The organism is Streptomyces sp. NBC_01390 (genome assembly GCF_045040105.1).
Lineage (GTDB): Bacteria > Actinomycetota > Actinomycetes > Streptomycetales > Streptomycetaceae > Streptomyces.
This window is the reverse complement of sequence record NZ_CP109551.1, coordinates 8,312,852-8,774,224: the sequence shown is the minus strand read 5'-3', so window position 1 is coordinate 8,774,224 and position 461,373 is coordinate 8,312,852. Positions and strand designations below refer to the sequence as shown.

377 protein-coding genes, 3 tRNA genes, 4 pseudogenes and 2 riboswitches (2 of these 386 only partly in view) are annotated in these 461,373 nt (G+C 70.2%); of the genes and pseudogenes, 161 read left to right on the top strand and 223 right to left on the bottom strand.

Annotated elements, in window-relative coordinates:
• The 4 genes in view from OG241_RS39460 to OG241_RS39445 are tightly spaced (each overlapping or abutting the next) and all read left to right on the top strand, a layout consistent with a single transcriptional unit that may run on beyond the window.
• Positions 1-498: the 3' end of a GH3 auxin-responsive promoter family protein gene (locus OG241_RS39460; protein ID WP_405822476.1), read on the top strand. Its footprint begins 1,185 nt before the window's first position; the window shows 498 of its 1,683 coding nt (coding positions 1,186-1,683); its start codon lies off the left edge, out of view; it ends in the stop codon at positions 496-498.
• A complete protein-coding gene (locus tag OG241_RS39455; protein ID WP_405822474.1) occupies positions 495-1,379 on the top strand; it encodes an alpha/beta hydrolase in 885 nt (294 codons plus the stop codon). The genes OG241_RS39460 and OG241_RS39455 overlap by 4 nt, the downstream gene beginning before the upstream one ends.
• Positions 1,369-2,607 carry a mandelate racemase/muconate lactonizing enzyme family protein gene (locus OG241_RS39450; protein ID WP_405822472.1) on the top strand — a complete coding sequence of 413 codons (1,239 nt, stop codon included), beginning with the start codon at positions 1,369-1,371 and terminating at the stop codon, positions 2,605-2,607. Before OG241_RS39455 ends, OG241_RS39450 begins: the two co-directional genes overlap by 11 nt.
• Positions 2,604-3,458, top strand: coding sequence for an FAH family protein (locus OG241_RS39445; protein WP_405822470.1), 855 nt, complete (start codon positions 2,604-2,606; stop codon positions 3,456-3,458). Before OG241_RS39450 ends, OG241_RS39445 begins: the two co-directional genes overlap by 4 nt.
• Positions 3,459-3,486: 28 nt before the next feature.
• Here OG241_RS39445 and mnmA read toward each other — a convergent pair whose 3' ends face one another.
• Entirely contained in the window at positions 3,487-4,611 is a 1,125-nt protein-coding gene (gene mnmA / locus OG241_RS39440) for a tRNA 2-thiouridine(34) synthase MnmA (protein ID WP_405822468.1), read from the bottom strand.
• A gap of 60 nt (positions 4,612-4,671) precedes the next feature.
• Here mnmA and OG241_RS39435 point away from each other — a divergent pair, with 60 nt between their 5' ends.
• Both OG241_RS39435 and OG241_RS39430 read left to right on the top strand, forming a co-directional pair.
• On the top strand, positions 4,672-5,409 hold the full coding sequence (locus OG241_RS39435) for an N-acetylmuramoyl-L-alanine amidase (RefSeq protein WP_405822467.1): 738 nt from the start codon (positions 4,672-4,674) through the stop codon (positions 5,407-5,409).
• A gap of 246 nt (positions 5,410-5,655) precedes the next feature.
• Positions 5,656-7,221, top strand: a complete 1,566-nt coding sequence (locus OG241_RS39430) for a multicopper oxidase family protein (protein ID WP_405822466.1) — start codon at positions 5,656-5,658, stop codon at positions 7,219-7,221.
• 521 nt (positions 7,222-7,742) lie between these two features.
• Here the strand turns inward: OG241_RS39430 and OG241_RS39425 are convergent.
• From OG241_RS39425 to OG241_RS39415, 3 genes are read right to left on the bottom strand one after another with little or no spacing between them, the layout of a single operon-like run.
• Positions 7,743-8,906, bottom strand: a complete 1,164-nt coding sequence (locus OG241_RS39425) for a cysteine desulfurase family protein (RefSeq protein ID WP_405822464.1) — start codon at positions 8,904-8,906, stop codon at positions 7,743-7,745.
• Positions 8,907-8,957: 51 nt separating this feature from the next.
• Positions 8,958-9,233, bottom strand: a complete 276-nt coding sequence (locus OG241_RS39420) for a DUF4190 domain-containing protein (protein WP_405822462.1) — start codon at positions 9,231-9,233, stop codon at positions 8,958-8,960.
• A 5-nt stretch (positions 9,234-9,238) separates the two neighbouring features.
• The gene (locus OG241_RS39415) at positions 9,239-9,391 is read right to left on the bottom strand and encodes a hypothetical protein (RefSeq protein WP_006375553.1); all 153 of its coding nucleotides are present in this window, start codon (positions 9,389-9,391) and stop codon (positions 9,239-9,241) included.
• Positions 9,392-9,512: 121 nt separating this feature from the next.
• Between OG241_RS39415 and OG241_RS39410 the strand changes: the two genes are divergently transcribed.
• Positions 9,513-10,139 carry a TetR family transcriptional regulator gene (locus OG241_RS39410; RefSeq protein WP_405822460.1) on the top strand — a complete coding sequence of 209 codons (627 nt, stop codon included), beginning with the start codon at positions 9,513-9,515 and terminating at the stop codon, positions 10,137-10,139.
• A 107-nt stretch (positions 10,140-10,246) separates the two neighbouring features.
• Here OG241_RS39410 and OG241_RS39405 read toward each other — a convergent pair whose 3' ends face one another.
• Positions 10,247-10,594: a hypothetical protein gene (locus OG241_RS39405; protein ID WP_405822458.1), complete on the bottom strand. Its 348-nt coding sequence runs from the start codon at positions 10,592-10,594 to the stop codon at positions 10,247-10,249.
• A gap of 116 nt (positions 10,595-10,710) precedes the next feature.
• Positions 10,711-11,571, bottom strand: a complete 861-nt coding sequence (locus OG241_RS39400; protein WP_405822456.1) for a thioesterase family protein — start codon at positions 11,569-11,571, stop codon at positions 10,711-10,713.
• Between the two features lie 145 nt (positions 11,572-11,716).
• Here OG241_RS39400 and OG241_RS39395 point away from each other — a divergent pair, with 145 nt between their 5' ends.
• A complete protein-coding gene (locus OG241_RS39395; RefSeq protein ID WP_405822454.1) occupies positions 11,717-12,973 on the top strand; it encodes an alpha/beta hydrolase in 1,257 nt (418 codons plus the stop codon).
• On the opposite strand, the gene OG241_RS39390 is transcribed toward OG241_RS39395, so the two are convergent.
• From OG241_RS39390 to OG241_RS39345, 10 genes are all read right to left on the bottom strand, one after another.
• Positions 12,870-13,538 carry a trimeric intracellular cation channel family protein gene (locus OG241_RS39390; RefSeq protein ID WP_405822452.1) on the bottom strand — a complete coding sequence of 223 codons (669 nt, stop codon included), beginning with the start codon at positions 13,536-13,538 and terminating at the stop codon, positions 12,870-12,872. The two genes, OG241_RS39395 and OG241_RS39390, sit on opposite strands and share 104 nt — an antisense overlap.
• 80 nt (positions 13,539-13,618) lie before the next feature.
• The gene (locus tag OG241_RS39385) at positions 13,619-15,010 is read right to left on the bottom strand and encodes a M1 family metallopeptidase (RefSeq protein ID WP_405822451.1); all 1,392 of its coding nucleotides are present in this window, start codon (positions 15,008-15,010) and stop codon (positions 13,619-13,621) included.
• A gap of 102 nt (positions 15,011-15,112) precedes the next feature.
• Entirely contained in the window at positions 15,113-16,342 is a 1,230-nt protein-coding gene (locus tag OG241_RS39380) for an ABC transporter ATP-binding protein (protein ID WP_405822449.1), read from the bottom strand.
• On the bottom strand, positions 16,339-17,430 hold the full coding sequence (locus tag OG241_RS39375; RefSeq protein WP_405822447.1) for an ABC transporter ATP-binding protein: 1,092 nt from the start codon (positions 17,428-17,430) through the stop codon (positions 16,339-16,341). Before OG241_RS39375 ends, OG241_RS39380 begins: the two co-directional genes overlap by 4 nt.
• Entirely contained in the window at positions 17,427-18,434 is a 1,008-nt protein-coding gene (locus tag OG241_RS39370; protein WP_405822446.1) for an ABC transporter permease, read from the bottom strand. The genes OG241_RS39375 and OG241_RS39370 overlap by 4 nt, the downstream gene beginning before the upstream one ends.
• Positions 18,435-18,505: 71 nt before the next feature.
• Entirely contained in the window at positions 18,506-20,278 is a 1,773-nt protein-coding gene (locus OG241_RS39365; RefSeq protein WP_405822444.1) for an ABC transporter substrate-binding protein, read from the bottom strand.
• 37 nt (positions 20,279-20,315) lie between these two features.
• The gene (locus OG241_RS39360; RefSeq protein ID WP_405822442.1) at positions 20,316-21,314 is read right to left on the bottom strand and encodes an ABC transporter permease; all 999 of its coding nucleotides are present in this window, start codon (positions 21,312-21,314) and stop codon (positions 20,316-20,318) included.
• Positions 21,315-21,757: 443 nt separating this feature from the next.
• Entirely contained in the window at positions 21,758-22,570 is an 813-nt protein-coding gene (locus OG241_RS39355) for an enhanced serine sensitivity protein SseB C-terminal domain-containing protein (protein WP_405826686.1), read from the bottom strand.
• A 171-nt stretch (positions 22,571-22,741) separates the two neighbouring features.
• Positions 22,742-23,539: an enhanced serine sensitivity protein SseB gene (locus tag OG241_RS39350; protein ID WP_405822440.1), complete on the bottom strand. Its 798-nt coding sequence runs from the start codon at positions 23,537-23,539 to the stop codon at positions 22,742-22,744.
• A 92-nt stretch (positions 23,540-23,631) separates the two neighbouring features.
• Positions 23,632-24,312, bottom strand: coding sequence for an AAA family ATPase (locus tag OG241_RS39345; protein WP_405822438.1), 681 nt, complete (start codon positions 24,310-24,312; stop codon positions 23,632-23,634).
• Between the two features lie 219 nt (positions 24,313-24,531).
• Positions 24,532-24,632, top strand: a riboswitch (glycine riboswitch).
• Between the two features lie 160 nt (positions 24,633-24,792).
• Between OG241_RS39345 and gcvT the strand changes: the two genes are divergently transcribed.
• The 6 genes from gcvT to OG241_RS39315 all read left to right on the top strand — a co-directional run bounded on the left by gcvT (position 24,793) and on the right by OG241_RS39315 (position 30,880).
• Entirely contained in the window at positions 24,793-25,911 is a 1,119-nt protein-coding gene (gene gcvT, locus OG241_RS39340; RefSeq protein ID WP_405822436.1) for a glycine cleavage system aminomethyltransferase GcvT, read from the top strand.
• A 124-nt stretch (positions 25,912-26,035) separates the two neighbouring features.
• Positions 26,036-26,413 carry a glycine cleavage system protein GcvH gene (gene gcvH / locus OG241_RS39335; RefSeq protein WP_006379689.1) on the top strand — a complete coding sequence of 126 codons (378 nt, stop codon included), beginning with the start codon at positions 26,036-26,038 and terminating at the stop codon, positions 26,411-26,413.
• Between the two features lie 37 nt (positions 26,414-26,450).
• A complete protein-coding gene (gene glyA / locus OG241_RS39330) occupies positions 26,451-27,713 on the top strand; it encodes a serine hydroxymethyltransferase (protein WP_405822434.1) in 1,263 nt (420 codons plus the stop codon).
• A 56-nt stretch (positions 27,714-27,769) separates the two neighbouring features.
• Positions 27,770-29,137 carry an L-serine ammonia-lyase gene (locus OG241_RS39325; protein ID WP_405822432.1) on the top strand — a complete coding sequence of 456 codons (1,368 nt, stop codon included), beginning with the start codon at positions 27,770-27,772 and terminating at the stop codon, positions 29,135-29,137.
• A gap of 229 nt (positions 29,138-29,366) precedes the next feature.
• A complete protein-coding gene (locus OG241_RS39320; protein ID WP_405822430.1) occupies positions 29,367-29,981 on the top strand; it encodes a type IV toxin-antitoxin system AbiEi family antitoxin domain-containing protein in 615 nt (204 codons plus the stop codon).
• Positions 29,981-30,880: a nucleotidyl transferase AbiEii/AbiGii toxin family protein gene (locus OG241_RS39315; protein WP_405822428.1), complete on the top strand. Its 900-nt coding sequence runs from the start codon at positions 29,981-29,983 to the stop codon at positions 30,878-30,880. The genes OG241_RS39320 and OG241_RS39315 overlap by 1 nt, the downstream gene beginning before the upstream one ends.
• A gap of 50 nt (positions 30,881-30,930) precedes the next feature.
• On the opposite strand, the gene OG241_RS39310 is transcribed toward OG241_RS39315, so the two are convergent.
• Together OG241_RS39310 and OG241_RS39305 are read right to left on the bottom strand one after the other, a co-directional pair.
• On the bottom strand, positions 30,931-31,578 hold the full coding sequence (locus tag OG241_RS39310; protein ID WP_405822426.1) for a hypothetical protein: 648 nt from the start codon (positions 31,576-31,578) through the stop codon (positions 30,931-30,933).
• A gap of 44 nt (positions 31,579-31,622) precedes the next feature.
• Positions 31,623-32,705 carry a hypothetical protein gene (locus OG241_RS39305; RefSeq protein WP_405822425.1) on the bottom strand — a complete coding sequence of 361 codons (1,083 nt, stop codon included), beginning with the start codon at positions 32,703-32,705 and terminating at the stop codon, positions 31,623-31,625.
• Between OG241_RS39305 and OG241_RS39300 the strand changes: the two genes are divergently transcribed.
• The gene (locus tag OG241_RS39300) at positions 32,662-32,985 is read left to right on the top strand and encodes a hypothetical protein (RefSeq protein ID WP_405822423.1); all 324 of its coding nucleotides are present in this window, start codon (positions 32,662-32,664) and stop codon (positions 32,983-32,985) included. The two genes, OG241_RS39305 and OG241_RS39300, sit on opposite strands and share 44 nt — an antisense overlap.
• 129 nt (positions 32,986-33,114) lie before the next feature.
• On the opposite strand, the gene OG241_RS39295 is transcribed toward OG241_RS39300, so the two are convergent.
• Complete coding sequence (locus OG241_RS39295; protein ID WP_405822421.1) at positions 33,115-35,340, bottom strand: BTAD domain-containing putative transcriptional regulator; 2,226 nt, start codon at positions 35,338-35,340, stop codon at positions 33,115-33,117.
• 460 nt (positions 35,341-35,800) lie between these two features.
• Complete coding sequence (locus tag OG241_RS39290; protein WP_405822420.1) at positions 35,801-37,252, bottom strand: flavin monoamine oxidase family protein; 1,452 nt, start codon at positions 37,250-37,252, stop codon at positions 35,801-35,803.
• A gap of 454 nt (positions 37,253-37,706) precedes the next feature.
• Here OG241_RS39290 and OG241_RS39285 point away from each other — a divergent pair, with 454 nt between their 5' ends.
• The 3 genes from OG241_RS39285 (at position 37,707) to OG241_RS39275 (ending at position 40,756) form a co-directional block, all read left to right on the top strand.
• Positions 37,707-38,885 (top strand): acyl-CoA dehydrogenase family protein, encoded by a 1,179-nt coding sequence (locus OG241_RS39285; RefSeq protein ID WP_405822419.1) that lies wholly within the window; start codon positions 37,707-37,709, stop codon positions 38,883-38,885.
• Between the two features lie 82 nt (positions 38,886-38,967).
• Positions 38,968-39,849: an NAD(P)-dependent oxidoreductase gene (locus tag OG241_RS39280; RefSeq protein ID WP_405822418.1), complete on the top strand. Its 882-nt coding sequence runs from the start codon at positions 38,968-38,970 to the stop codon at positions 39,847-39,849.
• Positions 39,850-39,991: 142 nt separating this feature from the next.
• Complete coding sequence (locus OG241_RS39275; RefSeq protein ID WP_405822417.1) at positions 39,992-40,756, top strand: SDR family oxidoreductase; 765 nt, start codon at positions 39,992-39,994, stop codon at positions 40,754-40,756.
• Positions 40,757-40,840: 84 nt separating this feature from the next.
• Here the strand turns inward: OG241_RS39275 and OG241_RS39270 are convergent, their stop codons facing one another.
• On the bottom strand, positions 40,841-42,445 hold the full coding sequence (locus OG241_RS39270; protein WP_405822416.1) for an aspartate aminotransferase family protein: 1,605 nt from the start codon (positions 42,443-42,445) through the stop codon (positions 40,841-40,843).
• Between the two features lie 268 nt (positions 42,446-42,713).
• Here OG241_RS39270 and OG241_RS39265 point away from each other — a divergent pair, with 268 nt between their 5' ends.
• Both OG241_RS39265 and OG241_RS39260 read left to right on the top strand, forming a co-directional pair.
• Complete coding sequence (locus OG241_RS39265; protein WP_405822415.1) at positions 42,714-43,175, top strand: flavin reductase family protein; 462 nt, start codon at positions 42,714-42,716, stop codon at positions 43,173-43,175.
• An 87-nt stretch (positions 43,176-43,262) separates the two neighbouring features.
• Entirely contained in the window at positions 43,263-43,676 is a 414-nt protein-coding gene (locus OG241_RS39260) for a YybH family protein (RefSeq protein WP_405822414.1), read from the top strand.
• 83 nt (positions 43,677-43,759) lie between these two features.
• Here OG241_RS39260 and OG241_RS39255 read toward each other — a convergent pair whose 3' ends face one another.
• A complete protein-coding gene (locus tag OG241_RS39255) occupies positions 43,760-44,170 on the bottom strand; it encodes a YybH family protein (protein ID WP_405822413.1) in 411 nt (136 codons plus the stop codon).
• Positions 44,171-44,472: 302 nt separating this feature from the next.
• Here OG241_RS39255 and OG241_RS39250 point away from each other — a divergent pair, with 302 nt between their 5' ends.
• The 5 genes and pseudogenes from OG241_RS39250 to OG241_RS39230 all read left to right on the top strand — a co-directional run bounded on the left by OG241_RS39250 (position 44,473) and on the right by OG241_RS39230 (position 76,664).
• Positions 44,473-58,368, top strand: a complete 13,896-nt coding sequence (locus OG241_RS39250; RefSeq protein WP_405822411.1) for an SDR family NAD(P)-dependent oxidoreductase — start codon at positions 44,473-44,475, stop codon at positions 58,366-58,368.
• Positions 58,369-58,480: 112 nt separating this feature from the next.
• Positions 58,481-66,801, top strand: a pseudogene (locus OG241_RS39245) (beta-ketoacyl synthase N-terminal-like domain-containing protein); the annotation flags it as partial.
• 60 nt (positions 66,802-66,861) lie between these two features.
• Positions 66,862-69,156, top strand: coding sequence for an SDR family NAD(P)-dependent oxidoreductase (locus tag OG241_RS39240; protein WP_405826684.1), 2,295 nt, complete (start codon positions 66,862-66,864; stop codon positions 69,154-69,156).
• A gap of 28 nt (positions 69,157-69,184) precedes the next feature.
• Positions 69,185-75,796 carry a type I polyketide synthase gene (locus OG241_RS39235; protein WP_405822409.1) on the top strand — a complete coding sequence of 2,204 codons (6,612 nt, stop codon included), beginning with the start codon at positions 69,185-69,187 and terminating at the stop codon, positions 75,794-75,796.
• 40 nt (positions 75,797-75,836) lie between these two features.
• A complete protein-coding gene (locus OG241_RS39230; RefSeq protein ID WP_405822407.1) occupies positions 75,837-76,664 on the top strand; it encodes a thioesterase II family protein in 828 nt (275 codons plus the stop codon).
• 75 nt (positions 76,665-76,739) lie between these two features.
• Here OG241_RS39230 and OG241_RS39225 read toward each other — a convergent pair whose 3' ends face one another.
• Entirely contained in the window at positions 76,740-76,988 is a 249-nt protein-coding gene (locus tag OG241_RS39225; protein WP_405822405.1) for an acyl-CoA carboxylase subunit epsilon, read from the bottom strand.
• Positions 76,985-78,553 carry an acyl-CoA carboxylase subunit beta gene (locus OG241_RS39220; protein WP_405822403.1) on the bottom strand — a complete coding sequence of 523 codons (1,569 nt, stop codon included), beginning with the start codon at positions 78,551-78,553 and terminating at the stop codon, positions 76,985-76,987. The genes OG241_RS39225 and OG241_RS39220 overlap by 4 nt, the downstream gene beginning before the upstream one ends.
• Positions 78,554-78,865: 312 nt before the next feature.
• Between OG241_RS39220 and OG241_RS39215 the strand changes: the two genes are divergently transcribed.
• Both OG241_RS39215 and OG241_RS39210 read left to right on the top strand, forming a co-directional pair.
• Positions 78,866-79,426: a GH25 family lysozyme gene (locus OG241_RS39215; protein ID WP_405822401.1), complete on the top strand. Its 561-nt coding sequence runs from the start codon at positions 78,866-78,868 to the stop codon at positions 79,424-79,426.
• 55 nt (positions 79,427-79,481) lie between these two features.
• The gene (locus tag OG241_RS39210) at positions 79,482-80,177 is read left to right on the top strand and encodes a Crp/Fnr family transcriptional regulator (RefSeq protein ID WP_405822399.1); all 696 of its coding nucleotides are present in this window, start codon (positions 79,482-79,484) and stop codon (positions 80,175-80,177) included.
• Positions 80,178-80,179: 2 nt separating this feature from the next.
• Here OG241_RS39210 and OG241_RS39205 read toward each other — a convergent pair whose 3' ends face one another.
• The 6 genes from OG241_RS39205 to OG241_RS39180 all read right to left on the bottom strand — a co-directional run bounded on the left by OG241_RS39205 (position 80,180) and on the right by OG241_RS39180 (position 88,942).
• On the bottom strand, positions 80,180-82,024 hold the full coding sequence (locus tag OG241_RS39205; RefSeq protein ID WP_405822396.1) for a hypothetical protein: 1,845 nt from the start codon (positions 82,022-82,024) through the stop codon (positions 80,180-80,182).
• The gene (locus OG241_RS39200) at positions 81,991-82,965 is read right to left on the bottom strand and encodes a protein phosphatase 2C domain-containing protein (protein ID WP_405822395.1); all 975 of its coding nucleotides are present in this window, start codon (positions 82,963-82,965) and stop codon (positions 81,991-81,993) included. The genes OG241_RS39205 and OG241_RS39200 overlap by 34 nt, the downstream gene beginning before the upstream one ends.
• A 220-nt stretch (positions 82,966-83,185) precedes the next feature.
• The gene (locus tag OG241_RS39195; protein WP_405822393.1) at positions 83,186-83,866 is read right to left on the bottom strand and encodes a vWA domain-containing protein; all 681 of its coding nucleotides are present in this window, start codon (positions 83,864-83,866) and stop codon (positions 83,186-83,188) included.
• A gap of 68 nt (positions 83,867-83,934) precedes the next feature.
• Complete coding sequence (locus OG241_RS39190) at positions 83,935-85,788, bottom strand: vWA domain-containing protein (RefSeq protein ID WP_405822391.1); 1,854 nt, start codon at positions 85,786-85,788, stop codon at positions 83,935-83,937.
• The gene (locus tag OG241_RS39185; RefSeq protein ID WP_405822389.1) at positions 85,785-88,112 is read right to left on the bottom strand and encodes a hypothetical protein; all 2,328 of its coding nucleotides are present in this window, start codon (positions 88,110-88,112) and stop codon (positions 85,785-85,787) included. Before OG241_RS39185 ends, OG241_RS39190 begins: the two co-directional genes overlap by 4 nt.
• Entirely contained in the window at positions 88,109-88,942 is an 834-nt protein-coding gene (locus OG241_RS39180; RefSeq protein ID WP_405822388.1) for a hypothetical protein, read from the bottom strand. The genes OG241_RS39185 and OG241_RS39180 overlap by 4 nt, the downstream gene beginning before the upstream one ends.
• 296 nt (positions 88,943-89,238) lie before the next feature.
• Between OG241_RS39180 and OG241_RS39175 the strand changes: the two genes are divergently transcribed.
• The gene (locus OG241_RS39175; RefSeq protein WP_405822387.1) at positions 89,239-91,221 is read left to right on the top strand and encodes a beta-N-acetylglucosaminidase domain-containing protein; all 1,983 of its coding nucleotides are present in this window, start codon (positions 89,239-89,241) and stop codon (positions 91,219-91,221) included.
• A gap of 60 nt (positions 91,222-91,281) precedes the next feature.
• Here the strand turns inward: OG241_RS39175 and OG241_RS39170 are convergent, their stop codons facing one another.
• Positions 91,282-91,494, bottom strand: a complete 213-nt coding sequence (locus tag OG241_RS39170; RefSeq protein WP_405822385.1) for an EF-hand domain-containing protein — start codon at positions 91,492-91,494, stop codon at positions 91,282-91,284.
• Between the two features lie 42 nt (positions 91,495-91,536).
• Positions 91,537-92,451, bottom strand: a complete 915-nt coding sequence (locus OG241_RS39165) for a MerR family transcriptional regulator (RefSeq protein ID WP_405822384.1) — start codon at positions 92,449-92,451, stop codon at positions 91,537-91,539.
• A gap of 55 nt (positions 92,452-92,506) precedes the next feature.
• Between OG241_RS39165 and OG241_RS39160 the strand changes: the two genes are divergently transcribed.
• Positions 92,507-93,148 carry a GNAT family N-acetyltransferase gene (locus OG241_RS39160; protein WP_405822382.1) on the top strand — a complete coding sequence of 214 codons (642 nt, stop codon included), beginning with the start codon at positions 92,507-92,509 and terminating at the stop codon, positions 93,146-93,148.
• Positions 93,149-93,165: 17 nt separating this feature from the next.
• Here OG241_RS39160 and OG241_RS39155 read toward each other — a convergent pair whose 3' ends face one another.
• Positions 93,166-94,002, bottom strand: coding sequence for a helix-turn-helix domain-containing protein (locus OG241_RS39155; RefSeq protein ID WP_405822380.1), 837 nt, complete (start codon positions 94,000-94,002; stop codon positions 93,166-93,168).
• Between the two features lie 132 nt (positions 94,003-94,134).
• Here OG241_RS39155 and OG241_RS39150 point away from each other — a divergent pair, with 132 nt between their 5' ends.
• A complete protein-coding gene (locus OG241_RS39150) occupies positions 94,135-95,139 on the top strand; it encodes a hypothetical protein (protein WP_405822378.1) in 1,005 nt (334 codons plus the stop codon).
• Positions 95,140-95,236: 97 nt separating this feature from the next.
• Here the strand turns inward: OG241_RS39150 and OG241_RS39145 are convergent, their stop codons facing one another.
• The 7 genes from OG241_RS39145 to OG241_RS39115 all read right to left on the bottom strand — a co-directional run bounded on the left by OG241_RS39145 (position 95,237) and on the right by OG241_RS39115 (position 102,640).
• A complete protein-coding gene (locus OG241_RS39145; protein WP_405822377.1) occupies positions 95,237-95,857 on the bottom strand; it encodes an ADP-ribosyltransferase in 621 nt (206 codons plus the stop codon).
• A 98-nt stretch (positions 95,858-95,955) separates the two neighbouring features.
• Positions 95,956-97,164, bottom strand: a complete 1,209-nt coding sequence (locus OG241_RS39140) for a hypothetical protein (protein WP_405822376.1) — start codon at positions 97,162-97,164, stop codon at positions 95,956-95,958.
• Positions 97,164-97,955, bottom strand: coding sequence for a polysaccharide deacetylase family protein (locus OG241_RS39135; protein WP_405822374.1), 792 nt, complete (start codon positions 97,953-97,955; stop codon positions 97,164-97,166). Before OG241_RS39135 ends, OG241_RS39140 begins: the two co-directional genes overlap by 1 nt.
• A gap of 281 nt (positions 97,956-98,236) precedes the next feature.
• Positions 98,237-98,740: an ATP-binding protein gene (locus OG241_RS39130; protein ID WP_405822373.1), complete on the bottom strand. Its 504-nt coding sequence runs from the start codon at positions 98,738-98,740 to the stop codon at positions 98,237-98,239.
• Positions 98,741-99,013: 273 nt separating this feature from the next.
• Positions 99,014-99,781, bottom strand: a complete 768-nt coding sequence (locus OG241_RS39125; RefSeq protein WP_405822371.1) for an enoyl-CoA hydratase/isomerase family protein — start codon at positions 99,779-99,781, stop codon at positions 99,014-99,016.
• 99 nt (positions 99,782-99,880) lie between these two features.
• Positions 99,881-101,167, bottom strand: a complete 1,287-nt coding sequence (locus tag OG241_RS39120; RefSeq protein ID WP_405822369.1) for an Ig-like domain-containing protein — start codon at positions 101,165-101,167, stop codon at positions 99,881-99,883.
• Between the two features lie 231 nt (positions 101,168-101,398).
• Positions 101,399-102,640, bottom strand: a complete 1,242-nt coding sequence (locus OG241_RS39115; protein ID WP_405822368.1) for an Ig-like domain-containing protein — start codon at positions 102,638-102,640, stop codon at positions 101,399-101,401.
• Positions 102,641-102,859: 219 nt separating this feature from the next.
• Here OG241_RS39115 and glgX point away from each other — a divergent pair, with 219 nt between their 5' ends.
• A complete protein-coding gene (gene glgX / locus OG241_RS39110) occupies positions 102,860-105,175 on the top strand; it encodes a glycogen debranching protein GlgX (RefSeq protein ID WP_405822366.1) in 2,316 nt (771 codons plus the stop codon).
• Positions 105,176-105,264: 89 nt separating this feature from the next.
• Here the strand turns inward: glgX and OG241_RS39105 are convergent, their stop codons facing one another.
• From OG241_RS39105 to OG241_RS39075, 7 genes are all read right to left on the bottom strand, one after another.
• On the bottom strand, positions 105,265-105,759 hold the full coding sequence (locus OG241_RS39105; protein WP_405822364.1) for a GNAT family N-acetyltransferase: 495 nt from the start codon (positions 105,757-105,759) through the stop codon (positions 105,265-105,267).
• Entirely contained in the window at positions 105,747-106,427 is a 681-nt protein-coding gene (locus OG241_RS39100) for a GNAT family N-acetyltransferase (RefSeq protein WP_405822362.1), read from the bottom strand. The genes OG241_RS39105 and OG241_RS39100 overlap by 13 nt, the downstream gene beginning before the upstream one ends.
• Positions 106,424-106,765, bottom strand: coding sequence for a hypothetical protein (locus OG241_RS39095; protein WP_405826682.1), 342 nt, complete (start codon positions 106,763-106,765; stop codon positions 106,424-106,426). The genes OG241_RS39100 and OG241_RS39095 overlap by 4 nt, the downstream gene beginning before the upstream one ends.
• A 153-nt stretch (positions 106,766-106,918) precedes the next feature.
• A complete protein-coding gene (locus OG241_RS39090) occupies positions 106,919-107,578 on the bottom strand; it encodes a response regulator (protein WP_405822360.1) in 660 nt (219 codons plus the stop codon).
• A complete protein-coding gene (locus OG241_RS39085) occupies positions 107,568-108,833 on the bottom strand; it encodes a sensor histidine kinase (protein WP_405822359.1) in 1,266 nt (421 codons plus the stop codon). The genes OG241_RS39090 and OG241_RS39085 overlap by 11 nt, the downstream gene beginning before the upstream one ends.
• 121 nt (positions 108,834-108,954) lie before the next feature.
• Complete coding sequence (locus tag OG241_RS39080; RefSeq protein ID WP_405826681.1) at positions 108,955-109,689, bottom strand: ABC transporter permease; 735 nt, start codon at positions 109,687-109,689, stop codon at positions 108,955-108,957.
• Positions 109,690-109,739: 50 nt separating this feature from the next.
• Positions 109,740-110,645 (bottom strand): ABC transporter ATP-binding protein, encoded by a 906-nt coding sequence (locus OG241_RS39075; protein WP_405822357.1) that lies wholly within the window; start codon positions 110,643-110,645, stop codon positions 109,740-109,742.
• Positions 110,646-110,827: 182 nt separating this feature from the next.
• Between OG241_RS39075 and OG241_RS39070 the strand changes: the two genes are divergently transcribed.
• The 8 genes from OG241_RS39070 (at position 110,828) to OG241_RS39035 (ending at position 125,676) form a co-directional block, all read left to right on the top strand.
• Complete coding sequence (locus OG241_RS39070; protein WP_405822355.1) at positions 110,828-112,699, top strand: ABC transporter ATP-binding protein; 1,872 nt, start codon at positions 110,828-110,830, stop codon at positions 112,697-112,699.
• Positions 112,696-114,600, top strand: coding sequence for an ABC transporter ATP-binding protein (locus OG241_RS39065; protein WP_405822354.1), 1,905 nt, complete (start codon positions 112,696-112,698; stop codon positions 114,598-114,600). Before OG241_RS39070 ends, OG241_RS39065 begins: the two co-directional genes overlap by 4 nt.
• 64 nt (positions 114,601-114,664) lie before the next feature.
• The gene (locus OG241_RS39060) at positions 114,665-116,425 is read left to right on the top strand and encodes an ABC transporter transmembrane domain-containing protein (protein ID WP_405822352.1); all 1,761 of its coding nucleotides are present in this window, start codon (positions 114,665-114,667) and stop codon (positions 116,423-116,425) included.
• A 287-nt stretch (positions 116,426-116,712) separates the two neighbouring features.
• Positions 116,713-118,497 carry an ABC transporter ATP-binding protein gene (locus OG241_RS39055; RefSeq protein WP_405822350.1) on the top strand — a complete coding sequence of 595 codons (1,785 nt, stop codon included), beginning with the start codon at positions 116,713-116,715 and terminating at the stop codon, positions 118,495-118,497.
• A gap of 236 nt (positions 118,498-118,733) precedes the next feature.
• Positions 118,734-120,809, top strand: a complete 2,076-nt coding sequence (locus OG241_RS39050; RefSeq protein ID WP_405822348.1) for a M4 family metallopeptidase — start codon at positions 118,734-118,736, stop codon at positions 120,807-120,809.
• Between the two features lie 349 nt (positions 120,810-121,158).
• On the top strand, positions 121,159-122,820 hold the full coding sequence (locus OG241_RS39045) for a M4 family metallopeptidase (protein ID WP_405822347.1): 1,662 nt from the start codon (positions 121,159-121,161) through the stop codon (positions 122,818-122,820).
• 169 nt (positions 122,821-122,989) lie between these two features.
• Positions 122,990-123,502 carry a DUF1990 domain-containing protein gene (locus tag OG241_RS39040; protein WP_405822345.1) on the top strand — a complete coding sequence of 171 codons (513 nt, stop codon included), beginning with the start codon at positions 122,990-122,992 and terminating at the stop codon, positions 123,500-123,502.
• 179 nt (positions 123,503-123,681) lie between these two features.
• The gene (locus tag OG241_RS39035) at positions 123,682-125,676 is read left to right on the top strand and encodes a protein kinase domain-containing protein (protein ID WP_405822343.1); all 1,995 of its coding nucleotides are present in this window, start codon (positions 123,682-123,684) and stop codon (positions 125,674-125,676) included.
• Positions 125,677-125,685: 9 nt separating this feature from the next.
• On the opposite strand, the gene glgP is transcribed toward OG241_RS39035, so the two are convergent.
• Positions 125,686-128,328, bottom strand: a complete 2,643-nt coding sequence (glgP, locus tag OG241_RS39030) for an alpha-glucan family phosphorylase (RefSeq protein ID WP_405822341.1) — start codon at positions 128,326-128,328, stop codon at positions 125,686-125,688.
• A 261-nt stretch (positions 128,329-128,589) separates the two neighbouring features.
• On the opposite strand from glgP, the gene OG241_RS39025 reads away from it, so the two are divergent.
• The 5 genes from OG241_RS39025 (at position 128,590) to glgB (ending at position 138,237) form a co-directional block, all read left to right on the top strand.
• The gene (locus OG241_RS39025; RefSeq protein ID WP_405822340.1) at positions 128,590-129,807 is read left to right on the top strand and encodes a S8 family peptidase; all 1,218 of its coding nucleotides are present in this window, start codon (positions 128,590-128,592) and stop codon (positions 129,805-129,807) included.
• Positions 129,808-130,056: 249 nt separating this feature from the next.
• Positions 130,057-132,261 (top strand): maltotransferase domain-containing protein, encoded by a 2,205-nt coding sequence (locus OG241_RS39020; protein ID WP_405822338.1) that lies wholly within the window; start codon positions 130,057-130,059, stop codon positions 132,259-132,261.
• Positions 132,258-134,021, top strand: a complete 1,764-nt coding sequence (treS, locus tag OG241_RS39015; RefSeq protein ID WP_405822337.1) for a maltose alpha-D-glucosyltransferase — start codon at positions 132,258-132,260, stop codon at positions 134,019-134,021. The genes OG241_RS39020 and treS overlap by 4 nt, the downstream gene beginning before the upstream one ends.
• Before the next feature lie 123 nt (positions 134,022-134,144).
• Positions 134,145-135,608, top strand: coding sequence for a maltokinase N-terminal cap-like domain-containing protein (locus OG241_RS39010; protein ID WP_405822336.1), 1,464 nt, complete (start codon positions 134,145-134,147; stop codon positions 135,606-135,608).
• 64 nt (positions 135,609-135,672) lie between these two features.
• Positions 135,673-138,237 carry a 1,4-alpha-glucan branching enzyme gene (glgB, locus tag OG241_RS39005; protein WP_405822335.1) on the top strand — a complete coding sequence of 855 codons (2,565 nt, stop codon included), beginning with the start codon at positions 135,673-135,675 and terminating at the stop codon, positions 138,235-138,237.
• A gap of 291 nt (positions 138,238-138,528) precedes the next feature.
• Here glgB and OG241_RS39000 read toward each other — a convergent pair whose 3' ends face one another.
• The 4 genes from OG241_RS39000 to OG241_RS38985 form a co-directional block, all read right to left on the bottom strand.
• Positions 138,529-139,953 carry a cytochrome gene (locus OG241_RS39000; protein WP_405822333.1) on the bottom strand — a complete coding sequence of 475 codons (1,425 nt, stop codon included), beginning with the start codon at positions 139,951-139,953 and terminating at the stop codon, positions 138,529-138,531.
• Positions 139,954-140,061: 108 nt separating this feature from the next.
• The gene (locus tag OG241_RS38995; protein ID WP_405822331.1) at positions 140,062-142,302 is read right to left on the bottom strand and encodes a HelD family protein; all 2,241 of its coding nucleotides are present in this window, start codon (positions 142,300-142,302) and stop codon (positions 140,062-140,064) included.
• 188 nt (positions 142,303-142,490) lie between these two features.
• Entirely contained in the window at positions 142,491-142,805 is a 315-nt protein-coding gene (locus tag OG241_RS38990) for a thioredoxin family protein (protein WP_405826679.1), read from the bottom strand.
• A gap of 14 nt (positions 142,806-142,819) precedes the next feature.
• Positions 142,820-143,248 (bottom strand): MerR family transcriptional regulator, encoded by a 429-nt coding sequence (locus OG241_RS38985; RefSeq protein ID WP_405826678.1) that lies wholly within the window; start codon positions 143,246-143,248, stop codon positions 142,820-142,822.
• 181 nt (positions 143,249-143,429) lie between these two features.
• Between OG241_RS38985 and OG241_RS38980 the strand changes: the two genes are divergently transcribed.
• Positions 143,430-144,446, top strand: coding sequence for an NAD-dependent epimerase/dehydratase family protein (locus tag OG241_RS38980; RefSeq protein ID WP_405822329.1), 1,017 nt, complete (start codon positions 143,430-143,432; stop codon positions 144,444-144,446).
• A gap of 61 nt (positions 144,447-144,507) precedes the next feature.
• On the top strand, positions 144,508-145,008 hold the full coding sequence (locus OG241_RS38975) for an ASCH domain-containing protein (protein WP_405822328.1): 501 nt from the start codon (positions 144,508-144,510) through the stop codon (positions 145,006-145,008).
• 68 nt (positions 145,009-145,076) lie between these two features.
• Here the strand turns inward: OG241_RS38975 and OG241_RS38970 are convergent, their stop codons facing one another.
• The gene (locus tag OG241_RS38970) at positions 145,077-145,676 is read right to left on the bottom strand and encodes a maleylpyruvate isomerase family mycothiol-dependent enzyme (protein WP_405822326.1); all 600 of its coding nucleotides are present in this window, start codon (positions 145,674-145,676) and stop codon (positions 145,077-145,079) included.
• 98 nt (positions 145,677-145,774) lie between these two features.
• Here OG241_RS38970 and OG241_RS38965 point away from each other — a divergent pair, with 98 nt between their 5' ends.
• On the top strand, positions 145,775-146,221 hold the full coding sequence (locus OG241_RS38965) for a MarR family winged helix-turn-helix transcriptional regulator (protein ID WP_405822324.1): 447 nt from the start codon (positions 145,775-145,777) through the stop codon (positions 146,219-146,221).
• On the opposite strand, the gene OG241_RS38960 is transcribed toward OG241_RS38965, so the two are convergent.
• Entirely contained in the window at positions 146,202-147,899 is a 1,698-nt protein-coding gene (locus OG241_RS38960) for an MFS transporter (RefSeq protein ID WP_405822322.1), read from the bottom strand. The genes OG241_RS38965 and OG241_RS38960 overlap by 20 nt on opposite strands.
• A 197-nt stretch (positions 147,900-148,096) precedes the next feature.
• Between OG241_RS38960 and OG241_RS38955 the strand changes: the two genes are divergently transcribed.
• Positions 148,097-148,732, top strand: coding sequence for a TetR/AcrR family transcriptional regulator (locus OG241_RS38955; protein ID WP_405822320.1), 636 nt, complete (start codon positions 148,097-148,099; stop codon positions 148,730-148,732).
• A gap of 109 nt (positions 148,733-148,841) precedes the next feature.
• Here OG241_RS38955 and OG241_RS38950 read toward each other — a convergent pair whose 3' ends face one another.
• The 9 genes from OG241_RS38950 to OG241_RS38910 are packed head-to-tail and all read right to left on the bottom strand — an operon-like array spanning position 148,842 to position 156,524.
• Entirely contained in the window at positions 148,842-149,816 is a 975-nt protein-coding gene (locus OG241_RS38950) for an ACP S-malonyltransferase (RefSeq protein WP_405822318.1), read from the bottom strand.
• Positions 149,817-149,844: 28 nt separating this feature from the next.
• The gene (locus OG241_RS38945) at positions 149,845-150,642 is read right to left on the bottom strand and encodes a 4'-phosphopantetheinyl transferase family protein (RefSeq protein WP_405822317.1); all 798 of its coding nucleotides are present in this window, start codon (positions 150,640-150,642) and stop codon (positions 149,845-149,847) included.
• 2 nt (positions 150,643-150,644) lie between these two features.
• Positions 150,645-151,388, bottom strand: coding sequence for an alpha/beta hydrolase (locus OG241_RS38940; protein ID WP_405822316.1), 744 nt, complete (start codon positions 151,386-151,388; stop codon positions 150,645-150,647).
• Entirely contained in the window at positions 151,385-152,773 is a 1,389-nt protein-coding gene (locus tag OG241_RS38935; protein WP_405822314.1) for a beta-ketoacyl-[acyl-carrier-protein] synthase family protein, read from the bottom strand. The genes OG241_RS38940 and OG241_RS38935 overlap by 4 nt, the downstream gene beginning before the upstream one ends.
• Positions 152,770-154,113, bottom strand: a complete 1,344-nt coding sequence (locus OG241_RS38930; protein ID WP_405822312.1) for a beta-ketoacyl synthase N-terminal-like domain-containing protein — start codon at positions 154,111-154,113, stop codon at positions 152,770-152,772. Before OG241_RS38930 ends, OG241_RS38935 begins: the two co-directional genes overlap by 4 nt.
• On the bottom strand, positions 154,103-154,909 hold the full coding sequence (locus tag OG241_RS38925; RefSeq protein WP_405822311.1) for an SDR family NAD(P)-dependent oxidoreductase: 807 nt from the start codon (positions 154,907-154,909) through the stop codon (positions 154,103-154,105). The genes OG241_RS38930 and OG241_RS38925 overlap by 11 nt, the downstream gene beginning before the upstream one ends.
• Positions 154,909-155,418 carry a MaoC family dehydratase gene (locus OG241_RS38920; RefSeq protein WP_405822309.1) on the bottom strand — a complete coding sequence of 170 codons (510 nt, stop codon included), beginning with the start codon at positions 155,416-155,418 and terminating at the stop codon, positions 154,909-154,911. The genes OG241_RS38925 and OG241_RS38920 overlap by 1 nt, the downstream gene beginning before the upstream one ends.
• Positions 155,419-155,461: 43 nt before the next feature.
• Positions 155,462-156,262 (bottom strand): 3-oxoacyl-ACP reductase family protein, encoded by an 801-nt coding sequence (locus OG241_RS38915; RefSeq protein WP_405822308.1) that lies wholly within the window; start codon positions 156,260-156,262, stop codon positions 155,462-155,464.
• A complete protein-coding gene (locus tag OG241_RS38910; protein ID WP_405822306.1) occupies positions 156,255-156,524 on the bottom strand; it encodes a phosphopantetheine-binding protein in 270 nt (89 codons plus the stop codon). The genes OG241_RS38915 and OG241_RS38910 overlap by 8 nt, the downstream gene beginning before the upstream one ends.
• 520 nt (positions 156,525-157,044) lie before the next feature.
• On the opposite strand from OG241_RS38910, the gene OG241_RS38905 reads away from it, so the two are divergent.
• Positions 157,045-157,656 carry a helix-turn-helix domain-containing protein gene (locus OG241_RS38905; protein WP_405822304.1) on the top strand — a complete coding sequence of 204 codons (612 nt, stop codon included), beginning with the start codon at positions 157,045-157,047 and terminating at the stop codon, positions 157,654-157,656.
• Between the two features lie 425 nt (positions 157,657-158,081).
• Here the strand turns inward: OG241_RS38905 and OG241_RS38900 are convergent, their stop codons facing one another.
• Both OG241_RS38900 and OG241_RS38895 read right to left on the bottom strand, forming a co-directional pair.
• Positions 158,082-159,395 carry an alpha-amylase family glycosyl hydrolase gene (locus tag OG241_RS38900; RefSeq protein ID WP_405822302.1) on the bottom strand — a complete coding sequence of 438 codons (1,314 nt, stop codon included), beginning with the start codon at positions 159,393-159,395 and terminating at the stop codon, positions 158,082-158,084.
• 13 nt (positions 159,396-159,408) lie between these two features.
• Positions 159,409-160,029, bottom strand: a complete 621-nt coding sequence (locus tag OG241_RS38895; RefSeq protein ID WP_405822300.1) for a MarR family winged helix-turn-helix transcriptional regulator — start codon at positions 160,027-160,029, stop codon at positions 159,409-159,411.
• A 136-nt stretch (positions 160,030-160,165) separates the two neighbouring features.
• On the opposite strand from OG241_RS38895, the gene OG241_RS38890 reads away from it, so the two are divergent.
• On the top strand, positions 160,166-162,325 hold the full coding sequence (locus OG241_RS38890; RefSeq protein ID WP_405822298.1) for an FUSC family protein: 2,160 nt from the start codon (positions 160,166-160,168) through the stop codon (positions 162,323-162,325).
• 260 nt (positions 162,326-162,585) lie between these two features.
• Here the strand turns inward: OG241_RS38890 and OG241_RS38885 are convergent, their stop codons facing one another.
• The gene (locus tag OG241_RS38885; RefSeq protein WP_405826676.1) at positions 162,586-164,022 is read right to left on the bottom strand and encodes a cation:dicarboxylate symporter family transporter; all 1,437 of its coding nucleotides are present in this window, start codon (positions 164,020-164,022) and stop codon (positions 162,586-162,588) included.
• A 249-nt stretch (positions 164,023-164,271) separates the two neighbouring features.
• Between OG241_RS38885 and OG241_RS38880 the strand changes: the two genes are divergently transcribed.
• Together OG241_RS38880 and OG241_RS38875 are read left to right on the top strand one after the other, a co-directional pair.
• Positions 164,272-166,113, top strand: a complete 1,842-nt coding sequence (locus OG241_RS38880) for an ATP-binding protein (protein WP_405822297.1) — start codon at positions 164,272-164,274, stop codon at positions 166,111-166,113.
• A complete protein-coding gene (locus OG241_RS38875; RefSeq protein WP_405822295.1) occupies positions 166,110-166,826 on the top strand; it encodes a response regulator in 717 nt (238 codons plus the stop codon). The genes OG241_RS38880 and OG241_RS38875 overlap by 4 nt, the downstream gene beginning before the upstream one ends.
• A gap of 31 nt (positions 166,827-166,857) precedes the next feature.
• Here the strand turns inward: OG241_RS38875 and OG241_RS38870 are convergent, their stop codons facing one another.
• On the bottom strand, positions 166,858-167,394 hold the full coding sequence (locus OG241_RS38870) for a hypothetical protein (protein WP_405822293.1): 537 nt from the start codon (positions 167,392-167,394) through the stop codon (positions 166,858-166,860).
• 158 nt (positions 167,395-167,552) lie between these two features.
• Here OG241_RS38870 and OG241_RS38865 point away from each other — a divergent pair, with 158 nt between their 5' ends.
• Genes OG241_RS38865 through OG241_RS38855 form a run of 3 tightly spaced genes read left to right on the top strand, consistent with a single transcriptional unit; the run spans position 167,553 to position 170,672 of the window.
• Entirely contained in the window at positions 167,553-168,953 is a 1,401-nt protein-coding gene (locus tag OG241_RS38865; protein ID WP_405822291.1) for an extracellular solute-binding protein, read from the top strand.
• A gap of 35 nt (positions 168,954-168,988) precedes the next feature.
• Positions 168,989-169,837, top strand: a complete 849-nt coding sequence (locus OG241_RS38860; protein WP_405822289.1) for a carbohydrate ABC transporter permease — start codon at positions 168,989-168,991, stop codon at positions 169,835-169,837.
• 1 nt (position 169,838) lies between these two features.
• Entirely contained in the window at positions 169,839-170,672 is an 834-nt protein-coding gene (locus OG241_RS38855) for a carbohydrate ABC transporter permease (protein WP_405822287.1), read from the top strand.
• Positions 170,673-170,687: 15 nt separating this feature from the next.
• Here the strand turns inward: OG241_RS38855 and OG241_RS38850 are convergent, their stop codons facing one another.
• A complete protein-coding gene (locus tag OG241_RS38850) occupies positions 170,688-172,814 on the bottom strand; it encodes a tetratricopeptide repeat protein (protein ID WP_405822285.1) in 2,127 nt (708 codons plus the stop codon).
• Between the two features lie 126 nt (positions 172,815-172,940).
• Between OG241_RS38850 and OG241_RS38845 the strand changes: the two genes are divergently transcribed.
• The 3 genes from OG241_RS38845 (at position 172,941) to OG241_RS38835 (ending at position 176,182) form a co-directional block, all read left to right on the top strand.
• Positions 172,941-173,807: a nucleosidase gene (locus OG241_RS38845; protein ID WP_405822283.1), complete on the top strand. Its 867-nt coding sequence runs from the start codon at positions 172,941-172,943 to the stop codon at positions 173,805-173,807.
• A 187-nt stretch (positions 173,808-173,994) separates the two neighbouring features.
• A complete protein-coding gene (locus OG241_RS38840; protein ID WP_405826674.1) occupies positions 173,995-175,911 on the top strand; it encodes a tetratricopeptide repeat protein in 1,917 nt (638 codons plus the stop codon).
• A gap of 136 nt (positions 175,912-176,047) precedes the next feature.
• Positions 176,048-176,182: a hypothetical protein gene (locus tag OG241_RS38835; protein WP_405822281.1), complete on the top strand. Its 135-nt coding sequence runs from the start codon at positions 176,048-176,050 to the stop codon at positions 176,180-176,182.
• A 31-nt stretch (positions 176,183-176,213) separates the two neighbouring features.
• On the opposite strand, the gene OG241_RS38830 is transcribed toward OG241_RS38835, so the two are convergent.
• Complete coding sequence (locus tag OG241_RS38830; protein WP_405822279.1) at positions 176,214-176,651, bottom strand: PPOX class F420-dependent oxidoreductase; 438 nt, start codon at positions 176,649-176,651, stop codon at positions 176,214-176,216.
• Positions 176,652-177,177: 526 nt separating this feature from the next.
• Here OG241_RS38830 and OG241_RS38825 point away from each other — a divergent pair.
• Positions 177,178-177,867: a helix-turn-helix domain-containing protein gene (locus tag OG241_RS38825; protein WP_405822278.1), complete on the top strand. Its 690-nt coding sequence runs from the start codon at positions 177,178-177,180 to the stop codon at positions 177,865-177,867.
• A 76-nt stretch (positions 177,868-177,943) separates the two neighbouring features.
• Here the strand turns inward: OG241_RS38825 and OG241_RS38820 are convergent, their stop codons facing one another.
• Positions 177,944-178,969 (bottom strand): ATP-dependent 6-phosphofructokinase, encoded by a 1,026-nt coding sequence (locus OG241_RS38820; RefSeq protein WP_405822276.1) that lies wholly within the window; start codon positions 178,967-178,969, stop codon positions 177,944-177,946.
• Between the two features lie 250 nt (positions 178,970-179,219).
• On the opposite strand from OG241_RS38820, the gene pta reads away from it, so the two are divergent.
• The 4 genes from pta to OG241_RS38800 all read left to right on the top strand — a co-directional run bounded on the left by pta (position 179,220) and on the right by OG241_RS38800 (position 184,580).
• Positions 179,220-181,349, top strand: coding sequence for a phosphate acetyltransferase (gene pta, locus OG241_RS38815; protein WP_405822274.1), 2,130 nt, complete (start codon positions 179,220-179,222; stop codon positions 181,347-181,349).
• Positions 181,346-182,575, top strand: coding sequence for an acetate kinase (locus tag OG241_RS38810; protein ID WP_405822272.1), 1,230 nt, complete (start codon positions 181,346-181,348; stop codon positions 182,573-182,575). Before pta ends, OG241_RS38810 begins: the two co-directional genes overlap by 4 nt.
• A 162-nt stretch (positions 182,576-182,737) precedes the next feature.
• Positions 182,738-184,168, top strand: a complete 1,431-nt coding sequence (pyk, locus tag OG241_RS38805; protein ID WP_405822270.1) for a pyruvate kinase — start codon at positions 182,738-182,740, stop codon at positions 184,166-184,168.
• Between the two features lie 139 nt (positions 184,169-184,307).
• On the top strand, positions 184,308-184,580 hold the full coding sequence (locus OG241_RS38800; protein WP_405822268.1) for a hypothetical protein: 273 nt from the start codon (positions 184,308-184,310) through the stop codon (positions 184,578-184,580).
• 40 nt (positions 184,581-184,620) lie between these two features.
• Here the strand turns inward: OG241_RS38800 and OG241_RS38795 are convergent, their stop codons facing one another.
• The 8 genes from OG241_RS38795 to OG241_RS38760 all read right to left on the bottom strand — a co-directional run bounded on the left by OG241_RS38795 (position 184,621) and on the right by OG241_RS38760 (position 192,593).
• On the bottom strand, positions 184,621-184,812 hold the full coding sequence (locus OG241_RS38795; protein ID WP_405822266.1) for a hypothetical protein: 192 nt from the start codon (positions 184,810-184,812) through the stop codon (positions 184,621-184,623).
• 11 nt (positions 184,813-184,823) lie between these two features.
• On the bottom strand, positions 184,824-185,675 hold the full coding sequence (locus tag OG241_RS38790; RefSeq protein ID WP_405822264.1) for a helix-turn-helix domain-containing protein: 852 nt from the start codon (positions 185,673-185,675) through the stop codon (positions 184,824-184,826).
• 1,281 nt (positions 185,676-186,956) lie between these two features.
• Complete coding sequence (locus tag OG241_RS38785) at positions 186,957-187,340, bottom strand: hypothetical protein (protein WP_405822262.1); 384 nt, start codon at positions 187,338-187,340, stop codon at positions 186,957-186,959.
• Positions 187,341-187,433: 93 nt separating this feature from the next.
• Complete coding sequence (locus OG241_RS38780; RefSeq protein WP_405822260.1) at positions 187,434-187,607, bottom strand: hypothetical protein; 174 nt, start codon at positions 187,605-187,607, stop codon at positions 187,434-187,436.
• 561 nt (positions 187,608-188,168) lie between these two features.
• Positions 188,169-189,539, bottom strand: a complete 1,371-nt coding sequence (locus OG241_RS38775; RefSeq protein ID WP_405822259.1) for a hypothetical protein — start codon at positions 189,537-189,539, stop codon at positions 188,169-188,171.
• On the bottom strand, positions 189,529-190,143 hold the full coding sequence (locus tag OG241_RS38770; protein WP_405822257.1) for a DUF6114 domain-containing protein: 615 nt from the start codon (positions 190,141-190,143) through the stop codon (positions 189,529-189,531). The genes OG241_RS38775 and OG241_RS38770 overlap by 11 nt, the downstream gene beginning before the upstream one ends.
• A 134-nt stretch (positions 190,144-190,277) precedes the next feature.
• Positions 190,278-190,919, bottom strand: a complete 642-nt coding sequence (locus tag OG241_RS38765) for a DUF6230 family protein (protein WP_405822255.1) — start codon at positions 190,917-190,919, stop codon at positions 190,278-190,280.
• A gap of 696 nt (positions 190,920-191,615) precedes the next feature.
• Positions 191,616-192,593, bottom strand: coding sequence for a tetratricopeptide repeat protein (locus OG241_RS38760; protein ID WP_405822253.1), 978 nt, complete (start codon positions 192,591-192,593; stop codon positions 191,616-191,618).
• A gap of 181 nt (positions 192,594-192,774) precedes the next feature.
• On the opposite strand from OG241_RS38760, the gene OG241_RS38755 reads away from it, so the two are divergent.
• Entirely contained in the window at positions 192,775-193,398 is a 624-nt protein-coding gene (locus tag OG241_RS38755; RefSeq protein ID WP_405822251.1) for a TetR/AcrR family transcriptional regulator, read from the top strand.
• Positions 193,399-193,401: 3 nt separating this feature from the next.
• Here the strand turns inward: OG241_RS38755 and OG241_RS38750 are convergent, their stop codons facing one another.
• The 4 genes from OG241_RS38750 to OG241_RS38735 all read right to left on the bottom strand — a co-directional run bounded on the left by OG241_RS38750 (position 193,402) and on the right by OG241_RS38735 (position 195,075).
• On the bottom strand, positions 193,402-193,740 hold the full coding sequence (locus OG241_RS38750) for a DUF3817 domain-containing protein (protein ID WP_405822250.1): 339 nt from the start codon (positions 193,738-193,740) through the stop codon (positions 193,402-193,404).
• An 88-nt stretch (positions 193,741-193,828) separates the two neighbouring features.
• Positions 193,829-194,338: a MarR family winged helix-turn-helix transcriptional regulator gene (locus OG241_RS38745; RefSeq protein WP_405822248.1), complete on the bottom strand. Its 510-nt coding sequence runs from the start codon at positions 194,336-194,338 to the stop codon at positions 193,829-193,831.
• Positions 194,339-194,413: 75 nt separating this feature from the next.
• On the bottom strand, positions 194,414-194,707 hold the full coding sequence (locus tag OG241_RS38740) for an MTH1187 family thiamine-binding protein (protein WP_405822246.1): 294 nt from the start codon (positions 194,705-194,707) through the stop codon (positions 194,414-194,416).
• Positions 194,704-195,075, bottom strand: a complete 372-nt coding sequence (locus OG241_RS38735) for a DUF3817 domain-containing protein (protein ID WP_405822244.1) — start codon at positions 195,073-195,075, stop codon at positions 194,704-194,706. The genes OG241_RS38740 and OG241_RS38735 overlap by 4 nt, the downstream gene beginning before the upstream one ends.
• A gap of 232 nt (positions 195,076-195,307) precedes the next feature.
• Here OG241_RS38735 and OG241_RS38730 point away from each other — a divergent pair, with 232 nt between their 5' ends.
• The 4 genes from OG241_RS38730 to OG241_RS38715 all read left to right on the top strand — a co-directional run bounded on the left by OG241_RS38730 (position 195,308) and on the right by OG241_RS38715 (position 197,955).
• Positions 195,308-195,940: an AIM24 family protein gene (locus tag OG241_RS38730; protein ID WP_319098136.1), complete on the top strand. Its 633-nt coding sequence runs from the start codon at positions 195,308-195,310 to the stop codon at positions 195,938-195,940.
• A 1-nt stretch (position 195,941) separates the two neighbouring features.
• Positions 195,942-196,592, top strand: a complete 651-nt coding sequence (locus OG241_RS38725; RefSeq protein ID WP_405822243.1) for an AIM24 family protein — start codon at positions 195,942-195,944, stop codon at positions 196,590-196,592.
• Positions 196,589-197,386 carry an AIM24 family protein gene (locus OG241_RS38720; protein ID WP_405822241.1) on the top strand — a complete coding sequence of 266 codons (798 nt, stop codon included), beginning with the start codon at positions 196,589-196,591 and terminating at the stop codon, positions 197,384-197,386. The genes OG241_RS38725 and OG241_RS38720 overlap by 4 nt, the downstream gene beginning before the upstream one ends.
• A 92-nt stretch (positions 197,387-197,478) precedes the next feature.
• Positions 197,479-197,955 carry a MarR family winged helix-turn-helix transcriptional regulator gene (locus OG241_RS38715; RefSeq protein ID WP_405822240.1) on the top strand — a complete coding sequence of 159 codons (477 nt, stop codon included), beginning with the start codon at positions 197,479-197,481 and terminating at the stop codon, positions 197,953-197,955.
• A gap of 50 nt (positions 197,956-198,005) precedes the next feature.
• Here the strand turns inward: OG241_RS38715 and OG241_RS38710 are convergent, their stop codons facing one another.
• Together OG241_RS38710 and OG241_RS38705 are read right to left on the bottom strand one after the other, a co-directional pair.
• Entirely contained in the window at positions 198,006-199,415 is a 1,410-nt protein-coding gene (locus OG241_RS38710) for a sensor histidine kinase (protein ID WP_405822239.1), read from the bottom strand.
• Positions 199,412-200,077: a response regulator transcription factor gene (locus OG241_RS38705; RefSeq protein ID WP_405822237.1), complete on the bottom strand. Its 666-nt coding sequence runs from the start codon at positions 200,075-200,077 to the stop codon at positions 199,412-199,414. The genes OG241_RS38710 and OG241_RS38705 overlap by 4 nt, the downstream gene beginning before the upstream one ends.
• Positions 200,078-200,212: 135 nt before the next feature.
• Between OG241_RS38705 and OG241_RS38700 the strand changes: the two genes are divergently transcribed.
• On the top strand, positions 200,213-200,845 hold the full coding sequence (locus OG241_RS38700) for a PepSY domain-containing protein (protein WP_405822235.1): 633 nt from the start codon (positions 200,213-200,215) through the stop codon (positions 200,843-200,845).
• 35 nt (positions 200,846-200,880) lie between these two features.
• Here OG241_RS38700 and OG241_RS38695 read toward each other — a convergent pair whose 3' ends face one another.
• The 3 genes from OG241_RS38695 to OG241_RS38685 form a co-directional block, all read right to left on the bottom strand.
• Entirely contained in the window at positions 200,881-202,101 is a 1,221-nt protein-coding gene (locus tag OG241_RS38695) for an MFS transporter (protein WP_405822233.1), read from the bottom strand.
• A gap of 209 nt (positions 202,102-202,310) precedes the next feature.
• A complete protein-coding gene (meaB, locus tag OG241_RS38690; protein WP_405822231.1) occupies positions 202,311-203,267 on the bottom strand; it encodes a methylmalonyl Co-A mutase-associated GTPase MeaB in 957 nt (318 codons plus the stop codon).
• Between the two features lie 49 nt (positions 203,268-203,316).
• The gene (locus OG241_RS38685; protein ID WP_405822229.1) at positions 203,317-204,519 is read right to left on the bottom strand and encodes an acetyl-CoA C-acetyltransferase; all 1,203 of its coding nucleotides are present in this window, start codon (positions 204,517-204,519) and stop codon (positions 203,317-203,319) included.
• A 149-nt stretch (positions 204,520-204,668) separates the two neighbouring features.
• On the opposite strand from OG241_RS38685, the gene mce reads away from it, so the two are divergent.
• The 7 genes from mce to OG241_RS38650 all read left to right on the top strand — a co-directional run bounded on the left by mce (position 204,669) and on the right by OG241_RS38650 (position 214,617).
• A complete protein-coding gene (gene mce / locus OG241_RS38680) occupies positions 204,669-205,109 on the top strand; it encodes a methylmalonyl-CoA epimerase (protein WP_405822228.1) in 441 nt (146 codons plus the stop codon).
• 243 nt (positions 205,110-205,352) lie between these two features.
• Positions 205,353-209,201, top strand: a complete 3,849-nt coding sequence (gene scy, locus OG241_RS38675) for a polarized growth protein Scy (protein ID WP_405822226.1) — start codon at positions 205,353-205,355, stop codon at positions 209,199-209,201.
• Between the two features lie 218 nt (positions 209,202-209,419).
• Complete coding sequence (locus tag OG241_RS38670; RefSeq protein WP_319098089.1) at positions 209,420-210,358, top strand: cellulose-binding protein; 939 nt, start codon at positions 209,420-209,422, stop codon at positions 210,356-210,358.
• 251 nt (positions 210,359-210,609) lie between these two features.
• The gene (locus OG241_RS38665; RefSeq protein WP_405822224.1) at positions 210,610-211,617 is read left to right on the top strand and encodes an ABC transporter ATP-binding protein; all 1,008 of its coding nucleotides are present in this window, start codon (positions 210,610-210,612) and stop codon (positions 211,615-211,617) included.
• Complete coding sequence (locus OG241_RS38660; protein ID WP_405822222.1) at positions 211,614-212,384, top strand: ABC transporter permease; 771 nt, start codon at positions 211,614-211,616, stop codon at positions 212,382-212,384. Before OG241_RS38665 ends, OG241_RS38660 begins: the two co-directional genes overlap by 4 nt.
• Positions 212,385-212,527: 143 nt before the next feature.
• Entirely contained in the window at positions 212,528-213,757 is a 1,230-nt protein-coding gene (locus OG241_RS38655; protein WP_405822220.1) for an ABC transporter ATP-binding protein, read from the top strand.
• The gene (locus tag OG241_RS38650) at positions 213,754-214,617 is read left to right on the top strand and encodes an ABC transporter permease (RefSeq protein WP_405822218.1); all 864 of its coding nucleotides are present in this window, start codon (positions 213,754-213,756) and stop codon (positions 214,615-214,617) included. Before OG241_RS38655 ends, OG241_RS38650 begins: the two co-directional genes overlap by 4 nt.
• An 87-nt stretch (positions 214,618-214,704) precedes the next feature.
• Here OG241_RS38650 and OG241_RS38645 read toward each other — a convergent pair whose 3' ends face one another.
• A complete protein-coding gene (locus tag OG241_RS38645; protein ID WP_319098097.1) occupies positions 214,705-215,040 on the bottom strand; it encodes an ATP/GTP-binding protein in 336 nt (111 codons plus the stop codon).
• Between the two features lie 312 nt (positions 215,041-215,352).
• Between OG241_RS38645 and OG241_RS38640 the strand changes: the two genes are divergently transcribed.
• Positions 215,353-216,381, top strand: a complete 1,029-nt coding sequence (locus OG241_RS38640; RefSeq protein ID WP_405822215.1) for an LLM class flavin-dependent oxidoreductase — start codon at positions 215,353-215,355, stop codon at positions 216,379-216,381.
• Positions 216,382-216,470: 89 nt separating this feature from the next.
• Here the strand turns inward: OG241_RS38640 and OG241_RS38635 are convergent, their stop codons facing one another.
• Positions 216,471-216,863: an SCO5389 family protein gene (locus OG241_RS38635; protein WP_006381684.1), complete on the bottom strand. Its 393-nt coding sequence runs from the start codon at positions 216,861-216,863 to the stop codon at positions 216,471-216,473.
• 298 nt (positions 216,864-217,161) lie between these two features.
• On the opposite strand from OG241_RS38635, the gene nucS reads away from it, so the two are divergent.
• Complete coding sequence (gene nucS / locus OG241_RS38630) at positions 217,162-217,833, top strand: endonuclease NucS (protein WP_319098100.1); 672 nt, start codon at positions 217,162-217,164, stop codon at positions 217,831-217,833.
• A 100-nt stretch (positions 217,834-217,933) separates the two neighbouring features.
• Here the strand turns inward: nucS and OG241_RS38625 are convergent, their stop codons facing one another.
• The 3 genes from OG241_RS38625 to OG241_RS38615 form a co-directional block, all read right to left on the bottom strand.
• Positions 217,934-220,573 carry an ATP-binding protein gene (locus OG241_RS38625; protein ID WP_405822213.1) on the bottom strand — a complete coding sequence of 880 codons (2,640 nt, stop codon included), beginning with the start codon at positions 220,571-220,573 and terminating at the stop codon, positions 217,934-217,936.
• A 221-nt stretch (positions 220,574-220,794) separates the two neighbouring features.
• On the bottom strand, positions 220,795-221,118 hold the full coding sequence (locus OG241_RS38620) for an STAS domain-containing protein (RefSeq protein ID WP_006382151.1): 324 nt from the start codon (positions 221,116-221,118) through the stop codon (positions 220,795-220,797).
• 232 nt (positions 221,119-221,350) lie between these two features.
• A complete protein-coding gene (locus OG241_RS38615) occupies positions 221,351-222,199 on the bottom strand; it encodes a 3-hydroxyacyl-CoA dehydrogenase family protein (protein ID WP_405822211.1) in 849 nt (282 codons plus the stop codon).
• Between the two features lie 200 nt (positions 222,200-222,399).
• Here OG241_RS38615 and OG241_RS38610 point away from each other — a divergent pair, with 200 nt between their 5' ends.
• On the top strand, positions 222,400-222,972 hold the full coding sequence (locus tag OG241_RS38610; RefSeq protein ID WP_405822209.1) for a cob(I)yrinic acid a,c-diamide adenosyltransferase: 573 nt from the start codon (positions 222,400-222,402) through the stop codon (positions 222,970-222,972).
• Here the strand turns inward: OG241_RS38610 and OG241_RS38605 are convergent.
• Positions 222,889-223,518, bottom strand: coding sequence for a hypothetical protein (locus tag OG241_RS38605; RefSeq protein ID WP_405822207.1), 630 nt, complete (start codon positions 223,516-223,518; stop codon positions 222,889-222,891). The genes OG241_RS38610 and OG241_RS38605 overlap by 84 nt on opposite strands.
• A gap of 162 nt (positions 223,519-223,680) precedes the next feature.
• Here OG241_RS38605 and OG241_RS38600 point away from each other — a divergent pair, with 162 nt between their 5' ends.
• The 3 genes from OG241_RS38600 to OG241_RS38590 all read left to right on the top strand — a co-directional run bounded on the left by OG241_RS38600 (position 223,681) and on the right by OG241_RS38590 (position 227,503).
• A complete protein-coding gene (locus OG241_RS38600) occupies positions 223,681-224,889 on the top strand; it encodes a sensor histidine kinase (protein ID WP_405822205.1) in 1,209 nt (402 codons plus the stop codon).
• Positions 224,886-225,554, top strand: coding sequence for a response regulator (locus OG241_RS38595; protein WP_405822203.1), 669 nt, complete (start codon positions 224,886-224,888; stop codon positions 225,552-225,554). Before OG241_RS38600 ends, OG241_RS38595 begins: the two co-directional genes overlap by 4 nt.
• Before the next feature lie 128 nt (positions 225,555-225,682).
• Positions 225,683-227,503: a glycosyl hydrolase family 18 protein gene (locus OG241_RS38590; RefSeq protein WP_405822201.1), complete on the top strand. Its 1,821-nt coding sequence runs from the start codon at positions 225,683-225,685 to the stop codon at positions 227,501-227,503.
• A gap of 81 nt (positions 227,504-227,584) precedes the next feature.
• On the opposite strand, the gene OG241_RS38585 is transcribed toward OG241_RS38590, so the two are convergent.
• From OG241_RS38585 to OG241_RS38460, 26 genes are all read right to left on the bottom strand, one after another.
• Positions 227,585-228,031 carry a DUF2550 domain-containing protein gene (locus OG241_RS38585; protein ID WP_405822199.1) on the bottom strand — a complete coding sequence of 149 codons (447 nt, stop codon included), beginning with the start codon at positions 228,029-228,031 and terminating at the stop codon, positions 227,585-227,587.
• Positions 228,032-228,162: 131 nt separating this feature from the next.
• A complete protein-coding gene (locus OG241_RS38580; RefSeq protein ID WP_006381675.1) occupies positions 228,163-228,537 on the bottom strand; it encodes a F0F1 ATP synthase subunit epsilon in 375 nt (124 codons plus the stop codon).
• Positions 228,538-228,666: 129 nt separating this feature from the next.
• A complete protein-coding gene (atpD, locus tag OG241_RS38575) occupies positions 228,667-230,103 on the bottom strand; it encodes a F0F1 ATP synthase subunit beta (protein ID WP_405822197.1) in 1,437 nt (478 codons plus the stop codon).
• Positions 230,103-231,020 (bottom strand): F0F1 ATP synthase subunit gamma, encoded by a 918-nt coding sequence (locus OG241_RS38570; RefSeq protein ID WP_330287744.1) that lies wholly within the window; start codon positions 231,018-231,020, stop codon positions 230,103-230,105. Before OG241_RS38570 ends, atpD begins: the two co-directional genes overlap by 1 nt.
• A 20-nt stretch (positions 231,021-231,040) precedes the next feature.
• On the bottom strand, positions 231,041-232,633 hold the full coding sequence (gene atpA, locus OG241_RS38565; protein WP_405822195.1) for a F0F1 ATP synthase subunit alpha: 1,593 nt from the start codon (positions 232,631-232,633) through the stop codon (positions 231,041-231,043).
• A 163-nt stretch (positions 232,634-232,796) separates the two neighbouring features.
• On the bottom strand, positions 232,797-233,612 hold the full coding sequence (locus OG241_RS38560; RefSeq protein ID WP_405826672.1) for a F0F1 ATP synthase subunit delta: 816 nt from the start codon (positions 233,610-233,612) through the stop codon (positions 232,797-232,799).
• Positions 233,613-233,614: 2 nt separating this feature from the next.
• Positions 233,615-234,175: a F0F1 ATP synthase subunit B gene (locus OG241_RS38555; protein WP_405822193.1), complete on the bottom strand. Its 561-nt coding sequence runs from the start codon at positions 234,173-234,175 to the stop codon at positions 233,615-233,617.
• A 42-nt stretch (positions 234,176-234,217) separates the two neighbouring features.
• A complete protein-coding gene (gene atpE / locus OG241_RS38550; protein WP_018521144.1) occupies positions 234,218-234,442 on the bottom strand; it encodes an ATP synthase F0 subunit C in 225 nt (74 codons plus the stop codon).
• Positions 234,443-234,517: 75 nt separating this feature from the next.
• Entirely contained in the window at positions 234,518-235,357 is an 840-nt protein-coding gene (gene atpB / locus OG241_RS38545; RefSeq protein WP_405826670.1) for a F0F1 ATP synthase subunit A, read from the bottom strand.
• A 210-nt stretch (positions 235,358-235,567) separates the two neighbouring features.
• The gene (locus tag OG241_RS38540; protein WP_405822191.1) at positions 235,568-236,005 is read right to left on the bottom strand and encodes a hypothetical protein; all 438 of its coding nucleotides are present in this window, start codon (positions 236,003-236,005) and stop codon (positions 235,568-235,570) included.
• 322 nt (positions 236,006-236,327) lie between these two features.
• Complete coding sequence (locus OG241_RS38535) at positions 236,328-237,686, bottom strand: MraY family glycosyltransferase (RefSeq protein WP_405822190.1); 1,359 nt, start codon at positions 237,684-237,686, stop codon at positions 236,328-236,330.
• 126 nt (positions 237,687-237,812) lie between these two features.
• Positions 237,813-239,066 carry a serine hydroxymethyltransferase gene (gene glyA / locus OG241_RS38530; RefSeq protein WP_405822188.1) on the bottom strand — a complete coding sequence of 418 codons (1,254 nt, stop codon included), beginning with the start codon at positions 239,064-239,066 and terminating at the stop codon, positions 237,813-237,815.
• A gap of 189 nt (positions 239,067-239,255) precedes the next feature.
• Entirely contained in the window at positions 239,256-239,936 is a 681-nt protein-coding gene (locus OG241_RS38525; protein WP_405822187.1) for a protein-tyrosine-phosphatase, read from the bottom strand.
• Positions 239,933-240,580, bottom strand: a complete 648-nt coding sequence (locus OG241_RS38520; RefSeq protein WP_319098178.1) for an L-threonylcarbamoyladenylate synthase — start codon at positions 240,578-240,580, stop codon at positions 239,933-239,935. Before OG241_RS38520 ends, OG241_RS38525 begins: the two co-directional genes overlap by 4 nt.
• A 53-nt stretch (positions 240,581-240,633) precedes the next feature.
• On the bottom strand, positions 240,634-241,473 hold the full coding sequence (gene prmC / locus OG241_RS38515) for a peptide chain release factor N(5)-glutamine methyltransferase (RefSeq protein WP_327700331.1): 840 nt from the start codon (positions 241,471-241,473) through the stop codon (positions 240,634-240,636).
• 97 nt (positions 241,474-241,570) lie between these two features.
• A complete protein-coding gene (prfA, locus tag OG241_RS38510) occupies positions 241,571-242,647 on the bottom strand; it encodes a peptide chain release factor 1 (protein ID WP_405822186.1) in 1,077 nt (358 codons plus the stop codon).
• A gap of 111 nt (positions 242,648-242,758) precedes the next feature.
• Positions 242,759-242,983 carry a 50S ribosomal protein L31 gene (gene rpmE / locus OG241_RS38505; protein ID WP_006381676.1) on the bottom strand — a complete coding sequence of 75 codons (225 nt, stop codon included), beginning with the start codon at positions 242,981-242,983 and terminating at the stop codon, positions 242,759-242,761.
• Positions 242,984-243,225: 242 nt separating this feature from the next.
• The gene (locus tag OG241_RS38500) at positions 243,226-244,350 is read right to left on the bottom strand and encodes an LCP family protein (protein WP_405822185.1); all 1,125 of its coding nucleotides are present in this window, start codon (positions 244,348-244,350) and stop codon (positions 243,226-243,228) included.
• A gap of 208 nt (positions 244,351-244,558) precedes the next feature.
• Positions 244,559-246,319 carry a trypsin-like serine protease gene (locus OG241_RS38495; protein ID WP_405822183.1) on the bottom strand — a complete coding sequence of 587 codons (1,761 nt, stop codon included), beginning with the start codon at positions 246,317-246,319 and terminating at the stop codon, positions 244,559-244,561.
• Positions 246,320-246,536: 217 nt separating this feature from the next.
• Complete coding sequence (gene rho / locus OG241_RS38490; protein ID WP_405822181.1) at positions 246,537-248,624, bottom strand: transcription termination factor Rho; 2,088 nt, start codon at positions 248,622-248,624, stop codon at positions 246,537-246,539.
• A gap of 527 nt (positions 248,625-249,151) precedes the next feature.
• Positions 249,152-250,081, bottom strand: coding sequence for a homoserine kinase (thrB, locus tag OG241_RS38485; RefSeq protein ID WP_405822179.1), 930 nt, complete (start codon positions 250,079-250,081; stop codon positions 249,152-249,154).
• Between the two features lie 315 nt (positions 250,082-250,396).
• Positions 250,397-251,455 carry a threonine synthase gene (thrC, locus tag OG241_RS38480; RefSeq protein WP_405822177.1) on the bottom strand — a complete coding sequence of 353 codons (1,059 nt, stop codon included), beginning with the start codon at positions 251,453-251,455 and terminating at the stop codon, positions 250,397-250,399.
• A 6-nt stretch (positions 251,456-251,461) separates the two neighbouring features.
• Positions 251,462-252,754, bottom strand: a complete 1,293-nt coding sequence (locus OG241_RS38475; protein WP_405822176.1) for a homoserine dehydrogenase — start codon at positions 252,752-252,754, stop codon at positions 251,462-251,464.
• Between the two features lie 177 nt (positions 252,755-252,931).
• Entirely contained in the window at positions 252,932-254,323 is a 1,392-nt protein-coding gene (gene lysA, locus OG241_RS38470) for a diaminopimelate decarboxylase (protein ID WP_405822174.1), read from the bottom strand.
• A 34-nt stretch (positions 254,324-254,357) separates the two neighbouring features.
• On the bottom strand, positions 254,358-255,362 hold the full coding sequence (nrtL, locus tag OG241_RS38465) for an ArgS-related anticodon-binding protein NrtL (RefSeq protein ID WP_405822172.1): 1,005 nt from the start codon (positions 255,360-255,362) through the stop codon (positions 254,358-254,360).
• 148 nt (positions 255,363-255,510) lie between these two features.
• Positions 255,511-256,017, bottom strand: coding sequence for a response regulator (locus tag OG241_RS38460; RefSeq protein ID WP_405822171.1), 507 nt, complete (start codon positions 256,015-256,017; stop codon positions 255,511-255,513).
• A 164-nt stretch (positions 256,018-256,181) separates the two neighbouring features.
• Here OG241_RS38460 and OG241_RS38455 point away from each other — a divergent pair.
• Positions 256,182-256,253, top strand: a tRNA-Arg gene (locus OG241_RS38455).
• Positions 256,254-256,456: 203 nt separating this feature from the next.
• Here the strand turns inward: OG241_RS38455 and OG241_RS38450 are convergent.
• The 5 genes and pseudogenes from OG241_RS38450 to OG241_RS38430 form a co-directional block, all read right to left on the bottom strand.
• Positions 256,457-257,263 carry a hypothetical protein gene (locus OG241_RS38450; RefSeq protein WP_405822170.1) on the bottom strand — a complete coding sequence of 269 codons (807 nt, stop codon included), beginning with the start codon at positions 257,261-257,263 and terminating at the stop codon, positions 256,457-256,459.
• Between the two features lie 133 nt (positions 257,264-257,396).
• Positions 257,397-257,834, bottom strand: a pseudogene (locus OG241_RS38445) (tyrosine-type recombinase/integrase); the annotation flags it as partial.
• Between the two features lie 23 nt (positions 257,835-257,857).
• Positions 257,858-258,226, bottom strand: a complete 369-nt coding sequence (locus OG241_RS38440; RefSeq protein ID WP_405816476.1) for a hypothetical protein — start codon at positions 258,224-258,226, stop codon at positions 257,858-257,860.
• On the bottom strand, positions 258,226-259,476 hold the full coding sequence (locus OG241_RS38435) for an IS256 family transposase (RefSeq protein ID WP_405816475.1): 1,251 nt from the start codon (positions 259,474-259,476) through the stop codon (positions 258,226-258,228). Before OG241_RS38435 ends, OG241_RS38440 begins: the two co-directional genes overlap by 1 nt.
• A 58-nt stretch (positions 259,477-259,534) precedes the next feature.
• Positions 259,535-260,542, bottom strand: a complete 1,008-nt coding sequence (locus OG241_RS38430) for a site-specific integrase (RefSeq protein WP_405822169.1) — start codon at positions 260,540-260,542, stop codon at positions 259,535-259,537.
• A gap of 72 nt (positions 260,543-260,614) precedes the next feature.
• Here OG241_RS38430 and OG241_RS38425 point away from each other — a divergent pair.
• Positions 260,615-261,783 (top strand): annotated as a pseudogene (locus tag OG241_RS38425) (IS3 family transposase).
• Between the two features lie 27 nt (positions 261,784-261,810).
• Here OG241_RS38425 and OG241_RS38420 read toward each other — a convergent pair.
• A complete protein-coding gene (locus tag OG241_RS38420) occupies positions 261,811-262,179 on the bottom strand; it encodes a hypothetical protein (RefSeq protein ID WP_405816476.1) in 369 nt (122 codons plus the stop codon).
• Positions 262,179-263,429, bottom strand: coding sequence for an IS256 family transposase (locus OG241_RS38415; RefSeq protein ID WP_405816475.1), 1,251 nt, complete (start codon positions 263,427-263,429; stop codon positions 262,179-262,181). Before OG241_RS38415 ends, OG241_RS38420 begins: the two co-directional genes overlap by 1 nt.
• A 223-nt stretch (positions 263,430-263,652) precedes the next feature.
• On the opposite strand from OG241_RS38415, the gene OG241_RS38410 reads away from it, so the two are divergent.
• The 3 genes from OG241_RS38410 to OG241_RS38400 all read left to right on the top strand — a co-directional run bounded on the left by OG241_RS38410 (position 263,653) and on the right by OG241_RS38400 (position 266,360).
• A complete protein-coding gene (locus OG241_RS38410; protein ID WP_405822168.1) occupies positions 263,653-264,306 on the top strand; it encodes a DUF4145 domain-containing protein in 654 nt (217 codons plus the stop codon).
• Between the two features lie 316 nt (positions 264,307-264,622).
• On the top strand, positions 264,623-265,207 hold the full coding sequence (locus OG241_RS38405) for a hypothetical protein (RefSeq protein ID WP_405822166.1): 585 nt from the start codon (positions 264,623-264,625) through the stop codon (positions 265,205-265,207).
• Between the two features lie 601 nt (positions 265,208-265,808).
• A complete protein-coding gene (locus tag OG241_RS38400; RefSeq protein WP_405812652.1) occupies positions 265,809-266,360 on the top strand; it encodes a hypothetical protein in 552 nt (183 codons plus the stop codon).
• Here the strand turns inward: OG241_RS38400 and OG241_RS38395 are convergent.
• Entirely contained in the window at positions 266,317-267,108 is a 792-nt protein-coding gene (locus OG241_RS38395) for an IS5 family transposase (protein WP_405812650.1), read from the bottom strand. The genes OG241_RS38400 and OG241_RS38395 overlap by 44 nt on opposite strands.
• Positions 267,109-267,411: 303 nt before the next feature.
• Positions 267,412-268,035 carry a DUF6000 family protein gene (locus OG241_RS38390; RefSeq protein WP_405822164.1) on the bottom strand — a complete coding sequence of 208 codons (624 nt, stop codon included), beginning with the start codon at positions 268,033-268,035 and terminating at the stop codon, positions 267,412-267,414.
• Positions 268,036-268,319: 284 nt separating this feature from the next.
• On the opposite strand from OG241_RS38390, the gene OG241_RS38385 reads away from it, so the two are divergent.
• Positions 268,320-268,673, top strand: coding sequence for a hypothetical protein (locus tag OG241_RS38385; RefSeq protein WP_405822162.1), 354 nt, complete (start codon positions 268,320-268,322; stop codon positions 268,671-268,673).
• 1,455 nt (positions 268,674-270,128) lie between these two features.
• Here OG241_RS38385 and OG241_RS38380 read toward each other — a convergent pair.
• Positions 270,129-270,479: pseudogene (locus tag OG241_RS38380) on the bottom strand (site-specific integrase); the annotation flags it as partial.
• Between the two features lie 136 nt (positions 270,480-270,615).
• On the opposite strand from OG241_RS38380, the gene OG241_RS38375 reads away from it, so the two are divergent.
• The 3 genes from OG241_RS38375 (at position 270,616) to OG241_RS38365 (ending at position 273,110) form a co-directional block, all read left to right on the top strand.
• Positions 270,616-270,879: a CopG family transcriptional regulator gene (locus tag OG241_RS38375; protein WP_405822160.1), complete on the top strand. Its 264-nt coding sequence runs from the start codon at positions 270,616-270,618 to the stop codon at positions 270,877-270,879.
• Positions 270,876-271,289, top strand: a complete 414-nt coding sequence (locus tag OG241_RS38370; RefSeq protein WP_405822158.1) for a type II toxin-antitoxin system VapC family toxin — start codon at positions 270,876-270,878, stop codon at positions 271,287-271,289. Before OG241_RS38375 ends, OG241_RS38370 begins: the two co-directional genes overlap by 4 nt.
• Before the next feature lie 225 nt (positions 271,290-271,514).
• Positions 271,515-273,110, top strand: a complete 1,596-nt coding sequence (locus OG241_RS38365; RefSeq protein WP_405822157.1) for an SDR family oxidoreductase — start codon at positions 271,515-271,517, stop codon at positions 273,108-273,110.
• A gap of 103 nt (positions 273,111-273,213) precedes the next feature.
• Here the strand turns inward: OG241_RS38365 and OG241_RS38360 are convergent, their stop codons facing one another.
• Both OG241_RS38360 and OG241_RS38355 read right to left on the bottom strand, forming a co-directional pair.
• Positions 273,214-274,356: a LacI family DNA-binding transcriptional regulator gene (locus OG241_RS38360; protein WP_405822155.1), complete on the bottom strand. Its 1,143-nt coding sequence runs from the start codon at positions 274,354-274,356 to the stop codon at positions 273,214-273,216.
• Between the two features lie 142 nt (positions 274,357-274,498).
• The gene (locus OG241_RS38355) at positions 274,499-275,548 is read right to left on the bottom strand and encodes a hydroxyacid dehydrogenase (protein WP_405822154.1); all 1,050 of its coding nucleotides are present in this window, start codon (positions 275,546-275,548) and stop codon (positions 274,499-274,501) included.
• Positions 275,549-275,920: 372 nt separating this feature from the next.
• Between OG241_RS38355 and OG241_RS38350 the strand changes: the two genes are divergently transcribed.
• The 3 genes from OG241_RS38350 to OG241_RS38340 are packed head-to-tail and all read left to right on the top strand — an operon-like array spanning position 275,921 to position 279,080.
• Positions 275,921-277,255, top strand: a complete 1,335-nt coding sequence (locus OG241_RS38350) for an ABC transporter substrate-binding protein (protein ID WP_405822152.1) — start codon at positions 275,921-275,923, stop codon at positions 277,253-277,255.
• 11 nt (positions 277,256-277,266) lie between these two features.
• Positions 277,267-278,151: a carbohydrate ABC transporter permease gene (locus tag OG241_RS38345; protein ID WP_405822150.1), complete on the top strand. Its 885-nt coding sequence runs from the start codon at positions 277,267-277,269 to the stop codon at positions 278,149-278,151.
• The gene (locus OG241_RS38340; RefSeq protein ID WP_405822148.1) at positions 278,151-279,080 is read left to right on the top strand and encodes a carbohydrate ABC transporter permease; all 930 of its coding nucleotides are present in this window, start codon (positions 278,151-278,153) and stop codon (positions 279,078-279,080) included. Before OG241_RS38345 ends, OG241_RS38340 begins: the two co-directional genes overlap by 1 nt.
• 111 nt (positions 279,081-279,191) lie before the next feature.
• Here the strand turns inward: OG241_RS38340 and OG241_RS38335 are convergent, their stop codons facing one another.
• On the bottom strand, positions 279,192-280,748 hold the full coding sequence (locus OG241_RS38335) for a serine/threonine-protein kinase (protein ID WP_405822146.1): 1,557 nt from the start codon (positions 280,746-280,748) through the stop codon (positions 279,192-279,194).
• A gap of 130 nt (positions 280,749-280,878) precedes the next feature.
• On the opposite strand from OG241_RS38335, the gene OG241_RS38330 reads away from it, so the two are divergent.
• Positions 280,879-281,619 (top strand): Mut7-C RNAse domain-containing protein, encoded by a 741-nt coding sequence (locus OG241_RS38330; RefSeq protein ID WP_405822144.1) that lies wholly within the window; start codon positions 280,879-280,881, stop codon positions 281,617-281,619.
• 289 nt (positions 281,620-281,908) lie between these two features.
• Positions 281,909-282,952: a YbhN family protein gene (locus OG241_RS38325; RefSeq protein ID WP_405822142.1), complete on the top strand. Its 1,044-nt coding sequence runs from the start codon at positions 281,909-281,911 to the stop codon at positions 282,950-282,952.
• 586 nt (positions 282,953-283,538) lie between these two features.
• On the opposite strand, the gene OG241_RS38320 is transcribed toward OG241_RS38325, so the two are convergent.
• The 7 genes from OG241_RS38320 to OG241_RS38290 all read right to left on the bottom strand — a co-directional run bounded on the left by OG241_RS38320 (position 283,539) and on the right by OG241_RS38290 (position 301,622).
• The gene (locus tag OG241_RS38320) at positions 283,539-284,678 is read right to left on the bottom strand and encodes a class I SAM-dependent methyltransferase (RefSeq protein WP_405822140.1); all 1,140 of its coding nucleotides are present in this window, start codon (positions 284,676-284,678) and stop codon (positions 283,539-283,541) included.
• Positions 284,675-285,904 (bottom strand): glycosyltransferase, encoded by a 1,230-nt coding sequence (locus OG241_RS38315; protein WP_405822139.1) that lies wholly within the window; start codon positions 285,902-285,904, stop codon positions 284,675-284,677. Before OG241_RS38315 ends, OG241_RS38320 begins: the two co-directional genes overlap by 4 nt.
• Positions 285,901-286,728 carry an alpha/beta fold hydrolase gene (locus OG241_RS38310; RefSeq protein WP_405822137.1) on the bottom strand — a complete coding sequence of 276 codons (828 nt, stop codon included), beginning with the start codon at positions 286,726-286,728 and terminating at the stop codon, positions 285,901-285,903. The genes OG241_RS38315 and OG241_RS38310 overlap by 4 nt, the downstream gene beginning before the upstream one ends.
• A gap of 2 nt (positions 286,729-286,730) precedes the next feature.
• On the bottom strand, positions 286,731-287,060 hold the full coding sequence (locus tag OG241_RS38305; protein ID WP_405822135.1) for an acyl carrier protein: 330 nt from the start codon (positions 287,058-287,060) through the stop codon (positions 286,731-286,733).
• On the bottom strand, positions 287,057-292,120 hold the full coding sequence (locus tag OG241_RS38300; protein ID WP_405822133.1) for a beta-ketoacyl synthase N-terminal-like domain-containing protein: 5,064 nt from the start codon (positions 292,118-292,120) through the stop codon (positions 287,057-287,059). The genes OG241_RS38305 and OG241_RS38300 overlap by 4 nt, the downstream gene beginning before the upstream one ends.
• A gap of 23 nt (positions 292,121-292,143) precedes the next feature.
• On the bottom strand, positions 292,144-299,625 hold the full coding sequence (locus OG241_RS38295) for an SDR family NAD(P)-dependent oxidoreductase (RefSeq protein WP_405822131.1): 7,482 nt from the start codon (positions 299,623-299,625) through the stop codon (positions 292,144-292,146).
• A gap of 530 nt (positions 299,626-300,155) precedes the next feature.
• Positions 300,156-301,622, bottom strand: a complete 1,467-nt coding sequence (locus OG241_RS38290) for an MFS transporter (RefSeq protein ID WP_405822129.1) — start codon at positions 301,620-301,622, stop codon at positions 300,156-300,158.
• A 145-nt stretch (positions 301,623-301,767) separates the two neighbouring features.
• Here OG241_RS38290 and OG241_RS38285 point away from each other — a divergent pair, with 145 nt between their 5' ends.
• Both OG241_RS38285 and OG241_RS38280 read left to right on the top strand, forming a co-directional pair.
• Positions 301,768-302,223, top strand: a complete 456-nt coding sequence (locus tag OG241_RS38285; protein WP_405822127.1) for a MarR family winged helix-turn-helix transcriptional regulator — start codon at positions 301,768-301,770, stop codon at positions 302,221-302,223.
• Positions 302,224-302,359: 136 nt separating this feature from the next.
• Positions 302,360-303,676, top strand: a complete 1,317-nt coding sequence (locus tag OG241_RS38280) for a beta-ketoacyl-[acyl-carrier-protein] synthase family protein (RefSeq protein ID WP_405822125.1) — start codon at positions 302,360-302,362, stop codon at positions 303,674-303,676.
• Between the two features lie 358 nt (positions 303,677-304,034).
• Here OG241_RS38280 and OG241_RS38275 read toward each other — a convergent pair whose 3' ends face one another.
• Positions 304,035-305,057 carry a Ku protein gene (locus OG241_RS38275; RefSeq protein WP_405822123.1) on the bottom strand — a complete coding sequence of 341 codons (1,023 nt, stop codon included), beginning with the start codon at positions 305,055-305,057 and terminating at the stop codon, positions 304,035-304,037.
• Between the two features lie 3 nt (positions 305,058-305,060).
• Between OG241_RS38275 and ligD the strand changes: the two genes are divergently transcribed.
• Positions 305,061-305,933 carry a non-homologous end-joining DNA ligase gene (ligD, locus tag OG241_RS38270; protein WP_405822121.1) on the top strand — a complete coding sequence of 291 codons (873 nt, stop codon included), beginning with the start codon at positions 305,061-305,063 and terminating at the stop codon, positions 305,931-305,933.
• A 5-nt stretch (positions 305,934-305,938) separates the two neighbouring features.
• Here the strand turns inward: ligD and OG241_RS38265 are convergent, their stop codons facing one another.
• Both OG241_RS38265 and OG241_RS38260 read right to left on the bottom strand, forming a co-directional pair.
• Positions 305,939-306,685, bottom strand: coding sequence for a class I SAM-dependent methyltransferase (locus OG241_RS38265; RefSeq protein ID WP_405822119.1), 747 nt, complete (start codon positions 306,683-306,685; stop codon positions 305,939-305,941).
• A gap of 109 nt (positions 306,686-306,794) precedes the next feature.
• Positions 306,795-307,598, bottom strand: coding sequence for a nuclease-related domain-containing protein (locus OG241_RS38260; protein ID WP_405822118.1), 804 nt, complete (start codon positions 307,596-307,598; stop codon positions 306,795-306,797).
• A 122-nt stretch (positions 307,599-307,720) separates the two neighbouring features.
• Between OG241_RS38260 and OG241_RS38255 the strand changes: the two genes are divergently transcribed.
• From OG241_RS38255 to OG241_RS38225, 7 genes are all read left to right on the top strand, one after another.
• Positions 307,721-308,227: a dual specificity protein phosphatase family protein gene (locus OG241_RS38255; protein WP_405822116.1), complete on the top strand. Its 507-nt coding sequence runs from the start codon at positions 307,721-307,723 to the stop codon at positions 308,225-308,227.
• A gap of 129 nt (positions 308,228-308,356) precedes the next feature.
• A complete protein-coding gene (locus tag OG241_RS38250) occupies positions 308,357-309,184 on the top strand; it encodes a hypothetical protein (protein ID WP_405822114.1) in 828 nt (275 codons plus the stop codon).
• A complete protein-coding gene (locus OG241_RS38245; protein ID WP_405822112.1) occupies positions 309,181-310,467 on the top strand; it encodes an ATP-binding protein in 1,287 nt (428 codons plus the stop codon). The genes OG241_RS38250 and OG241_RS38245 overlap by 4 nt, the downstream gene beginning before the upstream one ends.
• 67 nt (positions 310,468-310,534) lie before the next feature.
• Entirely contained in the window at positions 310,535-311,065 is a 531-nt protein-coding gene (locus OG241_RS38240; RefSeq protein WP_405822110.1) for an SH3 domain-containing protein, read from the top strand.
• A 73-nt stretch (positions 311,066-311,138) separates the two neighbouring features.
• Positions 311,139-312,557: an FtsW/RodA/SpoVE family cell cycle protein gene (locus tag OG241_RS38235; RefSeq protein WP_405822109.1), complete on the top strand. Its 1,419-nt coding sequence runs from the start codon at positions 311,139-311,141 to the stop codon at positions 312,555-312,557.
• A 35-nt stretch (positions 312,558-312,592) separates the two neighbouring features.
• Positions 312,593-314,050 (top strand): penicillin-binding transpeptidase domain-containing protein, encoded by a 1,458-nt coding sequence (locus OG241_RS38230; protein ID WP_405822107.1) that lies wholly within the window; start codon positions 312,593-312,595, stop codon positions 314,048-314,050.
• 44 nt (positions 314,051-314,094) lie between these two features.
• Complete coding sequence (locus OG241_RS38225) at positions 314,095-314,619, top strand: DUF3291 domain-containing protein (protein WP_405822105.1); 525 nt, start codon at positions 314,095-314,097, stop codon at positions 314,617-314,619.
• Here OG241_RS38225 and OG241_RS38220 read toward each other — a convergent pair.
• Positions 314,600-315,454, bottom strand: coding sequence for a hypothetical protein (locus OG241_RS38220; RefSeq protein WP_405822103.1), 855 nt, complete (start codon positions 315,452-315,454; stop codon positions 314,600-314,602). The genes OG241_RS38225 and OG241_RS38220 overlap by 20 nt on opposite strands.
• Before the next feature lie 106 nt (positions 315,455-315,560).
• On the opposite strand from OG241_RS38220, the gene OG241_RS38215 reads away from it, so the two are divergent.
• The 4 genes from OG241_RS38215 (at position 315,561) to OG241_RS38200 (ending at position 319,068) form a co-directional block, all read left to right on the top strand.
• The gene (locus OG241_RS38215) at positions 315,561-316,490 is read left to right on the top strand and encodes a diiron oxygenase (RefSeq protein ID WP_405822102.1); all 930 of its coding nucleotides are present in this window, start codon (positions 315,561-315,563) and stop codon (positions 316,488-316,490) included.
• A 200-nt stretch (positions 316,491-316,690) separates the two neighbouring features.
• Positions 316,691-317,347, top strand: a complete 657-nt coding sequence (locus OG241_RS38210; protein WP_405822100.1) for a TetR/AcrR family transcriptional regulator — start codon at positions 316,691-316,693, stop codon at positions 317,345-317,347.
• 37 nt (positions 317,348-317,384) lie between these two features.
• Positions 317,385-317,705: a hypothetical protein gene (locus OG241_RS38205; protein ID WP_405822098.1), complete on the top strand. Its 321-nt coding sequence runs from the start codon at positions 317,385-317,387 to the stop codon at positions 317,703-317,705.
• A 103-nt stretch (positions 317,706-317,808) separates the two neighbouring features.
• Positions 317,809-319,068: an NlpC/P60 family protein gene (locus OG241_RS38200; RefSeq protein ID WP_405822097.1), complete on the top strand. Its 1,260-nt coding sequence runs from the start codon at positions 317,809-317,811 to the stop codon at positions 319,066-319,068.
• Here OG241_RS38200 and OG241_RS38195 read toward each other — a convergent pair.
• The 5 genes from OG241_RS38195 to OG241_RS38175 are packed head-to-tail and all read right to left on the bottom strand — an operon-like array spanning position 319,029 to position 324,794.
• Entirely contained in the window at positions 319,029-320,309 is a 1,281-nt protein-coding gene (locus tag OG241_RS38195; protein ID WP_405822096.1) for a styrene monooxygenase/indole monooxygenase family protein, read from the bottom strand. The two genes, OG241_RS38200 and OG241_RS38195, sit on opposite strands and share 40 nt — an antisense overlap.
• A 28-nt stretch (positions 320,310-320,337) precedes the next feature.
• Positions 320,338-321,006: a GTP-binding protein gene (locus OG241_RS38190; RefSeq protein ID WP_405822094.1), complete on the bottom strand. Its 669-nt coding sequence runs from the start codon at positions 321,004-321,006 to the stop codon at positions 320,338-320,340.
• Complete coding sequence (locus OG241_RS38185; RefSeq protein WP_405822093.1) at positions 320,987-321,385, bottom strand: DUF742 domain-containing protein; 399 nt, start codon at positions 321,383-321,385, stop codon at positions 320,987-320,989. Before OG241_RS38185 ends, OG241_RS38190 begins: the two co-directional genes overlap by 20 nt.
• Positions 321,382-321,936 (bottom strand): roadblock/LC7 domain-containing protein, encoded by a 555-nt coding sequence (locus OG241_RS38180; protein ID WP_405822092.1) that lies wholly within the window; start codon positions 321,934-321,936, stop codon positions 321,382-321,384. The genes OG241_RS38185 and OG241_RS38180 overlap by 4 nt, the downstream gene beginning before the upstream one ends.
• Complete coding sequence (locus tag OG241_RS38175) at positions 321,933-324,794, bottom strand: nitrate- and nitrite sensing domain-containing protein (RefSeq protein WP_405822090.1); 2,862 nt, start codon at positions 324,792-324,794, stop codon at positions 321,933-321,935. Before OG241_RS38175 ends, OG241_RS38180 begins: the two co-directional genes overlap by 4 nt.
• Positions 324,795-325,245: 451 nt before the next feature.
• Here OG241_RS38175 and OG241_RS38170 point away from each other — a divergent pair, with 451 nt between their 5' ends.
• Entirely contained in the window at positions 325,246-326,037 is a 792-nt protein-coding gene (locus tag OG241_RS38170) for a hypothetical protein (protein ID WP_405822088.1), read from the top strand.
• 21 nt (positions 326,038-326,058) lie between these two features.
• On the opposite strand, the gene OG241_RS38165 is transcribed toward OG241_RS38170, so the two are convergent.
• Both OG241_RS38165 and lon read right to left on the bottom strand, forming a co-directional pair.
• On the bottom strand, positions 326,059-326,562 hold the full coding sequence (locus OG241_RS38165; protein WP_405822087.1) for a MarR family winged helix-turn-helix transcriptional regulator: 504 nt from the start codon (positions 326,560-326,562) through the stop codon (positions 326,059-326,061).
• Positions 326,563-326,759: 197 nt separating this feature from the next.
• Positions 326,760-329,183 (bottom strand): endopeptidase La, encoded by a 2,424-nt coding sequence (gene lon, locus OG241_RS38160; RefSeq protein WP_405822085.1) that lies wholly within the window; start codon positions 329,181-329,183, stop codon positions 326,760-326,762.
• A 177-nt stretch (positions 329,184-329,360) separates the two neighbouring features.
• Between lon and OG241_RS38155 the strand changes: the two genes are divergently transcribed.
• Positions 329,361-330,020 carry a GNAT family N-acetyltransferase gene (locus OG241_RS38155; protein WP_405822084.1) on the top strand — a complete coding sequence of 220 codons (660 nt, stop codon included), beginning with the start codon at positions 329,361-329,363 and terminating at the stop codon, positions 330,018-330,020.
• Positions 330,021-330,024: 4 nt separating this feature from the next.
• Here the strand turns inward: OG241_RS38155 and OG241_RS38150 are convergent, their stop codons facing one another.
• Positions 330,025-330,810, bottom strand: coding sequence for a rhomboid-like protein (locus OG241_RS38150; RefSeq protein ID WP_405822082.1), 786 nt, complete (start codon positions 330,808-330,810; stop codon positions 330,025-330,027).
• A gap of 149 nt (positions 330,811-330,959) precedes the next feature.
• Between OG241_RS38150 and OG241_RS38145 the strand changes: the two genes are divergently transcribed.
• From OG241_RS38145 to OG241_RS38115, 7 genes are all read left to right on the top strand, one after another.
• Entirely contained in the window at positions 330,960-331,655 is a 696-nt protein-coding gene (locus tag OG241_RS38145) for a spermidine synthase (protein ID WP_405822080.1), read from the top strand.
• 145 nt (positions 331,656-331,800) lie between these two features.
• Complete coding sequence (locus OG241_RS38140; protein WP_006383578.1) at positions 331,801-332,538, top strand: response regulator transcription factor; 738 nt, start codon at positions 331,801-331,803, stop codon at positions 332,536-332,538.
• Complete coding sequence (locus OG241_RS38135) at positions 332,535-333,644, top strand: ATP-binding protein (protein ID WP_405822077.1); 1,110 nt, start codon at positions 332,535-332,537, stop codon at positions 333,642-333,644. The genes OG241_RS38140 and OG241_RS38135 overlap by 4 nt, the downstream gene beginning before the upstream one ends.
• 316 nt (positions 333,645-333,960) lie before the next feature.
• The gene (locus tag OG241_RS38130; protein WP_405822075.1) at positions 333,961-337,734 is read left to right on the top strand and encodes a multifunctional oxoglutarate decarboxylase/oxoglutarate dehydrogenase thiamine pyrophosphate-binding subunit/dihydrolipoyllysine-residue succinyltransferase subunit; all 3,774 of its coding nucleotides are present in this window, start codon (positions 333,961-333,963) and stop codon (positions 337,732-337,734) included.
• A 174-nt stretch (positions 337,735-337,908) separates the two neighbouring features.
• The gene (locus tag OG241_RS38125) at positions 337,909-338,088 is read left to right on the top strand and encodes a DUF6104 family protein (RefSeq protein WP_003992906.1); all 180 of its coding nucleotides are present in this window, start codon (positions 337,909-337,911) and stop codon (positions 338,086-338,088) included.
• A gap of 156 nt (positions 338,089-338,244) precedes the next feature.
• Positions 338,245-339,147 (top strand): DUF4097 family beta strand repeat-containing protein, encoded by a 903-nt coding sequence (locus OG241_RS38120; protein ID WP_405822073.1) that lies wholly within the window; start codon positions 338,245-338,247, stop codon positions 339,145-339,147.
• A gap of 1 nt (position 339,148) precedes the next feature.
• Positions 339,149-340,246: a helix-turn-helix transcriptional regulator gene (locus tag OG241_RS38115; protein ID WP_405822071.1), complete on the top strand. Its 1,098-nt coding sequence runs from the start codon at positions 339,149-339,151 to the stop codon at positions 340,244-340,246.
• 76 nt (positions 340,247-340,322) lie between these two features.
• Here the strand turns inward: OG241_RS38115 and OG241_RS38110 are convergent, their stop codons facing one another.
• The 4 genes from OG241_RS38110 to OG241_RS38095 form a co-directional block, all read right to left on the bottom strand.
• The gene (locus tag OG241_RS38110) at positions 340,323-340,901 is read right to left on the bottom strand and encodes a Clp protease N-terminal domain-containing protein (protein ID WP_405822069.1); all 579 of its coding nucleotides are present in this window, start codon (positions 340,899-340,901) and stop codon (positions 340,323-340,325) included.
• Positions 340,901-341,110: a helix-turn-helix domain-containing protein gene (locus OG241_RS38105; RefSeq protein WP_044474098.1), complete on the bottom strand. Its 210-nt coding sequence runs from the start codon at positions 341,108-341,110 to the stop codon at positions 340,901-340,903. Before OG241_RS38105 ends, OG241_RS38110 begins: the two co-directional genes overlap by 1 nt.
• A 132-nt stretch (positions 341,111-341,242) precedes the next feature.
• Complete coding sequence (locus OG241_RS38100; protein WP_405822067.1) at positions 341,243-342,208, bottom strand: zinc-binding dehydrogenase; 966 nt, start codon at positions 342,206-342,208, stop codon at positions 341,243-341,245.
• A 388-nt stretch (positions 342,209-342,596) separates the two neighbouring features.
• On the bottom strand, positions 342,597-343,805 hold the full coding sequence (locus tag OG241_RS38095; protein WP_405822065.1) for an NADP-dependent malic enzyme: 1,209 nt from the start codon (positions 343,803-343,805) through the stop codon (positions 342,597-342,599).
• A 707-nt stretch (positions 343,806-344,512) separates the two neighbouring features.
• Here OG241_RS38095 and OG241_RS38090 point away from each other — a divergent pair.
• Genes OG241_RS38090 through OG241_RS38080 form a run of 3 tightly spaced genes read left to right on the top strand, consistent with a single transcriptional unit; the run spans position 344,513 to position 347,241 of the window.
• Positions 344,513-345,466: an ABC transporter substrate-binding protein gene (locus OG241_RS38090; RefSeq protein WP_405822063.1), complete on the top strand. Its 954-nt coding sequence runs from the start codon at positions 344,513-344,515 to the stop codon at positions 345,464-345,466.
• 42 nt (positions 345,467-345,508) lie between these two features.
• A complete protein-coding gene (locus tag OG241_RS38085; RefSeq protein WP_405822061.1) occupies positions 345,509-346,453 on the top strand; it encodes an amino acid ABC transporter permease in 945 nt (314 codons plus the stop codon).
• Between the two features lie 35 nt (positions 346,454-346,488).
• Complete coding sequence (locus OG241_RS38080; protein WP_405826667.1) at positions 346,489-347,241, top strand: amino acid ABC transporter ATP-binding protein; 753 nt, start codon at positions 346,489-346,491, stop codon at positions 347,239-347,241.
• 51 nt (positions 347,242-347,292) lie between these two features.
• Here OG241_RS38080 and OG241_RS38075 read toward each other — a convergent pair whose 3' ends face one another.
• The 3 genes from OG241_RS38075 to OG241_RS38065 all read right to left on the bottom strand — a co-directional run bounded on the left by OG241_RS38075 (position 347,293) and on the right by OG241_RS38065 (position 349,527).
• A complete protein-coding gene (locus OG241_RS38075) occupies positions 347,293-348,135 on the bottom strand; it encodes a hypothetical protein (protein WP_405822058.1) in 843 nt (280 codons plus the stop codon).
• Positions 348,132-348,620, bottom strand: a complete 489-nt coding sequence (locus OG241_RS38070) for a SigE family RNA polymerase sigma factor (RefSeq protein WP_405822056.1) — start codon at positions 348,618-348,620, stop codon at positions 348,132-348,134. The genes OG241_RS38075 and OG241_RS38070 overlap by 4 nt, the downstream gene beginning before the upstream one ends.
• Before the next feature lie 136 nt (positions 348,621-348,756).
• On the bottom strand, positions 348,757-349,527 hold the full coding sequence (locus OG241_RS38065) for a class I SAM-dependent methyltransferase (RefSeq protein WP_405822054.1): 771 nt from the start codon (positions 349,525-349,527) through the stop codon (positions 348,757-348,759).
• Between the two features lie 125 nt (positions 349,528-349,652).
• Here OG241_RS38065 and OG241_RS38060 point away from each other — a divergent pair, with 125 nt between their 5' ends.
• A complete protein-coding gene (locus tag OG241_RS38060) occupies positions 349,653-350,282 on the top strand; it encodes a CGNR zinc finger domain-containing protein (RefSeq protein WP_319098775.1) in 630 nt (209 codons plus the stop codon).
• Here the strand turns inward: OG241_RS38060 and sodX are convergent.
• Positions 350,186-350,656, bottom strand: coding sequence for a nickel-type superoxide dismutase maturation protease (gene sodX, locus OG241_RS38055; RefSeq protein ID WP_405822052.1), 471 nt, complete (start codon positions 350,654-350,656; stop codon positions 350,186-350,188). The genes OG241_RS38060 and sodX overlap by 97 nt on opposite strands.
• A 144-nt stretch (positions 350,657-350,800) precedes the next feature.
• Between sodX and sodN the strand changes: the two genes are divergently transcribed.
• On the top strand, positions 350,801-351,196 hold the full coding sequence (gene sodN / locus OG241_RS38050) for a superoxide dismutase, Ni (protein WP_005480378.1): 396 nt from the start codon (positions 350,801-350,803) through the stop codon (positions 351,194-351,196).
• Between the two features lie 85 nt (positions 351,197-351,281).
• Here the strand turns inward: sodN and OG241_RS38045 are convergent, their stop codons facing one another.
• From OG241_RS38045 to OG241_RS38030, 4 genes are read right to left on the bottom strand one after another with little or no spacing between them, the layout of a single operon-like run.
• Complete coding sequence (locus OG241_RS38045; protein ID WP_405822050.1) at positions 351,282-352,097, bottom strand: class I SAM-dependent methyltransferase; 816 nt, start codon at positions 352,095-352,097, stop codon at positions 351,282-351,284.
• A gap of 43 nt (positions 352,098-352,140) precedes the next feature.
• Entirely contained in the window at positions 352,141-353,025 is an 885-nt protein-coding gene (gene ppk2, locus OG241_RS38040; protein ID WP_405822048.1) for a polyphosphate kinase 2, read from the bottom strand.
• Between the two features lie 32 nt (positions 353,026-353,057).
• Positions 353,058-353,291, bottom strand: a complete 234-nt coding sequence (locus tag OG241_RS38035) for a hypothetical protein (protein WP_405822046.1) — start codon at positions 353,289-353,291, stop codon at positions 353,058-353,060.
• A 16-nt stretch (positions 353,292-353,307) separates the two neighbouring features.
• On the bottom strand, positions 353,308-354,462 hold the full coding sequence (locus OG241_RS38030; protein WP_405822044.1) for an anion permease: 1,155 nt from the start codon (positions 354,460-354,462) through the stop codon (positions 353,308-353,310).
• Positions 354,463-354,569: 107 nt separating this feature from the next.
• On the opposite strand from OG241_RS38030, the gene OG241_RS38025 reads away from it, so the two are divergent.
• Entirely contained in the window at positions 354,570-355,373 is an 804-nt protein-coding gene (locus OG241_RS38025; protein WP_405822042.1) for a VOC family protein, read from the top strand.
• 25 nt (positions 355,374-355,398) lie between these two features.
• On the opposite strand, the gene OG241_RS38020 is transcribed toward OG241_RS38025, so the two are convergent.
• The 6 genes from OG241_RS38020 to OG241_RS37995 all read right to left on the bottom strand — a co-directional run bounded on the left by OG241_RS38020 (position 355,399) and on the right by OG241_RS37995 (position 360,114).
• Positions 355,399-355,737, bottom strand: coding sequence for a DUF952 domain-containing protein (locus OG241_RS38020; RefSeq protein ID WP_405822040.1), 339 nt, complete (start codon positions 355,735-355,737; stop codon positions 355,399-355,401).
• 63 nt (positions 355,738-355,800) lie between these two features.
• Positions 355,801-356,016, bottom strand: coding sequence for a hypothetical protein (locus OG241_RS38015; RefSeq protein ID WP_405822039.1), 216 nt, complete (start codon positions 356,014-356,016; stop codon positions 355,801-355,803).
• Positions 356,017-356,060: 44 nt separating this feature from the next.
• Positions 356,061-356,645 carry a dihydrofolate reductase family protein gene (locus OG241_RS38010; RefSeq protein ID WP_405822037.1) on the bottom strand — a complete coding sequence of 195 codons (585 nt, stop codon included), beginning with the start codon at positions 356,643-356,645 and terminating at the stop codon, positions 356,061-356,063.
• Positions 356,646-356,671: 26 nt separating this feature from the next.
• On the bottom strand, positions 356,672-357,289 hold the full coding sequence (locus tag OG241_RS38005) for a GNAT family N-acetyltransferase (protein WP_405822035.1): 618 nt from the start codon (positions 357,287-357,289) through the stop codon (positions 356,672-356,674).
• 180 nt (positions 357,290-357,469) lie between these two features.
• Entirely contained in the window at positions 357,470-358,582 is a 1,113-nt protein-coding gene (locus OG241_RS38000; RefSeq protein ID WP_405822033.1) for a family 2 encapsulin nanocompartment cargo protein polyprenyl transferase, read from the bottom strand.
• 125 nt (positions 358,583-358,707) lie between these two features.
• A complete protein-coding gene (locus OG241_RS37995; RefSeq protein WP_405822031.1) occupies positions 358,708-360,114 on the bottom strand; it encodes a family 2B encapsulin nanocompartment shell protein in 1,407 nt (468 codons plus the stop codon).
• A 269-nt stretch (positions 360,115-360,383) separates the two neighbouring features.
• Between OG241_RS37995 and OG241_RS37990 the strand changes: the two genes are divergently transcribed.
• From OG241_RS37990 to OG241_RS37980, 3 genes are all read left to right on the top strand, one after another.
• Positions 360,384-360,617: a hypothetical protein gene (locus OG241_RS37990; protein WP_405822029.1), complete on the top strand. Its 234-nt coding sequence runs from the start codon at positions 360,384-360,386 to the stop codon at positions 360,615-360,617.
• A gap of 172 nt (positions 360,618-360,789) precedes the next feature.
• Complete coding sequence (locus OG241_RS37985; RefSeq protein ID WP_405822027.1) at positions 360,790-361,380, top strand: N-acetylmuramoyl-L-alanine amidase; 591 nt, start codon at positions 360,790-360,792, stop codon at positions 361,378-361,380.
• Positions 361,381-361,421: 41 nt separating this feature from the next.
• The gene (locus OG241_RS37980) at positions 361,422-362,291 is read left to right on the top strand and encodes a 1-aminocyclopropane-1-carboxylate deaminase/D-cysteine desulfhydrase (RefSeq protein ID WP_405826666.1); all 870 of its coding nucleotides are present in this window, start codon (positions 361,422-361,424) and stop codon (positions 362,289-362,291) included.
• Positions 362,292-362,324: 33 nt separating this feature from the next.
• On the opposite strand, the gene OG241_RS37975 is transcribed toward OG241_RS37980, so the two are convergent.
• Complete coding sequence (locus OG241_RS37975) at positions 362,325-363,920, bottom strand: Na+/H+ antiporter (RefSeq protein WP_405822025.1); 1,596 nt, start codon at positions 363,918-363,920, stop codon at positions 362,325-362,327.
• Positions 363,921-364,036: 116 nt separating this feature from the next.
• Between OG241_RS37975 and OG241_RS37970 the strand changes: the two genes are divergently transcribed.
• The 3 genes from OG241_RS37970 to OG241_RS37960 all read left to right on the top strand — a co-directional run bounded on the left by OG241_RS37970 (position 364,037) and on the right by OG241_RS37960 (position 366,195).
• The gene (locus OG241_RS37970; protein WP_006380972.1) at positions 364,037-364,297 is read left to right on the top strand and encodes a UBP-type zinc finger domain-containing protein; all 261 of its coding nucleotides are present in this window, start codon (positions 364,037-364,039) and stop codon (positions 364,295-364,297) included.
• A 360-nt stretch (positions 364,298-364,657) separates the two neighbouring features.
• Entirely contained in the window at positions 364,658-365,071 is a 414-nt protein-coding gene (locus OG241_RS37965; protein ID WP_006380964.1) for a hypothetical protein, read from the top strand.
• Positions 365,068-366,195 (top strand): RNA polymerase sigma factor SigF, encoded by a 1,128-nt coding sequence (locus OG241_RS37960; RefSeq protein WP_405822023.1) that lies wholly within the window; start codon positions 365,068-365,070, stop codon positions 366,193-366,195. Before OG241_RS37965 ends, OG241_RS37960 begins: the two co-directional genes overlap by 4 nt.
• A gap of 10 nt (positions 366,196-366,205) precedes the next feature.
• Here OG241_RS37960 and OG241_RS37955 read toward each other — a convergent pair whose 3' ends face one another.
• Positions 366,206-366,646 (bottom strand): hypothetical protein, encoded by a 441-nt coding sequence (locus tag OG241_RS37955; RefSeq protein ID WP_405822021.1) that lies wholly within the window; start codon positions 366,644-366,646, stop codon positions 366,206-366,208.
• Between the two features lie 141 nt (positions 366,647-366,787).
• Here OG241_RS37955 and OG241_RS37950 point away from each other — a divergent pair, with 141 nt between their 5' ends.
• A complete protein-coding gene (locus tag OG241_RS37950; RefSeq protein ID WP_405822019.1) occupies positions 366,788-367,756 on the top strand; it encodes a diacylglycerol/lipid kinase family protein in 969 nt (322 codons plus the stop codon).
• Between the two features lie 318 nt (positions 367,757-368,074).
• Entirely contained in the window at positions 368,075-368,332 is a 258-nt protein-coding gene (locus OG241_RS37945) for a WhiB family transcriptional regulator (RefSeq protein ID WP_006380970.1), read from the top strand.
• A 181-nt stretch (positions 368,333-368,513) separates the two neighbouring features.
• Here OG241_RS37945 and OG241_RS37940 read toward each other — a convergent pair whose 3' ends face one another.
• Positions 368,514-369,989 (bottom strand): sensor histidine kinase, encoded by a 1,476-nt coding sequence (locus OG241_RS37940; protein ID WP_405822018.1) that lies wholly within the window; start codon positions 369,987-369,989, stop codon positions 368,514-368,516.
• 612 nt (positions 369,990-370,601) lie between these two features.
• Between OG241_RS37940 and nagB the strand changes: the two genes are divergently transcribed.
• The gene (gene nagB / locus OG241_RS37935) at positions 370,602-371,387 is read left to right on the top strand and encodes a glucosamine-6-phosphate deaminase (RefSeq protein WP_405822016.1); all 786 of its coding nucleotides are present in this window, start codon (positions 370,602-370,604) and stop codon (positions 371,385-371,387) included.
• An 85-nt stretch (positions 371,388-371,472) separates the two neighbouring features.
• Positions 371,473-371,871: a VOC family protein gene (locus OG241_RS37930; RefSeq protein WP_405822014.1), complete on the top strand. Its 399-nt coding sequence runs from the start codon at positions 371,473-371,475 to the stop codon at positions 371,869-371,871.
• Positions 371,872-371,926: 55 nt separating this feature from the next.
• Here OG241_RS37930 and OG241_RS37925 read toward each other — a convergent pair whose 3' ends face one another.
• The 4 genes from OG241_RS37925 to OG241_RS37910 all read right to left on the bottom strand — a co-directional run bounded on the left by OG241_RS37925 (position 371,927) and on the right by OG241_RS37910 (position 376,670).
• Positions 371,927-373,420: a glycoside hydrolase family 3 protein gene (locus OG241_RS37925; protein WP_405822012.1), complete on the bottom strand. Its 1,494-nt coding sequence runs from the start codon at positions 373,418-373,420 to the stop codon at positions 371,927-371,929.
• A 9-nt stretch (positions 373,421-373,429) separates the two neighbouring features.
• Positions 373,430-374,272: a carbohydrate ABC transporter permease gene (locus OG241_RS37920; protein WP_405822010.1), complete on the bottom strand. Its 843-nt coding sequence runs from the start codon at positions 374,270-374,272 to the stop codon at positions 373,430-373,432.
• A 5-nt stretch (positions 374,273-374,277) separates the two neighbouring features.
• Positions 374,278-375,276, bottom strand: coding sequence for a carbohydrate ABC transporter permease (locus tag OG241_RS37915; protein ID WP_405822008.1), 999 nt, complete (start codon positions 375,274-375,276; stop codon positions 374,278-374,280).
• A gap of 110 nt (positions 375,277-375,386) precedes the next feature.
• Positions 375,387-376,670: an extracellular solute-binding protein gene (locus OG241_RS37910; protein ID WP_405822006.1), complete on the bottom strand. Its 1,284-nt coding sequence runs from the start codon at positions 376,668-376,670 to the stop codon at positions 375,387-375,389.
• A gap of 400 nt (positions 376,671-377,070) precedes the next feature.
• Between OG241_RS37910 and OG241_RS37905 the strand changes: the two genes are divergently transcribed.
• From OG241_RS37905 to mctP, 3 genes are all read left to right on the top strand, one after another.
• Complete coding sequence (locus OG241_RS37905; RefSeq protein WP_405822004.1) at positions 377,071-377,835, top strand: GntR family transcriptional regulator; 765 nt, start codon at positions 377,071-377,073, stop codon at positions 377,833-377,835.
• A 143-nt stretch (positions 377,836-377,978) separates the two neighbouring features.
• Complete coding sequence (locus OG241_RS37900; protein ID WP_405822002.1) at positions 377,979-378,257, top strand: DUF3311 domain-containing protein; 279 nt, start codon at positions 377,979-377,981, stop codon at positions 378,255-378,257.
• Positions 378,254-379,864: a monocarboxylate uptake permease MctP gene (gene mctP, locus OG241_RS37895; RefSeq protein WP_405822000.1), complete on the top strand. Its 1,611-nt coding sequence runs from the start codon at positions 378,254-378,256 to the stop codon at positions 379,862-379,864. The genes OG241_RS37900 and mctP overlap by 4 nt, the downstream gene beginning before the upstream one ends.
• Before the next feature lie 35 nt (positions 379,865-379,899).
• On the opposite strand, the gene OG241_RS37890 is transcribed toward mctP, so the two are convergent.
• Positions 379,900-383,481 (bottom strand): ATP-binding protein, encoded by a 3,582-nt coding sequence (locus tag OG241_RS37890; protein WP_405821998.1) that lies wholly within the window; start codon positions 383,479-383,481, stop codon positions 379,900-379,902.
• Positions 383,482-383,753: 272 nt separating this feature from the next.
• Positions 383,754-383,895: riboswitch (cobalamin riboswitch) on the top strand.
• Positions 383,896-384,020: 125 nt separating this feature from the next.
• Between OG241_RS37890 and OG241_RS37885 the strand changes: the two genes are divergently transcribed.
• From OG241_RS37885 to OG241_RS37870, 4 genes are all read left to right on the top strand, one after another.
• The gene (locus OG241_RS37885; protein ID WP_405821996.1) at positions 384,021-386,399 is read left to right on the top strand and encodes a ribonucleoside-diphosphate reductase subunit alpha; all 2,379 of its coding nucleotides are present in this window, start codon (positions 384,021-384,023) and stop codon (positions 386,397-386,399) included.
• The gene (locus OG241_RS37880) at positions 386,399-387,424 is read left to right on the top strand and encodes a ribonucleotide-diphosphate reductase subunit beta (RefSeq protein ID WP_405821993.1); all 1,026 of its coding nucleotides are present in this window, start codon (positions 386,399-386,401) and stop codon (positions 387,422-387,424) included. The genes OG241_RS37885 and OG241_RS37880 overlap by 1 nt, the downstream gene beginning before the upstream one ends.
• Before the next feature lie 309 nt (positions 387,425-387,733).
• Positions 387,734-389,812: a putative Ig domain-containing protein gene (locus tag OG241_RS37875; RefSeq protein WP_405821991.1), complete on the top strand. Its 2,079-nt coding sequence runs from the start codon at positions 387,734-387,736 to the stop codon at positions 389,810-389,812.
• Between the two features lie 117 nt (positions 389,813-389,929).
• Complete coding sequence (locus tag OG241_RS37870; protein WP_405821989.1) at positions 389,930-390,451, top strand: hypothetical protein; 522 nt, start codon at positions 389,930-389,932, stop codon at positions 390,449-390,451.
• Here the strand turns inward: OG241_RS37870 and OG241_RS37865 are convergent.
• Entirely contained in the window at positions 390,418-390,639 is a 222-nt protein-coding gene (locus OG241_RS37865; protein WP_405821987.1) for a hypothetical protein, read from the bottom strand. The genes OG241_RS37870 and OG241_RS37865 overlap by 34 nt on opposite strands.
• Positions 390,640-390,732: 93 nt before the next feature.
• On the opposite strand from OG241_RS37865, the gene OG241_RS37860 reads away from it, so the two are divergent.
• Positions 390,733-391,695 (top strand): GlxA family transcriptional regulator, encoded by a 963-nt coding sequence (locus OG241_RS37860; RefSeq protein ID WP_405821985.1) that lies wholly within the window; start codon positions 390,733-390,735, stop codon positions 391,693-391,695.
• Between the two features lie 30 nt (positions 391,696-391,725).
• On the opposite strand, the gene OG241_RS37855 is transcribed toward OG241_RS37860, so the two are convergent.
• The 10 genes from OG241_RS37855 to OG241_RS37810 form a co-directional block, all read right to left on the bottom strand.
• Complete coding sequence (locus OG241_RS37855; protein ID WP_405821983.1) at positions 391,726-393,096, bottom strand: cytochrome P450; 1,371 nt, start codon at positions 393,094-393,096, stop codon at positions 391,726-391,728.
• Positions 393,093-394,178 (bottom strand): epi-isozizaene synthase, encoded by a 1,086-nt coding sequence (gene cyc1, locus OG241_RS37850; RefSeq protein WP_405821981.1) that lies wholly within the window; start codon positions 394,176-394,178, stop codon positions 393,093-393,095. Before cyc1 ends, OG241_RS37855 begins: the two co-directional genes overlap by 4 nt.
• Positions 394,179-394,485: 307 nt before the next feature.
• Complete coding sequence (gene def, locus OG241_RS37845) at positions 394,486-395,136, bottom strand: peptide deformylase (RefSeq protein ID WP_006376702.1); 651 nt, start codon at positions 395,134-395,136, stop codon at positions 394,486-394,488.
• 131 nt (positions 395,137-395,267) lie between these two features.
• Positions 395,268-396,248 (bottom strand): tetratricopeptide repeat protein, encoded by a 981-nt coding sequence (locus OG241_RS37840; RefSeq protein WP_405821978.1) that lies wholly within the window; start codon positions 396,246-396,248, stop codon positions 395,268-395,270.
• Between the two features lie 157 nt (positions 396,249-396,405).
• Positions 396,406-397,632 carry an HD-GYP domain-containing protein gene (locus tag OG241_RS37835; RefSeq protein WP_405821976.1) on the bottom strand — a complete coding sequence of 409 codons (1,227 nt, stop codon included), beginning with the start codon at positions 397,630-397,632 and terminating at the stop codon, positions 396,406-396,408.
• Positions 397,629-399,080, bottom strand: a complete 1,452-nt coding sequence (locus tag OG241_RS37830; RefSeq protein ID WP_405821974.1) for an HD-GYP domain-containing protein — start codon at positions 399,078-399,080, stop codon at positions 397,629-397,631. Before OG241_RS37830 ends, OG241_RS37835 begins: the two co-directional genes overlap by 4 nt.
• A gap of 217 nt (positions 399,081-399,297) precedes the next feature.
• Positions 399,298-399,768 carry a roadblock/LC7 domain-containing protein gene (locus OG241_RS37825; protein ID WP_405821972.1) on the bottom strand — a complete coding sequence of 157 codons (471 nt, stop codon included), beginning with the start codon at positions 399,766-399,768 and terminating at the stop codon, positions 399,298-399,300.
• A gap of 18 nt (positions 399,769-399,786) precedes the next feature.
• Positions 399,787-399,951, bottom strand: a complete 165-nt coding sequence (locus tag OG241_RS37820; RefSeq protein ID WP_329271121.1) for a hypothetical protein — start codon at positions 399,949-399,951, stop codon at positions 399,787-399,789.
• 152 nt (positions 399,952-400,103) lie between these two features.
• On the bottom strand, positions 400,104-400,919 hold the full coding sequence (locus OG241_RS37815; protein ID WP_405821970.1) for a hypothetical protein: 816 nt from the start codon (positions 400,917-400,919) through the stop codon (positions 400,104-400,106).
• Between the two features lie 61 nt (positions 400,920-400,980).
• A complete protein-coding gene (locus tag OG241_RS37810) occupies positions 400,981-401,346 on the bottom strand; it encodes a hypothetical protein (RefSeq protein ID WP_405821968.1) in 366 nt (121 codons plus the stop codon).
• A gap of 163 nt (positions 401,347-401,509) precedes the next feature.
• On the opposite strand from OG241_RS37810, the gene OG241_RS37805 reads away from it, so the two are divergent.
• Entirely contained in the window at positions 401,510-401,875 is a 366-nt protein-coding gene (locus OG241_RS37805) for a hypothetical protein (protein WP_318321874.1), read from the top strand.
• Positions 401,876-401,947: 72 nt separating this feature from the next.
• Here the strand turns inward: OG241_RS37805 and rsrA are convergent, their stop codons facing one another.
• From rsrA to OG241_RS37785, 4 genes are all read right to left on the bottom strand, one after another.
• On the bottom strand, positions 401,948-402,241 hold the full coding sequence (rsrA, locus tag OG241_RS37800) for a mycothiol system anti-sigma-R factor (RefSeq protein ID WP_405821966.1): 294 nt from the start codon (positions 402,239-402,241) through the stop codon (positions 401,948-401,950).
• Positions 402,238-402,918 (bottom strand): RNA polymerase sigma factor SigR, encoded by a 681-nt coding sequence (gene sigR / locus OG241_RS37795; RefSeq protein ID WP_044474046.1) that lies wholly within the window; start codon positions 402,916-402,918, stop codon positions 402,238-402,240. Before sigR ends, rsrA begins: the two co-directional genes overlap by 4 nt.
• A 255-nt stretch (positions 402,919-403,173) precedes the next feature.
• The gene (locus OG241_RS37790) at positions 403,174-403,830 is read right to left on the bottom strand and encodes an alpha/beta family hydrolase (protein ID WP_405821964.1); all 657 of its coding nucleotides are present in this window, start codon (positions 403,828-403,830) and stop codon (positions 403,174-403,176) included.
• A 1-nt stretch (position 403,831) separates the two neighbouring features.
• Positions 403,832-404,647 (bottom strand): SOS response-associated peptidase, encoded by an 816-nt coding sequence (locus OG241_RS37785; protein ID WP_405821962.1) that lies wholly within the window; start codon positions 404,645-404,647, stop codon positions 403,832-403,834.
• 197 nt (positions 404,648-404,844) lie between these two features.
• On the opposite strand from OG241_RS37785, the gene OG241_RS37780 reads away from it, so the two are divergent.
• The 6 genes from OG241_RS37780 (at position 404,845) to OG241_RS37755 (ending at position 410,085) form a co-directional block, all read left to right on the top strand.
• Complete coding sequence (locus tag OG241_RS37780; protein ID WP_405821960.1) at positions 404,845-405,615, top strand: class I SAM-dependent methyltransferase; 771 nt, start codon at positions 404,845-404,847, stop codon at positions 405,613-405,615.
• Positions 405,612-406,319 carry a DedA family protein gene (locus OG241_RS37775; protein ID WP_405821958.1) on the top strand — a complete coding sequence of 236 codons (708 nt, stop codon included), beginning with the start codon at positions 405,612-405,614 and terminating at the stop codon, positions 406,317-406,319. The genes OG241_RS37780 and OG241_RS37775 overlap by 4 nt, the downstream gene beginning before the upstream one ends.
• 111 nt (positions 406,320-406,430) lie before the next feature.
• Entirely contained in the window at positions 406,431-407,153 is a 723-nt protein-coding gene (locus OG241_RS37770; protein WP_405821956.1) for a M50 family metallopeptidase, read from the top strand.
• Between the two features lie 136 nt (positions 407,154-407,289).
• Positions 407,290-408,630, top strand: a complete 1,341-nt coding sequence (gene aroA / locus OG241_RS37765) for a 3-phosphoshikimate 1-carboxyvinyltransferase (RefSeq protein WP_405821954.1) — start codon at positions 407,290-407,292, stop codon at positions 408,628-408,630.
• A gap of 16 nt (positions 408,631-408,646) precedes the next feature.
• The gene (rsgA, locus tag OG241_RS37760) at positions 408,647-409,657 is read left to right on the top strand and encodes a ribosome small subunit-dependent GTPase A (RefSeq protein WP_405821952.1); all 1,011 of its coding nucleotides are present in this window, start codon (positions 408,647-408,649) and stop codon (positions 409,655-409,657) included.
• Between the two features lie 104 nt (positions 409,658-409,761).
• A complete protein-coding gene (locus OG241_RS37755) occupies positions 409,762-410,085 on the top strand; it encodes a multidrug efflux SMR transporter (protein ID WP_006383410.1) in 324 nt (107 codons plus the stop codon).
• 23 nt (positions 410,086-410,108) lie between these two features.
• On the opposite strand, the gene OG241_RS37750 is transcribed toward OG241_RS37755, so the two are convergent.
• A complete protein-coding gene (locus OG241_RS37750) occupies positions 410,109-410,738 on the bottom strand; it encodes a TetR/AcrR family transcriptional regulator (protein WP_405821950.1) in 630 nt (209 codons plus the stop codon).
• 206 nt (positions 410,739-410,944) lie between these two features.
• On the opposite strand from OG241_RS37750, the gene hisN reads away from it, so the two are divergent.
• Together hisN and OG241_RS37740 are read left to right on the top strand one after the other, a co-directional pair.
• Entirely contained in the window at positions 410,945-411,745 is an 801-nt protein-coding gene (gene hisN, locus OG241_RS37745; RefSeq protein WP_319092083.1) for a histidinol-phosphatase, read from the top strand.
• Positions 411,746-411,908: 163 nt separating this feature from the next.
• Positions 411,909-412,313, top strand: coding sequence for a cyclic nucleotide-binding/CBS domain-containing protein (locus OG241_RS37740; protein ID WP_405821948.1), 405 nt, complete (start codon positions 411,909-411,911; stop codon positions 412,311-412,313).
• A 57-nt stretch (positions 412,314-412,370) separates the two neighbouring features.
• On the opposite strand, the gene OG241_RS37735 is transcribed toward OG241_RS37740, so the two are convergent.
• The 4 genes from OG241_RS37735 to OG241_RS37720 form a co-directional block, all read right to left on the bottom strand.
• Positions 412,371-412,444: transfer RNA gene (locus OG241_RS37735), tRNA-Met, on the bottom strand.
• 213 nt (positions 412,445-412,657) lie between these two features.
• Entirely contained in the window at positions 412,658-414,463 is a 1,806-nt protein-coding gene (locus OG241_RS37730) for a sel1 repeat family protein (RefSeq protein ID WP_405821946.1), read from the bottom strand.
• 206 nt (positions 414,464-414,669) lie between these two features.
• A tRNA-Met gene (locus OG241_RS37725) sits at positions 414,670-414,743 on the bottom strand.
• A gap of 69 nt (positions 414,744-414,812) precedes the next feature.
• Positions 414,813-417,788, bottom strand: coding sequence for a UPF0182 family protein (locus OG241_RS37720; protein WP_405826664.1), 2,976 nt, complete (start codon positions 417,786-417,788; stop codon positions 414,813-414,815).
• Positions 417,789-417,952: 164 nt separating this feature from the next.
• On the opposite strand from OG241_RS37720, the gene OG241_RS37715 reads away from it, so the two are divergent.
• Complete coding sequence (locus tag OG241_RS37715; protein ID WP_405821944.1) at positions 417,953-418,495, top strand: PPA1309 family protein; 543 nt, start codon at positions 417,953-417,955, stop codon at positions 418,493-418,495.
• 76 nt (positions 418,496-418,571) lie between these two features.
• Here OG241_RS37715 and OG241_RS37710 read toward each other — a convergent pair whose 3' ends face one another.
• The 4 genes from OG241_RS37710 to OG241_RS37695 all read right to left on the bottom strand — a co-directional run bounded on the left by OG241_RS37710 (position 418,572) and on the right by OG241_RS37695 (position 421,666).
• Positions 418,572-419,666 carry a PDZ domain-containing protein gene (locus OG241_RS37710; RefSeq protein ID WP_405821942.1) on the bottom strand — a complete coding sequence of 365 codons (1,095 nt, stop codon included), beginning with the start codon at positions 419,664-419,666 and terminating at the stop codon, positions 418,572-418,574.
• Between the two features lie 58 nt (positions 419,667-419,724).
• On the bottom strand, positions 419,725-419,883 hold the full coding sequence (locus OG241_RS37705) for a hypothetical protein (RefSeq protein ID WP_006379628.1): 159 nt from the start codon (positions 419,881-419,883) through the stop codon (positions 419,725-419,727).
• Between the two features lie 131 nt (positions 419,884-420,014).
• Positions 420,015-420,476, bottom strand: coding sequence for a molybdenum cofactor biosynthesis protein MoaE (locus OG241_RS37700; protein ID WP_405821940.1), 462 nt, complete (start codon positions 420,474-420,476; stop codon positions 420,015-420,017).
• Positions 420,477-420,553: 77 nt separating this feature from the next.
• Positions 420,554-421,666, bottom strand: coding sequence for an SDR family oxidoreductase (locus tag OG241_RS37695; RefSeq protein WP_334588760.1), 1,113 nt, complete (start codon positions 421,664-421,666; stop codon positions 420,554-420,556).
• A gap of 187 nt (positions 421,667-421,853) precedes the next feature.
• Here OG241_RS37695 and OG241_RS37690 point away from each other — a divergent pair, with 187 nt between their 5' ends.
• Positions 421,854-423,257, top strand: coding sequence for a zinc-dependent metalloprotease (locus OG241_RS37690; RefSeq protein WP_405821938.1), 1,404 nt, complete (start codon positions 421,854-421,856; stop codon positions 423,255-423,257).
• Positions 423,254-423,769 carry an NUDIX hydrolase gene (locus OG241_RS37685; protein ID WP_405821936.1) on the top strand — a complete coding sequence of 172 codons (516 nt, stop codon included), beginning with the start codon at positions 423,254-423,256 and terminating at the stop codon, positions 423,767-423,769. The genes OG241_RS37690 and OG241_RS37685 overlap by 4 nt, the downstream gene beginning before the upstream one ends.
• A gap of 52 nt (positions 423,770-423,821) precedes the next feature.
• Here the strand turns inward: OG241_RS37685 and OG241_RS37680 are convergent, their stop codons facing one another.
• The 4 genes from OG241_RS37680 to OG241_RS37665 form a co-directional block, all read right to left on the bottom strand.
• Positions 423,822-424,577, bottom strand: coding sequence for an AIM24 family protein (locus OG241_RS37680; RefSeq protein ID WP_405821934.1), 756 nt, complete (start codon positions 424,575-424,577; stop codon positions 423,822-423,824).
• 17 nt (positions 424,578-424,594) lie between these two features.
• Positions 424,595-425,275, bottom strand: a complete 681-nt coding sequence (locus OG241_RS37675; RefSeq protein WP_405821932.1) for an AIM24 family protein — start codon at positions 425,273-425,275, stop codon at positions 424,595-424,597.
• An 11-nt stretch (positions 425,276-425,286) separates the two neighbouring features.
• Positions 425,287-426,960 (bottom strand): TerD family protein, encoded by a 1,674-nt coding sequence (locus tag OG241_RS37670; RefSeq protein ID WP_405821930.1) that lies wholly within the window; start codon positions 426,958-426,960, stop codon positions 425,287-425,289.
• Positions 426,961-427,093: 133 nt separating this feature from the next.
• On the bottom strand, positions 427,094-427,696 hold the full coding sequence (locus OG241_RS37665; RefSeq protein WP_405821928.1) for a M48 family metallopeptidase: 603 nt from the start codon (positions 427,694-427,696) through the stop codon (positions 427,094-427,096).
• 332 nt (positions 427,697-428,028) lie between these two features.
• Here OG241_RS37665 and OG241_RS37660 point away from each other — a divergent pair, with 332 nt between their 5' ends.
• Positions 428,029-429,234: a TOMM precursor leader peptide-binding protein gene (locus OG241_RS37660; protein WP_405826662.1), complete on the top strand. Its 1,206-nt coding sequence runs from the start codon at positions 428,029-428,031 to the stop codon at positions 429,232-429,234.
• Positions 429,227-430,591 carry an ABC1 kinase family protein gene (locus tag OG241_RS37655; protein ID WP_405821926.1) on the top strand — a complete coding sequence of 455 codons (1,365 nt, stop codon included), beginning with the start codon at positions 429,227-429,229 and terminating at the stop codon, positions 430,589-430,591. The genes OG241_RS37660 and OG241_RS37655 overlap by 8 nt, the downstream gene beginning before the upstream one ends.
• 192 nt (positions 430,592-430,783) lie before the next feature.
• Here the strand turns inward: OG241_RS37655 and OG241_RS37650 are convergent, their stop codons facing one another.
• From OG241_RS37650 to OG241_RS37635, 4 genes are all read right to left on the bottom strand, one after another.
• A complete protein-coding gene (locus tag OG241_RS37650; protein WP_405821924.1) occupies positions 430,784-431,107 on the bottom strand; it encodes a hypothetical protein in 324 nt (107 codons plus the stop codon).
• Positions 431,104-431,472: a WhiB family transcriptional regulator gene (locus tag OG241_RS37645; protein ID WP_189147026.1), complete on the bottom strand. Its 369-nt coding sequence runs from the start codon at positions 431,470-431,472 to the stop codon at positions 431,104-431,106. Before OG241_RS37645 ends, OG241_RS37650 begins: the two co-directional genes overlap by 4 nt.
• Positions 431,473-431,645: 173 nt before the next feature.
• The gene (locus tag OG241_RS37640; RefSeq protein ID WP_405821922.1) at positions 431,646-431,969 is read right to left on the bottom strand and encodes a hypothetical protein; all 324 of its coding nucleotides are present in this window, start codon (positions 431,967-431,969) and stop codon (positions 431,646-431,648) included.
• Between the two features lie 171 nt (positions 431,970-432,140).
• Positions 432,141-434,336, bottom strand: a complete 2,196-nt coding sequence (locus OG241_RS37635; protein WP_405821920.1) for an ATP-dependent DNA helicase UvrD2 — start codon at positions 434,334-434,336, stop codon at positions 432,141-432,143.
• Positions 434,337-434,515: 179 nt separating this feature from the next.
• Between OG241_RS37635 and OG241_RS37630 the strand changes: the two genes are divergently transcribed.
• The gene (locus tag OG241_RS37630) at positions 434,516-434,773 is read left to right on the top strand and encodes a glutaredoxin domain-containing protein (protein WP_006383423.1); all 258 of its coding nucleotides are present in this window, start codon (positions 434,516-434,518) and stop codon (positions 434,771-434,773) included.
• Positions 434,774-434,873: 100 nt separating this feature from the next.
• On the opposite strand, the gene nudC is transcribed toward OG241_RS37630, so the two are convergent.
• The 5 genes from nudC to OG241_RS37605 all read right to left on the bottom strand — a co-directional run bounded on the left by nudC (position 434,874) and on the right by OG241_RS37605 (position 444,997).
• The gene (nudC, locus tag OG241_RS37625; protein ID WP_405821918.1) at positions 434,874-435,821 is read right to left on the bottom strand and encodes an NAD(+) diphosphatase; all 948 of its coding nucleotides are present in this window, start codon (positions 435,819-435,821) and stop codon (positions 434,874-434,876) included.
• A gap of 166 nt (positions 435,822-435,987) precedes the next feature.
• Positions 435,988-437,397: a dipeptidase gene (locus OG241_RS37620; protein WP_405821916.1), complete on the bottom strand. Its 1,410-nt coding sequence runs from the start codon at positions 437,395-437,397 to the stop codon at positions 435,988-435,990.
• Between the two features lie 4 nt (positions 437,398-437,401).
• Entirely contained in the window at positions 437,402-440,944 is a 3,543-nt protein-coding gene (locus OG241_RS37615; RefSeq protein ID WP_405821915.1) for a UvrD-helicase domain-containing protein, read from the bottom strand.
• Between the two features lie 36 nt (positions 440,945-440,980).
• Positions 440,981-444,379 carry an ATP-dependent helicase gene (locus OG241_RS37610; RefSeq protein ID WP_405821913.1) on the bottom strand — a complete coding sequence of 1,133 codons (3,399 nt, stop codon included), beginning with the start codon at positions 444,377-444,379 and terminating at the stop codon, positions 440,981-440,983.
• A 252-nt stretch (positions 444,380-444,631) separates the two neighbouring features.
• Positions 444,632-444,997: an MGMT family protein gene (locus tag OG241_RS37605; RefSeq protein ID WP_405821912.1), complete on the bottom strand. Its 366-nt coding sequence runs from the start codon at positions 444,995-444,997 to the stop codon at positions 444,632-444,634.
• 185 nt (positions 444,998-445,182) lie between these two features.
• Between OG241_RS37605 and OG241_RS37600 the strand changes: the two genes are divergently transcribed.
• The 3 genes from OG241_RS37600 to OG241_RS37590 all read left to right on the top strand — a co-directional run bounded on the left by OG241_RS37600 (position 445,183) and on the right by OG241_RS37590 (position 451,231).
• Positions 445,183-447,921, top strand: coding sequence for a lysylphosphatidylglycerol synthase domain-containing protein (locus OG241_RS37600; RefSeq protein ID WP_405821910.1), 2,739 nt, complete (start codon positions 445,183-445,185; stop codon positions 447,919-447,921).
• A 97-nt stretch (positions 447,922-448,018) separates the two neighbouring features.
• Positions 448,019-449,569 carry an alpha/beta hydrolase gene (locus OG241_RS37595; RefSeq protein ID WP_405821908.1) on the top strand — a complete coding sequence of 517 codons (1,551 nt, stop codon included), beginning with the start codon at positions 448,019-448,021 and terminating at the stop codon, positions 449,567-449,569.
• Positions 449,570-449,683: 114 nt separating this feature from the next.
• Positions 449,684-451,231 (top strand): alpha/beta hydrolase, encoded by a 1,548-nt coding sequence (locus tag OG241_RS37590; protein WP_405821906.1) that lies wholly within the window; start codon positions 449,684-449,686, stop codon positions 451,229-451,231.
• Positions 451,232-451,302: 71 nt separating this feature from the next.
• On the opposite strand, the gene moeZ is transcribed toward OG241_RS37590, so the two are convergent.
• From moeZ to OG241_RS37545, 9 genes are all read right to left on the bottom strand, one after another.
• Positions 451,303-452,481: an adenylyltransferase/sulfurtransferase MoeZ gene (moeZ, locus tag OG241_RS37585; protein ID WP_405821904.1), complete on the bottom strand. Its 1,179-nt coding sequence runs from the start codon at positions 452,479-452,481 to the stop codon at positions 451,303-451,305.
• A gap of 63 nt (positions 452,482-452,544) precedes the next feature.
• Positions 452,545-453,294: a spherulation-specific family 4 protein gene (locus tag OG241_RS37580; protein ID WP_405821902.1), complete on the bottom strand. Its 750-nt coding sequence runs from the start codon at positions 453,292-453,294 to the stop codon at positions 452,545-452,547.
• Positions 453,282-454,241: an NAD-dependent epimerase/dehydratase family protein gene (locus OG241_RS37575; RefSeq protein WP_405821900.1), complete on the bottom strand. Its 960-nt coding sequence runs from the start codon at positions 454,239-454,241 to the stop codon at positions 453,282-453,284. Before OG241_RS37575 ends, OG241_RS37580 begins: the two co-directional genes overlap by 13 nt.
• A gap of 142 nt (positions 454,242-454,383) precedes the next feature.
• On the bottom strand, positions 454,384-455,649 hold the full coding sequence (locus OG241_RS37570; protein WP_405821898.1) for a hypothetical protein: 1,266 nt from the start codon (positions 455,647-455,649) through the stop codon (positions 454,384-454,386).
• Positions 455,646-457,370, bottom strand: coding sequence for a DUF3492 domain-containing protein (locus tag OG241_RS37565; RefSeq protein WP_405826661.1), 1,725 nt, complete (start codon positions 457,368-457,370; stop codon positions 455,646-455,648). Before OG241_RS37565 ends, OG241_RS37570 begins: the two co-directional genes overlap by 4 nt.
• Positions 457,371-457,578: 208 nt before the next feature.
• Positions 457,579-459,228, bottom strand: a complete 1,650-nt coding sequence (locus tag OG241_RS37560; protein ID WP_405821896.1) for a dipeptide ABC transporter ATP-binding protein — start codon at positions 459,226-459,228, stop codon at positions 457,579-457,581.
• A complete protein-coding gene (locus tag OG241_RS37555; protein ID WP_405821894.1) occupies positions 459,225-460,229 on the bottom strand; it encodes an ABC transporter permease in 1,005 nt (334 codons plus the stop codon). Before OG241_RS37555 ends, OG241_RS37560 begins: the two co-directional genes overlap by 4 nt.
• On the bottom strand, positions 460,226-461,272 hold the full coding sequence (locus OG241_RS37550) for an ABC transporter permease (RefSeq protein ID WP_405821892.1): 1,047 nt from the start codon (positions 461,270-461,272) through the stop codon (positions 460,226-460,228). Before OG241_RS37550 ends, OG241_RS37555 begins: the two co-directional genes overlap by 4 nt.
• Before the next feature lie 7 nt (positions 461,273-461,279).
• A protein-coding gene (locus tag OG241_RS37545) for an ABC transporter substrate-binding protein (protein ID WP_405821890.1) crosses the window boundary here: on the bottom strand, positions 461,280-461,373 show its 3' end. The gene runs 1,631 nt beyond the window's last position; 94 of the gene's 1,725 nt are visible here — the last part of the coding sequence; its start codon lies beyond the right edge, outside the window; its stop codon occupies positions 461,280-461,282.

Below are 461,373 nucleotides of genomic sequence, written 5' to 3'. Positions count from 1 at the left end.
CGGCTCTGGAGCGGCGACATCTACCGCGTCGAAGCGGTCCGGGACGGCGTCCCGTGGATCCGTTTCGTGCACCGGGACGGCGTCTTCCACTCCTTCACCGGGGAGAAGATCACCGAGGCCCAGGTCACCGAGGCGATAGAACAGGCGCTGGCCGCGTACGGCCTGGAGGGCGGCCTCTATCTCTGCGGGCCCCGCTGGGCCGAGCCCCCGCACTACATCGTGGTCGGCGAAGTCCCGCGCCCCGGCGCCGAGTTGGACCACCGTCTGTCCGACGCCGTGGACCGGGCGCTCACAGACGTCAACATCGAGTACGCGAGCAAGCGCACCAGCGGACGCCTCGGCCCGCTGCGGTTCCACACCGTCGGCCCCGACACCATCGCCGCGTACACCGAGTCCCGGCGCCAGCGCGGCAACGCCACCCAGTACAAGTACAGCCCCTTCCAGAAGGACACCGATTTCGTCGCCGACCTGGTCGGCGGGGCGGGAGTACCCCGGTGATCGAGACCAAGAGGCCGCCGCAGGACGTGCGTCGCGAGATCATCACGCTATCCGTGGACGGCGTCGGCCTCGCGCTGCATCTGTGGCGGCCGCGCGGGGAGACCAAGGGCGCGGTGTTCTACTTCCACGGGCTGCAGTCCCACGCGGGCTGGCTGTGGGAGGTGGGGCCGCAGTTCGCCGACAACGACATCGCCTTCTTCGTGCTGGACCGGCGTGGCAGCGGCATCAGCGGCGGCGAACGGCGCGATGTGCCGGACGTCGAGACGATCGTCGCGGACTATGTCGCCGCGATCACCCACACCCGTGAACTGATCGGCGACGACGTCCCGTTGACCCTGTTCGGGCACTGCCTGGGCGGCTCGTTCCTGGCGGCTCTCCTGCACCACCCCGACTTCGCCGTCCGCTACGACGCCACCGTCTTCTGCTCGACCTGGCTGGGCCGGCTGCACGCGGTGCTCGACGACGAGGAGCGGGCGGCGCTGGCCGCCGAGACCGGGACGGAGCCGTGGGACGCGGGGCTGCGGTCGGCGGACTTCACGGACGAGCCCCGCTACCAGGAGTTCATCGACAACGACGACCTGGCCGCCCGGACCCTCACCCGCCGTTCGCGCGCGGTCCTGCTCGCCCTCGAACGCCTCTACCTGGACCCCGGCCGGCCTCGACTCCCGGACGTACCGGCCGCGTTCGTGTCCGGGCTCACCGACCCGATCATCGACCTCGACGCGACCCGAGAGGTCTTCCAGGGCCTGTTCGCCGACGGCGGGCTGGCCGTGCAGTTCCCCACCGACCGGCACTACCTCTTCTACACGGACGCCGGCCGCGCGCTGGTCGACTGGACCTCCACGCACACCCTGCTCCAGGGGCTGGACCGTGGCGTCTGAGGCACGGCTGTACCGGGTGGCGCTGCCGATGCGCATCGGCTTCGACCACCCGGCGGCCCGCCGCCGCACCAGCGACAGCCTGGTCCTGCGCCTGACCGTCGACGACGCGTCCGGCATCGGGGAGTGCGCGCCCCGCTCGTACGTCACCGGCGAGACGACCGACAGCGTCACGGAGGCACTCGGGCGCCTCCCGCTGCACGCCCTGTTCGGCCGGCTGCGGACGACACCACCGGGTGACCTCGCCGACCAACTCCGTGCCGTCGGCTTCGAGTCGACATTCCCCGAGCTGTTCACCCACACCCTGGGGACAGCCCCCGGCACCAACCTGGTGTGCCTGCTGGAGACTGCCGTACTGGATCTGTTGTGCCTTCAGTTGGCAGTCCCTGTGGGCGAGTTGCTGCTCCCCGGGGCCTCCGAGGCACTGTCCGTCCCCGTCTCCCAGGTGCTTGACCTGAGCATCGGCGTCGAGGACTTCCTCGACACGAGGGGGCCCTTCCACTTCGTCAAGGTGAAGGCCTCCGACGACATCGAGCGGGACGTCCGCACGGTCGGCGCGATCAGGCGACGGCTCGGCGCGGACGTACCGGTGATGGTGGACGCCAACATGAGCTGGACGCCCGGGACGGCGGCGCCCTACGCGCGTCGACTGCGCGAGGCCGGGGTGGACCTCGTCGAGGAACCGCTCCCCCGCCGTTCCTGGGCCGAGCTGCGCGCCCTGCGCCGCGCGACGGGCGTCCGCGTCCTGCTCGACGAGTCGGTGTGCACCGCGGCGGACGCCCGGCAGGCGGTGGCCGCCGGGGCGTGCGACGCGGTGAACGTCCGGGTGTCCAAGAACGGCGGGCTGCTCGCCTCGGCCCGGCTCGTCGAGTACGCCCGTGCCGAGGGCCTGGGTTTCCAGATCGGCGTCCAGGTCGCCGAGACGGGACCGCTGATCAACGCGAGCCGGGCGCTGGCCCTGCGCAGCCCGGACGCCCTGACCGTCGAGGCGGGCCAGTCCGACCGCTTCTTCGCCGAGGCCGACTCGATCGTGACCCCCCGCCCGCTGGTGGACCGCCGTACCAACACCGTCGCCCCCGTCGAGGGCCCCGGTCTCGGCCTGGTCCTGACCGAACAGGCGGGCCGTTGGACGGCCCTGACCTGGACCGACCACGGCTGGCACCCGCCCGCCCCACCCACGCCCGTCCCCGCACCCGCCCTGGCACCGGAACTAGAGGAGAGCACCCGATGACGGTCCTGTTCGAATGCGAGTACGAGGGTGAGCGGTACATCGGGCACGGCGCCCCCGAGGACACCGTCCTCACCCTGTTCGCCCTCGCCGGCACCGACCCGCGCGCCGCGGTCCTGGCCGCCGACGGCGACACCCCGGCCCTGCTCGCCGCGCTGACCGAGGGCCGCGAACCGGTGACCGCGGCCGTGACGGACGTACGCTTCCGGCCGCCGCTGCTGCCCGACTCCGTCGGGGACGCGCTGGTCAGCGGGTTCATGGCCACCCACAACGTGAAGGCGGACTCGGGGGCGCCCACCCAGCCCAACTGGTTCTTCAAGGGCCTGGGCGAGGTCCTGAAGGTCTCCGGGGAGCCGCTGCGCGTGCCGCAGGACGCGATCACGGTGACCGAGGAGGCGGAGGTCGTCCTCGTGTACGTCGGCGACGCGGACGGCGTTCCGAGGTACGCCGGGTACACCTTCGGCAACGACCTCACCGACATCGGCCGGTTCAAGCGGCACGCGGGGCATCTGTCGTACGCGAAGCTGTGCGACGCGGGCGTGGCCCCGTACCTCTTCCTGGGGACCCCGCCGCAGCAGGTCACCGGGCAGGTCACGGTCGAGCGGGACGGGGAAGAGGCCTGGCGGGGAACCTTCACCACCGGGGTGAAGGCGCTGCACTACGGGCTGCGGGACATGACGGCCGGGCTCTTCGGACACGCGTCGCTGCTGCACCCCGGCCGGGTGCACTACGTCTACCTCGGCGCGGACCGCAGCAGCTTCCACCACGGTTTCACGACGGCCGACCGCGACCGCGTGACGATCGACTTCGCCACCCACGGGGTGACCCTCTCCCACCCCCTGCACTGGGCCTGAGGCGGGACCGGTCAGCTTCTACGGCGGCTCAGCTCACGCCCGCCGCGACCCGGTTCGTCGTGGCGATCGTCGCCGAGCCGACGACGCGCGTGCCGTCGTACAGGACGATCGCCTGGCCCGGCGCCACCCCGCGCACGGGCTCGGTGAACGTGACCTCCAGGCGGCCGTCGACCAGTTCGGCGGTCACCTCGGTCTCGCCGCCGTGGGCGCGCAGCTGGGCGGTGTAGGTGCCGGGGCCGGTGGGGGCCGCGCCGCACCAGCGCGGCTTGATCGCGGTGAGGGCGTCGACGTCGAGGGCGGCGGCCGGACCGACCGTCACCGTGTTGTTCACCGGGGAGATGTCGAGGACGTAGCGCGGCTTGCCGTCGGCGGCCGGGGTGCCGATGCGCAGGCCCTTGCGCTGGCCGATGGTGAAGCCGTACGCGCCCTCGTGCGAGCCGATCTTCGCGCCGGACTCGTCGACGATGTCGCCCTCGGCGCGGCCCAGCCGGTTCGCCAGGAAGCCCTGGGTGTCGCCGTCGGCGATGAAGCAGATGTCGTGCGAGTCGGGCTTCTTGGCGACCGCGAGACCGCGCCGCTCGGCCTCCGCGCGGATCTCGTCCTTCGTGGTGAGGGTGTCACCGAGGGGGAACATCGCGTGGGCGAGCTGCCGGTCGTCGAGCACTCCGAGGACGTAACTCTGGTCCTTGGCCATGTCGGAGGCGCGGTGCAGTTCGCGGGTGCCGTCGGCGAGAGTGACGACCTGCGCGTAGTGGCCCGTGCAGACCGCGTCGAAGCCGAGCGCGAGGGCCTTGTCGAGGAGCGCGGCGAACTTGATCTTCTCGTTGCAGCGCAGACACGGGTTGGGAGTGCGGCCCGCCTCGTACTCGGCGACGAAGTCGTCCACCACGTCCTCGCGGAAGCGCTCGGCGAGGTCCCAGACGTAGAAGGGGATACCGATGACGTCGGCCGCGCGGCGGGCGTCGCGGGAGTCCTCGATGGTGCAACAGCCTCGCGCACCCGTACGGAAGGACTGCGGGTTCGCGGACAGGGCGAGGTGGACGCCTGTCACGTCGTGGCCGGCTTCCGCCGCACGGGCGGCGGCTACGGCGGAGTCCACGCCGCCGGACATGGCGGCCAGTACGCGGAGGGGCTGCTGCGAGGTGTGAGTCATAACCCCTCAAGGGTACGGGGCGCCGGGAACCGGGGCGCGCGAGTATCCGTTCACGCTGACATGGAGGAAACACAGGCCCGGCAGGACACCGGCCGCGGTCTCTCGCAGGACGTCCCCCGGCAGTCGCGGAGCGAGGGCCACGGGCGAGCCCCTGGAGACGGCGACCGGCGGATCGGGCGGCGCGCCCTGCTCATCGGCGGGGCGGTGGCCGCCGTCGCCACGGGCGTGCTCGCGCGGGACGAGCTGCGGCACCTGTGGTGGCGGGTGCCCGGGGTGTCGAAGCCGCGCAAGGAGGGCGAGGTCGACTTCGCGGGGGCGCGCTGGGTGGCGGCCTCCTCGGCGAACTGGCGGATGGCGGACCGGCCCGACGACTACGACGTGGACCGGGTGATCATCCATGTCACGCAGGGCAGCTTCGCCAGCGCGGTGAAGGTCTTCCAGGACCCGGGACACGGAGCGGCGGCGCACTACGTCGTCCGCGAGGACGGGCAGATCACGCAGATGATCCGCGAGCTGGACGTGGCGTTCCACGCGGGCAACCGGGAGTACAACGAGCGGAGCGTCGGCATCGAGCACGCGGGTTTCGTGGAGAAGCCGGAGGACTTCACGGACGCGATGTACGCCGCCTCGGCTCGGCTGACGGCCAGGGTCTGCGCGCGGTACGGCATACCCGTCGACCGGGAGCACATCATCGGGCATGTGGAGGTACCGGGCACGGACCACACGGATCCGGGGCCGGGCTGGGACTGGAAGAAGTACCTGCGGCTGGTGGAAGAGGCGGCCGCGGCGACTGCCTGATCTCCTCCCTGAGCCCCACCCCCGCCAACCCCTGTGACACAAGTCACACGCTAGCAATGTCGTGAGCAATTCGGGTGTGTCGGCCGCCCGATGTGTCCCGCGCGCCGAAGGTGACCTGCGGATCCCCAACATCGCCTTTCTGCAAGGGAGTTGGCGCGCACGGCAGTCGCACAGCCTCCTGGGTTCGCTCCTATTTTCGGCCCAGTCTTTACATAGGGCTTAGCCCAAAGATCCACAGCCATGACCATGAACCCCAACACAGATGCCCCCTCCGGCGCGGCCCCGCAGCTCGACGGCGACCAGCGGTCGGGCGAGCGGGACGGCAGTGGCAACCGGGCGAAGAACCGAAGCGGCAAGGGCATGCACCGGCGGAAGTTCCTCGGCGGGATGGCCGGCGTCGGCCTCGGCGCCGTGGCGGCGGCGGGCGCGACCTTCGGGCTGCTGACCGACGCCGGCCGCAAGGCCAGCGCGGCGACGAACACGGCCAAGCTGCCCATCCCGGACCTCCTGGAGGGCAGCACCGCCGACGGCACCACCACCTTCACTCTGGAGGCGAAGAGCGGCACCAGCGAGGTGATCAGCGGGGTCACCAGCACCACCGCCGGCTACAACCAGTCGTTCCTCGGCCCGACCATGAAATGGACCACTGGCAACAAGGTCCTGCTGAACATCACCAACAGCCTCACCGAGGAAACCACCGTCCATTTCCACGGCGCCCACGTCCCGCCCACGATGGACGGCGGCCCGCAGAACGCCTTCGCCGCCGGGGGCACCTGGGCCCCGACCTTCACCGTCCTGGACGAGGCCAAGACCCTCTGGTACCACCCGCACGCCCTGGGCACCACGGCCAAGCAGGCGGTACACGGACTGGCCGGGATGATCATCGTGGAGGACGACTCCGCCGCCTCAGCCGCCCTGCCCAGCGACTACGGCGTCGACGACATCCCGCTCGTCTTCCAGTGCCTGGCCGTCTCCGCCGCGGGCGACATCAAGTACGACCAGGCCGGGTACCTCACCTCCGGCCTCAAGTACCCGGTGCTGGTGAACGGCACCAACGTCGACGACACCACGCTCACCTTCGGCGCCACCAAGACCCGCAACCGCTTCCGGGCGCTCAACGCCTCGCCGTCGGACATCATCACCATTCAGCGCAGCGACGGCGGCAAGCTGACCCAGATAGCCACCGACCAGGGCTATCTGACGGCGCCGACCACGGTGGAATCCATCCGGCTGGTGGCCGGCGCCCGCGCCGAGTTCACCATGGACGTCACCGAGGACGTCACGCTCCAGGTCACCATCACGACCGGCTGGATCCGCGGCGGCTCCGGCACCTACGACTTCCTCACCGTCGCCGCGGGCGGCACCGACACCCCGGCCGACCTGCCGAGCAGCCTCAACACCATCGAGCGGTACGACACCACCGGCTTCACGGCCCGCACCATCACGCTCAGCAACACGGGCACGACGATGAAGATCAACGGTTCGGCGGGGCTCACCATGGCCGGCATGGCCATGATCAGCACCACGCTGGGAGCCAAGGAGATCTGGACGATAACCAACGCCTCCCAGCTGGAACACTCCTTCCACCTGCACGACGTGCCCTACCAGCTCGTCGCGATCAACGGGGTGGCCCCCACGGGGGTCGAACTCGGCTGGTACGACACGTACGAGGTGGTCGGCGGCGGCTCGATCCAGATAGCCATGGAGTTCACCGACTTCGCCGACGACACCTACATGTACATGCTCCACTGCCACCTCCTGCAGCACGAGGACGAGGGCATGATGGCGTCCCTGATGGTCACGGAGAGCTAGCCGCTCTCTCGACCCCGGGCCCCACCGGGCAGGCCGCCGCCGCCAGCGAAAGCGCCGACGGCGGCCTCTGCCCCGCTGACACGGGGGCCAGGCCCGCGGCCACCGGGACGGGAACCGTCGCCTTTCCGGCGCGCGGACGCAGGCGCGGCCCCGGGCGCGGGCACGGGCACGGACGCGGGACGGGCACGGGCACGGGCACGGGCACGGTCCCGGTCCCGGGCACGGACGCGGGCACGGACGCGGGCACGGACGCGGGCACGGACGCGGACGCGGACGCGGCCCCGGGCACGGACTCAGCCCCAGACACGGGCGCAGGCGCGGGCACAGCCAGGCCCGCAGGGGCAGGCGCGGTCCTGGGCGCGGGCGCGGATGCGGGCCCGGTCACGGGCGCAGGCGCGGGCCCCAGCCCAGGCACGGTCACGGACGCAGGCGCGGCCCCGGGCGCGAGCATGGCCCCGGGCGCGGACGCTGTCCCAGACGCGGGCGCAGTCCCGGGCTCGGACGCGGCCCCGGCCCCGGCCCTACGCCAGGCCCGCCGCGCGGGCGCGTTTCACAACCGGGGCGATGACCTCGGCGACCGCGTCGACGTCTGCCTCCGTGGAGGTGTGGCCGAGGGAGAAGCGGAGGGTGCCGCGGGCCAGGGCCGGGTCGGTGCCTACGGCCAGGAGGACATGGCTGGGCTGGGCCACCCCGGCGGTGCAGGCGGAACCGGTGGAGCACTCGATGCCCTGGGCGTCGAGCAGCAGGAGCAGGGAGTCGCCCTCGCAGCCCGGGAAGGTGAAGTGGGCGTTGGCCGGGAGGCGGTCCACCGGGTCACCGCCCAGGATCGCGTCCGGAACCGCCGTACGGACGGCCGTGACCAGCGCGTCGCGCAGGGCGCCGATCTCCCTGGCGAACCAGCCCTGTTGTTCGGCGGCGAGCCGCCCGGCCACCGCGAAGGAGGCGACGGCCGGCACATCGAGGGTGCCGGACCGCACATGCCGCTCCTGCCCACCGCCGTGCAGCACGGGTACGGGACTGTACGCGCGGCCCAGGAGCAACGCGCCGATGCCGTACGGGCCGCCGACCTTGTGCCCGGAGACGGTCATCGCGGCGAGCCCCGAGTCGGCGAAGGAGACGGGCACCTGGCCGTAGGCCTGAACGGCGTCGGCATGCAGGGGAACGTCGAACTCGTTTGCCACGTCGGCGAGTTCACGGACCGGCATGATCGTGCCGATCTCATTGTTCGCCCACATCACGGTCGCCAGGGCCACACTGCCGGGGTCGCGGGCAATGGCCTCGCGCAGCGCGTCGGGGTGCACCCGGCCGTACGCGTCGACCGGGAGGTACTCGACGACGGCACCCTCGTGTTCGCCGAGCCAGTGCACGGCGTCGAGCACGGCGTGGTGCTCGACAGGGCTGGCGAGGACGCGGACGCGGGCCGGATCGGCGTCCCGCCGGGCCCAGTAGAGCCCCTTGACGGCGAGGTTGTCGGCCTCGGTGCCACCGGCGGTGAACACGACCTCGCTGGGGCGGGCGCCGAGCGACTCGGCGAGCGTCTCGCGGGCCTCCTCGACCGTGCGCCTGGCTCTGCGGCCGGCCGCGTGGAGTGAGGAGGCGTTACCGGTGACGCCCAAGTGCGCGGTCATAGCCTCGACCGCCTCGGGAAGCATCGGTGTGGTCGCGGCGTGGTCGAGGTATGCCATGGTGCCCTGATTCTACGGCGCCCCGATGACGGGACCGGGGGGAGGTCGCCGTCAGAAGCTCCAGGAGACGGTGTGGTCCAGCTGCATGAGCGTCACCAGGACCACCAGGTCGGCCACACCGAGGGCGAGGCCCAGCAGAGCCCGACCGCGTCGGGCGGTGCCGCGCCAGAGGGCGACGACGGCCAGCGTGATGGCGACGGGGCCGAGGATGATGTTGAGGACCAGGAGGCCCGGCAGGCCCAGGAGGAAGGACGCGACGGCCATGCTGTCGGCGTCACGACGGGCGTTGCGCTCGGTACGGCCGGTGGCCGATGCGGTGAGTTGCATGGTGATCAGCTCCGACGGGCGAGGCGCTCACGGAGCGCGAAGATGCCGAGCCAGGCGGCGATGCCGGCCGCGGCCAGGACGCTGAACGAGACCGGGAGATGAGCGACGGTGCCCATCACCATGCCCAGCAGCAGAAGGACGGCTACGAGGAAGAACATGGGAGGATTTCCCTTTCGTTACAGTTCAGTGAACGCTTGTAGTAACACTTGTTCACTGACTCTCGAGTCTAGCGCGTCTCCCGGCTTTTCAAATACAGAGAACAGTTGTTAACTGCATGGCATGAGTCACACTCTCGGCGTCCGGCAGGTCCAGAAGCAGAAAACCCGGCAGTCGCTTCTGGACGCGGCGCTCGGCCTGTTGGAGGACCAGAGCCTGAGCAGCCTCGGACTGCGCGAGGTCACCCGTGCCGTCGGCGTCGCCCCGACCGCCTTCTACCGGCACTTCCGTTCCACGGCGGACCTCGGTGTCGCCCTCGTCGAGGAGGCGCTCGGCAGCCTCCACCCGATGATCGGTACGACGGTGTCCGGATCCGGCGACAGCGAGGACCGGATAGTCCGCGCGGTCGAGTTGATCGCCGGTCACGTCCAGGCGCAGCCCGCCCACGTCCGCTTCATCGCACGCGAGCGGCACGGCGGGGTCCAGCCGGTCCGCGAGGCCATCCGGGACCAACTGGCCCGGTTCGCCGAGGAGGTGCGGGACGCGCTCGCCGAACAGCCCGAGTCGGCGGGCTGGACCGAGGAGGACCTGCTGATGCTCGCGGGCCTGTACGTCGACCAGATGCTGATGACGGCCTCCCAGTTCCTGGAGACGCTGGACGCTCCGGCGGCCACGCGCGAGCAGGTGGCCCACCTGGCCACCCGCCAGATGCGCCTGATCGCCATCGGCCGCCGCCACTGGCTGGCCTGACCCGCCCTGCCCTCGAGAAACACCTCCGCCAAACGCACGTGGGCGGCGCGCCCGTCCAGCGAGCGCGCCGCCCATGCCGTACCCGCGAGGCTCCGACCCCGCCGCCGTCAGCCCTGCTGCTGAGCCTGCTGACCCTGGCCCTGCCTGCCGCCGGGGCCACCACCGCAGCGGCCGCCACCACCGGGCCCGCCGGACGGCATGCCCGAGGGGGCGCCGGACGGGGCCGCGCCGGTCGGCATGCCCGAGGGAGCTCCCGAGGCGCCGCGGGTCGGCGCACCCGACGGGGCACCGCTGGGCGCACCCGACGGCGCACCGGACGGTCGCTGGCAACTCTGCCCGGAGGTACCGGAGTTGCCGCTGGTCGAGGCCGACGAGTCACCCGACCCGCAGGCGGTGAGCACCAGCGGGGAGAGCGCCAGCAGGGCCACGGCGGGGACGAGACGCACACGCTTCATGAGAAACAACTCCAGGAAAGATGAGGGAGCTTCGAAGCGGCCATCAAATCAACGACACCTGGTGCTTCCTTGAGTACGCCCTGTTCTCCGCCTGTGCGTCAGGTAAAGCGCGACCCCTAGCCGAGCCGTACGATCGCCAACTGCCGCGACTGGGCGACGAGTCGGTCCGCGCTGTCCCAGACCTCGGCGTCCTCCTCCAGGAAGCCGCCGGCCAGGTTGCGGGTCGTTATCGAGACCCTCAGCGGGCCCGGCGCGGGACGGCAGCGCACGTGCACGGTGAGTTCGACCGTGGGGACCCAGCCGGACAGGCCGATCTCGAACGCGGTCGGCGGCAGCGCGTCGACGGCGAGGAGCAGCGCGATCGGGTCGGCGTCGCGGCCGTCGGCGAGCCCGAACCAGGACCGCATCTCCCCCTTGCCGGACGGTGCGCCGAGCGCCCAGCCGAGCGTGGCCGGGTCGAGCTTCAGCAACAGCCGATCGGCGATGGCGGAACCGCCGGGGACCGGGCCGGGTGCGTCCTCCCGCCCGAAGCACTGGTCGATGGGCGGCATCGCGGGCGGCTCGGCGGTCGTCCGGACGTCGTCGGGCAGGGCGTCCAGGTCGCCGTAGGAGGCGAGGACACGGATCCGCTCGACCTCCTTGCCCTCAGCGTCGTACTGGAAGAGCGAGGCCGCGCCGGTCGACAGCGAGCGTCCGGTGCGGACGACCTCCGTGCGGATGACGGCCGGGCCCGGGCGGGACGCGGTGAGGTAGTGCGCGGAGATGCTGAAGGGGTCACTGTGCGGGAGGGCGTCGGCGAGGGCGCGGCCCAGCACCGCCAGCAGATAGCCGCCGTTGACGGCGTTGATGACGGTCCAGCCGGCGGAGAGTTCGGTGTCGTAGACACCGGGCGCGCGCCGGGTGACGGCTGTGTCGCGGTCGAACTCGCTGTCACCGATGGTGGCCCGCGTGGACTGGACAGAGGCTGCTTCTGGCATGCGTGAACGATACAGCAGAACAATACTAAGCGGTAGCTTTGTGCTATGGGGCTGGAATCGCACACTTGGTAAGTGCCCGGATTGTCTTGGGTAAGGGTTTCCCCGCAGCCGTGACCTGTCGGCCCCGATCGGCCTCATCACAGACATGAGCCTCACCGGTACGCCGTTCCTCATCACGACGATCGCGCTCGCCGCCGTCGCCGTACTGCTGCCCCTCGCCCTCTGGTCCCGGGTGCGCGGGCCCGCCCTCGTACGGGGCGTCGCCCGGCTGCTGATGGTGCTGTTCGCCCAGGGCACGGCTGTCACCCTGGTCTTCCTGCTGGTGAACAACTCCAACAACCTGTACGACAACTGGGGCGACCTCCTCGGCACGGGCGACCACGTCCAGGCCGCCGCCGACCTCGGCCCCGACGGCACCGGCGGTATCTCGCTGCGCAAGCTGCCGAAGGTGCGCCAGACGTTCCGCGAGGCCAACGGGCCCGGCATGCACGCGGCCGGCGGCGTCCAGGTCACCGACCTCAGGGGCCAGGTCTCGGGCGTCGACGCCGAGGTCTACGTCTGGCTGCCCCCGCAGTACCACGAGGCCGCCTACCAGCACCGCCGGTTCCCGGTCGTCGAGCTGCTGCCGGGCTACCCGGGCTCGGCGAAGTCCTGGTTCGGTTCGCTGCACGCGCACGAGCAGTTGCTGCCGCTGATGAAGAGCGGCCAGATCACGCCCTTCATCCTGGTGTCGCCGCGCACGACGCTCATCGCCGACGCGGACACGGGCTGCGCCAACATCGCGGGCCGGGTCAACGCGGACACCTGGCTCAGTGTCGACGTCCCGAAGATGGTCACGGACAACTTCCGCGCCGAGCGCGGGCCGGGCGGCTGGGCCGTCGCCGGGTACTCGGCCGGGGCGCACTGCGCGGCGAAGCTCGCCGTCGCGCACCCCGACCGCTACCGGGCCGGGGTGTCCCTGTCCGGCTACAACGACCCGGCCGGGGAACCCCTTTCGCTGGCCGCCGAGACCCCGCAGCTCAGGGCCGCGAACAACCCGTACCTGATCCTCAGGCACGACCGGGTCCCGCCCGCGGTCGCGCTCTACGTCTCCGGCGAGTCCGGCGACGGCTACGAGGCCGGGAGGGCTCTGCAGAAGGTGGCGAAGCCGCCGACGGCGGTGGACGTGGTGTTCCTGCCGCGCAGCGCCGGCGGCCACAACATGGCGCTGTGGCGGCCCCAGATCACCACGGTGTTCCGCTGGCTGACCCAGCAGTTCGACGCGGGCGGCCAGAAGGCGGGCGGCGGCACCACCGGCTCTACCGCGCGGACTCCTCGTCATGGGCCGTCGACCGCCGGTGCCACGCGCGCGGCGCTCGCCAGTGGTACCGCATCGCGAGCAGCCGCAGCACGAAGGCCGTGACGACCGCGATCCCGCTGGTGAACGGGTTGAGCACGTCGTAGCGGATGCAGAGGACCACCAGCGCGGACCCGACCATGGCCGGGACCGCGTACAGGTCACGGTCCCAACGCAGCAGGGAGGGAACCTCGTTGGCGAGGACGTCACGCAGCACTCCGCCGCCCACGGCGGTCGCGAGACCGAGGGCGGCGGAGGCGGTGAGGCCGAGGCCGTGGTCGTACGCCTTGACCGTGCCCGTGACACAGAACAGGCCGAGGCCCGCCGCGTCGAACACGTTCACCCCTGTCTGAATGCGCTCCACCTCCGGGTGGAGGAAGAAGACCAGCAGGGCGGCGAGCAGCGGCGTCAGGAAGTACCCGAGATCCGTGAACGCCGCAGGCGGCACCGCCCCGATGACCAGATCCCGGAGCAGCCCTCCGCCCAGCGCGGTGACCTCGGCGAGGACGGCGATCCCGAAGACGTCGAAGTTCTTGCGGACGGCGAGCAGGGCGCCCGAGATCGCGAAGACGAAGATGCCGACGACGTCGAGGATGTGCTGGACGGAGGGGCTGAAGAGCTGGTGAATCACCTCCGTATTGTGACCGTGGCCGTCCTACGGGGCCGGAGCGGCTTGCAGGACGGGCTTACATGGCGGGCTACAAGGCTGGGCTACAGGGTGGGCTTGCCGGTCGTGAACAGCCATGTCTGGAACAGGTCGTCGAGCTGCTTGCCGCTGATCTTCTCCGCGAGCCGGATGAAGTCGTCCGTGTTCGCGTTGCCGTACCGGTGGAGCTTCGTCCAGGTGGGCAGGAGCTTGAAGAAGGCGGCGTCGCCGATGCGTTCGCGGAGCATCTGCAGGGTCATCGCGCCGCGCTGGTAGACCGCCGAGGCGAACATGGTGTCGCGCTGCGGGTCGCCGACGACGATCTGCCAGAAGGCGTTGTCGGCGGGGCGGGAGTTGTACCCGGCGAGGAAGGAGTCGTGCGCCGAGCGGGTGCCCTTGTACTCGGCCCACAGCCACTGGGAGTAGGTCGCGAAGCCCTCGTTGAGCCAGATGTCCTTCCAGTGGTCCACCGACACGGAGTCGCCGAACCACTGGTGGGCCAGCTCGTGCACGATGGTCGTCTCGTTGCGCACGGCCGAGTAGACCGGCTTGGTCTGCGTCTCCAGCGAGAAACCGGCCGCCGGCATGTCGTCGACGATCGCCCCGGTCTCCTCGAACGGGTACGGCCCGAAGACCTTCGACCAGTAGTCCGTGGCCTCGGCGGTCACCGCGTACACGTCCACGCTGTTGCTGTTCGCGAGCACCGGATCGATAGCCACGTAGATCGGCGTCCCGCCGGGTGTGACGCCCGTCTTCACGTCGAACTTCCCGATGGTGGCGGTGGCGAGGTAGGTCGCCATCTGCTTCTTCTCGCGCCAGTGGGTGTACGTCGAGTCGCCCTTGTCGTACGTCGACACCAGCCGGCCGTTGGAGACGCCGGTCAGCCCCTTCGGCGCCTTGATCCGGATGTCGAAGGACGCCTTGTCGGAGGGGTGGTCGCTGGACGGGAACCAGGTGGAGGCGGCGTTGGGTTCACAGGCGACGAAGACACCGTCGGTGGTCTTCATCCACCCGTACTGGGAGCCGAAGACGATGGGCCCGCCCAGCGGTTCGGGAACGCCGCCGTAGGTGACCGCGACGTTGAACTCCCGCCCCTTGGACAGGGAACCGCGGGGCGTGACGCGTATCTCGTCGCCCGCGCGCGTGAACTGCGCGCGTCTGCCGTCCACTTCGACCCGTGTGACCTCCAACTGCTGGAGATCCAGATCGAAGGACGAGAGGTTCTGGGTGGCGCGGGCGGTGATGGTCGTCAGGCCGTCGAGACGGTCGGTGTCCGGGTTGTACGCGATGTCGAGGGCGTAGTGCCGGGCGTCGAAGCCACCGTTGCCGAGCTGCGGGAAGTAGGAGTCACCGATGCCGTCGGCCCCCGGGGCCGGCTGGGAGGAGGCGGCGATCACAAGGAAAGAGGCCGCCGCGGTGGCGACGGCCCCTAAACGTGCCGAACGGGAGAGTGCCATGAGTCGTCCTTTTCGAGCGTGTACCGGTCGGATAAGACGGACACGGACGACTCTGCGCTCTCCCGTTCAGGCATGTGCATGACTTTGCCAACTTGTCATGCCCTACTTGTCCGTTGACTCCTGTGACTCCTGAGGAGCGGTGGGCTCGTCGTTCGTCTGCGAGTCGGTGGGGGCTGGTCGCGCAGTTCCCCGCGCCCCTGGGTCGGCATCCGCGGCCGGTGTCACCAGCTCCACCGCTTCCCGGGCCGCCGACAGCAGTGCGGTGTCCTGCGGGGCCTGGTCCTCGGCGTTCTCCGGGTGGTGACAGGCGACCTGCTGGCCGGGCTTCAGCTCCAGGAGCGGCGGCTCGACCGTCTTGCAGATCTCCGTCGCCTTCCAGCACCGGGTGTGGAAACGGCAGCCGCTGGGCGGTGCGATCGGCGACGGCACATCGCCCTTGAGCAGGATGCGCTCGCTCTTGGCGCCCCGGCGCTTGGGGTCGGGCATCGGCACCGCCGACATCAGGGCCTTGGTGTACGGGTGCATCGGCGCCTGGTACAGGGAGGTCCGGTCGGCGAGTTCGACGATCTTGCCGAGGTACATCACCGCGATCCGGTCCGAGACATGGCGTACGACGGAGAGGTCGTGCGCGATGATCACGTAGGTCAGGCCGAGTTCCTTCTGGAGGTCGTCCATCAGGTTGACGACCTGCGCCTGGATCGACACGTCCAGCGCGGAGACCGGCTCGTCCGCCACGACCAGCTTCGGCTTCAGGGCGAGCGCGCGGGCGATGCCGATGCGCTGGCGCTGGCCGCCGGAGAACTCGTGCGGGTAGCGGTTGAAGTGCTCGGGGCTCAGGCCGACCAGCTCCAGGAGGCGCTGGACCTCCTTCTTCACCCCACCCTCGGGCTCCACGCCCTGGAGCCGGAAGGGCGCCGAGACGATCGAGCCGATGGTGTGACGGGGGTTCAGGGAGCCGTAGGGGTCCTGGAAGATCATCTGGATGTCCCGCCGCAGCGGGCGCATCCCGGAGGCGTTCAGCCGCGTGATGTCCTGGCCCTCGAAGTGGATCGAGCCGGCGGTCGGTTCCTGGAGCCGGGTGACGACCCGGCCCATGGTCGACTTGCCGCAGCCCGACTCACCGACGACGCCGAGGGTCTCGCCCTTGCGCACCTCGAAGGAGATGCCGTCGACGGCCTTCACCGCGGCGACCTGACGCTGCAGGATCCCCTTCTTGATGGGGAAGTGCTTGACCAGGCCCTCGACCTTGAGCAGTACCTCGCGCTCGTCGGAGGAGGCCGACGCGTCGGTCGCTGCTTCGGTCGCTGCCTCGGATTTCTTCGTCTCGCTCACAGCTTCGGCGCAATCTCTTCGGTCCAGATCCGCGTACGGTCCTCCGGCGAGAGGTGGCAGGCGGAGAAGTGCCCGCCGGCGACCTGCTGGAGCTCCGGGCGGACGGTACGGGTGACATCGCCCTTGGGAATGTCCGCGTACGGGCAGCGCGGGTGGAAGGCGCAGCCCGAGGGGACGTTGATGAGGCTCGGCGGCTGTCCCTTGACGGGGATGAGCCGGTCGGAGGTCTCACGGTCGATGCGCGGCATGGAACCGAGCAGACCCCAGGTGTACGGGTGCTGCGGCTGCGCGAAGATCTCCTCGACCGGCCCGCGCTCCACGCACCGGCCGCCGTACATCACCAGGACCTCGTCGGCGATCTCGGCGACCACGCCGAGGTCGTGGGTGATCAGGACGACCGCGGAGCCGAACTCCTTCTGCAGGTCCCGGATCAGGTCGAGAATCTGCGCCTGGACGGTCACGTCGAGGGCGGTAGTCGGCTCGTCCGCGATGAGCAGTTCGGGGTTGTTGACCAGCGCCATCGCGATCATCGCACGCTGGCGCATACCGCCGGAGAACTCGTGCGGGTAGCTGTCGACGCGCTTGCCGGGCTCGGGGATGCCGACCCGGTCGAGCATCTCGATCGCCCGGGTGCGAGCGACCTTCTTGCTGACGTCGTGGTGGACGCGGTACGCCTCCACGATCTGGTTGCCGATCTTGTAGTACGGGTGCATCGCGGACAGCGGATCCTGGAAGATCATCGCCATGTCGCGGCCCCGCAGCTTGCGGACCTCGTCGGGGTCCGCGCCGACCAGTTCCTTGCCGTCGAGCCAGATCTCGCCGGACATCTGGACGTTCTTGCCCCGGGCCCCGAGCCGGTGCAGGCCCATGATGGCCAGCGAGGTGACGGACTTGCCGGAGCCGGACTCGCCCACGATGGAGAGGGTCTTGCCCTTCTCCAGCTGGAAGCTGAGTCCGTCGACGGACTTGACCAGACCGTCGTCGGTCGGGAAGTGCACCTTGAGGTCGCGGACTTCGAGGAAGGCGGCGGGCGCGTTCGAGGGCGAAGGCTCGCCCACCGCCGCACCGGTCTTGGACAGTTCGGTCACGAGAGCCTCACCCGAGGGTCGGCGGCCGCGTAGAGCAGGTCCACCAGGAGATTTGCGACTACGACGAAGAGGGCGGCGAGCAGGGTCACGCCGAGGATCGGGGGCAGGTCGTTGTCCTTGATGCCCTGCACCGCGTACTCACCGACACCGTGCAGCGAGAACACCGTCTCGGTGATCAGCGCACCGCCGAGCAGCAGACCGAGGTCCATGCCGAACACGGTGATGATCGGCGTGAGCGCGGCCCGCAGACCGTGCCGGACGACGACCTTGCGCTCCCGCAGACCCTTGGCGCGGGCCGTGCGGATGAAGTCCTCGTTCATCGTCTCCAGCATCCCCGAGCGGGTGAGCCGCGCGTAGATGGCGGAGTAGAGAAGGGCGAGCGAGCACCACGCCGGGAACAGCGTGTTGGCCCACTGCGCCGGATTCTCGGTGAACGGCACATAGGTTCTGCCGAAGATCGGCCACTGGTAGGTGAAGAGCAGCAGCGCCAGGTTGCCGGTGAAGAACATGGGCAGCGAGACACCGGCGAGGGCCACGCCCATGAAGGAGCGGTCGAAGAACGATCCCGGCTTCAGGGCGGAGATGACGCCGATCGCCACACCGGACACCAGCCACATCACGGCCGCGCCGGCGGCGAGCGAGATCGTCACCGGAAGGCGGGAGGTGAGCTGCGGCCAGACCTCGACATGGGTCTTGAAGGAGTAGCCGAAGCACGGCGCGTTGCACTGTGTCGTGGTGGGCCCCAGGTCATAGGTGGCGCCGGTCACGATCCCCTTGATGAAGTGCCAGTACTGGAGATAGAGGGGGTCGTCCAGACCGAGGTTGCTCTTGACCGCAGCGATGTCCGCCGCCGACGGGCTCTTCCCGATGTACTGCTGGGCCAGCTGGTCGGCGGTCTGGCCGGCGAGCCGTGGCAGCAGGAAGAAGATGGCGAAGGTCACCGCGGTGACGACCAGCAGCAGGATCACTGCCGCGAACGTCCGACGGAGGATGTACGAGATCACGGGGATCGGCCTGGTGCCCGCGGGCTGCGAAGCCCGCGGGCACCAATGCCTTCACCTGCCTTCCGGGGCTGCTACTTCTTCGTGGTGCCGATGTTGAGGTAGTCGTACTGACCGCTGAAGGCCGCCGTGGAGACCAGGTTGGTGAAGTTGGCCGGGCGGTACAGCAGGACCTTGAAGTACGTCAGCGGGACGAGCGCGGCCGCGTCCATCGTCTTCTTGTCGATGTCGGCGTACATGCCCTCACGCGTGGCCTGGTCCTCGGTGCCGATCGCCTTGCCCAGCAGGTCGTTGACGGTCTTGTCGTCGAACTGCGAGAGGTTGGTGTTGCCCGAGGCGCCGATGGCGGAGCCGTTCAGGATCTGCTGGAGGAAGCCGAAGCCGGCCGGCCAGTCGGCGCCCCACTGCATCATCATCAGACCGACGTTGTTCTCCGCGTCCCACTTCGGGACACCCGCGTAGTCGGTGAAGTACTTGCCCGACGGGAACTGCTTCAGGCTGGCGTTGATGCCGGCCTTCTTCAGCGAGTTGATGATCGCGGTGGCCGCGTCGATCTCGGCCGGACGGTCACTGCGCGCGGTGATGTTGGTGCTGATCGTGGTCTTGCCACAGGCCTTGAGAGCGTCCTTGGCCTTGGCCACGTCGCCCTTGCTGCCGTCGGTGGCGTAGACGTCCGACTTCGCGTAGCCCGGGATGTCGGGCGGGAGGACGGTCGTGGCGATGTCACCGCGGATCGGGCCGCCCTCGGCGGTCTGCACCGAGACCTTGTCGACCGCGTACTGGACGGCCTTGCGGCAGTCGACGTTGTCGAACGGCTTCAGCTTGGTGTTGATCGCCATGTAGACGAGACGGCCACCGTAGGTGTTGTCGGTGCTGGCCTTCTTGTCGGCGTTGTTGATGACGTCGGCCTGGGTCGCGGCCTGGACACCCGTACCACCGAGGTCGATCGCGTTGCCGGCCTGGACGTCCTGGTCGATGGTGTCCGGGTTGACCTTCAGGTTGACCACGATCTTGTCCGGGTACTGCTTGCGCAGCGGGTCGGTCGCGGCGTCCCAGTTCTTGTTGCGGACGAGGACGGCGGACTTGCCCTCGTCGTAGCTCTGGAACTGGTACGAGCCCGAGGACACGATGTTCTTGACGTAGTCGATGCCCTTGTCCTTGGACTGGGGCACCGGCGCCGTCTGCGGCTGCGCGGCCAGGTAGTCGAACTCCTGGAAGGCGCGGTTGAGCTTGAAGACGACCGTGGTGTCGTCCGGCGTCTGGATGGACGCCAGGCCCGCGGGGTTCTTGTCCTTGTAGGGACCCTTGTACTTGTCTCCGCCGTCGAGGAACTGCTGGAAGTAGTTCGGGCCGAGGGAGAGCACGTCACGCGCGAAGTTGGAGCGCTCGACGGCGTACTTGACGTCCTTCGAGGTGATCGGGGTGCCGTCCTGGTACTTCAGCCCCGCACGGAGCTTGTACGTCCAGGTCTTGCCGCCGTCGCTGGGCACACCGGCGCTCTCGGCGAGGTCGGGGACCAGCTCGTTGCCCTTCTGGCCCGGGCCGGGCTTGAAGGTCATCAGCGAGCGGGCGTACAGCCGGCTGAAGTTGAACATGTACCCGTAGTACGTGTTGCCGGGGTCGAAGGAGTCCGGGACGTCGGACAGCTCGTAGGTGACCGTGCCCCCCTTCTTGTCGGACACGTTGACGACGCCCTTGGTCGCTGCGTTGGCCCCAGCAGCCTTGGTGCCGCCGTCGTTCGAATTGTCATCGGCTTTACTGCAGCCTGCGAGCACCAGGCTCGCAGATCCGATCGCCGCAACCGCGGCCAGCGCTGACCTTCGCATGATGGTCTGCTTCTCCTCCATTAGTGGAAACTTGCTGAAAACTCCCGACACGGCCGCGTCAGCGGCTGCGCGGGTCGAGTGCGTCCCGGAGACCGTCGCCGAGCAGGTTGAACGCCAGCACGGTCACGAAGATGGCGAGGCCGGGCACGATCATGAACTGCGGGTCGACCTGGTAGTAGGTGACCGCCTGGTTGAGCATGCCGCCCCAGGAGGCCTGCGGGGGCTGGATACCGACGCCGAGGAAGCTCAGCGAGGCCTCGAAGAGGATGTTGGTCGGGATGAGCAGCGTCGAGTAGACGATGATCGGGCCGACCAGGTTCGGCAGCAGCTCCCGGAAGAGGATGTACGGCCCCTTGGCGCCCATTCCCCGGGAGGCGTCGACGAACTCGCGCTCACGCAGGGCCAGCGTCTGGCCGCGGACGATGCGTCCCAGGTAGGGCCAGTTGAAGAAGCCGATGACGAAGATCAGCACGGTGATGTGGAGCGGGAGCCCTTCCAGACCGAACGCGCCGCCCTGCAGCGTGGCGGAGATGGCGATGGCGAACAGCAGAAGGGGGAAGGCGAGGAAGGTGTCCATCAGCCGGCTGATGATCGTGTCGACCCGCCCGCCGTAGTAGCCGGCGACGACACCGAGGATCGTGCCGATCACGTTGGACAGGATCGTGGCGCCGAACGCGACGACCAGGGAGACCCAGGAGCCCTCCAGGATGCGGGTCGCGATGTCGCGCCCGAACTTCGGTTCGACACCGAGCGGGTGGTCCCAGCTCATGCCGCCGAAGCCGCCCGTGGGGAGGGAGGTGTTGGGGTCGATCAGGTCCTGGTTGAAGGCGTTGGGGTCGAGGCCGAACAGCGCCTGGATGGGCCGGGCGAGAAGCGCGGTCAGGATCAGCAGGATGACGATGACGCCACCGGCGACGGCCACCTTGTCCCTCTTGAACCGGGCCCAGGCGATCTGGCCCAGGGAACGGCCCTCGATCTGCCCCTTACCGGCACCCGCGAGCACAACCTCCGGCTGTGCCTCGGCTTCCGCTGCGGTGGTCTCGATCGGTGCGGTCACAGTGACCCGACCCCTCTCGCCGGTGGTGACCGGCCTACGCCTGCCGCTGTCTGCGGCTTGATTCACTTGCCTGCCGGGACGGGCCCCAGATGGTGCGGCCCGGTGACCCGGCTGTTCGTCCTGCTGACGATCCGTGCTGATTAGTCGACTTAGCCATGCTCCGCCCGACCGCAGGATCGATGACCCCATCGTCTGACAGGCGAGTCTTCAGTGATTCGGCGATCACGTGAAAGGTCTGTCGGCGAAAGTATGCGTAAACGTGATGCTGTCCTGTGGATTCCGTTATCCGAACACCGGGTAACGCCCCTCGGACGCGGGGCAGTTGGGACAGAAAGGGCAATCCCATACTATCGCGACCATTCGCCGCGATCTACGCGCGAAGACCGTGGCGCGCGAATTCGGCCGTCCGGGTGATGGTCCGCGCCGTCCGGGTGAAGGTCCGCTCAGTAACGACCCCGCGCCGGTGGATACCCGTACCCCGCCGCCGGAGCCTGCGGGGTCGGAGGCGGGGCGGCGACCGCGTGGGCCTCCCGGTCGTAGAACGGCCGGGCGTTCACGCGCAGCCACATCACGACCGGGTCCTGCTCGTCCGACATCGCGACCGTCGACACCGGCAGCCCGTCGGGAACCGCCCCTATCGACTGCTGCATCATCGCGCGCACCGAGTCCACGGCCGGCGGCGAGGTGTCGTACACGTCCAGTCCGATGGCCAGATACGGCGCACCGAGCGCCGGCTGCACCCAGGCCCGGCGCAGGGAGCGGACCGCCGGGGTGCGGTGGGCGTTCTGCGAGAGGAGGGCGTAGAACTGCGGGATCTCGATGCCGGGCTCGGCCAGTCGCAGGGGCCCGGCGGGCTGGCGCTCCAGGCCCGCGGCGATCCGGCGCAGGTCGAGCCAGGGGATGCCGACGCCGCCGCCCGGGGAGTGCGGGTTGAGCCAGAGGCCGTACTGGTCCGGATAGAGGGTGCGGGCCACGTCGAGGCCGTCGACCACCTCGTACGACCTGTTCCAGCCACTGACCGACAGCTCCTGGGCGGAGGTCACACAGGGCGCGTAGCCGTACCCGTCGACCTGCATGTTTCCGTACTGCGCGTCGGGGGAGCCGGCCTGTCCGTGCCAGAGCAGCATCCAGATCTGGCCGGAGGACGGGGTCGCGAGGGCGCGCAGGAGCGCCTCGTAGGCGTCGTAACGCCCGGGCGTCACCTGGCGCAGCATGTGCTCGACCTGACCGGCCGCGGCCGTGCCCGACGCGCTCACCATTACCGCCCCTTCGTAACCCTGACGAGTTGTGCGTTCTAGCTTAAGCGGCGCCGCTGACAGGCACGCCCCCCGGAACGGCCGCCCAGGAGCTCGGGACTTGCTCTGCTTTGGCGGCTGCGGGCCTATTGTGGCTGGTCGCGCAGTTCCCCGCGCCCCTTTGGGGCCGCTTCAGTGGCCGTGTTGGTAGAAGGGGCGGACCTTTGCCCTCAGCCAGTCCGTCACCGGGTCCTGGGCCGCGTCCAGGAAGACCAGGTTCACCGGCCAGGACGAGGGGGCTCGGCCCAGGGCCCTGCCTACCGCGTCCATCGGGATGGTGCGGGCGACCGGGTCCCAGGGGGAGAGTTCGACGCCGATGAACATGACAGGGGCGGCCGTTTCTATCGTCGCCAGGCAGCGGCGGGCCGTCCGGACCACGCCGGTGCCGGCGAACTCCGCCGCCGCGGCGGCGAGGAAGTCGACCGGGTCCTCCTGCCAGTGGGGCTCGTAGAGACGGACCCGGCCGCCGCCGGCACCGTCGAGGAGGGTGCGGCCGGCTCGGCAGAGCTCGGCCACGGCCTGCGGGGGCAGGGGGACGCCGACCACGCCGTCCGGGTTCACGGCGATGCCGACCTGGGGCTGCAGACCGCGGGCGAACTCGACGGCGGGGGCCACGGTGTACGACACATGGCCGCCGACGACCTGCCGGAACTGTTCCTCCGAGCTGAAGACCGGCACGTACGCCTGGCCCGCGATGTCCATCGTGGGCAGGTCGAGGGGACCGGTGTAGGGGCCACCGCCGGAAGGGAGGGGGACCCAGACGAAGCTGCGGCCGAGGACCTCGACGATGCGGGCGCCCGCGCCGGGGACGCCGAGGGAGGCCGAGAGCACCTCCTCCAGCTCGTTGCCGGGCCATCCGCCGTGCGAATGGGGATGAGCCTGGGGGAAGCCCCCGGGAAAGTCCGGGGGGAAGTCCGCCGGGATGTCCATCTGCCTACCGCCTGCTGTGAACCGCTGTCCTGAGTCCTCAAGGGGAGTCCCTTAATGAGCAAAACCCTAACCGGCCCCGCCGGATAGGGCGGTCAGTCCGCGAAGTCGATCCTGCGCAGGATGTCCGCCGCGTCCCGGTCGATCAGCACCGCCGAGCCGCAGCCGTCCGGCAGGTTCCCCTTCTCCACCGAGCGCAGCAGCCGCGAGGCGGCCTGACGGTGCCGCAGGAACGCGTACCGCGAGACGCCCCGGCCGCGTTCGCGCTGGCCCTCCAGCGCCTCGCCCGGGGTGACGTCGAGGAGGAGGAGATGCAGGGTGCCGCCCCGGCGGCGGGCCTCGCGGGCCAGCCAGCCGCGCACCCAGGCCTGCGTACCGCAGTCGTGCACGACGACTCCGGCGCCGGAGCGCAGGGCGCGGCGCAGTCCGGCGTAGTGGGCGAGGCGGACGAGGGGCCGGTAGACGGCGTAGGGGAGGAAGGAGGGCGTACGGGCGTCCCAGTGGTCGCGGGTGTTCTGCGAGTCGATGCCGGTGGCGCGCACCGCCCGGCGCATCAGTGTGGACTTGCCGCTGCCCGGCAGGCCGGTGACCACGACCAGGTCGCGGGCGCCGAAGGTGAGGCCGTGCGGGCTGTGGCCCGAGCGCTCCCGCAGATCGCGGATCACGGGTTCCGGGCGCGCCGCGCGCGACTCCCGGGTGGGGCCGGCCTGCTGCTTGGGCAGCGCGTCGGTCAGTGCGAGGGCCGGGGTCGCCGCATACGCCGTGGTCCTGTTCACCGTGTTCGTCCTCCCATGGGGTCGGGAAGTACCGTCCCCGTCGAGTGTAAAGAGAAGGTAATACGCGGTGTCTCTCGGTGGGGTCCGATTACTGCAACAGGCCTGCTACAGGGCGGTATGTGAGCCTGTGGCGAGGCCGTGTCCCCTCTGTGAAGGGTCCCCCTGCCGTGCCGGGGGAATGCGTGCGATGATGTGCCCGCCAACTGCATACCGGCCGCTTGAATCCGCGCGGGAGAGTTCCGGGACCCCTTGGGTACCCGGGCGCCGAAGGAGCAAGTCCCTCCCTTGAATCTCTCAGGCCCCGTTACCGCGCGGGCGAGGCACATCTGAAAAGCGGGCCGCGGGTCGTCATGACCGGTGGCTCCACCCAAGGTGCAAGTCAGTGACCTGCCGTTTCACCGGCGGTCATGACGAACCTCTCAGGTTCCGATGACAGATGGGGAGGAACGACCTCGCCGTCATGCCCTGGGAGCACTACCGATGAGCAGCACTTCTCTGCGTCTTACCGCGCTCGATGCCCTGCATCGTTCGCTCGGCGCGACGATGACCGACTTCGCGGGCTGGGACATGCCCCTGCGGTACGGCTCCGAACGCGACGAGCACCTGGCCGTGCGCACGAAGGCCGGCCTCTTCGACCTCTCCCACATGGGCGAGATCACCGTGACCGGGCCGGAAGCCGCGGCCCTTCTCGACCACGCCCTGGTCGGCAACATGGGGTCCATCGCCGTCGGGCGCGCCCGCTACACCATGATCTGCCGGGCCGACGGCGGCATCCTGGACGACCTGATCGTCTACCGGCTCGCGGAAACCGAATACCTGGTCGTGGCCAACGCCGGCAACGCACAGATCGTGCTGGACGCCCTTGTCGAGCGGTCCGACAGCATCGACGCGCTGGTCCGCGACGACCGGGACGCCTACGCGCTGATCGCCGTACAGGGCCCGGAGGCCCCCGGCATCCTCGCCGCCCTCACGGACGCCGATCTCGACGGCCTGAAGTACTACGCGGGCCTGCCCGGCACGGTCGCCGGCGTCCCCGCCCTGATCGCGCGCACCGGCTACACCGGCGAGGACGGCTTCGAGCTGTTCGTCGCGCCGGGTGACGCGGAGAAGGTGTGGCAGGCGCTGACCGACGCGGGCACGCCCGTCGGGCTCGTCCCCTGTGGTCTGTCCTGCCGGGACACGCTGCGCCTGGAGGCGGGCATGCCGCTGTACGGGCACGAGCTGAGCACCTCCCTCACCCCCTTCGACGCCGGGCTCGGCCGGGTGGTCAAGTTCGAGAAGGGGGGCGACTTCGTGGGCCGCGCGGCCCTGCGCGAGGCCGCCGAGCGCGCTTCGTACGAGCCGCCGCGGGTCCTGGTCGGCCTGGTCGCCGAGGGCCGTCGCGTCCCGCGCGCCGGGTACGCGGTCGTCGCCGACGGCCGGGTGATCGGCGAGGTCACCTCGGGCGCCCCCTCCCCCACACTCGGGAAGCCGATCGCGATGGCGTACGTCGACGCCACGCACTCGGCGCCCGGTACCGCGGGCGTGGGCGTGGACATCCGGGGCACCCACGAGCCGTACGAGGTCGTGGCGCTCCCCTTCTACAAGCGCCGGAAGTAACCCCGCCCCCTGGCTGCGCTCCGGCGTCGGCAACAACCCGTGTCCTGCCTGCTGACGGGCAGGCAGTCCTTCCCTGTAGAACCCCATGCAGGACCAGTCCCCCGCGTACAGGAGAATTCAGGCCATGAGCAACCCCCAGCAGCTGCGCTACAGCAAGGAGCACGAGTGGCTGTCGGGCGCCGAGAACGGCGTCTCGACGGTCGGTATCACCGAGCACGCGGCCAACGCGCTCGGCGATGTCGTGTACGTACAGCTTCCCGAGGTCGGTGCCACGGTGACCGCCGGTGAGACCTGCGGTGAGCTGGAGTCGACCAAGTCGGTCAGCGACCTGTACTCGCCGGTCACCGGTGAGGTCACCGAGGTCAACGAGGACGTCTCCAACGACCCGTCGCTGGTGAACTCCGCCCCGTTCGAGGGCGGTTGGCTCTTCAAGGTGCGGGTCTCCGACGAGCCGGCCGACCTGCTCTCCGCGGACGAGTACACCGCGATCTCCGGCAGCTGAGTCCCCAGGCACCAGGACGTAAGGACGTACTGACCCCATGTCGCTTCTGAACACTCCCCTGCACGAGCTCGACCCCGACATCGCCGCCGCCGTCGACGCCGAGCTGAACCGCCAGCAGTCCACCCTGGAGATGATCGCCTCGGAGAACTTCGCTCCGGTCGCCGTCATGGAGGCCCAGGGCTCGGTCCTCACCAACAAGTACGCCGAGGGCTACCCCGGCCGCCGCTACTACGGCGGCTGCGAGCACGTCGACGTCGCCGAGCAGATCGCGATCGACCGGGTCAAGGAGCTGTTCGGCGCCGAGTACGCCAACGTGCAGCCGCACTCGGGCGCCTCCGCCAACCAGGCCGCGCTGTTCGCGCTGGCCCAGCCCGGCGACACCATCCTCGGCCTCGACCTGGCGCACGGCGGCCACCTCACCCACGGGATGCGGCTGAACTTCTCCGGCAAGCAGTTCGACGTGGTCGCCTACCACGTCGACGAGGCCGGGCTGGTCGACATGGCCGAGCTTGAGCAGCTCGCCAAGGAACACCGCCCGAAGGTGATCATCGCGGGCTGGTCGGCGTACCCGAGGCAGCTGGACTTCGCCGAGTTCCGGCGGATCGCGGACGAGGTCGGCGCGTACCTGTGGGTCGACATGGCGCACTTCGCCGGTCTGGTCGCGGCGGGCCTGCACCCGAACCCGGTGCCGTACGCGGACGTCGTCACCTCGACGACCCACAAGACACTGGGCGGCCCGCGCGGCGGCATCATCCTGGCGAAGCAGGAGTTCGCGAAGAAGCTGAACTCGTCCGTCTTCCCGGGCTTCCAGGGCGGCCCCCTGGAGCATGTGATCGCGGCGAAGGCCGTCTCCTTCAAGGTCGCCGCCTCGGACGACTTCAAGGAGCGCCAGCAGCGTACGGTGGACGGTGCGCGCATCCTCGCCGAGCGCCTGGTCCGGGCGGACGTCGGTGAGCACGGCGTGTCCGTCCTGTCCGGCGGTACGGACGTCCACCTGGTCCTCGTCGACCTGCGCGACTCCGAGCTGGACGGCAAGCAGGCGGAGGACCGGCTCCACGAGGTCGGCATCACCGTCAACCGGAACGCGATCCCCAACGACCCGCGTCCCCCGATGGTGACGTCGGGCCTGCGGATCGGCACCCCGGCGCTGGCCACCCGAGGCTTCACGGCCGAGGACTTCGAGGAGGTCGCGGATGTCATCGCCGAGACCCTCAAGCCGTCATTCGACGTCGACGCTCTGAAGGCACGCGTGAAGACGCTGGCCGACAAGCACCCGCTGTACCCCGGCCTGACCAAGTAGTTCCCCGGCGGGGGCACCCGGCGACGTGTGCCCCCGCCCTCTCTGGAGGAGTTCCCGTGGCCATCTCGGTCTTCGACCTGTTCTCGATCGGCATCGGCCCGTCCAGCTCCCACACGGTCGGCCCGATGCGGGCGGCCCGTCTCTTCGCCCGCCGGCTGCGCAACGAGGAGATCCTCGGGTCGGTGGCGTCGGTCCGCGCGGAGCTGTACGGCTCCCTGGGCGCGACCGGCCACGGCCACGGCACTCCCAAGGCGGTGCTGCTCGGCCTGGAGGGCGCCTCCCCACGCACGGTGGACGTCGAGGGCGCCGACGAACGGGTGGAGCGGATCAAGGAGTCGGGCCTGCTCAACCTGCTGGCCGACCACGAGATCGCCTTCTCCTTCGACGACGACCTGATCCTGCACCGCCGCAAGACACTCCCCTACCACGCGAACGGCATGACCCTGTGGGCGTACGACGCCTCGGGCGCCGAACTCCTCTCGAAGACGTACTACTCGGTGGGCGGCGGATTCGTCGTCGACGAGGACGCGGTGGGCGCGGACCGGATCAAGCTCGACGACACGGCCCTCAAGTACCCCTTCCGCACGGGCGACGAGTTGCTGCGCCTGACGAAGGAGACGGGTCTGTCGATCTCCGCGCTGATGCTGGAGAACGAGCGGGCCTGGCGCACCGAGGACGAGATCCGCTCCGGGCTGCTGGACATCTGGCGGGTGATGCAGGCGTGCGTGGCACGCGGTATGTCCCGCGAGGGCATCCTCCCCGGCGGCCTCCGCGTCCGCCGCCGCGCGGCCATGTCGGCGCGTCAACTCCGGGCGGAGGGCGAGCCGTTGGCGCGCGCGATGGAGTGGATCACGCTGTACGCGATGGCGGTGAACGAGGAGAACGCGGCGGGCGGCCGGGTCGTGACGGCCCCGACGAACGGGGCCGCGGGCATCATCCCGGCGGTCCTGCACTACTACCTCAACTTCGTGCCGGGCGCCGACGAGGAGGGCGTGGTCCGTTTCATGCTCGCCGCCGGCGCGATCGGCATGCTGTTCAAGGAGAACGCGTCCATCTCCGGCGCGGAGGTCGGCTGCCAGGGCGAGGTCGGCTCGGCCTGCTCGATGGCGGCGGGCGCCCTGGCGGAGGTGCTGGGCGGCAGCCCCGAACAGGTCGAGAACGCGGCCGAGATCGGCATGGAGCACAACCTCGGCCTGACCTGCGATCCGGTCGGCGGCCTGGTCCAGATCCCGTGCATCGAACGCAACGGCATGGCCGCGGTGAAGGCGGTCACGGCAGCCCGGATGGCGATGCGGGGGGACGGCTCGCACAAGGTGTCCCTGGACAAGGTCATCAAGACGATGAAGGAGACGGGGGCCGACATGAGCGTCAAGTACAAGGAGACGGCCCGGGGCGGGCTTGCGGTGAACATCATCGAGTGCTGAGAAAGTAGGCCCTGACCAGCGCGTTCTTATCTTTCAGCGCTGTCAGGGCCTTCCCTGCTTACGCGGCGGAAAGTCCCCGAAAAGTCCCTGGGAAATCTCACGGGATGGGGGCCTGGCCTGGGGGTTCGTGACATGTTCGATCACCGTTCCGGTCCGCCCTGAGCGCCGACGGCCGTCAGGATGTACCAAATCGATCCCCTCAAGTCCCCAGAGGGGTACCATTCGATACATGAGTGCTGCGGAGAACTCGCGCCTGGAGCAGCGGCTGACCGGCCTCTCCCCCACGTTCACGACGGCGCAGGCGCGTCAGGTCCTGCTCTCCCCCCGCGATCTGGCGTCCTTGGTCGCCAAGGGAGAGATAGACGAACTGTCCCGGGGGGTCTACCGACGGGCAGACGCACCGGAGACCGCGCACGCAGATCTGCTGGCTGTGTGCACACGGGCTCCTCGCGCTGTCGTGTGTGACGAGTCCGCCCTGGCCCTGCACGAGCTGATCGACGACATCCCGGCAGCGGTACACATCGCCGTGCCGCGCGGTACACGCCGCCCCACGATCTCCTACCCGCCGACCATAGTGGCTCAGTACGCCCCGACGACCTTCACTCTCGGCGTCGAGCGGTTCGAAGCAGCCCCCGGAGAGACCATCCCCATGTACAACGCCGCCCGCAGCGTCGTCGACGCGATGCGCCACCGAAGCCGCATCGGCGAGACCCTCGCTCTCTCCGCGCTCGGCCGCTACCTGCGTCGAGAGGGGCGCAGCGGGGTCAGCGAACTCCAGCATGTTGCACGTGAGTTGGGCGCCCTTTCCATCATCCGCCCGGCCGTTGAGGCGGTGCTCGCCTGATGGCCAACCCCACACGCGACACTACCGCCGGCCGCGTCTACAACGACCTGCGCAACCTGGCCCGCCGCACCAGCCGGTCCACGGACGAGGTCATGGTCGAGTACGTCCTCGAACGGTTCCTCTACCGCTTGGCCGCATCACCTCTCGGCCGCGAGCACTTCGTCCTCAAGGGCGGCCTGCTGCTGGCCCAGTTCGGCGCCCGCCGGATGACCCGTGACATCGACATCCTCGGCCGCTCGTTCCCCGGCACCGAGACCGAGATCATCCACAGAATCGCGGCCATCGCCGCCACCGAGATCGACGACGGAGTCGCATTCGATCCCGCGACACTCAGGACCGTCCCCATCCGCGAGGAGGACGAGTACCACGGCGTACGCCTGTCCATGGCTGCCTCCATCGCCCGGGCCCGGCTCAAGCTCCAACTGGATGTCAGCTTCGGCGACCCCGTCACCCCCGGCCCCCGGGTCATCGACTACCCACAACAGCTCACCCCGGAGAGCTTCCAGATCCTGGGCTACCCACTGGCCACCGTCATCGCCGAGAAACTCTCCACCGCCGTCTCACTCGGCGACCTCAACACCCGCGACCGGGATTACGCGGACCTCTACCGCCTGCTGAAGCTCAACAATCTCAACGGCGGAGAACTGGCCGCAGCGCTGACCGCCACCGCCACACACCGCGGCATCGAGCTGAAGCCCCTCAGCGCCGCGATCACCGACCTCGCCGAGCGCCGCCAATCCTCCTACGCCGCCTGGCGCCGCCGACAGTGGCCTTCCTCGACCGGCTATCCGAATCTCTTCACTGACGTGGTCGGCCTAGTGATCGCATTCGCAGACCCACTGCTCATAGGCGCTGCCGACACACGTAGTTGGAACAGCTCAGCCAGTACGTGGACGTGATCCAACTCCCTCATAAGCCGTAGGAGATGCCCCATGCTCCGTCCCTGCGATCACACTGGCCCGGCCCCCACCCACAACTTGTCAATCAGACGCGTCAAGACATCATATGTCTCCCCACGGCGGTATTTGATCACGGGGGACTCCCTGCCATGCCGGTCCGCCGAGTATGGAGTCAGATAGACGACCCGTTCGGTTGCAATAATCCGGCCAATGTGTGGAACGCCGTAACCACGCACTTCGAGGTGTCCCGAGACCGAGAGTGGTGCGAGGTAGTCGTAGGTCGCCACGATCTGGCGGCGCAGCAGACCAGTGCCAAATGCGGAGTCGAAGACTTGGATCTCCTCCTCCCGGTCGGTGATCCAGTCCGGCTCGCCTGCGGGGACATCAAGTTTCGGCAGCAGTATGCGGCAACCGCAGCGGCGGTCCCGACAGCGAAGGAGTAGTTCCTCGAACATGTCGCGCTGCAGTTCAGCACCACGGCCGGTGAGGATGGACACCTTCCTCGCGCGACCAAGTTCCCTCTTGATGTCGTGCGCAGCTTCTCGACTGTTGGCGAAGATTTCTTCCACATCCAGGTGCAGTAGATGGGCGGCAAGGCCACGCAGAATGCGACGGGCAGTCTTCGAAAATGCCCATACCAGTGCCAAGAAAAGAGCACTGGCAAGCAGCGATGTGCCAATATCGCGTAGAAAATCCATTCCTCATCCCCCGTTTCCACCACTCGATCCACCCGCTTGGTGTCTCAAGACGACCGGCTCTTGCGCACTGCAAGCAGACCCCTGAGCCGTTCCAGAGCTTTCTCGTCGGGGCGGGCTTGTTCCAGTGCCGTGAGCAGGGCAAGCCGCGCCTCCGGGCCGCCCACGCCGTAGGCGTACCCGGCGATCGCCCGCAGATGGTCGTACGCCATGGCGTGGTCCGCGATGGGCAGGATTCGGTCCGAATTCATGAGCTGCTGCACATCCCGCACGATCCCCTCGCGGAATTCGTGCCTTCCCATGTCCTGGAAGGCTGCCAACACCTCCACTAGTTCGGCTTCGACGAGCGAGTATTCGAAAGAGGCGGCTATCCCGGCCAGGATGGCGACGACCTCGTCGAGGTCGGCTGGAGTCCACGTTGCCGCAAGGCAGTTGGTCCGTGCCGACACCAGCGCAGCTCGCAGGTTCAGGCGTGCGGGAAACTCGGCTGCCAGCACCTTCAGCTGCTGGACCGCTTCCGGAGTGCCGCGGCGGCTCAGCGTCCCGGGCAACGCCTCACGCCAGTCCAGCGCCTCCATCTCGGGAGTCACGCTGTATACGCCGAGCGGTCGGCTGTTCCGGCTCTGAGGAAACAGTGTGTTGAGCCACCGATAGAGCGCGCTCAGCCCCTCTTCATCGGCGTGCACCTCGACATGCCCACGCTCGGAGCGCCCGGCGCATTTCAGAGCGAGCTCCCGGCTAAAGCGGTCCGATGCGTCGATCAGTTCCCTGAGACCGGTCCACGCCTCGAAACCGTCGACCCCGAACAGAACACAGGCGACGAGTACCGGCAACTCGAGATCCACGGCTTCGCCGTCCCGCTCCACAGTCATGAGGGCGAACTCGGCGACAGACCGTGCAAGAGGGTTCTCGAAGGTGAGAAGGCCGGCGAGGAGACCGGACCACGTGCGAACCAGCGCCGCCCGGCCCTCGCCTCCCTTCTCGAATGCCTCTCCTGGCACCGACCACGCACCCGCTGGGCGCGTCGCGCGGAAGTCGGGCAGTAGAGCAGCGGACAGTGCCGCCAGGAAGTCTTCCCACACCTCGGTGACGACCGGAGCCCAGCTCGCGTCGACGCGTTCGAGAATCAACGCTTGTACGCCGCTGGCCAGTTGCGCTCTGACAGCCGTCCCGAACGTCGAGCAACTGCCGGGCCTCGACAGCTGCGTACCGTCGACCGACGTCCGCTGGCTCTCCGCCACACCCGTCACGCATACGCTCGCACCCGGCCGGAGCCTGACCGTCACCGTCCGGCTGGACGCGGGCGTGATGGCGGTGGACGTGGCCGGGACCTACACGGCCGCGCTCGCGGCCGGCACGGACACGCCGTACACGTACCCGTCGGTGCCGGTGCGGATGACCGTGCGCTGACAGGACGCCGGTACGGGTCCCCGGTCCTGACGTCGATGCCTGGCATCGGCGTCAGGACCGCCGCCGTCCTGCGCTAGGCCGCCGGTTGGCCCGCCCGCGCGATGTCGTGTCGTGTGCGGGGTGACCGGGTCAGGCGCTGTCGAGGACGAGGGAGAGTGGCTCCGGGCGGCTGGGGGCCGAGTCGGATGTGACGTCGGACGGCTGGTCGAGCATCACCACCGTGGCGAAGCGCTTGCCCGGTGACCAGTCGAGGTTGCACAGGAGTTCCGGGGTCGCGCCGACGATCACGGTGAGCGGTATGCGGCCGGGGAGCTGGGCCATGAGGCCGACGAGTTCCACGGCAGCCGTGTCCGCAAGGTGCAGGTCGTCGACGATCAGGACGATCGGGCCGTCCTGGGCGGCGGCCTCCAGGAAGTGCTGCCAGACCTCCGTCCACTCGTCGGCGCCCAGCCACGCCGGCGGACGGTTCATGGCCTCGAAGAGCGAAGCGCAGCGGGCGGAGAGCCAGTTGACTCGGCTCTTGTCGGTGGTCAGGCGCTGGATGATGCCCCTGATCTTGCTGCGGACCGTCCAGGGCGGGTCCGACGCCGACACTCCGGAGTACGTGGAGAGGATCATCCGGTGCAGGCCGAAGGGGCCGGACTCGACGGCGTCCTTGCTGTTCCAGGTCAGCACCTGGGCGGCCGCGAGTTCCTCGTCGGCGATGCCCGCCAGCTGGTGCAGCACCTCACGGCGGGGCGCGTCGAGATTGCCGAGGACGGTGATGAGGTGCGGTTGCGACCAGCGACTGCTGTGGGTCATCACGCTCTGGAGCAGCTCGAGTTCGCGACGATGGGAGGAGTCGTCCTGCCCGGTCTCCGCCGCGTCCTGGGCGACGGACGGCTGCTCGACCGGCGCCAGCAGCCGCCAGCGGGTGGGCTCGCCGGGGAGCTCCTCGTAGGAGAAGTGCTCCTGGGTCGCCTCGTGGGTGTGTTCGCAGATAACGATGTCACCGGCGCCGGCCAGGGCGAGCAGGGAGCCGCACTCCTGTACCAGCGCGCCGTTGACCCTGGGGGGCGCGCCGCCGGGCCGCCGGCTCACCAGTACCTCGCCCGTCATGACGACGGCGGACAGCGCCGCGCCACTGGTCGGGGAGGTGGCGGACGGTGCCTCGGTCATGGCGGTGCGCAGGGCGTCGGCGGCGCGGGCCGCGTGGAGGGGGTGCTCCTCGCCCTCCGGGTCGGCGGGGAAGAGACCGAGGGTGATGTCGCCCATCGAGGAGACGACCACACCGCCGAAGCGCTCGATCTCGTGCTGGACGAAGGAGTCGAGAAAGCCCATCGCGGCGTCGAGTTCGTCGCTGTGGGTCTGGGCCGGGTCGGGTTCGGTGCGTACGAGCAGAAGGCTGACCTGGCTGCGCGCGGCGGAAGCGGCCGCGGACACGTCCGCAGACGCTTGGGCGGATACGTCGGCGGTGCGTCTCGCCGGGGATTCGTGGGCCGGAGCCTGCGGAGTGGCCTCGTCCGGGACGGGACGGGTGACCGGGAAGAGGGGGGTGGGGGGCGGAAGGGGTGCGGAGAGCACGGCCGGCGCGGACGCGGGTGCCGGGTCGGCCGGAGCGGGGTCCGGGCGGAGGTCCGGAAGCCGGGCCACCGCCGGTAATCGGCTGTCGAGGAGGTTCCCGGGGGCGTACGGGCGGGGCGGAGCCTCGTTCCTCGCAGCCGCCAGGATCGTCGCCGCGGTGACCGGGCGGGCGGTCGGGCCGTCCGGGGCCGGGGCGAGCTGGAGGTCGAGGTCGTGCGTGAGGATCGCCTGCTGGAGCTGCTGGAGTTCACGGCTGGGCTCGAGGCCGAGGTCCTCGACCAGGAGGGCGCGCAGTCGGCTGAACACGCCGAGCGCGTCCGCCTGGCGCCCACAGCGGTACAGAGCGCGCATGAGCTGGCCGCAGGCGCGCTCGCGCAACGGCTCGTTCTCCACCATCGACTCCAGGTCGCCGAGCACCGCGTAGTGGCGCCCACAGGCGAGTTGGGCTTCGAAAAGGTCTTCGAGGGCGTCCAGCCGGGTGTTCTGGAGAGTGGTCAGCTCGGGCCAGAACAGGCCGACTTCGGTGAGGTCCGCGAGGGCGGGGCCGCGCCACAGCTCAAGGGCGTCGCTCAGGAGCAGGGCCGCCCGGTCGGGTTCCCCCGCCGCCAGCCGGGAGCGCCCCTCCTCCACCCACCGGTGGAAGAGGTGCAGGTCGATGTGGTCGGGGGTGACGTCCAGGGAGTAACCGGGGGCCTGGGTGCGCAGTGTCACCTGCGCCTGGGCGGTCCCCCCGGTGACGAGCGTGCGCCGCAGGCCCCACACGGCGTTCTGCAGGATCTTGCGGGCGGTCATCGGCGCCTCTTCGACGCTCCACAGGGCCTTCAGCAGTCTGCTGATGGGGACTGTCTGGTTGGGGTGAAGGAGCAGATATCCGAGCGTCGCACGCTGTTTGCTCCCCCCGAGAGAGATCTGCCGTCCGTCTGTGACGACCTCAAGTGGACCTAACATCTTGAACCACATGGCTCCCCCAGCGAGTGGTCAGTGGGCGGCGGGAGCAGCTCCCGTCATCCATGCCAAACGTACACAGCGATCATACAGATCGTAAAAAGCAATACTATGGTTGCTCGCGATCCTGGAGTTCGCCGAAACGCCGCCGAGGTGTGGTGACTTCGCAGGTGGACGACGGCACGGGGGACCCTGATCACCGGGTGGGCGACCGCGACCGGTTCCAGCGATCACGGCCGACCACCCGGTTGTTTCACGCCACTTCACACCGCGCGGAAAACGGGTCAGCCGGTACTGCGGACCTGCTTCAGCCCGAGAGGGAGGCCCCGGCACGCAGACCGGCGACGAGGCCGGCGGCGCGGATGCCGGTCTCGATGGCGCCGTCCACGTAACCACCCCAGCCGGTCGCGATGTCACTTCCCGCGAAGACGAGGCGGCCGTGCGGCTGCCGGACGGCGCGCAGTTCACCGAGGAGTTGCCCGGGGCGCCTGAACGTCCAGCCGCCCTTGGCATAGGCGTCCTTGCCCCAGTCCTGGCCCTTGACGGACAGCACCTGGGTGCCCGGGAGCACCTGGCTGACGGCACCCTGGACCTGGGACAGGTTGTTGGCGTCCAGCGTCGGGTGGACGCTGAAGCCGATGAGCACCGAACCGAGGCTGGACTTGGTGGTGTTGGTGAGGACCAGGTCCAGCAGCGCACCGCTCGCGCCGTTCACGAGCGGGCGGCCGATGTCGCCCTTGACCTGGATCAGGATCTTCTTCGCCGTCGGCACGCCGACGGTCTGGGAACTGAGCCGGGTGAACTCGGCCGGCAGACCGGAGGAGAACCTGATGGAGTTCCAGACGTTGACCGGGACGGCCACGACCACGGCAGCCGCGTCGTACACGAGGCCACCGGCTGTCACCCGCACCCGGGTGCCGTCGTCGGAAACCTCGGTGACGGGCGCGTTGTACACGATCGAGGCGCCCGACTCCGCGAGCATCCTGGCTATGAGCCCGCTCATGCCGCCGGCGGGTCGGATGCTGTTGATGCCGTGGAACGTCTCGGTGTTGTAGCCGCACAGTGCCCACCAGTGGGCGAGCTGGGTGAGGGAGCCCCGCTCGAAGCCGCCACCGTACGCGCCGGTCGTGGCGCTCACCCAGTTCTGTTCCAGGGTCGACAGGCGGAGCTGGCGTGCCCGGTCACCGAGGGTCAGCTTGTCGCGATCGAGCAGCAGGTCCTCTCGGTAGAAGGGGTCGTAGGCGCGCGGCAGGTACTGTTCCGCGCCCTCGACGAATTTCCGCAGGAGTGCGTCCTGGTTGTCCAGGAAGGTCAGATCCTGCTTGGCGTAGCCGCCGGACTCCGTGGCGAACACCGCGAAGTCGGGGTCCGCGTCGGTCACCGTTCCGATCCCCAGGCGCTGGACCTCGTTCCACACCAGGGTCTGGCTCGGGTGGATCCAGGTGGCGCCGAACTCGACCTGCTGCCCCGAGAAGGTGGTGGTCCAGGCCCGGCCACCGACGCGGTCGCGGGCCTCGATGATCAGCGTGCTCTTGCCCCGGGCCCGCAGCTCACGCGCGGCCGACACCCCTGCGAAGCCACCGCCGATGACGATCGCGTCGTAGCTCCGCGGGCCGGCCGCCGCCTCCCCCGCCGCGAGGGCCGTGCCTGCGGAGGCGATGCCTGCGGCGCCGATCACGCCCGCGGCGGCACCGGCCCTGAGTACCGTGCGGCGCGAGGTGTGCGCCCCTGAGAAGAAAGTCCTTTTACCGGGCTTCATTCCGCTCCCCTTGCAAAACGTCGCTGGCCGCCATCCAGGAATCGAACGCCGCCATGACCACCTGAAAGGTCAACGGCTCCGGATGCGGTATGGCCGAAACTAAGCCGACGCTTCCCATCGGCCGATAATCGCCGGTCTTTTCAGGTTTATGAATCATCTGAGAGCGGACAGTTACCTACCGGTGTGCGGTCAGTGTGCACACGGCGTCGGACCCCCGCTATCCTGTCGAAGAGGCTCTGCGGATTACCTGTCGTTGCTGTTCAGGGCAGGTACGGCGGTTACTCGCCGGTGGCCGGAGGGTGGCCCGGACCGGCTAGTTTGCTTTCATCCCGAATGGCAATGGGCGGCGAATTGGACGAAGTTCGCGCGTTCATGGTTGCATGCGTTTCCGCATGACAATGGACCGGCCTGCGCCCCTGCCTTTCATCCGTGCCGTATTCCCCGAGGAGCTGGGATGACCGTCAGGTCGACTGAAGCCGAGAATGTCCTGAAAGCTGTCCGGGAAATTGTTCCGACGCTGCGTGCGAACGGTCCGGAGTCGGAGGACCGGCGCTGGATCGTCGAAGAGAACATCGACCTTCTGGAGCAGGCCGGCGTCTTCCGTATCGCCGTGCCGAAGCGCTTCGGCGGCCTGGACCTCTCGCTGCGGGAGCAGGTCGAGATCCTGACCGAGATCTCGCGCGGCTGCGGCTCCACCGGCTGGGTGTGCGTGGCCTGGGTCTCCAGCGCCTGGATGGCCACGCTGTACCCGCTCCAGGCACAGGAGGAGATCTTCAGGACCGGCTCGGTGCGCATCTCCGGCGGCTTCACGCCGACCGCGAAGATGGTGGCCACCGAGGGCGGTTACCTTCTCAACGGCGCCTGGCGCTTCAACTCCGGTGTCCGCGGCGCCCACTGGGACCTGCTGGCCGCCGAGCTGGAGCATGCCGACGGCACCCTCGAAGAGGTCTACGCCATGGTTCCGGTGGCGCAACTGGCCATCGCCGACGACTGGCACGTCTCGGCCGCCATCGCCACCGGCAGCTCGACTTCCAGCGCCACGGACCTCTTCGTCCCCGGCCACCGGGTCGTCACCCTTGAGGCGGCCGTCCTCGGAACCAGCGGCGGCGGCGCCGTCACCGGCTCCAAGGGCCGCGACTACAGCCTGATCAGTTACGTCGTCGCCGAGTCCGTGGCCGCCTACATCGGTATGGCCCGGGCCGCGTACGAGGAACTCGTCTCCATGGTCAAGGGCAAGCCGCTCGCGTACAGCAACGTGACCGACCAGGCGCAGCACCCGCTGACGCAGATACAGATCGCCCTGGCCCACGGCAAGATCGAGGCCGCCGAAGCACTCGCCGACACCTATCTGAGCGTCCTCCAGGAGCGCGCCGACGCCGGCGAGCAGCCGACCTGGGACGAGAAGGCGGAGGTACGCGGCAAGGCCGGTGTCGCGATCCTGCTCACCCAGGAGGCCATCGAGGCCCTCCACTCCGTCAGCGGGGCCGGCGCCCTCTCCCGCAAGGCGCATTTCCAGCGCTTCTACCGGGACCTGCAGGGGCTTTCCCGGCACGGCCTGATGGCTCCGAACATGGGGCTGGAGGTGTACGGCCGCACTCTGCTCGGCCTCGACCCCGACAGCCTCTTCCTGTAGGACGGCCGCCTCAGCGGCCCGGTCCTCCGCTCACCTGCCAACGCATCCGCACACCCAACGAAGAACACCAAGGAGCAAGTCAATGTCGAACACGCACCAGGGTCCGGTAACCGTCCTCGGCCTGGGGATGATGGGCGCCGCCCTGGCGACCGCCTTCGTGAAGAACGGCAACCGGACCACCGTCTGGAACCGTTCCGCCGGCAAGGCGGACGCGCTTGTCGCGCAGGGCGCCGTCTCCGCCCCCGGCATCAAGGAGGCGATCGCGGCCAGCCCGGTCATCGTGGCCTGTGTCTCCACCTACGAGGTGCTGAACGAGCTGTTCGCCGATGCCGCCGCCGAGCTCAAGGGCAAGGTCGTCGTCAACCTCACCTCGGGTACCCCCGAGGACGCCCGCGCCGCCGCGGTCTGGGCGGAGCAGAACGGCGTGCGTTACCTGGACGGTGCCATCATGGCCGTCCCGCAGATGATCGGCCTGCCCCAGGCCCTGATCTTCTACGGCGGCTCGCAGGAGCTGTTCGCCGAGCACGAGGAACTGCTGAAGCCGCTCGCCGGCATGGGCGTGTACCTGGGCGAGGACACCGGTGTCCCGATGATCTACGACCTCGGTCTGCTGACGCTGCTGTGGTCGAGCCTGGCGGGCTACTTCCACGCCGTGGCGCTCGTGCAGTCGGCCGGTGTCTCGGCGGAGGCGTTCACTCCGTTCGCGGCCAGCTGGATCGAGCACGTCATCACGCCGGCGATTCCGCAGAGCGCCCAGGAGATCGACTCGAACAGTTTCGAGACCGAGGTCTCCAGCCTCAACGTGAACAAGGCCGCGATCGAGCACCTGGTCGCGACCAGCAGGCAGTTGGGCATCAACAGCGACTTCTCGGCCTCCATCCAGACGCTGATCGAGCGTCGCGTCGCCGAGGGCTTCGGCACCCACAGCCTGGCCAGCCTGGTCGAGGCCTTCAAGCAGGGCTGAGCGCCGGGTCACAGACCCACCTGAGTGATCCGCTGGGCGGGACCGGGCCTTCGTGCCGGGTCCCGCCCAGCGGCGTGAATACAGCTGCCGGTCCGGGAGCCCCCGGTCGGCGAAACCACGTACAGGGAAGGCGCGGTTGAGGATGACTGGCTACGCGGGCAGGAAAGCCGTGATCACCGGTGGTACGCACGGCATGGGTCTGGCGATCGCCAAGGCCCTGATGGCGGGTGGCGCCGAGGTCCTTGTCACCGGCCGCAACGAGAAGAACATCGAGGAGGCCAGGGCCGCCCTCGGTGTGGACGCGCACATCGTGCGGTCCGATGCCGCCGGCCTCGACGCGATCGACGCGCTCGCCAAGACGGTCGAGGAGAAGCTCGGCCACGTCGACCATCTCTTCGTGAACGCCGGCACGGCCGTCCTGGAGCCGCTCCAGTTCGTCACCGAGGAGACATACGACCGCCAGTTCGGCGTCAACACCAAGGGTGCCTTCTTCGTCGTACAGCGTCTCGTCCCGCTCATCAGGGACGGCGGGTCGATCGTCTTCACCACGTCGATCGCCGACCACGGCGGCACGCCGGGCATGAGCGTCTACTCGGGTTCGAAGGCCGCGCTGATCTCCTTCACCCAGGTCTTCGCCGCCGAGTTGCTGCCGCGCAACATCCGCGTCAACGCCGTCGGCCCCGGCTTCATCGACACTCCGAGCATGGGTGTCCCGGGTCTGAGCCACGAGGAGAAGGCCGGGTTCATGGCGCTCGGCGACGAGATCACCCCGATGAGGCGCCACGGTCGGGTCGAGGAGGTGGCGCGTGCGGCCCTCTACCTTGCCGTTGACGCCACCTTCACCACCGGGGCGCGGCTGCCGGTCGACGGGGGCCTCGGCCAGGGCCTCCAGTACCCACAGCAGTGAGAGTCGCACCACGGCATGCGTCGGGCCCCGGCGGGAAGTCCGCCGGGGCCTGCCGCATGGCCGGGCCGATTGCCGCCCCGCTCCCTACCCGGCAGGCAGCGCCAAGGGGCGCCGGTAGCCGTCGCGGATGATGTCGCAGGTGTCGCGCAGTGCTGTCTCCAGCAAGGTGATGTCGTCGTCCGACAGCAGGACGGACGGCTCGAAGCGCAGGGTGTCGGGGGAGCTCGCGGTCGGGAAGGTGCGCAGCCGGTGGCCGCGCAGCAGGTGGCCGGCGACGAGGTAGCCGAACAGGCCGGCCCCGGCGGCCTCGGCGATCGGCGGGACCGGGGCGCCCGACTGGTCGTGGAACTCCAGGCCCAGCATCAGGCCGCGGCCCCGCACGTCCTTGACGACCTCGGGGAAGTCGTCGCGTACGGAGTTCAGCACGGCCAGCAGCCGGTCGCCCAGGTCGGCGGCCTTCCGGTAGGCGGCGCCGTCGTCGGCCTCCAGGAGTTCGAGGACCTTGAGGGCGATACGGCTGGAGAAGCCGTCCTTGGCGAACGTCGAGCTGTGGATCAGCTCGAACTGGCCCTGGTAGCGCGAGCCCCGTACGAGGAGCACCGAGATCTTGGCGAGGCCGCCGCCCAGACTCTTGGCCAGGGTGTAGTAGTCGCCCCGCAGCCCCAGGCGGGTACCGGCCAGGAAGTCACCGGTGCGGCCCATGCCGCTCTGGATCTCGTCCACGATGACCGGTGCGCCGACCTCCGCGCAGACCTCCCGTATCTCCCGGACGAACTCCGGTGACAGTTCACGGATACCGCCCTCGCCCTGGATCGGCTCCAGGACGAACGCGCAGATGACGGGCGCCTCGTGCTCGGACAGCCGGACCCGGCCGTTCTCCACCACCAGGCCGAGCAGCGTGGCGCGCTCCTCCTCGACGATCTTGCGGAGCGCGCCCGGATCGTCGAGCGGAACGAACCGGGCCTGCGCCGCCAGGGCCTGGAACGGGACCCGGTAGCCCTCGTTGTGGGTGAGCTGGACCGTACTGACCAGCTTGCCGTGGAAGGAGCCCTCCGGGGTCAGGAAGAGCGGTGGGCGCTCGGCCTGGACCGTGTTGAGGGCGGTGATGTGGTCGACGAGTTCGTCCATCGCCATGTCGGCGGCGGCGCGCACGCCCAGGCCCACGCGGGCGAAGACCTCAGCCGGTACGGTCGCCGAGCCGGCCCGTACGGCGTCGCGCGCCGCGGCGAGACCGCTGTCGACGGACTCCAGGAGGGCGGCGAGGCGGATGCCCCGGTCGAGTTCGGCGTGCTTGACCGCGGCCTCGTTGGCCTCGGCGCCGGTGTTGGCGAAGACGGCGTAGAACGGCTCGTCGTCGCCGGTCTCCCGGCTGATGATCCGGTTCAGGGCGAGCGCCAGTTCCGCGGCCTCCGGGTGCAGCGAGAACTGTGCGTGAACCGGAGTTCCGGAGTCCAGAAGTTCCTTCGCGTACGCGGTGATCGCGGGGTTGTTGTGGCCCAGCATGAGCGAGCCGTAGCCGCCCGCGTAGTCCACGACGGGGATCTCGCGGCCGTCCTCGCCCCGTTGGTAGAGAGTGTTTCCCTCGGCTCTGACGTATTCGGCGTCAAGGCCCGCCGAGGCGAGTACGGCCCCCAGGTGGGGTTCCGCCAACTGCGGTTCGCCGACTGTGCTGTTCGGTTCATCGGTCATACGGCCAACATCGCTGAACGCGTGCCAGTGGGCGGTCACGGAGCGGTCATCGGGATGTCGGCCCGGCCTGAGGTCCGGCGATTACTTGGCGATTGAGCGCGGGAAAGTGCCGTGCGGATACTTTGTCGCTCGTCCAGCCCTTTATCGCGTAGGGCCGTCGACCCGAATCCAAAGAGGGGAAATGACTCCTGCATCCGCAGAGCTCGAACCCGCAGTATCGCGGACGGGACTACGCACGTCTGTCGAGGCCTCTTCCCTGCGGGAGGTGATGTCCCAGTTCGCCACCGGCGTCACCGTCCTCACGGTGGGCGGCGACCACATCCACGCCATGACCGCGAACGCTTTCAGCTCGGTGTCGCTCGCCCCGCCGACCGTGTTGGTCTCCATCGCGCACAGCGCCGTCATGTACGAGGCGATGACCAAGGGCGGGCACTTCGGTGTGAACGTCCTGGCGGCCGGACAGGAGTCACTGGCCCGGCACTTCGCGGACAAGAAACGCACACTCGGCGCCGCTCAGTTCGACGACATCCAGTGGACGCCGGGCCGGCGGACGGGCGCTCCGCTCCTGGCCGGCGCGCTCGCCTGGCTGGAGTGCGACGTGACCGACGCGCATCTCTCCGGCGACCACACGATCTTCGTCGGCACCGTACTGGACTGCCGCCGAGGCGGCGACGACGCGGCGCTGACGTTCTTCGACGGGAAGTTCGACCGCGCTCCGCGGGCCGCCTGAAGACTCCGCACGCCCTGACGGCGCGCGGATGCACGAAACCAGCAGGACAAGACCAGCAGAGCAAGACCATCAGAGGAGCTGCCACTCATGACCGCTGCCACTCCCGACGTCGACCTGTACAGCCTTGAACTCACCGATGACCCGGAGGTCCAGAACGACGTCTTCCTGAAGATCTTCAACTCGGGCGACGGCGCCGCCTTCGACAGTCTGTACCGGGACGACGCCATCTCCAACCTGTCCGGCGGCCCGCTGACCGGCGAGGCGCGCACCAAGGCCATCATCGAGATGCTCGCCCAGGGCCCGACCCTGAAGTCCGTCGTCCGGCATTCCTACACCGCCGACGACGTCACGCTGATCGTCGTGGACTTCGAGCTGGGGCTGCCCGGCGAGAACGGCGAGCTGATACCGGTCAAGGGCTCCTGCACCGACGTCATCCGCCGTGTCGAGGGTGACAAGTGGATGATGGCCGTGGATCGTCCGGTCGCCGACCTCCCCGCCTGACCCGCACGGCGTCATCGCACCACACGTAACAGGACGAGGCCGGGCTCCCCTTGGGGGACCCGGCCTCGTCGGTGTGTGCGCGGTCAGTCGCGGGGTTCCTCGCCGAACGGGTCGTCGACGGCGTAGAGCCAGGAGCCGTCCGCCTGCTTGCGCAGCACGTCCAGGCCGACGCCTCGGAGACTCTCGCGGCCGGAGCCGCTCTCCGCGTTGACCTCCATGGTCCAGTCCACGACGAGCAGGGTCGTGTCGCCGGTGACGTAGGCCTCGCGGACGTCCGTCTCGATGCGCGGCTGTGTGGTGGCCAGGAAGTCCTTGATGGCGGCCCGGCGCGCGTCGCCGCTCACCGGGTTGCCCTTCTCCCACACGATGATTCCGGCGTCGGTGTAGCAGGAGTCGACGCCTTCGGCGTCACCCGCGTTGAAGGCGGCGACATACCGGTTGAGATGATCTTCGAGCTCCTTGGGGAGCTCTACGGCCGTAGCGTTGTTCGACATTCTCGTGTTCCTCCGGAAGATGCGGACGGAAAGCGTGAGGGACGGCGAAAAGCTATCCGCAAGCCGTGAATCAGGGGTTCATCGCGAGGTAACACCGCGCCCCGCAAGCGGCGGAACCCATTCCGATCTCTGATTACCGCGTTGTGATCATGCGTTGGACGTCCAGAACGCCGACGTCCATACCGTGAATTCCGAGGATTCAGGTCCTGAGGGATTCGGGTCTTCAGATCTTCAGGTCTTCAGGCTTCAGGGATTCACGGTTCGGGCCGTTTGTGAGACGCAGCAGGAGAGGGCAGTCGACAGTGACGACGAGCGAGCACGACACCCACGCGGAACCCACCGGGGAGAGCGCTGCCGGGCACCGGGGCGAGCCCATTGCCGTCATCGGCATGTCGTGCAGGCTTCCCGGAGCCGGCGGTCCGGCCGCGTTCTGGGACCTGCTCTCGCGCGGCGACAGCGCCATCACCCCCGTACCGGAGGGGCGTTGGGGCCCGGACGGCGGTTCCCTCGGCGCCGGGCGTGGAGGGTTCCTGGACGCCGTCGACGGGTTCGACGCCCCGTTCTTCGGCATCTCACCGCGCGAGGCGGCGGCGATGGACCCGCAGCAGCGGCTCGTGCTGGAGCTGGTCTGGGAGGCCCTGGAGGACGCCGGGGTCGTCCCCGCCACCCTGCGCGGCAGCAGGACCGCGGTCTTCGTCGGCACCCTGCGCGACGACTACACGGGCCTGCTGTACCTGCACGGTGCCGAGGCCGTCACCCAGCACACCATGACCGGCGTCAACCGGGGTGTGATCGCGGGCCGGGTCTCGTACCACCTGGGTCTGCACGGGCCGAGCATGACGGTGGACTCCGCCCAGTCGTCGTCGCTCGTCGCCGTCCACCTGGCCTGCGAGAGTCTGCGGGCCGGCGAGTCCGCCACCGCGATCGCCGCCGGGGTCAACCTCAACCTGCTCGCCGAGAACGTGGTCACCGAGTCCCGCTTCGGCGCCCTGTCGCCCGACGGGACCACGTACACCTTCGACGCCCGCGCCAACGGCTTCGTGCCCGGCGAGGGCGGTGGTGTCGTCCTCCTCAAGCCGCTGAGCCGGGCCCGCGCCGACGGAGACCGGATCTACGGCGTGATCCACTCCAGCGCCGTCAACAACGACGGTGCCACCGACGGTCTCACCGTCCCCAGCGCGAGCGCCCAGGAGGCTGTGCTGCGGGAGGCGTACGACCGTGCCGGGATCGCCCCTCACGAGGTGCAGTACGTCGAACTCCACGGCACCGGCACCCCGGTCGGGGACCCGCTGGAGGCCGCCGCGCTGGGCGCCGCACTCGGCACAGGGCGGGGCGTCGACAACGCGCTGCGGGTCGGTTCCGTCAAGACCAACATCGGTCACCTCGAAGGCGCGGCGGGTATCGCGGGCCTGATCAAGACGCTGCTGAGCATCCATCACCGCAGGCTCCCGGCGAGCCTGAACTTCGAGACCCCCAACCCCGGGATCGCGCTGGACGCGCTGGGTATCGCCGTACAGCGTGAGCCGACGGCGTGGCCGGACGAGGACCGTCCGCTGGTCGCGGGCGTCAGCTCCTTCGGCATGGGCGGCACCAACGCCCACGTCGTCGTCTCCGAGGCCCCGGCCCCGGCCTCGGACCCGGCCCCGGCGCCGGTCCCGGCGGCCCCGCCCCTGCTGCCGTGGGTCGTCACCGGCTTCGACGAGGACGCGCTGCGCGCCCAGGCCGGGAAACTGCGTGCCTTCGCCGCCGGGCGCCACGGAGTGTCCGCCGAGGAGACCGGCCGGGCGTTGGCCACCACCCGGGCCTTCCTGGGCCATCGGGCGGTCGTCGTCGGGGGCGACCGGGAGGCGCTGCTCGGCGGCCTGGACGCGCTCACCGCCGACGCTCCCGTCGCTCCCGGGGCCTCGGTCGTCTCCGGGGCCGTACGGCCCGGCGGGGTGGCGTTCCTCTTCACCGGGCAGGGCGCCCAGCGCGCCGGTATGGGCCAGGAGCTCTACGCGGCGTTCCCGGCGTACGCCGCCGCCTTCGACGAGGTCGCCGCCCACCTCGACCCGCTGCTGGGGCGGCCGCTCGCCGGGATCGTCGGGGACGGCGACGCGCTGGACGGGACGGGCTTCACCCAGCCCGCGCTGTTCGCCGTCGAGGTCGCCCTCTTCCGCCTCGTCGAGTCGTGGGGGCTGCGCCCCGACCAGCTCGCCGGTCACTCCGTCGGCGAGCTGGCCGCGGCCCATGTCGCGGGTGTGCTCTCGCTCGCCGACGCCGCGAAACTGGTCGCGGCCCGGGCGCGGCTGATGCAGGCACTGCCGACGGGCGGCGCGATGATCGCCGTACAGGCCACCGAGGAGGAGGTGCTGCCGCTGCTCGCGGGCCGCGAGGCCGTACTCGCCGTCGCCGCCGTCAACGGGCCCGACGCCGTCGTCCTGTCGGGTGACGCGGACGCGGCCACCGAGGTCGCCGCCGAGCTGGCCGCCCGGGGCCGCCGGACCAGACGCCTGGCCGTCTCGCACGCCTTCCACTCCCCGCACATGGACGCGATGCTCGCGGAGTTCCGCGCGGTCGCCGCCTCCCTCGACTACGCCGAGCCGGTCATTCCGGTCGTCTCGACCGTCACCGGGGAGCCGGTGACCGCGGGGGAGTTCACCTCGCCCGACTACTGGGTCCGGCAGGTCCGCCGCCCGGTGCGTTTCCTCGACGCCGTCCGCACCCTGGAGAGCGCCGGCGTCCGCACCTTCGTGGAGCTGGGCCCCGAGGCCGTCCTGTCGTCCCTCGCCGTGGACGGCGTCGTGGACGCCGACGCCGTCGCCGCCGTACCGCTGCTGCGGGCCGGCCGCTCCGAGACGCTCACCGCGCTGACCGCCCTGGCCACCGCGTTCACCCGGGGCGCGGAGACCGACTGGAGCGCCCTGTACGGCGGCCGGTCGGCCTCGGCGGGGACGGCCCGCGTCGAGCTGCCGACGTACGCCTTCCAGCGCCGCCCCTACTGGCTGGACGGTGTGCGCAGGGCCCCCGCCCCGCTGCCGTGGGCCGCCTCCGACACCTCCAACACCGCCCCGGCCGCCGGGGCGGCTCCGCGCGGCGAGCTGGGCCGGCGGCTGGCGGCGCTCGGCGCGGCGGAACGCGGGCGCGCTGTCGAGGAACTGCTGCACACGCACATCGCGGCGGTCCTGGAGGACGGGTCGGGCCGACGCGTTCCCGCCCACACTCCGTTCAGGGAGCTGGGCTTCAGCTCCCTGATGTCCACCGAGCTGCGCGGCGCGCTCGCCCGGGCCACCGGTCTCAGGCTGCCCGGCGGGCTGCTCTTCGACCACCCGACACCGCGGGCCCTGGCCGAGTTCATCGAGGCCGAACTCCTCGGCGCGGCGGGCGCCTTGACGGCGGACGACACAGTGGCGGCCACCGACGGCGAGGCCGTCGCGATCGTCGGCATGGCCTGCCGGTACCCGGGCGGGGTGGCCTCGCCCGAGGACCTGTGGAACCTGGTCGCCCGGGGCGGCGACGCCGTCACCGGGTTCCCGGCCGGCCGCGGCTGGCCCGAGGACCTGTACGACCCGGACCCGGACCGGCCCGGCCACAGTTCCGTGCGCCACGGCGGTTTCCTGCACGACGCGGGCGAGTTCGACGCCGCGTTCTTCGGGATCTCCCCGCGCGAGGCCCTGGCCATGGACCCGCAGCAGCGCCTGCTCCTGGAGACCGCGTGGGAGAGCGTCGAACGTGCGGGGATCGACCCGGCGCGGTTGCGGGGCACGCGCACCGGGGTCTTCGTCGGCGCGACGGCCCTGGAGTACGGGCCGCGCATGGACGACGCCCCCGAGTCCGTCCAGGGCAGCGTGCTGACCGGCACCACGGCGAGCGTCATGTCCGGCCGTATCGCCTACCAGCTGGGTCTGGTGGGCCCCGCCGTCACCATCGACACCGCCTGCTCCTCCTCGCTGGTCGCCCTGCACCTGGCGATCCGCTCCCTGCGCTCCGGCGAGACCACTCTCGCCCTCGCGGGCGGCGCCAGCGTCATGTCCTCGCCTGGCATGTTCGTGGAGTTCTCCCGCCAGCGCGGGCTGGCTCCCGACGGCCGCTGCAAGCCCTTCGCCGAGGCCGCCGACGGCACCGGCTGGTCCGAGGGCGTCGGCCTGCTCGTACTCGAACGACTGTCTGACGCGCGGAAGAACGGCCATCGCGTCCTCGGGGTGATCCGGGGTTCCGCTGTCAACCAGGACGGTGCCAGCAACGGTCTGACGGCCCCCAACGGCCCGTCCCAGCAGCGCGTCATCCAGCAGGCGCTGGCCGACTCCGGCCTGCGCGCCGCCGACGTGGACGCCGTCGAGGCCCACGGCACCGGCACCCGTCTCGGCGACCCCATCGAGGCCGAGGCCGTCAAGGCCACCTACGGCGCCGGGCGCGACGGCTCCCGCCCGCTGTACCTCGGCTCGCTGAAGTCCAACATCGGGCACACGCAGGCCGCGGCCGGTGTGGGCGGCGTCATCAAGATGGTCCAGGCGATGCGCCACGGGGTGCTGCCCCGGACGCTGCACGTGGACCGGCCGAGCAGCCATGTCGACTGGTCCGACGGCACCGTGGCCCTGCTGACCGAGGCCCGCGAGTGGCCCGGGGGCGAGCGGCCTCGCCGCGCCGCGGTCTCCTCCTTCGGCATCAGCGGCACCAACGCCCACGTCATCGTCGAGGAGGCCCCGCCGGCCACCGCGCCGCCCGAGCGTGTATCTGGCGTGCCTGTCGCATCCGCCGTACCTGCCGCGTCCGCCGCAGCCGCCGCGCCCGCCGAGTCGGTGCCCGTCGTCGCCGTACCCGTGCCGTACGTTCTCGCGGCCCGCGACCAGGACGCGCTGCGCGCACAGGCCGCTCGGCTGGCCGCGTACGTGTCCGCCTCCGCGGCCGATCCGACGGAACCAGCTGACCCGGCTGATCCGGGTGCTCCGGGTGCTCCGGGTGCTCCGGGTGCTCCGGGTGCTCCGGTCAATCCCGCCGATCCAGTCGACCTCACCGGTCTGGGCTTCTCGCTGGCCACGACCCGTACCGCCTTCGAGCACCGGGCCGTCGTCCTCGCCGCCGGGGCCGAGGAGCTGCGCCTGGGGCTCACCGCGCTCGCCGAGGGCGCCTCGGCCCCGAACACCGTCACCGGCGACGCCGGTACGGCGGGCCGCACCGCATTCCTGTTCACCGGTCAGGGCGCCCAGCGGGCCGGCATGGGCCGTGAACTGTACGAGGCCCACCCGGTGTTCGCCGCCGCCCTCGACGAGATCTGCGCCGCCTTCGACGGACTCCTCGACGTGCCGCTGCGCGACGTGCTGTTCGGTACGGGCGCCGGCGCGGGGCTGATCGACCTCACCGCGTACACCCAGCCGTCGCTGTTCACGGTCGAGGTGGCCCTCTTCCGGCTGCTGGCCCATCACGGGCTGGCCCCCGACCTGTTGGCCGGGCACTCCATCGGCGAACTCGCCGCCGCCCACGCCGCCGGAGTCCTCTCCCTCGAGGACGCCGCGAAGCTGGTCGCCGCCCGGGGCCGGCTGATGGGGTCCGCGCCGGCCGGCGGCGCGATGATCGCCGTCGAGGGCACCGAGGAGGAGATCGCGGCCTCCCTCGCCGGACACGAGTCCGCCGTGTCCGTCGCCGCCGTCAACTCCCCTTCCTCCGTGGTGATCTCGGGCGACGCGGACATCGCCGGGCGGATCGCCGGGACGTGGCGGGCGGCAGGCCGCCGCACCCACCCGCTGTCCGTCTCGCACGCCTTCCACTCGCCGCACATGGACGGTGTCCTCGACGAGTTCCGCGACCTCGCCGCCGAACTCACCTTCCACGCCCCGCGTATCCCGATCGTCTCCACGGTGACCGGCGAGACGGCCACCACCGAACAGCTCACCTCACCCGACTACTGGGCCCGCCAGATCCGCGGGACCGTCCGCTTCTCCGACGCCACCCGCCGCCTCACGGCCGAGGGTGCCACCGTGCTGGTCGAGGTCGGCCCGGACGCCGTCCTGTCCGCACTGGCCCGGCGCACCCTGGCGGACGACCCGTCCGTCACCGTCGTACCGCTGCTGCGCGCCGGCCGCCCGGAGACGGAGACCTTCACGGCCGCGGCGGCCCAGGCGTACGCCTCGGGGACGCCGCTCGACGTCGCCTCCTTCTTCCCCGGCGGGCACCTCGTCGACCTGCCCGTGTACCCCTTCCAGCGCGCGCACTTCTGGCTGAACGCGACCCCACGCACCGACGCGCGCAGCCTCGGCCTCGATCCGTCCGCGCACCCGCTGCTGAGCACCGCCGTGGAGTTCGCGGAGCGTGCGGACGCGCTGTTCACCGGCCGAATCTCCCGTGCCGCCCAGCCGTGGCTGGCGGACCACACCATCGTCGGCGCCGTCATCGCACCGGGGACCCTGTTCCTCGAACTCGCCGTCGCCGCGGGCGAACACATCGGCGTCCCCCAGGTCGCGGAGCTGGCTCTGGAGGCGCCGCTGCCGCTGCCCGAGCGCGGAGCCGTCCGCGTCCAGGTGGCGGTGAGCGCGCCGGACGGGGACGGGCACCGTCCGTTCACCGTCCACGCGCGCCCGGACGGTGACGACCGCACCCTGCCCTGGACCCGGCACGCCACAGGCGTCCTCGCTCCGGCCTCCGCCGCACCACCCGCCGACGAGGACCTCGTTTCCTGGCCCCCGGCCGGCGCCGAGCCCGAGGCCCTCGACGACGTCTACGCCCGGCTGGCCGCCCTCGGCTACGACTACGGCCCCGCCTTCCAGGGCCTGCGTGCCGTCTGGCGGCGCGGCACCGACGTCTTCGCCGAGGTACGGCTGCCCGACGCGTACGCCGACAGCGCCGCCGCGTACGGACTGCACCCCGCGCTGCTCGATGCCGTGCTGCATCCGCTGGTGCTGGACGCGGGCGCCGACAGCGACCCCGCGCACATCCGGCTGCCGTTCAGCTGGACCGACGTCACCCTGCACGCCTCGGGCGCCGCCGAACTGCGCGTCCGTATCTCCGTCGCGGGGTCCGGCAACGCCACGATGACGGTCGCCGACACCGCCGGGGTCCCCGTGGCCGCCCTGGGGCTCACCCTGCGCGCGGTGCCCAGGGACCGCCTCGCCCTCGCGCCGCAGGACGCCGCCGCCTCGCTGTTCACCGTGGAGTGGACGGACGTGGCGCGGTCCTCTGCGGACACCTCCCTCACCTGGTCCGAGGTCGACGAATCCGTCGGCTCCCTCGGCTCGGTCGATCCGGCGGACGTGGTGGTCGTCCGGGTGCCCCACGGCACGGACGGCTCGGACGGCTCGGGCGATCCGCGTCCCGTCACCCGGCGGGTGCTGCGTCTGGTCCAGGAGTGGCTGGCCGAGGAGCGGTTCGCCGACTCGCGGCTCGTCCTGGTGACGCGGGGCGCCGTCGCGGCGCGGCCCACCGACGACGTGGACCTCGCGGGGGCCGCCGTCTGGGGGCTGATCCGCTCGGCGCAGTCCGAGCATCCCGACCGCATGACGCTGATCGACCTCGACGGCGATGGCGACAGCGCCAGTGGAGCGGTGGCGGATTCCTGGCTGGCCGCCGCGCTCGCCACTCGCGAGCCTCAACTCGCCTTGCGGGAAGGCAAGTTGACCGCCCCCCGACTCACCCGTTCCCCCGCCGCGGCCGGGCCGCGTGTCTCCTTCGACGCGGACCGGACGGTCCTTGTCACCGGTGGCACCGGTGGGCTCGGCGCCCTGTTCGCCCGCCACCTCGTGACCGAGTACGGGGTACGGCACCTGCTGCTCAGCAGCCGCCGGGGCCTCGACGCCCCGGGCGCCGCCGAACTGGCGGAGGAACTGACCGAGTTCGGCGCCGAGGTGACCGTGGCCGCCGCCGACGTCAGTGACCGGGAGGCCGTCGCGGCGCTGCTCGCCTCGGTGCCGGCCGCGCATCCGCTGACCGCCGTCGTGCACACCGCCGGTGTCCTGGACGACGCGATCGTCCAGTCCCTGACCGAGGCCCAGTTGGACGCCGTACTGCTGCCGAAGGCGGACGCCGCCCGGCATCTGCACGAGCTGACCCGCGACCTGGACCTGGAGCTGACGGCCTTTGTGCTGTTCTCCTCGGTCTCCGGCCTCACCGGTACGCCGGGCCAGGCCAACTACGCGGCTGCCAACACCTATCTGGACGCGCTCGCCCAGCATCGTGCCGTCCACGGTCTGCCCGCCACCTCCCTCGCGTGGGGCCTGTGGGACGGCACGGCCGGTATGGGCGCGACCCTGACCGAGGCCGACATCGCCCGCTGGACACGGGCCGGCCTGCCGCCGCTCACCCCCGAGCAGGGCCTGGCGCTGTTCGACCTGGCGCTGGCCGGTGAACAGCCGCTGCTGGCGCCCATGGCGCTGGACGCGGGCCGGATCGCGGCCACCGACGCGCCGGTCCCGGCGCTGTACCGCGGCCTGGTGCGAACCCGCCCGCGCCGCGCCACGCCGTCCGGCGCTGCCGCCGGGGCGGGCGGGGCGGTGTCCGGCTGGGCGCGGCAGACCGCCGAACTGCCCGAGGCCAAGCGCGCGGACGCCGTCCTGACCCTGGTGCGCGCCACCGTCGCGGCGGTGCTCGGCCACTCCGGTGCCGGCGCCGTGGACCCGACCCGCGCGTTCAACGACATCGGCTTCGACTCGATGGCGGGCGTGGACCTGCGCAACCGGCTCGCCGCCGCCACCGGCCTGCGGCTGCCTGCCACGGCGGTCTTCGACCATCCGACGCCGGCGGCGCTCGCCGCGTACGTGCTGACCAGGGTGGTGCCCGCCGAGGCCCCGAGGGCCAGGCCGAAACGCCGTGCCGGGACCCGCGAGGACGAGCCGATCGCGATCGTCGGTATGGCGTGCCGCTTCCCGGGCGGGGTGTCCTCGCCGGACGACCTGTGGAACCTGGTGGCCAACGGCGCCGACGGCATCAGCGAGTTCCCCGCCAACCGTGGCTGGGACCTGGAGAAGCTGTACGACCCGGACCCGGACCACACGGGCACCTCCTACACCCGCGAGGGCGGCTTCCTGCACGACGCCGACCTGTTCGACCCCGAGTTCTTCGGGATGTCGCCACGCGAGGCGACCGCGACCGACCCCCAGCAGCGCCTGCTCCTGGAAACCGCGTGGGAGACCTTCGAGAGCGCGGGCATCGACCCGGCCACCCTGCGCGGCAGTGCCACGGGCGTGTTCACCGGTGCCATGTACGACGACTACGCGTCGCGTCTGGCGGCCACACCGGAGGAGTTCGAGGGCTTCCTGCTCGCGGGCAACCTGTCCAGCGTCCTGTCCGGCCGTCTCTCGTACACGTACGGCCTGGAAGGTCCGGCGATCACGGTCGACACGGCGTGCTCGTCGTCGCTGGTCGCGATGCACATGGCCGCCGGCGCGCTGCGCAACGGCGAGTGCGACCTCGCCCTCGCGGGCGGGGTGACGGTCATGAACAGCCCGCACACGTTTGTGGAGTTCTCCCGTCAGCGGGGTCTGTCGGTCGACGGTCGCTGCAAGTCCTTCTCCGAGGACGCGGACGGCACCGGCTGGTCCGAAGGCGTCGGCCTCCTCCTCGTCGAACGACTCTCCGACGCGCAGAAGAACGGCCACCCAGTCCTCGCCGTCATCCGCGGTACGGCCGTCAACCAGGACGGCGCCAGCAACGGCCTCACCGCACCCAACGGACCCGCACAAGAACGCGTCATCCTCTCCGCCCTCGCCAACGCCGGACTCACCACCACCGACGTGGACGCCGTCGAGGCACACGGCACCGGCACGCGTCTGGGCGACCCCATCGAGGCGCAGGCCCTCCTCGCCACCTACGGCCAGAACCGCCCAGTCGACAAACCCCTCTACCTGGGCTCACTCAAATCCAACATCGGCCACGCCCAGGCCGCGGCCGGTGTCGGCGGCGTCATCAAGATGATCCAGGCGATACGCCACGGAGTCCTGCCCCAGACCCTCCACGCCGACCAGCCCTCCACCCACGTCGACTGGGACGCGGGCGCCCTGTCCCTGCTCACCGAGGCCCGGCAGTGGCCCGAGACCGGAGGCCGGCCCCGGCGCGCGGGCGTCTCCTCCTTCGGCATCAGCGGCACCAACGCCCACGTCCTCATCGAGGAACCCCCGGTCACGGAGGAGCCGGAGGAGAACACCGAGCGGTCCGCCGCTCCCTCCACCGTGCTGCCGTGGATCATCACCGGCAAGGACGAGAAGGCCGTACGCGACCAGGCCGAGCGGCTGCACAGGTTCGTCGAGGCGAAACCGGAGCTGGCGGCGGCCGACGTCGCGTACTCGCTGGCCGCCGGACGCGCGCTGCTCGACCAGGGGGCCGCAGTCCTGGGCGACAGCCGCGAGGCCCTGCTCAAGAGCCTGGCCACGCTCGCCGGTTCGACGGACGGCGAGCGGATCGGAGGCCTGGTCAGTGCTCGCACCACCCGCCCCGGCAAGGTCGCCTTCCTGCTCACCGGCCAGGGTGCGCAGCGGCTCGGTATGGGGCGCGAACTGTACGAGACCAACCCCGTGTTCGCCGAGGCGCTGGACGAGGTGTGTGCGCGGCTGGACCCGGAGCTGGCCACCCGCCCCGTCAAGTCGGTGCTGTTCGCGGATACGACGTCCGCCGATGCCGCGTTGATAGACCGGACGGCTTTCACGCAGGCCGCGCTGTTCGCGGTCGAGGTCGCCCTGTTCCGCCTCTTCGAGCACTACGGTGTCCGCCCGGACTACCTCCTCGGGCACTCCCTGGGCGAGGTCACCGCGGCCCACCTGGCCGGGGTCCTCGACCTGCCGGACGCGTGCATTCTGGTCGCCGAACGCGGTCGGCTGATGCAGGCCGCCCGCGAGGGCGGGGCGATGGCCGCGATCCAGGCCACCGAGGACGACGTACGCGCGTCCCTCCTTCCCTACGGCGAGGAGCACGTCACCGTCGCGGGCGTCAACGGCCCGCGTGCCATGGTGATTTCCGGTGACGAGGACGTCGTCGAGCAGGTCATGGAGGACTGGCGGGCCAAGGGCGCCCGGGTCGGGCGGCTGACCGTCTCGCACGCCTTCCACTCCCCGCACATGGAGGAGATCCTCGACGAGTTCCGTGACATCGTCTCGGGCCTGACGTTCCGGGCCCCCGAGATCCCGGTCGTCTCCAACGTGACCGGTGTCCTCGCCACCGACGAGGAACTGACGTCGCCCGACTACTGGGTCCGCCATCTGCGCGGCACCGTCCGGTTCCACGACGGCGTGCGGTTCCTGGAGGCCGAGGGCGTCACCGAGTACCTGGAACTGGGTCCCGACGGTGTCCTTACCGCCCTGGCCGAGGCGTGCCTGACCGAGGAGGCAGGCGCCCTCACCCCGGCGCTGCGGCGCGGTCGGTCCGAGGCGGAGACGGTCGCCGCCTCGCTGGCCCTGTTGCGGCTGCGCGGTGCCACCCCGGACTGGAGCAGGGTCTTCCCCGGTGCGCGGAGGGTGGAACTGCCGACGTACGCGTTCCAACGCCGGCGGTACTGGCTGGACAGCCCCGACGCGCCGCTCGACGCGGCGGGCCTGGGCCTGACCGCCTCCTCGCACCCGCTGTTGGGCGCGGCCGTGGGCCTGGCCGACCGGGACGCCCATGTCCTCACCGGGCTGCTGTCGCGGCGCACGCACGGCTGGTTGGCCGAGCACGCCGTGCACGGCGTCGTCCTGGTGCCGGGCACCGCCCTGGTCGAACTGGCGGTACGCGCCGGTGCGCAGACCGGCGCCGGGACACTCGCCGAACTGATGCTTTCGGCGCCGTTGGTGCTGCCGGAGCAGGGTGGCGTACGGATCCAGGTCGCCGTCGGCGAGGCCGACAGCACCGGCAACCGGACCGTGGAGATCTACTCCCGACCCGAACAGGACACCCAGGCAGGCGAGTTGCCCTGGGTGCGTAACGCCACCGGCACCCTCACCCCGTCAACCGTCACAGCCGAAGCCGGGGAGTCTCTGGCGGTGTGGCCGCCGGCGGGCGCGGAGGAGGTGTCACTGGAGGGCGTCTACGACCGTCTGGCACACCTCGGTTACGCCTACGGGCCCGCCTTCCAGGGCCTCACCCGCGCCTGGCGCGGCAACGGCGAGATCTTCGCCGAAGTCGCCCTGCCCGAAGGCCCACACAACGAAGCCGGCCACTACCTGCTCCACCCCGCACTCCTCGACGCCGCCCTGCACACCCTCCTCCCCGGCGTGGTCGGCGAGAAGGGGCAAGCGAGGCTTCCGTTCGCCTGGTCGGGTGTCTCCGTCCACGCGGAGGGCGCCGCAGCGATCCGGGTCCGGTTCGCGGTGACCGACCAGGAGTCGGAAACGCTGGAGGCGTCACTGACGGTGGCGGACGGCACCGGTGCCCCGGTGATGACCGTCGATTCGCTGCTGCTGCGCCCCCTGTCGGAGAAAGCGCTGCGCGAGGCTGCCGCCGCCTCCACCACCGCCCCGGACGGCCTGTACGCAGTGCGCTGGAACCCCCTCCCCCAGACCGACACCACGACCGTCAACAGCACCGGCCCGTGTGAGGTGCTGGAAGCCGTGTCCGGGGGCCGGTCAGCTCGGGAAGTCCTGCACGACACCCTGCACGCAGTCCAGGACTTCCTCGCCGACGAGAGCAGGGCGGACAGAACGCTTCTCGTCGTCACCCGGGGTGCCGTCGCCACTCACGGCGAGGACATCACCGACCTCCCCGCCGCCGGCATCACCGGACTCATCCGAGTCGCACAGACCGAAAACCCCGGCCGGATCGTCCTGGCCGATGTGGAGCCCGGCACCGAAATCCCGACCGCCGCCCTCCTCACGACAGGCGAACCCCAACTCGCCCTCCGCGGCGGCACCTTCCTCGCCCCACGCCTCACCCGCGCCAGTAATACCGACTCCGAACCGCCCCGCTGGGACCACGGCACCATCCTCATCACCGGCGCCACCGGAACCCTCGGCACCATCCTCGCCCACCACCTCGTCACCACCCACGGCGCAAAAAACCTCCTCCTCCTCTCACGACGCGGCCCCAACGCCCCCGGCACCACCGAACTCACCACCCACCTCACCCAACTCGGCGCCCACAACATCACCATCACCGCCTGCGACGTCACCAACAAGCAAGCCCTGACCGACGTCCTCGAACAGATCCCCGCCGACCGACCACTCACCGCCGTCATCCACACCGCCGGCACCCTCGACGACACCATCCTCACCGACCTGACACCCCACCAACTCGACACCGTCATCGCCCCCAAAACCGACGCCGCCTGGAACCTCCACGAAGCCACCCACGGACTCGACCTGCACAGCTTCGTCCTCTACTCCTCCATCGCAGGACTCATCGGCAACGCCGGACAAGCCAACTACGCCGCAGGCAACACCTACCTCGACGCCCTCGCCCAACACCGCACCGCCCACAACCTCCCCGCCACCTCCCTCGCCTGGGGCCTCTGGAACCAGACCAGCACCATCAGCGGCGAACTGAACAACACGGACCTGCGCCGCCTGGCCCGGCTGGGACTCAAGCCGCTGGCCACCGATGAGGCGATGCAGCTGTTCGACGCGGCCACCACGGGAACCGAACCACTCCTCGCCGTCAGCCGCCTGGACCTCAGCGCCCTGCGCAGCGCGGGTGACGCACTGCCACCGCTGTTGCGTGGTCTGGCCCCTGCGGTCCGCCGCCGCTCAGCGGCCGCAGGCGGTTCGGCCGACGGTCACGCCTCCGGCCCCTCCTTGGCGCAGCGCCTCGGCACGCTGTCCGAGGAGCAGCGCGAGCAGACGCTCATCGACCTCGTACGCACCCAGGTCGCCCGCGTCCTCGGACACGCCGACGCCAACTCCATCGAGGCCGACCGCGCCTTCCAGGACCTCGGCTTCGACTCGCTCACCGCAGTCGAACTACGCAACCAGCTCAACACCGCAACCGGACTACGACTGCCCAGCACCCTCGTCTTCGACCACCCCAACCCCACCGCACTCGCCTCACACCTGCGTCGGCAGATCAGGGTGGAGACGGCTTCGGCCCCCGGCTCGGCCACCGAAGCGTCGGTCGGGTCCGTCGTCGACGAGCTGAACCGGCTGAAGGCCGCCATTCGGACGGCCGTCTCCGAACCGGCGGCGTACGAGCGGGTCGCCGAGCAACTGCGTGAGCTGCTGGGCGTCGCCGAGGAGGCGGGCGGCAGGACGGCGGTCGACGAGGCACCGGCCGACGACGATCTGGACCGCGCGAGCGATGAGGAGCTGTTCGCGCTCCTCGACGACCTGGACTGACCGGTCTGGACTGGCCGGCAGGGCCCCGCCGGGACGGGCCGCACGCCGTGACACCACCCATACGAGCCACATCATGTCGGGAGCTGAGATCTCAGTGGCCAACGAGCAAGAACTCCGTGACTACCTCAAGAAGGCCATCGCCGACGCTCGTGACGCGCGGAGGCGGTTGCGTGAGGTGGAGGACAGGGCACAGGAGCCCATCGCCATCGTCGGTATGGCCTGCCGTTACCCGGGTGGAGTTTCCTCGCCGGAGGATCTGTGGAACCTGGTCGCCAACGGTGTCGACGCTGTCGGCGAGTTCCCGGGCAACCGTGGCTGGGACCTGGAGAAGCTGTACGACCCGGACCCGGACGTGGCCGGAACCAGTTACTCCCGCGAGGGCGGTTTCCTGCACGACGCCGACCTGTTCGACCGGCAGTTCTTCGGGATGTCGCCGCGCGAAGCGCTCGCCATCGATCCCCAGCAGCGCCTGCTGCTGGAGACCACATGGGAGACCTTCGAGAGCGCGGGCATCGACCCGGCCAGCCTGCGCGGCAGCCGCACCGGTGTCTTCACCGGCCTGATGTACAACGACTACGGCTCCCGCCCCGACCTGCCCGCCGAGGGCAACGAGGGCTATCTCTTCAGCGGCAGCGCGGGCTCCATCGCCTCGGGCCGCCTGGCCTACACGTACGGCCTGGAAGGTCCGGCCGTCACGGTCGACACGGCGTGCTCGTCGTCGCTGGTCGCGATGCACATGGCCGCCGGCGCGCTGCGCAACGGCGAGTGCGACCTCGCGCTGGCGGGCGGCGCGGCCGTGATGTCGACGCCGACGGCGTTCATCGAGTTCTCCCGGCTGCGTGGCCTGTCGGCCGACGGTCGCTGCCGTTCCTTCTCCGAGGACGCGGACGGCACCGGCTGGTCCGAAGGCGTCGGCCTCCTCCTCGTCGAACGACTCTCCGACGCGCAGAAGAACGGCCACCCTGTCCTTGCGGTCATCCGGGGTTCTGCCGTCAACCAGGACGGTGCCAGCAACGGCCTCACCGCACCCAACGGACCCGCACAGGAACGCGTCATCCTCGCCGCTCTCACCAACGCCGGGCTCACCACCGCCGATGTGGACGTGGTCGAGGCTCACGGGACCGGCACGCGTCTGGGCGACCCCATCGAGGCGCAGGCCCTCCTCGCCACCTACGGCCAGAACCGCCCAGTCGACAAACCCCTCTACCTGGGCTCACTCAAATCCAACATCGGCCACGCCCAGGCCGCGGCCGGTGTCGGCGGCGTCATCAAGATGATCGAGGCGATACGTCACGGAGTCCTGCCCAGAACGCTCCATGCCCAACAGCCGTCGAGCCACGTCGACTGGGACGCGGGCGCGGTCGAGCTGCTGACCGAGGCCCGCGCATGGCCCGACGTGGACCGGCCCCGCCGGGCGGGCATCTCCTCCTTCGGCTTCGGCGGTACCAACGCCCATGTCGTGATCGAGCAGGCCCCTACCGAGCAGGCCCCTGCTGAGGACGCCTCCGGCAAGCAAGCTCCGGAGGAAGCCAGCCCAACCCCGGTCGCCCTCCCCGTCGTGCCATGGGTGCTCTCCGGCAAGACCGAGCAAGCCGTACGTGACCAGGCGAACAAACTCCTCGCCTTCGCCGGGGAGCACGGCGAGGGAGCCGACCTCGCCGTGCAGGACATCGCCTTCTCCCTCGCCACGGAACGCGCCACCTTCGAACACCGCGCGGTGATCACGGGCACCGACCGCTCCGAACTCCTGGATGCCGTACGCGCGTTGGCCGACGGGACGCCGCATCCCAGCCTGGTCACCGGTACCCGTACACCAGGCAAAACAGCATTCCTGTTCACCGGCCAGGGCGCCCAACGAGTCGGCATGGGACAGGAGTTGTACAAAACCTTCCCGGCCTACGCCGCCGCCTTCGACGAAGTCACCACCGCACTCGACCCACACCTGCGCCGGCCGCTCCACGACGTCATCACCGACGGCGGACCAGAACTCGACCGCACCGAATACACCCAACCCGCCCTCTTCGCCACCGAAGTCGCCCTCTACCGCCTGGCCGAGTCGTGGGGGCTGCGCCCCGACCACCTCTCCGGCCACTCCATCGGCGAACTCACCGCCGCCCACATCGCCGGCGTCTTCTCATTGACCGACGCCGCCACACTCGTCGCCGCACGCGGACGCCTCATGCAAACCGCACCAACCGGCGGAGCCATGGCCGCCATCCAAGCCAGCGAGGAAGAGATCACTCAAGCGCTGGCAGGCCAACCAGGCGCCATCACCATCGCCGCCCTCAACTCACCCACCTCCACCGTCATTTCAGGCGACACGGAAGCCGTCGAGCGCCAGATCGCGCGGTGGCGGGAACGAGGCCGCCGAGCCACCCGCCTCACCGTCTCGCACGCCTTCCACTCCCCCCACATGGACTCCATCCTCGACGAGTTCCATGCGGTGGCCGCCACGATCACGTACCACCCGCCCCGCATCCCCCTCGTCTCCACCCTCACCGGACGCCTCACCACGCCCGACGAACTGACCACACCCACCTACTGGACCGACCAGATCCGCAACACCGTCCGCTTCACCGACGCACTCAAAACCCTCGAAACAGCAGGCACCACCACCTACCTCGAAATCGGCCCCGACACCGTCCTCACCCCCCTCACCCAAACCACCAACCAAACCGCCACCGCCATCCCACTCCTACGCCGCGACCACGACGAGACCACCACCCTCCTCTCCGGCATCGCCCACGCCCACACCGCCGGCGTACGCGTGAACTGGGCCGCGTACTTCGCCGGAAGCAGTGCCGAGCGCGCCGCACGCCGTCTGCCGACGTACGCCTTCCAGCGCGAGCGCTTCTGGCTCGAAGCCGTGGACGTCCCGGCCGATGCCGCAGGCCTTGGTCTGATACCGGTCGGACACCCCATCCTGGGCGCTTCGCTGGACGTGGCCGCCCGGGACGAGTTCCTGCTGACGAGCCGCGTCTCGCTGCGTACCCACCCCTGGCTGGCCGACCACCTCATCCTCGGTACGACGCTGCTGCCGGGTACCGCGTTCGTCGAGCTCGCCGCTCGTGCGGGCGCGCAGGTCGGCACACCGCGCGTCGAAGACCTGACCCTGTCGGCGCCGTTGGTGCTGCCGGAGCAGGGTGGCGTACGGATCCAGGTCGCCGTCGGCGAGGCCGACAGCACGGGCAATCGGACCGTGGAGATCTACTCCCGACCCGAACAGGACACCCACGACACCCCCAACACCCAGGCAGACGGCTCGCCGTGGACGCGTAACGCCACCGGCACCCTCACCCCGTCAGCCGGCACTGTCGGAGCCGGGGAGTCTCTGGCGGTGTGGCCGCCGGCGGGCGCGGAGGAGGTGTCACTGGAGGGCGTCTACGACCGTCTGGCACACCTCGGTTACGCCTACGGGCCCGCCTTCCAGGGCCTCACCCGCGCCTGGCGCGGCAACGGCGAGATCTTCGCCGAAGTCGCCCTGCCCGAAGGCCCACACAACGAAGCCGGCCACTACCTGCTCCACCCCGCACTCCTCGACGCCGCCCTGCACACCCTCCTCCCCGGCGTGGTCGGCGAGAAGGGGCAAGCGAGGCTTCCGTTCGCCTGGTCGGGTGTCTCCGTCCACGCGGAGGGCGCCGCAGCGATCCGGGTCCGGTTCGCGGTGACCGACCAGGAGTCGGAAACGCTGGAGGCGTCACTGACGGTGGCGGACGGCACCGGTGCCCCGGTGATGACCGTCGATTCGCTGCTGCTGCGCCCCCTGTCGGAGAAAGCGCTGCGCGAGGCTGCCGCCGCCTCCACCACCGCCCCGGACGGCCTGTACGCAGTGCGCTGGAACCCCCTCCCCCAGACCGACACCACGACCGTCAACAGCACCGGCCCGTGTGAGGTGCTGGAAGCCGTGTCCGGGGGCCGGTCAGCTCGGGAAGTCCTGCACGACACCCTGCACGCAGTCCAGGACTTCCTCGCCGACGAGAGCAGGGCGGACAGAACGCTTCTCGTCGTCACCCGGGGTGCCGTCGCCACTCACGGCGAGGACATCACCGACCTCCCCGCCGCCGGCATCACCGGACTCATCCGAGTCGCACAGACCGAAAACCCCGGCCGGATCGTCCTGGCCGATGTGGAGCCCGGCACCGAAATCCCGACCGCCGCCCTCCTCACGACAGGCGAACCCCAACTCGCCCTCCGCGGCGGCACCTTCCTCGCCCCACGCCTCACCCGCGCTCGAGCAATACCGACTCCGAACCGCCCCGCTGGGACCACGGCACCATCCTCATCACCGGCGCCACCGGAACCCTCGGCACCATCCTCGCCCACCACCTCGTCACCACCCACGGCGCAAAAAACCTCCTCCTCCTCTCACGACGCGGCCCCAACGCCCCCGGCACCACCGAACTCACCACCCACCTCACCCAACTCGGCGCCCACAACATCACCATCACCGCCTGCGACGTCACCAACAAGCAAGCCCTGACCGACGTCCTCGAACAGATCCCCGCCGACCGACCACTCACCGCCGTCATCCACACCGCCGGCACCCTCGACGACACCATCCTCACCGACCTGACACCCCACCAACTCGACACCGTCATCGCCCCCAAAACCGACGCCGCCTGGAACCTCCACGAAGCCACCCACGGACTCGACCTGCACAGCTTCGTCCTCTACTCCTCCATCGCAGGACTCATCGGCAACGCCGGACAAGCCAACTACGCCGCAGGCAACACCTACCTCGACGCCCTCGCCCAACACCGCACCGCCCACAACCTCCCCGCCACCTCCCTCGCCTGGGGCCTCTGGAACCAGACCAGCACCATCAGCGGCGAACTCGACGAGACAGACCTCCGCCGCATCAAACGCCTGGGGCTACTGCCGCTGGACGCCGACGAGGCGATGAAGCTGTTCGACGCGGCCACCACGGGAACCGAACCACTCCTCGCCGTCAGCCGCCTGGACCTCACCGCCCTTCGCGCACAGGACCAGCCGCCCACTCCGCTGCTGCGCGCGCTCGTCCCGGCCGGCCCGCGCCGAGCGAGCACCGCGCCGGGCGGTGGCGACTCCTCGCTGGTCCAGCGCCTCGGCGCGCTGCCCGGGGTTCAGCGCGAGCAGACGCTCATCGACCTCGTACGCACCCAGGTCGCCCGCGTCCTCGGACACGCGGACACCAACTCCATCGAAGCCGACCGCGCCTTCCAGGACCTCGGCTTCGACTCGCTCACCGCAGTCGAACTACGCAACCAGCTCAACACCGCAACCGGACTACGACTGCCCAGCACCCTCGTCTTCGACCACCCCAACCCCACCGCACTCGCCTCACACCTGGCCTCCGAACTGTTCGGCAACGGGGAGACGGCGGCGGCAGTCGCCGCGGACTCCGCTTCCCTGGAGCCGATCGCGATCGTGGGGATGGCGTGCCGTTATCCGGGCGGGGTGTCGTCACCCGAGGACCTGTGGAACCTGGTCGCCAACGGTTCGGACGGGGTCGGTACGTTCCCCGCCAACCGTGGCTGGGACCTGGAGAAGCTGTACGACCCGGACCCGGACCACACGGGCACCTCGTACACCCGCGAGGGCGGCTTCCTGCACGACGCCGACCTGTTCGACCCCGAGTTCTTCGGGATGTCACCGCGCGAGGCGACCGCGACAGACCCCCAGCAGCGCCTGCTCCTGGAAACCGCGTGGGAGACGATGGAGAACGCCGGTGTCGTCCCGGCCCAGCTGCGAGGCAGCCGCACCGGCGTGTTCACCGGTGTGATGTACCACGACTACGCCACCACCGGCGGGCCTGTCCCGGAGGAGCTGGAGGGTTATCTCGCCGCCGGAAGCGCGGGCAGCGTGGCCTCGGGTCGCCTGTCGTACACCTTCGGTTTCGAGGGTCCGGCGATCACGGTCGACACGGCGTGCTCGTCGTCGCTGGTCGCGATGCACATGGCCGCCGGCGCGCTGCGCAACGGCGAGTGCGACCTCGCCCTCGCGGGCGGGGTGACGGTGATGGCGACGCCCACCACGTTCGTGGAGTTCTCCCGTCAGCGGGGTCTGTCGGTCGACGGTCGCTGCAAGTCCTTCTCCGAGGACGCGGACGGCACCGGCTGGTCCGAAGGCGTCGGCCTCCTCCTCGTCGAACGACTCTCCGACGCACACAAGAACGGCCACCGCGTCCTCGCGGTCATCCGGGGTACGGCCGTCAACCAGGACGGCGCCAGCAACGGCCTCACCGCACCCAGTGGACCCGCCCAGGAACGCGTCATCCGCCAAGCGTTGGCCAACGCCGGGCTGACCGCCGCCGATGTGGACGCCGTAGAGGCGCACGGCACCGGCACCCGCCTCGGCGACCCCATCGAAGCACAGGCCCTCCTCGCCACCTACGGCCAGAACCGCCCCACCGACCAACCCCTCTACCTCGGCTCACTCAAATCGAACATCGGCCACACCCAAGCCGCCGCAGGAGTCGGCGGCGTCATCAAGATGATCCAGGCCATGCACCACGGAGTCCTGCCCCAGACCCTCCACGCCGACCATCCCTCCACCCACGTCGACTGGGACGCGGGCGCGGTCGAGCTGCTGACCAAGGCCCGCGTATGGCCCGGGGCCGAAGGTCGGCCTCGGCGCGCGGGCGTCTCCTCCTTCGGCATCAGCGGCACCAACGCCCACGTCGTCATCGAGGAACCCCCGGTCACGGAGGAACCGGAGGAGAACACCGACGGACGCCCCATGTTGTCGGTGACCCCGTGGATTCTGTCCGGCAAGACCGAACAGGCGGTCCACGACCAGGCCGCCAGGCTGCTGGCCCACCTGGAGGCACACCCGACCCAGTCCGCGCAGGACATCGCCTTCTCCCTCGCCACCGAACGCGCCACCTTCGAACACCGCGCAGTCATCACAGGCACCGACCGCACCCAACTCCTCGACGCTGTACGGGCGTTGGCCGATGGCACACCCCATCCCAGCCTGACCACGGGAACCCGCACGCCCGGCAAAACAGCATTCCTGTTCACCGGCCAGGGCGCCCAACGAGTTGGCATGGGACAGGAGTTGTACAAAACCTTCCCCGCCTACGCCGCCGCCTTCGACGAAGTCACTAGCGCACTTGACCCACACCTGCCCCGCCCACTCCACGACGTCATCACCGACGGCGGACCAGAACTCGACCGCACCGAATACACCCAACCCGCCCTCTTCGCCACCGAAGTCGCCCTCTACCGCCTCCTCGAAACCTGGGGAATCACCCCCGACCACGTCACCGGCCACTCCATCGGCGAACTCACCGCCGCCCACATCGCCGGCGTCTTCTCATTGACCGACGCCGCCACGCTCGTCGCCGCACGCGGACGCCTCATGCAAACCGCACCAACCGGCGGAGCCATGGCCGCCATCCAAGCCAGCGAGGGAGAGATCGCCACGGCACTGGAGAACGAACCGGGCACGATCGGTGTAGCCGCCCTCAACTCACCCACCTCCACTGTCATTTCAGGTGACGTGGAAGCCGTCGAGCGCCAGATCGCGCGGTGGCGGGAACGAGGCCGCCGAACCACCCGCCTCACCGTCTCCCACGCCTTCCACTCCCCCCACATGGACTCCATCCTCGACGAGTTCCATGCGGTGGCCGCCACGATCACGTACCACCCGCCCCGCATCCCCCTCGTCTCCACCCTCACCGGACGCCTCACCACGCCCGACGAACTGACCACACCCACCTACTGGACCGACCAGATCCGCAACACCGTCCGCTTCACCGACGCACTCAAAACCCTCGAAACAGCAGGCACCACCACCTACCTCGAAATCGGCCCCGACACCGTCCTCACCCCCCTCACCCAAACCACCAACCAAACCGCCACCGCCATCCCACTCCTACGCCGCGACCACGACGAAACCACCACCCTCCTCTCCGGCATCGCCCACGCCCACACCGCCGGCGTACGCGTGAACTGGCCGGCCTACCTCGGGATCGGTGCCGCCGCCCCGGTGTCCCTGCCCACGTATGCGTTCCAGCGTCGGCGGTACTGGCTGGAGGGCAAGGCCTCCGCCACAGGCGGCGAGGCCGCCGGAGTGGGTTCGCTCGGGCATCCGCTGCTCACCTCCAAGGTGGAACTCGCGGGAGGCTACGGGGTGTTGTTCACCGGCCGGGTCTCGGCCGAGGCGCATCCGTGGCTGGAGGCGTACACCGTCATGGACACCCCGGTGCTGCCCACCGCCGCGCTGGTGGAACTCGTCGTGCGCGCCGGTGACGAGCTGAACGCGAACGCCCTGGCCGAGCTCACGGTCCACACCCCGCTCGTGCTCTCCCGGCTCACCTCTACGGAGATCCAGCTCACGATCGGCGACGCCGACGAGCGGGGCAGCCGCGCGTTCACCGTGCACGCCCGTACCGCCGACGAGAGCGCCTCCTGGACGACGTACGCGGAAGGCACCCTGACCCGAGGCGGCCAGCTGACGGGCCTCCCGGCCGACCGTGACAGCAGTGACAGCAGCGACGGCAGCGCGGAGGTGACCCTCGCCGACGAACTGCTGCCGGACGCCGTCCGCTACGGCCTGCACCCGGCGCTGCTGGCGGCGGCCGTCGGCGCACGGGAGCTCGCCGAAGCGGTCGCTCCCGCTCTCGCGGGCAGCGTCGTCGTGCCCGCCGAATGGCACGACGTACGGCTGCACGCGAGCGGCGCCACCGCCGTGCGCGGCCAGTGGCGGACCCTCGACGAGCGGGCCGTCGCGATCCGGCTCACCGATGCCGCCGGCGGGCTGGTTCTCAGCGTCGGCCGACTGGTCTTCCACGACGTACCGGAGGACCGGTTCACCGCCGCCGACAGGGCCGCGCCGCCCCTCTACCGCACCGAGTGGGTCAGCACCGTACTTCCGTCGGCCGAAACCCCGCTGCGCTGGGCCGAGTTGGGGGCGTACGACCGCGATCGCGCCGGCACCACCTACGCGACCCTCGCCGAAGCGGCGGAGGCCGTCGCGGCCGGTGCCCCCGTGGACGCCCTTCGGGTGTGGGCCCGGGGCCACGCGGGCACCCCCGTGCTCGACGACCTGCGGCTGCGTGCCCACGAGGCTCTCGCCTTCGTACAGGAGTACCTGGCCGACGAACGTCTCGCCGAGGTCCCGCTGGCCGTGGTCACCCGTGGCGGCATCGTCGACGGTGACGAGACCGCCGACCTCGCCCTCGCCGGCATCCGTGGTCTGATGCGCTCCGCTCAGGCCGAGGCACCGGGCCGGATCTTCCTCCTCGACCTGGAGCACTCGCCCGGCGGCAACAACCGCCTGGACAACGACCTGCACGATCTCGACGCACTGTGCTCGGCTGTCGTCGCCGCCGATGAGCCGCAGGCCGCCGTGCGCAACGCGGGTCTCCGTCTGCCGCGCCTGCGGCGCAGCGGTTTCGACACCGCCCTGTCGGGGCTCGCCGGTATCAGTCTGCCCCCCGAGGGCACCGTTCTGATCACCGGCGGCACCGGTGCCCTCGGCGCCCTGGTGGCCCGGTGGCTGGTCTCCCGGCACGGTGTACGGCACCTGTTGCTGGTCAGTCGCGAGGGCACCGCCGCGTCGGGCGCCGAGGCCCTCGTCGCGGACCTCGCGAAGCTCGCGGGCGTGGGCGCCACGGTCACGGTGGTGGCCGCGGACGCCGGGGACCGCACAGCGCTGGCGGGGGTCCTGGCCGCGGTCCCGGCCGAGCACCCGCTCAGCGCGGTCGTCCACACCGCGGGCGCGCTCGACAACGCGCTGATCGGCGACCTGACGCCGGAGCGGCTGAACGCCGTGCTCGCGCCGAAGGCCGAGGCCGCCTGGCATCTGCACGAACTGACCAGGCACCTGGACCTGTCCGCGTTCGTCATGTTCTCGTCGAGCGTCGGCACCCTCGGGGGACCCGGCCAGGCCAACTACGCCACCGCCAACGCGTTCGTGGACGCGCTGGCCGCTCTGCGCGCCGCGCAGGGTCTGGCGGCCACCGCTGTCGGCTGGGGCCTGTGGGACGCCGACGAGATCGGCGGCGGCATCAACGCCGACCTCGGCGAGGCGGACCGCAAACGGTATGCGCGGGAAGGGTTCAGACTCGTCCCCGCGCAGGAGGGGCTCGGCCTGCTGGACGCGGCGCTCACCGGCGGTGAGGCCCAGTACGTGGCCCTGCCGCTGGACGTCTCGGCCATGAGGGCGCACGGTCGGGTACCGGCGATGTACCGGGCCCTGGCCCGGGTGCCGGGCCGCCGGGACGCCGCGAACGGCGCCGCCGACACGGGCACGGTCACCGGTGCGGCGGCGTTGGCGGCGCGACTGGGGGCACTGTCCGGAGCGGAGCGCCACGAGGCCGTGCTCGATCTGGTCCTCGGCGAGATCGCGGCGGTCCTCGGCCACGCCGGGGCCGACCAGGTCGGTGCGGACCGCGCCTTCCAGGAGCTCGGCTTCGACTCACTGACCGCGGTCGACCTGCGCAACCGGCTGATGGCCCGTACCGGGCTGCGGCTGCCGTCCACGCTGGTCTTCGACCAGCCGAACCCCGAGGCACTCGGCGCCCATCTGCTGGACCGGCTGGAACTGGGCGACGGGCCGGGCGGCAAGCCCGCGCTGGCGGAGCTCGACCGGCTGGAAGCCGCCCTGCTCGGCGCGGACGCCCCCGGCGACGAGACCCGCTCCACGGTAACCGCCCGTCTCCAGGCTCTCCTGGCACGGCTCACGGAGGCGGACGCGCCCGAGGACGACGACGCGGCGGACGTCACCGAGTCGATCGAGACGGCCTCGGCGGACGACCTCTTCGCCTTCATCGACAACCAGCTCGGCCGTTCCGCGAACTGATCGCCCCCCTGAGGAGAAGCGAACCACCATGGCTACTGAGCCCAGCGACCAGTCCGAGAAGAACCCCCGCGCAGCCCAGGAACAGAGCAGCAAGCTGAGCAAGGAGCAGAGCAACGAGGAGAAGCTGGTCGAGTATCTGAAGTGGGTGACGGCCGACCTGCACAAGGCCAGGCAGCGGATCACCGAGCTGGAGACCGCCCAGGACGAGCCCGTCGCCGTCGTCGGCATGGCGTGCCGCTACCCGGGTGGGGTGTCCTCACCCGCCGACCTGTGGAACCTCGTCGTCAACGAGGTGGACGGCATCACCCCTTGGCCCACGGACCGCGGGTGGGACGTGGAGGGCCTGTACGACCCGGAGCCTGGCAAGGCGGGCAGGTCGTACACCCGCGAGGGCGGATTCCTCGACGGCGCCGCCGAGTTCGACGCGTCGTTCTTCGGTATCTCGCCGCGCGAGGCCCTGGGCATGGATCCGCAGCAACGCGTTCTCCTGGAGACCGCGTGGGAGGCGTTGGAGAGCGCCGGCATCGACCCGGCGGACCTCAGGGGCAGTCGGACCGGCGTGTTCGCCGGGCTTGTCGAGCAGAGCTATCTCGACCGCGAGGGCCCGGAGGAGCTCGAGGGCTACCTCATGACGAGCAAGCTCTCCAGCGTGGCCTCGGGCCGCATCGCGTACACCTTCGGCTTCGAGGGTCCCGCCGTCTCGATGGACACGGCCTGCTCCTCCTCCCTGGTGGCCCTGCACATGGCCGTGCGGTCGCTGTGCGCGGGCGAGTCCACGCTCGCCCTCGCGGGAGGCGTCACGGTCTCCGGCTCACCGAACGGCTTCGTGGACTTCTCCCGTCAGCGCGGTCTGTCGGCCGACGGTCGCTGCAAGTCCTTCTCCGAGGACGCGGACGGCACCGGCTGGTCCGAAGGCGTCGGCATGCTCGTCGTGGAGAAGCTGTCGGACGCGCGGAAGAACGGCCACCGCGTCCTCGCGGTCATCCGGGGTACGGCCGTCAACCAGGACGGCGCCAGCAACGGCCTCACCGCCCCCAGTGGACCGGCCCAGGAACGCGTCATCCGCCAGGCACTCGCCGACGCGGGCCTGACCGCCGCCGATGTGGACGCCGTCGAGGCGCACGGCACCGGCACACGTCTGGGCGACCCCATCGAGGCGCAGGCCCTCCTCGCCACCTACGGCCAGAACCGTCCCACCGACAGACCCCTCTACCTCGGCTCACTCAAATCGAACATCGGCCACTCCGTCGCGGCGGCAGGTGTCGGCGGCGTGATCAAGATGATCCAGGCGATACGCAACGGGGTGCTGCCCAAGACCCTGCACGCGGACCGGCCTTCGAGCCACGTCGACTGGGACGCGGGCGCGGTCGAGCTGCTGACCGAGGCCCGCGCATGGCCCGACGTGGACCGGCCCCGCCGCGCGGGCGTCTCCGCCTTCGGCGTGAGCGGCACCAACGCCCACGTCATCATCGAGCAGGCCTCTACCGAGGACGCCTCCGCCAAGGAGGCTCCCGAGGAAGCCGGACCAACCCCGGTCGCCCTCCCCGTCGTGCCGTGGGTGCTCTCCGGGCGAACTCCGGCCGCCGTACACGACCAGGCCGCCAGGCTGCTGGCCCACCTGGAGGCACACCCGACCCAGTCCGCGCAGGACGTCGCCTTCTCCCTGGCCAGGGAACGTGCCGCCTTCGATCATCGTGCGGTCATCACAGGCACCGACCGCACCCAACTCATCGACGCCCTAAGCGCGTTGGCAGACGGCACCACACACCCCAGCCTGACCACCGGAACCCGCACACCAGGTAAATCAGCATTCCTGTTCACCGGCCAGGGCGCCCAACGAGTCGGCATGGGACAGGAGTTGTACGAGACCTTCCCCGCCTACGCCGCCGCCTTCGACGAAGTCACTAGCGCACTCGACCCACACCTGCCCCGCCCACTCCACGACGTCATCACCGACGGCGGACCAGAACTCGACCGCACCGAATACACCCAACCCGCCCTCTTCGCCACCGAAGTCGCCCTCTACCGCCTGGCCGAGTCGTGGGGGCTGCGCCCCGACCACCTCTCCGGCCACTCCATCGGCGAACTCACCGCCGCCCACATCGCCGGCGTCTTCTCATTGACCGACGCCGCCACACTCGTCGCCGCACGCGGACGCCTCATGCAAACCGCACCAACCGGCGGAGCCATGGCCGCCATCCAAGCCAGCGAGGAAGAGATCACTCAAGCGCTGGCAGGCCAACCAGGCGCCATCACCATCGCCGCCCTCAACTCACCCACCTCCACCGTCATTTCAGGCGACACGGAAGCCGTCGAGCGCCAGATCGCGCGGTGGCGGGAACGAGGCCGCCGAGCCACCCGCCTCACCGTCTCGCACGCCTTCCACTCCCCCCACATGGACTCCATCCTCGACGAGTTCCATGCGGTGGCCGCCACGATCACGTACCACCCGCCCCGCATCCCCCTCGTCTCCACCCTCACCGGACGCCTCACCACGCCCGACGAACTGACCACACCCACCTACTGGACCGACCAGATCCGCAACACCGTCCGCTTCACCGACGCACTCAAAACCCTCGAAACAGCAGGCACCACCACCTACCTCGAAATCGGCCCCGACACCGTCCTCACCCCCCTCACCCAAACCACCAACCAAACCGCCACCGCCATCCCACTCCTACGCCGCGACCACGGAGAGGCGCAGTCGCTCGTCCAGGCCGTCGGTACCCTGCACTCCCACGGTGTACGGGTGGACTGGCCGGCCTTCTTCGCCGGAACCGGTGCCCGTCGGGTCGCCGGGGGCCTGCCCACGTACGCCTTCCAGCGGGAGCGTTACTGGGTCAAGTCCGCCACGCGGACCACCGATGTCCCGGGCCTCGGTCTCCAGCCGGGCGGCCACGCGTTGTTCGGTGCCAAGCTGGAACTCGCGGACGGCGAGGGCGCGTTGTTCACTGGCCGGGTCTCCGCGCGCAGCCACCCGTGGCTGGCCCGGCACAGCGTTCTCGGCGCTGTCGCCGTGCCGCCGGAGGCACTGGTCGACGCCGTCGTGCGCGCCGGTGACGAACTGGGGACGGGCGCCCTGGAGGCACTGGTCGTGCATGCCCCGCCGACCCTGCCCGCGGACGGCCCGCTCCAGCTCCAGTTGTCCGTCGAGGAGCAGTCGGCCGGGAGCGCGTCGCGATCGTTCACGCTGCACACCCGGCCCGACGGCGCCGACGTGCCGTGGTCGGCGTGCGCGAGCGGACAGCTCGGTATCGGCCCGTCCAGGGCGTCCTTCGGGCCGGTAGCCGCCTGGCCACCCGCCGGGGCCACCGCGCTCGCCCTCACTGAGGCCGACGCGGACCACGGTGTCGTCGCCGCCTGGCGACTCGGCGCCGAGGTGTTCGCCGACGTCGTCCTCGACGAGGAATCGCAAAGTGAGGCCGCCGACTTCGGCCTGCACCCGGCCCTGTTGCGCTCGGCCCTGCGCGCCGCCGTTCGCGCCGGTGCGGATGCCGATGCGGATGCCGGTGCGGACGATGACGGGACGAGGCTCGCCGTCGAGTGGCGCGGCTTCCAGCTGTACGCGACCGGCGCCACCGCCCTGCGCGTCCACGTGGTTCCCGGGGGCGAGCACACGGTCGCCCTGCGCCTCGCCGACCGCTCGGGCCAGCCCGTGGCCGTCGCCCGAGCCGTCACGTCGCGGCCGGTGGATGCCGACGCGGTGCGCGACAGCCTGGAACGGGACGCCGACATGCTGCTCTTCGTCGACTGGCAGGCCGCCTCGCTGCCCGCTCCGGTCACCCCGCCCGCCCTTCTCGTCCTCGGCGCGACCGGCGACCGTACGAGTCTCTCCGAGGCCGCCGCCCGCGCCGGGACCGGCGAGGTCGACGCGGTCGTGGTGTGCGGGCCCGCCCTGGACGCGGGGCGGACCGATGCCGTCGCCGCCCTGCACGCGCACACCCGCGCCGCCCTCGACCTGGTCCAGCGGTGGCTGGCCGAGGAACCCACCGGTGCCGTACCGCTGGTCGTGGTGACCCGGGCCGGTGTGGCCACCGGCGGCGGGGAGTCCGTGGACCCGGCGGGCTCCGCCGTCTGGGGGCTGCTGCGCTCGGCACAGTCGGAGTCCCCGGGCCGGATCGTCCTCGTGGACAGTGACACGGACGGCCTCGACGGTCTCGACGCCGTCGACGACCTCGGCTCCCTCGGCGACCTCGCGGGCCCCCTGTCCGCCGTCGTCGCCTCCGGTGTGGCCCAGGCCGCGATCCGCGACGGCCGCGTCCTGCTGCCGCGCGTGCTCCGCGTTCCGCGTGGTGCGGACGGTGCCGCCCGTTCCGGTTCCTGGAATCCCGAGGGCACGGTCCTGATCACCGGGGGTACCGGAAGTCTCGGTGCCGTGTTCGCCCGTCATCTGGCGCGCGAACACGGCGTACGGCACCTGCTGCTGGTCAGCCGGCGCGGCCCCGACGCACCGGGTGCCGACGGGCTCCGCGCCGAACTGGCGGAGCTGGGCGCCACGGTGACCGTCCTCGACGCCGACACCGCCGACCGCGCCGCACTGGCGGCCGTCCTCGACACCGTACCGATCGGGCATCCGCTGACCGGTGTCGTCCACCTGGCCGGCGTCATCGACGACGGTCTGATCACCGACCTGACCCCGGAGCGGCTCGCCGGCGTGCTCGCGCCCAAGGCCGACGCCGCCTGGCATCTGCACGAACTGACCAGGCACCTGGACCTGTCCGCGTTCGTCATGTTCTCCTCCGTCGCGGGTGTGATCGGCGGCGCCGGACAGGCCAACTACGCGGCGGCGAACGCCTTCCTGGACGGGCTCGCCGCCCTGCGCGCCACCCAGGGCCTGCCCGCCACCTCGGTGGCGTGGGGCCTGTGGGCCCAGCCGTCCGGGATCACCGGCGACCTCGACGAGGCCGACATCGCCCGTATCACCCGCGCCGGTTTCGGGGCGATCTCCACGGACCAGGGGCCCCGGCTGCTGGACCTCGCCCTCGCCCTGCCCCACCCCGCCCCGGTCGTCACCCCGCTGGACCTCACCGCGATGCGCGAGCGTCCCGCGCTGGTGCCGCCGCTGCTCGCCTCTCTGGTGCGCAGGCCTGTACGGCGCGCCGCGAACAACTCCGAGCAGACCGTGGGCGACCTGGCGCGGCGTCTGGCCGGAGCCGGCGAACACGAGGGACTCGCTCTCGTCCTGGACGTGGTGCTCGCCGCGACGGCGGCGGTTCTCGGGCACGGAGACCCGTCGTCCCTCGATGCCGAACAGCCCTTCGTCCGGCTCGGGTTCGACTCGCTCACCTCGGTGGAGCTGCGCAACCGCCTGGTGGCGGAACTGGAGGTGCCGCTGCCCGCGACCGTGGTCTTCGACCACCCGGGTCCGCGCGCCATGGCCCAGTTCCTGCGGCTCGCCCTGACGAGCGGCGCGGACGGCGACGCGGGCGGGGCCGCGGCGGCCCACCCGGTGGAGGACTACGTGGCGGAGATCCACCTGGACGAGACGATCCGGCCCGCCGAGGAGGTCGTACGTCTGGTGGACGACCCGGCGGAGATCTTCCTGACCGGCGCGACCGGCTTCCTCGGCGCGTTCCTGCTGCGTGACCTGCTGCGCGGCACCCTGGGCACCGTGCACTGCCTGGTCCGTGCGCTCGACGAGGCGGACGGCCTGCGGCGGCTGCGCGAGAACCTGGAGTACTACCGCGTCTGGGACGAGGTGGACCCGGCCCGGCTCAGGGTCGTCGTCGGGGATCTGGCCGAGCCCCGGTTCGGGCTGGGCGAGGAGGAGTTCGACGAGCTGGCCCGCACGGTCGACGTCGTCTACCACGCCGGTGCCAAGGTGCACTGGCTGCATCCGTTCGCCTCGTTGAAGGCGGCCAACGTCCGTGGCACGGAGGAGATTCTGCGGCTCGCCGCCCGCCACCGCACCGTCCCGGTCCACTATCTGTCCACGACCGGTGTCTTCGCCGGCACGGGAGGACGGGGCAAGCCGCTGCGGGTGGACGACGCCACTGGTCCGGCCGAGGCGCTGCCGAGCGGCTATCTGCGCAGCAAATGGGTCGCCGAGCAGGTCATCGCCATCGCCCGCGACCGGGGTCTGCCGGTGACCGTCTACCGCGTGGACGTCGTCTCCGGCGACCAGGACAACGGAGCCTGCCAGACCCGCGACTTCGTGTGGCTCAGCCTGCGCGGCCTGATCCAGGCGGGCGCGGTCCCGTCCGGTCTGGACGCCGAGGTCCCTCTCACCCCCGTGGACTACGTCAGCTCCGCGGTGGTCGCCCTGTCCACGTCGGCACGGGCCGACTCGGGCACCTTCCACCTCTACAACCAGAGCCACATGACGTTCGCCGAGTTCATTACCGAGCTGAGGACGAGGGGTTACCCGCTGAAGGAGCTCGACTGGAACTCCTGGAGCACACTCGTGAGGTCGGACCCCGACAACGTGATGCTCCCGCTGCTGGACGCGTTCGAAATGATGGCGAAAGGCAACGGAACCTTCTACCCGCCGGTCGACACGAGCGCGGCCGAACTGGCCTTGAAAGACACGGGAGTCGAGTGCCCGAAGATGACGGTCGACCTGTTCGGGCGGTACGTCACCTTCTTCACGGAAGCCGGTTTCTTCCCGCCGGTGGACGTGGACGCGTACCAGTCCTCCTGATCCCCGTCCCCCTGATCTCCCTGATCCCCCACAGCCGTACGTGACGACAAGCCGCGGCCTCGCCTCCGTTCTGCCGGACGAGGCGGGGCCGCTGCTGGATTGGACCGACATGTCCGGAACGGAGAGCCGCTGGTTCAGGCGGTTCGTGAGCACCACGGGCGGCGACGGGCTCCGGCTCGTCTGCTTCCCCCACGCGGGCGGCGCGGCCAGCGCCTATCTGGGGCTGGCCCGCGCCCTGGCGCCCGACATCGACGTGCTGGCCGTCCAGTATCCGGGCCGTCAGGACCGCCGCCTGGAGCCTGCCCTGACCTCCCTGACCCACCTGGCGCGTGCCGTCGCGGAGGAACTGGCCCGCGAGCCGCAGCATCCGTACGCCTTCTTCGGCCACAGCATGGGTGCCGTCATCGCGTACGAAACGGCCCGGGTGCTCTCCGAGTTCGGCCTGCCCACCCCGCAGCGACTGGTCCTCTCCGGCCGCGGCGCCCCGAGTCCCGAGCCGCCGGCCCGCGACCGGCTGTCGGGGGACGCGGCGCTGATCGCCGAGATCCGCCGCCTCGGCGGCACGGGCGGCCAGGTCCTGGACGACCCCGAACTGCTGGAGATGGTGATGCCCACGCTCCGCGCGGACTACGGCGCCCTCGGTTCCTACCGCTGGCGGCCGGGACCTCCGCTGGACATCCCGCTGACCGTCATGATCGGCACCTCCGATCCGATCGTCACCGTCGACGACGCCCGCGGCTGGCTCGCCCATTCCACCGGCCCGGGCGACCTCCTCACCTTCGACGGCGGCCACTTCTACCTCGACGCCCGGCTTCCGTCGGTGGCGGAGGCGATGCGCACGGTCCTGGGGCAGCCCGCGACGGTGTGAGAGAAGCGGAGGGGTGTGTACGGGGTGGGGCGGACCGCGTCGGTCCGCCCCACCCCGTGCACACCCCTCCCTGCCTCAGCCCCGCTCGGCGCGCGCCCCGCTCCAGGTGCGCGGTCCCGTGAAGCCCGGGGCTCGTTCGGGACGGCGCCAGCGGGCCACCGCACGTTCGCGGCGTGCGGTTTCGTCGGCCCGCGCGTCGGCCGCGCCCGCCGCGCGTGCGAGGAGCACCGTGGTGATCGCGGCCAGTTCCTCCGGACCTGCCTCGCCCTTCTCCACCCGCAGCAGATACGGAATGACCGCGTCATGGTCCTCGAACGCGGTCACTGGGGCGGGTTGCCGTGTTTGCGGCGGGGGAGGTCGGCATCCTTGCGGAGCAGCATGGCGAGCGACCGGATCAGCAGGGGGCGGGTCTCGCGCGGGTCGATGACGTCGTCGACGAGGCCGCGTTCAGCCGCGTAGTAGGGGTGGACGAGTTCGGTCCGGTATTCCTCGATCTTCTGCCGGCGCATGGCCTCGGGGTCGTCGGCCGCCGCTATCTCACGGCGGAAGACGACGTTGGCAGCGCCTTCGGCACCCATCACGGCGATCTCGTTGGTGGGCCAGGCCAGAGAGATGTCGGCGCCGATGGAGCGGGAGTCCATGACGATGTACGCGCCACCGTACGCCTTGCGCAGAACGACGGAAATGCGCGGGACGGTGGCATTGCAGTAGGCGTACAGCAGTTTCGCACCCCGGCGAATGATGCCGTCGTGCTCCTGGTCGACGCCCGGCAGAAATCCGGGTACGTCGACAAGGGTGACAAGGGGAATATTGAAGGCGTCGCAGAACTGAACGAAGCGTGCACCCTTTTCGGATGCCTGGATATCGAGGACTCCGGCCATATGCGCGGGCTGGTTCGCGACGATGCCGACGACCTGGCCGTCCAGCCGGGCGAGAGCGACGACGAGGTTGGGGGCGAAGGTGGAGTGGACCTCCATGTACTCGCCGTCGTCGACGATCTCCTCGATCACCGTGCAGATGTCGTAGGAACGGTTGCCGTCGGCGGGGACCAGGTCGAGCACGGCCGTGCTGAGACGCTCGGCCGGGTCGTCGGACGCTGCGACCGGCGGGAGTTCACGGTTGTTGGCGGGGAGGAAGGACAGGAGGTAGCGGACCTCGGCGATGCAGGTCTCCTCGTCGTCGTACGCGAAGTGCGCCACGCCACTGGTCTCGGCGTGCACGTCGGCGCCACCGAGGCCGTTCTGGGTGATCTCCTCACCCGTGACCGCCTTGACGACGTCCGGGCCGGTGATGAACATCTGCGAGGTCTCACGGACCATGAACACGAAGTCGGTGAGAGCGGGCGAGTAGGCCGCGCCGCCGGCACACGGGCCGAGCATCACGCTGATCTGCGGGATGACCCCGGACGCCTTCGTGTTGCGCTGGAAGATGCCCCCGTACCCGGCGAGAGCGGAGACACCCTCCTGGATACGGGCGCCGGCGCCGTCGTTGAGCGACACCAGCGGAGCACCCGCCGCGATGGCCATGTCCATGATCTTGTGGATCTTCGTGGCGTGGGCCTCGCCCAGCGCACCCCCGAAGATCCGGAAGTCATGGGCGTACACGAAGACCGTACGACCCTCCACCGTGCCCCAGCCGGTGATCACACCGTCCGTGAACGGCCGCTTCGCCTCCAGCCCGAACCCCGTCGCCCGATGCCGGCGCAACTGCTCGACCTCGTTGAAACTCCCCTTGTCCACAAGGAGTTCGATGCGTTCCCGCGCGGTCAGCTTGCCCTTCGCGTGCTGACGTTCGGTCGCACCGGGGTCCGGTCCGGCGACGGCCAGTTCCTTCAACTCCCCGAGTTCCCGTAACCGGTCAATTTCCTGGACGGACGACGGCGAAGTCATGACCACTTCCCTAATTGCCCCTGAAAGGCATATCGACGAAGGCCGTGAACAGCTTCCGCAGCGACGGCACAAGCGGTCAAGACAGGACGGAAACCAGACGATCACTCGCCGGTCAGACAGCGGTCACGCGAATTCACCCGCCGCCCGGATTACCGACCGGTGAACCTCTTCGGACGCACGCGAACCGGCCCGGCTCCAGGAGGGTGCGCGGACACACGGGAACCAGGGGGTGCGCACGCGGAATCACTTGTGCAAAGGTGGTGGAAAAATCAGCAACCACTGTCCACCCAACGGCACTTCAGGGAGAACCCCATGCTGCGCGGCATCGACGTGAGCGCGTACCAGTCCGCCACCTTCGACACGGACGGCCTCTCGTTCGTCTTCATCAAGGCGACGGAGGGCCGTTCGTACGTCAATCCCAAGCTCGCGGCGCAGACGCAGCGCGCCCGCGACGGCGGCTGTGTGGTCGGCTTCTACCACTTCCTGTGGCCCGGGAACCTGACCGCCCAGGCCGAGTACTTCCTCGACAACGCCTCGGCGAGGGACAACGCCGACGTCCTCGCCGTCGACTGGGAGACGACCGGCGACGGCACCCACGCGTCGAACGCCGAGAAGGACGCCTTCATCCGCAAGCTCAAGGAGCTGCGGCCGGACATCCGGGTCATCCTCTACTGCAACAGAAGCTACTGGCTGAACGTCGACACGACCTCCTACGCGGGCGACGGACTGTGGATCGCCGACTACGTGACGGCCGGCGAGCCCCGCATCCAGGCGACCTGGCGCTTCCACCAGTACACCGACGACCCGGTCGACACGAACGTCGGCGACTTCGCCACCAAGAAGGCGCTGCAGGAATGGGCAGCCTTCAACTGACGGGTACGGCCGACGTATTCTCTGCACAGCCGCACACCTGGACCGGGGGCACTCCATGGCCGAGACGGGAACAAGCAGCCGTCGTCCGGCCACCTTCTGGGAGGCTCTGGCGCCCTCGGACCGGGCCGCGGTGCTCCGGGCTGCGACCCGGGTGTCCGTGCCCGCCGACGAACAGTTCCTGACGCAGGGCGAGGACTCCGACCATCTCGTGGTGCTGCTGCGCGGCTGGGTCAAGGTCGTCGCCCAGTCCCACGCCGGTTACCGCGCGTTGCTCGCCCTGCGCGGTCCCGGCGAACTCCTCGGTGAGCAGGCCGGGTTGGAGCGCAGGCGCCGCTCGGCCTCGCTCCACACGGCGACGACGGTCGACCTGCTGCATCTGCCGGCCGTCCGCTTCCAGGCGCTGGCCCGCTCCAGCGCGGGAGTCGCCGCCGCGCTGGAACAGACGCTGTCCGGGCGGCTGCGCGAGGCCGACCTCCAGCGCACCGGCATCACCGAGCCGGTCCCGGTGCGCCTCGCCGCCCTCCTCCTCGACCTGGCCGAACGCTGCGGCCACCCCGACCCGGACGGCACCGGCGTACGCATCACCCTGCCGCTCTCCCAGGACGACCTGGCGGGTCTGGTGCTCAGCTCGCGCCGTACGGTGAGCCGGGTGCTGGAGCAATGGCGGGGACAGGGCTGGATAGTGACTGGGCGTCAGTCGCTGCTGATCCGGTCGGTGGACCAGCTGAAGGGGCAGGCGTTCGGGGGCTGACCTCAGCAGGACGTGTAACTCACCCCCTCCCTGGGCGCCTTGAAGATGCGGTAGCCCTTCGTGTCGGTCAGCTGGTAGGTGATCGTCCAGTCGTCGCAGGTGTCCTCGGGGTCCGAGGCGGGCCCGTACCCGGGGTCCTGGTTGCTGCGGAAGCTGACCGTGGCGAGGGTGTACGTGCCGTCGTCGGAGAGAGCGGTCAGGGCGATGTCCGACTCCCGGGTCGTGCTCATGTCCCGCGTCCATCCCTCTCGGCTCTTGGCCGAGTCGATGTTCACCACCTTGGAGTGGGGGTCGTAGCGGCGCATCGCCTTCGCGTAGTCGCGCTCGTTGACCGCCCCGTAGAAGTGGGCGAACATCGTCGCCACTCCGCGCGCCCTCGGATCGTCGACGACCTGCGAGAAGTCGACGGTCGCTCCGGGGGCCTCGGCCCGGTCCACCACGACCGGTTCCGCCGGGGTCTCGGGCGAGTCGATCGGGTCGGGGGCCGACTTGACGGCCGTGTCCGACGACGAGCCCGAGTCCGAGCCCGGAGACGGGGACGAGGACAGGGACGAGTCCGAGGTGGAGTCGCCGGGGGCCGCGGTGTCGCCGAACGGGGAGTACCGCGTCGTGGCCAGCCACACTCCCGCGACGACCAGCAGGGCCACGACCACGACGATCGCACGGCCGGCTGCCGAGAGGCCCGGATGGGAGGGCCGCCGCTGCGGGGCCGGGTAGGGGGCGTACGGCGTGTAAGGGGCGGACTGCGCGGGCTGGTTCGGCTGGTTGGGGTGTGCGGCCGGCTGCGGGAAAGGCGTAGGTGGGTTCGCCCCCGGGGACGGAAACCGGAACCCGGCGTTCGGCTGTGTGACGGTCTGCTGCTGAGGCGCGGCCTGCGGACCCGGTTGCGGCCGGCGCTGTCGCGGAGGCGCCGGCGGTTTCTGTTTCAGCTGAGCTCGTGCCTGCTCCAGTACCCGCAGCCACTCCGCCATCGGGGGACGCGCGGCCGGATCGGAGACCCTGCTGCGTTCGGCGAGGTTCGCCAGCGCGGACGACACGTTCCGCAGCCCGGTGAGATCGGTGCTCGTCTGGTGCCGGTTGAAGACCCTGGTGGCGATCAGGCCGAACTTGTACGTGTCCGAGGCCGGCGTCGCCTTCGCCGCCTCCGGCACCGCCCAGTCGTCCGTCTCCACCTGGGGCAGGACGTCCCTCCCGGCCAGCCGCATCGAGTCGCAGTCGATCAGCAGGCACTTGGGAGAGGGGTCCAGCATGAACAGCACGTTCTTCGGCGAGAGGTCGCCCACGGTCACGTGGTGCCGGTGCAGCCTGTTGAGGATCGCCGCGAGGTCGATGAGCAGCCGCAGCCGGCGCCCGTCGTCGACGTCCAGCCCCAGCGAACCGGTGAACCCGTCGTCGTTGAGCAGGAACGCCATGTCCTGCGGCTTCACCTTGCCCAGCCGTCTGCTGTCGAGCTCGAACTCCTCGGTGATCCGCTGCATCAGGAACCCGGTCACCGTGGTGCCGGGATTCTCGCTCGGCAGCGCCCTCGTCGGCCGGGCGCCGGTGTAGACGAGCGCGGTCGGCCAGGTCAGCCGCTTGTCGAGGTAGGAGTGGTCGTGTCGGTCGGTGCGGCCCAACTCGTCGAAGAAGCTGACCAGTTCGTAGAGCGCGTCGGGGTCACTGCGCACCGACGGCAGGTACTCCTTGTACGCGAGGTACTCGCCGGCGAACTTCCCGGGCGGGTCGGGCACCGCGTACACGACGCCCTGTCCGCCGTCGCCCAGCCGGTTCGCGGGGAGGTCGCCGAGCCTGTCGCGCCCCACCCAGGAGATCGTCAGCAACTCGGGCCCCCCGGTGCGTCGTTCCACGGCCACAGCGCGATCAGCGTGCGGTCGTCGTCGTAGGTCTCGCGGGAGAAGTCGAGCAGGTGGGCGAAGCCCAACGGCGGTACGGGGCTCAGCAGTCCGTAGTAGAAGTGGCGGGCCACGGCTCCCTTTCCGTCGCCGAGCGGGTCGCCGAACCCGTCCGTGCCGACCAGCAGGACCGTCTGCTGTTCCAGGGCGAAGGAGAGCGGACGGATGACCCCGGGGAGGAAGGGCAGGGGGTCCACCGTCGAGGAGTACAGCCCGTCCGAGCCGGCCCCCTTGCCGCCCGTCAGCCGGTAGAACGTGTCGTGCTTGATCTGCCAGGCGCCCGAGTCGCCGATCGAGATCAGGTGGACGAAGACGCCCTGGTCGGTGGGTGTCGCCGTGCCGGCCACCAGGGTGGTCGCCAGCAGTCCGGCCGTCTCCTCGGGGCCCGCGTCGGGGCGGTGCAGGATACGGCGGGCCTGTTCGACGAGCTGCCAGTGGACCGTGGACAGCAGCTTGTCCCAGTCGGCGACATACCCGGCGCCTTCGCCCCGGACCTGGCTGAGCATCTCGTCCACGGCGCTGCGGCAGGCCAGTTGGGACCCGATGTGCGGCTGGCGCGCGCTGGAGACCCCGTCGGCGACGGCGAACACCACGGTTCCGGTGCCCTCGTCCCAGGCGGCCGCCGCGTCGTCCTCGCGGGGGCGGCCCTCGTAACGGTGCTGATAGCCCCGTACGGACGCCAGGCGCAGGGCCATCTTCCCGGTCTGCCAGCCGTCGCAGACGGTGTCCGGACGGTAGGACAGCCCGCGCGGCGGCACGGTGTCGAACGGCGGCACGGGCTTGCCGACGACGATGGGCCGCCAGTGCCTCGCGATGTTCATCCCCACCGGTACACCTGCCGGTGCCTCCACCGGTACCGCCACCGACTCGGGCGCCGACTCCGGTGCCTTCTCCATGCCGGGGGCCGTGCCGGGCGCTGTGTCAGGGTCCGGTCCAGGGGCCACGCCAGGGGCCGTGCCGGGGCCCGGGACGCCCGTGCCGCTGTCGTGCTGAGCCCCGGACTGCCGTACCGGGTACGGGTGTTGTACCTGGTCGGGTTCTGGTGCCTGGTCGGGTTGTTGTGCCGGGTCGGGCCGTCGTTCCGTCTCGCTCTGCCGCTTGCCGAACAGGGCCACGTCAGATCACGTCGATCGCGACGGTGAAGCCTTCCGGCTTGTCGACGGTGAGTTGGGGACTCGCCGAGCCGAGCGAACGGCCCGAGGCGATGACGCTCCTGGTGAGGGCGGTGCAGAACTTGGCGATGGCGTCGCCGACGTCGACACCCTTGTTCACGATGAACCCGAACTCCGGCTGGGTGGCAACCTCGTTGATGATGTGCGGGTCGGCGTCCACGATGCCGACGGCGATGATGTTGGGCGCGCCGAGGGTCGACTGCCGGTCGGTGAGCCGGCGGTGGGCGCTGCGCCAGTCCTCCCCTCTGTTGGGCAGTCCGTCCGTGAAGAGGAACACGGCGGGCCGGTGCACCTGGTACCCCTCGGCCTTGAGGCCCTGGATGTCGGCGGGGATGCGGGTGATCAGGTCCTCGAAGGCGGTGGCATAGCTCGTCATGCCGCGGGTGGTGAGGAGCGGGAACTCGCCTGCGCTGCGCAGGTCGACGAGGTGGACCCGCTCGATCACGTCGTCCGAGAAGCCCAGTACGGAGAAGCGCACCTTGGCCGCGGCCATCGGCTCACCCAGCAACGCCTGGTGCAGGGACCGCAGGCCGTCGTTGAGGTCGTCGATGTGGTTGATCATCGACCCCGACTCGTCGGCCAGGACGTAGACGGGAAGCAAGTGCCCCCGGTTGCTTTCGATCATCGTCACTAGTCCTTACCTGTGCTTGTCTGATCTTGAGCTGTGCTCTGCCTCTGTTCTCGCCGCCGCCGTCACAGCGCGTCCTCCGCCGCCCGGAACCCGTCCGGTGCCGCCAGGGCGAACTGCGGGTCACCCGCGCCGAGTCGCTGCCCGTAACCGACGATCGTGTCCCGCAGGAAGGCGGCGACGCTGTGGGCGGCCGAGGCCGCGTCCTGGTGCGGGGCCGCCATGAAGCCGAACTCGGGACGGGTGGCCAGCGTCCGTACGGTCGAGGCCTCGGCGCCGCCCAGGCCGAGGGCGATCAGGTGCGGGGCGACCGATGTGCCGCCCTGGTCGACGAGTTCGGCGTACGCGGCCCGCCAGCCGGCGCCCTCGTCGGGGACACCGCCGGTGAGGAAGAAGACGATCGGCCGCAGCACCTGCGTACGCTGCGTCTTCACCAGGGCGACGTCCTGCCGCAGCAGCGCCTGGAGCGTACGGAAGGCGTGGGTGTACGACAGTCCGGGGCGCCCGGTGAGGATCGGGGTGCGGGTGCTGGGCAGCACCGTGTCGAGGGGCAGCCGCAGCTCGGTGGCGGCGGCCATGCCCAGCACGCACAGCCGCAGCGCGGCGGAGACGCCAGGGGCGCCGGAGAGCGCGGAGTGCAGGGAGGCGAGGCCCCGGTTGAGTTCGTCGATGGAGCCCCGGTCGAGGGACTCGTCGAGGACGAGGTAGATGAGCGCGGCGCCGGAGAAGGCGGCGGGGGCGGGGGCCGTGTTCGGCTGGACCGGCACCACCAGCGTGGGCTCGTACACCTGCGGGTGTCCGGGCATGCCCTGAGGCTGTCCGGGCATCCCCTGCGGCTGTCCCGGCGCCCCCTGCTGGTGTGCGGGCGCGGGTGCCGGCGCCTGCGGCGGGGCCCCCGCCCCGAGCTGGGCCGGGGCCGCGTCCGGGGCGTCCCACGGGCGGGCGCCCGGGAGGGCGGGCGGGGCGGTGGCCGAGAGGGGGACGTGGCCGCCGGTGGCCATGCCGACCTGGCCGGTGAGCTGTTGGCGCAGCAGGTCGAGGTCGCCGGCGACGATCAGCCCCTTCTCGGCCATCACCTGGAACAGGCCCAGCGCACGCTGGTTCTGGAGTTCGGCGGTGGCCATCCGGGCCGACTCCAGCTGGCGGCTCATCTCGAAGGCGCCGGCGGCGTCGCCCGGGTGGGTGACCAGGTAGTGCCGGATCAGGCCCTCGCTGTTGGTGAGCATGCCGGCGAAGGAGTCGGCCTGCCGTTGTGTGGACTCGATCTCGTAGCCCTGTTTGATGGCGTCGAGCTGGCCGCCCCGGTGGGCGCCGCCGACGGCGGGCACGTGTGCGGCGGCGCCCTGGCGTTCCTCCCAGCCGGCGGCGATCAGCGACTCCAGGAAGGCCAGCGCCTTGGCGTCGGGACGTACGGAGGCCTGGCAGCCGTCCACGACGAGCCCCTGGGGCAGCCGGGCGGGGGCGGCGCACAGTTGGTTCAGATGGCGCTGGAGGCCGAAGGAGTCCTCGATGGAGAACCGTTGGCCGGCGCCGTGGAACAGGCTGATCAGGTGCCCGTGGACGACGGGCAGCGGGTCGGTGAGGCCCGCCCGTACGAAGTCCTCGGCGCCCGTCCAGCCGTCGACGCGGAAGGTGAAGGAGAGGGTGACCTCGAATGCGTGGACGCCGTCCTGGGAGACCAGGGGGTTGTTGCGAAGGACCGCGCTGCGGCTCTGGGAGCGCATGTCGACCTCGTACCGCGTGCGGTAGCGGGAGAAGACCTGCTGGCCGGGGGTGAGCGGACGGCCGTCGACGCAGACCACCTCGCCGGAGGCGGTGGCGTAGACGACGGCGAGGTGGGGTTCGCGCGCCTTGGTGGGGCCGACGGCGAAGCGCGGCACCGGCGACTGGTTGACGAATCTGGACACCGGCTGGGTCACCGGGCACCTCCTGGCCGATCGGGCGGAGCGGGCGGTCTCAGTCGTAGAGCGGTGCCGAGGACGGCCGCGGAGCGGGGCAGGGGACGGAAGTTGTCGCGTTCGTTCCAGTGCGTGACCTGGCGTTCGAGGAGCCGGCCCGCGCGGGGGCTGCGGGCGGCGACGTCGTCGACGAGGATGCGGACCAGGTCGTCCAGGAGGAGCGGATCGTTCTCGGCCTGGGCGGCCCATTTCTGCAGCACGCTCTCCGCCTCCTCGCCGAAGAGTTCGCCGCCGATCACCTCGGCCCACAAGTAGCCGAGCAGCCGCCGCAGTCCACCGCCCGGCGGGTCCTTGGCGGCCAGCCGCAGCAGGGTGGGGCAGCTGCGCGGGGCGATGCCGGGGGTCGCGGGTTCCTCGGAGAGAAGGGTGTCGGCGAGGATCAGGAAGACGAGGTGTCCGCAGGCGCGGCTCTCGGCGGTGTGCGCCATCTCGGCCACGGCGCGCAGTACGACGAGGGCGTGCGCGGCGAGGTCCTCCTCCAGCAGGTCGGCGAAGCTGTCGCCGATCGCGATGGCGACCTGGATGTTGTCGACGGTGCCGAGCCGGGTGAGCGCGGCGACGGCGGCGGTGAGGTCGGCGCCGCCCAGGCACAGCCCGTAGGCGCGGGCGGCGGCCGCCTGGTACTGCCAGACGTCGCTGAGGTACCAGCTGTCGACGAGTGCCCGGACGCCGCCGCGCAGGGCGGGCTCGCGGGCGCAGACCTTGAGGGCGTACCCGATGGCCTCGCGGCGCTGCAAGCCGTTGTCCTCGTCCAGGGCCCAGCCGGCGAAGACCTGGTTGGCGATGTACTCGAAGGCCTCGGTGGCGATCAGTCCGAGGGCGGTGCCGGCGAAGCTGCGTACCTGCTGGGTGGGTGAGTCGACCAACTCGGCGAGCCAGCCGATGAGTTCACGCTGGATGCGGTACTCGGACCAGACGTGCCGGATGATCCGGGGCGGGTAGGCGGGGTCGCGGTACTCGGCGACCGTGCACGGCAGCCGCCCGAGGGCGCCCCGGGTGACGGCGGCGACGGTCCGGGCGCGCAGCTTCTCGGCGAGCAGCCGCCGGGACTGCGCGAAGGGGTCGTGGCGCAGCGGTACGGGGCCCTGGTCGACGCTGGGTGTGAGGATGCCGCGTTCGCTGCGGAACCACTCCAGGAGCAGGGTCGCGGCGAGTGCCACGTCCTCCTGGGGCAGTCCGCCGAGGACGGCGAGGGCGACGGCCTGGGTGCGCAGTACGGTGTCGCCGAGCCCCTCGAACCACTCCTCGGGGCTCTCGCCGCCGGCCCGGTCCATCCGGGTGCGCACATGGTCGGTGTCGATGGCGCCGGCCCGGTGCTCGTGCGCCAGCACCTCGGCGAGGCGGGCGGCGTCCCGGCAGGCGGCCTGGTCGTCGAGGAGTTCGGCGGCGAGGTCTCCGACACCGGCGGCGGCGAGTGCGCGCTCGGCCTCCAACTCGCCGAGCAGATGCGCGAGATGAGCCTCCAGTACGGTGTTCAGGGTGCCGGGGCGGTCGATCCGCCGTACGTACTCGGCCGCCCCGCGCCCCAGTTCGGCCTCGGGTCCGGCGATCAGGACGAGCCGGGCGTCGGCGAGGCGCAGCAGCTCCTCCAGCCCCTGGAGGAGGGAGCCGCTCAACTCGTGGAGGTCGGGCGGCCGGTCCAGCAACAGGCCTGCTCCGCTGCCGAGTTGCTTGAGGTCGGTGAGCCGGCTCAGTTCGGCGACGGAGTCCAGCAGGTACCAGGTCTTCACCTGGGCGGCGATCAGCAGCCGTACCCCGGCCGCGGTCTTGCCCGCCCCGCCGGGTCCCCGCAGCACGACCGACCGCCGCTGCCAGGCGTCGGCCAGTACGTCGTCCCAGCGGGGCGGTGCCTGGAAGGCGTGCCGGACGGTCTCGACGGTGCTCGCGGACAGCGCCCGCATGACGACGTCCCGCTCACCGGCCCGCACCTGGACGACGATCTTGTCGCCCTGGACCCGGTCCCCGCCGATGTGCGTCCACGCCTCGCGCAGTGTCCCGGCGCGCAGACTGCCCTGTCCGGTGCGGTTGGTGGCTCCTCTGGCCCGCGATCCGGCGCCGACGTTGTCGCCACCTCCGCCCGGGTCCCCCGGCTGGCCCCCGCCGTCGCCCGGCGTACCGCCCTGTCCGTCACCGCCCGCCGGAGGTGCGCCGCCGTCACCCGGGGTGCCGCCGGGCGGCGATCCGGGCGCACCCGCGGGCGTCGGACCGGCGGGGGACGGCGTGGGCGCCGGCGCGGGGGCGGCGGCGGGCGCCGGTCCGGGTGGCGGGGCGCCGGGCGTGCTCACGGCTCGTCCACGGGCGAGTTGATGTAGTACACGTTGCCCGCGACGTCGTCACGGCCGACGGCTCTGGCCCCGTCGCCGATGGCGATCTGGCTGCCGGTCACGTCCCGTGTGGTGAGCGTGGGCGGCGGAACCGGGCTCCCCGTGCCGGTTCCGCCGCCGGCTCTTCCCGCTCCGCCGCCCGGGGCCGGAGCTCCCCCAGTGGCCCGGCCGGGCGGCTCCCCCGGATTCGCGGGAAGTCCTGGCGGCGCCGCGTAGCCGGGGACGGTGACCCAGCCCCGACGCGGTTCGCCGTGCTTGGTGACGAAGTCGGCGGGCAGATAGGCCGCCGGGTCGATGCCCGGGTAGCCGCCCAGCACGACCGTGCTGTGGACGTTCTCCGAGACCACCACCACGAGCCGGGCCCGCCGCGCCTCGGCGAGGACCCGCTTGACGGGGGCCGCGTCGACCAGCCGGGCCAGGTCGTTGATGGCGTCGCCGGTCCAGCGCTTGCCCTTCCGCCTGACGAGCCCCTGATTGAGGCCGACGCGCAGCCGCATCCCGTGGTCTTCCCGGTACTTCTCCCGGTGCGCCAGCAGCGCGTCGTCCAGCCCGCGCTGGAGCTCCCGCAGCAGCCTGACCGGGCTGGTGCCCACGGGGACCAGGATCAGCATCCCGTCACCGCGGTCCTGGACCCGGCAGTCACCGAGGCCCAGGCCGGCTCTGCCGAGTGCGAATCCGACCACCTTGTAGAGCTCGTCGTGCAGGGTGTCCTGGGCGTTCTCCGGGCGCAGGCTGAAGTCCTCGATGTCGAGCAGCACGATCCAGTAGCCGACGGGGTCCGGCGACACCATGTCCGTCCTCCTGTGCTCCGGGCCGGGGCAGCGAGCGTCCCGGCCCTTCCATGCAAGGGCCATTCATCAACAGTGTCTACGCCAACTGGCGCACAGTGTGGCTGATTTGACACATCGGCATCTTTTCCGACATGACGACACACAAACAGGTAAGAGGGCGCTTGCCCGGTTCTCGTGTCCAACGGGCGGTATCGGACGATCCGTCATAACCACCTCCCGGACGGGGTAGGGGGAGGGTCGGCACGGACGGACGAGACAGCGGTCGGTACAGCTGTCGGGACACCGAGGGGGACTCTGTGCGTCAATGGCCCACGCCTCCGGCGCTGTTGCTCGGCGCCGCACTGGCCCTGCTCGGCCTGCTCCTGGGAGCCGTCCTCACCGACGGCTCCCAGGACCCGGCCGCCCCTGAGAACACCACGGGGAACAACCGGTCGTCCACCTCCGCCCCACCGACCCCGGGCGACGACAGCGCGGCCCAACTCCCGCCCCGGGTACCGGCGTTGTGGCCCACCCCGCGAAGCGTGCAACCCGGGCGGGGCACGGTACGGATCGGCACCACGGTCGCCCTGCACGCCGACTCCGGAACCGACGCCGCCACCCTCGACACGGTCGCCCGGACCCTTCGCGAGGCCGGCGTCCACCAGGTCCGCTACGGCGACCGCGCACAGCGGAACGAACTGCTGATCACCATCGCATCCGAGCCCGCCCAAACCTCTGACGAGGCGTCAACAACCCTTGAAACCCTCGGATTTGAGCCACCGAAGCCGAAGACCCTTCCAACGTCCGGCTACGTCCTCGCCATCGGACCCGACGACAAGGGCCGCCCCCGCATCGTGCTCGTCGGCGCCGACCCGGCCGGCGCCTTCCACGCGGCCCAGACACTGGCCCAGTTGGTGCGTCCCGTCGGCTCCTCCGCACCCCGAGCCGAACTGCCCGCCGTACACATCCGCGACTGGCCCGCCACCGCGATCCGGGGCATCGTCGAGGGCTTCTACGGAACCCCCTGGACCCAGGAACAGCGCCTGGAGCAGCTGGACTTCGCGGCCCGCTGGAAGCTGAACACGTACATCTACACACCCAAGGACGACCCCTATCTGCGTGCCCGCTGGCGCGACCCGTACCCCGCCTCCCGGCTGACCGTGTTACGCACCCTGGTCCAGCGGGCCACCGCCGACCACATCACCTTCGTCCACGCCGTCTCCCCCGGCCCCACCGTCTGCTACTCCTCCCCCGGCGACACCGCCGCACTCACCGGCAAGTTCCAGCAGCTGTGGGACATCGGGGTGCGGGCGTTCGCCGTGCCCCTCGACGACATCGACATCAGCCGCTGGAACTGCGCCCGCGACCAGTCGGCGTACGGCACCGGCAAGGCCGCCGTCGCCCGCGCGCAGGCCGATCTCCTGGGCCGGATCCAGCGCGAGTTCATCGGCACGCACCGGGGGGCGGCGCCGCTGATCACCGTGCCCACGGAGTACACGGGGGCCCGGCCCAGCGCGTACAGGCGGACCCTCGCCGCCCGCCTCGACCCGGCCGTCACCGTGATGTGGACCGGCGCCCAGGTCGTCTCCCCCACGCTGCGCACCGCCCAGGCCCGCGAGGCCCGCAACACCTACGCCCACCCGGTGCTGGTCTGGGACAACTACCCGGTCAACGACTACACCCCGGGCCACCTTCTGCTGGGCCCCTACGAGGGCCGCGACCGCACGCTGCCGGGCGTGGTCGCCGGCCTCACCGCCAACCCGATGAACCAGGCCTCCGCGTCCGCCCCGGCCCTGTTCTCCCTGGCGGCCTACACCTGGAACCCCGGGAAGTACCGCCCCGAGGCCGCCCTCGACGCGGGCCTCGCCGCCCTGGCCGACGGTGACACCCGCGCCCTCACGGCCCTGCGCGCCTTCGCCGACGTCAACCGCGCCTCCCGCGTCAGCGCCGTACAGGCGCCGCGACTGGCGGCACTGACGGCGGCGTACTGGCGAGGCGGCGCCACCGCCGAGAAAGCCCTGCGCACCCGGCTGACGGTGCTGGCCGGGGCTCGAGACGCGGTCCCGGCGGCCTTCCGCTCGGCGGCGTCACCGTGGCTGGCCTGCGCGAGCGACTGGGCCCGGGCCGCACTCGGCGCGATGGCCGTCCACGAGGGCAGGGGCAGCCGCTCCGAGGTCAGGGCCCTGCGCGCCGCGGCCCGCGCCCACACGGTCCTCAACTGGCAGGGCCGTACCCGCGAGGTCGAGGTCGGTGCGGGCGTCCTGGACACGTTCGTGGCCCGCGCACTGGGGGAAACGTGAGAGGCGCCCGCCGATGCCAGGCGGGCGCCCCACACACGTACCTCTTCGTACCGCTACGCACTACTTGTTCAGGTACGTCCAGAACTCGTCGAACGACAGGAGCTTGTCGCCGTCGAGGTCGCGGGAGGCGATGATGACCTCGGCCACGGACTCGGTGACGTTCCAGTCGCCCGCCTGCGCCAGGGCGGTCTTGAACTCGGCGGCCGTGATGACCCCGTCACCGTTCGTGTCGATACGGTCGAACTGCTTGCGTGCTTCCTCGATGTCCGCCACCGGGACCCGCCCCTTCATGTACGTACTGCTGACGGGGTCAGATTAGCTGGCCAAATGCGCGCGTAGCGCCGCGACCACCCACGCGAACTCCGCACGGTGCGCGGCGGGCGGTTCCTCGCCCTTCACCGCGAGCAGCAACTCGCGGTAGCGCGCGACCGTTTCGTTCGTCGGCGACTCCAGACGCGCGAGTACGTCGGCGGGGTCGGCGTCGCCCAGCAGGTCCCGCAGGACCTCCTCGGCCTCCGGGTCGCCGGGGGCGATGCCCCGCGCCCGGGCATCGACCGCCAGCTTGATCATCCGCTGGGCGAACCACAGGGACGCGCCGTCCTCGGCGTCGTGACCACGGTCGGCGGCGTTGAACTCCGCCACCACCCGCATCCGCGCCTTGAACTCCGGGTCCCCCAACAGCTCGGCCAACTCCACCCAGGCGTCGACCTGTTCGGGTGTCGGATCGTCGGGCAGGTCGGCGGCCGCGTTCCGCATCCGCTCCCGGATCACCGGGTCCGCCGTGTCGAGGCCGTGGAACATCTCGTCCACGAACTCCTCAAGGATCCGCTTGCGTTCGGCGGCCGACAGCCGCGCCAGCTTGTGCATGAGCGTCATCTCCTCCGCGGTCGAACCGCGTCTCGCGACGGAAGACAGCACCGCACGGGTCACCAGCAGGGTCCGGATCTGCGCGTCCAGCGCCGCCACATGCGCGGCGGCCACCTCCGCGACCGTCGTCTCCCCGGCCAGCACCGCGCGTACGTGGTCGAGGCCGAGGCCCAGTTCACGCAGGGTGCGGATCAGTTCGAGGCGGGCCACGGAGCCGGCGTCGTACAGCCGGTAGCCGCCGGACGACCGGGTCACGGGCGGCAGGGCCCCCTCGTCCGACCAGTAACGGATGGTGCGTACGGTCAGTCCGGTGGTCCGGGCCAGCTCGCCGATGGTGAGATATCCGGTGCCGTCGTCGATCATGTTCGCGAGTCTGGGCCTTCCAGTGGGTGGAGACTCAAGAGGCCGGGAGGGCACTGTGGGGGAAACGCTCAAGGACATCCTCGACTCCGTGGCGCGGGGCGTCTTCCCGCCCCCCGACGGCCGTACGACCATCGTGCCCCAGGCCGCCCACCGCGACGCCGGGGTCCTCGCCTTCACCGCGCACGCGGTCGTCTTCACCGACGAGGACCCGGACTGGGTACGCCGGACCCTGGCCGGCGTCGACAGCGACGAGCTCTCCGCACCGATGAACCCGCGCTTCCTGACCGCCCTCATGGACCGTACGGGCCGCTCGAACGAGACGATCGACCTCCTCGCGGTCGCCACCCCGCTCCAGGGGGACCCGCCCCTGACACTGACGGAGATCGACGACCCCGGGCAGCATCACCGGATCGCCCGGGCGCACAAGCACCGCGACGACGTCCGGGTGTGGGCGACCGACGGCGGGGTACTCATCCTCGGCCGCGGCGTAGCCGGCCGCCTGGAGGCCGCGGTCGAGGTGACGGAGTCGCTACGACACCGGGGCCTCGGCCGCGCACTGGCGTCCTCGGCACGCCACCTGAGCGACGGTGAACCGGTCTGGGCCCAGCTGGCCCCGGGGAACGCCCGCAGCGTACGGGCGTTCCAGGCGGCGGGGTTCAGCCCGGTGGGCGCGGAGGCGCTGCTGCTGGCGCCTTAGGCCGGCTTTCACATCGATCAGAACTGGGTGCCCACGGTGGCGAGGAGTTGGAACTGGGTGATCGCCTCGCCGCCGATCCGGGGCGTGTACCAGACCAGGCGCTGCCGACCGCTTTCGTTGAACATGCTGGTGCACTCCAGGTCGATCGAACCGAGGGCCGGATGGATGATCCGGTGATGGGTGGTACGGCGGACCTTGACTTCCGATGCCGCCCAGAGAGCGGCGAACTCCGCATTGCTCGCGACCAGGCCGTCGACGAAATCGTGAATGCGGCGATCGCCCGGGAAACGCCCGCTGGTGGCGCGCAGATCAGCTACGAAGGTGGCGGAAATCCCCGGTTGATCGTCGGGGTGGAAACGGGCCCTGGCCTGCTCGGGTTCCTGAAACCACTGACTGACGAGGCTGGCGCCGGGCCCGCTACGGGCCGGCGCCGGGCCCAGCAACGCGGTCGCCAGATCGTTGCGCACCAGCACTTCGTGGAGTTCGGTCGCGATCAGCGCCGGGGTTTCGCGCAGCCGCCGCAGCAGGTCGAGCAGTGCGGGTTCGACGTGCGCCGTCGGCCCCGCGCTCGGTACGGACGAGATCCCGGCCAACGAGTACAGGTACTCCGTCTCATCGCGGGTCAGCCGCAGCGCGCGAGACAACGCGGCGAGTACCTGCGCCGACGGACTCGTCGCACGGCCCTGCTCCAACTCGATGTAGTACTCGACCGAGATACCCGCCTGCAGCGCGACTTCATCGCGCCGCAGGCCCGGCACCCGGCGTCGAGCCCCGACGGTGAGGCCGATGTCCAGCGGGCTGATCCGCGCGCGCCGGCTGCTCAGGAACCGGCCGAACTCCTGGGTGTTCACCATGTCACCGTAGCGGCGCACACCGGTCTGATCCTGTTGCCACCAACCCCACGGTAACTGGCCTCTGGCTACCCGCCGGCACAGTCGCGAGCCTCCTGAAGGACACGACAATCGCGTCCTTCAGGAGGAGTCAACATGATCAACAATGTGTCGGGGGCCGAATCGTCGCGGCGCAGGCTGCTGACCGGCGCCGCCGCCGGTGGCGCCGCCGTAGCCACGTCGATGATCCTGCCCGCCACCGGGGCGCACGCCGAAACCTCCACGCAGGTGCCGGGCGTACCGACCGTGGTGGACACCTCACACGCCTCACCCGAGGTGGCGCGCCTGTTCGGCTCGTACTTCCGGGCCAAGAGTGCGGCCGACGTCGACGCGACGATGGCACACTTCGCGAAGTCGCCGTTCACCTACATCGACGCCATCCTCGGCTGGTCGTTCTACACCTGGCAGAGCCTGCACGATCTGTTCGCCCAGGCCATGCCCGGCTGGCCGGACGGGGCGAAGTCCTACCCGACCCGGGTCATCGGTGACACCACCAGCGCGGTCGTCTTCTCCACCAACACCCCCGGGCTGTTCGGCCCGTCGGAGGTTCGGATGATCGGCGTCGTCAACTTCCACCACGGCAAGATCGTGCGCTGGGTCGACTACTGGGACGGCCGGCACGTCGGGGTCGCCAACCTCGACTCCTTGAAACTGCCGGACGACCAGTACCCGCCGGACTTCAGGGAATCCACCGTCGGCGAGACCGCCGCACCGCGCCTCAGGCGAGTCGTCGACGAACTGGCCACGGCACTGCGCGTCGGCGATGCCGCACGTGCCGCGTCGCTGTTCGCGCCGGATGCGTCCTTCACGGATCTGGTCTCCCATGTCCAGGTCGTCGGGCCTCGCAGCATCGCCTCGTTCCTCGGCAACGTCGGCAGTCGGCTTCCGTTCGTGGGATCGGGCACCGCTGTGCGGCATGTGGTCGGCGGCGTCGCCGGCGGCGGCTACGAGTGGACCGCCACCGGACAGGTGCCTCGCGGCGTGAACGCCATCGAGCTCGACCCGTGGGGAAAGATCACCAGCCTTCGGTCGTTCTGGGACGGCGCCCGGGCCGGCGACGATCAGCTTCTGCAGATCGCCACCGCGGCTCTCGAACGCTGAGAAGCGGTTCAACTGACCCGGTTCCGCCCGGCCACACCCGCACCAGGCCTCCTGCACCACGCCCCTGGTGGGACGCGGTGCAGGAACAAAGACCAGCTCAGTGCCACGCCTCGAAGTGCGGGTTGCTCTCGCAGCCGCTCATGATCTCGACCTTGGTGGTCTTGTTCACCGGGCAGACGCCGATGATGTACTTCCGCTCGATACCGCCGGGGAAGGCGACCTCGACCTGGTCGGCCCATTTGTGGGTGTCGCCGATGGTCTTGTTGACGTCCACGCCGCCGGGGGCGTCGATGTAGTAGTTGTAGCCCGACTTCCACCAGGTCTTGTACAGGTCGTGGTCGTACGTCGTGGAGACGTACGGGGAGGGCTGGTTGACCAGGACGTACTTCTCGATGTCGTACTGGCCGTTGATGACGTCCTTGGGCTTGAGGCCCTCCGCGAAGACGATCTCGGGGCCGCGGCCGTCGCTGCGGTACAGGGTGCCGCAGGTCTTGCGCCAGACCGGCTCGGGCGTGATGCGGTCGACGTCGACGCGGCGGTCGACGGCGGCCTTGATGGGGTCGTCGAACTGGGGACAGGTCGGGGCGGCAGCCCTGGTGAAGGGGTTGGCGGCGGTCTTCGGAGCGGCAACCGGAAGGGTGGCGGCCGAGGTCGCGAAGACGGCTGCCAGGGAGAGGGTGACGGCAGCGGTCCGCCGCCGCAGGCGAGTTGTGATCATGGGTGCACCCTGTCGGGTCCGCGGCGGCGGGTCGGGGATCATCACTCGATCGGCGGCGTGTCACCCGACGCGCCACCGATGGTTCAACTGATGCCGGATCAGCGGAAGATGCCCGTGTGGCCGAGTGAATAGCGGCCGGGCTGCGGGTAGACGGCGAGACCGTGCGGACCTCTGCCCACGTGGATGCGGGCGAGCTGCTTCCCGGTCCGGGTGTCGATGGCGTAGACCTCGGCGTTGTAACGGCCGGACAGCCAGAGGACTTTGCCGTCGGCCGAGACGCCGCCCATGTCGGGGCTTCCGCCGTCGGGCAGATGCCACTTCTTCGTGACCTCGCCCTTGTCGAAGTCGAAGACGGAGATGGTGCCCTCGCCCCGGTTGGACACGTACATCTCGCGGGAGTCGCGGCTGACGTACAGCCCGTGGGTGCCCTTGCCGGTGGGCAGGAGCTGGGGCCGGGTGAACTTGTCGCCGTCCAGGATCCACATGCCGTCGGCCATCATGTCGGCGACGTAGAACCGTTTGCCGTCGGGCGAGATCTTGACGTCCTGCGGCATCGCGCCCTCGAACGGCAGCTTCTGCTCTCCGACGACCTTCATCTTCTCGGTGTCGACCTTCAGCAGTTCGCCGCTGAACTCGCAGGACACGATGAAGTACCGGCCGTCCAGGGAGAAGTCGGCGTGGTTGACGCCGTAGCAGCTGACCGGCACGGTCTTGGCGATCCTCATCGTGTGCGGGTCCCGGAAGACCAGCTCGCGGTCGAGGGAGGCCATGACGACGGCGTATTTGCCGTTGGGCGTGAAGTAGAGGTTGTAGGGGTCGTGGACGTCGACCGGTTCGCCCGCCTCCCCGGTCCTCGGGTCGATGGGCGTGAGGGTGTGCCCGCGGTTGTTGTTGACCCAGAGGGTCTTCAAGTCCCAGGAGGGCACGACGTGTTGGGGCTGCCGCCCGACGTGGATCGTCTCGACGACCTCGTACGTCTTCGGGTCGATGACGGAGACGGTGTCGGACTCGGTGTTGGGCACGTAGACGCGGGACGGGAAGTCCCGGACGACCGGGGAGAGTCTGTTCGGCCGGTCGGCGGCGTAGACGTCACGGCGGTCGAGGACGGGTGGCATCCCGGGCAGCCCCTGGACGAGGGGTTTGGCGGGTACGGCGGGCCTCGCGGGCCGGACCGTGCCGAGGGCCCGGTGGGGCTGGGCCGGGGCCTCGGTGCCGCAGCCGGCGAGTCCGGCGAGGAGGGTGAGTGCGGCACCCATGACGAGGGCGCGGGCGACGGCGGTGGCGGTGGCGGGCACGTTGGGGGGCATCAGGTCAGCAACTCCGTGGTGGTCACCGCGCGCAGGCCGCGACGGTCGAGTTCGTGGAGGAGGCCGGGGAGCGCGGCGACGGTGTCCGCGTATCCGAAGTGCAGGCTCACGATCGATCCGGCGCGGACGCCGGCCATGACGTTGCGTACGACGGCGGGGGCGCCCGGCGAGGTGAAGTCGAGGGGGTCGACGTCGTACGACAGCACGTGCGGGTAGCCGGCCCGGCGGGCGAGCCGTTCGACGAGCGGGGAGGCGCGGGGTGCGCGCGAGGGCCTGAACCAGGTGCCGATGGACCCGGTGAGCCTCTTCAGCCGCTCGGCGCACCCCCTGATCTCGGCATCGGCGTCCGCCTCCGACATGTCGTTGATGCCGAGGTGGCGCAGGGTGTGGTTGCCGAGTTCGTGACCGCCGTCGAGGACGCGGCGGGCGAGGTCGGGATGGGCGTCGAGCCAGGTCCCGACGGCGAACACGGTGATCCGGGAGCCGTGTTTCTCGGCGGCGGCGAGCAGGGCGTGGGCGGTGGCGGGGTCACCGGCGCCGTGGAAGGTGAGGGCGACCTGGGGGCGGTCGCGGGGGCCGTGGGAGATCTGGGCGGGGTAAAGGAGGAGCTGGGCAGGGGCGGCGGCGGGCGCGCGGGTTGCCTGGGTACGGGAGGGGAGGGCGGCGGAAGGAGCGGCGGCACCGTCGGTGGCGGCACCGGTCGCGCACCCGGTGGTCAGCACCCCCGAGGCGACGATCCCGGCGCCCGCGCGCAGCACTGCCCGGCGGTCGGTCGTGGTCACCCGCACCATTTAAGGGGGGTTGGTGCGGAAAACGGCCGATTAGCCCGATCGGCGGCCCGCCCATGCCGCTCGACAGCCCCGAACCCAGCAGCGTCGGGCCGAGCAGTCTCGGCCCGGCAGCATCGGGCCAGGCGGCGTCGAACCCGCCACCTCGAACCCAGTCGCCACCCAACCCACCGCCTCGAACCGACGCGCACCCAGACCCGACGCCTCGAACCCGGTCGCCACCCAACCCACCGCCTCGAACCGACGCGCACCCAGACCCGACGCCTCGAACCCGGAGGTACCGCCTACCGGTCGGCGACCCGCATCTCGAACCACGTCGTCTTGCCGCGCGGCAGCAGGTCGACGCCCCATCGGTCGGAGAGCTTGTCCACCAGCATCAGTCCCCGCCCGCTGATGTCCATCTCCTGAACCGGCATCAGACAGGGCAGTCCTCGCGAGGGGTCCCGGACCTCCACCCGGATCCAGCCGCGACGCCGGTGCATCCGCAGGCCGAACACCCGCGCGCCCGTGTGTCGGACCGCGTTGCCGACCAGTTCGGAGACGAGCAGGACCGCGTCCTCCGTCATTTTGGGGCTCAGCCCCCACTGGCGCAGCACGACGACCTGGGCGAGGCGGCGCGCGGTGGCGGCGGATTCGGGGCGGGACGGCAGCGGAACCTCGGCTTCCGTCGGGTTTCCGAACAATTCGAGCGCCTTGAGGGCCCGTTCGTCCTCGACCGCAGGCGACCACCGCGCCGCCGTCGCACGGCCGTGTCCCCGCGGCTGTTCCATGCCCTCCAGCCCCGCCATGCCCCCATCATGGCCGCCCACGCCGCCCTCGGGGGCCGTTCCGGAGGAATACGCCCCCCGGAACGCGTCATTCCGAATAGGCCGTCCGGCATATGTCGTTGGCATTTCGGCAGCTTCCACAGCCCCTGTGACCTGCGGCGGAAGCTCACTTTCAGGCAAGCGACAGGCCCCCTCGTCAACGCAGGCTCAAGGCTGACTCAAGGCTCCCATAAAACCGCTCCTTCGAGGGACCCGTACAAGACAACGTGTCAACCACGAGCGCCTCGACGGAAGTCAGAGAAACTTCGCCTTTCCGGGGCCCTCCTCCACAAAGCTGCGCATCCCGATCTCCCGGTCCTCCGTCGCGAACAGGCCCGCGAACCAGTTCCGTTCAATCGCGAGCCCTGTCTCCAGGTCCGTCTCCAGACCCGCGTCGATCGACTCCTTCGCCGCGCGCAGTGCGATCGCCGGTCCCTGCGCGAGCTTCGCCGCCCAGGCGTGCGCCTCGGTGTACACGTCGGCGGCCGGTACCACGCGGTCCACCAGACCGAGTGACAGCGCTTCGTCCGCCTTGACCATCCGTCCGGTGAAGATCAGGTCCTTGGCCCTGGAGGGGCCGATCAGCCGGGAGAGCCGCTGTGTACCGCCCGCGCCGGGGATCACTCCCAGCAGGATCTCCGGCTGACCGAGTTTCGCGTTGTCGCCCGCGATGCGGTAGTCCGCGCAGAGCGCCAACTCGCAGCCGCCGCCGAGCGCGTAGCCGGTCACCGCGGCGACGACGGGCTTGGGGATACGGGCGACGGCGCTGAAGGAGTCCTGCAGGTCCCTGGCCCGGGCGACCATCGCCGCGTGGTCCATGGCCTGCATCTCCTTGATGTCCGCGCCGGCCGCGAACACCTTCTCCCCGCCGTACACGACGACCGCCCGTACGTCGTCCCGGCGGGTGGCCTCCTCCGCGAGCTCCTTGAGGCGGTCCTGGGTGGCGACGTCCAGCGCGTTCATGGGCGGCCGGTCCAGCCGGATCGTGCCGACGCCTTCGGCGACTTCGAGATGCACAGTCATGGAGGCAGGTTAACGACAACTAACGACAACGGGCCCGGTGCGGTCGGTCACACCGGGCCCCACGACGACGGAAGACAACGTAAGTCGACGTAAACGCGATTACGCCTTCCACTTCTCCCAGGACATGTTCCAGGCGTTGAGGCCGTTGTCCGGGTCGACGATCCGGTCGTTGGAGTTCTTCACGATCACCACGTCGCCGATCATCGACCGGTTGAAGAACCAGGCCGCCGACACTCCGCTGTCGTAGCCGCCGCGCACGTCCCGCAGGCCGATGCAGCCGTGGCTGGCGTTGTAGTTGCCGAAGGCGTTGCCGCCCCAGTAGTTGCCGTGGATGAAGGTGCCGGAGTTGGTCAGGCGCTGGGCGTGCGGGACGTCCTTGATGTCGTACTCGCCGCCGTAGCCGACCGTCTCGCCGTTCATCCGGGTCACCTCGAGGCGCTCGGTGATGACCATCTGGCCGTTCCAGGTGTCGTACCCGGGCTTGCCGGTGGTGACGGCGATGGTCTTGATGACCTTGCCGTCCCGTCGTACGACCATCTTCTTGGTCTTGACGTCGACCGTGGAGACCTGGCTGCGGCCGATGGTGAAGGAGACCTTCTTGGCCTGCTTGCCGTAGACGCCGGGGCGTCCCTCGACGCCGTCCAGGGCGAGGGTGACGGTGACCTTCGTGCCCGGCGCCCAGTACTTCTCCGGGCGGAAGTCGAGGCGGTCGTTGCCGAACCAGTGGCCCTCGACGTCGACGGCCGGCTCGGTCTTGACGGTGATGGCCTTCTCGACGTCCTCGGGGTGCGTGATGCCCCGGGTGAAGCGGACCGAGAACGGCATGCCCACGCCGACCTTCGAACCGTCCTCGGGCGTGAACGTACCGACGAAGGTGTTCTTCGGGGTGAGGGTGGTGAAGGAGGACTCCTCCGCCGCCGTACGGCCCTCGGTGTCCTTCGCCACCACGTGCACCTTGTACGTGGTCGACGCGGCGAGATGCGTCGCGGGCGCCCACTTGGTGTCGCCGGCGGTCAGCGCGCCCGCGACCGCGTTGCCCTTGGAGTCCTCGACCTTGACCTCGGTCAGCTTGCCCTTCGCGGCGCTGATGTTGAGGGCGCCGCTGGTGTCCACGGACTTCGCGCCGTCCTTGGGCGCGATGGTGACGACCGCCTGCGACTGCTGGGTCTCCGCGGTGGTGGAGTCCTTGCCCTTGGGCTTGGCGTCGTCGGACCCGGAGTCCGAGCCGCCGCCCCCGCCGCACGCGGTCACGGCGACGAGCACCACACCTGCGAGCAGCGCCAGTGGACCTCTGCTCCCCCGTATCCCGCTCACTCGTATCCGGCTTCCCCGTGCCCCGCCCTGTCGTGCCGCAGCCGAAGCCCCCGATATCGGTCGCGCGTTCAAGCTGGTCTCCCCTCCCCGTGGCCTGGTCCAGGCCCGCTTCCCCGGCGCGTCCCACGCACCCGGCCGCATATTAAGCACAAGGTCACACCCCCTGGCGGCCCCGGAAGGTCACTGTTTCGTCCCAACATCATCAGATAGTCGGACCTGACTGTTCACATGACTCAACTGACCGCCGGCGACCGTCACAGCTCACTGGCGACCACCGCTTTCCTCAACTCCCGCAACTCCCGGCTATTTCACGGCAGTGCCCGCCTTCCACTCCTTCCAGTCCATGTTCCAGCCGCCGAGCCCGTTGTCGGGAGCGACGTTCTTGTCCTTGCTGTGGACGACCTCGACGACGTCGCCGACCAGGCTCCGGTCGAAGAACCAGCCCGCCGGACTGTCCGAACTGCCGCCCTTCACATCCTTCAGCCCGACGCAGCCGTGACTGACGTTGGTGTTGCCGAAGGCGTCCGGCGCCCAGTAGTTGCCGTGCAGGAAGGTCCCGGAGGTGGTCAGCCGCATCGCGTGCGGCACGTCCGGGATGTCGTACTCGCCCCGGCCGTCCTTCTTCTTGAAGCCGACCGTGGCACCGTTCATCCGGGTCAGTTCCAGCATCTCGCTGACCACCATTTTCCCGTTGTACGTCGTGGACTTCGGCGCCCCCGCCGTGATCGGCACCGTGGCGAGCAGTGCGCCGTCGCGCCGCACCTCCATGGTGTGCGCGGTGGCGTCGACGAGCGAGACCTGACTTCGGCCGACGGTGAACGTGAACGTCTTGTACTGGATCCCGTAGACCCCCGGCGCCCCCTCGACGTCCCGCAGCGCGAGGTCGACGGTGACCTTGGTGCCGGGCGCCCAGTACTCCTCGGGCCGGAAGTCGACGCGGTCGTCGCCGAACCAGTGCGGGCGGATCTCGACGGCGGGCTCGGCGGTGACGTGGATCGCGCGTTCGACGGCCGCGCGGTTCTGGATCCCCCGGTTGAACTCCAGCGACACGATCATTCCGGTGCCGACGGTGGAGCGGTTCTCCGGGACGACGTATCCGATGAACCGCTCATCGGGCACGTACGTGGTGAAGGTCGTGTGCCGGGCCGAACGGCGGCCGTGGGCGTCGAGCGCCACGACGTCGACCGTGTATCTGGCGGCCAGCGCGAGCCGCGCGTCGTCGGGCCGCCAGGACAGCCCGTCCTCGGAGATCCGGCCGGGCACCGCCGACTCCTGCGCGTCCTGCGCCCTGACGACCTTCACCGACTCCAGGCGCCCGCTGGGCACCCGTACGAGAAGGGGGTTGTCGGGGCGCACGGAGCGACTGCCGTCGTCCGGCGAGACGCGGATCACGTCCATCGGTGCCCGGGCTTTCCCGAACACCGAGTCCACCCCTACCACCCCCTCCGAAGTGCAGCCGGCTGCTCCGGCCAGCAGTCCTGCCCATGTCAGTACGGCGGCCAGCCCGGCCCTCGCGCGCCGAGCGCGCCCAGTTACGTGCCTCACGCTGACCCCAACGACGCGGCCCGCCCCGGGGAAACGTGAGTGCGAGCCACGCTCTGGGCAGAACAGGGGGGAGAAACGACGCGAAGAGCGACGCGACAGGGCTCTGCGGCCGGGACGCCGCACACTTGTTCTCGTTGTACGGGTTTCGTTTCACTCGTTCCACCTGTTCCATCTGTTCCACCCGTTCCATCCGTTCCACGAGTCGCGGGAGGCGGAGAGGTGTCCAGCGCAGCCGAGCAGAAGGCGGTCGCGAACGAGCGCGCCGTCGAGGAGAGGCGCCCCGAAGCCGTGTTGCCAGACACCGACGTCACCACTGACGTCACCACCGACCCCGCGCCGAACGGCGTGCCACGCGCCGCGCTGCCCTCCGTGCCCGTGTGGCCGGGGACGCCCATGCCGCTGGGCGCGCGTTTCCGCACCGGCCCGGACGGCGTGTCGGGCACCAACTTCGCGCTGTGGGCGGGTGGGGCGGAGGCGGTGGAGCTGTGCCTGTTCGGCCAGGTGGAAGGTGGCGGGGAGGTGGAGACCCGCGTCCCCCTCACCGAACTGACGCACGAGATCTGGCACGGCTTCGTGCCCGGGGTCATGCCGGGCCAGCGGTACGGCTACCGCGTGCACGGCCGCTGGGACCCGTGGACCGGCGCCCGCTGGAACCCGGCGAAGCTGCTCCTGGACCCGTACGCCCGTGCGGTGGACGGCGATTTCGACCTGCCCCCCGAGGTGTACGGGCATGTCCGTGACTGGCCCCAGCAGCAGGTCGCGGACACCGTGCGCGACGACCGGGACTCGGCGCCGTTCGTCCCGAAGGGCGTCGTCGTCCACGACGACGCCCCCGACGACGAGTGGGCGGACGACCGCCGCCCGAAAACGCCGTGGGCGGACTCGGTGATCTACGAGGTCCACGTCAAGGGCTTCACCAAGCTGCACCCGGGCATCCCGGAGGAGCTCCGGGGCACCTACGCCGGCCTGGCGCATCCGGCGGCGATAGAACATCTGACGAAGCTGGGCGTGACGGCGGTCGAGCTGCTGCCGGTGCACCAGTTCGCGCACGAGGACCATCTGCTGCGCCGGGGCACGAAGAACTACTGGGGCTACAACTCGATCGGCTACTTCGCCCCGCACGCGGGCTACGCGGCGACGGGTACGGCGGGCCAGCAGGTCGGCGAGTTCAAGCGCATGGTGCGCGCACTGCACGCGGCGGGTATCGAGGTCATCCTCGACGTGGTCTACAACCACACGGCGGAGGCGGACGAACACGGCCCGACGCTGTCCCTGCGGGGCATGGACAACCGGGGCTACTACCGGCTGCAGAACGACGCTCGCCGGTACACGGACTACACGGGCTGCGGAAACACGCTCCACGTGGTCCAGCCGCACGTACTGCGCCTGATCACCGACTCGTTGCGGTACTGGGTGACCGAGATGGGGGTGGACGGCTTCCGGTTCGACCTGGCGGCGGCCCTGGCCCGCTCGATGCACGACGTCGACATGCTCTCGCCCTTCCTCGCGGTGATCGCCCAGGACCCGGTGCTGAGGCGGGTGAAACTGATCGCGGAGCCCTGGGACGTCGGTTCGGGCGGCTACCAGGTCGGCGCGTTCCCACCCCTCTGGACGGAGTGGAACGACCGCTATCGCAATGCCGTACGGGACTTCTGGCGGGGCGCGCTGCCGGACGTACGGGACCTCGGCTACCGCCTGTCGGGGTCGAGCGACCTGTACGCGTGGGGCGGCCGGCGCCCGTACGCCTCGGTCAACTTCGTCACGGCGCACGACGGTTTCACTCTGCGGGACCTGGTGTCGTACGAGCGCAAGCACAACGAGGCCAACGGGGAGGGCAACCGGGACGGCACGGACGACAACCGCGCCTGGAACTGCGGCACGGAGGGAGAGACGGACGACGAGCGCGTACGGGCGCTGCGGCGGCGCCAGTTGAGGAACCTGCTGACAACTCTGCTGCTGTCGACGGGCGTTCCGATGCTGGTCGCGGGCGACGAACTGGGGCGCACCCAGGGCGGCAACAACAACGCGTACTGCCAGGACAACGAGATCAGCTGGCTGGACTGGAGTCTCCTGGAGGACCCGGGCTGGCGCGCACTGACCGAACTCACCGCGCGTCTCATCGAGTTGCGGCACCGGCATCCCGTACTGCGCCGCCGGGCGTTCTTCTCCGGCCGGGCCCGTTCGGCGGACGGCCTGCGGGACCTGGCCTGGTTCACGGCTCGGGGCGCGGAGATGACGGAAGGGGACTGGTACGCGCCGGCGGCGACCCTGGGCATGTATCTCTCGGGGCGTGACATCCCGGGCCGGGACGCGCGGGGCGCCCCGATCGTCGACGACAGCTTCCTGGCCGTGCTCCACGCGGGCGACCGCCCGACGAGCTTCGTGCTGCCGGGGGCGCCCTGGGCGGACCGGTACGAGGTCATCGTCGACACCTCCCGGGAGGAGCAGGGAGCGGCGCCGGGGGTCGGGTACCGGGCCGGGGAGGAGATCGAGGTGCCGGGGCGGGCCGTGCTGTTGCTGCGTGTGGTGGAGTGAAGGACAAGAGGGGCGGGCTGTTGGCGTACCCGGCCTGATCCGGGATCCGGGCGCCTCCCTTCGATCCGTCCACTTCACCTGCGCGGTGTTCAGAGTGTCAGGTCGCGTCGGTACCAGATGCCCGGCCTGCCGCCGACGTCTGCCGGGTCGGCCGGCCCGACCGGGACGAATCCGGCGTTGGTCAGCACCTTCCGGGACGCGGCGTTCTCACGGGCCGCGGCCGCCGTCAGGGTGCGCAGGCCGTGCCGCGACGCCGCCAGCCGGCACAGTTCCCGAACGGTCGCGGTCGCCACGCCTCGGCCGGCGACCCGCTCCGCGACCCGGTAGCCGAGCCGGGCGGTGCCGTCCTCCAGGTCGTACAGGTTGAACCTGCCGTGCACCGAGCCGTCCTCGGCGACCAGCAGGTAGAAGGCGCAGACGCCGTCGTCCTGCTCGGCCAGCAAGGCGTCGTAGCTGTCGGCGAACCGGTCGAAGTACTCGTCGCCGCGGTCGGAGACCGCAGCGGCGAAGTAGGCGCGGTTGGCCAGCTCGAAGGCCAGGACCGCCGGCGCATGACCGGCGTCCAGCCGCTTCAGCTCGGCCATCGCCCGACCCGTGAACCCGATGAATCCGGTGCACTCTGGGCGCCGCGTTCGCGAGCGCGTGCGAGGCGTTGTTCGAGCCCCTTCCGGCAGGTCGGCCATTCCTCCGCGATGATCGAGAAGATCGCGGAGTCACGCAGGCGGCCCTCCTCGCCCGGTGCCCATGAGCGGGACCAGTTCCTCAGTACGCCCTCGAAGCGCGCGCCCGCCTTTTCGATCGCGGCCCGTGAACGGCCGTTGCGGGCGTCCGTCTTCAGGTCGACGCGGGCCACGCCCCAGTTCTCGAACGCGTGCCGGAACAGCAGGTACTTGGCCTCGGTGTTCAGCCCGGTGCCCTGCGCGGAGGCCGCGAGCCAGGTGAAGCCGACCTCGATCGCGGAGACGCTGCCGTCCTCCAGCCACCGTCGCGGTTCCCAGTAGGCCGTGACCCCGACCGCGCGCCCCGAGGCCCGGTCCACCTGCGCGTACGGAGCCAGTAGCCCCGCGGAGGCGCGGGCGAGCTGGGCGTCGATGTACTCGCCGACCTCGGCCGCCCTCGGCACCCAGGTGAACCGGTACGAGTCACGGTCCTCCTCCGCCGCGGCGGCCAGGTCCGGCGTGTGCCTGTGGTCCAGTGGCTCCAGGCGTACGAGTGAGCCCTCCAACAGCGGTCCGTCCAGCGTGGAACTCATCGTGTTTCACCGATCCCTGACAGGCTCACGTCGTCGTCGAGGAGGCGGAGCAGTACGGCGGCCTCCGCACGGAGTCGCGCGGCCCGGTCGGCGTGCGCGGGCGCGGTCAACTGCGCTGCGGCTTCGAGCCGTTCGGCGGCCTCGGCGCGTACGACGTCCAGCACGGCGCCCTCGCTCAGCTCGCGCCGCGCCGCTTCGGTGGCGCCGGCGCCCACCGGCGACAACTCGAGCGCCACGCCTCGCAGTTCGGCTTCGTCCACGGGCGCCGCCTCGGCGTTGTCCAACGCCCCGAGTGTCGCGCGCAGGGCACTGACCGCGACCTTGTCACGGGCGCGCATCGCTTCGGGCAGGGCTTGGCGCATACGAAGACGTAGGGACATGCGCCCGACCTTATGGCGGCGCCACGGGACCCTCAACATGATTCTCGACGTGCTTGTCCACGTGGCTCTCCACGTGATGAGGGCCCGTCCGTCGGGTCGGGTCGGGACGGGTCAGCCCAGGATGCCCCGCTCGTACGCCGTCGCCACCGCCGCCGCGCGGTCCTTGACGCCCAACTTGCCGTACAGGTGGGTGAGATGGGTCTTCACCGTGGCCTCGCTGATGAACAGGACGCGGGCGATCTCCCGGTTCGACGTGCCCTTGGCGACCAGGGCCAGAACCTCGCGCTCGCGGGCCGAGAGGGGCTCGTTCCCCGGGGTGCGGACCGCCGAGACCAGGCGGGAGGCCACCGCCGGGGAGAGGACCGTGCGGCCCTGGGCGGCCGCCCGTACCGCCGTGAAGAGTTCGTCCCGCGGCGCGTCCTTCAGGAGGTAGCCCGTCGCGCCCGCCTCGATCGCGGGGAGGGTGTCCGAGTCCGTGTCGTACGTCGTCAGGACGAGGATCTTCGCCCGGGACCGGCGTCGGGTCAGTTCGGCGATGGCGTCGACTCCGCCGCCGCCCGGCATCCGCAGGTCCATCAGGACGACGTCGGGGTCGAGGGCGCCGGCCTGTTCGACCGCCTCGACGCCGTTCGAGGCCTCGCCGAGGACCGCGAAGTCCGGCGCCGACTCGAACATGCCGCGCAGCCCGTCCCGTACGACGGGATGGTCGTCGACGATGAGGAGGGTGATGGGCACGGTGGCGGGTGCGGCGGTGGGTGTGTCAGTGGTCATGGGGGACCAACGGTACGCGCGCCGAGACGGCCGTGCCGTGACCCGGCTCGGACTCCAGGGTGAGCGCGCCCGCGACGCGTTCGGCGCGGGCCCGCATGCCGTCGAGGCCGAAGCCACCGGTGCCGGTGCGGGCGCGGACCGCGAGCGGGTCGAAGCCCTCGCCGTCGTCGCGGATGTCGAGGATCACCTCGTCGCCGAGGAAGGTCAGGGTGACGCCGGCCCGTGACGCGCGGGCGTGGCGGGAGGTGTTCGACAGGGCTTCCTGGGCGATGCGCAGAAGGGTCGCCGCGAGCTCCGCGTGGAGTTGTCGCGCCGGTCCGGTGACCGTGAACTCGGCCCGTATGCCCGTGCGTTCGGCCCAGTCCGCGACCGTGTTCTTCAGGGCGCCCGGCAGGTCGTCGCTCTCCAGGGCCACGGGGGCGAGGTTCTGCACGGAGCGGCGGGCCTCGCCGAGGCTGTGCCGGGCCAACTTCATCGCGCGGTCCGTGTGTTCGCGCGCCAGGGCGCGGTCCGGGGTGTTCGTCACCACCTGGAGCTGGGCGATGATCCCGGTCAGGCCCTGGGCGATCGTGTCGTGGATCTCGGCGGCCAGTCGGCGGCGTTCGTCCGCGACGCCCGCTTCCCTTGCCTGGAGGAGGAGTTGGGAGTGCAGGGAGGCGTTTTCGTCGAGCGCCTGCTGCAACGCCGTGTTGGTGCGTTCGAGTTCGATGATGGTGGCGGCCCGGTCGCGGGAGCGCTGCTCCTCCTGCTCGGTGGCGTGGGCGACCAGCGCCTGCAGGCCGAAGTTGACGGCCAGCAGCCCGGCGAACGCGGCCCACTGGCCCCCGCTCTCGAACGGCGGCCCGCCCGCCTGCGCGCCGGCCACGGTGACCGCGCTGGCGAACAGCCCGAGCCGTCGCCACATCCCGGGGATCGTTTCGTCGGCGTCCATGTAGCCGGCGGCCGCGTAGAACGCGAAGAGCGGGTTGATCCAGGTAAGCAGGAAGGCGATCGCCCAGCGGACGACGTAGTACGCCGTCCCCGCCCGGGACGGGGTCCGGCCACGGTCGCCCCGGCGGGAGCGGAGGCCGTGCCACCAGAGCTGGAGCGCGAGCGCGGCGCCGACGAGGACCCCGGCGGCCCGCCATTCGGCGGGGCCGTCGATCAGCTCGGCGGAGACGCCCGCGAGGACCGCGCTGACGCCGAGCAGCCCGTACGGGCCCCAGATGTGCAGTTGCTCCATGCGCCGGTCGAGCTGTGTGTCCGCCGCGGTCATGTGCCCAGTCTGCACGGAAGTCCGCGCGACGGTCCGCACGAAGGTCCGTACGGAGGTCCGCACAGGGGTCCGCGTCGAAAGCCGCACGGACCGTCGGCCGTCCACTGCTCCCACCGGTCCGCTACTCCCACCGGAACCAGCGGGCGGCGCCCGCCGTCAGCAGCACCGTCCAGGCCACCAGCACGCCCAGGTGGTCCCAGCCGGGCCAGTCCCCCGCCGCCGCCCGGTTCAGCGCCTCGGCCGCCGCACCGAACGGGGTCCAGCCGACGATCCTGGCCAGCACGTCCGGCATGGTCTGCACCGGCGCCCACACACCCGCGCAGAACATCGCCGGGAAGAACGCGGCCGTGCCGATGGCGCCCGCGACCTTCGTCGTCCGGGACAGCGCGGAGATCACCGCGCCGAGCGCGAGTGCGGCCAGGACGGTCAGGAGGAGGGCCAGGGCGTAGCCGAAGGGCTGCCGTGGCAGTCGTACGTCGAACGCGAACCGGCCGACACCGAGGGCGAGCAGCGACGACGCCAGGGCGGCCCCGCCGTACACCAGCATCTGCGCGAGGAGGAGGGCTGCCGGGCGGACCGGGGTGGTGGACATCCGGCGCAGGATGCCGCGCTCGCGGTAGCCGGTGAGGGTCTGCGGCATGGACTGGAGCCCGCCGACGAGCAGCCCGAGCAGCACGGCCACCGGCACGTACACGTCGATGGTCCGCAGGCCGCCCAGGTCGGCCTGCGCGTCGCCGAAGGAGGGGATCGAGCCGAGGATCACCAGGAGGAGCGTCGGGAACAGCAGGATCCAGAAGAGTGCGCCGGGTTCGCGGCTGATCAGCCGGATCTCGGTCCGCAGGACAGCGGTGTTCAGTACCGCGGTGTTCGGTACCGGGGTGTCGGCGACGGGCGTGTTCACGGCGCTCATGCCGCTTCCTCCTTCGTGAGGTCCAGGAACGCGTCGTCCAAGGTGGCGTCGGTGACGCGGAGTTGGTGGGCGGTGACATGGCTGCGGGCGAGGAGGGTGATGACGGCGTTGACGGTCTCGTCGGTGCCGGAGAGGGTGACGCGGCCGTCCCTGTAGTCGACGGACGCGAGCGCCGGAAGCGCGTTCAGATCGTCCTCGGACAGCGGCGCGGACGGTGTGAAACTGATCACGGTGGCGCCCGCCGAGCGGCGGATCAGGCCGGCCGGGGTGTCCAGGGCGGCGATCCGCCCCTTGTCGATCACCGCGATCCTGTCGCACAGCCGCTGCGCCTCCTCCATGAAGTGCGTGACCAGGAGGACGGTCACCCCGCTCGCCCGGACGTCCTCGATGAGCTGCCAGGTGTCCCGGCGGGCGCGGGGGTCGAGGCCCGTGGTCAGCTCGTCGAGGACCACGACCCGGGGGTTGCCGATGAGGGCGAGCGCGATGAACAGGCGCTGTTTCTGGCCACCGGAGAGCTTGCCGAACCTGGTGTCGAGCCGGTCGGTCAGGCCGAGGCGCTCGGCGAGCGGGCGCCAGTCGGCCGGGCGCGGATAGAAGGCCGCGTACAGCTCCAGGGCCTCGCGGACGGTCAGCTTGGCCTGCAGTTCGCTCTGCTGGAGCTGGGCGCCGAGGACCCGGCTGGTGGCCGGGCGGTCGGCGACCGGGTCGAGGCCGGTGACCCGGATCCGGCCGCCGTCGGGCACGCGCAGGCCTTCGACGCACTCGACGGTGGTGGTCTTGCCGGCGCCGTTCGGGCCGAGGATGCCGAAGATCTCACCCTCCTCGACGGCGAAGGAGAGGCCGTCCACAACGGGACGGCCGCCGTAGGACTTGTGCAGGTCGTTCACTTCGATGACGGACATGGGATCAGCGTCGCGGTGCGGGCGGGGGCGGCACATCGGCCGACGCGCTCGGAACGGCATCAACCGATCGGTTGATACGCGCGTACGACTCGTCGAACACGCAGGTCGTAGGACCTGCGCCCGACCCGATCCGGGCCAAAACTCGGTAGGCACTGTCAGTGGTGGTCCGTAGGCTCGGCATGATGTCCACGACACGTGCAACCGCAAAGGACCCCGAGGCCCAGGCCGGCCGTTCCGCCGTGCGCACTCTGCTGCGCCTGTGGCCCTTCGTACGGCCGGTACGCGCCCGGCTGTTCGTCGCCGCCCTCGTCGCCGTCCTCGCCTCGTGCATGGGGCTGGTGATCCCGCTCGTCCTGAAGTGGATGGTGGACGGGCCGATCGCCGACCGCGACTCCCGCGGTGTGTGGCTCGGCGCGCTGTGGCTGCTGCTGCTCGGGCTCGGGGAGGCGCTGCTGTTCGGGCTGCGGCGGTGGCTGGTGGCCAGACCGCTCGCCGGGGTCGAGGCGTCCATGCGGGCGGCGCTCTACCGGCGGCTCCAGCGGCTGCCGGTCGCCTTCCACGACCGGTGGCCGTCCGGTCAGCTGCTGTCCCGGGCGACGTCGGACCTGCAGCTGCTGCGGATGTTCCTCGCCTTCCCGCTGACGTTCCTGTTCGTCAACGCGGTGACGATCCTGGTCGGTGTGATCATCATGCTGGTCCAGGACTGGTCGCTCGGGCTGGTGATTCTGGGGCCCGCGATCCCCGTCCTGGTCGTGTGCATCGTCTTCGAGCGGCGCTACCACCTGGTGGCCCGGCGTGCGCAGGACCAGGTCGGTGACCTGACGACGGTCGTCGAGGAGAGCGTGCTCGGCATCCGGATCATCAAGGGGTTCGGGCGGCACCGCAGTCAGGCGCGGGCGTTCCGCGAGTTGTCGGGGACCCTGCGCGGGACCGAGTTGCAGAAGGCGCGGCTGCTGTCGGCGATCTGGGCCGCGATCGTCACGCTGCCGGAACTGGCGATCGGGGCGGCGCTCGTGCTGGGGACCGTGCAGGTCGCCGACGGGGATCTGTCCGCCGGCACGCTGGTCGCCTTCCTGTCGACGGCCCTGGCCCTGCGCTGGCCGGTCGACTCCATCGGCTTCCTCCTCGCGATGAGCCAGGACGCGGCCACCGCCACGGAACGGTACTTCGAGGTGATGGACGAGGATCCGGAGGGTGAGAAGGAGACCCTCCCCGGTGGCACTGACGGCACCAATGGCACCGGATTCTCGGACGGGGACCGTGGGCTGCGCTTCCACGAGGTCTCCTTCCGGTATCCGGACGCCCCCGCTGACTCCCCGCCGGTCCTCGACCGCGTCGACCTCCACATCCGGTCCGGCGAGTCCCTGGCTCTCGTCGGCACGACCGGCAGCGGCAAGACCACGCTCACGGCGCTCGTCCCCCGGCTGCACGAGGTGACCTCGGGGCGCATCACCCTCGATGGCCACGACATCGCCGCCCTGCCCAGGGAAGAGCTGCGTGCCCTGGTCGCCGTCGCCTTCGAGGAACCCACCCTCTTCTCGGCGAGCGTCGGCGAGAACGTCCTCATGGGCGCCGACGACTCGGCGGGCGAGGCCGAGCTGCGGCACGCGCTCTCCGTGGCGCAGGCCGACTTCGTCCACGCGCTGCCGCAGGGCTCGGACACCCAGGTCGGTGAGCAGGGCCTCAGCCTCTCCGGCGGCCAGCGGCAACGGCTCGCGCTGGCCCGGGCGGTCGTGGGCGGGCCCCGGTTCCTCGTCCTCGACGACCCGCTGTCCGCGCTGGACGTGCACACGGAGGCCGCCGTCGAGGCCGCGCTGCGCCGGGTCCTCGCCGACACCACGGCCCTGATCGTGGCGCACCGACCGTCCACGGTCCTGCTCGCCGACCGTGTCGCCCTTCTCTCCGGCGGCCGGATCACCGCCGTGGGCACACATCACGAACTCCTGCGGACGAACTCCGAGTACGCCTGGCTGATGGCCGGCGCGGACGAGGAGACCGACCGCGGTGACTCCCCCCACGGCACCACCGACAGCTTCGAGGAGGCCGCCCGATGACGGCACCCACGACCACCGCGCCGACCCCCGACGACGACGAACGGTCCCTCACTCCGGACGCCGGGCCGGACAGGGGGACTGCCGCCGCGGCTCCCCGGCCGGCCGCTCCCGACGACCCCTTCGACCAGGACGACCTGCCCACTCCCAAGGGCGCCACCGCGACCCTGCTCCGCTCCCTCCTCGCCCCGATGAGGGGCCGTGTCGTCCTCACCGCCGTACTTCTGCTGCTGCAGCAGGCGGCCGTCCAGGCGGGCCCGCTGCTCGTCGCGTACGCCATCGACCGGGGTGTACCGGCCTTCCGGGACAACGACAACGGGCCGCTCGTCGCCGTCGGCGTCGGCTATCTGCTCTGCGCGCTGGCGTCGGGCGGGCTGCAGTACTGGTTCATCTCCGCCGCCGCCCGGGTCAGCCAGGACGCGCTGCTCGATCTGCGCGGGCGTATCTTCCGGCACGCGCAGGCGCTCAGCCTCGACTTCCACGAGCGCTACACCTCGGGCCGGCTCATCTCCCGTTCCACGGCGGATGTCGAGTCGCTGCGCGAGCTGCTGAACGACGGGCTCCAGGAACTCGTCACCATCGCCCTGTCCTTCGCCTACATCTCGGCCGTCCTGCTCTGGCTGGATCTGAGCCTCGGCGTGCTGGCCATCGCCTCCTTCGTGCCCCTCTACCTCCTCGTCCGGCTCTACCAGCGCCGGGCCGGCCGGGTGTACGCGCTGCGGTCCACCGCGATCGCCGCCGTCATCGTCAAGTTCGTCGAGACGATGAACGGCATCCGTCCGGTGCGCGCGTTCCGCCGCGAGGCGGCCAACGACGCGGAGTTCGAGGCCCTCAACCGGCACCACGAGCGGAAGAACGGCGACGCGATCCTGGAGATGGCGCGTTACGTCGTCGGCTCCCGGGTCGTGGCCAACTCCGCTGTGGCGGCGATGGTGTTGTGGGGCGCCCACCGGGTCGCGAACGGCTCGCTGGAGCTGGGCGTGCTGGCCGCCGCCGTGCTGTACCTGCGGCGGCTGTACGACCCCATCGACCGGCTCGGGATGTTCCTCAACTCCTACCAGTCGGCCACCGCCTCCCTGGAGAAGATCTCCGGTCTCCTCGCCCAGACGCCCTCCGTCCCGGAACCGCAGACCCCGCAGGAGCTCCCGGTACTGGAGTCCGAGCACCCGGGTCGTGAGGTCGTCTTCGACGGGGTCCGGTTCGCCTACCGCACCGGCGGCGAGGTACTGCCCCGCTTCGACCTCACCCTTCCGGCCGGGCAGACCGTCGCGGTCGTCGGCTCGACCGGCGCCGGCAAGTCCACCCTGGCCAAGCTGCTCGCCCGCTTCTACGACCCCACCGAGGGGCAGGTCCTGCTCGACGACGTCGACCTGCGCGACCTGTCGGCCGCCGATCTGCGGCGCGGGGTCGTGATGGTGACGCAGGAGGCCTTCCTGTTCTCCGGCAGCGTCGCCGACAACATCGCCATAGGCCGACCGGACGCCGAGCGCGAGGAGATCGAGCGTGCGGCGAAGGCGATCGGCGCCCATGACTTCATCATCGCGCTGCCCGACGGCTACGACACGGACGTACGCAAACGAGGTGGCCGTATCTCCGCGGGGCAGCGCCAACTGGTCGCTTTCGCGCGGGCGTTGCTCGCCGATCCGGCGGTGCTGATCCTCGACGAGGCGACGAGTTCGCTCGACATCCCGGGTGAACAGGCCGTGCAGCGCGCGATGTCGACGGTCCTGAAGGGGCGTACGGCCGTCGTGATCGCGCACCGGCTGTCGACCGTCGAGATCGCCGACCGGGTGCTGGTGATGGAGCACGGACGGGTCGTCGAGGACGGGGCCCCGGCCGAACTCATCGCCGGTACGGGCCGGTTCGCGGATCTGCACCGGGCCTGGCGGGACAGCCTGGCGTGAGTCCGTAACCGAAGCACAGAAGCACAGCACGGAACGGGTAGCAGGAACGGGGAACGGAAGAGCAATGATCGACGCGTACGAGGATCCCGGCACGCCCGACTCCCGTGGCCCCGCCCGTTATCTGGTGTGGCTGGTGCGGCAGCAGTGGCGTCGGTGTGCGCTGGGGGCGCTGCTCGGCAGCACCTGGACGACGCTGATGGCGCTGACGCCGTATCTGCTGTCCCGGGCCGTCGACGACGGTCTCGAACCGGGCGACCAGATCGTGCTGGCAGGCTGGGCGGGCGCGATCCTCGCCGTCGGGACGTTCAGCGCGTGGCTGAGCATCATGCGGCACCGCACCATGACCCGGATCCGGATGGACGCCAACTTCCGTACGGTCAAGGTCGTGATCGGGCAGGCCGTGCGGCTGGGGGCCGCGCTGCCCCGGCAGGTCGGGGCCGGGGAGGTCGTCACGATCGGCGTCGGCGACGTGTCGACGATCGCCCAGTCGCTGACCTTCGTCGGACCGGGCGTCGGCGCGTTCGTCTCCTACTGCGTGGTCGCAGGACTGCTCCTGTCGGTGTCCCCGACGCTCGCAGCCGTGATCCTGCTCGGCATGCCCGTGGTCGCCGTCCTCGTCGGGCCGTTGCTCGGCCGGCTGCAGGGAGTGGAGTCGTCGTACCGGGAACGTCAGGGTGTCCTGACCGCCCGGATCGGGGACCTCTCGGGCGGGCTGCGTGTCCTCAACGGGCTCGGCGGCAAAGGGCTGTTCGCGGACGCGTTCCGGCGTGACTCGCGCCGCCTCCAGGAACAGGGGTACCGGGTCGGGGCGGTGAGCAGCTGGATCCAGGCGTTCGGGGTCGGGCTGCCGACGCTGTTCCTCGCGCTGGTGACCTGGCTCGCGGCCCGGCTGGCCGCCCAAGGGTCCATCAGCGTGGGCGAGTTGGTGTCGGTGTACGGCTATGTCGCCGTGCTGGTCGTGCCGGTGGCGTTCTTCATCGAGTGCGGTTTCCAGATCAGCCGCGCCCTGGTGGCCGCCCGGCGGGTCGTACGGTTCCTGGCGCTGGCCCCCGACGACGACAGCGGTGCGGCCGGCCGGGGGCTGGACGCGCCCGTGTCACCCGCCGCGCTCCACGACCCCGACTCCGGTGTGAGCGCCGTGCCGGGGCGGCTGACGGCGCTCGCCGGCGCCCGGCCCGCCGATGCCGCCGCCGTCGTCGACCGGCTCGGCCGGTTCGCTCCGTCGGCGGTGACCTGGGGTGGCATACGGCTCGATGAGATCGCCCTCGCCCAGGTGCGCGCCCGCATCCTGGTCGCCGACAACGAGGCCGACCTGTTCGCCGGGACTCTGCGTGAACTGGTCTCCGGGCGCGGGGAGTTCGGCGAGGAGGCGATAGCGCGGGCGGTGCGCGCGGCCGTCGCCGACGACATCGTCCTCGGGCTGCCTGACGGGCTGGACTCGGCCATCGACGCCCAGGGCCGCAACCTGTCCGGCGGCCAGCGCCAGCGCGTACGGCTGGTGCGGGCGCTGCTCGCCGATCCCGAGGTACTGCTCGCCGTCGAGCCGACGTCGGCACTGGACGCCCACACCGAGGCGGCCGTCGCGGACCGGCTGCGTGCCGAGCGCGCGGACCGCACGACCGTCGTGGCGTCCACGTCACCCCTGCTGCTGGACCGGGCGGACACCGTGTACTACCTGGTCGACGGCAAGACGGCAGCCGTCGGCAGCCACCAGCGGCTGCTCGCACAGGAACCCGGATACCGGTCCCTGGTGGCGCGTGACGCGGACGAGACCGAGGAGGGAAACAGGCAGGGCCGGGAGGGCATCGAGGAGCCGGTCCGCTGAGCCCCCCGTTCGCCGCACCCATCCAGCCCGGCCCGCACCCCTCAGCCCGTCCGGCGTCTGAGGACGAGGCCCGCACCTCCAGCCCGTCCGGCGTTTGAGGACGAGGCCCGCACCTCCAGCCCGTCCGGCGTTTGAGGACGAGGCCCCTTCAGGGCCGAAAGGGGGGTCTGGGGGCGCAGCCCCCAGGGATGGGACGGGTAGGGGCGGCGGGGGCGAAACCCAGGTCCGTGAACCCCGGCCAACCACACCTCCGACAACACGCCGCCCGACATCAAGGAGCCCACCCCGTGACCGCCCAACTCCCCGTCGCCACAGCAGCGGACGTACGCCGCGCCGCCGCCCGGCTGATCCGGGCCGACAGCCGAGCCTTCGTCGCACTCCTGCTGCTGAACTCCGCCGCCGCCGGCGCCGGCCTCGTCGCACCGTGGCTGCTCGGGCGAATCATCGACGAGGTCCGCGCGGGCGCCGGCGTCTCCGCGGTGGACCGGCTCGGACTGGTCATCGTGGTGTGCGCGGTGGCCCAGTTGCTGCTGGCCCGCTGGGCACGGTACGTCGGGTACCGGTTCGGGGAGCGGACGCTCGGGCGGGTGCGGGAGGAGTTCGTGGACCGGGCGCTCTCGCTGCCCGCGTCGGTGGTGGAGCGGGCCGGGACAGGTGATCTGACGGCCCGGGGGACGGCCGACGTCAGCACGGTCGGCACGACCTTGCGCGACGCCGGGCCGGAGCTGCTGATCGCCTCCGTGGAGTGTCTGTTCATCGTCGGCGCGGTGTTCGCGCTGGACCCGTTGCTCGGCCTGTCCGCGCTGCTCGCGCAGAGCGGCATCTGGTTCGCGCTGCGCTGGTATCTGCGCCGGGCGCGCACCGCATACCTCGCCGAGGGTTCCGCGAACTCCGAAGTGGCCGAAATTCTCTCGGCGACCGCCTCGGGGGCGCGCACGGTCGAGGCGTTCGGGCTTGCGGAGCGACGGGTCGCGGTGAGCCGGGAGGCGCTGGACAACTCCCGGAGCCGACGCCTGTACACGCTGTATCTGCGGACGGTGTTCTTCCCTCCCGTGGAGGTGTCGTACGTCCTTCCGGTGGTCGTCGTACTGGTGGTGGGCGGCGCGTTGCACGGGCAGGGGGCGATCAGTCTGGGCGCGGTCGTGGCAGCGGCCCTGTATCTGCGGCAGTTGGAGTCGCCGCTCGACCAGGTGCTGACGTGGATGGAGCAACTGCAGTCCAGCAGTGCGTCGTTCGCGCGGGTGGAGGGGCTGGGGCGGGCACCGAAGGGCGGGTCGGAGGAGTCGCCGGTACCGGTGCCGGTGGATGACCGGATCGATGTGACGGGGGTGCGGTACGCGTACGACCGTGGGGGCCGCGAGGTGCTGCGCGGGGTCGATCTGACGGTGCGGCCGGGTGAACGGCTCGCGGTGGTGGGGCCGTCGGGTGCCGGCAAGACCACGCTGTGCCGGCTGCTCGCGGGGATCGACGAGCCTCGTTCGGGCACGGTGACCGTGGGCGGCGTACCGATCTCCTCGCTCGGGCCCGAGGAGCTGCGGCGGCAGGTCGTGCTGGTCACGCAGGAGCACCATGTCTTCCTGGGCACGGTCCGGGACAATCTGGTGATCGCCGAACCGGCGGCCACGGACGCCGAGTTGTGGGCGGCGCTGGCCGCTGTCGGCGCCGCCGACTGGGTGCGTGAGCTGCCGGCCGGGCTGGACACCATGCTGGGCCCGGACGGGGAGTCGACCGACGGTTCGCGGGCCCAGCAACTGGCCCTGGCCCGTGTGGTGTTGGCCGACCCGCACACCCTGATCCTGGACGAGGCGACGGCGTTGCTCGATCCGGCGACCGCGCGTCACACGGAGCGCGCGCTGGCCGCCGTACTGGAGGGGCGGACGGTGATCGCCATCGCGCACCGGCTGCACACCGCGCACGACGCGGACCGGGTGGCCGTGATGGAGGAGGGGCTGATCACCGAACTCGGCACGCACGAGGGACTGGTGGCGGCCGACGGGGCGTACGCGGCGCTGTGGTGGTCGTGGCACGGGGAGAGGGAGCAGCAGACGGCTTCTTCGCAAAAGAATGAATAGCCCGCATAGCGAACATGACCAACCGTTCAACGAACCTTTTCCAGCCAACTTATTGACGCGGTCCTGACAGCGTGCGGGCGCACCTGCCACTCTTCCCACGGCACCTTCACAGCGACTCCACAGCAACACCGCTGTGATCCTCGCCGCGCATCCGCACGCACCTGTTCTGCCCCGGACGGACCACCACCGTTCGGTCCCCCCTGGCCGTTGGACCAGCGGCCAAGCAGAAGGAGTCAGTGTTGAGACGCCAGTCCCACAGACGCGCCCCCCACGCCACCTCCACCGAGTTCTCCCGCTCCACCCAGCGACGGGTCGCCGCCGGCGCCCTCGTCGCCGTAACCGCCCTACTGGCAGCGGCAGTTCAGTCTGGTGCCGCCACCGCAGCCCCGGAGAAGGCACCGTCGGCCGCGGGCAAGGTCATACCCGGCGCGGAGTCGCTCAAGCTCTCCCCCGCACAGCGCGCCGCGCTGCTGGCCGACGCCAACGCCACCAAGGTGGAGACGGCCAGGGAACTCGGCCTGGGCGCCAAGGAGAAGCTCGTCGTCCGTGACGTCGTCAAGGACGGCAACGGCACCGTACACACGCGGTACGAGCGCACGTACGAAGGACTCCCCGTCCTCGGCGGCGACCTGGTGGTCGACACCGCCAAGTCGGGTGCCACGAAGGGTGTCGTGAAGGCGACTCGGGCCACCATCAAGGTGGCGTCGACGACGGCCTCCCTGCCCGTCGCGAAGGCGGAGAAGCAGGCGCTGACCGCCGCGAAGGCCGAGGCGGCGAGCCCGAAGCTGAGCAAGGAGCCGAGGAAGGTCATCTGGGCCGCCTCCGGCACCCCGGTGCTCGCGTACGAGACGGTCGTGGGCGGCCTCCAGGAGGACGGCACCCCGAACGAGCTGCACGTCATCACCGACGCGGTCACCGGCAAGAAGCTCTTCGAGTACCAGGGCATCGAGACCGGCACCGGCAACACGGTGTACAGCGGCGCGGTCACCCTCACCACCACGCAGTCGGGTTCGACGTACAACCTGACCGACGGCGCGCGCGGCGGCCACAAGACGTACAACCTGAACCGCGGCTCCTCCGGCACCGGCACCCTCTTCTCGGGCCCGGACGACATCTGGGGCAACGGTCTCGCGTCCAACCTGGAGTCGGCCGGTGCCGACGCCCACTACGGCGCGGCACTCACCTGGGACTACTACAAGAACGTCCAGGGCCGCACCGGTATCAAGGGCGACGGCGTGGGCGCGTACTCGCGCGTCCACTACGGCAACGCGTACGTCAACGCGTTCTGGGACGACAGCTGCTTCTGCATGACGTACGGCGACGGGTCGGGCAACGCCAACCCGCTGACCTCGATCGACGTGGCCGGCCACGAGATGACGCACGGCGTCACCGCGAACACGGCGGGCCTGCTCTACTCGGGTGAGTCCGGCGGCCTCAACGAGGCCACCTCGGACATCTTCGGCACCGCCGTCGAGTTCTACGCCAACAACCCCTCCGACGTCGGTGACTACCTCATCGGCGAGGAGATCAACATCAACGGCGACGGCACGCCGCTGCGTTACATGGACAAGCCGAGCAAGGACGGCGCGTCCAGGGACAGTTGGTACTCGGGGCTCGGATCGCTCGACGTGCACTACTCGTCGGGCCCCGCGAACCACTTCTTCTACCTGCTGAGCGAGGGCAGCGGCGCCAAGACCATCAACGGCGTCAGCTACAACTCGACCACCTCGGACGGGCTTCCGGTGACCGGCATCGGCCGGGACAAGGCGGAGAAGATCTGGTTCCGCGCGCTCAGCACGAAGTTCACGACGAACACCAACTACGCGGGGGCCCGCACCGGCACCCTCGCGGCGGCGGGTGAGCTGTACGGGACGACGAGCGCCGAGTACACGGCCGTGGCGAACGCGTGGGCCGGTATCGCCGTCGGCACGCGTCCGGGCGGTGGCGGCGGCACCGGCACCTCCTTCGAGTCCACGACCGTCGTGTCGATTCCGGACAACGGCGCCGCCGTGACCTCGTCGCTCGCGGTCACCGGCATCACCGGCAACGCGCCCACCAACCTGGTGGTCACGCCGAACATCACGCACACCTGGCGCGGCGACCTCGTCGTCGACCTGGTGGCGCCGGACGGCTCGGTCTACAACCTGAAGCCGTTCAGCTCCTCGGACTCGGCGGACGACGTGACCGAGCCGTACACGGTCAACGCCTCCTCCGAGGTCGCCAACGGGACCTGGAAGCTGCGGGTTCAGGACAAGGCGGCTCAGGACACCGGCAGGATCAACGGCTGGAAGATCACCTTCCCGTCGGCCTGAACATCCCGCGGTTAAGGGCCCGTTCGAACACCGTTCAGGCCCCTTAACGGCAAGGCGCCGCCCCGGTGGAGCAACTCCCCGGGGCGGCGCCGCCTTTACCGCTCATGTGCTGGGCCTTTGTTGCCAACGTGCCCGATCTTGGTCGTCGCTTTACCGAAGCGACGCCGCGTTACATACACGAAACGTTCGCCTCATAGTCGATTTTCAGCCAACATCACTTTGGGGTCCTGACATGTACAGGCCCTCAATGTCACTCTTCCACCGCACGCCGCAGCAGTTACTCCAGCTTCACCACCACCCTCCTGACAGTCACCCCAAGACCGTCAGGAACCCCCACAAAGGAGTCCGCGTGACCCCCCTCTACGCGCGTCACAAGCGCACCACCCTGGCCATCGCCACCGCCGTCGCGGCCGGGGCACTGCTCACCACCGGTCTGACCACCGGTGCCTCCGCGGAGAGCGAGCCGGCCGGCACCACGGCCAGAGTCTCCGCCGTTCCGATGACGCTCTCCCCCGCCACGCGCACCGCCCTCATCAAGGAAGCGGCCGCCGAAGCCCCGGCGACCGCCACCGAGATAGGCCTCGGCGCCAAGGAGAAGCTCGTCGTCCGTGACGTCATCAAGGACGCCGACGGCACGCTGCACACCCGCTACGAGCGCACCTACGCGGGCCTGCCGGTCCTCGGCGGCGACCTCGTCGTGCACGAGAACGCGGCCGGCACGACCCGCAGCGTGACCAAGGCGCAGAAGGCGGCCATCAAGGTCACCGACCTGACCCCCGAGGTCACCACGGCCGCCGTCGAGAAGCAGGCCGTGACGCTCGCCAAGAAGGCCGGTTCCAGCAAGTCGGCGGCGTCCAGCGCCCCCCGCAAGGTGATCTGGGCCGCCTCGGGCACCCCGACCCTCGCCTACGAGACCGTCGTCGGCGGCCTCCAGGAGGACGGCACCCCGAACGAGCTGCACGTCATCACCGACGCGGCCACCGGCAAGAAGCTCTACGAGTTCCAGGGCATCGAGACCGGCACCGGCAAGAGCCTGTACTCGGGCACCGTCTCCCTGAGCACGACGCTGTCGGGCTCGACGTACCAGCTGACCGACGGCACCCGCGGCGGCCACAAGACGTACAACAAGACGCACGGCACCAGCTCGTCGGCCGGCACGCTGTTCACCGACGCCGACGACACCTGGGGCACCGGCGCGGCCTCCAGCTCCACCACCGACCAGACCGCGGCCGTCGACGCCGCGTACGGCGCGCAGGTGACGTGGGACTTCTACAAGTCGACGTTCGGCCGCAGCGGCATCAAGAACAACGGCGTCGCGGCGTACTCCCGCGTCCACTACGGCAACGCGTACGTCAACGCGTTCTGGGACGACAGCTGCTTCTGCATGACGTACGGCGACGGCGACGGCAACACGCACCCGCTGACCTCGCTGGACGTGGCCGGCCACGAGATGACCCACGGCGTCACCGCCAACACGGCCGGCCTGAACTACTCGGGCGAGTCCGGCGGCCTCAACGAGGCGACGTCCGACATCTTCGGCACGGCCGTCGAGTTCTACGCGGCGAACAGCTCCGACGTCGGCGACTACCTCATCGGCGAGGAGATCGACATCAACGGCGACGGCTCGCCGCTGCGTTACCTGGACAAGCCGAGCAAGGACGGCGGCTCGAAGGACTCCTGGTCCTCGACCCTCGGCAACCTCGACGTCCACTACTCGTCGGGCCCGGCGAACCACTTCTTCTACCTCCTGTCCGAGGGCAGCGGTGCGAAGACGATCAACGGGGTCAGCTACAACTCCCCGACGTCCAACGGCTCCACGGTCACGGGCATCGGCCGCGCCAAGGCCGTCCAGATCTGGTACAAGGCGCTGACCACCTACATGACGTCGACGACCAACTACAAGGGCGCCCGCACGGCGACCCTGTCGGCGGCCTCGGCCCTGTACGGCGCCAGCAGCACGGAGTACGCGGCGGTGAACGCGGCCTGGGCGGCGGTCAACGTCACGGCGTGACGCTTTACGCATGACACGTGCCGCGCGGTGTGAGCGGCGGGTGAACGAGTGACCGGCGGGGCGGTACCCGGAACGAAGGCATTTCCGGGGACCGCCCCGTCGTACGTGTGTCCACATCCCGCACCCCGCCGCACGGCGACCCTCACCCCCCGCCCTACCCTTGGGTCCCATGTCCTTCACGTACGCGGAGGTCGGCGCGACCCGCGAGCGCGGCTTCCGTTGTCCGCCCGGCTTCCGCCCCATGCATGTACGCACCCGCATCGGCGAGGGCGAGGCGGTCTTCCGGCGCGCCGCCGAGGCCGTCCTCACCTGGGAGATGCACCGCGCGATGGGCGTGGGCATCGACGCGACGTCCGAACGGGCGGCCCAGGACGTCGATGTCACCGTCACCCTCGCCGGCGTCATAAAGGCTCCCTGCCGCGTGGTCTGGACGGTGGAGGAACACCGCCGCGCCGGCTGGGCGTACGGCACGCTGGCCGGCCACCCGGAGTGCGGCGAGGAGTCCTTCGTCGTGGACCGCACGGGCGACGGCACGGTGTGGCTGACCATAAGCGCGTTCAGCCGCCCCGCGAAGTGGTACGCCAAGGCGGGCGGCCCGGCGACGCGCGGGTTCCAGCATGCCTACGCGCGGCGCTGCGGGACGGTACTGCGGCGGCTGTGCGGGGAGTTCGGCGAGGACTGAGAGAGTACTGAGAGAGGACTGCGAAGGGCGGGCCGGGCCGAGTTGGGGCGAGCCGGGCTCGAACCCGACTGACGGCTGCGCGAATTCCTGGCCGCAGAACCGGCCCAACTCCCCGTTTCGCACAGGTGTGCTGCGCTAATCTCTCGGTCACACGTGCCACGCGAGAGACCAGGGCCCACATGCCACCCCAGCACCGCAGCCGCACCGAAGAGATGGCCTACGCGGCGGCCGGTATGGAACCGCCTCCCGTGGTCCCGCTGCGGAAGAACGATCCCAGACAGGCCGGCCCGTACCGCCTCGAGTCGGTGCTCGGCAGCGGCGGCATGGGACGCGTCTATCTGGGCCGGGACACCACCGGCGGGACGGGTCCGGCCGCCGTGAAGGTGATCCGGCCCGAGTACGGCGAGGACCCGCTCTTCCGGAAGCGTTTCGAGCGGGAGGTCGGCGCGCTGGACAGCATCCGGGGCGCGCACATCGTGCGGCTGCTGGGCAGCGGCTGTGACGAGGACCTGGTCTGGGTCGCCACCGAGTACATACCGGGGCCCACCCTCTCCGAGGTCGTCGACGTGCGCGGGCCGATCGACCCGGCGGCGGCCTGGCGGCTGCTGGCCGACGTGGGGCGCGCGATCGAGGCCATCTGGGAGGCGGGGCTCGTCCATCGCGACCTCAAGCCGTCCAACGTGATCCTTGGTGCCGACGGCGCCCGCGTCATCGACTTCGGCGTCGTCCAGGCCCCCGGCGGCACCGCGATCACCGCCACGGGCCAGAACGTCGGAACTCCCGCCTACATGTCCCCGGAACAGGCGAGGGGCCACGAGGTGACCGCCGCCTCCGACGTCTTCTCGCTGGCGTCCACCCTGACGTACGCCGTCACGGGGCACGCGCCGTTCGGTGAGGGGACGGGCGTCGACGTCCTTTTCGGGGTGGCCTTCGAGTCGCCCCGCGAGGAGATCCTCGACCAGGTGGCGGACGTCGACGCGGAACTGGCCGCGTTCATCCGCACCTGCCTGGACAAGGATCCGGAGAAGCGCCCCCTGCCGGAGACGGTGTTCAGGACGGCCATCGGGCATCAGCTGGCGACGCCGTCGCCAGCACCATCACCTTCGCCCAGGAACAGGCCCAGACCGAAGGCCCTTCCCCCAGCGGCGTCCCCGGCCGCCGAACCCGCCACTGCTCCCCCCTCTCCCGTCGCTCCCGCCACGCCCCCTGGGCGCGGAAACCGCAGGAAATGGGCGGCAGTCGCTGTCGCCGTGACCGTGGTCCTGGCCGTCGGCGGCGGCATCACCCTGGCGCTCCTGCAAAAGGACGACGACCGGACATCGACCGCCACGGGCACCGGCACAGGAACAGGCACCGGCACGTCGGCTGTCCCGGAGCCGGAGCCGTCCCCGCCCCCGACGGGGACCGCGTCCGCTTCCCCGGGCAAGTCGGCCGCGCCCACCCCCTCGAAGTCGGACGACGGAGCACCGCAGAGCAAGCCGATCCCCGCGACCGACCGGAACCCCGCCACCCTGGACCTCCGGTCCGCCACCTGCCCCTCGGAGCTCGCGTCGGGCTCCGACGGCAACTGCGTCAAGGCGCTGCAGCTGCTCCTCGTCGGCCATGGTCTGTACGTCACGGTGGACGGCCGGTTCGGGCAGGAGACCCTGGCCGCGGTGAAGGCCTTCCAGGCGGAGGCCGGGATCACCGTGGACGGCAGGGTCGGCGCCCAGACCAAGGAAGCCCTGTACGCCACGGCACGCGGTCCGATCCGCTCCGGCGCGCTGACCGTGACGGAGACCGTCAACGGCGCGTCGGTCGCCCGCTGCCTCGACTCCCGGGACGGCCTGACCGTCGGGGTGTGGACGTGCAAGGGCACATCCACCCAGAAGTGGGCCCTGTACCGAGTGCCGGGCCCGGCCTCCACCTACCTCGTCGTCAACCAGGGCAACCACCACTGCCTGGAGGCCGACGCGGGCACCGCCGCCCAGAACGGCCAGAAGATCCGCGCCGGCGCCTGCGACGGCCTGTCCGCCCAGCACTGGCAGCCCGGCAACGCGGGCGGCCAGACACTGGTCAGCGTCCCGGACGGCTTCTGCCTGGACGCGGAGGCCGCCACGTCCGGGCAGGAGGGCCGGGTGGTACAGGGCTGGAGCTGCTCGGACAACGGCAACCAGGCGTGGAACTGGTCCTGACGAGACACGTCACCGCATCAACACCCCAGCCCCCTCCCCCAGTTCCTCCGAAGGCACCGCCACCAGCCCCATCTCCGCGCTCGACGCCAGCAGTCGGTGCGCCGGCAGGATCCGCACGGTGTAGCCGTAGGGTCCCGTCCGGTGCAGGGACAGTGGGCCCTCGTACTGCCAGTGGCCCTCCGGGTCCGGGCCGCCGACCGCCTTCAGGGGGACCGTCGTCGCCTCGGTGATGCTGTCCTGCGAGTCGACCCGGCCCGAGACCGCCTGGACCTCGACGTCGTCCGGGGCCAGTTCGCCCAGGCCCACCCGTACGCGGAGCGAGAGCGTGCTGCCCAGTTCCGCCGTCAGGGCGGGCGCGGTCGCCGCCGAGGTCTCCACGTGGTCGACGGTCACCGTGTGCCAGGCGGAGCGGACCCGGGACTTGAAGGTCGCCAACTCCCTTGCCGTGTCCGGGGTCATGGTGCGGTGGGCGCGGGCCGCGGGGGCGTACAGGCGCTCCACGTACTCGCGGACCATCCGGCCGGCCAGGACCTTCGGACCCAGGTGCGTGAGGGTCTCGCGGACCATCTCGATCCAGCGGTCGGGCAGGCCCGTCTCACCGTGCTCGTAGAAGCGCGGGGTGACCCGCTGTTCGAGGAGGTCGTACAGGGCCGCCGCCTCCACGTCGTCGCGGTGGTCGGGGTCGTTGCCCGCGACGCCGTCCGCCGTGGGGATCGCCCAGCCGAACTCCGGCCGGAACCATTCGTCCCACCAGCCGTCCAGGACCGAGAGGTTGAGACAGCCGTTCAGCGCCGCCTTCATACCGCTCGTCCCGCACGCCTCCAACGGGCGCAGGGGGTTGTTGAGCCAGATGTCGCAGCCGGGGTACAGCTTCTGCGCCATCGCCATGCCGTAGTCGGGGAGGAAGACGATGCGGTGCCGGACGCGTGGGTCGTCCGCGAAGCGCACCAGTTCCTGGATCAGCCGCTTGCCGCCGTCGTCCGCCGGGTGCGCCTTGCCCGCGATCACGATCTGGATGGGGCGTTCGGGGTGCAGGAGCAGACCGAGGAGACGGTCGCGGTCACGCAGCATCAGGGTCAGGCGTTTGTACGAGGGGACACGGCGCGCGAAGCCGATGGTCAGGACGTCCGGGTCGAGCACTCCGTCGATCCAGCCCAACTCCGCCGTACCCGCGCCGCGTTGACGCCAGGACGCCCGCAGCCGTTCCCGTACCTCCACCACCAACTGGTCGCGCAGGGACCGTCGTAGCGCCCAGATGTCCTGGTCGGAGATGTCCGCGACCGCGTCCCACCGGTCCGAGCCGCCCACCGTCAGCGCGTCCTCGGTGCGTTCGGCGCCGAGCTGGCGGGCACCGAGCCTGAGCACCTCCGGTGCGACCCAAGTGGGCGCGTGCACACCGTTGGTGACCGAGGTGATGGGCACCTCGGCGGGGTCGAAGCCCGGCCACAGTCCCGCGAACATCTCCCTGCTCACCTGGCCGTGGAGAAGGGACACACCGTTCGCCTGGCGTCCCAACCGCAGCCCCATCACCGCCATGTTGAAGAGGTTCGGCTCGCCGCCCGGGTAGGTCTCCATGCCCAGGCTCAGCACGCGTTCCACGTCGATGCGCGGGAGTTCGGCGTCGGGGCCGAAGTGGTGGGCGACCAGTTCGCGGTCGAAGCGGTCGATGCCGGCCGGGACGGGCGTGTGCGTCGTGAAGACCGTGCCCGCGCGGACCGCCTCCAGTCCGGCGTCGAAGTCCAGCCCCTCGTCGCAGAGTTCGGCGATCCGCTCCAGGCCGAGGAAGCCCGCGTGGCCCTCGTTGGTGTGGAACACCTCGGGGGCGGGGTGGCCGGTGAGGCGGCAGTACGTCCGGACCGCGCGCACTCCTCCTATGCCGAGCAGCATCTCCTGGAGCAGCCGGTGTTCGCTGCCGCCGCCGTACAACCGGTCCGTCACGCCCCGTTCGCCGAGGTCGTTCTCCTCGACGTCCGAGTCGAGGAGCAGCAGCGGTACGCGACCCACCTGGGCCAGCCAGATCCGGGCCCGCAGCGACCGACCGCCGGGCAGGGCCAGGGAGACGTGGGCCGGGGTGCCGTCGGGTTCCTTGAGGAGGGTGACGGGGAGTTCGTTGGGGTCGAGGACCGGATAGTGCTCCTGCTGCCAGCCGTCCCGGGAGAGGGACTGGCGGAAGTAGCCGTGCCGGTACATGAGTCCGACGCCGATCAGCGGTACGCCGAGGTCGCTGGCCGACTTCAGATGGTCCCCGGCGAGGATGCCGAGCCCGCCGGAGTACTGCGGCAGGGCGGCCGTGATACCGAACTCGGGGGAGAAGTAGGCGACGGCGGCGGGTAGTTCGGCCCCCTGGGTCCGCTCCTGCGTCTGGTACCAGCGGGTGCCGTTGACGTAGTCGTTCAGGTCGTCGGCGACCGCGGCGAGGCGGCGCAGGAAGTGATGGTCCTCGGTGAGTTCGGTGAGCCGCTCGGGCGGGAGACTGCCGAGAAGCCGTACGGGGTCGCAGTCCGAGTCGGTCCAGCGCTCGGGGTCGACGGACTGGAAGAGCTCGCGGGTCTCCGCATGCCAGGACCAGCGCAGATTGCGGGCCAGATCACTGAGCGGCCGGAGCGGCTCGGGGAGAACGGGACGGACGGTGAACCGACGGATCGCCTTCACATTCCACCTCGGTGGTCGTGCGTGATGTATCAAACCTGTACATACCGGTACGCACGGCCATGTGCGTCCCGTCATCATCCCCTTGACGGTATCGGGGTGGGAGCGCGGGAACCATGGCGCGTATTGCGCGCCCCCGGTGCGGGCCGGGTCCCGATATGGCCGATTCCCTCCCCGCAGGCCGTCTTGTGACAGTTCGCCCCGCACGAGAGGCTGCCCGGAAGGCCGCCGGGCGTTGGCGGCCGGGGAGGGGGAACTCCAACCATGAAACGGACGCGTGCACGTACCAGACGTTCGCGCTGGGCGGCGGGCCTGACCGCGGCGATCACAGCCGCCGTCCTGTCGGTCACCGCTCCCGCGCAGGCCGCCCCGGAGGGGCGCATAGCCGGCGCCGGTGAACCCGGTTCCGTCGACGGAAGCTACCTGGTGACACTCAGGGAAGGGACGGCGGCCTCGTCGGCGGACGGCAGGAGACTCGCCGCGAGCTACGGGGCGAGAATAGGCCACATCTACAGCACCGCCCTCAACGGCTACGCCGTACAGGCCGACGAGACCCAGGCCAGGCGTCTGGCGGCGGACCCCCGCGTGGCCTCGGTCTCCCAGGACACCCGGATCACGTACGACGGAGCCCCCGAACGCGCCCCGCAGGACCCGCCGTCCTGGGGCCTGGACCGGATCGACCAGGCCGGGCTGCCGCTCGACGACACCTTCACCTCGCCGGCTTCGAAGGGCAGTGGCGTCACCGTGTACGTGATCGACACGGGCGTCCGTATCTCGCACAAGGACTTCGGGGGGCGCGCGAGTTACGGCTGGGACTTCGTCGGCGACGACCGGTGGGCCGGTGACGGGAACGGGCACGGTACGCATGTCGCGGCGACGATCGCAGGCACGACCTTCGGCGTCGCGAAGAAGGCCAGGATCGTCTCCGTACGTGTCCTCGATGATGCGGGCGGCGGTACGACGGCGCAGGTCATCGCGGGTATCGACTGGGTGACGAGACACGCCAGAAAGCCGGCGGTCGCCAATGTGAGCCTCGGCGGCAACCACAACGCCCCACTCGACGCGGCCGTACGCAACTCGATCGCGTCCGGCGTGACATACACCGTCGCGGCCGGGAACGAAGGGCAGCGGGCGGGGGATTACTCGCCCGCCGACGTCAGGGAGGCGATCACGGTCGGCGCGACCGGGCGGACGGACGCCCGGGCCGACTTCTCGAACTGGGGCCCGGCTCTCGACCTGTTCGCCCCGGGCGTCTCGATCATCTCGGCGTCATATGCCGACGACACCGGACGGGCGGTCTACTCGGGTACGTCGATGGCGGCGCCGCACGTGGCGGGCGCGGCGGCCCTCTACTTGGCGGAACGACCGAAATCCCGTCCGGCCCAGGTCGCCAGGGCGCTGACGACTCTGGCGACGCCCGGGAAAGTCTTCGACAAGAGAGACGGTTCACCGAACAAACTCCTGCGGATACCGCTGCCCTAGGAGCTCTGTGCCGTCTTCGGCCCCGTCCACCGGACGGGGCCGACCTCGTTCCCCGACCTGGCTGATCCTGGGTGCAGACATACGCGTGAGTAGTTAGCAAAGTGCCGGATTGCCTACCCGAATAGGGTGGGAAGGCTCCCTCGGTACACGACCCAGGAACACCGCACAGACACACCAGCCAGGCACAGCCAGCAGGACACCCTCCCCACATCCATCCGCCCACCCACGTTGACGCGGACAGGAGCGGTCATGCCCGCCACGCACCACTCGTCAGCACCACCGACACCCACCTCCGGCACAGCACCGATACCCAGGGCGGACACCGCCGTCCCGCCGGCCACCCCGGAGCCACCCACTCCGGCCCCGGCACCGGCGCCCTCCCCCACCGCCGCGCCGCCGGTCTCGGCCAAACGCCCGGCCCCGGTCTCGGCCCCGCCGCCTCCGCAACCGCTCCCCGTCACCGGGGGCACCGCGGTCGGCCGTATCCCCGTCCTGGACGTCCGTCCGCTCGTCATGGGCGGGCGCCGTCCGGCGAAGGCGGTGGTCGGGGAGGCCTTCGAGGTCTCGGCCACCGTCTTCCGCGAGGGCCACGACGCCGTCGCCGCCAACGTCGTACTCCGCGACCCGAAGGGCCGGACCGGCCGCTGGACGCCGATGCGTGAACTGGCCCCGGGCACCGACCGCTGGGGCGCCACCGTCGAGGCGGACGCGCCCGGCGACTGGACGTACACCGTGGAAGCGTGGGGCGACCCGATCAGCACCTGGCGGCACCACGCGGGCATCAAGATCCCGGCCGGGATGGACACGGAGCTGGTGCTGGAGGAGGGCGCGCAACTCTACGAGCGTGCCGCCGCCGGCGTACCGAAGAACAAGGGCAAACGGGATGTGCTCCTGGCCGCCGTCGAGGCCCTCCGGGACGTCGGACGCCCGGCTCCCGCCCGGCTGTCAGCGGCCCTCACCCCCGCCGTCGACAAGGTGCTGCGCAGGTATCCGCTGCGTGAGCCGCTCACGTCGAGTGAGCCGTTGGCGCTGACGGTGGAGCGGGAGCGGGCCCTGTACGGGGCGTGGTACGAGTTCTTCCCGCGGTCCGAGGGCACGCCGGAGCAGCCGCACGGCACGTTCCGCACGGCGGCGCGGCGGTTGCCCGCGATCGCCGCGATGGGTTTCGACGTCCTCTACCTGCCCCCCATCCATCCGATCGGGCGCACCTTCCGCAAGGGGCCGAACAACACCCTGTCGGCGTCGGCGCAGGATGTGGGGGTGCCGTGGGCGATCGGTTCGGAGGCGGGCGGTCATGACGCCGTGCATCCGGAGCTGGGGACGCTGGAGGACTTCGACTTCTTCGTGGCCGAGGCGGCCCGGCACGGTCTGGAGGTGGCGCTGGACTTCGCGCTGCAGTGCTCGCCGGACCATCCCTGGGTGCAGAAGTATCCGCAGTGGTTCCATCACCGCCCGGACGGGACGATCGCGTACGCGGAGAACCCGCCGAAGAAGTACCAGGACATCTATCCGATCGCCTTCGACGCGGATCTGCCGGGTCTGGTCGCGGAGACGGTGCGGGTGCTGCGGCACTGGATGGGTCACGGGGTGCGGATCTTCCGGGTCGACAATCCGCACACCAAACCGGTCGTCTTCTGGGAACAGGTGATCGCGGAGATCAACGGCACCGACCCGGACGTGATCTTCCTGGCGGAGGCGTTCACCCGGCCGGCGATGATGCACGCCCTGGCCCAGGTCGGCTTCCAGCAGTCGTACACCTACTTCACCTGGCGTACCGGCAAGGGCGAACTCACCGAGTACCTGACCGAGTTGTCCGGTGAGGCAGCCGCGTACATGCGCCCGAATTTCTTCGTCAACACGCCGGACATCCTGCACGAGTACCTTCAGCAGGGCGGACGCCCAGCCTTCGAGGCGCGAGCCGTGCTGGCCGCGACACTCTCCCCGACCTGGGGCGTGTACAGCGGCTACGAACTGTGCGAGAACACCCCGCTGCGCGAAAGCAGCGAAGAATACCTGGACTCCGAGAAATACCAACTGCGTACCCGTGATTGGGAGTCCGCAGAGCGTGACGGACGTAGCATCGCGCCATTGATAGCCACGCTCAACGCGATCCGGCGACGCAGTCCGGCCCTGCGGCAGTTGCGTGATCTCCACTTCCATCACGCGGACCAGGAGTCGGTGATCGTCTATTCGAAGCGCCGGGGATCGAACACGGTTCTGGTGGTCGTGAACCTCGACCCCCACCACACCCAGGAGGCGACGGTCTCGTTGGACATGCCGCAACTCGGCCTGGACTGGCACGAGCCCGCGTCGGTGCGCGACGAGCTCACCGGCGAAACCTACGAATGGGGCAGGACGAATTATGTGCGCCTGGAACCGGGTACTCGCCCCGCGCACGTTCTGACCGTCCTGCGACCGTCCACCCCGCAGATCGGAGGGTCACCCACCACATGATCGTCAACGAGCCTGTTCCGGACACCTTCGAGGACACTCCCGCCAAGGACCGGGACCCCGAGTGGTTCAAACGCGCCGTCTTCTACGAGGTCCTCGTCCGCTCCTTCCAGGACAGCAACGGCGACGGCATCGGCGACCTCAAAGGTCTCACCGCCAAACTCGACTACCTCCAATGGCTCGGCATCGACTGCCTCTGGCTCCCCCCCTTCTTCAAATCCCCCCTCCGCGACGGCGGCTACGACGTCTCCGACTACACCGCCGTCCTCCCCGAATTCGGCGACCTCGCCGACTTCGTCGAATTCGTCGACGCCGCCCACCAACGCGGCATGCGCGTCATCATCGACTTCGTCATGAACCACACCAGCGACCAACACCCCTGGTTCCAGGAATCCAGAAACAACCCCCAAGGCCCCTACGGCGACTACTACGTCTGGGCCGACAAAGACGAACAATACCCCGACGCCCGCATCATCTTCGTCGACACCGAAGCCTCCAACTGGACCTTCGACCCCATCCGCAAGCAGTACTACTGGCACCGCTTCTTCTCCCACCAACCCGACCTCAACTACGAAAACCCCGCAGTCCAGGAAGAAATCCTCTCCGCCCTCAAATTCTGGCTCGACCTCGGCATCGACGGCTTCCGCCTCGACGCCGTCCCCTACCTCTACCAGGCCGAGGGCACCAACTGCGAAAACCTCCCCGCCACCCACCAATTCCTCAAACACGTCCGCAAAGAAATCGACACCCACTACCCCGACACCGTCCTCCTCGCCGAAGCCAACCAATGGCCCGAAGACGTCGTCGACTACTTCGGCGACTACGCCACCGGCGGCGACGAATGCCACATGGCATTCCACTTCCCCGTCATGCCCCGCATCTTCATGGCCGTGAGGAGGGAGTCGCGCTACCCGGTCTCCGAAATCCTCGCCAAAACCCCCGCCATCCCCTCAAACTGCCAATGGGGCATCTTCCTGCGCAACCACGACGAGCTCACCCTCGAAATGGTCACCGACGAAGAACGCGACTACATGTGGGCCGAATACGCCAAAGACCCCCGCATGCGCGCCAACATCGGCATCCGACGCCGCCTGGCCCCCCTCCTCGACAACGACCGCAACCAGATCGAACTCTTCACCGCGCTGCTGCTGTCGCTCCCCGGGTCCCCGATCCTCTACTACGGCGACGAGATCGGCATGGGCGACAACATCTGGCTCGGCGACCGCGACGCCGTCCGCACCCCCATGCAATGGACCCCCGACCGCAACGCGGGCTTCTCCTCCTGCGACCCCGGCCGCCTCGTCCTGCCCACGATCATGGACCCCGTCTACGGCTACCAGGTCACCAACGTCGAAGCCTCCATGTCGTCCCCGTCCTCGCTCCTGCACTGGACCCGGCGCATGATCGAGATCCGCAAACAGAACCCCGCCTTCGGCCTCGGCTCCTACACCGAACTCCCCTCCTCCAACCCCGCCGTCATCGCCTTCCTGCGCGAGACCACCCTCGCCGAGGACGGAGTCGACGACCTGGTCCTGTGCGTCCACAACTTCTCCCGCTTCGCCCAGCCCACCGAACTCGACCTGCAGGCCTTCAACGGCACCCACCCCGTCGAACTCATCGGCGGAGTCCGCTTCCCCGCCATCGGCGAACTCCCCTACCTCCTCACCCTCGCAGGCCACGGCTTCTACTGGTTCCGGCTGCGCAAGGACGCGACGGACACCAAGGACGTCAGGGACGCCAAGGTCACCAAGGACGCCGGGTAGCACCCGGTCGTACCTGGACACGTACAAGGTCGTACGTGCCGAACCCCGGCGGGCCGGTTTCTCTCGTCCCGCCCGGGGCACGCATCAGTCACACTCCGCCCCACGGGGAAAGGACGCGACGCCATGTCGGAAGCCGCCACCCGCTCCGCCACGACAAGTCCGGACCTCCTCGCGTCCCTCGAACCACTGCTGCGCGAGTGGCTGCCGAGACAGCGCTGGTTCGCCGGCAAAGGACGCCCGGTCACCGACTTCTCCCTGGTGGCGGCCACCGAACTGCTGCCCGTCACCGCGCAGTCGGGCCTGTACCACCTCCTCGTACGCGCCCATCAGCCCGCGTTCCAGGGCCCGGGAGACTGCTACCAGCTCCTCATAGGCGCGCGCGAGGCGCTGCCGCCCAGGCTGGCGCCCGCGCTGATCGGACACGTGGACCGCGGCCCGCTGACCGGACGGACGGTGTACGACGCCCTGTACGACGCCCGGCCCGCCGAAGTGCTCCTGGAGGCGATGCGCACCCGGGCGCGGATCGGCGCCCTGCGCTTCGACCGGGACGGTGACGGTGACGGTGGCGACAAGGGCGGCGCCGGGACCGACGGGGAAGGCGACATACCGGCGGGGCTGGCGGCCCGGATGGTGACCGCGGAGCAGTCCAACTCGTCGATCGTCTACGGCGACACGTTCATCCTGAAGCTGCTCCGCAGGGTCGCACCGGGCGTCAACCCCGACCTGGAACTGCCACTGGCGCTGGCCCGCGAGGGCTGCCCACGGGTCCCGGCCCCGGTGGCGTGGATCTGCGCCGAGCCCGCCGGGACGACCGGCCTCGATCCCGATCCGGATCCTGACGTGGAGACGAGCGCCGAGGACCATTACGTACTCGGCGTCCTCCAGCCCTTCGTGCGGGGTGCCGCCGACGGCTGGGAGCTGGCGTTGCGCGAGCTGGCCAAGGGGGAGGACTTCAGCGCGGAGGCGCGGGCGCTGGGGCGGGCCACCGCCGAGGTGCACATGGCTCTCGCCTGCGCGCTGCCCACGGTGACCATGGGCCACGCGCAGCTGAGCCCGCTGGTCGACGGCATGATCGAACGCCTGGACGCGGCGGTCCAGGCGGTACCCGCACTCCACCCGTACGCGCCCGGCCTGCGCTCGGCCTACGAGGCGCTGGCCGACCTCGCCGCCGAGGGCCAGACCTGGACGGCGCAGCGTATCCACGGTGATCTGCACCTCGGACAGTGCCTGCGTTCGCCGTCCGGGGAGTGGTCGCTGATCGACTTCGAGGGCGAGCCGTCCAAGCCCCTCGCGGAACGGCGGCTGCCTCAACCGGCGGTGCGGGACGTCGCGGGCATGCTCCGCTCGTTCGACTACGCGGCCCACTCGCTCCACCCCCGGCTGCCCGACTGGGCGGCGGTGTGCCGGGCCGCGTACTGCACCGGGTACGCGGAGACCGGCGGCCGGGACCCGCGTACCGATCCCGTACTGCTGCGGGCGTACGAGACGGACAAGGCGGTGTACGAGGTGGTGTACGAGGCACGGCACCGCCCGGACTGGCTTCCGGTACCGATGTCGGCGATACATCGCCTGGCCGCACCCGACTGACCCCGCCGTCACCCCGGCCCGCGTCACCTATCCCGCCCTGCCTCACTCCGAAAGGCCCCCGCCAGTGACCCCGCACTCCCCGTCCAGCGGCTCGAAGAACCCGAAGAAGAAGACGTCCGCGAAGAAGGACCCCGGGAAGAAGGCCGCGAAGCGGGCAGCCAAAGAGGCCGCGAAGGAGTCGGTGAAGAAGTCAGTGGAGAAGTCAGCGAACGAGTCGGAGACCACACCGGAGACAGAGCCGATGACGGAGCCGAGCCCGGTGACGAAGCCGTCAGCCTCTCACCCCGTCGAGACCGCGCCGGCCGAGGTCACTCCCGTCGAGGTCACTCCGGTCGAGGTCGTTGCGGCCGAAGTCGTTCCAGTCGAGGTCACTCCGACCGAAGCCGCTCCGGTCGAAGCCGCTCCGGTAATCGAAGCCGCTCCGAAGAAGACCGAGCTGCTCCCCTCCCCCGCCCTGGACGCCGCCGACCGTGAACGGCTGCTCGCTGGCACGCACCACGACCCGCACTCCGTCCTGGGCGCGCATCCGCTGCCCGGCGGGGTCGCCTTCCGGGCGCTGCGTCCCTACGCCGACTCGGTGACTGTCGTGGCCGGGGATCTGCGGGCCGACCTGCACGCCGACGGGGACGGTTTCTTCTCGGGCGCGCTGCCCCTGCGGGGTGTCCCGGAGTACCGGCTCGTCATCGCGTACGAGGGGCAGGTGCAGGAGACGGAGGACGCGTACCGGCTGCTGCCCGCGCTGGGTGACCTGGACCTGCATCTGATCGGCGAGGGCCGGCACGAGGAGCTGTGGCGGGCACTGGGCTCGGTGCCGATGACCCACCAGGGCGTCACCGGCACCCGTTTCGCCGTCTGGGCGCCGAACGCGCGCGGAGTGCGGGTGATCGGGGGCTTCAACTTCTGGGACGGTACGGCGTATCCGATGCGCTCCCTCGGCGGCACCGGGGTGTGGGAGCTGTTCGTGCCGGGGGTGGGCGAAGGCGAGCTGTACAAGTTCGAGATCACGCGCGCGGACGGCTCGAAGACGCAGCGCGCGGACCCGATGGCCCGCCGGACCGAGGTCCCGCCCAACACGTCGTCCATCGTGACCGCTTCACACCACGAGTGGGACGACGCGGAGTGGCTGGCACGCCGGGCGGAGCTCCCGCCGCACGAGGCCCCGATGTCGATCTACGAACTCCATCTGGCGTCCTGGCGACCAGGCCTGACGTACCGTCAACTCGCTGACCAACTCCCCGCCTACGTAAGGGACCTGGGCTTCACGCACGTGGAGCTGATGCCGGTGGCGGAGCATCCCTTCGGCGGCTCGTGGGGCTACCAGGTCACCGGGTTCTACGCGCCCACGGCCCGGCTGGGCACCCCGGACGACTTCAAGTACCTGGTGGACGCCCTCCATCGCGCGGGCATCGGCGTACTGATGGACTGGGTCCCGGCCCACTTCCCGCGCGACGACTGGGCGTTGGCCGAGTTCGACGGGCGCCCGCTGTACGAGCACGAGGACCCGCTGCGTGCCGCCCACCCCGACTGGGGCACCCTGGAGTTCGACTTCGGCCGCCGAGAGGTCCGCAACTTCCTGGTGGCGAACGCCGTTTACTGGTGCCAGGAGTTCCACATAGACGGCCTGCGGGTCGACGCGGTCGCCTCGATGCTCTACCTGGACTACTCGCGCGAGCCGGGCCAGTGGACACCGAACGAGCACGGCGGCCGGGAGAACCTGGACGCGGTCGCCTTCCTCCAGGAGATGAACGCGACGGTGTACCGGAGGGTCCCGGGAGTCGTGACGATCGCCGAGGAGTCGACGGCGTGGGACGGCGTCACCCGGGCCACGCACCACACGGGCCCCGGCGGTTTCGGCGGCCTGGGCTTCGGCCTGAAGTGGAACATGGGCTGGATGCACGACTCGCTCGGCTACGTCCAGCACGACCCGGTCCACCGCAAGCACCACCACCACGAGATGACGTTCTCCATGGTGTACGCGTACAGCGAGAACTACGTCCTGCCGATCTCGCACGACGAAGTCGTCCACGGCAAGGGTTCCCTGGTGTCGAAGATGCCGGGCGACTGGTGGCAGCAACGGGCCACCGAGCGGGCGTACCTGGCCTTCATGTGGTCCCACCCCGGCAAGCAACTCCTCTTCATGGGCCAGGAGTTCGCCCAGGGCGCGGAGTGGTCGGAGGCCCATGGTCCCGACTGGTGGCTGCTCGACCCCGCGTACGGCGCGGAGGCGGACCACAGGGGCGTACGGGACCTGGTCCGCGACCTGAACACGGTGTACCGGGACACCCCGGCCCTCTGGCAGCTGGACACGCAGCCCGCGGGCTTCGAGTGGCTGGTCGGGGACGCGGCGGAGGACAACGTCTTCGCCTTCGTCCGCTACGACGCGGAGGGCACGCCACTCCTGTCGATCAGCAACTTCTCCCCCGTCGTCCGCGCCGACTACCGCATCGGCGTCCCGGACACGGCCCCCGCCTGGCACGAAACCCTGAACACGGACGCGTCCCGCTACGGCGGCGCCGACATCCACAACCCGGACCCCCTCAAGCCCGACCCCCAGCCCTGGCACGGCCGCCCGACCAGCATCCGCGTAACCCTGCCCCCACTGGCAACGGTGTGGCTGCGCCCGGCGTAGCCCCTGAGCGAACACCGACCCACATTCCCAGCCCCAGCCGCACCTTTCCAGCCCAGGCCCGCACCCCCAGCCCGTCCGGCGCTTGAGGACAAGGCCCGTTCAGGGCCGACTTCTTTCCCGCCCACCCGCCCCCACCGCATCTACAGCACAGGCCCGCATTTCCAGCCCGTCCGGCGCTTGAGGACAAGGCCCGTTCAGGGCCGGAGCGGGGGTCTGGGGGCGCAGCCCCCAGGGACAGGATGGGACGGGTAGGGGCGGCGGGGGCGAAACCACACCCCGCCCACCCCCACCTCACCTCCCCCCGAACATCAACCTCCGCAAAGCCCCCAACAACCCCTTCACCTGCCCGTCCTCACCGGACCCCACCATCTCCTCCGACAGCACCTCTCCAGCCCCGACTCCAGCACCCCCCGACCCCACCCCACCCCCACTCCCCCGCCCACTCAGCTCATACCGAACAGGCAACAACCGCAGCCCCCGCACCACCGGCCCCGCCCGCCACGGCAACTGGTCCGCCGGCAACGTGAGTTCGGCCTTGGCCAGGTGGTCGAAGATGCGCCCCACCGCCGTGCTCACGATCATGCCGCCCAACTCCCGCGCCGCACTGGGACACTGATGCGGCCCGGCCCCCCACCCCAGATGCGCCCGCGTGCTCACGGCCGACCCGACCAGGTGGGACGCCCCGATCGCCATCAGGTCCCCGTGCGCCGCCGCGGCCGACGGCGACACGATGTCCCCGGCCCGGATCCAGAACTTCCCCAGCGCCACATCGCGCGCGGCGAACCGGAAGCACATGTTGGCGACCGGCGGATTCGCCAACGCCGCCCGGTTCACGGTCTCCCCGAGCTGCCCGGCCGACAGACTGCGCCGCACGGTCGCGTTCCCACGGAGCACCTCGAGCAAGGTGTTGAGGACCATGTTCCCGGTGATGTCGTTCAGGTACACGGCGTTCATGAACAGCTCACGCCCCAACTGCTCGTCCGACAGCTCCGGGTCGGCCAGCAGCATGTACGACGTCAGGTCGTCCCCGGGCCGCGCCCGCCGATGCGCTGCCAGCCGTGTCATCGCGGCCAGCGCCCGTCCCGTGGCCGGCCCGGCGTCGGGTCCGCCGTCCAGCATCCGCCACAGGTCCATGACCAGCTCGTCCCCGAGCTCGACAGGGCACCCGAACAGCTTGGTGGTGACCATCAGGAGCAACGGCCGCGTGTACTGGGCCCCGAGGTCGGCGAAGCCCACCGTGCCCGACTCGGCCGCCAGCACGGCGATCAGCTCGTCGGCGTACCGCGCGACCGTCGCCCGCAGCTCCCAGCCCTGCGGGGTGTGCCCGTCCTGGAAGGGCCGCAGCGCCGTGTGATGCGTGTGCCGGGCGGCGAGATGCTCCTCGTCGTCCATGAACATCGTCTGCCGTACCTCGTAGCCCGCGAGCAGCGGCCAGTCCGGTGGCAGCCGGCCCTGCGCCCGGGCCCGCCAGTAGCGCACGTCCCGCCGCCACACACTCTCGTTCCGCAGTACCTCCAGCACCTCGCGGTAGTCGAGAACCAGCCACACCGGTACGCCCATCAGCCCCACCGGCGCCACAGGTCCGTAGGTGCGCCGCAGTCGCGCGTAGACCCCGCCGGGGTCGGCGTCGAACTCCGACGTCAACAGCGGTTCCACGGGCAACGACTCGAGCGTCGGACTGTCGGCCGGTGCGGTCGCGAACGGATGGGCTTCCATACGCACACGCATACCGCACCGGCCGCGCACCTGCGGTGACCATGGCGCGAACTGTTACGTCTTGGTTACCCTGGGTGTGCGCGATCCGCCGGTGTTCACGGCCCGTCGTCAGACCCCCTCGGCGCCGGCGGCCGCGGCCAGCGCTCCCGGCAACTTTCCCCGGTGCAGCACGCCGACGCGCTGCGTGGCCCGGGTGAGTGCCACGTACAGGTCGCTCGTGCCGAACGCCCCGGGTTCCACCACCAGTACGGAGTCGAATTCCAGCCCCTTGGCCTGCCGGGGGTCGAGCAGCACGACGGCCCGCGTGAGATCGGGCTCCGCTCCCGCCTCCACGTCGTCCAGCCGTGCCGCCAACTCGCCGTGCAGTTCGCGCGGCGCGATCACGGCGAGCCGCCCCTCGACGGGCGCCAGCTCGCGGGCCGCCTTCGCCACGGCTCCCGCGAGGTCGTCGTCCTCCACGGCCCGCACCCAGGGCCTGACCCCGGTCGACCGTACGGATTTCGGCGGCTCGAAGTCCGACCGTTCCGCCCTGACGACGGCCGCCGCCAGGTCCATGATCTCGGCCGGGGTCCGGTAGTTGACGCCCAGCCGAGCGTGCTCCCAGCGGTCCTGGACGTACGGCGCGAGGATGTCCTCCCAGGCCCCGACCCCGCCCGGCTCGGCGGTCTGCGCGGGATCGCCGACCAGCGTCATCGACCGGGTCGGGCTGCGCCGCATGAGGAGCCGCCACGCCATCGGCGACAGCTCCTGCGCCTCGTCGACGATGATGTGGCCGAACGCCCAGGTCCGGTCGGCCGCCGCCCGCTCGGCGGCGCTGCGCAGATCGTCCTCCTCGTGCCGCTCGGCGAACCGCTCCGCGTCGATGATGTCGTGCGCGGACAGCACCTCGGACTCCTCCGCGTCCAGGTCCTCGAACTCATACGTACGGGACGCGTACGACACGTCCAACACGCCCTGTGCGTAAGCGACTTGGTTGCTGCGTTCGCGCTCGGCCCGCGCCCGGGCGACCCGGTCGTCCTCGCCGAGCAGCTCCGCCGCCTCGTCGAGCAGCGGTACGTCGGCTGTCGTCCAACTGCGGCTCACGGGACGCCTGATGGCATCCGCGTCGGCCTCGGACACGTATCCCTCGGGCGCGGCGAGGAAGTCCGCGACCAGTCGCCGTGGGCCGACACGGGGCCACAACTGCTCGATGGCGGCCCAGACTTCGCGGTTCTCGGCCAGGTCGTCGCGGATCTGTGTGATGTCGCTGGGGTCGAGGAGGTTGCTGCCGTCGTAGGGGTCGGTGCCGATGCGCTCGGCCACCATCTCGGTCAGGGTGTTGAGGATGTGCCCCTCGAAGTGTTCGCGGGCGACGTTGTGCGGCAGTTTCGCCTCGCGCGTCCGCTCCCGCGCCACGCTCACCAGCCCGGCGTCGAGCATGAGGATGTCTCGGTCGTGCTCGATGGCGATGACGGGGTCGGGCAGCCCCTGCCGGTCCCGTACGACGGCTGCCAGCGCGTCTGCCATCTCGGCCCGCCCCTTGACGGCGGCGGCCCGAGCCGTGTCGGCGGCGGTGGCCTTCACGCCCGGGAACAGCTCGCCGACGGTCGCCAGCAGCACCCCGGTCTCACCGAGGGAGGGCAGCACCTCGCCGATGTAGCCGAGGAAGGCGGGGTTGGGGCCGACGATCAACACGGCCCGCTTGGCGAGGAGTTCGCGGTGTTCGTAGAGGAGATAGGCGGCCCGGTGGAGCGCGACGGCGGTCTTGCCGGTGCCGGGCCCGCCCTCCACCACCAGTACGCCTCGATGCGGGGCACGGATGATCTCGTCCTGCTCCGCCTGGATGGTCTGCACGATGTCGTTCATCCGGCCGGTACGGGCGGAGTCGAGCGCGGCGAGCAGTACGGCGTCGCCGGAGGGGTCCTCGTAGCCGGTCCGCGTCTCGTCGCCGAGGTCGAGGATCTCGTCGTGCAGTCCGGTGACGCGCCGCCCGTCCGTACTGATGTGGCGACGCCGGCGCAGCCCCATCGTGGTGTGCCCGGTGGCGAGATAGAAGGGCCGGGAGACCTCGGCCCGCCAGTCGATGAGCATCGGGGTGCGCTCGGCGTCGTCGGCACGCAGTCCGATACGGCCGATGTGGTGGGTGACACCGGAGGTGAGATCGATCCGCCCGAAGCAGAGCGACCCGTCGACGGCGTTCAGCGCGGCGAGCAGGCCCGACCGTTCAGCGACGAGCACGTCCCGTTCGAGCCGCGCCTGCATCGGCGTACTGCCCTGCGCGAGCGCGTCCGTGACGGAGTGCTCGGTGTCGCCGCGCAGGGCGTCGACGCGGGCGTATAGCCCGTCGACGAATTCCTGCTCACTCCGCAATTCATCGTGAGTTGATTCCGTGTTTGCGCCCCTGTTTGACAATTCCGCTCCCGCTCGGATATACTCTGCTCATCGACTTCTCGCGACCCGACTTCCATAAAGTCGCGAACCATTGAATATACGCAAAGAAATCCCCCGAGCGCAATCGCTCGGGGGATTTCTTTTGTCGGTTCACGGCTCTGTGTGCGTCAGAGTACGTCGGACAGCTCCTCCAGCAACCGTCGTTTCGGCCGCGCCCCCACCATCGACCGCAGCGGCTCCCCGCCCCGGAACACCATGAACGTCGGCATGGACAGGACCCGGTACGCGTTCGTCGTCAGGGGGTTCAGGTCCACGTTCAGCTGGACCACCTTCAGCCGGTCGGACTCCTCCGCCGCGAGGGCGCTCAGTACGGGAGCCATCTGCCGGCACGGCGGGCACCAGTCCGCCGTGAACTCCACCAGGACCGGTAGCTCGGCCCCGATCACCTCCGCCTCGAAGTCCGCGTCCGTCACCTCGGCCACACCCGCCGCCTTGATCATCGCGTCCGTCCTCCCCACTCGCATTCCGGTTCCGGACCGCCCGGAACCGTCGCCTCGGCCGCCAACGCGTCGCGCGCCCGCTCGGCCCGCGTGAGCTGTTCGCCGACCTTCGCCCGTACCGACTGCAACTCGCCGATCAGCGCGTCGAGCTCGTCCAGCTTGCGGCGGTAGACGGCGAGTGACGCGGGACAGGAGTCGCCCTCCGGGTGGCCCGCCCGCAGACAGTCCACGAAGGGCCGCGTCTCCTCCAGGTCGAACCCGAAGTCCTGGAGCGTCCGGATCTGCCGGAGCAGCAACAGGTCGTCCTCGTCGTAGGCGCGGTAGCCGTTGTCCGTGCGCCGCGCGGGCAGCAGCCCACGCGACTCGTAGTACCGCAGGGTCCGTGTGGTGGTCCCGGCCCGCGCCGCCAGCTCGCCGATTCGCATGCCGATTCGCATGGGTACGAACGTAGTCCTTGACGCCGACGTCAAGGCAAGACGAGGCACGGCAAGGCCGGATCGAGTCGGTCCAGTCCAGTCCGGTGGCAGCGGCTTTCCTGCCACAGGGGAGGATGTCTCGTGCGTCAGGACAATTATGATCACGAGGTCCGCAACGGGGAGGATCATCATGCGCGACGTATTGGTCATCGGCGGCAACCGCTATTTCGGAAAGCGACTCATCGACCGGCTGGCAGCCGCGGGAGACCGGGTGACCGTTCTCAACCGGGGCTCCGCGCCCCCGCCCGCCGACGTAATTCACCTTGTCGCCGACCGCGACGACGAGGCCGCTCTGAATTCCGCTCTCGGCGACCGTACCTTCGACGTCGTCGTCGACCAGGTCTGCTACACACCCCGCCAGGCGGCGATCGCCCGGCGCGTCTTCGGCGGCGGCCGGACCCGCCGCTATGTGATGACGTCCACGGTCGAGGTGTACGAGTACGAGGACTCCCTCGTCTACGAGGACACCGTCGTCCCCGTGCGCGAGGACGCCGTCGATCCGCTCACCGTCCCGATCCGTCTCGAACTCCCCTGGCACAAGCCGGAGTTCCGCGAGACGCACTACGGCGAGGGCAAGCGCCAGGCCGAGGCGGTCTTCGCTGCGGACGGCGCCACCGGCGATTCCCCCGACGCGGGCGACCACGGCACCGCTGCGGCCGACGGTACGAAGTTCCCGTACACCGCCGTACGCGTGGCCCATGTCCTGGGCGGGGCCGACGACTTCACCGGCCGGCTCGACCACTACGCCCAGCGCATCCGTACCGGCACACCGATAGCCGTACCGCCCGAGAACCGGCCCGCGACCTACATCCATGTCGAGGAGATCGCCGACTTCCTGTTCTGGGCGGTGGGCGAGGAGTTCACCGGGCCGGTCAACGCCGCGTCCCACGGCCTGCTGACCACCGAGGAGTTGTGCGCGGCCGTGGCCCGGCACATCCCGCGCGGCAGAACCGTTTTCCAGAACGTCGACGTCGGCAAGGTCTCCCCGTTCTCCTTCGCGCGCTCGTACGGCATGGACAACTCCCGCGCCACCGAACTCGGGTTCACCTTCGGCCACGTACAGGAGTGGCTGCCCCGGGCCGTCGCCGAGACCCTGGGCGCGGACACGGGGACGGACACCGGAACAGGCGCGGGGCCGGGCCGGTGACGTGCGGTTCGGCGCGTAATTGCCGTGCCCGGAAAGGGGGTCTCGCCCTACCGTGATCCCCATGACGACCACCGAGCAGCCGCCGCAGCCCGTGAATCGCCCGACGCCCGAGACCCTCTCGACGACCGAGGGGCTTCCCAAGGCCCAGTTCGCGTTTCCCGGTCCCCTGCGCGACCAGCTCGTCGCCGCGATCCTGGACGGTTCGAAGACGTCCACGACCGGGCTCGTGGTCGACTACGAACACGAGGGTGAGGCTCTGCCGGAGGTCGGCGGCCGTTCGGTGGTCGTCGACTCCGGGGACCGGCCGGTCGGGATCATCGAGATCACGGGCGTACGGGTCGTTCCGCTGGCCGCGGTGGATCTCGCCCACGCACTCGACGAGGGCGAGGGGTACAGCGACGTGGCCGCCTGGCGGGCAGGTCACGAACGGTTCTGGCACAGCGCGGAGATGCGGGCGGCACTGGACGACCCCGGGTTCACCGTGACCGACACGACCCTGACGGTCCTGGAACGCTTCCGCCTCGTGACCGACCTTCGCGACACGGACTGGACTTCCCCCTGACGGCCTCGCACCCTCCGCCCCTACGTAGTCGAGCCCTCGCGAACCGCAGGCCGACGGCGCCCGGGGCCTCAGACAACCCTGTCCTGTCGCCCCGTCAGCAGAAGCAGCAGTTCAGAGATCGGCCCCCGAATCTCCCCGCCCGTCTCCCCCCGCGTCCACTCAATGTCCGTAGCGACCAGCCGCGCGTCCGGCAACGGCCACGGGCGCGGCGGAAACCGCATCGTCCACACCCGGTCGGCCGCGTCCCGCGCCGCCGCCAGAGGCATCACGCGCTCCCTGCCCAGCGCCAGGGCGATGTCCTGGCCGTGGACGAGAATGTCGATGAGAGGTTCGCGGCGGGTCGTACTGGGCGCCAGCCGACGCGACCCGATCGTCGAGCGCAGGTTGGCGACGATCTCCTCCACCGGCAGCCGGGCCTCCTGGACCGCCGTGTCGTGGATCATCCGGTCGACGTTCCCCCGCGCGCGGACGAACTCCCGCGCCACCGTTGCGTACGACGTACGCGCCGCGATGGTCAGATGAGCGGCCACGTCCCGTACGCGCCAGTCACCGCACCGGGTGGGCCGCTCCCAGTCCGCCGCGCTCAATCGCGCGAGCAGCTTCACCAGGCTCGCCCGCTCGGCATCGATCACCTGCCAGCGCTCGTCCGTCTCCAGTACGACACCCATGGGGATCACCGCCGACTCAAGTGGTAAGCTTCTCTGACCAAATTAGTCAGGGCATCTGACCAATGTCAAGCCGGAGAAAAGTGAGGAGTGTGTCGGCCATGACCGCCTCGGCCGAGAGCGAGCTCAATACCGGGCTCCTCCTGTTCATCCCGTACCGGGCGCTGGAGGGCCGTATCTTCGCCGTGCTCGCCGAGGCCGGCTTCGACGACTTCACGCCCGCCCAGGCCCGAGTGCTCCAGCGCGTCGGCCCGGACGGCACCCGCCTCACCGAACTCGCCGAACGGGCCCAGGTCACCAAGCAGACCGCCGGGTTCCTGGTCGACCAGCTGGAGAAGGCGGGCTATGTGACACGGGAGCCGGACCCGTCCGACAGACGGGCCCGGCTGGTGTGTCTCGCGGAGCGGGCGCGGGCCGCGCAGCCCGTCGCCGCCGAGGTGGTGGCCGAGGTGGAGGCGGAGTGGGAGGCCCACCTCGGCAAGCGTCGGATGACTCAACTCCGCGAGGCGCTCACGCTGTTGAGGGAGATCACCGACCCGTACGCGTGAGCGCGGGCGACTCGGCCGGTTCTACGGCGACTTCGACACCGGGCTCCTCGGCCGTCTCGGCCGTCTCCGCCGTCTCCTCCTCCGTGCGCCCCTTGCCCGGCAGCAGCACAGCGACCAGTACCGTCCCCACGCCCAGGATCACCGCGCCGACCAGGCTGGTGTGGGCGACCGCGTCCGAGAAGGACGAGCCGACCGCTTCCGCCATCTGGCGTGCCCCCTGGGCGAGTTGGCCGGCCTGCGCCTTCAACTCGGCCGCCTGTTCCGGCTTCCCGGCGCTCGCCGCCTGCGACGCCTGTGCCGCGAGCTGCTGGGCCCGTTCGCCGATCGCCTGGGCCACCTGGTAGCCCGCGCCGACCGAGTCCTGGGCCTGGTTCAGGGCGCCCGCCGGCAGCTTGCTGCCGTTCGTCGCGTCGGTGAGGTGCTCGCCGTACGACGTGGCGAGCAGGGAGCCGAGGATCGCGATGCCGAGCGAGCCGCCCAGCTCCAGCGAGGTGTCGTTGACCGCGCCGCCGACGCCGAGCTGCGACTCGGGGAACGAACCCATGATGGCGTCCGTGCACGGGGAGAGGGCGAGGCCGATCGCGAGGCCGAGGATGACGAGAGGGGTGACGAAGGTCCCGTACGACGAACCGGAGTCAACCTGCGAGAGCAGTGCGAGAGCCGCCGTGCCGCCGACCATGCCCGCCGTGACCGTGACCTTCATGCCGACGCGCGGGGTGAAGTAGCCGGTGAGGGCCGAGCCGACGAAGACCGCGCCCGCCAGCGGCAGCATGCGCAGGCCGGTGTCCAGGGCGTCGTAGCCGAGCACGAACTGGAGGTGCTGGGTCAGGTAGTAGAACGCGCCGAAGACCGCCAGGAAGAACAGGGCGACCGCGAGGTTCGAGCCGGCGAACCGGCGCTGCGTGAAGCGGCGTACGTCGAGGACCGGGCGCGGGTGACGCAGTTCCCACGCCACGAAGAGGATCAGACCGAGTCCGGCCGCGACCGCCGCCGTGATCGCCTTGACGCCCCAGCCGAAGTGCGGTCCTTCGATGATCATGTAGACGAGCGAGCCGATCCACACGACCGACAGCAGGCCGCCGACGTAGTCGATCCGGTCGCCGTGGCCCGCCTTGGACGGCGGTACGAGGACGAGGGCCCCGACGATCGCGAGTGCGGCGATCGGCACGTTGATCAGGAACGTCGAGGCCCAGCCGTGGTTCTCCAGCAGCGCGCCCGCGACCAGCGGACCGGCCGCGATGGCGAGGCCGGCGGTGGCGGTCCACAGGGTGATCGCCTTGGCTCGTTCGGCGCGCGGGAAGGTCGCGGCGAGGAGGGAGAGCGTCGCAGGCATGATCAGCGCGGCGCCCACGCCCATGACGGCACGGGCCGCGATGACCCCGGTGGCCGAGCCGACCAGCGAGCCCGCCACCGAGCCACCGCCGAAGACGAGCAGGCCGAGGACGAGCGCCCCGCGCCGGCTGTACTTGTCGCCGATCGCGCCGAGCAGCAGCATCAGCGCCGCGTACGGGACGGTGTAGCCGTCGATGACCCACTGGAGGTCGGCGCTGGACAGACCCAGGTCCTGGGTCATGTCGGGGGCCGCGACGGTGAGGGCGGTGTTCGCCATCACGATGATCAGCAGGCTCAGGCAGAGCACGAGCAGCGCCCACCAGCGCCGGGCGTAGGGGGCCTTCATCCCCTCGACGGGTTCCGTACGGACAAGTCGTCCGAGTCGTCCAAGTTGTCCGAGCCGCATGGATCGCATGGCTACTGGTCGCCTCCCTGCCTGACTGGCTGTCGTTGATCCTTTTGCACAGTGCCGTGCAGTTGCACAACAATGTGCAATGTACGCCGCTGCACAGCGCTGTGCAAATAGAGGGAAGGGAAGGCACAATGTCAGCCATGACCACGGGTACCTCCAGCCGCGCCGACACGAACCGCCGCCGCATCCTCGACGTCGCCCTCGCCGAGCTGTTGCGGGACCCCGACGCCTCGATGGACCAGATCGCGCGCGCCGCAGGTGTCGTACGACGGACTGTGTACGGGCATTTCCCGAACCGGGAGGCGCTGATCAGCACGCTGCTCGACGGCGCCGTCGAGGCGGTGGCCGCCGCGCACGCGGAGGGGCTCAAGGGTGACACCGAGGATCCGGCGGAGTGTGTGGCCCGGTCCACGCTCGCGGTCTGGCGGGTCGCCGACCGCTACCGCATCCTCGTCGGGCTCGCCCAGCGCAGCGTCACCGTGCAGGGCATCCGCGACCGGTTCACCCCGGTGCGCGAGGCGTGCGTCGAGGTGCTCCGGCGAGGCCTGGAGGACGGCGTGTTCAGCTCACCGCTGCCGGCGCCGGCACTGGCGTACGTGCACGAGCAGATGCTGTTCGCGCTGATGGAGGCGGTGAACGACGGACTCCTCGCAGCGGAGGAGGCGGGTCCCTCGGCCGCGGTCACCCTGCTGGCCGCGGCGGGCGTCCCCGTCTCCCGGGCCACCGCACTGGTGGCCGAGCTGAGCAGAGCGGCGGACAGCCGGTAGGAGGCCGAGGCCGGCGCCGTGGGGGCGCGGGCTGATCGTGCCGTTGTCCGGCGTGCCCACCTGCGGCGGGTGAGAGCGCCGGGCGGACTCGGGTGACGGCCCCGCCCGGTCAGGCCGCGTCCGCCGGCCACCAGTCGGACACCAGGGCCGCCAGCTGGTCCGGGGTGGCGACGGAACGGACCGGCACCTCCGGAGGCAGCAGACGGCGGGTGAGTCCGCCGAGCGTGCTGCCGGGACCGAGTTCGGCCAGCCGCAGCGGGCCCCGGGCCACCGCGGCGAGGGTGCGTATCGAGCCCGCCCAGCGCACCGGCATGACCAGGTGGCGCACCATCAGGTCCCGCCAGCGTTCGGGGTCGGCCCGGTAGGCGCGGGCGTCGACGTTGGCGATCACCGGGCAGAGCGCGGGGTGCAGCGCGACGGCGGACACCATGGCGGCGAGGCGGGGGCGGGCCGCCGCCATCAGCGGGGTGTGGAAGGCCCCGCCGACCGGGATACGGACCGCCCGCGCGCCCCCGGCCTCCGCCTCCTCGACCAGCGCCGCGACGGCGTCGGCGGTGCCGGAGACCACTACCTGGGCGGGGCCGTTGAGGTTGGCGACCCAGACCGGCGCCCTGGCACCGGCCCGCAGCCGGGCGGCGATCCGGGCGGCGTGGGCGGGGACACCGGGTCCGACCAGCACGGCCATGGTGCCGGGTACTCGGCAGGCCGCCTCCGCCATCGCGGCGCCCCGTTCGGCGACCAGTCGGCCGGCGTCCTCCAGGGTGAGCACCCCGGCGGCGGTCAGTGCGGCGAACTCGCCCAGGCTGTGCCCCGCGCACACGGCCGGCCGGACACCACCGACGGCCGTGTCGAGCGCTTCGAGGATCACCATCTCCAGGGTGAAGGTGGCGATCTGGGCATTGTCCGTCCGGGTCAGTTCGGCGGCGTCGGAGTGCAGCAGCAGCCGGCCGAGGTCGCGGTCGACGGCCTCGGACAGCCGGTCGACCACCTTCCAGTGCACGGTGTCCCGCCACGGCTCGCCCATCCCGGGCCGCTGGGCACCCTGGCCGGGGAAGAGGAAGGCGGTCGCGGGGGCCACCGACACGGGCGCGGGCACTCGCCCGGATACGGGGTCAGCCGTGGTCGACGGCATCGTTGATTTCGGCGTGGACATTCTCGACGACCTCCCAGTCCTTGTCGTTTCCGGTACGGACGTCGCGCGGTACGGCGATCGCCGCCGTGTACGGACCGGCCTGCTCCGGTCGCAGCAGCGTCCACTCCCCCGGTACGCCGTACGCCGGGCCCGCGCCGTCGGGGACCGTGACGCGCCGGACCCCGGCCAGGGTGACCCCGCGTCCGGTGGCCTTGAGCAGGGCTTCCTTGCCGGTCCAGCGGCGCAGCAGGGCCGCCCGGCGGTCGGGGTAGGGCAGTTCTCGGTAGGCGCCCAGTTCGGGCGGGGCGAGGACGGCCTCGGCGAGTTCGTCCAAGCCCCGGTCGTCGGGCGGTCCGGCGTCCAGGTGTTCCAGGTCGGCGCCGACCGGGGTGTCCCGGCACACGGCGAGCAGCGCGCGGTCGCGGCTGTGGGTGAGGTTGAAATGGAGGTGCCGGTCCCCGGTCCCGTCGAGCCGGGGCCGGCCGTGACGGCCGTAGGCGAAGGTGATCCGGGCGGGTGGCAGGCCGGTGTAGGCGCCCAGGACGCGGCGCAGGGCAACTCGGGCGGTGGTCCAGCGGCGGCGGTCCTCGGGGAGCAGCAGACGGGCCGCGCGCCGCCGCTCCCCCGGGTCGAGGACAAGGGGTGCCAGCGCCGCCGCCGTGTGGGCCGCCGGTCCGTCGAGCGGGACGGTCCAGAGGTGCACCTGCCACGGTCCGGGCGCCGCGACGGGCGTGATCGTCGTGAAGGTCGTGGCCGTCGTGAGGACGGAGGCGGTCATGGTCAGTCCAGTCCGAGCCGGCGGCGCGGCGGGAGGCGGGGCGGGTCCGGGACGTGCGGTATCGGGGTGCCGAGGGTCTTGGCGAGAAAGTCCGGCAGTGAGGCCCGTACCCCCGCGAAGGGTTCGTGGCCGCCGGCGTAGCGCTGCCAGGTCACCGGGTGGCCCCAGGAGCGGAGGAGGCCGCGCAGGCCCTCGCCGCTGCGCTCCGGGACGACCCAGTCCCGCGCCCCGTGTCCGATCCACACCGGGAGATCGGCGTTGGCGGGGTTCGGGCGCCCTCCGTCGAGCAGTGCGGGCAAGTCGGGGGGCAGGTAGGGGGCGTACAGGGCGGCGCCCGCCAAGGGCTCGGGGTGGGAGAGGGCGAGGGTGAGGGCGACCGTGGCGCCCTGGGAGAAGCCGGCGAGAACGACCCGCTCCGCACCGATCCGCTCGGTCTCCTCGGCGAGCAGGGCTGCCAGCGGGCGGCGTACCGCGTGCAGGCCCTCGGTGTCGATGCGGTCGATCGCCAGCACGCTCTGCGGAAACCAGCAGCTCACCGGGAGTCCGGTGAGGAGGCTGGGCGCCGTGCCGGGCGCGCGCGGGAAGACCCCGCGCACGCCCGCCTCCGCGAGCCGCAGCCGGCCGGCCACCTCGGCCAGGTCGCCGGGCACCTGGCCGATGCCGTGCAGCCACACCACGGTGGCCAGGTGCTGCCCGGCGGGTTCGATCTCCTCGCGGTCCAGCCGGTCCACGGCCGCGGCGCTCATGACGGCTGGAGTTCCCGCGTCCGTGCCGGCTCGGGCGCCTCGCGGGGCGTCGCGGGCCGGCGGAACAGCATCGACGCGTACTGGCCGCCGAAGCCGAAGGAGTTCTTCAGCACTGTGGCGACCGGGCGCCGTACCGGGGTGAGCGAGGTCTTGACCCCGCACGCCGGGTCGGGTTCCGTGCAGGTCACCACAGGCGGTACTACGCCCCGGCACAGGGTGAGGGCGGCGACCGCCGTCTCCACCACGCCGGAGGCGGCCGAGCCGTGCCCGGTGAGCGACTTGACGGCGCAGACGTCGATCTCGGCCATGCGTTCGCCGAACACCTGGTGCAGGGCTCGGGCCTCGGTGACGTCGTTGAGGCGGGTGGAGGTGCCGTGCGCGTTGACCGAGTCCACGTCGTCGGGCTCCGCCCCGGCCTCGGCGAGGGCGGTACGCATGACCCGCTCGATCATCTCGACCCGGGGCGCGGTCATATGGGCGGTGTCCACGGCGAGCCCCCAGCCGCCGATCACGGCGTGCGGACGGGTCATACCGCGCCGGGCGGCGTGCGCGGCGGTCTCCAGCACGAGGGCGCCCGCCGACTCGTTGATGACCATGCCGGTACGGCGCTTGTCGAACGGCATGGACGCCAGCCCCGGGTCGTCGCCCTTCCACCGGGACAGAGCCATCAACTGCCCGTACTGGGAGAGCACGTAGGGGGTGTTGCGGGACACGGCGGCCGAGACGACCGCGTACTCGGCACGGCCCGAGCGCAGGAGCCGGGCCGCCTCGGCGATGGCGCGCAGGCCGCCGGAGCAGGTGGCCTCCAGCCGGACCGGCAGGACGGCGGTGCCGAGGCGTTCGGCGATCTCCCGGGGGAAGGCGGACAGGTCCTGGGACTCCAGGGAGAGATTCCGGCCGCGCAGGCGTCGGAGAATGCCGACCGGATCGTTGCCGACGGCGTCGTAGCGGTCGGCAAGGTCCGCCATGTGGGTGACGTAGTCCTGGGGGAAGGAGCCGGTGGGCCCGGGCCAGACCCGGGCGTAGACCAGGGCGGCCGGGCCGTCGGTGGGCGGCAGGCCGGCGAAGTCCGCGTCGGCGAGGGCCTGTTCGACGCAGGCATGCATCAGGGTGTCGCCCCAGGAGCGGTCGGGGGCGCCGTGCCCGGCCCGCACCTTGTCCTTGACGTCGTCCGGGATGAGTCCGGCGGTCCAGCCGCAGGGCAGCCCCCGGGTGTCCATCCGTTCCTCCAGGACGATCCCGGAGCGGCCCTCCAGGTTGGCCGACCAGAAGGTCTCGACGTCGCCGCCGATGGGGGTGACCACGCCCAGGCCGGTGATGACGATGTCATCAGGACCATCAAGGGGATTTTCGCCACCGGGGGTCTCGTGACTCGGGAAACTCATGCGGCTGCCTCTCCGTCTGCTTCTCCTGTGCCGGTTCCGTCAGCGCCGGTTCCGCCGGCGCCGGCCACTGCCCCGATCAGCACCGCCCCGGCCGCCGCCGCGCCGCGCCCCTGGTTGAAGGCGGTGAGCAGGACGGTCGTACCGTCCCCCAGCGGGCGGGGTCCGCCGAGGACCGGGTCGAGCGCGCCCAGTGCCGGGTCGGGGCGGTCGAGCAGGCCGACCGGAGGGAGTTCCCTCCGGCTCACGCTCTCCACCGCGAGGACGGTGTCGATGAGCGCCGCGCACTCGAACGCGTTGCCGATGTTGCCCTTGGAGCCGGTGACCGGCAGGGTGCCGGCCCGCGCGGTGACCGTACGGGCCTCGACGGCGTCCAGGGTGGGGGAGCCGGCGCCGTGCGCCCACCAGGCGTCGGGCGGCGGGGCGTCGGCGAGGACCGCGTCGACCGCGTACCGGGATGCGCTCTCCATGTCGCGGGCGGCCAGCACCTCGCAGCCGAGGAACCGGGCGAGCGGTACGCCCCGTGCCCGGTCGGCGCGTTCCAGCAGCACGGCGGCGGCGCCCTGGCCGGGGAGGGTGCCGCCCCGGCCGGTGTCGAAGGGACCGGCACCGGCGGTGGCACGGGTGCCGAACGCCTCGTGACTGTCGAAGGCGGCCAGTGAGGTCAGGGACAGTGGGCCGGCCACGCCGACCACCAGGACCCGGTCGAGTTCGCCGTCCTCCAGCAGCCGTACCGCGAGGGCGAGCGCGCCGGTACCGCCCGCTGCGGACTCGCCGTAGGCGGCGACGTTGGAGCCGCGGAAGCCGCTGGCGAGGGAGACGAACTGGCCGAGCTGGGACGGGATGCCACGGATGTAGGAGTAGTCGGGAACCTCGTCATGGAGGAACTTGGCGAGTGGACGGGGGTCGTCACGGAAGCGGGACGCGAGCTGGGGCATGACGTCGCTGAGTTCGTCACCGCTGCTGCCGACGGCCATCACGGTGCCGCCGCGCACGTCCTCGGTGTCCCCGGTGATGCCCGCCTGTTCCAGCGCCTGGCCGGCCACCGCGACCGCCCAACGGGCGGACTTGTTGGCGTACTTGCTCGCGTTGGCCCAGACCTTGCCCTGCGGCCAGCCGATCTCGGAGTTGTCGACGGCGGCCGTCGGCCAGGGCAGCGCGGGGGCCGGCCCGTCGTGGTCGCCGGTGCCGAAGAAGGTCTTGCCGGCCGCCATCGCCTCCCACAGCCGGGCCGTGCCGAGGCCCGCCGGGGAGATCGCTCCGGTGCCGGTGACGACGATCCCGGCGGGGACGTCGTCGGACGTACGGCCCGGGGTCTCGCCCGGACCGCGGTCACTCGGCACGTCGGCCTCCGCCACTGATGCCGCCCCACAGGCGGTAGCCACCGTCGACGGTGACGGTCTGCCCGGCGATCCAGTCGGCCTCCGGCAGGCAGAGCAGGGCGACCACGTCACCGCTGTTCTCCGGGGTGGTCATCTTGTCGCCGTCCCAGGGGGACACCGACAGTTCCTTCGTGACGCCGTGCGCGAAGTCGGGGCGCACCTTGAACACGCCGGTCTGCACCAGACCCGGGCGGACGCAGTTGGCGACGATGCCGTAGGGGGCGAGTTCGTACGAGAGGTAGTCGGTCAGGGACTCCAGGCCCGCCTTGGCGGCGGCGAACAGGCCGGCCCGGGGGATGATGCGGGTGGTGGTGGAGTTGGTGATGGTGATGAAGCGGGCGCCGGGACGGTTCTTCATCAGCGGCAGCGCGTACTTGGCGAGCAGCCAGGTGGCACGGGAGTTGGTGTCCTGCACGAACTGCCAGTCGCCGAGGCTGGCGTCCTCCAGCCGGCTGAACTTGGTCGCGGCCGCGTTCTGGATCAGGATGTTCAGGTCGTCGTGGATCTCGCCGATCTCGTCGATCAGGTTCTGGATCTGAGGGGGGTCGCTGAGGTCGGCGCGGTGCAGCGACACCTCGGTGCCCTGGTCGGCGAGTTCGGCGGCGAGTTCCTTCGCCGGGCCCTCCCGGTCGACGTAGTTGATCGCGAGCGTCGCGCCCCAGGAGGCGAGCTTGCGACTGATGCCCTCGCCGATGCCGCGCGATCCGCCGGTGACCAGGGCCACCTTGCCCTTGAGCGGCTGATACTGGCTGTCCATCACTGAGCCTTTCCGGTCGGGACTGCGGTCGGGACGGTGTGCGGTGCGCCGGTTGCGGCCGCGGGGACGGCGGCGTGGCGCAGCAGCACCACGCTCATCCGTCCGATGGCGTAGGTCCGGTCGTGTTCGTCGAAGACCCGGCGGGTGGTGTCGATCAGGCCGAGCCGGTCGTCGATCGGGGTGGCCCGGTCGGTGGCGGTGGTGAACCAGAACGGGGTGTCGGGGTAGAGCGGCCGTACGAAGTCCCAGCTCATCCGCCGCATCCCGACGATCGCGGCGGGCGAGCCGTGCTGGACCACCCAGCCGGAAGTGATCGAGTGGATGAATCCGCCGGGCACGATGCGCCGTCGGCGGTCGGTGCCGTGGGCGAACGAGTCACTGTCGTGCACCGGGTGCTTCTCGCCCATCAGGTCCAGCAGTTGATCGAGCAGCGCCTCGTCGAACACCACGGGTCCGAACCGTCGTACCGGCGCCTGCGCCAGGTCCTCCCAGTACTTCACGGCCCCCACGGCCGTCTCCTCTCTCTTGCCGTCCCCGCCGGCCGCGTCGGTCTCATCGGCGCGGGCGGCGGGCGGTGCCGGGGCTGCGCATGACCATGCGTCCGCCGTCGACAGTGAAGGTCTGGCCCTGGATGTAGTCGGCCTCGTCGCCGGCGAGGAAGGCGACCAGTCCGCTGATGTCCTCGGGGAGTCCCCAGCGGGTGCCGTCCCCGTCGGAGCCGAGCTTGTCGGCGACGGCCGAGGTCATCTCGGTACGGACCTTGCCGGGCGCCACACAGTTGACGCGGATGCCCTTACGGCCGACCTCGACCGCCAGGGCACGGGTGAGCGACTCGATACCGCCCTTGGACGCGGCGTAGGCGCTCTGGCCGGGGCCGGGGGTACGCGCCGAGTTGGAGGAGATGTTGATGATGCGTCCCCATCCCTGGTCGAGCATGAAGGGCAGGACCTCCCGACTGGTGAGGAACGGGCCGGTGAGGTTGGTCCGCAGCACGTTCTCCCAACGGGCGGTACGGGTCACCGCGAGCAGCTGGTCGTCGATGACGGCGGCGTTGTTGACGAGGACGTGCAGTGCGCCCTCCTGCGCGGTGACCCGTTCCACCAGGTCCACCACGTCGGCCTCCACACCGATGTCGGCCTGGTGCAGGACCGCTCGGCCGCCGGACTCCTCGATCTCCTTGACGACCCGGAGTCCGGCGTCCCGTGCCTCGCGGCACACCAGGTGCACGGTGAGGCCGTCGGCGGCGAGGCGGTGGGCGATGGCGGCGCCGATCCCGCGCGAACCGCCGGTGACAAGCGCGATCCGGGGCCGCGTGGGCGTCCCGACGGCTTCGGGAACGGACGCCTCAGGCATGGCTGCCGGTCGCGACGGCGGCGGCGATGGAGGCGACGCTGCGGTTGTGGTCGTCGGCCTCGGCGTTCCAGCTGTCGAGGTCGAAGTCGGCGCCGAACTGGCGGTTTATACGCCGGGAGAGCTGGAGCAGGTCGAGGGAGTCGAGGCCCAGGTCCTCGACGACGGACTGGTCGGCGGTGACGGACTGATCGGCGATCCCCGGCTTGACGTCCTTGATCAGTTCGATGATCTCGTCGAGGGTGGCGTGGGAAGTGGTCGTCATCGAGAGCTCCTTCGTGGCTGTCGTCCCGGCCCGCTCGGCCGGCGGCTCCTCCATGCCAACAGAGCACGGAATGCGGCGGCAAGACGCGTCGGACGCCGGGCCCCGGACACCTTCCGGGGCATCCGCGTAATCTGTCGGAAAAAGAAACTGGTCGATCGGCGGAATCGGGTTCTCCACTTCCCGGACGGATTGCAACAAGGGGCCGTCGGACGCGGCCGAAGAGGCTTTGCCGGTAAAGCTGAGTAAAGCCTTCTTGACCGCTCAACGGGCCCATCCATAAGGTTGCCCTCGAGGACAAATTCTGCTGCATAAGCAATACGAGCGGTCCACAAACGATCATTTGGCGATCCCGGCGGTCCCTGTTCGATCGACGACCGACCCGAACGCCGCATACGCGGTCTGTCCGCGCCGTGAGCTTGCCTGTCCGCACTCGCCGGGCGCCCGCACTGCGCCGGCGGATCATTGAAACGCCGCACATCCAGCCGCACATCCAGGGGTCTTGCTATCCAGAGGAGCAGTGGTGGTTCGCAGGCGAGAACTCATGCCGTCGTCCGCGCGATACGAGGAACTGGCGCAGTGGCTGCGCGCGCTGAGGCAGCGTGCGGGGCTGACGTACCGGCAGATGTCGGAGTTGACGGAGCGTCCATGGGTCGCCGGGCCCACCTATTCGGCGGTCACCCTGTGCCGGGCCGACAGCGGGGCGGCCCTGCCGCGCCAGCAGGTAGTGGAGACGTATGCGCAGGTCTGCGGGGCGACCCGGCGGGAGGCACGACTGCGCTGGGAACGAGCGGCCGTGGGCGCCGAGTCCGCCGCCGGTGGTCCGCAGCCCCAGCCGATCCCCCGCGCGGGGCGCCGACTGGAACTCGTCTACCACCCGGCCCATCTCCTGGAGGCGATGCACCAGGTGCGGCTGGCAGCGGGTCAGCCGTCGCTGCGCGAAATGCAGAGACGGGCGCGCGAACTGGGTGCCGGCCCGCTGCCGCGAAGCACGGTCGCAGACGTGCTGGCCGGTTTACGGATGCCGTCGGAGGACCTGCTGATCGCCTACGTCCGCGCCTGCGGACATCACGACCAGCATGTCGTCCAGTGGCGGGGCGCCTGGGCGCGGGCGGTGAACGCGGAACAAGGCTGAGGAACGGGGCTCGCCGGGCTCGCACCCGGACACGGGAATTTCCGAACGGCCGGTCGCCTTTCTTCGGTGAAACGACGGACGGACCGCCGAATCACCGGGCCACCGGACCGGGCAGAGGATGAGTCAAAGGCCGGTTGGAGCGGACGCAACACCGAAGAAACAAACGAGGACCGGCCGGGTAATGAACATTTATCGGCCGATGAATCGACCGGCGAATCAACCGGCGGGCCAGCGGAGATCAAACTCGATTATCTGGCCGAAATACCCGAAGAGAAAACCGGCCGATTCCCTCGGACCATGTCACTTGCCATCCCTGGCACGCCGCCCCCTTTTCCGTTTCCCGCACTGCTTCGTCATCCGAAACGCACGGGACATCGGCCGTTGGCCGTCGGGCGTCGGTCGGTCGCCTTTCGACGCTGTCGAGGTCAGTCCGGCGCCACCGCCGAGGCGGCGACCGACCAGCCGAGCGGGGGCAGTACGGCCGTACCGCCCGGGTCGATGACGGTGTCGCCGGCCGCGTGCGCCCAGGGGGCGGCCGGAACCTCGGCGGTGACCGGCGCGGTGCCGAAGTTGAGGGCGACGGCCACGGCGGAACCCCCCGCCGGGTCGACGGCGGTGTAGGAGAGTGCCGCGTTCCCCAAGGTGTGGACCCGGGTGTGTGCGCGCACCAGCCAGGGGTGGCGGCGGCGCAGCCCGATCAGCGCCTGGTGCAGCCGTTGGACGTCGAGCCCCTCCTCCCCCAGCCCGGCCGGATCCGCGGGGAAGGCGGGCCGGATCGCGTCGTCGCCGCCCACCCGGTCCTCCTTGACGGCGCGCATCGCCCGTTCGTCCCCCGCGTACACCGAGGGCACGCCGCCGAGGGTGAACAACAGCGTGAGCGCGTGCGCGAGATGGCGCGGTTCGCGCAGCCGGCTGGCGATGCGGGTGACGTCGTGGTTGCCGACAAAGGTCTGGGGAGCGAAGGAGTCGAGGAAGGCGTTGTGGCGTTTGAGCGCCCAGGCCAGTTCGTGCGGGTTCGTGTCGTTGAGGGAGCTCCAGACGGCCTTCCACAGTTCGTACTGGGTGACGGTGTCGAGGCCGCCCTCCGTGACGTAAGCCGTGTAGTCGCCGTGGATGACCTCGCCGCTGAACCAGGCGCCGGGACGGCCCCGCCTGACCCGGTCGGTGACGGCACGCCAGAAGGGGCGCGGCACGGCGTACGCGGCGTCGAGGCGCCAGCCGGCGATCCCCCGGTCCAGCCAGTACTCCATGACGGAGGCGACGTGGTCGGCGACGGCCGGGGCGGCGTGATTGAGGGCGACCAGGTGACGGTGACCCTCGAACACCTTGAAGTCGTCGCCCTCCGGGACGAACCAGTCGGCGTACGGGGACCGGGCGCCGTGGGCCGTGACATCGGCGAACGGCCCGAAGGACCGGCCGACGTGGTTGAACACGCCGTCCAGCAGGACGCGTACGCCGCGCTCGCCGGCCCGTTCGACCAACTCGGCCAGATCGTCCTCGGTGCCGAGACGGGGATCGATCCGGAAGTGGTCCACGGTGTCGTAACCGTGGGTTTCGGCGGCGAACACCGGACCCAGCGCCAGCCCGTTGCAGCCGAGGGACAGCAGGTGGTCCAGCCAGCCGGTGAGTGCCGGGAGCCGGTGGACCGCGGCGGAGCCGGCGGGCAGGGCGGCGCGCTCGGCGCCGAGGAAGCTCAGGGGATGGACGTGCCACCAGATGGCGTGATCGGGCCAGGACACAGGTGTCCCTTCGTCAGCGTGGAAGTGGGGGCGGGGGCGAGGACCGGGGTTCGGATGACGGTGAAAATCGGGGTGCGGATGAGGGTGAGGATCGGGGGGCGGGGGCGGGCGGTTCGGCCGGGGAGTCGGCGAGCCGCCGGAGGAGGCGGGCGGCGAGCACCAGCACCTGGCGTTCGGTCTCGGTGAGGTCGGCGAGGGCCACGTCGAGCCAGGCGTCGCGCCACGCCATGTCCTCGGCGAGGGCTTGGCGGCCGGACTCCGTGAGCTCCAGCACCCGCTGTCGGCCGTCGTGTTCGTCCCGGGCGCGGCTGATCAGCCCGTCCCGTTCGAGTTCGGCGAAGACCCGGGTGAGGGACTGCGGCTGCTGGTGATCGGCGGCGGCCAGGGCACCGGCGGACATCGGCCCGTTGCGCCGCAGATGCGCGAGGACGCTGCTCTTGTTGAGGCTCAGCCCCTCTACCGGCCGCTCGGCACTGAGCCGGCGCGCGAGCCGCACGACCCCCTGTCGGATCTCGGCGGACTCCGGGCCACCGGCCGCTCCGGGGCCACCGCCCACGCCACCCGTGTTCTCCACGTTCGCCACCCGCGGGGCGTCCTCGGCCCCCGGGGTGCGCTCTGGCCTCGTTCGTGTCACATGATTAAGGTATCACTTACTAAATTGGAGCGGGTGACCACTCTATGCAACACGCAATCCCGGAGCTTTGCCCCGACTTGAGGGCACGGCAGCGACACCGGATCGGCGATGATGTTACGTGATGCTTACTTTCTGGGTGAGGCTGCGCCGAAGCACCGGCCGGGCCCTCCACCACGCTCTCCACTTCGATCCCGGGGCCCGGCTGCTGCGCGCCACCGCGCTCGGCATGATCACCGTGCTCGGCACGTACGCCTGGTCGCTGTGGATCGAGAACCGTGCCGGTCTGTACGTCGACAGTGTCGTCCAGGCCGTGGTGATCTCCTCGGCCTTCGCCCGTGTCCAGCGCGTCCACGACCGGACCGACCGGCTGATCGCCTGCCTGGTGCTGCCCTGCGCGGCGGCCGGCGGCATGCAACTGACCGCGCTGATCCGCGATCACCCCGACGCCGGCGACGTCCTGTTCACGCTTGGCGTCGCCGCCTCCGTCTGGGTACGCCGGTTCGGGCTGCGGGCGACCCGGGCCGGCACGCTGGTGGTACTGCCGCTGGTCGCCGTCCTGGTCGTGCCCGGCGGCGCCCCCGCGCAGGGATACGCGCCCACCGGCTGGGCGGCGCTGACCGCACTGTTCGCGGTCGCCTGGGGGACGGCTGTCACCTGGATCGGCCACCGCACCGGTCTGGTCCCCCGCCCGCCGTCCGCCGCGGTGGCCACCATGCCCGTACCGGACCGCCCCGGCCTGCGGGCCGGCACGCGCATGGCACTGCAGTCGACGGCCGCGCTGGGCACGGCGTTCGCGCTCGGGCGGGTGCTGTGGCCGGATCACTGGACGTGGGTCGTGCTCACCGCGTTCCTGGTCGGCAGCGGGGCACGCAGTCGGGGAGACGTGCTGGTCAAAGGGGTCTGGCGGACCCTGGGCGCGGCGGCGGGCACGGTGGTCGCGGGGGCGGTGGCCGGTTCCTTCCCACCACACTCGGACACGGTGGTCGTCATCATCTTCAGCGTCCTCGCCGCCGCCACCTGGCTGCGCGAGCTGAGCTACGCGTACTGGGCGGGCTGCGTCACCGCGGTGCTCTCCCTGCTCTACGACTGGTTCGGCCAGGACGCCGGAAGCCTGCTGGACACCCGGCTGGCGGGGATCGCGGTCGGCGCGGTGCTGGGAATCGCCGCCTCCTGGCTCGTCCTGCCCATCCGCACCTCGGGGACGGTACGGTCCCGCACCGCGGCGGCCCTGGCCGGTCTCGGCGAGGTCCTGTCGGCCGACCCGCACGACACCCGGGCGGTACGGGTGACCCAGGCCCGCTTCCTGTTCCGGCTGGAGCAACTGAGGCTGGCGGCAGCCCCGTTGCGTGTCGCGGAGTCGCTCCCGGTCCCGTCGGCGCTGGCCGCGCGATGGCGGAAGCGCGGTTTGGCGATCCTGGCGGCACCGGTCGCGCTGGGACGGTGTGCCGAGCCGCTGGGCGCCTACGCCACGGCGGTCACGAGGGCCCCGGACGCGGTAGCCACCGACCCCGACCTGTCACGCCGACACCAGGAGGTCGCGGCACACGGGCTGGCGGTACGCCGCGCGATCGGCCGCCGCCCGGCCCCGGCCACGTCCGGCGACGTCACGGTCCTGGCCCCGGCCGAAGGTACGCCCCTGGACCCGACCGACGGCACGACCCCGGCCCCGGTCAGAGGCACGACCGTAGACCCGACCAACGATTCGACCCTGGACCCGACCGACGGCAGGACCGTGGACCGGGTCGACGGCACGACCCTCGACCCGACCGACGGCACGACCCCGGCCCCGGTCAGAGGCACGACCGCAGACCCGACCAACGATTCGACCCTGGACCCGACCGACGGCAGGACCGTGGACCGGGTCGACGGCACGACCCTCGACCCGACCGACGGCACGACCCCGGCCCCGGTCAGAGGCACGACCGCAGACCCGACCAACGATTCGACCCTGGACCCGACCGACGGCAGGACCGTGGACCGGGTCGACGGCACGACCCTCGGCCCGTCCGGCGCCACATCCCCGGCGGCGGCGCCGGCCCAGGGGGGCCGGTCGGACCCGGCGGCCCCCTTGGGGTCCGGGCGCACGAGCGACCGGTCCGCCGGGGTGTGTCCGTCGGCGGCTGCCCCGACGGGCCCCAGAACCCCGGCCGTCGTCACCCGATCGCCCGAGGTGACCACCGCCCACGCCGCCCTGGACGCGATCAGCCTCCAACTCGATGCCCTCACCGAGTTGTTCGGCCATCCCCCGACCGTCTCCGCGCCACCACCGGTCCCGGCACCGGCCGCCTCGGGCTGAGGCGGCCGGAGGCCGTGAAGCGGTGAGGCGCGGTCCGGCACCCGCAGACGCGCCGCGTCTCCGGGTGCCGCAAAGTCGAGAGATCGCAGAAATGGCCGAGCGGCCAGGCTACGGGGGAGAGCCTGGCCGCTCGGCGTTTTTCGGGGTCCTGAGGCTCCGGCGGACCTGCCGGGGTACCTCAGGCCGGATGGCTGGACTACGGGGGAGTGTCCAGCCACCCGGAGTCTTCCGGGACTGTCAGTGAGCCGGTGTTCAGGCCGTCAGGCCTTGGCCAGTTCCTTCTCGCCGCCCTGCTCGGGGACATCCGCGGAGTCGGTGGCGCCGTCGGCGTCCGGGTGGAAGCCGTCGTTCTCGTCGATGAGCGTCTTCTCGTCGAACGGGTGCCGACCGGCGAGGACCTCCGCGACACGCTCCTTGTCGATCTCGTTCGTCCACGTGCCGATCAGGACCGTGGCGACCGCGTTGCCCGCGAAGTTCGTCAGGGCGCGGGCCTCGCTCATGAAGCGGTCGATGCCGACGATCAGGCCGAGGCCGTCCACCAGGGCGGGCTTGTGCGAGGAGAGACCGCCGGCCAGGGTCGCGAGACCGGCGCCGGTGACACCCGCCGCGCCCTTCGAGGCGACCAGCAGGAAGAGGAGCAGCGGGATCTGCTCGCTGACCGACATCGGCGTACCCATGGCGTCGGCGATGAACAGGGACGCCATGGTCATGTAGATCATGGTGCCGTCGAGGTTGAACGAGTAGCCGGTCGGGACGGTGATGCCGACGACGGGCTTGCTGACGCCCAGGTGCTCCATCTTCGCGATGAGGCGCGGCAGCGCGGACTCGGAGGAGGAGGTCGAGAGGATCAGCAGGAGCTCGCGGCCCAGGTACTTGAGGAGCGAGAAGATGTTGAGGCCCGTGAAGATCTTCAGCAGCGCACCGAGCACGATGAAGACGAAGAGGAAACAGGTGAGGTAGAAGGACAGCATCAGGACGGCGAGCTGCTTGAGCGCGTCGACGCCGGCGGAACCGGTCACGGCGGCCATTGCACCGAACGCACCGACGGGCGCGGCCCACATGACCATGCCGAGGATACGGAAGACCAGGCGCTGGATGTGCTCCACACCGCGCATGACCGGCTGGCCGGCCGAGCCCATGGCCTGCAGGGCGAACCCGGCGAGCAGGGCGATGAGCAGCGTCTGGAGGACCTCGCCGCCGGTGAAGGCGGAGACGAACGTGGTCGGGATGATCCCGAGGAGGAACTCCGTGGTGTCCTTGGCCTCGGCCGAGACCTGCGCGTGGCCCGTCTCCTTGACGGCGTCGGTCAGCGCGAGGCCGGTGCCCGGCTCGATGATGTTGCCGACGACCAGGCCGATGCCGAGCGCGACGAACGACATGAGCACGAAGTAGCCGAGCGCGATCCCGCCGACCTTGCCGACCTTCGCGGCCTTCCGTACCGAGCCGATGCCGAGCACGATCGTGCAGAAGATGATCGGCGAGATCATCATCTTGATCAGGTTGACGAAGCCGGTTCCGATCGGCTTCAGCTCGACGGCGAAGTCCGGGGCGATCAGACCAACGGCGATACCGGCGGCCACCGCGGCGATGACCGCGATGTAGAGGTAGTGGGTACGGTCCCGCTTCGCGGCGGGTGCGGCAGGTGCCGTTGAGGATGAGGTGGCCACGGCTGCCCTCCTTGACGTCGTCGTCGGCATCACCGGCGTGCGGCTCACGTCCGGGGGATGGGGAGAAAGTTGTGCTGGGGATGCGGTTGTGCGGGGAGTTCGATGGTGCGGGGAGTTTCGATGGTGCTGGGGGTGCTGCGGGGTCGCGGGCGGCGACCGAAAACAGGCCAAGGCCCGTGAATCGCGTCCCTGCGATGCCGTGACTATCCCCCGCCCTGTGAGGGCGGTCACCCTTCCGTTCATTTAGTTCACGCTTATAAGGAGAGGCAGACTGGCACCATGCGCTTCCCCCGCGTTCCAGGACCCCGCAGCCTGGCCGCCCAGCTGTTCGCGATGCAGGCCGTACTGATCGCGGTCGTGGTGGCCGGATGTGCGCTGTTCACGTACCTCAGCGACCGCAGCCAGGCCGAGGACGCCGCGGGCCGCCAGGCGATGGCCGTGGCCCGTTCCGTCGCGGACGCCCCCTCGGTGCGGGAGGCGATCCTGACCGCCCCGAAGCCGACGACCCTGCTCCAGCCGTACGCCCTCCAGGTGCAGCACCACACGGACGTCGACTTCATCACGATCATGAACCCCGAGGGCATCCGCTGGACCCACCCCGACAAGGCCCAGATCGGTCAGCGCTTCCTCGGGCACCGGGAGCGCGCGTTGCGCGGCGAGTCGTTCACGGAGGTCTTCTCCGGCACGCTCGGCCCGTCGGTCCGCGCGGTCACGCCGATCCGCGCCGGCGGCGCCGACAGCGAGATCATCGGGCTGGTCAGCGCGGGTATCCGGGTCGAGGAGATAAGCGCCCGGGTCCAGGACCAGGTCACGGCACTGTTGGGGGTCGCGGTGGGCGCGCTGGCGCTGGGCGCGATCGGCACGTACGTCGTCAACGCGCGGCTGCGGCGCCACACCCACGGGATGAACGCGGCCGAGCTGAGCCGTATGCACGACTACCACCAGGCCGCCCTGCACGCCGTACGCGAGGGGCTGCTGATGCTCGACGGGCAGTACAGGGTGGCGCTGATGAACGACGGTGGGCGGGAGCTGCTGGGCGTCGTCGACGAGGGCGAGGTCGTCGGCCGGTCGGTGGCCGAGCTGGGGCTGCCCGCACCGCTGACGGGCGCGCTGCTGTCGGCCGAGCCGCGCGTCGACGAGGTGCATCTGACCGCCGACCGGGTCCTGGTCGTCAACACCTCCCCGGTGTCGAGCGGGGAGCGCCGGGGTACGGTCGTCACCTTGCGCGATGTGACGGAACTCCAGTCCCTGATGGGCGAGTTGGACTCCGAGCGGGGTTTCACGCAGGCGTTGCGCTCACAGGCGCACGAGGCGGCGAACCGCCTGCACACCGTCGTGTCGCTGATCGAGCTGGGCCGGGCGGAGGAGGCTGTGGACTTCGCGACGGCCGAGCTGGAGCTGGCCCAGGCGCTCACCGACCAGGTGGTCGCGGCGGTCAGCGAACCGGTGCTGGCCGCCCTGCTGCTCGGCAAGACGGCGCAGGCGAACGAGCGGGGCGTGGAGCTGGTCGTGTCGGAGGACAGCAGCCTCGACGACGGCCTCCTCCCCGACACCCTCCCCGCCCGCGACCTGGTCACCATCCTGGGCAACCTCATCGACAACGCGGTGGACGCGGCGCAGGGAAGCGTGGAGGACGGTATGGGACCGTCCCGGGTGACGGTGACGGCCCTCACGGAGGACGCCGTGCTGGTGCTGCGGGTCACGGACACGGGCACGGGTGTCGACCCGGCTCACACCGAGGCGGTCTTCCAGCGGGGCTTCTCCACCAAGCCGGCGGGGCCGGGCGGCCGGGGTCTCGGGCTGGCGCTCGTACGGCAGGCGGTGGCCCGGCACGAGGGGACACTGACGGTGGCCGAGGCCGCGTGCGGCGGGGCGGAGTTCGAGGTACGGCTGCCGTTGCCCAAGGTGCCGATGCCCGCGGCGGCATCGGGCTCGGCGAGTGCGAGTGATAGTGCGGGTGCTTCGGGTGCTTCGGGGCGCCGCGCCCCCGCCGAGCCGACTGAACCTACCGAGCTGACCAAGCCGACCGCGTCAACCGGACCGACCGGGTCGACCGCACCGACCGAGTGGACCGAGCCGACCGAGCACTCCGAACCCGCCTTGCCTGGAGGCGACGTATGACCGACCCGAGAGACACCCCGCGCAGGGACACGACGACCGACCCCATCCGCGTCCTCGTCGTGGAGGACGACCCGGTCGCCGCCGACGCGCACGTCATGTACGTGGGCCGGGTGCCCGGGTTCACGGTCGTGGGCAAGGCGCACACGGGCGCCGAGGCGCGGCGCGCGCTGGACCGTACGCCGGTGGACCTGCTGCTGCTCGACTTCCACCTCCCTGACGGACACGGGCTGCAACTGGCCCGCTCACTGCGGGCGGCGGGCTACCACGCGGACGTGATAGCGGTGACGTCCGCGCGTGACCTGGCGGTGGTCCGGGAGGGGGTCTCGCTGGGGGTCGTGCAGTACGTACTGAAGCCGTTCACCTTCGCGACCCTCCGGGACCGGCTGGTGCGGTACGCGGAGTTCCACGCGTCGGCGGGCGAGGCGAGCGGCCAGGACGAGGTCGACCGCGCGCTGGCGACCCTGCGCGCCCCGGGCCCCGCCGCTCTCCCCAAGGGCCTGAGCGCCCCCACCCTGGAACGGGTCACGGTGACTCTGCGGGCGAGCACCGAGGGGCTCACCGCGGCCGGGGTCGCCGAGGAGGTGGGCATCTCGCGCATCACGGCCCGGCGCTACCTGGAACACCTGGTGGACGCGGGCCGGGCGGCACGGAACCCGCAGTACGGGCAGGTGGGGCGGCCCGAGTTGCAGTACCGGTGGGTGCGGGGGCAGTAGGGGTCACATGTGGGAGCCCGGGGGGTACGGGTCACATGTGGGGGCGGGCGTAGCCCACGACCTGGGCGGCGAGCCCGGCGACGCCGAGCGCCTCGACGACGGAGAGCACGAGCAGCCCCGGGCCGCCGGTGTCGCCCCCGCCCCAGTAGACGACGAGTCCGGCGAGCGGGACGACACAGAACGCGAGGAGATCCACGGCGAGTTGAACGGCCTTGCGGGAGCCGCGCCGGGCGTCGGACCGGTGCGCGGACTCCCAGCCGAAGGCTCCCTCGATCTGGGCGAGTTGGGCGAGCCGAGGCCCCAACTCGCCCCTCACGTAAGCCCCGATCGCCGAGATCTTCTCGTCGTTGATGAGGTAGGTCCAGCCGAGGACGACACACACGGGCGGGAGTGCGAGCAGCATGACGGGCTGCCCGGCCTGCGCGGCGGCCGCGATGACGGCGGCGACGACGGTGAGGGTGACGTAGAGCAGGTTGTCGCGGAATCCGATACGGGACTTCTGCTCGTCCTTGAGGGTCGCGTACTCGGCGAGCAGCAACTGCCCAAGGGTGACGTCTGATCCCGTCATTCCCGCTGACTCCGGTGATTCCGCCACGCTCTTCCTCCCGTGATCCGCGATGTGCGTACGAGGCAAACGGTAGGCGCTGCAAGGTCATTGACCTGACTAGACCACTCCTCTTACGTTCGCGAGGCAGCCATACAGGCTTTCCGAGCCAGTAGGAGGTCGTGCTCGTGCGCCCCACCGCCGCCCGCCCAACTGCACCATTCTCTCTCCTCGCTATCGCCGCAATCACCCTCGCCGCCGGCTCCCTCACCGCCTGCGGCGGCGGCTCCGGAAGTGATCCGGACACGGTGAAGATCTCGTTCAAACAGTCGACCGACAACTCGGTCAAGGTGATGGACGAGTACCTGGCGGACATCAAGAAGCAGTTCGAGAAGGCCAACCCGGGCAAGAAGGTCGAGTTGGTCCCGATCAAGGCCCCGGACTCGGAGTACTACACCAAGGTCCAGCAGATGCTCCGCTCCCCCAAGACGGCCCCCGACCTGGTCTACGAGGACACGTTCCTCATCAACTCGGACATCACCAGCGGGTACTTGAAGCCGCTGGACGCCTACCTCGCCAAGTGGCCGGACTGGAACCAGTTCATCGACACGGCGAAGACGGCGGCCAGGGCCGAGGACGGCAGGACGTACGGCGTCCCGGACGGCACGGACACCCGGGGGCTCTGGTTCGACAAGGGCATCTTCAAGAAGGCCGGGCTTCCGGAGGCCTGGCAGCCGAGGACATGGGACGAGGTGCTGTCCGCCGCCCGCACGATCAAGGAGAAGGTCCCGGACGTCATCCCCCTGAACGTCTACACGGGCAAGCCGGCGGGCGAGGCAGCGACGATGCAGGGCTTCGAGATGCTGCTGTACGGCACGGAGGGCTCGGTGGCTTCGGACCCCCTGTACGACGGCTCGTCGAAGAAGTGGATCGCGGGGAGCCAGGCCTTCAAGGACGCGTTGACGTTCGTCGAGACGGTGTACAAGGAGAAGCTGGGCCCTGATGTGTCGGACGCGCTGGACCCCAACGTGGCCACCCGCGCCCGGGGCGAGTGGCTCCCCCAGGGCAAACTGGGCATCAACCTCGACGGCTCCTGGCTGCCCCAGGACTGGCTGCCGGGCAGCGGCCACGAATGGCCCGAGTGGTCGACGAAGCTGGGCCTGGCGGCGATGCCGACCCAGCACGGCCAGGCGCCGGGCACGGTGAGCATGTCGGGCGGCTGGACCTGGGCCATCCCGGCGAAGGCGAACAACCCTGACCTGGCCTTCGAGTTCATCAGGACGATGCAGACGAAGGCGAACGCCCAGAAGTGGTACATCGCCAACTCGGGCATCGCCGTCCGCAAGGACGTGGCCGCCGACCCGGCCTACGTCGACGCCCAGCCCGGCATCAAGTTCTTCACGGACCTGGTGGCAAGCACCCACTACCGCCCGGCGTATCCGGCGTACCCGAAAGTCTCGACGGCCGTCCAGGAGGCGATGGAGGGCGTGACGACGGGCGACGCGTCGGTGCGGGAGGCGGCGAGCGCGTACGACGAGGCACTGAAGTCGGCGACGGACGACCAGGTAGCAGAGAAGCCGTGAGTGAGGCGAGTGCGACCAGGCGCTCCCTCACACGCATGCTGACCCGTGCGCTCCCTGTCGCACCGGCGGTGGTCCTGCTTCTCCTGTTCCTCGCCGGCCCGATCGCGTACTGCGCCTACATCGCCTTCACCGACCTGCAGTCGACCGGCCAGGCCGCATCCTCCTTCGTCGGCTTCGAGAACTTCCGTACGGCGTTCAAGGACGAGGCGTTCCTCAACGCGGTATGGCTGACGCTGGTCTTCACGGTCCTGTCCTCCCTGATCGGCCAGAACACGCTGGGCCTGGCACTGGCGGCACTGATGCAGCGGGCGTCGAAGCCGGTACGGACACTGGTGGGCGGGATCGTGATCACGGCGTGGGTGCTGCCGGAGGTGGTGGCGGGTTTCCTGCTGTACGCGTTCTTCCGGCGGGAGGGCACCCTGAACGCGATCCTGGACTGGCTCCATCTCCCGTCCCAGAACTGGCTGTTCACGCTGCCAATCCTGGCGGTGTCGTTCGCGAACGTGTGGCGGGGTACGGCGTTCTCGATGCTGGTGTACTCGGCGGCGCTGAACGAGATCCCGAAGGAGATCACGGAGGCGGCGGAGGTCGACGGCGCGGGCAGCTGGCGCCGGATGTGGCACATCACGCTGCCGATGATCCGGCGCTCGATCGGCACGAACCTGATGCTCAACACGTTGCAGACCCTGTCGGTCTTCGGGCTGATCTGGGTGATGACGAGGGGCGGCCCGGGAAATCGAAGCCAGACGCTCCCGCTCTTCATGTACGAACAGGCCTTCCAGAAAAGCATGATCGGCTACGGCACGGCGGTGGCGCTGCTGTTGCTGGTGGTCGGCTCGCTGTTCTCGCTGGTGTACATGCGGCTGCTGCGGACGGAGGTGTGAGATGACGGCGGCATCACGCCGGACGAACCGCCGGTTGGCGGCGGATACCGGCCTCCTGGTCGTCGCGGCGGCCTTCGTACTCCCGCTCGCATGGGTACTGCTGTCCGCCCTCGATCCGCACGCCGACCTGCGGGTCAAGATCCCGGACGGCCTGACGCTGGACAACTTCGACGCGGTACTGACTCCGGACGTCACCTTCACACCGCTGCTCAACAGCCTGATCCTGTGCGGGGGCGGAACCCTCCTGACAGTGGTGTGCGCGACGCTGGCGGCGTACCCGTTGTCGCGGTTCAGATCGCGCTTCAACCGCCCGTTCCTGCTGACGATCCTGTTCGCCACGTGTCTGCCGATCACGGCGGTCATGGTTCCGGTGTACGCGCTGTTCGTACGGGTGAACCTGATCGACACCATGCAGGGCACGATCTTCTTCTTCGCCGCTTCCCAACTCCCGTTCGCTGTATGGCTGATGAAGAACTTCATGGACGGAGTACCGAGGGAACTGGAGGAGGCCGCGTGGACGGACGGCGCTTCGGCGTTCCAGTCGCTGGCACGGATCGTGCTGCCGTTGATGGGCCCGGGCGTGGCGGTGGTGACCGTCTTCTCGTTCGTGATGATGTGGGGCAACTTCTTCGTCCCGTTCATGCTGCTCCTCACACCGGACCAGATGCCGGCGAGCGTGAGCATCAACGACTTCTTCGGGAATCGGGGAACGGTTGTCTATGGGCAGTTGGCCGCGTTCTCGGTGATTTATTCGACGCCGGTGATTTTGTTGTATGTGCTGGTGGCTCGGCGGGTGGGTGGGGGGTTTGCGCTGGGTGGGGCGGTTAAGGGGTGAGGGGTGGGGCGGGTGTTATTGCTGCTCATCGGCCCAGGTGCGGGCCTGGTCGGCTTTGGCGGTGTCGCCGGCCTGGGTGTAGGCGTCGGCGGCCTGGAGCCAGCAGGCACGGGCCTCAGCGGAGCGGTCGGCGGCCTTGTGGATGAAGGCGAGGTTGTGGAGGATCTGGCCCGTCCGGTACCAGTCCTCGAACTCCCGGTAGCCCTCCAGCGCCTTCCCGTGCGCCTCGACCGCCTCCGCCACCCGGTCCGCCTCCCGCAAGGCGACGCCGAGGTTGCCCCACGCGCCAGCCTCGCGGTGACGGTCCCCGGCGGCCTGGTACAGGTCCCGGGCGGCCGTGTGCGCCTCGACCGCCTCCGCCACCCGGTCCGCCTCCCGCAAGGCAAGGCCGAGGTTGTTCCACGCACCGGCCTCCCGATGGCGGTCCCCGGAACCCTGGTGCAAGTCGCGGGCGGCCGTGTGCGCCTCGACCGCCTCCACCACCCGGCCCACCTGCCGCAGGGCAAGGCCGAGGTTGTTCCACGCGCTAGCCTCGCCACGACGGTCCCCGGAACCCTGGTGCAAGTCGCGGGCGGCCGTGTGCGCCTCGACCGCCTCCACCACCCGGCCCGCTCCCCGCAAGGCAAGGCCGAGGTGGTCCCACGCGCTGGCCTCACTCTCGCCCTCCCCGGCGCGGCCCGCCGCCTTCAGACCAGCCCGACCCACCCCGACCCGGACATCGAAATACCGCCGCCAGCCCAGGTATTCCCCCAGACATGTGGTCAGCCGCCAGGCCATGTCCGCAAACCGCTCCCGCTCCCCCCACCCCACCGCCTCCACCAGACCAACACGCTCCCCATCCAGCCACCCCAACGCCTCCCCCCGCCCCCCGAACCGCCCCGGCACCGGCTTCCCCGGAAACCACCGCAACCAGTCATCAGCCGCATCCGCCCGCGAGTAATAAAAGTCCAGCACCCGCCGCCGCGCCTCCTCCCCCTCCTCCGCCAACCCCATATCCCCCGCCACCACACCCACCCCGAACACCCGCACCAAGTCATGCAACCGCCACCGCCGGCGTCCGCTCCCGCGCTCGACGAGATGTGCGCGAGCCAGGGCCTCCAGCGCCCGGACCGGAGGTGTGTCCGTCCCGACGAGCGCGGCGACGACCTCGTTGCTCGCATCGGGCCCTGGGGCCAGCGCCAGCAGACGAAGCACGAGGGCCTGCTCGGGCGGCAACCGCTTGTACGACAGGTCGAAGGCTGCACGGACACTGCGCTCGCCGTCATCGAGGTGGTCGAGCCGGTCGCGGGACTCGGCGAGTTCGGCGGCGAATTCCCCGACCGGCTTGTCCCGGTCCACCACCAGCAGCGCCGCCGCGATCTGGAGGGCGAGCGGCAGATGTCCGCAGAGGGTGGCGAGGGTCGTGACCGACTCGGGGTCGTCCGCGATGCGGCTGTCGGTGGGGTGAGCGATCCGCAGGGCGCGGTCGAGGAGGTCGTACGCCTCCTCCGGCGTCAGTTCGTCCAACGCCACCAGCCGAGCCCCCAGTTGGGGCAGCCGATCCCGTGAGGTGACCAGGAGCCGGTGCCCTGTGTCGCCGCCCGGCAGCAGGGACCGCACTTGAGTCGGCGAGGACGCGTTGTCGGCCAGGACCAGTACCGGACCCCGCTCCCGGGCTCGGTTGGCCAGAGTCGAACGGTAGAGGGCGGCCCGCTCGTCCGCGCGGGCCGGGATGTGCTCGGGCTCCGTACCCAGCGCCCGCAGCAGCGCCTCCAGAGCCTGCTCGGCGGTGACGGGTTCGTCGTCGTACCCGTGCAGGTCGAGGAAGAGCACCCCGCCCGGGAACCAGCCCTTGGCGCAGGCCTCGTGCCCCGCCTGCACCGCGAGCGCGGTCTTTCCGATACCCCCGAGCCCGGAGACCGCCGCGACCACCACCGCTTCCGGAGCGGCACCGGAGTCGGAGTCGGAGTCGGACGGGTCGAACGCGTCGAGCAGCGCCCGCAGTTCAGCATCCCGGCCGGTGAAACCGACCGCCCGCGCGGGAAGGGCGTCCAGCGCGCTGGGTGCCGGGGCATGCTCTCGGTACTCCGCCTTCGCCGTGAAGGGACCCGTGAACTTCCCGCCCTGGAAGTCGAGGTGGTCCCCGTCGTACTCGGTCACCATCGTGCTGTCCGTCCCCCGTACCGCCTCCGAGGCACCGCCTTCGAGCCTCGCGTGACATCACGGTACGCCGCACCCCACCACTCCAACACACGCTCCACACAGGCGCCTTGGCAGTACCTTGGAAGCGTGCCGGAGACAAAACCCACGGTGGCGGTCCTCACCGCACTGTCGCTCGAATACGACGCCGTACTCGCCCACCTCACTGACCTCGAGAAGCTCACCCACCCGCGCTACGGCACCAAGGCCAAGCGAGGCCAACTCGCCGGCACGCCCTGGCAGGTGGCCCTGGTCGACATGGGCGAGGGCACACTCACGGCAGCCACGCTCACCGAGCGCGTGCTGACCTGGCTCGACCCCGAGGCCGTGATCTTCGTCGGCGTCGCGGGCGGCCTGAAGGACGACATCGCGATCGGTGATGTCGTGGTCGCGACCAAGGTGTACGCGATCCACGGCGGCAAGCAGACCCCCGACGGTTTCCTCACCCGCCCGGAAGCCTGGCGCGCCTCGCACCGCCTGGAGCAGGCGGCCAAGGAAGCGCTGCGCGGCAAAGCCCACTTCAAGCCGATCGCCGTGGGAGACGTCGTCCTCGCGGACAGCGACTCCGAGCTCGCCCAGCGCATCCGGACGAACTACAACGACGCCGTCGCCATCGAGATGGAGAGCTCCGGAGTAGCCCACGCGGTGCAGCTCGCCGGTGAGGCGGGCGCGTTGATCATCCGAGGTATCAGCGACAAGGCCGACGCGGACAAGTCCCGTGCGGACGCGAAGGGTTCGCAGCCCCGGGCCGCCGCGAACGCGGCCGAGGCGGCGATCGCCGTACTCCGCGAGCTGGAGCCGAAGCCTGTGCCCGGCCAGGCGGCCACCGACCCTCGGGAGGGTCCTTTTCGCGGCTCCACGTACGGAGGAGACCACCTCGACTTCCGGGGCGGAACCTTCAACGGCACCTTCATCGCAAAGCAAGTCGGACACCGCCCCGACGGCGACGGACGATAGCCCGCACGCGAAACTCGGCGCAGGACTCCACTCCCACGGCCCGGTCCCCTTGGCGACCGCCACCCTCCCGCCCCGCCCCTTCGGCTTCACAGGCCGATCGGCAGAACTGGGCCGCCTGCTGCCGCACCTCGATCCCGCCCCGAACGGTGCCGCCGCGCTCCCTCTCCTCATCTTCGCCGTCACAGGCATGGGCGGCATCGGCAAGACGGCGCTTGCCGTCGAGGCGGCACACCAGGCCTACGCGCAGGCCTGGTTTCCCGGCGGCACGCTCTTCGTCGACCTACGCGGCTACGACGACGACCCGGTCACCGCCGACCAGGCGGTCCTGGCCCTGCTCGACGCCCTCGGCGTACGTGGCCCGGATCTACCGCCATCCACCGCACGCCAGTACGACGCCTACCGCCAACTCCTCGCCGAGCGGCCTGACCGCACGCTGCTGATCCTGGACAACGCCTCGGACCCGGCCCAGTACCTCCCTCTGCTCCCCGGCACGGACCACCACCGGGTACTGATCACCTCCCGCGACCGCCCTGACTCCCTCACCGGCGTCCGCCTCATCGACCTGGAGGCGCTCCCACCGGAGGACTCCGCAGCGCTCATCACCCGCGCCCTCCACGACGCCGACGAACGCGACGACCGCCCGGCCCGCGAACCGGACGCCCTCCACGAACTGAGCGCCGTCTGCGGCCACTTGCCGCTCGCCCTCCAGATCGCCGCCGCGATGCTGCGCCGCCGCCGTCACCGCGGTATCGCCTCCCTGGTGACCGAGATCAAGCAGGCCGAGGACCCGACTGCCGTACTGGACAACGGCACCCGAGGCACCGACCTGTACGGCCGCTCCCTCGCCCTCCGCCCGATCCTGGAGACCTCGTACCACCGCCTCCCACCCGACCAGGCCCGCCTGCTACGCCTGCTCGCCCTCGCCCCGGGCCCGGACACCGGCACGGAGGCGGTAGCCGCCCTGACCGACCTCGACACGGAGACCTCCCTGAGCCTCTTGGAGGACCTGGCCGCCACGCACCTCGTCACCCCGGTCAGGGCTGACGACGGTTCGGATGCCGACGTGCGATGGCGGTTGCATGACTTGGTGAGGGTGTTCGGGGTGGGTGTGGTGGCGGGGGATGCGGGGTTGGCGGAGGAGGGGGAAGAGGCGCGGGGGCGAGTGCTGGCCTTCTATTACGCGTTGGCGGGTGCGGCTGATGACTGGTTGATGCGGTGGTTGCCGGGGTTGCCGGTGCCGGGGTGGTTCGGGGGGCGGGGGGAGGCGTTGGGGTGGCTGGATGGGGAGCGTGCTGGTCTGGTGGCTGCGGTGGGGTGGGGAGAGCGGGAGCGGTATGCGGACATGGCCGGGCGGCTTGCCGCATGTCTGGGGGGCTACCTGCACTGGCGGCGGTATTTCGATGACTGGGTCGGGGTGGGCCGGGCTGGTCTGGAGGCGGCCGTCCGCGCCGGGGACGGCGAGGGCGAGGCCATGGCGTGGAACAACCTCGGCAACGCCCTTCAGGAGGCGGGACGGGTGGCGGAGGCGATCGAGGCGCACACCCGCGCCCGCGACCTGCACCAGGCTGTCGGGGACCGCCACCGCGAGGCCATGGCGTGGAACAACCTCGGCCTTGACCTGCGGGAGGCTGGCCGGGTGGCGGAGGCGGTCGAGGCGCACACCCGCGCCCGTGACCTGCACCAAGCCCCCGGGGACGGCCAAGGCGAGGCCGACGCATGGAACAACCTCGGCATCGCTCTTCAGGTGGCGGGCCGTGTGGCGGAGGCGATCGAGGCGCACACCCGCGCCCGCGACCTGTACCAGGCTGCCGGGGACCGCCACCGCGAGGCCATGGCGTGGCACGGCCTCGGCAACGCTTTGGATGAGGCGGACGGGGTGGCGGAGGCGGTTGAGGTGTATGGGACGGCGCTGGAGGGCTACCGGGAGTTCGAGGACTGGCACAACACGGGCCACGTCTTCCACAACCTCGCCCTCATCCATGAGGCCGCCGACCGCTCCACGGAGGCCCGTGCCTTCTGGCTCCAGGCCGCCGACGCCTACACCCAGGCAAGCGACACCGCCAAAGCCGACCAGGCCCGCACCTGGGCCAATGAGCAGCAATAACACCCGCCCCACCCCGGCGTCACGCCCTCCCAGCGCCCAACCCCGCAAACTCCCAAGTCCCTGCCCAAGGCAACACAGCCCACATCCGAGTCCCACCCCCGGCTCCACCATCGGACGCCAACTCCGAAGAGTCACGTTGCCCGACATCACCTGGGAAGAGCCCTACTGCGCCGAGGGCAACAACTGCTTCCGCATAGGCACCGACACCCGCGAAGCCCGCCGCACCCTCATCCAGGACATCAAGGCCGGCAAGGCAGACCACCTCCTCTGACGGCGGCCGACCCCCCACGTCCACCCCACGCCTACACCTCAGGCAGCACCCCCGGCCGAAACGGCTCCACCCCCACAACCCGCCGCACCCGCGTCACCTCGATGAGCAGCATCACGCGCCGCTCCCCCGGCAGCAGCCACGGATACCGGTCCTCGCCGATGTACTTCTTGGTGAGCCGGTCCATGGAGCGTTCCGCCTCCTCGCCCTCCACGAACCGCACCACGCGCCCACGGATCTCCGCACGGTCGTACGGGTTCTCGGGGTCGTGGTGGGAGAGGGAGACGTTCGGATTGCGGCGGAGGTTCTCCTCCTTCACTCGGCCGATGGCCGTGTTGACCATGACGTGGTCGCCCTCCATGTCCACCCACATCGGCGACACCTGCGGCATGCCGTCGGCGCCGACCGTCGCGAGGTGCCAGAAGTTCGGGGCCAGCAGCCGCTCCCGTACATGCCCCTCCACCTTCTGCACCCCTGATCCTGATCCTGCCTCTGTCCCTGCTTCCTGCCCCTGCTCCGCCTTGCCGCTCACACGACCACCACCCTCCGAGGCCGCCCACCCGGCCTCACCGTGTCCGCCACCCCCGCACCGCAAGGATCGCGCCGCAACTACTCGTCAGTACTGGCCAGTTACTCACCCGGCCGAGCCCCCGACCGTACCGCACGGGTCTTCGACACCCGCCCTCACACTCGACGGCGCCCGCCAACCCCGAAGCACCCCGACACCGCACGTACGACCGACGGACACGCACGCATATGCCCCGCCACCTTGCCGTTCGCATGATCCCCGCCGCGGAGAACTCCGGCCGTGTCACCGCCCACCCGTCACGCCACAGCTTTCAGCCAGCCCGGAGTACCACCCACCTCACCCCCGGAACCCCCGCCCAGCCGTAGCTTCCTACAATCTGTGATTGTGGCTGAACAGAACGTAGTCACCGCCGCCCCGTACCCCTAGCTTGTGGCGCGTGCGCCGTCCCCCAGTTCCGTCCCCACCGCCCATGCCGCCGACCCCGCCCTTCGACGCCCACGCCGCCCGCAGACTCCGCCTGGCCCTCGGAATGGGCCCCGAGCACGTCGCGTACGGGATGCGGGTCTCGTACGGGCTGCCCTACATCACGCCCGACCACGTGATCGCCTGGGAACGCAACATCATGGCCCCGGGAGCGAGCGAACTCACCGCTCTCGCAGGGGTGTTGTGGTGTGCGCCCTACGAACTCATAGGCCACCCGCACACCTTGCGCGAGCACCGCGCCGCACGTGGGCTCAGCGCCGAGGACGTCGCCCGGGCCGTCGGGCTCGAACTCCTCGTCTACGCACGGATGGAGGAGAGCGGCGAGTGGCGCGGCACCGAGCGGCAGTCCGCGATTCTCGCCGAGGTACTCGAACTCTCGCTCCCCGACTTCATCACCCTCACGGGCCTCGACGGCAGGCTCGCCGGCCTGCTGCGCAGCGCGGTCACGACGCGCTGGCAGGCGTACGTCCGTCCCGTCAACAAGATGGTGCCGCTGAACCGGCGCGTCCTGGAGGGCACCCTCCAGGAGCTGCACCGCTACTACCAGGGTCAGCTGGCCGCCACCCTGACCTGGGCGGACGGCTCAGCGGCGACCCGGGCGAGCCACATCGGACGCGACTTCCTCGACCGGATCGTGGAGCACTTCTGGGCGAGGGTCGAGAGCGGTGCTCCCTGAAACCTCAGCCCCTCAGACCCTCAGGCCGCTCGGGTCCCGCGCCCTGTTGGTTTCCTCGCCCCGTCTCATCCAGCGGCTAGAAAACCGACTCCGCCTCGTCCATCCGGTCCTTCGGGACCGTCTTCAGCTCCATGACCGCCTCCGCCAGCGGCACCATCACCACGTCCGTCCCGCGCAGTGCCGTCATCCGCCCGAACTGGCCCTGGTGCGCGGCCTCCACCGCGTGCCAGCCGAACCGGGTCGCGAGGACACGGTCGTACGCGGTGGGCGTGCCGCCGCGCTGGATGTGGCCGAGGATGACCGGCTTGGCCTCCTTGCCGAGCCGTCGTTCCAGCTCGTACGCCAGTGCCGTGCCGATGCCCTGGAAGCGCTCGTGGCCGAACTGGTCGATCGCGCCGTGGCCGTAGTCCATGGTGCCCTCGGCGGGGTGCGCGCCCTCGGCGACGCAGATGACCGCGAACTTCTTGCCGCGCGCGAACCTCTCCTCGACCATCTTCACGAGGTGCGCGGGGTCGAAGGCTCGCTCGGGGAGGCAGATGCCGTGGGCGCCGGCCGCCATGCCGGACTCCAGGGCGATCCAGCCCGCGTGCCGGCCCATGACCTCGACGACCATCACGCGCTGATGCGACTCGGCGGTGGTCTTGAGGCGGTCCATCGCCTCCGTGGCGACGCCCACCGCCGTGTCGAAGCCGAACGTACGGTCGGTCGCCGAGATGTCGTTGTCGATCGTCTTGGGGACGCCGACCACCGGCAGGCCCGCGTCACTCAGCATCCGGGCCGCCGTCAGCGTGCCCTCGCCGCCGATCGGGATCAGCGCGTCGATACCGAACTCGTGGATCATGTCGGAGGCGTTCTCGCAGGCCTCGCGCAGCCGGTCGCGCTGGAGACGGGAGGAGCCGAGGATGGTGCCGCCGCGGGCGAGGATGCCGCTGACGTCGTCGAGGTCGAGAGTGCGGTAGCGGCCGTCGAGCAGCCCCGCGTAACCGTCCTCGAAGCCGATGACCTCGTCGTCGAACTGCGTGACGGCCCGGTGGACGACCGACCGGATCACTGCGTTCAGGCCGGGGCAGTCGCCGCCTGCGGTGAGAACTCCGATACGCATCGTGCTGTGTCTCCTGCTCGCTGTGATCGTTGTGACCGCGGTGCCGGCTCTGACAGCCCTGTTGGCTATGACAGCCGTGTTGGCTCTGATCGTTCTGATCGCTTTTGATACCTGTGAGCCACTCCAATTGTTCCACGCCCCGGCCGGACCCTCGATCCTGACCGCCCCGCACCGAGCTGACCGGTGCCGTGACCAGCGGCGCGGGTACTGTCAAGACGCCCGAACAATTCAGCTGAAACGGAGAGCACGCGTGACGACCCGCAGCGTGTACGTGACCGGGATCGACCGGGGCGACGGCCGCCAGGTCGTCGAGCTGGGAGTCATGGAACTCCTGACCCGGCAGGTCGACCGGGTGGGCGTGTTCCGCCCCCTGGTGCACGACAACCCGGACCGTCTCTTCGAGCTGCTGCGCGCCCGCTACCGCCTCTCCCAGGACCCGGCGACCGTCTACGGCATGGACTACCCGGAGGCGTCCGCGCTCCAGGCCGAGCAGGGCACCGACGAGCTCGTCTCCACCCTCGTCGACCGCTTCCTGCGCGTCGCCCGCGAGTACGACGTCGTCCTGGTCCTCGGCACCGACTTCGCCGACACCCAGTTCCCGGACGAGCTGGCCCTCAACGCCCGCCTCGCGAACGAGTTCGGCGCGTCCGTCGTCGCGGTCGTCGGCGGACGGGACCAGACCGCCGAGTCGGTGCTCGCGGAGACCCGCAACGCGTACCGCGCGTACGAGGCGCTGGGCTGCGACGTCCTCGCCATGGTCGCCAACCGCGTCGCCCGCGAGGACCGCGCCGGCATAGCCGAGGGCCTCGGCTCCCGTCTCCCCGTGCCCTGTTACGTCCTCCCCGACGAGCCCGCCCTCGCCGCGCCGACGGTCGCCCAGATCACCCACGCGCTCGGCGGCAAGGTGCTCCTCGGCGACGAGTCGGGCCTCGCCCGTGACGCGCTGGACTTCGTCTTCGGCGGCGCGATGCTGCCCAACTTCCTGACCGCGCTGACCCCCGGCTGCCTGGTCGTCACCCCCGGTGACCGCGCCGACCTGGTCGTCGGCTCCCTGGCCGCGCACAGCGCCGGTACGCCGCCCATCGCGGGCGTCCTGCTGACCCTGAACGAGCGCCCCAGCACCGAGGTCCTCACCCTCGCCGCCCGGCTGGCGCCCGGCACCCCGGTCATCTCCGTGGCCGGCACCAGCTTCCCCACCGCCGCCCAACTCTTCTCCCTGGAGGGGAAGTTGAACGCGGCCACCCCGCGCAAGGCGGAGACGGCGCTGGGCCTCTTCGAGCGTCACGTCGACACGGCGGAGCTGCTCAAGCGGGTCTCCGCGCCCAGCAGCGACCGGGTCACGCCGATGATGTTCGAGCACAAGCTCCTCGAACGAGCCCGCGCCGACAAGCGCCGGGTCGTCCTCCCCGAGGGCACCGAGGAACGCGTCCTGCACGCCGCCGAGGTGCTGCTGCGCCGGGGCGTGTGCGACCTGACGCTGCTCGGCCCGGTCGACGGCATCCGCAAGAAGGCGGCCGACCTGGGCATCGACCTCGGCAGCTGCCAGTTGATCGACCCGTACACCTCCGAGCTGCGGGACCGGTTCGCCGAGAAGTACGCCCAGCTCCGCGCCCACCGGGGCGTCACGGTCGAGCTGGCCTACGACGTCGTCTCGGACGTCAACTACTTCGGCACCCTGATGGTCCAGGAGGGCCTCGCCGACGGCATGGTGTCGGGCTCCGTCCACTCCACGGCCGCGACGATCCGCCCGGCCTTCGAGATCATCAAGACCAAGCCGGAGGCCTCGATCGTCTCCTCGGTCTTCTTCATGTGCCTGGCCGACAAGGTCCTGGTGTACGGCGACTGCGCGGTCAACCCCGACCCGAACGCCGAGCAGTTGGCCGATATCGCCATCCAATCGGCGGCCACCGCCGAGCAGTTCGGTGTGGAGCCCCGGATAGCGATGCTGTCGTACTCGACGGGTACGTCGGGTTCGGGCGCCGATGTCGACAAGGTGCGGGAGGCGACGGAGCTGGTGCGCTCCCGGCGCCCTGACCTCCGTATCGAGGGGCCGATCCAGTACGACGCGGCCGTGGAACCGACCGTGGCCGCCACGAAGCTGCCCGGCTCCGAAGTCGCGGGCCAGGCAAGCGTGTTGATCTTCCCGGACCTCAACACCGGCAACAACACCTACAAGGCCGTGCAGCGTTCGGCCGGCGCGATCGCCGTCGGCCCGGTCCTCCAGGGCCTGCGCAAGCCGGTCAACGACCTGTCCCGGGGCGCCCTGGTCCCGGACATCGTCACGACGGTCGCGATCACGGCGATCCAGGCCCAGACCGCCAACACCACCTCCACGTCTACCTCTACCTCTACCTCTACGGAAAAGGCATCCGCGCAGTGACCGCGACCCGCGTCCTCGTCCTCAACTCCGGCTCGTCCTCGCTGAAGTACCAGCTGCTCGACATGCGCGACAGCAGCCGGCTCGCCGTGGGCCTGGTGGAACGCATCGGCGAGGAGACGTCCCGCCTGAAGCACACCCCGCTGGCGACCGGCGGCGCGTCCCGTGAGCGCACGGGCCCGATCGCCGACCACGAGGCCGCGCTGAAGGCGGTCGCGGAGGAGTTGGCGAGTGATGAACTCGGCCTGGACTCACCGGAGTTGGCGGCCATCGGCCACCGGGTCGTGCACGGCGGCCAGTCCTTCACCGAGCCGACGGTCGTCGACGACACGGTCCTCGCGGAGATCGAGCGCCTGATCCCGGTGGCCCCGCTGCACAACCCGGCGAACCTGACCGGCATCCGTACCGCCCAGTCGCTCCGCCCCGACCTCCCCCAGGTCGCGGTCTTCGACACGGCCTTCCACACCACGATGCCGGAGTCGGCGGCGCGCTACGCCATCGACGTCGCGACGGCCGACAAGTACCGCATCAGGCGGTACGGGTTCCACGGCACGTCCCACGCGTACGTGTCGCGGGAGACGGCCCGACTCCTGGGGCGGGCGCCCGAGGACGTGAACGTGATCGTGCTGCACCTGGGCAACGGGGCGTCCGCGTCGGCCGTTACGGGCGGCAGGTGTGTGGACACCTCCATGGGGCTGACGCCATTGGAGGGGCTGGTCATGGGAACCCGCTCCGGTGACCTGGACCCGGCTGTCATCTTCCATTTGACGCGTGTTGGCGGAATGTCCACGGACGAGATCGACACTCTTCTCAACAAGAAGAGCGGCCTGCTCGGTCTGTGCGGAGACAACGACATGCGGGAAATCCGCCGCCGTATCGACGAGGGCGGCGCGGACGCCCCGGCGGCCCGGCTGGCCTTCGACATCTACATCCACCGTCTGAAGAAGTACATCGGCGCCTATTACGCGGTACTCGGCCGGGTGGACGCCATCGCGTTCACGGCCGGAGTCGGCGAGAACGCGGCGCCGGTGCGCGAGGCGGCGGTGGCGGGCCTGGAGGGCCTCGGGGCGGCCGTGGACGGCGCCCTGAACGCCGTACGGAGCCAGGAGGCCCGGCTGATCTCCCCCGCGGGCTCCCGGGTCGCGGTGGCCGTCGTACCGACGGACGAGGAGCTGGAGATCGCGACACAGACGTACGCGCTGGTGGGAACGGCGAGAACGGACAACTGAAGACACTTAACGGATATTGGACGAACATTGGGATGACAATGGCCGACTACGCCGGAAGAGCCTCACCTGAGCGCTATCCCGCCCCTTTGTGTCCAGTCCATGCTTCTACGTCGTCCACCAGGCGGAATATTCCGAAGCGAAACAAACCGATAGGATCGCCCCATGCGCCGTTCGAAAATCGTTTGTACTCTCGGCCCCGCGGTCGACTCCCATGAAATGCTCGTCTCGCTGATCGAGGCCGGCATGAACGTGGCCCGGTTCAACTTCAGCCACGGCTCGCACGCCGAGCACCAGGGCCGGTACGACCGGGTCCGGGCCGCCGCCAAGGAGACGGGCCGAGCGATCGGCGTCCTGGCCGACCTGCAGGGCCCGAAGATCCGTCTGGAGACCTTCGCGGAGGGCCCCGTCGAGCTGGTGCGGGGCGACGAGTTCGTGATCACCACCGAGGACGTCCCCGGTGACAAGACCATCTGCGGTACGACGTACAAGGGCCTTCCGGGTGATGTGTCGGCCGGCGACCAGATCCTGATCAACGACGGCAACGTCGAGCTGAAGGTCCTGGACGTCGAGGGTCCGCGGGTGAAGTCGATCGTCATCGAGGGCGGCGTCATCTCGGACCACAAGGGCATCAACCTGCCCGGCACGGCCGTGAACGTCCCGGCCCTCTCCGAGAAGGACATTGACGACCTGCGCTTCGCCCTGCGCATGGGCTGCGACCTGGTCGCCCTGTCGTTCGTCCGCGACGCCGGTGACGTGGACGACGTCCACAAGATCATGGACGAGGAGGGTCGCCGCGTCCCGGTCATCGCCAAGGTGGAGAAGCCGCAGGCGGTGGACAACATGGACGCCGTCGTGGCGGCCTTCGACGGTGTGATGGTGGCCCGCGGTGACCTCGCCGTCGAGTACCCCCTCGAGAAGGTCCCGATGGTGCAGAAGCGCCTGGTGGAGCTGTGCCGGCGCAACGCCAAGCCGGTGATCGTCGCGACCCAGATGATGGAGTCGATGATCACCAACTCCCGCCCGACGCGCGCCGAGGCGTCCGACGTGGCGAACGCGATCCTGGACGGCGCGGACGCGGTCATGCTGTCCGCCGAGTCCTCGGTCGGCGCCTTCCCGCTCGAAACGGTCCGCACGATGTCGAAGATCGTCGTCGCGGCGGAGGAGGAGCTCCTCTCCAAGGGCCTCCAGCCTCTCGTCCCCGGCAAGAAGCCGAAGACGCAGGGCGGCTCGGTCGCCCGCGCGGCCTGCGAGATCGCCGACTTCCTCGGCGGCAAGGGCCTGGTGGCCTTCACCAAGTCCGGCGACACGGCCCGCCGCCTCTCCCGCTACCGCGCGGCCCAGCCGATCGTCGCCTTCACCACCGACGAGGGCACCCGCAACCAGCTGTCCCTGAGCTGGGGCGTCGACTCGTACGTCGTCCCGTTCGTCAACAGCACGGACGAGATGGTCTCCCTGGTCGACCAGGAGATGCTGAAGCTCGGCCGCTTCAACGTGGGCGAGGTCGTCGTCATGACGGCCGGCTCCCCGCCCGGCGTCCCGGGCACGACGAACATGGTCCGGGTGCACCACCTGGGCGAGGGCGAACACGCCTGACGTGAAGTTGTCTGTACGGCTGTGAGGGCGTCCCCTGCGACAGGGGGCGCCCTCGGTGTTTCCGGGTCAAACTCCGGAAGGTGCCATAGGTTGGCGTTCGACCTGCCGGGAACGGCGAGCAACGTATACGGGGGAGATCATGGCGACCTATTCGGTGTCGGTAAGGCTGCGACGTACGGTCGTTGAGGAGCGGTACGTCTCGGTACCGATCACCGACGCGGTGATGAACCCGGACCCGGACGAAGACGGCGCCCGCCACATCGACTCGGCAAAGCTGGTCGCCGCCGCGATCCAACTCGGCCAGGACGACGCCGATTGGCTACCGGAGGAGCGAGAGGTCAAACTCCACCCGATCCAGCAGGCACCTCCCCAGCACCAGGGTTCACCCGACTCGGCGGAGGACCCGCAGTAGGACGGTGAATCGCGCACGGCAACAGGTCTCGGAACCCCGGTCACAGGAGGTGGTCGGCTTTACCGGCCTTGATGTCCTGGATGAGGGTGCGGAGGGCTTCTCGGGTGTCGGTGAGGTACGTGTCTTCCTGACCTGCGATGGCGATGTAGGAGTTGCCGGTGGGGTCGGTGCCTATGCGGAAGCAGTTGTTTCCTTCGGCACAGAAGGGCTCTTCCCAGGTGATCTCGGGCACGGCGGCTCTCCTTAAAGTTGCTGGGCGATGGCGTGGATGAGGTCGCGCGAGTCCTGAGGGCTCAGCGTGTGGGCGTGCCACCAGTCCATGTGAGCGCGGTACTTGGCGAGTTGGGAATCGGCGTGCGTGAACTCGCCGCCGTGAGCGGAGTCCAGTTGCACGGTGTCCAGTTGAGGGACGGCCCCGTCGGCGTACAGAACGGCGTGCCCGGCACCGGGGAAAGCTCCGGCCTCGACAGGGAGCACTCGCACGTCGACATGCTTGCGCTCGGATGCCTCGCACAGGTGGGTGAGCTGCTCTCGGGTGGAACGGCGCCCGCCGAACTGCATACGCAGCGCCCACTCATGCACGTACGCGATGTAGTCGCCGGGATTGTCGCGGTCGAGGACCTGCTGGCGTTGCAGGCGTTGCACGACGCGTAGTTCAACCTCGGACTTGGGCAGCGGGGGCAGGGCCGAGTTGAAAACGGCCCGGGCGTAACTGCCGAGTTGGAGCAGGCCGGGAATGTGCACGGTCTGGTAACTGCGCAGTCGGGTGGCGAACCACTCCAACTCAGCGACATCAAGGAGCCCTTGGGGGAGAGTGCCCCTATACCTCTCCCACCAGCCGCGACGGCGCGAGTCGGCGAGGGCGATGAGCGCGTTGACGTAGGCCTCGTCCGCGCAGTCGTAGTTGCTGGCGAGTATCCGGATCCGCTCGGGCGAGGTGGCCCGCACGCCCGACTCCATGTTGGAGACCTTCGTCCGGTCCAGTCCGAGTAGCCCGGCGGCGTACTCCGTGGTCCGGCCAGCCCCGAGCCGCATCTTGCGCAACTCGGCGCCCAGGCGCTTCTGACGTTCTGTCGGCGCGGGCCGTGTCGGCATCTGCACCTTCCTCCCCGGTTGGTCAGGGCCAGTCTGCCGCGTTCACCGTGTACTGGTCCACTTCGATGGAGGCAATGAGCAAGAGTATGTGGCACACGTTCCCCATCGAGCCTTACAATTGGTGACAGGTCGCTTACCCCCCGGCATTACACGGAAGCGCATCGCGCGAGCCTGCCCGCCTTCTCCTTCCCTGGGAGGGGCACGCTCGCACCAGGGAGACAGGCCACTGGTCGGGGCGTACGTCAGCACAGTCAAGTCCGTTGTCCAGCAAGGGAGTTCGTCATGCCCGGATCACTCGCCGCCTCGGCCTGCCCCATCTCGACCGACCTCACGAAGACTCCGCCGCCCTCCCCGGACACGCTCACGTACGGCTTCAACCTGCCTGCCGAGGCGGTGAGTTCGTGGGTGGCCCGGGCTACGACTCGGGTTGTTCTCCAGACGCATGGGCTGGAGGAGATGGCGGACGCTGCGGTGCAGGTGGTGGGGGAGCTGACAGCGTGTGCTTTCCGGTTCGCTGCGGATGCGTCGGTGTACGTGTCGCTGCGGTGGTGGGAGGGAGAGCTGCAGGTGGTGCTCTATGACGGGCACCGTCGGCATGTGCATCCCCGGCTGGCTGCGGCTTGCGATGAGCGGAGGGGGGATGCGTTGCGGGTGCTGGGGTGCGTGGTGGAGGGGTGCGGCGGGGAGTGGGGGTTCGGGGAGGCGCGGGAGCCCGGGGGTGGGACGCGGATGTGGGCTGTACTGCCTTGGGCAGGGGCCCGGGAGTTCGCGGGAGCGGGGGCTGGGAGGTGACGTGGAAGCCGGGCGGTTGCTGACGCCACCCCCTACCCTCGCCGCCTCATCGGAACACCCACGGGCCCGCCCCACGCCAGCCACTTCAAGAGAGGCAACCGTGGGGGCTCAGTACTACTGCGCCGACAATTGCGACTGCCTCGACGCAAGAGCGTGATGATGGGCCAGTCCTGCCGAGAGGACCGCAGCCGTTCCGGCTGGGCCGGGCCGGTCGGGCTGCCCGGCGTCTGCCAGCAGGCCGGCTGATCAGCGGAACTGCCTGCTTCGAGTTCGAGTCGCGTTCGATACTGGACCATAAGTGACAAGGTGAGGGCGGCACCCGCGATGCGGGGTGCCGCCCTCACCTTGTATGTCCGCAGCGCCGAGGCGTCAGCCGACGACGCACGACTTGGCCCGCCGAGGAGTCGAAACTCAGCGGGACGAACTGAACAAACAGCGTTTGGTCACAGGGAAACCCCTCAACGCCGTACAGGACGCTTCACACATGCATCAGGCGCGGACGTCGATGTATATCGACTGACCTCTAACGTCTCCCACCACCGGCGTGACGAACATGCGGTACGACTTACCCTCGGTGAGGCCGCCTTTCCAGGGGGTGCAGTAGGTGGCGGCGTGACCGCGGGTGTCGACCACCAAGTCCGGCTTGTTGTCGGCGGCCGGGAAACGGAGACGAGCCTCGATCCCCCAGCCGTCCGCCGCAGTGTCGCAGGCTCTGAAGGTGTTGGTGTCACCGTTGAACTGTGCGGACCCGCCGCCGCCGGACGCTTCGATACTCACCGTGGCCGCCCAGGCCTGGCCCTGAAGTGCGGCGACCAGGCCGGCCGCGCACGCCCCCGTCGCCACTGCCCGCGCCACTGTCTTCCGAGTCCTCATGAAACTCCCTCCCCGATGCAAATAAGTGTTCGAGTAAGAAGATCTCACACAACCGATCATCTTCGAAAGCGCTTTACCTCGGAACGCGCGCAGTCAATTGCTGCCGCCGGGTGTCACGCCTCGGCCGCCGCACGGAAGGACGACATGCGCTAAGGTCTCGAAGTTCTCCCGGTAGAAGCCTAGCCGGATATTGAACGGCTCCTCCAGGAAGGCGCCTTCGCGCCAAGTGAACCTGAGGGGCACGGCGGTCAGCGTGCTGTGCACCATGGGGAGTTCCTCCACGGTGAGGCGGAAATGCCTGGCTCCGTGTGCCGTCCGGCCAGGCGTTCTACGAGCGCGCCGATCGTCTCCCGGCCCGCCCCGACCACTGTGTCAGCTCCGTGTCACTGCAGTCCTGCTCGATCAGACGGCTCAGCGCCTCGGAGATCGCCGACATCTGACGGGGCGTAAGCCCGGCGATGAACGCTCGCCGTCGCGGGTCATCTTCATCTGGGTTCTCAAACGTCTCTCCTTCCCATGTCAGCTCTTGGGGAGGGCCGGACGATCAGTACCTTGCCCGCATCGTGTAGCCCACGGCGTGTTGGCGCAGAAGGCGTTCGTGCCCGCATGCACGTCGTACTTCTAGGCGTTCACGTCAGCCTTCTTCTCGGCTGCCGCAGCGGTTGGCGCAACGGTTGCTGAAGCGTTCGCGACCGCTGCAGAGCTGACCACCCGCACCGCGTGGTCCGCGGCGTCAGCCGCCGCACAGACCTGTGGCCCGGCCCCCGCCAAAGGCGGTAAGGCCGGGCCACAGGTCTCGGTGCGGCTCCCGAACGGGGTTGTGAACGCTCAGGTCGTGTACTGGTGCAGCCCCTGGATCGTCAGGGTGCCGCCGAACTGGCCCGCCTGGACGACCTTCACGTTCGTGAAGTAGATCCACGGGATGTTCAGGGGCGGCGGGCTCTTCGGGCTGAACGTCACGGGGATCAGGCCGAGCAGGTTGCCGGAGATGCTTTCCGTGTACATGATCGTCTTGCCTCCCTTGATCGTGGAGTCCGTACCCTTGGCCGCCTGCGCGTGGTGGGTCTTGCCCGAGACAGGGTCCTTAAAGGTCTGATGCAGGTCGCCGATCGTCGTGCCGTCGGAGATCACGTACTTGAGGACCTCCTTGACCGTGCCGTCGGCGGTACGCACCTTGACTATGCCCTGGTAGTCCGCGCCGTTGAGCGTCAGCGAACTGGCCTGAAGGATCCACGGGTCGGTGGGCAGCGTGGTCGAGTTGTCGACGCCGCCCTCGTCGTCGGTGGCTTCGGCGGGGCAGTCGTCCGGGTCCACGCTCGAACTGGCCGAGGGGCTCGGGGACGCGGTGGCGGCGGTGACCGCCTTCTCGGCCGACTCCGTGGTGGTCTCGGACGCCTTGGTCGTGTCCTTGGCGGTGTCCTTGAGGACTCCGGTGACCTTCGCCGTCGTGTCCTTCACCGTGGTGCTGCCGGTCGTGCCCTTGCCGGCCGCTTCCGCGGTCGGCGCCGGTGACGCGGTCGGCGTCGGAGTGGCGCTGTCGGCGGCCTCGCTGGTCTCCGTCGACTCGGTGCCCGTCGAGGACGCCGTGTCGCTCGACGAGTCGCTGCCGCCCGTGAAGATGCCCGTGATCGCGTCGCCGATGGTCTCCAGCAGGCCGCCGCTCTCCTCGGTCGCGCTCGCGCTCGCCGAGGGGGTGGGCGTGGCCTTGTCGCTGTCGCCGCCGGTGCTGCCACTGGACGTCGTCTTGCTCACGGACGGCGTCGGAGTCGGCTCGGTCGCGTCGTCGGAACCTGAATCCGACGAGTCGCCCGAGGAACCCGCGCCCGAGTCCGTGGCCGAGGGGGACGGCTTCGGCTCCGTGTCTCCGCCGCCGGACGACGAGGGGGAGGAGCTGGTGGACGTGGAGGGCGTCGCCGCTGTGTCCGTACCGTCCGCGGCGCCGGTCACCACCTCGACGCACTTCTGGTATTCCTCAGCCGTCATGCTGTTCGTCGTCGGCTGGCCATCGGCCCGTGCGAGCGTCGGCGTGAACCCCATGCCCATGAGTACCGCGGTCGGCATCGCCGCCAGGGCTATCGCCTTTCCGGCAGGCATGTGGAACCTGGTGAACAGCGGCTTCCTCGGGGCCGCATGCCTCGGCCCGGTTCGCCCGCGGGACTCTTCCACATCAGTCCCGTGGGTCACCTTGTCAGCCGGCACTGCGCCTCCCGTTCGCCCCGTTCACCGGGCTCGTTTCTGACAGATCGTTCGGCTCGTACGGCTCGTTCGACTTGCTCATGTCCAGTCCGCCCGCCTCAGCCACCGGGTCAGCTCCGTCGGTGGCCTCCGCGGACACCGGGGCCTCCGCGGCACGGACCGCATCCGTGCCGCCGTTGCCCGCTGGCTCTCCGTACTTCGTGTTCGACTCCGGCTCACCGGGCGCCCAGGCGATGGCCAGCGCGCCGCCGACCAGGGCCAGCAGGAAGCCGATGACGAACCCGCCGAAGTTGGAGACCGGAAGGGACACCAGTCCCAGCAGGATCGCGGCGGTGCCGGCGAAGGTCCGTACGTGCTTCTGGAACCAGAGACTGATGCCCATGACGACGAGCAGGACTCCGATGATCAGCGATCCCGCACCGGCCGTTGTGGACATGCGGATCGTGAGCTGACCGAGCGTGAGGTGCGCGTAAGGGAAATACATGATCGGGACACCGCCGATCATGACAAACAAGCCGGCCCAGAACGGCCTCGAACCCCGCCAGGCGCGGAACCGCAGCCTCCAGCGAGTGGGCAGACTGTGGGCGGCAGGAGTCTCGGCGCTCATGGAAATAGCTCCCTGGTGCGGTGTTGCTGTGGTGAGAGGGTCGTTCGCCGGTGACAGGCTGCGGTGCGCGAAGACCCGATCGGAGTGGAGCGGGTGGGGGCGCCTCACGGCCTCCCCCACCCGTCACCGAGTGCTTAGTAGCACTCGTGGGTACCCGTGAGTACCTTCATGCTCAGACCCGGCAGCGTGAAGGTTCCGGCGGTGGTGGCCCACGCCGTCTGCTTCACTCCGTACAGGTCCACATGGTCCGCGTCCTGGCCGAATCCGTTGGGGTCCGACAGCTCCTTGCCGCCCTTCATGGGCGGGTTATCCAGAGACTTGGCAGCGACGCCGATGTTCATGCCACCGAACACGGCCTTCTCGGCCTCAAGGCGCTCGACGTCGATGTACAGGTTCTTGGCAGTGACCTGCTTGTCCTTGTCGGCACTGTCGCCCGCACTCAGCACCAGCGTGGCAGTGCCGAAGAACGGGATCTTCGGAGTGACGACCGACTGGCACATGTTCTGGATACGCGCGTCGGAGAACGCCGACACCGCGACCGGGTGAGTGCCCTTCTCGCTCTTCGAGTCGTCCATGTCGACGGCGCCGTACTGCGAGAAGCCCGTGCCTTCGATGTAGTCAGCCCTGACCTTAAACGACTGGCCAGAAACGCTGAACGACGCGGCAAGAGCACCCTGCGCGAGGGCAACACCTATACATGCCGTAGCGGCGACGCTGGGCACCATGACCACAGCGAAGCGCTTCCATCTTGTCCCGCCACGCACCTGGGACTCCATATTTCCTCCTTCTCGGACGTACATCTCCTGGCCCTGGCTGCCCCAATGACGGCGGCTCTACCGGGCAGGGATGGGAGAAGTGCTACGTCCTCGGGAAGGAGAGCGCCCGCGCTCGACGGCGCGAACAGCGCCCGAGTCACCGGCGATCACCCCCGAGCGACAACCACTGGTCGCGCCTGACGCACATCACGCACAACCTTGCCGGACAGGCTCCACCCGGAAGGCGAAGACCCCCCTGTCCGAGAGCCGGCGCCTCTGCCGCCGACTCTGCCCGGTGGGGACCCAACAACTCCCGTCCGCCCGACTGGCTGTCGGGGTACGGGATAGGACCGAGCGTCGCCGATCGTGGTGCATTCTGGCCGCCCGCACAAGGGGGTTCGTTACTGGCTAGTAACGGGCAGATAACCGCGCGGCGACCCGTGGGTGCTGTTCGACAACGCTGGGTGGCCTTCGGCGGGGTGACAAAACGTTCACTTCCCGCCCCAACTCCGACAGCACGACGCCCTTGGCTTACTCCAAGTAACAGCGGCCGCGTTTACCAAGATTTGGTAAAGCGCGACCGCTTGCGCACATGATCGGCAAATTCTTCACCTGGACAACACCCGCCGCCGTGTTTAGCGACAGGTCAGGCCACTGATCGATCAGCGACCCCGTCGGTCACCCGGCCCGGCCGCCGTCCGACCACCCTCCGACCGCTCAGAACAACGCCCTCGCCAGCGCCCGCCGGGCCAGCGCGACCCGCGGGTCATCCGCGCCGACGACCTCGAACAGCTCCAGCAGCCGCAGCCGTACGGTGTCCCGGTCGTCGCCCGCCGTACGCGCCACCGTCTCGATGAGCCGCCCGAACGCGTCCTCGACATGGCCGCCCACCAGATCCAGGTCGGCCGCGACGATCTGCGCCGTCGGGTCCCCCGGCTTCTCGGCGGCGTCCTTGCGCACCTGCTGCGGGTCGACGTCCTGCACCCGCTGAAGCAACTCGGCCTGCACGAGCCCGAGTTTGGCCTCCGTGTTGCCGGGGTCGTCACTCAGTACGTTCTTGTAGGCCTGCACCGCGCCGCCCAAGTCCCCCGCGTCCAGGGCCTGCACAGCGGCTTCGAGGAGCGCGTCGTAGGGCCCCACCGGGGCCTGGGGGGCCGCGACGGGCTGGGCGCCGGGTTCGGCGTTCGCGTCGACGACGAGGCCGGTGAGGCCGAAGCGCTGCTCGGCGACCTGCACCAGCTGGTCGAGGGTCTCGCGGATCTGCTGTTCACCGGCGGCACCCTGGAAGAGCGGCAGGGCCTGCCCGGCGACGACGGCGAAGACGGCCGGAATCCCCTGGATGCCGAACTGCTGCATCAGCATCTGGTTGGCGTCGACGTCGATCTTGGCGAGGACGAACCGGCCGTTGTACTCGAGGGCCAGGCGTTCGAGAACGGGGCTCAGTTGCTTGCACGGCTCGCACCACTCGGCCCAGAAGTCGATGACGACGGGCACCTCGGTGGACCGCTGCAGGACATCGAGTTCGAACCCGGCCTCATCGACGTCAATGACGAGGTCGGCCGGCGCGACGGCACCTCCCCCGCCCTGCCGGGCGGCTTCGGCTCGCGCCTGCTCCGCCTTCGACTTGGCCTCCTGGGCCGCCTTCACCGCGGCGAGGTCGACGACCCCGCTCATGGACATGTTCCGTGGCTGCATGCGTCTATCCTCCCCCGTTCGGCGCGCACATGTGAAAGGCGTAGTGAAAGAGGGGCCTGGGCGGCCGGCGCTGCTTTCGCTACGGGTCGTAGCGTAACGGGAGGGGCGGGCCTGTGGGAAGCGCCTCCGAGTGACCTCCCTCACGGCCTCACCTGGCAGGAACCGCCGTTATGGTCGTGCCATGCAGAGCCGCACGCCCGTCAGCCGTACGGGACGCCCTCGCAGCGCCACCGCGGACGCGGCGATCCTGGCGGCGACGCGGGACGCCCTGATCGAACTGGGCTGGTCCAAGCTGACCTTGGGGGACGTGGCCACGCGCGCGGGAGTGGCGAAAACGACCCTCTACCGCCGGTGGCCCGGAAAGAACGAACTGGTCGTCGACGCGGTGGCGGTCCTCTTCGACGAACTGGAGATGCCCGACCGAGGCAGTCTCGCCGCCGACATCGAGGGCGTCGTCCTCCAGTTCGCGGCGATCCTGGTGCGCCCGGACACGAAGAGCGGCCTGATGGCGGTGGTCGCGGAGTCGACGCGCGACGACGCGCTGCGCGAACGTATCCGCGCCTCGATCGTGGACCGGCAGAAGCGCCTGGTCCTGGAAGGCCGCTCCCGCGCGCAGCGGCGCGGCGAACTCCCCCCGGAAACGGACCCGGAGGAGGCCGCCCGCACGGTGGACCTGATCTTCGACATGGTGGCGGGAGCGGTGGTGCACCGCACGTTGGTGAGCGCGGAGCCGGTCGGCCCGGAATGGGCCGAGGCGTTCACGCGGGTACTGCTGCTGGGACTGCGCGGCGACGGCAGCCAGTAACTGCTATGCCTTGGCGGCCACCGGCGTCGGCTCCGCGAGCTGGTCCGCCAGTTCGCGGCTGACCCTGCGCTCCACGAAGAACGCGGCCGTGGGGATGGTGCCGGCGAGCAGGACCCACAGCTGCTTGCTGACCGGCCACTTCGCCTTGGAGCCCAGGTCGAAGGCGAATACCAGGTACACGACGTACAGCCAACCGTGCGCGATACCGACGACGCTGGTGAAGCTGTCGGCGCCGTCGAGCTTCAACGCGTACTTGGCGAACACACCGAGGGTCAGCAGTACCAGCAGGACACCGGTGACGTAGGCCATGACGCGATAGCGGGTCAGCACGCTCTTTTTCATGCCTACGAGCGTAACCACCCGTTTCCGGCGATCTTCCGCCGACCCCGCCCACCCGGGCGACGCCACCGATCGACCCCGGCGACCCTGCTTACTCCTCGGCGAAGTCCCGCGCCGCCACCCGCAACGGCCGGAGCAGCGCGAAGATCTCCGCGCACTCCTCCGCGTCGTACGTCCCGAGGCCGAAGTCCATGGCCATCAGGTCGCGGGTCGCCGCGTCGACCGCCTCGCGGCCCTTCTCGGTGATCGTGGCGAGGGTGCCGCGGCCGTCGTTCGGGTTGGGGCGCCTGGCGACCAGGCCCGACTTCACCAGGCGGTCCACCGTGTTCGTCACCGACGTCGGGTGGACCATCAGACGCTCGCCGATCTTGGACATCGGCAGCTCGCCCGCCTTGGAGAACGTGAGCAGCACCAGCGCCTCGTACCGCGCGAACGTCAGACCGTACGGTTTCACGACCGCGTCGACCTCCGCGAGCAGGATCTGCTGCGCGCGCATGATCGAGGTGATCGCGGCCATGGACGGGACGTTTCCCCAGCGCTGCTTCCACAGTTCGTCGGCGCGTGCGATGGGGTCGAAGGGGAGACTGAGCGGCTTCGGCACGGCACCAGACCTTACCGGCCGGTCACATCGTGGTCAGCCCCGTCTCGCCCTTCGGTCCGACCCCCACGAACGAGGTCAGGGGGCGAGGTGGCGTTCCACCGTCTCGACCTTGGAGGTCAGACCGTCGGTGACACCCTGGCGGATGTCCGCCTTGAGGACGAGGGAGACACGCGGCGCGCGTTCCTCCACGGCGGCGACGGCACGCCTGACGACGTCCATGACCTCGTCCCAGTCGCCCTCGATGGACGTGAACATGGCGTCGGTGCGGTTGGGGAGGCCGGATTCCCGGACGACGCGGACGGCGTCGGCGACGTACTCCCCCACCTCCTCACCGACACCGAGGGGCGTCACGGAGAAGGCGACGATCATGCCTTGACCGCCCCGTCCTGGCCCTGGCCCTGCTCCTGCCGGGCGCGGGCGGCGATGGCCGCGTCGACCGCGTTCTCCGCCTCGTGGCGCAGCTTGCGCTCGGCGAAGAAGCCGCCGGTCGGCAGGACGGAGAGGACGAAGTAGAGGACGCCGGTCTTCGCGGGCCACTTGGCCCGGTTCCAGGCGTCCGCCCAGAAGATCACGTAGAGGATGAAGAGGACACCGTGGACCATGCCCATGACGGGCACCGCGTTGAAGTCCGTGGTCCGCTTCAGCACCGAGCAGACCAAGAGGAGGAGGAAGGAAACGGCTTCGGGGGCCGAGACCAGCCGCAGGCGGCGGAGGGCGGAGGCGGTCTTGATGTCCACGGGTCACCTTCGGGGGGTGCGAGGGGAGCGAGGGGGTCGCTTTGTGAATGGGTGCACAAACGTTCGTCCATTGTGACAGTCGCGGGCCGGGCGGACGGGACGGGGGTGTGGACGACCGTGCGGACGAACCCTGCAGACAGAGGCGCGCCCCCTAGGGGGAGATTCGGGGGCGATCTCCACCTTCGGGATCTGTTGCCGGGGGCGCCCGGCGGGCTACCTTCGCCACGTGGCGATGTTTCGACTTCAAGGCAGCAAGGTGCTGGCCATCGACATGACCGGGGACGCCGTGAAGGCGAAGAACGGCTCGATGGTGGCGTACGACGGACAGATGGACTTCAAGAAGCTCAGCGGCGGAGGTGAGGGCATCCGGGGGATGGTCACCCGAAGGATCACCGGTGAGCAGATGACCCTGATGGAGGTGAAGGGGCACGGGACGTGCTGGTTCGCCGACCGGGCCTCCGAGATCAACCTTGTCGGCCTCCAGGGGGACAAGCTGTACGTGGAGTCGAGCAACCTGCTGGCGACCGACTCGGGCCTGCGTACGGGCACGTCGTTCACCGGGCTGCGCGGCGCCTCTCAGGGCAACGGCCTGTTCACGACGACCGTCGAGGGGCACGGCCAGGCGGCGATCATGTCGGACGGGCCGGCGGTGGTGCTGCGCGTGAGCCCGCAGTTCCCGCTGACGGTCGACCCGGGGGCGTACATCGCGCACCAGGGCAACGTCCGGCAGTCCTTCCAGTCCGGTGTGACGTTCCGCACGTTCATGGGTGAGGGCGGCGGCGAGGCCTTCCAGATCCGCTTCGAGGGCGACGGCCTGGTGTACGTCCAGCCCAGTGAGCGCAACACGATCGCCGGGGACGTGTGACATGCCCTTCCGTGAGATCAACTCCAAGATGGTCGAGGCGACCGTCATGCCCGGTCAGCGCCTGTTCAGTCAGCGCGGGGCGATGCTCGCCTACAAGGGCGAGGTGTCCTTCACGCCCAACATGCAGGGCGGCCAGGGCGGGATCATGTCGATGATCGGCCGCCGGGTCGCCAACGAGGCCACGCCGCTGATGACGGTCGAGGGCAGCGGCACGGTCTTCTTCGGGCACGGCGGCCACCACATCCAGGTCATCAACCTCGCCGGGGACACTCTGTGCGTCGAGGCGGACCGCCTCCTCGCCTTCGACGGCACGCTCCAGCAGGGCACGATGTTCATGGGCTCGCAGGGCGGCGTCATGGGCATGGTCCGGGGCCAGGTGACGGGCCAGGGGCTGTTCACCACCACCCTCAAGGGACACGGAGCGGTCGCCGTCATGGCCCACGGCGGGGTCATCGAGGTGCCGATCACCCCCCAGCGCCCGGTCCATGTCGACCCGCAGGCGTACGTCGCGCACCACGGCGACGTCCGCAACAAGCTGTCGACCGCGCTGGGTTGGCGCGACATGGTGGGCCGCGGCTCGGGCGAGGCGTTCCAGTTGGAGCTCAGCGGCAGCGGTGCGGTCTACGTCCAGGCGTCGGAGGAAAAACTGTGACCACCTACCCGGGCGCCAGGCTCGTCGTCCACGACCCGATGACGCTGCCGTCCGACGACAACGTCAACAAGTACACCTTCTGCGTGGAGCTCAAGGGGAGCCAGTGGTTCCTGCAGAAGGGGAAGATGATCGCCTACTACGGGACGGTCGACTTCAACGGCGTCGGACACGGCCGGCTGGACCGTCTTGTCCGTACGTCCTTTCATTCGCCTCTGCACGCGAGCGACTGGGTCGTCGCCGAGGGTTCGGGCAAGATGCTCCTCGCCGACCGGGCCTTCGACGTGAATTCGTACGATCTGGAAGACGGCAACCTGACCATTCGCTCCGGCAATCTTCTCGCTTTTCAGCCAAGTCTCGCGCTGAAGCAGTCGATCGTGCCGGGCTTCCTGACCCTCATCGGTACGGGCAAGTTCGTGGCCGCCTCGAACGGCCCGGTGGTGTTCATGGAACCCCCGATCCGGGTGGACCCGCAGGCCCTGGTCGGCTGGGCCGACTGCCCCTCCCCGTGCCACCACTACGACCATGGGTACATGACAGGCCTCATGGGGGGTCTACGTGCGATGACGGGCATCGGCGGGGCCTCCGGCGAGGAGCACCAGTTCGAGTTCGTCGGGGCCGGCACGGTGCTGCTCCAGTCGAGCGAGACGCTGATGGCGGAGCAGGCCACCGGGGTGGTTCCGTCCGAGCCCGGGGTGCCGGGTGGCGGCGGAGCTCCCGCAGGCCATCCACAGCAACCGGGCGTACCGCGCCTTCCCGGACAGCTCGGTGACCTCCAGCGTCGCTTCGGGCTGTGAGCGGTAGTCTGCGGAGTGTGACGTCGAACATGTGCGCGCCGTCACGCCACCCTCACTAGTTCGCCTTTCAACCTTTTAGGTAGACTTCATTCATGGAGACCGAGACGGCCACAAGCTGGCTGACCGACGCGGAGCAGTGCGCCTGGCGCACCCACCTGGAGGTCAACAGGCTGTTGACCTACCAGCTCGAAAAGGACCTGCAACCGTTCGGCCTGACGATGAACGACTACGAGATCCTCGTGAACCTCTCCGAGTCCGAGGGCGTCCGCATGCGGATGAGCGACCTCGCGTCGGCCACCCTCCAGTCCAAGAGCCGGCTGTCCCACCAGATCACCCGCATGGAGAACGCGAACCTGGTCCGCCGCGAGAACTGCGAGTCCGACCGGCGAGGCCTGTACGCGGTGCTCACGGAGCAGGGGATGGAGACGATGAACAAGGTCGCGCCCCATCATGTGGCGTCTGTGCGGCGGCACTTCATCGACCTGCTGACCCCCGAGGCGCTGGCCGAGCTCAGCACCTCGCTCAAGCCGATCGCCCAGCACCTGCGCGGCCACCGGGGCAGGCCGTAGGCCTGTTCGACGCATCCGACAGGTCAGACACATCAGGCGCATCCGGCAGATCAAGTGACAGGCAGGCGGAGCTCGAACAGGGCTCCGCCTGTCGCCGCTTCACCCACGGTCAGTGTGCCGCCGTGCCGTACGGCGACGTCCCGGGCGATGGCGAGTCCCAGGCCGGCGCCCCCGTCGTCGCGGCTGCGGGCGGCGTCGAGCCGTACGAACCGCTCGAACACCCGCTCCCGGTCCGCCTCGGGCACCCCGTCCCCGTCGTCGGCGACCTCGACCACGGCCCGCGCTCCCTCCCGCCGTACGGACACCGTGACCGCCGACCGGGCGTGCCGTTGCGCGTTGTCCAACAGGTTGGCGACCAGCCGCCCCAACTGCCCCCGGGATCCGGCCACTTCCACCCTCTCCACGCCGACCGTCAGTCCTGCCCGCCCTTCCGCCTGCTCCCGGACCAGTTCCGCGAGGTCGAAGCGCGCGTCGGCGGGCCGCTCCCCCGCGTCCAGCCGGGCGAGCAGCAGCAGGTCGGCGGCGAGGCGCTGCAGCCGTACGGTGTCCTCGACCGCGCCCTCGACGTCCAGCAACTCCGGGTGTGCGGAGCCGACTTCGAGCTGGGTGCGCAGGGAGGCGATGGGGCTGCGCAGTTCGTGGGAGGCGTCGGCGACGAACCGGCGCTGGCGTTCCACGGAGGTCTCCAGGGCGGCCAGGGTCTCGTTGGTGGTCCGGGCGAGCCTGGCCACCTCGTCATGGGTGTCCGGCACGGGGACGCGGCGGGCGAGGTCCTGGGAGGCTGTGATCGCGGCCATCTCGGCCCGGATGCCCTCGACCGGGCGCAGCGCGCGCCGGGTGACCAGCCAGGTGACGCCCGCGACGACACCGAGGAGCAGCGGGAATCCGATCAGCATGACGGTCAACGCGGTGCTGACGGCGCTCTGTTCGGCGGAGAGCGGCGCTCCCGCGTACACGGTGAGCGTGCCGCTGTCGTCGACCTCGACCCGTACGGCCGCGAACCGGTAGTCGGCCTCGTCGCCCTCGACGGTCGCGGATCCGTCGGTGAAGGAGACGTCGTCGTCGATCTCGCCGGGCGAGAGGGAGCCGTCGTCATCGTCGCCCCCGGCCCCGCTGTCGCCATAGCCGCCGCCCGCAGGCACCTTCGGCGTCACCGCCGCCACACCCGTGCCGCTGATCCGCTCCAGGTCCTCACTGGCCGCGACCAGCCGCCCGGACGCGTCGACGACCTGGACGGGCCGGTCGTCGGCGTCGAGCGACAGCGTGTCGTACGCCGTCCCGGCCGCGAGGTCGGCGGCGACCGCCCGCGCGGTCCGCTCGGCCTGCGTACCGGCCTGACCGCTGAGGTTGGACCACAGGGAGAGCAGTACGGCGGTCCCGGCGGCGACCAGTGCGACCGCGACGACGACGGTGGCGCCGAGGGTCGCCCGGGCCCGTACGGAGCCGAGCGCGCGTCTCACCGCGGCACCTCCAGCCGGTAGCCGGCGCCGCGCACGGTCCGGATCAGCGGGGCTCCGAGCTTCCGGCGCAGTGTGCTGACGTAGACCTCGACGATGTTCGGGTCGCCGTCGAACGCGAAGTCCCAGACGTGCTCCAGGATCCGCGCCTTGGACACCACCTCGCCGGCCCGCACGACGAGTTGCTCCAGGACGGCGAACTCCTTTGCCGTGAGGGTGACTTCGCATCCGCCGACGTGGACAAGGTGGGCCGCGGTGTCGACCCTCAGCTCGCCGACCACATGGACGGGCGAGGCCCCCGCAGGCCCGCTCCGGCGCAGCAGCGCCTTCACTCGGGCGACCAGGACGACGTAGGAGAAGGGCTTGGTCAGATAGTCGTCGGCGCCGGTGTCCAGGCCCTCCGCCTCGTCGTACTCGCCGTCCTTGGCGGTGAGCATCAGGATCGGTACGTCGTGCCCGGCGGCGCGCAGGGCCGCGCAGACGCGGTAGCCGTTGAGGCCGGGCAGCATGATGTCGAGGATCACCAGGTCGTACGGCGTCTCGGTGGCCCGGTGCAGGCCCTCGCGGCCGTCGTGGACGACGTCCACGGCGTATCCCTCGGCCGTCAGGCCCTTGGCGAGCGACAGGGCCAGTCGCTTCTCGTCCTCGACGATCAACAGACGCATGCGTACAGCGTCGCAAACCGAAGCTGAAGGCGCCTTCAGGTGGCTTCAGGCCTTCTTCAGCCACCGTCGGGCAGCTTGGTCCTCGTCATCGAAGCGAGCGAATCGCCACGAACCGAGCCAAGAGGCAGGAACCCCATGAAGCGGAACATCGTCATCGCCACCCTCACCGCCGCCGCCCTGGCCGGTGGCACCGTCGTGGCCTTCGCGGCGAACGACGACGGGACGGCGGCGCGGCCGGGGACGGGTACGACCGTGCGGGTCGTCACCGACCGGGACGACGACGCGGACGACCGGAGCGACGCCGCCGAGGACCGTACGGGCGTTCGCGTCGGCGGTGTCTCCGCAGCCGAGGCCGTCGCCGTCGCGCTGCGGCACACCCCGGGCACCGCCGTCTCCGCCGAACTGGAGGACGACGGCGCCGACGCCGGCGCGTGGAGCGTGGACGTCGTGCGGGGCGACGGCACCGAGTACGGCGTGGACGTGTCCGGCGCCGGGAAGGTGCTGGGCGCGCACCGCGACGACGAGGGTGACGACGACAACGACAGCGAGGACCGCGCCGAGTCGGCCGCCCTGAAGGGCGCGAGGTTCGACGCCCACGAGGCCGCCCTCGTCGCCGCCACGAAGGGCACGGTCACCGAGGTCGACGCGGACGACGACAGCGGTGCCGTGGCCTGGAACGTGGAGACGGTGAAGGCCGGTACGACGAGCGAGTGGAGGGTGGCGCTCGACACGGGGAAGATCACGCGGGTCCAGTCCGACGAGGACTGAGGAGCGGGCTGGGGGTGCCGGTCGGCGTTAGAGGGTCACTCACGAATCGGACCGTAAACGGGCGGGCGGGTGGGAAACAAACTGCTCACCAGCGCCAGCACCACCACCCCGGTCAGCGCGAAGCAGACGCCCACTGGCAGGTGCCCCGCGACAACTCCCGCCCCGGCGGAGCCGATCGTGCTGCCTGCGTTGGTCGCCGTGTTGACCCATGCCCCGGCCCGGACACGCGCCTCGGGTGCCACCGTCTCGTCGGCGATGAGATACGCGGTGGTGATGGCCGGGGACACGAAGACCCCGGCGACCGTCATGGCGACGGCGAGGGTGCCCAGGCCGGGGGCGAGTCCCGCGCCGAGGAGTGCCAGACCCAGGCCGACCGCCATGAGGGTGAGCCGGGTCCGGGCCGGCCAGGACCACGCCACGGCCCCGTTGAGCAGCCCCCCGACGGCGCTTCCGGTGGACAGCGCGGCCAGGACCCAGGCCGCGCCGGCCGCGCCGTGGCCGTGCTGCCCGGCGAACACCACGACCAGGAGGTCGAGGGAGCCGAGCCCGAGTCCGACACCCGCGGCGGCGCCGACCGGACCCCGGATGCGGCCCAGCACCCGCCTGTCGCCGCCTGTCCCCCGGCTGGCCCCGCGCACCGCGGGACGCATCCCCCGTAGCGCCGGCGAGGTCACGAAACCGGCGGTGCCCGCCGCCATCAGGGCCGCCCCGACGACGATGCCGACGGCCGGCACGGTGAACCCGGCGAGGACGCCCACCAACAACGGCCCTGAGACGAACAGCAGTTCCTCGGCGACACCGTCGAGGCTGTACGCCCGCTGCAGCAGCAGCCGGTCCTCGGCGATGGTGCTCCACACGGCCCGCATGGTCGGCCCGAGCGGCGGTACACAGGCGCCCGCGAGGGCGGTGAGGGAGCCCAGCACGGCCGCCGGCGCACCCGGGCGCCAGACGGCCGCCGTCAGCAGCCCGAGCGCGGTGAGGTGGGCGAACAGCAGGGGGACGAGCGCCCGGCGCGGCCCGTACCGGTCGATGAGGGCGGCCCTGGCGGGCGCCAGGAGGACGACGGTGGCGCCGAAGAGCGCCATCGCGGCGCCGGCCACGGCGTAGGAGCCGGAGGCCCGGGTGACGGCGAGCATCACGGACAGGGGGACGACGCCGTAGGACAGCCTGCCGAGCAGGGCGGTGGCGAAGGTGCGGCGGGCGTACGGGATACGCAGGACGGCGGCATAGGAAGGCCGCGTCGAGGTCGCGGACATGCGAAGTTCCTCTGGGAGGCGGCGCCTTGGGCAAGCGCCGTGGCAGAAAGGGACGCCGGATCACCACCTCGACCGCGCCGCGTGTGCGGGCCGGTCTCGGTGGTGTGGGGCGGCACCTATGCCAAGAGGAGGAACATGCCGGTCAACGTATCAGCGTGGCCCGGGAGTCGACCACGGCCACCGCGAAATCCCGCCCGCCCGCGGTCACTTCACTTCTCCGTCAGGCCCGCGACCAGTTCGTCCGCCGCACGGTACGGGTCCAGCTCACCCGCCACGATCCGCTCCGCCAGGGCGCTCAGGCGCCGGTCGCCGTGGAGGTCGCCGATGCGTTCGCGGAGGGTCGTGACGGCGATCGTCTCGACCTCGTGTGACGCGCGGGCGCGGCGGCGCTCGGCGAGGACGCCGTGCTCCTCCATCCACGCGCGGTGCTTCTCCAGGGCCTCCACCAGCTCGTCGACGCCCTCTTCCCTGGAGGCGACCGTCTTCACGATCGGGGGACGCCAGTCGCCGGGCGCCCTGGACGCGCCGAGGCCGAGCATGTGGTTCAGCTCGCGGGCGGTGGAGTCCGCGCCGTCCCGGTCCGCCTTGTTGACGACGTACACATCGCCGATCTCCAGGATCCCCGCCTTGGCCGCCTGGACGCCGTCGCCCATCCCGGGGGCGAGGAGCACCACGCTGGTGTCGGCCTGCGCGGCGATCTCGACCTCGGACTGGCCCACGCCCACGGTCTCGACCAGGATCACGTCGCAGCCCGCCGCGTCCAGGACGCGGATCGCCTGCGGGGCCGCCCAGGCCAGTCCGCCGAGGTGGCCGCGGGTCGCCATCGAGCGGATGTAGACGCCCGGGTCCGACGCGTGGTCCGACATCCGCACCCGGTCGCCGAGCAGCGCGCCGCCGGAGAACGGCGACGAAGGGTCGACGGCGAGCACGCCGACCCGCCTGCCCTGGCGCCGGTACGCCGTCACCAGCGCCGAGGTCGACGTCGACTTGCCCACGCCCGGTGATCCGGTGAGGCCGACCACGTAGGCGTTGCCCGCCAGCGGGGCCAGCGCGGCCATCACCTCGCGGAGTTGTTCGGACGCCCCCTCGACCAGGGAGATCAGCCGGGCCACGGCCCGCGGCCGGCCTTCCCTGGCCTGCGCGACCAGTGTGGGGACGTCCTCCATCACAACTCCGTTCCGATCCCGGCCGTACGGCCGGCCCGCTCGCGACCGCTTACGCCTTGGGTACCCGCACGATCAGCGCGTCACCCTGGCCGCCGCCCCCGCACAGGGCCGCCGCGCCGACGCCGCCGCCGCGCCGCTTCAGTTCCAGGGCGAGGTGCAGGACGAGCCGGGCGCCGGACATGCCGATCGGGTGGCCCAGGGCGATGGCGCCACCGTTGACGTTCACCCGATCCGTGGAGACCCCGAGGTCCTTGATTGACTGGATCGAGACGGCCGCGAAGGCCTCGTTGATCTCGATCAGGTCAAGATCCTCGACGCCCAGGCCCTCCTTCTTGAGGGCGTGCAGGATGGCGTTGGAGGGCTGGGAGTGGAGGGAGTTGTCCGGGCCCGCCACATTGCCGTGGGCGCCGATCTCCGCGATCCACTCCAGACCGAGTTCCTCGGCCTTCGCCCTGCTCATGACCACCACGGCCGCCGCGCCGTCCGAGATCGGCGACGACGTGCCCGCCGTGATCGTGCCGTCCTTCTTGAACGCCGGGCGCAGCTTGCCGAGCGACTCGGCCGTCGTGTCCGCCCGGATGCCCTCGTCCTGGCTGAAAACGATCGGTTCGCCCTTGCGCTGCGGGATCTCGACCGGCGTGATCTCCGCCTCGAACACGCCGTTCTTCTGGGCCGCCGCCGCGCGCTGGTGGGAGAGGGCGCCGATCTGGTCCTGCTCGGGGCGCAGGATGCCCAGGCGGGTGTTGTGGTTCTCCGTCGACTCGCCCATGGCGATGTTCTCGAAGGCGTCGGTGAGACCGTCGTACGCCATCGCGTCGAGCATCTCGATCGCGCCGTACTTGTAGCCCTCACGGGACTTGGGGAGCAGGTGGGGGGCGTTCGTCATCGATTCCTGGCCACCGGCCACGACGATGTCGAACTCGCCGGCGCGAATCAGCTGGTCGGCGAGCGCGATGGCGTCCAGGCCCGACAGACACACCTTGTTGACGGTCAGCGCCGGGACGCTCATCGGGATGCCGGCCTTGACCGCCGCCTGGCGGGCCGGGATCTGGCCCGCACCGGCCTGGAGGACCTGGCCCATGATCACGTACTGCACCTGGTCGCCACCGATCCCCGCACGGTCGAGGGCGGCCTTGATCGCGAAACCGCCGAGGTCGGCTCCGGAGAAGGTCTTCAGCGAGCCCAGCAACCGTCCCATGGGCGTGCGCGCGCCCGCAACGATCACCGAGGTACTGCTGTTCGTTCCTGACATGAGGTGCGATCCCCTTTCAGCTGGAGAGCTGAGGAGTGTGTGAACGAGGGTTTACTTGAATGTACTGAGCGGTAGCCCCTCCGTCATCGGGCCGTCAGTGTGATGGCGCGCACGTTGCGTAACCACCTCGGGCGCGCTGCACTAACACCATGTTGACGCGAATCGACCACATCGGGATCGCCTGCTTCGACCTCGACGCGACCGTCGAGTTCTACCGGGCCACATACGGCTTCGAGGTGTTCCACTCCGAGGTCAACGAGGAGCAGGGCGTCCGCGAGGCCATGCTGAAGATCAACGACACGGGCGACGGCGGTGCCTCCTACCTCCAGCTCCTGGAGCCGACCCGCGAGGACTCGGCCGTGGGCAAGTGGCTGGCCAAGAACGGGGAGGGAGTGCACCACATCGCTTTCGGTACGGCAGATGTGGATGCCGAGTCAGCGGACATCCGCGAGAAGGGCGTACGCGTTCTGTACGAGGAGCCACGGCGCGGCTCCATGGGGTCGCGGATCACCTTCCTGCACCCGAAGGATTGCCACGGAGTACTGACAGAACTGGTCACTTCGGCGCCTGTTGAGTCACCTGAGCACTGACCCTCGTACATATGGGCCGGTAGGGTTGGGGACGGCCGCTGCCGTGTAGTCGGGAAGCGGCCCGGGTCCTGGTGTGTTGCGGTGCGGGATCCGAGGGCCGGGGTACAGGTTTCGGGGGCCGAGGGTGAGGGCGGGAGTCCGTGCTTCGCCGTTGATCTGACACCATTCCCCGGGAGCCCCGTTCGGCGGATGGACGTGGCTCGTTCGGAGAAGGTTGCGACCAGGGACGGATGGGACCGCGCAGTGCGGGGCTACGAACGCCAGGAGCGAGAGCCGGCGGCTGACGTCGACCACCTCTCTCGGTTCGAGGCCGAGATGGAGCGGCTGAAGACCGAGCGGGAAAAGGCGATTCAGCACGCCGAGGACCTCGGCTACCAGGTCGAGGTGCTGCGCGCCAAGCTTCACGAGGCGCGCCGAACCCTCATGTCCCGGCCCGCCTATGACGGCGGCGACATCGGGTATCAGGCCGAGCAGTTGCTTCGCAACGCCCAGATCCAGGCGGATCAGCTCCGCCAGGACGCCGAGCGCGAGATGTCGCAGGCGCGCGCCCAGACCCAGCGCATCCTGCAGGAGCACGCCGAGCAGGCGGCACGTCTGCAGGCCGAGCTGCACCAGGAGGCGGTCACCCGTCGCCAGCAGCTCGACCAGGAGCTGTCCGAGCGGCGCCAGACCGTCGAGTCGCACGTCAACGAGAACGTGGCGTGGGCCGAGCAGCTGCGGGCCCGCAGCGAGTCCCAGGCGCGCCGACTCGTCGACGAGTCGCGGGCGGAGGCCGAGCAGGCGCTGGCCGCCGCGCGCGCCGAGGCCGAGCGGGTCGCGAACGAGGCCAGGCAGCGGCTGCAGAGCGAGGGCGAGTCCGCCCGCGCGGAGGCCGACCAGCTGCTGCGCCGTGCACGCGCCGAGGCCGAGCGGCTCCTGAACAGCGCGACCTCCGAGGCGCGCGAGGCCGCCGACCACGCCGAGCAGCTGCGCAGCTCCACGGCGACCGAGTCGGACAGCGCCCGCCGGCAGGCCACCGAGCTGAGCCGGGCCGCCGAGCAGCGGATGCAGGAGGCCGAGGCCGCGCTGCGCGAGGCACGCGCCGAGGCGGAGAAGGTCGTCACCGAGGCGAAGGAGTCCGCCGCCAAGACGACCTCCAGCGCCGAGTCCGCCAACGAACAGCGCACCCGTACGGCGAAGGAGCAGGTCGCCCGGCTGGTCACCGAGGCCAGCCAGGAGGCCGAGGCCACCAAGGCGGCCGCCGAGGAGGCCGTCGCCGACGCCAAGGCGAAGGCCGAGAAGATCGTCGCCGAGGCCGAGGAGACCGCCCGCAGTCTCACCGCCGAGGAGACCGCCTCCCAGCTCGCCAAGGCGGCCCGCACTGCCGAGGACGTCCTGAACAAGGCGTCCGAGGAAGCGAAGTCGACCACCAAGGCTGCCACTGAGGAGGCCGAGCGCATTCGCGCCGAGGCCGAGGCCGAGGCGGACCGGCTGCGCGCCGAGGCGCACGACATCGCCGAGCAGCTCAAGGGCACGGCGAAGGACGACACCAAGGAGTACCGCGCCAAGACGGTCGAGCTCCAGGAGGAGGCCCGGCGGCTGCGCGGCGAGGCCGAGCAGCTGCGCGCCGACGCGGTCGCCGAGGGCGAGCGCATCCGCGCGGAGGCCCGCCGTGAGGCCGTCCAGCAGATCGAGGAGGCGGCCAGGACCGCCGAGGACCTGCTCGCCAAGGCGAAGGCGGACGCGGACGAGCTGCGTCAGATCGCTCAGACGGACAGCGAGAAGGTCCGTACGGAGGCCATCGAGCGCGCGACGACCCTGCGCCGGCAGGCCGAGGAGACGCTGGAGCGCACCCGCAAGGAGGCCGAGCGGCACCGCGCGGAGGCCGTCGAGCAGGCCGAGGGCATCGCGGCGGGCGCCGAGCAGGCCGCGCGCGAGCTGCGCGAGGAGACCGAGCGGGCCATAGAGACGCGCCGCGACGAGGCGTCCGCCGAGCTCACCCGGCTGCACACGGAGGCCGAGGACCGCCTCACCGCCGCCGAGCAGGCGCTCACCGACGCCCGCGCGGAGGCCGACCGGGTCCGCCGCGAGGGGTCCGAGGAGGCGGAACGGCTGCGTTCCGAGGCGGCCGAGCGCGTCCGCAGCCTCCAGGCGCAGGCCGACGCGGAGATCCAGCGGCTGCGCGACGAGGCCGCGGCGGACGCGTCGGCGTCCCGGGCGGAGGGCGAGGCCATCGCCGTACGCCTGCGGTCCGAGGCGGTGGCCGAGGCCGAGCGGCTGAAGTCGGAGGCCCAGGACACCGCCGACCGGGTACGGACGGAGGCGCAGGCCGCCGCCGAGCGGCTGGCGACGGAGGCGTCGGAGACGCTGGCCGCCGCGCAGGAGGAGGCCGCCCGGCGTCGCCGCGAGGCCGAGGAGACCCTCGGTTCCGCCCGCCAGGAGGCCGACCAGGAGCGTGAGCGGGCCCGCGAGCAGAGCGAGGAGCTGCTGGCGTCGGCGCGCAGGCGCGTGGAGGACGCCCAGGCGGAGGCCGTACGGCTGGTCGAGGAGGCGGACCGGCGGGCCAACGAGATGGTGTCGGCCGCCGAACAGCACGCCCAGCAGGTGCGGGAGTCGGTGTCCGGGCTGCACGAGCAGGCCCAGGAGGAGATCCAGGGGCTGCGCTCCGCCGCCGAGCATGTCGCCGAGCGGATGCGCCGCGAGGCGCAGGAGGAGTCGGACCGGGTCCGCGCGGACGCCTACTCCGAGCGGGAGCGGGCCTCCGAGGACGCGAGCCGGGTGCGGCGCGAGGCGGCGGAGGCGTCGGAGCACGCCAAGTCGCTCGCCGAGCGCACGGTGGGCGACGCCATCGCCGAGGCGGAGCGGCTGCGTCAGGACGCCGCCGCGCACGCCCAGCGGGTGCGTACGGAGGCGTCGGACACCATCGCGGGCGCCGAGCAGGACGCGGCGCGCAGCCGTGCGGAGGCCCGCGAGGACGCGAACCGGATCCGTTCGGACGCGGCGACGCAGGCGGACACGCTGATCACCGAGGTGACGGCGGAGGCGGAGCGGCTCACCGAGGAGACCAACGCCGAGGCGGAGCGGGTCCGGGCCGAGTCCGTGGCCACGGCCGAGCAGCTGGTCTCGGAGGCGACCGGGGAAGCGGAGCGGCTGCGGGCCGAGGCCGCCGACACGGTCGGTTCGGCGCAGCTGCACGCGGAGCGCGTCCGGGCCGAGGCGGAGCGGGTCAAGGCCGAGGCGGCGGCGGAGGCCGACCGGCTCATGTCGACCGCACGCGACGAGGCCGACAGCACGCTGGACGAGGCCCGCAAGGAGGCCAACAAGCGGCGCTCCGAGGCGGCCGAGCAGGTCGACACCCTCATCACGGAGACGGCCGCCGAGGTCGACAAGCTGCTGTCGGAGTCGCAGCAGGCCGCGCAGAAGACGACCGCGGAGGCGGAGGCGCAGGCCGACTCGATGGTGGGCGCGGCCCGCACCGAGGCCGAGCGACTGGTGGGACAGGCGACCGCGCGGGGCAACTCGACGGTGGAGAAGGCCCGTGCGGACGCGGACGAGCTGCTTGTCGGCGCACGCCGGGACGCCACCGCCATAAGGGAGCGCGCGGAGGAGCTGCGCGACCGCATCACGGCCGAGATCGAGAGCCTGCACGAGCGGGCCCGCCGTGAGGCCGCCGAGACCATGAGGTCCACCGGCGACCGCTGCGACGCGCTGATCACGGCCGCCGAGGAGCAGCTCGCCAAGGCTGAGGCGAAGGCCAGGGACCTGGTCTCGGAGGCCAACTCCGAGGCGGGCAAGGTCCGCATCGCCGCCGTCAAGAAGGCCGAGGGGCTCCTGAAGGAGGCCGAGCAGAAGAAGTCCTCGCTGATCCGGGAGGCCGAGGAGCTGCGGGCCGAGGCGATCCGCGAGGCGAAGGCCACGGTCGAGGAGGGCAAGCGCGAGCTCGAGATCCTCGTCCGGCGCCGCGAGGACATTCAGGCGGAGATCTCCCGTGTCCAGGACGTCCTGGAAGCGTTGGAGTCTTTTGAGGCCCCGTCGGCGAACAAGGACGGCGGTGTCAAGGCGGGCGCTGCCGTCGGCGTAACTCGATCGGGTGGCAAGTCGTCAGAGAGCTAGCACGGAGGGCCCGTTCAGGGTTAACGCGGAGGGGTCACTGTGTGCACTCTGTGGGGCTTTCTGGCGTCTTTGACCAATTCTTTGGCAAGCAGTCCGCCGGTTAGCCACTCAAAAGGGGTCTCATTCTCCATATCAATCGGGTGACTGCTCGATGACACGCCGCTTGGACCCCTAGGATTCCCCCTATCACCTCACCGGTCTCATTCGACAGGAACCCCATGAGCGACACTTCCCCCTACGGCTTCGAGCTTGTGCGGCGTGGGTACGACCGCGCTCAGGTGGACGAACGCATCTCGAAGCTCGTCTCCGACCGTGACAGCGCTCTGGCTCGCATCACTGCTCTGGAAAAGCGCATCGAGGAGCTCCACCTCGAAACGCAGAACGCCCAGGCCCAGGTGAGCGACGCAGAGCCGTCGTACGCCGGCCTCGGCGCGCGCGTCGAGAAGATCCTCCGTCTCGCCGAGGAGGAGGCGAAGGACCTGCGCGAGGAGGCCCGTCGCGCGGCCGAGCAGCACCGTGAGCTCGCCGAGTCGGCGGCCCAGCAGGTGCGCAACGACGCAGAATCGTTCGCTGCGGACCGCAAGTCCAAGGCGGAGGACGAGGGCGTCCGGATCGTCGAGAAGGCCAAGAGCGACGCCTCGCAGCTCCGCCAGGAGGCGACGAAGGACGCGCAGTCCAAGCGTGAGGAGGCGGACGCCCTCTTCGAGGAGACCCGCGCCAAGGCCGCCCAGGCCGCTGCGGACTTCGAGACGAACCTCGCCAAGCGCCGTGAGCAGTCGGAGCGCGACCTCGCGTCCCGTCAGGCCAAGGCCGAGAAGCGCCTCGCGGAGATCGAGCACCGCGCGGAGCAGCTCCGCCTGGAGGCCGAGAAGCTGCGCACGGACGCCGAGCGCCGCGCCCGCCAGACCGTCGAGACGGCCCAGCGCCAGGCCGAGGACATCGTGGCCGACGCGAACGCCAAGGCCGACCGGATCCGTTCGGAATCGGAGCGCGAGCTGGCGGCTCTCACCAACCGCCGCGACTCGATCAACGCCCAGCTGACGAACGTCCGCGAGATGCTCGCCACCCTGACAGGAGCCGCCGTCGCCGCCGCCGGCGCCCCGGTCACGGACGACGAGCCCATCACCCGCGGAGTCCCGGCCCAGCAGTCCCGGTAAGCAGGTAGGACAAGCGGTTCCTGAGGCCCGCATCCCTTCAAACGGGGGTGCGGGCCTCGGGGCTTCTTGGCGGTCACTTGCAGACAGGGGGCAAGGGCACATGCCTAGGGGCGCGGGGAACTGCGCGACAAGCCACGACGGCGCAGCACCCACCCACCGGCGACCACCCCCGGAAAATGTTGCCGCACACTTGATCCCCCGCCCGGCGAAGCCAACTGGCCGCGCCCGACACCCCCAACTAGCGTGGCCGCATGATCGAGCTAGAGGGGCTGACCAAGCGGTACGGCGAGAAGGTGGCGGTCAACCATCTGACGTTCACCGTCAGACCCGGCATCGTGACCGGCTTCCTCGGCCCCAACGGCGCCGGCAAGTCCACCACCATGCGGATGATGCTCGGCCTGGACCGCCCCACCGCGGGTGACGTCCGGATCGACGGTAAGCACTACGACCGCCTCAAGGACCCCCTCACCTACATCGGCGCCCTGCTCGACGCCAAGGCCATGCACGGCGGGCGCAGCGCCTTCAACCACCTCCTCTGTCTCGCACAGAGCAACGGCATCCCCCGCGCGCGCGTGCACGAGGTGCTCGACACCGTGGGTCTCACGTCGGTCGCCCGGAAGAAGGCCAAGGGGTTCTCCCTCGGCATGGGACAACGGCTCGGTATCGCGGGCGCGCTCCTCGGTGACCCGCGGATCCTGATGTTCGACGAGCCGGTCAACGGCCTCGACCCCGAGGGCATCCACTGGATCCGCAACCTGATGAAGTCGCTGGCCGGTCAGGGCCGGACGGTCTTCGTCTCCTCGCATCTCATGAGCGAGATGGCGCTGACCGCCGACCACCTGGTTGTCATCGGGCAGGGTCGGCTCCTCGCCGACACCTCCATGGCGGACTTCATCGAGCAGAACTCGCGTTCGTACGTCCGTATCCGCTCCCCTCAGCGCGAACGGCTGCTCGACGTCCTGTACGCCGCCGGGATCACCGCGGTGCAGGCCGGCGGCGAGACGCTCGAGGTGGACGGCGGCAAGGCCGAGCAGATCGGTGAGCTGGCCGCGCAGCACCACCTCGTACTGCACGAGCTGAGCCCCCAGCAGGCCTCCCTGGAGGAGGCGTTCATGCAGCTGACCGCCGAGTCCGTCGAGTACCACGCGCACTCCGACACCCCGGCCCTGACCGGCTTCCCGGCTGGTCCCCCACCCGGTCCCCCACCCGGTTCCCCGGCGGGGTCCTGGGGCGACGGCTGGCAGAAAGGACGGTCATGACGGCCGCTCAGGTCATCCGGTCCGAGTGGACCAAGATCAGGTCGGTGGCGTCCACGGTGTGGACGCTCGGTCTCGCGGCCGTGGTGACGATCGCGCTCGGCGCGCTGATCTCGCTGCTGTTCAAGAACCAGTGGAGCGACCTCAGCGAGAAGGACCGGCTCTCCTTCGACCCGACGTACACGAGTTTCGCGGGGATGAGTCTGGGACAGCTCGCGATGATCGTGTTCGGGGTTCTCGTCGTGTCGAACGAGTACAGCACCGGCATGATCCGCACCTCGCTGGCCGCCGTACCGCAGCGCGGCACGTTCCTCGCGAGCAAGCTCACGGTGGCGGCCGGGCTCGCCTTCGCGGTCGGCGTCGTCACCAGCTTCGCCGCGTTCTTCCTCGGACAGGCGATGCTGGGCGACCATTCGACGTCCATCGGTGATACCGGCGTGCTGCGCGCGGTCATCGGCGGGGCGCTCTACATGACGCTCATCGCCCTGTTCTCCATGGGTGTGGCCGCGATGCTGCGCAGTCCGATGCTGTCGCTCGGCGTCCTGATGCCGTTCTTCTTCCTGATCTCCAACATCCTGGGCGCCGTGTCGGCGACGAAGAAGGTCGCCCGCTATCTGCCCGACCAGGCCGGCAGCAAGATCATGCAGGTGGTCACCCCGATCGACGACAGCACTCCGTACGGCCCCTGGGGCGGGCTCGCGATCATGGTGGGGTGGGTCGCGGTGGCCCTGCTGGGCGGCTATCTGCTGCTGCGGGAGCGGGACGCCTGAGCCGGTGGCCCCGCATCGCCTCGCGCGGTCATGGACCCGACATTTTTAATACTCCTTGGGGGGAACCGTCAGCGCCCGGATAAGCTCCTAACCCTTACGGGGGCTTGTGCCCCGCTGTCCTGAATTTTCGATGGGTGCGGAGCATGATCGAGGCAGTCGGCCTGACGAAGCGCTACGGCGACAAGACGGCCGTGTACAACCTTTCCTTCCAGGTGCGGCCGGGTTCCGTCACCGGCTTCCTCGGCCCGAACGGGTCGGGCAAGTCGACGACGATGAGGATGATCCTCGGCCTGGACCAGCCCACCTCGGGCCAGGTGACGATCGGTGGCTTCCCTTACCGCAAGCTGCCCAACGCCCCCCGGCAGGTCGGCGCGCTGCTCGACGCCAAGGCCGTGCACGGCGGCCGGTCCGCCCGTAGCCACCTGCTATGCCTGGCGCAGCTGTCGGGCATCCCGGCGCGGCGCGTGGACGAGGTGCTGGGCGTCGTCGGACTGCAGGACGTGGCCCGTAAGCGCTCCAAGGGCTTCTCGCTCGGCATGGGACAGCGGCTCGGTATCGCCGCCGCACTGCTCGGCGACCCCCAGGTACTGCTCTTCGACGAGCCGGTCAACGGCCTCGACCCCGAGGGCATCCTCTGGGTGCGCAACCTGATGAAGGCGCTCGCGGCGGAGGGGCGGACCGTGTTCGTCTCCTCCCACCTGATGAGCGAGATGGCGCTGACCGCCGACCACCTCATCGTGATCGGGCGCGGACAGCTGCTCTCCGACATGAGCGTCAGGGACTTCATCTCCACCAACTCGGCCGACTTCGCGCGCGTGCGCACCCCGGACACCGAGCCGCAGCAGCGCGAGAAGCTGACGGCCGCTCTGACCGAGGCGGGCGGCCAGGTGCTGCCCGAGCCGGACGGCGGGCTGCGCGTGACCGGGCTGCCGCTGCCCCGCATCAGCGACCTCGCGCACGGCGCCGACGTACGTCTGTGGGAGCTGTCGCCGCACCAGGCGTCGCTGGAGGAGGCGTACATGCGGATGACGCAGGGCGCCGTCGACTACCGCTCGACCGTCGACCAGAAGGCCGGGCTGCATCAACTGCCGCCGCCGGGCTCGGAGCCGCCGGTGCAGATGCCGGTCCCGGGGCTGGGCCAGCCGGGCTGGTACGCCCCGCCGCCGCCCCAGCAGGGCGGTCAGCCGCCGTTCGGGGACCCCGGTCAGCACAACCGGCCCGGACAGCCCGCAGGGCCGTACGGCGCTCCTGGTGGCCCCGGCGCTCCCGTCGGGGGCCACGCGAACCCGTACGCGCAGCCCGCCGCCGCTCCTCAGCAGGCGCCCGCCGCTGCCGCCGCTCCCGCCCTGACCAAGCCCGAGGACGCCCGATGAGCACGCCCCAGCAGCCCCCGACGCAAGCGGTGCAGCCGCAGGCCGCGCCCAACTGGCAGGCGGCGCCCGGCACTTCGTACGCCGCCTACACCTCGCCGATCCCGGTCACGCCCACGCACCTCGGTCATGCCCTCGCCTCCGAGTGGACGAAGATCAAGTCGGTGCGTTCCACGATCTGGACGCTCGGGGTCTTCCTGCTCCTCGTCATCGGCATCGGTCTGCTGGTCGCCGTACAGACGACCGAGGAGGACTTCGGGGAGGTGCCCTACACCATCCCCGCGTTCTTCGGGCTGGTCCTCGGGCAGATCTGCCTGATCACCCTGGGCGTGCTGGTCATCTCGTCGGAGTACGGCACGGGCATGATCCGTACGACGTTCACCGCCTCGCCGCAGCGCCACCGGGTGCTCGCCGCCAAGCTGATCATCTTCTTCGCCGTCGCGTTCGTCGTGTCCGCGTTCGCGATCGGTTTCGTCGGGCTGGTGACCGAGTCGATGCACAACACCGGCGAGGGCAGGGCGTGGGGCGGCACGGTCGTCAAGGGCGCGCTGTACGTCTCGCTGCTCGGGGTGCTGGCCCTCGCGGTCGGCTCGATGCTGCGTCACTCGGCGGGCGCGATCACCGCGATGCTGGGGCTCGTCCTCGTGCCGGCGATCCTGCCCGCGTTCCTGATGCTGTCGGCGAGCATGCAGACGATCGGCGAGAAGATGCTGGAGTACAACGCCCCCAATTCCCTCGCCAAGATCTTCGGGATCGGCGAGGGGAACGGCAGCGGAGGCGGCGCCCAGCTCGGTCTGCTCGCCGGGGTGACCGTCGCGGCGATCATCGGCGCCTTCGTGCTGCTCGACCGCCGGGACGTGTGATTCACCCGGACGCGTGAACTGCCCGGACTGCTGGGCGAGTTCGGAAACCCGACCAGAACCTCAGCCGGACACCCGACCGGACCTCGGTCAGAACCTCGGCGAGTTACGGGACCGCTGCACCCGCGTGGTGCGGCGGTCCTTCGCGTTCCAGCACGCCTTGTGCCAGTGCCGGCGGTCGTCCACGCCCGCGTGCTCGGCCCACGCCACGACGTGCGGGACGCCGGACGGGATCAGCTGGTCGCAGCCGGGGCAGCGGTACGTCTTGCCCTGGGCGCTGGCTCCCGCCACGTGCCGGACGTTCCAGTTCTCGCCCTGCCAGCTCTCCGAGGACTGGAAGCCGCCGTAGCGGCCGGAGTCGTCCCCGTCGGCACTCCGGCCGGACGAGCCGCCGGGGCCTTGGGGGCGGTTGCGACGCGGGGACACAGGACACCTCACGGAGCGGGTCAGGGAGCACGGATGCTCTCCAGCCTACGCGGCGCGATCCTGGGTAGATGTAAGTAACCACCTCCGTACCACTCCCCTCGAACACTCTCGAACTCCCGCCCGAATCGTGTCGTCGACTCTCGGGCCGCTTCGAGGCAGACCCCCGCCGGACCGCAGGAAGCTCCCCACCCGGCCGCCCGATTCTGCAGACAATCCGCCAATCTCTCCGCCAAGCCGTGACTTCGGCACGTGTCGCACGGTTATGCCGTGCGGGGGAGCTCCGTGTCGGGGCCTAGGAAGCAGGAAAGAGCAATGCGCGTAGGAAGTTTTGTGCTGGCGGCCCAGTTCCCGGGCCAGGGCCAGGGGGAGGCGCTGCACCGGGCGGTCCGGTCCGCCGAGGTCGCCGAGGAGGCGGGTCTCGACACGGTCTGGCTGGCGGAGCACCACTTCGTCCCGTACGGCACCTGCCCGTCCGCGACGACCCTGGCCGCCCTGCTGCTGGGCCGCACCCGGCGCATCCGGGTCGGTACGGCGGTGAGCGTGCTGCCCACCACCCACCCCGTGGCGCTCGGCGAACAGGCGGCGCTGCTGCATCTGACGTCCGGCGGACGGTTCACGCTCGGCGTGGGGCGCGGCGGGCCCTGGGTCGACCTGGAGGTGTTCGGGACGGGCCTCGAGGCGTACGAGGAGGCGTTCCCGGAATCACTCGATCTGCTGGTCCGCTGGCTGCGTGAACCGTCCGTGTCGGCGGACGGCGACCGGTTCAGGTTCCGCCAGGTGCCCGTCGTACCGAGCCCGTCGGAGGCGCTGACGGAGACGCCGGGGCCGGAGGTCGTCGTCGCCTGCACCTCGCCGTCGAGCGTGCGGCTGGCCGCCGAGCGCGGTCTGCCGATGCTGCTCGGGATGCACATCGGGGACGAGGAGAAGGCCGAGATGGTCGCGCTGTGGCGGCGGTTCGCGCGTACGGCGGGGCGTCCGGTGGACGAGATCCGGGGCGCCGCCCATGTGTCGGCCGGCATCTGCCAGATCACGGACCGGCGTACGGACGCGGTCGAGACCCTGATGAAGGCGATGCCGGGCTGGCTGCGACAGGGGCTGGAAGCACATGTCACGGTGGATGGCCGGGAGCGTTCGATGCGGGACCCGGTGGCGTACACCGAACTCCTCTGCGGACTGCACCCGGTGGGCACGGCGAGGCTGTGCGCCGACCGGCTGGCGGCGACCTCCGAACGGACGGGCATCTCGCGCTTCGCCCTGCTGGTCGAGGGCTCCGGCGACCTGGCGGCCACGGAGGAGAACGTACGGCGGCTGGGCACCGAAGTGCTCACCCAGCTGCGCTGACGCGCTCGAGCACACTGCCCCAGGGAGCTTGCCGCCCCGTACAGAAACACCTCCCGCGTACGGAGCGGCAAGCCGTTGCGCCCTCAGTCTCAGCAGTCCCGGAATTCCGGGGACTGGTTCAGCAACTGACTGCGTACCGAGGTGAAGCGGGCCAGCTTGACGTCCACCGAGGAGTCCAGCGGGAACACCGCCACCCGGTGGCAGTTCTGGAAGGCCAGCCGCACACCGAAGTGCCGCTGCAGCGCGCCGCGTATCGCGTCACTCGCCAGCGCACGCAGCAGCTGGCCACGTGCCTGCTCGTCCGGCGGCGGCGTCTGGTTGTCGGCGAAGTCTCCGCCGTCCACCTTCAGCTGGGCCACCAGGGAGCTGATCATCTCCCATGCGTAGGGCAGGGAGGTCCGGACGCAGTCGACGAATTCAGCTTCGTCGACCTCGCCTCGCTCGGCCTGTTCGAGTAGGGCCGGTGAGACGTCGAGCGACATGAGTTCTCCTCTCGCACCCCCGGGTCACGGGGGTTGCCTGACAGGGAAAGAGAGCCCGCGACACCGAGCACGCTCCGTACACGCATCGCGACCTCCCGTTTACTACGGTAGGCAACGGGCCGTGACCGCACCAGGAAAACGCGGATACAGGACCGGTCAGAACCTTCCGCGTAGGCACACAATCAGCCAACAACGAACAGTTGCCTCTGGCATGTGCGGTGGGCCCACCGAGCGCGGGCCGGCACTGTGAGGTGGGCGAATCGCGTGGACCACCGCCCGTCGAGTAGCGTTGCCGACCATGCGTCTCGTCATTGCGCGCTGTTCCGTGGACTACGCGGGCCGGCTCACCGCTCATCTCCCGTCGGCCCCCCGTCTCATCCTGGTCAAGGCTGACGGCAGCGTCTCGATCCACGCGGACGACCGCGCCTACAAGCCTCTCAACTGGATGTCTCCGCCCTGCACGTTGAAGGAGGGGACCGGAGAAGAGGAGGGGATCTGGACCGTCATCAACAAGGCGGGCGAGAAGCTCATCATCACGATGGAGGAGATTCTTCACGACTCCTCGCACGAACTGGGTGTGGATCCCGGCCTGATCAAGGACGGCGTGGAAGCGCACCTCCAGGAACTCCTCGCCGACCGCATCGACACCCTCGGCGACGGCTACACCCTCATCCGCCGCGAGTACATGACGGCCATCGGCCCGGTCGACATCCTGTGCCGGGACGGCGAGGGCGCGACGGTCGCCGTCGAGATCAAGCGGCGCGGCGAGATCGACGGCGTGGAGCAACTCACGCGCTATCTGGAGCTGTTGAACCGCGACCCGCACCTCGCTCCGGTGCGCGGCATCTTCGCCGCCCAGGAGATCAAGCCCCAGGCCCGCGTCCTCGCCACGGACCGGGGCATCGGCTGCGCGGTCCTCGACTACAACGCCCTGCGCGGCATCGAGGACGACAAACTCCGGCTGTTCTGACGCGGGTTCACTGCGTGCGGCTCAGCTGCGCGGCTTGGCGGTACGAGAAGGGGGGCGGGTCCGTCGACAACGGACCCGCCCCCCTTCGTCGTGCTGCCTGTCAGATCACCGGCGCCGTACCGGCCGTCGACGCGGGTGCGGTGGTGTCGGCCGGGGCGCTCGCCGGATCACTCGCCACAACCGACTGGACGGGGCTGGAGGCCGGGCCGCTCGCCGTGTCGCTGGTGCCCGGGGTGGACGGCGACGCCGTCGGGCTGTCGGTCGGCCCGCTAGGGGACGCTGTCGGCGACCCCGAGCCGGACGGTGACGCCGACGGGGAGGTCGACGTCGACGGCTTGGAGGTGGGCGTCGCCGACGGAGTCGCGGACGGCGTGGACGGCGTGCTCCCGCCCCCTGTGCTGCCGCCTCCCGGCGTCTTCGTCCCCGTCGGGTCGTCCGACGGGGTGTCGCCGTCCGTGGGTGGCGGCGTCGGGTCGTCCGAGGTGCCCATCGTCCCGTCGGGACCCGGGTCGGTCGGGCGGCTGGTGGCCGTACCGGTGTCGCCGTTGCTGTCACCGCCGCCGTTGTCGGCCTTGTCGGCGCCCAGGCTGTCGTCGTCGCTGCCCGCGCTGGCGGACGGGTTGACGCCCACCTGGTCGGACGGCGTGTCACCCGGGCTCGAGGTCGCGCCGAGTGTCACCACCGTGCCGAGCACGGCCGCGAGCAGGGCGCCCGCGCCGACCGCCACGATGTTGCGCCGGGCACTGCCCACGAGCCGCTGGACGCCCGAGACCTTGTGCGCCCCGCCGCCACCGGACCGGGACGCGATCACGGTCGGCGCGAAGTCACCGCCCCCGTAGCCGGAACCAGAACCGGAAGCCGAACCGGAACCCGTGCCCGAGGACTGCAGCGGCGGGTAACCGGCGGCCCCGAAGACCGCCGGGACGCCACCGGCCGGCGACGCCGACTCCTCGTACCGCGCGTCCGGCACCTCCTCGCCCGCCGTGGAACCCGGGCCGGAACCGAGGCCGGGGGTGTCACCGGCCCGGTCGGCGACCAGGGTGAGGGCGCGGCGGCCGGCGACCGTGCCGCGCTTGTCGGCGACGGCGCCGCGCAGGCCGATGGCGGCCTCCAGCTCCGTACGGGCCTGGTCGAGCTGTTCGCCGCAGAGCGCGAGGATGCCCAATTCGTGGTGGAAATAGGCCTGTTCCGAGACCTCCCCGGCGAGCCCGGCGGCCTCGGCGCCAAGGTGCAGGACGTGTTCCCAGGCGCTCCAGTACAGGCCGGTCGCGAAGGCGGGCGCCGCCGTGCGGGCCAGCTGCACGGCCGTGCTCTCCTCGCCCTCCCCCGGCGGCACGGTCTCGGGGACGAGGACGGCGAGCGCGGCGATCAGGGCGTCGGCCTCGGCGCTCACCCGCTCGGGGGTCACGGACGGGTGCCCTGCCCACCAGGCGTAGTGCTGGGCGGCGGTGAACGCCCGCTCCAGGGCGCCCTCGCCGTATCCGGCGGCCTCCAGCTGGGTCCGCACCCCGGCGGCGAGCCGGTAGTGGGAGCCGACCGGGGACACCAGGGCGCAGCCGAGCAGCTCCCCGAGGGCGGCGTCCGCGTGGGTGTCGCCGACGAGCGCGGGCAGATGGGCCTGGTGGGGCACCTCACCGCCGAGCGCGACGGCGAACCGCAGGGTGTCCCGCGCGGACGCGCTGAGCCGGGACGCGAGCAGCGGCGCGGGTGCGGCACCCTCGGCGAGCGAGGGCAGCGGTACGTCGTCCTCGTCGCCGGAGTCGAACGGCGCCTCGACCGGGGTGTCGGCAGGGACGTCCTCGAAGACGCCGAACTCGTCGAAGGCGACGGCGCGGGCCCGCAGGCCGTCGCGCTGCCTGAGCAGGGCGCCGGCCTGGACGAACCGCAGAGGCAGACCCTCGGACTCGAACCAGAGGTCGCCGGCCCAGTTGGCCTCCTCCTCTGTGAGGACCCGGCCCACAGCCCGCTCAAGGAGTTCCAGGCCGCCGGCCCGGTCGAGGCCGTCGAGGAACAGCTCCTCGATCAGCGCGTCGGCGGACGGGGCGGGTACGTCGGGGGTGGCGCTGATCAGGAAGGCGCACTCGGGGGTCGCGTCGAGGAGTTCGTCGAGCGCGGCGCCGCCGAACTCCACGTCGTCGAGGACGACGACCGCGCCGGCCTCCCGGACGAGGGCGCGCAGTTCGTCCGGTTCCGGCCGGTACAGGGGCGCGCTGTAGACGGCGTAGAACAGGTCGTAGAGCAGGTCGGTCTGGGTCCGGTGGAGGCCGGTGAGGCGGACCACACCGTCGGGTGCGAGGTCGGCGCAGTCGGCGGCCACGGCGTCGAGAAGCGTGGTGCGGCCGGAGCCGGCCGGGCCGGTGAGGCGTACGGAACGGCCGCGGGCCAGCAGCCGCACCAGCCGTTCGCGCTCGCCGTCGCGCTCCAGGAGCGGCAGTTCGGGCCGCGCGGGCCCGGGCGGTACGGGTGGCCGCGCGGCGCGGGTGATCTCGGCGCGCTCGGCCGCCGTGAGCTTGACGGGCCGCCCGGGCCGTTCACCGGGCGGGCAGATCTCTATCTCGCTGCCGTCGACCGGGTTGACGGTGAGCAGGTAGTCACCCGAGACGAGCTGCGCCGTGCGGGCGAGCGCCGGCGTGTGCTGGCCGAAGTCGGATGTGAGGGCGTCGCGAGGCGGGCGCTGACGCGGCGTGCTGCCGTCGGCGTCATGGCCGTACTCCTCGGAGCCCTGGTTGTTCGGGTCCATAGGTTCAAGCCCCCCAAAAGCGTCGTGTGCGGGTCGACGGGACCCGGGCCCCTCCCGGCCTTGCTGCACACTGCGCTGTCGCTTCTGGTCCGGGCCCGCTCGTGGGATGTCAGGCAGCGGGCGACCGAACCCTAAACCTTCGCACAGTATCTATGACAGGCCGGGGTACCGCGCCGTCCGAGACGTCACAGTGTCGTGAGGATTGTGCGCGAAGCGCGTTTTCACACTCTGGGCAGCGACTCCACCCCGATGCCACCCTCGATCGCGAGGATCCGGTGCAGCCGGGTGGCCACCAGCAAACGTTGCATCTGCGGTGGTACGTCGCGCAGCACCAGCCGCCGACCGCACCGCCCGCACCGCCGGTGGGCTCCCATGATCACCCCGAGCCCGGTGGCGTCCCAGGAGTCCAGCTCGGACAGGTCCAGCACGAGATCGCCGACGCCTGTGTCGACGGCCGTGTGCAGGACCGTACGGGCGTCCGCCGCGCTGCGGACGTCGAGGCGGCCCCCGACGACCAGCTCGGCGTGGTCGCCCCTGATGTACATATGCGCTCCCGTGAGTGCGTGTGTCGTGCTCCGCGTCGGTAGGTGATGCAACGTCTGACTGCCTTTGGGGCGGTCAGGTTGCCGTCTGTGAGCGAACCGATACTCAATTCACCCCACAGGGTGATACCCCAGGGGTTCGTGCGGTTTCCGTACCTGTTGACTACGTGCGGTACTGCTGGGCGGCGATACGGCTCGTCGCTTCTCAGTACTGCCCGGTACTCCTCAGTGCTGCTCAGTGCTTGTAGAAGCCCTGCCCGCTCTTTCGGCCGATGTCACCGGCGTCAACCATCCGGCGCATCAGCTCCGGAGGAGCGAACTTCTCGTCCTGGGACTCGGTGTAGATGTTGCTCGTGGCGTGCAGCAGGATGTCGACCCCGGTGAGGTCGGCGGTGGCCAGCGGGCCCATGGCGTGCCCGAAGCCGAGCTTGCAGGCGAGGTCGATGTCCTCGGCGGTGGCGACACCGGACTCGTACAGCTTGGCCGCCTCGACGACGAGCGCCGAGATCAGCCGGGTCGTCACGAAGCCCGCGACATCCCGGTTGACGACGATGCAGGTCTTGCCGACCGACTCGGCGAACTCCCGCGTGGTGGCGAGGGTTTCGTCGCTCGTCTTGTAGCCGCGGACCAGCTCGCAGAGCTGCATCATCGGCACCGGCGAGAAGAAGTGCGCGCCGACCACCCGGTCCGGGCGGTCGGTGACGGCGGCGATCTTGGTGATCGGGATGGCGGAGGTGTTGGAGGCGAGCACGGCGTCGTCGCGCGCGATCTTGTCGAGCGCGCGGAAGATCTCGTGCTTGACCTCGAGCTTCTCGAACACGGCCTCGACGACGATGTCGGCGTCGCCGACCGCGTCCAGGTCGGTGGTCGCGGTGATCCGTCCGAGGGCGGCCTCGGCGTCGGCCGCGGTCAGTTTGCCCTTACCCACGAACCGGTCGTACGAGGATTTGATGCCGTCGGTGCCACGGGTGAGCGCTTCGTCGGTGACATCGCGCAGTACGACGTCCCAGCCCGCCTGGGCTGAGACCTGGGCAATGCCGGAACCCATCAGGCCGGCTCCGATGACGGCAAGCTTCCGTGCCACTGTGCGACTCCCCTGACGCGCTGTTTATGTGCTTCGTGCATTGGGCCTCTTCGGCGGACCCTAGCGCTCGTGAGGTGCTGTGTGACCGGTAAGTAATGCGCGTCACGTCTCATCTGGCGGACATCACACCGACGTGGCTCATTCGACTACACGTACGGCCTAGTTGAGCGGTCTCGGCAGGTCGTCACTACCCTGGCCGCATGGTCAATCTGACGCGCATCTACACCAGGACCGGCGACCAGGGCACCACCGCCCTCGGGGACATGAGCAGGGTCGCCAAGACCGATCTGCGCATCTCGGCGTACGCCGACGCCAACGAGGCGAACGCGGTGATCGGGACCGCGGTCGCGCTGGGCGGGCTGGAGGTGGAGGTCGTCAAGGTGCTGACCCGCGTGCAGAACGACCTGTTCGACGTGGGCGCGGATCTGGCGACGCCGGTCGCCGAGAACCCGGAGTTTCCTCCGCTGCGGGTCGAGCAGTCCTACGTCGACAAGCTGGAGGCGGACTGCGACCGGTTCCTCGAAGACCTCGAGAAACTGCGCTCGTTCATCCTGCCCGGCGGCACCCCGGGCGCGGCCCTGCTGCACCAGGCGTGCACGGTGGTACGCCGGGCCGAGCGCTCGACGTGGGCGGCGCTGGAGGTCCACGCGGAGGTGATGAACCCCCTCACCGCGACCTACCTGAACCGCCTATCGGACCTGCTCTTCATCCTTGCCCGCACGGCCAACAAGGAGGTCGGGGACGTGCTCTGGGTCCCGGGCGGGGAGCGCTGACCGCTTCTCGTAGCCGGCCGGCGCCTTCTTCGGCCAGATCGCGTAGGTCAGGGCGATCAGACCGTGGATGCCGGCCATCCGGAGCGCCGCCCACTGGGAGGACCGCAGGGACGACGTGTCGCCGTCGCCGACGTACCAGACGGCGCCCTGGAGCAGCGCGCACGCGACCGCGGCCATGACGACCGTGCGCAGCCACAGGCGGCCCTCGTGGCGGGCCCGCGCCATGCCGTACCGGGGCGGCTTCGGCGGGGGCGGGCCGCCGGCCAGCCGGTGGGCGGCGTGGCCGTCGAGCCAGCGGATCGTGTAGTGGCCGTACCCCACCGTGAAGCCGATGTAGATGGCGGCCAGGCCGTGTTCCCAGCCGGGTTCGGCGCCGTTCCTGAGGTCGATCGCCGTGACGACGAACAGCACGAGTTCCAGCAGGGGTTCGCAGAGCAGCAGCGCCACGCTGGTGCGGCGCCAGTGCAGCAGGTAACGGGCGGTCAGACCGAGCGCCAGCAGCACCCAGAAGCCGACCTCGCAGGCAACGATCAACGCGACGATCACGACTCGCTCCAATCCTGGGGAATCCCTTCTCCTCCCAGGCTCCCGGCGGGACGGGCCGGATTCGTCGTCGGCGGTGAGGAAGTCGCGGTACATCGAAAGATGCAGTTCGGGACCCTTCCAAGGGATCAGGCGGGCTGCGCCCGGGCCGTGTTGGATGGAGGCATGGCCCAGCGACTCCCCCGCCCGCACCGCGACGACGTGCGCATCGCGCTCGCGGGGCTGCTCGGCGGGCTGCTGATCTGGGGCGTCGGTCTCGGCACCCGCACGGCCGGTGACCCTCTCGTCCTCCTGGACGGGCGCTGGCTGATCCTGCCGCCACTGGTCGTGACCGCCGGCTGCGAGCTGCTCCGGCGGATCCGGCCGCGTACCGCTCTGCTGGTCGGTACGGCCGCGCTGACCGTGGACGTCCTCACGCGGGGCAACCTGGTCACCGTCGTGATGTTCACGGACCTCGTGTACGCGGCCGTCCTGTACGGCCCGCCGGCCACCGCCCGCCGGGTCCCCTGGATCACCGGGCTGCTCTCGGTGGCCGCCGCGATCGTGCCCCTCGCCGTCTGGCGGGTGCCGGAGGCGCTGCTCATCGGTGTGGTCGTGGGCATCGTGGCGTTCACCCCGGCCGCCACCGGTCTGATCGTGCGCAACCATCGCGATGCCGCCGTCTCCGCCCGGCTGCGTGCCGAACAGACCGCGCTGCTGGCCGAGTTGGACCGCACGCAGGCGGTGACCTCCGAACGGGCGCGGATGGCAAGGGAGTTGCACGATCTGGTCGCCAACCACCTCTCCGCTATCGCGATCCACTCCACGGCCGCGCTCTCCCTCGACGACCCGGACACCTCGAAGCGGGCCCTCGGTGTCATCCGCGAGAACAGCGTGGCCGGACTGGCGGAGATGCGCCGCCTGATCGGCATCCTGCGCGACAGCGGCGGCGACCTGGAACCGACAGCGTCCCCGACGCTGGACAGCCTCGGCACCCTGGTCGACGGTGCCCGCGCCAACGGCCTGGACATCACCCTCGACACCAACGCCAACGCCAACAGCGACCACGCCGCCCTGCCCGCGCCGGTCGAGCTGGCCGCATACCGCATCGTCCAGGAGTCCCTGACCAACGCCCTCAAGCACGCCTCCCCCGGCCGGGTCTCGGTGGCGCTGACCCGGCGGGACTGTTCGCTGAGCGTCGCCGTGACCAGCCCGTACGGCGATCACGCCGGCCCGCGCGCCCCCGGCTCGGGCGCCGGTCTGGTCGGGATGCGGGAGCGGGTGGCGCTACTGGGAGGCACTTTCACGGCGGGGCCGGACGGCGCCCACTGGGCCGTGCGAGCGGTGCTGCCCCTCACCGAAGCAGAACGGGAAGGCGGAGGAGAAGGCGTATGACGGAATCAGGACGGGTGGACCGGGCGATCCGGGTGCTCGTCGCCGAGGACCAGTCGGCCGTACGGGCCGGGCTCGTCCTCATCCTGGGCAGCGCGCCCGGCATCGAGGTGGCCGGGGAGGCCTCGGACGGGGAGCAGGCGGTCGCGCTGGCCCGTGAACTGCGGCCGGATCTGGTGCTGATGGACATTCAGATGCCGCGTCTGGACGGGGTGTCGGCGACCCGGCAGGTGGTGTCGGAGGGCCTGGCGGACGTGCTTGTCCTGACCACCTTCGACCTCGACGAGTACGTCTTCGGGGCGCTGCGCGCGGGAGCCGCCGGTTTCCTCCTGAAGGACACGGAGGCGAAGGACCTGATCGACGCCGTCCGGACGGTGGCGCGCGGCGAGGGCCTGATCGCCCCGGCGGTCACCCGGCGTCTGATCGCCGAGTTCGCCGCCGGGCCGGTCCGGGAGCCGAGGGCCGACCCCGCCGTCCTGGACGCCCTCACCCGGCGCGAGCGCGAGGTGCTGTCGTGTCTCGGCGAGGGGCTGTCCAACGCGGACATCGCGGCCCGCCTCGACATGGCCGAGGCGACGGTGAAGACGCACGTCAGCCGCCTGCTGGGCAAGCTGGAGCTGCGCAGTCGGGTCCAAGCCGCGGTATTGGCACAGGAGTTGGGGGTTTAGCGACTCGGAGGCGGCTTTCCGCGAAGTGGTCCAGACCTATTGACCCGTGGTCCAGACCTTCCTATTCTCGCGGCACTGTGGGTGCGAAGGCTCAGTCGCGCCCCCTGACACCTCCAAGGAGGCGCGGCATGCGCTTCGCACGCAGATGTACGGCAGGCCTGACAACCCTGCTGCTCCCCCTCGCGGCCATGGTCGGCCTCTCGACCCCGGCACAGGCGGCCGCCTCGGCCACCGCGACCTACGCCAAGACCCAGGACTGGGGAACCGGCTTTGAGGGCAAGTGGACGGTCGCCAACACCGGTACCACGTCGATCAGTTCATGGACGGTCGAGTGGGACTTCCCCTCCGGTACGTCCGTCACCTCGGCCTGGGACGCGGACGTGACGTCCAGTGGCACCCACTGGACCGCCAAGAACAAGTCCTGGAACGGCACCCTCGCCCCGGGGGCCACCGTCTCCTTCGGCTTCAACGGCGCCGGCCCCGGCTCACCCGCCAACTGCAAGCTGAACGGCGCCAGTTGTGACGGCGGCTCGGTCCCCGGGGACAACGCCCCCTCGGCGCCCGGCACTCCGACCGCCTCCGGCATCACCAACACCTCGGCGAAGCTGAGTTGGAGCGCGGCCACCGACGACAAGGGCATCAAGAACTACGACGTCCTGCGCGGCGGCACCAAGGTCGCGACGGTGACGACCACCACGTACACGGACACGGGTCTGACCGCCGGTACGGACTACTCGTACACCGTCCAGGCCCGGGACACCGCCGACCAGACCGGACCGGTGAGCGGCGCGGTCGCCGTGCACACCACCGGCGGCACCACCGACCCGCCCACCGGGAACAAGGTCAAGCTCGGCTACTTCACCGAGTGGGGCGTCTACGGCCGCAACTACCACGTGAAGAACCTGGTCACCTCGGGCTCGGCGTCCAAGATCACCCACATCAACTACGCGTTCGGCAACGTCAAGGACGGCAAGTGCACCGTCGACGACACCTACGCCGCCTACGACAAGGCCTACACCGCCGACCAGTCGGTCTCCGGCGTGGCCGACACCTGGGACCAGCCACTGCGCGGCAACTTCAACCAGCTCCGCCAGCTGAAGGCCAAGTACCCGAACATCAAGGTGCTGTACTCCTTCGGCGGCTGGACCTACTCCGGCGGCTTCGCGCAGGCCGCTGCCAACCCGGCCGCCTTCGCCGCCTCCTGCAAGTCGGTCGTCGAGGACCCGCGCTGGGCCGACGTCTTCGACGGCATCGACATCGACTGGGAGTACCCGAACGCCTGCGGCCTGACCTGTGACACATCGGGTGCGGCCTCGTTCAAGAACCTGCTGTCGGCGCTGCGTACGACGTTCGGGTCGAGCTACCTGGTCACCGCGGCCATCACCGCCGACGGCTCCTCCGGCGGCAAGCTCGACGCGGCCGACTACGGCGGCGCCTCCGCCTACGCCGACTGGTACAACGTGATGACGTACGACTACTTCGGCGCCTTCGACGCGGACGGCCCGACCGCCCCGCACTCGCCGCTCACCTCGTACGCCGGTATCCCGGTCGCCGGCTTCAACTCCGCCGACGCCATCGCCAAGCTGAAGGCCAAGGGCGTCCCGGCGGCGAAGCTCCTGCTGGGCATCGGCTTCTACGGCCGCGGCTGGACCGGCGTCACCCAGTCCGCCCCCGGCGGCACGGCGACCGGCGCCGCACCGGGCACGTACGAGGCGGGCATCGAGGACTACAAGGTCCTGAAGACGTCCTGCCCGGCCACCGGCACCATCGCCGGCACGGCGTACGCGTACTGCGGCAACAACTGGTGGTCGTACGACACCCCCGCGACGATCGCCGGGAAGATGGCCTGGGCCAAGAACCAGTCCCTGGGCGGCGCGTTCTTCTGGGAGTTCAGCGGCGACACGAGCAACGGAGAGCTGGTGAACGCGATCAGCGGCGGACTCGCCTAGCTCACACCCGCAAAAGGCGGCGGGGCGGGAACCGTACGTAAGGTTCCCGCCCCGCCGCCCCCGTATGTCAGGCCCAGTACGTCAGGCCACGTTCACCTGTTGCCCGGGAGGCGCCGCCTCCAGCCAGGCCAGGAAGCCGGTCAGCGCGTCGTCGCTCATCGCCAGCTCCAGTCTCGTCCCCCGATGGAGACAGGCCAGCACCACCGCGTCCGAGAGCAGGGCCAGCTCCTCCTCGCCGTCGGGGGCGCGGCGGCCGGCCACCTCGATCGACGCGCGTTCCAGGACGCGGCGCGGACGCGGGGAGTACGAGAAGACGCGGTACCACTCGATGCGGTCGCCGTTGTAGCGGGCGACACCGTAGCCCCAGCCCTTGCCGCTGGGGTCGGGTTTCTCCGGCACGTCCCAGCGCAGGCTGCAGTCGAACGTACCGCCGGAGCGTTGGATGAGCCGGCGCCGCAGCCCGAAGACGAACAGGCCCACCACCACGAACGCCACTACCAAGCCGCACACAGTCAGAGCGAGGAACATCGACACCGACCTCCTCGTCTCCTAGGTAACGGAAAGGAAAAAACACCCGGATTCGCCTCAGCCGCGGCCAGGACCGGCGCAAACCGGTCCCAGCCGCGGCTGAGGCAAAGCATCACACTGGTGCGCTGTGGTCAGCGCGCCGCCACGGCCCGCAGTCGGACGTCCGCACGCCGCTCGGCGGAGGCGTCGCCCTCCGCCTTCGCGCGCTCGAGCTCTCGCTCCACGCGCTGGACGTCGATCTCGTCCGCCAGCTCGGCGATCTCCGCCAGCAGCGACAGCTTGTTGTCCGCGAACGAGATGAAACCGCCGTGCGCCGCGGCGACGACCGTTCCACCATCACTCGTACGGATGGTCACCGGGCCCGACTCCAGCACACCGAGCAGCGGCTGGTGACCGGGCATGACGCCGATGTCGCCGGACGTGGTGCGCGCGACGACCAGGGTGGCCTCGCCGGACCAGACCTTACGGTCGGCAGCGACCAGCTCGACGTGCAGCTCAGCAGCCAAGGTTGGCTCCTCGGGTCACCACCCGGCTGTTGTACCGGGTGTTGGGTTCAATTCTAGTAGGTGTGCGGAGAGGGGCAGGACGCACCCCGTGAAGGGTGCTCCCCTGCCCCTCTCCCAAGAGCGCGGGGGTCAGGAGACGCCCAGCTCCTTGGCGTTGGCCGTGAGGTCCTCGATGCCACCGCAGAGGAAGAACGCCTGCTCCGGGAAGTGGTCGTAGTCGCCGTCGATGATCGCGTTGAAGGCCACGATCGACTCGTCCAGCGGCACGTCCGACCCGTCGACGCCGGTGAACTGCTTGGCGACGTGGGTGTTCTGGGACAGGAAGCGCTCCACGCGACGGGCGCGGTGGACGACGAGCTTGTCTTCCTCGCCCAGCTCGTCGATACCGAGGATCGCGATGATGTCCTGAAGGTCCTTGTACTTCTGCAGGACCGTCTTGACGCGCATCGCGGTGTTGTAGTGGTCCGCCGCGATGTAGCGGGGGTCCAGGATGCGGGACGTGGAGTCCAGCGGGTCCACGGCCGGGTAGATGCCCTTCTCGGAGATCGGACGGGAGAGAACCGTCGTCGCGTCGAGGTGGGCGAACGTGGTGGCCGGGGCCGGGTCGGTCAGGTCGTCCGCGGGGACGTAGATCGCCTGCATCGAGGTGATCGAGTGACCACGGGTCGAGGTGATGCGCTCCTGGAGGAGACCCATCTCGTCGGCCAGGTTCGGCTGGTAGCCCACCGCGGAGGGCATACGGCCGAGCAGGGTCGAGACCTCGGAACCGGCCTGCGTGAAGCGGAAGATGTTGTCGATGAAGAACAGCACGTCCTGCTTCTGCACATCGCGGAAGTACTCCGCCATGGTCAGACCGGCCAGGGCCACGCGCAGACGGGTGCCCGGGGGCTCGTCCATCTGACCGAAGACCAGGGCGGTCTTGTCGATGACGCCCGAGTCGGCCATCTCCTCGATGAGGTCGTTGCCCTCACGGGTGCGCTCGCCGACACCGGCGAACACGGAGACACCGTCGTGGTTGTTGGCGACGCGGTAGATCATCTCCTGGATGAGCACCGTCTTGCCGACGCCGGCACCGCCGAACAGGCCGATCTTTCCACCCTTGACGTACGGGGTGAGAAGGTCGATGACCTTGACGCCGGTCTCGAACATCTCGGTCTTCGACTCGAGCTCGTCGAAGCGCGGGGCCTTGCGGTGGATGGACCAGCGCTCGCCCGAGTACGTCTCGTCGGAGTTCAGTACCTCACCGAGGGTGTTGAACACCTTGCCCTTGGTGAAGTCACCGACGGGGACGGTGATGCCCGTACCCGTGTTGGTGACGGCGGCCTGGCGGACCAGACCGTCGGTGGGCTGCATCGAGATCGTGCGGACCAGGCCGTCACCCAGGTGCTGGGCGACCTCCAGGGTCAGCGTCTTCTTCGCGCCGTCCAGGGCCGGGTCGGCCACCTCGACGTGAAGGGCGTTGTAGATCTCCGGCATGGCGTCGACGGGGAATTCCACGTCGACGACCGGGCCGATTACCCGGGCGACGCGGCCCGTGGCAACGGCCGTCTCAACTGTCGTCGTCATTACCTGTCACTCCCCGCGGTCGCGTCGGCCAGGGCTGCGGTGCCACCGACGATCTCGCTGATTTCCTGGGTGATTTCGGCCTGTCGGGCCGCGTTGGCAAGTCGGGAGAGCGTCGTGATGAGGTCTCCCGCGTTGTCGGTGGCCGACTTCATCGCGCGGCGCGTGGCGGCGTGCTTGGAAGCAGCCGACTGGAGCATCGCGTTGTAGATACGGCTCTCGACGTACCGCGGCAGCAGGGCGTCGAGGACGTCCTCCGCCGACGGCTCGAAGTCGTACAGCGGAAGGATCTCGCCCTTGCCCGTCGACTCCGCGGCCACCTCGTCGAGGCGGAGCGGCAGCAGACGGCCGTCGACCGCGTTCTGCGTCATCATCGAGACGAACTCGGTGTAGACGATGTGGAGTTCGTCCACGCCGCCGTCCGCCGTCTCCTTCTCGATGGCCTCGATGAGCGGAGCCGCGACCTTCTTGGCGTCCGCGTACGTGGGCTGGTCGGTGAAGCCCGACCACGACTCCACGACCTTGCGCTCGCGGAAGTTGTAGTGGGCCAGACCGCGGCGGCCGACGATGTACGTGTCGACCTCCTTGCCTTCCGCCTCAAGGCGCGCCGTCAGCTGCTCGGCGGCCTTGATCGCGTTGGAGTTGAAGGCGCCGGCCAGACCGCGGTCGCTCGAAAGGAGCAGGACCGCGGAACGGGTCGGCGTCTCGGCCTCGGTGGTCAGCGGGTGCCTGGTGTTGGACCCGGTGCCGACCGCCGTGACCGCGCGGGTGAGCTCGGTCGCGTACGGCGCGGAGGCCGCCACCTTGCGCTGCGCCTTGACGACACGCGAGGCGGCGATCATCTCCATCGCCTTGGTGATCTTCTTGGTCGCGGTGACGGATTTGATGCGACGCTTGTAGACCCGGAGCTGGGCTCCCATGAGTCAGGTCCCTTCCGTCGTCACTTGGCCGCGGCGGCCGGAGCGTCTTCGCCGAGAAGCTTGCCGTCCGAGGTCTCGAACTGCTTCTTGAACTCCGCGACGGCGTCGCCGATGGCGGTGATGGTGTCGTCCGACATCTTCGCTCCCTCCTTGATGGAGGTCATGAGGCCCTGCTCCTTGCGGTGCAGGTACTCCAGGAGCTCCTTCTCGAAGCGGCGGATGTCGCCCACCGGCACCTCGTCCATACGGCCGGTGGTACCGGTCCAGATGGAGACGACCTGGTCCTCGGTGGCCATCGGCTCGTACTGAGCCTGCTTGAGCAGCTCGACCAGTCGCTGACCCCGCTCCAGCTGCGACTTCGACGCGGCGTCCAGGTCGGAACCGAAGGCGGCGAACGCCTCCAGCTCACGGTACTGGGCGAGGTCGAGGCGCAGTCGGCCGGACACCTGGCGCATGGCCTTGTGCTGCGCGGAACCACCGACTCGGGAGACGGAGATACCGACGTTCAGCGCGGGGCGCTGACCGGCGTTGAACAGGTCCGACTCCAGGAAGCACTGGCCGTCGGTGATGGAGATGACGTTGGTCGGGATGAACGCCGAGACGTCGTTGGCCTTGGTCTCGACGATCGGCAGACCGGTCATCGAGCCCGCGCCCAGCTCGTCGGAGAGCTTCGCGCAGCGCTCCAGGAGACGGGAGTGCAGGTAGAAGACGTCACCCGGGTAGGCCTCACGGCCCGGCGGGCGGCGCAGCAGCAGGGACACTGCGCGGTAGGCGTCGGCCTGCTTCGAGAGGTCGTCGAAGATGATGAGGACGTGCTTGCCCTCGTACATCCACTGCTGGCCGATGGCCGAACCGGTGTACGGCGCAAGGTACTTGAAGCCGGCCGGGTCGGACGCCGGGGCGGCGACGATGGTCGTGTACTCCAGCGCGCCGGCCTCTTCGAGGGCGCCACGCACGGAGGCGATGGTCGAGCCCTTCTGGCCGATGGCGACGTAGACGCAGCGAACCTGCTTCTTCGGGTCGCCGGTGCGCCAGTTGTCGCGCTGGTTGATGATCGTGTCGACGGCCAGCGCGGTCTTGCCGGTCTGACGGTCGCCGATGACCAGCTGACGCTGGCCGCGGCCGATCGGGGTCATCGCGTCGACGGCCTTGTAGCCCGTCTCCATCGGCTCGTGCACCGACTTGCGCGCCATGACGCCCGGAGCCTGCAGCTCAAGGGCGCGACGACCGCTGGTCTCGATCTCGCCGAGGCCGTCGATCGGGTTGCCGAGCGGGTCGACGACGCGGCCGAGGTAGCCCTCGCCGACGGCCACGGACAGGACCTCGCCGGTACGGGTGACCGGCTGGCCCTCTTCGACGCCGCTGAACTCGCCGAGGATGACGGTACCGATCTCGCGCTCTTCGAGGTTGAGCGCGAGACCGAGGGTGCCGTCCTCGAACTTCAGCAGTTCGTTGGCCATGGCCGAGGGCAGGCCCTCGACCTTCGCGATGCCGTCGCCGGCAAGGGTGACCGTACCGACCTCCTCGCGCGAGGCCGCGTCCGGCTTGTACGACTGGACAAAGGTCTCCAGCGCATCCCGGATCTCCTCCGGCCGGATCGTGAGCTCCGCCATCTGGGTTCCCTGCTCTCCTTGTTGGGCCCGAAGTTTCACTTGGGGGGATGGGGACTCCCCCCAAAAAGAGGTGAATCCTCTGCACGGCCCAACCAGGGCCGTAGTCAAGTACGTACTACGAGTATTGAGTTGCTGCGTTCTGCGTGGCTGCCGGGCGGGCTGGCTAGCCCGCCATGCGGCGGCCGGCGTCCTCGATGCGGTCCGCGATGCTGCCGTTGATGACCTCGTCGCCGACCAGCACCCGGATCCCGCCGAGGACCTCGGGGTCCACGTCCAGGTTCAGGTGCATCTGACGGCCGTAGAGCTTCGCGAGGGCGGCGCCGAGGCGCTGCTTCTGCGGGTCGCTCAGCGGAACCGCGGAGGTGACGACGGCGACCATGCGGTCCCGGCGCTCGGCGGCGAGCTTGGACAGGGACTCGAGTCCCGCTTCCAGGCTACGTCCCCGCGGCGCGGTCACAAGGCGCGTCACCAGACGCTCGGTCGTGGCGGCGGCCCGGCCCTCGAGCAGGCTGCGCAGCAGCTCGCCCTTGGCGCCGGTGGTCGCGGCACGGTCGGTCAGCGCGGCGCGCAGCTCGGTGTTCGAGGAGACGATCCGGCCGAACCGGAACAGCTCGTCCTCGACGTTGTCGAGCGCGCCCGCCTGCTGGGCGGCCGTGAGGTCGGCGAGGTCCGCCAGCTCCTCCAGCGCGTCCACCAGGTCACGCGAACGCGACCAGCGGGAACGCACCATGCCGGACACCAGGTCGGTGGTGGGCCCGCCGACCTGGCCGCCGAGGAGACGCTGGGCCAGCTCGGCCTTGGCCTCCCCGGACTGCGCCGGGTCGGTGAGGACCCGACGCAGCGACACCTCGCGGTGCAGCAGCGCGGTGACCGAAGCCAGCTCCTCGGACAGCTTCTTCGCGTCGGCGGACGTCGAGTCCGTCAGCGCGTCGAGACGCTCCCGTGCGGCGGCGGCAGCCTCGCGACTGGCTCCGTGCACGGTCATCGAGTCGCCTCGGCCTTCGCCGCGGTCTCGTCGAGGCCGTCGAGGAAGCGGTCGATCACGCGGCTCTGCCGGGCGTGGTCCTCAAGGGACTCGCCGACGAGCTTGCCGGCCAGCTCGGTCGCGAGCTTGCCGACGTCCTGACGGAGCGCGGACGAGGCGGCCTTGCGGTCGGCGTCGAGCTGGGAGTGACCGGCGGCGACGATCTCCTCGCGCTGCCGCTGGCCTTCCGCGCGCATCTCGGCGATGAGCGTGGCGCCCTGCTCCTGCGCCTCCTGGCGCAGTCGCGCGGCCTCGTGCCGAGCCTCGGCGAGCTGAGCCTTGTACTGCTCGAGGACACTCTGGGCCTCGGTCTGAGCGGCCTCGGCCTTCTCGATACCGCCCTCGATGGCCTCGCGCCGCTCTTCCAGAACCTTGTTGATGGTCGGGAGGAGCTTCTTGGCGAGGAAGCCGAAGACGATGACGAAGGCGATCAGGCCGATGACAAGCTCCGGCCACGGCGGAATGAGAGGGTTTTCCTTCTCCGCCTCGGCCGCCAGCTGAACCAGTGCGTGGTTCACATCAGTGCCTTTCGTCGAATGGGGCTGTCGTCGTGGTTCGTCTTAGTAGACGAACGGCATGACGAGGCCGATGAGGGCCAGCGCCTCACAGAACGCGAAGCCGAGGATCTGGTTGGCGCGGATCAGGCCGGCCGCTTCGGGCTGACGAGCGAGAGCCTGGGTGCCGTTACCGAAGATGATGCCGACGCCGACGCCGGGACCGATGGCCGCAAGACCGTAACCGACGGAACCGAGGTCACCAGTGACAGCAGCAAGGGTCTGGGACATGCCAGTTCTTCCTTCTCTTTACGGACCGGTGGGGGTTGGCCACCGGACGAGTTGGGGGTGCGTAGCGGGCGGTGCTCAGTGGTGCTCGGCGAGCGCGCCCTGGATGAAGGTGCACGTCAGCAGGACGAAGACGTACGCCTGGACGGCCTGGATGAAGAGCTCGAAGGCGGTCATCACGATGACCATCACGAACGAGATGCCCGAGTACGCGATGCCGATGCCGTTCAGCATGTACCAGCTGGCGATCGTGAAGAGCAGCAGCAGGGTGTGACCGGCGAACATGTTCGCGAACAGTCGCACGGCGTGCGTGAACGGGCGGACCACCAGGTTCGAGACGAACTCGATACCCATGGCGAGCGGGAGCACCGGGCCCAGCGTCTTGTCGTAGCCCGTGAAGTTCTTCATGGCGCCGACGAAGCCGTGCCGCTTGAAGGTCAGTGAGACCCAGGTGATGTAGACGATGCCCGCGAGACCCGCCGGGTACGCGATGATCGAGGTCACCGGGAACGAGGCGACGGGGACGATGGACCAGATGTTCATCATCCAGATGAAGAAGAAGAGCGAGACGGCAAGCGGTACGTACTTGTCGCCCTCCTTCTTGCCGATCGTCTCGTAGACGATGCCGCGCCGGACGAAGTCGTAACCGGCCTCGGCGACCATCTGCAGCTTGCCGGGAACCATCTTGGGCTTACGGAACGCGGCCCAGAAGAACCCCACCACGATGATGGAACCGAGCAGCGCGAGCAGCATGGGCTTGTTGAAGTAGAGCCCGTTGCCGTCGGCGTCGCCCCAAAGCGGCTCGAACATGAACGAATGCAGGCCCGGAGCCGGGAAGCCACAACCGTCGAAGAGGTGGCAATCGGTCTCGAAGGCGAGCACCTGCGTCGGGTCAGCACTCACCGCGGGCTCCTTCAGCGTGGCGCATAGGTACGGCAACCTCGTTGTGTCGGCGCGGCGCACAGCCGCGGTTCGGCACTGGACTGGTGTTTCGGATGTGGGGGCGGCTGTGGGGCATCAAGCCTCGCGATTGAGCAGGCGTCAGCTCAGATGCCCGCGCCCGCGATGCCGCAGTTGGCACCGGACGATAGCAGGATCTCTCCCACTCGCTTATCCCGGCCCTACCTCTCACGACGAGTGCCCTGTCTTTTCGGGCCTGTCCCCCGTCATGGAGTCGGGTTCAACGTAAAGGATCTTCGCCTTCATGTGGGCTCGCGCCTGCGCCGCGATCCAGGCGAGCGTGCCTGCGACCAGCGTGAGCGCGAAGGCCCTGGGGTTGAACAGCGTCGTGTTCTTGAACGCCGCGAGAAAGATGAACAGCAGAAGAATTTGAGCCGCGTACAGCATCAGGCCCATTGCCTGGAACAGATGCGGAAGCGTTTTGGCAGTGCGCTGCAGAACGTAAAACCCGATTCCCATGAAGAGAATCACGACCAGCGTCGCGACGATCGCCCCGATCGCCCCTTCGGCACCAGCGACCACAGCACTGACGGCGGCGGCGAGAGCGCCGACGCCGGCTGTGGGCACAGCGGCCTGAAGCAGGGTCCGGACGTCATTGGACGGCATGGCGGCAACTCCGCTTTCGCAGGGGGCGTTGGGGTGTCGTCATGGACGAGCGTAGTCCCCGGTTCGAGCGGTGAAACTCACGCCAACCGACCGTCGTATTGCGGTCCTTCGGCTCTGTCCGGGGTTCTCGTGAACCGTATCACAAACTATTTGATGAGGTCTTTACCTCGAAGGTGTGCTCGGTGTCACACATGAGAGTGAACCTGCACGTCTGCGCGGAATCGGCGCCGACTTGTCTGGTATTGGGGGCTTTACCCACCCCTTACTGCCTCTCTGCTCTCTCTGTTTCAAGCAAAGCGTTAGTCAGATTCTTACCTTGCGGTCAGCGCGACGATCCCGCCTTGCGCTGCTCCAGACGCCGTGCACGGGGGCTGATCGCGGTCGCGCCGTTGACTCCCGAGACTCCGGCCCGCACCGGGGCACGGTGTTCCGGTTCCGAGGCCGACTCCCCGACCTCGGCGGCCAGGGCGGGCACCGAGGCGCCGGGCGCAGTCGCCTCGGCCTCCGCCGTCCGGCCGCGCCGGTAGCGCGGCGGCACGAACCGCTCGGCCCAGCGCGGGGTGCGCGGCGTGAAGCGCGGCAGCAGCAGGAGGACGAGTCCGATGGCGCTGAGGACCACCACGCTGAGGACGATCCACATCGACGCGTTGTTGACCGAGTAGGACAGGGCGCCGAAGCCGATGAGCGCCGACCAGAAGTACATGATCAGGACGGCCCTGCTGTGCGAGTGCCCGACCTCCAGGAGCCGGTGGTGCAGATGCCCCCGGTCGGCCGCGAACGGCGACTGTCCGCGCCAGGTGCGCCGCACGATGGCCAGCACCAGGTCGGCGGCCGGGATGGCGATGATGGTGAGCGGCATCAGCAGCGGGATGTAGACCGGCACCATCTGGTGCACGGTGTTGCGCTCGGACCCGGAGAACAGGTTCATCGCGTCCGGGTCCATCTGCCCGGTGATGGAGATCGCGCCGGCGGCCAGCACCAGCCCGATGAGCATCGACCCGGAGTCACCCATGAAGATCCGCGCGGGGTGCATGTTGTGCGGCAGGAAACCGAGGCACATGCCCATCAGGATCACGGCGAACAGGGTGGCCGGGGCGGCGGCCTCGATGCCGTACGAGACCCAGATCCGGTAGGCGTAGAGGAAGAACGCCGCCGACGCGATGCACACCATGCCGGCCGCGAGGCCGTCCAGGCCGTCGACGAAGTTCACCGCGTTGATGGTGATCACGACCAGCGCGACCGTCAGCAGGGTGCCCTGCCACTGGGTCAGCGCGACGTTGCCCACGGACGGGATCGGCAGCCAAAGGATCGTCAGACCCTGCATGACCATGACGCCGGCGGCGATCATCTGCCCGCCGAGCTTGATCAGGGCGTCGATCTCGAACTTGTCGTCCAGAACACCGATCAGCCAGATCAGGGCGGCGCCGGAGAGCAGCGCCCTCGGCTCGTTCGACTTGCTGAACACCTCGTGCAGGTTGGTGAGGTGGTCGGCGACCAGCAGTCCGGCGCACAGCCCGAAGAACATCGCGATCCCGCCGAGCCGCGGAGTGGGTTCCCGGTGCACGTCACGGGCCCTGATCTCCGGCATCGCTCCGGCCACGATCGCGAACTTCCGTACCGGCCCTGTCAGCAGATACGTCACCGCGGCCGTGATGCAGAGCGTCAGCAGGTATTCACGCACGGGCTTCCCCACAGGTCTCGCTGGTCATCCAGGCCCCACACCCTAGCGAGGGACGCATAAGGATGGGGACTTCCGGGTAGCGACGATGGTTGCACGTGCGGCTGTGCACGAGTTGACGACTACCCCTCACCGGCCGGGATACGGCGGAAATCTACCGGTCAGCTCCCGCACTTCTTCACGCGCCCCACCGCTCCCGGCAGCCCCACGGAGCACGCCCGCGAACAGTACGGCGATCCGTGCCATCTCGGCCTCCCCCATCCCCTGTGTGGTCAGCGCCGCCGTCCCGAGCCGCAGCCCGCGTGCCTCTCCATGGGGCAGCGCACAGCAGTCCAGCACCACTCCGGCGGCGGAAAGCAGCCCCCGCGCGGCATGTCCGTCCACGCCCAGGGGTGCCGGATCGACCGTGATGAGATGCGTGTCGGTGCCGCCCGTGGTGACGACCAGCCCCTCGGCGGCCAGCCCCGCCGCCAGCACCCGCGCGTTGGCGACCACCTGATGGGCGTACGCCGTGAAGGCCGGGGTCGCCGCCTCGCCGAAGGCGACCGCCTTGGCGGCGATCGTGTGCATCTGGGCGCCCCCCTGGGTGAACGGGAAAACCGCCCGGTCGACCCGTTCTGCCAGCTCCGCGCCGCACAGCAGCATCCCGCCGCGCGGCCCGCGCAGCACCTTGTGGGTGGTGGCGCAGACGACATCGGCGTACGGCACCGGACTGGGCGCCGCTCCCCCGGCGACGAGCCCGATGGGATGGGCGGCGTCCGCGATGAGGTAGGCGCCCGTCTCGTCGGCGATCTCGCGGAAGGCGGCGTAGTCGATGTGCCGGGGGTAGGAGATGGACCCGCAGACGATGGCCTTGGGGCGATGCGTACGGGCGAGGGCGCGCACCTGCTCGTAGTCGATGAGGCCGCTCTCCGCGTCCACCCCGTAGGGGACGAAGTCGAACCAGCGCCCGGAGAAGTTGGCGGGCGACCCGTGCGTGAGGTGGCCGCCGTGGGGCAGGCCTAGGGCGAGGACGGTGTCGCCGGGGCGCAGCAGGGCGGCGTAGGCGGCCAGAACAGCCGAAGACCCGGAGTGGGACTGGACGTTGGCGTGTTCGGCGCCGAACAGGGCCATGGCCCGCCGCACGGCGACGCGCTCGGCGACGTCGACGATCTCGCAGCCACCGTGGTGCCGGGCGCCCGGATACCCCTCGGCGTACTTGTTGGCGAGCGACGAGCCGAGCGCGGCCAGTACGGCGGGCGACGTGAAGTTCTCGGCGGCGGTCAGCTGCAGCGTCGTCGCCTGCCGCTCGGCCTCCCCGAGCAGCACCTCGGCGAGCTCCGGGTCCTGCCGGCGCAGCACATCAACGGCGAGATCGCCTTCAGGGGCACGCGTGACCGACATGGTGAACTCCGGACGTCGACAGTGACGTACGTCCAATGTAGGCCGCAGCGCCCTGAAGGGGCGCGGGGAACTGCGCGACGGGCCACGAGGGGGGCGCGCCAGCGCCCTGAAGGGACGCGGGGAACTGCGCGACCAGCCACGACGGACCCGCAGCCGCACGACGACCCCAAGAGGCAGGACCACGGCCGCTCACGCCTTCGCACGTACCCCGGTCAACGCCGTCACCACCGGATCCAACGCCTGCTGTATCTCGTCCCCGATCGACCGGAAGAACGTCAGGGGCGCCCCGTACGGGTCGTACACCTCGTCCGCCTCCGCCGTGGGCGCGAGAAGCCACCCGCGTAGAGCCGCCGCCGCGCGGACCAGCGCACGGGCCCGCTCGATCATGCCGTCGTCCAGCGGGGGCAGCGTCGCCGGGTCTATCGCCTTCACCAGCCGGGTGAACTCCTTCAGCGTGAAGGTGCGCAGGCCCGCCGAGTGCCCCATCGAGATGACCTGCGCGCGGTGGTCCCGCGTGGCCGTCAGCACCAGGTCGGCCCGGATCACGTGCTCGTCGAGCAGCTCGCGCCCGGTGAACCCGGAGGGGTCCGCGCCGAACTCCGCGAGGACCGCCTCCGCGTTGGCCTCCATGGGCGCGCCCTCGTGGCCCCACGTACCGGCGCTCTCCACGATCAGGCCGCCCCACAGCGGGTCGCCGAGCCGGTCCGCCAGGGCATGACGGGTCAGCCGCTCGGTGATCGGTGAGCGGCATACGTTGCCGGTGCTGACATGGAGGATGCGGAAGGCGTCCCGCGAGGCCCCGTTCCACTGCTGAGCCCCCGTGACCCCCTGACGCGTGCCTATGCCACGCCCCGCGTCAGGGGCTGTCAATTCGCCACCTCGAGGTCGGGGACCACCTTGCGCAGCTCCTCGGCCGACAGCGCGCCCGCACGGAGCAGGACCGGCACCTTTCCCGTGACGTCGACGATCGACGAGGGGACGATTCCGGGCGTGGGACCGCCGTCGAGGTAGACGGAGACGGAGTCGCCGAGCATCTCCTGGGCGGCGTCACAGTCCTCGGGGGACGGGTGGCCGGTCAGGTTGGCGGAGGAGACCGCCATGGGGCCGACCTCCGTCAGCAGCTCGATGGCCACCGGGTGCAGCGGCATGCGTACGGCGACCGTGCCGCGGGTGTCGCCCAGGTCCCACTGGAGGGACGGCTGGTGCTTGGCGACGAGGGTGAGGGCGCCCGGCCAGAAGGCGTCGACGAGTTCCCAGGCCATCTCGGAGAAGTCCGTGACGAGGCCGTGCAGGGTGTTCGGGGAACCGATCAGGACGGGCGTGGGCATGCCACGGCCGCGGCCCTTGGCCTCCAGCAGGTCGTTGACGGCCTCGGCGGAGAACGCGTCGGCACCGATGCCGTAGACCGTGTCGGTCGGGAGGACCACCAGCTCGCCGCGGCGGACAGCGGACGCGGCCTCGCGCAGACCGGTCGTGCGGTCGGTCGCGTCGTTGGTGTCGTATCGCCGAGCCATTTAGCGGGCCTCCTCGTACACGTACTGCTGGGGGGAGAAAGTCTGGGTGATGCTCACGGCGTGGCCCTGCGGGCGGTCGCGAAGCGCGGGCGGTTGTTGAGGTCCGGGTGGTCGGCCGCGTCGGCCCAGCCGCGTTCCTCGGTGAAGATCCACGGCACCTGGCCGCCCTGGGTGTCCGCGTGCTCGACGACGACGACGCCGCCGGGGCGCAGCAGACGGTGGGCGGTGCGTTCCAGGCCCCGGATGAGATCGAGACCGTCCTCGCCCGAGAACAGGGCGAGTTCAGGATCGTGGTCCCGGGCCTCGGGGGCGACGTACTCCCACTCCGTGAGCGGGATGTACGGCGGGTTGGAGATGACCAGGTCGACCTGGCCGTCGAGGTCCTGGAAGGCGTCCAGGGCGTTGCCCTGCCGCAGGTCGACCCTGGACCCCTCCATGTTCTTGCGGGTCCACGCCAGGGCGTCCTCGGACAGCTCCACGGCGTGCACGCGCGAGCGCGGGACCTCCTGGGCGAGAGCCAGCGCGATGGCGCCGGAGCCGGTGCACAGGTCGACGATCAGCGGCTCGACGACGTCCATCGCGCGGACGGCGTCTATGGCCCAGCCGACGACCGACTCGGTCTCGGGACGGGGGACGAACACGCCCGGCCCGACCTGGAGTTCCAGGTAGCGGAAGAAGGCCCGCCCGGTGATGTGCTGGAGCGGCTCGCGGGCCTCACGGCGGGCGATGACCTCCCAGTAGCGGGCGTCGAAGTCGATGTCCTTGACGGTGTGCAGGGTGCCCCGCTTCACGCCGTGCACGAACGCGGCGAGTTCCTCCGCGTCGTTGCGCGGCGAGGGCACGCCGGCGTCGGCGAGCCGCTGGGTGGCCTGGGCCACCTCCGCGAGCAGCAAGCTGCGGGGGCTCGGGGGCCGTCCCCCAATGTTCTGCTGCACGCTGGTCCTCCGGTACTCGTCACTCGTACGGGGCTCGACTGGGCTCGTACGGGGGTTACGCCGCCGCGAGCTTCGCTGCGGAGTCCGCGTCGACACAGGCCTGGATGACGGCGTCGAGGTCGCCGTCCAGCACCTGGTCGAGGTTGTAGGCCTTGAAGCCGACGCGGTGGTCCGAGAGGCGATTCTCCGGGAAGTTGTACGTACGGATCTTCTCGGAGCGGTCGACGGTGCGGACCTGGCTGCGGCGGGCGTCGGCGGCCTCCTTCTCCGCTTCCTCCACGGCTGCCGCGAGGAGCCTGGAGCGCAGGATACGCATCGCCTGCTCCTTGTTCTGCAGCTGGCTCTTCTCGTTCTGGCAGGAGGCGACGACTCCGGTGGGGACGTGCGTGATGCGCACCGCCGAGTCGGTCGTGTTGACGGACTGGCCGCCGGGCCCCGAGGAGCGGTACACGTCGATACGGAGGTCGTTCGGGTTGATCTCCACGTCGACCTCCTCGGCCTCGGGGGTGACCAGGACACCGGCCGCGGAGGTGTGGATACGGCCCTGGGACTCGGTCGCGGGCACGCGCTGCACGCGGTGCACCCCGCCCTCGTACTTCAGACGGGCCCAGACGCCCTGGCCGGGCTCGGTGGCGCCGTTGCCGCCCTTGGTCTTCACAGCGACCTGGACGTCCTTGTAGCCGCCCAGCTCGGACTCGGTGGCGTCGATGATCTCGGTCTTCCAGCCGACGCGCTCGGCGTAGCGGAGGTACATGCGCAGGAGGTCCCCGGCGAACAGGGCGGACTCGTCGCCGCCGGCGCCGGCCTTGACCTCCAGGATGACGTCCTTGTCGTCGTTGGGGTCACGCGGAACGAGCAGCAGGCGCAGCTTCTCGGTGAGCTCCTCGCGCTGCTTCTCCAGTTCCTTGACCTCGGCGGCGAAGTCGGGGTCGTCGAGGGCGAACTCCTTCGCCGTCCCGATGTCGTCCCCGGTCTGCTTCCAGGAGCGGTACGTCCCGACGATCGGGGTCAGCTCGGCGTAGCGCTTGTTGAGCTTGCGCGCGTTGGCCTGGTCGGCGTGGACCGACGGGTCGGCGAGCTTCTTCTCCAGGTCGGCGTGCTCGGTGAGCAGCTCCTCGACGGCCTCGAACATGGGGGCTCCTGAAAGCGTCTGTACGTGTCGTACGTGGGGGAAGTCGGGCGACCAAAAACGCCGGTCCAGGTACGCCCCGGAGGGCGAACGTGGACCGGCGCTGGTGCCTCGCTACTTCTTGGAGCCGGCAGCGGCCTTGCCGAAGCGGGCCTCGAAGCGGGCCACACGGCCACCGGTGTCGAGGATCTTCTGCTTGCCCGTGTAGAACGGGTGGCACTCGGAGCAGACCTCGGCGCGGATGTTGCCGCTCGTGATCGTGCTGCGGGTGGTGAACGACGCGCCACAGGTGCAGCTGACCTGCGTCTCGACGTACTCGGGGTGGACTTCGCGCTTCAAGGGGTTCTCCTAGTTTCGGGAGGGCTCCGGGTCGCCTCCGCGGGATGCGGGTGCGTGAACCGGGGCCGACGTACCAGTCTGCCAGGACTGGGCGCATCCCCCAAAACCGGGGGCGGGGGTTGGATATTCCCCAAGGGCACGGAAGGGGGTGGTGGTGGGTCGTTCGCGGGCGTCTGCGGGTGCGTTGTGGCTTGTCGCGCAGTTCCCCGCGCCCCTGAAAAGGGCGGCTACGCCGCCTCTTTTCAGGAAGAGCCGGTCACGACTCCCGCCGCGTCGCCCTTTGCCGTGCCCTTGGTGGCCGCTGCCGGGATGGGGCGGTCCGCCTTGAGGGCCTTCCAGACCAGCTGGGCCTTGGTGTCGTCCACGATGACCCTGTTGGGGTCGGCCGGGTCGTACTCGACCGGCATGGTGATCATGGTCATATGGGCGGAGCTGATGCTCTTGAGGCCCGCCGCGAACGAGGTCAGGGTGCGTACGGAGCCCAGGTCGGAGTCGGCCGTGACGGCCTTGGTGGCGGTGTCCGCGAGGTCGAAGAGCTTCTTGGGGTTCGTCAGGACGCCGACGTCCTTGATCTGGTCGACCAGGGCCTTGATGAACGCCTGCTGGAGCTGGATGCGGCCCAGGTCCGAGCCGTCGCCGACGCCGTGGCGGGTACGGACCAGGCCGAGCGCCTGTCGGCCGTTGAGCCTGTGCGTGCCGGCCTTCAGGTTCAGGTGGCTGTCGGAGTCCTTGATGGCCTTCGTCGTGGTCACCTCGACCCCGCCGAGCTCGTCGACGAGCTTCTGGAAGCCGGTGAAGTCGACCTCGATGTAGTGGTCCATACGGATCCCGGAGAGCGACTCGACGGTCTTCACCGCGCAGGCGGCGCCCCCCGTGGAGTACGCGGAGTTGAACATCACGCCGGAGACCGCGTCGTGCGTGACGCCCTTGGCGTCCGTGCACTCGGGGCGGTCGACGAGGGTGTCCCGGGGTATGGAGACCACACTGGCCTTCTTGTGACCCTCGTAGACGTGGACCATCATCGCGGTGTCCGAGCGGGCGCTGCCGTCGTCCGTACCGCCGCCGAGCTTCTTGTTGGCGCCGGAGCGGGTGTCGGAGCCCAGGACCAGGATGTCCTCGGAGCCGTTGTCGACATCGTTGGGGCGGTCGGTGCCGAGGGCCTGGTTGATGTCGACGCTCTTGATGTTGCCGTTGAGCTTGAAGTACACGTAGCCGAGGCCGGTGCCGCCGAGCACGACGATGGCCGCGGCGACCCAGACGGTGATCAGTAGCGCGCGGGAGTGCTTGCCGCGGGGCCTGCGGCGGCTGCCCCTCTTGACCGGCTTCACCGGTTTCAGTGGATCAAGCGGATTGCTCTCGGCGGACATGCGCTTCCCTCGGTCTCGTCCGGTCGGTTACCCCCTGCTTTCAGGGCCAGTCCCATTTCCGTCGTAACTCGGTCGGTCAGACGGTCATTACGGAAAAAGGGTTGCACAACGCGCTGTGCCCTTCGCGTGGCGCGAAGGGCACAGTGCGTGACCGGGCGGGCGGGATCTTCCTCGCGAATCGCTCAGAACACCCCTTTCACCTGCGGTTTCAGCTGATGATGTCCCACTGCTTGTAGTCGGTTCCGACGGACTTCGGTGTGCCGAAGATCTCGCTCGTACCCTTGCCGGTGCCCGGGTAGAGGTACATCGTCCCGGCGGGCGTACGGGCCAGGAAGTCGGCCTTTCCGTCGCCGGTCACGTCACCGGGGGTGACCAGGGTGTTGAAGCCGCCCCAGGTGCGCACCTTGACCCGGGGCACGAAGGCCTGGGAGCCGTCCTTGCCGTTGCCCTTGAGGAGGTAGCCGACGCCGCCGGTCTTGGTGCGGGCCAGCAGGTCGGCCTTGCCGTCGCCGGTGAAGTCGCCGTGGCCGACGATCGAGCTGTACTGGTTCCAGCCGCTGGAGATCTTCGACGGCGCCCCGAAGGTGCCGTTGCCGTTGCCCGGGTAGATCCACAGGACGCCCGCGGAGTCGACCGAGAGGACGTCGGGCTTGTAGTCGCCGGTGACGTCGCCGGGGGTGATGATCCGGGTGCGGCTCTTCCAGTTGGCGAAGATCTGCTTCGTGTCCCAGGCGCCGCCGCTGCCGTCGGGCGTGGGCACGTAGTGCATCCAGTAGACCGCGCCGGAGGCGCTGTCGCGGATCACCAGGTCCTGGTAGTCGTCCCGGTTCAGGTCGGTCTGCAGGACGACGTTGACGCCGTCCCAGTTGCCCCAGGGCACGCTCGCACCGAAGCTGGTGCCCTTGGAGTCCTTCTCGTAGGCGACCTTCGTGGAAGCGCGGCGCAGCCACAGGTCGGCCATCTGGTCACCGCTGAGGTTCGCGTCCTCGACCCGCGGGTACGCGGCACCGACGTACGAGGTGACCTTCGAGAAGACGCTGTACGCGCCCTTCTCCACGCAGTCAGTCACACCCCACGAGACGACGCCGACGACCTTGCCCGCGACCACGAGGGGCCCGCCGGAGTCGCCGTTGCAGGTCGTGGTGGTACCGGTGTCGCTGCCGGTGGCGGGCTGGCCCGCGCAGACCATGTGCCCCTTGACGAAGTCACTGCCGTACGCGCCCGTGCAGGTTGCGTCGGACTGGATCGGCAGCGTGGCCGTCTTCAGGGTCTCGGAGATGTCCTGGGTGGTGGAGCTGGTGCGCCCCCAGCCGTAGACCTTGGCGTTGGTGAGCGCCTTGTACGAGACGGTGTCACCGGCGGTCGTCATCCGGATCGGCGCGGCCGTCACGGGATACGCGAGCGTCAGGACGGCGATGTCGTTGTCGAACGTCACCGAGCTGTACGACGGGTTGTTCCACTGGCGCCAGACGCCCGAGACCGTGCCGTCGGTGTTCCCGTCGGCGTCCGGCAGCGTCGTGGTACCGGTGACGACGGCGCCGTTGGCCTTCCAGTTGAAGCCCTTGACGCAGTGCGCGGCGGTGAGGATCTTCGTCGGCGCGATGACGGCGCCGCCGCAGAAGAAGTCGACGTCGTCGCCGGTCGCGGACGTGCCCTTGTCGTCGGAGTACCAGAGCTGGGCCATGTACGGCGCCGACGAGATGGTGGTCGTCGAACCACCGATGATCTTCGCGTCCTTGGTGCCGGCGACGGTGCCGGCGGTGAACGCCGTCTTCTTGGAAGCCAGGGTGTCGTCGCTGGTGGCCGCGTCCGCGACGCGCTTCTCCAGCTCGGTGCTGCTGGGCGTGCTGCGACTGAGGTCCGCGGTGGGCCGCGGCAGGGCCGTGGCGGCGTTCGCGGACGACATCATCAGCGCGCCGGTGACGGCGGCGGCGAGGCTGACGGCGACCACGGGAACGGCGATCCGCACACGTCGTCTGTGGCGGCCCTCACCGGACAGGGATATACCCACTCAAGTCCCCCCTAGGGATCGTTAGTTCGGGCACACCACGAGAATCGGCCCGAAGAGCGCGATCGTACACCTGTCTCATACACCATAAAGGGCCACCCCCTGAACAGGGGGTGGCCCTTTATGAACCGCTGGAACTGTTCGAACCGCTTGAACCGGTTGAACTGCCTATCGACCGTCAGTCGTTGCCGTTGCCATTGCCCGGCGTCGTCTTCTGGATCTGGAGCAGGAACTCGGCATTCGACTTCGTCTGCTTCATTTTGTCGAGGAGCAGCTCGATCGCCTGCTGCTGGTCGAGCGCGTGCAGCACCCGGCGCAGCTTCCAGGTGACGGCGAGCTCATCGCTGCCGAGCAGGATCTCTTCCTTACGGGTACCGGACGCGTCGACGTCCACCGCCGGGAAGATGCGCTTGTCGGCGAGCTTCCGGTCGAGCTTGAGCTCGGCGTTGCCGGTGCCCTTGAACTCCTCGAAGATGACCTCGTCCATGCGGGACCCGGTGTCCACCAGCGCGGTGGCGAGGATGGTCAGCGAGCCGCCGTCCTCGATGTTGCGGGCCGCACCGAAGAAGCGCTTCGGCGGGTACAGGGCGGTCGAGTCGACACCACCGGACAGGATGCGGCCGGAGGCCGGGGCGGCGAGGTTGTACGCACGGCCCAGACGCGTGATCGAGTCGAGCAGTACGACGACGTCGTGGCCCAGTTCCACCAGGCGCTTGGCGCGCTCGATGGCCAGCTCGGCGACCGTGGTGTGGTCCTCGGCCGGACGGTCGAAGGTCGAGGAGATGACCTCGCCCTTCACCGACCGCTGCATGTCGGTGACCTCTTCCGGACGCTCGTCGACCAGGACGACCATCAGGTGGCACTCGGGGTTGTTGGTGGTGATCGCGTTGGCGATCGCCTGCATGATCATGGTCTTGCCGGTCTTCGGCGGGGCCACGATCAGACCGCGCTGGCCCTTACCGATCGGCGCGACGAGGTCGATGATGCGGGTGGTGAGGATGCCCGGGTCGGTCTCCAGACGAAGGCGGTCCTGGGGGTAGAGCGGAGTCAGCTTGTTGAACTCCGGCCGCCCGCGCCCGGATTCGGCCGCCATACCGTTGGCCGAGTCGAGACGGACCAGCGCGTTGAACTTCTCGCGGCGCTCGCCGTCCTTGGGCTGACGCACGGCACCGGTGACGTGGTCGCCCTTGCGCAGGCCGTTCTTGCGGACCTGGGCGAGGGAGACGTACACGTCGTTGGGACCCGGCAGGTAGCCCGACGTACGGATGAAGGCGTAGTTGTCGAGGATGTCCAGGATGCCCGCGACGGGGATCAGGACGTCGTCGTCGGCGACCTGCGGCTCGTTCGGGCCGAACTCCTCGCGCCCACGACGGCCACGGCGGTCGCGGTAGCGCCCGCGACGGCCACGGCGTCCTCCATCGAAGTCGTCGTCATCCTGCGGCCCGTTGTCCCGCGGGCCGTTGTCGCGGGGCCCGCTGTCACGCTGGTCGCGCTGCTGGCGGTCCTGCCGCTCCTGGCGGTCCTGACGGCCGCCGGCCTGCTGCTGGCCCTGCTGGGCGGCGCGCTGCTGGGTACCGGCCTGCTGCTCGTCGCCCTTGGCGCCACGGCGGTCGCGGTCCCGGCCGCGGTCACCGCGGTCGCTACGGTCCCGGCGGTCACGGCGGCCCTGGCGGCCGTCGCCGTCCCCGGTGTCGGCCTGCGCGGCCGGAGTCTCGGCCTTCGACTCGCTCTGCGCCTCGGCGACAACCGTCTCGGGGCTGCCTGCCTCGGCGGTGGCACGGCGCCGGCGGCGCTCGGCCGGGGCGTCCTCGCCCCCGTCGCGGGAGGGGCCCCCCGCGGGCTGGCCGGGGATCTCGATCTGCTGCTGGGCCACGGCCTTCTCGGCGGGCGCCTCGACGACCTGTACGGCCGCCTTCTTCTCGGCGGCGGGCGCGGCGTCCTCACCCGTGCGGGCCTTGGAGGTGGCGCGACGCCGGGGCTTGGTCTCGGCGGCGTCCCCGGCGGGGGCGGCTGCGGCCTTGGGGGTCCCGCCCCCGGCCTGCGCCTCCTTGATGACCTCGATCAGCTGGCTCTTGCGCATCCGCGCGGTGCCCTTGATCCCGAGGCCGGATGCGACCTGCTGCAGTTCGGCCAGCACCATGCCGTCGAGGCCGGTACCGCGGCGCCGCCGGGAGCCGGCACCCGTGGCAGGCGCGGAGGCGTCCGTGGAGGGCGCCGCAGCGGTCTCCTCGACACGTGCGCCCATCAGATCGGTGGTGTCGCTCACGAAGGGTCCTTCCCTGGAGCGGACGTCGGCCTGTCTGGCACGGCGACCGGTTTTGCTGTCCGGCTTCGGTCCTTCATGAGTGGACCGTGCCGGGGCGGTGGTCCGCCGAAGCGGCGGAAGAGGTTTCTGGTGATGGCGCTTCCCAAAACCGTGACACTGGCTGGCGGTGTCAGGCGGCTTGGTCACACCGGTTCCGAAGCGTGCCCTGAATGCCGCTCAGCGCCTGCACACGACGAATCGAACGCCGCATGAAACACAGAGTGGCTTGGGGGGCTCCCGGAAGAATGTCTGTCCCGGACGGGGACACAAAGCACCTCGCCATGGTGGGGTCGGGTGCAGACTTGAGGTTAACACTACCGGATCCAACAAACATTCCCCCTCTCCAAATCCGGCAACCGTATGTAGTTGAAAGTCACAGAGCTGCATGTCACAGCGTTGGAGGTCACGGCGTTGAATGTCGCGGCCTCGACGGCCGCGGCGTCTAATGCCGCGAGTTCCCTGGTGCGCGCCCCGTTGATGTCGTCGCCCTAGCTTTCTCCGGGGGCCGCGAGCGGCAGAACGCTCGCGCCCCGGGCGTCGAGGCCGAGCCGGTTGGCGGCCCAGCCGTCGCCCGCCAGTTGGGAGACCTTGTCGGCGGTCGCCTCGTCGGCCAGGGCCAGGACCGTGGGTCCGGCGCCGGAGATCACCGCGGGGATGCCGTCGGCCCGCAGCCGCTCCACCAGCGCCGTGCTCTCCGGCATGGCGGGGGCGCGGTAGTCCTGGTGGAGGCGGTCCTCGGTGGCCGGCAGCAGAAGCTCGGGACGCCTGGTCAGAGCCTCGACGAGCAGGGCGGCGCGCCCCGCGTTGGTCGCGGCGTCGACATGCGGGACGGTGCGCGGCAGGAGGCCGCGCGCGGTCTCCGTGAGCACCGCCTTCCCGGGGACGAACACGACCGGAACGACGGAGCCGGCGGGCTCCATCCTGATCGCCCGGGCGGCTCCGGCCTCCACCCAGGAGAGCGTGAACCCGCCGAGGAGACAGGCGGCCACGTTGTCGGGGTGTCCCTCGATCTCGGTGGCGAGCTCGAGCAGTGCCTCGTCGTCGAGCCGGCTGTCGCCGCCTATGGTGACGGCCCGCGCGGCGACGATGCCGGCGCAGATGGCGGCCGAGGAGGATCCGAGTCCCCGTCCGTGCGGGATCCGGTTGGCGCACACGATCTCCAGGCCGCGGGGCTGTCCGCCCAGCAGGTCGAAGGCGGTGCGCAGGGACCGTACGAGCAGGTGGTTCTCGTCGCGCGGGAGGGTCTCGCTGCCCTCACCCGCGATGTCGATGTGCAGCCCGGAGTCGGCCACCCGGACGACCACGTCGTCGTACAACGCCAGCGACAGGCCGAGGGCGTCGAAGCCCGGACCGAGATTGGCGCTGGTGGCGGGGACGCGCACCCGGACGGCGGCGGCACGGAACGCTGGACCGGCCATCGCTCGATGACTCTCCTTGAGCTGCGATTTCGTCGAAGACGTTCGATACGACACTGGGTTACGGCAATGGGTTACGGCACTGTGGAACGACTGCTGGAAGAACGGCTGAAGACCTACGGGGAGACCCTCGGGCCGCTGAGGCAACGCGGCGCTGCGCCATACGCGGGGGCATATGCGGCGGGCGGGTTCACCCCAGCTTATCGAAGGAAGGTTCTGTGGCGACATAGGGCGCACAGGAGGCGCACGATGCGTGTCGTAAGCCCCCTGTGCACCCGCCGTGGGGAGTACCCCACTTCCGGCGTTTCAGTACGCGGTCTACGCGAGTCCGAGTCGCTCGGCGGCGGTCGCGGCGTCCACGGGGACGACGACCGGCTTCGGTGCGCCCTCGGTGGCCCAGCCCGGGTCCTTCAGGCCGTTGCCGGTGACCGTGCAGACGATGGTCTGGCCCGGGTCGACCTTGCCCTGCTCGGCCAGTTTCAGCAGACCGGCGACGGACGCGGCGGACGCCGGCTCGACGAAAACGCCCTCCTGCGCGGCCAACAGCCGGTAGGCGCGCAGGATCTCACGGTCCGTCACCTCGTCGATGAGGCCGCCCGACTCGTCGCGCGCGGCCAGCGCCTGCTTCCAGGAGGCCGGGTTGCCGATGCGGATGGCGGTGGCGAGCGTCGCGGGGTCCTTGACGATCTCGCCGCGCACAATGGGGGCACTGCCGGCCGCCTGGAACCCCCACATGCGCGGGGTGCGCCGGGCGATGCCGTCGGCGGCGTACTCGGTGTAGCCCTTCCAGTACGCGGTGATGTTGCCCGCGTTGCCGACCGGCAGGACGTGGATGTCGGGCGCGTCGCCGAGCATGTCGACGATCTCGAAGGCGGCCGTCTTCTGCCCCTCGATACGCACGGGGTTGACCGAATTCACCAGCGCCACGGGGTAGTTGTCGCTCAGCGAGCGGGCGAGGGTGAGGCAGTCGTCGAAGTTGCCGTCGACCTGGAGGATCTTGGCGCCGTGGACCAGCGCCTGCCCCATCTTGCCAAGGGCGATCTTGCCCTGCGGCACGAGTACGGCCGAGACCATGCCGGCGCGCACGGCGTAGGCGGCGGCGGAGGCAGACGTGTTGCCCGTGGAGGCACAGATGACCGCCTTCGCGCCCTCCTCCTTGGCCCGGGTGATGGCCATGGTCATTCCGCGGTCCTTGAAGGACCCGGTCGGGTTGGCGCCCTCCACCTTGAGGTGGACCTCGCAGCCCGTGCGCTCGGAGAGCACCTGCGCGGGGACGAGGGGCGTACCGCCCTCCCGGAGCGTCACGACCTGCGTGCTGGCGGAGACGGGCAGCCGGTCCCGGTACTCCTCGATGATTCCGCGCCACTGGTGGGTCATTGCTGGTTACTCTCCTTCAACCCGCATGATGCTTGCGACACCCCGCACGGTGTCGAGCCTGCGCAACGCCTCGACGGTTCCGCCCAGGGCGGCGTCGGACGCACGATGGGTGACGACGACAAGGGAGGCCTCGCCGTCCTTGCCCGTCTGCCGAACCGTATCGATGGAAACCCCGTGCTCGGCGAACACGGTGGCCACCTGGGCGAGAACACCCGGTTTGTCGGCGACGTCAAGGCTGATGTGATAGCGAGTGACCACATCGCCCATGCCCGAAACGGGCAGCGCCGCATACGCCGACTCGCCCGGTCCGGTGGTCCCGCTGAGCCGGTTGCGGCACACGGCGACGAGGTCACCGAGCACGGCGGAGGCCGTCGGCGCACCGCCGGCTCCGGGCCCGTAGAACATCAGCTGGCCGGAGGCGTCGGACTCGACGAACACGGCGTTGTAGGCGCCTCGCACGGAGGCGAGCGGGTGCGTCAGCGGGATCATGGCCGGATGCACACGCGCGGTGACGGACTGGCCGTCGCCGGCCCGCTCGCAGATGGCGAGCAGTTTGATGGTGCAGCCCATGTTCCTGGCGGAGGCGAAGTCGGAGGCGGTGACCTCGGTCATGCCCTCGCGGTAGACGTCGTCGAGGCGCACGCGCGTGTGGAAGGCGATTCCGGCGAGGATGGCGGCCTTGGCGGCGGCGTCGAACCCCTCGACGTCGGCGGTGGGGTCGGCTTCCGCGTAGCCCAGGGCGGTGGCCTCGTCGAGGGCCTCCTGGTAGCCGGCCCCGGTCGAGTCCATCTTGTCGAGGATGAAGTTGGTGGTGCCGTTGACGATCCCGAGGACCCGGTTCACCTTGTCGCCCGCGAGGGACTCGCGCAGCGGCCGGATGAGGGGGATGGCACCGGCGACGGCGGCCTCGTAGTACAGGTCCGCGTCGTGCTCCTCGGCGGCGGCGTGTAGGGCGGCGCCGTCCTGGGCGAGGAGGGCCTTGTTGGCGGAGACGACGGACGCGCCGTGCTCGAAGGCGGCGGTGATGAGGGAGCGCGCGGGTTCGATACCGCCGATGACCTCGACGACCACGTCGATGTCACCGCGTTTGACGAGGGCGGTGGCGTCGGTGGTGACAAGGGCGGGGTCGATGCCGTCACGCACCTTGGAGGGCCGCCGCACGGCAACGCCTGCAAGCTCAACGGAAGCGCCGATCCTGGCGGCGAGATCGTCGGCGTGCGTCGTCATGATGCGCGCCACCTCTGAGCCGACAACCCCACAGCCCAGCAGCGCCACCTTCAGCGGACGCGTACGCATCATCCGACCTCGTTTCCTCATACCGTCTACGGTTCATAAGTCTCACTCACCGGACTGAAGTTTCTGTCCATCGTCCGGATCGTGAGATGTCTATTTCGTTTTCCGGGCGGCGGAAGACAGAAGATCTTCCGCCGCTTCCTCGAATTCTGCTCCAGGGGTTCTCCTCCTGAGATTCTGCCGTCACCCCACGTCGAGCCGGAGCAGATCCTCCTCGGTCTCCCGCCTGACGATCACCCGGGCCTCCCCCTCGCGCACGGCGACGACGGGCGGGCGCAGGGCGTGGTTGTAGTTGCTGGCCATGGACCGGCAGTACGCGCCGGTCGCCGGCACCGCGATCAGGTCACCCGGTGCCAGATCGGCGGGGAGGAAGGCGTCCTTGACGACGATGTCCCCGCTCTCGCAGTGCTTGCCGACGACCCGCACCAGCATGGGCGCGGCCTCGGAGGTCCGGGAGACGAGAGCGACGCTGTATTCGGCGTCGTACAACGCGGTCCGGATGTTGTCCGACATCCCACCGTCGACGGAGACATAGGTGCGCAGCCCGTCGAGGGGCTTGATGGTGCCGACCTCGTAGAGGGTGAAGGCGGTGGGCCCGACGATGGCGCGCCCCGGCTCGACGGAGATACGCGGGGTGCGCAGCTTGGCGGACTCGCACTCCCGGGTGACGATCTCGTGGAGCGCCTTGGCGATCTCGTGCGGCTCGCGCGGGTCGTCGTCGCTGGTGTAGGCGATACCGAGCCCACCCCCGAGGTCGATCTCGGGCAGCTCGACGCCGTGCTCGTCACGAATGTCCTTGAGCAGCCCGACGACGCGATGGGCGGCGACCTCGAACCCGGACATGTCGAAGATCTGCGACCCGATGTGCGAGTGGATTCCGATCAGCTCGAGTCCGTCGAGCTGCAGAGCCCGCCGCACGGCCTCGGCGGCCTGCCCGCCGGCCAGCGGAATACCGAACTTCTGGTCCTCGTGGGCGGTGGCGATGAACTCGTGCGTGTGGGCTTCCACGCCGACGGTGATACGGATCTGCACGCGCTGCCGCTTACCGAGGGACTGCGCGATGTGCGCGACGCGGACGATCTCCTGGAAGGAGTCGAGCACGATCCGCCCGACACCGGCACGAATGGCGGTCTCGATCTCGTCGACGGACTTGTTGTTGCCGTGGAAGGCGATGCGGTCGGCGGGCATTCCGGCGGAGAGAGCGGTGGTGAGTTCGCCCCCGGAACAGACATCGAGGTTGAGCCCTTCGTCGTGCAGCCAGCGCACGACGGCCCGGGAGAGAAACGCCTTGCCAGCGTAGAAGACGTCGGCGTCGGCCCCGAAGGCGGTACGCCACGCACGGGCGCGCTCACGGAAGTCGGCTTCGTCGATGAGGTAGGCCGGGGTGCCGAACTCCTCGGCGAGCTTCGTGACCTCGACCCCGCCGACGCTGACGACACCGTCGGCCGTACGGGTGACGGTCGACGCCCAGACCTTCGGGTCCAGGTGGTTGAGGTCGGCGGGCGGCGCGGAGGGATGTCCCTCGGGCAGCACATCTGCGTGACGGGGCCCGGCGGGGTGTGCGGAACGGCTCATGACTGCGTGCTTCCTCAGAGGTGTCAGAGGTGGTTCAAAGATATTCGGGTGCGTCGATACCGAGCAGGGACAGGCCGCCGGCCAGCACCGTCCCGGCGGCTTCGGCGAGCGCGAGCCGGGCTCGGTGGGCGGCCGAGGGTTTCTCGTCGCCGAGCGGCAGCACGGTGGGGAGGAAGGCGAGCGTGGCATCGGCAAGGGTGACGAGATGCCGGGCGAGCCGGTCCGGGGCGCGGTGGGTGGCGGCGCCGAGGAGCAGACGGGGGTGGTCGGCGAGGGCGAGGTGAAGGGGGGCCGGTACGTCGTCCAGATCACCGGCGTACGCGGCGAAGCCGAGGTCGGCGGCGTTCCGGCCGAGGGCGCGGGTACGGGCGTAGGCGTAACGCACCCGGAAGAGGGGGTTGCTCTCCCGCTGGACCAGATACTCGGCGCCGACCCGGACCCGGTCGTGCGGGGCGGGATGAAGAAGGACCCAGCGGGCGGCGTCGGGGCCCAGGGGGGCGGGGTCGCTGGGGGCGGGGGGGAGGGTACGGAGATCAAGGATCTCGGCGCCGCCCTCATGGACGTCGGTTCCCCGCCAGAGATGCACGCGAGCGCCTTGGGAGGCGACGATCCGGGTGAGGGCGTCGGCGACGACTTCGGCTCGGGGCTCGTACGCGAGGGGCAGCCGTACCGACAGCAGCTGTCCGGCAAGGGCGTCACTGTGCCCGTACCGCAGACCCTGGTCGAGGATCTCTCGTACGAGGGCTGCGGGGGCGGCGCTGTCGAGGCTGATGTTGAGGAATCCGGGCCCGGTGATCTCGACGCCACGGACGCCGGGCGCGGCGCTGATCCGCTCGCACAGGACCTCGGCGACGTAACGGGGAGTGCGGCCGGCGGGCCGGGCCAGCTGCAGCGCGATGTTCGTGGCGTAGTCCCCGGAGCCGCCGGGTCCGGGCGCCGCGACGACGGCGCGTGCGGGGACGGCGACGGTCAGCTCTCCCGCGTCGACAGCACGACGTACCGCGCACAGCACGGTACGAGAGAGCTCGACGGGGGTCACGGGACCAGCGTATGGGAGGAGGGGGGTGGGTATGCGACTGGGTTTGGAGTGCGTCCGGCATGTGGACAGAGGGGGAAAGTGGAAGGAAGGAAGGAAGGGAGGGCGGGAGAAGGGGCGGGACGACCGGAGGGGGCGGCGAGTGCCGGTCTCAGCCGCCGACACCCCGGCCGGCTCGCTCGGCTTCGCCGGGGGCGCCGAGGGGGTCAAGGGCTCCGAGGGGCGGCACGGCCGTGGGCGTGAGGGGAGGCCCGAGGGCACTTTCGAGGGAGGCGTCGTCCCGTCCGCGTTCGGCCAACTGCTGTACGAGGCTGATGAGTTCGGAGGGGTCGAAGGGCTTGGCGAGAAACGCGTCGACGCCGACCTCCAGCCCCGCCTCGACCTCGAACTCCGTACAGGCGCTGATGATGGCGAGGGGCAGGCCGCGGGTACGGGGATCGGCACGCAGCCTGGCGGCGGTGCGCAGGCCGTCGAGCCGAGGCATCGCGACGTCGAGGGTGACGACATCGGGGCAGACCTGATGAACGACATCCAGACACTCGGCACCATCAGCCGCGGTCACGACCTCGAAACCCTCCAGTTCGAGGTTGACCCTGATCAGCTGCCGGATGACCTTGTTGTCGTCCACAACAAGAACCCGGCCGGACACGCCCGGCACAACTCGAGGGTAGGTCGAGACCGGCCACCGCGTCCGGCTTTTGCCTACTTCCACGGCACCGATCGAGCACCGACCCGGCCCGCCCCCGGCTCCCAAAACCCGTTCCTGATCACCCCGAACGAGCTGGTAGGGTTCTACCCGTCACAGCGCAACGCGCCAGACACGCCCCCGTAGCTCAGGGGATAGAGCAACGGCCTCCGGAGCCGTGTGCGCAGGTTCGAATCCTGCCGGGGGCACCTTGAATGAGGTGCCTAAAGACCCCGCCATCAGCGCTTTAGCTGAGGACGGGGTCTTCGCGTGTGTGCAGGCGGATGCCGCCGAAAGCAGCCTGATGACAGTGATCACGTTGTAATAGCGTGTTGATCTTGGGTGCTCTTTCCGCAGCTCAAGCTGCGTAGAAGACCTCGGTTTCGGTGGTACTGGATGCTCCGGTACACGCTCACTCAGCGTCCAGGTCGATCCCTGACAGCTCGGGGACGACCCCGAGGAAGGCAGCTACGTCAGTCAGGCTGTCTACGCAGCCTTCGAAGACCTCGATCCGTCGTGCGAAGTCGTTCGCCAACGCGTCAAGCCGTGGCTGAAGGTCAGCGTGGGAGGCAACCGTGATCGCGTCGTAGTAGTCGACGTCACTGCCGATGGTCAGGTCCACGAAGACATCCGCGTCCCTGATGACCGAGGGCAGACTTGGCCTGGACGAGCCGGACAGCGAGGCGACGAGATCCTTCAGCCGGGCGGGGCCGGGGGTAACTGCAAAGACAGTGATCTCTGAGGACGCATCCAACAGGACAGCATGCAGCAGACGAACGAGATCTCGGGGTGTTGAGAGATCGAACAGCCCAGCGCGATTGACGTCCTTCCAGGCATCCGGCCTGCGCCTACCAGCAGTTGAGCGCCCTGGGACGAAGCCGTTGTCACGCACCGCGTGCGGATCCTCCGCTTCGATGTCGTACTCCCAGTCGACGAGTACCGGCTCGCGTCCCAGAGTCTGTGCGGCCTCTTCTCGGTAGTAGGTAGGGATCGCGTATCGAGCCAGCCCCGCGGTCAGACGCCAGACCAGGCCGGTGTAGACGGCCACCTCTTCCATATTGTTGTTGTTCACCGCGTACTCGGTGAAGGGAGTCGGCTCGGGCGGCCAGTCCTGGAACAGGCCCGGCCAGTGACGGGTCACGGCTGTTCGCGCGCCGGGAAGGTAGCGGTAGACATTGATGCCTTGCTCCTTCGAACTCTGGAAGTGAAGGGGATGCACAGCCGTAATTTAGGCCTCGCACCGCTCGACGCTTGTCCGACCGCTCCAATCGAGCCGAGCGGCTCAGCCTCCGAGCATGACGAAAGCCTCGGATCTCTCCGAGGCTTCGCGTCGATCGGTCCTACGGACCGTTTCACTTTCCCGAGGTGTCGTCCTCCTCTCCCAGCCCCTTCAGGATCCGGTCGTTCATCTCCTGCTCCTGGCCGTCGATGCACTTCGCGTAGATCTTGAGCAGCACGTCGACCGAATGACCGGCGCGAGCTGCCACCTCTGGGGCCGGCACCCCGGAGTTGAGCCACTGGGACACGCCCGCGTGCCGCAGGTCGTATGGCCGGAAGGCAAGCACCGATGACACCTGATCCGGCAGCAAGGCCAACTCTCGCGTCTGCTTCCACACTCGCGAGTACGACGACGCAGCTACGACGTTGCCTCGCTCACTGGCGAAGAGCCGGCCGTCCTTCGCCGTGCCGAACTCCTTCAGGTGCTCCCGGAGCAGCCGTACGAGCGGCGGCGGTATCGGCACGATGCGCACTTCACCTTCCGCTCGCTGCTTCAAGCCCCGCCGGTCGTGGAGCAATTGTCAATAGTTGTGGATCAGTTCGCTTCTTGACCATTCGTAGGACTGGTGGCCTCCAGCTGTTGGCGCAGACGCCTGATTTCGGCGACGAGGCGGGGGACGGTGCCGCGGGTGGCCGCGATGAAGTGCGCGTTCTCGTCCCATCGCTCATCGACGGCATCGACGTAGCGGGGTTGTTGGATGAGGGTCGCCGCCACGATTTCGCGGTGGTCGAAGCCCGGCCACCGCTCGCCGAGGCCGGTGTCGGGCACTGTGCTCACGGCGACAAGGCTCATGGCGTCGGCATCGTCGAGGCTGCGGACGAACCACGGGCCCGGAGTCGCGGCCCCTGCCAGCTCGTCGAGTTCGTCCAGTTCCTCGTCGGTGAGGGGATCCAGGGCGGTCATCAGGCCGCGACCTCGTTTCGCTCCACGAGCTGGCCATTCTCGAACCTCGCGCCCGCGCGGACCAGCGGGACCAGGTGTGCGCCGGTGATCGCCCGCCAGCGGGCCTGGGCGGACTCCACGAGCTTGAACACCATGGCGAGGGCCGCGGCTGGGCTGCCAGCGCCGCGAGTGACCTTGGTGCGGAGCTTGACCGTGGAGAACGTGGACTCGATCGGATTTGTGGTCCGCAGATGGATCCAGTGCTCGGCCGGGAAGTCGTAGAACGCCAGCAGTTCCTCCCGGTCGTCGAGGATCTTCGCGACGGCCTTGGGCCACTTCTGCCCGTAGGTCTTCGCGAACGCGTCGATTGCCTTCTCGGCGTGCGTGCGGTCCTCGGCGTTGTAGATCTCCTGCATCGCCTTCGTCGCGCCCGGCTGCGCGGACTTCGGCAGGGCGTTCGTGACATTTCGGGCCTTGTGAACCCAGCACCTCTGATGCCTGGCTGCGGGGAAGACCTCGGCCAGGGCCCGCCACAGCCCCATCGCGCCGTCACCGACCACCAGCTCCGGGTCGCGCATGCCGCGCCGGCGGCAATCGCGCAGCAGGTCGGCCCACGACTCCGTGGACTCACGCAGCCCCTCCGCGATCGCGATCAGCTCCTTCGTGCCGTCGACGCGCACCCCGAGCAGGACCAGGACGCATGAGTGCGCCTGCCCGAGCCGGACCTTGGGGTGCACCCCGTCAGCCCACACGTAGACGAAGTCCCGGTCGGACAGGTCACGGGCCTGGAAGGCGGCGTGGTCGTCGCCCCACTGCTTCGTCAGCCGGGTCACGGTGGCCGACGACAGTCCGGCGGCCGAGCCGAGGAACTGCTCCAGCGCCGGCACGAAGTCCCCAGAGGACAGTCCGTGCAGGTAGAGCAGCGGCAGCACCTCGCTGACCTTGGGCGACTTGCGGCACCACGGCGCAAGGATCTTCGACGAGAACCGCTTGCGCTCACCGGTGGCCTCGTCCACTCGACGGTCGTTCACCCGAGGCGCGGTGACCTCGACCGGCCCGGCTGCGGTGACCACGGTCCGGGGCCGGTGATGACCGTTGCGGACCACGAGCCGACGCCCCCGCTCGTCGGTCTCGGTCGTCAACTCGGCTATGTACTGGTTGACTTCGGCCTCCAAGGCGGCGGCCAGCATCCGGCGGGCGCCCTCGCGGACGATCTCGTCGATCAGGGAGCCGGTCTCGGTCGAGCCATCGGCGTTCACTACGCTGAGCACGGGCGTGCCTTCCCGACCCGCGCTGCGAACGCGGGCCTACTCGGTGACCATCAAAGGATCATTCGGGAAGGTACGCCCTTCGCACGCCCTCCCGGAACCGATCCACAAGTCCTGAGCATTGCTCCCGGTCGTGAGCCTCACCGGAATCGGTCCACGCCTTACCAGCCGTCGGACGGGTCTCGGCCAGCTCGATACGGCCCCAGCCCTTCACCGGAAGCACGCAGTCCGAGCGACGAAGCCCCAGCGCCTCACCGGGCCGCATGGCCGCGTAGTACAAGCACCCGAAGAATGCCCGCAGCCGTCGCCCACTGGCCCGCTCGTACCCGCCGACGTACGTCACCGCCGCCAGCAGTTCCCGCGCCTGCTTCGGATTGACCACCACTCGGCGGTCGACCTCTTGCAGCGGTCGCTTCCCACGCTTACGGCGTACTCGGCTGAGCGGGTTCGAGGGCAACAGCTCCAACTCCACAGCAAATTCAAGCGAGTTGAACACCACAGCCCGACGCCGCCGGTACGTCTGCGTGGCCGCAGGCTTGCCGTCCAACTTCCGCCCAAGACCGTCGATCAGCTCATGAACCCGAGCTATCTCCTGCAACTCCGCCACCGGCAGAGACGCCCGCTCGATCCAGCGCACCGCAGAGGCGATCTCCTCCGGCCGCTCCCGCTCCCTCCGCGGCACGGGCAGCAGGTATGAGCGCAGTGCACGCCGCACGATCTCCGGCGCTGGCCGCCCCCGTACCGGCTTGACCAGTACAGGAACGACCGTCGCCAACGCATCCGTCATGCTGTCCCGCTGCTTCGCGGACGCCTCCGCCCACCGGGCATCGATGTACTTGAGCGTCAGCTCCAGGAACGACAGCGCCGCCTGTCCGCCGCGCAGCGAGTCGGGCAGACCCGTCACCGTGTCGAAGGGCTCACCCTTGTCGACGGCTCGCAGCAGCTTGGCCCTGAAACGGTCGGCCAGTGCGGTGGTCTTGTAGGACTCGCTGAACGGTTGACCGTCAACGACCCAGCGGACGAGGTAAGTCGGCTTCTTGGTCGTCCTGTTGACCGAGAGCTTCCACACTGGGCTTGATCCACTTTGACGGACATCCGAGATCAGGGGTTCTGCCCCGGGAGGATGTCCATCATGGAGAGCATGGGGAAGAAGAAGCCACGCCCTCGCCGTTCGTTCACGCCGGAGTTCAAGGCCGAGATCGTCGAGCTGTGCCGGCACGGTGACCGATCGGTCGGTGCGATCGCCAAGGACTTCGATCTGACCGAGACCGCGGTGCGTGACTGGGTCAAGCAGGCCGAGGTCGACGTGGGCGAACGCGACGGCCTGACCAGCAGCGAACGCGACGAGCTGGCCGCTCTGCGGCGGGAGAACCGTCGGCTGCGCGAGGACGTCGACATCCTCAAGCGGGCCACGGCTTTCTTCGCGAAGGAGACCCGGTGACGGTGCACCCGTTCATCGAGGCGGAGAAGCGAGACGGTCACAACGTCAAGCGCGTGTGTGAACTGCTGGAGGTCTCCCGAACCGCCTTTTATGCCCGCCGCACCGGCAGCCCCGGTCCGCGGGCGGTCCGTGACGCCGAGCTGACCGGGCAGATCACCGAGGTCCACGCCAAGTCCCGCGGCACCTACGGCTCTCCACGCATCCACGCCGTGCTGAAACGCGAGGGTGCCCTCTGCGGACGCCGTCGCGTCGCCAGACTGATGCGGGCGGCGGGCCTGGAGGGCCGCCACCGCAGACGACGGCACCTGACAACAGTCCCCGACCCCCGGGCCGCGTCCCGGCCCGACCTTCTCGTCCGGGACTTCGCACCCGACCCGGACGGCCTCGACACCCGCTGGTGCGGTGACATCACCTACGTGCGGACCGAGGAGGGCTGGCTCTATCTGGCCACCGTCATCGACATTGCCTCCCGCCGGGTGATCGGCTGGGCGACGGCCGATCATCTGCGGACCGATCTGGTCGCCGACGCCCTCACGGCGGCCTGTCGACAGCGTCGCCCCGCACGGCCGGTGATCTTCCACTCGGATCGCGGCTGTCAGTACACCAGTCAGCAATTCGCCACTCTGGCAACGGAGTTCGGCGTCCGCCTGTCCGTCGGCCGCACCGGGCAATGCTGGGACAACGCACTCGCCGAGTCGTTCTTCGCCACCATCAAACGGGAGTTGCTCGACACAAGAACCTGGCCCAGCCGGACCGCCGCACGCACCGCGATCTTCGACTTCATCGAGGGCTGGTACAACTTGCACCGCCTGCACAGCAGCCTCGGCTACCGCAGTCCCGCCGAATACGAGACCGCACACGCAGCCTGACCACGAGCAATTGTCAATAGTTGTGGATCAGTTCGCTTCTTGACCATTCGTAGGACTGGTGGCCTCCAGCTGTTGGCGCAGACGCCTGATTTCGGCGACGAGGCGGGGGACGGTGCCGCGGGTGGCCGCGATGAAGTGCGCGTTCTCGTCCCATCGCTCATCGACGGCATCGACGTAGCGGGGTTGTTGGATGAGGGTCGCCGCCACGATTTCGCGGTGGTCGAAGCCCGGCCACCGCTCGCCGAGGCCGGTGTCGGGCACTGTGCTCACGGCGACAAGGCTCATGGCGTCGGCATCGTCGAGGCTGCGGACGAACCACGGGCCCGGAGTCGCGGCCCCTGCCAGCTCGTCGAGTTCGTCCAGTTCCTCGTCGGTGAGGGGATCCAGGGCGGTCATCAGGCCGCGACCTCGTTTCGCTCCACGAGCTGGCCATTCTCGAACCTCGCGCCCGCGCGGACCAGCGGGACCAGGTGTGCGCCGGTGATCGCCCGCCAGCGGGCCTGGGCGGACTCCACGAGCTTGAACACCATGGCGAGGGCCGCGGCTGGGCTGCCAGCGCCGCGAGTGACCTTGGTGCGGAGCTTGACCGTGGAGAACGTGGACTCGATCGGATTTGTGGTCCGCAGATGGATCCAGTGCTCGGCCGGGAAGTCGTAGAACGCCAGCAGTTCCTCCCGGTCGTCGAGGATCTTCGCGACGGCCTTGGGCCACTTCTGCCCGTAGGTCTTCGCGAACGCGTCGATTGCCTTCTCGGCGTGCGTGCGGTCCTCGGCGTTGTAGATCTCCTGCATCGCCTTCGTCGCGCCCGGCTGCGCGGACTTCGGCAGGGCGTTCGTGACATTTCGGGCCTTGTGAACCCAGCACCTCTGATGCCTGGCTGCGGGGAAGACCTCGGCCAGGGCCCGCCACAGCCCCATCGCGCCGTCACCGACCACCAGCTCCGGGTCGCGCATGCCGCGCCGGCGGCAATCGCGCAGCAGGTCGGCCCACGACTCCGTGGACTCACGCAGCCCCTCCGCGATCGCGATCAGCTCCTTCGTGCCGTCGACGCGCACCCCGAGCAGGACCAGGACGCATGAGTGCGCCTGCCCGAGCCGGACCTTGGGGTGCACCCCGTCAGCCCACACGTAGACGAAGTCCCGGTCGGACAGGTCACGGGCCTGGAAGGCGGCGTGGTCGTCGCCCCACTGCTTCGTCAGCCGGGTCACGGTGGCCGACGACAGTCCGGCGGCCGAGCCGAGGAACTGCTCCAGCGCCGGCACGAAGTCCCCAGAGGACAGTCCGTGCAGGTAGAGCAGCGGCAGCACCTCGCTGACCTTGGGCGACTTGCGGCACCACGGCGCAAGGATCTTCGACGAGAACCGCTTGCGCTCACCGGTGGCCTCGTCCACTCGACGGTCGTTCACCCGAGGCGCGGTGACCTCGACCGGCCCGGCTGCGGTGACCACGGTCCGGGGCCGGTGATGACCGTTGCGGACCACGAGCCGACGCCCCCGCTCGTCGGTCTCGGTCGTCAACTCGGCTATGTACTGGTTGACTTCGGCCTCCAAGGCGGCGGCCAGCATCCGGCGGGCGCCCTCGCGGACGATCTCGTCGATCAGGGAGCCGGTCTCGGTCGAGCCATCGGCGTTCACTACGCTGAGCACGGGCGTGCCTTCCCGACCCGCGCTGCGAACGCGGGCCTACTCGGTGACCATCAAAGGATCATTCGGGAAGGTACGCCCTTCGCACGCCCTCCCGGAACCGATCCACAAGTCCTGAGCATTGCTCGGCCTGACCACCACACCAATGGTGTCCGTCAAAGCGGAACAAGCTCAGTCTCCGACTATGGCGAGCACGACATGCGGATGGTGCGGACGGTTGGCTCACATGAGACCTGTCGGCGGTGCCGAGATTGTCTCCGACCAGAACAGTCATCTCAACGTAGGGTTTGAGACCTATCAATGTGCCAACTGCCGTCGGCTAGTCCTCGCCTACGGATGGACTGACTTCCAGCCTACGGACCCATGGGACGACACTCCTTCTGATCTCTGGAACCACCCAGAAGCCCAGGAGCCCCGATGGCTGCCTCCAGCCAGGTCCAATAGGACGTTTGCTGACGTCCCGGAAGCCATCGAGTCACTCGCAGTAGAAGCACACGATTGCCTCGCCATCAAGGCAGACAGAGCTGCCGTCACGCTCGCTCGTGCAGTCGTCGAGGCATCCGCGAAGGAGAAAGGGGTAACAAGAGGGAACCTGATCGCGAAGATCGATGAGCTGCATAACCTGGGACTGTTGCGCGGGCACATCAAGGAAGCAGCACACGAAGTGCGCTTCGGCGGCAATGAGGCAGCACATGGCGATCTAACCTCAGTTGATCACGAGGTGGCCGAAGAGATCTTGACGCTCATGGACGAAGTACTGAACGAGCTATTTCAGTCCCCGGCACGTGTGGCACGTGCCCGCCAGCGTCGCATAGAGCGGTCCCAAGCGCCCTCTGCGCCGATGAACAGCGCCGCGCCAGAAGGGCAGTCGAACAACTGAATCCTTGGTGATGCACTCACCGCGTGTCCGCTCTTCGGCGAAACGGCAGCTGTGAGTGTCTAACTGCGTGACAACGCCGACGAACACCGGCGGACGAGTGCGAACGTCTGTGGCCATCAGCGCAGGTAGGAAGCACCCCAGCCCAAGGCAGAGTCTCCACCCAAGTTGCTTCGGGACGAAGCAGTCGCTCGGCCGAGGCATGAGTGCTCGCGATGGGGACCCAGCTCGTCCAAAACCCACTCACACCGAGGCTTCTGGCGCTGGCATGCTGGCAAGTCCGAGTATCGGACCGCAGCCCCAGGGGGACAGCTTGATCGTGAACCGGCGTATCGGCAGCGAACAGCCTGATGAGCACGACGAGCTAGAACAGCACCTCACCCAGAAGCTCAACGTCCCGCTCGCCTGGCCCGAAGATAGCGGCCTCACTGTCAGCCACGTTGCCAAGATCGCTGCTGCTGCAACCTGTGACACCGCCTACAGCCAAGCTGCCAACGGGCACTTGATCGACCTCTTCGCGGCGCTTCCGTTGCCGGGAACCACAGAAGGGAGGAACTTCTGGGAGCGCATCCGCGACACCGGAGGCAGCGCAGCTTGGAACGTCCACCCTGGCAACATGGGCCAGGGCTACTTCGACCGCATCCATGACGGCAACGAGGGCGGCATCGCCTCCCGCGTCCTGAGCTTCCTGGAGGAGCTGACGCCCTCTCAGCGAACGGCCGTGGCTGAGGTCATCGGCTCAGTCCTCGACAACGGCACCCTCGGCGTTAGTGGCCGCTACGGGGGCGAGCTGTGGCTACGGGACGCAGAGATGAGCGCATGGCGCGTCGCGCTGGCCAGTCGGCGGGAGTTCGAAACGGCACAGGACCGTGAGCGATTCTTCGAAGCATGGCGCCGCGCCTGACCGCCTGGCGCACCCCAAGTCGCGTACAGCAGAGAGGTACCGCAACCTCAGCAACCAACCCCGTCTAACAGGATCCGCCCATGGCTCCTCAACGACCGGTCTGACCCTCACTGACCGATCCACATAGAGCTACGGACCAGAGGGCATAACCTGTTGAGCGGTGAGGTCGTCCGCACGGTAAAGGCCGCGACCCGGGGTGCGACAAGGGTCGGCTGCCTCACCACTCAGAGCGTGCCAGATCCGTGCCAGGTGGAGCGGGGAGCCACGGGGAATGGCGAGTACTGAACCGCTAGCGTCGAAGCAGTTCCGCACGGTCGGCCGCAGGTCAGGCGCCCAGCAGGCCCAAAAACACCTCAGCTTCCCAAGCTGAGGGCTCCGCACCGTCGTCACGGGCCGGTCGTCGCGGCTTGCCCTGGTCGACGGTCCGGCAGCGTGGTTGAGGCTGGTGGGGGTGCAGCGAGGCATACGCGCGCCTCATCGGTCGGCTAAGAAGCTGTTGTCTTTCCGGACTTGAGGACTGCGTTTCCGCTGGTCAGGCGTAGGGTCGGCGATCCCGTGGGAGTTGTGGCCTGTCGTGTTGTCGCTGCCCGGGAGGTCGTGGATGCCGTCGGTGGTTGGGCTGTTGGAACAGCGTGAGCTGGGTGCTCGCCGTCGTGTTGACGAGCTGCGGGAGGAAGCCGACCGTGTCCAGGCCGAGTTGGCCGTGGCCGAGCGGGAATGGAGGGAGTGGGCCATCGCCTGCTCGCGGGTCGGCGAGGTGCTGGCCCCCGTGGACGAGAGCGGGCAGGACCCCGCCCGGGCCGAGGGGACCGCGCCAGCCGCCGGGGAGCAGACCGGAAAGACGCCGCAGGTGCCGGAGGCAGCGAAGAGGAAGTCGCAGGTTCCGATGTGGCGTGAGGGGCTGGCCTGGTCGGTGCTGTCGGTGGACTATCAGCGCATCCTCACCGCGCTCGCGGACCGGGACCGGCTCCGTCAAGGTCCGCTGACCTGCCAGGAGTTGGCCGTGTTGTTCGGTCTTGACGTGGTGCCGGCCAAGGTGGAGGCGCTGCGGTCGAAGGCGAAGCGACTGGTCGCGCGGGGCTGGCTGGCCGAGGGGCAGCCGGGACGGTTCACGCTCGCTGCGGGTGTGGCCGGGCGAGGCGGCGGGTCATGAGCAGGGTCATCGACCAGTAGATCATCGCTTCGGCGCTGGTGGTGCGGCGTTCGTAGTCGCGTGCCAGGCGGCGGGTGCGCATCAGGTGGGCGAAGAGGCGCTCGACGATCCACCGTTTGGGCAGGACCACGAAGCCGCGCATGTCGTCGCTGCGTCTGACGATCGCGAGGACCAGGGCGAGCACGGTGAGGCAGCGCTCGACGAGGCTGCCGGTGTAGCCGCCGTCGGCCCAGACCAGCTCCAGCCGGTGGTGGGCGTCGGCGACCTGCCGCAGCAGGACCTGGGCGGCGGCGCGGTCGCCGGTGTCCGCGGCGGTGACCATCACGCCCAGCAGCAGGCCGAGCGTGTCGACCACGACGTGCCGCTTGCGCCCGTTGACCAGCTTTCCGCCGTCGAAGCCGCGGCTGTCCGCACCGACGACGGCGTCCGCCTTGACGGACTGCGAGTCGATCACGCCAGCCGTCGGCTCCGTGTCGCGCCCGTCCCTTTCGCGGATCCTTGCGCGCAGCCGGTCGTGGAACTCCTTGACCAGCCAGTGGTCGCGCCAGCGGCGGAAGAACGCGTAGACCCGGTCCCACGGCGGGAAGTCGGCGGGCATGGCCCGCCACTTGATGCCGTTGTCGACCAGGTAGCGGATCGCGTCGAGTATTGCCCGGTGGCAGTACGCCTCCGGCTGTCCGCCCCGGCCGCGCAGCCAGCCCGGCACGGGCAGCAGCGGCCGGGCCACGGTCCACTCCGCGTCCGTCATGTCCGAGGGATACCGCCGAACACGTTCCGGGTGATCGGCTGCGTTTCCGAACCGGTGGGCGACACAATCACACGTCGGTGCAGCCGAGTTGAACTCCACCGGCGTGTGCACGTACAACTGCGGCAACAGGGTCTCCTGGATCTCGGTTGGCTTCGCAACCCCGAGCTACCAAGAGGCCCTGCCTTCATGCCCGCAGCCGGCGCCAACCACCCGATCGAGACTCCCGTTCGACGCACACCCCTCAAGATCGGAACGACAACAGCTACTAACCCGCCATCGTGGCGGGCTGTCGTCGGCTGAGGATCAGATCGAACAGTGTTTGGCAGCTTCATCAGCGAAGGCGCAGAGCATCCCAATGGACTCCCGGTACTCGTCGGGGTCTTCGGGGTGGTCGCGTGCCTTGCTGGCCGGCCCGTCGATCCACTGTTGCCAGAGTCCGCCCGGGACGAGGAACCGGGCCGTGCGATCGGTACCGAGCTTGGCGTCGAGCAGCAAGAGCGCGCCAAGGGCGGCCGTTTGGTCGTAGTAGAGGTCAAGGCGAGGCAGGTAGCGGTCGAGGTAAGCGACCAGGAGGTCAGCGTCGGCGGAGGTGCCGAAGGTGGCCAGGGCAACGCAGTAATCCTGCCCCGCGAAGGGCCCCGCACTGGCGAGCAGGAGTTCGCCGAGACGTTCCCGGAACTCGGTTCTGCCGGCAACGGCGATGAGCCAGGCGGCCGTTCCCCTCTCGCGCCATCCTCGGTCGAGCAGCACGCCCAGTTCACGAGGACTGATCTCACCGGCAGCCTTGCCCAGCGTCCGCATGAACTTGGCTCGGTCGCGCCCACCCATACCGAGAAGTGCGCCGCCGAGCTTGAGATACCGACGGTCGCGCGTGACATAGCGGCGAGTCAACTTGAGCATCTCGTACTCTTCACGGGTCCAGCGCATGCCAGCATCCTTGTACGGACGAAGCTGTCAGACCAGCGATCCCACCGGGTCAGGCGGTTCAGCCCCGCGTGTCTCTCCGTCTCAGTTTCCGTCTCGTTCAGTCCAGTTCACGGCCGTTCAGGAAGGACCGCACGCAGGTCTCGTCTCGCGATCCAACCGCCCATGAACCCAGGTGAACGCCCCTGTACGGGCCCCGAGGGACACCACCACAGTTGGAAAGCGTGTTGGTCTGTACGGAAGCTGGGGCCCAAGACACCGCCAGTCGCGGCAGCTAGGTTGAGGGCGTGGACGAGGAAGCGATCACCATCAGACTCACGCGCGACCAAGCGTTCGTGCTGTCGGACTGGCTCTACCAAGTCATGTTCCAGTCCGACGACCTTGAAGGGATCGTGCACGACCGAGCCGTCTGGTCGCCGATCTACGCGATCTCCGGAACGCTGGACAAGACGCTGATCGAGATCTTCATGCCCGGCTACGACCCACGCCTCGAAGCGGCCAAGGAGCGTCTACGCGCCGATCTGTACGGAGGAGCCGACGAGTCGACAGCACCGCGCCAGGACACGGCCGACGCACCACAAACGCACCAGGTAGAGCGCGGAACAGCGGGGAACCACGGTGAAAGCGACCGAGCGCAATAAGAGCTGGTGCCAGGCGAACGCCCAGTTCAGTATCCTTCCCCGCTCCAAATACCCCCAGCTTCCCAAGCTGATGGCGATGGGCAGCCATCTATGAGATCACCAGCAAAACTATCCACATCAGGGCGGCAAACGAGGGTAGTGCATAGACGATTAGTGGCAGCGAACTCCAACCCGGTGGCCGACACGTCAAAGTCTCCGCATACTCAGAGAATAATGCAGTTGCGCGGCGTTGTATCGCTCGAAAGTACTTAAAATGTCGGTGTCCGACGTACAACCAGCCAACCGTGGATACGATCCCGAACGCTGCGATCACCTGAGCAGAGGGCAGGTTTCTGTCACCAGAAGCCAGTATGGTGGCGTAGGCCACGGCCAAGAGGGACTGAGCTACCAAGAACAGGTTTCCCTGCTGGTAGCGCACATTGTCCTCGTGAAGGCAGTGCTGCCACAGCCGGTCGCCTGCCGCCGCTTGGCGTGCGTTCGCTTCATCGGTTGATTCCCCCATGAGAGCTTCTTGCCCTTCCGCTGTGCGGAACTACCCCGTCCATAAGTGAATCGCGACAGAGGCAGTGCGGCAGCGAAGTACAGCGACCCTTGTGAACATCGTGCATGCCCCCATTGGTCGATCTCTGTACAGCTACGGATCAGAATATTCTGACATTTGCAGCTGACCCCCACGACGATAGAGATGCACGCCCGCTGCGGAGTCGATATTGCACACGATGTTTCATCAATGACATAGTTATCGAAGTACTTGGACCACGGTAGTAAGCAAGCTGGCCAAAGAGGCCACTACGACACCAAGAAGAATATATTTCTGAGATGTAGAGTGCAGACGCGCTGAACGCTCAGCCTCTGCTCGACCGGTGACAAAATCCAACAACGCTCGAAGTATGTCGGCGTCTAACTCTTCCCCAGTTCCGTCTTGAGTGGGCTCTGGATCACTTAGCAGTGCCAGGTTCTGAGTGTTTGGGCGCTGCTGACTAGCAGGATCTTCCCCCCGAGGCCTTCTTCGCGCAAAGCGTGCATGCAAGGTATAAGAGTTTTGTAGACCAACTCCAGTGGGATACAAGTTCGCACTCTTTCTAAAAATTCCGGGAAATTCATTAAGCGCCCGCGCCACGGCCATTTCGGATAGACCAAGATCTTGGGCCAGTCCATTGGGGGAGCGACTACGCCATCTCGTTAGTCCCATGTATGTAATTAACGCGATCAGTGTGTCAAGTTGTTCGTCGTAGGGCGATGCCTCAGCCATCTCGCCAGTTTGATGCCTCCCACTGACGGTGAAAAGAGGGCGAAAACGCCCAAAAAAGAAAATACTCGCAATAGGAACAAGCCTCCACCCCAGCCCCTCACTGCAACCGCAGCAGCTCTAGCGGGGATCAAGGTGCAGACGACCGACGGGATGACGATCACGAGGTCCCATGCGCCCAGACCGGGTTGCCGATCTGGCCCCGGCGCGGCTTCCTCGTGACCATCGAGACAACCGTGATAGCGGCGGTGGATGACCTCCGGCGAGTTGCCGACCGGCGGGTTCCCTCAGCGATCGGTACCCCAGCATTCAGCCATCGCGTGATGCACACGTGCCGCAGGGCGTACGGCAAGCGGCGAGTCAACGCGATCCGGCGGGAGGGCGTACTCCCGCGCTTCCTCCCACACCCGCCAGTACGTGGATGAGCCGACAACTCCCCCGCGTTCGTTGCCGAACACCCGCCCTTCTTCGGCGGTCCCGAACTCCTTCAGGTGCTCGTGGAGGATCGCCACCAAGACGGGCGGAGTCGGCACCGGCCGGTCCGTGGCCACCTCGCGCCAGCCAGATCGTGCGGTTGACCAGCGCAGCCGCCAAGCATGAAGAGCGGGAACCAGTCTCACTGAGTCCCGCTCTTTGGCGTTGCCTCTGCCAGCCTCATTCAACCAATGGGGGATGCTAGGTAGGATAGGTAGCATGAGTGAGCCTACCGGCAAGTACTCGATCACCATGCCGCGCGATATCGCCGAAGCCGCCAAGGCCCGCAGTGGGCCCTCCGGGCTGTCCGCCTACGTCGCTGCCGCCGTTGCCCGTCAGATCGAGCGGGACAACCTCAATGAGCTCGTCACGGTCGCGGAGGCCGAACACGGCCCCATCACCGACGAAGAGATTCAGGCCCTGCGCGACCAACTCCACCAAGTCCGAGAGCAGCAGACCCGAGGCGGGGCGACCGCCGCGTGACCCCGTCCCCCGCTGTCCCCGGCGGCACCCTGGTTCTCGACAGTGAAGGGCTGGCCAAGGCCGTCCTGCGGGACCGTACGGTCACCGGCTGGCTCGCCCTCGCCCGCGCCGACGACCTACGGGTGGTCACTTCCGCAGCCACCCTTGCGGAGGTGATCCACCCACGGATCAATCGCCCGGCTCTGGAATGGACTCTGTCCCGCCTCGTCATCGAACCGGTCACCGAACCCGTTGCCCGTCACGCCGCCACCCTCCTCGCCGACGCCGGTCTGCACGGCCACAAGTACGCCATCGACGCCATGCTCGGCGCCACAGCCCTCGCCGCCCCCGGTCCGGTCACGGTTCTCACCTCAGACCCCGAGGATCTGACCGCCCTGTGCGGCTCTCGCATCACCGTCATCAAAGTCTGACGCCGGCGTCCGAGAGGGATGCACTGTCGGCCGTAACGTCGGAGCGTCCGTCGCAGGACAAAGGCCCACGCGCGGTGTCGGGTGGCTCTCAGATCCCAGTGCCTCCGCCTCTTTTCTGCAGCGCTTCTCTGCGTGGAGCTCGCCGCGACGGGCGTGGTCGTGCCGTTGCGGTCATGATCGGACGGTGGGGTGACGGTGTCGGAGTGAGCTCGTGGAGGCGCGATCGTGGGCACGAGTGAGGAACGGGTCGCGGAGGGGCGCGGGGCCGAGAAGCTGCGTTGTCTGGTCACCGGGGCGTCCGGTTACATCGGTGGGCGGCTGGTGCCGGAGTTGTTGGAGGCGGGGTACCGGGTGCGGTGTCTGGTCCGTTCGCCGGAGAAGTTGCGTGATCATCCCTGGGCGGGGGGTGTCGAGACGGTTCGCGGGGATGTCACCGACCCCGAGTCGGTCGCTGCCGGCATGGGTGGCATCGACGTCGCTTACTACCTGGTGCACGCCCTCGGGTCCGGATCCGGGTTCGAGGGGACCGATCGCCGGGCCGCGCGTGTCTTCGCCGAGGCGGCTCAGGTCGCAGGGGTGCGGCGGATCGTCTATCTCGGGGGGCTGACCCCGCAGGGCGTACCCGCGGACTCGCTGTCCCCGCATCTGCGTTCCCGGGCCGAGGTGGGGCGGATCTTCCTCGACTCGCCGGTGCCGGCGACCGTGCTGCGGGCCGGAGTCGTCATCGGCTCGGGGTCGGCCTCCTTCGAGATGCTGCGGTACCTCACCGAGCGGTTGCCGGTGATGGTCACCCCCAGCTGGGTGCACACCCGTACCCAGCCCATCGGGGTGCGGGACGTACTGCGCTATCTCGTCGGCTCGGCGGCCATGCCGGACGACGTCGACCGGGCGTTCGACATCGGCGGGCCGGACGTGCTGACGTACCGGGAGATGATGTGCCGCTACGCCGCCGTCGCGGGACTGCCGAGGCGGCTCATCGTGCCGGTTCCGGTGCTGACCCCGAGGCTGTCCAGCCACTGGGTCGGTCTCGTCACGCCCGTGCCCGCCGCCCTGGCCCGGCCGCTCACGGAGTCGCTGCGCCACGAGGTCGTCTGCCGCGAACGCGACATCGTACGGTTCGTTCCGGACCTTCCTGGTCGGCCGTTGCCCTTCGACGAGGCACTGGCACTCGCGCTGCGGAGAGTGCGGGAGGCACAGGTCGCCACCCGGTGGTCGTCCGCCGCCCTGCCGGGGGCGCCCAGTGATCCTCTGCCCACGGACCCCGACTGGGCCGGCGGCAGCCTCTACCAGGACGAGCGGCAGCTGTCGGTCGACGCGTCAGGGCAGGCCCTGTGGAAGGTGATCGAGGGCATCGGGGGCGACAACGGCTGGTACTCCTTTCCGCTCGCCTGGGCGGTGCGGGGCTGGTTGGACCGGTTCGCCGGGGGTGTGGGCCTGCGCCGCGGGCGACGCGACGCCGAGCGACTGCGGGTCGGCGACTCGCTGGACTTCTGGCGGGTCGAGGCGATCGAGCCCGGGCGGCTGCTGCGGCTACGGGCCGAGATGCGTCTGCCCGGCCTCGCCTGGCTGGAGATGTACGTGGAGACGGACAGGGAAGGTGAGGGCGGGACCCGTTATCGTCAGCGGGCCCTGTTCCACCCGCGCGGTCTGCTGGGGCACGTCTACTGGTGGTCCGTGTCTCCCTTCCACGCGGTCGTCTTCGGTGGCATGGCCCGCAACATCACCCGGGCGGCCGGCAACGAGGGTCAGCGCCGACCGGGCCCGACGCGGTTCCTCCGGTCGGCATCCCGCGCTCGGCGAGGCCGCTCTCGTGGGCGATGATCACCAGGTGCCGGGAGAGGGATCTCGGCGTTCGGCAGTTCGTGCGTGACCAGCACGAGCGCCTCCTGTTCCCCCTTGGCGAGGCGATCGCAGCGGTTCCCCGTCACGTTCGCTTCTTCCGCCCCCGCCCCGCCCCCGGTGCCCTTACCGACTGCCGGATCACCAGTTGTGTCCCCAGGATCACGTGGTCGCCGCCCGCGGTGCGGCGTTCCCCGTCCAGTGCCAGTCGTACGGCGGTGCGCCCCAGGTCCTCGTACGGCACCCGGAGCGTGGTGAGCGACGTCGACAGGTCGGCCGCGAAGGGTACGTCGTCGAAGCCCATGATCGAGATGTCGCCGGGGACGTCCAGGCCCGACTCCCGCAGGGCCGCCAGTACTCCCGTGGCCACCATGTCCGTGCCCGCGAAAACCGCCGTGAACTCCAGGCCCGCCTTCAGGGCGTCCCGCATCCTGTCGTAGCCCGAGGCGCGGGTGTAGGTACCGGGGATGTCCAACTCCTCGGCGTACGGGACGCCGTGGGCGCGCAGCGCCTGGAGGTAGCCCACCCGGCGCTGTTCCCCGGTGCTCATCGTGGGGTCGCCACCCAGGAAGAGGATGCGCCGGTGGCCCGTGGTGAGCAGGTGGTCGCCCGCCTGGAAGGCGCCGCCCCGGTTGTCGTACTCCACGACCGTGACCGGCAGGTCGCCCGGCAGGGGTGGGCGCCCGCACAGCACCAGGCGGGAGCCGACGGCGTCCAGCGCCCTGGCGTACTCGGCCATGCGTTCGTGGTACGCCTCGTCGAGCACCGCGCCGCCGACGAGGATGACCGCCGCCGCGTGCTGCTCCCGCATCAGCTGGACCAGGTCGTGCTCCCTCTTCTGGTCGCCGTGCGTGGTGCAGACGAGGCTCAGCCGGCCCCGGGCCGCCGCCTCCTGTTCGACTCCGGCGGCCACATCGGCGAACGAGGGGCCGATCAGCTGTTCCATGACGAGGGCGACTGGGCCGGCGACGCCGCCGGACAGGGCCTTGGCGTGCACGTTCACCACGTAGTGCAGTGACTCGACCGCCGCCATGACACGGGCCCGGGTGGCGACGGAGACGGGGTGGCTGCCGGCCAGGGCTCTGGAAACGGTTGCCACCGACACGCCCGCCTTGGCCGCGACATCGCGGATCGTGCTGGGCCGGTCGCCGTCGGCGCCGTTCCGTCTGCGCTTGCCCGAGGGGGCGCGAGGGCCCGGTTTCCGGGCTTCGGTTCCGTTCTCCGTCACGTTCCGACGTTACTGCATCGCCGGTGTGCCGACCGGTGGCTGTGGAGCAACTTCCCCCCTTGCGAATGGAAGCGATTACATTCGCGACTACATCCGCCGTACGCGGACGTTGACGCTGACGCGGCCGAGCCGTGCCCGCCCGTCACGCGCTCCTCGCCAGATCGCTGTGCCGTACCTGGTGGGCTGGCCGCAACCCCGCGTTGAGCAGGGCGAGTTCGTCCACCACCGTCCGGCCCAGTCGCGCGAGTTCGTTGCCCAGGGAGCCGGCGATGTGCGGGGTGAGGAAGACGTTCGGCAGGTCGTAGAGGGGGGAGGCAGCGGGCAGGGGCTCCGGTTCCGTCACGTCGAGTACGGCGCCGAGCCGCCCGGAGACGAGTTCCGCGGTGAGCGCGACGTGGTCCACCAGGGCGCCCCGGGAGGTGTTGATCAGGACGCCGCCGTCGGGAACGAGGGCGAGCCGGTCGCGGTCAAGCATGCGGTACGTCTCCGGGATGTCCGGGGCGTGCAGGGTGACGATGTCGCTGGTGCGCAGCAGTTCCTCCAGGGAGAGGGAGGTCGCGCCGAGCGCCTCGGCCTCTTCGGCGTCCACGTACGGGTCGTACAGCGTGAGCGTCAGCTCGAACGGGCGCAGCAGCTCCAGTACCCGGCGGCCCACCCGCGAGGCCCCGATCACACCGACCCGGCGACCGAGGTTGCCCACGTGGGCGTAGTCGCGGGGAGCCGGGTGGACCCGCTCGCGGCGGAAACGTTCACGCAGGCCGAACGCGTCCTTGCCGGCCAGGAGGACAGCGGCCACGGTGTACTCGGCCACCGGCAGCGCGTTGGCCTCCACCGCGCTGGAGACGGTGAGACCGCGCTCCCAGACGGCGTCGGAGAGCAGGCTGCGGACGCTGCCCGCCGCGTGCAGGACCGTGTGCAGCCTGGGTGCGGCGGCCAGGACGTCGGCGCCGATGTGTGGGCAGCCCCAGCCGGTGATCAGTACTTCCGCCTCGGCCAGTGCGGCGGCGGCCCCGGGGCCGGTGAAGTCCTGGACGACCAGCGTGGGGTCGATCCGTGCCAGCTCCCCCAGCCGTTCCATCAGGGCGGGCGGGAAGAGTTCGGGCAGGTGCACCGGGTCCATCGCGAACAGGGCTGCCGGGAGGTGTGCCGTGGGCACGGAGGACGCGGCGGACATGGGAGGCACGGGGGGCATGGGACTCCTGCTTCGGTGCGGGGAGCACACGGGGGAAACGGGAAGGGGAAGAGGAAAGGGAAAGATGTAAACGTATTCCACGCTAAGACCGGCGCTCCGGGCGGGTCAATGCCCCCGAGGGGAGCGGGATCACGCGGCCTTCACTTTCCCGAACCAATACTGAAGTGGAAACCGCAGGTCAGCGAGGGCAGAACGTAACCCGCGAGCAAGCTGCGCGAAACAGGAGTCTCACGACCTCTTGCTTCTCGGCCGGACGCGGCCTAGCGTCCAGCACGGCAAACGGTTACATACTCGACGGTTCCCCTCCTCCTCGCTCGTGGCGATACCTGGCGACACCTGGCGATTACCTGGTGATACCTAAGGAGCACGCTCATGTCCGTCAGATTCAGGCGCCCCGCACTCGCCGGAGTTGTCTGCGCTCTCGCGCTCACCGTCTCCGCCTGCGGCGGGTCCGGCTCCGGCTCCGGCGACGACGCTTCGGGGTCCTCCGGGCCGGTCTCCCTCGACTTCTGGGGCTGGGCCAACGGTCAGGAGGCGGTCGTCAAGGCGTTCAACGCCTCGCACAAGGACATCCGGCTGAAGTACACCAAGGTGACCGACCAGTTGACGATGCAGAAGCAGCTGAGCAACGCGGTCAAGGCCGACAACGCTCCCTGTCTGCTGCAGAACACCGGTGAGTACGTGACGAGTTGGGTGGCGCAGGGCGCGCTGGCCGACATCACGCGGTACGTCGAGTCGAGCAGGGGCAGGTTCAACCCGGGCTCGTGGGCCGTCGGTCAGGTCCAGGGCAGGACGTACGGCGTGCCCACCGCCTCCGCGCCCGCGTTCACGATCTACCGCACCGACATCTTCAAGAAGTACGGGCTCAAGGCCCCTGCGACCTGGGACGAGTTCATCGCCGCGGGGAAGGTCCTCGACAAGCACGGCGTCAAGATCACCAACTACGCCGGTGAGGACCCGAGCACCGTGGAGGTGCTGGCCATGCAGGCGGGCGCCCACTGGTACTCCATCGACGGTGACTCCTGGAAGGTGGATTTCCAGGACGCCGGCTCCCTCAAGGCGGCGAAGGTGATCCAGGAGATCATCGACAACGACCTGAACTCGAAGCTGTCCTTCGCCGACTACGCGGCCGTGCAGCGCAACTACGACAAGGGTGGCACCGCGACCCGGCAGATCTCCACCTGGCAGATGTCCGGGATGGTGCAGAACTTCACGGACTCCTTCGGCAAGTGGGCGCTCGCGCCGTGGCCGACGTACCAGGGCGAGGCCGCGAAGACGCCGGCCGGCACCAACCAGAGCGGCAACCTGACGCTGGTGTCGAAGCAGTGCGAGCACCAGGAGCAGGCGGCCGAGGCGGCGTTGTGGATGTCCACCGACGCCGGCGCGGTCAGGACCATGGCGAGCCCGGAGACCGGCAGCGGGGTGATGCCGGCGCTGGCCGACAGCGACGCGTACGTGCCCGAGGCGATCTCCGAGAAGCTGCTCGGCTCGAACTACCAGCCTGCCCAGCAGATCGTGAAGGACAGCCTGAAGACCGTGACGACCGACTGGACCTTCGGTCCGGACTGGACCGCGATGTTCTCCGAGATGCAGAGCCAGTGGGGCCAGGTGGTCAGCAAGAAGCAGACGGTCGCCGGCCTCCTGGCGCACATGCAGGAGTGGACGGTCAAGGACCTGAAGTCCCGCGGTATCAACGTCAAGGGCTGAGGCACATCCCGATGATTCGCTCCCTGCGCTGGAAGGGCGCCGCGTTCACGGTGCCCTTCCAGCTCGGCTTCGTCTTCCTCTATCTGCTGCCGATCGGGTACGCCGTCTACCAGTCGCTGTACCACTCGCGGTCCTCGGGGCTGGGCCTGGGTGGCACGACCGACGAGTTCTCCGGCCTCGACAACTATCAACAAGGCCTGACGGACCCGAAGTTCATGGGCTCCGTGCTGCGCGTGGTGCTGTTCGCCTGCGTCCAGATTCCGGTGATGCTGGTGGTCAGCCTGGTCCTCGCCCTGCTCCTGGACACGCTCACCTCACGGGCGGCGAGCCGGTTCCGGATCATGCTGTTGGTCCCGTACATGATCCCGGGCGTGGTCGCGGCGGTCGTCTGGATCAACCTGTACAGCCCGGACGTCGGCCCGCTGACCCCGCTGGGCGACGTGTTCGGTCTCGCCTGGAACTTCTTCGCGCCGGCGATGGTGTGGCCGTCCATCGGCAACCTGCTGACCTGGCACGGCATCGGCTACAACATGGTGATCATCTACTCGGCGCTGCAGGGTGTACCGCGTGAGCTGTTCGAGGCCGCGCGGCTCGACGGCGCGACCGAGTGGCGGGTCGCGCTGAGCATCAAGATCCCGTTCGTACGGGGGGCGTTGGTGCTGACCGGGATGCTCTCGATCATCCAGATGCTGCAGCTCTTCAACGAGCCCGCACTGTTCCGGAACATCACTCCGCAGACGGTCGACGACAGCTTCACGCCGATCATGATCATCTACAACCAGGCGTTCAACGCCGGCAACTACCACTACGCCGCCGCCCTGTCGGTGCTGCTCGCCCTGATCCTGGGTGTCGCCTCCTTCCTCTTCTACCGGCTGACCTCGAAGGAGACCGACTGATGGCCACGACCACGCCCGCGACCACCACCGAGTCGCCGAAACAGTCCCGGTCGTCTGCGGCGCGGCGTCTCAACCGGCCTGATCCCAGGGTGCGTTCGCGCGGCGGGCAGCGGTTCGTCCTGGTCGGACTGGTGCTGGCGAGCGCGTACAGCCTGTTCCCGGTGTACTGGCTGGTCATCGCCGCCACCAAGGACCGTACGGGCCTCTACCAGAGCAACGGCCTGTGGTTCTCCGGCTGGCACCTGTGGGACAACCTGCGTCAGGTGTTCACCTACGAGAACGGTATCTTCCTGCGCTGGACGGCCAACTCGTTCCTGTACGCCGGTGTCGGCTCCGCCGGTGGCACGCTGATCGCCCTCGCGACCGGCTACGGCCTCGCCCGTTTCGACTTCCCCGGGCGCGGTGCGGTGTTCGCGGCGGTGGTGGGCTCGTTCCTCGTCCCGATCGCGCTGCTCACGCTCCCGCTGTATCTGCTGTTCTCGGAGATCGGGCTGGTGGACACCCCGTGGGCGATGCTGATCCCCTGCCTGATCAACCCGTTCAGCGTGTACCTCGCCAAGGTGTACACCGAGGCGACGATCCCCTTCGAGCTTCTGGAGGCGGCCCGCATCGACGGTGCCGGGGAGCTGCGGATCTTCGTCAGCATCGTGCTGCGGATGATGACGACGGGCGGCGCCACGGTCTTTCTGCTCGCCTTCGTCAACACCTGGAACGCCTTCTTCCTGCCGCTGACCGTCCTGCGCGGCGAGAAGAACTGGACGCTCAACCTGGGGCTGTACAACTGGTCCGGCAAACGCGCGGAGTCCGGCATCGACCTCACCTCCCTGGTCCTGACCGGCGCTCTGCTCTCCATCGTCCCGATGGCGATCATGATGATCGCGATGCGCCGCTACTGGCGCACCGGCGTCACCATGGGCGCGCTCAAGTGACGCTGGTTCAGGGCGCTTTGACCTGGCGTTTCGGTCTCCGCGCCCTGATCGTTGCCCTGCTCGTGGCAGGGCAGTGGTGGCCGGTTCCCGGTCAGCGAGTCGGCGCGCGGCTCACGTCCGGGGCCGGAAGTGGGCCCCGGTCGACTCCTCCCCGGTGATCGTGGCCACGCAGCGCAGGACGCGCAGACCGTCGGCGTACTCGGTCTGCGTGGGCGGGAGTACGTCGACGGTCCAGCGGTCCGGGGCGATCTCGCGTGCGTCGCCCTGTCTGGACGCCGCGAGGACCGAGCGCGAGCAGAGTCTGCGGACGTCCGGGTGGTTCTCCAGCTCCCGCTGGTTGTTGGTCATCCCGGTCGACGGGAGCGGGGCTATCGCGAAGGTCTCCCACGGGTGGGACACCAGGCAGTCGGAGCGGTTCACGCTGACGATGCCGACGGTGACGACCATGCCGCCCCAGCATTCGGCCGTGGTGGTGCAGCGGCCGTGCATGCCGGCGACCTCGGCCGCGGGACAGTTCTCGGTCGTCGTCGGTACGCCGAACCCGTCGATCGTGGCTTTCGTCGCCCCGCCCGAAGCGGAGGCGGAGGCGGAGGAGGGGCCAGTGGTGGGCGCGTCCGTCGTCGACGAGGGCAGGTACTGGTACGCCAGCGTCCCGCCCGTACCGACGAGGACCACGGCCACGGCCGCGACGGAGAGCCGCACGCGGACCGTTCTTCCGCGCGGGGAGGCGGCCGGGGGCTGGACGGTGGTCGACAGAGCGGAGGGCGGAACAGCGCCGGGTACAGGGACGGGGACAGCGCCGGGGACGGTAATCGGCACGGAAGTGGCGCCCGTCGGGTCCGCCGGGCCCGCCAGGTCCACGGCGGCCAGCGCGTCCCGGAGCGCTGCCGCGCTCGGCAGCCGGTCGGCCGGGTCGGGGGCCATGGCGTGGCGCAGGACCTCGGTGAAGCGGGGGTGCACTCCGGGGAGGTCCGGCAGGGGCCAGGTGTGCCGGACTATGACCTCCGCGACACCGAGGCTGCCCTCCGCCGGGAAGTGCGGGGGTCTGCCGTGCACCAGGGCGTAGATCGTGGCGGCGAGGGAGTACACGTCCCCGGCAGGTGTGGGTTCGGCCAGCCGGAACGCCTCCGGCGGGGCGTACGCGGGCGTCAACGCCTCGCGGGTGACGGACAGTTCCTGGCCGGGGCGGGGCATCGCGGCCAGCCCGAAGTCGGCGAGGCCGACGTTCCCGTAACGGTCGATCATGATGTTGCCCGGTTTGATGTCTCGGTGCAGTACGCCGTCGGCGTGGGCCGCCGCCAGCGCGTCGGCGATACGTACGCCGATGTCCCGCGCCTCGGCGACCGGGAGCGGGCCCTGCCGCTGGAGGCGGTCGCCGAGCGAACCGCCGGGGCACAGCTCCAGGACCATGTAGGGGTGGCCGTTGTCGAGCACCCCGGCGTCGTGGACGGCCACCACGTGCGGGTGGCCGGACAGTTGGCCCGCCGCGGTGACCTCGCGCAGGAACCGCTGGCGGTCGCGGTCGGTGGCCAGGACGCGGCTGTCCATCTTGAGGGCGACCTCGCGGCCCACGGACAGCTGTCGGGCCCGGTACACGGTGGCGAACCCGCCCTGGCCGAGCACCTCGACGACCTCGTAGCCGGGCACGCCCGTACGTTCGAACTGCATGCTGCCGTACTCCCCCACCAGCGAGGCCGACCGCCCGGTCGGGGTACCGGACCGGGCTGTTGAGAGCGCTGACAGTAGTGCACCGGAAACGGGCGGGCGTTCCCGGCCGGGGCGATGGCATGCTGGCCGCGTGAGCAGACCGGAGATCGTCATCAGTTTCGCCTCTGAGCTGCGGCTTTTCGTCCCGTCCGAGAGACGTGTGGGGCGGACGGCCGTGGTCACCGACGGATCGTCCTCGCTGGGGCACGTGGTGGAGTCGCTCGGCGTACCCCTCACCGAGGCCGGGCGGCTGCTGGTCGACGGCCGGGAGGTGCCGGTGTCGTATGTGCCGGGCGCGGGCGAGACGGTTGAGGTCGGTGCCGTCGTCAGACCGCAGTCGGTGCCGGGGGCGCCGCTGCGGTTCCTGCTGGACGTGCATCTGGGCACGCTCGCCCGCCGGCTGCGGCTCCTGGGCGTCGACGCGGCGTACGAGAACGAGGACATCGGCGACCCGGCGCTGGCCGCGTTGTCGGCGGCCGAGCGACGCGTGCTGCTCTCCCGGGACCGGGGTCTGCTGCGGCGCCGGGAGCTGTGGGCCGGGGCGTACGTCTACAGCGACCGCCCGGACGACCAGCTCCGGGACGTACTCGGCCGCTTCGCGCCCGTCCTCGCACCCTGGACCCGGTGCACCGCCTGCAACGGCCGGCTGTCGCGGGCCGACAAGCAGACGGTCGGCGACCGGCTGGAGGACGGGACCCGGCGGACGTACGACGTCTTCGCCCAGTGTGCGGACTGTGAGCGGCTGTACTGGCGGGGCGCGCACCACGCGCGGTTGGAGGCGATCGTCGAGGGCGCGCTGAGCGAGTTCGGCCCGCACCGCGCCGCCCCTTGAGTCACCGGTGAGTCGCCGGTGAGGGAGGGGCGGGAACCGACGGCGGGGCGAAGGCGTTGAACGGACGCGGTGCGAAGGACGTATTGACAGGAGGCGACAAGGGGAGACTCTGACAGAACGCTTATCAGACATCAGCTGTGTCGCCCGTCCGCCCTCACCCCTTCTCTTCGTGGACACCACCCCGTCACGCGGACTGGGAACGCTCCTGTTGTCCCCCTTGCCTCGCTCTTCATTTCCCCCCGTCCGCCCCCGCAGCGCGTGGGCGCAACGTGGAAGGACGACGCGCGCTGTGTCCTCATTTCCGGTAGTTCCCATAGCTCCGCCCGCTCCGACGGTCCAGTCGCCTCCTCAGGGCATCTCGGACTGTCCCTCACCGGCCTCCCGTGCCCGCCGCTTCCCCGGCGCGCGGCACGCCCGCCGGGTGCTCTGTCTGCTGCCGCTCCTGCTCATCGGGATCTGGGCGGTCGACAACTGGCCGGTCCTGCACGACGGCGCTCTGCGGCTCACCGCGGCCGACCCCGGCTGGCTGGCGATCGGGGCCGCGTTCACGTTCCTGTGCTGGGTGTCCGCCTCGTTCGCCCGGCAGGGGGCGATCCCGGAGCGGCTGCCGCCCGGGCTGCTGCTGGCCTCGCAGTTCGCCGCCGGAGCAGCCAACAACGTCCTCCCGGCCGGTCTCGGCGCCCACGCGGTCACCCTGCGCTTCCTGACCGGCCGTGGCATCCCGCTGGCCCGCGCGACCGCGTCCCTCGCCCTGTACTCGCTGGTCAAACCGGTGGCGAAGCTTCTGCTGATCCTCGCGCTCCTGGCGACCTTCCCGACCTCGTTGACCACGGCCGACGTCCTCCCCGACCAGGGCACACTGCTGCCCATCGTCCTGGGCGTGGCCGGCGCGGTGGCCGTCGTGACCCTGGTGCTGGCCTTCGTACGTCCGTTGCGGCGCCCCCTGCTCAACGGTCTGCGCACCGCCCTGACCGACGCGCGGCGGCTGCACACCCGGCCCGTCCGGGTCGCCGCGCTGTGGGGCGGCGCCGCGGGCTTCTCCCTGTGCCAGGCCGCGGTGCTGGCCTGCGTCGGGGCCTCGCTGGGGCTGCCGATCGCCTGGCCCGACGTGGTCTTCGCCTACCTCGCCGCGAGCGCCGCTGTCGGCGCCGTGCCCGCGCCGGCCGGGATCGGTCCCGTCGACGCGGCCCTGGTGTTCACGCTGGCCGCGATGGGCGCCCCGATGTCCCTGGCCGCCGCGACCGTCGTCGGCTTCCGCGTCCTGACGGTCTGGCTGCCGCTGCTGCCGGGCGCCCTCGTGCTGTCGTTGCTGGTGCGCGCCAAGGTGCTGTGACGCTCCGCTGGGGGTTGCGGTGACCGGGTGTGGTGTGTGGTGTGCGGTCACTGGTGGGGTGATGCGGCGGGGTGATCTGCCGGGGTGCCCTGCCGTGCCGTGTCCTGACGTGCCGTACGCCGGCCTCGCTCGGGCCTGTCGAGCGAGGCCGGCTCCGGGCGCCACCGCGCTTCTACGCCCATACGCGCCGGGGCGCGGTAGCTCGCACCCCGGGGGTGATCCCCCGCGAACCGGCCTCACCCCGGCTCGCACTGGCTAGCCGCGCAAGGCGGACAACGGGCCCGCCCACCCTTCTACGCCCACACGCGCCAGGGCGCGGCAGAACGCACCCCGGCGATGATCCCCGCACACCGGCCTCAGCCCGGCTCGCACTGGCTAGCCGGGCAAAGCCGGCATCGGGCCCGCCCACGCTTCCATGCCTACACGCGCCAGGGCGCGACAGCACCGCACCCCGGGCGGTGATCCCCGCGCACTGTGCTGCCCACCTTGCTCACCCCCGGGCTCGCCGGGCGTGCCCCGCGTCGGCCTGGTTCTATGCCCGGGGGGGCGGGGGCCGCCGGATAGGCCGCTGGTGGCGGTGAGGGTGTCAGTCTCGGCGGGCCACCAGGCGGTATGCGTTGGAGACGCCCAGGCGGTGGGAGATCGGGCGGACGGCGAAGCGGTCCAGCAGGGTGCCCAGGATCAGCGCCGGGACGCCGGCCAGCAGCAGGGCTCCGCGCAGGGTGCGGCGCAGGGCGTTCGGGGGCTGCGGAAGCCATGGGAGGTTGTCGCGCGGGGCGGCGTTGTCGAGGGCCAGCCAGACGGCGGCGAGCAGGTCGACGGGGTCGTGCGGCTCGGCGTGCTGTTCCAGGACCACCGTGAAGCCGAGCTCGGTGAGCCGCTGGCGGAGGTTGTCGACGGGCACGAAGTGCAGGTGCTGGGGCTGGAGCCAGGGCAGCCACCAGCGGCCGAGCAGCCGGGCGTAGCGGCTGTCGGGGTCGGGGACCTCGATCACCAGGTGTCCGCCGGGTCGGATGGCCTGCCGGGCGGCCTCCAGTTCGAGCGGGGGCTCGGTGCTGTGCTCCAGGTAGTGGAACATGCTGACGACGTCGTAGTGGTCGGCCAGTTCGGGGGCCAGCTCGGTGAAGCTGCCCCGGTAGCCGTGCTCGACGCGCCCTGCCCGTTCGGCGAGTTCGGCGCCGTCGGTGAAGTCCAGCCCGTCGAAGGTCGTGCCGGGGTGGACGACCCGGGCCGACTCGCAGAAGTGGCCGTGGCCGGTGCCGACGTCGAGCCAGTTCTTCGGCGCGTCGTCGAAGGGGAGCAGGGCGCGGGCCCGCTGCTCGTACATCTTCGTGCGGCCCGCGAAGGTGTTGCCGAGCTGCTTCTCGCCGAGCCCGTCGTAGAAGTCGCGGTAGTAGAACTCCAGCCCGGCGGCGCTGAGTCGAGGATTCTGGAACGTGTGCCGGCAGTCCTCGCAGCGGTCGAGCACGAACCGTCCGGGCTTGTGCTGGAGCAGGTCGGTGGTCCGCAGCCGGGTCGTGAGCCGGGCCGAGCCGCACCAGGGGCAACTGGTGCGCGGGGGTTCGAAGAAGCGGTCGAGGCCGTGGGCCAGGTCGGTCTGGTAGGTGGGCCGGAGGGCGGCCACCTGCTCGGCACGGCTGGGAACAGCAGGCGCGTCCGCCGTTTCCGGTGCCTCCGGTGCTTCCGCCGCTTTCGGTGTGCTGGTGCCGTGCTCGTCGTCAGTCATACCGTCTCCTTGGCGGGCGCGCCGGTGGCGAGTTGCTCAAGATGGGTGGCCGCCGCCGAGGCACCTCCGGCGGCCCGGAACGCGGTACGGATCCGGCTCGCCGCGAGGCGGTGACCGGGCTCGTGCAGTACGGCGTCGATCGCGGCGCCCAGTTTCGGCGCGGTGACCCGCCCGAACCGCACCCGGATGCCCGCCCCGGCCGCCACGACCTGACCGGCGACCACGGGCTGGTCGTCCCGGATGGGCGCGACGACGAGCGGTACTCCGTGCCAGAGCGCCTCGCACACGGTGTTGTGCCCGGCGTGGCAGACGACGGCGTCGACCCGTTCGAGGAGCGGGAGTTGGGGCACGGAGGGGACGATCAGGACGTCTTTGTCGTCCTCTCCGCCCGGTGCCGGCTCCCCGTCCGGTGCCGGGGTGTTTCCGAGGACGCCCGCCGGATCGACGATCACCGTCTGCATCCGGTCCGCCCGCTCCCGTGCCGTCAGCTGACACTCGGTCAGAAAGCGTGTTCCGACATCGGTGTTGGCGGTGCCGAGGGTGACGAGGACGGTTGCGCGGGCGGGGTCGAGCCAGTCCCAGGGGAAGCCGGAGGGGGCGGGCCGGTCGGCGACGGACGGGCCGACGTAGCGGATCTGGTCGCCCGTGCGGGCGTCCGGTCCGACGAACTCCGGTGTACTGAAGGCGAGTACGAGGTGCGGGGAGAAGCGTGGGTCGGCGGTGCCGGCGGGATCGCCGACGCAGTCCCGGAGGCCCGCGAGCAGCTCGTCCAACCACTCGGCGACCTTGGGCATGCCGGACAGTACGTCGGTGAACTCGGCGGAGGTGGTGGCCGAGGTCGCCCATGGCAGTCCCAGCCGCTCGGCGACGAGGCCACCGGCGAGGGCCTGTTGGTCGGCGACTACGGCGTCAGGCCCGAACTCCCCTACGGCGGCGGCCACTCCGGGGGCCATCTCCTCGGCGAGCGGGGCGAGGAAGTGTTCCCAGAGGAACTTCAGCGCCTCGGGCCCCCGCACGTCCGGCGGCCGTACGCCGTCCCCGGAGCCGGGGACGGGCCCCGCGCACGGGAAGACGGTGACGTCCTCGCCGGCGAGCTTCCGCACGAGTCCCGGATCGGCGCAGACCCAGGCCGACTCGTGGCCGCGCGAGGCGAGTTCGGCGGCGACCCCGACAGCCGGGTTGATGTGTCCGACGAGCGGCGGCACGACGAACAGGAAACGGCTCACCGTGCTTCCGCCCCCGCCAGTGGAACCGGGGCCGCCGCACCGAGGATGAGCGACAGGATGTGCCCGCCGACCGTCCCGGACGCCTCGACGAGCACGGAGTGTTCGTGCCCCGGCACGACGACGGTCCGGCAGTCGGGCAGCACCGACTCCAGCCAGGGCGCGAGTTCGGCGAGGTCCGAGTCACCCCCGTACACACCGAGCACCGGGCAGCGTACGGAACCGGTCTCGTCGTCGGTCAGGACGCGGCTGGCCGGGATGTCCTGGGCGAGGGTCGTCTCGCGGGCCAGCCGGGCGGCGCCCTTGGCGAGACGGGCGGTGTTCTGGCCTCGGTTGGCGGTGATCCAGGCGATGGCGTCGGCCTCGTTGTGGGCGAGTTCGTGACTGACCCGGCCGAGGATGCCGTCGAGTTTGCCCGCCCAGGCGGCGGTCGCCGGTTCCGACTCGATGAGGGAGACGCTGGCGGCCCGCTCCGGGTGCCGGGCGGCATAGCCGAACGCGACTGTCCCGCCGTAAGAGTTGCCGACGAGATGGACCGGGCCGGTCACCTCCAGCCGGTCCAGGAGGGCCTCCAGGTCGTCGATGTTGTCGTCGAGGGTGTAGCCGGTGGCGGGGCGGCTGGAGCGGCCGTGGCCGCGCAGGTCGTACATGACGACGTCGATGCCGGAGGCGGCGAACGCCGGTGCCACGGTGAAGTAGTAGCTGGCCAGACTGTCGGTGAGCAGGCCGTGAACGAGGACGGCGGTCGCGGCGACCGGCCGTCCGTCGCGCGGGCCGATGCGCTGGACGTGCAGCCTGACGCCACCGCCGATGTCGACGTGTCCCATGGTCAGCCCGCCTCCGCCGCTTTGAGACTGGCGACTACGTGCTCGACGAGCCGGCCGACGGTGAGTTCGATGATCTCGTCGAAGTCCATGTCGGCCAGGAACTCCGCGAAGTTGACCCGGTTGCCGTACTTCTCCTCCAGCATCCCCGCCAGAGTCACCAGGTCGATGCTCTCCAGCTCCAGGTCGCGGTTGAAGGTGGTGTCCATCCGGATCTCGACGTCGTCGAAACCGTACTCGTCGAGGAGGGCCGTGAGCATGCCTTTGATGTCGGCGAGCACCGCCTCCTCACTGACGACACCGGCTGTGGTCGTGTGCCCGTTGAGGCTGGTCATCGCTCCAACTCCCCTTGTTCTGACGCTTGTTCTGACGCTTGTTCCGCTGCGACTTCTTCGGCCGGTCCGGTTGTCCAGGCCACGACGTACTCCCGGTCCGGCAGTCCGGGGGGATTGCCGGTCTGTTCGCAGTGCACGGTGTAGGCAGGCGCGAGCCGCCCGGAGACCGTGAGGCGGGCGCCCTCGTCCTTGGACTCCCGCACCACGAAGTCCCTTGGCCGACCGCCGAATCCGGTCCCCTCCGCCTTCGCGACCGCCTCCTTGGCGGCCCAGAAGCGGGTGAACCAGAGCGCCTCGGACTCGCCGGTGGCGGCCGACCGGGTGCGCAGGAGGGCGAGTTCGGCCGGGGTGAGGGCGGTGGTCAGGGTCGAGGCGTCCCGGTCGACGACCTCCTCGATGTCGATCCCGGGGGCGGATCCGGGCCGGTGCGGCCGTACGATCGCCACGCCCGCCTCGGCACAGTGGGCGAGCGAGACGTCCAGCGGGGGCAGGGTCCGGCCGTGCACCCCGGTGACGTACGGCCGCCCGGTCGCGTCGTTGTGCACCCGGATCTCCGCCGGGAACACGTCCCCCTCGCCCTCCCGTTCCCAGAGCCACCGGCGCACGGCGTCCTTGGCGGCGATCCGGCCGAGCAGCCACTGCCTGCGACCGCGCGGGGCGTGTCGCTCGTACTGCGAACGCTCATCCCCACCAAGGGAGTTGCGCATGATGAGGTCGCGCGAGGCGAGGTCGGGCCAGCGTTCGTTGAGGAGCACCCAGCCGCCCGGCCGGGCCTGAGAGAGGGTGTTGCGTTCGGGGAAGCGTTCGACGGGCCTGGTCTGCGGGTCGTTGTCGAAGCGCCGGTCCTGCCAGCCGCTCAGCTCGGCCCAGACCTGGCCACCGACGGTCAGTTGGACGTCCGCTTCGAGGACGGTGTCGGTGAGCGAGGTGATCCGCACGAAGCAGTCGACGTCGGTGCCGGGTTCGGGGTGCGGCCCGTAGAACCTCATCGTTCGCATCCCGACGGGGAACACGACCGTCCGCTCGGTGCGTGTCGCCATGATCCAGTACCCGAGGATCTGCCCGACGTTGTCGAGGAGCGAGCCGGGCGCGGGCGGGGTCGTGATGACTCCCCTGACGTGCGCGTCGCCCAGCGCGGTGAGTTCGGTGACCCCCTGGAACGCCGGGCCGTGGAACATCCAGCGCTCGGCGTAGAGCTGGGCGGCGGTGTGGTCGGGGGTGCGTTCGGTGGCGGGGGTCGTGGGCCAGGGGGTGGGGCGGGCCGTCGACTCCGGGTAGCTGTCGGCGAGTTCGATGGTGGCGCGGGCTCGGGGGCCGAAGGAGACGGCGTGGTGGGTGGGGGTCGCGGGGACGGGGGTGACGGTCACGTCCACGTCGACGGGCGGGGTCGCCGTGAGCCACTGGTCGAAGCGGGCGCCGTGCACGGCTGTGGGCACGGATGCGGGTACGGCCACGGCTCGGGTTCCGGGGTGCGTCTGCGCCGCCGAGCGCTGGGCCGCTTCCATCATGTGCTGCACGATCGTCGTCGCCGGGACCACCGGCCACCGGTCGGCCACGTCCGGCCAGCCGGGGCGCTGCGGGAAGAAACAGTGGTCGAGGAGGTACGGCATGGTGTCCGGCGAGACGCGGACCGTGGTGCGCCAGGGGGGTGGGGCGGCCTGGGCGGTGGCGGGCGTGACCTCGGCCGGAGCGGCTGGGGGCGTGATCCCGGCCGGACCGGCAGGGACGGCGCCCCCGGCGGATCCGGCGGAGCCGCCCGATCGTCGAGAAGCCTCCCTGGCGGAGCCGCCCGGCCTCTGTGCGGTGCCGCCCGCGTAGGCCGCGGCGGAGCCCGGTCGGCGCTGGCCCGCGCCGATCAGTTCGGCGGCGGTGTCGGCCGTCTCCCGTAGCAGGGCGCCGAGTTCGGCGGCGGCCGGGAAGCGGGCCGCAAGTGCGTCCAGCGGCGACGCGGGCCCGGCGCTCGGGAGGGCGGCGCCTCCGAGTGTCCGCACGATGCCCAACGCCTGAGCCGCACCGGCCTGTTGTGCTGCCACGGGGGCCGAGGCGGTGACCCGCGACGGACCGGCACCTTGCGGCGCCGCGGCAGCCAGGACCCCGGTGGCCGAAGAACCCAGCTCCGCCCGCAGTCGCGTGAGCGTCCCCTCGTCGAGGGAGACGAGGGCGGCACCCAGGTCGAGGTGGACGGGCGGGCGGGTGGATGGCCGGCCCCTCCGCACGGAGGCCGGCGTGTCGGCCGGTGCCGTGGAGCGGTCGGAGGGGCCGGCGGCACGGGGTGCCGGGTCGCCGGCGGTGCCGGCGATATCGGCAATGGCTGCGGCGGTGGCGGGAGTGCGTGGAAGCGCCGGTGATGTCGTTCGGCCCGAAACCCACAACGCCGTTGCCACGCGCCGGAGTTGTGCCAGGCCACCGCGATGCGGGGAGTTCGCGGCGACGACCAGATGATCGCGCCCGGACAGCGTGTCGCCGATGAGGGAGCTGAGTTGACCGGTGCCCACCTGGATGAAGGTCCGGTGTCCGGCCGCGTACATCGCCTCGACCAGCTGCCGGAAGCGCACCGGCTCCAGCAGATGCCGTACGAACAGCTCACGCACCGCCGACTCGGCCGCCGGGAAGGGCGCCGCTGTCGTCCCCGACCAGACGGGGACCGTCGGCCGCTGGAGCCGGAAGCTGCTCGCGGCCTGCTCGATGGGGGCCAGGTAGGGCGCCAACATCGGTGTGTGGAAGCCGGATTGGAAGGGCAGCACCTGGCTCAGCACACCCCGGGCACGGAACGCCCGGACGAACGCCTCGACCGCCGTGTCCGGACCGCACACCATGGACTGGCCCGGCGCGTTGTCGTGCGAGAGCACGATCCCGGCGTCCGCCCAGTCTTCTTCGGCAAGCGCCGCGAGTACCCGTTCGGCGGGCGCGCCGAGTGCCCCGAAGGCCAGCCCCGGCACACTGACCGTGTCGGGGTCGAAGGTCGCCATGAAGGCGCCGACCTCGTCACCGTCGTACAGTCCGGCAGCCACCATCGCCGTCCACTCGCCGACGCTGTGCCCGGCCACCGCGTCGGGGACGACGCCCATACGGCGCAGTGCCCCGTCCAGCAGCAGTCCGACCCCGACGACCCCGAACCCGTGCCGGCCCACGTCTCCGACCTCGGCCCGTTCACCGGCCGGCAGGACGTCGGTGAGACCGAAGTGGGCGGCGATGTCGTCTACGCGGGGCTCGAAGTCGCCTTCGAGGCCGGGGAAGACGAAGGCGAGGCCCCCCAACTCCCCCATTCCGTCCGCTTGTAGCGGTTCGGGCCGGAACCAGACGTCGCTACGGCCCTGCCACGACCGTCCCTTGGCGACGGCTCGGCGCGCCAGAGTGAGCCGCTTGGCCGTCGGATCGACGATGCCGAGCCGGCTGCGTCCGGCCCGTGGGTCCGGACGGGTGGCGTCGAGTCCGGCGGCGAGTACGGAGGCGTCGTCCGTGTCGAGGAGGGCGGCGAGGGCCTCGGGGGTGTCGGCGGCGAGCAGCAGGACGCGCTCGGGCTCGGCGACAGAGACCGTCGGCGCGGGGGAAGGCGCCGGGCAAGCGGTCGCCCTCGCACGCGCCCCGGGCGCCTCCTCCAGCACCACATGGGCGTTGATCCCGCCGAACCCGAACGCGTTGACCGCCGCCCGTCGTACCGGTTGCTCGGCCGTGGTCTCCCAGGGCGCGGCCCGGTCCAGGGGGCGGAAACGGGTGGCCGCGAGGGCCGGGTTCGGGTCGTCGCAGTGGAGGGTGGGCAGGAGCATGCCGTGGTGGACGGCGAGGGCGGCCTTGACGAGGCCCGCGACGCCGGCGGCGGGCATGGTGTGCCCGATCATCGACTTCACGGACCCGATCACCGCCGTACCGGCGCCACCCGCGCTCCCTGCGTCTCGCGGCCCGAACACCTCGGCCAGTGTGGCCAGTTCGGCGTTGTCACCGGCGGGGGTCGCCGTGCCGTGGGCCTCCAGGAGGCCGATGGAACCGGGCTGGGCGGGGTCGAGTCCGGCAGCCCGCCAGGCCTGGCGTACGGCGTGGGCCTGGCCGCCGGGGTCGGGGTTGACGAGCCCGGCGGCGCGGCCGTCGCTGGCCACGCCGGTGCCCCGGATGACGGCGTAGATGCGGTCCCCGTCGCGCTCGGCGTCCGCGAGGCGCTTGAGGACGACCACGCCGGTGCCCTCACCGACCAGGATGCCGTCGGCGCCCCGGTGGAAGGGGCGGATGCGCTGGCTGGGCGAGAGGGCGCGCAGCTGCGAGAAGACACTCCACAGGGTGATGTCGTGGCAGTGGTGCACTCCGCCGGCCAGCATCACGTCACAGCGCCCTGAGGCGAGTTCGTTCACCGCCTGGTCCACAGCCACCAGCGAGGAGGCGCAGGCCGCGTCCACGGTGTACGCCGGTCCGCGCAGGTCGAGGCGGTTGGCGACCCGGGAGGCGGCGAGGTTGGGCACGAGCCCGATCGCCGACTCAGGGCTGTCGGGACCGAGGCTGTCGGTGAACGCCGTACGGATGCTGTCGAGTTGGTCGGAGTCCAGGTCGGGCAGCAACTCGCCCAGTGTCCGCACGAGTTGACCGGCGGTGCGCACGCGCTGGTCGAGTCGGACGAGGCCGGGGGTGAGGTAGCCGCCCCGGCCCAGGATCACCCCGACGCGGTGCCGGTCGGGCAGCCAGCTGTCCAGCTCCCCGCGATCCTTGCCTCCGCCTCCGCCCGCACTGGCGTCGGCGAGAGCGGCGGCGGCCACGTTGAGCGCGATGAGCTGGTCGGGCTCGGTTCCGGAGACGGAGTTCGGCATGATCCCGAACCGGGTCACCTCCACCTCCGCCAGCCCGTCCACGAACCCGCCGCGCCGGCAGTACACCTGGTCGGCGACGGCACGGCCACCGGCGGAGTCGGGCCGGTAGTAGGCGTCGGCGTCCCAACGCCCTTCCGGAACCTCGGTGATGGCGTCCGTGCCGGCGAGCAGGTTCCGCCAGTAGGTGTCGAGGTCGGCGGCGCCGGGCAGCAGCACGGACATGCCCACGATGGCCACCGGGGTCGACGTACCGACGGGCCCGCGCACTGCTTGACGATCTGTCACGTCGCTTACCAGCCCGACGAGGTGTAGACGACGGCGTCCGCCGACTCCGCGCCCCAGGCCAGTTCACGGAGCAGTGCGGCCGTGCCCTCCTCGGGGTCGATGAGCCTGACCCCGCGCCGGGCGTACTCGCGCCCGAGTTCGGGGGTCACCATGCCGGTGTGGCCGCCGGTCGGCGCCCATGGCCCCCAGTGCACGGTCAGGGCCCGCTGCCCTGTTCGGGCCGCCCAGGCGGCGCCGAGGCTCTGCAGGGCGTCGTTGGCGGCGGCGTAGTCGACCTGGCCCCGGTTGCCGAGAACGGCGGAGATGCTGCCGAACAGGACTGCGAACGCGGGCCTGTTGGGGAGCTGTTCCAGTGCTGCGAGCAGGGTCTCGGCGCCGGTGGTCTTGGTCCCGTACACGCGCTGGAAGGACTCGGTGGTCTTCTCGGCGATGAGCCGGTCCTCGATCACCCCGGCCGCGTAGACGACGCCGTCCAGGCGGCCGTGTTCGGCGTGGATCTCCTTCACGACCTGGAGGGCCGCGTCCTGTTCGCGGAAGTCGACGGAGTGGTAGCGGGCCTGGCTGCCGAGGGCCGCCAGTTCGTCGAGCGTGGCGGTGATCTCCCGCTGGGCGAGCAGGAGTTCGGACTCACGGTTGAGCGCGGCCGGGGTCAGTCCGCCCCGGGCGGCGAGGGCCGCGCGCAGTTCGGTCCGGGTGCCGGCGGCTGCCGTGGCCGCGTCCTCCGGGCCTTCCGGTGCGGGGGTCCGGCCGAGCAGTTCGATCCGGCAGCGGGAGGCGGACGCCAGCGCGGCGGCGAACTTCGCGGTGATGCCACGGGCCCCGCCGACCAGCAGCACCACGCTGTCGCGGTCCAGTCCGAGGGCGGCGGCCTCGGCGGCGCCGTCCCCGGCGGGTCCGGCGCCGGTGGTGCCGAGTGCGCCCAGCGGGGTTTCGACCAGCTCAAGTCCGTGGCGTCCGGCGGCCGTTCGCAGGACCACCGGGGTGCGGTCCGGGGCGAGCAACTCGCCGAGCAGGGCGTCGGCGACAGCGGCGGCACCCGTGTCGCCGCCGACGAGGTCGATGACGCGTGCGTCCGTCTCCGGGTACTCCCGGGCGACCGTCCGGAAGAGCCCGTGCAGTCCGGCCGACCTCAACTCGGCGGCGTCCGTGCCGCCTTCCGTGGTCGCCCGGACGGCGAACAGCCAGCGCGGGGCGAGCCCCAGGGCCGCCTTGAAGACGGGGAAGGCATCAGGCAGCACCGGCGGCCGGGACGAGGCGAGCGGGTCGAGGTACAGCACTCCGTCAACCAGCCCGGCGGGTCCGTCCGCCCCCGTCAGCAGCTGCTCGGGGTCGAGCACCACCGCGTCGGCGCCGTGTCCGGCGAGCCGCGCCACGACCTCCTGGGCCACCGCCCCGCCGTCGTCGTCGCCCAGGATCGCGAACCGCTTTCCGGCCAGTACGGCGGCGGGGTCGACGCTCCCGGCCCCGGCCCTGTCCGGGGTCCCGTTGCCGTCCTGCTGTTCCAGCAGCACAGGCCGCAACTGGAAGCGCTTGGGCGCCTCACCGGTGACCTCCGGGGAGGCGGAAACGGCCGCCACCTCCGTCAGGAGGGGCTGCGCTGCCGCTCCTGTCTCTCCTACCGCTCCTGCCGCTGCCTGCTGCTCGACCTCGCCGGGGCCGGTGAGCCGTTCCGCCAGCCATGCCGTCACTGCCGCAGCCGTACGAGCCTTGGCAAGCTCCTCCAACTCATCGTCCCCGAGCACCGTCAGATCACCAGCACCCCCGACACCCAACCGCTGCGCCAACTCACCAGCGATCTCAGCCCGCTTGATCGAGTCGATACTCAAGTCCGCTTCCAGATCAAGATCCGGCTCGATCATGTCCACGGGATACCCGGTGCGCTCACTGATGATCTCCAACACCACCCCCAACACCTCCACCTCCGAGAACACCTCAGCAGCGGAGACAGGCGAAGAAGGCATGGGCACGGGCTGCGGCCCGGCTGTCGCGAGCCGTTCCGCCAGCCATGCCGTCACCCCAGCGGCCGTACGGGCCTTGGCAAGCTCCTCCAACTCGTCATCCCCGAGCACTGTCAGGTCACCGGCACCGCCGACGCCCAACCGCTGCGCCAACTCACCAGCGATCTCAGCCCGCTTGATCGAGTCGATACTCAAGTCCGCTTCCAGATCAAGATCCGGCTCGATCATGTCCACGGGATACCCGGTGCGCTCACTGATGATCTCCAACACCACCCCCAGCACCTCCACCTCCGAGAACACCTCAGCAGCGGAGACAGCAGCAGGAGCAGGCGCGGGCACCGCGTAGAGCGCGGGCGGGTAGGTGGGCGCGGCCTCCGGCGCCGGCTGCCGGCTCGGGGGCTCGATCGCCCGCAGGGTCTCCGGTGCCGTCGGCCCGGGTATCCACTGGCCCGGTGCCGCGCCGAAGTACGTGAGGAGTACGTCCCGTTGGGCGGCGACCATCTCGCGGCTGGTGCGCAGGAACTCGGAGATCAGCGCGTCCCTGCCTGCGGCCGGGGTGGGGTCCTGGTCGTTCGCGGTCACTGTGGTCGTCTCCACTACGCGTCGGGCCGGTGCGAGGGCACCGGGGAGGAGTTCGCCGGTGGCGGTGCGGACCAGGTGGCCGTCGACCGTCCAGCCGGGCCGCTTGGGCGCCTTGGTCCGGGTCGCGTCGACGGCGTCGCGCCCGTGGAACAGCCAGCCGGTGCGTACCGGCAGGCCCGCGACGGCCAGTTGGGCCAGCGCGTCCAGCCAGCCGCGCAGTCCGCTGTCCGGACGCGGTTCGCAGGCGACCGTGCGGTGCGGGCGGTCGCCGAGGATCTGGCCGACCAGCCGGGTCAGTACGGAACCGGGCCCGGCCTCGACGAAGATGCGGGCGCCCGCCTCGTACATGGCCTCGATCTGCGCGACGAAACCGACCGGGGCACCGATCTGAGCGGCGAGTTCGGCACGCACCGCGTCGGCGTCGGCGCCGTAGGGGGCGGCCGTTCGGTTGGACCACACCGTGAACTCGGGTGCATGGACGGGCTGTTGGGCCAGGGCGGTCGCGAAGAGTTCACCCGCCCCGGCGACCAGCGGGCTGTGGAAGGCACAGGCTACGGGGATGCGCTTCGCACCGAGCCCGGCGGCGCGCAGCACCCGTACGGCCTCGTCGACCGCCTCCGTCGGGCCTGAGATCACCGTCTGCTTGGGCGAGTTGTGGTTGGCGACGACCACCGAGGCGGGCGCGTCCGCCGCGCGCAGGGCCGCCGTGACGTCCTCGGCTCCCGCCGACACCGCTGCCATCGTGCCCGGGTCGTCGCCCACCTGGGCTGCCGCCGAGAGGATCGCGTTCGCGCGTTCCGCGCTCAGGGCGAGGAGGGTTTCCGGGTCGAGGGCACCGGCCGCGCTGAGGGCGACGAGTTCGCCGTAGCTGTGTCCGGCGGCCATGTCGGGGCGTACGCCAGCCGTGGTGAGGAGGGCGTGAGCGGCGAGGCCGGCGATGCCCAGGGCGGGCTGGGCGGCCCTGGTGTCGGTGAGGGCGGTGTGCTGGCGGTCGCGGGTGGTGTCGTCGAAGGCGGTGGGCGGGTAGAGGAGGTCGGCGTGGTCGCGGCCGAGTTCCAGGTAGTACTGGAGTTCGGGGAGCGCCACGAACACGTCGGCGAGCATCCCGGTCCGCTGACTGCCCTGCCCGGGGAAGAGGAAGGCGACCTGGCCCACCCCTTCCTCCTGCTGCTGGTGCTGCGCGAGGTGGATTCCGGCGCGTGGATCGTGCTCCCCCGCCAGTGCCCGGCGCAGCTGTCCGGCGAGGCCCGCCGGGTCCGTCGCCACGACCGCCACCTGTACGGGCTCGTGGCGGGCGTCGGAGCGGCGCGAGGCGGCGAGCGCGAGGTCGCGCAGCCGCCAGGAGGACTGCTCGTCCTGGGCCGCTTTCAGCACGTCCTCGATGGCTCGGCGTGCCCCGGCCGGATCGGCCGCCCGGAACGTGAACAGTTCGGCGGGCCAGGCGTCGAGCGTGTGCGCGGGCGGGGCGGAGTCCGCGTAGGCCTCCAGCACCACATGGAAGTTGGTGCCGCCGAAGCCGAACGCGCTGAGCCCCGCCCGTCGTTCGCGTGCCGGAGCCGCCCAGGGCCGGGTCTGTCCGTGGAACGCGAACGGGCTGCTGGTCTCGTCCCAGGCGGCGTTGGGCCTGCTGACGTGCAGGGTGGGCGGCTTCACCCCGGTGTGCAGGGCGAGCACGGTCTTGATGAGACCGGCGAGTCCGGCGGCGCACTTGGTGTGGCCGATCTGCGACTTGACCGAACCGAGCGCGACAGCGCCGGGCTTGGCCCCGGCCTCGCTGAACACCTCGCTCAGGATGGTGAGTTCGGTGCGGTCACCGACCACGGTTCCGGTGCCGTGCGCCTCGACGAGCCCGACCTCGGCGGGCGAGACCCCGGCGTTGCGGTACGCCCGCTGCAGCGCGGCCCGCTGGCCCTCGGGCCGGGGAGCCGTCAGCCCGAGGGAACGCCCGTCACTGGAGCTGCCGACTCCCTTGATGACCCCGTAGATCCGGTCGCCGTCGCGCTCGGCGTCCGACAGCCGCTTCAGCACGACACACGCGACGCCCTCCCCCAGCGCGATCCCGTCCGCCGAGCTGTCGAAGGCGCGCGAACGCCCGGTCGGGGACAGTGCGTGCACGGAGGAGAAGAGCACGTAGTCGTTGATGCCGTTGTGCAGGTCGGCGCCACCGCACAGCACCACGTCGCTGGTGCCGCCCACCAGCTCCTTGCAGGCCACGTCGACGGCGGCGAGGGACGAGGCACACGCGGCGTCGACCGTGTAGTTGGCGCCGCCGAGGTCGAGGCGGTTGGCGATCCGGCCGGAGATCACGTTGGAGAGCATGCCGGGGAAGGAGTCCTCGGTGAGCCGGGGCAGCTGATCCGCGAGCCCGTCCGGCACCTTGCCGTAGTACGACGGCAGTACGGCTCGCAGCGTGCCCGCGTTGGACAGGTCGCTGCCCGCCTCCGCGCCGAACACGACCGAGGTGCGCGAGCGGTCGAACTCCCGCCCCCGCTCGCCGTATCCGGCGTGCGCCAGGGCCCGGCGGGCGGCTTCGAGGGCCAACAGCTGGACAGGCTCGATGCTGCCGAGCGAGGTGGGCGGAATGCCGTAGGACAGCGGGTCGAAGGGGATGCGGGGCAGGAAGCCGCCCCACTTGGAGGTCGTGACGCCACCGTCCTCGTCCGGCGCCGAGTAGTGCACGGCGGGGTCCCAGCGGTCGGCGGGCACCTCCGCCACCGCGTCGTGACCGCCGAGGACGTTCGCCCAGAAGGCGGCGAGGTCGGGGGCGTCCGGGAACATGCAGGCCATGCCCACCACGGCGACGTCGAGGGGCGCGGGCGGCGGGGCTTCGGTGTTCTCCTCGGCCGCCGGCACCCCGAGCCGCTCCCGCAGCTGGGCCGCCCGCCCGGTGAGGAAGTCGGCGGCGCCGTCGGCCACGGAGTGGTGCAGTGCCTCGATGGTGGTGGTCGCCGAGCGCAGTACGGCCACTTCCCCGGCCATGAACATGCCCTCGGCGAGCTGCCGTTGCTCGTCCACGGCCGCCAACTCGCCCTCGGCACCCCGCTCGACGCCCTTGCTGGCGATGCGCAGCCGCCCGACGTTGAGCCGCTCCAGCCGCTCCCAGATCTGCCGCTCGGGCACCCCGCTCGCCCGCAACTCTGCTTCGAACTCACGGTAGTTGTCGCTGAACGGGCTGGGTACGCACCGGGTGGCGTGACCGGGCGCCGTCTCCAGCAGCGCGGTACCGGTCGCGTCGACGACCTGGCGCTGGAAGAGCGGCTGGACCGCTCCGCAGCCCACCGCCTCCTCGGTGAACAGGTAGGCGGTGCCCATCAGTACGCCGACGGACGCGCCGCGCGCGGTCAGTGGAGCGGCGAGTGCGGCGACCATCGCGGCCGACCGCTCGTCATGGACGCCGCCCGCGAAGAACACCTCGATCCGCTCGCCGGCGTCCTCCCCGGCTCCGGCCAAGTAGTCGTCGATAACGGCGAGTTGGGCCTCCCAGAGCGGAAAGCTGCCGCGCGGTCCGACATGCCCGCCGCACTCCGACCCCTCGAACACGAACCGGCGCGCCCCGGCCTCCAGGAACTGCTTCAGCAGGCCCGGCGAGGGCACGTGCAGGAAGGTGCTGATCCCGACCCGCTCCAGCGCCTCGGCCTGGGCGGGCCGGCCGCCCGCGATGATCGCGTGCGTGGGCCGCAGCTCCCGTACGGCTTCGAGTTGGGCGTTTCGCAGCTCCTCGGGCGCGAACCCGAGCACGCCGACACCCCAGGGCCGGTCCTCCCCGACAGCCTCCCGGGTCTCGGCCAGCATGGCCCGGCTCTGCTCACCACTGGCGAGGGCCAGCGCGACGAACGGCAGCGCACCGCCCCCGGCGACGGCCGCGGCGAACCGTGCCTGGTCGCTGACGCGGGTCATCGGCCCCTGGGCGAGCGGGAGTTGGGTGCCCAGTGCCCGGCTCATCGGAGACCCGGCGCGCAACGCCCGCAGGGGCCCCGCACCTCGCCCGCCGTCCCGTACGACGTCCTGTACGTCATCCCGTACACCGTCTTGTTCGACGTCTCGCGCGCCGTCCCGTACGACATCCCGTACGACATCTCGGACCGCTTCGGTGAGGGCGCGGACCGTGCGGGCGGTGTCGCCCCAGTGGTCGGCGAAGCGGGCGGCGAGGAAGCCGTCCTGGCCGACCGGGAGGAGCTGGGTGCGCGGGTCCTGGGCGCCGAGCATCGCCGCGACCGCGGCCGGATCACCGGCCGGAACGGGCGGGGCGTCGGGACCGCGCCGGTGCAGTACGCGGTGGCCGGCCACGACGACGGTCTCCGAGCCGTCCATCGAGCGGAGCGCGGCCGCCGTCGCCTCCGGCAGTGCGGACTCGGCGAGCAGGGCGAGTTGGCTGTCGAGCACGACGCCCGCCGCTCCCCCGGCGACGGCGGCGGCGGCCGTACGGGGGCCTATGCCGCCACGCGCCCAGACGGGGAGTTCGATGCCGGGTTCGGCGAGGAGCCGTTGCAGGAGGACGAAGGTGCTGAGGTCGCCGATCCGGCCGCCGCCGTCACTGCCCCGGGCGATCAGCCCGTGCGCACCGGCACGGACGGCCGCGAGGGCCTCCCGCAGGTCGGTGACCTCGACGAGGACGCGATGGTGGGCGGCGACCTCGGCGACCGGCAGGAATGCGTCGGCGGCATCGGGGGCGAGGATCACGGTGTCGGGGGCGCCGTCGCCGAGCAGGTCGGCGGGGGTGAGCCGGCAGTGGGGCCCGATCCGTACGCCGTAGCGGAGGCCGCCGGCGGAGGGGGCGGCGAGGTGGCGTATCCGGGCCAGCGCGTCTCTGGCTCTCCGGTCACCGAAGCCCAGGTCGAGTACGCCCAGGCCGCCCGCGCGGCTTACCGCGGCGGCGAGCCGTGCGTCGGGCTCACCGAAGGGGGTGACTCCAATGATCATGTCAGCGGCGCGCACGGCAGACGTCATGATTCTCCGAAATACTCGGTGAAACTGCACGGTGGGGGTTTTGTGGCGCGGAAGCACTTCACCTGAGAGGGAAACCACGGGGAAGCTAGCGCCGACATTACTCACGAGTCAACATGGCGTGGAACATTCCGTATGCGGCCGATTCCATTCGGCCACCACCGTCCGCGAGTACGAAGTCCCGAAAAACCGCCCAATTCCAATCAGTTTCGACGTCTCCGCAGTCCGGCGGCGTACCTCAGGATGTCAGCAAGCCGTCGGACGACCAGGTGAATTCACTTCTGCCTCACGCCTCGGAAACACGGCGGGCAAGGGATGTAAACCTTGTAAATTCCTCGCGTACGCATCGCGACGGCCGAATCCGGGCATGGCGAAGTGGTCGCTTCGGCACGGCCAAAGGCCACTGCCCGGCGACACTGACAGACCATCTAATTCCACGCCCCCTGTCCGAACAAGAGGCCTGACACGACAGAACGAGCCGACCTCCCGGCAGGAACCCGGGGGATCGGCTCGCTATGAGGGCCTGGTGGCGCTCAGGCCTTGGCCTCGGACACCTCCGGAGCGTGGGCCTCCGGAGTCGGCTCGACCACCGCGTCGGCCTCGACCGGGCGGACCGGGATGAGGAAGGCGACGACCGCCGCCGCGAGGCCGACACCGCAGCCGATCATCATGGCGGCCCGGAACCCGGCCTCGGAGGGCAGCGCGAAGCCGCCGAAGTCGGTGGTCATCTGGGCCAGCACGACACCGATGACGGCGGCGGAGACCGAGCTGCCGATCGAACGCATCAGGCTGTTGAAGCTGTTGGCGGAAGCCGTCTCGGACTGCGGGACCGCGCCCATGATGAGCGCCGGCATGGCGCCGTAGGCGAAACCGACACCCGTGCCGCAGACGATGGTCACCGCGAGCAGGCCCCACGGGGAGGTGGAGCCGATCAGCGGCAGGGAGATGCCGTACCCGACGGCGATGATCAGGCCGCCGACGGAGAGCGTGATCCTGGGTCCGGACTTGGCGGAGAGCATGGCGCCGACGGGCGACATGACCATCATCATCAGGCCGGCCGGAGCCATCCACAGCCCCATGGCGAGCATGGACTCACCGAGCCCGTAGCCGGTCTCCTTGGGCAGCTGCATCAGCTGGGGGATGACCAGGGACTGCGCGTACATCGCGAACCCGACGAGGATCGAGGCCGCGTTGGTCATCAGCACCTGCGGACGGGCGGTCACGCGCAGGTCGACCAGCGGGTCGGCGCTGCGCAGCTCCCACCAGCCCCAGGCCGGCAGCGCGACCACGGTGACGGCGAACAGCCCGAGGGTCGTGCCGCTGCCCCAGCCCCAGTCGGCACCCTTCGACACGGCGAGGAGGAGGGAGATCAGCGCGGTGCCGAGCCCGATCGCGCCGAGCACGTCGAAGCGCCCGGCGGTGGTGTTCTCGCCCCCCGCGGGCACGAAGACGGAGATCAGCGTGCCGACGGCGAGGGACAGCGCGGCCACGACCCAGAACAGCACGCGCCAGCTGGTGTTCTCGGCGATCGCCGCGGCGAACGGCAGTCCGAGCGCACCCCCGACACCCATGGACGCGCTCATGATCGCGATGGACGAACCGAGCTTCTCCGCCGGTACGACGTCACGCATCAGGCTGATGCCCAGGGGTACGACGCCCATGCCCATGCCCTGCAGTCCGCGTCCCGCGATCATCGGGAGCACCGAGGAGGACAGCGCGCAGACGACGGAACCCAGGATGAGCGGCAGGAGCGAGACGAGCAGCATGCGCTTCTTGCCGTACATGTCGCCGAGCCGGCCGGCGACCGGAGTCACGACGGCGGCGGCGAGCAGGGTGGCGGTGATCACCCAGGAAGCGTTCGAGGCGGAGGTGTCGAGCAGGGTCGGCAGCTCCCCGATCAGCGGGACCACGAGGGTCTGCGTGATCGCGGCCACGATGCCGGCGAAGGCGAGGATGCCGACAATTCTGCCGGAGCCGGCGTCGGGCTTGGGACTGTCCACTGGGTTGCTCCCTCGGAGAGGATGTGGATGACGCGATATGCATCATGCACGAGGGGTGCATCATACATATTGCCGGTGAACCCACTAACTTGTCAGGGGGCCCGCCGAGGGGAAGGCCCGTTCAGGAGCCGAAGGAAGCAGCCGCATGGACAAACCCGTTGATCTGGTCGAGTTCGAGATGATGCTGCTCGGTCGGTACATGCACCTGCTCTCGCCGACGGCGCGGGGCATGGCGGGACGGCTCGACCGCAGCGCGTACATCGTCCTCAGTCGCATCCAGGCGGAGGGGCCGATGTCCATCGGCCAGCTCAGCGCCGCGTTCGGCCTGGACGTGTCCACGCTCAACCGGCAGACCGCCGCGATGGTCCGTGCCGGAATCGTCGAACGCATCCCCGACCCCGAGGGGGGCATCGCGCGCAAGTTCGCGATGACGGAGGAGGGTGAGCGCCGACTGGCGGCCGACCGAGCGGCGAACCGGGAGGGCCTGACCAAAGTGGTGGCCGACTGGACGGCCGAGGAGGTCGCGGACTTCGCCGCCCATCTGAGCCGCCTCAACCGTGACGTGGAGCGACTGGACGGCCGACCGTGGCCGCGCGACTGAGCGGCGCCGCCGACAAGAGGTGAACGACCGTTCACGCTTGAAGCGTGAACGACTTTTCGGCATGAATTGCCTCTGGCATGGGCAGAGTTGAGGTGCGCCGACCGTCCCGCGCCGCACCTCGGGAGGCAGCCCCGTCATGCACCCCGAGCCGGACCCCCGCACCCGTCGGCCCGCACCCCACGCCGTGCCCCGCCGAGTCGTCGTCACCGGTCTGGGCGCTGTCACTCCGCTCGGCATCGGGGTCCCCGACCTCTGGCGAGGTCTCCTCGAAGGCCGGTGCGGCATAAGGGAGTTGACCGGCGCGGAGTTCAGCGGCCTGCCGGTCCGGGTGGCGGGCACGGTCCCGGTGGACCCGGCCGGGCTGCTCCCCCGCACCCAGGCCCGCCGGATGAACCGGGCCGCGCAGTTCGGCGTACTGGCGGCGCGGGAGGCCTGGCGGGACGCGGGCTTCGACGGTTCGGGCACGGCGGCGAGCGGTCTGTCCCCCGAGCGCGTGGGGGTGTCCGTGGGCGCGATCCTGGGTGACGCGTCGGTCCTCGTCGGCGGCGACCGCAGACTCCGCGACAAGGGCCCCCGGGCGGTCTCGCCGCTCACCACCCCCATGACGGTGCCGTCACAGGCGGCGTCCCAGATCTCGCTGGACCTGCGCATCACGGGCGAGGCCCGCACGGTCACCAGCGCCTGCGCGTCCGGCACGGAGGCGATCGGCCAGGCGATAGACCGCATCCGGTACGGCCATGTCGACATCGCCCTCGCGGGAGGCGCCGAGGCTGTCGTCACGCCGGCGATCATGGCGTCGTTCGCCGCGATGCGTGCCCTGTCGACGCGCCCCGCCGGGGAGCTGCCGTCCCGCCCCTTCGCCAGGGACCGGGACGGTTTCGTCAACGGCGAGGGTGCGGGTTTCCTGCTCCTGGAGTCCGAGGAGCACGCCCGGGCGAGGGGCGCCCGCGTCTACTGCGAGGCGGCCGGCTGGGGTCTGTCGGCCGACGCCCACCACATGGCGGCACCGGACCCCTCGGGCACCGGCGTGGCCCTGGCCCTCCACCGCGCCCTGCGCGACGCCGGAGGCCGCCCCGCCGACGTGATCCACGTCAACGCCCACGCCACGGCCACGATCGACGGCGACCTCGCGGAGGCGAACGCGCTGCGGGGGGTGCTGGGCGTACTGGGCACGCCTCGCGTCCCCGTCACGGCGCTCAAGGGACACCTCGGCCATCTCCAGGGCGCCGCGGGCGGGGTGGAGGCGGTGGCCACGGTGCTGACCCTGCACCACGGCACGATCCCGCCGACGATCGGCTGCGCGGAGGGGGAGCAGGACGAGGCGATCGGCCTGGACGTGGTGCGGGGCGGCGCGCGTCCGCTGCCCGACCATGGTGACCTGGCGCTCAGCAACTCGTTCGGGTTCGGCGGGCACAATGCGGTGCTGGCGCTGCGGCGCGCGACGCTCCGCTGATGCCGGGCGCGTATGTCGTCCGGTGCGGGTCGGTGGGGCTGATGCCCGCACACGTACGTCGTTCACCGCGGCTCGGTGGGGGCTGGGCGCGCAGTTCCCCGCGCCCCTTAACCACCCGCCGGGATCCCGCGACCCGGGGATCAGCTGGACGCTCCGTTCATGCCCGCGCACACGTACGTCGTTCACCGCGGGCCGGTGGGGGCTGGTCGCGCAGTTCCCCGCGCCCCTTTAACCGGGCGTGGGGATCAGGTGGACGCTCCGTTCATGCCCGCGCACACGTACGTCGTTCGCCGCGGGCCGGTGGGGGCTGGGCGCGCAGTTCCCCGCGCCCCTTGGGGGGGGCGGGGAGGGGGAGAGGTTATGCCGAGCGTTTGCGGGGGGTGGTCTTCTTGGCGGTAGGCGTCTTGCCAGTGGTCTTCTTGGTGGCTGCCTTCTTTGCCGTGGAGGTCGACTTCTTTCCGGACTCGGCCTTGGGGGCGGCCTTGGAGGCCGTGCGGCGCCGGGGGAGGGGCTTGACGTCTCCCTCCTCCGCCGGAGGCTGCTCGCCCCTTGATTCCTTCGCCGCCCGCACGCTCTTCTCCAGCGCGGCCATCAGGTCGAGCACCCTGCCGCCGCCGCTCGGTGCCGGGGCGTGCGGGGTCTCCTCGCCGGAGGCCTTCGCGGCGACGAGTTCCTCGACGGCCTCGCGGTAGTCGTCGTGGAGGTCGGCGAGATCGACCTCGCCGAGGGTGGCCATGAGGGCGTCGGCGAGATCGAGTTCCTGGTCCCGCACGGTGACGCCGGTATCCGGCGCGACCCCGTCCGTGGCCCGGATCTCGTCGGGCCAGAGCAGCCCGTGCATGGCGATGACGTCGTCGACGACCCGCAGCATGCCGAGCCGCTCGCGCCCCCGGAGCGCGAACTTGGCGATGGCGACCTTCTTGCTGCGCTTCAGCGCCTCCCGCAGCAGGGTGTAGGGCTTGGCGGCCGGTACCCCGTTCGCGGAGAGGTAGTAGGCGGTGTCCATCTGCAGCGGATCGATACGGTCACCGGGCACGAAGGCGACGATCTCGATGGTCTTGGCGGTGGGCAGGGGCAGCGACCCCAGATCCTCGTCCGTGATCGGGATCATCGCCCCGTCGGCACCCTCGTAAGCCTTTCCGATCTCATCGCTTCTGACCTCGCGGTCCTCCAGCTCGCACACCTTGCGATAGCGGATGCGCCCGCCGTCCTCGACATGGATCTGGCGGAAGGAGATCGAGTGGCTCTCGGTGGCGTTGACGAGCTTGATCGGGATGCTGACCAGCCCGAAGGAGATGGCGCCGTTCCATATGGATCGCACGAGGTGACCTTCCTCCGAGGATGACCTGGTGGCTTTGCCCTGATTTCGTGGGATTCTCATCGTATGACGCCGATCACGGAGGTGGCGGGGCGAAGGGTGGCCCTCTCCAACCTGGAGAAGGTGATCCACCCGGCGACCGGTTTCACCAAGGGTGAGCTGCTGCACTACTACGCCACCACGGCCGACGTGCTCCTCCCCCACCTCCACGGCCGCCCGGTGTCCTTCCTGCGCTACCCGGACGGCCCCGACGGCCAGGTCTTCTTCGCCAAGAACGTGCCACCGGGTACGCCCGACTGGGTAACGACGGCGCACGTTCCGCGCTCGGAGGGGCCCGCACGGATGGTCCTGATCCAGGACCTGCCCTCGCTGATGTGGGCGGCGAACCTGGTCACGGAGTTCCACACCCCGCAGTGGCTGATCGACGCCCCCGGGGAGGCCGACCGTATGGTCCTCGACCTGGACCCCGGCCATCCGGCGACGATCGTGGAGTGCTGCGAGGTGGCGCTCTGGCTACGGGAGCGGCTGGCGGCGGACGGGATCGAGGCGTACGCGAAGACGTCCGGCTCGAAGGGCCTGCACCTCCTGACGGCGCCGGCGACCCGCACCCCGTCCGGCGAGATCACGGCGTACGCGAAGGAACTGGCGGTCGAGGCGGAACGCACCCTCCCCCACCTGGTCGTCCACCGTATGACGCGCAGCCTGCGCCCCGGAAAGGTCTTCGTCGACTACAGCCAGAACGCGGCCCGGAAAACCACGGCGACCCCGTACACCCTGCGCGCACGCGCCGAACCGACGGCGTCGACACCGGTGACGTGGGAGGAGGTGGCCGGGTGCACGAACCCGGCCCAGCTCACCTTCGGGGCGGGCGACATCGCGGCCCGACTGGATTCGCACGGGGACCTGCTGGCTCCGCTCCTGCTGCCCCGGCCGACCTGAGGCGGTCAGGTGGCCTGGAGCCAGAAGTGGGACAGGCCGGTGTCGGCGGGGGCGGGCTCGCCGTCCGGGCCGGTGACCGTGGTCACGGTCAGACCGGCGGTCGCGGCCAGCTTCTCGAACCGGTCCCGGGTGTACCAGTGCAGGATCCACGGGCGGTCCACGACACTGGTGTCCGCGCCGTAGTGGCGTTCGTAGCGCAGAAGCGTCGTCTGTGTCCGGGCCGTCTCGTCGCGTTGCTCGGCGACGACGGAGAAGCGGAGTTCCGCGCCGTCGGGTGCGACGGCCGTGCGCACGCCGCCGAGCTGTTCGGCCGGGGTCGGCGTGGGGGTGAAGAGCGGCACCAGGGCGGTGCCTCCCTCCGCGAGGTGAGCGCGAACACGGCCGAGGGCGGCCAGCGCCGCGTCGTCGTCGGGGAGCAGGTTGAAGGTCGGTCCGGCGAGGAAGATCGCCCGGTACCGGCGGGGCAGCTCCAGAGCTTCCATGCGCTGCTGGAACACGGTGACGGCGATGCCTTGCTCGTCCGCCCGGCGGCCGAGGCGTTCCAGCATGTCCGGGGAGGAGTCGACGCCGTCGACATCCAGGCCGCGCCGGCGCAGTTCGAGCAGCGGATCGCCGTCCCCGCACCCCAACTCCAGTGCCGGCTCGCCGGCTCGATGGATGAAGGCCGCGTACGGCTCGGGGTCCTGGGAGAAGGATTTCAGCGGGCCGTAGAGCTCCGCGACGATGCCGGTGTAGAAGTCAGCTGGGTCCACGTCCGGCACCCTACGCAGCCCGTCCCGTACGGTCACTCGAATATCAAGAGGGCCGCGCCTACGGCGAGTTGGCTGTGCCGCGCGGAAGTAGCGCCCGTTCCGGCCGCCGTCACACCCGCGTCCAGGTCCCCCGGTCCCGGGCCACCGCGTGCAGCGCCTCCACGTCCGCCGGCTTCAGTACGCCCCCCAGTCGCGCCAGCCCCGACAGGTCCGAGTCCACCAGGACCCTGACCTCTCTCAGCGGCACCGCCACCTTCAGGTCGACCGGGCCTGCCAGCGCCAGGACCGGGTGGACCTCCGCCGTCAGGGCGTACGAGGCGCGGTCGGCGTCCGAGCGGACCCGGCGGAGGAGGGGACGGGGATCGCGGCGGCCCAGGGCGACCATCGGGTCGGCCACCAGGACCCGCTGCTTACGGGCGTACAGGGTGTGGACCGCGAACAGGCCGCCCGGGCCGATCACCAGATGGTGGACCCGGTCGCCGCCGGGGAGCGGGATCGAGTGCAGGGTGTGCCAGCCCGCGCCCTCCAGCGCCTCCAGGGCCCCGCCCACCGCCTGTTCGGCCGCCAGGGCCCGCCTCCGGGGGTCCGGGCGCAGGCGGTGCGGTGGGTCCGGGTCGCGGTCCAGGGCGATCTGGAGGGCCTCGCCGGGACGGTTCGGGGCCAGGTCGTCGTCGGGGTGGAGAGAGAGCCGGGCCAGCTCCGCCGGGGTCGGGACCGGGGGCGGGCCCACCGTCACCGGGCCCGTCAGGAACGGGCCCAGGGCTTCCAGTACGTCCCCTCTGAGGTCCTCGCTCAGCAGGTTGACCCGGGACGACTCACGGTCGTACCAGGCGATCTTCCGCCCGTCCGTCAGACACACGTACAGGCGCTCGTGGCCTTGGCGCCAGGCCGGTACGACGCGCAGTCCGCTCATCCACCATCACCCCAATCCCCGCATGGCCATGGGAACAGGCGGGGTGCTGCGGGGGCAAGAACCCGGCTACCTTTGGAGGAAGTTGGGGCGGATTCGGTTGCCCGAGTGGGGAGGCGGCGTAGTTGCGGACCCGCAGGAAACAGCCTGACGTGCCGGCTCCGGGCGAACCGTGGAGCGAGATCGTGCCCGGGCTGTGGATGGGCGGACACGAGTTCACGAGTCGCCCCGGGGAGCTGCGATTCGCCGTCGTGCACGACGAGTTCGACCTGGTCGTGACCCTGCTGAAGCTGCCGGGGTACGGGCCCGATCCCGGCGTCGAGCATCACGTGTGGTCGATTCCGGACGGGCCGCTCGACGGGACCCAGCTCGCCGGTGTGATCCGGCTCGCGGAGACCGTGTGCACCGCGCTGGAGGACGGGCGCAGTGTGCTGGTGCGCTGCTACAGCGGGTACAACCGTTCGGGTCTCGTCGTCGCGCACGCCCTCGTCCACGACGGGCACAGCACCGACGAGGCGATCCGTCTCATCAGATCCCGCCGCTCCCCCTGGGCCCTGCACAACCAGCTGTTCGTGGAGTATCTACGGACGGGCCTGCCCACGGCCCGGCTGCTGGAGGAACTCGCCGAGTAGCCGGAGCCGCCCGGTCGGCCCGGTCGGCCCGGTCGGCCCGCACCGAAAATGCGACTTCCCTGCGAATAGGGTGTCGTGGACGAGGCGACCCCGCCCGCCACGCCAGGCCCGGCCCGACGCAGGAGTGCAGTGAAACCCAGCCGCACCTCCCGTGTCCCGCGCGCCCCGCGCGTCTCGCGGGCCTTTCTCGCCGCCCTGACCGTCGCCGTCCTCGCCTCCGGCTGCGGTGACGCCGGCGGGCTGCGTGGTGCGGGGCCGACCGCCACCGCCGTCAGTCCTGCCCGGCTCTGGCCCGAGCTGCCCGCCGCCTCCAGCCCCGCCTTCGACTACGGCGAGGCCGAGACCGAGACCGTGAAGGGCATCACCGCCCCCGGCGACGACATCCACAAGGTCGACCCGGTGGCCGTCGTACGGGCGGAGATCGCCGCCCACCCCGACGTGTACAGCGCCGACAACTCCCCCTACGCCGGGACGGCCGCCGGTATGGCCGCCTGCGGCCGGAAGGGCCGTACCGCCGCCGGAAGCGGTGCCGGCGCCTGTCCCGTCCTCAAGGCCTACTACCGCGACCTCACCGGCGACGGCCGCGACGACATGGCCCTCGGCTTCCGGCTGCTGCCGGGCAACGGGACGGCCGTACGCGTGTACACCTTCCAGCGGCACAAGCTGGTGCAGATCATGGCCAACGACGACGCCGTGACCGCCGTGGAACTGGCCGGCCGGGCCGTGATCATCCGCTCGCCGTCGCAGATCCCGGGGTACGAGTACCGCACCCAGTGGACCTGGGACGCCGACCAGAAGGCGATGCTGCTCACCCGGGACGAGTTCCTGCGCACCGGCAAACCCAAGCGCGCACACGTTCCCCGCGCATCGTCCTCGGCCTCCACCTCCACCTCCACCTCCACCTCCACCTCCGCCTCCGCCGCCTCCTCGGGCTCCTCGTCCGCGAGTGCCCGATGAGGGTCGCGCTGCCCGGGTGGGCAGGCACCCTCGCCGCCAAGGCCGCGCTGTTCATCACCGGGATGTGCTGCGCGCTCGCCGCGCTGCTCGGCGTCCTCGTGCATGTCTCGGTGACCCATCAGACCGCCGACCAGGCCCGTGACCGCGCCCTGTCCCGGCTGGTGGAGGCCACGGCCGCGTACGAGGCCGGGGACGCCCTCCGGCCGCACACCGGCATCGACCCCGAGGGGCTGCCGCAGGCGCTGCGGACGCTCGCGGCGGCCGGGGAGCGCGGCACGATGGTCACCGACCACAACGGCGTGCCGACGATGTGGGCGGCCGGTCCGGCCGACGGCGGGCACGCGCTCGCCGTGGCGCTCGACTACTCGCAGAGCGCCCGTACGATCGACGGTCTCGACCGGGCCATCCTGTGGTCGTCCGGCCTCGCCATCGGCGCGACGCTGCTGGTCGGCGCGTTCGCGGTGACCCGGGTGACCCGTCGACTGCACGCGACCGCCCAGGTGGCCCGCCGGATCAGCGCCGGCGACCTTGACGCCCGCGTCGGCGACGCCCGTACGCAGGATCCGAACCGCTCGCCGGACGAGGTCGCCGCCGTCGCCGCAGCGCTCGACACGATGGCCGCCTCGCTGCAGCGGAAGCTGCTCAGCGAACAGCGCTTCACCGCCGACGTGGCCCACGAGCTGCGCACCCCGCTCACCGGACTGCACGCGGCGGCCGAGCTGCTGCCGCCCGGGCGGCCGACCGAGCTGGTCAGGGACCGGGTCGCCGCCCTGCGCACGCTCACCGAGGACCTGCTCGAAATCTCCCGGCTGGACACGGGCAAGGAGCAACTGGAGGCCGACACCGAGGCGCTCGGCGCCCTCGCCGAACGGGTCGTGCGGGCTTCCGCGGCCGCGGGCGCCGACACGGAGATCGTCGTGGTCCGTGACGCCCGCGTGGACACCGACCGGCGTCGGCTCGAACGGGTGCTCGGCAATCTGGTCGCCAACGCCCACCGGCACGGCCGTACGCCGGTGACGCTGACCATCGACGGGCCGGTCGTGACCGTGCGGGACCACGGTGACGGTTTCCCGGAGTACGTGGTGGAGCACGGGCCGCAGCGGTTCCGTACGGAGGGCGGGGCGACCGGGCACGGGCTCGGGCTGACGATCGCGTTGGGCCAGGCGGAGGTACTGGGTGCCCGGCTCACCTTCACCAACGTGCCGGAGAGCGCGGGCGGCGGCGCCCTGGCGACGCTCAGCCTGGCCGAATCGCGGGGGCTGGCCACCAACGGCCCAGCGTGACGGGCGCCTTACACGACCGGCTCCTAGCGTGGCGGTTAGTCAGCTCTGCACTGCCAAAGGAGCCCACATGTCACCGCGGACCACCCTGACCCGCCTCGGCATAACCGCCGCCGCCACCGCGCTCTCCCTCGGCGCCGTCTCCCCGGCACTCGCGAGCCCCGCCGACGACGACTGGGGCAGCAGCTGGAACCAGCAGCAGCCCCCGAACAACCAGAGCAACCCGAACCCGAACAACCCCAGCCAGAACCAGAACCAGAACCCGAACAGTCAGAACCAGAACAGCCAGAACAGCCAGAACAGCAACCAGCAGGGCGGCAACGGCGACTGGGGCCAGCACAACAGCAACACCAGCAGCAACGCCGTCCTCTACAAGGGGATCGTCACCGCCAACGGCGGACTGCGGCTCCGCAGCGCGCCGAATCGCGGCAGCGCGATCATCCGGGTGGTCCCCCAGGGCTCGATCGTCACCATCTTCTGCAAGGTCGGCGGTGAGAACGTCGACGGCAACTCGCTCTGGTACCTCCTGACCGACGGCACCTGGGCCTGGGGCGCGGCCCGCTACATCGACAACATCGGCGCCGCACCGCGCTTCTGCTGACCCGGCAGACACCAGCCGTGACCCCATAGGCCACATCAGCCAATAAGTTGTGAACTTTGGGTAGGTTCCGGACATGACGAAGCCCGGAACCACCGTGGCGGCGGAGTACGAGGAATCCCCGAAGCCCTGGCTCTCGGAGCCCGCCGATCCCTCCGATCCCGCCCCGCGCGTCCCCCGGCGCCGTGGGATCGAGCTGGCCCTCATCGTCGTCGCCGTCCTCCTGTGCGTGTACGGCTACTGCGATGTGGGCCTCGCGAGGAACGGCACCGTCCCGCCCGGCGCCGCCGGCTACGGCGCCGGGCTCGGCGTGCTCGCTCTCCTCGCTCATGTCGCGGTGCGCCGGTGCGCCCCCTGCGCCGACCCGCTGCTGCTGCCCATCGGCGTGCTGCTCAACGGCCTGGGTCTGGTCCTCATCCACCGGCTCGACCTGGAGACGCCGGGGCACCGGGCCGCCCCCGCCCAACTCGTGTGGTCCACGGTCGGCGTGGCGCTGTTCATCGTGGTGGTGGTCCTGCTGCGCGACCACCGTGTCCTCCAGCGGTACGCGTACGTCTGTGTGGCCGCCGCCCTCGTCCTGCTGACCCTGCCGATCTTCTTCCCGTCGGTGAACGGGGCCCGCATCTGGGTCCGGATCGCCGGATTCTCCATCCAGCCGGGGGAGTTCGCGAAGGTGCTGCTGGCGGTCTTCTTCGCCGCGTATCTCGCAGCCAACCGGAACGCGCTGGCGTACACCGGCCGCCAGATCTGGCGGCTGAGCCGGCTGCAGCTTCCCACCGGTCGGGTCCTCGGCCCGATCGTGGCGATCTGGCTGATCAGCGTCGGTGTACTGGTCCTGGAGCGCGATCTCGGCACCTCGCTCCTCTTCTTCGGCCTCTTCGTGGTCATGCTGTACGTCGCCACGGGCCGCACCGGCTGGATCGCGGTCGGGCTGCTGCTGGCCGCGCTGGGCGCCTTCGCCGTCGGCACCCTCGAACCGCACGTCCACAGCCGGGTCGAGGACTGGCTGCACCCGTTCGCGACGATCGAGGCGGGGCAGGGGCCCAACCAGCTCTCCCAGTCGCTGTTCGCGTTCGCGGCGGGCGGCATGCTCGGCACCGGGCTGGGCCGCGGCCACTCGATCCTGATCGGCTTCGCCGCCAAGTCGGACTTCATCCTGGCCACGGCGGGCGAGGAACTCGGGCTGGCGGGCCTGGCCGCGATCGTCATCCTGTACGCCCTGCTGGTGGAGCGCGGTTACCGGGCCGGGCTCTCGTTGCGCGACCCCTTCGGCCGGCTGCTCGCGGTCGGCCTCGCCTCGATCGTGGCGCTCCAGGTGTTCGTGATCGCGGGCGGGGTGTCGGGGCTCATCCCGCTCACCGGTATGGCGATGCCGTTCCTGGCGCAGGGAGGCTCGTCCGTCGTCACCAACTGGATCATCGTGGCGCTGCTGATCCGGATCAGCGACTCGGCCCGCCGTCGGCACCAGGACGACGACGGGCGGCCCACACCATGACAAGGCAGCCCGAACGGGCCAGAAAACCACGGCAGATGACGCGTTGCATCAAGCACGCCGCCCTGTTCTGCGCCCTGCTGCTCCTGGCCCTCCTCGTCAACGTCACCCGTGTGCAGGTCGTCCAGGCCCAGCGCTACGACGACAACCCGGCCAACCGCCGCCAGGTGATCGCCCGTTACGGCCAGCCGCGCGGGACCATCCTGGTCGGCGGCAGGCCGGTCACCGGGTCCGTCGACACCGGGGAGCAGCTCCGCTACGAACGGACGTACAAGAACGGCCCGTTGTACGCCCCGGTCACCGGCTTCGCCTCCCAGGTGTACGGCACGACGTTCCTGGAGCACGCGGAGGACGGCATCCTGTCGGGCACCGATCCGCTGCTCTCCCCGTTCCCGCTGTGGAACGACGTGACGCGGGCTCGGAATCCCGGCGGCAAGGTGGTGACGACCATCGACCCGGCCGCCCAGCGGGCCGCCTTCGAGGGGCTCGCCGGGCGCAAGGGCGCGGTGGCGGCCGTGGAGCCGTCGACCGGGCGCATCCTCGCCCTGGTCTCCGCGCCGTCGTACGACCCCGCGGTGCTGTCCGGCAACAGGCGTTCCGTGGAGCGGAGTTGGCGGCGGCTGAACGGTGATCCCGACAAGCCGATGCTCAACCGGGCGGTGCGGCAGACGTATCCACCGGGTTCGACGTTCAAGGTGGTCACGGCGGCGGCGGCCCTCGACGCCGGGGTGATCACCGATCTGGACGAGCCGACCGACTCCCCCGATCCCTACCGCCTCCCCGGTACGTCCACGGTGCTGACCAACGAGGGCGACGGCTGTGCGGACGCCTCGCTGCGGGACGCGTTCACCTGGTCGTGCAACACGGTCTTCGCCAAGCTGGGCGTGGACGTGGGTGTCGCCGGCCTGGCGGCCACGGCGAACGGCTTCGGCTTCAACGACTCGGGGCTGCGCATCCCCTTCTCGGTCGCGCGCAGCACCCTGGACCGCCACGTCGACAGGGCGCAGCTGGCGCTGTCCGCGATCGGCCAGTACAACACGCGGGCCACGCCGTTGCAGATGGCGCTGGTCGCGGCTGCGGTGGCCAACGACGGTCAGGTGCCCTCCCCTTACCTGGTGGAGCGGACAACCACCGCGCACGGCACGACAGTTGCCACCTCAGGGGTACGGACTCGGCTCCGGGCGATGAGTCCGTCGACGGCCGTACGGATGCGGGAGCTGATGCGGGACGTCGTGGAGCGGGGTACCGGCACCAACGCGGCGATCCCCGGGGCGACGGTCGGCGGCAAGACCGGTACCGCCCAGCACGGAATCGGCAACTCCGGTACTCCGTACGCCTGGTTCGTCTCCTGGGCGCAGGGCGGAGGTGACGTCGAGCCGGCGGTGGCCGTCGCGGTGGTGGTCGAGGACGCCTCCGCCGACCGTACGGACATCAGCGGGGGCGGGACGGCGGCGCCGATCGCCCGGGCCGTGATGGAGGCGGTGCTCGGCCGGTGAGAAAAGGGGATGCGCGGGCCGGACCCCCGACCTACCGTGCGGCCATGACGCCATTGACGCCATCATCCGAAGCCGCGTACCAACTCGCCCAGGTCAACATCGGTCGCCTCAAAGCCCCACTGGACTCAGCAGAGTTGAAGCCGTTTGCCGACGGCCTGGAACCCGTCAACGCCGTCGCGGACGCCTCGGACGGGTTCGTCTGGAGGCTGCAGGGCGAGACGGGTGACGCGACGGACACGCACATGTTCGGCGACGAGTGGATCCTGGTGAACATGTCGGTGTGGCGGGACACGAACGCCCTCACGGCGTTCATGTACCAGGGGCAGCACCGGGAGTTGCTGGCGCGCCGCCGGGAGTTCTTCGAGCGCCTGGAAGAGGCGGTCACCACCTTGTGGTGGGTGCCGACGGGACACCTGCCCACCGTGGAGGAGGCGGAGACCCGCCTCCTCCATCTGCGTGCGCACGGACCGACCGAGTACGCGTTCACCCTGCGTACGTCGTTCCCGCCGGGCCCCGCGAGCCCGGTACCGGACCCCGTACCGGAGTCGCTCAGCCGATCGGCTTCCTGATCTCCTCGCGGATCTTGACGGCGGTCTCGGCCGCCGCCGCGAGGTCCACCTGAGCGGGCTTCTTCGTGACCGTCTCGGCGGTGATCTCGGCGATGGAGGCACCCGTGTTGCCGTCCACCCAGCCGCAGACGGGGATGGTGATCTCCGTACCGAGCTGGGTCTGGACGAGCACCTCGCAGGTGACGGTGACGTCGGAGCCGGCCGGCTTGAAGTCCTTGGGCTTGACGGCGACCTTGGCGCCCTCACCGCCGGCCGCGCCCTCCATCATGTTGTCGCGGGCCAGCCCGGTGTTCTTGAACCGTCCGTACATGCCGGAGATCACCAGCGTGCCCTGCGCCTGGTCGCCGCCGAGGCTGTACTGACCGACCACCGCCTTGGTGTCCCGGGCGTCCCAGGCACCGTCGGCCTCGTCCTCGATGGTCTTGCCCTCGGCGCCGGAGAGATCGCCGGCGAGCTCGTACTTCTCGTCGAGGACCTTCTGGGGCAGCGTCAGCTTGTACTCGGCCTCGGGGAAGCCGCTGTCGGACTTCGTCACGACCCAGAAGAGGACGGCCACACCCACCACGACCAGCGCGACGACACCGCCGACGATCCCGAGGATCAGACCGAGCCGGCTCTTCTTGGGCGGCGGAGGCGGCGCACCCCAGGGAGCGGGGGCGGGCGCGCCGTAGGGCTGCTGCCCGTAGGGGGACGGGGCCGGCGGCTGCTGCTGGCCGTACGGACCGGGCTGCGGGGCCTGATACGGCGGCGGAGGCGGCTGCTGGCCGTAGGGCCCGGACGTCGGGGGCGGGCCGAAGGGGTTCTCGGGCGGCTGGGGTGGCGGAGTCGTGGACACGCCAGAACGCTACTGCACTCGGGTGACCGTGTAAGCCTCGTATAAGGCTACGCGCGAGTACGTCCAGGGGATTGACCGACTTGCTGACAAGCGGTCTCATAAGAATGTGACGACAGTGACGGAAGCCGAGATACTCCGCGATGCCCTCGGGGTGCTCAAGGACCGCGAGCAGGTGGCCGAACGGCTCCTCGACGCGTCCGCGAAGCACTCCTTCGACCCCGACAAGGAACTCGACTGGGACGCCCCCTTCGAGGACGGCAAGTGGTTCTGGCCGCCCGAGCTGGTCTCCCTGTACGGCACTCCGCTGTGGAATCGGATGAGCGAGGAGCAGCGCGTCCTGCTCTCCCGGCACGAGACGGCGGCGCTCGCCTCGCTCGGCATCTGGTTCGAGATCATCCTGATGCAGCTCCTCGTACGGCACATCTACGACAAGGCGGCGACGAGCGCGCACGTCCGTTACGCCCTGACGGAGATCGAGGACGAGTGCCGTCACTCGAAGATGTTCGCCCGTCTGATCAGCCGCGGCGGCACCCCGTACTACCCGGTCAGCCGGGCGCACCAGAACCTCGGCCGCTTCTTCAAGACGGTGTCGACCACGCCCGGTTCCTTCACGGCGACCCTGCTCGGCGAGGAGGTCCTCGACTGGATGCAGCGCCTGACGTTCCCGGACGAGCGGGTCCAGCCGCTGGTCAGGGGCGTGACGAGAATCCATGTGGTGGAGGAGTCCCGGCACGTCCGGTACGCCCGGGAGGAACTCCGCCGCCAGATGGTGACGGCGCCGAGATGGTCCCAGGAGTACACCCGCGTCACCTCCGGCGAGTTCGCACGGATCTTCTCCGTCGCGTTCGTCAACCCCGACGTCTACACGAACGTCGGCCTGGACAGGGCGGAGGCGATGGCTCAGGTCCGAGCAAGCGGCCACCGACGTGAGGTCATGCAGACAGGCGCGAAGAAACTGACGGACTTCCTGGACGACATCGGGGTGCTGCGGGGTGTCGGCCGACGGCTGTGGAGGTCTTCGGGGCTGCTGGCGTGATGTCGGAGTGCGGCCCGGTGGTGGGCTGGTCGCGCAGTTCCCCGCGCCCCTGAAGGACTCCGGCCCTGCGGCCCGAAAAGCGCGGGGCGCAGCCCCGGCTTTTCAGGGGCGCGGGGAACTGCGCGACCAGCCACGACGCTCCCGCACCCGTCCACGCACCCACACCCGCACACACCCCCCGCCCCGACTACCCTGCACACATGCCCCCCGCCGCCCCCGCCTACCGCCGTCTGAGCGTCGAGGAGCGGCGCAGCCAGCTCCTCGAAGCCGCCCTCACCCTCTTCGCCCACCGCGTCCCCGAAGAGGTCTCCCTCGACGACGTCGCGGAGGCCGCCGGCGTCTCCCGCCCCCTCGTGTACCGCTACTTCCCCGGCGGCAAGCAGCAGCTGTACGAGGCCGCGCTCCGCTCCGCCGCCGAGGAACTCGAACTCTGCTTCGACGAACCCCCCGAGGGCCCGCTCCCCCAGCGCCTCGCCCGCGCCCTCGACCGCTATCTCACCTTCGTCGACGAGCACGACGCCGGTTTCAGCGCCCTCCTCCAGGGCGGCAGCGTCGTCGAGACGTCCCGTACGACGGCCATAGTGGACCGGGTGCGCCGTACCGCCGCCCAGCACATCCTCAGCCATCTCGGAGTCACGGAACCGAGCCCCCGACTGCGGATGACCGTACGGATGTGGATCACCTCGGTCGAGGCGGCCTCACTGATCTGGCTGGACGAGGGCAAGGATCCGCCGGTCGACGAGCTGCGGGACTGGCTGGTCGAGCAGTTCCTGGCGGTACTCACCGTGACCGCCGGCCGCGACCCGCAGACCGCGGCCGTCGTACGCGACGCGCTCGGCTCGACGACTACGCCCTGACGCCGCCCCCGACTGCCCCGTACCGGAAACTGATCCCGTGAAGAGCCAAGACACCGCCTTCGAGGGCGGCCCCCTGGACGGCCGCGTGCTGCCCATCCTGCTCGGCCCGACCGGGCACCCACCGAAGACGTACCAGGTCCCGGTGCCGGACGCGGCCGGCGGACCGCCGACCGTGCTGATCTACCGACGCGTCCCCAAGGGCCCGCCGGGAAAGCTCGGCCTGCACCCGGGCTGGAAGTACGCCTACGACCCCGAGGGCGACAAGGGCGGCGACGGCAAGCTGCGCTGGCCGTGGTCGAAACCGGCCACCGGACCAGGCGCCACGCCGCAGGGCAAGCCGGACGACACCGACGGGTGACGAGGTTGGGCCGAACCGCGCACGCTCGGCGCGCGGACCTCGCGCCCGCGTCACAAGCTCGCGGTGCGGAGCGGAAGGGCTGCCCCGCACCGGAGGTGATGACGTGTCAGGAAGGCTTCTGCGTCTGGTCTGTACGGCGGCGATGGCCGCCGGCACACTCCTCGCACCCGTCCCCGCCCTGGCCGCACCGGACCCGACTCCCTCGGCGGCACAGTCCCCCGGCGAGCCTCCCACGGAGGAACAGCCCTCCGTCTCGGCCCTTCTGACAGACCTTCAGCGGCTGTACCGCGAGGCCGAACGGGCCACCGAGACCTACGACGCCACCGCCGAACGGCTGAAGCGGCAACGCGCCGAGGTCCGGCGACTGGACGGGCAGCTCGTGCGCGCCCGGCTCTCCCTGCACGAGCGGCGCGGCGCCCTCGGCCGACTCGCCCGGCAGCAGTACCAGAGCAGCAGCGGCATCTCCCCGTACGTACAGCTGCTGCTGGCCCGCGATCCGCAGCACGCGCTCGAACAGGGCCATGTGATCCGGCAGTTGGCACTGGAGCGGGCCGAGACGGTGGGCCGGCTGGCCGGCGGCGAGCGGCACACCGACGGTCTGGCGCGCGCGGCCCGTGCCGCCCTGGACCAGCAACTCACCCTCGCCGAACAGCACAAGCGGGACCGGGACGCCGTACGGGAGCGGCTGAGGCGGGTCGAGGAGCTGCTCGCCACCCTCAGCACCGAACAGCTCGCCGGGCTGGCCGAGTTGGAGAAGAGTGAGGTGGAGAAGGGCGAAGTCGCGGGGAAGGAACGGGAGTTCATCACCTCGGGCGCCCTCAGCGCCGGCCGGAAGCCGTCCGGGGAAGGTGAGCGGGCACTACGGCAGGCGGTGGCGCAGCTCGGGAAGCCGTACGAGTGGGGTGCCGAGGGGCCGGCCTCGTTCGACTGCTCGGGGCTGACCTCGCAGGCCTGGGAGGCGGCGGGTCGGCCCATCCCCCGGACCAGCCAGGAACAGTGGGCGCGGCTGCCGCACATCCCGCTGGCCGAGCTGCGCCCCGGTGACCTGGTCGTCTACTTCCCCGAGGCGACACACGTGGCGCTCTACCTCGGGGACGGCCTGGTCGTACAGGCGCCGCGTCCGGGTGCGAGGGTGAAGGTGTCGCCCCTCTCGGCCAACCCGGTGCTGGGCGCCGTACGGCCGGACCCGGACGGGGAGCCGCTGCGCCGGTACACACCGCCGAAGCTCCCCGCCGACGCGACCGCGGGCTCGGACGAGGGCTACTCCCTCGCCACGAAGCCCACGGAGCCCACGGAATCGAAAGATTCGACGGAGCCCGGTTCCTACGCGCCCGCGCCCGAGCCCGCGACCGAGCCCAGATAGGCGGCCGTCTTCTCCGGCTCGTAGAAGAAGTTCTCGAAGTCCGACGGGTCGTCGAAGGCGTTGGCGAAGCGGTCGGCGGCCGGGGGCAACTGGCCTGCCGCGCCCAGGAGGTTGATGATGTGCTCCGGCGGCGGGGCGAGCATCGCGTTGCTCCACTTGGTGACGTGCTGGGCGGTGTCCCAGTAGCGGTCGAAGGTGGCCCGCATCCAGGTCTCGTCGAACTCCTTCTCACCCTGGTCGAGAATCGAGGCGAGGTACGAAGCCGCGCATTTCGAGGCCGAGTTGGAGCCCTGACCGGTGATCGGGTCGTTGGCCACGACCACGTCGGCCACGCCGAGGACCAGGCCGCCGCCGGGGAGGCGGCCGACCGGGTTACGAACGGTGGGGGCGTAGCGGCCGGCCAACGTGCCGCCCGCGTCGGTGAGTTCGGCCTTGGTGGCCCGCGCGTACTCCCACGGTGTGAACCGCTCCATGAGTTCCAGGGTCAGGGAGAGGTGTTCGGCGGGGTCGCGGACGCCGTTGAAGACGTCGAGCGGGCCGCCGGGTATGCCCTCCCAGAACAGGATGTCGGCGCGGCCCGAGGTGGTGAACGTCGGCATGACGAACAGCTCGCCGACGCCCGGGACCAGGTTGCAGCGGACGGCGTCGTAGTCGCCGCTTCCAGCAGACTCAGCCTCGGGGCGCGGGCCCAGACCGTGGACGTAGGAGACGGCCAGCGCGCGCTGCGGCTCGCGGTACGGGGAACGCTCCGGGTCGCGGGCGAACATCGACACCAGCTCGCCCTTGCCGGCGGCGACCAGGACCAGGTCGTACGTACGGGAGAAGTAGTCGAGGTCGCCGACCGCCGCGCCGTGGATGACCAGTTGGCCGCCGCGCTGGGCGAACGTCTCCATCCAGCCGGCCATCTTCACCCGCTGGTCGACCGACTGGGCGTACCCGTCGAGCCTGCCGACCCAGTCGATCGCGCGCTGGGTCGGGCCCGGGTCGTGCGAGCCGGGGGCGGCGACCGAGACGCCGAGTCCTTCGATCTTCGGGGCCTGGGACTCCCAGAAGTTCAGCTGGAGATCGCGCTCGTGCTGGAGGGCCGTGTGGAACATGCACTGCGTGGACATCACCCGGCCGGACCGGATCTCGTCCGACGTCCGGTTGGACATCAGGGTGACCTCGTACCCGTGCGACAGGAGTCCGAGGGCTATCTGGAGTCCGGCCTGACCGGCTCCGACGACGAGTATCTTCCGCATACGGTCTGGTCTCTCTCCCCTTGTCGTGTCAGTACTCGGGACTGACGTCCAGCGCGTGCCCCACCAGGGCGAGCAGGGTCTCGATGACCGGGAGGCGGCGCCGCGCATCCATGATCATGACAGGTATGTGCGCGGGCACGGTGAGCGCCTCCCGCACGTCCTCCGCGTCGAACTCGGCGCTGCCGTCGAAGTGGTTGACGGCCACGACGTACGGCAGCCCGCAGCTCTCGAAGTAGTCGAGCGCCGGGAAGCAGTCCTTCAGCCGCCGGGTGTCGGCCAGCACGACCGCGCCGATCGCGCCGCGCACCAGGTCGTCCCACATGAACCAGAACCGCTGCTGGCCCGGCGTGCCGAAGAGGTAGAGGACCAGGTCGTCGTCGAGCGTGACGCGGCCGTAGTCCATGGCCACGGTGGTCGTGCGCTTCTGAGGGGTCGCGGTGAGGTCGTCGGTGCCCTCGCTCGCCTCGGTCATGAGCGCCTCCGTCTGGAGGGGCTCGATCTCCGAGATGGTGCCGACCATCGTGGTCTTGCCGACGCCGAAGCCGCCCGCGATCACGATCTTCGTGGCGATCGGCGCACGGGTGCGGTCCTCCTGCCACGGCCGCAACTCCTCGTCCTCCAGGGGACGTCGCCCTTCCGGCGGAAGGTGGAGAAGCGGGGAGACGCCACGGGCGACGTCAGAGACGACGGAGTCCACTCAACACCCTTTCCAGCAGCGCGCGGTCCGGCTGCCCCGGCCCGTGACCGGTTCCGTACACCCGGATCCTGCCCTGGTCCGCGAGGTCGCTGAGGAGCACGCGGACCACGCCCAGCGGCATCTTCAGCAGCGCGGCGATCTCGGCCACCGTACGCATCCGGCGGCACAGTTCGACGATGGCCCGCAGCTCCGGCATGATCCGGGTGCTGAGGGAACCATTCTCCAACTCCTTGCGCTCCTCGGGCGCTTCGATCGCGGCGACGAACGTCTCGACGAGGAGGACATGGCCGAAGCGGGTCCGGCCGCCGGTCAGCGAGTACGGGCGTACCCGGGCCGGTTTGCGGTCGCCGCCTCGGACAGGAAGCCTCGGCGTACTCACTTGGCACCCCCCGCCGAACGGCCCCGTGCGGGCCGGACGGCCATCGGACCGACCGGCGCGGGTTCGTCGGCCGGCGAGCCGCGTTCGATGGACTCCCGCAGCTCACTGCGGAGTTCGGGGGTCAGGACGTGCCCGGCGCGGCCCACGAAGAGCGCCATGTGGTACGCCACGACGCTCATGTCGCAGTCCGGGGAGCCGTGCACACCGAGCAGCGAGCCGTCGCTGATCGACATCACGAAGAGGGTGCCGTCCTCCATCGCGACCATGGTCTGCTTGACGCCGCCGTAGTCCATCAGCTTGGCGGCGCCGATGGTGAGGCTGCCGATGCCGGAGACGATGGTGGCGAGGTCGGCGGCGGAGCCTCTGGGGCCGGTCGGCCGGTCGGGCCGACGTTCCGCGTTCCTGTCTGGGTCTGACGAGAGCAGGAGCAGACCGTCCGAGGAGACCACCGCGACCGACGTCAGTCCCGGCACCTCCTCGACGAGATTGCTCAGCAGCCAGTGCAGGTTGCGGGCTTCACTACTCAGGCCGAAGGTACTGGGCGCGGTCAACTGCTTGCCTCCTCGACAGTTCCCCCCGTGGTTTCTTCGGCACGTGCCGGCTCTGCCGTACGTGCCGTCTGCCCCGTCTGCTCCGCGATCTCCGCCTCCACGTCACGGTGTCCGTCGCGCGCACCGCGCTGGAATCCGCCGAGCCGGCGGCGCAGTGCCTCGGCGTCGACGGAAGCGGTGCGCGGTCTCGGCGGTTCGGCGGGCGCGGTGATCTTCGGGGTCCGCTTGGGCAGTCCCTTGTCCGTGACCGGCTCCTCCTCGACGCGCTCATGCGTGTCGGGGCCGATGGCGTAGGGGTCCGGGGCGGTGGTTCCGGGAGCCGTGGGCACGGTCGGCTCGGTGATGTCCTCGGCCGGGGGCGCCGGCAGAAGCAGCTCCATGGTGATCTCGGACGCGGGGAGGGGCGCGGGCTCCGGCGCCGACTCATCCGGGTCCGCGTCCGTGTCCGCGTGCGGGTCCGTCGCCGGGCCTGCCTCGTCGTCGGCCTCGGTCTCCGCGTCGCGTACGGCCCGTTCCGCGAGGGCGATCATCGGGTCGGGTGCGTCGGTCGGGACCAGGGTGTCGGCCGGGGCCTCACCCTGCTCAGCGGCCAGCTCACCGGCCGCCTCGACGACCGGCTCCTCTGCCTCCGAACGCCCTTGCAGGACATTGGAGTTGACCTCCGCGTCGGCGCCCGGGAAGGAGAGCGCCGGGGCGCCTCCGGACGTCGAGGTGGCCGACGGCGGTACGGCGGCCGGGTCCGGGGCCAGCAGCGTCTTCGGCAGGACGACGACAGCCGCGACCCCGCCCTGCTTCTGCTCCCGCAACTGCACCCGCACCCCGTGCCGATGGGCGAGCCGCGCGACGACGTACAGGCCGAGCCCGATCCCGTCACCGTCGCCATTCCCGGTGTCGCCGTCGGTCTCGTAGGCGTCGTGCGGGGTGTCCGGGTCGAAGTCGGCGAGGCGGGAGTTGAGACGGACCAGGCGCTCGGCGGTCATACCGATGCCCTCGTCCTGGACGGAGAGCATGACCTCGCCGCTCTCCAGCAGCCAGCCGGAGATCTCCACCGGCAGCTCGGGCGGGGTGAACGAGGTGGCGTTCTCCAGGAGTTCGGCCAGCAGATGGCTGACGTCGTCGGCGGCGAACCCGGCGAGATGCGCGTGCGGCGGCAGCGCCGAGATACGCACCCGCTCGTACCGCTCGATCTCGCTCACGGCGGCGCGGACGACGTCGACGAGCGGGACGGGACCCGGGTGCTGGTGGCCGTGTTCGGCGCCGGCGAGGACGAGGAGGTTCTCGCTGTGCCGGCGCATGACGGTGGCGAAGTGGTCGAGCTTGAAGAGGGTGGCGAGCCGGTCCGGGTCCTGCTCGCGCTCCTCCAGGCCCTCGATGACCGCGAGTTGACGCTCGACAAGGCCGAGGGTGCGCAGCGCGAGGTTCACGAAGGTGCCGTGGATGCTGTGCCGGGTGCGCGTCAACTGTGCTGCGGCGTCAGCGAGTTCGGTGCGCAGTTCCTCGCGGGCGTCGGCCATCTTCTGGCGCTGGCCGACCAGGTGCTTGCGGTCGGACTCCAGCGTGGCGATGCGGTCGTGGACGGCGAGGGCGCGGGCGTGCAGGGCGTTGACGGAGCGGACGACCTGGGCGAACTCGTCGTTGCGGCCGGTGAACCTGATGGGTTCCTCGGCGAGCGGGTCGGCGGCCTCGGCAAGCCTGGCGGTGCCCCGGCGCAGCACGGACAGCGGGCGGGTGAGGGTGCGGGCCATGGCGGTGGCGATACCGACGGCGACCAGGATGAGGGCGCCGAGGACGGCGATCCGGATCTCCAGCTCGGTGACGTCGTCGTCCCGGAGCTGGGCGAGGGCCTTGGTGCGCCGGTCGTAGAGCGAGGACTCGACGCCGCGCATCAGTTCGACGCGGGCGGAGACCGCCGCGTCCACAGCGCTGAGGCTGGTGGCGAGTTCGCCCGTGGACAGTGTGGCCTGGTCGGTGAGCGACGCGAGGTACTTGTCGGCGGTGTCGACCTCGGGTCCGGTGAGCGTGGAGTCGTAGCTGCCGACGGCGGCCTCGGGGGCCGTCTCACGGAAGTCGGCGAGCGCCGCGTCCGAGCGCAGCCGGGCCTGCTGGGCGGCGGCGCTGAGCGCGTTCCGCGTCTTCGCGTCGGCCGGTGAGGTCACGGTCTGCTTGGACGACAGGCCGGTGACCGGGTCGTACACGTTCTCGGTGGACGTCGGCACGCTGAGCGCGGCGAGGAGGAGCCCCCGGGCGGCGGCGGCCTGCTGGACGGCAGAGTCGAGTTCGGCGAGGGCGTAGGCGCCGGTGCCCGCTCGGGGCGGCTGCTGCTCGGCCAGTTGTTCGGCGAGGCGGTGCAGCGCGGCGATGGCGGCGGAGTACGTCTCGTACGACTGGAGAGCGGTGCTCTTGCCGGTGAGCGCCTCCTGGCGCAGCGTCGCGATGCCGTCGAGGTCGGCTCGGAGCGCGGCCGAGGTGTCCGGGTTCGCGCGCAGGTCGCCGACCTCGCGGTCGACGCGGGCGGCGCGCTGGCCCGAGGGCACGTTCGCCTTGGGGCGGCCGGCGGCGATGTAGACGGTGACCTCGTCGCGTTCGTCGGCGAGCGAGTGGGCGAGGGTCAGGGCGTCCTGGGTCTGCGTCGCGAGCGTCACCAGGTCCTGGGAGTCGTGGAGCTGGGACGAGGCGGCGATCACGGACGGGGCGCCGGCCCCGGCGATCGCGGCGGCCACGACGGCGACGGCCACGATGAGCCGGTTACGGACGTGGCCGGGGCGCCCCCGGCCCGCGGGATCGGTCGGGGCGTCACCGGTAGCGCCCCCTGCGGGAGCTGTCTGCCTGCCTGTGCGCCGAGGCCGCGTCTTCTGCACCGGTGCTCGCATTCCTGACTCGTGTGCCCATGGGCCCGGGTGACGATCCGTCGGGACCCGGATGACGTTCCGTCAACTGCGTGGCCGCCCGGATGGTTCTGGCCTGCCGCTCACCCGGTACGGTTCCGGTGCTCCGGCATGGTCCGGCTCCCGACCCTCCCATGCCGGTGGGCAGGGAGCGCGCGTCACCCGACCCGCCACTCGAAGGAGTGAACATCAAGGAGTCAACATCGGCGGGGAGTTGGCGGCAAGTTCCTCCGGCCTGTGCCCCCGCCCCGCGTGGCGGGCCGGTTGGACGTGGGCGGCGGGCTTTGACATTATCCGCAGCTACGTCTTCACGGAGTAGATCATTCCCTCCCAAACCAGGCGTCTGACCAGCGGCTACGCGCTGTTTCGGCAATTGTCGCCAGCCTTTTGAGAAGCTTGTGAAGGGCTCGTGCAGACTGGCTGGATGCGCACTGAACTCGTCACGGAGCCCGGCGATCCGGGCCGCCCCAATGAGGACTTCGCGACGATCGGGCTTCCCGCCTCCGGGCAGGGCGGTTCGCTCGTCCTCCTGGACGGGGTGACTCCACCCAGGGACGCGACGGGCTGTCTGCATTCCGTCCCCTGGTTCACGGCCCGGCTCGGCGGCGCGCTGACCGAACTGTCTGTTTCACAACGGGATATGCCCCTCACCGAGGTACTGGCAGCCGCCCTCACTCGTACCGCCGGGGCGCATGCGCAAACCTGTGACCTTTCTCACCCGCGCACACCCCAGGCGACCGTGGTTCTCGCCCGCTGGTCACCGGAGACCGTCGAGCACCTGGTCCTGTCCGACTCGGCCCTGCTGACCGAGTCCCCGGACGGCACGGTCACCGCCCACCTGGACGACCGGCTGTCCCGCGTCCCCCGGTCCTCGCTGGCCACGGACGCGATCGCCGACGCGACGGTGCGCAACAAGGAGGGCGGCTTCTTCACGGCGGCGGCCGATCCGTCGGTGGCCTTCCGCGCGGTCACGGGCACGACCCCGCGCGCCGAGGTGCGCGCCCTGGCCGCCCTGACGGACGGGGCGACACGCTGGGTGGAGAAGTTCGCCGAGGGCGACTGGACGGCCTGCTTCACCACCGTCCGCAAGGAGGGCGCGGGGGCGCTGGTGCATCGCGTACGGGAGCTGGAGCGGGCGGACGCGGACGCGGGCCGGCCACGCCTGCGCCGCAGCAAGACACACGACGACGCGACGGTCGTGTACGTCGAGCTGTGACACCCGGGGACCCTGTGGGGCCTACTTCTCCATCCCGAGGTTCAGCTGATGCAGCAGCCGGGCCAGTTCGGCCACCTCGACGCGGTCCCAGGCGGCCAGCTGACGCACATAACGGGCCCGGCGCGCCTCCCGGACGGTACGGAAGCGGGCGCGGCCCTCGTCCGTGAGGTGGACGAGCCAGGCGCGCCCGTCGGCCGGGTCCGGTTCGCGGGCGACGAGGCCCAGCTCCTCCAGGGCGCGCAGCTGGCGGGACATGGTGGCCTTGCCGACGCCGATGTAGGCCGCGAGCTCGGTGGCACGCTGCCGTCCGCACTCGTCGAGCCGCACCAGCAGCCCGTACGCCGACGGCTCCAGGTCGGGATGGACCTCGCGGGCCATCTCCCCGGAGTTGGCCCGGGCGCGCCGCAGGAACACCGTCAATTCGCGCTCCAGCGCGAGGAACTCCCGCTCGACCCCGCTCCCGGGCGCCGGGGACCCGACCTGCCGCCCGTCCGGGCGTCCCCCGCCGTTGCCGTCCTCGTGCACGTCAGCACCCCTGATCCGGTCTCACCGCTCGGAAAGTCTCCGTCGGACGTCGAACACGGCCATCGCCGCAGCTCGGACAGTATTTCGCAGGAACATGGAGCTGGTGTCATCCAGGTCCCCGTCGAGCCCCGGATCCGCGCACGGGAAGGCCCGGGCCCCCTTCCGGGACCCGGGCCCTCACCGACCGGCAGCGTCCGTCACGCCGCTGCCGGAACCCTCACCTCCGACGCGTTCTCGGCCGGGGTGAGCGCCAGTTCGAGGACCTGGCGGACGTCCGTGACGGCGTGGACGTCGAGCTTCTCCAGGACCTCGGCCGGGACGTCGTCCAGGTCGGCCTCGTTGCGCTTCGGGATGATCACCGTGGTGACGCCGGCCCGGTGGGCGGCGAGCAGCTTCTGCTTCACACCGCCGATGGGCAGCACCCGCCCGGTCAGCGAGACCTCGCCGGTCATGGCGACGTCCGTACGGACGAGCCGTCCGCTGAGCAGCGAGGCGAGGGCGGTCGTCATGGTGACGCCCGCGCTCGGACCGTCCTTGGGCACGGCACCCGCCGGGAAGTGGATGTGCACGCCCCGGTCCTTCAGGTCGCCCACGGGCAGTTCCAGTTCGGCGCCGTGCGAGCGGAGGAAGGAGAGCGCGATCTGCGCGGACTCCTTCATCACGTCACCCAGCTGCCCGGTGAGCGTGAGCCCCGCCGCCCCGGTCTCCGGGTCGGCGAGCGAGGCCTCGACATAGAGGACGTCGCCCCCGGCCCCGGTGACCGCGAGCCCGGTTGCGACCCCCGGTACGGCGGTGCGCCGCTCGGCCGGGTCCGTGGCGGACTCGGGCACGTGGTGGGGCCGCCCGATCAGGCCGCGCAGGTCGTCCTCCGTGACGGTGAACGGCAGCTTCCGCTCCCCGAGTTCGTGCTGTGCGGCGACCTTGCGCAGCAGTCGCGCGATGGACCGCTCCAGGTTGCGGACGCCGGCCTCCCGGGTGTACTCCCCGGCGAGCTTGCGCAACGCGCTCTCGTCGAGGGTGACTTCGGGGCTCTCCAGGCCGGCCCGCTCCAACTGCCGTGGCAGCAGGTGGTCCCGGGCGATGACGACCTTCTCGTCCTCCGTGTACCCGTCCAGCCGGACGAGCTCCATGCGGTCGAGCAGGGCCTCGGGAATGGCTTCGAGGACGTTGGCCGTGGCCAGGAACACGACGTCGCTGAGGTCGAGTTCGACTTCGAGGTAGTGGTCGCGGAAGGTGTGGTTCTGCGCCGGGTCGAGGACTTCGAGCAGCGCTGCGGCGGGGTCGCCCCGGAAGTCGGAGCCGACCTTGTCGATCTCGTCGAGGAGAACGACGGGGTTCATCGACCCGGCTTCCTTGATGGCCCGCACGATGCGCCCGGGCAGTGCGCCGACATACGTACGCCGGTGCCCGCGGATCTCGGCCTCGTCCCTGACTCCGCCGAGCGCCACCCGGACGAACTTCCGCCCCATGGCGTGCGCGACGGACTCACCGAGGCTGGTCTTGCCGACCCCGGGCGGCCCGACGAGCGCGAGCACGGCGCCACCACGGCGCCCGCCGACGACCCCGAGGCCGCGCTCGGCCCGCCGCTTGCGCACGGCGAGGTACTCGGTGATGCGCTCCTTCACGTCCTCCAGGCCCGCGTGCTCGGCGTCGAGCACGGTCTGGGCGCCCTGGATGTCGTACTCGTCCTCGGTCCGCTCGTTCCAGGGCAGTTCGAGAACGGTGTCGAGCCAGGTCCTGATCCAGCCGCCCTCGGGCGACTGCTCGGAGGACCGCTCCAGCTTGTCGACCTCCTTGAGAGCCGCCTCGCGCACCTTCTCCGGCAGATCGGCGGCCTCGACGCGGGCCCGGTAGTCGTCGGACTCCTCGCCGTCCTTCTCGCCGTTGAGGTCGCGCAGCTCCTTGCGTACGGCTTCCAGCTGCTTGCGCAGCAGGAACTCCCGCTGCTGCTTGTCGACGCCCTCCTGGACGTCCTTCGCGATGGTCTCGGCGACGTCCTGCTCGGCGAGGTGGTCGCGCAGCTGCTGGGTGGCGAGCTTCAGCCGGGCCACCGGGTCGGTGGTCTCCAGGAGCTCGATCTTCTGGTCGGTGCTGAGGAAGGGTGAGTAACCGGAATTGTCGGCAAGGGTGGAGACGTCGTCGATCGCCTGTACGCGGTCGACGACCTGCCAGGCGCCGCGCTTGCGCAGCCAGGCGGTGGCAAGAGCCTTGTACTCCTTGGCGAGTTCGGTGACATGACCGGGTACGGGGTCCGGCACCGCGTCGTCGAGGTGCGTGCCCTCCACCCAGAGCGCGGCCCCCGGCCCGGTGGTCCCGGCGCCGATCCGCACGCGCCCCCGGGCTCGGATGAGGGCGCCCGGATCCCCGTCGGCCAGCCGGCCGACCTGCTCGACGGTGCCGAGGACACCGGTCCCGGCGTACGCCCCGTCGATGCGTGGCACGAGCAGCACCCTGGGCTTGCCGGACCCGGTGCTCGCGGCGGCCTGGGCGGCCTCGACGGCGGCCCGCACATCGGCGTCGTTGAGGTCCAGCGGAACAACCATTCCGGGCAGCACGACCTCGTCGTCGAGCGGCAGCACGGGCAGGGTGAGCGGTGTGACCGCCGTGGACTCAGTAGCCATGATCTCCCCTTCGGCACTCAAGTTGAGCTATGCCGACTCAATGCTTGACGGCCGCCGAATGTTCCCCGGGGCGTGTTCGCCGTGAGCGATCACCTCTGCCGCGGGGGCCGAACGCCCGCGTAAAGTCACCCACGTAACACTCTCTATCGCATATCAGCCATTACACAAGGAGTTCGGGTGGACGGAACCGTGCAGGCCTGGGTCGACGGCTGGGTGGTCTCACGCGGGGCGGCGCCGCCGCTGGTCGAGCCCTGGGGATACACCATCGACGTGGGCACCTCCCGAGCCGTCACCCGGCATGTCCTGGGCGCGGTGAACGACGGCGTCGAGGAACGGACCGTCCGGAAGGTGGCCGACGCCGTGACCGGGGCGGGCGTGTGGCTCAAGGTGTTCGACGACCCGGCGACAGTCGGCGGCTGGCTCGGCGAAGGCTGGTCGGTCGCCCCGGAGCCGGGCTACCTGATGTCCGTCCCACTGACCGCCTCGGAGGCGCCGACCGCCCCCGACGGCTACCGGGTCCGCACCTGGACGCGCGGCGGCGTCACGCGCGTGATGCTCGCGGGGGCCGACGGCTCCTGGGCGGCCCGCGGCCAGATCGCCCCCACGGGCCGGACGGCGGTCGTCGACCAGGTGGAGACCTCCCCCGCACACCGCCGCCGGGGCCTCGGCGTCTTCGTGATGCGAACGCTCGTACGGGAAGCGTCCGCACAGGGCGCGGAGAGAGGCGTACTGGCTGGAACACCGGAGGGCCGGGCACTGTACGAGTCGCTGGGCTGGCAGGTGGAGGCGCCCCTGACGAGCGCGACGTTCCTGGGAGCGGCCGTCGACAGGCCCTAGAGCCTCAGAGGGGCCTCCGCCATCGACGCACCCAGGGCCAGGTGGCGATCCCGATGGCCAGCGCCGTCACATGTCCCCAGTTGGTCATGGGATCGGCGTAGGCGACGAGGTCCTGCACCAGCGTCCCGCCGAGCACCCCCAGCAGCGGCCATCCCAGCCAGGGCCTCAGCAACCCCGCCAACGCCCCCACACTCGCCGCGACCCCGAAGCTGATCCCGTAGTCGAGCCGATGCAGCGAACTCTCGGGCAGCCACCCCACCAGCACCCCGAGCCCCACCGGCACCTCGGTCGCGAGAGTGGCCAACACATGCCCGAGCGCGAACACCCAGGCGGTACGCAGGCCGCCGATCCGCCGCTCCAGCGCCGTAAGAACAAGGAGGAAGAGGATGCCGTACGGCGAGGTCACGCCTCCCACGACCCACAGCGCGCTGGCGACCAGCACGAGCACGGGCGTCCGCAGCAGGTGGGCGACATCCGTGCTGGTGCCCTGATGGAGGGCGTGCACGAGGGCGGGGTCCGCGTGTTCGGCCACATATGCCGTGACCAGCAGGACAGCCGCGTACGTGAAGGTGAACGGAGTGCCCGTGGGCGTGGGGAGAAGGTGCCAGGGGCGGAAAACCCGCCTCCTGGGGACAGCGGCCTCCGAAACCGACGTCCGCGCGGACACGGCTTCCGCCGGCCCTCGCTGCCTCGGCATCCCGTCCAGCAGCCGCACGCCCTCCGCGACAGGCGTGCCCGAGGGCGCCGGTGAACCCGACGGCACGTCGCCCTTCGCGTCGACCCGTTCCACAGTGAGGCGCTCCTTCCGCTTCACCCCACCCTTCGCCTCCACCCTCGCGGTTGTCTGTGACCCGCGCCACGCCACGGCCGATTCACAGCAAGCCGACAGGACACATAAAGGCCGAGCTCATCCGGGCTGCCCTGCGCCAAGATGTCTCCATGACCCTCTCGACCGCTTCCTACGGCGCCCCCGAAGTCCTCGACCGGCAGGAGGGGCCGTACGGCGAAGTCGTGCTGCGGCGGCACGGAGAGTTACTGCAGATCATCGCCAACGGGTGCTTCCTGATGGACACTTCGGACGGCCGGTCCGAGCGCCTGCTGGTCGACGCCGCCCTCGACGCGCTCACCCCCGGCTCCCGGGCCGCTTTCCCGCACGTCCTCATCGGCGGTCTCGGCGTCGGGTTCTCGCTCGCGCACGCCGCGGCCGACGCCCGCTGGGGCGGCATCACCGTCGTCGAACGCGAGCCGGCGATCATTGGATGGCATCGCGACGGGCCGCTGTCGGAGCTTTCGGCCCGCGCCCTCTCCGATCCGCGCACCGAGGTCGTCGCAGCTGACCTGGTGAGCTACGTCAATGAGACCTCCGCCACATTCGACGCCCTGTGTCTCGACATCGACAACGGCCCCGACTGGACCGTGACGGAGGACAACCAGAGCCTGTATTCGCAGGCCGGACTGGCAAGCTGCGCAAGGGTGTTGAGGCCGGACGGGGTGCTAGCGGTGTGGTCCGCGCAGCCCTCCCGGGAATTTGAGCAAACTCTACGGAATGCCGGGTTCCGGGCAGTACGCACCGAAGAGATCCCCGTTGCCCGAGGAGTCCCCGACGTCGTCCACCTCGCCACCTGGCCTGGATAGACCCTTCGCGGTGACTGCCCGTACGCTGCACCCCTGACGCCGATCACTCATCCGATCAGTCGTGCGTCAATCGCAGTCATGCGCGGACAAGCGCAGCCAAGGAACCACCCCACTGGTTCCGGAAAGCACACTTCAGGGACGGGCGATGGAGCAGACACACACCTCCCAGAACGGCGCGACGGCGACTCCTGGCGCCCAGCGCCGGGTACTAGTGGTCGAGGACGATCCGACGATCGTCGACGCCATCGCGGCCCGTCTGCGCGCCGAGGGATTTCTCGTGCAGACCGCCGGCGACGGCCCGGCCGCCGTCGACACCGCCGAGGCCTGGCAGCCCGATCTGCTGATCCTCGACATCATGCTGCCCGGCTTCGACGGGCTCGAAGTATGCAGGCGGGTGCAGGCCCAGCGGGCCGTGCCCGTCCTGATGCTCACCGCGCGCGACGACGAGACCGACATGCTGGTCGGGCTCGGGGTCGGCGCCGACGACTACATGACGAAACCCTTCTCCATGCGTGAACTGGCCGCGCGGGTGCATGTGCTGCTGCGCCGGGTCGAGCGGGCCGCCATCGCCGCGTCGACGCCGCGCTCCGGCATCCTGCGCCTCGGCGAGCTGGAGATCGACCACGCGCAGCGGCGGGTGCGGGTGCGCTCCGAGGACGTGCATCTCACGCCCACCGAGTTCGACCTGCTCGTCTGTCTCGCCAACACGCCCCGCGCCGTCCTCTCGCGCGAGCAGCTGCTCGCCGAGGTCTGGGACTGGGCGGACGCCTCCGGCACCCGGACCGTCGACAGCCACATCAAGGCGCTGCGCCGGAAGATCGGCGCCGAGCGGATCCGTACGGTGCACGGGGTCGGCTACGCGCTGGAGACACCGACGCCATGAACCTGGGGCGGCCGGCCGCACGGAGGAGCCCCGGGGAACCCTGGGGCGGCGTACGCCCGTTCTCGATCAAGACCAAGCTGGGCGCACTGGTCGTCGTCTCGGTGCTGATCACCACAGGTCTGTCGATGATCGCGGTGCACACCAAGACGGAGCTCCGCTTCATCACGGTCTTCTCGATGATCGCCACACTGTTGATAACGCAGTTCGTGGCGCATTCGCTCACAGCGCCACTGGACGACATGAACGCGGTGGCCCGCTCCATCTCGCAGGGCGACTACACGCGCCGGGTGCGCGAGAACCGCTGGGACGAACTGGGCGATCTGGCCCAGACGATCAACGTCATGGCGGACGAGCTGGAGGCCCAGGACCGTCAGCGCAAGGAGCTGGTGGCGAACGTCTCGCACGAGCTGCGCACCCCCATCGCGGGTCTGCGCGCGGTGCTGGAGAACGTCGTGGACGGGGTCTCGGCCGCCGATCCGGAGACCATGCGCACCGCGCTCAAACAGACCGAGCGCCTCGGCCGGCTGGTGGAGACCCTGCTGGACCTCTCCCGGCTCGACAACGGGGTCGTACCGCTGCGCAAGCGGCGGTTCGAGGTCTGGCCGTATCTCTCCGGCGTGCTCAAGGAGGCCAACATGCTGGCCTCCACGCGCGCGGGCATCGCGTCCGGCTCCGGCGGTCACACCCGTAACGACGTCCATCTGCACCTCGACGTCACCCCGCCCGAACTGGTCGCGCACGCCGACCCGGAGCGTCTCCACCAGGTCGTCGCCAACCTGATCGACAACGCGGTCAAGCACAGCCCCCCGCACGGCCGGGTCACGGTGAAGGCGCGGCGCGGGACGCTGACCGAGTCGCTGGAGCTGGAGATCCTGGACGAGGGCCCCGGCATCCCGCGTTCGGAGTGGCACCGGGTCTTCGAGCGGTTCAACCGCGGTGGCGTCAGCTCACCGCACGGGCCGGGCAGCGACGGCGGTACGGGACTGGGGCTGGCGATCGCCCGCTGGGCGGTCGATCTGCACGGCGGCCGGATCGGTGTGGCCGAATCCGAGCGAGGTTGCCGGATTCTGGTCACCCTTCCGGGAGAGTCATCCGTCCCAAGTTGACGTAAAGTTCGAAGCGGAGCCGCAAGATCCACCTGACATCCCCGCTGAGGGACGCGCGTGGACACGTGTGATTGCTCACAGGCCCGCGCATTTCGTGCGCCAGGGCGACAATTTGCGTTTCCCCCAGGTGTCCCTTTCGGACCGGAACCCCGCTTGTTTCCCGCCATTTCACCCCCCGAAACCCCATTCTCGATGTGACTTACGCGACGTTGAACGGGCCCGGACTGACCTTTCGGCCACAGGGGCGTAGCCTTGATTCCCGCTGTCCATCACCTTGTGAAGCCACCATGTGAAGCGGAAGAGGGCGGTTGCCGCCGTGTCGCCACAGTCCCCCAGTAACTCATCGAGCATCTCGACCGACGCAGCCTCAGGTAACCCTGCGGCTGCGTTCGGACCCAACGAGTGGCTCGTCGACGAGATCTATCAGCAGTACCTCCAGGACCCGAATTCCGTAGACCGTGCCTGGTGGGACTTCTTCGCCGACTACAAGCCCGGGGCGGCCGCCGTCCCCACGGCTACGGCGGGTACTGCGGCCGCGGGGGCCGCAGAGACCACCCGGACCCCCCAGGCCGCCCCCGCGGCTCCCGTGGCCCCGACGGTGCCCGCACCGGCCCCTGCGGCCGCTCCCAGGCCCGCAGCGGCCGCTCCGGCAGCCGCCGCGGCGGCGCCCGCACCGGCCGCCGCCAAGCCGGCGCAGACGGCTCCCGCGCCCCAGGCCGCGGACGGCCCGGAGTTCGTGACGCTACGCGGCCCGTCCGCGGCCGTGGCGAAGAACATGAACGCCTCGATCGAGGTGCCCACGGCCACGTCCGTGCGCGCGGTCCCGGTGAAGCTGCTCTTCGACAACCGCATCGTCATCAACAACCATCTGAAGCGCGCCCGGGGCGGGAAGATCTCCTTCACCCACCTCATCGGCTACGCGATGGTGCAGGCCATCAAGGTCATGCCGTCGATGAACTACTCCTTCGCGGAGAAGGACGGCAAGCCGACCCTCGTCAAGCCGGCGCACGTCAACTTCGGCCTGGCCATCGACCTGGTGAAGCCCAACGGCGACCGTCAGCTCGTCGTGGCCGGCATCAAGAAGGCCGAGACGCTGAACTTCTTCGAGTTCTGGCAGGCCTACGAGGACATCGTCCGCCGCGCCCGCGACGGCAAGCTGACGATGGACGACTTCACCGGCGTCACGGTCTCCCTGACCAACCCCGGCGGCCTCGGCACCGTTCACTCGGTCCCGCGTCTGATGCCCGGTCAGTCGGTCATCATGGGCGTCGGTTCCATGGACTACCCGGCGGAGTTCCAGGGCACGTCCCAGGACACCCTGAACAAGCTCGGCATCGCCAAGGTCATGACGCTCACGTCGACCTACGACCACCGGGTCATCCAGGGCGCGGCGTCGGGCGAGTTCCTGCGTGTCGTCGCGAACTCCCTCCTCGGGGAGAACGGCTTCTACGACGAGATCTTCGAGGCTCTGCGCATCCCCTACGAGCCGGTCCGCTGGCTCAAGGACATCGACGCCAGCCACGACGACGACGTCACCAAGGCCGCCCGCGTCTTCGAGCTGATCCACTCCTACCGGGTCCGCGGCCACGTCATGGCCGACACCGACCCGCTGGAGTACCGCCAGCGCAAGCACCCCGACCTGGACATCACCGAGCACGGGCTCACCCTCTGGGACCTGGAGCGCGAGTTCGCGGTCGGCGGCTTCGCGGGCAAGTCCCTGATGAAGCTGCGCGACATCCTCGGCGTGCTGCGCGACTCGTACTGCCGCACCACCGGCGTCGAGTTCATGCACATCCAGGACCCGAAGCAGCGCAAGTGGATCCAGGACCGCATCGAGCGCCCGCACTCCAACCCGGAGCGCGAGGAGCAGCTGCGCATCCTGCGCCGCCTGAACGCGGCGGAGGCCTTCGAGACCTTCCTGCAGACGAAGTACGTCGGCCAGAAGCGCTTCTCCCTGGAGGGCGGCGAGTCCGTCATCCCGCTGCTCGACGCGGTCATCGACAGCGCGGCCGAGTCGCGCCTCGACGAGGTCGTCATCGGCATGGCCCACCGCGGCCGGCTGAACGTCCTGGCGAACATCGTCGGCAAGTCGTACGCCCAGATCTTCAGGGAGTTCGAGGGCAACCTCGACCCGAAGTCGATGCACGGCTCCGGCGACGTGAAGTACCACCTGGGCGCCCAGGGCGTGTTCACGGGCCTGGACGGCGAGCAGATCAACGTCTCGCTGGCCGCCAACCCGTCCCACCTGGAGACGGTCGACCCGGTCATCGAGGGCATCGCCCGCGCCAAGCAGGACATCATCAACAAGGGCGGTACGGACTTCACGGTCCTGCCTGTCGCCCTGCACGGTGACGCGGCCTTCGCGGGCCAGGGCGTGGTGGCCGAGACCCTCAACATGTCGCAGCTGCGGGGCTACCGCACCGGCGGCACGGTCCACATCGTCATCAACAACCAGGTCGGCTTCACCGCCGCCCCGGAGTCGTCGCGCTCCTCCATGTACGCCACCGACGTGGCCCGCATGATCGAGGCGCCGATCTTCCACGTGAACGGCGACGACCCCGAGGCCGTCGTCCGCGTCGCTCGGCTGGCCTTCGAGTTCCGCCAGGCGTTCAACAAGGACGTCGTCATCGACCTCATCTGCTACCGCCGCCGCGGTCACAACGAGTCGGACAACCCGGCGTTCACGCAGCCCCTGATGTACGACCTGATCGACAAGAAGCGCTCGGTGCGCAAGCTCTACACCGAGTCCCTCATCGGTCGCGGTGACATCACCCTGGAAGAGGCCGAGCAGGCGCTGCAGGACTTCCAGGGCCAGCTGGAGAAGGTCTTCACGGAGGTCCGCGAGGCCGTCTCGCAGGCTCCCGAGGCCCATGTCCCGGACCCGCAGGCCGAGTTCCCGGTGGCCGTGCAGACCGCGATCTCCCAGGAGGTCGTCAAGCGCATCGCCGAGTCCCAGGTCAACATCCCCGACAACGTCACCGTCCACCCGCGACTGCTGCCGCAGCTGCAGCGCCGCGCGGCGATGATCGAGGACGGCACGATCGACTGGGGCATGGGCGAGACCCTCGCCATCGGCTCGCTGCTCCTCGAGGGCACCCCTGTCCGCCTCTCCGGCCAGGACTCCCGACGGGGCACGTTCGGCCAGCGCCACGCGGTGCTGATCGACCGGGTCACCGGTGGCGACTACACCCCGCTCCAGTACCTCTCGGACGACCAGGCCCGCTACAACGTCTACGACTCGCTGCTCTCCGAGTACGCGGTCATGGGCTTCGAGTACGGCTACTCGCTGGCCCGTCCCGAGTCCCTGGTGATGTGGGAGGCGCAGTTCGGCGACTTCGTCAACGGCGCGCAGACGGTGGTGGACGAGTACATCTCGGCGGCGGAACAGAAGTGGGGCCAGACGTCCGGCGTCACCCTGCTCCTCCCCCACGGCTACGAGGGCCAGGGCCCGGACCACTCGTCCGCGCGCATCGAGCGGTTCCTCCAGCTGTGCGCCCAGAACAACATGACGGTCGCTCAGCCGACGCTCCCGTCGAACTACTTCCACCTTCTGCGGTGGCAGGTGCACAACCCGCACCACAAGCCGCTGGTGGTCTTCACCCCGAAGTCGATGCTGCGCCTCAAGGCGGCGGCGTCGAAGGCGGAGGAGTTCACCTCGGGCGCCTTCCGCCCGGTCATCGGTGACGAGTCCGTCGCCGCGGCCGACGTCCGCAAGGTCGTCTTCTGCGCCGGCAAGCTGTACTACGACCTTGAGGCCGAGCGGAACAAGCGCGGCACCACGGACACGGCGATCATCCGCATCGAGCGCCTCTACCCGCTCCCGGGTGCGGAACTCCAGGCGGAGATCGCCAAGTACCCGAACGCCGAGAAGTACCTGTGGGCGCAGGAGGAGCCGGCGAACCAGGGCGCGTGGCCCTTCATCGCCCTCAACCTGATCGACCACCTGGACCTGGCGGTCGGCGCGGACATCCCGCACGGCGAGCGGCTGCGGCGCATCTCGCGCCCGGCGGGCTCGTCCCCCGCGGTGGGTTCGGCGAAGCGTCACCAGGCGGAGCAGGAGCAGCTGGTGCGCGAGGTGTTCGAGGCGTGAGCCTCTGAACACGCCTGACAGCACATGACGAAGGCCCGGCCCCGGAATTCGGTGCCGGGCCTTCGTCATGTGCCGTACGGGCGGCTCCGCATAACCTTGAGAGGTACGACCGGTGGCCCCGGCCCCGATCACGAATCCCCACCACCAGCCCCAGCAGTCCCCAGGAGAACATCCGTGTACTTCACCGACCGAGGCATCGAAGAACTGGAGAAGCGGCGCGGCGAGGAGGAGGTCACCTTCGAGTGGCTCGCCGAGCAGCTGCGGACCTTCGTCGACCTCAATCCCGACTTCGAGGTACCGGTGGAGCGCCTGGCGACCTGGCTGGCACGGCTGGACGACGAGGACGACGAGTAGGCCCCGCACGACGGCGGTCCCGGATCCCCCGAACGAGTGTCTTGACTTCCCGTGAGCGCGATATATCGTGAATAGCAGAAGACGCGATATGGCGCGTTGCGTCATGCCGCCTTCCCTGCTCTCGCAGCATGTCCGTTCACCCAGGGGGTCCGCATCATGTCCACAACGTCCGAGTGGTCCGTCAAAGAGCCCGGCAAGCTCACCTTCGACGAACCGGTCACAGGCCTGCACGTACGCATCGTCAACGGAACGGTGAACGTCGTGGGCACCGAGGAGAGTTCCGCCCGCCTGGAGGTCTCCGAGATCGAGGGCCCACCCCTGGTGGTGACCCAGGAGAACGGCGTCCTGACAGTGGCGTACGAGGACCTGCCCTGGAAGGGCCTCCTCAAGTGGCTGGACCGCAAGGGCTGGCGCCGCAGCGCGGTGGTCTCCCTGGCCGTCCCGGCCCACACCCGTGTCGAGGTGGGCGTGGTCGGCGCCGGCGCGGTGGTCTCGGGGGTCGACGGGCCGACAGTGGTCAAGGGCGTCACCGGCGACACGACACTCGTCGGCCTGTCCGGCCCGGTCCGCGCCGACACGGTCTCGGGCAACCTGGAGGCCCAGGCGGTCACGGGCGACCTGCGGTTCAACTCCGTCTCCGGCGACCTCACCGTCGTCGAGGGCTCCGGACCCTCCGTGCGCGCGGAGTCGGTGAGCGGCTCCATGATCGTCGACCTCGACCCGGAGGGACCGACGGACGTGCAGCTGACGAACGTCTCGGGCGAGATCGCCATCCGGCTCCCGCATCCGGCGGACGCCGACGTGGAGGCGAACACGGCGAGCGGCAAGATCTCGAACGCCTTCGACGGCCTCCGCGTCCACGGCCAGTGGGGCGCCCACCGTGTCACCGGCCGCCTGGGCGCGGGCACCGGCAAGCTGCGGGCGACGACGGTCTCCGGCTCCATCGCCCTGCTCCGCCGCCCCCAGGGGGAGGACGAGCCGGCCGAACCGACCCCGGCCGCCGACAACCCGTCCGCCCCGGGAGACGATTCCGGACCCACGAACAAGAAGGTGCTCTGACATGCCTCCCGTCTTCGCCCACGGCCGCCTGCGTCTCTACCTGCTGAAGCTGCTGGACGAGGCTCCCCGCCACGGCTACGAGGTGATCCGCCTCCTGGAGGAACGCTTCCAGGGGCTGTACGCGCCGTCGGCGGGCACCGTGTACCCGCGCCTGGCCAAGCTGGAGACCGAGGGCCTGGTCACGCACACCACCGAGGGCGGCCGAAAGGTGTACGCGATCACGGACGCGGGCCGCGCCGAGCTGGCCGACCGCAGCGGTGAACTGGCCGACCTGGAACTGGAGATCCGCGAGTCGGTGGCCGAACTCGCCGCCGAGATCCGGGCCGACGTCCGGGGCGCGGCGGGCGATCTGCGCCGGGAGGTGCGCGCGGCGGCCGGCGAGGCCCGCAGAGGCCCCGGAGCCGCACAGGGCGCCCCGTTCGGGGACTCCGCGGACGTCGGCGACAAGGAGGCGTGGCGCGCCGCGAAGGAGGAGATGCGGCGAGCCAAGCAGGAGTGGAAGGAGCAGGCCCGGCGCGCGAAGGACGAGAGCCGCCGGGCCCGCGAGGAGGCCCAGCGGGCCAGGCGCCAGGCCAAGGAGGCCCAGGAACACGCCCGCGCCCAGGCCCAGGAGGAGGTCCAGCGCATCGCCAGGCGCGTCCAGGAGCAGGTCCAGGACCACTTCACAAGGGGCGACTGGCCGACAGGCGTCCGGGAGGGCCTGACCGAACTGGCCAAGGAGTTCGGCGAGTTCGGAAAGGACTTCGGCAAGAACCTCGGCAAGGACATCGGGCAGGGCCTGGGCAAGGACTTCGGCTTCCCCCGCACGGGCGGCACCACGCCTCCCAAGGCCCCCACAGCACCGGGACGGGAGCACCCGGAGTACTCGCACACTCCCCCGGACTTCCCGGCCGACTACGAACCGCCGACCTGGGCCCACGAGGACTCCACCGGCAGCCCGTCCCGGGACCTGGACCGCCTCCTCGACCGCTTCCGCGACGACATCCGTGACACGGCCCGCGACCACGGCGTCACGGAACCCCAGGTCCACGAGATCCGCAGCCACCTGTCCGCGGCGGCAGCACTGGTGGAGGCGGCACTGCGGACACCGAAGCCATGAGGAAGGGCGTGCTGGAGGGCGCGTCCCTGACGCGCGGGACAAGGGTCCCGCACCGCACCGCCCCGACCCGCCCCTCTCAGCTCGCCTTGGCCTCGCCCTCGCCCTCACCCTCGCCGTACAGGACACGGCTCAGACCGCCGTACGTGACTCCCTGATCGGCGAGGACTTCTGACGGCACACCCGGGCGGGCCGCCAGGGCGAGGAGGATGTGCTCGTCGCCGATCCGGCGGTCCCGGCGGGCCACAGCGATGCGCAGGCACCTCTCCAGCACCTCCTTGGCATCCCGGCCGAAGGGCCGACGCCCCGCCGACAGCCGCCCCCTGCCCCGAGGGTCGCCCGACATCGCGCCGACGCCGTGCACCTCCTCGACGCGGGAGACGATGTCGGACACGTCGATTCCGAGCGCGGCGAGGGCATCCGCCTCGGCCTGGGAAAGTCCGGCGCGGCGCCTGGCGTCGGCCAGGGCGGCCTTCACCGACTCCTTGCGGTCGGCGAGTCCGAGCGAGGCCAGCGCGAAGGAGGCCCTGGTGGCTTCCCCGTCGAGCAGCGCGAGCAGCAGGTGCTCGGCGTCGACGGACCGGCTGCCGGCACGCGCGGAGTGCTCGACGGCACCCTGCACCACAGCACGCGCATCGCTCGTGAACCGTTCGAACATCACTGCCTCCCGTGTTTCTTGTGGACGGCCTGCCTGCTGACACCGAGTTCCGCGGCGATCTCCTGCCACGACCAGCCCTGGTTGCGCGCACTGCGCACCTGCACGGACTCCAACTGCTCGACCAGCTTCCGCAGCGCGGAGACGGCCCGCAGTCCGATCCGCGGGTCACGGTCACCCGCGCGCTCGGCGAGATCTGTTGCTTCGGTCATGTTGTCAACTTAGATTGACACCACTGGACCTGTCAACCCTGATTGACACCTCCGGGTGTCGAGAACACGCGAACGGCGGGCCCGGAAACCCGGGCCCGCCGCAGCCGAACGGAGGTCAGCACATGCCGGTGATCAGGACGTGGTGAGGACGATCTTGCCGAACTGGTCGCCCGATTCAAGGCGTTCGAAGCCCTCACGGGCCCGGTCCAGCGGGAGCACCTCGTCGATGACGGGGCGTACACCGGTGGTGGCGCAGAAGGACAGCAGGTCCTCCAGTTCGTCCTTCGTGCCCATCGTCGAGCCGACGACCTTGAGTTCGAGGAAGAAGATGCGGGTCAGTTCGGCGTGCGAGGGGCGGTCGCCGCTGGTGGCGCCGGAGATGACGAGGGTGCCGCCGGGCCGCAGCGACTTGACCGAGTGCGACCAGGTGGCCGCCCCGACCGTCTCGATCACGGCGTCCACGCGCTGCGGCAGCCGCGCCCCGGACTCCACCGCCTCCACGGCGCCCAGCTCCAGCGCCCGCTTCCGCTTCGCCTCGTCCCGACTGGTCGCGAAGACACGCAGCCCCGCCGCCTTGCCGAGCACGATCGCGGCCGTCGCGACACCGCCACCGGCACCCTGCACGAGCACCGAGTCGCCGGGGCGTACGCCCGCGTTGGTGAAGAGCATGCGGTACGCCGTGAGCCAGGCCGTCGGCAGGCAGGCGGCCTCCGCGAACGAGAGCTCCTTGGGCTTGGGCAGGACGTTCCACGCCGGTACGGCGACCTGCTCGGCGAAGGTGCCCTGGTATCGCTCGGTGAGGATGGAACGGGGTTCCCTGGGGCCGACGCCGTGGCCGGTCTGGCCGATGACGGAGTGCAGGACGACCTCGTTGCCGTCCGCGTCGACGCCGGCGGCGTCACAGCCGAGGATCATCGGCAGGCGGTCCTCGGGGAGTCCGACTCCGCGCAGGGACCAGAGATCGTGATGGTTGAGCGAGGCGGCCCTGACGTCGACCGTCGCCCACCCCGGACGCGCCTCGGGGGCTGGTCGGTCGCCCAACTCCAGCCCGTCGAGCGGGTGGTCGGGGTCGATGCGGGCGGCGTAGGCAGCGAACATGACCTTGACGATAGGGGGCGAGTGGGACCGGGGGAACGAGGAGGCACTGTGACACACACCCTGTTGCACTTCACCCACACCTAGGGGCCGCCGACACCCCCAGCCCGTCCGACGCCCGAGGCCGAGGCCCCACCGCCCCAGCTTCCTTCCCACCCACCCGCTCCCACCGCATCTACAGCCCAGGCCGCACCCCTCCAGAGCGAGGCCGCACCTTACAGCGCAGGCCCGCACCTCCAGCCCGTCCGGCGTTTGAGGACGAGGCCCCTTCAGGGCCGATGGGGGGTCTGGGGGCGCAGCCCCCAGGAACGGGATGGGACGGGTAGGGGCGGCGGGGGCGAAACAGAAAGGCCCCGCCACAAATGGGCGGGGCCACCCTGAGAAACCAGGCTCAGCGCCGAGCAACACCCTCGGCCCGAGCCGCCGCAGCGACCGCCGCGGTAACGGCAGGCGCAACCCGCGGATCGAACGGCGACGGAATCACGTAATCGGCAGCCAGATCCTCACCGACGACAGCCGCAAGCGCATCCGCCGCCGCGATCTTCATCCCCTCCGTGATCCGAGACGCCCGCACCTGCAGCGCCCCCGCGAAGATCCCCGGAAACGCCAGCACGTTGTTGATCTGGTTCGGAAAGTCCGAACGCCCGGTCGCGACGACCGCCGCGTACTTGTGCGCCACATCGGGGTGCACCTCGGGGTCCGGGTTGGCCATCGCGAACACGAACGCGTCCTTGGCCATCGAAGCCACCGCCGCCTCCGGGACCGTACCGCCGGAGACACCGATGAAGACGTCGGCGCCCGCGAGGGCACTCTCCAGCGACCCCGTCAGCCCGGCCTTGTTCGTCAGCTCGGCCAGCTCGCGCTTGACCGGCGTGAGGTCGTCCCGGTCCGCCGAGACGACGCCCTTGCGGTCGGCGACGGCGACATCGCCCAGGCCCGCCTCAAGGAGGAACTTCGCGATGGCGACGCCCGCCGCACCCGCGCCCGAGATCACGCCCCGAAGCTCCCCGAGCTCCCGCCCGGTCAGCCGCGCCGCGTTGCGCAGGGCCGCCAGCGTCACGACCGCCGTGCCGTGCTGGTCGTCGTGGAACACGGGGATGTCCAGCTGCTCCTGGAGCCGCCGCTCGATCTCGAAGCAGCGCGGTGCCGAGATGTCCTCCAGGTTGACCCCACCGAAGGACGGCGCCAGCCGGACCACCGTCTCGATGATCTCGTCAACGCCCGTGCAGGCCAGCGCGATCGGGACCGCGTCCACACCGCCGAACTGCTTGAACAGGATCGCCTTGCCCTCCATCACCGGGAGGGAGGCCTCGGGGCCGATGTCACCGAGTCCCAGGACGGCCGTACCGTCCGTCACGACCGCGACGACGTTCGACTTCCAGGTGTAGTCGTTGACGAGGTCGGGCTGCTCGGCGATGGCGGTGCACACCCGGGCCACACCGGGCGTGTACGCGAGGGACAGGTCGTCCTTGTCACGGATGGGCACGGTGGCCTGCACGGCCATCTTGCCGCCCCGGTGCAGAGCGAACGCCGGGTCGAACTCACCGGCATCACTGTCGGTGACGATGTCGCCGCGAGGATTGACGATCTCCGCTGCCACTTTGTTTACCCCTTAAGTCTTCAAGGTTTGGAGGGTGACCACTCCTGGTGAGGGGTGGGCGGGCACCGCGCAAGGCCCCGGTGAGTGATGCGCACGGGCACGAGCGCGACGGGCGCGCCGCACACGCGCCCTGAGCCCCGGATGAGGGGTGTGAAGAACCTTCTTACCGGACGGAGGACACCGACGACGACCCCATAACGCGAAGGTCACACGGGGGCGACATGACTCATCACCACACATGGCCACATACCCGGGCATGATCGATCAAATCGAGAGGCGTGCGGGGCCCGAATCGCAAGGATGGCGCAAGCCGATGCGATCCGGACGGCATCAAGTCGTGATCAGGCCGGGTTCAAGTCGGGATGGAATCAGGACGAGGTCCTCACTCGGCTGTACGTACGGATGCAACAGCCGCTCACCTGGCGAGATGCACCGAAGATCTTCCGGCCGGAACGAATGATTCCCGTAGAAGATCCGGGAAGGTCCGGCTCTGGTGCACCGACCTGATGCCGCACGGGGGTCACCCGTTATCCGATTTTGACATGGCCGGTCGTCTGAATGCCTCAGTCCGAATGGCAAGATGCCGTAATCACACAAGGTCGCGACACTCAAAGATGCGTGCACCAGTCGACCCGCCGGAATCGTCCGCCCTCCGGGGCAGGCCCCGGCCCCAATGGCACACCATCCATCCGCCGGAGGAACCCACCATGACCGCAAGCTCCACCCTTCGTACGACCGCCGCGCACAACCGGCTAGCCGCGGTCGGTGCGATCGCGGTCGCGGGCGCCCTGCTGCTCACCGGTTGCGGTGACCAGACCAAGGACAAGGGCACGGGCTCGGACACCGCGTCGACGAGCTCCGCCCCGCTGGCCGCCAAGCTGCCCCAGGCCATCCGGGACAAGGGTGTTGTCACGGTCGGCTCGGACATCGCGTACGCGCCGGTCGAGTTCAAGGACGGCTCCGGCAAGACGGTCGGTCTCGACCCGGACCTCGCGGACGCCATGGGTAAGCAGCTCGGTGTGACGTTCAAGTTCGAGAACGGCACCTTCGACACCCTGATCACGGGTCTGCGCTCCAAGCGGTACGACATCGCCATGTCCGCGATGACCGACACCAAGGACCGCCAGGAGGGCACCGAGAACGGCAAGAAGGTCGGCGAGGGCGTCGACTTCGTCGACTACTTCACCGCCGGTGTCTCGATCTACACCAAGAAGGGCGACGACCAGGGCATCAAGAGCTGGGCCGACCTCTGCGGCAAGAAGATCGCGGTCCAGCGCGGCACGGTCTCCGAGGACCTCGCCAAGGCCGAGACGAAGAAGTGCACGGGTGGCAAGAAGATCGCCATCGAGTCGTACGACAACGACCAGCAGGCCCAGACCCGGGTGCGCGCGGGCGGCGCCGACGCCGGCTCCTCCGACTTCCCGGTCACGGCGTACGCGGTGAAGACCTCGGGCGGCGGCAACGACTTCCAGGTCGTCGGCGAGCAGGTCGAGGCGGCGCCGTACGGCATCGCCGTCGCCAAGACGAACACCCAGCTCCGGGACGCCCTGCAGGCCGCGCTCGACGCGATCATCAAGAACGGCGAGTACGGCAAGATCATCGCCAAGTGGGGCGTCGAGGACGGCGCGGTGACGTCGGCCACGGTCAACGGCGGCAAGTGACCCCAGGCTCACGGAAGCTACGGGCACTGAAAGGCAACACCCGTGACTGTTGACACCGACAAGACGACAGGACCGGCGGACACTCCCCCGGCCGGACCGGAGGCCATCAAGGCCATCCCGGTCCGGCACTACGGGCGGTACGTCTCGGCCGTCGTCGCGATCGCGCTCTTCGGCGCGATCATCTCCGCGTTCGCCCAGGGCAACATCAACTGGGGCGCCGTACCGGACTACTTCTTCGACGACCGCATCATCACCGGCGTCTGGAAGACCCTCCTGCTGACGGTCCTCTCGATGGTGATCGGCATCGTCGGCGGCATCCTGCTCGCCGTCATGCGACTGTCGAAGAACCCGGTGACCTCGACCATCGCCTGGTTCTACATCTGGTTCTTCCGCGGCACCCCGGTCCTGGTCCAGCTCGTGGTCTGGTTCAACCTCGGCCTGGTCTTCACCTACATCAACCTCGGTCCGATCTACAAAGACTACTGGTCCAGCTTCATGACGCCGCTCCTGACGGCGCTCCTGGGCCTGGGCCTGAACGAGGCCGCCTACATGGCGGAGATCTGCCGCGCCGGCCTCCTGTCGGTCGACGAGGGCCAGACGGAGGCCTCGCACGCCCTGGGCATGAGCCACGCCAAGACCCTGCGCCGGATCGTGATCCCGCAGGCGATGCGCGTGATCGTGCCGCCCACGGGCAACGAGGTCATCAACATGCTGAAGACGACCTCGCTGGTGTCGGTGGTCCAGTTCGCCGAACTGTTCCGCTACGCCCAGGACATCGGGCAGACGTCCGGCGCTCCGGTGGAGATGTACTTCCTCGCGGCGGCCTGGTACCTGATCCTCACCTCGGTCCTCAGCGTCGGCCAGTACTACATCGAGCGGTACTACGCGCGCGGTTCCAGCCGTTCGCTCCCGGCCACTCCGTTCCAGAAGATCAAGGCGAACATGCTGTCCCTGTCCAACCGCTCGGGGGGAGGGGCCAGCGCATGACCCCCAACGTGACCAAGGCGGACTCCGGTACGCCGATGGTGAAGGCCGAGGGCGTCCACAAGTCCTTCGGCAACGTCGAGGTCCTCAAGGGCATCGACCTCGAAGTGAAGCCCCGCGAGGTCTTCTGCCTCATCGGCCCCTCCGGCTCCGGCAAGTCGACGTTCCTCAGGTGCATCAACCACCTGGAGAAAGTCAACGCCGGACGCCTGTACGTCGACGGGGAGCTGGTCGGCTACCGCCAGAAGGGCGACAAGCTGTACGAGCTGAAGGACAGCGAGGTCGCGCTGAAGCGGCGGGACATCGGCATGGTGTTCCAGCGTTTCAACCTGTTCCCGCACATGACGGCGCTGGAGAACGTCATGGAGGCCCCGGTCCAGGTAAAGGGCATCAGCAAGGCGCAGGCCCGTGAGCGTGCGGGCCAGCTCCTGGAGCGCGTGGGCCTGGCCGACAAGGCCGCCAACTACCCCTCGCAGCTCTCCGGCGGCCAGCAGCAGCGCGTCGCCATCGCCCGGGCCCTGGCGATGGACCCGAAGCTGATGCTGTTCGACGAGCCGACCTCGGCGCTGGACCCGGAGCTGGTCGGTGACGTGCTCGACGTCATGCGCGACCTGGCCGAGTCCGGTATGACGATGGTCGTCGTCACCCACGAGATGGGCTTCGCCCGCGAGGTGGGCGACAGTCTCGTCTTCATGGACGGCGGCGTGGTCGTCGAGTCCGGCAACCCACGCGACGTCCTGACGAACCCGCAGCACGAGCGGACCCAGTCGTTCCTGTCCAAGGTTCTCTGAGACACGCGTGAGGGGCGGTACGGGTGTCCCGTACCGCCCCTTCGCGTCGCTCTAGCGCTTGTCCTTGGGCAATAGCTCAGGGGCGAGGGCCAGTTCGAGCAGCTGGTCCTTGTCCAGCGGCACGGAGCCGAGGGGCTTGCCCAGTGACTCGCTGCCCGTGAAGCCGCGCGCGCTGTCGACCTGGAGGTAGCCGCCGCTCTTCAGGTAGAGCGTGGCGCTGAGGAACCTGCCCCACTTCTGGAGCCCGTCCGTGCCGACAACGAAGTTGACCGGGTCCCAGCTCTCCCGGAACTCCAGGACGTTCCCGTTCGGCAGCCGCTCGAAGGTGCAGGACCGCTCGGCGCTGTACAGCACGACGGACTCCCTGGTGCTCCAGCTCTTCGCCGCATCGGGCCGCCAGGTGCAGGGGTTCTTCCAGCCCGCGGACCGTACGCCGCTGAACACGCCGTCGACCCTGAGGTACCCGACACCGCCGTCCCTGTTGACCGCGTAGTCGCCCCGGTACGGCCCGCTCGGGCCGGCCTGCACAAACTGCGGCCTCCAGAAGAGGTCGCCGGGAGGCAGGTCCACTTCACGGATCTCGCCCACCCCACCCGGCAGCAGCTTCGCGAACCGCGCCGCGTCCTGGGTGGCCCCGCCGACGGGCCGGGCCGTCCCCACGTTCGGCCCGGCCTCGTCGTACGTCAACCATCCCGGCCCCGCGACCACCCCCGCCGCGACCCCGGCCGCCGCGACGACCGTCACCGCGCCCCACCGTCGCCGCCGTACCCGCGCCGCGCGCGCGAACACCGCCTCCGTGCTGCCCCCCGGGGACACGGGCATCCCGCCCACGGCCCGGCCGAGGAGCTCGCGCCCCTCCAGCCACGTCTCGACCTCGTCGGTGTCGTTGCTCATACGTGTTCCTCCCGCACCGCGGCCCGCATCGCCGCGAGTCCCCTGGCCGTGTGGCTCTTGACCGTGCTCACCCGCATCCCCAGCAGGTCGGCGGTGTCCGCGACGCTGAGGTCCTCCCAGTAGCGCAGCACCAGCACCGCCCGCTGTTTGGGCGCGAGCTTCGCCAGCGCCGCGCGCACCATCAGGCCCGTGTCGTTGTCCGCCGACTCGACGGGCGTCTCCGGCAGTTCGCCGTACGCATGTTCGCGCCGCCAGAAGCGCCGGCGCCCCGCGATGAAGGTGTTGATCAGCGTCTGCCGAGCGTAGGCCTCCAGGTTGTCCAGCCGCCCGTATCTGCGGGCCCCGAGGACGACCTTCACGAGCGTCGTCTGTACGAGGTCCTCCGCCTCGTCACGGTTGCCGCAGAGCAGATAGGCGCTCCGGAACAGCGCCGTGCGTCTGCCCTCCACGAAGGCGTGCAGAGTCGCGTCCGCGCCCCGCGTCATCCCTCCCCCTCTCCCGGTCCCCTGGTCGAAGACCGTCTCACCCTCACCAGTGCGGTGGGGCCCCGGGCAGGACGCGGCGCGCACGGAAAAAGGCGGTACGGATTTCCCGTACCGCCGAACTTTCCGCCCCCGTGGGCTACTTCAGCGCCAGCAGCAGCGTGTCCGAGGGTGAGCACCACACCGCACGCGCCTCCCCGAACCCCTTCTCGCGCAGCACGCGCGCGTGCCACTCGGCGGAGGGCATGTCGCCGTCGGCGTGTTCGCCGTAGATCTCGAAGCGGCGGGCGGTCGGTCCGGCGAGGGCGGGGTCCTGGGCGGCCAGCTGCCACCATTCGGCCCAGTCGACGGCTCCGTCGTGTTTGGCCTGATCCATACGGGTGTGGCGCAGGGCGCGCTCCGCCGCGTTGATCCGGGGCGTGCTGTCGTCGATCATGTGGTCCGCGTTCATGAACAGACCGCCGTCGCGGACGAGTTCCGCGATCCGCCCGTAGAGGTCCGCGAGAGGTTCGCTGTGCAGCCAGTGCAGGGCGGTGGCGGTCAGGACGGCGTCGTACGAGTCGTACGGCAGCCCGCTCGTCCACCGCGGGTCCTTGAGGTCGGCCGTGACGAAGGTGACCCGGTCGTCGCCCGCGAAGGTGCCCTCGGCGATGGCGAGGAGGGCCGGGTCGAGGTCGACGCCGACGCTGGTGGCCCGCGGGAACCGGTCGAGCAGCCGGGACGTGATACTTCCCGTGCCGCAGGCGAGGTCGAGGACGCGTGGGGCGGGGCCGACGAGGGCCTCGACCATGTCGAGCATGATCCGGAACCGTTCCTCACGGTCCGGCATGTACCACTCCTGCTGCCTGTCCCAGCTCGTCTGCCAGGCATTCCAGTCGGTTCCGGCGTCGGTACCGGTAGTGGTGGTCATGGAAACCCCCTCGTTGTCAGCCGCTCACTCGCCCGCTTCTGAACACATGCGTAATACCCTGGAAGCAATGTCAGCCGTTACTTCCTCGCATCCACGACCATAGAACGCCCTCGTAAGGACTACAAGTGGAACTGGCCTATTACTCGGACTATGCCTTGCGTCTCGTCAACACCGAGGAACCGGCGCGCGGCAAGGACTCGTTGACCTCCATCGACGCCGTCCGTGGTCTGTTCGGCGCCAACCAGCAGGCCGGCCGTCGCGCCACCGATGCCGACGTGACCCGGTTCCGCTCCGTACGGGCCCGGCTGCGCGCCGTCTTCGAGGCGGCGGACACGGGCGACGAGACGCTCTCGGTGGACCTGCTGAACTCGCTCCTGCTGGAGTTCCCGGTGAGCCCGCAGATCTCGGGGCACGACTTCCGGGACGACGACGGCCGTCCGCTGTGGCACATGCACCTCGCCGACCATCCGTCGAACGCGACGGCGGGCTACGCGGCCATCGCCGCGATGGGCCTGGCCTTCCACCTCACCGAGTACGGGGTGGACCGGCTGGGCCTGTGCGAGGCGCCGCCCTGCCGCAACGCCTACCTCGACACCTCGACGAACCGCTCCCGGCGCTACTGCTCGGACCGCTGCGCGACCCGGGCCAACGTGGCCGCCTACCGCGCCCGCAAACGGCTGGAGGCGGACCGGTCCGAGAAGACGAGCCTGGCGGCCGACACGGCCCAGCGCAGCAGCGCCAGCGGCGAACGCTGACCGGGCTTGAGCGGCCGGTACCGGAACCGGACCCGGCCCAGGATCAGCTCGTGGGGCACGGTGCCGTAGTCGGTGCTGTCGCCTCCGGCGAAGGAGTTGTCCCCCAGCACCCACCAGCCGCCCTCACGGCGCTCTGTGGCCCGTTTGACGACCAGCAGGTCCTGCTGGAACGGATGGCGCAGGACGACGATGTCGCCGACCCTGACCCGGCCGCCGTACCGCACCACGAGAAAATCGCCGTGATACAGCGTGGGCACCATCGACGGCCCGGTCACGGCGACCCACCCGAAGAGCTTCGCGGCCCCTCCGTGCTCGCTCTCACGCTCGCCCTCGCGTTCGCTCTCGTGTTCGCTCTCCTGCGACAGCTCCGGCATCCCGGCACCTCCCCGGTTCCATCCTCCACCAGTCCCAGTCTGACCCCCTACTTTTGTCCTAAGCCCATGGGGGCACTCGCGAAAAGCCCTCTCTCAGGGAGTAATGTCCAACCTGAGAAGACGATCACGAGGAAGGAACGCTCCATGCTTTCCCGCCTGTTTGCCCCCAAGGTGAAGGTCAGCGCACACTGCGACCTGCCCTGCGGTGTGTACGACCCGGCCCAGGCCCGCATCGAGGCGGAGTCGGTGAAGGCCGTGCAGGACAAGATGGCCGCCAACGACGACCCTCACTTCCAGGCGCGCGCCACCGTCATCAAGGAGCAGCGCGCAGAGCTCGCCAAGCACCACGTGTCGGTCCTGTGGAGCGACTACTTCAAGCCCCCGCACTTCGAGAAGTACCCGGAGCTGCACCAGCTGGTCAACGACGCCCTGAAGGCCCTCTCGGCCGCCAAGGCGTCCACGGACCCGGCGACGGGCCAGAAGGCTCTGGACTACATCGCCCAGATCGACAAGATCTTCTGGGAGACCAAGAAGGCCTGAACAAGCCTTCTGTGAAGGGCCGGTCGAGGTCGACCGGCCCTTTTCGCTGCCTTGCCGTCCTCCCGGTGCCGCCGTACGAGCCCCCTCAGCGCCGGCACACGAGGATGCCAGCCCGGCAGCCGATCTCGAAGGCCCCCTCGCGGGCGATCCGGTCGGTGACGATGGCGCGGGCCCGCTCGACCGTCGCGTCGAAGGGGGCGTCGTACTGGTCCGCCCAGGCCCGGTACGACGCCAGGTACGCGACGACCGGCCCGGGTTCGCGGACCGTGACGGTGCTGGGGAGTTCGATCGTCCGTACCCGGCCGAACTCCTCCCCGAGGAAGGCCAGGGCCTTCTCCAGCGAGAAGGGGGCGCCGATCGAGAACCGGGCCGGTTCCCGTCCGGCGCCGAGCACGTCGCTCGCGGCCCGGTGAAACAGGTCGTCGAGTTCGGCCTTGTCGTCGGCGCCGTTGGTGGAGACGATCACCAGCCCGTCCGGGGCGACGACGCGCGACAACTCCCGTACCGCCTGGGGGATGTCGGGCACGTGGTAGAGCATGTGCATCGCCAGGGCCGCGTCCACGCTCCCCGTGGCCAGCGGCAGCCGCGTGACATCCGCCACGGCGACCGGGCCGGGGACAGTGGCGAGGATGCCGGGCGAGAGGTCGAGCCCGAGCAGGGACAGCCCGGGCCGCTCCGCGCGCAGCCGCTGGAGATACGTGCCGTTGCCGCAGCCCACGTCCACCACACGCCCGCCGCCCCGCACCCCGGCCAACTGTCCGGCGACGATCCCCTGCAGGTCGTGACGGGGCGTCTGCCACCGGTAGATCGACTGCCGGGCGGCCAGGTCCCGGTCACTGCTGTACGCGCTGTCGGCGAGGCGGGTGCGGTCGGTGGCGGAGGACGGGGTGCGGTCGGACACGTCAGCGGCTCCCGGTGGGTGTGGGTGTCAGGCCGCGCGGGGCTTACACGCCGTCGTCATCCTCTCCCGCCTCCAGCAGGTTGGCCGCCGCACCCACGATGCGCGGGTCGGGGCTGCCGACGACCTCCTCGTCCTTGTCCGTGTAGTCGAAGCGGGCCAGGACGCTGCGCATCGCCTCCACCCGCGCCCGCTTCTTGTCGTTGCTCTTCACCACCGTCCAGGGGGCCTGTTCGGTGTCCGTCGCCCGGAACATGGCGACCTTGGCCGCCGTGTAGTCGTCCCAGCGGTCCAGGGAGGCCAGGTCCATGGGGCTCAGCTTCCACTGCCGTACGGGGTCGACCTGGCGGATGGTGAAACGCGTGCGCTGCTCGCCCTGGGAGACCGAGAACCAGAACTTGATCAGGTCGACGCCGTCGTCGGCGAGCATGCGCTCGAACAGTGGGGCCTGACGGGTGAAGCGCAGGTACTCGTCGTCCGTGCAGAAGCCCATGACCCGTTCCACACCGGCCCGGTTGTACCAGGAGCGGTCGAAGAGGACTATCTCACCGGCGGTCGGGAGGTGCTCGACGTACCGCTGGAAGTACCACTGGCCGCGTTCGCGCTCGGTGGGCTTCTCCAGGGCCACCACACGGGCGCCGCGCGGGTTGAGATGCTCCGTGAAGCGCTTGATCGTGCCGCCTTTTCCGGCCGCGTCCCGGCCTTCGAAGGCGACGACCAGTCGGCGTCCGGTCTGCTTGATCCAGCTCTGCAGCTTCAGCAGTTCGATCTGCTGGAGCCGCTTGTGCAACTCGTACTCTCCGCGTTCCATGCGCTGGGCATACGGGTAGTTCTCGCGCCAGGTCTCGACCGGGCTGCCGTCCGGCCGGATGAGGACGGGCTCGTCGAGGTCGCTGTAGTCGACCTTCAGCCCGGACATCAGTGTTGTCATACCTTCGGCCTCCTGGGCATCGACATCAGCGGTCAGTGGAACTGCGGCACGATCAGATAGATGCCGTACGCCACCACGGCCGCACACGCCAGGAAGCACAGCCCGGCCTGGGTGAACCCGAGCGCTTGGGTGCCTTCTTCATTCTCACGCGCACCTTCGACCCGCGCGAGCCCGAGGACGCCGAAGGCGAAGACGACGACCACGGCGACGGTGACCCCGAGGCTCACGGCGGCGACCTGGCCCAGTGCTGTCCAGTCCAGCTTCATGTGGGTTCTCCCTCGCTCACGCGGCCGTACCGACGGTCGTCGGCGCCGTCGACTTGATGCTGACCTCGTGGGTGTCGTTGACGTTGTGCGCGTCGACCGGATTGCGGCGCGCAGCGAGGACGATGCCCGCCGCGACCGCGACGGCGACCAGGGCGACGACCACGGTGCCGAAGTTGCCGCCGTACCTGACGGCGCCCGCGGAGACCCCACCGACCAGTGCCGCGGCGGGGAGGGTGATCAGCCACGCCATCACCATGCGGCCCGCGACACCCCAGCGCACCTCCGCCAGCCGTCGGCCCAGGCCCGCGCCCAGGATGCTTCCCGACGCCACCTGGGTGGTGGACAGGGCGAAGCCGAGGTGGGCGGAGGTGAGGATGACGGCGGTGGACGCCGTCTCGGCGGCGAAGCCCTGCGGTGACTGGATCTCGGTCAGCCCCTTGCCCATGGTCCGGATGATCCGCCAGCCGCCCAGATAGGTGCCCAGGCCGATGGCGAGACCCGCCGAGGCGATCACCCACACCGGGGGGCCCGCGTCGTGTCCGAGCGCGCCCGCGGAGATCAGGGTCAGGGTGATGATGCCCATGGTCTTCTGCGCGTCGTTCGTGCCGTGCGCGAGGGAGACGAGGGAGGCGGAGGCGATCTGGCCGGCCCGGAATCCCTTGGTCACCGAGTCCTTGCGGGCGCGGGCCGTGAGCTTGTAGGCGAGGTACGTGGCGATCAGGGCCGCGAGGCCGGCCACGAGCGGCGAGGCCAGCGCCGGGATCAGCACCTTCTCGACGACCTTCGTGAAGTGCACGCCCTCGGCGCCGGCACCCACCCACACCGCGCCGATCAGCCCGCCGAACAGTGCGTGCGAGGAACTCGACGGCAGCCCCACCAGCCAGGTCAGCAGGTTCCACAGGATCGCCCCGACCAGCCCCGCGAAGATCATCCCGGGGGTGACGAGGGTGTCGTCGACGATGCCGCCGGAGATCGTCTTCGCGACCTCGGTGGACAGGAACGCGCCGACGATGTTGAGGACTCCGCCGATCAGGACCGCTGTTCTCGGTTTCAGGGCGCCGGTGGCGATGGAGGTGGCCATCGCATTCGCCGTGTCGTGGAATCCGTTGGTGAAGTCGAAGGCCAGGGCCGTCACGATGACGACCGCCACCAGGAACGTGATGTGGTCCATGTGTTCGATGGAAGCAAGCGCAGACATATTCGCGGCGAACTGCGGGCAAAGCCTGGTCCTGGAAAAAGGGCAGGTGACGTGGAAGATCGCCACCCTACGATCACTTCATGAGCGACATCATCGGCACCGGAAGCCCCATTCGCTGGACCTACGCCTTCGTCGACCGGCCCGTCGGGGTCCTCGGCGCCGCCCAGGCGTTCTGGACCGCCGTCACGGAGACGCGGATGTCGGAAACCCGGGGTGAGCAGGGCGAGTTCGTGACCCTGCTGCCGGGTGCGGGCGACCCCTGCGTCAAGGTCCAGGGGGTGGCCTCCGGGGACGGCGGCGCCCATCTCGACCTCGCCGTCGAGGACGTCGACGCCTTCGTCGGGTCGGCGTCGGGGCTCGGGGCGACGGTCGTCGGCGCGCACGACGGCTGGACCGTGCTGAGCTCACCCGCCGGGCTGCTGTTCTGCGCCGTGCCCTGGCACGGGGAGACGGTGCGGCCCGCCGTGGTGGACGGCAGCCGCCTCGACCAGGTGTCCATCGACATCCCGCCCGCCGCGTACGCCACGGAAATCGCCTTCTGGGAGCGACTCACCGGCTGGGACTCCCTCGCGGGCTCCCTCCCGGAGTTCCACGTCCTCAGGCCCCCGGCCGGCCTCCCGATCCGCGTTCTCCTGCAGCGCCTCGACACCGACCGGGCCGCCGCCTGTGCCCACCTTGACCTGGCCTGCGCCGACATCGCGGCGACCCGCGACCGTCATGAGCGCCTGGGTGCCACAGTCGTCGCCCACCACACCCACTGGACGGTCATGCGCGACCCGGCGGGCGGCACGTACTGCCTCACCGGCCGCGACCCCGAAACGGGCGGCCTGCCACCGAAGCCGACGGCTACGGCGGTGCCGACGACGGCGGACATCCCCGCCTAGGGTGCCCACCGCCACACCCCGCGGCTCACCCCCACGCCTCGACGTCCACCACGGCGGTCACCGGGATCGGCCCGTACACGTGCGGGAACTCCTCGGCGCCCGGCTCCGGGGCCTCGTACTTCAGGGGTGCGTCGAGTCCCGCGGGGTCCACGACCAGCACCACGAGGTCGTCGGGGCCGTCGTAGGAGCCGTACAGGAAGGCTGCCACGCCCGGAAGTTGGGCGCGGGTCGAGCAGTGGATGAAGCCCTCCTCCTGGAGGGTGCGGCCACGCGTCGACATCTCGTAGGTGCCACGCTCGCGAGCGGCGTCCCAGAGGGCGCGTTCGGTGATGTGGAGTATGTGCGGGAGCGAGGATTCGGACATGAAGCCAAAATAGACCATCTCGCAGGGGCCTTCGCAGGAGTGATCGCACCGTCACCAGGTGCTTCACGACGGCTGCCCCGGCCCGGGCCGCGGCGGTCGGGCGGCTTCGCCGGAGCCGTCCTCGGCCTCGGCGGCCGGATCGACGTACGCCTCGCACGCGGTGTTCCGGCACGGCCCGGCGACCCACTTCGGCACCCATGCGCCCAGCGTCTTGTACCGCCTGACCACCGTGGTCACAGGCTGTCCGCAGACGGGACAGTCGTGCTCGTCTCTGCCCATGCCCTCAGGGTATTGCGGGACCGACCGGGGCGCTCCCCGCCGGTTCAGCGCTTTCTGCGGTACGTCCGCACGAGCACTCCGTTCTTGAAGGGGCGCAGCTCGTCGAGAACGAACTCCGAGACGTCGAAGCCGGCGCCGAACATCGGCATGCCGGTGCCCAGGGCGATCGGGTACGTCTTGATGACGAGTTCGTCGATCTCGTCGTACAGCTCACCCGCGACGCGGGATCCGCCGCACAGGTAGATGCCCAGCCCGCCCTCCTCCGCCTTGAGTTCGCGGACCCTGGCGACCAGATCGGCGGCGATGATCTCGACGTGCGGGTCGGGCGACTCCCGCAGGGTGCGCGAGGCGACGTACTCGCGCAGGTGTGCGTACGGGCTGGTGATGCCCTCCTTCAGGGCCACCTCGTAGCTGGCCCGGCCCTGGACGACGGTGTCGAAGCGGCGGTTGGGGAGGTCGTCGAGGCCGAGGGCGCGGCGGCCTGCGGTGGCGATGGTCTCGGGATACTCCGTCCTCAGGTACTCCAGGAACGGCTCGTCCACGTAGGGATACATGAAGGAGGCGTCGCCGCTCTCGTCCCCGATGAAGCCGTCGATCGAGCAGGCGACGAAGTAGGTGAGCTTTCGCAAGCTGTTCTCTTTCCGGTGAGCGGGGATCAGGCCTGGGGCTCGCGCCACATGGGCCACATCCGGGGGCCGTCCGGGAGGTCGAGGGGGCGGTCGAGGAGGACGAAGCCGAGGCGCTCGTACAGCGTGCGGCTGCGGGCGCTGCTCGCCTCCAGATAGGCGGCCACTCCCTCGCGGTCGCAGCGCTCCAGGACGTGCTGGATGAGAGCCGCGCCCAGCCCCTGGCCCTGGCTGTCCGGCGCGACGCCGATCATCCACAGGTATTCGTGGGCCCGGCCGGAGGGGTGTATGGCGGCCGTGAGCTGCCCGATCAGTTCCACGCGCTCGTTGTCGGGATCGACGGCCTCCCGCAACTGGGCCGCGTCGCCGTTCTCCTCTGCCTCCGCCTCCCCTTCGTTCTCCGGGTGGGCGTCGGCGGGGACGGACAGCCACAGGGCGCACGCCGTGCCGTCCTCGGCGAGGTCGACGCGGCCCTCGGCGAGCACGATGTCGAGGAAGGCGGCCATCAGTTTGGGATGCGTCGCGCGGCGGTGCCCCTGCTCCGGGAACACCCAGCCGCTCACCGGGTCGTCCTGGAACGCCTCGTCCAGCAGTCGGACCACCAGCTCGCGGTCGTCCTCGCCCGCCGTCCGTATCGCCACGCCCATGCCCGCCCCTTTTGTCTCAACCACCGTTGATCGTATGGCGGTTGAGCGTAACCGGTGTGCGGGATGTGACGGGCCCCGCACACCGTGGGGATGTGCGGGACCCGCCGCCGGAGCGCCGCCTCGGGGAGCACGGAGTCAGGGCCGTGCGCCCCGCCGCGGGTGGCGGGGGTCTCCGGGGCCTCAGGTGGTGCGGCGGGTCACGAACTCGGCCAGCGACAGGAGGCCGCCGGCCGCCTCCGGGTCGGGGACCGCGCGGGACAGCTCGTGTATCGCGCGGGCCATCCGGTCGGCCGCCTGGAGCTGCGCCCAGTCCCGGCCGCCCGCCCGCTCGACGGCGAGCACCGTCCGCTCCAGTGCCCCTTCCTGGCTCTCGTCGTACGGAACCCCGTACAACTCGGCCAGTTCCGTGGCCGCCGGTGTGCCGGAGGCCAGTGCGGCGACCACGGGCAGGGACTTCTTGCGGGCGACCAGATCCGCCCCGGCCGGCTTGCCGGTGCGGCTCGGGTCGCCCCATATCCCGATCACGTCGTCGATGAGCTGGAAGGCGAGCCCGGCCTCCCGGCCGAACGCGTCCATCGCCTCGACGTCGGCGGCCGATCCGCCCGCGTAGAGCGCCCCGAGGGCGCAGGCGCAGCCGAGCAGCGCGCCCGTCTTGGCCTCGGCCATGACGAGGCACTCGTCGAGGGTGACCTCGTCGGGGCCCCGCTTCTCCATGGCCGTGTCCGCGTGCTGCCCCTCGCACAGCTCGATCACGCAGGACGCGAGCCGGGCGGCGGCGGTGGCGGACGCCGGGTGCGGGTCCTCGGCGAGCAGCCGCATCGCCAGGGCGTGCAGGGCGTCCCCCGTGAGGATCGCGTCGGCGTCGCCGAACACGGTCCACGCGGTGGGCCGGTGTCTGCGGGTGGTGTCCCGGTCCATGACGTCGTCGTGCAGCAGGGTGAAGTTGTGCACCAGCTCCACCGCCGCGGCCGCCCGCACTGCGGCTTCCCGTCGGCCGCCGAGTGCGGCCGACGCGGTCAGCACGAGCGCGGGGCGGATCGCCTTGCCCGCGTTGCCCGACGCCGGACTGCCGTCCGCGTGCTCCCACCCGAAGTGGTAGAGCGCGACGCTGCGCATGGCCCCGGGCAGCGACTCGATCGCCGCGCGCAGCTCGGGATCGACGACCGCCCGGGCCTGCTCCAGGATGAGCTCGGCGTCCTGCCCGTCCGCCCCGGTGGGTGGACCAGGCTCCTCGCCCTTCCCCCGTGCCTGTACGGGGTTGTTCTCCTGCCCCGCTTCGTGCCCTGCGCCCACGGCCGGCCGCTCCCGTCCCCCGGACTCCGGGGATCTCTCCGAACGCCTTCGAGCCGGACCGCCGATGGAGTTCCGCCTCTCCGGGGCCAGAGTCCCGATGGTCTCGGCCGGGCCGTGGGGCGGGGTCATCGCCAGCGGCCGATCTCGACGTTCTCCAGCACGCCGAGGGCGTCCGGCACGAGGACGGCCGCCGAGTAGTAGGCCGTCACCAGGTAGTTGATGACCGCCTGTTCGTTGATGCCCATGAACCGCACGGACAGGCTGGGCTCGATCTCGTCCGGGATTCCGGCCTGCTGGAGCCCGATGACCCCCTGTTCGGCCTCGCCGGTACGCATCGCGATGATCGAGGTCGTACGGGCCTCGGTGACCGGGATCTTGTTGCACGGGAAGATCGGCACCCCACGCCAGGTGGGGATGCGGTTGCCGCTCATGTCGATCGTCTCGGGGACGAGGCCGCGCTTGTTCAGCTCACGGCCGATCGCGGAGATCGCCCGCGGATGCGCCAGCAGGAACTTGGTCCCGCGCCGCCTGCTGAGCAGTTCGTCCAGGTCGTCGGGGCTGGGCACGCCGTCGTGCGGCTGGAGCCGCTGGTCGTACTCGCAGTTGCTGAGGAGTCCGAACTCCCGGTTGTTGACGAGTTCGTGCTCCTGGCGCTCCTTCAGTGCCTCGACCGTGAGCCGGAGCTGCTGCTCGGTCTGGTTCATCGGCTGGTTGTAGAGGTCGGCGACGCGCGAGTGGATGCGCAGTACGGTCTGGGCGATGCTCAGTTCGTACTCGCGGGGGCTGGCCTCGTAGTCGACGAACGTGCGCGGGATGTCCGCCTCGCCGTGGTGACCGGCCGCGAGGTCGATCTCCCTCTCGCCGTATTTGTTGGCGTTCTGCTCCGGGATCGCCCGCAGCTGCTGGAGGTGCCCGCTCAGTGAGTCGGCGCGCTCGGCGACCTGCTCGAAGTGCTGACGGGAGAGGGTCAGCACGGTGACCGTGGTGACCGCGCGGGCCGTGTACTCCCACAGGGCGTCCGGGTCGAGCAGCGCCTGGTCCCCGAAGTACGCCCCGTCGGCCAGCATGCCGAGTTCGGCGTCGTCGCCGTACGGACCCGTGCCGATCTTCTCGACCTTGCCGTGCACCAGCAGGAACACCTCGTCGTTCGGGCTGCCGAACGAGGCGATCTCCGAACCAGGTGTGAACTCCCGCTGCTGGCAGCGCCGGGCCAGCTCCGAGAGCACTTCCTCGTCCTCGTAGGACCGCAGGGCCGGCAACTCGGACAGTTCGGCGGGGACCACTTCCACGCGGTCGCCCGTCTTCACGAACGTCAGACGGCCGTCTCCCACGGAGTAGGTGAGCCGTCGGTTCACACGGTATGTACCACCCTGCACGTTCACCCAGGGGAGCATGCGCAGCAGCCAGCGCGAGCTGATCTCCTGCATCTGGGGTACGGACTTGGTGGTGGTGGCCAGATTCCGCGCGGCCGTTGTGCCGAGACTCTGCTGCGGCTTGTCCTGCTCCGTGCGGATCTCTTCGCCTACCGACATAAAGAACTGCCCTCCCATTAACGCGTAATGCGCCGACGCGTCGCCCCCTCGGGTGTGCTCGGCGTCGGACGCCTGCGCGCACCAGCCTTCCGCACCGAAGGGGGCAGTGCTATTACACGAATGAGCGGGAATGGATCATCTCGGAAGTGGGCACAAAGAGGTTCTTCGCCACCTCGTTCGACCCTGCGAACAGGAATTACCTCGTACGGGGAACTTCAAGATCGGGCGGCCCGTTTGAGCATTCGACGGACGACGAACAGGAGAGACCGATGGCAGGCTTCCTGGACCGCGCCAAGGAACAGGCACAGCGCGGCCTGACGCAGGGCAAGCAGAAGCTCGACGAGGTACAGGCCCAGCGGGCCGGCGCCGACCTGCTCAAGAAACTGGGCGCGGCGTACTACGCGGAGCGGCGCGGCAGCGGTACCCCGGACGCGACACAGCGGGCCCTGCAGGCTCTGGAGAGCCACATCGCGGTGAACGGGGACGCGTTTCTGCGCCAGTGACGGCCGGTGACGCCGCATCGGCGTCACTGACCGGATCGGCCCGATCAGTTCGATCGGCCGGATCGGCTCGCACGCCGTACGAACAATTCGACCTCGACCGTCGGATTCCGGTACAAGCTGCGGTACGAGGCGGTCACGAACGGTGGCCGTCGTGCGGGCGAAGGAGACGGTCATGGCCCCACCCATGTCCGCAGGCGACTTTCTGGACCGGCTCAGGGAAGAAGGCGTCGACGTCGTCGAAGTGGGCGACTGGGTCCACCACAACCGCAACCACAAGGGTCCCTGGGGCCCGGTCCACGGCGTGATGATCCATCACACGGTGACCCGGGGCAGCGAGTACACGGTGGAACTCTGCCGCGAGGGTTACGCCGAGCTGCCCGGCCCCCTGTGCCACGGCGTCATCACCAAGGACGGGCGCGTCCATCTGGTCGGTTACGGCAGGGCCAACCACGCGGGCCTGGGTGACGACGACGTGCTGCGCGCAGTGATCGCGGAGAAGGCGCTGCCACCGGACAACGAGGCCAACACGGACGGCAACCGTCACTTCTACGGCTTCGAGTGCGAGAACCTCGGCGACGGCGAGGATCCCTGGCCGCCGGCCCAGCTCGACGCCGTCGAGAAGGTCGCCGCGGCGCTGTGCCGTCATCACGGCTGGACGGAGCGGTCGGTCATCGGCCACCTCGAATGGCAGCCCGGCAAGGTCGATCCCCGGGGTTTCGGCATGCAGTGGCTGAGGGACAGGGTGCGCGACCGTCTGAAGTAGGAATTTCTCGCCCCGGCGAGAATGGGCCCGTGCCTTTCCCCGTGCCTCTCCCCACCCCTCTCCAGGAACTCACCGACCCCCGCTTCACGCACCGCGGGCTCCGGCTGTTCCTCAAGCGCGACGATCTCATCCACCCGGACCTGATCGGCAACAAGTGGCGCAAGCTGGTCCCCAACCTGGAGGCCGCCGCCGGACGCCCGATCCTCACCTTCGGCGGCGCCTACTCCAACCATCTGCGCGCCACGGCCACCGCCGGCCGCCTGCTGGGCCTGCCCACGGTCGGTGTGGTCCGAGGTCAGGAACTCGCCGACCTCCCCCTCAACCCCTCGCTGGCCCACTGCGCGGCCAACGGCATGCGCCTGCACTTCGTCGACAGATCGACCTACCGGCACAAGGCCGACCCGGACACCCTCGCCGCCATCCGCCGGGCGGCCGGGGCCGAGGACGCCCACGTCGTGCCGGAAGGCGGCAGCAACCCGCTCGCCGTACAGGGCTGCCGCGCCCTCGGTGAGGAACTGCGCGGCCACGCCGATGTCGTCGCGGTCGCCTGCGGCACCGGCGGCACCCTCGCCGGCCTCGCCGCGGGCCTGGCTCCCGAGCAGCGCGCCCTCGGCGTCCCCGTCCTCAAGGGGGGCTTCCTGGACGCGGAGATACGGGCCCTCCAGGACCTCACCTTCGGCGGGCTCCGCGGCTCGTGGACCCTCGACCACCGCTTCCACTTCGGCGGCTACGCCCGTACGACCCCCGAACTGCACGCCTTCGCCGACGACTTCGAGGCCCGTCACGACGTACCCGTGGAACGTCTCTATGTCGCCAAGATGCTGTACGGACTTGTCGCCCTCGCGCAGGAGGGCGCCTTCGCGAACGGGACCACCGTCGTGGCGGTGATCACCGGGCACCCGTTCCCCTGAACCACCGGCCCGCGATCCGCGTGCCGGACCGCCCTACTCCGCCTCCCGGAACGCCGCCGCCTCCTCCAGGTCCAGCCGTCGCAGCAGGGTCCGCAGCATCTCGTCGTCGATGTAGCGCCCGTCCCGCAGCCGCACGAACACCTCCCGCTCAGCGCTGATCATCTCGCGGGACAGCCGCCGGTAGGTGTCGTCCACCGTCTCGCCGGTCACCGGGTTGACCGAGCCCAGCCGCTCCCAGACCGCGTTCTGGCGGCGCTCCAGCACCATGCGCAGCCGGTCGGCCAGCGGAGGCGGCAGTGCGTTGCTCTCGTCCTCCAGCAGACCGTCCAGGCGCCCCTGCGCGGCCCTGGACGCCTGCGCCTGGGCGTTCGCCTCCGCGAGCGTCTCAGCTTGCGTGTCACGGCCGGGCAGCTTCAGCAGCCGGATCAGCGGGGGCAGCGTCAGCCCCTGGACGACCAGCGTGCCGATGACCGTCGTGAAGGTCAGGAAGAGGATCAGGTTCCGTTCCGGGAACTCCTCGCCGCCCTCCACCGTGAGCGGGATCGAGAAGGCGATGGCCAGCGAGACGACCCCCCGCATCCCGGCCCAGGAGATGACGAACGCGCCCTTCCAGGTCGGATTCGGCTCCCGGTCCCGGATCCGCTCCGACATCAGCCTGGGCACGAACGTGCCGGGGTACACCCAGGCGAACCGGGTGACGACGACCACGAGGAAGACGGCGATCGCGTACCAGGCGGCATCGACACCCTCGTACTCCCCGAGCCCCTTCATGACGACCGGCAGCTGCAGCCCGATCAGGGCGAAGACCGCCGATTCGAGAACGAAGGCAACCATTTTCCAGACCGCCTCCTCCTGGAGACGGGTCGCGAAATCGACCTCCCACGCGCGATGTCCCAGATACAGCGCCACGACCACCACGGCGAGAACCCCGGAGGCGTGCACCTCCTCGGCGACCGCGTACGCCGCGAACGGGATCAGCAGGGACAGCGTGTTCTGCAGCAGCGCCTCCTTCAGGCGTCTGCGCAGCCAGTGGATCGGCACCATCAGGAGAAGTCCGATGCCGATGCCGCCGACCGCCGCGAGCAGGAACTCGCCGATCCCGCCCGCCCAGGTCGCGCCCTCCCCCACGGCCGCCGCGAGGGCGACGCGGTAGGCGGTGATCGCGGTGGCGTCGTTCACCAGGGACTCGCCCTGGAGGATGGTGGTGACCCGCGACGGCAGCCCGACCCGGCGCGCGATGGCCGTTGCCGCGACGGCGTCCGGCGGTGCCACGACCGCGCCGAGCACCAGCGCGGCGGTGAGGGGCAGTCCGGGCACGATCAGATAGGCCGCCCAGCCGACGGCGAGCGTCGCGAAGAGCACGTAGCCCACGGACAGCAGTGCCACGGGCCGCAGTTGCGCGCGCAGATCGAGGTACGAGCTGTCGACGGCCGCCGTGTACAGCAGCGGGGGCAGCATCAGCGGCAGGACGACATGCGGGTCGAGCGCGTAGTCGGGGACTCCGGGGACGTACGCGAACAGCAGGCCGGCCGCGACCAGCAGCAGCGGGGGCGGGACAGGGGTGCGACGGGCCGCGGCGGCAACGGCGGCGCTCCCCGCGACCAGCAGGAGCAGTGGCATCACATGCATCGGTTTCGGCCCACTCTCAGTCCGCCCACTTCGTCTTCGTCTTCGTTTTCGTCTTCGTTTTCGTGCGCTCCGGCTTCCGCGCGGCTTTCCGCAACAGCCGTCGTAACCTGGCAATCATGAAACAGTGCACGCATGCCGACGCGCTGCCCCTTCCGGAACCAGAGCCCAAGAGCGAGACCTGCCCGGAGTGCCTGGCGTCCGGCACCCACCCGGTGCAGTTGCGCCTGTGCCTGGAATGCGGCCATGTCGGCTGCTGCGACTCCTCGCCGAACCGTCACGCGACAGAACACCACAAGGAGACCGGGCACCCGGTGATGCGGACCTTCGAACCCGGCGAGAGCTGGCGCTGGTGCTTCGTCGACCACGTCCTTGTCTGACGGCGCGGATGACGGCACGGATGACGGCGCGGAAGCCCCGAATCGCCGCACATCCAGCCTCGCACCCGTGTGAGCTGGGGCATTGGTGACCGAGGGCGTACTCGTGTGACCCTGGATCCGGACGGTTCGACCGTCTGACGCCTGGGTACGTCAACCCGGCGCGCGCTCTTCCCAATTGGGCCCGCAGACCTCTAGCCACTGTGCGTATCCATAGGTTTACTATGAGTGACAGCAAGGGGCTGGGGTCCCGGGGACAGGAAAGTCCGGAGCGCGGTAGCGTCACCGCTGAACCACGTATCGCGTTACCCCGGGGGGCGACCCTCGGCCCCCGAAAGAGCTTGTACCACCTTGGAGGTGAGGGTGTCCCAGTTCGCAGGCGAGCCCGCGACCCAGGACTTCGTGGAAGTCCGGCTGCCGGCCGCGGGTGCCTACCTGTCGGTGCTGCGTACGGCTACGGCCGGCCTCGCGGCCCGTTTGGACTTCACCCTCGACGAGATCGAGGACCTGCGCATCGCGGTGGACGAGGCCTGCGCGATCCTGCTTCAGCAGGCCGTGCCCGGCTCCGTACTCAGCTGTGTGTTCCGACTGATCGACGACTCCCTGGAGGTCACGGTCTCGGCCCCGACCACGGACGGTCACGCCCCCGCGCGCGACACCTTCGCCTGGACCGTCCTGTCGGCCCTCGCGGGCCAGGTCGACTCGACCGTCGCCGAGGACAAGACCGTGTCGATCAGTCTCCACAAGAAGCGCGGCGCGGGACCCGGGCCGGCGTGAGGAACGGGGACGGGCCGGTGCGGGACGAAGAGCGCGGCACACGGGAGCTGCCCGGGGCGGGCAGTGGCGGCCCGGACGGGCCGCGGGGCACGGCGGACGCCATTTCCGGCATCGCCGGTATCTCCGGCATCCCCGAGCAGGCCCGGCCGCACCCGGAGGACAACCCCCCGGAGGCCGGCTTCACGGACGACGGGCAGCTGGATCGGGAAGGTGCCGTGCAGAGTGCGCCCCTGGAAGGGCCGAATGAGGTCTCCCCTGTCCCCGCCGACGCGCGGGCTCAGGGAAGGTCGACAGGCGGGACGATGAGCGAGCACGAACGAGACGACGCGCAGGGCGCACAGCCGGAGGTGCAGGTCACCCAGCACTCCCCGACGGACCGCAGCGGAGCGCGTGCCCTGTTCTACGAGCTGCGCGCGCTGGAGAACGGCAGTGCCGAGTACGCGGAGCTGCGCAACCGGCTGGTGCGTATGCATCTCCCGCTCGTCGAGCATCTCGCGCGCCGCTTCCGCAATCGCGGTGAGCCGTTGGACGACCTGACCCAGGTCGCGACCATCGGTCTGATCAAGTCGGTCGACCGCTTCGACCCGGACCGTGGCGTCGAGTTCTCGACGTACGCGACCCCGACGGTCGTCGGCGAGATCAAGCGGCACTTCCGTGACAAGGGCTGGGCGGTCCGCGTCCCGCGCAGGCTCCAGGAGCTGCGTCTCTCGCTCACCACGGCGACGGCGGAGCTCTCGCAGCGGCACGGCCGCTCCCCCACCGTCCACGAGCTGGCCGAGAAGCTGGGCATCTCGGAGGAGGAGGTCCTGGAGGGCCTGGAGTCGGCCAACGCCTACTCCACGCTGTCCCTGGACGTCCCCGACACGGACGACGAGTCCCCCGCGGTCGCGGACACCCTGGGTTCGTACGACGAGGCCCTGGAGGGCGTCGAGTACCGCGAGTCGCTCAAGCCGCTCCTGGAGGATCTCCCGCCCCGGGAGAAGCGGATCCTGCTGCTGCGTTTCTTCGGCAACATGACGCAGTCGCAGATCGCGCAGGAGGTCGGCATCTCCCAGATGCACGTCTCCCGGCTGCTGGCGCGGACGCTCGCCCAGCTGCGGGAGCGGCTGCTGGTGGAGGAGTAGACCCTCGGGGTCACTCCGACGCGTTGCCGGGCCCCCGGATCCCGAGGGCCCGGGTCGTCTCCTGGTTCACCAGCAGCACCAGCGCGGTGACCGCCACCACACCCAGCACGATCCCGCCCGGAATGGCCATGCTGTCGGCCCGGAGCAGGTTGTAGGCGACGGGCAGCGCCATGATCTGCGTGATGACGGCGGGCCCCCGGCTCCAGCTCCGCCGCCCCAGCAGCCCGCGCGCGGCGAGCAGCGGCAGCAGAGCGAGCACGATCAGGGTGACACCGCCGGTGACGGCCTGCTGCCGGTCGTCCGGATCGCCCGTCAGCCCCAGTACGAGGATGAAGGCCCCGCCGGTCACCAGGGCGAGCCCCTCCAGCGCGGCGAGCACGGCTGCCGCGGTCAGCCGCAGGGGCCGCGGCTCTTCGGCGGTTTCCGGGGTGGGGGTTTGCTCAGCGCTCACTCCCAAAGGGTAGCCGCGGGCTCCACGGCGCTCGGCCGGGCCCCGGAGAGGCGCCCGGGAGCGCCCGGCTCACGTCCGCTTTTCTTACTGAGCCCTAACCTGCCCTGGGCCGAGTACCACCCAGTAGGTACGCTGCATCGCATGCGTGCACTTCTCGTGGTCAATCCGGCGGCTACCACCACAAGCGCACGTACGCGCGATGTGCTGACCCATGCTCTCGCGAGCGAGATGAAACTCGAGGCGGTCACCACCGAGTACCGGGGGCACGCGCGTGATCTCGGCCGGCAGGCGGCGGAGAGCGAGAACATCGACCTGGTCGTCGCTCTCGGTGGCGACGGGACCGTCAACGAGGTCGTGAACGGCCTGCTGCACAACGGGCCCGACCCGGACCGGCTGCCGCGCCTCGCCGTGGTCCCCGGCGGCTCCACGAACGTCTTCGCCCGCGCCCTCGGACTGCCCAACGACGCAGTGGAGGCCACCGGCGTCCTGCTGGACGCCCTGCGCGAGGACCGGGAACGTACGGTGGGCCTCGGTGTCGCGAAGGGCACCCCGGGGACCGAGGACGAGTCGGTGCCGGAGCGCTGGTTCACGTTCTGTGCGGGCCTGGGATTCGACGCCGGTGTGATCGGGCGGGTGGAGCAGCAGCGGGAACGCGGCCGTAAATCCACACATGCCCTTTACCTGCGGCAAGTTGTGCGGCAATTCCTGGGCGAGGCCAATCGCCGGCACGGCACGATCACCCTGGAACAGCCGGGCGCCGACCCGGTGACGGATCTGGTGCTGTCCATAGTCTGCAACACGTCCCCCTGGACGTATCTGGGTAATCGTCCGGTGTACGCCTCACCTAAGGCCTCGTTCGATACCGCGCTCGACGTACTCGGCCTCAGCCGCATGTCGACGGGTGCGGTTGCCCGGTATGGCATGCAGTTGCTCACTTCGTCCCCCGACCGGGGACCCCATGGCAGGCATGCCACCGCCCTGCACGACCTGACGGACTTCACCTTGCATTCGAAGGTCCCTCTGCCCCTCCAGATGGACGGCGACCACCTGGGACTGCGAACGAGCGTGACGTTCACAGGCGTACGCCGTGCACTGCGTGTGATTGTGTGAGCGGAACGGGCTAAAGTCCTTCCACTCGAACGTTTAGGCCAGGGTCCACCCCATGGAAGTACGGCTGTGACTGAGCCGACACCGAGGAATCCAAAAAAACTTTCCGGTAGGGGTTGTATCCGCCGCTGAGGTTTGCGAGTCTCTAAGTGGCGATCGGGACGGCCCGCAACACCGGCCCCCACAGAGAGCCAGAACCCCTCCTCACTTCAAGGACGACATCAGTCCGTCTGATGATCGGCCCTTCACTTGTTGAGGGATTCGTGAAAGCGTTCACATTCACAAGCAACGTGCATGTAATACCAAGGAGAGGTAGCAGCCATGGACTGGCGTCACAACGCCGTTTGCCGCGAGGAAGACCCGGAACTCTTCTTCCCCATCGGCAACACCGGTCCTGCGCTGCTGCAGATCGAGGAAGCCAAGGCCGTCTGCCGCCGCTGCCCCGTCATGGAGCAGTGTTTGCAGTGGGCGCTTGAGTCCGGCCAGGACTCCGGCGTCTGGGGTGGTCTCAGCGAGGACGAGCGCCGTGCCATGAAGCGTCGCGCCGCCCGCAACCGGGCACGCCAGGCAACCGCCTGACAACCCACCCCGTAACAGCCTGAGCTTGGCGGCGCGTACAGCGAGTACGCATCTCCCGCCCCCGAGCCGCAGCGCGCAGTGCCCCCGATGCGCATAGCAACAGCGCGAACAAGCATATGAGCCCCGGACCGTTCCATGGTCCGGGGCTCATCGCTGTGCCGGGGCCGATCGCGCCGCCGGACTACTTGCTGGCGCGCACCGGGATGTCGAGGATCACCTGCGTGCCCCGCTCGGGAGCGGGCACCATGTCGAACGTGCCGCCCAACTCCCCCTCCACCAGCGTCCGTACGATCTGCAGGCCGAGGTTGCCCGAGCGGTGCGGGTCGAAGCCCTCGGGGAGACCGACGCCGTCGTCCTGGACGGTGACGAGGAGGCGGGACTCCTTGGTCGTGCCGCCCCGGACCGCCGAGACCTCGACCGAGCCGGTGTCACCGGGTCCGAAGCCGTGCTCCAGGGCGTTCTGCAGGATCTCGGTCAGCACCATGGAGAGCGGGGTGGCGACCTCGGCGTCGAGAATGCCGAACCGCCCGCTGCGCCGGGCGGTGACCGCGCCCGGCGAGATCTCGGAGACCATCGCGAGGACGCGGTCGGCGATCTCGTCGAACTCCACGCGTTCGTCCAGGTTCTGAGACAGCGTCTCGTGCACGATCGCGATGGACCCGACCCGCCGTACGGCCTCCTCCAGGGCCTCGCGTCCACGCTCCGACTCGATGCGCCGAGCCTGGAGGCGCAGGAGCGCGGCCACCGTCTGAAGGTTGTTCTTGACGCGGTGGTGGATCTCCCGGATGGTCGCGTCCTTGGTGATCAACTCACGTTCGCGACGGCGCAGTTCGGTGACGTCGCGGAGCAGGACGAGTGAACCGATGCGCGTGCCCTTGGGCTTGAGGGGGATGGCGCGGAACTGGATGACCCCGTCGACGGACTCGATCTCGAACTCGCGCGGCGCCCAGCCGCTGGCGACCTTGGAGAGCGCCTCGTCCACCGGCCCCCGGGACGGAGCGAGTTCGGCCGTGGTGACGCCCAGGTGCTGGCCGACGAGGTCGGAGGCGAGGCCGAGCCGGTGGTACGCCGACAGCGCGTTGGGTGAGGCGTACTGGACGATGCCGTCGGCGTCGAGCCGGATCAGTCCGTCGCCGACCCGCGGCGAGGCGTCCATGTCGACGACCTGGTTCGAGAAGGGGAACGATCCGGCGGCGATCATCTGGGCGAGGTCGGAGGCGCTCTGGAGATACGTCAGTTCCAGGCGGCTCGGGGTCCGGACGGTGAGGAGGTTGGTGTTGCGCGCGATGACCCCGAGGACACGCCCTTCGCGGCGCACGGGGATCGACTCGACCCGGACAGGGACCTCTTCGCGCCATTCCGGGTCGCCCTCGCGCACGATCCGGCCCTCGTCCAGGGCCGCGTCCAGCAGGGGGCGGCGGCCACGGGGGACGAGATGGCCGACCATGTCGTCTTGGTACGAGGTCGGGCCGGTGTTCGGCCGCATCTGGGCGACCGAGACATAGCGGGTGCCGTCGCGGGTGGGAACCCACAGGACGAGGTCGGCGAAGGAGAGGTCGGAGAGCAGCTGCCACTCCGACACCAGCAGGTGCAGCCACTCCAGGTCGGAGTCGCTGAGCGCGGTGTGCTGGCGTACGAGTTCGTTCATGGAGGGCACGTGTGCGAGCGTACCCGTCGGCCTGGACCTGGCCGGAAACCGTGGCTGGGGGCGGGGCTCGAAGCGGCCCGGAAACACCCGCGGGCCGCGGCGCCTGGGAGGGACCCTCAGCCCTCCCGGCACCGCAGCCCGGAGCAGCAACGGCCGTGGGGTGTGCGGTCCCGGTCGGCCGATGGATGAGGAGCCGGCGCAGTCAGGGCAGAGAGCCCCGGTTCCTCGATCCGTCTTCCTGTGCGGGGAAGACGGAGGCTCTGGTCGTGCGTACAGCTGATCGATCGTACGCTTCTCTACGCATTGTGGACTAGACCACAAGCCGTGTCCATGCGTCGGAGAATGTTTGTCGCTGTGGGTTCGCGAGTAGTCGGGATGCCTCAAGCTCGCCCGTTGGAACTAGTCGGACGTCCCAGCATCCACCATCCAGCCTAGCCTTGTTGGTTCATGTGCGGGGCCGGATCGCCGGGGCAATTTCCGCGAGCATCATCGGCCGCGAGGTTCACCGGCCGTTCACCGTCCGGGAGCCTGGGCCGGGAAACCCCGTTCTGTTAGATTGGTCTAAACCACACCGTTCCCCCGTACGCCTCATGAGCGCTTCTCCAGATCGGCAGGCCCAGCGTGGAAGTTGTCATCGTTCCGGACGCCAAGGCGGGTGGCGAGCTCATCGCCGGGGCCATCGCACAGCTGCTCGGGCACAAGCCGACCGCGCTGCTCGGCGTGGCCACCGGCTCGACCCCGCTGCCCGTCTACCAGGCGCTCGCGGCCCGGGCGGCCTCCGGCGCCGTGGTGATGTCCCGAGCACGCATAGCCCAGCTCGACGAGTACGTGGGGCTGCCGGCCGACCATCCGGAGTCGTACCGTTCGGTGCTGCGGCGCGAGGTGCTGGAGCCGCTCGGGATCGGGATGGACGCGTTCATCGGGCCCGACGGGACCGCCGAGGACGTACGGGGAGCGTGCGAGGCGTACGACAGGGCGCTGGCGGAGGCCGGCGGGGTCGACCTCCAGTTGCTGGGGATCGGGACCGACGGACACATCGGGTTCAACGAGCCGTGCTCCTCACTCGCCTCCCGGACCCGGATCAAGACGTTGACCGAGCAGACCCGGATCGACAACGCGCGGTTCTTCGACGGCGACATCGGCCAGGTCCCCCATCACGTCATCACGCAGGGCATCGGCACGATCCTGGAGGCGCGCCACCTGGTGCTGCTCGCGACGGGCGAGGGCAAGGCGGACGCGGTGGCGGCGACGGTGGAGGGGCCCGTCGCGGCGGTGTGTCCGGCGTCGGCGCTCCAGCTGCACCCGCATGCCACGGTGGTCGTCGACGAGGGAGCCGCTTCGAAGCTGAAGCTGGCCGACTACTTCCGGCACACCTTCGTCAACAAGCCCGACTGGCAAGGGATCTAGGTCTCCCATGTCTCCGACGCGGCGAACAAGGGCCGACCGGAACCCGGGCAGGGAACTGGGCAGGACCTGGGCTAGAAAGATCCGTATGGAACTCACCCAGATACGCCTGTTGGTGTCCGACTTCCCCGCTGTCTACCGCTTCTACCGGGACGTGCTCGGGCTGAAGCCGCAGTTCGAGGCCGAGAGCGGCCCGTACGCCAAGCTCAGCCCGGACACCGGGCACGCCGCGATCGCGCTGCAGGACCGGGCGCAGATGGCCGGCCTGCTGGAGCGGCTGGGGGCGGAGCCGGACGGGCACCGCGCGCTGGTGGTGCTGCGGGTGGATGACCTGGACGCCGTCCACGCCGAGCTCTCCTCACGGGGCGCGGAGTTCCTCCGGGGCCCGGGTCCGATGGGCGACCGGATGCGGGTCGCCCACCTGGCGGACCCGGAGGGGAACCTGATCGAGCTGCAGGAGTGGCTGGCGCCGAGAGAACAGGCCTGACGACGAAGGCGCCGGTCCCCTTCCGAGGGGACCGGCGCCTTCGTCGTCGTACGGGTCACTCCCCCGCGATGATCTCCGCCGCCGCGCGTCCGCAGACTCTGGCCGCGCCGTGGGTCGCCAGGTGGGCGGCGCCTCGGCGGGGGGACTGGGGGACGCCCATCTCGACGACGATCGTGTCGGGGCGGGCGGTGAGGAGCGTGTCCAGGGCCGCCGACATCCACGGGTGACGGTGTTCGTCGCGGACCACCGCGACGACGCGGCTCGGGCCCGCCTCGGTCAGGGCCGCCCGGGCCGCCTCCTCGCCGGTGAAGGTTCCGGTACGGGTGCCGGGCAGCAGACGTACCAGCTCGGCCGCCACACCCCAGGGGGTCTCGTTGCCGACGGCGAAGTTCGCCACCGGGGTGAAGGCGGCCACGTACGGGGGTTCCCGGAGGGGTTCGAAGGGGGCCGAGCCCGCCGGATACGTCGTCTCCAGGGCGCGTCGGGCGGCCTGGAGGCCGATGTCGGTGGACCCCGTGGCAGCGGCGGGCTCCCGCGGTGCCGCCGTCCAGCGGGCCAGGGTCCTGACGCGTTCCGCCGCGTCCGCCAGGCGTTCCTCCGGGAGTTCACCGGCGCGTACGGCCTTGACCAGGGCGTCGCGCAGACGGCGTACCGTCTCGTCGTCCGAGAGGCCGCCGCCCACGCAGATGGCGTCGGCACCGGCGGCGATGGCGAGGACACTGCCGCGTTCGATGCCGTAGGTGTCGGCGATGGCCCGCATCTCCATGCCGTCGGTGACGATCAGGCCGGTGTAGCCGAGTTCGCCCCGGAGGAGGTCGGTGAGGACGGGGTGGGAGAGGGTCGCCGGGCGGTCCGGGTCCAGCGACGGAATCAGGATGTGGGCGCTCATCACCGCCCTGGTGCCGGCGGCGATCGCCGCGCGGAACGGGGACAGCTCGCGGTCGAGGACCACGGAGCGACTCGCGTCGATGCGCGGGAGGGCGTGGTGGGAGTCGACCGACGTGTCGCCGTGACCCGGGAAGTGCTTCGTGCAGGCGGCGACGCCCGCGGCCTGGAGACCGGTGACGTAGGCCGCGGTGTGGCGGGCGACCAGCTCCGGGTCGGCGCCGAAGGAGCGGACGCCGATGACGGGGTTGGCGGGGTTGGAGTTGACGTCCGCCGACGGGGCCCAGTTGAGGTTGACCCCGCAGGAACGGAGGCGGTGGCCGAGTTCGTGTGCCACCTGCTCGGTCAGCTGGACGTCGTCCACCGCGCCCAGGGCGTGGTTGCCGGGGAAGGAGGAGCCGGTGTGGACCTCCAGGCGGGTGACGTCGCCGCCCTCCTCGTCGATCGCGACCAGGACGTCGTCGCGTTCGGCGCGCAACCGGGCGGTGAGGGCGGCCAGTTGGTCGGGGGAGGTGATGTTGCGGCCGAACAGGCCCACGGAGGCGAGGCCTTCGCCGAGGCGGCGCAGCAGCCAGTCGGGGGCGGTGGTGCCGGTGAAGCCGGGCTGGAGGACGGTGAGCGCGTCACGGGTGAGTGTGTCGGGGCGGCGGGCGAGGGTCGTCATCGGTGGGGGTTATCCCTTCACGGCGCCCGCGGTCAGGCCCGCGGCCATCTTGCGCTGGACGAGGAGGAAAAGGACGACGATCGGCACGGCCATCATCGTGGAGCCGGCCATCATCGGGGCGTACTCGGTGCCGTGCTTGGTGGTGAAGTTGCCGAGCCAGACGGTGGCGGTCTGGTTCTTCTGGCTCATCAGCATCAGGGCGTACAGGTACTCGTTCCAGGCCTGGATGAAGCCGTAGACCGAGGTGGCGACCAGGCCGGGAGCGAGGAGGGGGAAGACCACGCGGAGGAAGGCGGTGGTGCGGGAGCAGCCGTCGACCATCGCGGCCTCCTCCAGCTCCTTCGGGATGTTGACGATGAAGCCGCGCAGGGTCCACACCGTGAACGGAAGGATGAAGGTGAGGTAGGTGATGATCAGGCCGGACAGCCGGTCGTACTGGTCGAGGTCGTTGAGCAGCAGGAACACGGGGATGATCATCGCGACCAGGGGGACCATCTGCACGGCCAAAATGCCGACGATGACGATCTTCCGGCCGCGGAAGGCGAAGCGCGAGATGGCGAGGGCCGCGAGCATGCCCACCACGATGCCGATCACGACCACCGTCAGGGACACGATGAGGCTGCGGCCGACGGGGCCCCAGAAGTCGGCGATGTTCAGCGCGCGGCGGAAGTTGGCGAGGGTGAAGCCCGTCGGCAGCAGGCTCGGGTCGGGGTCGATCGCGTCCTTCGCCGGTTTGATCGCCGTGTTCAGCATCCAGTAGACGGGGAAGCCGACCGTCAGGAAGACGAACAGGCCCAGCAGGTTCCAGCCGGCCTTCGACTTCCGGGGACGGGAGACAGCGGCAGTGCTCATGGTGGTCATTCGACGTCTCCGATCTTCAGCATCTGGCGCATGTAGACGGCCACGACACCGAGCAGCAGCACCACGGTGAGCAGTGCGATCGCCGACCCCTGGGCGTAGTCGTTGACGGCGAAGGCGCGGTCGTAGGAGTAGGTGGTCAGGAGCTGGAACTCGGCCTCCGGGTGGCCGCCCCGCATGACGAAGACCTGGGGGAACACGCCCATGTCCCAGATGACCGACAGGGTCGTGAGCATCACGACGATCGGTTTGAGGATGGGGAGGGTGACGTAACGGAACACGCCCCAGGCGCCCGCGCCGTCCAGCCGGGCCGCCTCCTCCAGTTCCTTCGGGACCTGGGTCAGCCCCGCGCCGAGCGTGATGACCACGAACGGCACCGCGCCCCAGACGACGAGCAGCATGATCACGGCCAGGCCCTGCGGTCCGCTCGCGAACCAGTTGTGGCCGATCATCTCGACGCCCGGGAGCTTGCTCAGCAGGGCGTTGATGATCCCGTAGTCGGAGTCGAACAGCCACTTGAAGACGGTGGTCGCCACGATGATCGGCATGCCCCAGCTGGCCACCAGGACGATGTTGACGAGCGTCTTCATCCAGCCGCTGACCCGCTGGAGCAGCAGTGCGATCAGCATGCCGGCGACCATCGTGAGGACCACTGAGCCACCGGCGAAGACGATGGTGCGGACGACGACGTCCCAGAACTCCCTGTCGCCGAGCACGGTGCTGAAGTTGGCGAAGCCCACCGACTCGGCCGGCTGGAAGCCCCACAGCTGGGACTGCCCGAACTTCTGGAACGACAGGGTGACCAGACGTACGAGGGGGTAGCCGAGGACCAGCGCGAGGATCAGCAGACAGGGCGCCAGCAGGGCCCAGGGAATCGCGGCGGTGGCCTTCGAGGGCCGTCTTGTGGGCGGCCCGTCCGTGCCGGTCGGCGGTGACGGCGGCGCGTGCCGTGTCGACGGCGGCAGCTTGGCAGGTGTGGTCGTGTCAGCGGCACTCATCCGCGCGCTCCTCAGCGGTCCCTCAGGTCGTACGGTCGTTGCTGTCGAACAGGTTCTTCAGGTGGCGGGCGAGCGGGGCCCTCCCCGTGACAGGGCCCCGCGTCGGGTCGCTACTTGGTGTTGATGACCTTGTCGATCGCCGCGTCCGCTTCCTTCGCGGCGGCCTCGACCGTCTCCTTGCCGGTGCCGATGTTCTGCAGCAGCGTCTGGAGGATCTGGGCCTTCTCGACCTGGCCCCAGCCCGGTGCCATCGGCACGAACCAGTTGGACTCCGCCGCCGTGGCCGGGACCGCCGTGGCCGGGTCGTTCTTCAGGGTGGCGAGGTCGGTCTTGTTGTTGGGCAGGTTGCCCTTGGCCATCAGGCCCTTCTGGCCGCTCGCTCCGGTGTAGGCGTTGATCCACTCGGCGGCGACCGTCTGTGCCTTCGACTTCACCGGCACGGCGAGGTCCGAACCGCCCAGGAACACCGGCATGTTCTTGCCGGACGGGCCGGGCATCACGAAGTTCTCCGTGTTGCCCTTGAGCTTGCCGGTCTTGTCGTTCTCCGGCGTCTCCGCGGTCGCGCCCTCCCAGGCGGCGGCGAAGATCATGCTCGTCTTGCCCTGGCCGTAGACGATGTAGCGGTCGGACTCGTCCTTGGTCTTGTCGCCGTGCATGTACTTGTCGATGACGTGTCTGAACTCGGTGAGGCCCTTGACGGACTCCGGGGAGGAGAGGGTCGCCTTCCACTGGCCGCCCGACTCCTCGGCGATCGAGCCGCCGGCGTCGTACACGAAGGACATACCGGCGTACCAGTCGCGGGTGGGCTGGTACCAGGCGTTGTACTTGCCGCCCTCCTTCTTCTGGATCTTGTCCAGGTCGGAGGTGAGTTCGGCGTACGTCTTCGGCACCGACTTGATGCCGACCGAAGCCGCCACGTCCTTGCGCCAGTTGGCGACGCGGCCACCGGCGTAGTAGGGGACGCCGTAGGTCTTGCCGTCGTAGGTGACGGAGGCCTTGAGGCCGTCCAGCCAGTTGGCGGAGTTCTCGAACTTCGCCGGGTCGAGGGGGGCGAAGGCGCCCTTGACCATGTAGCCGAGCATCTCGGTGTTGCCCATCTCGACCACGTCGGGGGCCTTGTCGGTGGCCAGGACGGCGTCGAGCTTGGCGTTCTTGTCGGGCCAGCCGTAGTACTCGTGGTTGATCTTGATGCCGGGGTGCGCCTTCGTCAGCGTGGCGTCGGCGGCCTTCACCAGCTCGGGCCAGTTGTTCTGCGCGTCCACGGTCAACCAGACGGTCAGCTCCTTGGCGTCGGCGCCGGTGTTGTCCGAGCTGCCGCCGTCACTGTCCCCGCATGCCGCGATGGAGACCATCATGCCCGCGATACCGATCGCGGCTATCAGCTTGCGCTTCACGCCAACCTCCTCTGGGAGCTGGACCAATGGTGTAGACCAGTAGGCGGAGCTTGGCTCAGACCAAACAGGGTGTCAAGGGGGTAGGAACGCCTTTGACCAGCCGTTATACGAGCTACATATACAGGAACCTTTAAGTAAGAAAGTGGCGGAAATAGCCTGCACATCTCTCTGATTCGAGGTAGACCACTTCTCGGGAGCACCGGGGCGCGAGCTTGGGCGGGACTTTCCCTGCGGTGGACTAGACCAACAGGGGGCGTGAAGGTATACAGAGGGATCACCAAGCGCGCGAAGGCCCGACGAGACCATTCACAGGTCAATCGCGGCGCCGGTCGTGCCACGATGTGAACGTGGACCGGCGGGACGCCGGCCGTAGCGGCTGCGGAAGCCGGGAAGGCGGAGCATGAGCACCGAGGTGAGCAGTGCGGAGAACGAGGGTGGGCCTACCGTCCGTACCGCGCGCGTGCCCAAGTACTACCGTCTGAAAAAGCATCTGCTCGACATGACGGAGACCCAGGCGCCCGGCACCCCGGTCCCGCCCGAGCGCACGCTGGCGGCGGAGTTCGACACCTCCCGCACCACCGTCCGCCAGGCTCTCCAGGAACTGGTCGTCGAGGGCCGGCTGGAGCGCATCCAGGGCAAGGGCACCTTCGTCGCCAAGCCGAAGGTCTCCCAGACGCTGCAACTCACGTCGTACACCGAGGACATGCGCGCCCAGGGCCTGGAACCCACCTCGCAGCTCCTCGACATCGGCTACATCACCGCCGACGACACCCTCGCCGAGCTGCTCGACATCACGGCGGGCGGGCGCGTCCTGCGGATCGAGCGGCTGCGGATGGCGAACGGCGAGCCGATGGCCATAGAGACCACCCATCTCTCCGCGAAGCGTTTCCCCGCCCTGCGCAGGTCGCTCGTCAAGTACGCCTCCCTCTACACGGCTCTCGCCGAGGTGTACGACGTCCACCTCGCGGAGGCCGAGGAGACCATCGAGACCTCCCTGGCCACCCCGCGCGAGGCCGGCCTGCTCGGTACCGACGTGGGCCTGCCGATGCTGATGCTGTCCCGGCACTCACTGGACAGGACCGGGCAGCCGGTGGAGTGGGTGCGGTCGGTCTACCGGGGGGACCGGTACAAGTTCGTGGCACGGCTCAAGCGGCCCATCGACTAGGGCTGTTGGGCAACCACAGAACCCACCCCTGATCAGCGGACAGGCACGGTTCCATAAAGCGGGGCCGTCCCGTAGATTTCCTGCGCGTTGCACAAGCGATCACAGGGAATCGCAGGCAGTCAGTGAGGGGACGGAGCTGTGACATGTCAGAAGCGCCAGAAGTGAGACAACCTGTGGCGGAACCACCGGTGGTGACTCCGATGCGCGTCGTCATCGGGCTCTGCCTCTTCGCACCCTTTGTCGCGATGCTGTGGGTCGGTTCGTACGCGAAGGTCGATCCGGCGTTCATCGGCATCCCGTTCTTCTACTGGTACCAGATGCTGTGGGTGTTCGTGTCCACCGCGCTGACGATGACGGCCTACCAGCTCTGGCGGCGCGACCAGCGCGCCCGTGCCGCCACGAAGGGTGGTGCGGACGCGTGAACGACGGCGTGAACGGCGTGGCACTCACCGTTTTCATCATCTTCTTCCTGGCCGTCACGGTCGTCGGCTTCATGGCCGCGCGCTGGCGCAAGGCCGAGAACGAGCACAGCCTCGACGAATGGGGCCTGGGCGGACGGTCGTTCGGCACCTGGGTCACCTGGTTCCTGCTCGGCGGCGACCTCTACACCGCGTACACCTTCGTGGCCGTACCGGCGGCGATCTACGCGGCGGGCGCGGCCGGCTTCTTCGCGGTGCCCTACACGATCCTGGTGTACCCGCTGATCTTCACGTTCCTGCCCCGCCTGTGGTCGGTCTCCCACAAGCACGGCTACGTCACCACCTCGGACTTCGTGCGCGGCCGCTTCGGCTCGAAGGGCCTCTCGCTGGCGGTGGCGGTCACCGGCATCCTCGCGACCATGCCGTACATCGCGCTCCAACTGGTCGGCATCCAGGCGGTCCTCGACGTCATGGGCGTCGGCGGCGGCGAGAACACCAACTGGTTCGTGAAGGACCTCCCGCTGCTGATCGCGTTCGGCGTGCTGGCGGCCTACACGTACTCCTCCGGCCTCAGGGCACCCGCCCTGATCGCGTTCGTGAAGGACACGCTGATCTACATCGTCATCGCGGTGGCGATCATCTACATCCCGATCAAACTGGGCGGCTTCGACGAGGTCTTCGGCGCGGCGAGCGAGAAGTACACCGCCGCGAAGGCGGGCGCCCTGGTCCCGGCCGAGGCCGGCCAGTGGACCTACGCCACGCTGGCGCTGGGCAGCGCGCTCGCGCTGTTCATGTACCCGCACTCGATCACGGCGACGCTCTCCTCCAGGAGCCGTGAGGTGATCCGCCGCAACACCACGATCCTGCCGCTGTACTCCCTGATGCTCGGGCTGCTCGCCCTGCTGGGCTTCATGGCGATCGCGGCCGGAGTCAAGGTCACCAACCCGCAGTTGGCGATCCCGCAGCTCTTCGAGGACATGTTCCCGTCGTGGTTCGCGGGCGTGGCCTTCGCGGCGATCGGCATCGGGGCGCTCGTCCCGGCGGCCATCATGTCCATCGCGGCGGCGAACCTCTTCACCCGCAACATCTACAAGGACTTCCTCAAGCCCGACGCGACACCGGCGCAGGAGACCAAGGTCTCCAAGCTGGTCTCGCTCCTGGTGAAGGTGGGCGCGCTGATCTTCGTCCTGACGATGGACAAGACGGTCGCCATCAACTTCCAGCTGCTGGGCGGCATCTGGATCCTGCAGACCTTCCCGGCCCTCGTCGGCGGCCTGTTCACCCGCTGGTTCCACCGCTGGGCCCTGCTGGCCGGCTGGGCGGTCGGCATGCTGTACGGCACGCTGGCGGCGTACGGGGTCGCGTCTCCGACGCAGAAGCACTTCGGTGGCAGCGCGAAGGAGATCCCCGGGATCGGTGAGATCGGTTACATCGGCCTGACGGCGTTCGTCCTGAACGTCGTCGTCACGGTGGTCCTCACCTTCGTGCTGAAGGCGCTGAAGGCGCCGGACGGTGTGGACGAGACGGTGGCGTCGGACTACACGGCCGACGCGGGGGATCCGGGCGTGGCGGTGGAGCTGCCGCCGGCCACGGCGGGCGCCGGCCACTGAAGGCGCGGGACCGGCCGGAAGGTTCCGGTCCGAACCTAGTCCCGCGTCCGTCTGGCCATCGCGTCCCAGAAGTGGTCCAGTTCGCGGACCCGCATGCCGACCCAGTGCGGGGTCTTCCTCCGCAGCCCCCGGGGGAGCCAGCGCCGGACGCTGCCGGGCAGCAGAGCCTGTTGCTGACGGCAGAACGGCTCGCGGATCTCTCCCCGGGGCAGGCCGCCCCGGGGAGGGTACGGGCAGAGCTGGAACGTGCAGTCGGGCAGACAGGTCGAGCCCGGTGCGGGCGGGGTGGACGTGCCGATACGCAGCCCGGGACACAGCGGCTCCCGGTCCGTGCGGATGCACGGCGGCAACGACACTCCGGGCTGTTCCATGCGGGCCAGGCGCTCCTCGACCTCGTCGGGGTGCCCGTCCCGTTCGACGAGGTTCAGCATCACCAGTACGTCGGCGACGAGACGTTGGGCGCGCGGGTCGAGGGTGCTCCAGCCGACCGAGGGCGGAATCCACAGGCTGTGCCTGCGGTATTGGCCGGTGCTGCCCGCACGGGCGCCGATGTTGTCGGCGATGCCCTTCTCGTCGATCCAGAGGAACCGCTCGGGCTGTCCGGTCTCCAGGGCGAGGGCAGCCAGGTAACCGGCCTCGGCGACGAACGGATGCAGGCACCGCCGGGCCGGTTCGCCGGGCTGGTCCGGGTGCCCCGGCGCCGCGTTCACCCTGCCCGCCATCGACAGCCAGCGTTTCACCGTCTGCACGGCGGTGGCCCCGCCCAGCTGCTGGGACGGATGGTGCCCGTCGGGTCGGCCGCCGGCGTTGTCCGGGAGCTCCCACAGGCACAGTGCCTGGAGCAGGCTGAGCTGCGCGTACCAGCAGCGTGACTGCTGGAGCACGGTCTCCGCCTGACGGATCAGGTCGCCGCGGCCGTCCAGGTAGGTGTTCGGGTGCCGTTGGCGTCGGTTGGCCGCGTACTTGAAGCCCTGGGCCAGTGCGACCTCCAGGGCGAGCGGCAGATCGGGGGCACCGCCGGTGAACTCCGGATCGAGGTGGCGCAGCCACTTGGCGAGGCGTTCCTTGGCCTCGTCGCGGTGGGCCTCGTCGACGGAACCCAGGAGCATCGGGAGCATCCAGGCCCGCATCACGAACTCCCGGAACAGATCGACCCGTTGCTCGTGGTAGTGCCGGTTCAGTTCCTTGCGGTCCTTCTGCAGCCGCCCCATGTCCTCGGCCGACACGCCCCCCGGGGACGTACGGTCCGCCCGCGCCTGCCCCATGCGGGCGGACCAGGCCACGTACTCCTGTCTCTTCCACGCCTTCAGCTTGTCCAGCCGGTCGTTGTACTCCTTCACGGGGTCGCTGTTCAGGCCGACCCGCTCGCGGATCACGGCGAACGCCGCGTTGCCGCCGGTGCCGAACTCCTGGGCCGCGACCAGGCGGATGGAGTAGGAGGGTTCCTGGATGCCCAGTCGGAAGAGCTCCCAGTACAGCGGGGTGGTGTCGATACGGGCGGAGACCTTCCGCAGCGCGGCACCCAGTTGTTTGAGCACTCTGCGCTTGGCGTCCCGCAGGGTGCTCCGGTCCCCCTTGATGTCGGCCCAGTGTTCGCGCACCGCGGTGACGATCTCGATCAGCTTTCGCGGGTCGTCCTCGGCACTCTCGATCTCCAGGGCGGCCGCGTAGAGGTCCAGGGCCTTGGGGTCGTCGGTGCGGAGGCCCGCGGCGGCACACAGCCGATGAGCGAGCGGGCGACCCCTCACCGGCGCCTGCCGTACCAGTTCCGCGATCTCCTTCCGCAGCTCCGCCCGCACACCGTGGCCCCGCTCGGGAGGGTTCGCCGCCGAGTGACGGGACAGCAGGACGAGGGCGATGAGCAGTTCACGGCTGGGACCGGGCGGCTGGAGCGACTGCTCGGCCAGGTCGCCGGCTTCCCGCTCGCCCAGGTGGTTCAGCAGGCGACAGCCGAAGTAGGCCTGGATGATGCTGTGCGGGAAGCGAACTCTGTGCTCGGACCCCTCCACCAGTCGGAGCTTGTTCGCGTGGGCCGCGAAGCGCGCGAGGACGGCATGACACTGGTCCAGGTTGCCCTCGCGCAGCCGCCTGCGTTCCGCGTCGCCGAGCCGCTCGCACAACGCGTTCCAGATCCGGCGCCGATGCCAGTCGGTGAGGGTGTTACCGCGTTTGCCGTACTGGTCGAAGCCGCGGCCGGCCCACAGGTGCTCGGCTCGGGCCCGCGCGCGCCGTGCCGGGCCCGGGTGCAGGATGTCCGGGTCGAGCAGCTCCGCGAAGCCGACCTCCAGCTTGTCCTGGAGCAGTCCGACGCAGGCCAGGGCCGAGACCACTTCGAGCGTGTCGCGACGCTCCTGCGGGGACAGCGCGACGTCCTCGCGCAGCTTTCCCTCGCACAGCGCCTCGGTCCAGGTCTCCATCAGCCACAGCCGCAGGGTCGCGCGGTCGCGGCTGCGGGTGTTCATGTGCCGAGGGTCGTCGCCTGGACGGTCGTGCTCCAGGATTCCCCGCCGATGGAGTTCCCGGGCGATCTGGAGGTAGATCGGCGACTCCGTCACCTCCGCCGTCTCCACGATCCAGTCCACCCGGCGCTCGTCGGTCTCCGGTACGCCCGCCGCGACGAAGCGCAGCGCCGCCTCCTCACTGAGCGGTTCCAGCTCCACGATCGCAGCCGAGGTGGTCTCCAACGGGCTGTGCGGCCGGGATGCGATGACCAGGGGCAGCTTCTCCTCGCGGGCGCGCTCGATGGCCCGGCGGATGACGTTGTCCCGGTTCTGCTGCCCGCCGTCGTCGAGAAGGGCTTCCTCCAGACCGTCGGCGAGGACGACCGGCTTGTCGTCGGCGAGGAGTTGCTGCCACACCCGGTCGGTCTTGCTGCGCGCCAGAATGCCCTTGGGCGCCTCCTGCGCGAAGCGCTGCCTCGCCAGGCGTTCGAAGCTCAGGTCGGCGCCGTCGGCCGCGTCCCTCAGCCTGACCGGCACCGGTACCGCGTTCTGGCGGGCCAGGAGTTCGGTGAGCCGTACGAGGACCGCGGTCTTCCCCGCTCCGACGCCGCCGACGAGCAGATACGGCCGCCGGGTGTCGCGCTCCCGCAGCCGCTCGGCGATGACCTGGGCGATGTCCTCGCGGCCCACGACCTCGGCGGTGTCGTATCCGGCGGTGGGCACCAGCCGGCGCGGATCCCGCAGCGTCTTGGTGAGATAGCGCCGTTTGGTCCAGCGGTACCACCAGAACAGGAAGAGCGCGGCGGCGATCGAGGCGGCGAGGATCGGACCGACGAACTTGAAGACGGTCTCGAACCCCTCGTTGCCCTGCCGCCACTTCTCGAAGCCGGTCGTGTCGTGCGTGATGAAGATGAACAGGCCCTCCCCGACCCAGGCGAGCAACGCCAGCACGGCGACCAGCCAGATCGTCCTGGTGACGTTGGCGTAGGAGAGCCATCGGCGCCATTTCCTGGGGCGGGTGGCACCTCGGCGGGCCTCCAGACGGATCGTCAGGGAGTGCCAGCGGCCGACGAACCCGTGGCCGACCCGGTGTCCCGCCCGTCTGAGGGCGAGGGTGGCCATCGGCGCGTCGCGCGGTCGCTCCTTGCAGGGCGGACGGCGGACAACCCTCGTCATGGCGTTCTCCCTGCGAGTTCCGAAAGCGGTTCCCGGGACGGAGGGCCGGCGGGAGAGGATTCGCGCGGCGCCGACGGTCACTTCCATGGAATCACTCCGGGCGCGCTTCGCAACCCGGGCGTCCGGCACCACGCGGGGCGTCCGGGAACATCGGGTTTCGTCCGCACCCGGGCTGGACGGAAGTCTCCCGCCACACCGGACGAACTCGCCCTGATCGGCTGTCAGCTGACGCTCTGAAACCGCCCCGACACAACATCTGGGGGTGGCGTGACGGGTGAGCACAAGATGTATGCTCGTGCTCGCTGTCGCCGCAGGGGAATCCGGTGTGAATCCGGAACTGTCCCGCAACGGTGTACTCGTGCACGTTTGTGCGCTTGGCCAGTCCGAGGACCTGCCGACGGTGTGCCCGGCCGACCGGTCCGGGTGCCTGACGTCCGGGCCTCGTGGAGTGGGCCGGTGGACGCACGCGTGCCCGTAAGGCGTCCGTGTGCCCCGCTGCCCTCCGCAAGGCCCCGTGCCGAGCGAGGGAGAGCCCCCCTGTGACCATCGCGCCAGCCGAACCGGCTTCAGCGACCCCAGAGGCCGCAGTCGAGACGGACGGTCCTGGTACCGCGCTGCTGCGGACCCTGACCGAGCTGACCGCCGACCTTCCCGACGCCGACCCCGGCCGGGTCGCCGCCGCCGCGCTGCGCGGCCGGTCCGCGCGGGCCGACGTGTCGGAGCTGCGCGAGCTGGCCACCGAGGCGGCGGCCGGCCTCATCTCCGAGGACCCCGCCTACTCCCGGCTGGCCGCCCGGCTACTGACCGTCACCATCGCAGCGGAGGCCGCCTCACAGGGCGTCACCTCCTTCTCCGAGTCGGTCGCGGTCGGGCACCGGGAGGGCCTGATCGCCGACCGCACCGCCGAGTTCGTCCGGCTGCACACGGACCGTCTCGACGCCCTGATCGACATCGAGGGCGACGACCGCTTCGGGTACTTCGGGCTGCGCACGCTGTACAGCCGCTACCTTCTGCGCCACCCGATCACCCGCCGGGTCGTCGAGACGCCCCAGCACTTCATGCTGCGGGTGGCGAGCGGTCTCGCCGAGGACGACACCGTGCGGGCGCTGGACGAGGTCGCCGCGCTCTACCGGCTGATGAGCCGCCTCGACTACCTCCCCTCCTCCCCCACCCTCTTCAACTCCGGTACCCGGCACCCCCAGATGTCGTCCTGCTACCTCCTCGACTCCCCCGTCGACGAGCTGGACTCCATCTACGACCGCTACCACCAGGTCGCCCGGCTCTCCAAGCACGCCGGTGGCATCGGGCTGTCGTACTCCCGTATCCGCAGCCGCGGTTCGCTGATCCGGGGCACCAACGGGCACTCCAACGGCATCGTGCCGTTCCTGAAGACGCTGGACGCCTCCGTCGCCGCCGTGAACCAGGGCGGCCGGCGCAAGGGTGCCGCCGCGGTCTACCTGGAGACCTGGCACTCCGACATCGAGGAGTTCCTGGAGCTGCGCGACAACACGGGTGAGGACGCCCGCCGTACGCACAACCTGAACCTCGCGCACTGGATCCCGGACGAGTTCATGCGCCGGGTGGACACGGACGCCCTCTGGTCGCTCTTCTCCCCCTCCGACGTGCCCGAACTGGTCGACCTGTGGGGCGCCGAGTTCGACGCCGCCTACCGCGCGGCCGAGGAGGCCGGGCTCGCCCGGAAGACCATCCCGGCCCGCGATCTGTACGGCCGCATGATGCGTACCCTCGCGCAGACCGGCCAAGGCTGGATGACCTTCAAGGACGCGGCCAACCGCACCGCCAACCAGACGGCCGAGCCGGGCAGTGTCGTCCACTCCTCGAACCTGTGCACGGAGATCCTGGAGGTCACGGACGACGGGGAGACGGCGGTCTGCAACCTGGGTTCCGTGAACCTCGGGGCGTTCGTCGACACGGCGGCCGGTGACATCGACTGGGAGCGGCTGGACGAGACGGTCCGTACCGCCGTCACCTTCCTCGACCGGGTCGTCGACATCAACTTCTACCCGACCGAGCAGGCGGGCCGCTCGAACGCCCGGTGGCGCCCGGTCGGCCTGGGCGCCATGGGCCTCCAGGACGTCTTCTTCCAGCTGCGCGTCCCCTTCGACTCGCCCGAGGCCAAGACCCTCTCCACGCGGATCGCCGAGCGGATCATGCTCGCCGCGTACGAGGCCTCCGCCGACCTCGCCGAGCGCAACGGTCCACTGCCGGCCTGGGAGAAGACCCGTACCGCCCGTGGTGTGCTGCACCCCGACCACTACGACGTCGAGCTGAACTGGCCCGAGCGCTGGTCGGCGCTGCGGGCACGTATCGCCTCGACCGGGATGCGCAACTCCCTGCTCCTGGCGATCGCGCCCACCGCCACCATCGCCTCGATCGCCGGCGTGTACGAGTGCATCGAGCCGCAGGTGTCCAACCTGTTCAAGCGCGAGACGCTGTCCGGCGAGTTCCTCCAGGTCAACTCGTATCTGGTACGGGAGCTGAAGGACCTCGGCGTGTGGGACGCCCGCACCCGGGAGGCGCTGCGCGAGTCGAACGGCTCGGTGCAGGACTTCGCCTGGATCCCGGCCGACGTACGGGCGTTGTACCGCACGGCGTGGGAGATCCCGCAGCGCGGCCTCATCGACATGGCCGCCGCCCGGACGCCGTTCCTGGACCAGGCGCAGTCCCTGAACCTGTTCCTGGAGACGCCGACGATCGGCAAGCTGTCGTCGATGTACGCGTATGCCTGGAAGTCGGGCCTGAAGACGACGTACTACCTGCGCTCACGCCCGGCGACCCGCATCGCCCGCGCCGCGCAGGCACAGGCCGAGAAGACCGTCCCCGTCCAGCAGGTCGCCGACCCCGACGCCGTCGCCTGCTCCCTTGAGAACCCCGAGTCCTGCGAGGCCTGCCAGTAATGACCACCGCACCTGAGAAGACCGAGAAGAACCTTCTCGACCCGGGCTTCGAGCTGACCCTCCGTCCCATGCGCTACCCGGACTTCTACGAGCGCTACCGGGACGCCATCAAGAACACCTGGACCGTCGAGGAGGTCGACCTCCACTCGGACGTCTCCGACCTGGCGAAGCTGTCCGAGGGTGAGCGGCACATGATCGGCCGGCTGGTCGCGTTCTTCGCGACGGGCGACTCGATCGTGGCCAACAACCTGGTGCTGACGCTCTACAAGCACATCAACTCCCCCGAGGCGCGGCTCTACCTGAGCCGGCAGCTCTTCGAGGAGGCCGTGCACGTCCAGTTCTATCTGACGCTGCTCGACACCTATCTCCCCGATCCGGCGGACCGGGCCGCCGCCTTCGACGCGGTGGAGAACATCCCGTCCATCCGCGAGAAGGCCGAGTTCTGCTTCAGGTGGATCAACGAGGTCGAGAAGCTGGACCGACTGGAGACCAAGGCCGACCGCCGCCGTTTCCTCCTCAACCTGATCTGCTTCGCCGCGTGCATCGAAGGCCTGTTCTTCTACGGTGCTTTCGCCTACGTCTACTGGTTCCGCAGCCGGGGTCTCCTGCACGGTCTCGCCACCGGCACCAACTGGGTGTTCCGGGACGAGACGATGCACATGAGCTTCGCGTTCGAGGTGGTCGACACCGTCCGCAAGGAGGAGCCGGAGCTGTTCGACGAGCAGCTCCAGCAGCAGGTGACCGACATGATGCGGGAGGCGGTCGAGGCGGAGCTGCAGTTCGGCCGGGACCTGTGCGGTGAGGGTCTGCCGGGTATGAACACCGAGTCGATGCGCCATTACCTGGAGTGCGTCGCCGACCAGCGGCTGGCGCGCCTGGGCTTCGCCCCGGTGTACGGCTCGGAGAACCCCTTCTCCTTCATGGAGCTGCAGGGTGTCCAGGAACTGACCAACTTCTTCGAGCGGCGCCCGTCGGCGTACCAGGTGGCCGTGGAGGGCACGGTCGACCTCAACGAGGATTTCTGACGTCACGTCACTGATGGTGCGGTCCTTACCGAACGGTAAGGACCGCACCATCAAGCGCGAGGTCTCGTCCATGGACCGCCCATCGGCCGTCCATGGACCTTCTATGGAGCGGCAAAGTTCTTCCGGGACGTCTGTTCCGGTCTCGTCGGCCCCGGCTACTTTTCTGGCGATCCTGTCATGCGCACATCGGCATCACAGAACGTTCAAGTGTCATGCCCCTGACGAAATCGCGCACTGCTGCCGCTACGCGCGTCACAGGCCTGCCACCAGCGTCGAGAACCCCACTCCAACGACGGAGGCAGTACCCCCATGCGTAAAACACGCACAGACAAGCCCCGCCGGAGCCTGCGAAGACTCCTGGTCGTCGCCACTCCCGCCCTCGCCCTCAGCCTCGCCGGACTCGTCGCGGCGCCGGCGCACGCCGCGCCCGCAGCGCGAACTGTCACGCACGCAGCCGCGCCCACCTCCCACGTCACCCAGAACTCCAGGGCCCTCACCTCCCCGGACCGGCAGACGTTCCACTCGACCGGCAAGGCCGGCCAGAAGGTGCCGACCACGCATCTGTGCGCCACCGCCGAGCCCGGTCACGTCTCCTGTTTCGCCCAGCGCCGCACCGACATCAAGCAGCGGCTGGCCGCCGCGGCCGCCGCCGCGCCCTCCGGGCTCAGCCCGGCCAACCTGCACAGCGCCTACAACCTCCCGTCAACGGGCGGTTCCGGCCTGACAGTTGCCGTCGTCGACGCGTACAACGACCCCAACGCCGAGGCGGACCTCGCCACTTACCGTTCGCAGTACGGCCTGTCCGCCTGCACCAAGGCCAGCGGCTGCTTCAAGCAGGTCAGTCAGACCGGCTCGACGACCTCGCTGCCGACCAACGACACCGGTTGGGCCGGCGAGGAGGCGCTCGACCTCGACATGGTCAGCGCCGTCTGCCCCAACTGCAACATCATCCTCGTCGAGGCCACCTCCGCCAACGACTCCGACCTCGGCATCGCCGAGAACGAGGCCGTGTCGCTCGGTGCGAAGTTCGTCTCCAACAGCTGGGGCGGCTCCGAGGCGTCCTCCCAGACCACCGAGGACACCTCGTACTTCAAGCACCCCGGTGTCGCGATCACGGTCAGCTCGGGTGACAGCGCCTACGGCGCCGAGTACCCGGCAACCTCCCAGTACGTGACCGCCGTTGGCGGCACCGCCCTCTCCACCTCCTCCAACTCCCGCGGCTGGACCGAGTCCGTGTGGAAGACCAGCAGCACGGAGGGAACCGGGTCCGGCTGCTCGGCGTACGACCCCAAGCCGAGCTGGCAGACCGACACCGGGTGCACCAAGCGCATGGAGGCGGACGTCTCCGCCGTCGCCGACCCCGCCACCGGTGTGGCCGTCTACGACACCTACGGCGGCTCCGGCTGGGCCGTCTACGGCGGTACGAGCGCCTCGGCGCCGATCATCGCGGGCGTGTACGCGCTGGCCGGCACCCCGGGTTCCAGTGACTACCCGGCGAAGTACCCCTACAGCCACACGAGCAACCTGTACGACGTCACCAGCGGCAACAACGGCTCCTGCACCACCTCGTACTTCTGCACCGCGGCCACCGGCTACGACGGTCCGACCGGCTGGGGCACCCCCAACGGCACCACGGCCTTCACCTCGGGCACCAGCACGGGCAACACGGTGACCGTCACCAACCCGGGCAGCCGGTCGACCACGACCGGCAGCGCGGTCAGCCTGCAGATCAGCGCGTCCGACAGTGCGGGGGCGGCCCTCACCTACAGCGCGACCGGTCTGCCGACCGGGCTGTCGATCAGCAGCTCGACCGGCCTGATCTCCGGTACGGCGTCCACCGCGGGCACGTACCAGGTCACCGTCACCGCGAAGGACAGCACCGGTGCCTCCGGCTCCGCCTCCTTCAGCTGGACCGTCGGGTCGAGCAGCAGCACCTGCACCTCGTCCCAGCTGCTCGGCAACCCCGGCTTCGAGTCGGGCAACACCACCTGGACCGCCTCCAGCAGCGTCATCAGCAACTCCACCAGTGAGGCGGCGCACGCCGGGTCGTACTACGCCTGGCTGGACGGGTACGGCTCCGCGCACACCGACACGCTGTCCCAGTCGGTGACCGTGCCCAGCGGCTGCAAGGCCACCTTCACCTTCTACCTGCACGTCGACACCAAGGAGACCTCCACGAGCACCGCCTACGACAAGCTGACTGTCACCGCCGGATCGACCACCCTGGCGACGTACTCGAACCTCAACGCCGCCTCGGGCTACGTCCAGAAGTCCTTCGACCTCTCGTCGTACGCCGGCTCCACCGTCGCGCTGAAGTTCAGCGGTGTCGAGGACTCCTCGCTCCAGACCAGCTTCGTCCTCGACGACACAGCCGTCACGACCAGCTGACCACCGCTCCGCACCGAAGCCCCGGTCGCCGCCTTCGCGGCCGGGGCTTCAGTGCGGGATCCGGTGTGGGATCCGAACGTGTGGGTCACCCGTCGAACGGAAGAAGGAGGCTCCCCCATGCGTCGAACGATCCGCCGCACGACCCTCACCCTCTCGGCACTCACCGTCACCGTCACCATCGCCCTCGCAGGCTGCGCCGACCGGAGCGACACGGGCGAGGGCGGCGGCAACAGCGTGTCGGCCCCCTCCACGACGAGCCCGACCACGGGTCCGAACGTGAGCCCGAGTGCGAGTCCGACGACGAGCCCGACGCCAAGTCCTACGGGCTGTCCGGCAACGACGACGCTCGGCGCCCGCGACAGCGGCCGTACGGTGTGCCTGACGGTGGGTGACACGGTCCGCGTCAGCCTGGACGGAACCTCCGAGCGGCCCTGGAAGCCGCTCACCGCGAGCGGCGCCGGCCTGGAGGCCACCAACAGCGGGATCGTCCTTCGACCCGGCGACGCGAGCGCCGCCTTCGAGGCCGTGTCGGCGGGCAGGACCCGGCTGGAGTCCACGCGTCCGCTGTGCGACGCCCAGCCCGGCCAGGTCTCCTGCCGGGGGATTCAGGAGTGGTGGGTCGCCGTGGTGGTGAAGTAGAGGCGCCGCCGGGCGGGACGCTCCGTGGGGCCGATCGGCCCGTCCTCGCGGCGAGCCCGCTGGGCCTCGCGGATCTGACGGTCGATGCGCCGGTCGCGCGCCAGGCCGATCAGGGACGGCAGGGCGAGGGCCACGAAGATCGCGACGGCGAGGAGGATTCCGACGATGTTGTCCGCTGCTGTGTTCATGGACATCAGTCTCGACCTGAACACTCCTGACCGTCAGTGGCAGGACTGCCGCACACCCTCGATTTCCTGCCAAAGGCGAGGCACACTGGCAGCATGCTCGAAAACGTGGCCGTCGTCCTGCTCGACGGAGTGCATCCCTTCGAACTCGGTGTCGTCTGCGAGGTCTTCGGTCTGGACCGCGGCGACGAGGGCCTGCCGGTGTACGACTTCGCGGTCGCCTCGGCCGAGGGCCCGACGCTGACGACCCACGCGGGCTTCACCGTGGGTACGGAACACGGGCTGGAGCGGCTGGAGACGGCCGACCTGATCGCCGTACCGGCCGGGCAGACCTATGTGAACCGGGAGTACCCGCCGGAGCTGCTGGACGCGCTGCGGCGGGCCGTGGCGCGCGGGGCCCGGGTGCTCAGCGTCTGCTCCGGGGCCTTCGTGCTCGCCGCCGCGGGGCTGCTGGACGGCAAGCGGTGCGCGGTGCACTGGCGGCACGCGGAGGAACTGGCCCGGCGCTATCCGCGGGTCCTGGTCGAGCCGGACGTGCTGTACGTCGACGAGGGGCCGGTGATCACCTCCGCCGGTACGGCCGCCGGGATCGACGCCTGTCTGCACCTCGTACGGCTGGAGCACGGGCCCGAGGTCGCCAACGCCATCGCCCGGCGGATGGTCGTACCGCCACACCGGGACGGCGGACAGGCCCAGTACATCGAGCGGCCCCTGCCCCGGTCGCGGTGCGACACCGTCGGGGAGGTGCTGGTGTGGATGGAGCGGCATCTCGACGAGGAGGTGACCGTCGAGCAGCTCGCCGAGCGCGCCCACATGTCGCCCCGCACCTTCGCCCGCCGCTTCCAGCAGGAGACCGGCACCACGCCCTACCGCTGGATTCTGCGGCAACGGGTACTGCTGGCCCAGCAGTTGCTGGAGGCGACGGACGAGACGATGGACGCGATCGCCTGGCGCACCGGGTTCGGCAACGCGGCGGCGCTGCGCCATCAGTTCGTACGGTCGCTGGGGACGACCCCGCAGGCGTACCGGCGTACGTTCAAGGGCCCGGAGGCCGCCTGAACGCACGTCCGCTCGACCACCCGGGCCGCTTCAGCGCGGTGTCGCCCGCAGGAGCATCCGGTCCGGGTGCAGGGTGATGCCGACACGGAGCGCGTCCCGCGATCCGGGCACCCGTTCGAAGCGCCACTTCCTCGCCAGCTCGGCCGTGAGAATGGTGAGCATGGCCATCGAGAAGTGGTCACTCGGACACTTGCGATTGCCCACGCCGAACGGGGTCATCGCGTACTTGGGCAGGTCCTTGACGCGTTCCGGAAGCCAGCGGTCAGGGTCGAACTCGGTGTTCCGCTCGTACGAACGCGGATCGCGCTGTATCGCGTACGGGCTGTACACGAGATCGGCACCGGCCGGAATCCGATAGCCGCCCAGCTCGGTCTCGGCCACCGCCCTCCGGGTCAATATCCATACGGGCGGCTGCAAACGCATCGTCTCGACGACGACATTGTTCGTGTGCGCCAGCTCGCGGACGTCCGCGAATGCGACCGGGCGGTCACCCGCGACGGATTCGCCCTCTTCAGCCACCTTGTCCGCGTGTTCCGGCTGCTCGGCGAGTACCTGGAGCAGCGACATGATCGTGGAGGCGACGGTTTCGGCCCCCGGCGTGACTATGGCGACGACCTGATCGTGGATCTCCTGTTCGGCTATGGGGTCGCCATTCTCGTCCTTCGCCGCCAGCAAGGCCGTCAGCAGATCGTCCGGATTCTGACCGGATGCCCGGCGTTCGGCCACGATCTCGTCGACGACGAGATGCAAATCGGCCAGGGCCCGGTCGAATTTGCGGTTGGCCGGCAGGGGAAGCCGGTAGAGCGGTCCCGCCGGGATCACCATGCGCCGGTACATCCCGAGGAACACGGTGGCGAGCGCGGCGCACAGCCGTTCGGCGCGCTCGTCCATGTAGTCGCCGCGCAGCAGACAGCGGGCCGCGATGCGCACCGCGACCCGGAAGGACTCGGCAGTGGTGTCGATGACCTCGCCGGGCTGCCAGCGCCGGGCGAACGCCTGCGCCTCCTCCTCCATGATCGGCCCGTACTCGGGGAGGACGTCCAGCCTGAACGCGGGCTGGATGGTGCGCCGTTGACGCCGGTGGGTGGGCCCGTTGGCGGTGGCCACGCCCTGCTTGCCGAGCAGCCCTTCGAGGGACTCCCACAGCGGGCCGCCGATGATGTAGTGCGGGTTGAGGGCGAGTTCCCCGACCAGTTCCGGCGCGGTGGCGGCGTACACCGTCTTGGGGCCGAGTTTCAGCCGTACGACGTCGCCGTGGTCGCGGAGCCGGGCGAAGTAGCCCAGGGGGTCGCGGACGAGCTGCCAGCCGTGCCCGAGGAGCGGGACACCGCCGCCCGCGAAGGGCGGATCGGGCAGCTCCCCGGTCGCCGGGGATGCGTGGCGTACTGATTCGACGGTCATTTCTCACCTGCCGCTTCGTTGTTGACGTACGGGGGTGTGGAGCGGTCGTCCCAGTTGTCGACCATGTAGCGGCCCGACTCGTGGTGGAACCAGTAGACGGAACTGAACCAGTTCCGCATGTTGTCGAGACAGGCGCTCACGGCCCTGCTCGTTTCCTTTCCTCGCACGCTGCCGTCGTCGAGGGATGCGGCGAATCGGCACACTTCCTGTTCCACCGCAAGGAATTCGATAACGGCGCTGTCGACCCGCCTCCTGATTTCCGCGATGGCCTCCTCAAGTGTCAGCCCCTCGTGCCGAATGAGACTGATCCCGAGATTGTGCACCTCGTCGCCCGCGATCTCCTTCGGAAGTGAGCAGAGGTCGTTGTACCAGGCGGCGAATTCCTGGCTCAGCAGCGCCGCCCGACGGAATGCGGAGTTCTTCCTCACCATGTTGGGGAGTTCGCATCCCGCGCTCGGTTCCAGGAGGTCGGTCCAGATCCAGTGTGCGAAGGTGAGCCGCCGCAGCTCGAGGTATTCCTCGACTTTCGGCACCGTTCCGTTTGTACGGTTGCGGAATTCACGGTCGTAGGCGTCGATCACCGCGTGGAAGTGCCGCGCGAAGCGGGCGTTCCACCTCCTGCCCAGGAACGAGTACAGGCGCAGCACACTGTCCGCGAACCCCGCGACCAGCGGATCCCGGTGGTGGAGATAGAGCCCGGGTGCGTCCAGCGCGGAGTGGAGCAGGTCCTTGAGTTGCCGCCAGGCGGCGGGCCGGCCGTGCACGATGTCACGGTCGTGGCGGTCGTCCCAGACGAAGAACCAGGCGCTGTAGTCCGCTATCGCCTGGAGTACGTCGTCCGGGGCGCCGAGGTAGTAGCCGGCCATGAGGTCGGTGTAGCAAAGGCCGTCGGCATATTCTGCGACCTTGTCCGGTGTCATGAGACGTTTTTCCAGCAGCCAGGCCCTGGTCTTCTCCTGCAGTCGGGGCCAATACGGGTGCAGTTGCCGGGGAAACGCCGCCTCGATCACCGGTAAGGCCAGTGATGGTGGGATCGCTACCGCTGGTGTCGCCGGTGAGGTGCTGTGTGGGAAAGCAGGCACGAACAAACCCCTCTCAGCCGCGAGTTGGCGCTACACCCCTCCCGCTGTGCCGGGCGTGCGCCGTTGCGTATCCCCGCACTTCCCATTCAGCACCACAACTGACCGTTCTGGGAACGCATTTGCTTCCTTCACTACCCCAAGCTGCCGAGATTCGCCGCTCACTTGACTGATTACGGATCACGGTATGCGCACTTGAGTCCAAGTTTCGATCGAACGTGCGACGGACACGCGAACGGCTCCTGGTCAGGCATCGTCATGACCAGGAGCCGTTCGCGTGCACGCCTGCCTCAGGCGTTGTCAGAAGTTGTCAGTCGTTCGCGACCACGGGGTACCTGGGCTCGTTCTCGGCCATCTGCCGCAGGGCGTCCTTGCGCTCGCGCTTGGAGAGCCGGTCGATGTACAGGTATCCGTACAGGTGATCGGTCTCGTGCTGCAGACAGCGCGCGAAGTAGCCGGTGCCCCGCACCTTGATGGGGTTGCCCTTCTCGTCCTGCCCGGTCACCTCGGCGTAGTCCGGCCGGGCGAGCGGCGCGTACGCGGTCGGCACCGAGAGGCAGCCCTCGTTGCTGTCGTCCAGCCGACGCCGGTCGGCGGGCAGCTCGACCAGCTTCGGGTTGCAGATCACGCCGGTGTGGCGGGCGCCGTCGTCGTCGGGGCAGTCGTAGATGAAGACCTTCAGGTCGACGCCGACCTGGTTGGCGGCCAGACCCACGCCCTCGGCGGTGCGCTGGCTGGCGAACATGTCCGCGACCAGCTGGTCCAGCTCCGCGCCGAACTCGGTGACGTCCTGGCACTCCTTGTGCAGCACCGGGTTGCCGACGACCGTGATGGGCCGCGAGGTCCCGCGCTCACGCCAGGCCGCCTCACGCTCCTCGCCGTCCTCGGTGTCGACGACGAACCCCTCGTCGTCCACGGGGAGCACGCCCACGTGCTGCTGATCGGTGTCCTGCTGCGCCATGACCGACGATGCCTTCCTCAACAAACAAGCGGGGGGAGAGTTGCTGATACAGGGTACGGGGGGAAGCGCCCCGTCAGGGGCGCGGGGAACTGCGCGACAAGCCACGACGGCCCCGCACCCGGCAACAAGCCTCAGCAGACCTCTTCCAGATCCCGCCAGTCCCGAGTCTCCGGACTGTCAGCAACCCACCCGTCCAGCAGCCCCCGTACAAGAGAGGCCGGGGCAGCGATGCCACATTCCCGCTCAGGCGCCCAGAACTGCCCGTCCGTACGATGCCCCAGCGGCCCGGGATGCCCCGGCTCACTGTGATCGTGCGGATCAAGGTGCTCCCCGTCCCCCTCGTCGGACGGCATCCGTGACTCCGAGCACATCCGGCACAGCAACCGCACCGACGACGACCAGTCCTCCGCCGCGAACCCGGCGTCGGACGCCAGCTTCTCCAGGGCGTCCCGGTCCTCCTCGGCGGCGGCCTCCAGGAGGACCACCCAGGTGGGCACGGGCGAGGGCGCCCACAGCTCGATCTCGTCGAAGACGGGGTAGGAGTGCCCGGCCGCGGTGGTCCGCTCCCCGTGGGGCACCCCGTCGTGCAGCACGACCTCGCCCCAGCGCCGCCCTGAGGACGGCAGCGGAATCGACAGCACCTCGATGCGCGCGGGGTCGAGCCGCCGCCCCCACACGACCTCGGCCTCGCCCTCCGGCGACAGCCGTACGGCCGCGCTGCCCAGGTCCATCCCGGCGGGCTCACCGGCGGCAGCGGCGCCCCCGGGTACCCGCAGCCCGTACGCCTGCCAGGCCCGACGGGCCAGCGGCCAGTCCTGGAGGGCGGTGGCCGCGATGCCCACGTTCCACCAGTCGGGGGCCCCGGTCTCCCGGTCGAGCAGGGCGATGGCCCGGAGACCGGCCGCCCTCGCCTGCTCCCAGTCGTGCCGGAACTTGTGGAGCAGGGCGAGATTGAACCAGGACTCGGACAGCCAGGGTTCAAGATCGGCGGCACGTGTCAGCAACGCGCCCGCGTCCTCGTACCGCCCGTCGCCGATCAGCGTGAACGCGCGGTCGGTGGCCTGCCGCCATGAGGCGGAGGGCCGGTGCCGTCCCTTGCCGAAGATCCTCACGATTCCCGCCTGCCAGTGCCGTGGAGTGGGCCGGCTTCTGCCCCCGTACAGCCTCTCCCTCGCATCCAACCACGGACCGCTGGAGGGGCGCTCATTACCCATGGGTTACCCAACCGAGGGCAGCGTAAGACCGTCCACCCCTCTCCCACCACCACCTTCAACCGATGCGCTCCCGGACGACTCCACCATTCCTGGCGAGTACCCGCGCGAGGGATTCCACCACCTCGGGCTGGTAGTCCCGGCCCGTGCCGAGCCGCAGCTCCTCCAGCGCCCGCAGCGGGCCGCCCGCTCCGGCGTCCCGCACCTTCTCGTCGTAGGCGTTGACGGCCCGCACGATCTGCGCGGAGACGGGCTGTTCCCGGTACGGATCGGCCTGCCGCTCCACGACCACGGCGACGGCCGCGGCCACCCCCGTCTGCCGTACGACGGCCCCGCCGAGCAGCGCGATCCGGCGCTGTTCCGCCACGGGGAGTACGGCCGTGGCGCCGGCCGGTACCGGGTCGACGAGGCTGAGCTGCCCGATGTCGTGCATGAGGGCCGCGTACTCCAGCACGGTCAGCTCCGGCTCGGACAGCCCCAGCTCCCGGCCCACCGCCCCGCTGAGCACCGCGACGCGCCGGGCATGCCCAGGCGGCGTGTACCCGGCGATCTCGGTGGCGCGGGCCAGGGAGGCGATGGTCTGCCGGTAGGTGGCCCGCACGGCCGCGTACCGCCGGAAGGCGAACTGGGTGAGGAGCAGCGGCAGCGAGAAGACGGGCAGCGCCCAGAGTCCGACGACGGCGACGGCGAGCGCCATGACGACCCCGGTGGCACACACGGCCGTCCCGATCCCCAGCATGGCCCGCAGCTCGTCCCGCAGCAGCGGGCCGAAGGGCCAGCCGGTGCGCGCGTGCGCGAGCGCGGCCGCGAGAACGGCGTCGCAGAGCGTGGTGAGCACGAGCAGCGCGACGAGCAGGAGGACGTAGGCGGAGCCGCCCCAGGCTTCGAACACGCCCTGGTTGTAGAGGGGTTGGAAGCAGATGGCGGCGAAGCCCGCGGTGAGCACCCGGCGGGCGAGGTGGTCGGTGGTCGGCCCCCGTCCCCGCGCGACGTGCGGCACACAGCCGACGAGGGTGGCCGCGACGACGACGGTGACGACCTGGAGCGCGCCGTGGTGGGTGGCCCGTCCCGCGTCCTCCCCCAGCAGCGCGTACGACAGGGCCCCGGCGGCGGCGAGCGGCGCCGCCTCCCGCGACTCGGGCCCGCTCCACCGGGTCAGCTCCCCCGCGATGACGAGCAGCCCGAAGGAGAGCGCGACGGCACGCTCGTCGAGCCCGTACCAGAGGGTGTGGGCGAGGGAGAGGGCGACGAGGAGAGCGGCGGTGGCGTGCACGAGGGCCCTCATCTCCCCCCGTCCTTACTGCCGACCTGCCCGGAAAGCCGCTCGGGACGGGGAACGCCGGCGGGGTGTGTGGTGGCCGAACTGGAAATCGGACTGGAAACGGGTGGGTTGGGTGGGAAATCACAAGGGGACTGCACCGAGTCGGCTGTGACCGCCGGATGCCATCCACCCCGCCGCTCCAACCCCCTCACCAACGCTCCCACCATCACCGGATCGAACTGTGACCCCGCGCACCGTTCAAGCTCAGCGAGAGCGACCCCCACCGGTCGCGCCCTGCTGTACGACCGAGTCGACGTCATCGCGTCGAACGCGTCCGCGACGGCGACCACCCGCGCGAACTCCGGGATCTGGCTGCCGACCAGCCCGTAGGGGTACCCGCTCCCGTCCAGCCGTTCGTGATGGTGCAGGATCGCCGACCGGGCCTCCCCGAGGAAGCCGATGCCCCGGACCATCTCGTGGCCGTACTCCGGGTGCAGCTCGATCACCCGCCGCTCCTCCGGGGTCAGCGGCCCGTCCTTGCGCAGCAGCCTCGTGGGAACGCCCAGCTTCCCGACGTCGTGCAGGATTCCGGCGAACCGCAGCACTTCCACCCGCTCCTCGTCCATGCCCAGCTCCCGCGCGATCACCATCGACGCCTGCCCGACCCGCTCGCTGTGCCCGCGCGTGTACCCGTCCTTGATGTCGACGGCCTGCACGAGCGCCCTGATCGTCGCCTGATGTGCCGCCCGCTCCCGGTGGTACTGCGCGAACACCCACCACGACACCCACATCGGGAGCAGCACGAGCAGCGCGGCCAGCGGCCCGTACGGGCTGCGCCACAGGACGGCCATCATCAGCCCGGCGAGCCCGTGCACCCCGACCGGTACCAGTGACCGTACGAACAGGCCCCGCCAGGCCAGCCGTACCGGGACACGTTCGGCGAGCGCCAGGATGCCTCCGTCGAGCAGGGCCAGGACCAGGCAGAACGCGACGACGGCCGCCCCGGCGGCGGCCAGTGCGTACGGGAAGTAGGAGGAGACGACCGTGTCGGGGCCACCGAGCGACCAGTGCACCCGCGAGGCCGTCCAGGCGCCGATCCCGAGCTGTCCGGCCCGCCAGAGCCGACGCGGCCAGGGCGTCCGTTCCGCGCCCCGCACGAGCAGCGCGCCCGGCAGCGGCACGAGGGCGGCAGCGGCGGGCGGCAGCAGGAAGGCGCCGGCGAGCAGGACGGGCGTGTGCCACCTGGGCGGTCCGCCCCCGGTGCCACCGGGACCGGCGGCGCCCGGCCCCTCGTACCCCGGCCCCCCGCCGAAGCGGCCGACCGCGAGCTGCTCGCACGCGGCGCACAGCGCGGCGAACAGCGCCACGGCGCCCCAGGGGGCGTGCGCGTACCGGACGGGCGCCGCGCAGAGGACGGCCCCGACGGCGACAGTGATGACGTAGACCCGCGCCCACGGTGTGATCGACCGCATGGCGCTCCCTCCCCCGCGTCCCGGACCGGCGCCGACAGGGCGTTCGGCGCGAGCCTGTTCAGGCTCCGGGACATGGAGGATAGGGCGGCCGGCAGCGGCCGTACGGAGGCATTGGGCGAATCTCAGGCCTCAGAAGCCGCAGATTAGCCCGTTAGAGGGAAGCGGGCGTATCAGACGTAACCGGCGCCGGGGTCGCGGGCGGCTTCCGTCTCACGTGTCAGTACGCCACGTCCGCCGCCAGGAGCTTGGCCAGGTCCTCGACCGTCGCCGGGGACTCACGCTGGAACGCGGCGATGTCCAGCCCGTCGTCGCCCACGACGGTCAGCAGGGCACGTTCGCCGACGGCCAGCACGATCACATGCCCGGAGCCGCACCGGGCGACCACCTCGCGCAGGGCCCCGACCTTCGCCTGCTCGGCGATACGGCGGCTCACCCCGAGCGTCGCGGCGGCGAGCGCGGCGACCGACTCCGGGTGCACGGTGTCCGCGTCGGCCACGACGAGAAGCCCGTCGACCGTGGACAGGACGCTCTCGGAGACTCCCATCACCCGCTCCCGCAACGAGGCCAGGATGTCGGTCAGCCGGGAGGACTGGGATGCCTGGGAATCCTGGGCGGACTGGGAGTCGTCGCTCAGCGGATTCCGGGGACTCGGCGGGCTCGGAGGGTTCGGAGGGCTCAGGGGACCCATGGGACGTACTCCTTGCGGTCAGTCGGGCTCGGGAAGAGCGCGCAACGCATGGCGGACCCGCCGCAGCGTCTCGACAGAGGGTTGGTCGGCGGCCAGTTCTTCGGCCGAGGGGCCCAGCAGGGCGGGGTTTGCCGCACCCCGTACGGGAAGCGGCTTCCGTACGGGCAGAGGGGGTGTGCTCACCCCTTGGTCGTCGTGAACCTGGTCCGCGCTCTCCGACGCGTTTCCGTCGTCGCTCGCCTGTCCGTTCGCCTCGCCGATTCCCTCGCTGCTTCCCTCTTCGTTTCCGTCAGCACGTCGGTCGGTGCCTGGGTCATCTCTTCCATCGTCCGCACTCACTTCCCCCCTTTCTCTCCGCCACGAGGCATCCGCCTCGGCAGCGGCTCGGTTCTCGACGGCACCGGCGACGGGCCCGCAGCCCGCGTACGGCCGGGGGTGACGCGTGGCGCCGTGCTGGGCCGGCCGCCGGGAACGGTCGGGGGCTCCCACCGGAGCAACCCGTACGACTCCATGCGGATCAGGTCCAGCATCACGGCGTACAGCCCGCGCCCCAGCGCGAAGGCGAGATCACGGGCCGTACGGCGTCCGTTGACCTGGTTCAGAATGTTCTCGTGCCGACCGGAGAGCGGCCCCTCCACAACTCCCGTACCGGGTACGGGCCGCGCACGGGCCAGTTCGCCCGGGGGTCCCCACAGGCGGCTGAGCAGCGCGATCCGCCGCGTGGTCTCGTCGGTCAACTGCCGTGGTTCCACGCCCGGTCGGGCGAGAAGAGCGGGCTCCGGGTCGCTCAGCTCCCAACTGCCCGGCGCACCCAGCGACATGGCGAAGGCCGCGTCGAACACGGCTGCCGTGCAGATGACTTCGAGCTCGACGGCGCCCACCAGTTCGCCGGCGACCAACTGTTTCCCGAGCAGTTCCGCGTCGCGCTGTGCGGCGCACGCGGCGAGCCAGTCCTCGTCGCCGATCCGGCCCGAGGTCAGCAGTGTCGAGGTGGCGGTCGGCGCCCCCGGTGTCTCGATCGCGCCCAACAGGCCGTCGCGCAGGTGGAGCGTGCCGCCCGGGGTGCCCGCGACCCGTACCGTGCCGCTGAACCCCTCCTCGCGCAGCCCCAGCAGGAGCGCGGGCAGATTGCGCACGGCGGATGCCCTCATGCGCTCACCCGCGCATCCGTGCCGGTCGTGGGGGTGGGACCGGATCTGCCGACCGGGTCCGTCATGCCAGCACCTCGCCGGCCAGGTCGCCCATGCTGCGCGTGGCGAGCGCGAGGTTGACCCGCTGCCGGTCGAGTCCGGCCGTCAGCAGCAGCGGGTCGCCGGCCGGGCGGCCCACCGTCAGCAGGACCTGATGGCGGCGCACGCTGGTCGTGACGACGCTCTCCAGCTCACCCTCGGCGCCCGCCCGGCCCAGCCGTTCGGCGACGAGGGCGGCGAACTCGGAGCTCTCCGAACCGTCCCCGGCCTCGGCGGTGTCCCCCGCAACGCCGTAGGTGAGGCCGGTGACCGCGTCGACGAGGGCGACACCGGTGACGCCGGGGGAGTCGAGGAACCGGGCCAGTGAAGCCTCAACTGCCGTCGACATTTCGCCATTCCCCCTTCACCTACGACCACTGCGCAGTACTTTGAGCGACAACTTTCGTAACGCACAACAAAGTTGATGTTTTGTGACCCGCAAGTCGCTTGAGTTCGATCGTAGTTGCACAGACAGCGACCAGTCAGCGTCACTGAGGAATTGGGGCAGCAGAATGAACATCGAGACAGCGCTCAAGGAAGCCATGACCGTGGACGGGGCGCTCGGAGTGGCGCTCGTCGACTACGACAGCGGCATGTCGCTCGGCACCCTCGGCGGCGGCCCGGGCCTGGACCTGGAGCTCGCGGCGGCGGGCAACACCGAGGTCGTACGGGCGAAGATGCGCACCCTGGCCTCGCTGGACATGAACGACACCATCGAGGACATCCTGATCACCCTGGGCAGGCAGTACCACCTGATCCGCCCGCTGGCCAGCAGCAAGGGCGCGCTCTTCCTCTACGTCGCGCTCGACCGGTCGCGCAGCAACCTGGCGCTGGCCCGGCACAGCCTGAAGAGGATCGAGAACGGCCTGGACGTCTGAGGTCCCGGCCCAGAACCGCCGGAGAAACGGCGATCGGCCCCGCCTCGGCGGGGCCGACGACGTCCGGCGGTGTCAGCCCTCGGCAGCCACGTCGTGGTCGGGCACGGCCTGCCCGGAGCGGATCATGTCGAGCCGCCCCATGACCTTGGCGCGCAGGTCGATCGGCACGTCGTCCTGGCCGCAGCAGCGCTTGACGAGCTTCTTCACCGCCTGTTCGAGCCCGTACTTCTCCAGGCACGGAGAGCACTCGTCGAAGTGGACCTCGAACTTGGTGCAGTCCGAGTCCGGCATCTCCCGGTCCAGGAACTCGTAGAGATGATCGAGTACTTCACTGCAGTCCGTCTCGTGCGGCTCTCCGCAGCTCATGAGCCCGAGCCTTTCGCTTCGTTCGACTCTCCGGCACCGGCCGGGACCAGACCACGGTCACGGGCGTAGTCCTCCAGCATGCCGCGCAGCTGACGACGGCCGCGGTGCAGCCGGGACATCACCGTACCGATGGGTGTCCCCATGATGTCCGCGATCTCCTTGTACGCAAAGCCCTCTACGTCCGCGAGATAGACCGCGATCCGGAATTCCTCCGGGATGGCCTGCAGCGCTTCCTTGACGTCCGAGTCGGGCAGGTGGTCGAGCGCCTGCGCCTCGGCGGAGCGCAGTCCGGTCGACATGTGCGACTCGGCACGCGCGAGCTGCCAGTCCTCGATCTCCTCGGCAGCGCTGCGCTGGGGCTCGCGCTGCTTCTTGCGGTACGAGTTGATGAACGTGTTCGTGAGAATCCGGTACAGCCACGCCTTGAGGTTGGTGCCCTCACGGAACTGGTGGAAGGACGCGTACGCCTTGGCGTACGTCTCCTGCACCAGGTCCTCGGCGTCGGCCGGATTGCGTGTCATGCGCAGCGCGGCCGAGTACATCTGGTCGAGGAATTCGAGCGCGTCCCGCTCGAAGCGCGCACTGCGCTCGGCGGTCGACTCACTCCTGCCCGGGCCCTCGGGCTGCTCCGCCTGACCGTGTTCGGTCCCCGCGTCGGTCCCAGTGACCGGACCCACCTCCTCCAACGACGTGGTGAGACCGAAACCGATCCCACTCGAATCGGAGGATAGACGAACATCGTGTCCGCCCGCCGCCCGAATAGGGGCGGTCTTCGTCGCGTGCAGCACCGTCCAGTCCAGGTCAGCGCTGCTGCGGCGATTCGGGCTGATGGTCGAACCCATGCGGCGGACTTCCTCTCGTACGAACGGTCACCCCACGTTCGTGGCGTCTGATCGGCACAACAGTTGCCCAGCGCCCGGCATTCCCGGCCATCACCCGGGCAACGGCGCGAGTGACGCGATCCACTCCATGACCCGGCCGGTGATGACCGCCATCGCCTCGTCCTGCCCGACGGGTGCGCGTTTCGGCACGGCGAAGCCGTGGTCGCCGTAGGGCACCTCCACCAACTCGTGCTCTCCCGGCGGGAACTCGGCCGGTTTCCCGAACGGATCGTTGCCGCCCTGGACGACGAGGGTGGGCACCCCGGCCCCGAGCAGCTCGGCGGCCCGGGATCTGTCGGGCCGACCCGGAGGGTGCAGCGGGAAGGAGAGCGCGAGCACGGCCACCGCGCCCAGTTCCCCGGCCGTACGACAGGCCACGCGGGCTCCGGCGCTGCGCCCGCCCGCGATCACCGGCCGCCCGGGCTTCGCGAGCGCGGGCCAGATTCCCCGCCACCCCACGTCCAGGGTCTTCGGTGCGGGCGCCAGCTTCTTTCCGGCCACCCGCCAGGGCTGCTCGACGAGCGCCACGGTGACGCCGTGCGCGGGCAGCTCCCCGGCGAGTGCCTGCAGATCCCGGGCCTCGATGCCCCCACCGGCGCCATGGCTGACGGCCAGGACGAACCGGGGCCGCGCGGCGGAACGCCAGGTGACACGGGCGGTGCCCACGTCGGTCTCGACGGTCTCGGTATGTGTGTCAGAAGGGCTCACGTCAGAAGAGTGTGCCCTCCTCGGGCCCCTCCAGCTCGGTCAGCAGCTCCGGTCCGTTGTTGCGGACGTTGCTGACGGCCGTGGAGACGGGGTAGGCACGCAGCAGTCCGGCGGGCGGCGGCGCGAGCAGCTCGCGCAGGTCGTCCACGTCCGTATGGGCGGGATCGAGCCAGGCGTCCCAGTGGTCCGGGGTGAGCATCAGGGGCATCCGGGGGTGGATGTCGGCCAGGGCGCGCGGGCCCTCCGCGGGGGCCGCCGCGAGCGGGGAGGTCTCGGCCTCGGTGGTGATGACCGAGCAGGTCACCCACCAGGCCAGCGGGTGCTCGTCGGGCAGGGTCCGGTCCCGCCAGAACTCGTACAGGCCCGCCATCGCGAAGACCGACCCGTCGGCGGGCGTCACGAAGTACGGCTGCTTGCGGGGGCGCTTCTTCTTCCCCTCGACCTCCAGCTCGCGCTCGCCGGCCGCGGTGACCCACTCGTAGTAGCCGTCGGCGGGCAGGATGCAGCGCCGGGTGGTGAAGGCGCGACGGTACGAGGGCTTCTCGTGGACGGTCTCCGCGCGCGCGTTGATCATGCGGGCGCCGCCCTCGGGCGTCTTGGCCCAGGACGGGACGAGGCCCCACTTCAGCTTCCGCAGCTGCCGAACCGGTTTCGGGTCCTCGGCGTCCTTGAGGGGGCGGTCGAGGACCGCGTAGACCTCTTTGGTCGGGGCCACGTTGTAGTCAGGGGCGAGTGTCTCCTCGGGCTCCCACTGCTCGACCTCGAAGACTCCCGCGAGATCCTCCGGCGCCCGACTCGCCGCATACCGTCCGCACATCCCCAACCACCCCTCCGACCTGCGGAAACCGCATCATGCCTCGTCAGCCGCCACCCAGTCTCGCAGGTCCTTCCCGCCCGTTTGTGATTTCTGAGTTCCTTCTGACGATCGACGATACCGACCCCCTATTTTCGTAGGTGGAAGTGGCCGCCAATAGGCGGATCCCCTGCCGGGATCGCCTTTCTAGCGTCAATTCCATGACCGACCGAGCCGCCTCCCGGACCTCCCACGCCTCCCACGACCGTGCACGGACGACGCGGCACAACGCCGAGAACTGGATGTTCCTGCTTGAGGCAGCGCGCGATCTGCGCACCACGGGTGCCATAGCCCCGAGCGGCAAGGCCCTGGCCCGAGCGCTCACCGACCCCATACGGGCTCGAGCGCCCCACCCCCTGGCAGTCCTGGAAGTCGGCGCCGGCACCGGCCCGGTCACCCGGGCCCTGATCCTCCGGCTGTCCCGGGGCAGCCGCCTGGACATCGTCGAGGCCAACCCACGCTTCGCCGCGCGACTGCGCCGGCTCGTCACCACACACCAGGCCCTGACAGACCTGACCGACCTGACGGACAGGGCCGCGCGGGTGACCGTGCACGAGACCCGCATCGAGCGGCTCGAGACCGACCAGCGGTACGACGTCATCGTCTCCGGGCTGCCCCTGACCAACTTTCCGCCCACGCAGGTCGAGCGCGTCATGGCCCGCTATCTGGAACTCCTGCACCCCGGCGGCACGCTGACCTACTTCGCCTACCTCGGCACCCGCAGGGCCCGCGCCCTGACGGCATCGCGGGCCGAAGCCCGCCGCCACGCCGCCGTGGACGAGATCATGGGCACCTACCAGCGCACCTACGCCACGGGCCGCCGGACGGTGTACGCCAACATTCCGCCCGCGTACGTCTGGCAGCTGCGCCGCCCGTTCGTCTCCGCGACGGAGGACCAGTTCGAGCCGCGGCCGGACAGGGCGCGCCGGTGAACGCGCTCTCCGACATCCTCGGCCGCCTCTCCCCGGCCGCGGCGTACGCCGTGTTGGCCACCGCGGTGCTGGCCGAGTCGGTCCTCCTCGTCGGCGCCTTCATCCCGACGCTGACCCTGCTGCTGACCGCAGGCGCGCTGGCCCGCGCCGGTCACCTCAGCCTTCCCCTCGTCATCGCCGCCGCGGCCGGCGCCGTGGTGACGGGTGACTTCCTCGCCCACCGCACCGGAGGGTTCCTCGGCGACCGGCTGCGCGGAGGCGGCATGGGCCGTCGGATACCGGGCGCCGCCTGGCACCGGGCGGAGACGCTGATGAACCGTCACGGCGGCCGGGCGGTGTTTCTGGCCCGCTTCCTGCCGGTGGTGCGCACCCTCGCCCCGCACCTCGCGGGCGCCACTCGCCTGCCCTACCCCCGCATCGCTCCGTACAGCCTCGCCGCGGCCTGCACCTGGGCCACGGCGGAGGCGGGTGTCGGTTACGCCGCCGCGACCTCTCTCCGACGCGTCCTCACCCTGGGCGGTCCCGCCCTCGCCCTGGTCGCCCTGTCGGCGATCGGGGGCGGGCTGTTGTGGCGCAGAAGGCGCCGCTCATCCAACAGCGACCCCGGCTCGTCTCCAGGTGGATGCGGCAGGCCGGGAGACACCGGCCGTGCGGGGATCGGGCCGGATCACTCAGAATCACTCCGCGGCTCTCGCTCCCGGTGACCTGCGCGTTCGCCCAGGAACGATCGGTGTCCCCACGACGTCTCAGCCAGTGGCCGTACATACGTGCCACACTGCCTGATTCGACGCGACGCCAAGGAGCCTCCGCAGACAATGACCAGCACCGCATCCACCTCGCTGGCCGGCCTCTGGGACGAGATATTCGGCAGCCAGCCCGACCCCGACCTGTGGGTGGTGATCGCGACCATGGTGGCCGCGCTCGCCGTGATCGTCCCGCATCCCCTGTGGCGCCTGTCGCGCAACGCGATCACCATCGCGCACGAGGGCGGGCACGGTCTGGTCGCGCTGCTGACCGGCCGCACCCTCACCGGCATACGGCTGCACTCCGACACCAGTGGCCTCACGGTCAGCCGGGGCAAGCCGCACGGCCTCGGCATGATCCTCACGGCCGCCTTCGGCTACACCGCTCCCCCGCTGCTCGGCCTCGGCGGCGCCGCGCTCCTCGCCGCCGGCCACATCACGGCCCTCCTGTGGCTGGCCACCGTGCTGCTGGTGGCGATGCTGGTGATGATCCGCAACGCGTACGGCGCCCTCACGGTGTTCGTCACCGGCGGCACCTTCGTGGTGGTGTCGTGGCTCGCAGGCCCCCAGATCCAGGCGGCGTTCGCCTACGCGGTCGTGTGGTTCCTGCTCCTGGGCGGAGTCCGCCCGGCCTTCGAACTCCAGGCCAAGCGCCGCAGGGGCGGAGCGGGCGACTCGGACGCGGACCAGCTGTCCCGCCTGACACACGTACCGGCGGGCCTGTGGCTCTTCCTGTTCCACGCGGTGAGCCTGTGCTCACTGATAGGCGGAGCCAGGTGGCTGCTGGAGGTGTAAGACGGCTGGCAGAGGGATGCGGCTCCGGGAGGGATGACGCGCCCCGCAGGGGCAGCGTCTCCAGGGGCGCGGGGAACTGCGCGACCAGCCACAACGGCGCCGCACCCGAATCTCAAGCGACTACTAAAGTGACCCCATGGCCCCGAACCCCGCAGACACCGCTCTCTGGCCCGCCCCGCACGCGACCGGAGCCGTCGACGCGACGGTCCACGTGCCCGGGTCCAAGTCCGTCACCAACCGCGCCCTCATCCTCGCCGCCCTCGCCTCGGAGCCCGGCTGGCTGCGCCGCCCCCTCCGTTCCCGCGACACCCTCCTGATGGCGGGCGCCCTGCGCACGATGGGCGTCGGCATCGAGGAGACGGTGTCCTCCAGCTCGTCCGTCGCGGGGGACCCCGACGGTTCCGGTGAGGCCTGGCGCGTGATCCCCTCCGGTCTGCACGGCCCCGCCACCGTCGACGTCGGCAACGCCGGCACCGTGATGCGCTTCCTGCCCCCGGTCGCCGCCCTCGCGGACGGCCCCATCCGCTTCGACGGCGACCCGCGTTCGTACGAGCGTCCGCTCCACGGCGTGATCGACGGCCTGCGCGCCCTCGGCGCCCGCATCGACGACGACGGCCGCGGCGCGCTCCCGCTCACGGTGCACGGCAGCGGCGCCCTCGACGGCGGCCCGGTGTCGATCGACGCGTCCTCGTCGTCGCAGTTCGTCAGCGCCCTGCTCCTCTCCGCGCCGCGCTTCAACCAGGGTGTGGAGGTCCGCCACACCGGCGCGACCCTGCCCTCGCTCCCGCACATCCGGATGACGGTCGACATGCTCCGCGCGGTCGGCGCCCAGGTGGACACCCCCGAGTCGGGCGGCGAGCCGAACGTCTGGCGGGTCACGCCGGGCGCCCTGCTCGGCCGGGACCTCACCATCGAGCCGGACCTCTCCAACGCCCAGCCGTTCCTGGCGGCGGCTCTGGTGACCGGCGGCAGGGTGACGATCCCGGACTGGCCGGCCCGCACCACCCAGCCCGGCGACCGGCTCCGCGAGATCTTCACGGAGATGGGCGGTTCCTGCGAACTCACCGAGTACGGGCTGGAGTTCACGGGCTCCGGGTCGATCCACGGCATCGACGTGGACCTGAGCGAGGTCGGTGAGCTGACCCCGGGCATCGCGGCGGTCGCAGCCCTCGCGGACTCCCCGTCCACCCTCACCGGAGTGGCCCATCTGCGCCTCCACGAGACGGACCGCCTGGCGGCCCTGACCAAGGAGATCAACGAACTCGGCGGCGACGTGACCGAGACGGCCGACGGCCTGCACATCCGCCCGCGCACCCTGCACGGCGGCACCTTCCACACGTACGAGGACCACCGAATGGCGACGGCCGGCGCGATCATCGGACTGGCGGTGAAGGACGTACGGATCGAGAACGTGGCGACGACGGCGAAGACCCTCCCGGACTTCCCCGATCTGTGGGCCGGAATGCTCGGGAACTGACGGGCGGACCGGAATCATGCGCCGCTACGGCAAGAACACCGACGAGGACGACATCCGCCAGCGCCCGAACCGCAAGGGCAACCGGCCTCGCACGAACATCCGCCCGAAGCACGAGGACGCGTCCGACGGCATGGTCCTCACCGTCGACCGGGGCCGGCTGACCGTCCTGGTCGACGACCGGATCGTCATGGCGATGAAGGCCCGCGAACTGGGCCGCAAGGCCGCGGTCGTCGGCGACCATGTGGCCGTCATCGGCGACCTCTCCGGCAAGAAGGACACCCTCGCCCGTATCGTCCGCATCGGGGAGCGCACCTCGCTCCTGCGCCGCACGGCGGACGACGACGACCCCTACGAGCGGGTGGTCGTGGCCAACGCCGACCAACTGGCCATCGTCACGGCGCTGGCCGACCCGGAACCCCGCCCCCGGCTGATCGACCGCTGCCTGGTGGCGGCGTACGCCGGCGGCCTGACCCCGCTCCTGGTCCTGACCAAGTCGGACCTGTCCCCGCCCGACAAGCTCCTGGAGCTGTACGGCGCCCTGGACATCCCGTACGTCGTCACGAGCCGCCCCGAACTGGAGAGCGGGGCCGCCGTGGCCCGCGTACGCGAGCAACTGGACGGCAAGATCACGGCGTTCGTCGGCCACTCGGGCGTCGGCAAGACGACCCTGGTCAACGCCCTGGTGCCGCACGACCAACGGCGCTCGGTCGGACACGTCAACGCGGTGACGGGCCGGGGCCGCCACACCACCACCTCCGCCCTGGCCCTCCCCCTCTCGGGCAACGCGGGCTGGGTGGTCGACACCCCGGGCGTACGTTCGTTCGGGCTGCACCATGTCGACCCGTCCCTCGTGATCCACGCCTTCCCCGACCTGGAACCGGGCACGGAGGGCTGCCCGCGCGCGTGCAGTCACGACGAGCCCGACTGCGCGCTGGACGAGTGGGTGGAGAAGGGGCACGCCGACCCGGCGCGGCTCTACTCCCTGCGGCGACTGCTGTCGACAAGGGAGCGAACAGAGGGCGACTGACCTCCGCGTTGTTTGGCCGCCATGGGAGCCGGTAAGTGCATAATCGCACCGAGCCGGATCCGAGCGTGACGAAGCGGTCGACGTGGTACACGGGAGGACAAGACATGGCGTGGCTGCTGGTCGTTGTGGCGGGACTCCTCGAAACCGGCTTCGCCGTCTGTCTGAAGCTGTCCCACGGCTTCACCCGCCTGTGGCCGACGGTCGCGTTCTGCGTCTTCGCCCTCGGCAGCTTCGGCCTGCTGACGCTCTCCCTGAAGAAGCTCGACGTGGGCCCGGCGTACGCGGTGTGGACCGGCATCGGCGCGGCGGGCACCACGATCTACGGGATGGTCTTCCTCGACGACCTGGTGTCCGTCCTGAAAATCGTCTCGATCAGCCTGGTGATCATCGGCGTGATCGGCCTGCAGTTGTCGGGCTCGTCCCACTGACGGCACCGGCCGCACCCGCCCCCTCAGTTCCACACAGCGGCGTCCGAGGGCCGTAACACACTCCGTACGAGGTCGGCGAGACCGCCCTCCCCCGGGGGCGCGGCGACGCAGGACAGGGCGAGCCTGACCGCCAGTTCGCAGGTACGGGACATCTCGGCGACGTCCGACTTGGCCGCGCCGGTGCCGGACAGCACGGTCACGGCACGGTCCCGGACGAGCGCCACGAACTCACCGGGCGAGGGCAGCGGCCCGTCGGCCCGCCGCTGCGCGGGCACCGTGGCGGCGGACGGCACGGCGGACAGCGTCGGCGAGGGCAGCCGTTCGCTCCAGCAGCCGGTCAGCAGGGCCCGCACCAGGACGCTGTCGCGGGCGGCCGACGCGGTCCACTCGGCGGCCGCGGTGAGCCGTTCCCGCGCTCCGGAACCCGGGTCGGCGGGTCCGGTCAGCGCCCGCTCGACACCCGCGAGGTAGGCGTCGGCCTCCCTGCGGACCAGGGCCCGGGCGAGCCCGTCCTTGCTGCCGAACTCGTTGTACAGCGTCTGCCGGGACACTCCGGCCGCCGCCGCGACGTCGACCATGCGCACCGCTGACCACGGACGACGCGCGAGCGCCGTGTATGCGGCGTCCAGCAAGGAATCCCGCGCTGCAGGCATGATCCGCCTCCCAGGGCCGAGCGGCTCTGGGCCCAGGTTTGACGCGCACGGAGTCACTGTCAAGGGTTCGCGACGGCACCGGGGGGCGCGTATCGACATTCGCACGCCCGAGCCGCCGGCGGCACCGGCGGCACCGGTCAACCGCGGGCCATCGCACCCACCGCCCCCTGTAGCCCTGCGACAGCCTCGAAAGATACGGTTCGCCTATGCCCGACTATCTCGATGACCTGCGCCTTGCCCACGTCCTCGCGGACGCCGCCGACGCCACGACGATGGGCCGGTTCAAGGCACTCGACCTCAAGGTCGAGACGAAGCCGGACATGACACCGGTCAGCGAGGCGGACAAGTCGGCCGAGGAGCTGATCCGGGGCCAGTTGCAGCGCGCCCGCCCGCGCGACGCGATCCTCGGCGAGGAGTACGGCGTCGAGGGCACCGGCCCCCGCCGCTGGGTGATCGACCCGATCGACGGCACCAAGAACTACGTTCGCGGGGTGCCCGTCTGGGCCACGCTGATCTCCCTGATGGAGGCGGGTGAGGGCGGCTTCCAGCCGGTGGTCGGTCTGGTCTCCGCCCCCGCTCTGGGCCGCCGCTGGTGGGCGGCGAAGGGCCACGGCGCCTTCACCGGCCGCAGTCTCTCCTCGTCGTCCCGACTGCGCGTCTCGAACGTCTCGAAGATGACGGACGCGTCGTTCGCGTACTCCTCGCTCACCGGCTGGGAGGACCGCGGTGTGCTGGGCGGCTTCCTCGACCTGACCCGCGAGGTGTGGCGCACGCGCGCGTACGGCGACTTCTGGCCGTACATGATGGTCGCCGAGGGCTCGATCGACATCTGCGCCGAGCCGGAGCTGTCCCTGTGGGACATGGCGGCCAACGCGATCATCGTCACGGAGGCCGGCGGCACGTTCACCGGCCTCGACGGCCGCCCGGGCCCGCACAGCGGAGACGCGGCGGCATCCAACGGCCACCTTCACGACGAGATGCTGGGTTACCTGAACCAGCGCTACTGATCCGATCCCCGGCCCTCCGCACGCCCTGTAACAGCCGCACACGCCCCCTTGTTGACCGTCGCTTTACCTGCCACCCTGAAGCTCCCCCCACTTGTGAACTTGTGAAACACTGAACAAGGCAGCGAAACAGGGGCGGGAACTCTCTAGGAGGTGGCTCCACCCCATGCTCGTACGCGACGCCATGAGTTCCGTGGTCCTCACCATCGGCCCCGATCACACACTCCGCCAGGCCGCCACACTGATGGCCGCACGGCGGGTCGGCGCGGCGGTGGTCCTCGACCCGGACGCCGGCGGAATCGGCATCCTGACCGAACGCGACATCCTCAACTCCGTGGGCCTCGGCCAGAGCCCCGACACGGAACGCACCCACGCCCACACCACCAACGACGTGGTCTTCGCCGCCCCCTCCTGGACCCTGGAGGACGCCGCGCACGCGATGGCCCACGGCGGCTTCCGCCACCTCATCGTCCTGGACGGCGGCGAGCCCGTGGGCATCGTCTCGGTCCGCGACATCATCCGCTGCTGGGCCCCGGTACGCCGCGCGACCCGACAGCACGCGACCGCCTGACCCGGAAAAACACCTAGGGCCGAAGTCCTGTATCGGACTCCGGCCCTAGGCCTCAAGTAGCGGGGACAGGATTTGAACCTGCGACCTCTGGGTTATGAGCCCAGCGAGCTACCGAGCTGCTCCACCCCGCGTCGGTAAACCCAACGTTACGTCAGCCCACCCCACGAAGGCAAATCACTTAACTCCCACCCCCAGCGCAGGCCCACATTTCCAGCCCGTCCGGCGCTTGAGGACAAGGCCCCTTCAGGGCCGGCAGCGGGGGTCTGGGGGCGCAGCCCCCAGGAACGGGATGGGACGGGTAGGGGCGGCGGGGGCGAAACAACCACACCCCACCCACCGCACCCTCAAGCGGAAAGCTCCTCCCGCAACGCATCCCGCAACCGAGCCGCCCGCTCAGCGACCTCCCCCGGCCCCAGCGAAACCGCCAGATCAGCCCACCGCTGCCCCTCCGCCAACTCCCCCCGCCGCGCATACACCAGCGCCAGCCGCAACGCAGCCCGCCCATGCCCCGCCTCAGCCGCCCGAGCCCACCACACCGCTGCCTCCGGCTCACTCCCCTCCCGAGCCAGCAACAGCCCCAGATTGAACGCCCCGTTACGAGACCCGGCCTCAGCCGCGGCCCGATACCACCGAGCCGCCTCCACCACGTCCCCGCGAGCCGACGCCAGCATCCCCACCCGCACCTGCGCCCGCCGATGCCCCTGGGAAGCCGCCCGCTCGTACCACTCCTCGCACTCGGTCTTCTCGTGCGCGATCTCGCCCAGCTCATGCGCGGGCGCCTGCGGACGCCGGGCATCGAGCACGGAGGCCAGCCGGTACGCGGCCTCGGGGCTCCCCCCGCCCGCCGCACACCGCAGATACCGCTCGGCCTCCCGCTCGTCCCCCTCACGGAGCCGGGCGATGCCGACCTGCAGCGCCGCCTCGGTGTGCCCGGCGCCGGCGGCCCGCTCGTACCAGCGCAGGGCGGCCGCCTCCTCACCCCGTCCGGCGTGCAGGATCCCCAGGTTGAAAGCAGCGTCCACACTTCCCGCCTCGGCCGCCTTGGAGAACCACGGCTCAGCCCCCGCCGCGTCCCTACCCTGCAGCAGCAGGATGGCGAGCGCGTTCGCGGCCTCGCGGTGCCCCGCGTACGCGGCCCGCCGGTACCACTGTTCGGCCTGCGCGGTACGCGACTGCTCAGCGCAGAGCAGCCCGAGGTTGTACGCGCCGTTCACGTCCCCGGCGTCCATCGCCGCCCGGTACCAGCGCTCGGCGGTCTGGGTCTCGCCCCGCTCGGCATGCAGCGCGCCCAGCGCGTTGGCGGCGTTGCCGTCCCCGTCCTGGGCAGCCCGCAGCCACCATACGGCGGCGCTCTCGGAGTCGCCCGCGTCGCGCAGCAGGAATCCGAGCGCGCACGCGGCCCGGGCCTCGCCGTCCTTGGCGGACGTCAGATACCAGCGTCCGGCCTCCTTGAGCTCGCCGCGCTTCTCCAGAATGGCCCCGAGGTGCAGCGCCGCCCGCTGATGCCCACGGGCGGCAGCCTGCCGGTACCACTGCTCGGCCTCCCCGGCACCACCGTCGCCCGCACCCTCCTCGACACCGACACCGGCGTCGGCCGCGGCCTTGCGGTCGAGCGCGCGGGCGATCCGGTACGCGGCCTCCCGGTGTCCCCGTTCGGCGGCGACGCGCATCCACTGCTCGGTTGCCGCGTCCCCGCGGTGCTCCAGCAGATCGGCGAGGGCGTAAGCGCCCAGCACGTGCCCCTGCTCGGCGGACTGGCGCAGCCAGTACTCGGCGGCCGGCTCGTCGCCCCGCTCACGGTGGTGGCGGCCGAGCGCATGGGCGGCGGGAGCCGATCCCGCGACGGCGGCGATCCGCCACCAGCCGGCGGCGTCGTCCGCGTACCCGCGCTGGTGGAGGAGGACGCCGAGGTTGTTGGCCGCGGCACGGTCACCGGCGGCGGTGGCGGCACGCAGCTGCGGCTCGGCTCCGTCGAGATCACCGCGACGCAGCAGCATGGCTCCGAGGACACTCATCGCCTCGACGTCGCCGGCCTCGGCGGCGAGCCGTTGGCGTGCCTCTTCCACCGCCTCGCCGGTTTCGTCCCGGTCGGAAGGCTGCACAAATCGCCCTGTCTCCAACAGAGTTGCCTTGTCCCCCATAACGTCCATCGTCGCACCACCTGCAACCTGGGTACACCTGGTATACCGCAGCCAGTGAGGTCAATTCAGCGTTTTGTCGACATGCCCACAGAGAGACAAGTCAAACACAGTTCCCCTCAAGTGCCCCTGGAAGGCGCGACCTTAACCTGGTCGGCACATGCGTTCGCACACCACGAAGGCCCGGATCCTTGGAGGATCCGGGCCTTCGCAATCAGTAGCGGGGACAGGATTTGAACCTGCGACCTCTGGGTTATGAGCCCAGCGAGCTACCGAGCTGCTCCACCCCGCGCCGTTGTGTTCCAACCGTACCACGGCGCGGGAGGAGCTGAGGCCGCGACCTCAGCAGGTCCGACCAGCACTAACCGCTGCTCGAACTGCTGCTGGGACTGCTACTTGGGCCGGCGCTCGGACTGCCACTGGGACTGGGGCTCGCCTTGTCACCCTTGCCGGCCTTGTCGCCCTTGCCTGCGGCGGACTGCGCCTCCTCGGCCCGCTTGAGGGCGGCCTCAAGGGCTGCCTGTGCCTTGCCGTACGCCTCCCAGTCGCCCTTCTGGAGGGCGGTCTGGCCGTCGGCGAAGGCCTTCTGGGCGTCGGTGAGCGCCTCTTGGACCGTCGGGTTCTCGGACGCCGGCGGCGGTGTCGTCGTACCACCGCCCTCGTCCGGCGGCTCGGTGGTCGTGCCCTGCGCCCCGAAGACCTTGTTGAGCGCGGCGTCGAGGGTGTCCTCGAAGGCGGTCTGGCCGCCGTAGGTCACCAACACCTTGCGCAACAGCGGGTACTTGAGTCCGCTGCCTCGTACGTAGACGGGTTCCACGTAGAGCAGACCGCCGTCGAGCGGCACTGTCAGCAGGTTGCCGTACTCGATCTCCGAGTCCCCGCCTCTCAGCAGCCTGATGGACTCGGCAATGTCCTGTTCGGAGTTGAACTGGCTCTGGACCTGTTTGGGTCCGTCGACGGTTCTGCTCGTCGGCAGCTTCAGGATTCTGATGGTGCCGTAATCGCTTGTCCCCGCCTCCGCGTTGACCGACATGAAGGCGCTCAGGTTGTCCCGGCCGTTCGGCGTGAACGTCGTCGTCAGGGAGAACGCCTGCGCCGACTGGTCGGGCATCTTCATGCTGAGGTAGTACGGCGGCACCGCGTCGCCCGACTTGTTGCTCGGGTCGTCGGGCACCTGCCACACCTCAGAGCCGCTGAGGAACGTCGACGCGGACGCCACGTGGTAGCGGGTCAGCAGCTCGCGCTGGACCTTGAACAGGTCCTGCGGGTACCGGAGATGGGCCATCAGCGAGGCCGAGATGTCGCTCTTCGGCTCGACCGTGTTCGGGAAGGCCTTCATCCAGGTCTTCAGGACCGGGTCCTTGGTGTCCCACTGGTAGAGCTTGACCTCGCCGGTGTACGCGTCGACGGTCGCCTTCACCGAGTTGCGGATGTAGTTGACCTGGTTCTGCTGGGCCACCACCGCACGCTGGTTGTTGTTGGCGGTGAGCGAGTCGGCCGTCGTGTCCCCGAGGGTGGTGCGGGAGGCGTACGGATAGCCGTTCGTCGTCGTGTACGCGTCGACGATCCACTGGATCTCACCGTCGACGACGGCCGGGTAGGCGTCGCCGTCGATGGTCAGCCAGGGCGCGACCGCCTCGACCCGCTCCTTGGGCGTGCGGTTGTACAGGATCCGCGAACCCTCGCCGATGGCACCGGAGTAGAGGATCTGCGGCTCGCTGAACGCGACGGCGTACGCTGCGCGGTTTATCGGGCTGGAGAGGCTGACACCGCTCTTCGCCTTGTAGCTCGTGGTCTTCTCACCGGCGTCGTCGGAGTAGTCGATCTCCTTCTGGGGACCGCCGACGATCGAGTACTGGCTGGTCTTCTCGCCGTAGTAGATCCGCTGCTGGTACGTCCCGAGGTCACCCGTGGACGGCAGGTCGGACTCGGTGAAGACCGGGCGCCCCTCGGCGTCCGCCGTGGTGCCCTTGGCCGCGACCACACCGAATCCGTGCGTGTAACGGAAGTGGTCGTTGATCCAGTTGTTCTTCGGAATGCCGTTGAGGTTCAGCTCACGCAGACCGATGACGGTGTCTTGATCCCCGCCGTTCTTGCCGTCCTTGCTGTACCGGTCGACATCCAGGTTGGTCGGGAACGCGTAGTAATTACGCATCTGCTGGAGCTGCTGGAACGTCGGCGACACGATGTTGGGGTCCATGATGCGGATGCTCGCCGTGGCGTCCACGTCGTCCCGCAGCTTGGTCTTGTCCTCGGTGTCGCTGCGGCCGGCGTACTCGCTGACCTTGGCGCCGTCGATGCCGTACGCCTCGCGCGTCGCCTTCAGGTTCTTCTCGACGTACGGGGCTTCCTTCGCCTGCTCGTTCGGCTGGACCTGGAACTTCTGCACGATCGCCGGGTACAGCCCGCCGATGAGGATGGCCGAGAGGACCATCAGTCCGAAGCCGATGACGGGCAGCTGCCAGGTGCGCCGCCACAGGGTCGCGAAGAACAGCAGCGAACAGATGATGGCGATGCAGAACAGGATGGTCTTGGCCGGCAGGTAGGCGTTGGCGTCGACGTACCGCAGACCCGTCCAGTTGCCGGTCGCCTTGAAGTCACTCGACTTCACCGCGAGCCCGTACCGGTCGAGCCAGTACGCGACCGCCTTGAGGGCGACGAAGATACCCAGCAGCACGGACAGATGTCCGGTCGCCGCGGCCGTGGCACGGGCACCCGGGCTGGTGACGCGCAGCCCGCCGTACAGGTAGTGGGTGAGGGCGGCGGCGATCAGGGACAGGATCGTGGCAGCGAAGCCGAAGCCCATCAGGAAGCGGTACCAGGGCAGGTCGAAGGCGTAGAAGGACACGTCCAGACCGAACTGGGGGTCCTTCTGTCCGAAGGACACTCCATTGACCCACATCAGCCAGGTCCGCCACTGCCCGGACGCCGACGCGCCCGCGATGAGACCGACCAGGGCGGTGATACCGAGCAGCAGCCACTTCTTGTACGGGGCGATGCCCATGCGGTAACGGTCGAGGCTCTGCTGCTCCATCGACATGGCGCTCAGCGGCGGGCGCAGCCGGTGCGCCAGCCAGATGTTCACCCCTACCGCTGTCGCCATAAGCAGACCGAAAACGAGGAAGAGACCGATCTTGGTCCACAGCGTGGTCGTGAAGACAGATGAGTAGTCGACCGAGCGGTACCAGAGCCACTCCGTCCAGAAGCCCGCGAACATGATGAACGCCATGCCGAGTACGGCAAGGACGCCCAGTGTCATGAGCAGGGTCCGGACGCGCCGGGACGGGCGGCCCACTCTGATCCGTGGCCCCTGCGGGCCTCCGCCGCGGTCCGGCATCTGGAAAGCCAAGGTTGGCACCTCAAAAGTCGCTGTCGGTCCGTCAGGCCCCCGTGTTCGTGGACCATCCGTCAGGCCCGTGATCGTAGGGGCCTCACCTATGCAACTTACTCACGCTTTACTCGGTTCCCGTTTCGGGCCATGAACGAGGCAGGATTGTGACCATGTCCAACACTCCCATGGCGGCGAACCCGCTCACCCGGGCCGTACTCGAGATCGACGAGTACGCCTCCGGCCTCGGCTGGGACCAGCCGGCTCGTCTCTTCGCCCTCGTAGACACCGCCCGGCTGCGGGTCCAGGAACCCGCTCTCGCGGCCCAGCTCGGCCTGGCGGACGAGCAGGCGTCCACCGGTCTCACCCCGATCGAACAGGACGAGATCCCGGCGGGAAAGCCGCTGGACGAGTTCCTCGCCACCATCGCCTGGCCGGACTCCGTGATGGGCTGCGCCCTCACCGTCGAGCGCCTGATGCTCCCGCCGTCCGCGGAAGCGGCGGTCCCGCAGGGGCTGAGCGACAAGAAGCTGGCGGCCTGGGTCGCCGCGCACCCAGACCGTCAGGAGGTCCGGATGACTGTCGCGGTCCTGCGTGACGGCACACGTGACTCGGCGGTGCGCCTGCGCGAGAAGGACGCGGCGACGGAGGTGCTCACGGGCTCGGGCCTGGTACCGGGCCTGGCGGAGGCATTGTCGGCGACGTTCGCGGACTAGCGGAGCACTTTAGGAACAAGGGAGGGGGTGCGCGGTCCGTGGACCGCGCACCCCCTCCCCGCTCACTCGCTGCAGCCTACTTGGTGCTGCACTTCGGCAGATCAGCGGTGTCGCCGGAGCGGATGTCCTTGAGCGCGCTCAACGCGTCGCCAATGGTGCTCACCTTGACGAGTGTCAGCCCGTCCGGGGTGTCCGAGGCGGCGGCCGCGCAGTTGTCGGCCGGCGTCAGGAAGTACTGAGCCCCCTTGTCCCGGGCACCGACGGTCTTCATCTCGATCCCGCCGATGGGGCCGACCACGCCGTCGTCGTCGATGGTGCCGGTGCCGGCCACGAACTTGCCGCCGGTGAGGCTTCCGGGCGTCAGCTTGTCGTAGATGCCGAGGGCGAACATGAGCCCCGCGCTGGGCCCTCCGACATCGGCGAGCTTGATGTCGATGGTGAACGGGAAGGTGTGGTCGGTCCCGGCGGAGATCCCAACGATGGCTCGCTGGGCGTCCTCGTCGTTCGACTTGGTGGTCGTGATGGTGATGTCCCGCGACTTGGTGGCCGCCCGGTTCGCCTTCTCGGCGGCGGCCTGCTCCGCGGCGGGCACGATGGTGAAGACGACCTTCTCGCCCGCCTTGTGCTTGGTCACCAGCTTGGCGACGTCGGTGGTCACCTTGACCGGCGTACCGTCGACGGCCTTGATGACATCACCGGCGTGCAGCACGCCCTCTGAGGGGGACCCCTTCACGACGGTGGCGACGATCACCCAGGACTGCACCGGAACGCCGAGCTTGTCCAGCGCCGCGACCTTGGCGCTCTCCTGGGACTGGCTGAACTCCTCGGCGTTCTCCTGGGTCGACTGCTCCTCGGTCTTTCCGTCCGGGTAGAGCGTGTCGTGCGGCACGACCTTGTTGTCGTGCGAGAGCCACCCGTACACCGCCTCGACAAGGTTCATCTTGTAGTCGGCACTGGTGACCCGAACGGTGGTCATGTTCAGGTGACCGGAGGTCGCGTAGGTCTTGTGCCCCGAGATCTGCAGCACCGGCTCGCCGCCGTGGTCCCCGAGAGTGTTCACGGTCGGCCCCGGCGACAGCTCCGAATACGGCACATTGATGAACACTCCGGCGCACAGGAGCGCGATCAACATCAGGGTGGAGGCGAGCATCGTCGCGGTGCGGCGTGGCATGGCACGACAGTACGGGACGGTCCTGTCGGCACACCGTCAGGGCCGCCAGTACTGCGTCTCAGGTACGGGACTTCTCCATGGCCTCGCGGAACCGCTCGTAGCCGTCGAGCTCGGGCCCGTCACCGCGCGTTCTGCGCGTCCGGTTGGCCCAACTGCCCCACAAACCGGCGCCGATCGCAGCCACCAGCGGAATCAGCAACCAGGCGAGTGCCGCCATGCCGACCTCCCAACCCCAAAGAGCGACCGCAACTGACTGATCAGCAGATTAACCTCCGCCGTGTTAACGCTCACGCCCGGGGGGCGGTTACGCAACCGGAGACGCCTCGCACAGAGGGTCGCCCGTGCGGCTCAGCAGGCGCCCACCCACTCCTCGGTCCCGTCGGAGAACGTCTGGTGCTTCCAGATGGGCACCTCGTGCTTGAGGTCGTCGATCAACTTCCGACAGGCCGCGAAGGCCTCCCCCCGGTGCGGGCAGGACACGGCGACCACGACGGCGAGGTCCCCCACAGCAAGGTCCCCGATCCGATGCACAGCGGCGAGCGCCCGCACCGGAAACTCGGCGACGACCTTCTCGGCGACACGCCGCATCTCGGCCTCGGCGCTGGGGTGACACGAATAGCCGAGCGCATCGACGTCGGCGCCCCCGTCGTGGTTCCGCACGGTCCCCACGAACAGGGCGGTCCCCCCGGCGGAGTCGTCCCCGACAGCCCGGAAAACCTCGTCCAGGGAGAGGGGTGTCTCCCGGACGGCAACCAGCTTGATGGGCTCCGGAGCCGTCTGCTCACCGGGATGATCACTGAGGGATGCCATATCCCCATCGTGCCACGGCCGACACCGCCGACCCGTAGGGCGGCGGAGGCGCAACAGCCGCACCCCACCCCCGCCCGTCAGATCCGCCGCCGAGCCTTCCGAGCCCGTCGCACCAACGCGGCCGTACCCAACAGCGCCACCGTCGCCCCCGCGGCCCCCGCCGCGGTCGCGTCCTTGCGCCCGAGCCGCCGACCCACCACCGTGTGCCGCCCGGCGACCTCTTCCAGCAGCTCCGCGAGCACCTCCTCGTTGCTCCACTGAGGCCGCCATCCGGCATCGTGCAGCCGGCTCCCGCTCACCACCCAGGGATACATCGTGTACGCCAGGTCCCCGGCCGGAGAGGGAGTCAGCCCGATCCTGTGCAGCCTGGCCGCCGCGCCCAGAGCGACAGCGGACGGCAGCTCCATACGGCGGATCCCGCTGAGCTCCTCGACCTCCTCCTGCTCCAGCCATCCGTCGCAGCCGACGGCCAGCTCCCCGTCGACCTTCTCCAGCACCGCGTACTCCAGGGCGCTGCACAGATCCTCGACGTGACAGAACTGCCAGGCGGGCCGCGACCCGGCCACGACAAGCAGCCGGGGTGACTCGAAGTACCTGGTCAGAGCGGTGTCCGTGCCCCCGATCAACACCGCGGGCCGCACCACCGTCACATTGAGCCCGGGATGCGCCCGCGGCGCGCGCCGGGCGAGCCGCTCGATCTCCAGCAGGTCCCCGACTCCGGTCGCCTCGGCGGTCGCGCGCAGCTCGGCGTCCTCCGCCAGGGGCAGTTCGTTGTCCGGCAGCGCCCCGTAGACCATCGCGGACGTACAGAGCACGACGCGGTGCACCCCGGCCGCGGCGGCAGCGGTGAGCACGGTCTGTGTCCCCCGTACGTTGTACGCCGTGCGGGCCGCGCCGTCCGTCTCCAGGTTCAGGTCGAGGGCCAGATGCACCACGACGTCGGCGCCCCGCAGCTTCTCCGCGATGGCCGGATCCCGCACGTCGAGGATGTGCCACTGCGCCGCCGCGCACTCGCCGCGGCGCTCGTCGATGGCGACGACCTGCTTGATCTCCTCGGACGCGGCGAGCCGCTCGGTGAGCAGCGCTCCGATGCCCGTCGCGGCACCGGTGACCGCGACGACGGGCCCGCGTAGGGCCGGGTTGGTTGAGTGGTTTCGCGCTGCGCGAACCTGCGGATCTGGGGAACTCACCGGCGTCTCCAGCGGTTGTCTTCAGTAAGGACGCGCGTGACGCGTACGTACCAGGTGACATCCATCCTGCCGCAGGCCAGGAGTCAGCGAAGCATCGAGCCCCCAACCGGCTGTGGTGTCTAGGCTGGGTGGTGTTGTCGGGCAGCCGCCGTCGAAGAGCCGACGGCCTTACCAGCCGAGGAATCCCGTGAGTGACACCCCATTCGGATTCGGCCTTCCGCCGGAGGAGCCGGAGAACGGCGACGAGGGCAAGCAGGAGGACCAGCAGGGCGGTGGTGGTCAGGGACCGTTCGGTTTCGGACTCCCCGGCTTCGGTGGTCCCGGAGGCGACAATCCACTCGCAGCCATGTTCGGTTCCATGAACCCCAACGACCTGGGCGCCGCGTTCCAGCAGCTCGGCCAGATGCTCTCGTACGAGGGCGGTCCGGTGAACTGGGACATGGCCAAGCAGATCGCCCGCCAGACGGTCTCCCAGGGGACGTCCGACGGCGTCAAGGACTCCAGCATCGGTCCCTCCGAGCGCACCGCGGTGGAGGAGGCCGTCCGGCTGGCGGACCTGTGGCTGGACGACGCGACATCGCTGCCGTCCGGCGCCGGCTCCGCGGTGGCGTGGAGCCGCGCGGAGTGGGTCGAGGCGACCCTGCCCGCCTGGAAGGAACTGGTCGACCCGGTCGCCGAGCGCGTCGGCGCGGCCATGGGCGATGTCCTGCCCGAGGAGATGCAGGCCATGGCGGGCCCGCTGATCGGCATGATGCGCTCCATGGGCGGCGCCATGTTCGGTACGCAGATCGGACAGGCCGTCGGGGTGCTCGCGGGCGAGGTCGTCGGCTCGACGGACATCGGTCTTCCGCTGGGCCCGGCGGGCCGGGCCGCGCTGCTGCCGGCGAACATCGAGGCGTTCGGCAAGGACCTGGGTGTCCCGCAGGAGGAGGTGCGGCTGTATCTCGCCCTGCGCGAGGCCGCCCACCAGCGCCTGTTCGCCCACGTGCCGTGGCTGCGCTCGCATCTGTTCGGTGCGGTCGACGGCTACGCGCGCGGGATCAAGGTCGACACGGCCAAGCTGGAGGACGTGGTCGGCCAGTTCGACCCGCAGAACCCGGAGCAGTTGCAGGACGCGCTTCAGCAGGGCATGTTCCAGCCGGAGGACACCCCGGAGCAGAAGGTCGCCCTCGCCCGTCTGGAAACGGCGCTGGCCCTGGTGGAGGGCTGGGTGGACGCGGTGGTGCACGCGGCGGCGAAGCCCCGGCTGACGTCCGCGGACGCGCTGCGTGAGACGCTGCGCCGCCGCCGTGCGTCGGGCGGCCCGGCCGAGCAGACGTTCGCCACCCTGATCGGCCTGGAGCTGCGCCCGCGCCGGCTGCGCGACGCCTCGCGCCTGTGGGCGTCGCTGACGGACGCGCGCGGTGTCGACGGCCGGGACGGCCTGTGGGCCCACCCGGACATGCTGCCGACGGCCTCCGACCTGGACGATCCGGACGGCTTCGTGCACCGTGAGCAGCTCGACTTCTCCGAGCTGGACAAGATGCTCGGCGAGGCCGCGGGCGGCTCCACCGAGAAGCCGAACCTGAAGAAGGACGACGACTCCGAGTGACCCTCCACCACAACGCGGTCCGGGTGCTGGAGAAGTACGAGGATCAGAAGGATCTCCGTCAGGTCTACCTGGACCATCTGGACGCCCGTCCCGACGGGATGTGGAAGGCCTGCGAGGACGGACACATCACAGCCAGCGCTCTGGTGATCGACCCGGAGCGTGAGCGGGTCCTGCTCACGCTCCACAAGAAGCTGCGGATGTGGCTCCAGATGGGCGGGCACTGCGAACAGAGCGACACCACGCTCGCCGGCGCCGCGCTCCGCGAGGCCACCGAGGAGTCCGGCATCCCGTCGCTGCGTCTGCTGCAGAGCACGCCGGTCCGGCTGGACCGGCATCACACGCCCTGTGCCTGGCACCTGGACGTGCAGTACGCCGCCGTGGCCCCGCAGGGAGCCGTGGAGGCGATCAGCGACGAGTCCCTCGACCTGCGCTGGTTCGCCTACGCCGAGGTGGCGGACGTAGCGGACGACTCAGTCGTACGACTGCTCGAAGCAACCCGCGCCCGACTGTGAACGGGTAAGGGGCGACCGCCCATGGTGGTCGCCCCTTACCGATCCGATGCCGCTAGCTCCAGACGTTGCCCTGGTTCTGCGCCCGGGCCCCGTGCTGTCCCATACCGAACTGGGCCGCGGCGCCCTGGCCGATCTGGGCGTTCTGCGGCGGCAGCAGCTCGCTGGGCTGGACCAGTGCGAAGCCGCTGCCCATGAAGCTGAGCTCCCAGCCCTCGCCGGTGTTACCGCGGCGCCGCCATACTCCGGACGTGTGTGTCTGGGCCTGCATCTGAACCCGCAGGCCGGTCGACCAGGCGACGATCGCGTCGGCGTCGCAGTTGACGTACCTGTCCGGCGTCACCTGCATCATCAGCGGCGCGCCCGAGGTCATCAGGGCGACCCTGCCGCGGCCGGTGATGTTGAGCTGGTACTTCCCGGATCCGGAGATGCCGTAGAGGCTGTCCACGGCGATGACCTCGTGGTGCAGCCCGGAGTCCATCGCCAGCACGTAACTGCTGTCGACGGTCAGACCGTCCTGTTCCACGTCCACGAAATGGATGTGCTGGGCGAGGTTGGCGAGATAGACCGTGCCCTGCCCGTGGCAGCGCATCAGGTCCAGGCCCTCGCCCGTGTGCGCGCGTGAGCGGCCCTGATTGCTGCTCTGGTACTCGGCGTCGAACTCCATCAGACCCTGGTAGGCGACCATCGTGCCCTTGCGGGCGAGGATGTCGTCGTGGCCCTCCAGAGTGATCCGGAGCATCTGCTTGTTCTGCAGACTCCAGCGTTCCTGGGTCTGCGAGTCGTTGTGCGCGAAAAGTGGGCTCTGCATGGCGTTCTGGCTTCCCCTCAGCCCCGGAACCGGAGACGGTCGGTGCTGTCCTCGCTGGGCTGGACGACGACGATGCCCTGGCCGGAGAAGGCCATCTGGAAGGCCTCGCCACTGCCGCGGCCGATGAGTGACTGCGCCTTGAAGCTGCGCTTGCCCTTCACCTTGAGGTTCGGGGACCAGGCGACGAGCGCGTCCGGGTCGACGTACGTCTCGTCCTCGCCTCCGCCGCAGTCGACGACGATCGGCTTGCCCCGGGAGGTCAGCGCGACCCAGCCCTGCCCGGAGATCTTGGTGTTCCACAGGCCCTGCCCGGCGAACTTCGCCAGCCCCTTGACCCGCTCGACGCCCCAGGTGAGGTGTGCGTCGAAGGCGAGCAGGTTGGTGGCGTTGACGGAGATGCCGTCGCCGTTGAGGTTGATCACGATCACGTTCGCGCCGTAGTCCGCGAGATAGAGCAGACCGTCCCCCGAGCACTTCATCAGGGGCGCGCCCTCACCGGTCATCCAGTCCTTGGCGATCTGGCGCACGGCCGGCGGGTTGGGCTCGTACTGGACGAAGCCTTCGTAGGCGACCATCGACCCCACGCGCGCGAGGAGGTCGTTTCCGGTCTGCATGGCGACCTTCAGCATGTGGCTGCCGTGGTTTTCCATGCGGGCGGTGACGGGTGCGGGAGCATAGCCCGCGAGCGGCTGGTTCATGGCGGGCTCCCTCAGATCTCGTACGGCTGGACGACGATGAAGTTGCCGGGCGCACCTCGGAACTGGAGGTTGACGCCCTCTCCGGTGTCGCCCGGGTAGGCGTTGCGACGCATCCGTACCTGGCTGGAGACGACCACCTGGGAGGCGGCCGACCAGGCGACCACGGCGTTGCAGTCGGCGAACGTGGTGGGTGTGACCGGGAGGACGACGGGGACGCCGTGCGTCTTGACGACGATGGTCCCGGTGCCCGTGAACTGCATGGTGAACAGCGCACCGCCGGGGATGCCGTGTCCCTCGACGCGACGGACCTCGTACTGCAGGCTCTCGTCGAACGCGAGGACGTTCTCGGCGGACACGCAGATGCCGTCGCCCTGGAGTTCGATGGGGTGCAGCATCGTGGCGTTGTCGGCGAGGAACACCTGGCCCTGGCCGGTACAGCGCATCAGCTGCATCTCCTGGCCGGTCGCGTTGCCCACTATCCGGCCGGCGAATCCGGCGCCCTTGTAGCTGAAGTCGACCTTGCCCTGGTAGAGCACCATGCTGCCCTGGCGGGCCAGTACGGGCTGACCGCCCATGCCCAGGTCGACGCGGATCAGCTTCTTGTTCTGCTGTGTCCAGCGCTGCCCGGTCGGGGTCTCCTTGAACTGCTGGAGCGCGGCCGTCACACCGGCCCCCTGTCCGCCGCCCTGGGGTGCACCCTGGGGCACCCCGTAGGAGGCCTGCTGGCCGGGGACCTGCCCGAACGGGGGCTGCTGCCCGTAGCCCGGGGGCGTGGTGGGCTGCCCGTATCCGGGCGGGCCGGGCGGGGCCTGGGGCGCCTGCGGCTGGCCGTATCCGGGCGGCAGCGACCCGGGGTGGCCGGGTGCCTGGCCGTACGGAGCCTGCGGGGCCGCCGGTTGTCCGTAGGGCGCGGGCGCCGGAGCCGGGGGCGGTACCTGGGCGGCGCCGGGCGGTGTCAGGGGCGCGACGATGGTGGGGGCCGCGTGCATCGACGGCGCGGGCGCCGGAGCGGGGGGCGCGGGCGCGGGGAATCCGGCCGGAGGCGCGAAACCCTGAGCGGCGGGCTGCGGAGCGGCCGGGGCCGGAACGCCGAACGCGGGCGGCGCGAAGCCGGGAGTGGCACCGGTCTGGGGCTGCTGCGCGGCGGGCTCTTCCTCCTCGGCGACCTCCCCGCCGAAGTTCTTCAGCAGCGCGTCGAGGCCGCCGTCGAAACCCTGCCCGACGGCGGCGAACCGCCACACGTCCTTCAGATAGAAGTCGCCCAGCATCACGGCCCGCTCGGTGGAGAACTCCGAACCGTTGAAGGAGTAGCGGGCCACTTCCTCGCCGCCGGCGACCACGCGGATGTATCCGGGGGCGATCTGCGACATCTGCCCGGCGCCGTCGAGTGTGGCCGTGAACGACAGCTTCTGGATCTGCGGCGGGATCCGGTCGAGCGTGACGCGGAAGGACTCCGTGTCACCCGCCTGAGCGCCCAGGAGCTGGATGGAGTCCTCGGGGGACTTCGGCTGGTTGAAGAAGATGAAGTACCGGTCGTCCGAGAGCCGCTCGTCGGCGTCGAGGCCGAAGCAGCTGATGTCGAAGGTGAGCCCCGGTCCGGAGATCTGTACGCCTACGTACAGATCCGTGCCCGCTGTGAGATCACTGATCCTGGCCTTGTGACCGCGTTGGAATTCCCTGGCCATGCGTAACGACCGTCCCCCATCCCGAATGCCTGATGCGTCGGGTCAGGCTAACGGCTAATTCCGGCCGTGGTCAGAGCCGGTACAAACCCGGTACACAACGCCGCGCGACCGCCGCGTGCCTGCCGCCCGAAGATCAGTCCCCGCGCGCGGGGGGCGATTGCGGCTGCCGGTCGGCGGCGACCACTCCTTCGAGGTAGCCACGGGCCCGTTCGGTCCGTGGGTACGCGTCCAGGAGCCGCCAGAAACGGGGCCCGTGCCCGGGCACCAGCAGATGCGCCAGCTCATGGAGGAGGACGTAGTCGACGACGTACTCGGGCATGCCCTGCAGCCGGTGCGAGAGACGGATGCTGCCCTCGGCCGGGGTGCACGAGCCCCAGCGGGTGTTCTGGTTGGTGACCCAGCGCACCGAGGTGGGCCGCGCACGGCCGCCGAAGTACTGGGCCGACAGCCGCTCCGCGTGCTCGGCGAGCTCGCTGTCGCCGGGCACCCGTTTCGTCTTGCTCTCCTGGGCGGCCAGTTTGTCGAGCATGACGGTCACCCAGCGCTGCTCCTCGGCCTCGGACATCCGGGCGGGGATGAGCACGACGGTGCGATCGCCCTCGCGGTAGGCGGAGACTGTCCGGCGTCGCCGGTCACTCCTACGAACCTCGATCGCGCTCGCCCCCGAGCCGCTCGGCGGCTGGCTCGTCGTGCTGCGCTGTGGGTTTTTGGCGCGGTGCAGTGGGTCGGCGGGCACGGCACGACGTTACCCGCTGTGCATGGAGGAAGTCTTGACTCCGGCACGGTTCGGCGGCGATCCCCACCATGCGTTTGATTTGTACGACGAATACCCACCGCCTGTGGACAACTTTCGACGCCCGATGAGCAAACCGGTCATGCTGACACTCGTCGGCGGAACGAGCACTGACATCCACCGACAAACAAGGACTTACCACGGGGATTTTCTCTGGCTACGGGGGGCCTGCCATGCGATCAACCACCACATCCGCGCCCGCATCGGACACTGCGGCCGCGGCGCCGACGACAACCCACTCGGGTGAGGCCCACCCGGGTGTCGCTCACCCGGTGATGAAGGGCGCGCTGCGCAGCGGCTGGCGAGATCTGAACACCGTGCAGTTCGGGATGACACCCGCCCATGCGATGACACTCGGCCCGATGGACACGGCGACAGGCAGTTTCCTGAGCCTGCTCGACGGCACGCGCGGACTCCCACGCCTCCATGAGGAAGGGCACCGCATGGACCTGCCGGCCGCCCATGTCGACGGCCTGGTGGAACGGCTGAGCGAGGCAGGCCTTCTCGACGACGCGACGGGCGGCGGTCCGGCCGTCGAAACGCTGCGCGGGAAGAAGAAGGTCCTGGAGCGGCTGGGCCCCGATCTGGCCTCCCTCTCTTTGGTCGCACGGGCGCCGGGCGAGGCGATGGCGCAGCTGGCCGCTCGCCGGTCACTGCGTGTACAGGTTCGGGGCGCGGGCCGGGTGGGCGCAGTGATCGCCTCGCTGCTGGCGGGCGCGGGGGTGGGTCAGGTCGATGTGCGCGACGGTGGCGTGGTCGAGCCGTGGGACGTCGCACCCGGTGGCCTGCCGGTCGACTCCATCGGCGAACGCCGGGACGAGTCCGCGCGGCGCGCTGTCCGGCGGGCGGCCCCGGACCGACCACCACGGCGTACGGCGGCGCAGTCGCCGCCGGACGGGAGCGGCCCCGGTCTCTCCCTGGTGATCATCGCCCCACGCGACGATCTCGCCGTGCACGCACCCGACCCGGCCGCCGCCGAAGAACTGGTGAACTCGGGCACACCACATCTGTACGCGGGTGTCGTGGAAGGAACCGGCATCGTTGGCCCCCTGGTTCTGCCGGGCGAGACGGCCTGCGTCGGCTGCCTGGAACGGTGGCGCGTCGACCGGGACCCCGTCTGGCCACGTCTGGTGGCGCAGTGGCGTTCGGCACGGCCACGCCAGGTCAGGGCCTGTGACCTGGCTCTGGCGACGACGGTCGCGGGGCTGACGGCGGCTCACGCGCTCGCCTTCCTGGACGGGAGGACCCCGTCCACCGCGGGTGCCCGCTGGGAGGTCTCGGTACCCGGGCTCGACTGGCACGCCCGCCCGGTCTGGGCACATCCCGCATGCCCGTGCGGTGCCGAGGAGAAGAGTAAGGAGGAACACACACCGGAGGACGGGGGGCCGCACGAGACAATGGCGGAGCAACGGCCGTCGACGGAGTTACGCCGTAAGGCACACACGGCGCGGCTGTCCGGAACCTGGAGGGCTCATGTCTGATCTTCCCCGGAAGGCGGTCACCCGTACCGCCAAGCTCGCCGCGCTCCCGCTCGGCATCGCCGGGCGGGCCACCTGGGGACTCGGCAAACGGATCGTCGGCGAGTCGGCGGACATCGTCGGCCGCGAACTGCAACAGCGCACGGCGGAGCAGCTGTTCAAGGTGCTTGGTGAGCTCAAGGGCGGTGCGATGAAGTTCGGGCAGGCACTGTCCGTCTTCGAGTCGGCACTGCCCGAGGAGGTCGCGGGCCCCTACCGCGCGGCGCTGACGAAGCTCCAGGAAGCGGCCCCTCCGATGCCGACCCGCACCGTGCACTCGGTGCTGGAGGCTCGGCTCGGCGCGGACTGGCAGGACCTGTTCCTGGAGTTCGAGGACAAACCGTCCGCCGCCGCCTCGATCGGCCAGGTGCACCGGGGACTGTGGCACGACGGACGCGAGGTCGCGGTCAAAGTGCAGTATCCGGGCGCCGGCGAGGCACTGCTCTCGGACCTGAACCAGCTGAGCCGCTTCGCCCGCCTGTTGGGGCCGCTCATCCCCGGAATGGACATCAAGCCGCTCATCACCGAACTCCGGGACCGTGTCTCGGAAGAACTCGACTACGGCCTGGAGGCTCAGGCCCAGCAGGCCCACGCGGCAGAGTTCACGGACGATCCGGACGTCGTGGTACCAGCCGTCGTCCACCAGTGCGAACAGGTTCTGGTGACGGAGTGGATCGACGGCATACCGATGTCGGAGGTGATCACCAGCGGTACGCAGGAGCAGCGCGACCGCGCGGGCCAGCTGCTGGCCCGGTTCCTCTTCTCGGGTCCTGCCCGGACCGGCCTCCTGCACGCCGACCCCCACCCCGGCAACTTCCGCCTGCTGCCCGGCGGTCCGGCCGGCAAGGACGACTGGCGCCTGGGTGTGCTGGACTTCGGTACGGTCGACCGGCTTCCGGGCGGGCTGCCTTCGACGATCGGCCTCTCACTTCGTCTGACCCTGGACGGCGAGGCCGAGGCGGTCTACGAGGCTCTCTGCGCGGAAGGCTTCGTCAAGGACTCGATCGACCTGGACCCCGAGGCGGTGCTCGACTACCTCTTGCCGATCATCGAACCGGCCGAGGCGGACGAGTTCACCTTCACCCGCGGCTGGATGCGTAACCAGGCGGCCCGTATAGCCGATCCACGCTCCCCGGCGCATCAACTGGGCAAGCGCCTGAACCTGCCCCCCTCTTACCTCCTGATACACCGGGTGACCTTGAGCACCATCGGCGTCCTGTGCCAGCTGGGGGCGACGGTCCGCATGCGCGCGGAACTGGAGGAGTGGCTGCCGGGATTCCTGCCGGAGGCCGAGGAGGAGTCCACCGCTGCCGAGGCGTGAACCGACTTCACCACCGAGCCCAGTCCAGCCGGGCCCTGATCGCCCCAAGGTTGTCCCTGGCGCACGTGTCGCCATCGCGATCGCCGTGACCGGCGGCCGGGCGGGCGCAACGCACCGCGGGGGCCGGTCCGTTCGGACCGGCCCCCGCGGGAAGCGACTGCTGTTACTGCTACTGCCGAGCTGCCGTGATCGTTACTGCATGACCGCCATGGCGAGCGCACGGCGGGCACGCTGCGACGCGCGCTCGGCTCGGCGCTGGAGCCGACGGGCGGTCACCACGCGGTGCGCGCGGCGTTCCCGCTCGGCCTCCTGAAGGCGGTCGTGCATATGCGCACGAGCCAGGGCTTCTGGGATGAGTTGCATCTCTCGGGTCCTGTTCTGGCGCGAGTCGTTCGCACCGGTGGTGGTGAAGTCTTCGGTCGCGGAGCCGACGGGCTCGCTGGTGGACGGCGTCATCGGGACCTGCTTCTCGGGGTCGTGCGTGAAGGGGCGATCGATCGTTCCTGCGATGTTCATGCTGTGACCGGGTTCTTGCGCGGACGGCCACGGGGCCGCTTGCGGGCCACAACGACACCCTGGACGAACAGTTCGCCACCCCAGACGCCCCAGGGCTCACGCCGCTCCTTGGCGCCGGCGAGGCAGGCCTCCATCAGCGGGCAGGTGCGGCAGAGGGACTTGGCGTACTCGACGTCGGCCGGCGACTCGGCGAAGAAGACCTCCGGGTCGTAGGAACGGCAGGGGACGGGTACGCCGAGGTTCTCGATGGCGTCGTCGAGCGCGGTGAGCGCAGTGAGCGGGATCAAGGTGCAGTCCTCCGTGAGGCCGGGCGGGGGGATCGTTTCGGAAGGCGGTACTGACGGGGCGTGCGCTTCGAGTTGCACGGGTGGTTTTCCTCGTCTGGTCGTTCCGGCCCTGTTGGGCCGGGTGCGGCTGGTACCGGCGGGTTTTCTCTTGTCCCGAGGCCCCTTCACTCCGTCGTCCCCGTTCGGGGAAAACAGAAGGGCCGCGGATCCCGGATGGGGTTCCGCGGCCCTGAAGGCGCCGGCCTGATCAATCAGGCTGGATCACTCCAGGGTTCTGGCCCACGGAAGGCCCACATCGTGTGGTGCTGCGTCGTCTGCTTGAGGGATCCGGCACCGGCCGCAAAGGCATAGGCCGGGGCCTGTGCCACTACTGCTCCTGCTTCCAGTGCCTTACTCGGTCGCTCATTGCGCTCGCGGACAGGAAGAGTCGCGAGAGACACGGGGGACGCCGGCCGGACGGCACGAATGCCGGACAGACCGGTGCCCAGGTTCGAGACGCCGAGCATGCACAGGGAGACGGTCGAGAGATCGGTCATTTTGACCTCGCTGACAGAGCTGGTGTAGATGCTGATCACTGGACTCGCCTCCTCTCGGCGTCTTGGGGGACCAGTGCGAACCGGTCCAACGGATATACGACTATGAAGTACAGCACAGGGCCAGACCTTCTGAGAAGACTCTGTTCCCGTGGCTAAGAACCTATGGGGATTGCCGGGGCATGCGCAAACTATTTTTCCGACGAGTTTGAATCAGTCACCATCGCTCTCCCCCTCAACCACCTGACCTGCACAGATGGCCAGAACGTCGGCTCCGTACCGGTTGAGCTTGCGGACTCCGACGCCGGGGATACGGGCCAGTTGCCCTTCCTCGTCCGGGACGGTCTCCGCGATCGCCATCAGGGTCCGGTCGGTGAAGACGCAGAACGCCGGCTGTCCACTGCGCGCCGCCTGGACCGCTCGCCACTCGCGCAGGCGCTCGTAGAGGCCCTCATCCATGTCGGAGGGGCACTCGTCGCAGCGCATCAGCTTCATCTCGCCCGCGTCGGTCAGTGTGCGCCCGCAGACCCGACAGCGGGCAGGGGTTCTCTGGGTTCGGCGCGGGGTGGCTCCGGGGCTGCCTCCGAAGCCGCGCTCAATGCCACCAGGACCGGCCGTGCCCGCCCGGACGGCGGAGGTGCCGGAGCCGGGACGCAGACCGTCGAGGAAGCGGCTGGGGCGGCGGTTCGGCCGGCCCCCGGGCGCGCGGGAGAGGCACCAGGAGACGTGGAGGCGTTCTCGCGCGCGGGTCACTCCGACATACAGGAGGCGGCGTTCCTCCTCGATCTGTTCATCGGTCTTCGCGTAGCTGATCGGCATCATCCCCTCGGCGACTCCGACCAGGAAGACGGCGTCCCATTCCAGACCCTTGGCCGAGTGGAGGGAGGCAAGGGTGACGCCCTGCACGGTCGGGGCGTGCTGAGCGTTCGCCCGCTCGTCGAGTTCGGCGACAAGGTCGGCGAGCGTGGTGCCCGGTTTCGCGACTGTGACGTCCTGCGCGAGGTTCACCAGCGCGGCCAGCGACTCCCAGCGCTCCCGGACGGCCCCGGAGCCCGCGGGCGGCGCACTGGTCCAGCCCTCTCCCGACAGCACAGCACGCACCTGGGAGGGCAGGTCGACGACGTCGTCCAGGAGGGAGTCATTGCCTCCGAAGCGGGCGGCGGCACGCAGCGCACTGATGGCCTTGCGCACCTCGGGCCGATCGAAGAACCTTTCGGCGCCGCGCAGCTGGTAGGGGACTCCGGCGTCAGCGAGAGCCTGTTCGTATGTCTCGGACTGGGCGTTCGTCCGGAACAGGATGGCGATCTCGCCGGCCGGCACACCCGAGGCGACGAGGTCCCGGATGCGGCGGGCGGCGCCCTCGGCCTCGGCGGGTTCGTCGGCGTACTCGGTGTAGCCGGGTTCGGGTCCGGCGCCGCGCTGGGAGATCAGTTCCAGCCGGTGTTCCGCGGCACGACCCCGGGCCTGGGCGAGCAGGCCGTTGGCGAGGTGGACGACCTGCGGGGTGGAGCGGTAGTCGCGGACCAGCTTGACGACAGTGGCACCAGGATGCCGGGCGCGGAAGTCCAGCAGGTAGTCAGGAGTTGCTCCTGTGAACGAATAGATCGTCTGGCTGGCGTCGCCGACCACACACAGGTTGTCCCGCTCCCCGAGCCACAGTTCCAGCAGCCGCTGCTGGAGCGGGCTGACGTCCTGGTACTCGTCGACCACGAAGTGCTGGTACTGGGAGCGGACCTGTTCGGCGATGTCGCGCCGGTCCTGGAGGACGGCGACGGTGAGCAGCAGGACGTCCTCGAAGTCGATGAGGGAGCGATCCCGTTTGAGGTCCTCGTAGGCGGCGTAGAGCTGGGCGATCTCGGCGGGGTCGCGGGGCGCGATGCGACCGGACTTTGCGACTGCGGGCACATAGTCGGCGGGGACGGTCTGGGTGACCTTGGACCATTCGATCTCGGCGGTGGCGTCCCGCAGTTCGCCCCGGTCGAGGCGGATGCGGCAGGCCGCGGCGGCATCGGCGACGAGCTGGATCTTGCGGTCGACGAGGCGGGGCATGGGGCCGCCGACGGCCTTCGGCCAGAAGTACTGGAGCTGGCGCAGCGCCGCCGAGTGGAAGGTGCGTGCCTGGACTCCGCCGGCGCCGAGTTGGCGCAGTCGCCCGCGCATCTCACCGGCCGCGCGGTTGGTGAAGGTGACGGCGAGCACGCTGGAGGGCTGGAGGATTCCCGCGCGTACGCCGTAGGCGATGCGGTGGGTGATCGCCCGTGTCTTTCCCGTGCCGGCGCCTGCCAGCACGCACACCGGACCGTGCAGAGCGGTGGCCACTTCGCGCTGCTCGGGATCGAGTCCGTCGAGCACCGCGTCGGCCGAGTCCGGAACCTGCGGGAAGAGGGTGGAGTGCGTTGCTGCTGTCACACAGCCATGCTGCCAGGTCGCCGGAGACAGGTGAGCCGGTTGTCCACAGGCACCCCCTCGCAGTCGTACTAATGAGGCAGGCGTCCCCTCGGACACCCCCCGCGGGAATGGCGGCCGGGTGCCGTACGTTCCCCGAGAGCGAGCACCCGTCCCCCGAACTGCTGAGGAGAGCGAGAGACATGCCGGGCACTGTGACGATGTACAGCACCACTTGGTGCGGATACTGCCGTCGGCTGAAGAGCCAGATGGACCGCGAGGGCATCGCGTACAACGAGATCAACATCGAGCACGACCCGGACTCCGCAGCGTTCGTGGAGAAGGCGAACGGGGGCAACCAGACCGTTCCGACGGTGCTGGTGGTTCCCTCCAACGACGGCCCGGAGGTCGTGATGACGAACCCGAGCCTGGCGCAGGTGAAGCAGGCTCTCGGCGCCTGATCCGCGTGTCCCTGACCCCCGACCGGCCCGGCGGCCGTGTGCGGGGGTCTTCGCGTGTCCGGCCCGCCGACGGGACCGTCTCAGGAGCCGGCCCCGGGTGTCAGAGCGCGCTGCCCGGCTTCGGCAGCGGCTTGCCGTACCAGAGTTCGATCAGGCGGGCCGCGATCGAGATGCCGTAGGGCGGGAGGACCTCGCCGGATTCGAAGCCTGCGCGCAGGTCCTCCCGGGAGAACCAGCGGGCCTCGTGGATCTCGTCGCCGTCGACCTCGATGTCGGTGGACACGGCCCGGGCCATGAAGCCGAGCATGAGGCTGGACGGGAACGGCCAGGGCTGGCTGGCGACGTACTCGACCTGGCCGACCAGGATTCCGGCTTCCTCGAACACCTCACGGCGGACCGACTGTTCGATGGACTCGCCCGGCTCGACGAAACCGGCGAGCGTCGAGAAGCGGCCCTCGGGCCAGTGGACCTGGCGGCCGAGAAGGATGCGGTCCTCGTCGTCGGTCACGGCCATGATCACGGCAGGGTCGGTGCGCGGGTAGTGCTCGGCGCCGCAGGCCTGGCAGCGGCGGATGTGGCCGGCCGCGGCGATGACGGTGCGCTCGCCGCAGCGGGAGCAGAAGCGGTGCAGTCGCTGCCAGTTCTCCAGGGCGACGGCGTGCACCATCAGGCCCGCTTCTCGGGGCGAGAGGAGCAGGCCTGCCTCACGCAGGCCCGCGGGACGCGCGGACTGGTCCATACGGCCGGGAAGCGCATCCTTCTGGAGGGCGAAGTAGCTGGTGCCCTCGTCGTCATTGCCGAGGAAGTAGCGGTGCGCCTCGGTGAGGGGAGCCTCGAAGGAGGGGGTCATCACGAGCTCGGTACGCCCGTCGGGCGTCTCGTCGATGAGGACCTGGCCGCCGGAGACCACGAAGCAGCGGGTTGTGGGGTGGCTCCATGCCGCGGCGAGCCAGGCCTCGTCGAGCCGGTGGTGCGCGGACCGGTCGATGCCGCTGGGGGCGGTGAGCGAGATGGGACGGTCGGCGGTGCGGTCGGTCCAGGTGGTCACAGGTGCTTCCAACTCCCCCGGTGGAACGGATATTTCTGCGGGCGGTTCAGCGGAACGTGGGTGGGGACGGGCGGGGGGCGGCGGCTTTCGGGTGACTTCGAGCGGGTCCGGGGCGGTACTTCCAGTGTGCCCCGAGGTGGCCGGCGCGCCGGACCGCCCACGGTCGTCAGGACTCATCTCGCCAGCTCCCCGCCAGGTCGCCCCACAGGTAGGCGGTGGTCTCGACGCCTTTGAGGAGCAGGTCGATCTCCACCTTCTCGTTGGGGGCGTGCCAGCCGTCGGAGGGGACGGAGACGCCCAGGAAGAGCACGGGGGCACCGAGGACGTCCTGGAGGTCCGCGGCCGGGCCGCTGCCGCCCTCACGCGTGAAGCGGACGGGCTTGTCGAAGGCGCGGCCCATGGCACGGACGACGGACTGCAGGGCGGGATGGTCCAGCGGGGTCAGGCAGGGACGCGTGGCCGCCGCGAAGGTGATCTCGTACCGGATCCCTGGGGGGACGCGGGCTGCGGTCCAGTCGCGGACGATCTTCTCGATGTGGTCGGGGTCCTGTCCGGCGACGAGCCGGAAGGAGAGTTTCACCATGGCCGAGGCCGGGACGATCGTCTTGCTGCCGGGGCCCTGGTAGCCGCCGCCGATGCCGTTGACCTCCGCTGTGGGGCGCGTCCAGACGCGCTCCAGGGTGGTGTGTCCGGTTTCGCCGTGGGCGGCGTACGACTTGGCGGTGCGCAGCCACTGCTGCTCGTCGAAGGGGAGTTCGGCGAGGAGTTCGCGCTCGCGGTCGGTGAGTGCGGTGACGCCGTCGTAGAAGCCGGGGATCGTCACCCGCGCGTGCTCGTCGTGCAGTGCGGCGACGAGGCGGGCGACGGCGGTCGCCGGGTTGGGCACGGCGCCGCCGAAGGAACCGGAGTGGATGTCCTGGTCAGGTCCGTGGAACTGGATCTCGCACTCGGCGAGGCCGCGCATACCGGTGCACACCGTGGGGGTGTCCTCGGCCCACATGCCGGTGTCGGAGACGATCACCGCGTCGGCGGCGAGCCGGTCGACGTGTTCCTCGACGAGGGACCGGAAGTGGATGGAACCGGACTCCTCCTCGCCCTCGACGAGCATTTTCAGGTGCACGGCGGGTGCGGTGCGGCCGGTGGTGGCGAGGTGGGCGCGGACGCCGAGTGTGTGGAAGAACACCTGGCCCTTGTCGTCAGCGGCCCCGCGCGCGTGCAGACGGTTTCCCCGGACGACCGGTTCGAAGGGGTCGGTGTCCCAGCCGTCCTCGCGGGCCGCAGGCTGCACGTCGTGATGTCCGTAGACGAGGACGGTGGGAGCGGCGGGGTCGTCGGCGGGCCACTCCGCGAAGACCGCCGGGGCGCCAGGTGTCGCCCAGACCTCGACCGTGGGGAAGCCGGTTTCCCGGAGTTTGGCGGCGAGCCAGTCGGCGCTGCGGCGTACATCGGGGGCGTGGTCGGGCTGGGCCGACACGGAGGGGATGCGCAGCCACTCGGCGAGGTCGTCGAGGAAGGCGGCGCGGTGCTGTTCGATGTACTTACGGACGGCGTTGTCCGGGGCCTGGCTCATGGTCATGAGCTTATCGGCCCGCGCTGACATCCTCGTCCGGTACTTCGAACACCTCAGCCCCCTCCAGGAGCAGCCGCTCCAGCGCGGCCCGGTCCGGGAGACCGTCCGGCCGGACGGTCTCGCCGCTGCGCACGTACAGGAAGGCGGCTTTGACGGCTGCCAGGGGCACGCCCTGCTGCTCGGCCCAGGCAAGCCGGTAGATGGCGAGCTGGAGGGGGTCCGCGGTGTGGGCGCGGTGGGTCTTCCAGTCGAGGATCTCGTACGTCGTCTCCTCACCGTCGCCTTCTTTGTAGACGGCGTCGATCCGCCCTCGGACGACGCGTCCTGCGATGTCGAGTTGGAAGGGGACTTCGACCCGGTAGGGCGTGCGGTGCGCGTACACGGTGTGTTCGAAGGCCTCCTTGAGGGCTTCGAGGTCGCGTTCGTCGGCGATCTCGGCGTCGCCGCCGGGCAGTTCGTCGGGCTCCAGCATCGGGAGCCGAAGTTCCTCGAAGCGGGCCTCGACCCAGGCGTGGAAGCGGGTGCCCCGACGGGCGGCGGGCTGCGGTGGGCGTGGCATGGGGCGGGCGAGTTCCTGCGCGAGGGCGTCCGGGTCGGCGGCCAGGAGCATCAGCTGGGACGCGGTCAGCGTCGGTGGCAGGGGGACATCGGTGACGGTCTGCCGCGCGCGCAGCAGTTCCCCGGTGAGCGCGTCGAGGTCGCGGTCCCAGGAGGCGACGGAACGGGCCTCCTCCGGTGTGAGATCCGCCTCGGCGGGGTGTCTGCGGGCGTGGGGCACGGTGGCCGGGCGGTCGTGACTGTGTGCGGTGCGGTGCTCCCGCGCGCGGGGTGGGGTCTGTGCGGGCGGTTCGGGACGGTCCGTGGTCCAGGCGTCCCAGTCGGCGTCGTCCTCCGCAGGGAAGGCGTCGTCGTGGTCCACAGGAGCGTCGTCAAGGGGTTCGTCGTCCTCGTAGACCTCATACGGAGGCTCGTCGTCCGGCGGCGGGGGCCAGTCCGGGTCGTCGTACGTGTCGGGGTCGTGCGTGGCTGCGGGGTGGCCGTCCTCGTGGGAGGCGATGGTCTCCAGGTGGGCGAGGACCGTCTCGGCGGCGGCCCGGCGGCGGCGGAACGCGGTGTCGTCCAATGGCAGGGGCCACAGCTGGTCGGCCGTGGTGGCGTGCAGGGCGGGATTCTCCTCGGCCTCCTCCGGCTCGTCGGCCCAGACCTCGATCTCGCCGTGTCCGGCCGCGCAGTGGTCGTGGAGGGCCCGCAGGAAGTCCGAGGGGCCGCGTGGCTTCTTCTGGGACGGGCCCCACCAGTGGCCCGAGCCGAGCAGCAGGGAGCGGGGGCGGGTGAAGGTGACGTAGCCGAGGCGGAGTTCCTCGGTGTGCTGGTGGTCCTTCATCGCTTCTTGGAAGGCCTTCATTCCCCGGGCGTCCCAGGCCTCGATGTCAGGCAGGGTGTCGGTGTCGCCGCGCAGCTCGTGCGGCAGGACCTTCGCCTGTGAGGTCCATCTCTCACGGCCCCGGTCGCTGGGGAAAGTGCCGGTGACCAGGCCGGGTACAGCCACGACGTCCCACTCAAGACCCTTGGACTTGTGGGCCGTGAGGACCTTGACGGTGTTCTCGCCGCCGGGCAGGGCGTTGTCGAGGCCCTTCTCGTACTGCGCGGCCGTGCGCAGGAAGCCGAGGAAGGCGAGCAGGCTCGCTTCGCTCTCGTGGGCGGCGAACGAGGCGGCGATGTCGAGGAAGTTGGAGAGGGTCTCGCGGCGGCGGGCGGCCAGGGCGTGCGGGGACGCCGACAGCTCCACCTCCAGGCCGGTGACGGCGAGCACGCGGTGCAGTACGTCCATCAGCGGGTCGGCGAGTGAACGGCGCAGGTCGCGCAGTTCGGTGGCGAGCCTGGCGAAGCGCACGCGCGCGTCCGGCGAGAAGGGCAGCCCGTCGTCGTCGCCCTCGCCCCTCAGCGATGTCTCCAGGAAGGTGTCGAGGGCGTCCGCGAGCGATATCACCTCGGCGGGATCGACCCCCTCGACCGCCTCGGCGAGCCGGCGGTCCGGGTCGTCGGCGTCGCCCACGCGCGCGTGGGACACGAGAAGGCGGGCCCGGCGGCCCAGGAGGGCGAGGTCGCGCGGGCCGATGCGCCAGCGCGGGCCGGTCAGCAGCCGCACCAGGGAGGCATTGGCCCCCGGGTCCTGGAGTACCTCGCAGACGGACACCAGGTCGGCGACCTCGGGCAGGTGCAGCAGCCCGGAGAGCCCGACGACCTCGACGGGGATGTCCCGTGCGACGAGCGCGCCCTGGATCTCGGCGAAGTCGGTGGCGGTGCGACACAGGACGGCGATCTCGCCGGGTGCCTTGCCGGTGCGTACGAGGTGGGCGATGGAGTCGGCGAGCCAGCCGATCTCCTCGGCGTGGGTGCGCAGCAGCGCGCAGCGCACCTGGCCGTCGCGCTCGGCGCCGGGTGCGGGGCGGAGTGCCTCCACGCCCGCGTGCATGGCGCGCAGGGGCTCCGCAAGGCCGTTGGCGAGGTCGAGGAGGCGGCCTCCGCTGCGGCGGTTCTCACTGAGTGACTGGCGGGCCGCCGAGCCGCCGTCGGCGTGGGCGAAGTGCTCGGGGAAGTCGTCGAGGTTGGCGACGGAAGCGCCGCGCCAGCCGTAGATCGCCTGGCAGGGGTCGCCGACCGCGGTCACCGGGTGGCCGGTGCCGCCACCGAACAGGCCTGCCAGGAGGACGCGTTGCGCCACGGAGGTGTCCTGGTACTCGTCGAGGAGCACCACCCGGAACTCCTCGCGCAGCAGGCGGCCCACTTCGGGGACCCGGGCGAGCGCGGCGGACAGGGCGATCTGGTCGCCGAAGTCGAGAAGGTCACGCTCGCGCTTGGCGGCCCGGTAGCGGGTCACCAGTTCGGCGAGTTCGCGGCGGGCGGCGGCCGTCTCGGGGACCTTGCGCAGGTCGGCGTTGGTGAGTTTGGCGCCCTCCAGGGCGCGCAGCAGTTCGGCGTCGTACGCGCGCAGTTCCTCGGGGCGGACGAGGTGTTCGGCGAGTTCGGCGTCGAGGGTCAGAAGGTCGCTGACGAGGTCCGGGAAGGAGCGTGTGAGCGCCGGGTAGGGGCCGGGGGCTTCGCGCAGCACGCGCGCGGCGAGTTGGTAGCGGGTGGCGTCGGCGAGGAGACGGGCCGTCGGTTCGAGGCCGAGGCGCAGGCCGTGGTCCTTCAGGAGACGGCCCGCGAAGGCGTGATAGGTCGAGATGACCGGTTCGCCGGGCGGGTTGTCGGGGTCGATGACGTCCGGGTCGGTGACGCCCGCCCGGACCAGGGCCTTGCGGACGCGCTCGGCGAGTTCACCGGCCGCCTTGTTGGTGAAGGTGAGGCCGAGCACCTGTTCGGGAGCGACCTGGCCGGTGCCGACGAGCCACACCACGCGTGCCGCCATCACCGTCGTCTTGCCGGACCCCGCTCCGGCCACGATCACCTGCGGGGCGGGCGGCGCGACGATGCAGGCCGTCTGCTCCGGGGTGAACGGGATGCCGAGGAGCTCTTTGAGCTGCTCGGGGTCGCTGATGGTGGCTGGCACGTCAGAGAGGCTAGCGGCGGACACTGACAGCGCGTGTCACTCGACCACTTGCCGGCCCTCCGGGCGGGCGCTGCACGATGCCCGGAAGGAGCAGTGGGCGCAGTGCTGGCCCGTCGTCGGAGTGAAGCGTTCGTCGAGTACCTTGCCCGCGGCGGTGGCCAGCAGGTCGCCGACCCACTCCCCCTCCGCCCCCGCGCCGGCCCCTCCCTCAAGGGGCGCTTGGGCCTGCACCTTGGGCAGCGTCTCGCCGCCGTCCCGCTTGGCGGCGCCCTGGCGCAGCTGGACGAGTTCGGCACCGCCCGGTTCGGGGCGTACACCGTCGAAGGCGTCGTCGACGGCACCTTCGCGGACGGCGAGCTGGTAGACGGCGAGCTGGGGGTGGCGGGCCACCTCGGCGGCGGTGGGCGTCTGTTTGCCGGTCTTGAAGTCGACCACGTAGGCGCGGCCCTCGCCGTCGGCCTCCACGCGGTCCATGGAACCGCGGATGCGCACTTCGTAGTCCCCTGCTTCGAGGGTCACGTCGAAGTCGTGCTCGCTGGCCACGGGGGTGCGGCCGGTTCGCCTGGAGTCGACGTGCCAGGTCAGGAAGCGTTCGAGCGCCACGCGCGCGTGCCCCTTCTCCTGCTCGGACTTCCAGGGCGCGTCGAAGGCGAGCGCGTTCCACACGGAGTCGAGGCGTTCCATAAGGACGTCGAGGTCGGCCGGGGTGTGTCCGGAGGCGACCTCGTCGGCGAGGACATGCACCACGTTGCCGAAGCCCTGGGCGGCGGTCGCGGGGGCGTCGGCCTTCACCTCGCGGCCCAGGAACCACTGCAGGGCGCAGGTGTTGGCGAGTTGGTCGAGGGCACTGCCGGAGAGCACGACGGGCTGGTCGCGGTCGCGCAGCGGGACCTTGCTCTCGGTCGGCTCGTACATGCCCCACCAGCGGTAGGGGTGGGCGGACGGCACGAGCGGGCGGCTCTCCTCGTCGGTGAGCGCGGCGAGCCGGGCCAGGCGGCGGGCGGCGGCCTCCCTAAGGGCGGCGGAGACGCGCGGGTCGACCGTGGTGGCACGCAGTTCGGCGACGAGGGCCGCGACGGAGAGAGGGCGGCGTGGACGGCCCGTCACGTCCTTGGGTTCGACGCCGAGTTCGGTGACGAAGCGGGAGGGCTGGTCGCCGTCGTCGGCGGGAGCCTTCACCGCGGTGACGACCAGGCGTTCTCGCGCGCGCGTGGCGGCCACGTAGAAGAGCCGCCGTTCCTCGGCGAGCAGTGCTCCCGGGGTCAGCGGTTCGGCGAGGCCGTCGCGGCCGATGCGGTCGGCCTCCAGGAGAGAGCCGCGGCGGCGCAGGTCGGGCCACAGCCCCTCCTGGACGCCGGCGACGACCACGAGGCGCCACTGCAGGCCCTTGGAGCGGTGTGCGGTCATGAGGCGTACGGCGTCGGGGCGCACGGCCCGCCGGGTGAGGGTGTCGGCGGCGATGTCCTCGGCGTCGATCTCCTCCAGGAAGTTCAGGGTGCCCCGGCCGCCGGTGCGTTCCTCCGCGCGCGCGGCGGTCGCGAACAGCGCGCACACGGCGTCGAGGTCGCGGTCGGCGTTGCGGCCGCCCGCGCCGCCGCGCCGGGCGGCCCGCTCCAGGCGTCCTGGCCAGGGTGTGCCGTTCCAGAGGGCCCAGAGTGCCTCTTCGGCCGTGCCGCCGCCCGCGAGGCGCTCCCGCGCCTTTCTGAGGAGCGCGCCGAGGCGTTGGGCGCCCCGCGCGTAGGTCGGGTCGTGGGCGACCAGTCGTTCGGGCTCGGCCAGCGCGCGGGCCAGGAGGTCGTCGGAGGGCGGCGGGACGGGGTTGCCGGCGGTTCGCTCCTCCTCCCGGAGGGCGCGGCCGAGACGGCGCAGATCGGCGGCGTCCATGCCGGCGAGAGGGGAGGTGAGGAGGGTCAGGGCGGTTTCGGTGCCCAGCCATGCGGCGGCTTCGGACAGAGCTCCGTCGGAGGCGGTGTCGGAGGCAGCGTCATCGGAGTCGCCGTCCCGCGCCGTGTGGGTGCCCGTCTCCTCGCCCGCTCCGGACGCCTCCGCGGTCGCCACCGCACGGAGCGCCGTCAGGAGCGGTGCCACCGCCGGTTCATGGCGCAGGGGCAGGTCGTCGCCGTCGATGTCCAGGGGGACGCCGGCCGCCGTGAGGGCGCGCCGGAGTGTCGGGATCGTACGGCCGCCCGCGCGCACGAGGACGGCCATCTCGCTCCAGGGGACACCGTCCTCCAGGTGGGCGCGGCGGAGGATGTCGGCGATGTTGTCCAGCTCCGTGCCGGACGTCGGGTACGTGAAGACCTCGACGCTGCCTCCGTCGCGGAGCGGGGCGAGTCCGCGGTGGGCGCGGACCTTCTCGGCCGGGAGGCGGCTCAGGGACATGCGCTGGGTGAGGAGGCGGGTGGCGGTCAGCGGGGTGGCGGCGGAGCGGCGGGACGTCCTGAGGACCTCGACCGGGGCGGGGCGGCCGTCCGCGCGCGGGAAGGCCTGCGGGAAGTCCAGGATGCCGTTGACGTCCGCACCGCGGAACGCGTAGATCGACTGGTCGGGGTCGCCGAGGGCGACAAGTGTCCGGCCGCCTCCGGCGAGCGCGTGCAGCAGTCGGACCTGGGCCGGGTCGGTGTCCTGGTACTCGTCCACGTAGACGGCGTCGTAGCGGGCCGCGAGCTGCCCGGCGGTGTCGGGGCGGCTCGCGAGGAGCACCGCGCGGTGCACGAGTTCCGCGTAGTCGAGCACTCCCTGCATGTCGAGGACGTCGAGGTACTCGGCCAGGAAGGCGGCGGCGGCACGCCAGTCGGGGCGGCCGATGTGCCGGGCGAAGGCGTCCAGGGCGTCCGGGCCCAGGCCCAGTTCGCGGCTGCGGGCGAGGACCGCGCGGACCTCGTCGGCGAAGCCGCGGGTGGTCAGGCAGGCGCGCAGTTCGTCCGGCCAGCGCACATGGGCGAGGCCGAGCCGCTCCAGGTCGGGCTGGCCGGCGAGCAGTCCGCGTACGGCCACGTCCTGTTCGGGGCCGGAGAGCAGCCGCAGGGGTTCCACGAACAGGTCGCTGTCCTGGTGGGCGCGGACCAGCGCGTAGCAGAAGGAGTGGAAGGTGGTCGCGCGTGGAGCGTGGGCGGCTCCGATGCGCAGTGCCATCCGGTCGCGCAGTTCGACGGCCGCTTTACGGCTGAACGTCAGCACGAGGATCCGCTCGGGGTCCCCGCCCTGGGCGATGCGGGCCGCCACGGACTCGACGAGCGTGGTGGTCTTGCCGGTGCCCGGGCCCGCGAGGACCAGCAGTGGGCCCCGCGTGTGGTCAACCACCGCGCGCTGTGCGGCGTCAAGACGAGGGGGATCCTGCCGCGGTGGCGGGGTGCGCACCAGTCGGTAAGCGCCACGGTTCCCCTGCCGCCCCTGGGGGTGCGGCAGGCGCCTGGTGGAGGAAGAGGAGCTCACGTGGTTCGCCGGTCCTGGTGGGTGTGCTGGTTGGCTGACCGCGTGGAGAACGGTGGCCGGGGGTTGAGGGGGGTGGGTGTTGCCGACGGTACGCCGACAGTCGGTTCGGAAGCAGGGCTTCCGCTTGTTCCCTCCCGCCCCGGGCGTCACCCGGGCCCCTCGCCCCACGAACGTACGCCATGGCACGGACGTGCCCGGTTTACCCCGTACGGGCCACAGGTCCCCCTGATGCCCGCCCGATGGCGGAAGCTGTCAGGTGTGACCGTCCGCCCGCTCGCCGCCGTCCCACCGTGCCCGTCTCATGTCGAGGCGCGGCAGATGCCCTTCGTCGGCCCTGCTCGCCTCCTTCAGGGGCGTGCCCTCCGCGCGGTAGTGGTCGAGGGCCGCCAGTTCGTGGCCCGGGAGCAGGACACCGTCGGCACGGACGACCCGCCACCAGGGCACAGCCCCTCCGTAAAGGGCCATCACCCGCCCGACCTGGCGCGGGCCGCCCTCCTCCAGCCACTCGGCCACATCGCCGTACGTCATGACACGCCCGGGCGGGATCAGCTCAGCGGCCTCCAGGGCCCGCTCGGCGTACTCCGGCAGGGCGTCCGCCGGAAGGCTCTCGTCGCTCATCCGGCCCATCCTGCCCCACCCCACCGACAATGTGACGAGGCGGCCACTGTGGGTGTCTCTCGCCCCGGAGCGGAGCTTGCGGCAGACTGTGCGCCCCCGCACCGCACCCTGATGCCCCTCCGTGTCAGTGGGGCATGCCACCATCGTGCGGGCGGTGACCGGTGATACGAGACCAAGAAGAGACCATGAAGCAGCAGGGCGCGCACCCCGAAGGCGCGGAGGACACCTCTGAGGTCTCGTCGCGCCCCGACGCGGACGGCACCGGCCACGAACACGGGCAGACACCGGCCAAGGCGACCGCCGACTGCGTGGACGACGACGCCCGGGCCGAGGAGGTCGAGGGCGACGAACCGCTGCTCCCCGCGCGCGTGCACCGCCCCTCCGACCTCATGCGGCTCCTGGCGGGCGTCGTCGCGATCGTCGTCCTGCTCGCGATCGCCGCGTTCGCGCACGGCACCACCTCGGGACTCGAACAGGACATCAACAAGGGCACCGGCCAGGCGCCCGACCTGCTGATCAAGATCGCGGGTCTGGCGTCGAGCATCGCGATCCTGCTGGTGCCGGTCGCCTTCGCGATCGAGCGGCTGATCAAGCGGGACGGGCTGCGCATCGCCGACGGTGTCCTCGCGGCGGTCCTCGCGCACGGGGTGACCCTCGCCACCGACCTGTGGGTCGCCAAGGCCGCCCCCGGCTCCATCCAGGAGGCGCTGACCCAGCCCTCCCCCGGCGACATCCACGCCCTCACCGACCCGGTGCACGGCTACCTCGCGCCGGTCATCGCGTACATGACGGCCGTCGGCATGTCCCGTCGGCCGCGCTGGCGCGCCGTGCTGTGGGTGGTGCTGCTGCTCGACGCCTTCTCGATGCTGGTCACCGGCTACACGACACCGTTCTCGATCATCCTGACGGTGCTGATCGGCTGGTCGGTGGCGTACGGGACGCTGTACGCGGTCGGCTCACCGAACGTGCGTCCTACCGGGCGCAACCTGATGGCGGGCCTGCGGCACGTCGGCTTCCGCCCGGTGAGCGCGGCCCGTGAGGAGGTGCCGGAGACGACGGACAGCGGTGACCGCGGCCGGCGCTACTTCGTCACCCTGGAGGACGGCCCCCCGCTGGACGTCACCGTGGTCGACCGCGAGCAACAGGCGCAGCACTTCTTCTACCGCGTGTGGCGCAACATCACGTTGCGCGGCCTCGCCACCCGCAGCAGCCTCCAGTCGCTGCGCCAGGCACTGGAGCAGGAGGCTCTCCTCGCGTACGCGGCGATCGCCGCCGGGGCCAACGCTCCCAAACTGATCGCGACCTCGGAGCTCGGCCCCGACGCCGTGATGCTCGTCTACGAGCACACCGGTGGTCACACGCTCGACTCCCTGGCCGACGAGGACATCACCGACGAGCTGCTGCGCAACACCTGGCACCAGGTGAAGGCCCTGCAGTCGCGGCGCATCGCGCATCGCAGGCTCGTCGGCGAGGCGATTCTGGTGGATCGTTCCGGCAAGGTGATCCTCACCGACCTCCGGGTCGGCGAGATCGCGGCCGGGGACCTGTTGCTGCGCATGGACATCGCCCAGCTGGTGTCGACGCTGGGCCTGCGTGTGGGCGCCGAACGCGCGGTGGCGTCCGCGGTCGGCGTGCTCGGCCCGGACGCGGTGGCGGACTGTCTGCCGATGCTCCAGCCCATCGCGCTGTCGCGCTCCACGCGCGCGACGCTGCGCAAACTCGCCCGCGAGCGTGCCCAGCGTCAGCGCGAGGCGGTCCTGGAGGCGTCCCTGCAGGCCAAGCATGACCGGTTGGAGGCGGCCCACCACACGGACACCGGGCCCGTTGTCCTGGAAAAGCCCGACAAGAAGGCAGTACGCGCGGAGAAGCAGGCCGAGAAGCGGGCCATCGACGAGGCTCTGGAAGGGGCCCGCGAGGAGGATCTGCTCACCCAGATCCGCCACCAGGTGCTGTTGATCAGACCGCAGGCACCGGTCGAGCCGGCCCGGCTGGAACGGGTGAGACCGCGAACCCTGATCAGTTTCATCGCGGGCGCGTTCGGCGCCTACTTCCTCCTCTCCCAGCTCACCCACATCGAGTTCGCCACACTGATCGACAACGCCGAGTGGGGCTGGGTCATCGCGGCCGTCCTGTTCTCGGCGCTGAGTTACTTCGCCGCGGCGATGAGTCTGCTCGGGTTCGTCCCGGAGCGGGTGCCGTTCATGCGGACCGTGGCCGCGCAGGTCGCCGGATCCTTCGTGAAGATCGTCGCGCCCGCGGCGGTGGGCGGTGTCGCCCTCAACACACGTTTCCTGCAGCGCGCGGGCGTGCGGCCCGGGCTCGCCGTGGCCAGTGTCGGCGCGTCGCAGTTGTTCGGGCTCGGCTGCCACATCCTGATGCTGCTGTCGTTCGGCTATCTGACGGGCACCGAGAAGACGCCGTCCCTGTCGCCGTCCCGGACGGTCATCGCGGGCCTGCTGACGGTCGCGGTGCTCGTCCTCGTGGTGACCTCGGTGCCGTTCCTGCGGAAATTCGTCGTCACGCGTGTGAGGTCGCTGTTCGCCGGTGTCGTACCGCGCATGCTGGACGTTCTCCAGCGGCCCCAGAAGCTGGTCACGGGTATCGGCGGCATGCTGCTGCTGACCGCGTGCTTCGTGATGTGCCTGGACGCGTCGATCCGCGCGTTCGGTGACGAGTCGACCTCGCTCAGCCTCGCCAGCGTCGCCGTCGTCTTCCTCGCCGGCAACGCGTTGGGCTCAGCGGCGCCCACCCCCGGTGGTGTGGGCGCGGTCGAGGCGACCCTGACCGTCGGTCTGATCGCCGTCGGCCTCCCCAAGGAGGTCGCCGCCCCGGCCGTGCTGCTCTACCGGCTGCTGACCCTCTGGATCCCGGTGCTCCCGGGCTGGCTGTTCTTCAATCACCTGACCCGGAAGGGCTCCCTGTAGAGAACCCGCCCCATGCCGGTTCATCTCCGCGCGGGCGCGGTACCTCGTACGGCTCGTGCCCCGAGCGCGCCACCGGCTACGACCGCAGGATGGGGGCATGCCCCACCCCTTCCGGCCGCGTGCCGCTGCTCTGACGGTCACCGCCCTTCTGCTGTCGTCCCTGATGGCGGGGTGCAGCGACGATTCCGGCACCACGGACGAGGGCTTGTCGGCCCAGAAGCTGAGTTGGCGGGACTGCCCGGCGCCGTCCGAGTCGGAGGGAGGCGGTGATGCGCCGTCGCCGCTTCCGGGGGGCGACGACTGGCAGTGCGCCACCATGAAGGCACCGCTGGACTGGGCCGAGCCGAAAGGCGAGACGATCGGGATCGCGCTGATCCGGGCCAGGGCGAGCGGCGGAGCGAGCAGACGCATCGGGTCGCTGATCTTCAACTTCGGCGGGCCCGGTGGCTCGGGAGTCGGCGCGCTCCCCTCGTTCGGCACGGACTACGCGACCCTGCGCACGCGGTACGACCTGGTGAGTTTCGACCCTCGCGGGGTCGGCCGCAGCGCGGGCGTGCGATGCGAGGACAGTGAGCAGCTCGACGTGTACTTCCAGCAGGACGCGACGCCCGACGACGCCGCCGAACGTGCCGAACTGCTGGACAGCACCCGGAAGTTCAACGCGGCCTGCGAGAAGCACTCCAAAAGGGTGCTCCCGCATGTCCGCACCACCGAAGCGGCCCGCGACATGGATCTGATGCGCCAGGTGCTCGGCGACGACAAGCTGCACTACTTCGGCATCTCGTACGGCACCGAACTCGGCGGCGTCTACGCACACCTGTTCCCCAAAAAGCTGGGCCGAGCCGTCTTCGACGCGGTCGTCGACCCGACCCAGACACCTGAACAGGGCTCGCTCGGGCAGGCCAAGGGCTTCCAGCTCGCGCTCGGCAACTTCGCCGAGAACTGCACGTCCAAGACCGAGGACTGCCCGGTCGGCGACACCGCACAGGACGTCGAGGACCGGATCACGAAGCTGCTCAAGGAGCTCGACGCCAAGCCGATCCCAGGTATCTTCCCGCGCGAGCTGACCCAGAGCGCGGCGGCCAACGGCATCGCGCAGGCGCTGTACTCCCAGGAATTCTGGCCCTACCTCACCGATGGCCTTGAACAGGCGTACGACGGTGACGGCACGGTTCTGATGCTGCTCTCCGACTCGATGAACGGGCGCAACCGGAACGGCGAGTACAGCAACATCACCGCGGCGAACATCTCCATCAACTGCTCGGACGCGAAACCGCGCTACACCGTCGCGGACGTCGAGGCGAGGCTGCCGGAGTTCCGCGCCGCATCGCCCCTGTTCGGCGACTTCATGGCCTGGTCCATGGTCAGCTGCACCGACTGGGCGGTACCGGGCACAGCCGACCACCCCGGCGTCAGCGCGAAGGGGTCGGCGCCGATCCTCGTCATCGGCAACACCGGCGACCCGGCCACGCCGTACGAGGGCGCCCGGAAAATGGTGAGGGCGCTGGGCGCGGGCGTGGGCGTCGAGCTGACGTACAAGGGGCAGGGGCACGGCGCGTACGACAGCGGGAACCGATGTGTGCTCAAGGCGGTCAACGGATACCTGCTGGACGGGAAGACTCCCCCGACCGGGACCGTATGCGCCTAGGAAAGTGCAGGTCAGAAGGTTATCCACAGGCTCATACGGCCTTGGCGTGATCCGCCTACTATGGCCGGACCGCCATCCGCTGATCCGAGCGGAGGCTCGCAGGGGGGAGTGCACATGCCTCGTTTCGTACGCTGGACGGCCGCTGCCGCCGCCGCGCTGCTGGTGGCCGGCTGCAGCAGCGGCGCATCCGACAGCGATGACGGCAAGGGGTCCGGCGCCGCCACGCCACCGTCGGCCACGTCCTCGTCGCGCGCCTCGCCCGGACTACCGGCCTCGCTGACCTCGCAGAAGCCCGACTGGGGCCGCTGCGAAGGCACGTCGGACTCCCCCACACCGGGCGGCGACTGGCAGTGCGCGACGCTCAAGGTGCCGCTGGACTACGCGAAGCCGGACGGCAAGACCATCGGCCTCGCACTCATCCGGGCCAAGGCCACCGGAGGCAGCCGCATCGGGTCCCTCCTGTTCAACTTCGGCGGACCCGGCCAGTCGGGCATCTCCGTGATGCCCTCGTACGCCGGCACGGTGTCCGAACTCCGCAAGCGCTACGACCTGGTGAGCTGGGACCCTCGCGGAGTAGGGGCCAGCGAAGGTGTGCGCTGTCGCGGTGACAAGGAGATCCAGGCCGCCGAGTCGGTGGACCCGACGCCGGACGACGCGGCCGAGGAGCAGGCATATTTCAAGGACGCGGCCGACTTCGGCAAGGGCTGCGCGAAGGCCGCCGGAAGCCTTGTCGAGCACGTCTCGACGACCGACTCCGCCCGCGACATGGACCTGATGCGGCAGGTACTCGGCGACGCCAAGACGCACTACTTCGGCATTTCGTACGGCACCGAACTCGGCGGTGTGTACGCCCACTTGTTCCCGAAGAACGTGGGGCGACTGGTCCTCGACGCCGTCGTCGACCCGAGCGCCGACACGGTGGGACACGCGAAGAACCAGGCCCGCGGCTTCCAGCGCGCCCTCGACGACTACCTGAAGTCGACGGGCCAGGACCCGGACCAGGGTTCACGGAAGATCTCGGCCCTGCTGAAACGGATCGACGCCGAGCCGCTGCCCACGTCCTCGGACCGAAAGCTGACCCAGGGCCTGGCGGTCCTCGGAGTCCTCGTACCGCTCTACAGCAAGCAGAGCTGGCCGGCCCTGACCAGCGCCTTGGAAACAGCCGAACAGGGGGACGGATCGGACCTGCTGTCGCTCGCCGACGGCTACAACGACCGTGACGCGTCAGGCCACTACGGCACGACGACGCACTCCCAACGAGTCATATCGTGCTTGGACGACAAGCAGCGGCCGACCACGGCGCAGACCAGGAAACTGCTGCCCGAATTCCGGAAGATCTCGCCCGTGTTCGGGGACTACATGGGCTGGGACACGGCCGGCTGGTGCCACGACTGGCCGGTGGCCGGTCAGTACGACACCCCGGAGGCCGCCGCGCCCGGCGCGGCACCCGTCCTGGTGGTCGGCAACACCGGGGACCCGGCGACTCCGTACGAGGGCACGCGCAAGATGGCGGACGAGCTCGGCAAGGGCGTCGGCGTGGTGCTGACGTGGCAGGGCGAGGGTCACGGGGCGTACGGCAGTGGGAGCGACTGTGTCGACTCCACGGTGAACGCGTATCTGCTGGACGGGACGGTGCCGCGGGACGGCAAGGTCTGTTCATGACGGCGGCGGGGGCCCCGGGCACCTGTGGTGCGCGAGACCCCCGCCGGCCGAGCAGGACGGTGAACAGCGGGTCAGTACACCGGCTTGTGCGGCTCGATCTGGTTGACCCAGCCGATCACACCGCCGCCGACGTGGACCGCGTCCGAGAAGCCGGCGGACTTCAGGACCGCGAGGACTTCCGCACTGCGGACACCCGTCTTGCAGTGCAGGACGATCTTCTTGTCCTGCGGGAGGGTCGCCAGGGCGGTGCCCATGAGGAACTCGTTCTTCGGGATCAGCTTGGCGCCGGGGATCGAGACGATCTCGTACTCGTTGATCTCGCGGACGTCGATGATCTCGATGTTCTCGCCGTCGTCGATCCACTCCTTGAGCTGCTTGGGAGTGATCGTCGCGCCGGCCGCCGCCTGCTGGGCCTCCTCGGACACGACACCGCAGAAGGCCTCGTAGTCGATGAGCTCGGTGACGGTCGGGTTCTCACCGCAGACCGCGCAGTCGGGGTCCTTGCGGACCTTGACCTGGCGGTACTGCATCTCCAGGGCGTCGTAGATCATCAGCCGGCCGACGAGGGGCTCGCCGATGCCCGCGAGGAGCTTGATGGCCTCGTTGACCTGGATGGAACCGATGGACGCGCACAGCACGCCCAGGACGCCGCCCTCGGCGCAGGAGGGAACCATGCCGGGGGGCGGGGGCTCCGGGTAGAGGCAGCGGTAGCAGGGGCCGTGCTCGGACCAGAAGACGGAGGCCTGGCCGTCGAAGCGGTAGATCGAACCCCACACGTACGGCTTGTTCAGCAGCACACACGCGTCGTTGACCAGGTAGCGGGTCGCGAAGTTGTCCGTGCCGTCGACGATCAGGTCGTACTGGCTGAAGATCTCCATCACGTTCTCGGCTTCGAGCCGCTCTTCGTGAAGGACCACGTTGACGTACGGGTTGATGCCGAGCACCGAGTCGCGGGCCGACGCGGCCTTGGAGCGGCCGATGTCCGCCTGGCTGTGGATGATCTGGCGCTGCAGGTTCGACTCGTCCACCTCGTCGAACTCCACGATGCCGAGCGTGCCCACGCCCGCGGCGGCCAGGTACATCAGCGCCGGCGAACCCAGGCCACCGGCGCCCACACAGAGCACCTTGGCGTTCTTCAGCCGCTTCTGCCCGTCCATCCCGACATCGGGGATGATCAGGTGGCGGGAGTACCTGCGGACCTCGTCTACGGTGAGCTCGGCAGCGGGCTCAACCAGGGGTGGCAGCGACACGGGGACTCCGTTGGTCGGTCAATCACTACAGTTGTTCTCCCCGTAACACTGCCACGCCCTTCTTCATTCCGAGACACCCGTTCCAAGGCGCGAGACGATGTCGTCCCAGTAGCCGGGCATGGTCTCCCAGGGGTCGCTGCGGCCACCGCGGTCCGTGCGGTCGGTGAAGTAGATCGTGGCCGCGCCCTGCCAGCGGGCGATGCGCAGCGCCTCGTTGAGATGGCCGAACGGCAGTCCGTGCACGAAGTGACAGAAACGCTCGGGCGGATGGTCGGCGGTCCACTCGGCGACCTGCGACCAGCGGTAGTCGCTCCAGTGGCCGGAGAACGTGACGAGCTGGTCGGCGTGCTCGGCATAGGCCGGATGCGGATGGGTGCCGTGGCCCAGGACGATGTGCGTGTCGCCGTCCGCCGCACGGAGCGTGCCGACCGTGCGGCGGATCTCCGGGAGCGCGGCGCGGTCGTTCGGGCAGCGGTCCAGGAGGAAACCGTCCGCCTTGTACCAGTCCCGGTAGCGCTGCGCCTCGGCGCTCAGCTCACCGTGTGTGCGGGCCCCGTGAGCCGTGTCGAGGTGACCGAGGACACGGACACCCGCGTTGCGCAGGCGGCCGACGGCCTCCAGACAGTGCGGATCGGGGCGGCTTCCCGGGCCGTCGGCGACGTTGAGGACGACCCAGTGCAGGGGTGTGCCCGGGCGGACGAGTTCACCCCACTCGGTCGGCGCGACGAGGGGATGCGCGAAGCCCGGGATGCCGAAGCCTGTGCGTACCCCGGTGCTCGCGGTGCCCGCCCTGGCACTGGTCAGATGCGGCATGCCGCCTCCATCCAGATGTCGGCGAGGGACTCCTCCAGATTGATCCGGGGACGCCAGCCGAGCCGGTCGCGTGCGGTGCGGACATCGGCCTGCTGCCAGCTGCCGCAGCCGTCCGGGTACGGGTACGCGGCCGGGGGCGCGTGGTCCGGGTCGGGGCGGGGGTGGCCGATGGACGCCCGCAGGGGGCCGGGCGGGCCGTCGAGTTCGTGCAGCGCGCCGCCGTACCCGGCCACCCGGGCGAGGACGGACGCGGCTTCCCGCAGGCGCACGGCGCGGCCGGAGCCGATGTTGATGACGCCCTGGGCGGCCGAGAGGGACGCGGCGTGGACGGCTCGTGCCACGTCCCGTACGTCGATGAAGTCGCGCTGCGCGCCCAGGCCGCCGAGCTTGAGTTCGCCGTCGCCGGACTGCATCGCGCGCCGCATCGCCTCGGCGAGGCGACCGAGCGGTGAGCCGGCGGGCGTACCGGGCCCGGCCGGCGAGAAGACGCGCAGGACGACGGCGTCGAGACCGGATCCCAGGACCAGTTCGGTGGCGGCGAGTTTGCTGACGCCGTACGGGCCGCCGGGGCGGGGGACGGCGTCCTCGGCCGTGGAGGAACCGGGCTGGCTGGGGCCGTACTCGGCGCCGCAGCCGAGCTGGACCAGGCGGGCGCCGCAGCCGCTGCGCCGCAGTGCCTCGCAGACAGTGGCGACGGCGACCGTGTTGTGCCGGGTGAGTTCGCGGGCCCCGCCTCGGGTGGCCCCCGCGCAGTTGACGACCACTCCGGGGTGGACGGCGTCGAGGAAGCGGGTGAGCGCGCCGGGGCTGCCGGACGCGAGGTCGAACCGGACGTCGGCGTCGTCGCCGCGGCCCAGGGCGGTGAGCTGCACGGCCGGGTCGGCGAGCAGTCGGTCGGCGACGAAGCGGCCGAGGTAGCCGTTGGCTCCGATCAGCAGAACCCTCATCGGACGGCTCCCTCGGCGGATTCTCCGGCTCCAAGTCGGGAGGTGATCATCGGCGTACTCCTTCGGGAATTGCGGGTGTCGTTCGTGGTGGAGGGCCGGGCGTCGCGGAAGCGGGCGCCTGCCGTGGTCGTGGTCCTGGACGTCATCCGGCCTCACCCGGCGTCGCGTGCGCCGACGCCTTGGTCAGCGTGCGGGTGGCATGGAGCAGGAGGACCAGGGCGGCCCCCGCGCAGGTCGCGGCCGGGATGTCTGCCGGACTCCAGGCGGCCACGACCGCGTCCACCGGGGCGGCCAGGAAGGCGCATCCGGGCAGGTGCGACGCGAGGGCGGTGGCCAGGGCCGCCGCCTCCGTCACGGCGGCCGCGCCGAGGACCACTGCCGGGGCGTGGGTGAAGCCGTGTGCCGTGAGGAGGCGGGCCAGCAGGAGCAGGGCGCCGAGGGTGACCGTCGTGGTGTAGGCCGCCGGTTCGCGCAGGACCGTCGCGGAGGCCGCGACGAGCGCCGCCGACGCGCAGACGAACAGGGCGAGAGCGCCCAGGAGGAGGGGTTTCACGGCTGCGGTGAAGTCCGCCAGGCCGCGGCTGACGGCCAGCTTGCGACGGGCTCCCGCCGCGAAGAGGTGGGCACACCAGGCCGCCGGCGCACAGGCCAGCGTGAGGGCCAGCACAGGGGCGGTGGACAGGTCCCGGACGGCCGTCGGGAATCCGCCGGGACCGCCCGTCAGCGCGGCGGTGAGCAGGTCGTTCCCCAGGAGGGCGTACGCGAGGAGCCAGTAGGTCCACACGCGCGTGGAGGCCGGGGTGTGGCTCCCGTAGGTGCCGGGGGGCGCCGGGTGGGACCTCGGGCCCAGTGGCCCCCGGCCCAGTGCGGCGCGTACGGCGAGTGCCACGGCCAGGGCGCCCAGCGTCGCCACGGCTGGCCGGACCCGGCCCCCGGTGAGGTGCATGCCTGTCACCGTCGCCGCGCACAGGGCGCCCGGCAGCAGGGAGAGCAGGACCCAGTCGGCCCGGACTCGGGGTGCGGGCGTCGAGGTGGGCCGCGGTGCCGTTTCCGTATCCCTGGAGACGCGGGCGTACAACTCCTCGGCCAGCGAGAACACGTCCCGGTGGCGGAAGCGGGCGGCCGTCCGGTCCGTCATGCCGTGGGCCTCCAGGCCGGCGGCGATCTCCAGGGGATCCACCGCCCGCTCGCACAGCTCACGGTGTCGGTGCATGAGCGCCTTCACGGGGTCTCCGGTGCCTCGGCGCGCGGCACGGGCGGCGGGTGGGGTCGTCTGTGTGTGCTCCTGCGTCTCCCCTACGTTGACGTTCGTCTCGGCGGCGCTCATGAGCCACTCCTCCGAGTGCTCGTCCCAGCCTCCGGGGCTGTCCGGTGTCCCGGGGCGGTCCAGTTCTCCCAGCTCGCTCATCGCACGCCCTCCCCGGCCGGCACGGGGGTCGCCTGTACCGGTGCGGAAGCGTGTCCTGTCGCCCAGCTGGGCCCGCCCCGGGCCACCACGCCTATGCCGGCCTGCGTCCAGCGGCCGGGGACGTGGGCCTCCGCCGGGACGGCGAACGGGAGCGGCTCGCCGACGTGGTCGAGGACAACTCTGCTGACGGGACAGCGCGCGACGACCTCCAGGTAAATGCCGTGAAATGCCTCGACGTTCTGCTCGACGGTGAACAGTTCGAGGGCACGGGCGCGGGCGGCGGCGCCCAGGCGTTCGCGGCGCGCCGGGTCGCGCAGCAGCGCCACGCACGCCTCCGCGAGCGCCCTCGGGTTGCGCGGGGGCACCACGAGCCCCGTTCCGCCGATGATCTCGACGACCGCGCCCACGTCCGTCGACACGGTCGCCCGGCCGCAGAACATGGCCTCGACCAGGCTGATCGGGAAGCCCTCGACGACGCTCGACAGGACGACGACCGCGCCCGCCCCGTACGCCTCCGCGAGGGTCGGCGCCTCGGGGCCGCCGATCTCCTCGAACGACACCGGGTTGTCGCCGACGGCGTGCATGCCCTCGGCCTCGTCGGGGAAGAGCTGCGCTGCCATCGCCCGGCAGTGACCGAGATACGCCTCGCTCTCGGCTCCCGTGGCCGCGCCGATGATGCGCAGACGGGTCTTCGGCTCCTCCTTGCGGACCTCCGCGAAGGCGTGCAGGAGAGAGACCAGGTCCTTGGCGGGCTCGATACGGCCGACCCAGATCAGCGTGTCGGGGTCCGCGGTCTCCGGCGACTCGCCCACTTCCGCGAAGTGGGACGCGTCCATGCCCGGGTACACGGTCCGCAGCTTCTCCCGGTCGGCCCCGCATCTCTCCTGCCAGCGGCGGGTGTGCGTGTTGCCGGGAGTGACGAGCTCGGCCCGCCGGTAGACCTCCGAGGCCAGCCTGCCGTGGAAGGCCGCGAGCAGGGACCGTACGGCCGGGGCTTGGTCGTCGGCGCCCGAGGCCAGGTAGTGCGCCCTCAGCGGGACTCCGTACTCGGTGACCAGGAGGGGTACCCCGGAGAAGTGGTGGGCGAGCAGTCCGGGGAGTGCCGCCGGGCCGCCGGCCGCGGCATGGCAGAGGTCGACCGAGCCGAGCCCGTCGTCCTCGTACCAGTCGAGCGAGAGGGGGCGCAGAGCGCGTTCCAGTTGCGCGGCCACGGTGAGCAGGTCCGGGACGCGCGCCTCGCGCGCCGCTCCCAGGGCGCCGGGCGCGCGACAGGCGCGCTCAAGGGCGCGTACGGCGCCTTCGGAGCGGAGCGCTCCCACTAGTCCGCCCTCGTCCCGGGCGAGTTCGGCGAGCCCGTACAGCGCGCTGCCGAAACGGTCCGCCTCAGCGGTGGACGAGACCGATCCGTCCGGCGCCTTCCCCGTGTCGGGCCCGCCGCACAGCGCGGCGGCCAACTCGCCGTAGGCCTCGGCGAACCGGCGGCGGGCGCGGCGGCCGTACACCACCCCGTCGTCCTCGGCCGTCCACAGCGGCGCGGTCCTTACCCGGCTGACCTGCGACGGCAGTTCGATCCAGCCCTCGTCCTCCTGCCGCTCACTGCGGCTGAGCGCATAGATGTCGAACTCGTGTCCGCCGAGCCCGCGCACGAGCCGGTCGCACCAGAGTCTGGCGTCACCGCTCACATACGGATAGCCACCCTCCGTCAGCAGTCCGATGCGCACGAGCACACCCCCGATCTCCCTTGTGGGGAGCCGCCGTTGACCCGGCGGCTCGCAGCGGGACGAACGTATGCGGACATGACGGTGGTGCGACGGACGGTTGTCCGTCACACCACCAAAAGGGGTGAACGGTCGTAACTTTCCCGCGCGGATCGCGTTCCGTCGCGCTAAGAGATCATTCGCGCACCACTGGTGACGAACACCCGTATGGTCAGGCGGGCGTCAACTCCTGGCGGGCGGCGCGCCGCCGGGCAGCGATCTCCGGGTCGAGAGCGGGTACGGCGGCCAGCAGCTGCCGGGTGTACGGGTCTCTCGGATTGTCGTACACCTCGTCGGCGGGCCCCGACTCGACGATCCGGCCCCGCCGCATCACCGCGACGCGGTCGCTGACCTGGCGTACGACCGCGAGATCGTGGGCGACGAACACCAGCGCGAGGCCGAGTTCGCGCTGCAACTCGCCGAGCAGGGCGACCACCTGGGCCTGGGTCGTGACGTCGAGCGCCGAGACCGGCTCGTCGCAGACGATGACGCGCGGTTCGGCGGCCAGTGCCCGGGCGATGCCCACGCGTTGGCGTTGACCCCCGCTGAACTCGTGCGGATAGCGGTCGTAGTGCGCCGGGTCGAGCCCCACCCGCGCCAGCAGCTCCCCCACGCGCCCACGGACGCGGCTCTCGTCCTTCTCGCCGCGTGCCCGCAGCGGGTCGGCGATCGACTCGCCCACACTCCGGCGGGGATTGAGGGAGGAGACCGGGTCCTGGAACACCATCTGCACGGCCGGGCCGGCCCCGGACCGCACGCGCCCCTCGTAGCGCACCTCGCCGGCCGTCGGCTCCAGCAGCCCGACCAGCATCCGTCCGAGGGTCGTCTTGCCGCTGCCGCTCTCGCCGACGATCCCGAGGGTCTCGCCCCTGCGCACGGTCAGCGACACGTCGTCCACGGCCGCGAACGCCCGTTTCCCGCGCCCGAACTCGCGCCGCAGGCCGGCGGCCTCCAACACCACCTCGTGGGCGTCGGAGGCGTCCTGGGGGACCCGTCTCACGTCCACGCGCGGTACCGCAGCGAGCAGTTCACGCGTGTACGCCTCTGCGGGTGCCCCCAGAACGGCGGCGACCTGGCCGTGCTCGACGGCGCGCCCGTGCCGCATCACCAGCACGTCGTCGACGCTCTCCGCCGCCACCCCCACGTCGTGCGTGACGAGCAGGAGTCCCATACCGGTCTCCTCGCGCAGGGTGTGCAGCAGGTCGAGGATCTGGGCCTGGACGGTGACGTCCAGCGCGGTCGTGGGTTCGTCGGCGATCAGCAGTTCGGGCTCGCAGGCGAGCGCCATGGCGATCAGCGCGCGCTGGCGCATCCCGCCGCTGAACTCGTGCGGCCGGGACCGGACCCGCCGTACCGCGTCGGGAATTCCGACTCGGTCCAGTACGTCGACGGCACGCGCGCGTGCCGCCCGCCGGGACGCCTTCGTGTGCACCCGGTACACCTCGGCGATCTGGTCGCCCACCGCGTAGTACGGGTCGAGAGAGGACAGCGGGTCCTGGAAGACCATCGCCGCCTTCGCCCCGCGCAGCCGCCGCAGCTCGCCCTCGGAAGCCCGCTGTACGTCGGTTCCGGCGACGCGGACCGTGCCGCCGACCTCCGCTCCCGTACCGCGGTGCAGCCCCAGCAGGGCGGACGCGACCGTCGACTTGCCCGAACCGGACTCGCCGACGAGGCCGAGCGCGGCACCCTTCGCCAGCCGGAACGACAGCCCGTCCACGGCGAGCAGGGAGCCGAAGGCGACCGTCAGACCGTCGACCTCGACGAGAGCCTGGCTTTCCGCGCTCTCCACCTCGGCCTCAATTGAGGCCTTGTCCAAGCTCATACGAGCACCACCCGTCGGTCGGCCACCGCGTACAGCACATCCGCGACGGCGTTGGCGATGACCACGAAGAATCCGGTGACCAGGACCATGCCGACGACCACCGGCAGGTCGACCACCTTGACCGCGTCGACGAGCTCCTGTCCGATACCGGGCAGCCCGAAGAGCGTCTCGGTGAGCACCGCGCCGCCGAACATCGATCCGAAGTCCGTGGCGCTCAGGGCGATCAGCGGCGCCACCGCACCGCGCAGCGCGTGCCGCCCGACGATGGACCGCTCCCCGACGCCGTACGCGCGGAAGGTGCGTACGTGGTCCTCGGCGAGTGTCTCCAGCATCGACGCCCTGGTCAGCCGGGCGTACTTGGCGGATTCGATGAGGGCGAGCGACAGCCAGGGCAGCAGCAGGTTCCAGGCCCACTGTTCGGGATCGTCCCCGAAGGGCACGTACTGCGGGAACGGCAGCAGCTCCAGCTGGCCACAAACAACGATCATCAGGATCAGGCCGATGACGAAGACGGGCGTGGCCGTGCCGGCCAGCGTGAGCCCGGTCAGCAGGCGCTCGGTGAGCCGGCCGCGCCGCCAGGCCGAGAGCACTCCGGTGCCGACGCCGATGAGCAGCCACAGCACCATCGCGCCGAGCGCGAGCGAGCCGGTGACCGGCAGTTTCGCCAGGATCAGCTCGGTGACCTGCTGGTCACTCTGGTAGGAGAGGCCGAGGCAGGGCGCCGAGCAGTGCTGGACGGACGTACCGGTCGAGTAGTCCTGACCGGCGAAGACGCCCTCGAGGAAGTGCCAGTAGCGCAGGTACAGCGGGTCGTCGAGGCGCAGTTGCTCGGCGACCTGGTGCACCTGCGCCGGGGAGCAGCGCGGGCCGCAGGTGATCTGGGCGACGTTGCCGGGGGCGACGTAGAAGACGACGTAGATGATGACCGAGATGGCGAGGAGGGTGACGACCGCGCCGACGACCCGGCGTGCGACGAAGCCGCCGAAACCGGAGAGGTTCATGCGTCGGCTCCGTTCTTCGGCGCCGTGGCGTCGGCGTTCTTCTCCGCGACGACCCGGGCCTCGCGCCTGCGGCCCGTGCCGATGCGCAGGCGTGAGGCCGCGCGCGGGTCGAGGGCGGTGCGGATGCCGTCGCCGAGGACGGTGAGGGCGAGGACGGTCACGAAGAGGGCGCCCGCGGGCAGCAGCAGGTACTGCGGTGCCGCCTGGTACCAGACGTCGGCGGCGGTGATCATCTGCCCCCAGGAGGGCGTCGGCGGCTTCACACCGACGCCGAGGAAGGACAGGGCGGCCTCGACGGTGATGTTCGACGGGGCGAGGAGCGCGGCGTAGGTGATGACGGACGCGGCGAGGCCGGGCAGGAGTTCGCGGCGGGCGATCCGCCAGGAGCCCCAGCCGCTGAGCCGGGCCGCGGCCACATGGTCGAGCTGTTTGAGGGTGAGCGTCTGGGCGCGCACGATCTTCGCGATCCCGCCCCAGCCGATCAGCCCGATGACGAGGGCGACGAGAACGGGCCGCGGGAAGCTGCTGGGCACGATGGCCAGCAGGGCCAACGACATGATCATGAGCGGCAGCGCGATGATGACATCGGTGAGACGGCTCAGCAGTTGATCGACCCAGCGGCTGCCGAGGGCGGACGCGATGCCGACCACGACGCCGATCAACACCTGGACGACGGTCGCCGCGAGCGCGACGCCCAGCGAGACGCGGGCCCCGTAGACGAGACGGGCGAACAGGTCGCGCCCCGTCTGCGGTTCGACGCCGAGCCAGTGGTCGCCGCTGATCCCGCCGAGGGAACCGATCGGGACGCCCCCGCGCGCGGAGTCGACAAGGGCGGGGTGGTAGGTGGTCGGGTCCTGGCCGGCGATCGCCGTGAGCAGCGGCGCGGCGAGCGCGACCAGGACGAGCAGCGCGACGACGGCCGCCGCGACGAGGGCGGCGCGCTGCGCCCGCAGCCGCCGCCAGAACTGATGGGCCCCGGAGGCCGCCGGGACGGGTGTCGTACCCGTCCCGGCGGCCTGGGAGGCGAGAAGGACCTCGCTCACGGTGTCGTCACTTCACCGAGACCTGGGAGATGTCCAGGACACCCGTCCAGTCGCTGATGACGATGTTCTTGACGTCCTTGCCGTACAGCCGCTTGTAGACG

Bases quoted from the DNA above. Each gene is read 5' to 3' on its own strand.
- OG241_RS39445 (WP_405822470.1), top strand. From the start codon at position 2,604: ATGACGGTCCTGTTCGAATGCGAGTACGAGGGTGAGCGGTACATCGGG.
- mnmA (WP_405822468.1), bottom strand. From the start codon at position 4,611: ATGACTCACACCTCGCAGCAGCCCCTCCGCGTACTGGCCGCCATGTCC.
- OG241_RS39435 (WP_405822467.1), top strand. From the start codon at position 4,672: ATGGAGGAAACACAGGCCCGGCAGGACACCGGCCGCGGTCTCTCGCAG.
- OG241_RS39430 (WP_405822466.1), top strand. From the start codon at position 5,656: ATGAACCCCAACACAGATGCCCCCTCCGGCGCGGCCCCGCAGCTCGAC.
- OG241_RS39425 (WP_405822464.1), bottom strand. From the start codon at position 8,906: ATGGCATACCTCGACCACGCCGCGACCACACCGATGCTTCCCGAGGCG.
- OG241_RS39420 (WP_405822462.1), bottom strand. From the start codon at position 9,233: ATGCAACTCACCGCATCGGCCACCGGCCGTACCGAGCGCAACGCCCGT.
- OG241_RS39415 (WP_006375553.1), bottom strand. From the start codon at position 9,391: ATGTTCTTCCTCGTAGCCGTCCTTCTGCTGCTGGGCATGGTGATGGGC.
- OG241_RS39410 (WP_405822460.1), top strand. From the start codon at position 9,513: ATGAGTCACACTCTCGGCGTCCGGCAGGTCCAGAAGCAGAAAACCCGG.
- OG241_RS39405 (WP_405822458.1), bottom strand. From the start codon at position 10,594: ATGAAGCGTGTGCGTCTCGTCCCCGCCGTGGCCCTGCTGGCGCTCTCC.
- OG241_RS39400 (WP_405822456.1), bottom strand. From the start codon at position 11,571: ATGCCAGAAGCAGCCTCTGTCCAGTCCACGCGGGCCACCATCGGTGAC.
- OG241_RS39395 (WP_405822454.1), top strand. From the start codon at position 11,717: ATGAGCCTCACCGGTACGCCGTTCCTCATCACGACGATCGCGCTCGCC.
- OG241_RS39385 (WP_405822451.1), bottom strand. From the start codon at position 15,010: ATGGCACTCTCCCGTTCGGCACGTTTAGGGGCCGTCGCCACCGCGGCG.
- OG241_RS39365 (WP_405822444.1), bottom strand. From the start codon at position 20,278: ATGGAGGAGAAGCAGACCATCATGCGAAGGTCAGCGCTGGCCGCGGTT.
- OG241_RS39350 (WP_405822440.1), bottom strand. From the start codon at position 23,539: ATGGACATCCCGGCGGACTTCCCCCCGGACTTTCCCGGGGGCTTCCCC.
- gcvT (WP_405822436.1), top strand. From the start codon at position 24,793: ATGAGCAGCACTTCTCTGCGTCTTACCGCGCTCGATGCCCTGCATCGT.
- gcvH (WP_006379689.1), top strand. From the start codon at position 26,036: ATGAGCAACCCCCAGCAGCTGCGCTACAGCAAGGAGCACGAGTGGCTG.
- glyA (WP_405822434.1), top strand. From the start codon at position 26,451: ATGTCGCTTCTGAACACTCCCCTGCACGAGCTCGACCCCGACATCGCC.
- OG241_RS39320 (WP_405822430.1), top strand. From the start codon at position 29,367: ATGAGTGCTGCGGAGAACTCGCGCCTGGAGCAGCGGCTGACCGGCCTC.
- OG241_RS39315 (WP_405822428.1), top strand. From the start codon at position 29,981: ATGGCCAACCCCACACGCGACACTACCGCCGGCCGCGTCTACAACGAC.
- OG241_RS39310 (WP_405822426.1), bottom strand. From the start codon at position 31,578: ATGGATTTTCTACGCGATATTGGCACATCGCTGCTTGCCAGTGCTCTT.
- OG241_RS39295 (WP_405822421.1), bottom strand. From the start codon at position 35,340: ATGACCGCCCGCAAGATCCTGCAGAACGCCGTGTGGGGCCTGCGGCGC.
- OG241_RS39290 (WP_405822420.1), bottom strand. From the start codon at position 37,252: ATGAAGCCCGGTAAAAGGACTTTCTTCTCAGGGGCGCACACCTCGCGC.
- OG241_RS39285 (WP_405822419.1), top strand. From the start codon at position 37,707: ATGACCGTCAGGTCGACTGAAGCCGAGAATGTCCTGAAAGCTGTCCGG.
- OG241_RS39280 (WP_405822418.1), top strand. From the start codon at position 38,968: ATGTCGAACACGCACCAGGGTCCGGTAACCGTCCTCGGCCTGGGGATG.
- OG241_RS39275 (WP_405822417.1), top strand. From the start codon at position 39,992: ATGACTGGCTACGCGGGCAGGAAAGCCGTGATCACCGGTGGTACGCAC.
- OG241_RS39270 (WP_405822416.1), bottom strand. From the start codon at position 42,445: ATGACCGATGAACCGAACAGCACAGTCGGCGAACCGCAGTTGGCGGAA.
- OG241_RS39265 (WP_405822415.1), top strand. From the start codon at position 42,714: ATGTCCCAGTTCGCCACCGGCGTCACCGTCCTCACGGTGGGCGGCGAC.
- OG241_RS39260 (WP_405822414.1), top strand. From the start codon at position 43,263: ATGACCGCTGCCACTCCCGACGTCGACCTGTACAGCCTTGAACTCACC.
- OG241_RS39255 (WP_405822413.1), bottom strand. From the start codon at position 44,170: ATGTCGAACAACGCTACGGCCGTAGAGCTCCCCAAGGAGCTCGAAGAT.
- OG241_RS39235 (WP_405822409.1), top strand. From the start codon at position 69,185: ATGGCTACTGAGCCCAGCGACCAGTCCGAGAAGAACCCCCGCGCAGCC.
- OG241_RS39220 (WP_405822403.1), bottom strand. From the start codon at position 78,553: ATGACTTCGCCGTCGTCCGTCCAGGAAATTGACCGGTTACGGGAACTC.
- OG241_RS39215 (WP_405822401.1), top strand. From the start codon at position 78,866: ATGCTGCGCGGCATCGACGTGAGCGCGTACCAGTCCGCCACCTTCGAC.
- OG241_RS39210 (WP_405822399.1), top strand. From the start codon at position 79,482: ATGGCCGAGACGGGAACAAGCAGCCGTCGTCCGGCCACCTTCTGGGAG.
- OG241_RS39200 (WP_405822395.1), bottom strand. From the start codon at position 82,965: ATGGAGAAGGCACCGGAGTCGGCGCCCGAGTCGGTGGCGGTACCGGTG.
- OG241_RS39195 (WP_405822393.1), bottom strand. From the start codon at position 83,866: ATGATCGAAAGCAACCGGGGGCACTTGCTTCCCGTCTACGTCCTGGCC.
- OG241_RS39180 (WP_405822388.1), bottom strand. From the start codon at position 88,942: ATGGTGTCGCCGGACCCCGTCGGCTACTGGATCGTGCTGCTCGACATC.
- OG241_RS39165 (WP_405822384.1), bottom strand. From the start codon at position 92,451: ATGATCGACGACGGCACCGGATATCTCACCATCGGCGAGCTGGCCCGG.
- OG241_RS39155 (WP_405822380.1), bottom strand. From the start codon at position 94,002: ATGGTGAACACCCAGGAGTTCGGCCGGTTCCTGAGCAGCCGGCGCGCG.
- OG241_RS39150 (WP_405822378.1), top strand. From the start codon at position 94,135: ATGATCAACAATGTGTCGGGGGCCGAATCGTCGCGGCGCAGGCTGCTG.
- OG241_RS39145 (WP_405822377.1), bottom strand. From the start codon at position 95,857: ATGATCACAACTCGCCTGCGGCGGCGGACCGCTGCCGTCACCCTCTCC.
- OG241_RS39140 (WP_405822376.1), bottom strand. From the start codon at position 97,164: ATGCCCCCCAACGTGCCCGCCACCGCCACCGCCGTCGCCCGCGCCCTC.
- OG241_RS39135 (WP_405822374.1), bottom strand. From the start codon at position 97,955: ATGGTGCGGGTGACCACGACCGACCGCCGGGCAGTGCTGCGCGCGGGC.
- OG241_RS39130 (WP_405822373.1), bottom strand. From the start codon at position 98,740: ATGGCGGGGCTGGAGGGCATGGAACAGCCGCGGGGACACGGCCGTGCG.
- OG241_RS39125 (WP_405822371.1), bottom strand. From the start codon at position 99,781: ATGACTGTGCATCTCGAAGTCGCCGAAGGCGTCGGCACGATCCGGCTG.
- OG241_RS39105 (WP_405822364.1), bottom strand. From the start codon at position 105,759: ATGGCCGAGCTGAAGCGGCTGGACGCCGGTCATGCGCCGGCGGTCCTG.
- OG241_RS39100 (WP_405822362.1), bottom strand. From the start codon at position 106,427: ATGAGTTCCACGCTGGACGGACCGCTGTTGGAGGGCTCACTCGTACGC.
- OG241_RS39095 (WP_405826682.1), bottom strand. From the start codon at position 106,765: ATGCGCGCCCGTGACAAGGTCGCGGTCAGTGCCCTGCGCGCGACACTC.
- OG241_RS39090 (WP_405822360.1), bottom strand. From the start codon at position 107,578: ATGACCACTGACACACCCACCGCCGCACCCGCCACCGTGCCCATCACC.
- OG241_RS39085 (WP_405822359.1), bottom strand. From the start codon at position 108,833: ATGACCGCGGCGGACACACAGCTCGACCGGCGCATGGAGCAACTGCAC.
- OG241_RS39075 (WP_405822357.1), bottom strand. From the start codon at position 110,645: ATGTCCGTCATCGAAGTGAACGACCTGCACAAGTCCTACGGCGGCCGT.
- OG241_RS39070 (WP_405822355.1), top strand. From the start codon at position 110,828: ATGTCCACGACACGTGCAACCGCAAAGGACCCCGAGGCCCAGGCCGGC.
- OG241_RS39065 (WP_405822354.1), top strand. From the start codon at position 112,696: ATGACGGCACCCACGACCACCGCGCCGACCCCCGACGACGACGAACGG.
- OG241_RS39060 (WP_405822352.1), top strand. From the start codon at position 114,665: ATGATCGACGCGTACGAGGATCCCGGCACGCCCGACTCCCGTGGCCCC.
- OG241_RS39040 (WP_405822345.1), top strand. From the start codon at position 122,990: ATGTCCTTCACGTACGCGGAGGTCGGCGCGACCCGCGAGCGCGGCTTC.
- OG241_RS39035 (WP_405822343.1), top strand. From the start codon at position 123,682: ATGCCACCCCAGCACCGCAGCCGCACCGAAGAGATGGCCTACGCGGCG.
- OG241_RS39025 (WP_405822340.1), top strand. From the start codon at position 128,590: ATGAAACGGACGCGTGCACGTACCAGACGTTCGCGCTGGGCGGCGGGC.
- OG241_RS39020 (WP_405822338.1), top strand. From the start codon at position 130,057: ATGCCCGCCACGCACCACTCGTCAGCACCACCGACACCCACCTCCGGC.
- treS (WP_405822337.1), top strand. From the start codon at position 132,258: ATGATCGTCAACGAGCCTGTTCCGGACACCTTCGAGGACACTCCCGCC.
- OG241_RS39010 (WP_405822336.1), top strand. From the start codon at position 134,145: ATGTCGGAAGCCGCCACCCGCTCCGCCACGACAAGTCCGGACCTCCTC.
- OG241_RS39000 (WP_405822333.1), bottom strand. From the start codon at position 139,953: ATGGAAGCCCATCCGTTCGCGACCGCACCGGCCGACAGTCCGACGCTC.
- OG241_RS38985 (WP_405826678.1), bottom strand. From the start codon at position 143,248: ATGCGAATCGGCGAGCTGGCGGCGCGGGCCGGGACCACCACACGGACC.
- OG241_RS38980 (WP_405822329.1), top strand. From the start codon at position 143,430: ATGCGCGACGTATTGGTCATCGGCGGCAACCGCTATTTCGGAAAGCGA.
- OG241_RS38975 (WP_405822328.1), top strand. From the start codon at position 144,508: ATGACGACCACCGAGCAGCCGCCGCAGCCCGTGAATCGCCCGACGCCC.
- OG241_RS38970 (WP_405822326.1), bottom strand. From the start codon at position 145,676: ATGGGTGTCGTACTGGAGACGGACGAGCGCTGGCAGGTGATCGATGCC.
- OG241_RS38965 (WP_405822324.1), top strand. From the start codon at position 145,775: ATGACCGCCTCGGCCGAGAGCGAGCTCAATACCGGGCTCCTCCTGTTC.
- OG241_RS38960 (WP_405822322.1), bottom strand. From the start codon at position 147,899: ATGAAGGCCCCCTACGCCCGGCGCTGGTGGGCGCTGCTCGTGCTCTGC.
- OG241_RS38955 (WP_405822320.1), top strand. From the start codon at position 148,097: ATGTCAGCCATGACCACGGGTACCTCCAGCCGCGCCGACACGAACCGC.
- OG241_RS38945 (WP_405822317.1), bottom strand. From the start codon at position 150,642: ATGACCGCCTCCGTCCTCACGACGGCCACGACCTTCACGACGATCACG.
- OG241_RS38940 (WP_405822316.1), bottom strand. From the start codon at position 151,388: ATGAGCGCCGCGGCCGTGGACCGGCTGGACCGCGAGGAGATCGAACCC.
- OG241_RS38935 (WP_405822314.1), bottom strand. From the start codon at position 152,773: ATGAGTTTCCCGAGTCACGAGACCCCCGGTGGCGAAAATCCCCTTGAT.
- OG241_RS38925 (WP_405822311.1), bottom strand. From the start codon at position 154,909: ATGGACAGCCAGTATCAGCCGCTCAAGGGCAAGGTGGCCCTGGTCACC.
- OG241_RS38915 (WP_405822308.1), bottom strand. From the start codon at position 156,262: ATGCCTGAGGCGTCCGTTCCCGAAGCCGTCGGGACGCCCACGCGGCCC.
- OG241_RS38910 (WP_405822306.1), bottom strand. From the start codon at position 156,524: ATGACGACCACTTCCCACGCCACCCTCGACGAGATCATCGAACTGATC.
- OG241_RS38885 (WP_405826676.1), bottom strand. From the start codon at position 164,022: ATGCCGACGACGACGTCAAGGAGGGCAGCCGTGGCCACCTCATCCTCA.
- OG241_RS38880 (WP_405822297.1), top strand. From the start codon at position 164,272: ATGCGCTTCCCCCGCGTTCCAGGACCCCGCAGCCTGGCCGCCCAGCTG.
- OG241_RS38875 (WP_405822295.1), top strand. From the start codon at position 166,110: ATGACCGACCCGAGAGACACCCCGCGCAGGGACACGACGACCGACCCC.
- OG241_RS38870 (WP_405822293.1), bottom strand. From the start codon at position 167,394: ATGACGGGATCAGACGTCACCCTTGGGCAGTTGCTGCTCGCCGAGTAC.
- OG241_RS38860 (WP_405822289.1), top strand. From the start codon at position 168,989: ATGCTGACCCGTGCGCTCCCTGTCGCACCGGCGGTGGTCCTGCTTCTC.
- OG241_RS38855 (WP_405822287.1), top strand. From the start codon at position 169,839: ATGACGGCGGCATCACGCCGGACGAACCGCCGGTTGGCGGCGGATACC.
- OG241_RS38850 (WP_405822285.1), bottom strand. From the start codon at position 172,814: ATGGTGACCGAGTACGACGGGGACCACCTCGACTTCCAGGGCGGGAAG.
- OG241_RS38840 (WP_405826674.1), top strand. From the start codon at position 173,995: ATGGGCGGCATCGGCAAGACGGCGCTTGCCGTCGAGGCGGCACACCAG.
- OG241_RS38825 (WP_405822278.1), top strand. From the start codon at position 177,178: ATGCCGCCGACCCCGCCCTTCGACGCCCACGCCGCCCGCAGACTCCGC.
- OG241_RS38820 (WP_405822276.1), bottom strand. From the start codon at position 178,969: ATGCGTATCGGAGTTCTCACCGCAGGCGGCGACTGCCCCGGCCTGAAC.
- pyk (WP_405822270.1), top strand. From the start codon at position 182,738: ATGCGCCGTTCGAAAATCGTTTGTACTCTCGGCCCCGCGGTCGACTCC.
- OG241_RS38800 (WP_405822268.1), top strand. From the start codon at position 184,308: ATGGCGACCTATTCGGTGTCGGTAAGGCTGCGACGTACGGTCGTTGAG.
- OG241_RS38790 (WP_405822264.1), bottom strand. From the start codon at position 185,675: ATGCCGACACGGCCCGCGCCGACAGAACGTCAGAAGCGCCTGGGCGCC.
- OG241_RS38785 (WP_405822262.1), bottom strand. From the start codon at position 187,340: ATGAGGACTCGGAAGACAGTGGCGCGGGCAGTGGCGACGGGGGCGTGC.
- OG241_RS38780 (WP_405822260.1), bottom strand. From the start codon at position 187,607: ATGGTGCACAGCACGCTGACCGCCGTGCCCCTCAGGTTCACTTGGCGC.
- OG241_RS38770 (WP_405822257.1), bottom strand. From the start codon at position 190,143: ATGAGCGCCGAGACTCCTGCCGCCCACAGTCTGCCCACTCGCTGGAGG.
- OG241_RS38765 (WP_405822255.1), bottom strand. From the start codon at position 190,919: ATGGAGTCCCAGGTGCGTGGCGGGACAAGATGGAAGCGCTTCGCTGTG.
- OG241_RS38760 (WP_405822253.1), bottom strand. From the start codon at position 192,593: ATGCAGCCACGGAACATGTCCATGAGCGGGGTCGTCGACCTCGCCGCG.
- OG241_RS38755 (WP_405822251.1), top strand. From the start codon at position 192,775: ATGCAGAGCCGCACGCCCGTCAGCCGTACGGGACGCCCTCGCAGCGCC.
- OG241_RS38750 (WP_405822250.1), bottom strand. From the start codon at position 193,740: ATGAAAAAGAGCGTGCTGACCCGCTATCGCGTCATGGCCTACGTCACC.
- OG241_RS38740 (WP_405822246.1), bottom strand. From the start codon at position 194,707: ATGATCGTCGCCTTCTCCGTGACGCCCCTCGGTGTCGGTGAGGAGGTG.
- OG241_RS38730 (WP_319098136.1), top strand. From the start codon at position 195,308: ATGTTTCGACTTCAAGGCAGCAAGGTGCTGGCCATCGACATGACCGGG.
- OG241_RS38725 (WP_405822243.1), top strand. From the start codon at position 195,942: ATGCCCTTCCGTGAGATCAACTCCAAGATGGTCGAGGCGACCGTCATG.
- OG241_RS38715 (WP_405822240.1), top strand. From the start codon at position 197,479: ATGGAGACCGAGACGGCCACAAGCTGGCTGACCGACGCGGAGCAGTGC.
- OG241_RS38705 (WP_405822237.1), bottom strand. From the start codon at position 200,077: ATGCGTCTGTTGATCGTCGAGGACGAGAAGCGACTGGCCCTGTCGCTC.
- OG241_RS38700 (WP_405822235.1), top strand. From the start codon at position 200,213: ATGAAGCGGAACATCGTCATCGCCACCCTCACCGCCGCCGCCCTGGCC.
- OG241_RS38695 (WP_405822233.1), bottom strand. From the start codon at position 202,101: ATGTCCGCGACCTCGACGCGGCCTTCCTATGCCGCCGTCCTGCGTATC.
- meaB (WP_405822231.1), bottom strand. From the start codon at position 203,267: ATGGAGGACGTCCCCACACTGGTCGCGCAGGCCAGGGAAGGCCGGCCG.
- OG241_RS38685 (WP_405822229.1), bottom strand. From the start codon at position 204,519: ATGTCAGGAACGAACAGCAGTACCTCGGTGATCGTTGCGGGCGCGCGC.
- mce (WP_405822228.1), top strand. From the start codon at position 204,669: ATGTTGACGCGAATCGACCACATCGGGATCGCCTGCTTCGACCTCGAC.
- OG241_RS38670 (WP_319098089.1), top strand. From the start codon at position 209,420: ATGAGCGACACTTCCCCCTACGGCTTCGAGCTTGTGCGGCGTGGGTAC.
- OG241_RS38665 (WP_405822224.1), top strand. From the start codon at position 210,610: ATGATCGAGCTAGAGGGGCTGACCAAGCGGTACGGCGAGAAGGTGGCG.
- OG241_RS38660 (WP_405822222.1), top strand. From the start codon at position 211,614: ATGACGGCCGCTCAGGTCATCCGGTCCGAGTGGACCAAGATCAGGTCG.
- OG241_RS38655 (WP_405822220.1), top strand. From the start codon at position 212,528: ATGATCGAGGCAGTCGGCCTGACGAAGCGCTACGGCGACAAGACGGCC.
- OG241_RS38650 (WP_405822218.1), top strand. From the start codon at position 213,754: ATGAGCACGCCCCAGCAGCCCCCGACGCAAGCGGTGCAGCCGCAGGCC.
- OG241_RS38640 (WP_405822215.1), top strand. From the start codon at position 215,353: ATGCGCGTAGGAAGTTTTGTGCTGGCGGCCCAGTTCCCGGGCCAGGGC.
- OG241_RS38635 (WP_006381684.1), bottom strand. From the start codon at position 216,863: ATGTCGCTCGACGTCTCACCGGCCCTACTCGAACAGGCCGAGCGAGGC.
- nucS (WP_319098100.1), top strand. From the start codon at position 217,162: ATGCGTCTCGTCATTGCGCGCTGTTCCGTGGACTACGCGGGCCGGCTC.
- OG241_RS38625 (WP_405822213.1), bottom strand. From the start codon at position 220,573: ATGGACCCGAACAACCAGGGCTCCGAGGAGTACGGCCATGACGCCGAC.
- OG241_RS38620 (WP_006382151.1), bottom strand. From the start codon at position 221,118: ATGTACATCAGGGGCGACCACGCCGAGCTGGTCGTCGGGGGCCGCCTC.
- OG241_RS38610 (WP_405822209.1), top strand. From the start codon at position 222,400: ATGGTCAATCTGACGCGCATCTACACCAGGACCGGCGACCAGGGCACC.
- OG241_RS38600 (WP_405822205.1), top strand. From the start codon at position 223,681: ATGGCCCAGCGACTCCCCCGCCCGCACCGCGACGACGTGCGCATCGCG.
- OG241_RS38595 (WP_405822203.1), top strand. From the start codon at position 224,886: ATGACGGAATCAGGACGGGTGGACCGGGCGATCCGGGTGCTCGTCGCC.
- OG241_RS38590 (WP_405822201.1), top strand. From the start codon at position 225,683: ATGCGCTTCGCACGCAGATGTACGGCAGGCCTGACAACCCTGCTGCTC.
- OG241_RS38585 (WP_405822199.1), bottom strand. From the start codon at position 228,031: ATGTTCCTCGCTCTGACTGTGTGCGGCTTGGTAGTGGCGTTCGTGGTG.
- atpD (WP_405822197.1), bottom strand. From the start codon at position 230,103: ATGACGACGACAGTTGAGACGGCCGTTGCCACGGGCCGCGTCGCCCGG.
- OG241_RS38570 (WP_330287744.1), bottom strand. From the start codon at position 231,020: ATGGGAGCCCAGCTCCGGGTCTACAAGCGTCGCATCAAATCCGTCACC.
- atpA (WP_405822195.1), bottom strand. From the start codon at position 232,633: ATGGCGGAGCTCACGATCCGGCCGGAGGAGATCCGGGATGCGCTGGAG.
- atpE (WP_018521144.1), bottom strand. From the start codon at position 234,442: ATGTCCCAGACCCTTGCTGCTGTCACTGGTGACCTCGGTTCCGTCGGT.
- OG241_RS38540 (WP_405822191.1), bottom strand. From the start codon at position 236,005: ATGCCGTCCAATGACGTCCGGACCCTGCTTCAGGCCGCTGTGCCCACA.
- glyA (WP_405822188.1), bottom strand. From the start codon at position 239,066: ATGTCGGTCACGCGTGCCCCTGAAGGCGATCTCGCCGTTGATGTGCTG.
- OG241_RS38520 (WP_319098178.1), bottom strand. From the start codon at position 240,580: ATGGCTCGGCGATACGACACCAACGACGCGACCGACCGCACGACCGGT.
- prfA (WP_405822186.1), bottom strand. From the start codon at position 242,647: ATGTTCGAGGCCGTCGAGGAGCTGCTCACCGAGCACGCCGACCTGGAG.
- OG241_RS38500 (WP_405822185.1), bottom strand. From the start codon at position 244,350: ATGTCCGCCGAGAGCAATCCGCTTGATCCACTGAAACCGGTGAAGCCG.
- thrB (WP_405822179.1), bottom strand. From the start codon at position 250,081: ATGGCCGGTCCAGCGTTCCGTGCCGCCGCCGTCCGGGTGCGCGTCCCC.
- thrC (WP_405822177.1), bottom strand. From the start codon at position 251,455: ATGACCCACCAGTGGCGCGGAATCATCGAGGAGTACCGGGACCGGCTG.
- OG241_RS38475 (WP_405822176.1), bottom strand. From the start codon at position 252,754: ATGATGCGTACGCGTCCGCTGAAGGTGGCGCTGCTGGGCTGTGGGGTT.
- lysA (WP_405822174.1), bottom strand. From the start codon at position 254,323: ATGAGCCGTTCCGCACACCCCGCCGGGCCCCGTCACGCAGATGTGCTG.
- OG241_RS38440 (WP_405816476.1), bottom strand. From the start codon at position 258,226: ATGACCGCCCTGGATCCCCTCACCGACGAGGAACTGGACGAACTCGAC.
- OG241_RS38420 (WP_405816476.1), bottom strand. From the start codon at position 262,179: ATGACCGCCCTGGATCCCCTCACCGACGAGGAACTGGACGAACTCGAC.
- OG241_RS38410 (WP_405822168.1), top strand. From the start codon at position 263,653: ATGAGACCTGTCGGCGGTGCCGAGATTGTCTCCGACCAGAACAGTCAT.
- OG241_RS38400 (WP_405812652.1), top strand. From the start codon at position 265,809: ATGCCGTCGGTGGTTGGGCTGTTGGAACAGCGTGAGCTGGGTGCTCGC.
- OG241_RS38395 (WP_405812650.1), bottom strand. From the start codon at position 267,108: ATGACGGACGCGGAGTGGACCGTGGCCCGGCCGCTGCTGCCCGTGCCG.
- OG241_RS38390 (WP_405822164.1), bottom strand. From the start codon at position 268,035: ATGCGCTGGACCCGTGAAGAGTACGAGATGCTCAAGTTGACTCGCCGC.
- OG241_RS38375 (WP_405822160.1), top strand. From the start codon at position 270,616: ATGAGTGAGCCTACCGGCAAGTACTCGATCACCATGCCGCGCGATATC.
- OG241_RS38355 (WP_405822154.1), bottom strand. From the start codon at position 275,548: ATGCCCCCCGTGCCTCCCATGTCCGCCGCGTCCTCCGTGCCCACGGCA.
- OG241_RS38350 (WP_405822152.1), top strand. From the start codon at position 275,921: ATGTCCGTCAGATTCAGGCGCCCCGCACTCGCCGGAGTTGTCTGCGCT.
- OG241_RS38345 (WP_405822150.1), top strand. From the start codon at position 277,267: ATGATTCGCTCCCTGCGCTGGAAGGGCGCCGCGTTCACGGTGCCCTTC.
- OG241_RS38340 (WP_405822148.1), top strand. From the start codon at position 278,151: ATGGCCACGACCACGCCCGCGACCACCACCGAGTCGCCGAAACAGTCC.
- OG241_RS38335 (WP_405822146.1), bottom strand. From the start codon at position 280,748: ATGCAGTTCGAACGTACGGGCGTGCCCGGCTACGAGGTCGTCGAGGTG.
- OG241_RS38320 (WP_405822140.1), bottom strand. From the start codon at position 284,678: ATGACTGACGACGAGCACGGCACCAGCACACCGAAAGCGGCGGAAGCA.
- OG241_RS38310 (WP_405822137.1), bottom strand. From the start codon at position 286,728: ATGGGACACGTCGACATCGGCGGTGGCGTCAGGCTGCACGTCCAGCGC.
- OG241_RS38305 (WP_405822135.1), bottom strand. From the start codon at position 287,060: ATGACCAGCCTCAACGGGCACACGACCACAGCCGGTGTCGTCAGTGAG.
- OG241_RS38295 (WP_405822131.1), bottom strand. From the start codon at position 299,625: ATGACGTCTGCCGTGCGCGCCGCTGACATGATCATTGGAGTCACCCCC.
- OG241_RS38285 (WP_405822127.1), top strand. From the start codon at position 301,768: ATGGACAAACCCGTTGATCTGGTCGAGTTCGAGATGATGCTGCTCGGT.
- OG241_RS38280 (WP_405822125.1), top strand. From the start codon at position 302,360: ATGCACCCCGAGCCGGACCCCCGCACCCGTCGGCCCGCACCCCACGCC.
- OG241_RS38275 (WP_405822123.1), bottom strand. From the start codon at position 305,057: ATGAGAATCCCACGAAATCAGGGCAAAGCCACCAGGTCATCCTCGGAG.
- ligD (WP_405822121.1), top strand. From the start codon at position 305,061: ATGACGCCGATCACGGAGGTGGCGGGGCGAAGGGTGGCCCTCTCCAAC.
- OG241_RS38260 (WP_405822118.1), bottom strand. From the start codon at position 307,598: ATGAGCGGACTGCGCGTCGTACCGGCCTGGCGCCAAGGCCACGAGCGC.
- OG241_RS38245 (WP_405822112.1), top strand. From the start codon at position 309,181: ATGAGGGTCGCGCTGCCCGGGTGGGCAGGCACCCTCGCCGCCAAGGCC.
- OG241_RS38240 (WP_405822110.1), top strand. From the start codon at position 310,535: ATGTCACCGCGGACCACCCTGACCCGCCTCGGCATAACCGCCGCCGCC.
- OG241_RS38235 (WP_405822109.1), top strand. From the start codon at position 311,139: ATGACGAAGCCCGGAACCACCGTGGCGGCGGAGTACGAGGAATCCCCG.
- OG241_RS38230 (WP_405822107.1), top strand. From the start codon at position 312,593: ATGACGCGTTGCATCAAGCACGCCGCCCTGTTCTGCGCCCTGCTGCTC.
- OG241_RS38225 (WP_405822105.1), top strand. From the start codon at position 314,095: ATGACGCCATTGACGCCATCATCCGAAGCCGCGTACCAACTCGCCCAG.
- OG241_RS38210 (WP_405822100.1), top strand. From the start codon at position 316,691: ATGCCCCCCGCCGCCCCCGCCTACCGCCGTCTGAGCGTCGAGGAGCGG.
- OG241_RS38195 (WP_405822096.1), bottom strand. From the start codon at position 320,309: ATGCGGAAGATACTCGTCGTCGGAGCCGGTCAGGCCGGACTCCAGATA.
- OG241_RS38170 (WP_405822088.1), top strand. From the start codon at position 325,246: ATGCGCACTGAACTCGTCACGGAGCCCGGCGATCCGGGCCGCCCCAAT.
- lon (WP_405822085.1), bottom strand. From the start codon at position 329,183: ATGGCTACTGAGTCCACGGCGGTCACACCGCTCACCCTGCCCGTGCTG.
- OG241_RS38145 (WP_405822080.1), top strand. From the start codon at position 330,960: ATGACCCTCTCGACCGCTTCCTACGGCGCCCCCGAAGTCCTCGACCGG.
- OG241_RS38140 (WP_006383578.1), top strand. From the start codon at position 331,801: ATGGAGCAGACACACACCTCCCAGAACGGCGCGACGGCGACTCCTGGC.
- OG241_RS38135 (WP_405822077.1), top strand. From the start codon at position 332,535: ATGAACCTGGGGCGGCCGGCCGCACGGAGGAGCCCCGGGGAACCCTGG.
- OG241_RS38120 (WP_405822073.1), top strand. From the start codon at position 338,245: ATGTCCACAACGTCCGAGTGGTCCGTCAAAGAGCCCGGCAAGCTCACC.
- OG241_RS38115 (WP_405822071.1), top strand. From the start codon at position 339,149: ATGCCTCCCGTCTTCGCCCACGGCCGCCTGCGTCTCTACCTGCTGAAG.
- OG241_RS38110 (WP_405822069.1), bottom strand. From the start codon at position 340,901: ATGTTCGAACGGTTCACGAGCGATGCGCGTGCTGTGGTGCAGGGTGCC.
- OG241_RS38105 (WP_044474098.1), bottom strand. From the start codon at position 341,110: ATGACCGAAGCAACAGATCTCGCCGAGCGCGCGGGTGACCGTGACCCG.
- OG241_RS38100 (WP_405822067.1), bottom strand. From the start codon at position 342,208: ATGTTCGCTGCCTACGCCGCCCGCATCGACCCCGACCACCCGCTCGAC.
- OG241_RS38090 (WP_405822063.1), top strand. From the start codon at position 344,513: ATGACCGCAAGCTCCACCCTTCGTACGACCGCCGCGCACAACCGGCTA.
- OG241_RS38080 (WP_405826667.1), top strand. From the start codon at position 346,489: ATGGTGAAGGCCGAGGGCGTCCACAAGTCCTTCGGCAACGTCGAGGTC.
- OG241_RS38075 (WP_405822058.1), bottom strand. From the start codon at position 348,135: ATGAGCAACGACACCGACGAGGTCGAGACGTGGCTGGAGGGGCGCGAG.
- OG241_RS38070 (WP_405822056.1), bottom strand. From the start codon at position 348,620: ATGACGCGGGGCGCGGACGCGACTCTGCACGCCTTCGTGGAGGGCAGA.
- OG241_RS38065 (WP_405822054.1), bottom strand. From the start codon at position 349,527: ATGACCACCACTACCGGTACCGACGCCGGAACCGACTGGAATGCCTGG.
- sodX (WP_405822052.1), bottom strand. From the start codon at position 350,656: ATGCCGGAGCTGTCGCAGGAGAGCGAACACGAGAGCGAACGCGAGGGC.
- sodN (WP_005480378.1), top strand. From the start codon at position 350,801: ATGCTTTCCCGCCTGTTTGCCCCCAAGGTGAAGGTCAGCGCACACTGC.
- ppk2 (WP_405822048.1), bottom strand. From the start codon at position 353,025: ATGACAACACTGATGTCCGGGCTGAAGGTCGACTACAGCGACCTCGAC.
- OG241_RS38035 (WP_405822046.1), bottom strand. From the start codon at position 353,291: ATGAAGCTGGACTGGACAGCACTGGGCCAGGTCGCCGCCGTGAGCCTC.
- OG241_RS38030 (WP_405822044.1), bottom strand. From the start codon at position 354,462: ATGGACCACATCACGTTCCTGGTGGCGGTCGTCATCGTGACGGCCCTG.
- OG241_RS38025 (WP_405822042.1), top strand. From the start codon at position 354,570: ATGAGCGACATCATCGGCACCGGAAGCCCCATTCGCTGGACCTACGCC.
- OG241_RS38020 (WP_405822040.1), bottom strand. From the start codon at position 355,737: ATGTCCGAATCCTCGCTCCCGCACATACTCCACATCACCGAACGCGCC.
- OG241_RS38015 (WP_405822039.1), bottom strand. From the start codon at position 356,016: ATGGGCAGAGACGAGCACGACTGTCCCGTCTGCGGACAGCCTGTGACC.
- OG241_RS38005 (WP_405822035.1), bottom strand. From the start codon at position 357,289: ATGGGCGTGGCGATACGGACGGCGGGCGAGGACGACCGCGAGCTGGTG.
- OG241_RS37995 (WP_405822031.1), bottom strand. From the start codon at position 360,114: ATGTCGGTAGGCGAAGAGATCCGCACGGAGCAGGACAAGCCGCAGCAG.
- OG241_RS37990 (WP_405822029.1), top strand. From the start codon at position 360,384: ATGGCAGGCTTCCTGGACCGCGCCAAGGAACAGGCACAGCGCGGCCTG.
- OG241_RS37985 (WP_405822027.1), top strand. From the start codon at position 360,790: ATGGCCCCACCCATGTCCGCAGGCGACTTTCTGGACCGGCTCAGGGAA.
- OG241_RS37975 (WP_405822025.1), bottom strand. From the start codon at position 363,920: ATGCATGTGATGCCACTGCTCCTGCTGGTCGCGGGGAGCGCCGCCGTT.
- OG241_RS37970 (WP_006380972.1), top strand. From the start codon at position 364,037: ATGAAACAGTGCACGCATGCCGACGCGCTGCCCCTTCCGGAACCAGAG.
- OG241_RS37950 (WP_405822019.1), top strand. From the start codon at position 366,788: ATGCGTGCACTTCTCGTGGTCAATCCGGCGGCTACCACCACAAGCGCA.
- OG241_RS37945 (WP_006380970.1), top strand. From the start codon at position 368,075: ATGGACTGGCGTCACAACGCCGTTTGCCGCGAGGAAGACCCGGAACTC.
- OG241_RS37930 (WP_405822014.1), top strand. From the start codon at position 371,473: ATGGAACTCACCCAGATACGCCTGTTGGTGTCCGACTTCCCCGCTGTC.
- OG241_RS37925 (WP_405822012.1), bottom strand. From the start codon at position 373,420: ATGACGACCCTCGCCCGCCGCCCCGACACACTCACCCGTGACGCGCTC.
- OG241_RS37920 (WP_405822010.1), bottom strand. From the start codon at position 374,272: ATGAGCACTGCCGCTGTCTCCCGTCCCCGGAAGTCGAAGGCCGGCTGG.
- OG241_RS37915 (WP_405822008.1), bottom strand. From the start codon at position 375,276: ATGAGTGCCGCTGACACGACCACACCTGCCAAGCTGCCGCCGTCGACA.
- OG241_RS37905 (WP_405822004.1), top strand. From the start codon at position 377,071: ATGAGCACCGAGGTGAGCAGTGCGGAGAACGAGGGTGGGCCTACCGTC.
- OG241_RS37900 (WP_405822002.1), top strand. From the start codon at position 377,979: ATGTCAGAAGCGCCAGAAGTGAGACAACCTGTGGCGGAACCACCGGTG.
- OG241_RS37890 (WP_405821998.1), bottom strand. From the start codon at position 383,481: ATGACGAGGGTTGTCCGCCGTCCGCCCTGCAAGGAGCGACCGCGCGAC.
- OG241_RS37880 (WP_405821993.1), top strand. From the start codon at position 386,399: ATGACCACCGCACCTGAGAAGACCGAGAAGAACCTTCTCGACCCGGGC.
- OG241_RS37875 (WP_405821991.1), top strand. From the start codon at position 387,734: ATGCGTAAAACACGCACAGACAAGCCCCGCCGGAGCCTGCGAAGACTC.
- OG241_RS37870 (WP_405821989.1), top strand. From the start codon at position 389,930: ATGCGTCGAACGATCCGCCGCACGACCCTCACCCTCTCGGCACTCACC.
- OG241_RS37865 (WP_405821987.1), bottom strand. From the start codon at position 390,639: ATGAACACAGCAGCGGACAACATCGTCGGAATCCTCCTCGCCGTCGCG.
- OG241_RS37860 (WP_405821985.1), top strand. From the start codon at position 390,733: ATGCTCGAAAACGTGGCCGTCGTCCTGCTCGACGGAGTGCATCCCTTC.
- OG241_RS37855 (WP_405821983.1), bottom strand. From the start codon at position 393,096: ATGACCGTCGAATCAGTACGCCACGCATCCCCGGCGACCGGGGAGCTG.
- def (WP_006376702.1), bottom strand. From the start codon at position 395,136: ATGGCGCAGCAGGACACCGATCAGCAGCACGTGGGCGTGCTCCCCGTG.
- OG241_RS37835 (WP_405821976.1), bottom strand. From the start codon at position 397,632: ATGAGGGCCCTCGTGCACGCCACCGCCGCTCTCCTCGTCGCCCTCTCC.
- OG241_RS37830 (WP_405821974.1), bottom strand. From the start codon at position 399,080: ATGCGGTCGATCACACCGTGGGCGCGGGTCTACGTCATCACTGTCGCC.
- OG241_RS37825 (WP_405821972.1), bottom strand. From the start codon at position 399,768: ATGGGTCCCCTGAGCCCTCCGAACCCTCCGAGCCCGCCGAGTCCCCGG.
- OG241_RS37815 (WP_405821970.1), bottom strand. From the start codon at position 400,919: ATGAGGGCATCCGCCGTGCGCAATCTGCCCGCGCTCCTGCTGGGGCTG.
- OG241_RS37810 (WP_405821968.1), bottom strand. From the start codon at position 401,346: ATGTCGACGGCAGTTGAGGCTTCACTGGCCCGGTTCCTCGACTCCCCC.
- OG241_RS37805 (WP_318321874.1), top strand. From the start codon at position 401,510: ATGAACATCGAGACAGCGCTCAAGGAAGCCATGACCGTGGACGGGGCG.
- rsrA (WP_405821966.1), bottom strand. From the start codon at position 402,241: ATGAGCTGCGGAGAGCCGCACGAGACGGACTGCAGTGAAGTACTCGAT.
- OG241_RS37785 (WP_405821962.1), bottom strand. From the start codon at position 404,647: ATGTGCGGACGGTATGCGGCGAGTCGGGCGCCGGAGGATCTCGCGGGA.
- OG241_RS37780 (WP_405821960.1), top strand. From the start codon at position 404,845: ATGACCGACCGAGCCGCCTCCCGGACCTCCCACGCCTCCCACGACCGT.
- OG241_RS37770 (WP_405821956.1), top strand. From the start codon at position 406,431: ATGACCAGCACCGCATCCACCTCGCTGGCCGGCCTCTGGGACGAGATA.
- aroA (WP_405821954.1), top strand. From the start codon at position 407,290: ATGGCCCCGAACCCCGCAGACACCGCTCTCTGGCCCGCCCCGCACGCG.
- rsgA (WP_405821952.1), top strand. From the start codon at position 408,647: ATGCGCCGCTACGGCAAGAACACCGACGAGGACGACATCCGCCAGCGC.
- OG241_RS37755 (WP_006383410.1), top strand. From the start codon at position 409,762: ATGGCGTGGCTGCTGGTCGTTGTGGCGGGACTCCTCGAAACCGGCTTC.
- OG241_RS37750 (WP_405821950.1), bottom strand. From the start codon at position 410,738: ATGCCTGCAGCGCGGGATTCCTTGCTGGACGCCGCATACACGGCGCTC.
- hisN (WP_319092083.1), top strand. From the start codon at position 410,945: ATGCCCGACTATCTCGATGACCTGCGCCTTGCCCACGTCCTCGCGGAC.
- OG241_RS37740 (WP_405821948.1), top strand. From the start codon at position 411,909: ATGCTCGTACGCGACGCCATGAGTTCCGTGGTCCTCACCATCGGCCCC.
- OG241_RS37730 (WP_405821946.1), bottom strand. From the start codon at position 414,463: ATGGACGTTATGGGGGACAAGGCAACTCTGTTGGAGACAGGGCGATTT.
- OG241_RS37720 (WP_405826664.1), bottom strand. From the start codon at position 417,788: ATGCCGGACCGCGGCGGAGGCCCGCAGGGGCCACGGATCAGAGTGGGC.
- OG241_RS37715 (WP_405821944.1), top strand. From the start codon at position 417,953: ATGTCCAACACTCCCATGGCGGCGAACCCGCTCACCCGGGCCGTACTC.
- OG241_RS37710 (WP_405821942.1), bottom strand. From the start codon at position 419,666: ATGCCACGCCGCACCGCGACGATGCTCGCCTCCACCCTGATGTTGATC.
- OG241_RS37705 (WP_006379628.1), bottom strand. From the start codon at position 419,883: ATGGCGGCACTCGCCTGGTTGCTGATTCCGCTGGTGGCTGCGATCGGC.
- OG241_RS37700 (WP_405821940.1), bottom strand. From the start codon at position 420,476: ATGGCATCCCTCAGTGATCATCCCGGTGAGCAGACGGCTCCGGAGCCC.
- OG241_RS37680 (WP_405821934.1), bottom strand. From the start codon at position 424,577: ATGCAGAGCCCACTTTTCGCGCACAACGACTCGCAGACCCAGGAACGC.
- OG241_RS37675 (WP_405821932.1), bottom strand. From the start codon at position 425,275: ATGAACCAGCCGCTCGCGGGCTATGCTCCCGCACCCGTCACCGCCCGC.
- OG241_RS37670 (WP_405821930.1), bottom strand. From the start codon at position 426,960: ATGGCCAGGGAATTCCAACGCGGTCACAAGGCCAGGATCAGTGATCTC.
- OG241_RS37660 (WP_405826662.1), top strand. From the start codon at position 428,029: ATGAAGGGCGCGCTGCGCAGCGGCTGGCGAGATCTGAACACCGTGCAG.
- OG241_RS37655 (WP_405821926.1), top strand. From the start codon at position 429,227: ATGTCTGATCTTCCCCGGAAGGCGGTCACCCGTACCGCCAAGCTCGCC.
- OG241_RS37650 (WP_405821924.1), bottom strand. From the start codon at position 431,107: ATGAACATCGCAGGAACGATCGATCGCCCCTTCACGCACGACCCCGAG.
- OG241_RS37630 (WP_006383423.1), top strand. From the start codon at position 434,516: ATGCCGGGCACTGTGACGATGTACAGCACCACTTGGTGCGGATACTGC.
- OG241_RS37620 (WP_405821916.1), bottom strand. From the start codon at position 437,397: ATGACCATGAGCCAGGCCCCGGACAACGCCGTCCGTAAGTACATCGAA.
- OG241_RS37605 (WP_405821912.1), bottom strand. From the start codon at position 444,997: ATGAGCGACGAGAGCCTTCCGGCGGACGCCCTGCCGGAGTACGCCGAG.
- OG241_RS37600 (WP_405821910.1), top strand. From the start codon at position 445,183: ATGAAGCAGCAGGGCGCGCACCCCGAAGGCGCGGAGGACACCTCTGAG.
- OG241_RS37595 (WP_405821908.1), top strand. From the start codon at position 448,019: ATGCCCCACCCCTTCCGGCCGCGTGCCGCTGCTCTGACGGTCACCGCC.
- OG241_RS37590 (WP_405821906.1), top strand. From the start codon at position 449,684: ATGCCTCGTTTCGTACGCTGGACGGCCGCTGCCGCCGCCGCGCTGCTG.
- OG241_RS37580 (WP_405821902.1), bottom strand. From the start codon at position 453,294: ATGCCGCATCTGACCAGTGCCAGGGCGGGCACCGCGAGCACCGGGGTA.
- OG241_RS37575 (WP_405821900.1), bottom strand. From the start codon at position 454,241: ATGAGGGTTCTGCTGATCGGAGCCAACGGCTACCTCGGCCGCTTCGTC.
- OG241_RS37570 (WP_405821898.1), bottom strand. From the start codon at position 455,649: ATGAGCGAGCTGGGAGAACTGGACCGCCCCGGGACACCGGACAGCCCC.
- OG241_RS37560 (WP_405821896.1), bottom strand. From the start codon at position 459,228: ATGAGCTTGGACAAGGCCTCAATTGAGGCCGAGGTGGAGAGCGCGGAA.
- OG241_RS37555 (WP_405821894.1), bottom strand. From the start codon at position 460,229: ATGAACCTCTCCGGTTTCGGCGGCTTCGTCGCACGCCGGGTCGTCGGC.